The following is a 461,373-nucleotide window of genomic DNA, read 5'->3' on the forward strand; positions in this document are numbered from 1 at the left end:
AGGGGAGTATCGTGCATCATAGATGCCAGGTTAGTCTATTAAGACTCAGTTATGGCAGGCTACAAGCTCATGTTTGATGGCAAATTAACTGGATGATTTTTGTGTCAAACTAATCTGCTACGCTAGGCAATTATAGTTAAGTAGGAGCAAGTCTATGCGCCTAATTCTGTAGAATCGTTTAATCCCGTGACTGACACGAATGGCGAATAATTTTACGATAGAAGGTTCAATAATCATGGGTAAGGTCAAACCGCAGTGTAGCCTGCGGTTGCCAGGGGTGGGGCTGGCCGTGTCGACGGTGTTAGCAGGCGGTTTTAAGCCTGGTTACAGCGTGGGAGGAGCTTGGAAACTCGGTGGGTTGCCGAGGTTTCAAGTCCAGGAGAAAGACCGGGCTGTGGCTTTCTCCGGTCCCCACAGCAGGCCCTGCCCCTGGCAGCCGGAGGCGGCCGTACTGGTTTCTAAGCGCAAGACAGAATTGCAACTCCCAAAAGAAATCTCTATAATTAGAAAAAACGAGTTATTAGGGGGAAGTTAAATGGCGTTTTGGGACTCACCCGTTGCCCAACTAGCGATTTTAGCAGTGGGATGGCTGCTGATTCGGCTAGTGAAGCGGGTATTTGGCAAACATTGGCCAGCACAAGTAAATACGTGGGACCTGATGACGCCGTTATTACTGCTATGTTCATTGCTTTTGATTCCACACGGAGCGGGGACGTTGCTGCCATGGCTGGTTATCGGTTGGATGGCAATTGGTATCATGGTGACACTTGTTCAGGCGATTCACAACAAAGAGTTGCTTTATCCCACGTTTTTCCGGACATTTTGGCGATTGACAGACCTCTATTGGGCGATTGGATTTGTCGTCTGTTTCATTGTGGCTATCAGCTGATTTTATGCATAAATATTAATTATTTTGACTTTTGACTCATTTTTAGTAAGCGCTGTGAAGACTGTTAAGCCGTGGTGAACACTTGTTCGCTACGGCTTTTTTTGTCTTTGTGGGGAAATTTATAAAAATTCGGAAACGTTGTGGTAGAAAGTGGGGGCATGTGGTAAACTTGGTGATAGTTACAAATGGGAGTGATTGGCTATGTTTATGGGCGAATTTGAACACGCAATTGACACCAAAGGCCGGTTAATCATTCCCGCCAAATTTCGAGATCAACTGGGCGAACAGTTTGTCGTTACTCGGGGGATGGATGGTTGTTTATTCGGCTACCCGATGACCGAGTGGTCCGCCTTGCAAGAAAAATTGAAAGCCTTGCCAGTTAATAAGAAAGATGCCCGGGCCTTTGTCCGGTTCTTCTATTCCGCAGCGACCGAATGTGAGCTCGACAAACAGGGAAGAATCAATTTACCTAAGTCATTACGGGACCACGCAGCGTTAGTTAAGCAGTGCGTGATTGTCGGTGTGGCTAACCGGTTTGAAATTTGGAGCGCAGAGCGGTGGCAGGACTTTTCCACCTCAGCAGAAGAAGATTTCGATGATATCGCCGAAAATCTCATTGATTTTGGCATGTAGAACCAGGAAAGGAGAGTGTTCATGGAGGACTTTCATCACGTTACAGTTTTACTTAAAGAAGCGGTCGCTGGCTTGAATATCGACCCCACGGGAGTCTACGTTGATTGCACTCTCGGCGGTGGTGGTCATAGCCAACGCATCCTGGAACAGCTAACAACTGGTCACCTATATGCGTTTGACCAGGATCAGACCGCAATTACGTATAACGAGGAACATTTAAAAAAGTACTTAGACGAAGGCAAGTTAACTTTTATCAAGAGTAACTTTCGCCAAATTAAAGAAGAACTTGCACAACGGGGGATTACCAAGGTCGACGGTATTCTGTACGACTTAGGGGTCTCCTCACCACAGTTCGACGAGGCCGACCGCGGGTTTAGTTACCAGCACGATGCCCCGTTGGACATGCGCATGGATCAGAGCCAAAAACTTACGGCCTGGATTGTGGTCAATGAGTGGGAATTCAACGACTTGATGCGGATTTTCCACCGCTACGGTGAAGAGAAGTTTGCGAAGCCAATTGCCCGAGCCATTGAACGCCACCGGGCTACGGCACCTATCGATACGACGGGTCAGTTAGTTGAAATCATCAAAGAAGGGATTCCCGCAGCCGCTCGACGGCACGGTGGTCACCCCGCTAAGAAGGTTTTCCAAGCGATTCGTATCGCGGTTAATGACGAGTTAGGTGCCTTGGAGGATTCCTTGGAGCAAGCCGTCTCTCTAATTGACTTGAACGGGCGAATCAGCGTCATTACCTTCCAGTCCTTAGAGGACCGGTTAGTTAAGACGATGTTCCGTGAACAGTCGTCCTTACCAGAACTTCCGCACGGTATTCCGGTAATTCCCGACAATCTGCAACCGGATTACAAGTTAGTTAATCGCAAACCAATCCTTCCCTCAGAGGAGGAATTGGCAGAGAATCACCGGGCACATAGTGCAAAGTTACGAATTTTAGAAAAAATTAAGTAGTTAAACCAAATAATAAATATCGACATAGGAAGATGATTATTTATGGCGCAAAATAGTTTAGCTGAAGCTGTTCCGCTCACGCAGGAACCCCAACAACGCCCAAACATAGAACAACCGCAGCGGCGGGTTCAACCCCAAAGTGCTCCCCAACAAAATCCGCAGGGGAACAAGCTGCCGGTTTCTAAATTCGAAAAATGCTTAATGACCGTCCTGGGCCTCATGCTGGCGTGCATGATGGTCTTGGTCGTGTCTTCCAAGATTTCTCTTTCCAATGCGCAACACAACTTACAAAGTGTTAACAGCCAAGTGACCACTTATCAAAACCACAACACAAACGACCAACAACAAATAAATGAGTTGCAGAGTCGGAGTCGGCTTGATAAAATTGCCAAAAAGCAAGGTCTCAATTTAGAAAATGCTAGAATAAGGAATGTTAACAGATAATGAAAGATTCCCAAGAGCGACAAACGATAAATAAGCAACCACGCAGAAACCGGAAGCATTTTGGCCAGTTTCTGTTTTTCATTTTCCTTTTGGTGTTTGTGATCATCGTTGGTCGCTTTTCGTATATCGCCATCGGGAAGCGGGTGCAGAACGTTAATTTGAGCGTGCAAGCCCAGAAGCTATATACGGCCAACGAGACTCTCAAGGCTAAACGGGGGACTATTTACGATGCCAACGGCCAGGCGATTGCTGAGGATACCAGCGTGTATTCGATTTACGTGGTGCTGGACAAGCGTCAGGTGGGGTTAAACGGTCAGAAACTATACGCCACCAACAAAGAAAAGATGGCGACGGTACTATCAAAGTACCTGCCCATCAGCCGTAAGAAAGTGTTGGCCACATTGAACCCTAGTCAAGGTCATCCGTTCCAAGTTGAATTTGGGACTGCGGGACAAAATATCTCGTTGACGACTAAACAGAAGATCCAAAAGGCCCATCTAACCGGAGTGAATTTTGTCCAACAGGAGGCGCGCCTTTATCCTAACGGCATCTTTGCCTCCCACTTGGTGGGGTTGGCTGAACAGAAGACGGATAAGAACGGCCAAACTTCCTTAGTAGGGAGCATGGGACTCGAGCAGGCCTTCAACAAGCAACTGACCGGGACCAATGGGTCGCAAAAGATTAAAAAAGATATGTACGGGTACCAATTACCCGGCACGAAGCAAAAGTACAAGAAGGCTAAGAATGGCGACAACGTGTACACCACGTTGGATACCCGCCTTCAGACCTTATTGGAAACCGAAATGAGTAGTGTTCAGAGTCAGGTCAAGGCCAACTCCATGAACGCTGTTCTAATGAACGCTAAAACTGGGGCTATTCTGGCTGCTACGCAACGGCCAACGTTTAATGCTTCCACCAAGGAAGGGTTGAGCCAAATTTGGCGGAACACCTTGGTACAAGATGCTTATGAGCCAGGATCCACCATGAAGGTCTTCACACTGGCTTCCTCCATTGATAGTGGTCACTACAATGGGAACGCGATGTATCAATCTGGGAAATACGCTATCGGGAACCAAACTGTCCCTGACTGGAACACCTCGGGGTGGGGAACCATTACCTACAATAAAGGGTTTGCTCTCTCCAGTAACGTGGCCATGGCCCACCTGGAACAACAAATGGGTGCCAAGACCTGGAAGAAGTACATTGACCGCTTTAAGTTCCTGAAGAGCACCAATTCGGGCTTACCGGGTGAAATGTCCGGAAGCATCGCGTTCAAGCGGCCGATTGAACAGGCAGATACGTCGTTTGGTCAAGGGATTCAAGTCACCGTTTTCCAAATGTTGCAAGGCTTAACGGCCGTCAGCAACAATGGTAAAATGATGAAGCCTTACGTGATCAGTAAGGTCACAGATCCGAATACCAACAAGACGGTCGCCAAGTACTCACCTAAGACGGTCGGTCATCCCATTGCGGCTTCGACGGCAAAAGCTGTTCGCAAGCACATGGAAGACGTCGTGTACAAGAGTTACGGTATCGGGAGCGACTACAAGATGAGTGGCGAACGAGTGGCCGTTAAGACTGGTACCGCACAGGTCAGCAACGGCTCCGGGTACCTTTCCGGGGATGACAACTACCTGTATTCTGTCGCCGCCATGGTCCCTGCCAGCAATCCGAAGTACGTGATGTACATCACCATGAAACAACCACATTTAGGTGGTAAGACCGCTTCACAACTACTGGCCTCCATCATGAAGCCAGTCATGGCACGGGCTTTACAAGAAGACGTTCAAACGAAAGCCACCAGTACCAGCAAGATGCCGGACGTTACTGGCCAAGGTGTGACCAAGGCAGCCGCAGCTTTGAAGAAGGCCGGTGCGACCGTGACCACTTTAGGGACCGGCAGCAAGGTTCAAAAACAATCGGTTTCGACTGGAACAACGCTATATCAAGCTCAGCGCGTGTTCTTAACGACCGGTGGGACCGTTTCTCTACCAAGTTTGGTAGGCTGGTCTAAGGGTGATGTGGTAAAATTAGCTCAGATAGAAGGTTTGAAGCTAACTGTCTCTGGGGACGGGTACGTCACGAAGCAAAGTGTGAAGGCGGGAACCACCGTCGGCTCTGGCGCCACGTTGTCTGTAACGTTGAAACAAAATAAATGAGAATGAGGATTGAGTAAGAAAATGATGAATGTGATTCTGCCACTATTGGGTGGGTTTATAATTACCGCGGCGTTTATGCCAGCATTGATTCGGTACTTTCGCGCCCGCCACGAAGGGCAAATGATTCGAGAAGAGGGTCCGACCTGGCACGAGAAGAAGTCCGGAACACCCACGATGGGCGGTCTGTTATTCATCATCGCGATTGCTGTGATGACGCTGGCAACTAGTTGGTTGTTGGCGCCACACCACGTTCTGTCGACCACTTGGATTCTGGTCTTCATCTTGGTCCTGTATGGGGGCTTGGGCGCGTGGGATGACAGTATCAAACTGTTCCACCGTCAAAATGAAGGTCTCAAGGCTTGGCAAAAATTGCTTGGTCAAATTGTTGGAGCGTTGATTCTATTTTGGGTCTACACCCATGAACACCTCCCAATGGCGTTGCACGTTCCGGGGATGGGTAACTGGCACATGAGTGGCTGGTACGCCGTCTTCGTGATTATTTGGCTAGTTGGTTTCAGTAACGCGGTCAACCTGTCCGATGGTTTGGATGGGCTGGTCAGTGGGCTAGCCAGCATTGCATTCCTGGCGTACGGGGTTGTTGCCTGGCACCAAATGCAACTGAATATTGCAATCTTTTGTTTTGCCGTAGTTGGCAGTCTGCTCGGTTTTCTCATCTTTAATCATAAACCAGCCAAAATCTTCATGGGTGACACGGGTTCCCTCGCTTTAGGTGGGGCTCTTGCCGCAGTGTCGATTTTGTTGCACCACGAATTATCCTTACTGTGGATTGGACTGGTCTTCGTGATTGAGACGGCGAGTGTTATTTTGCAAGTTGCCTCATTCAAATTAACGGGTAAGCGGATTTTCCTGATGAGTCCAATTCATCACCACTTCGAGATGAAGGGGTGGAGTGAATGGAAGATTGATTTCACTTTCTGGGGAATTGGCTTAGTAACCGCGTTAAGTGGTGTGTGGGTCATCTTAGCAAAATAACGGGTCTGACCGACTAATGGGCTAACTTGCTCGTTGACGGGTCAAGTTGGCCTTTTTGTTTGTCCTTTGGCCGGGGTACCGGTTAAAGTGAGTCGACCAAATTAGAATAAATTAAATACTTAGAAATGAATGGAGAGCGAACGGTAATCATGAAGCAGATCACAACGTATACGGATAAAAAGGTATTAGTCCTCGGACTTGCCAAGAGTGGGGTCAATGCGGCCCAACTCTTGAAACGCTTGGGGGCTCAAGTGACCGTCAGCGACGTGAAGCCGTTGGCCGAAAATCAGGATGCGCAGGACTTGCAGGCAGCTGGTTTCACCGTGATTACGGGTGAACAGACCGCTGACCTCTTGGACGCGGGGTACGACCTCATGGTCAAAAACCCTGGGATCACTTATGACGTTCCCGCCGTTAAGCGGGCCCAGGAGTTGAAGCTCCCCATTATCAGCGAAATGGAACTGGCTAGTGAGGTGGCCGAGGCTGAACTGGTTGCCGTGACCGGGAGTAACGGGAAAACGACGACCACGACCATGATTCAAAAAATGTTGGCACACGACCGTCAAGCAGGTAAGTCGGTTTATGCCGGGAACATTGGGATCCCAGCCAGCAAGGTAGCTCAAGAAGTGACCGCCGACGATACGTTGGTCTTGGAAGTTTCCAGCTTTATGTTAGTGGGAACAACTGAATTCCATCCCCACATCGCCGTATTGACCAATGTTTTCTCCAATCATTTGGACTATCACAAGACGCGCGCTAACTACGTCGCAGCCAAGATGAAGATTACGGCTAACCAAACGGCTGAAGACTACTTTGTCATTAACTACGATACACAAGAGTGGCGTGATTTGAGTAAATTGACGGCGGCCCAAGTGGTACCATTCTCTCGGCAAGATGTGACGGAAGATGGGGCCTACGAAAAGAACGGCGACCTCTACTTCAAGCGTGAAAAAATTATGCCAGCCAGTGAAATCAAGGTTCCTGGTGACCACAACGTTGAAAATGCTCTGGCGGCCATTGCGGTAGCTAAGATCAAGGGCGTCAGTACGGCAGCTATCGTCGCTGTCTTGCGGTCATTCGGTGGGGTTCGTCACCGGACCCAATTTGTGTTGGAAGCAGAGGGCCGTCAATACTACAATGACTCCAAGGCAACGGATATGGAAGCCACTGAAATGGCTTTGAAGGGCTTCAAGGCACCAGTTATTCTGTTAGCTGGTGGTTTGGACCGAGGATACACCTTTGAAAAGATGATTCCATCCTTCAAGGAACACGTCAAAGCAATCATCCTGTTTGGTCAGACAGCGAAGTTACTAGAAGATACGGCCAAGCAAGCTGGCATTAAAACGATTAAAATGACTGAGAACGTTGAAACTGCCGTTCCACTGGCCTACGACTTAAGTGATGAGGGCGATATCATTCTCCTGTCACCGGCCAACGCTAGCTGGGATCAATACCCGAACTTTGAAACGCGGGGCGACCTCTTTATTAAGGCCGTTGAGCAGCTCACTGGTCAGCAGGAGGAAAAGTAATGCGATTAATGGTATCGGGTGGCGGTACCGGGGGGCACATTTACCCGGCACTCGCCCTCATCAAAGCTTTAAAGAAACGCGACGCAAACGCGGAAGTCATGTACGTGGGGTCCGAACGGGGATTGGAAAGTTCCATCGTCCCAGCCAAAGGGATTCCGTTCAAGTCCACCCGGATTCAGGGATTCAAGCGGTCGTTGTCGTTAGAAAACTTCAAGACAGTTTACCTGTTCATTAAAAGTGTCCACGCCGCTAAGAAAATGATTCGGGAATTCAAGCCCGATGTTGTGGTAGGAACGGGGGGCTACGTCTCCGGAGCCGTGGTGTACGCCGCCGCTCGACTACACGTCCCGACGTTGATCCACGAGCAGAATAGTGTGGTTGGGGTGACTAACCGGTTTCTCAGTCGCTACGTTGACCGAATTGCGTACGTCTTTGACGCCGCCCTGGATCAACTGCCGGTCAACAAGATGGTCAAGACTGGGAATCCTCGGGCGCAGGAGGCTGCCGAGGTTGTGAGTCACTTTAGCTGGTCTGAGTATCAGTTGAAGGACGACGTGCCAACCCTATTGATCTTCGGGGGGTCCCAGGGGGCCCTAAAGATCAATTCAGCGACTGTCGCAGCGATTCCAGCATTCAATGACCGTAAGTACCAGGTCGTCTTTGTTACGGGTCAGAAGCGCTATGACGGCGTTATGGAGCAACTGAAACATACAAAGATTGCGGCTAATGTGGTCGTTAAACCCTACATTCCAAACATGCCTGAGGTCTTACCAAAGGTGGCCGCTATTGTGGGCCGAGCCGGCGCGACTAGCTTGGCTGAAATTACGGCGGATGGTATCCCCTCAATTTTGATTCCTAGTCCCTATGTGACGGCCGATCACCAAACCAAAAATGCCAAGTCTTTGGCTACGGTCGGTGCCGCTGAAATCATTACGGAAGCTGATTTGACCGGTGAAACGTTAGTTAAGAAGGCTGACCAACTGATGAACGACGATGCTTTACGTCAGGATATGGCGGCGGCTTCCAAGCAACTGGGGGTTCCCGACGCAGCTGATCGTGTCTTGGACGTGGTTCTCGAACTTAAGCGTGACTAGCACGCAAATCCAGCGAATGGGAGGTGTGCAGCCATGAAATTTCGGTTGAATCGTGATGATTCTAAACAACAGCGCTCGATGACGCCTTGGGAGGAATACCAAGCCCAGGCGGAACGGAAGCGCAAGCAGGACCAGGCGCCTAAGTGGGTGCACAAGGCCAAGCGCATTGGCGATAAATTGCCGCGGTTAAAGCATCAACGTAACCGTAAGCTTGTTCGCCGCATGACGTTTCTGCTCGTCACATTTACCGTGGTGATCCTGGCCATGGTCTATCTGGTGTCACCGTTGAGTCATTTCAAAACGGTACGAGTGACCGGGGCCGATGCGCTCTCGACCAAACAGGTACAACAGGCCGCGCGAGTGCGCCCCGGTGATTCCATCTATAACGTGGTGGGTCATCAACAGCAGCTGGCCCGGCAAGCAGTCAAACGGAATTCACGGTTAAAAACCGTCACTATCCAGTTTCGTCAGCCTAACCACGCTACGATTCAGGTGGTGGAGTACGCTACGGCCGGATACGTGATGAAGCAGGATCGGTACTACGAAGTGCTGGAGAACGGTATCGTGAGTCAACAGTCTGTGACTCAGCCCAAGAGTGGCACACCAGTCTATGGGAGTTTTAAGCGGACCCAGAAGCTGCACCGAATGATTCTGCAGTATGCAAAGTTAGATAGTGAAATTAAAAGTAGTATCAGTGAGATTCAAGATTCACCAACCAAAGACAACCCCAACCGCATCCATCTTTTCATGAATGACGGCAATGAGGTCTACGCTAGCATCCCGAGTTTTGCCAAGAAAATGGCCTATTATCCAAGCATTGCGGCCAAGATGAAACACAAGGGTGTGGTCAATTTGGAAGTGGGCGCTTACTCATACGCCTTTAAAAAATAATTTCATTTTGATTGCAGCGAAGAAAAAGCGTCATAAAGGCTTTTTTAACCCCTAGTAAATGTGGTAAACTGTAAAATAATTAGGGAAAAAGCGAATTCATGCAGTGTTATAGATAGATTAACTTAGGAGGTTCCTTTTTCTATGGATAATTCAGGGATGTACGTTGGCCTCGATATAGGAACCACCTCAATAAAAGTCATTGTTGCTGAGAATGTTAAAGGGCAAATGAACGTTATTGGTGTGGGAAACGAACGTTCGAACGGTGTTAGCCGCGGTGTCATCGTGGATATCGATAAAGCCGCTGAAGCAATTCAACGGGCCGTTCGGCAAGCCGAAGAGAAAGCCAGCATTGAAATTCACGATGTGATTGTGGGAATACCCGCAAATATGTTAAAAATTGAACCTTGCAGTGGCATGATTGCCATTGATGATCAGTCTCGGGAAATTACTGGTCGAGACGTACGAAACGTTGCCCAAGCGGCTTTGATTCAAAGCCTGCCACCGGAACGCGAAGTGGTTGAGATCCTTGCCGATGAGTTCATCGTTGACGGTTTTGATGGCATCAAGGATCCTAGAGGCATGGTTGGTGTTCGTCTAGAACTCCGTGGGACACTCTTTACTGGTCCCAAGACCATTATGCATAACACCCGCAAAGCCGTTGAGCAAGCTGGCCTGAGTATTCGCGGGACGGTGATCAACCCCATGGCTCAAGGGATGATGGTCATGAACGACGGCGAACAAGACTTTGGGACTGTCCTAATTGATTTGGGTGGTGGCCAAGCGACTGCTGCTGTGATCCATGATCACCAACTCAAGTACATTGACGTTGATCAGGAGGGTGGTCAATTCATCACGAAGGACATTTCCGTTGTGTTGAATACGTCACTAGACAGTGCGGAAAAGTTGAAACGTGATTACGGTTACGCTGATTCCGCTCAGGCGAGTGATGAGGATGAATTTCCGGTCGATGTGGTCGGCCAGAGTCAACCAACGCCTATTTCAGAAAAATACTTAGCAGAAGTTGTCGAGGCCCGGTTGGACCAAATCTTTGGTCGTCTCCGGACGAACCTCGATAAGGTACAGGCTCTCGAATTACCTGGGGGTATCGTTTTGACTGGTGGGGTGGCCGCCTTACCAGGAATCACCGAGTTAGCAACCGAAGAATTCGATACTAACGTTCGGGTTTACGTACCAGATCAGATGGGGTTACGCCATCCGTCATTTACGTTGGCGTTGGCCTTAGTCAAATACTTTGGGGGGCTGAGTGAAATTGATTTGCTCATCAAGAGTGCCTTGACGGGCTCCACCCAACTAGCCGATGAAACCGACGAGATTCGTCACCGTGAGCAGGCTGAAGAGTCATCAGTAGCCAATCCGGCACGTTCGAGTCAGGGTAAGCAACCAAAACCAAAGAAGAAGAAAAATCGGACAGAAGGGTTCAAAAAATTCTTCAGCGACTTCTTCGACTAACGCGAGATGGAGGAATACACAAATGGAATACTCACTAGATTCTGCGCAAAATAACGGCGCAATCATTAAGGTGATTGGTGTTGGTGGCGGTGGTAACAACGCCGTTAACCGCATGATTGCTGAAGACGTCAAAGGTGTCGAATTTATCGTGGCCAACACGGATGTGCAGGCCCTGGAAGCCTCAAAAGCTGAAACTAAGATCCAACTCGGGCCGAAACTGACCAAGGGATTGGGTGCCGGTGCTAACCCTGAGGTTGGTGCCAAGGCCGCTGAAGAGAGCGAAGAAGCCATCACCGAAGCCTTAGAAGGTGCCGACATGGTCTTCGTGACTGCCGGTATGGGTGGTGGTACTGGTAATGGTGCTGCTCCAATCGTGGCTAAAATTGCCAAAGAAAGTGGCGCTTTGACCGTTGGGGTCGTAACGCGGCCATTTAGCTTTGAAGGCCCACGGCGCGGTCGCTTCGCTGCCGAAGGGGTTGCAGAAATGAAGGAAAACGTGGATACGTTGATCGTCATTGCCAACAACCGCTTGTTAGAAATTGTGGACAAGAAGACGCCAATGATGGAGGCTTTCCAAGAAGCTGACAACGTGTTACGTCAAGGGGTTCAAGGAATCTCTGACCTGATCACAAGCCCTGGTTACGTTAACTTGGACTTCGCTGATGTGAAGACGGTTATGAAGGACCAGGGAGCTGCTTTGATGGGAATCGGCTCCGCCAACGGTGAAAACCGGACGGAAGACGCTACCAAGAAGGCTATTTCTTCACCATTGTTGGAAGTTTCCATCGATGGTGCCGAACAAGTTCTGTTGAACATTACTGGTGGACCAGACTTATCCTTATTTGAAGCCCAAGCCGCTTCACAGATTGTATCTGACGCAGCTACCAGCGATGTCAACATTATCTTCGGGACGTCTATCGACGAAGACCTTGGCGACGAAGTCAGGGTCACCGTAATTGCTACTGGTATCGATAAGAAGAAGGAAGAACGCGAAGCTGCTCAACACAGTCGGGTTGCTCGGCGCGAAGCCAGTCAACCACGGCAAGCAAATCAATCAAGTGAACCAGCTGCTCAGGAAACTGAAAAGGATCCATTTGGGAACTGGGACATTCGCGAACCAGCTCACCGGCCAGCGCCAGAAAGCCAAGCAACTGGGCATGATGAATTTGCTGGTGTTGACAAGCCTGACTTCAGCATCTTTAACCCAAGCTCATCGACTGAGAGCTCAGCTAGTGATGACAACAAGGGCGAAGACACGCCACCATTCTTTAAGCGGCGGCGTAAGTAATCTCGTCAAAAATTCGTTGTGAGAGGAGTGGCCAACCATGGCGGAGAAGTTTAGTCTTAGTAAGTTTTTCGGAATGAACGATGATTATGACGAAGACTATCAAGAGGACCCAACCCCGGTAGCTAAGCCAACATCAGCTGCCCCAAGTCGACCGAACGATAGTCGAAAGGTGGTTGCCATGCGGACAGCGAAACCAAATACTAGTCACATCGCCATCTGCGAGCCGCGGATCTATTCGGATGCGAAGTCGATTGCCAAGCAGCTTACCAGCGGTGATGCCGTTCTGGTAAACTTTGCGCGGGTCGATGAAACCCAAGCACAGCGGATTGTGGACTTCCTGAACGGGACCGCGTTTGCGGTGGGTGGTGAAATCAAGCGCATCGGTGAACAGATTTTTCTGTGCACCCCTCATAATTTTGAGGTCAGCGGAGACGTCGCAGCTAACTTAGGAACGCAGTTTAAGCAGTAAAGGAGCGACGTTGTGCTAACACTTGTACTTTATCTTTTTAAAGCGCTGAACTGGGTCGTGTCGGCTTACATCTTATTGATCGTAATCTACGCGCTACTCAGTTGGCTACCTGGTGGCTACCAGTCTCGCATTGGACAAATCATTGTGCGACTGGTGGAACCATTCTTGAAATACTTTAATTTTGTGGCGTTAGGACCGATCGGTTTTGGACCCGTTGTGGCCATCATTGTCCTATCGCTGGTGCAATACGGGATTCAGGCAATTGAGATGGTTGTCCTGCGCGTATTGTTCACTTAACCTGAAGGGAGAAACGACTGTGGATGAGAATGTCTTGCAGCATTTTCGGCCTGATGAGGGGCCGTTTATTGATGCAATTGGCGGCTGGATCCAGCAAGTTCAAGACGAATACCGTCCAGTTCTCACTCACTTTTTGAACCCCCGGCAAGTTTACATTGCAACCACTCTGGCGCGGCGGGCTGACATGCACGTGGCGTTTAGTGGGGGCCACGAACACGCTGAGATGCAGCGCGCACTATTTTACCCGGATTACTACGAACCGGCTGAGAAGGACTTTGAAGTCACTTTAATGCGAGTCGATTATCCCGTGAAATTTGCGACCCTTCATCACAGCCAGATTCTGGGAACGTTGTTAGGGGCCGGAATTGAACGAGAAATCTTGGGTGATATCCTGACGGACGGTGAAGTCTGGCAAGTCATTACCGAGCGTTCTATGGCGGACTACTTGATTGGTCAGGTTGATCACATTGGTCGGGTGAAGTCCCGGTTAGTGATGACAACTTGGGATACCCTGGTGGCACCGTTGAATGAATGGGAATCAGAGGGCGCATCGCTCTCCTCTCTACGCTTGGACAACATCGTGGGGACGGGATTCCACTTATCACGGCACCGGGCCAAGGAACTGATTGAAGCGGGTCGTGTCAGATTGAACTGGGCAGAAACGATGAAGCCCGATTACGAATTAGACGTAGCCGATATCGTTTCTGTGCGTGGCTTTGGCCGAATCCGGTTGGATGAAGTCGGTGGCCGCACCAAAAAGGAAAAAATTCGGGTCACCTTAGCGGTACTGAAGAAATAGATGCGGAGGGAACAGTGCGATGGTACTTAGTCCATTAGATATTCATAATAAAGAGTTTGGTACGAAAATGCGTGGTTACAACGTTGATGAGGTCAATGATTTCTTAGATCAGGTGATCAAGGATTACCAAATCACGTTGAACCACAACAAAGAATTAGAGGAACAACTGGATGCGGCGAACGGAAAACTCAAGTATTTTAACGACTTGAAGGACTCCTTGAACCAATCCATCCTGGTTGCTCAAGAGGCTGCTGACAAGGTCAAGGCCAACTCGCAAAAGGAATCTGAAATTATTATCCGCGAAGCCCAGAAACAAAGTTCCGATATCGTTTCCGAAGCCACGAACAAAGGTAATCAGATTATGGCGGAAGCTTCCCAACGGGCCAAGAAGTTGGCGGTTGAAACTGACGACTTGAAGAAGAGCACCCGGGTCTTCCGGCAACGGCTCCAAGTTATGTTGGAAAGTCAGTTAGAAGTGGTTAAGTCCAATGACTGGGACAACTTGCTGAAGGAAGGCTCCATGTCCAGCTACGAAGAAATCAAGAAGGTCGTTGGTGACCGACTTGACAATGAAGCTGCCCAGGGCGTAAACTCAGTAGCATCGCAACCAGCTGAAGAAGCACCGGTTGCGGAAGCTCCTGTCACGGATTCTGGCGATGATAACGGCGAAACAGTCGTCATTTTCCCGGGCAATGACCAACAACAATACGACAAAAATTAGATAAAACGGCCAGAGAAACGTGCCGATTAAAAAGATGGTACTAGCGAGTTAGCGATGGTGGAAGGCTAACAACCCGCTCTTTTTAACAGGTATCATTCTCCCAAGTTCCACAGCTGAACGCGTAGTAAGCTATGGCGGATCGCCCCGATAACGGCATCTGAGGGTAGGCAACGTCACCGTTGTCTACCGAATTTGGGTGGTACCACGAACGACTTCGTCCCTTGCGACGGGTCGTTTTTTGTTTGTCATATTTTAAGGTAGTTGTGGTGTTGGAAGTTTGTTTAGCTGAATAGGGCTAAACGGATTTTCATGGGGTGAAGTGGCTGGTTGTGAGATTAATGTGTAAGGTTCGTCGTCAGTAATCAGTCACAAAATCTTAATCCTGTTTAACCAATAAAAAAACAGGTGAAGAATATTGGGTAGTGGTGAGTGTTAGCCGAGAGGGAGCCAAATATGGGCTCAGGCGCCTCGTTGTTCTTAGCCGTTTACGGCTTAGAACAAGGCCAAGCTTTGAGACTCACGGGTTAAGTGAGGCTCAAAGTTGTGCCGGCACCGTTCCAGCCCATATTTGGCGACCGGTAAGGCGAAAACCACCACTACCCAAAAGATGGTGAGGGAAACTAACGGTCGGGTTGACCGGTGAGCTGAGACTGCCAAGCAGTTTGAGCTCACCGGTTCACCAACCGAGGAACAAAAATCAAGGAGGAAAACGGTATGCGAGTGAAAGACACACTGAACTTGGGTAAAACCAAGTTTAAGATGCGCGGGAACTTACCAGTCAAAGAAGTTGACCGGCAAAAAGCTTGGGCTGACAACAAAGTTTACGAAGCCCGTCAAAAATTAAATGAAGGGAAGCCTAGCTTTATTTTGCACGATGGGCCTCCATACGCTAACGGCCCCATTCACATGGGACACGCATTAAACAAAATTTCTAAGGACATCATCATTCGCTACAAATCAATGAATGGTTTCCGGGCACCTTACGTTCCTGGTTGGGATACTCACGGTTTGCCAATTGAACAACAATTGACGAAGGCCGGTTACGACCGGAAGAAGATGTCAACGGCGGACTTCCGGGACCTTTGTCGCGAATACGCTTTGAAGCAGGTTGACCAACAACGCGAAGGTTTCAAGCGTTTAGGGGTTGCCGGCGAGTGGGATAAGCCATACTTGACGTTGAATCCAGAATTCGAAGCCCAAGAAGTTCGGGTCTTCGGTGAAATGGCGAAGCGTGGTTTGATCTACAAGGGGAAGAAGCCAGTTTACTGGTCATGGTCCTCTGAATCAGCCATGGCTGAAGCCGAAGTTGAATACCACGATGTAACGTCACCTTCCGCTTACTACGGGTTGAAGGTCGTTGATGGCAAGGGCGTTTTGGATAACGATACGTACCTGGTTGTCTGGACGACGACGCCTTGGACGGTGCCCGCCTCTGAAGGGATTACCATCGATGCAGGGTTGGAATACCAGGTTGTTCAACCAGCTGGTGAAGACCGTAAATTCGTCTTAGCTAGTACGTTGATTGACGAAGACGCTAAATTGTTTGGTTGGGAAGACGTTAAGGTCTTACAAACCATCAAGGGTCAAGATCTTGAAAAGATCACAGCGCAACACCCTTTCATGGACCGGAAATTACTGGTTATGCTGGGCGACTTCGTTACTGACGAAACGGGTACTGGTTTGGTTCATACCGCACCAGGCTTAGGGGAAGATGACTTTAACGTTGGGATGCAATATGGCTTGCCCGTCATTGTACCGGTCAACGACCAAGGGTACATGACGGCTGAAGCTGGCCCCGACTTTGATGGTGTCTTCTATGAAGATGCGAATGACATTGCCTTGAACAAGCTGAAGGAAACGAACGCTTTGCTCAAGTACATGCCTTACGAACACAGCTATCCATTTGACTGGCGGACTAAGAAGCCCGTTATCTTCCGGGCAACGCCACAATGGTTTGCGTCCGTTGACAAGATTCGTGACGAGATCCTGGCGAACTTGAAGGATGTTAAATTCAAGCCTGACTGGGGTCAACGTCGGTTGGCCAACATGATCAAAGACCGTGGCGACTGGGTTATCTCTCGTCAACGGGTTTGGGGTGTGCCACTGCCAATCTTCTATGGTGAAGATGGTGAGGCAATCATCACGCCAGAAACGGTCAGCCACGTTGCTGATATCTTTGAAAAGTTTGGGTCTAACGAATGGTTCAAGCGTGAAGCCAAGGACTTACTGCCAGAAGGCTTTACCAGTGAACATTCTCCAAACGGCGAATTCACTAAGGAAACCGACATCATGGACGTCTGGTTCGATTCTGGTTCCTCACACCAAGGTGTCTTAGCCGAACGGGATAACCTTGAATTCCCAGCTGATTTGTACCTGGAAGGTTCAGACCAGTATCGTGGGTGGTTCAACTCTAGTTTAATTACGAGTGTTGCCGCAACCGGCAAGGCCCCTTACAAGCAAGTCGTTTCCCAAGGATTCACGTTGGACAAAGATGGTCACAAGATGTCCAAGTCTCTGGGTAACACGATTGCCCCGGATGAAATCATCAAGAAGATGGGGGCCGACATTGTTCGTCTCTGGGTTACTTCTGTGGATTCATCTGCCGACGTGCGGGTGTCAACCGAAGCCTTCGTGAAGATTTCTGACAGCTACAAGAAGCTGCGGAACACCATGCGTTACTTATTGGCTAACACCAGTGATTTTGATCCTGAGGCCAATGGGGTGGCATTTGATCAGTTAGAGACGGTTGACCGTCACATGCTGTACAAATTGAACGCATTCACCAAGAGTATTCTGGCCCACTATGAAGACTACGACTTCCTGAACATCTACAAGGAACTCACGAACTTTGTTATCACTGATTTGTCGGCCTTCTACCTGGACTTCGCCAAGGATGTTCTGTACATCGAAGCCGAAGACAGCCAGGATCGTCGGTCAATGCAAACGGTCTTCTACCAAATCGCCGTTACGTTGACGAAGCTGATCACGCCAATCCTGCCACACACGGCCGAAGAAATCTGGGACTTCTTGAAGGAACCGGAAGACTTCGTTCAGTTGGCTGAAATGCCAAAAGTCATGGACATGGCCGATGCTACTGAAGTTGCCGGGGATGATGAAAAGTCAGCCTGGGATCACTTCATGAAGTTGCGGAGCCACGTTTTGAAGGCTTTGGAAGAAGCTCGGGATGCTAAGTTGATTGGGAAGGCCGCCGAAGCCCACCTCGACTTATACGTTGACGATGACATGCAAGCAATGTTGGATAAGCTAGCTATCAACGTACAGCAAATCTTGCTGGTTTCTGGTTTAGACGTTGCTAGCTTAGACCAAGCACCAGCCGATGCACTGAGCTTTGACCACGTTGCTGTTAAGGTAACGCCAGCCGCAGGTGAAGTTTGTGACCGTTGTCGGTTGGTTAAAGAAGACGTTGGCAGCGATACGGACTACCCACACTTCTGTGCGCGTTGTGCTGCAATCGTTCGTCAAAACTTCCCTGAAACCGCTACTGAAGGTTTCGAAGAAAAGTAATTTAGTAGGTCATGGCGTCTCCGGTTGGCCGGCTCAGCACCTGCCGTGGGGACCGGAACAAGCCGGAAAGCGGTCTTGTCCCTCGACTTGAAGCCACGGAAAGTCACCGCGTCTTCAAGCTCGTCCCGTGTTAGTTACCTGAAAATCACAGGCAACTAACACTGACACGGCTGGTGTTGACCCGGCCAACCTCCGCAACGAATGACCTCTATCGGCCATTCAGATAAGAGTCATTATTCAACATTTGTTTTAGGTTGACTAATGGCTAGCGAGTAATTGCGAAGGTTTATCCCTATCAATCGAAGTACGCGTTATGAGGCAAGTTGATACTAGACTTTGATCTCACCTTGGTGGCAATGAAATCCTGTGTAAGCCGGCAAAGTGACTGACCACGCTGGATTTAGAATTTAGCTAAAAAATAAGAAGTGCTATGAGAACTATCTCGTTCATTGGGAGAGGTGGTTAGCGTAGCACTTCTTTTATGTGACAAATTAATTGTGGTGCCGAATATAATGCCACAATAAGTGTCCCGGTTTGCGGTCATCAGCGCAAGCGAGTATAATTTGTGCTATGTATGGGAGGGATACCATGTTAACCGGAAAAGTAAAGAGTTATAGCGAACAACGCGGCTTTGGATTCATTACGACACCCGCAGACGGCGACATTTTCGTCTACTACACGGCCATCGTTGGTGAAGGCTTTAAAAAGCTAGAAGTTGGTCAAACGGTACAATTTGTGGTTGTCCAAGGGTTGCGTGGCCTCCAAGCGGCTAAAGTAACACCCGTTGTGACGGGCTCCACTGAGGAGGCTTAACATGGACTTAGAAGAACACGTTGAGAATACCGAAGAGATTTACGACGGTTCCATTTTGAAATTGGAACGCCAAGAGGTCCGGTTACCCGACGGTAAACAAGCCTTTCGGGAAATCGTGCGACACTCTGGCGCGGTAGGCATTTTGGCCCTGACGGCGGACAATCAAATGATTCTGGAAAAACAGTGGCGTGCGCCGGTTGCGGCAGTGACACTGGAAATTCCTGCAGGTAAGCTGGACAGTCGGGATGCCGATAACGTTGAACACGCCGTTAAGCGGGAGTTAAACGAAGAGATTCGGATGCAACCAGGGCAGTTAAAACGAATTACCGGTTTCTATTCCACTGTCGGATTTTCGGATGAATACATGACGCTGTTCTTAGCCACTGACTTGCAGCCCGTTCAAACCGAGCTGCCGCGCGATAAGGGTGAAAACCTGGAGTTGCTCACGGTGACAAAGAAACAAGCGCAAGCCATGGTTGAGCGTGGCGAAATCAACGACGCCAAGACGATTACGGCCATCTATTACTGGCTATTACAGAAGTAGGTGACAGCGATGCATTCGGATGACCAACAGACTAGTGATCGGCCCAAAACCCGGGCAGACTATCGCCGTGAACAAGAGCAGGCGGAGCACGAATTTCAGGAACGGGACCGAAAACGGGTTCAGGTAGAAAAGGAATATGCGCGCCGGCACGGCAATGAACCAGCTAATGATGAACGTCCCGAGGAACAGCGAGTCAACCCAACTGAAAGCAAACAAAAACGGTTGGGCCACCGCTTAAATTGGGCCATTTTTTGGCTACTAGTTTTAATCATTATTGTTTACGTAATACTATTTTTTGTAGAAATTTAAGGAGTGGAACACAGCACATGACATTTGGAATTCTCTGCGCCATGGAAGAAGAAATTAAAGAACTGCACGATGCCCTGGAAGACGGTCAAACGACTGACGTTCACGGGTTAGAGTTTTATCAAGGAACGATTCACGGCCAACAGGTTGTGTTAGTGCGTTCCGGTATTGGTAAGGTTGAAGCTGGTTTGACAACCGCCTTGCTGATTACCCAATTCAACGTGGACATCGTTATCAACTCCGGTTCTGCTGGGGCCTTAGCGCCTGACTTGAATATTGGTGACGTGGTGGTTTCGACGGAAACGGCCTATCACGATGCCGATGCCCGGGCCTTTGGCTACGAATACGGCCAATTACCCCAACAACCAGCGCGGTTCGCAGCCTCCAAGGAGTGGGGTCAAAAGATCGTGGCCGCTGCTGCTGACACGGGTTTGAAGACGAAACTGGGGCTGATTGTATCTGGCGACCAGTTCTTAAACAGTCCGGAAACGATTAAGGACATCATGGGTCACTTCCCGGACGCATTGTCTGGTGAAATGGAAGGGGCCGCTGTGGGTCAAGTTGCCCACCAATTTGACGTCCCTTACGTGGTCGTCCGGGCAATGTCTGACAATGCCGATAATGATTCCGGTGTTAATTTTGATGACTTTATCGTTGATGCGGGGCATCGTTCCGCACAAATGTTACTGGACCTGCTAGCCGCACAGAACTAGTTCAGGTTAATTCAGGAGGTTTTTAGGGTGCAAGAGGTTCATGTAAGTAATAATAATGCTGTCCGGGAAATCTACCTGGACAACGCCGCCACGACACCAATGGCCCCAGAGGTTTTGGCAGAGATGACGGATAAGATGGCCAACGTTTACGGCAACGCCTCGACGTTGTACGGGTTAGGGCGACAGGCCCACACCTTGATGGAAAATAGTCGACAAGTAATTGCCAACAGCATCAACGCTGCCCACGATGAAGAAATCATCTTCACTAGTGGTGGGAGTGAGGGCGATAACACCGCCATCACTCAGACGGCGTTGACCCGCCAGTCCTTAGGCAAACACATCATCTCGACCGCAGTGGAGCACGAAGCTGTGTTACGGCCACTACATGCGTTGGAAGAAAAAGGATTTGAAGTCACGTATCTTCCCGTTGATGAGCATGGTCGAATCAGTTTGGACGACTTCAAGGCGGCTCTCCGTGATGACACCATTTTGGTGACGATCATGATGGGGAACAATGAAGTAGGAAGTCGGATGCCAATTCACGAGATTGGTGAGATCTTAAAGGATCACCAGGCTTGGTTCCATACGGATGCCGTTCAGGCTTACGGCTCGTTGGATATTGACGTGCAGGCAGATCACATTGATTTACTGTCGACGTCCGCCCACAAAATCAATGGTCCTAAGATGATTGGTTTCCTGTACAAACGGGAAGGGGTCAACTTTCCTAGCCTGATCAAGGGTGGCGACCAAGAGGAAAAGCGGCGGGCCGGTACGGAAAACGTCCCAGCCATTGCCGGCTTTGCCAATGCCGTTGAACTGTTGACACCAGCCGCTAAGGAAGAAAAACGGGTCCGTTTCCACGGCTTCAAGGAGCAGGTTGTGAAGGGGTTAACCGCCAATGGTGTCGACTTCGATATCAACGGTTCCCTGGAAGGTGAAAACTTGGAACACGTGTTGAACATCTGGATCAAGGGTATTTCGACCTACGTGATGCAAACCAACCTTGATCTGGCTGGTATCGCCGTTTCTGGTGGTTCTGCATGTACCGCTGGCTCAATCGAGCCATCACACGTGCTGACCGCTATGTTTGGTGAAGACAGTCCCCGGATTGCTGAGTCGATTCGCTTGTCATTTGGTCAGCAGACGACGAGTGCGGAAATCGATGCGTTTATTAAAAATGTGAGCGCCATTGTGAAGCGTCTATCACACAGTGAGGTGAAGTAGGATGTTATTTGAGAAGACAATGCAAGTTGATGGTGATACGGATACGTATGAGCTTCACCCCAACGTGAAGCCATATGCACTGAAAGATGTCGGGTTCCAGGTCTCCAATGCGGGGAACTATACGCTCGAACGTTCTGTAGATCCGACGTCACCTTACAACAAAAATCAAATGTTAAAAGTTGTCGTGGCTAAGGATTTGAGCGGCTTTAAGATGTCCACGACCAATGCGTCTGGTAACGCGCGGGTCAATATTTTCAAGGGTGCCCATGCCGAAGGTAACGTAGAACAGTATCACTTTATTCTGCAAAACTTGATTGACCGTGAGATTTTACAAAAGAAGTAGTGATGTGGTGGTTTTCCTTAGGGAGAACCACTTTTTTTACAGAAAAGGCGTGAATCAAGGGCAATTCCGGCTCTTGACACTGGTGACACAGTTGGCGATGTGGGGTGACTGGTGAGCTTTTGATTAGTTGGGGAGTGACCAATGATTTGAATCATTATATCAATCGTTGACGATAATAATTAAACGCGCTAAGATAAACCTATTAACTATCAGAAGAGAAAATTGGGTGTTGATTGCAGGTCAATGTAGCTTTTAAAAATTACGTAACGACGGGGGAAATAGTCATGACCGAGATTGCAGGTGTCACTTTTTTTCAACAAAAATTGACTTACCAAGAGAATCGCCAGCGCCAACAAATCCTATATTCTAAAGCGGTAAACAAGTTATTTCGGGAACAACGCGTCTATAGCCAGATTCATTCGCAGGATTCACGGTTCAAGATTGACCAGGATAAGATTGTTGTGGGCAACCATGCCGTCATTGAACCGTATGCTGCCTTTGGTCGGGGACGAGTCCTGCATTCTATGGGGGCGTTCAGCTATTCCTGGAGCGAATTACCGGTTAACACCATCGTGGGGCGTTACTCGTCCATTGCAATTGGATCAAGTGTGATGAATGTGAATCACGCCTTGCACCACTTTACAACTTCAAGCCTGACCTTTGATCGCTTTCATCAGCCATTTGAAGATTATCTGTCGGATCATCCGGAATTAACGTTCAATACGGTGGGGCAGGATGGTATGTATCGCATTAAGCCAGTCGTGATTGGTAATGATGTGTGGATTGGAAAAGGGTGTGTGTTTGGTAATAAAGGCATTGTCGTGAACGATGGGGCAGTAGTTGCGGCCGGTTCACTGGTCACAAAAGATGTGCCGCCGTACGCAGTTGTGGGTGGCTGGCCGGCGAGAATAATCAAGTTTCGGTTTGACTTTGCTACCATTCATGAGCTGATGAAGCTTAAGTGGTGGCAGTATGACTTCGGTCAGTTTCAAGGAATTGAAGTTAAAGAAGATATTACAGACTTCATTCAAAAAATACGGACCCTTCAGGATCAAGGCCAGCTAACGCCCTATGCACCAGCACCATTAACGTTAGGAACGATTCAGGCGGCTGCGAAGCGGGAGGTGGAGTAGATGGCAAAGGTGATTCAACACAATACGTTTTTCCAGAAGGAAATCAGTCTTCAGTCGCTGCCTCGGGCAATCGTACTGCCATTTCAGACCGAAGTAGCTGAATGCTTACACCAATCGCACGTCTATACCCGCTTTAATTCAGCAGATCAACGTTTCAGCCTAGATGTCGATCGCATCAGAGTGGGGCAGAACGTGGCAATCGAACCTTTTACGACCTTTGGTTCGGGGAACCACTTTTTCACCATGGGCGCATTTAGTTACTCCTGGAGCCAGTTGCCAGTGAACACTCTGGTAGGACGCTACACATCCATTGGTAGCCGTGTCCGACAAATGGGACATAATCACCCGTTACAGCGGTTTACAACGTCCAGTGTGAGTTTTGACAGTCATATTCAGGCGTACCAAGACCATTTGCAAGCTGAATCAACGGACTTTCAGACGGTGGCCAACCCGGAGACAACGGTAAAACCAGTCGTCATTGGCAACGATGTGATGGTTGGGGATGACGTGGTCTTTGGCAATGGTGGTGTTGTTGTGAGCGATGGGGCGGTGGTGGCAGCCGGTAGTCTGGTAACCCACGATGTCCCACCGTACGCAGTCGTGGCAGGCTGGCCAGCTCGTGTGATCAAATACCGATTTAACTTTAAGACGATTGATAAGCTGCTGGACTTGCGCTGGTGGCAGTATGATTTTGCAAGGTTCACAGGGGTTCAGGCGGATGGTCCTATCAGTGAATTTATCGATCAGATAGAAACGTTGGTATCTCAGGCAGTTCTGACCACCTATGCTCCCCAACCGTTGACCACGGCAATGTTGCAGGGGGCCTTGCGTGAATCGTGAAATAAATTGGTGACAGGAGAAATTGCGTAGTCGAGCGAGAGACTACGTTTTTTTCGTGTCAGTAGTGGGCAGATTACCCACCAAGGCGTTTTCATAGTTAACAGAATGGTGAAAGGATACGCCAGGCTTGCAAAACGGCTGGAGAATGGGTAAACTAGGTCATACTGGATTTATGCGACCTTCAAATCGTAGATTCTCCAGAATCTGATAGAAATGATGGTGATACCATGCAAGACAACAGTCACACTCGCGTTGTCGTTGGTATGAGTGGCGGGGTCGATTCCTCCGTCGTAGCTTTGCGGTTAAAGCAGCAGGGATACGATGTAATCGGCGTCTTCATGAAGAATTGGGACGATACAGACGAGAACGGTGTTTGTACCGCCACTGAAGACTACAAGGACGTAGCCAAGGTTGCCTCAGAAATCGGCATTCCTTACTACTCCGTCAACTTTGAAAAGGAGTACTGGGACCGCGTGTTCACGTACTTTTTGGATGAGTACAAGAAGGGGCGGACGCCTAACCCTGACGTAATCTGCAATAAGGAGATTAAGTTCAAGGCCTTTTTGGATTACGCTTTAGAATTAGGAGCAGACTACATCGCTACTGGTCACTACGCGCAGTTGACGCGCGATGAGAATGGCGACGCACACTTGATGCGGGCCGTTGACCAGAACAAGGACCAGACCTACTTCCTGAGTCAGCTCTCTACTGAGCAGCTCGACCGGGTCATGTTCCCAATTGGTGATTTGGTTAAGCCCCAGGTGCGTGAGATTGCGAAGGAAGCTGGATTGGCAACTGCTGATAAGAAGGATTCGATGGGAATCTGCTTTATCGGTGAAAAGGGCCACTTCAAGGATTTCTTGAACACTTACTTACCTGCCAAGGCTGGTAAAATGATGACGGTCGACGGTGAGGTCAAGGGTGACCACGCCGGCTTGATGTACTACACGATCGGTCAGCGTCGCGGCTTAGGGATTGGTGGCGATGGTGAAGACAACGAGCCTTGGTTCGTTATCGGTAAGGACCTGACGAAGAACATTCTGTACGTGGGCAAGGGTTACCACAATCCGCATCTGTATGCCACGCACTTATCGGCCTCTGATATTCACTGGGTCAACACGATTGATCGTGGTTCGGAGTTCCACTGTACGGCCAAGTTCCGGTACCGTCAAAAGGATACCGGTGTGACCGTTCGTTTGAGTGAAGATGGTCAGCAAGTCACCGTTGAATTCGATGATCCAGCCCGGGCAATTACGCCAGGACAGGCCGTTGTCTTCTACAACGGCGACGAGTGTTTAGGAAGTGCCATCATTGACGCCGCCTACAACAAAGATCGTGAGTTACAGCTAATCTAGTTTGTTGTTTTACTGTCCGCAATTGCTGTTTCCGGTCGGCAAAAATGGCGTCTGTTGTGGGGACCGGAGCAAGCCATAGTGCGGTCTTGCTCCTCGACTGGGAGCCTCAGAAGTTCACTGAGTCTTCCAGCTCGTCCCATGGCCTAAGCTTGGGATAATTCGCCCAAGCTAACGCCATCGACACAACCGACACCATCTTTGCCAACCTCCAGCTACGAAGCTGAATTGAAGCTCAGTTAATCTGGTTCATTGGTCAGCCATGTAGTGTTGAGGGTGTCATTGAAAAATGGGAGCAGGGTTGTATCACTTTTCTTGGTGGTGCAAGCGTTCAGCCAACAGCCATAACCAAAATATTAACAAGTCCCACCGAGCCGGTTTGACCGGTTTGGTGGGATTTTTTTCGGTATAATGGGGGTAGACGGCAGTTCACGGGAATTATTCCCGTTTTTCTGAAGGAGTTTCTTTGAAAACTCATGAAAAACTGGCATAATATAGGTTATGTGATTAGACGGAAAGGACGGCAATAATCAGTGAAATTATACTTTATTCGCCATGGTAAGACGCAGTGGAATTTGGAGGGACGGTTTCAGGGAGCTGGCGGTGATTCACCGCTACTAACTGAAAGCTACCAGCAAATGGTCCAAGTTGGTCGGTATCTGAAGGGAATTCCTTTTCAGCATGCGTATTCAAGTCCCATCAAACGGGCACGAATCACAGCGCAGCACGTGGTTAGGGAACTGCATCAACACGTTCCATTGACACTGATGAGTCGCCTAGAAGAGTTTCATTTAGGCAAGCTAGAGGGGATGGCCTTCGATGATGTGAAGACCAAATATCCCGCTGAGCTGGATGGTTTTCGGAATCATCCCGATCAGTACGACACCAGTCAGGTTGGCGGGGAGAACTTTACTGAGGTCATTGACCGCATGACTCCCGGTATTCAGGCTATCGTGGCGGCCAATCCCAACCCTAGCGACAACGTCCTGGTGTTCAGCCACGGTGCGGCCCTTAACGCTGAGATTAACGCATTGCTTGGTACACCGCTAGCTGACCTGCGGAAACGTGGTGGCTTACGGAATACTAGTGTGACGGTGCTTGAGACCAGTGATGGGCAGAACTTCGAGCTGATTGACTGGAACAATACCAGCTTTTTGACAGCAACGGCCAAGCCGACCGATACGATTTAGAGGTTAAAAATGACTGAAAAACAAACAAGTGAAAGAGCAGCTAGCAAAAAACACTCAGAACAATTGGTACACAAATTGGTTCAGCAAATTGACCGTAATCCGGGGGATGCCGATGCGTATTATGAATTGGCGACCGCATTGGTCGACCTGAATTCATTTGCTCAGGCGGAAGAGCTATTGATGAAGTCACTCGGCCTGTTTGGCGCCCAACCGGCAACGGTAGAAAAAATTCACTACGGGCTCGGTAACGTTTACTACGCTGCTCAGGATTATACCAAAGCTATTCAACAGTTTGACCAGTTAGGCCCGAAATGGAAGGGTGCCGGTTACCTAATGTTGGCACAAAGCTACATGGCGAATGGTGATCACAAGCGTGCACTTGCCTTTGCATTGACAGCGTTGACGAGTCAGCCCCAAGATGGGGCCACACTGCAGGTCGTTGCAGAAAACCTCCTGGCAGTGGGCGATTTTGCACAAGCGGCGAAGTATTATGATCAGGTGTTGATGTTGGACGATCAGAACGGCCGAGCGACGTTTGATCGTGGCTTGGTAGCGATGGTGCAAGGCACACACTATGCTGATTACTTTAAGCGAGCAGAACAATTAGATCCACAGTATTTTCAACAGGGGCAGAAGCGCCTTGCCGAGATTGAAAAGTTCATTCAAACTCAGGGTGGTCACGACGCAAAGTAAGGAGGAGACGAACGGATGGCAACCGAATCACTAGATTTATTTGCAGGCGAGAGCACGACGAAAGCCGATTACGTGGTTGGGACCGTCAGTGCGGTCTTCTTTGCGAGTCAGGACAGTTTTTATAAGGTCATGCTGGTCAAGGTGTCAGAGACCAGTTTGGACTGGCACGAGGATGAAATCGTTGTGACCGGGAACTTTGCGGATATCAAGGATGACGTGACCTACCGCTTCACGGGAAAGCGGGTCGAGCACCCCAAGTACGGTGTCCAGTTTCAGGCGGACAATTATCAGAATGAAACGCCAACCTCGCGGGCCGGGGTGGTGGCTTATTTGAGCGGTGATGACTTTCCTGGGCTCGGAAAAAAGACGGCGGAAAAGATTGTAGATGCGTTGGGAACTAACGCTATCGAGGCGATTCTCAATGACAGTTCGATTCTCACGCCACTCCATTTATCACCTAAAGTTGTGGCGACCTTGGTTAGCCAGTTGCAGACCAACAATGGGATGGAGCAAATTATTATTGGTTTGAACGGTTACGGCTTTGGCAGTTCGCTGGCGGCCGCTATTTATAACCGGTATCAGGAAAAAACGTTGGATGTCATTCACGAGAATCCTTACCAGTTGGCGGAAGACATTCAGGGTGTTAGCTTCAAACGGGCCGACCAGATTGCCACCCAGTTGGGCTATGCGGCTGATCGTCCTGAACGTTTGCAGGCTGGGCTGTTACAGACGCTTGCCGACCTGTCAGTGGCTAACGGCGATACTTTTACTACGGCTAAACCGCTCCTCGGTAATTCCCTGCGACTTTTGGAGAATTCGCGTAACGTTCGATTAGACCCGCAAAAATTGGCGGACCAACTTCTTGAGCTAGCTAAGCAACAAAAAGTTGTGGGGGATGACCAGCGAATTTATCTTAAGGGCCTTTACGATGCTGAATGGCAGATTGCGGAGCACTTGCAACGGTTACTCAACGCGGATGGTGTTGGTGATAAATTCAACGACGAGGCCATTCGTAAGCAAATTCGGATCGTTGAGAAACAGGGCGACATCGTTTACGATGACTCACAGACCGCGGCGTTATCTGCGGCCGTGCGGGCTAAAATCATGCTGCTGACTGGGGGACCCGGAACTGGGAAGACCACCATTATTCGCGGCCTGGTCAACCTTTATGCCCGGCTACATGACGTTTCTTTAGATATCAATGAATATAAGGATAAGCCGTTTCCCATCTTGTTGGCGGCCCCAACTGGACGAGCGGCCAAGCGGATGAGTGAGTCAACTGGCTTACCGGCTAGTACGATTCATCGATTGCTCGGTTTGACCGGGCGGGAGGCGAATCCCGATGAGGCGGCCACCAAGGATTTGGAGGGTGGTCTGTTGATCATCGACGAAGTCTCCATGGTGGACGTCTATTTGATGAAGACGTTACTCCGGGCGGTTCCTGAGGGCATGCAAGTGATTCTGGTGGGGGATAAGGACCAGTTACCCTCGGTGGGCCCCGGTCAAGTCTTCCACGACCTGTTGGCCAGTGACCAATTGGCCAAGATTCAACTGGATACCATTTATCGCCAGGGGGATGGCTCGTCGATCATTCCCTTGGCCCATGCCATTAAGCGGGGCACCCTTCCAGATGACCTCACCAAGAATCAGCCTGATCGGTCGTTTATTCCGTGTCGGGCAAACCAGGTGGCCGATGTTATTGACCAGATTGTGGCTAAGGCCCACGCCAAGGGTTTCTCGGCCAGCGATATTCAGGTGCTGGCACCCATGTACCGTGGGGCTGCTGGCATTGATCAATTAAACGTGATTCTTCAAGAGATTTTAAACCCGAAGAAGAGTGAGCGGACCAAGGAAGTTGAGTTTCGCAATCAGCATTTTCGGATTGGCGATAAGGTTTTACACCTCGTCAATAGTCCTGAAAACAACGTGTTTAACGGTGACATTGGCACGATTACGGGAATCGACTTGGCCAGCGATAAAAATAGTAAGGTGAAGAGTGATCAGTTGACGATTGCCTTTGAACAGACGGAGGTCACGTACGCGCGAAACGATTGGATTCGGTTGACGTTGGCTTACTGCATGTCGATTCATAAGGCGCAGGGGTCAGAATTTAAATTGGTGATTCTCCCCATGGTGAGTCAGTATAACCGGATGCTTCAGCGTAATTTGCTGTACACGGCGGTGACACGGGCGGCCGATATGCTTATTTTATTAGGGGAACCGCGGGCCTTCGAAGCCTGTGTCACAAATCTGTCGGTCAACCGGAATACCACCCTGACAACCCGGATTCAGTCGGTATTGGCACCCGATGGAGCACAACCGGTCCAGCAATCAGAGGCGACACCGAGTCAACCGGACACGACTGATTCTGGTGAGGCCGTGACTGAGAAAGCCACACCCGCTGCGTCTGAGCAGGAGACACCAATGCCGCCGGATTATCGGCTGACTTCTGAGCTGATTTTGGCTGGTAAAGTGGACCCAATGATTGGGATGCAAGGCGTTACACCGCAACAATTTATGCCATCGGCTTAAATTCGGTGTCACAAGCGTTGCGTTTCTGAAAAAAGATTGCGATAATGTAGACAGTAAAAACTAAGATTGTGGTGAACCCACTGGGAGGCTGTTATGGCAGAACACGTCGAAGCTGGCAGAATGAAAGTCTTTGCGTTAAATTCTAATCGGCCGCTTGCTGAAAAGATTGCAAAGGCGGCAGGCGTTGAATTAGGTAAAGCAACAATTAAGCACTTTAGTGATGGCGAAATTCAGATCAGTATCGATGAAAGTATTCGGGGCGATGAGCTCTTCTTGATTCAATCCGTATCCGATCCCGTTAACACCAATTTGATGGAACTCTTGATCATGGTAGATGCTGCTCGGCGGGCAAGTGCTGCCAAAATCAACGTGGTTATTCCGTACTACGGTTATTCGCGGGCCGACCGTAAAGCTCGTTCGCGGGAACCGATTACAGCCAAGTTAATTGCGTCGTTGATGCAAATGGATGGGGTTAATCGGGTGATTGCCCTGGACCTTCATGCGGCACAATTACAAGGCTTCTTTGACATTCCAGTTGATCACTTACAAAGTGACCAACTGTTGACGAGTTGGTTTGAAGACAGTACGAGTTTAGCCGATGAGGATATCGTTGTCGTGGCGCCAGACCACGCCGGTGTGAGTCGGGCGCGGCGGTTAGCTGAAATTCTTGGCGCGCCAATTGCCATTATTGATAACCGGACGGACACCGAAAGTGTGGCGCATCCGGAAGCTGTGATTGGTGACGTACGCGGTAAACACTGTATCCTGGTGGATGATATCATTGATACGGCTATTCGAATTACGGTATCTGCGGATGCACTGAAGGCGGCTGGTGCAGATGACGTTTACGCCTGTGCTACCCACGCCGTTCTATCTGGCGATGCGCCAGAACGGATCGAAAAGTCCGTGTTGAAGAAGGTCGTCATTACCGATTCCATTCAACTTCCCGAAGAAAAACAGATCGACAAGTTTGTCGTGATGTCTGTGGGTGAGCTGTTTGGAAAGGCTATCGATTTGATTTACCATGAAGAACCAGTCGACTCACTGTTTCACCCGATGGTTAAGCGACAAAAACAGTAGAATTTAAGCAAGCAGTAAGGGGTTGAGGCAAAAGTCTCAACCCCTTTTTACCGTCTATTTTGCATTGCTGAGTTTTGTGTTGGCGGGGCAACAACTGGGTGGTCGGAAAAGTGGTGTTGTCTCCTGGTTTGTGCTAGTTTAGGTCTATAGGATACCGTGGAGATGTGTAACATCAAGGTGCGTTATGGTCGACAAGGCTTCCATGACGGGGGTGTTGAAACGCACGAGCTATACACATTTATTTTTACATAGAAATCTGAGGAGGTGGTCCGTTTGGGACTGAATGATTGGATTGGGACGCCCGCGTTAACGTGGGCACGACGCGTGCGTCGTGGTGAGGTTACTAGCAGGGAGTTAGTTGAAGCCGCGTTTACAGAAATTGACCGGCAGAATCCCCAGCTGAACGCGGTAATTTCTACGCGCAAGGAGCAAGCGTTGCAGGAAGCTGCCAGACAGGTTGATACGGGCCAACCCTTCTTGGGTGTTCCACTGTTATTGAAGGGATTAGGCCAACAGTTGCAGGGCCTGCCGAGTACCAGTGGTTCCCGATTGTTGAAAGCTAACGTGGCTTCACGGACCAGTTTTTTTGTTGAAGCTTTGCAACGGGCTGGTTTTATTGTGATCGGTCAGACCAATTATCCCGAATTTGGGTTTAAAAATATTACGGATTCCCAGTTGTATGGGGATGCACATAATCCTTGGAATTTAGATTATCAACCCGGCGGCTCTTCTGGTGGAGCAGCGGCAGCGGTTGCTGCTGGCTTGGTACCCATTGCGGCTGGGAGTGATGGGGGTGGCTCCATTCGGATACCAGCATCCTGGTCTGGGACGATTGGGTTAAAACCAACTCGTGGACGGGTTCCCGTAGGTCTTGATGACTGGCGGTCCTGGCAGGGGGCAGCAATTGATTTTGGACTAACACGTTCAATTAAAGATACGGCAGCTCTACTGGACAGTCTACAGGTCCTACAGCCCGCCGCGGTCTTTCAAACGCCCTTAGTGCGACCAGGCTTTACCACTCAGCTAGAACAACCCGTTCAACCTGGCTTGATTGGCTATACCACTGAATCACCGGTGGGGACACCGGTTAGTCCCGAGGCTGTTCAAGCCGTGATGTCAGCCGTTGGCTTTTTGGAGAATCAGGGATTTAATGTGGAAGAGGTACGTAACCCAGTTGATGGTGTCACGCTCATGGAAAGTTATTACACCATGAATGCTGGGGAGACCGCGGCCTTGATGAGCGAACTAGCCGCGGAGCTTGGACGGCCACTGCAGGTTGACGACATGGAGCTGCTGACCTGGGCTCTTTATCAGACGGGTCTGAAGACGACCGCCGCCGATTACAGCCTGGCACTGGGTGAATGGGATCAGGCGGCTTGGCAGATGGCTCAGCTACACGCAAGGTATCCGGTGGTGTTGACGCCAACAACGGCTTGGCCAGCACCTGAGGTGGGAGATTCACTTGTCTCATCAGAAAATACGGCTAAAATGGCCGACATTGCAGAGCTGTCTGTTGCGGCTCAGAAACAGTTGATCTATGACCAATGGTTACCAGCACTGACGCGTTCGCCTTTCACACAACAGGCCAATCTCACCGGTGAACCGGCAATTAGTCTGCCGACTGCAGTTACAGCCGACGGGTTACCACTAGGCATTCAGTTTAACGCCGCGAAGGGAGAAGAATTACGGCTTTTGAGGCTTGGCGCTTTATTTGAACGAGCAGGACGGTTAAAATGGTTACATGCAACTAAATTAGATTGAGGAGCGAATGTTTTGAAGGGAAAACAGTTAGGACTTTTAATCGGAGTGACACTATTGGTAGCCGGGGGATTGGCTGCCTGCGGCAAGTCAACGTCTTCGAATAATTCGGGGCAGTTGGCGGCTAAGCAAGACGTCAAGCTCTCGACTAAATCCGAGGTCACCACGCTGGATGTATCTAAAGCGGCGGACTCGACCAGTTTGACCCAGCTATACCACACCCAAGAGGGATTGTATCGGTTAGGTAAAAAGGAAAAATTAATTAACGCACTGGCTACGAAGACCACGGTTTCAAATGGCGGGAAGACCTACGTTTTTAATCTCCGGAAGAATAATCATTGGAACGATGGTAAGGCAGTCACTGCTCAGGATTTTGTCTATTCTTGGCGGCGGACGGTCGCCCCTAAGACGGCGGCTGAATACGCCTACCTGATGGCGGGAATTAAAAACTATAGCGCCGTTCAGAGTGGCAAAGTGGCGCCTAGTCAACTTGGCGTGAAGGCTTTGAACAAGTCGACGCTACAGGTGACTTTAAGTAAACCAGTGGCCTATTTCAAATTATTGCTGGCCTTTCCAACTTTCTTCCCACAGGAACAGAGTGTGGTGGAAAAGTATGGTAGTGATTACGGTCATTCCAGTGGCAAGACAGCTTACGATGGTCCATTTGTTATGACCAAGTGGCAAGGGACTGACCAAAGCTGGACACTGGTAAAGAATTCGCAATTTTGGGACAAAAAAGCAATTACTTTAAAGAAGCTAAATTTCCAGGTTGTGGCGGATCCATCGACTGGTTTGAACTTGTATCAAAAGAAGGAACTGGATGCCACGACTTTAGATGGAACACAGGTTGCGAACTTGAAGAATAATAGTGACATGAAGACTTTTGTTGGTGGGACAACCTATTACATGCAGATGAATCAAAAGCGGGTCAAGGCACTGAAAAACCTGAAGGTTCGTCAGGCGCTGTCACTGGCGATTGATAAAAAGCAACTGGCTAAAAGTGTGTTACGTGATGGGTCTAAGGCACCACTTGGCTTTGTATCAGAGAATTTGACACAGAATCCTAAGACTAAGGCTGATTTTGCCAAGGATGCTTACGTCAAAGATGGGGTTGTCTACAATTTGACGGCAGCCAAGAAATTAATGAAGGCTGGATTGAAGGCGTCCGGTACGAAGCAGTTGGACTTAACGTTGATGGCTGACGATACCAGTGTTACGAAGACGGTTGCCCAGTACATTCAAGCTGAATTGCAGAAGTTGCCGAACGTTAAGGTTTCTATCAATACGTTGCCGTACAAGACCCGGTTAAGTCGGTCGAATGCAGGTAACTTTGACTTAGTTATCTCTAGTTGGGGTGCTGATTTTGCTGATCCCATCAACTTCCTATCGCTGATGAGTACTGGTAATACCAATAATAATGGTGGCTTCTCCGACGCCAAGTACGATAGCGATGTTAAGAAGTCTGAGAATCAGGATGCTAACAATCCAACCGCTCGTTACCAAGACTTAGTTAGCGCTGAAAAGCGATTGATGACGCAACAGGGCCTGGTACCGCTGTATCAACCAGCTACGGTTGAAATGTGGAATCCCAAGGTCTCTGGTTATGTTTGGAATCCAGCGGGGATGAGTCGCGGGTACCAATGGATGGAACTGAAAAAGTAGTCACGTGAAGCGGCGTACAGAATGAAAATTCTGTACGCTTTTTGTATTTTAACTGAAACTCTTGTTTCTAATTGGAAAAGTAGGCTGTTTGAAAGACGGATGGGGGCAAGGCTTCAACATCGTTTCAGAAAATCTTTGCTACGGGCGAAGGTTGGTCAACTTTTGACTGGTGACCGGAGAAACTCCCGGTTGATTTTAATTGAGAATTGAAATTGTGTATGAAACATGTTATACCTAGAGTAAGACTTATGAAAGCGAATACATAAACAATTCACGGAGCTGGAGGCAGAACACTATGCAATTTGACGACTTACTAACAGAGCAACGTAATCACCGGTCGACGCACATCGATCGGGAGTCCACGTTAGAAATGGTAGCAACGATTAACCGGGAGGACCACCGGGTAGCAAGGGCGGTACAGAAGGAATTGCCTCAAATTGCGGCGGCAATTGACGCTGCCTATCCCAAGTTTGATCAGGGTGGCCGTCTGATTTATATTGGCGCTGGGACCTCTGGTCGTTTAGGAGTGATTGACGCCACGGAACTACAACCAACTTATGGGTTGACGGCTGAGCAGACCTTCGGCTTGATTGCCGGTGGTGCTGACGCGCTGACGCATACGGTGCAGTCAGCTGAAGATTCACCTGAATTAGCCCACGATGATTTAGCAGCGGTCAATTTGACGGCACAGGACGTGGTAGTGGCGAGTGCTGCTTCTGGTCAAACACCATACACACTGGCAGCACTGGACTTTGCACAAAAACAAGGTGCCTTAGGCATTGGTTTTTCCTGCATTGAAGGCAGTCCTTTGGCTGAGCTGGCAGACTACCCGATTACGCCGGTTGTCGGTCCCGAGATCATCACGGGAGCCACGCTTTTAAAGGCCGGGACCGCGGAAAAAATGGTGTTGAACATGCTGTCTACGGGCATCATGGTTAAGTCCGGTAAGGTCTATCAAAACCTGATGATCAACGTGGTACCAACCAATGGCAAGACGTTCGAACGGGCCAAGAAGATTATTGCTGAGGCCACTCAGACGTCCATGATTGCTGCAGAGCGGGCCTTAGATCGGGCGGGGAATAACGTTCCTCTGGCTATTGTCTTGATTGAAACGAAGGGAACCATTGCCGAGGCTAAGAGCTTGCTGGCAGCCACCGGTGGTCACGTGTCACAAGCAGTCAAGCTAAATGATGATCAACAGTAACCCCTTGGCTTGACTGGTCCACACCAATTCTCTATACTTTAGACTAGGTATAAGAGGAAAGGAAAGTGGCAAAATGTATCTTGCAGATGAACATCGTTATGAAAAAATGCCAATTCGGCGGGCTGGTAACACGGGTTTTCAGTTACCAGCTATTTCTTTTGGCATGTGGCATAGTTTTGGGGAGAACGCGAATTACGGTGACACCCGCGACATCATCCTCAAGGCGTTTGACGCCGGAATTTTTAGCTTTGATCTAGCGGCCAACTACGGTCCCGGTTCTTACGAAGCGGAGCGGTTATTTGGTCAAGTCTTGGAACGGGAATTGAAACCTTATCGTGATGAGTTGATCATCAGTAGTAAGGCCGGTTTTCACATGTGGCCAGGGCCTTATGGACAAATGAGTTCGCGAAAAGCCTTGACCGCTTCATTAGATCGGTCGCTTCAGGCTATGGGTTTGGACTACGTTGACATCTTTTACAGTCACCGCTTTGATCCGGAAACGGACCCAGAGGAAACGGCCGTTGCCTTGGATAATTTGGTGAAACAAGGTAAGACCTTGTACGTTGGTATCTCTAACTACACCGCCCCACAAGCTCTGGCAATGATCAAGATCTTTAAAGACCTGCATACACCATTTGTGGTCGACCAAGTTTCTTACAATATGTTGAACCAGTCCGCTGCGGACGACGGGTTATTTGACCGGTTGCGGGAAAACAATGCTGGTGCAATTGCGTATGGTCCGTTGTGTGAAGGTTTATTGACTGACAAATACTTGGACGGAATTCCTGAAGACGTTGACATTCACTGGTCTAGTGAGTATATCTTGAAACAGGGCCGTGACAAGCTCTATCAAAAGTTGGTAGGTCTGAATCAGATTGCGCAGAGTCGGGGCCAAAAGTTGTCACACATGGCGCTGGCCTGGTTGTTGCATAACCCAGTGATTACGAGCGTGATCACTGGTGCATCTAAGTCTGAACACTTGCTGGAAAATATCAAGGCGGTTCAGAACTTAGCGTTTGATCCAGAGCAATTGGCTGCAATCGATAAGATTTTAAAGGCTTAATTTAATATAGAAATATTCGGAATGGTTGTCGCAACTTGACGGCCATTTTTTGTGTTTAATTAGATTTTAAAGTAAAGCTATTTCGAGGTGTCTTGGTTTAATGGCTGTCTTTAGAGGGGGGCATACTTGCTGACCTTTTTCTCAATGTAGTTGGCTCTCGCCTTGAACGCCGGAGACGACAATTTCGGAGAATCCGGCGTATTAGATGATTAATCAAAATTGGTCACATAATTTACCCGGGCGTGGGGTATAATGGGGACAGGGTTAAAGGAAATGGTGGAGGTTGCTATGACACGTAAAGTAACGATTCGGGACCTTGCAGAAGCGGCGGGCGTCTCGGTCACGACAGTTTCACAGATTCTGAATGGCAAGGGCGAACGTTTTAGCCTGGATACGCGTCGGCGGGTCCATCAACTACAAGAAGAGATGGGGTATGTGCCTGACTTCAACGCTCGTAACTTAATCATGAAGTCGGCGCAGACCATCGGTGTGTTGGTGCCAAACTTGGGGAACCCTTTCTTCAGCATGTTCATTCGCGGTGTGCAACAGACTAGTCGGGACCGACACTTCATCCCGTTGATCTTTGGCGCCAATCACGATGAAAAATTAGAGAGCTATTACCTTCAAGAGCTGATTAAACGCGCGGTGGATGGCTTGATTATTGCGAGTGCTTCCATCACGGGTGAAGCAATTGATAACATCTTAAAGAAAAATGGCATTCCTTATCTGCTGATTGATCAGAACGGCGGCCCCAGCGTTGACCGGGTTCGAATTGATGACCAACAGGGGGGACAGCTAGCTGCGCAACATTTAGTGGCATTGGGACACCGACGGATTGCCGTGGTGATGCCCGAGCACCCCACTCAAAATTTACTGATTCGGTTGGATGGGTTTCGTAAGCAATTGGCAGAACTGGGCGTCCAACTGGCCACTACGGCCGTTGTGACGGCAGCCATGACAAAATTAGGGGGGTACCAGGCCACCTCGGCTGTCTTGGCTCAGAAACCGACAGCAGTCTTTGCCATTAATGATGAGACGGCTCTGGGCCTAATCCGCGGTTTACATGAACAGGGACTCAAGGTTCCCGAGGACATTTCAGTGCTGGGGTACGATGATATCGATTTGGATGAGTACGTCGTTCCTAAGTTGAGCACAATTCATCAGCCAGTGGTGACAATGGGTCAGCAGGCAACGACCTTGCTGATCAATCGGATTCAGGACCAACGTCAACCGGAACAACTGGTTAATTTACCGGTTGAACTCCGGAATCGTGAAAGCACGGGGCCGGTGAAATAATTTTTATTTAGTTCTTGTAAGCCTTTTCGAAACATGATACGCTAGGGTTATTCAAAACGGGTTGCCCAGTGTGTCGGCAATACGTAAAACGTTTTACAAACGATTCTGCTTAAGGAGTGAAGGTTAATTATGTCAAACAAAGTTACGGTTCTGGGAAGTCTCAACGTTGATACGACGCTACGCGTTGCACGGATGCCTCAACCGGGGGAAACACTTTCTACTGAAAACAAGACGAGTGCTGCTGGTGGAAAGGGTGCCAATCAGGCGGTTGCTGCTGCCCGTGCCGGTGCACAGACTAGTTTTATCGGGAAGGTCGGTAATGATGATGCCGGTCGTTTCATGGTTGAATCTCTGAATAACGATAACATTGACACCAGTGCCATTATCACGGACAAAACGGTGGGTACCGGTTCTGCCTTCATTCTGTTAGATGAAGCGGGTCAGAATAGTATTTTGGTATATGGTGGATCGAACCAACAGATTGAGGCAGCAGAAGTGGTTGCTCGTGAGAGTGAAATTGCCAAGGCTGATTTTCTGATTACTCAGTTTGAAACGCCACAGGCAGCGACGTTGGCTGCATTTAAGGTGGCAAAGCAGCATGATGTCACGACGATTTTAAATCCAGCCCCAGCTGCTAAGATCGACCCAGAAATTTTAAAGGTGACCGACTTAGTGGTTCCTAACGAAACTGAAAGTGCTGAGTTAACTGGCATTGAGGTAACTGACGTGGCGTCTATGGATGCGAATGCCAAGAAATTCCGTGAAATGGGTGTCAAGAACCTGATTATTACGGTTGGGAGTAAGGGTGCTTACTACGCAACTGAAAAAGAAAAGGGTTTCGTCCCAGCTTTCAAGGTCAAGGCAGTGGATACCACGGCCGCTGGTGATACGTTTATTGGTGCACTGAGCTCTCAATTATTGCCAGATTTGAGTAATATTGCTACGGCTTTAGTTTTTGCACAACGCGCAAGTTCATTGACCGTTCAAGGTTTAGGTGCTATGCCATCGATTCCTACGTTTGACCAGGTTCAAGCTGCGAGTGCTAAAGATTAGTTTCAGAAAATAACTTAACAAACGATGATCTTTCGATTAGTTTTCGGAAAGATTGTCGTTTTTTTGTGGGACGAGTGACAACCGGTTGCAATATCGATAAATCGGTATATTTTGGCATAAATAGTTTGATGACCGCAAAACCGCTATAGACCAGTCTTTTCGAAATTGGTTGCATTATAATTGCTTAATTGGTATAGTTATGAAAGTTGGTAGTTATCCATCAACCAGGTTGTACTTTGGTACAACGAAAATGCTTGGCCGTGGTCAGTCCGGCCGGATTAAGTGAGGTTATTTGTGATGTTGAATACAGCTACACGTTCCGAATCGACTAATTTTGATGAAACTGATCAGCAAGCGGTTAATGCCGTTCGTATGCTGAGCATGGATATGATTTCGCGGGCTCATTCCGGTCACCCTGGGTTGCCATTGGGGGCAGCACCCATGGCATACGTGCTATTTTCACGACACTTACGGGTGGACCCCTCATTTCCGCAGTGGTTTAATCGGGATCGGTTTGTTTTATCCGCGGGTCATGGGTCAGCGATGCTGTACAGCTTGTTGCATCTTAGCGGATTTACATTGAGTCGGGACGACTTGATGAATTTTCGGCAATTGGGTAGTAAAACGCCTGGTCATCCGGAGTATGGCGTTACCCCTGGTGTTGACGCCACGACGGGTCCACTAGGGCAAGGAATTGGCATGGCCGTGGGGATGGCGATGGCAGAAGCTCATCTGCGAGGGGATTACAATCAGGATGGGTTTGACGTGGTTGATCACTATACTTATGCATTGTGTGGGGACGGCGACCTGATGGAAGGGGTAGCCGCGGAGTCTGCCAGCCTCGCAGGTCAGTTAAACTTAAACAAGCTAATTGTACTGTATGATTCAAACGACATTTCACTCGATGGTCCCCTAGCTAATGCGAGTCATGACAACGTTGGTCAACGTTTTACCAGCTATGGGTGGAACTACTGGTTGGTTGAAGATGGTAATGACCTGGGAGCAATTAACCGGGCCATTGAAGCGGCCAAGGCCAACGTGGATGGCCCGACCTTGATTGAAGTAAAGACCGAAATTGGGGCGGGGAGTCCTAATGCTGGTACGAACAAGGTTCACGGCGCACCTCTAAATGATGAAGATTTAGCGGCAACCCGGAAATTTTATCACTGGAATGCCGATCCATTCACGGTACCAGCTGCGGTTCACGAGCGCTTTATGACTACCATCAAATCGCGTGGTTGGGCAAGCCACCAGGAGTGGTCCAACCTCATCGCTCGGTACTCAAACGAAGAGCCTGAGTTAGCAGCACAGTTTGCTAAGGGCATCAGCAAAGCTGTTCCAGATGACTTGGATCAGCAATTACCCACCTATTATAAGAAAGATGCACTTGCCTCACGGGCCAGTGGTCATGAGGTCTTACAACAACTGAGTGCCCAATGTCCAAACCTCTGGGGTGGGTCTGCCGACCTCTTTAGTTCCAATAAGACAGCTGTCAATGATGAAGAACGATTTGCACCGGATAATTTAACGGGTCGCAACTTGTGGTTTGGCGTGCGGGAGTTTGCTGAGGCGGCAGCCATGAATGGGATTGCGTTACATGGTGGTACCCGAGTATATGGGTCGACATTCTTTGTCTTCTCGGACTACATGAAGCCAGCCATTCGTTTGGCAGCGCTGCAACAATTACCTGTAATTTACGTCTTTACTCATGATTCGTTAGCCGTGGGTGAGGATGGTCCGACCCATGAACCGGTGGAACAATTAGCGGCATTACGATCGATTCCAGGGCTCACCGTTTATCGACCAGCCGATGGCAATGAGACCGTCGCTGCTTGGCGGGAAGCTCTGCTAGCAACGGACCATCCGACGGCGATTGTGTTGACCCGTCAGGGATTGCCGACGTTACCTAAGCCAGCTGCTCGTGTTCGAAGTGGTGTTAAGCGGGGCGGGTACGTGGTTGCCGATGCCCAGGATGAGGCGGAAGGGATTCTGATGGCTTCTGGGTCTGAAGTACAATTAGCCTTGCAAGCCCAAGAAAAGTTATTAGCGTTGGGTCACGATGTTCGGGTCGTTTCCATGCCGGGAATGGTGACCTTCAATGCTCAGTCAGCAGACTACCGTGAGAGTGTGCTGCCAGCCCATCTTCGTCGCCGGGTAGCTATTGAAATGGCTAGCGGTGGTGATTGGTATAGGTACATTGGTCTTGATGGAACCGCTTTATTACAGGAACAGTTTGGTGCGAGTGGCAATGGTCCAGCCGTGATGAAAATGGCTGGTTTTACCCCGGACGCCGTCGTGCAAGCATACCTACAACTGAAGTAACTTGGGAAGAGCATCTGTGACTGAGAGCCAGATGCTCTTTTTTCTGACTGGATTTAAAGAAAGTCACGTCCTCAACTAGTAAGTTCTTGAAATTATTGGTATATTGGACGTAAAGACACTGGAGGCGGTTTTAATGGAAATTAGACGGATCAAGGTTCCGACGGCACTGGTTTGGTCAGCGCCGACTGCTGTAACTGAAGTGGATCAAGACTACATACAAGATGGCGATTTGACCAAATGGTTAGCGAGTTTACAGCCCACAGACCAGGAACGCCTATCTGATCAAGACTGTATTGTGACCGAGGCATTATTCAACGACCGCGTTGTGTTGGATCGGGTTGAAGGTGACTGGGCCCACGTCTTCGTTAAACGCCAAGATAGTCGCCAGGAACGGCGGGGATACCCAGGCTGGGTGCCATTGTCACAAATGACGGCTGACGATGAAGAGCTGGAATACCCGACGACAACGGTTCGGCTCGTACAGCCGGAGACGACATTATTAGACACCGACCGTCAACCGATTGCGCAGTTACCATTGGGCACAATCCTAACGACCACTGGCCAGGATGCAGAGTGGATTCAGGTGGTGACACCCTTGGGCCACGGCTGGATTTCAGCAAGTGCCGCTAAGTTGGGCGTTACTGGTGCTGATGACGGTAGTCGGTTATTAACACTAGGCAAACAGTTCATTGATACGCCGTACCTCTGGGGTGGTATCACGCCACAAGGTTTTGACTGTTCTGGCTTAGTCTACGCCCTACATCGGGCTTTAGGATACTCAGTACCGCGAGACGCCCAAGATCAGTTTGCGAATGGCTATCCCATCGCCCCAGAGGCTTTGACGGCTGGGGATCTGGTTTTCTTTGCTCGGGAACACGGTACGGGCCCAATTCACCACGTTGGACTCTATGCGGGCAGTGGTCAGGTCTTACATGCACCTAAACCAGGCGAGAACGTCCAGTTAACCTCTCTGACAACACCGAAGTTTGCGGCTGAATATGCCGGTGCACGGCGGTTTTGGCAATAATTTCAAGTCTGAAGAATTCTCTAAGGTCTGGGTTAAAATGCGACCAGCTACACGGCACATGCTATACTCAGCTTAAGGGAATCGATTAAGAAAATAGTGAAAAGAGAGGGATCATGATGAAACTCAAACACGTTATTTTAGGTCTTGCAGCCGCTGTCTTGGCTGTCGGAATTGGTGGCAGTACCGTCCGGGTCCACGCCGATACGGCGGATACTGCGGATACGACGAGCAGTACAACTGGTGACAGTACTTCGTCTGATAGTGGAAGCACGGTTCAGACCAAGGCACTCTCGAAGGCGTACGTGGTTTATGGCGCTGGATTGGCAAGTGAAGATAAGGACACCGTTTCGACCGCATTGGGCGTTAAGTCTAATTACACGTCGCTGACTGCTTCTGGCAGTGATTACGCGAAGTATCTGAATTCAGCAGGTACGACTGACGCTAGTATGATCAGCTCCGTGGCGCTAGCACCGGCTGACCCTGGCACTGGTGTCAAGGTTAACATTGCCGATTACAATGGTAGCAACAACATTACCGAAGTAACCTCGCAACAATATGCGATGGTTGCTACCATGGCTGGGGTTAAGGACGTGATTATCACTGTCACGGCTGATAAGTCCGTTTCTGGTGAATCGGCGCTGACTGGCGTTTATAAAGCGCTGGCTGCCGATGGCTTAACACTGAATTCAGAAAACACGCAAGCAGCTAATGGCGTACTAGATGCCACTCAACCAGCGATTGATTCGAATAATAATGACAAGAAGTACCCTGGGAAGCTGATGGCCGCTGTGGGGGATGTTTCCTCTGACTTGGCTAAACAGCGTCAAAATGGCAACGACTTGGCAACTAAATCAGACATCGAAGACATGCTGAACAAGGCTTTGGCTAAACGAGGGATTTCCAAGAATACTAGTTCAACGCAGATCACCAATATTGCGGTGGCTTTGAGTAAAGTTCAACAAGCCCCAGTCTCTACGAGTAAGAGCTACGTCACTAATGTAACAAATGTGGCAAATAGTCTAGCCAACAGTATTGGCAATAAAATGGCGGGTGTTAAAGACTTCGCTAACAGTGCTGATGCTAAAAAAGCTGAGAATTTCATTGTGAGAATTTGGAATAGCATCGTTAATTTCTTTAAGGGATTAGGCAATTAAGTGTTACCGGAACGGTGAGATAACTAATAAACGGGCGTGTGGGCGTCCGTTTTTTTGTGCAGAAAATTATATTTCACAAAGTCCGGTCTAACTGAGTTAGTTGTAACGTACAGAAAGCGACATTGATAACAACTTGTATTTTGCAATTTTACCAGTTAAATGGAAACGCTGTCGCTGTCAACTAAATAATTGTGTTTGGATTCATTAAGCAAAAGAACCAATGTTCGGTACCGAATATGAGCAACGTCCTGATACAATAGGCTTTTAAAACATAAAATGCTCGTGAAAACGATTACGGGGAATACATGTTCTTGACCTAAAATCCGTTAATATTTCCTTAATAATTCACAAGAAACTGGGAAAACGTGTGGTAATATGAATTTGTGATTCGTATTGAGTATGAACGAACGTGACTGTCACATGATTGATGTGCAGTTGTCATTCACGCTGTTTTTGAAATCTAAAGTCATAAAAGGACGTGTTGGTAAAGATGAGTACAGGACAACGAAAAACTAAAGCAGTCGTTGGGGTCGTCGGTGCCATTGGCGCATTTGCCGCTGGGGCTACGATCACCGCAAACGCAGATAGCATCAAAGTTCAACAAGGGGACACCGTTTGGGACCTTTCTCAGAAGTATAATGTCTCTATTTCAGATTTAGAACAACAGAATTCAATCGACGCTAAGACCGACCTGATTTTTGTCGGGCAACGGTTACAGGTTAAATCAGCTAAGAATAGTCAGCAATCATACACGGTAAAGTCTGGGGACACCCTCTGGGATCTTGCACAGACTTACCACTTAACAGTCGCACAATTACAGAAGGCCAATGGGTTGTCAGGTGACACGTTAAGTGTTGGTCAAAACTTGATCATTCCATCTAGCGCTACTAAGTCTACGCAAGCTAGCCAAAGCACTCAGGCTACACCTAGCGCAACGCGGCAAACGACTCAAAAGGCCGCTGCCGTTCAAGCACAAATCGTGGCCGCACAGCAAGCGGCAGCTAGCAAGCAACAACAAAAACAGGCACCTGCAACAACTGGTAGTTCTAATACCAAGACTTCCAGTGCTAGTTCTGTAGCTGGTTCTTCATCACAGTCACAGAGTCAGACTTCTAGTCAGACGCAATCGTCTACACAATCCAGTAGTACAAGCACGTACAAGCATCAACAAGCACCAGCTTCATCGGCTACTCAGGCGCCTTCACGGGCATCCGTAACCAAAGTAGCCCCTAGTTCTAGTGCTAGTCAATCATCAACTGTGACCCCAAGTCAGAGCCAATCAGCTTCGACGCAGGGCCAATCGGTCGCTTCTTCTGGATCAACCGCTGCGGTAACGAGTCAGTCAACGTCGCAACAATCAGCTGCAACGACTCGGGCTAGTGTTCACTCATCAGCCGCTAGTCAGCAATCGACCCAGTCGTCTACGTCTGTTGCACCAAAAACGACGCGTGCGGCAGTAGCGCCATCAACTAGCCAATCATCAGCAGCTCAGACTGGTAGCCAAAATGCAACGGCCACGACGTCAGCACAAACGACTAAGACCACTAAGAAGCGAATCAAGACAACGACGCGTTCTGCTGTCGCACAACCAGCAGCTTCTAGCAGTTCATCTACCGCCCAAAGTAGTAGCCGTTCAACTGCTGCCGTTAAGACTGCTAGCAACACGAAGAAGACCAGTACTGCCGGTTTGACTTCAGGTTCCGTTACTAGTTTAGCCTTAAAGTTATCAACTGCCAGCATTCCTTACGTTTGGGGCGGTTCAGCATTAAGTGGAATGGATTGTTCAGGCTTAGTAGCTTACGTTTACGCCCATGCTAATGGGGTTAGCTTGCCACATAACACCGTTTCACAAGAAAGTCGCGTCTCAACCCACTCCGTCGCTAACGCGCAACCTGGAGATATCTTATTCTGGGGGAGCAAGGGTGCCAGCTACCATGACGCTATCTACTTAGGGAACAGCCAATACGTTCATGCACCAGCTCCTGGTCAAAACGTCAAGGTCCAATCCCTTAGCAAATACTTCATGCCATCCTTTGCTGGGACGGTCAAGTAATCGCTTCCGAAAAGATAAGTTTGCTGAGAATCAGATGGTTGTGAAAAAAGTTCATTCGAAGGTGACGTAAGTCGCAACACTCCGCAAAATGTGGGGCAAAAATTTTTTCACAATCTTCTTGCAAATCCAAATGTTTGGTGATATTGTAGTGACATCGAATTACGGTTCAGTAAAGATGTTTAAGTTTCTACCATGAGGTGAGAAACTGAACCACAATATCATTAAATCAAGAGGAGTTGTTAAAGGTGAGTAATCGAATTGAGATTCTGGAAGAGTATCGGCGGGCTAATTCACAGCTGGCTACGTTAAAGCGGAAGGAATCCGAAAGTGTTCATTCTAGCGCTGACACGGTTCTAATTGAACCCCAGTTTGGGAAAGAAATGAATGACTTGTCCAATAAGTGCGCTCAGCTGGACATGATTCTGGAAGCTATGGAAGCCTCTGAAGACTGAATTAACCTTGTGAGTGACTCGAACAACTCACAAAAGCCTCACCATCAACGATTGATGGTGAGGCTTTTTTTGTGGCTAAATCGTGATATCGAACCAGAATGGGTACTGTTCGACCCCGGCGTAGACGTCGAAGAAGCGGCCACCCATTTCTTCACCGTCTAATTGGCCGTATTCAATAGCGGGGACGGTTAGGTGGACTCGTGATGCCTGATAGTAGTGAACGGCCTTAGACGTCAAATGACGCTTAAATACGAGACGTAAGGCTAGCCAGAGCAATTTAAAGAAATTCGGTTTTTCAATGACAACTAGGTGAAGCTGGTGATCGGTGATTTTAGCGTTGGGCACAATGCCTACGCCACCTCCAAAGTAGGGGTGGTTAGTCGTGGTGACCAGGAAGGCGTGCGGGTAGATATCCCGCTGATTGCCAACGTGCACGGTCAAGGTGAAGCCGCTTTGGTTGTAGTACACGCTCAGAGCGGAGGCCAGGTACGAAAGCGACCCTAGATGGTGCTTATTGAGCCAAACTTTCGCCCGCGACTGATTGGCTTGGGAAATGATGGCAGCGTCGAAACCGATACCAAGATTGTTGGTGAAAACGCCACGTTCCTGTTTGATGGTTTCGTTATAAGTCCCAATGTCGTAGTTCGTTGCGTGAGTACACTGGATTACTTGGTTCAGCGCTTCGTGCCAGTTAAGTGCCATGCCGGCGCCGCGGGCGAAGTCGTTACCCGAACCAATTGGGATGTAAGCCACGGGAATGGGATATTTCCGGTGAAGCTGTGTGAGACCATTGATAGCCTCGTGGAGGGTGCCATCGCCACCAACGGCGAGGACGACCCATCCTGGGTGTGGTACGTCCGGTAACTGCTTACCGAATTGTTCGCTTAATAACACGGTGTGGTGGGGGTACTCCGAAACCACTGCCTGGTAGGAGACCTGAGCAGCATCGAGACGCTCTTGAATCTGAGGCCAAAGCGTTCCGGCGTGGCCACTTCCCGCATGTTCATTTAAGATGATATAGAACTGGACACTCACCGTACTGCTCCTCTCAATTTTTAGTCCATTTCATTATAAACGAAAACGTCAATGGTGCCTAGTAATTCTGGAGGAACTTTCCTTTGTTATAAGAAATGGCCTTAATGGATGCTTAAAACTTTTGTAGTGGGGTTTTCTGATTACTGAACGGACGAAATCCAGATCTGAGTCAACTCGTGAATCAAAGAGAATCAAGCGAAATTCGGCTTGCTATATACAAGATGCCTCTGCAAGAGTCTAATGTGGAATAAAATGTATTATACAACTATAGCGATTGGGAAACAGTTTTAGCAGTTTAAGTATTGTAACGTGGCGTGAATTGGTAGAAATTAGGCATTCATTTGACGATTGCATCGTCCAGAAAAGTGACGACAATTGTGGCTGGAGACAAGAGTTTTAGAACCTTTTTGTGGTTGAAACACCTTTTGTGCCACTCCCAATTTAGTTTGTTTTTCAACTCTCAGATTTCTTTACTTTATGCCGGGTTGGCATAAACTGAATCATTAAAGAGGGGGAACTTGCATGGATACAAAAGCGGAAATAATTAAATGGTACTTTAAACTGTCTGATTTGGCGTCCGATGATTCTCAGGCATTAAGTGCGATAATCGGGCTTTTTTCGAAAGAGGCGGTGATTAAGAGTGCAAACGGCCTAACGGTTGAGACGCCAATTGGAATTGCTCATTTCTTTGAGAACTTTTTCAAGGACAATCAAGAATTGCGGCATCTCTGCCACGTCGTTGCCACGAAGGACGGCTATCAAGCGGAATGGGCAGTTGCTGGATGTAAGCAGACGGGACAACTATTTGCCTTTCATGGGACGGATACCTATACGTTTGATCAAAACAATAAAATAACTTTTCTACAGGTAGCAATCCATCCCTAATAGCAAGTTTTCTGGGGTACTCGGGCAGAATTGAAAAAAATAGCTTGATTGACTCATGTTCAGACACCTTTGGCCAGCAGGTAGTGTTAGGCTACGGGAATGCTGGCTGTGAGTCATTTTTGGGCGGCTCGGTACAAAAAAGGCGATTGGCCTTAGCCAATCACCTCATGAAATTTACTTGGTCATAATAAACATTGGTAAAATCATTGGATGTCGTTCAGTCTTCTCGAATAAGAAGTTCTGAAGATCATCAATGACAGCATTGCGAATGGAAGCTTCGGTAGCCTTCGGATTGCGCATCGCCCGCCGAATCGTTTGGAAGACACGCCGACGACCCTCATTTAACAACTCGCCAGATTCACGCATGTAGACGAATCCGCGAGAGAGGAGGTCGGGGCCAGCCTTGATTTCCTGATTCTTCAGATCAATGGTTGCCACGACGACAACTAGCCCTTCTTCAGAAAGTAACTGCCGATCACGTAATACAACGTTGCCGATATCACCGATACCAGAACCATCGATGTACACATCACCAGCGGCGAAGTGACCCGCCACCCGAGCGGAGTCCTTGGTCAAAGCCAAGACATCCCCATTTTGAAGGATGAAGCTATGATCAAGTGGGACACCACATTGTTCAGCAAGTTCAGTATGAATCTTTAACATCCGGTATTCACCATGAATTGGCATGAAGAATTTAGGTTGCATCAGCCGAAGCATCAGTTTTTGTTCTTCTTGGCCACCGTGACCAGATGTATGGATGTTGTTGACCTTACCGTGGATGACGTTGGCGCCAGCTTCTTCCAGTTCATTGATCACCCGGTTCACAGAAATTGTGTTTCCAGGAATTGGGTTACTGGAGAAGACGACCGTATCACCAGGTTGAATGGCGATTTGCCGGTGGGTTCCGTTGGCGATCCGTGACAGAGCCGCCATGGGTTCACCTTGTGACCCGGTACAAAGAATCATCACTTTGTCAGCAGGCATTGAGCGAATCGTGTTGGCGTCGACCAAAGCGTCGTCCGGAATGTTAAGATAGCCTAATTCCCGGCCGTTAACAATCGCAGCTTCCATGGAACGACCGAAGACAGCAATCTTACGCCCGTGGGCGAGGGCCGTCTCACAAGCCGTTTCGATTCGTGAAATGTTTGAAGCGAATGTTGCAAAGATGACCCGACCCTCAACTTGATCGAAAATCTTCCGGATAGACTTACCTACCCATTTTTCCGACTTCGTCCAAATTGGGCGTTCAGCATTGGTACTATCGGACATGAGACACAGCACGCCGTCAGCACCAAGCTTGGCCATCTTTTGAAGATCAGGCGGCTGGTTCGTAACGGGTGTTAAGTCGAACTTATAGTCACCCGTTTCCACAATTGTCCCAACCGGGGTATGAACAGCAATTCCTAAAGTGTCTGGAATTGAGTGGGTCGTCCGGAAGAAGGTGACACTCATCTTTCGAAACTTGAGCACAGTGTCGTCATCAATTGTGTGTAGTTCAGTCGATTTAAGTAATCCGTGTTCTTCGAGTTTGTTCTTAATCAGTGCCAAGGCCAGTGGCCCTGCGTAAACAGGAACGTTCAGAGCCTTGAGCAAATACGGGATACCGCCAATGTGGTCTTCGTGGCCGTGGGTGATCACTAGCGCCTTGATCTTGGATTGGTTTTCAACGAGGTATTGGTAATCTGGAATCACGTAATCGATTCCTAATAGTTCGTCTTCCGGGAATTTGATTCCGGCATCAATCAGAATAATTTCATCCTGAAATTGGATGCCATAAGTGTTCTTCCCAATTTCACCAAGTCCACCCACGCCAAAGATAGCAGTCTCGTTATTTTTGACGTTTAGCTTGTTCATTCACCGAACTCCGTTAATTTGTAGTTCGGATTCTCTTGTTCGTAAGCCAAGGTTTTACCCTCAATGGCTTCAATGAATTCGATGTTATGATCCGTGTGTTCTTCTACCAACGCCCGTGCTTCAACTTCCGTTGGGGCGTCTAAGTAGAGAGAGTGGGTATCCTCGCGCTTAGGATTCCGCTTGTTATCGTTTTGGTAATATACTTTGTAAATCACTAACAAAACTCCTTTAATTTAAACGATTTAATCCGCCAGGTTGACACTATTGTAGCGAATCATGAATGTCCTTCCGAACTGCGGGTTGCTTACACAACAATTAGCACAATTTTAGCATAGTTTGGGCCGATTGTATAGAATTACCCCTAGACGTTAAAACATGCTATGATTGAACTAGCATGAAGTGAACGGAGGAGACGCCATGGCACTAACAGTGGAAATAATTATCGGCATCGTCATTGCCTTCATTATTTATGAAATGATTCACCACATGATTGTCCAACGAGCAACCCGGATGGTTCGTTATTCGGCTCAGAATGAGACGGATGTGGCGTTTAAGGCCGCGTTACAGCGACTGGTCAATGAAGATGTATTGACAGAAGAGGAGTGTCAAATTAGCTCGGCTGAAACGGTGGCGGATGTCTGGGGTCGTGGCGTTATGGCGTTTGAGTATGCGATGCCTATTGGAATGGACGTCGATCGGCGGTTACCGAAACTGGAGCAGGCTTTCAATGACGCCTTAGCCAGCTTTAGTGCAGATCATCAGATTAAGTCGGTGGTTACAGGCTCAGCCTTTGTGGTCAGTGATATTTGGGTGTATGAAGATCGGTTACATATCGACGTGGCCTACTTGATGAATGAATCAACGGTGGAGTACCTCAAAGATTTAAAAAAGTTGGATGATTCAGAATACTAGTTATAATATGGAAGAAACAGAACTGTTTTGTTCGTTAGTGAGCAAAGGAAATTGCGAAATACTGGGATTACGGCGTCAAAAAAGGTGTGACCGAATTTTAAGGTCACACCTTTTTTGCACATACTCACACACTATGGAAACTACTCAATCATAATCATGTCTTCATCACGGCCAAAAGGTTCATCTTTACTAATGTGGTCGTAGAAGAGAGTTCCGTGCAGATGGTCAATTTCATGTTGGCACACGATGGCGGGATAGTTCTTTAGGCGAACCTGATGTTTTTCACCATTAACATCGTAATACCGAAGGGTGATGCGGTCGTGGCGAGGAACAAAGCCAGGAACGTCTTTGTCTACGGATAGGCAACCTTCGCCTTCGGTCAGGGCACCCGCCTGAACGGACTCTGAAATAATCACTGGGTTAATGATAACATCAGTGAAGGGCGATTTGTCGCTGCCTTCTGGGGCAGGGACCAGAACGGATGCCATCTTCTCAGAGACACCAACTTGGGGAGCGGCTAAACCGACGCCAGCCCGCAACCCGTATTTCTTACATTGTTCTGGATCTTGCGAAACAACTAAATATTCCATTAAGTCTTTTGCAAGTTGTTGGTCTTCCGCTGAGAGCGGAAATTTAACATCTGCAGCTTCTTGCCGTAAGACGGGGTCACCGTCACGGACGATATCTTTCATGAGAAACAAGAGCAATTACCTCCGCTAATAAAATCTAGATATTCTACATTGTAACATAACACGAAAAAAACATGAAATGAAAAGAAAACGCTTTCTTTTTTCAAAAAAAGCGAAAACGTTTAACTGCAAGTCCCACAAGGGATTTCACGGCATCCCTTTATTAATCGCTATGAAAGGGCTTGCATGGATTCTGAAAAAATGGTACTTTATAACCGTAGTCAGGAAACGCAACGTTGACTCACTTTAGTTAACAATTTCATATTTAAGTGAAAGGAAAGTGTTACTTATGGCTAATGGAAGCAAACAGATTGTAGACTTTGCCAAGATCAAAGCTACGATGGCCGACCCATACAAGCACCCGGTTCAAGTCATCGATCGTGAAGGTAAGGTCGTCGATCCAGACACGTTGGCAAAATATTCAGATGACCAACTTGTCGACTTCATGAAGAAAATGGTTTGGGAGCGTACGTTACACGAACAAACAATGAACTTCTCCCGTCAGGGTCGTCTCGGTTTCTATGCTCCAACCGCCGGTGAGGAAGCCAGTGAAATGGGAAGTGTTTCTGCATTCAAGGAACAAGACTTCCTGTTACCTGCTTACCGTGACTTACCACAAATGATTCAACACGGTACTACTGTTGCAAAAGGTTTCTTATGGTCCAAGGGTCATGTTGAAGGTAATCAACATGAAAATCCTAACATGTTATTCCCACAAATTATTATTGGGGCACAATATGTTGAAACTGCCGGTGTTGCTTTAGGTATTAAGAAGAACAAGGACGAAGATCGTGTCGCCTTTGCTTACACCGGTGATGGTGGTACTTCACAAGGGGACTGGTATGAAGGGGTTAACTTCGCCAGTGCCTACCAAGCACCCGCTGTCTTCTTTGTTCAAAACAACGGCTGGGCAATTTCAGTTCCTCGTCGCAAGCAAACGGCTGCCGAAACGTTGGCACAAAAGGCCGTTGCCATGGGTGTTCCTTCCGTCCAAGTTGATGGGATGGATATCATTGCGGTTCACGAAGTTGCTGAAGCTGCTCGGGAATACGCTGCTGCTGGTAATGGGCCTGTCGTTATTGAAACGTTAACTTATCGTTTCGGTGCGCACTCATCTGCCGGTGATGATCCTTCACGTTACCGGACTAAGGAAGAAGAAAAGCCTTGGTTCGATGCTGATCCATTGATTCGTTTCCGTAAAGTTCTTTCTGACAAGGGTCTTTGGTCACAAGCTGACGAAGACAAGTTAGTCGATCAATACAAAGACGAATTCAAGGAAGCAATGAAGGAAGCTGAAGCAGCTCCTGCACAAAAGGTCTCTGACTTCTTGAAGTGGACTTACAACGTTCCTACTCCAGCAGTTAAGAAACAAATTGCAGAATTTGAAGCAAAGGAGTCGAAGTAATCATGGCTAAAATGACGTATATCAAAGCGATCACTTCCGGATTGGATCAAGTCTTAGGCGACGATCCTAAGACCCTGATCTTCGGTGAAGACGTTGGTAAAAACGGTGGTGTGTTCCGGACGACTGTTGACTTGCAAGATAAGTACGGTGAAGACCGGGTATTCGATACGCCATTAGCTGAATCTGGGATTCTTGGTTTAGCTATTGGTTTATCCTTAACTGGCTGGCGTCCAATTCCAGAAATCCAATTCATGGGCTTCACTTTCGAAGCAATGGATGGGATTGTTGGCCAATTGGCTCGTGACCACTACCGGTTTGGTGGACAAAAGAACTTCCCTGTTACTGTGCGGACACCATTTGGTGGTGGGACTCATACTGCTGAAATGCATGCCGATAACTTGGAAAACTACTTCACTAGTACTCCTGGGCTGCGGGTTGTTACCCCATCTAACCCATACGATGCTAAGGGCTTAGTTATCTCCGCTGTCGAAAGCGATGATCCAGTTCTGTTCATGGAAAACCTGAAGCTTTACCGTTCAATGAAGGATGAAGTTCCAGATGAAAAGTACACTGTTCCGTTGGACTCCGCTAAGGTTGTTCGCGAAGGTACTGACATTACTATCGTTGCCTACAGTGCTGAAGTTAACGAAGCTTTGACCGCTGCTGATGCTTTGGCAAAGGATAACATTTCTGCTGAAGTTATTGACTTGCGTTCACTGTCTCCAATTGACACGGATACTATCTTTGCCTCCGTTGACAAGACGCACAAGGTTGTTATCGTGCAAGAAGCACAACGGATGGCTGGTGTTGGTGCAGTTGTTGCATCTGACATTGCTGAAGAAAAGATTATGTCCTTGGATGCACCTATCGGCCGGGTTGCTGCCCCAGATAGCGTTTACCCATTTGCCCAAGCTGAAAACGACTGGATTCCAAACTCAGACGATATCGAAGCTAAGGCTCGCGAAATTTTCAACTACTAATTTAAATTCGAATTAAAAAACACAAAAAAACAATGTGGGAGACATCCTACATTAGGAGATAGAAAGGAAGTTTTCCCATGGCTTATACGTTCAAACTCCCAGAGCTTGGTGAAGGGATGGCCGAAGGCGAAATTTCTTCATGGCTTGTTAAAGAAGGAGACGCAGTTAAGGAAGACGACACATTAGTCGAAATCCAAAACGATAAGTCTGTTTCAGAATTACCATCACCAGTTGATGGCACGATTTCAAAAATTGTTGCACAAGAAGGGGACACCGTTGAAATCGGCGATCCACTGATTGTTATTGATGACGGTTCAGATACACCTGCTGACTTAGGTGGCGCTGCTGATGCTGCTCCTGCAGAAGAAGCCGCACCCGCTGAAGAAGCTGCTCCAGCTACAGATGCTGCCCCAGCTCCAGCAGCTGCACCAACCGGTGTTCCAGCTGCTTCAGATCCTAACAAGTTGGTTATGGCAATGCCTTCTGTTCGGCAATATGCTCGTGACAAAGGTGTTGACATTACCCAGGTTGCTCCAACTGGTAACCATGGTCAAATTCTGAAGGCCGATATCGATAACTTTAACGGCGTTGCCGCACCTGCTGCCGCTGCTGCACCAGCAGCCGCTCCAGAAGCTGGCAAGGCTGCTGCGGGTCAAGCTATCAAGCCTTGGAAGTCTGACAATCCAGATCTGGAAACTCGTGAACCAATGTCACCAATGCGGAAGATCATTGCTAAGAGCATGCGGACTTCTAAGGACATTGCGCCTCATGTAACGTCATTTGATGAAGTTGAAGTTTCAGCTCTGATGGCTAACCGTAAGAAGTACAAGCAAGCTGCCGCTGATAAGGACATTCATTTGACCTTCTTACCATACATGGTTAAGGCTTTGGTTGCCGTTATGAAGGAATTCCCTGAATTAAACGCATCCATTGACGACACGACTCAAGAAATTGTTTACAAGCACTACTACAACATTGGTATCGCTACCAACACTGATGATGGTCTTTACGTACCAAACATCAAGGCAGCCGATTCCAAGGGTATGTTTGAAATTGCTAAGGAAATCACTGAAAACACGCAAGCTGCTTACGACAACAAGCTGAGCCCAGCATCAATGGCCGGTGGTTCAATCACCATCAGTAACGTTGGGTCCATCGGTGGTGGCTGGTTCACACCAGTTATCAACCAACCTGAAGTTGCTATCTTGGGTGTTGGCCGGATTGAAAAGGCACCTTACGTCAATGATGATGGTGACATCGCTGTTGGCCGGATGCTGAAGATTTCTCTGAGTTATGATCACCGTTTAATCGATGGTGCGTTAGCTCAAAACGTTTTAAACAAATTCAAAGCATTGCTGCATGATCCAGAAATGCTGTTAATGGAAGGATGACAGAAAGTATGGCAGATGTTGAAAAAAAGGACACCGTCATCATTGGTGCCGGCCCCGGCGGATACGTTGCCGCTATCCGGGCTTCTGAATTAGGTCAAAAGGTTACTTTAATTGAAAAGTCCGATACCCTTGGTGGGGTATGTCTGAACGTTGGCTGTGTTCCTTCCAAAGCTTTGATTCAAGCGGGTCACCGTTTGGAACAGGCTGAAGACGGCTCAACCTACGGCATTTCAACGAAGTCAGCTACCATCGACTTCAAGAAGACCCAGGAATGGAAACAAACCAAGGTCGTTGACCGGATGACCAGTGGTGTCCAAATGTTAATGAAGAAGCATCACGTTGACGTTGTTAACGGTGAAGCTGTCTTCTTGAGTGACACCCAACTTCGGGTTATGCCTACGGGTGAAAAGCAATTCATGTCAACCGATACGGGACAGACTTTCGAATACAATAACTTGATTATTGCAACTGGGAGTCATCCAATCCAAATTCCTAACTTCAAATTTGAAGGTCGGGTTGTGGATTCAACTGGTGGCTTGAACTTGCCTGAAATCCCTAAGGAATTCGTTGTTATTGGTGGTGGATACGTTGGGACTGAACTTGCTGGTGCATACGCTAGCTTGGGCGCTCACGTAACAATCATTGAAGGAACGAAGTCAATTCTGCCTAACTTTGCTAAGGACATGGTTTCCGTTGTTCTTAAGAAGCTTAAGAAGAAGGGCGTCGACGTCATCACGAATGCGATGGCTAAGAAGTCCGAACAGGATGACAAGAGTGTTAGCGTTACCTATGCCGTAGATGGCAAGGAAACAACGATCAAGGCTGACTACTGCATGGTCACCGTTGGACGTAAGCCTAACACCGATACCTTGGGTCTTGAATACACCAAGGTTAAGTTGAACGACCATGGTCAAATCGAAGTCGATAACCAAGGTCGGACGGCCTCAGAACATATCTGGGCTGTTGGTGACGTTGTTCCTGGTGCTGCTTTGGCTCACAAGGCCTTTGCCGAAGCCAAGACTGCCGCCGGTGCTATTTCTGGCGAAAAGACTGCTAATGACTGGTTAAGTGTTCCAGCTGTTTGCTTCTCTGACCCTGAAATCGCTACGGTTGGTTACAGTGAGGCTGCTGCCAAGGATAAGGGTATCAAGGTTAAGACGGCTAAGTTCCCATTTGCTGGGAACGCCCGTGCCGTTTCATTGGATGCACCAGATGGCTTCTTCCGTCTCATCTACACGGATGATGACAACAAGAACGTTGTTGGTGCCGAAGCGGTTGGCCCTGAAGCCAGCACTATGGCTGGTGAGATGTCAATCATCGTTAACGATGGCATGAACGTTGAAGACGTTGCATTGACCATTCACCCACACCCAACGTTGAACGAACCTATTCAGGAATCTGCTGACATTGCTATGGGTCTGCCAACCCACGTCTAAGATTCTTGGTAAACAAACATGTTTTATTAAAGGACTGCCAGAGATGGCGGTCCTTTTTCGTGTGTTCATTTGGTTTTCAAATTTAGGTGAGAGGCAATTGTCGCACGCCTGCGGTTAGGGACGGCGCTGGCTCAGATTGTAAGATTGTTTCAAAGTGGGTCGTATGTTTCAGGTTGATTGCTGAACCAGTTGTTGCGCGTAGCAGACTAGTACCTGGATAGTCGTTGAAATATGGGGCCACACTGTCTTCACCACTTGGCACAAAATAGGCGTAACAACTTGCTATCCCGGTAGGTTCACTTATAATGGAATCATGTTTACTTTTTCGCCAAAGGGGAGGGTCACCATGAAGCCGATTTTAATGATTCAAGGGAACTATGAAGAGGCCAGTCAATTGATTCAGCAATTGTTGGTCACCGACCTGCCATTAGATGTGGTTGTAATGCCGAATACGACTGACGATACACCCCGTTACCAGCCGCTCGTGGTGGCCAGTGCTATCTGTCCCCATTTGAGCGTGCGGGTTGGAACAGCTGCCGATTACGGCCAAGCTACCTGGCTGGTTGTTTTGGATCGGTACGAAGCTGAGACCGAGGTTTCGACTGCTGTGTCTGAGTTGCGCGTGCTGATGAATAGAATTGTGGAAAATGGGTTTAAAGGCCAGCTAATATTCTGCGGTGCTCAGGATGAATTGATGACGTATTTTGCGTGGAAGTTTTCTGGCTTGCAGCCTAATCAAATTTGGGGATTGGGGACTTACCCATTGACCCGGTTACTGACTTATCGGTTGGCCGAACGACTCGGTGTCGGGGCTACCGCAATTCAGGCGGCTGTCGTTGGAACGGCGGTTGATCCAATTGTCGCTTGGAGCCGAACGTATGTAGGACCGGCACCTATTTTGATGTACTTGGCCAATGAGGATGCAGGGTTTAGTGCCGAAGATTTGAGTAAAATGGCCACCTGGCTACACCGTGAAGCAAAGGAGCAGCAAACTGTCTTGCGTTTTATGGGGCTTATTCGCCTGCTAAGGGGTGTGTTAGCTGATCAACCACTCATCGTGGCGGTTAGCAATATTCAGGCTGAGGAGCCAGTATATGCGGCTGGAACACCGGTCCTGGTAAATGCTAGTGGCGTTAAACATTTGACTAATCTGGTTCTGGCTGAAGATGAACAGCAGGCCTATGATGAACAGATTCAAGGATTACGTGATCAAATTCAAGAAATTGAAAGTCATCAAACGGAGGGACGAAACTAAAACATGGAAGCAAATAATTATGAGTATCCCTTACAACCGGATTGGTCGACGACCGACATTGTGGCTGTTACCACGCTTTATCAACGGGTGGAAGATGCCTATGAGCAGAGTCAGGGCGTGGCAAGTACCGCTTTATTAACTGCCTACCGGGCTTTTCAGCAGGTCGTACCACAAAAGTTTGAGGAGAAACAGTTGGATAAGGCTTTTGAGACGGCGTCAGGCTACAGTATCTATCGAACAATGAAGGTAGCTCGGCAAACCAGCGGACAAATCAAAATGAAGGGGACGGCGAAATAATGAGTCAGGATTGGCAACGGTTGAACGATGAGGTCACGGCATTAATTAAGGAAGCCCGGGCGAACGTTTTAGAAAAAATGACAGATCCACTGACAGTCAATGAAAAGACTAATCGTAAAGATCTGGTGACTAACGTTGATAAAGCGAACGAGCAGTTTTTAATTGCAGGTATTCGACGAATTGATCCCACAGCCCACATACTAGGTGAAGAGGGTTTTGGTGATGATTTGAAGAGCCTAGATGGTCGCGTATGGATTGTCGATCCCATTGATGGGACTATGAACTTCGTCAAGCAGCGAGATAATTTCGCCATTATGATCGGTATCTATCAAGATGGTCAGGGGCAACTTGGTTATATTGATGATGTGATGAACGACGTGCTTTATTACGGCGGCCCGCAGCTCGGTGGTGTTTGGGCTAATGATGAACGGCTCAGTAATCCAACGAATCTGGCTTTAGCCGATGGATTGATTGGTGCTAGTGGCCCCTTAGTGGTTCACGATGTGGCTCATATGCAAAAAATCGTTCACGTTAGCGCTGGAATGCGAGTCTATGGGAGTGCTGGTATTGAAATGATCAATATCATGCGTGGTAAAACGTTGGGATATATTTCTCACCTCAAACCTTGGGATATTGCTGCCGGTCAAATTTTGCTGAACACGTTGGGCGTTCGGGTGTCTGCTATTGACGGGAAACCACTCAATATGCTATCATCTAACCTTGTACTAGTAGCGACGGAAAAAGCGCAACGTGATATTCTCCAAATTGAAGAAGATGACGTCTCACTGTGACACTGTCACAGTTTTTTTATGCGACCGGTCAGTACGGATGGACTTTACCGGCTATTGACGCTACAATAAAGCGTACTTACCGAGGTAAGCATGCCGTGATCCATCTAATTCAACAAGCATGAAAGGAAGAAATACACTTGAAATTCAGAGATGATATCCGTAACATTGCCATCATTGCCCACGTTGACCACGGGAAGACGACCCTGGTTAACGAAATGCTTAAACAATCCGATACGTTAGACGAACACACGGCCATTGACGACCGTGCCATGGATACTAACGCAATCGAAAAGGAACGGGGCATCACGATCCTGTCCAAGAACACCGCTGTTCGTTACGGCGACAAGCAAATCAACATCTTGGATACCCCAGGACATGCCGATTTTGGTGGTGAAGTTGAACGGATCATGCGCATGGTCGACGGTGTTTTACTGGTTGTCGATGCCTATGAAGGTACGATGCCACAGACCCGTTTCGTTTTGAAGAAGGCCTTGGATCAACACTTAACACCTATCGTGGTCATCAACAAAGTTGACCGTGAAGGTGCCCGTCCATCCGAAGTTGTTGACGAAGTCTTAGACCTCTTCATCGAATTGGGTGCTGATGAAGACCAACTGGATTTCCCAGTGGTTTACGCATCTGCTATGAATGGGACTTCTAGTTATGAACCAGAGATTTCAGCGCAAGAACACACGATGAAGCCTGTCTTTGACACCATCATCAAGCACATCCCAGCACCAATTGACAACACCGACGAACCTTTACAGTTCCAAGTTGCCATGTTGGACTACAACGACTTCGTTGGTCGTATCGGGATTGGCCGGATCTTCCGTGGGAAGGTTAAAGTCGGCGACAGTGTTACTGTTATGAAGCTTGATGGTTCTAAGCAAAACTTCCGGGTTACTAAGTTATTTGGTTACTTCGGTTTGAAGCGTTTGGAAATCAACGAAGCCCAAGCTGGTGACTTGATTGCTGTATCTGGTATGGATGAAATCAACGTTGGTGAAACTGTTGTGGCGCCTGATACGTTGGAACCACTACCAATCTTGCGGATCGATGAACCAACCTTGCAAATGACTTTCCGGACTAACGACTCACCATTCGCTGGTCGTGAAGGTAAGTTTGTGACGTCTCGTCAAATCGAAGAACGTCTAAAGCGTGAACTGCATACCGACGTTTCCTTGCGGGTTGACGACACCGACAATCCTGGTGCCTGGATCGTTTCTGGTCGTGGTGAACTTCACTTGTCCATCTTGATCGAAACAATGCGTCGTGAAGGTTACGAATTGCAAGCTTCTCGTCCAGAAGTTATCTACAGAAATGTGGACAATGTTCGTTGCGAACCATTTGAATCTGTTCAAATTGACACACCTGACGAATACACGGGTTCAATCATTGACACGCTTTCTCAACGTAAGGGTGAAATGAAGAACATGGAAGCCGTTGGGAACGGTCAAACGCGTTTGACCTTCTTAGCACCTTCACGTGGGTTGATTGGGTACTCCACTGAATTCTTGTCCTTAACGCGTGGATACGGAATCATGAACCATACCTTCTCCAAGTACTTGCCAGTTATCAAGAACTGGAACCCTGGTCGTCATAACGGGACTTTGGTTTCAATCAATTCTGGTAAAGTTACGACGTACGCTATCATGGCCGTTCAAGACCGTGGTCTCATCTTTACCGATGCTGGTACTGAAGTCTACGAAGGTATGATTGTTGGTCAAAATAGCCGTGACAACGACATTTCTGTCAACATCACGCGTGGCCGTAACCAAACCAACGTCCGGGCTGCTGGTTCTGAAGATATCGCTAAGGTTAAATCACCATTGAAGATGTCTCTGGAAGAATCACTCGAATTCATCAACGAAGATGAATACTGTGAAATCACTCCAGAACACGTTCGTTTGCGTAAGCAAATCTTGAACACTGGTGAACGTGAAAAGGCTGCTAAGAAGCGCCGGACTGCGTCTAAAGCTAAGAAGTAAATTTAAATGAATCTTTACCGGCAAGGTGAGTGGGCAAACCACGCGTCTTGCCGGCTTTTTTGTCGACAGAACTCCGAACAGCTATGCTATAATGAAAATATTCGATTGCCGTCGTTGGACGGTGGACTTGGAGCGAATGAATCGTATGCAGAAGTTAAAATATTTAGATTATTGGCTAGTGGTGCCGTACCTCATTTTGAGTGTTTTGGGTATCGTCATGGTGTACTCGGCGAGTGCGGATATTGGTTCGCAAAACGGGGGGAGTCCCGGGAGTTACCTGTTCAAGCAAGCAGTCTATGTGATCATGGGCTTAGTTATCGTGAGCTTCATGATTATGTTGAACATTAATAAGCTCCGTGATAAAAATATTTTGCGATATGCTGGATATGCCGCTTTGGCGTCACTATTATTGTTGTTAGTAATGGGACAGACTATTAATGGGGCGGCTGGGTGGTTCCACCTGGGGCCAATCAGTCTGCAACCCGCTGAATTCGTAAAATTTTACGTGATTATTTGGTTAGCCAACGTCATTGCGCAAAGACAGGATGACATTGAACTTTATGGTTGGTGGGCAACCATGCGTTGGCCACTGGCTATCTGTGCCGGAATTGTGGGTCTGATTCTTGTCCAACCTGACTTGGGTGGGGCAACCATCAACGCCACCATTATTTTTGTAATGATATTGGCGAGTGGTATTAGTACCAAAAAATCCGTGTCAATTTTTGGTGCAGCACTATTGTTCGTTGTCCTGATTGTTTTCCCATTGCTGACCAAGGTTTCAGAAATGGGTTTTGCCAAGAACGTTTACCAGTTACAACGAATCGTTGCTTTCGTTCACCCGTTTGCTCATTCGCAGGGTGTTGGCCAGCAATTGGTCAATTCGTATTATGCATTGAGTAATGGGGGAATCTTTGGTGTCGGTTGGGGGAATAGTATCCAGAAAACTGGATACTTACCTGAACCTAACACGGATTTTATTATGGCTATTTTAACGGAAGAGTTGGGACTCATTACAGCGCTGGCTGTCGTCACCTTGCTGTTTATGTTAATTTTGCGGATTCTGTTAGTTGGGATTCGCAGTAATTCGACGTACCAATCTCTGATTTGCTATGGGGTTGCTACCTATTTAACCATTCAATCGATTTTTAATTTGGGTGGCGTTCTGGGGATGCTACCGATTACTGGGGTGACTTTTCCATTTATCAGTTATGGGGGGTCTAGTACCTGGACCTTGGCATTAGTGATGGGGACGGTCATGAATATTAGCGCCCGACAGAAACGGTTTCGGGCGACACATTGAGTAGAGGAGGTCAGAACATGACATTTGAAATCCAACCGCGGCAGAGCTTGATTGTTTACACATACAGTCTGAAGCAGACCCGGCAGTTAAAACGGTATGGCACCGTCATGTACGTCTCCAAGAAGATGCGCTACGTGGTGTTGTACGTTGATCAAAAGGACGTGACGAGTCTGACGGAGCAACTGAACAAGCTACGGTTCGTTAAGCGCGTGGTGGCCTCTGCACGACCAGAAATTACCGAAAGTTTTAACGGTGTTGCCGAAGAGGTCGCCGAAAATTCCGAAGATGAAACGAAGGATGATGAGAAATGAGAATTGTTGCGGGTGACTTTGGTGGGCGACGGTTAAAGGCCGTTCCTGGAATGGCAACTCGTCCGACCACTGATAAGGTCAAGGAAGCGTTGTTTAACATTATTGGCCCGTACTTTGATGGGGGTCGTAGTCTGGACCTATTTGCGGGTTCCGGTGGGCTGAGCATTGAGGCTGTTTCTCGGGGAATCAAGCAAGCGGTTTTGATTGATCGGCAGTATGCGGCGATTAAAACCATCAAGGATAATGTGGCAGTGACGAAGGCACCGGACCGGTTTGAAATCATTAAACGAGATGCAAATAAGGCCGTTAAGGAACTGAGCGACCGAGGAGACCAATTTGACTTGGTTTTCTTTGATCCACCATATGCTCAACAGAAGATTGTTGACCAAATAGGTGTTTTACGGGAGCTAAACTTATTAACGGGCACGGCCCGCATCGTTTGTGAGACTGATCAGAACGCGCAGTTGCCCGATGAAATTGCGGGATTTGACTTGGTTGAACGGCGTGATTATGGCATCACGGAACTGACGATTTACGCGGTGGGGAGTGAAGCTGAATGACGATTGCCGTTTTTCCAGGGAGTTTTGATCCGTTGACCAATGGCCATTTGGATTTGATTGCCCGAGCTAGTCGCATGTTTGACCAGTTAATCGTGGGTGTTGGCCAAAATACCGCCAAACGGGGATTGTTTACGGCTGCTGAACGCGTGGCTTTTATTGAGGCTAGTGTCGCCAATCTGCCTAACGTTTCCGTGAAGATAGAGAGTGGTTTGACCGTTGATTTTTTGCGTTCTGTTCACGCAACCGTTCTCGTACGGGGCCTTAGAAATAGTGCGGATTTTGAATTTGAACAGGGGATTGCCGGGATGAACCGAGCCCTAGCACCAGACTTGGATACAGTTTGTCTCATGACAGACCCACAGTATCAATTTGTTTCCTCCAGCTTACTGAAGGAAGTGGCGCGCTTTGGCGGTGACCTGACAAACTTGGTCCCGGCAGCGGTTGCGCAGGCATTGGCTCAGCGATTGGCAGGTGACCAGTAGATGCGATATTGGACGCGACGTCAATGGCGTCAGTTAGTTCTGCTGGTTACTATCGGTATTGCTATCTTGGCGTTCCTTTTCCTACCGCTTCCTAAGTACATCGAGGGTCCAGGAGAGGCAGACGATTTAAAGGCATTTGTAAAAATACCAGGCCATACCGATACTCATAAGGGAAAATTCATGATTACGTCGGTCATACAGTCGCAAGCAACGCCGGCAACGTACCTGTATGCCAGTTTACACGCCTATGACACCATCGAGAGTATTGATGAAGCCACGGGTGGTGTCAGTACAGCAACGTACGACCGGGTGCAGGATTTCTACATGCAAGATGCCATCAATGAATCAATCTATACGGCGTATAAAGCAGCCAATAAGACCGTTAAGCGAACGTATCTTGGTATTTATGTGGTGAGTGTAGACAAGACCTCACCGTTTGCCAAGGCGTTAAAGGTTGGCGATACGGTTACTAAGGTTAACGGTCGCCATTTTGATTCGATGGTTGGCTATCAGAAGTACATTCAAAAGCAAAAGGTCGGACAAAAAGCAACGATTACGTTTAAGCATAAAGGGAAGACGGAGCAAGCAACGGCCAAGCTTATGCGGTTGCCAACCAAGAAAGCTGGAATTGGAATTACCCTAACTGACAATGTGAAGGTGACGGCGAAGCCAAAGGTGTCGATCGATGCTGGCAATATTGGTGGTCCATCTGGTGGACTGATGTTTAGTTTACAGGTATACACGCAGGTAACGGGTCAAAATCTGCGCCACGGTAAGAAGATTGCTGGAACGGGGACGGTAGACGGTGATGGTAATGTCGGTGAGATCGGTGGTATTGATAAAAAGATCATTGCTGCGAAACGCGCCGGTGCCACTGTCTTTTTTGCACCATATGTCAAACCTAGCAAGTTACTGTTGAAATACGAAGAACACCATCAAACAAACTATCAGTTGGCTAAATCAACTGCTAAAAAGTATGCACCCAACATGAAAGTTGTTCCGGTTAAAAACTTTAATGACGCGGTTCATTACTTGAAAACCCATTAATAACGAAAAGCTTGGATTTTTTTCAAGCTTTTTTTGTTTTGCGCAAAAAGTTTTGGCTTAAATACGGAGTTAGTGGGAAAGGGGGTCATCAGTGTGGAAAATATCAAGGCGTGGTGGTGGGACCGTTCACAACGGGATAAGTGGCTTATCGGTGGTGTCATCGCCTTGGTCGTTATGGGAATTGTAAGTGGCCTGTTGCTACGACAACCAGCGACACCAGCGCCATTACCAGCTGCAGTACCACCGGCCGCGCAGGCAGTTCAGCACGGGACGGGAACTGTTAGAGAGAATACGACCCATGTGAGTGGGGGCACCAGTTCGGCTAGCAGCCATGATACTCGGGTGTTTGTCGATGTTCAGGGTGGCGTTAATCATCCGGGGCTCTATCAGTTTGCGGCGGAGATGCGGGTGGCGGATGCCATTAAAGCTGCTGGCGGATTGGCCACCCGTGCCGACCGACAGCAAGTCAATTTGGCAACGAAGTTAACGGATCAACAACAGCTCTATATTCCGTTGCAGGGTGAGAAAGTTCCAGCCGCACAGACTGCTAGTTCCGCGGTGGAATCGCCGAACGGTAGCACACCTGCAAAACAAGGTAGTAATGGGCCAGCTGCGGTGATTAACTTGAATACAGCAACTGTGACCGAGTTTCAGCAGTTGACGGGGATCGGAGAGAAGAAGGCCCAGAAGATTGTGGATTATCGTTCGGAACATGGGTCATTTAAGACGGTCAAGGATTTAAGTCAAGTACCGGGTTTTGGTGACAAGACGGTTGCTAACTTGCAGGATCAACTCACTGTTTAAGCACAGTGGTATACTTAAAAATAAAATTTGAAAATGGGGTAATGATTGTGAAGCGTGAACGAATTCCTTGGGATCAGTATTTTATGTTGCAAGCGTTAGTGATTTCTACACGGAGTACCTGTAATCGGTTGTCTGTGGGCGCGACGATTGTCCGGGATAAGAGAATCATTGCGGCGGGATACAACGGTTCCGTCTCGGGAGATGACCACTGTTTAGATGCAGGTTGTTATTTGGTTGATGGGCACTGTGTCCGCACGATTCACGCTGAAATGAATGCGGTGTTGCAGTGCGCCAAGTTTGGTGAAGCAACTGATGACGCCGAAATTTATGTGACTGATTTCCCTTGTTTGCAATGTACCAAAATGTTGTTACAAGCAGGAATTCGTAAAATCACTTACATGCGCAATTATCATAACGACCCGTATGCACAAAAATTGATTGCATTAAAGGGCGTTGAGCTAAATCAAGTGACGGTTGAACCTGAAATGTTGACGCATCTGTCCTTTGATCAACCCAAGCAGGATTAGTGGCGCCCGGCCATTGGTTTCTCATTAGTTTGGTCGTGGCAGCCTATACCGTTATGATTGGTGGTCACTTTTGGGGTGGGTGTTTGTTGCTGGTGATTGCCGTGGGGCGGGTCATTACGCTACGTTCATGGCGAGTTCTGGCAGTGATGGCTGGTGTGCTCTTTCTCATGGCAGGCTACTTGGCATTACGAGAGCACCAGCTTAAGCAGCGGGAACTTAGTTATTTGCATGCCTCACCGGTAAGCTTGCAGCTCCGGGTTCAGCCGGATGCCATCTCAGTACGCGGTGCGGCGTATTACCTGGCTGCAAGGGTGGTGAAGACTGGTGAGTCAGTATTAATTCATGGTCGGGTGAAATCAGCTAGTGAATTGGCAACCTTACAACGTGTGGCAGAACCCCAGCTGTGGTCGATTCAAGGGCAGCAACAGGGAATCTTGCCGGCAACCAACTTCGGTCAGTTTGATGCTGCTAAGTATTGGCGGCGACGAGGGATCGTTAAGACGATAGCTGTTACAGAATTAGTTAGTCAACAACGTGCTCAGAGTACGTTGTACGGCTGGTTTGGTGATTGGTGGCATAGTTGGCGGGCAAAGCTAATTCATTACTGTGAAGGACTACCAGGCGCTTTGAGCGTCTATGCCTTGGGCTTGTTTCCGGGGCAGAAGCGGGCTGAGACGGCTTTAGAACTACAAGGGATGCGTCAGCTGGGGTTGTTGCATCTTTTTGCAATTTCGGGAATGCACGTTGCTTTGGTCCTCAGTGTGCTAACGTGGTTACTGGTACACTTACGGTTGGCCCGGGAACACTGGGAGTGGTTGCTATTGTTGGGGTTACCAGGATACTTTATTTTGGCGGGCGGCGGTAGTGGTGTTCTCCGGGCTTGTTTGATGCGAGGGATACAGCTCTTGGGGAAAAGAATTGGCCGACCGATTGGGACCTTAGATGCCTGGGCGACTGCGCTTGTAGCTGGTCTAGTATTGAATCCTGGTTTATTGTTTGAGCTAGGTGGTCAACTGAGCTATGGGTTATCTTTAGCCTTGATTTTGTTAGCTACTGAACGGCGCTATTGGCGTCAAGTGGGGCTAACGCTCCTCAGTCTGCCTAGTTTATTGAGTGGTGTCTTTCAGTGGCATTTTTTGACACTACTGGCAAATTGGGTGATTGTGCCACTGTTTCCCACCATTATTTTACCGATCACGGTGGTTGGCACGCTGAGCGGTCACTACTTGCCAATAGTTAGCCAGTGGGCCGCAACTGTCTTAGGGAGCTTAGATGGCCTTCTAGGATGGTTGGGGAAGCTTCCGGGAAACGTGGTCTTTGGTCAACCGGTCTGGTGGCTAACGTGGGTGTGGGTGGCTCTGACTTGGGGGCTATTTACCCGGCCAGTGGTTCAACGCCGCCGCTGGATTTACGGGTTGCTAGCCAGTTATGGAATTGCATATGCGATGATTCACATACCGTGTTCTGGAGAGGTGACTTATTTTGACGTAGGCCAAGGAGACAGCATATTGATTCGTGAGCCGTATAATCGGCGGATTTCTTTAATTGATACCGGTGGTCGTCTGGGGTTTCGTGAACCAGACTGGGTGCCACGATTGCCCGCAACGTATGCTGCTACGCGGACCAGCCTGACTTATTTACGTAGTCGTGGGATTACCCACATTGATGATCTTTACTTGACCCACCACGATGCAGATCATATTGGTGATTTACCGGCTTTTTTGCAGGAAATGCAGATTGGCCGAATTTTAGTACCGGCGGGGATGGAGAAGGAACTGAGTTGGCAGCACCTGTTACATGGTAGTCGGGTGCCCGTTCAACCCATTAAGGTGGGGATGACCATGCCACTTAAAATACGGCATCCCTTTGAAGCGGCTCCGGCCGAGAATGCCAACTCCCTTGCGCTGGAAGGAAACTTTGGTGGCCAAAATTTTCTGTTTATGGGGGACCTAGACCGTCCTGGTGAGCAAAAAATATTAGACGCGGTCCCGCAGCTACGGACGGACGTGTTAAAATTAGGACATCATGGTAGCAAAACGGCAAGTGCCCCCGCGTTTTTGGCACAAACGAGACCGCGGTGGGCAATCATTTCAGCAGGGCGTCAGAATCGTTATGGCCATCCCAATCAGGAGACACTAGCGACCCTCAATGATTTGAAGATACCGGCGGTAAGTACTCAGACGAGTGGAATGATCCGCTATTCCTATCACGGAACACATGGTTTTTGGCAAACTAAATTAAAAGGGGACCAAGCGACGTGACGATTAACGAACTCTTAAAAACGTTGGATAAAGGCGACCAATTAGCGAACGTCTATCTGATTTTAGGCGAGGCAGATTATTTGCAGCGCAGACTAAAGGCAGGTTTTAAAAATAGTGTGCCTGTTGAAGAGCAAACAATGAATTTTGCCAGTTATGACATGGATACGGTTCCGTTAGCAGTTGCCTTGGATGATGCGATGGCAGCCCCATTCTTTGGTGAACGCCGCGTTGTTTGTATCGACAACCCGCAATTTTTGACGGGGGAAACGAAGAAGCAAAAGGTTGATCACGATATCGACAGTCTCCAAACATACTTGGGGTCGCCAATGCCGAGCACGGTACTCGTCTTCTTTGCGCCCTATGAAAAACTAGATGGTCGTAAAAAAGTGGTCAAACAACTGAAAAAAACGGCTACAACGATTGAAATCGGCAATTTTTCCGAGCGAGACGTTCGCCAATTTATCGGCAATCAATTGAAGCGTGCGGGGTACACTATGGCTCCAGATGCGTTAAACGAGTTGATTCAGCGAACGGATGCTGATTTAACGCTTATGATGAGTGAGCTACCTAAGCTGGAACTTTTCGCATTGCCGGCAAAGGAAATTCAGTTAAGTGCTGTGACTGGTTTAGTTCGACAGACATTGACCCAAAATGTTTTTGATCTGGTCAACCGAGTTTTGGCCAAGGATACGGCTGGGGCGGTGATCCTTTATCGTGAACTGCTGTTGGCCAAGGAGGAACCTCTACGAATCAATGCCATCTTGCAAGGACAATTTCGGCTGTTGATTCAAACTAAGATTTTAGCTAAGCAGGGCTATAGTCAGGGAAAACTTGCCAGCATTTTAAAGGTCCATCCATATAGAATCAAACTAGCGTTGCAATCACATCGTAGATTCAAGTTAACCGACCTAAACCGTGCGTACCTAGGATTATTTCGGGTCGAGCAGCAGATGAAGTCGACGGCCATGGAACCGGAGATGTTATTTTCGCTCTTCATGACACAATTTGCAGCTCAAGTGCCAGCGTAGAAAATATAAAAATGGACAAAAAAGGGGGTCGACCAATTGGTCGACCCCCTGATTGCATCATCTAATCATGTTGATTAATTGATTACTTAGCTAAACGTGCAGCCATCCGTGACTTGTCACGGGAAGCTTTGTTACGCTTGATCAAGCCCTTTGAAGCGGCCTTGTCAACTGCAGCACTAGCAGCGCGGTATAATTCTTCTGCGTTGTCGGCGCCAGCCGTCTTGGCTGCTTCAAAACGCTTAACGGCAGTCCGCATAGTGCTCAATTGAGCAGAGTTGCGTTCGTTAGCCTTCACGTTCGTCTTGGCACGTTCGATTGCTGATTTGATAATTGGCATGAAAATTTCACCTCCGAATGAGAAATCCTTTGTACCGGAAATCTTAATTTCAACGTAAGTTATTATACAGAAGGCACCGACTGAATGCAATAGCTAGGCTCGATAAATGTAAAGTAATTTTACTTGATAGCTACTTGGTGGAAAAGGCTTGCTATTTTAAGTCAAGTTCAGTATGATTGATAACTGTGCAAAAGCACAAACCTCTAACTTAGTTCATCGGGCGGCCACCGTCGATTTACTCAGTTTGGGGCACTTATTTGAAAGGTGGTATATTTACCATGGCTATTAGTCAAGCAAAGAAAAACGAAATCATCAAGCAATACGCCCGTCACGAAGGTGACACAGGTTCTACTGAGGTCCAAGTTGCCGTTTTGACCGCTGATATCAACGAAATCAACGTTCATATGCAACAACACCGTAAGGACTTCCACTCACAACGTGGGTTGATGAAGAAGATTGGTCACCGTCGTAACCTTTTGGCTTACTTACGGAAGACTGATGTTCAACGTTACCGTGAATTAATCAAGAGCTTAGGTCTGCGTCGTTAATTCTACGCGACTTATGGGTCCATTTCCCGCTGGGAGATGGGCTTTTCTTTTTGCCTTTAAAACAGATTAGCCATCTTAGTTCTGTATACCATCAAAGTATGGTAAACTGGAGGAAGTTTAATCATGGACGAATTTTGGGCTGAAGTTGCCCATAAGAAAACACTGGCGATTGATTTGCCAGGGATTGAATTGAATCTATCAAAGATACTTGAGGTGAACTTATGAGTGCAAAAATAAAGATTATTCCGTTTGGCGGTGTTCGCGAAAACGGTAAGAACATGTATGCCGTAGACGTTAATGGTGGCATTTACATTTTAGATTGTGGGTTAAAGTACCCGGAAAATGAATTGTTAGGGATTGACGTAGTCATTCCTGACTGGGCCTACTTGCGTGAAAATAAGGATCGTATCGTGGCGGTCTTCTTGACCCACGGACATGCGGATGCAATTGGGGCGTTGCCTTACTTCTTGAGTGAGTTCAACGTACCCGTATTTGGTTCTGAAATGACGATTGCCTTGGCTAAAATTGGGGTTAACGCTGAACCAAAGGTGAAGGATTACGATGATTTCCACGTGATCGATGAAAAGACAGAAATTGATTTCGGTGACGTCACGGTTTCCTTTTTCTCGACGACCCACTCAATTCCCGAATCACTGGGAATCGACTTGAAGACCGATGAAGGCCAAATCATTTATACGGGTGACTTCAAATTCGACCAAACTGCTAAGTCTGGGTACCAAACGGACTACGCCCGGTTGGGGTCCATCGGACAAAACGGGGTCTTGGCCGTATTGAGTGATTCTGCCAATGCAGAAAATCCAGCCATGAATGCCTCCGAACAGACCATTGCTGAATCTATTGAAGAAACTTTCCACTACCAGGAAGGGCGCGTCGTCGTTGCCTGTGTTGCTTCAAATATTCTGCGAATTCAACAGGTCTTTGACGCGGCTAAACAGACAGGACGTAAAGTTTGCCTGACTGGGCAGGATCTTGAAAAAATTGTGAACACGGCCATGAAACTGGGGAAGTTGGACTTTGACGATGACCTGCTGGTTACACCAGAACAGCTAGAGAGTTTGAGCCCCGCTGAAACGGTTATTCTCCAGACTGGTAAGATGGGTGAACCAATTAAGGCCATCCAACGAATGGCTAACAAGCAAGAAAAAGATTTGAACATCCAGGAAGGCGACCTGGTTTACATCACCACGACGCCTTCCCACGCCATGGATACGACAGTTGCTCAGACCCGTGACATGATCTACCGGGCGGGTGGCGAAGTTAAGGCCATTTCGGATGAGCTCAATTCTTCAGGTCATGCGTACACACGTGACTTACAATTGATGTTGAATCTGTTAAAGCCTAAGTATTTGGTGCCTATTCAAGGCGAATACCGATTATTGAACGCCCATGCCAATGCTGCAATGGAACTTGGCATGCCTGCGGACCACATCTTTATTCTGGCTAAGGGTGACGTCTTGACCTATGATAAGGGCGAGATGGGCCTTGGTGAAGGAATTGAAGTCGGTGATACTATGATTGATGGTATCGGTGTCGGGGACATTGGAAACATCGTTCTTCGTGACCGGAAAGTCTTAGCAGACGACGGAATTTTTATTGCGGTCGTAACCATTGACCGTAAGAAGAAACAAATCGTTGCTGATCCTAAAATTACTTCCCGTGGGTTTGTCTACGTTAAGGCTAACAAAGACTTGATGCAGGAAAGCGCTCAGATTATTCGCAAAGCTGTTCAAAATAATTTGGATAACAAAGAGTTTGATTGGGGCCACTTGAAACAGGATGTCAGAGAGCACTTGAGTCATTACCTATTTGAGCATACTCACCGGCGGCCAGTTATCCTACCAGTGATTATGGAAGTTAACCAGCATCATCGACGGAGTACTGGTAAGGACAAGCCTGGCGAACAACCATCTAAGCCCAAAACGCAAAAAGTGCCAGCCAAGGCTCAAAATGCCAAGGCCGGCAAACCAGCGGCAGCAGTTGCGGCTAAGCCAAACCATAAGGCTCATCGCAATCGTAAGCGGCGGCGAGCTAGTAAGCCTGAAGGTACGACCAGCGAAAAAGATTAAGATGACGGACCGAAGCCAGTGAGGCATTCGGTCCGTTTTAAGTCAGCAAAGAATTAAGGGGGAAAATAATTGTGGCAGAGTTTTCGAGTCCCGCCGCTCGTGAGAAAGCCTTTGAAGTGGCGCGTAAGGCGTTTGAAGAGCAACAGTGGTCCGCAGCTAGTTCTGCGTTCCAAACGTTGTATCAGGACCAGCAGACACCTGAATTGAACCGTTATTTGGTGATGAGTCTTTTTCGTGACCAACAGTATCTGGCGGCGGAACAAATCGCTGCCGAACAGGATCAAATCTATTTGGCCAACGAGTCACTGTTTAATTTGCGATTGGCCGTGGCCTTAAAGAATCAGCAATTCATTTTTGCCCGTGAGTTTTGTGAGTTGGTAGGTGCTCGTGACTGGCGAGAGGCAGGACTCGAGAAAATTCAGCAGACGGAACGGGAAGCCGAACAATCACTGGCTGCGACCCAAAAAACGATTGCCAAGCAATTTTATCATTTGGGGGATGTTTCATTTGCTGAACAACGTCAGCGGCTGGAACGCGCCAAACAGTTACCATTGGCCACTTTTATGAAAGGCGTTCAATATCTGTTGGTTGACCCATTCTTACACCCTTTAATTCGTGCAACCTTGTTGGAGGAGCTTTTACGGTTAAAGGTTGATACTTCGGTTCAGCTGCACTGGCTGGATGACCAGACCTATACTATTGCCACTAAAGACCTTAGGCCAGTGGGGGCCAGTCAGTCGGCACAGGCCATTCAGAATTATTTACAACTGGAGCTAGGTCAAAATGATCCGGTGCTGGCGGCCAATTTACAACAAACGGTTACGTTACAGTTGATGATGCTTTATCCATTTATTGATAAAGTGATTACGCAACCCGTTTTATGGGCACAGGCAGTGGGCGGAATCGCGCCGTCTGGGGTGGATTCTGAGAAATTAAAAGAGATTATGGTCTGGCAACAACGCCTAAATCGGTATTTGGCTGAACTTTTTGGGCCATTAAGTGGCGAAAATACTGAAAAACCGAAAAATGAGTGAATTTTTAGTTTACAAATAATTCTGCAGCATATATACTGGTCAAGGATTCTTTTTTGGGAGGGTTCCAGCTTTCCCTTTCTGAAAAGAAGTAGTATAATTTTACGCAAAGGGTGATTAATTTAATCATTCTTAGCGATAAAATACAGGAGGGTTTCATTAATGGCTGAAAAAGAACATTATGAAAGAACTAAACCCCATGTAAATATTGGTACTATTGGCCATATTGACCATGGGAAAACGACGTTAACTGCTGCAATCACTAAGGTACTTGCTGACAAAGGTTTAGCAAAGGCCGAAGATTACGCTGATATCGATGCTGCTCCAGAAGAACGTGAACGTGGTATCACGATCAACACTGCCCACGTTGAATACGAAACGGAAAAGCGTCACTATGCGCATATCGATGCCCCAGGACATGCTGACTACATCAAGAACATGATTACTGGTGCTGCCCAAATGGACGGTGCTATCTTGGTTGTTGCCGCTACTGATGGCCCTATGCCACAAACTCGTGAACACATTTTGCTTGCTCGCCAAGTTGGTGTTGAATACATCGTTGTCTTCTTAAACAAGACTGACCTTGTTGACGATGACGAACTTGTCGACTTAGTTGAAATGGAAGTTCGTGAATTGCTGTCCGAATACGATTACCCTGGTGATGATATTCCAGTTATTCGCGGTTCAGCTTTGAAGGCTCTTGAAGGCGACGAAGAACAAACGAAAGTTATTCTTCACTTGATGGATGTTGTTGATGATTACATCCCAACTCCAGAACGTGAAAACGACAAGCCTTTCTTGATGCCAGTTGAAGACGTCTTCACGATCACTGGTCGTGGGACTGTTGCTTCAGGTCGTATCGACCGTGGGACTGTTAAGATTGGTGACGAAGTTGAAATCGTTGGTTTACATGACGACGTATTGAAGACGACTGTTACCGGTCTTGAAATGTTCCGTAAGACGTTGGACCTTGGTGAAGCCGGGGATAACGTTGGTGCCTTACTTCGTGGTGTTAACCGGGAACAAGTTGTACGTGGCCAAGTGCTTGCACAACCAGGTTCTATCCAAACCCACAAGATGTTCAAGGGTGAAGTCTACATCTTGAGCAAAGAAGAAGGTGGCCGTCATACGCCATTCTTCTCCAACTACCGTCCACAATTCTACTTCCACACCACTGATATCACTGGTGTAATTGAATTGCCTGATGGCGTTGAAATGGTTATGCCTGGTGATAACGTGACGTTCACTGTTGAACTGATCCAACCAGCTGCCATTGAAAAGGGTACTAAGTTCACTGTTCGTGAAGGTGGCCACACCGTTGGTGCCGGTACCGTTACGGAAATTGATGACTAATTAATTTGATTAATTAGAAGTATCTGTAAGAGGGGTCGAAAAGTTTAACTTTTCGGTCCCTTTTATTGTGGCTAGATTTCATGTGATGATGGTGCATAGCGATTGACCTTTTAAAATCGTTTATTCATTGAAAAATCGCAAAGAATCCGCGCCATTCACGGTGTTTCGGCAAAAATCATTTTACAATTTCGGTGGCGTAAGGTACACTAATATAGTATGCAATTGCTAGAATTGTAAATAGTAATATCTTTCATTTCGGAGGGAAAATAATGGCTGCAAAGTGGGAAAAAAAGGAAGCTACTAAAGGCGAACTGACCTTTGAAATTGCTCCTGATAAGATTAAGGAAGGCTTAGACAAAGCATTCCAACGTACTAAAAAGAATTTAGCGGTACCAGGTTTCCGTAAGGGCCGGGTTCCACGTCAAATCTTCAACCAAATGTATGGTGAAGAAGCTTTATACCAAGACGCTTTAAACATCGTCTTGCCAGAAGCTTATGATGCTGCCATTAAAGAAGCTGGTATCGAACCAGTCGACCAACCACAAGTGGATGTTGAATCCATGGACAAAGGTAAGGCTTGGGTCTTGAAGGCCGTTGTTACGGTTAAGCCAGACGTTAAGCTGGGTGAATACAAGGGCCTTAGTGTAACTAAGCAAAACACCCGTGTTTACCAAAAGGACATTGACGCTGAATTAAAAAAGCAACGTCAACAACAAGCTGAATTAGTCTTGAAGGAAGACGAAGCCGCTGCTAAGGGCGATACTGTTGTTATCGACTTTGACGGTTACGTTGACGGCAAGCAATTCGATGGTGGTAAGGCTGACAACTACTCCTTGGAATTAGGTTCTAACTCCTTCATCCCTGGCTTTGAAGACCAATTAGTTGGTCACAAGGCTGGCGAGAACGTGGACGTTAAGGTAACCTTCCCTAAGGATTACCAAGCCGAAGACTTACGTGACAAGGAAGCCACTTTCAAGGTTACAATTCACGAAGTTAAGGAAAAGCAATTACCTGAATTGGATGACGAATTCGCTAAGGACGTTGACGAAGATGTTGACAGCTTAGAAGAATTACAAGCCAAGACGAAGGATCGTCTGAAGGAACAAAAGACGACGGCTGCTCACGAAGCAATCGAAGATGAAGCCATCAGCACCGCTGTTGACAACTCCGAAATTGCCGAAGTGCCAGAAGCTATGATGACTGAAGACATCAACCGTCAAATGGACCAATACCTGGCTAACATGCAACAACAAGGTATCGAACCTAAGATGTACTTCCAATTGACTGGGACGACCGAAGACGACTTGCGTAAGCAATTCGCTGATGGTGCTGAAAAGCGGGTTAAGACCAACTTGGTTCTTGAAGCCGTTGTTGAAGCCGAAAAGATCGAACCTAGCGAAGACGAAGTCAAGGCTGAAGTTAAGGACTTAGCTAGCCAATACGGTATGGAAGAAAGTGCCGTGCGGAGTGCCTTGTCTGATGATATGTTGAAGCATGACATTGCTATCAAGAGTGCAGTTGACTTGATTGCCGATTCTGCTAAGCAAGACAAGAAGAAGGATGCTGAAGACGACGAATAATCGTTAACAGTGTTTTGACCGGGATGACAGGCGATGTTGTCCCGGTTTTTCTATCTTTTAACCAGTTTTCCTGGCCACGAGGCGAATTAATTTTCACATGCCGTTAACTGTGGTATAGTACACGATTGAATAGGGAATCTGGTTAGTTCGACAGGCTTACTGACCAAGAACCGTTGACTAGTTAGTCCTAAGCCTGGAGAGAAAGGGTGAGTTTATTGTTTGAAAACACCGATACGAATGGCACAGTAACCTGCTCATTCTGTGGTAAAACACAAGATCAAGTTCAGAAGATCGTTGCTGGCCCAGGTGTTTACATCTGTAACGAATGTATCGACCTCTGTAAAGAAATTATTGATGAAGAATTCAGTCAAGACGCTGCACCAGAAACGTTGGAAGTTCCAACGCCTGCAGACATCGTGAATACACTGAATCAGTACGTTATTGGCCAAAACGAAGCTAAGCGGACCCTGTCCGTGGCGGTTTATAATCACTACAAGCGAGTTAATGAAATGGCTCAAGCTGATAGTGAAGGTCCCGAATTGCAAAAGAGTAACATTGCTGTCATCGGACCGACCGGTTCAGGGAAGACTTACCTGGCACAAAGCCTGGCTAAGATTTTGAACGTGCCGTTTGCAATTGCTGATGCCACGACCTTGACCGAAGCTGGTTACGTGGGTGAGGACGTCGAAAACATTCTGTTGAAGTTACTGCAGAATGCTGACTATGACGTGGACCGTGCTGAAAAAGGAATCATCTATATCGATGAAATTGATAAGATTGCTAAGAAGGCTGAGAACGTTTCGATTACCCGAGATGTTTCCGGTGAGGGTGTTCAACAAGCGCTGTTGAAGATTCTTGAAGGTACGATTGCCAACGTGCCGCCTCAGGGTGGTCGGAAGCACCCACAACAGGAATTCATTCAAATTGACACCACGAACATTCTTTTCATTGTAGGGGGAGCGTTTGATGGTATCGACGGTATCGTTAAGCGTCGTTTGGGTGATCAAACGATTGGTTTTGGTGCGGATTCTAAGGAACAAAATGTGCTGGCATCAGGTGATAGCTTGATGCAACATGTCATTCCAGAAGACCTCTTGCAATTTGGGTTAATTCCTGAATTTATTGGGCGGTTACCAATTCTGACAGCCTTAGAGAAACTGGATGAAAATGACTTGGTTCGGATTTTAACGGAACCCAAGAACGCATTGGTTAAGCAGTATGAGAAACTTTTATCATTGGACAACGTTCAATTGGAGTTCCAACCTGCTGCGTTGCGTGAAATGGCGAAGTTAGCGATTGCTCGGAACACTGGTGCTCGTGGGTTGCGCTCAATCATTGAAGATGTGATGCGCGACATTATGTTTGACTTACCTAGTCGTAACGACGTGGCTAAGGTTGTCATTACGGCATCTACGGTTACTGACCATGCTGAACCTGAATTGGTCTTAAAGGATCAGAAGGCGTCTTAATTAACGGAATCACTTGAAGGATGCCCGGCTATGGCTGGGCATCTTTTTTTATTTGAGTAAAGCCCGGCCCGCCACTCTTTACGGTGGATTCGTTGGAAAAGTTCCGGGGAATCAATTCTGTGGTACCAAGTTCTGTGTTAGAATGGTGAAAGATATTTTTTGGAGAGGATGGCACTACCTAATGCAAGTTAATCATGTGGAATTAGTCATGAGTGCGGTTGACCCCGTACAGTATCCCACCACGGGTTACCCAGAAATCGCGCTGGTGGGGCGTTCAAACGTGGGGAAATCCTCACTGACGAATGTGTTGATCAACCGAAATTCTTACGCCCGGACGTCCAGTCAACCTGGGAAGACGCAGACTTTGAACTTTTACAACGTGGAGGACCAACTCTACTTTGTGGACGTTCCCGGTTACGGTTACGCCAAGGTTTCGAAGTCTGAACGGGAAAAGTGGGGACAAATGATTGAAACTTATCTGACGCAACGAGATCAGTTGCGGGGAGTCGTTTCATTAATTGATGCCCGGCACGCGCCAACGGAAGCAGACGTGACCATGTACCAGTGGTTAGCTTACTATGAGATTCCAACGCTGATTGTTGCCACTAAGGCTGACAAGATTGCGCGGGGGAAGTGGAACCAAACGGTCAGTCAGATTAAGAAGACGTTGAATCTGCCTAGTACCGACAACATTGTTATGTTTTCGGCACCCAAGAAGTCGGGTAAGGATGACGTCTGGAATTGGATCGAGCAACAAGCCTTTGGGGAGGAATCGTAGTGGAATTTAATGAATATCAAAAAGCCGCTAACCGGACGTTGTACGGCAATGAACAGGTTCTGACGAATTGTGCGTTGGGGCTGGCCGGCGAAACGGGGCAGGTTGTTGACTTAGTCAAGAAATACACGTTTCACGGTCAAGATCTAGATCACGAAGCTATCGTAAAAGAAATGGGTGACGTTCTCTGGTACTTGAGCCAGATTGCCCAATGGGCCGACATCGATTTTGACGAGGTTGCACAGGATAACATCAAGCGGCTAAATGCGCGGTATCCTGACGGCTATCAACCAAAACGCTAAATACAAAAAGGACTCACAGCTTGTTCGCCGTGAGTCCTTTACCCTTAATCCTGTTCGTGTTTTTGCTCGTGCTTAACTTTGTCATCCTTAATCAAGCCCTTACCCCGCTTGTCATTCTTGTGGAAATCGTTACTCTTCAAGAACTTATCGCGCTTTACGTCCGTGGGATCCATTTGGGCAAATTTACCGAACATGGAGTCTAGGTCGTCTTGCCGTTTAACCTTTAAGGCCAATTCAGCCACCTCCTTGTCTTTTGCAGTTATTCTAGCAGAATTCCGCGGGTTTGTCATTTAATGTTCAGTTTTAAGAGCAGAGGGTGGATTGCTTGCACCAAACAGGCATTCGGCTTATACTTTATTAGCTAATTATTCATAAAAACGGGAGGGATTATCCTTGGCATCAGAATACCTTGAACATAAATTGGCACTTCTGCCGGGCCTTCCCGGCTGTTACCTCATGAAAAATATCAATAGTCAGATTATTTACGTGGGTAAGGCGAAAAACTTAAAGAACCGAGTTCGCTCCTACTTTAAGAGTAGTCATACTGGTAAGACGGCGCAATTGGTGAGTGAAATTGTTGATTTTGAAACGATTATCACGTCTACGGACAAGGAAGCTTTCTTGCTGGAAATCACCCTGATTCAAAAGCATCAACCCTATTTCAACATTAAATTAAAGCGGGGGACCGGTTACCCTTACATTAAGATTACCAATGAACGTGATCCACAGCTGCTGTTGGTCAGTGACATTCGGAAGGACGGTGCCTATTACTTTGGTCCATATCCGAACGTTTACGCGGCGGAGGAAACGATTCATTTCTTGCAGAAGGTCTACCCTTTGCGGCGGTGTACCGGTTATCAGGGGCGTCCCTGCCTGTACTACCATATGGGACAGTGCCTGGGGGCTTGCTTTAAAGAGGTTCCCGAGGCCGAGTATGATACGCAGATCCGTAAGATTAAATCGTTCTTAAACGGTAACGTGGCCCACGCAGAGAAGGACTTGAATCAACGGATGGGTAAAGCAGCAGCCGACATGGAATACGAACGGGCAGCTGACTTACGCGATCAGATTCGTTATATTGAGGCCACGGTTGAAAAGCAAAAGATTATTTCTAATGATAGTACCCCACGAGATATTTTTAACTTTTACATGGATAAAGGGTGGCTCTCAATTCAGGTCTTCTTTATTCGCCAGGCACGGCTGATGAAGCGTGAAAAGCGGCTCTTCCCAATTGTCAACACGCCTGAAGAAGAATTGGCCAGCTTCATTGTGCAGTTTTATCAGCGAAAGAATACCGTGTTGCCCCGTGAAATCCTATTACCGGCGAGTGTAGACCACGAGGTTATCGAAGAACTGCTTCATGTGCCCGTTAGAACGCCTCAGCGAGGGACTAAACGGGACTTGTTGGACATGGCAGGTAAGAACGCTAGATTGGTCTTAGAAGAGAAGTTTCGGCTTCTGGAGTTGGACGAGAGCAAGACGACTGGTGCCATGAAAGAAATTACCGATGCACTGGGGATTGCGCCTGGTCACAAGATTGAAGCGTTTGACCATTCCCATATTCAAGGGGCGGACTTAGTTTCCGCAATGGTCGTGTTCGTTGATGGTCAACCCAATAAGAAATTATATCGGAAATATAAATTAAAAACCGTGGATCACGCGGATGAAACGGCTAGCACATTGGAAGTTATTCGACGACGTTACGGACGTTTGCTGAAGGAAAATAAACCAATGCCCGATCTAATCCTCATGGATGGGGGCGACATTCAGATGAATGCCGTCAAGGAAGTTTTAGAGGATGAATTTGACTTGCACATTCCCGTCGCTGGGATGGTGAAGAACGATCATCATAAGACTGCCGACCTATTATTTGGTGGCGATGACCATCACATTCATTTAGACCCCAAGAGCCAAGGCTTCTACCTAGTTCAACGAATTCAAGATGAAGTTCACCGCTTTGCAATCACGTTCCACCGACAGGTTCACAGTAAGCACTCTCTGAGTTCCCGATTGGATTTGATCCCTGGTGTGGGACCTAAGACGCGGACGAAACTGTTGAAGAAGTTTGGCTCAACTAAGAAGATTGGTGAGGCCAGTGTGGAGGATTTGCAAGCCTTGGGCATTAGCAAGACGGTTGCACAGACGATTCACGTGACGTTGGCGGCGGAGACCGCGGAGATCAAGAATCCGCGGACGCCAACCAAACTTTGACGTCACGGCCGTTTGCCGGTATACTAGCTAGCAGGAATCTTACAGAGAAAGCAGCGCAGGCTGGTTTAGAAAACGAGGAAAATAAATTATGTTTGTAGATCAAGTTAAAATTAACGTGAAGGCCGGAAACGGTGGGAATGGTATGGTGGCCTTCCGCCGGGAAAAATTCGTGCCCAATGGTGGTCCCGCTGGGGGCGACGGTGGCCGCGGTGGGAACATCGTGTTCATGGTCGATGAAGGTTTGCGGACCTTGATGGATTTCCGTTATTCCCGTAAATTCAAGGCGAAAAATGGTGGTAACGGTGCAATCAAGTCGATGACCGGTCGGGGTGCGGATGATACCCTGATCAAGGTGCCGCAAGGGACAACCATCATCAATGATGAAACGGGCCAGGTCATTGCCGACCTTGTGGCCAGTGATGATTCAGCGGTGATTGCTCGAGGTGGTCGAGGTGGTCGTGGTAACATTCATTTTGCATCGCCTAAAAACCCCGCACCGGAAATTGCCGAAAACGGTGAACCTGGTGAAGAGTTTGAAGTTCGTTTAGAGTTGAAGGTGTTGGCCGACGTTGGGTTGGTTGGTTTCCCATCAGTTGGGAAGTCGACTTTACTTTCAACGGTCACGAGTGCCAAACCTAAGATTGCGGAGTATCACTTTACGACCTTAGTTCCTAACTTGGGAATGGTGCGGTTACCTGACGGTCAGGACTTTGTGATGGCTGATTTACCTGGTCTGATTGAAGGGGCAGCTACTGGTATCGGCCTGGGATTCCAATTCTTACGCCACGTTGAACGGACACGAGTTATTCTGCATCTGATCGATATGAGTGGCTTGGAAGGGCGTAACCCTTATGATGACTTTGAAAAGATTAATGAAGAGTTGAAAACGTATGATCCAGATATCCTGAAGCGACCACAAATTGTGGTTGCTAATAAGATGGACATGCCGGATTCAGCGGATAATTTGGCACAATTCAAGGAAGATTTGAAGCAAGATAAGTTGTTGACGGACACTCCCGAGATTTTTGCCGTATCTGCGTTAACTCACGATGGCTTAACACCACTGTTGCAGCGGACGGCTGTTCTGTTGGCTGAGACACCGAAATTTCCAGTTAAGCAACCGGAAGCACCCACGACAGCAGAGTATACGTTCAAACCTGAGGAGAAGTTTACCATCGATCGGGATGAAGACGGGACTTGGGTTCTGGGTGGTGCTGAGCTTGAAAAGTTATTCAAGATGACGGACATCAACCATGACGAAAGCCTGTTGCGGTTTACTCGCCAAATGCGGGGCTTGGGTGTGGACAATGGCCTGCGTGACCATGGTGCTCAGAACGGTGACTCTGTTCGAATCGACGACTTTACATTTGAATATATGGCCTAACGAAGAGACGTTCCCGTTGTGCTTAACCGCGCAAGGGGGACGCCTTTTTTAGTGGCAATCAATTATGTTGACCACTGCCGTGCGGGTGAGACCTGAGGGGGAATCAATTAGGTAACAAAAAAGGACCGTGACTTTACATCACAGTCCTGCTAATTATTCTCGGGGATGCCAAGATTATGCGGTTATAGCGTTAATTTCAACCAACTAGTGGGTCTGACCAGTTGTTTTTGATCGCCATTGTAAGCGCCGGCGAAGGCAATTTTGACTGTCTTGAACGTTGGCTTAGTCTTTTGACCGGCTAGTCCAGTCGCCCAAGTATTCAGGCTTTGACCCGCGGGGATGGTTTTACCGGCGCTAGCATCACTCAGCTGGTTTGCGGCATTTAGCTGGAGGCCTTTACGCAGTCGCAAACTTTTGATCCCATCGGTGATGAGGTCCTGCTTGCCGCGGTTCGTGATGGTAAACTTGACCTGAATCGTATAGTAGGGACTCTGAATTTCTGGTAAGTTGAGAGCTTGCGCAGCCATGCGTTTAGCTGCCGCGGTTTTCGCCGTGTTTTTGATCAACCGGATGGTAGTGACTTTATAAGTTAATTTGCCACTCTTGATGGTGGCTGCATGGTGAGCAACTTCACTTAGCTGAACCTTGGTACCGACTTTGTCGTAGGTGAATTGTCCAGCCTTCTTGAGGTTTCCAGATTTTACGTAGCTGGGACTGGTGAGTTGATTTTTCTTGGGTTTATACGTCTGCGCTTCCTTAGAAGATGAAGAGGCGGAGACAGCGGCGTCCGGTTTTGGGGCGCTGTAATGACTGGATTCTGAAGAACTATCCTTAAAACTAGCCGTGCTCTTTGATGCGTTTGACTGACAGCCTGCCAATCCGAGAGCGAGAACGCTCAGCGCTGCAAATAGCGTGGTTTTGAAATAACGCATGGTAAAACTCCTTTCATCCAAGTAGAATTTGATGTGGCACCAAACGGTACCCATAGAGGCGCTGTGGTGGCGTTTGTTCAATGAAGAGGCTAGCTTGTTGATTAACCTGTTGGCTCCGGGTTCGGAACTGGTCAAGGGTTAAGGGGTGACCGTTACCAGTCAGCAGTCGGAGTTGATCGGTACTAGTTTGCAGATCGACAATGGGGTCGTGATTACCGGCATGTTCCCAGTAAAGGCCAAGTCCCGGATGCAGGTCGATCGTTGAGAGATTAAAATCAATGAGTCGCATGGGCCACCTCCACAATCATTAGCTTAACCCTAGTATACCGAACTTTGCGAGGGAACCCTAATGAATTATTTGCTAAAATCAGGTCGGGTTTACGCCGGAAAAGTTGCGGTTTAAGCGAAAATCCCCTAAAATAGTGGACGGACTTCAATTATAGAATAGGAACGAAAAAATATGAAAATTGAATTTTTAGGAACGGGCGCCGGTTCACCGGGAAAGTTTCGCAATGTGTCTAGCACGGCCTTACGCTTGCTGGACGAACGAAACTCGGTGTGGTTATTCGATGTGGGTGAAGCCACCCAACACCAAATTTTGCGGACGACTTTAAAGCCGCGGAAGATTGATAAAATTTTTATTACCCACTTGCACGGTGACCACATTTTTGGACTACCGGGCTTGTTGAGTAGTCGGTCGTTTCAGGGTGGAAACTCTGCACTGACAATTTACGGACCCAAGGGTATTCGGGACTTCGTAGAGGTTAGTATGCGGGTCTCTGAGACCAAGTTATCCTACAAGATTCATTACCAAGAAATTGCCACAGATGGCTTAATCTTTGAAGACGATAAGTTTCGTGTCTACGCGCAACATCTGGATCACAAAATTGAATGTTTCGGATATCGCGTGGTTGAAAAGGACCATCCAGGTGAACTGCAAGTGGATAAGTTGCGGGAGGCTAAGATCCCATCTGGGCCGGTGTACGGCAAGCTGAAGTTGGGCGAAACGGTAACCCTACCGGATGGACGAACCATTAACGGTCAGGACTTCCTCGGGCCGGCCCAGCCAGGCCGAATTGTCGCTTTACTGGGTGATACGCGCCAGACTAAGAACGCGGAACGGTTGGCCAAGGATGCCGACGTGTTAGTTCACGAGAGTACGTTTGCGAAGGGCGAAAGCAAGTTGGCGCGGTCGTATTACCACTCCACTAACATCCAAGCGGCTGAACTAGCTAAGCGGATGCACGTGAAACTACTCTTGCTGAACCATATTTCTGCGCGGTACACCGGAAAGATGGCACAGGATCTACAACATCAGGCACGAGAGATCTTCCACAACACTCGGGTCGTTAAAGACTTTGATGAGGTGGACGTACCGTTTCAAAAATTGACCACAAAGGGTGAATAGCAATGAAAAATCAATGGCGAATTGTCCTCACGATTTTATTGGTAATTGTGGTGGCGGTGTTTGCAATTCTAAACGTGGAGAGTGTGCCGGTTTCCTTTGGTTTCACGACGGTTCACTGGCCACTGATCCTGGTTTTACTAGTATCGATTTTAATCGGTGCAGTGCTGATGATTCTTTTTTCCAGCATCAACGCCTTCCAACATAATCGGGCTTATAAAGAGCTGGAGAAGACTAGTGACGACCGTATCGCGGCATTGAACGCCGATAATGAACGTTTGACGAAGCGCCTTCAAAATTCAAAGAGCAAGCAGGTTGCTGGCCAACAGGATAAGCAGATTCAGGAGTTGGAAGCACAGATTGCCGAGTTACAGGAAAAATTAGCAACTAAATAGCTTATGAACGAAAGAGTGGTGCCGTTGACACCGCTCTTTACCGTTTTTTAAAGGAAAGGATGGTTTGCTGGTGATTGCCGCACAGTACAAATGGAACATTAAAAACGTCGATCAACCGTCGTCGGAAGCACAAGCCTTAGCGGAGACGGAAGAAATTTCACCAATTGTGGCGCAAATTTTGTGGAATCGTGGTTACCAAACCCCGGCAGCGGCGCACGAATTTTTGAATCCCGGTCCGGAGCAACTGCATGACCCAAGCTTGTTACACGATATGGCCAAGGGAACCGCCCGTATTGAAGAGGCAATTGGTGCAGGCCAGCAGATCACCATTTACGGCGATTATGATGCTGATGGGGTGACGAGTACGTCGATCCTTTATGAGACGCTCAATGAGATGGGTGCTAACGTGAATTACTATATTCCGAACCGGTTTTCGGATGGGTATGGTCCCAACGTGGCGGCGTTCAAAAAGCTAATTGCAGCGGGTACTCAGCTCATTGTCACGGTCGACAATGGGGTGGCTGGTAACGATGCGATTGACGTGGCTAATGCAGCCGGCGTGGACGTGGTGGTGACCGACCATCATGAGTTGCCAGCGGAACTACCGGCAGCCTACGCCATTATTCATCCCCGTTACCCGGGAGCCGAATATCCATTTGGTGGTTTGTCCGGTGCAGGGGTGGCTTTCAAGGTGGCTCAGGCATTACGTGAAGAGATTCCTCAAGACATGCTTGATTTAGCGGCTATCGGAACCGTTGCCGACTTGGTACCGTTGGTTGATGAGAACCGGGTCTTGGTATACTTTGGCTTACAGTTGTTACAACAGGATGAACGACCGGGGTTACAGGCACTTATGAAGGGTGCTGGCATCAAACCTGAGGAACTGACTGAACAGTCGATTGGCTTTGGAATCGCTCCCCGTTTAAACGCCCTAGGACGCCTGGACGATGCAACGCCGGCAGTTAAGCTGTTAACGACGTTGGATGACACGGTGGCGAATGATTTGGTTCAGGAAACTGAACAGAAAAATCGTCACCGGCAAGAGTTGGTTCAACAAATCAGTGAAAGTGCATTGGCACAAGCCACCGACTCAGATCACTTGAAACGACCGACATTGATCATTAGCGGTCACGATTGGCACGAGGGTGTGCTGGGAATTGTGGCTAGTAAGGTGGTCGAACAAACGGGCAAGCCCACTTTAGTTGTGAACGTCCAGGATGGGCGGGCTAAAGGGTCGGGCCGAAGCGTGGCAGCATTCAATCTGTTTACGGCGTTAGATGGTCATAGAGACCTGATGACAGCTTTTGGGGGTCATCACATGGCTGTGGGATTAACGGTCCCTGAGACGCAGTTAACAGCCTTAGCGGATGCCTTAGATATGGAAGCTGGCAAGCAAAAATTGACCGAAAGTGGTCCGAGTGAATTACCGGTGGCGGCTTCGGTGAGCGTGGCGGCGATTACGCCAGCACTCTTCGAAGAGTTAGCCAAGATGGCACCGTTTGGGACGGACAACAGTCAGCCGTTGTTTGCCTTTGAGTCAGCAAGTTTGACCCAGGTAAAGGCAATTGGTAAGGATCACAGTCACCTGAAATTCCAGTTACAGGAGGGGACTCATCAGCTCAATGCCATTCAGTTTGGTGCTGGGGCCTATGTTCCGGAATTAACGGCGGCACCGGATCAGGCGGCTGTACTGGGCGCGATTGAGGATAACGTTTGGCAGGGCCGACATTCATTGCAACTCATGGTCAAGGACCTCAAGCTTTCCGCGGAGACAGTCGTGGATGCTAGAACTAGCCGGGTTCATCAAGCCATGTTCAAGGATGTGGGGACCTACATTTTCTTTCATCGCAATATTTTTCAACAGTTGCGTAGTCAAGTTCCAACTGGCAGTCAAGCCATTCTGTATGACGGGACGGCCCAAGCAGCGTTACCTGCTGATACAGCGGCGTTTGTGGTCGATTGCCCCGATGCGACGAGTGACCTGGAGACGGTTTTACAGCAATTGCAACCGGCAAGAGTCACCGCTTATTTGTACAAGAAGGAAAGTCTTTCGCAATTAGGGATGCCAACTCGCCCGCAATATGCTAAACTATTTAAGTTCATTGCTACGCATCAACAAGTCGATGTTGGGCATCAGCTAGCGGAATTGACTAAATTTCTACAGATTCCGCGAACTCAGTTAGTCTTCATGATTCAGGTCTTCTTCGAATGTGGTTTCATCACAATCGAGCACGGCATGATGAATGGTGTGGCGCACCCAGAACATAAGGAATTAACGACGGCGCCAAGCTACCAACTAAGACAGCAGCAGGTACAGACGGAAGCGGATCTTTTACTTTGCCCATCCGCCGTACTCAAGCAGCGTCTTCATGCCCCATTGAACTAAAATTAAAGGAGCTACTTAAACTTATGGCAACTGATTTTACGAAATATATTGCAAGCGTTCCGGATTACCCAGAAAAGGGCATCATGTTCCGGGATATCTCGCCATTAATGGCTGATGGTGAGGCCTTCCACGCCGCAACCAACGAAATTGTGGCCTACGCTAAGGATAAGGGTGTTGAAATGGTCGTGGGTCCAGAGGCCCGTGGCTTTATCGTAGGTTGCCCAGTAGCCTACGAGATGAATATTGGGTTTGCCCCGGCTCGTAAGCAAGGTAAGTTGCCTCGTGAAACGGTCAAGGCAACCTATGATCTGGAATACGGTCAATCTGCCCTGTACATGCACAAGGACGCCATCAAGCCTGGCCAACGCGTGTTGGTAACGGATGACCTGTTAGCCACCGGTGGAACTATTGGGGCCACAATTCAATTGGTCGAAGACTTAGGTGGTATCGTGGTTGGTACGGCATTTCTGATTGAATTAAAGGATCTTCACGGTCGTGACAAGCTGAAGGGTTACGATATCTTCAGTTTGATGGACTACTAAAAATACGAAATGGTGGATCGCTTCTGTGTTTAGAAGCGATCCACCATTTTTTTGACAATATTGATGAGTAGGTTGGAATTGTGTATTTATTTAAATTTGCCGCGTATTGAAGGATAGCTAACTTTTCGAGGGTGAAAAGTTATTCGGCAATCAGACCATGATGCTGAATGAGGACGCCCGTTAGACTCAGGAGAACTGCAAATAGTGCTAAGAGGCCGATAACGGGCAGCCAGGTTCCTAATAGGCTCTGGAGATAGCCGAAGAGTAACGGTCCAACAGCGGCTAGTAGATAGCCTGCAGACTGGGCCATTCCGGAGACGGCCGCAGTTTGGATGGGATTAGTCGTCTTCTCCGTGAAGAAAAGCACGGCTAAGTTAAAGGCTACCCCGGCGCCAACGCCAATGGTGAGTGAGCAGAGTGTTAACCAGCTAAGTGCGTGGGTTGGTAAGAGGAAGCCGAGCGGTGCGATAACGTATCCTAGCGTCATGAGGGCAATCAACCAACTGACACCGTGGCGTTTATTGAAAAGATAGGGAACTAGGAATGAGAGTGGTAGACCGCTGATTTGCAGAATGGTGAGGAGATTGCTGGCCGTCAAAGCGGAGATGCCGTGAACACTGAGTATACCGGGCAGCCACGTGACAAAGGAGTAGTAAACGAGTGCTTGGAGGCCAAAGAACAGGGTGATTAGCCAACCTAATGGTTGATGCCAGACACTTTGGTAGTGGGCTTTAGATTGGGTGTGCTTAGTGGCCATTGTTGTGGGATGCCAGCGGAGGTTGGGTATCCAGGCAAGTGCGGCCACGATGCTTAAGACGGATAGCCAGCCTAACGTGGCCTGAAGGCTGATTTGGCCAATTAGGAAGCCGGCGGTCGCGGTACCTAAAGCGCCAATTAGTAGCATTGCGAGGGTGTAAAGGCCGGTTCCCACATTGACGCGGTCGGGCATATTTTCTTTAATTAGGGCGGGAATCAAGACGTTACCACTGTCGACACCGATACCGATTAGAAATGTTCCAAAGAAGACGGCCGCCACGGTGGGAATCAACCGAAGGTAACTGCCAAGAATCAACAGAAGAAATAGGCTGAAGACGGTCCAGGTATTACCCCACCGTTGTGCCAACTTCACAATAATGGGCGAGAAGATGGCAAAGGTGACTAATGGAATCGATGTCAATAGCCCCCCCATAGCACTGGGCAGTGCCAGCGCGTGCTCAATCTTGGACAGGAGCGGTGGAATAATGGTGATTGGAAGCCGTAAATTGGCGGCTATCAGCATCATGCTGACTAGGAACCAAGGTTGTTTGGAACGTGACAAAAAAATCCCTCCTAAAATAAGTCATCAATCAATTATAAGCTGAATCGTGATTGAAAGGAAAGACTGAAAAGTTTTTGGAGGCATTAGCTGTATAAGAGAATGGTCTAAAAAAGAGCCAGTCAATGGCTCCCCAGCAAAACTATGATTTGGCGGGTTCACTGTCGTTTACAACGAAGACGTTAGGCCGAGCGTGCTGGACAACATAGTTGGTGGTTGATCCAACTACCATCCGTGAGAAAGCGTTAGTTCCGGACTTGCCAATAACGACGAGGTCGATGTCGTCGGCGGGACTGTTAGCAATTTCGACGATATGTTGCTTTGGTGAGCCGTCGCTTTGGAGAATTGTCGCTGGAATATCGCTGCCGGCAGCCATGGCCTGGGCGTCAGTGAGAATCTTATGGCTAGCCTCGCGCATTGAAGAAACAACATCGTTGTAGCTGGCACCTAGGCCACCAGAGCTGACTTGGGTGATGTCATCAATGTGGAGTAAAACCAGTGAAGCATGCCAATCTTTGGCTAACCGAATGGCTGTCTTCAGGGCCTCAATCGAGTTACTGGATCCATCAAGTGGGACTAATAATCGTGAGTACATACTGAAAACCTCCTTTAGGAAAAATGAGTGGGTAACGCTAATGATGAAGGTCGCGTAAAGGACGTTCATCAGGAAGGAAAAATATGCTGGGGGGCGTCGGATTGATAGCCCTTTCAGTGCCAGTATAACAAACAAAAGGCGCCGACCCAAGTTGTGCTGGGACGGTGCCTTTACGAGTGATGCCAATTAAATTAGGCGTGAGAGACAGGATCGTTTGAAGGGGTAGCATCAGTATCGGCAGTGGTCGCGGCTGATGCCTCAGGTTCAGCTGATTGGGCAGCTTGAACGGGTTCCTGTGCGCGATTCTGACGCATTTGTTTCCGCATGAAGATATCATTGATGGCTTGTTTTTCTTTGTCACTCTTGTCATCAACAATCCAACCATGAATGAGGAAGACGTCGACTAACATCCAGATACCATTGATGAGGGCACCTAAACCAAAGACCCAAACTAACAACCAAAAGATTAAGGTCATGGCAACGGCACTACCGGTCTTACCAAAGTAGTAACGGTGACCGCCCATAAATCCGGTGAACCACCACAGCAAGTAGGCCACAACGGGGGACTTAGCATTCTTTTCGACGTCGGAATTTACCAGCATTAACTCTTGGTCAGTTAACTGACTCTTTTCGTATAGATTATCCACAAAAAACGACTCCATTCTTTTTAATTTTCCGGCTAGAAACGAGCCGGGGAATGATGTTCTTTAAGAAAAAATTAAAAGTGCAAGATTATTATACCGCAATGTGCTGGTTAGTTGCGGGGAAAATTGCAAAAATTTGAAAAAAGTATGAATTTTTTGAGAAGCTAAGAAAATGTTTTGAATTTTACAATGAGATTTGTATTAGATGTAAAAATAAGCTGCGGGTAGCTGATCAGTTAAGCCGGTAAACTGGATTAACACTTGTTAAGTAAGCTGTGGATAGGGTTAAACGGCTGAGATAAATGTAAGCTTAAATTAGAAAGTATTTGATGATTAACTAGCGATATTAGCAATCGAATATAATGTTCATAAGAAATAAACATTTCTGTAATGGCTCTGACTCATGTGAAGCATACAATGGACCTAATACAGTGAGAGGAGACGAAAGTGATGAGTGATTTGTTTGTGAGTTATCAGTCGGCAGATCCGTTGGCGCATTCCGTGCAGGTGCGGTTTCACCGGTGGGCTAACCACAATTGGGATTTTCCAACGTTGAGTTTTCATGAACAGGAGCCACCCGTGAAGTTTACGGAACGGGAAGCAAGTCGAATCAAACGCGAATTATTACGAGAAATTAAACGGTCCCAGCAATTATTGGTCATGATTAGTCGGACAACTTGGCAGTCGGAATGGACGGATTGGGAAATCTCGATGGCGTTGGCCCACGATAAGCAATTGTTGGCGGCCAAGTTAGATAGTACGAGTATTGTCCCGCTGGGTCTATTGAGCACGCAGCCGGTGTGGATTGATCCGTTTGACCCAGTCATGCTGACCCAACGGAGATTTTAGCAAACGGGGCTTGCATTTATATTCATAATTGGTAGAATAAATAAGTAGTCACTTGGAGAGTTGGCAGAGTGGTAATGCAACGGACTCGAAATCCGTCGAACCGGCTAATACCGGCGCGCAGGTTCAAATCCTGTACTCTCCTTATTAGAACTCGTTAAAGGAATATTAAAAAACAGGAATCCCGTTAAATCTGCACTAGTCCCTGTCAAGTTGACGGATGAAATACTATAATTTTTTGTAGATTTGATTAAGCGGCTTCACCGCGGTATTCAACCGCGGTGGAGCCGTTTCTTTGTGCTGTGCGGTCAATATAGTTGAAGTAGTGAATACCTTCCTCAATAAGCTTAATTAGCTCCTCCTTGGTTTTAGGCATTGGGTGGCTGTCTAACCAGTTTAACTTGAATTCATTCCACCAACGTTCCATTGGGGCATTGTCATAAGGCGTTCCCGGTCGGGACATGCTCCGAACGACTTTGTGTTCGGTCATTAGATCATTAAAATCTTTGGAAGTGTAAGCCGAACCACGATCAGTATGAACCATTGGATGAACTTTTCCAGCTTTGCTAAAGGCTCGCTCAAAGACTTCAACCATTGCGTCACTAGTCTCAGTAACACTCAGATTGTAGGATAAAAGACATCTGCCATACAGGTCTAGTACACCACACAATCGAGCTTTGTACTCGCCATTGATACCGTAACGAACTTCGGTGGCGTCCGACAACCACACTTCATTTGGGTTATCGGCCATATTAAACCGTTGATTTAATACGTTGTCTCGTAATTCTTGCTCAGCTTGTTTTACTCGATGGTGTTTCTTCAGTCTACTTTGGCACTTGAGATGGAGGAGAGTCATAAGCCGCTTAACGCGCTTAAGTGAGACGTAAAAATCAAGCTCTGAATCATGGTCTAGATAGATCTTCAATTTTCCTGCGCCGATTCTCTGACGATGTGCGTTGAAGTACATGAGTATCTTTTGCTTGAGCTGTGTTTCTTGTTGTTCCCGAGGGGTTTCTTCACGATGAAGCCATTGATTAAATGCTTGGCGAGATAGACCCACTTTGCGAAGAATAATGGCTTGGGCGCCATGAATCTGGGGACTGAGTTCCTGAATTGTCTGGAATACTAATTTATGTTGGGCGTTCACTCCTTGTTTTGTAGTTCCCGGAATTTTTTTGCGAAGAGCTCCATTACCTCCTGTTCTTTGAGCTGGGCCTTTAGTTGACGATTCTCTAGTTTTAAACGTTCAACTTCAGTCATTTCTTCAACTGGTTTAGTACGTCCACGGCCATCCTTTAATGCTGTGTAACCACCGTCTTTGGATTTGAGAACCCAGGCTCTTACCTGTTGGTAAGAGACGTTGAAGTGTTCGGATGCTTGGGAGTACGAATGCTTTCCAGCCGTGACATACTCCACAATTTTAATTCGTTCTTCGAATGTTGTTTTACGACTCATAATGCGGACCTGCCTTCTTGACGGGGGATCCGTCAATGATTTATTGGTCCCATTATACTGGAATTTCTTAATCCAGTCGCGAAGTTGCTTATCGCTTCTCAATCCAAAATGATTGCTGATTTCAACTAAACTACCTTTACCATTTAAATAGGCTTCCACGGCTTGCTGCTTGGTCTCTGCACTATAACGTGTCCAGATATGGCGTTCTTTTAGGCCGTCAAGGCCATCACGTTTGTAAAGTTCTCGCCATGAACGAATAGTAGTGTCATAAATACCATATTGCTCAAGATATTTGCTTCTGTTCAAATTGGTCTGTGATAGACCAGTCAAAATATCCAGTTTCTCCATAGCTGTAAATCTTGTCCTAGGCATAGAAAAATCCCCTTAAAGTTAACAGATGAATTATAGTTTTTCATCTGTCAACCTTAAGGGGACTATAGCAGAAATGGTAATCTAGCGTTTTTTGTAAGTAACTTAGTTAGGATAGTCATATCATGAATGCTTAAGTAGTCGATTTTCTTAGTTCTCTTTGGGTCAAATAGGATTGATGAGTTAGCTACGAAATCTTTCCTGATCACACTGTCATAGATAGCGTCTTTCACACAAGCGTGAATTAAAGAATTGTTTTTTGAGACAGTAGACTTAGCGTGACTTCTACCATATCGCTGTAAAAATAGCTGGTAGTCATGTCTAGTAATTGATTCTATAGAGGTATTGTCAACATATTGAGTCAAAACGTTATGGACTTGTATGTACGTTAATTTGGCTGGTAGGGGGGATGCGCTTTTTATTTTGTCTAAGACTTCATGCGTTTAGGCTTACTATCCTTAGAATTATCATAAAACATGCTATGGCCATGCTTGGCCTGATAGATAAACTTGTCACTTGTCGTACATTCCAAACGCCACGGCCACAAGTAGAGCGGTAAGAGCCATATGATGGATAATCCACAGTCCAAAGTCAAACACGATGGCAACAGGTAGCAGCCACCAAATCCAGTCACTTAGGAGCTTATAGCTTAGTAGGCAAAATACGATTACCAGTAAAAGTAGCATTGTAGTGACCTCCTAGTAAATTTTAATTCCACCCGTAACGGTAGTACGTGCGATGTTGTCATAGTCTTTCGTTTGAATGAATTGAGTTGTAGGAGCATCAATATCTGAAAGTGCTGCTAACTTTTCAGTATGGGAAAATAAATATGTAGCAATTGTTTTCTTGTCTTTTTTACTCAATGAAGTAGCACTGTCAGGAAGGTAAAATGTCACTTCACTATCTTTATTATTAAATTTAGCCGAAATAGAATTGGAAATTCCTAATTTTGAGCTAGCATTAGTGGCTAACTCATTTACTGACTGTTCAAAGGCTTTTTGGTCTTCTTTATTGGCGGTTAAGTTACTACTATCGTCTTTGTCTACAATTTTTTTTCGTGCGCGTTCTTTAGGTGCATATGTTGTATCAATGACAGTAAGTGTCTTATCAGGACTTTCGTAACGTCCTTTCATTCCCGCTGAGGCGGTGTAAACATGCTCTTTATGACCACCGTAATATAAAAGGTGGTCTTCAAAAAAACCACTCTTATTTGTTTTAACATAATCGTCAAAGCTAGTAACGTTGCTTTGTATTTCAACTATGGATCCTGGCGTGGCTTCCCCTCTAACAGTTGCATATCCATCTGAGTCTGTTTTGATCGTAGACTTGTTGAGCGATAATTGTGTATTGAATATTGGCAGATAGGCAAGGCCAAAACCTAAGGCCATCAATATTACCCCAGTTAGCAAGGCCAAGAGTGGTACTTTTAGCTTATGGTGGCGTTTAAGTGAAACAAGAGCCCAAATGATTGCAACAGGAATAATGATAAAACTAATTAATGAGAAAGCTTCAAAAAAATTAAGCACAACGATTCCTCCCTGAAATCTACAATTTTAAATCTAATGTCACGTGAACTTTAGTATAAATCTAAATCAGGAATCGTAACACTTAGCGTATCTTCATCGACGTTAGCTGCCAAGAAGATGTATCTATCGGGGATGTGATACTGTTTGCGGAAACATAGCAAGTCGAATTCTTCAGGCTCAACGTTTGTGAGCTCGATATACTTTTTGATCATTGGTTAGCACGATTCTCAGTTTTAAAACCATCCACTATTATAGATTTGATGAGAGGCTGTACGGTGTCGTCTAGCAGACAGTGCATTAACTCATGCGCCTTAATGCGCTCTGGGTAATCCAATTGATTATTGATAAAAATCGTTCTGGTTAGCGGAAGGGCGTATCCATTGATTGTACGGGTCATATTTGAATATTGAACATCAATGTCATAATGATTGATTAGACTATCCAAGTGGTAATCCACTAATGTATCGATGCCGGCAAGAGCCGATTGTAGGTTGTCAAACAGCATATATTAGTTATCCCCGTTCTCACCAGAATGTTGTTCATCGTAACCACCACATTCTTTAAGCAGATCCTGTTCGTCTCAAGAGTTAAGATAACCAGTTAGCATAGCTTTTTATTGCCTTACGACTTTTAAATAATGCACGTTCACGTTAGGTGAATATAGAAATGTTTTGGCATCTTTGATTGCAAACGGTGCGGCATCTACTTAATGCCTAATTGATCTTCCATTTGGATTTCTCCAGAAGATTTCATCGAGTCTGGTGTGGAAGCCAGAGCTTCTTTTTGTGACATACCATGATCCATTTTATAAGCAACCGGTGATTCGCCGTACTTATTAATAAATGCAGTTAGTGTCGTTGGCGTTGATTCACTTGCAGCACTAGATTGATTTGATACAGATGACCCACTAGTTGAGGTAGATGAATTCTGAGAACTTGCTGCCAGACTGGATGATCTGCTGTCTGACTGAGCTTTAGCTGATTTTTTTGATTCACGTTTGGCTGTCCTTTTTGCCGAGTGCTTCTTTTGCTTGGATACTAGGGTACTAGATGGCCTGGAACTAGAAGATGTTTCACTAGAACGATTACTTTTACCGCACGCTGCCAACAGTGATGTTGCCAATAAAACTGTCAAAATTATTGAACCTTTTTTCATGTTTAGTCTCCCCGGGAATATAGACAGCTTTTAATGTCATCAGTTTTGGACGAAATTTCTAAAATCGCAAGGCAGCATTAGAGATGTCAATAATATCTGTTTGTGCATTTTCAAACGGACGAGCACGCGTAGTTTTCAGACTAAAGGTCGTCTTAAGTTACCTTGATTAAGAATAATCAGTGTCATAAATAGTCGTACCATTGGTTTCATAATTCGAACGGTCATAGTGATCATCGTCTGGATCTGGGGTGACGGTTAATACTTGTTGAACTGTCTTAGCAGATGATCGTTTTGAAGTGAGGGTCACCGTTTCACCAATGGCTAATAGACCCTGGGATTTTATTTTGAGCTTAAATGTTCCGTCCTTATAAGCTTGAGTGTTTTCGCCACTGCTAAGGGAAAGGGCTGCTCCGGGCAAAGTTTTCCCAGTTATTTTGTAATAGTCGAAAGGGAGTCCTAGTTGATAGATGGGGTCCAATTTGATGAAATTAGTATCTTTGTAAGGGTACTTGAGTAAGTTTCCCTTATAAAATAGTCCATCGTATCCAGAGGTAGAGGGGTTAACTTTAATGCTCAGCGTTTTAACGCTCTTTCGATTACCGACGATGCGACTGTTATAGAAGATTTTGATTGGCTTATGCTTGTTTAAATAAAAGGTGTAATGCTTGGATGAGGTCTTTTTAGCGTGACGAATTTACAATTGAAGTGCAACAAGTAAGAAGAAAATAAAAAAGAACTCATAGCCTGAGTCCTGTAAAATGAAGTCACCACAACAATCACTTAAAGGAGATCTTAGGCTATGAGTCCGTACAATCATCTTACCTTAAAAGACCGAGAATGCATACTGTTAGGAGTCACTTTAAACGATACTTATCAAGGTATTGCGGAGAAAATTGGCTGTTCAAAAGCCACCGTATCACGCGAAATTAAGCGCAACGGTGGCCGTGATGCATATTCAGCTGTCAAAGCACAAGAGAACTATCAGAGACGGCGACTGAAAAGCCGACGTCCTAGGATCTTAGCTGACTTGAAACTACGAGATTTTGTCCTTCACCGCATCGTTCAATGCCAATGGTCTCCGGAACAAATCTCAGGCCGTTTAGTTCACGAAAATAGCGAATGGCAAATCAGTTACAATACTATTTATCGCGGAATTAAACTCGATAATTTAGGGATTAAACGCAAGAGTCACGGTGCTCGTGGTTTTGCCCGAAAGTTGCGCCACCGTGGCAAAACCCGTAAGGTCAAAGGAACGGTTAACGAACGACGTGGTCGGTTTAACGAAGTTCTTTCAGTTCATGAACGACCAGTTTCGTGTAATAAACGGAGCTGGTTCGGCCATTGGGAAGGCGACACCGTTCGGGGTAAAACTGGGCGTTCAGCTTTGGTTACATTGGTGGACCGTAAATCACGGTACTTATTGTCTCAACGAGTTTCCAAAGTAAACGCCAAGAACGTCACGCAAGCTATGATTGACCTACTGCATACTGTGACGCCCAAACGAGTTCGTACGCTTACGCCGGATCGTGGAACTGAATTCGCAGGATACCGCGAAGTTAGTCAAGAACTTGGTATTCCAGTCTATTTCCCAGATCCACATGCGCCCCAGCAACGGGGAACCAATGAGAATACCAATGGCCTTATTCGTGAGTACTTCCCCAAGGGAACCGATTTAGATCAGCTCACTGACCAAGATATTTATCAGTTCGTTGAAGTGCTAAATAACCGACCGCGCAAGATTTTAGGCTGGAAGAGTCCATCTGAAGTTTTCTTTGGGACAAAGTTACACTTGATTTGACAATTCGTCGTAGCGCAATCTATATGAATGGCTACCTAAATTAATATCTTTAGAATAGATCTGAATCTTGCTATCGGGAAGTTTCCCGGTGGTGACCCATTTGGGATTCCAAGTCCCTCTGGTGACTGAAGGGGTGGTTTTATGCCTGGTTGACGCATTTACTGACATACTGGTGAAAGTGCTAAGTGAGGAAACAGTAAATAGGGTAAGCAGCAATGAGGTTGACCTGTTCATAATAGTGTTTCTCCGAAAATTCTATAATTTTTTGGGACTGTGACTAAGTAGCGCTTAAGGGGTCATTTGACTTATCGTGCCAGTGGGACCGCGTACATGATGTTAGCTGGATTGATCACAATTGGTTTGTCATTCCAAGTTGTAGCAACCAACACGTCGGTTCGTTCGTTAGAAACCGATTTAATGGTCAAATGTTTTTCGGTACTCAGCAGATGTAGAGCAATTTGGTCATGTTCAGCAGCAAGGTTAATAATTTCGACGACTAATGGATTTTCAGTCATAAGATTTCCTCCAAATAATTGCGCTACTCGATAGTCAAGTAGCAAGATAGGTAAATGATACCATATACGCTGGTATTTGAGGTGGTCCTTTATGATGGGGCAGTTTTCTGTGAATAGGAAGTGAAACCAATGGGTAATCCGGTTATGGCATGATATGGTTTAGAATGCACTGGTTAGGGCTAGAAAGCTGGTCAATAATTACGACATCGCTTTCATAGTCAAATAAATGATGCAGATTCCCTATGCCGGTTTGGCGCCACATGCTAGACTCAAAAAAGTAGGAGGGAACGTACATGAAAAAATACAGTCAATGGATGATTGGACTTGCCGTTATTTTGGGTATTTTCAACATAACCGATACTAATGCTCATGCCAGTCACAATTATTCGGTTCGTCGGTCAAATTCAGTAAAACTGGTGTGGCGCAAGTCAATGGGAAAACATACCCTGATGACTAAAAGTGGGACCCTCTATTCGAAGCACCTCGGTGCCAAGCGTTCGTACGGTCATGCGTTGACCAATCACGCAGTCGTTACCAATAGTCATGAGAAGTTATATCGTAAGGCCAAGAAGAGCTCGGCGGTCTATTATCATGTGACTAGTGTAGATGGCCGATACTCCGGATGGATTTGGCGGGGGTACCTTACCAAGAAATCAGGAGACGGTCAGTCAAATGTTCAAACTGTCACGTCTAAACCCGTCTCAACGAATTTTATCGTACCTAAAAATTCTAAAGATCATAATTACCGGGATAGTCAGAAGTTCACGAAATTAGTTACCGAACAGATGCAACGAGACGGTTATCGTCAAAGTCAGAACTTATCAGCGATTTACACGGCCGCTTTGTCAGATCTTGACGATTGGACTGGCACATTAACAAAGTCAATCTTGACTAGTGGGTTTGGGGAAGAGGCAGGACCGCTCGAATTACAGCCGAAAGATTTACACTTTATTTATTCAGCGACTGACGGAAAGGTTGGTAGTGATACAGCAACACCAATGCTTGATAGCTGGAACCAACCAGTAATTGAAAGTGTATTACATACTTCTGGTTTCAACTCGAATACGGGGGAGACCGGCACTTTAGTCAATGATTTGGCTAAGTATTTGGAAAAAGCACTCAATACGCATCATTCCAAGAATTTCTATTTGGTTGCCGCAATTGGTTATCCGGGAAGTCTAATGGACGCCGGTTGGCCCGACACTTCAGGATTTGGAATCAGTTTCCATTTTCTATACAGTAGGGTAGCAGATGGCAAGTGATAGGAGTTATTCCAAAAAAGCCTTCAAGCTAGGGTGAATCCTAACCTGAAGGCAATGGTAGTCATAAAATTTTAAACGCTTAACTTATTTATAGAGGCTGATACTGGTACTCTTTTTGACATGCTTGAAGTTAGAAACTTCAATATGGTGTTTTGAAACCCGCTTGATGTACAAGTTGCCACGCTTTTTAGAATAGATTGGCTCATAACCGTTGATCTTGTAGACATGGTGGCCTACATACTTAAATTTAGTATTATTCAAATACGTGGGGTCATTGGCTTGAAAATGGTAATAATTTTTGCCAATTTTAGCCTTGCTATGGAAAACTTTATCGTGATGAGCGCGCCAAGTACCTCTGAGTTTCTTGGCCATGCCCCAATGCCAAGTTGATGCATTAGCTTGAGTCAGGGGTAAAGCAGGTAATGCTAGTGATAAACCAACAATTGCCAATGTGATTGGTTTCGTAATGCTTTTCATTATGTAATTTCTCCTTCGGAAATGCCAGCTTTTAAGGACTTCAGCATTTGGTCCAAGTGCATTCATGAAAATTCCAATAAAAATAGCCCGCCTACGCAGTGTTATGATCCCTCTGTGGTTGTCAGATGAAATAATATAATTCATCTGACAATGACGGAGGGATTTTTTGTATGCCAAGAGCCAAGTTTAGTGCCATGGAGAAGCTGGCATTGATTAACGAATTTGAGGCTTCGGGACTATCAAGTACAGCCTTTGGAAAAGCAAATGGTTTAGGTGAGCATACGGTGGCTCAGTGGCTAGATCGATACCACCGTGATGGCCTTGATGGACTGAGGGAAGCCAAGAAAAATCATCACTACAGTAGTGCCTTCAAACTACAGGTTATCTATGCCTTTTTGAACGGTGAAGGTTCCGCACAGGAACTAGCTATGAAGTATGGTTTACGTTCATTTTCCCAAGTAATGACTTGGGTTTCCAAGTATAATAGGGACAAAACTGTGACGGCGTCGCCGTCAAGAAAGCAGGTCCCGAAAATGAGTCGAAAAACCACGTGGGAAGAGCGTATTGAAGTCGTTGAATTCATTACCAAACACAAGCACTCATATAGCGAAGCGGCCGAACATTATCAAGTCTCCTATCAGCAGGCTCGTTCATGGGTTATGAAGGCTAAAGATGGCGGATATGAGGTTCTAAGAGACAACCGTGGGCGCCGTAAGGCACAAAAAGAAGTGACCGACCTAGACAAAGCGAATCTACGGATTCGACAATTGGAAGGTCAGGTCGCCGACATGAAACTACTGGAAGAATTTGTAAAAAAATATCAGGAACTTCAGCGCAAGGGGTGAAACAACAACATCGACTGGCATATCGGGCAATCAGCGAGGTCAGTCAAGGGAAACACGGTGCCATCACAAAATTATTGTCATACGTCGGCGTGAGCCGGCAAGCCTACAATAAGTTCCTCCACCGTCAAGAAACGGTCTGGGGCGCTCAAGAAAAGCTACTAGAAGAACGCATCACATATTGGTTTAAACAACATCATCAAGCAATCGGTGCTGGTAAGATTTTATCAAACCTGAACCGAGACGAGCAGATCACCTTTGACGTTACCATTAAGCGAGTCAAACGCATTATGGGTAACCTAGGGATTCGATGCCAGATTCGGGTCAAGAAGCATCATAGAATCAAGGAACAAGAACAGTACATGCAAGATAATCTTTTGAACCAAAATTTTACGGCCACCGCCCCTAATCAGGTTTGGCTGTCCGATTCAACTGAATTATCTTACGGCGTTAATGGGCAGTTCAAAATGCGGTTGAGCGGCGTTTTGGACCTTTACGGACGGGTCTTGATTGCCTCTAACTTAAGTAAAACAGAAACAGCAGATGCCGAAATCGAAGTATTTCGGCGGGCTTTTGAGTACGCTGGTGACGTCAATCCGGTAGTTCATACTGACCGCGGATCGGCTTATACGTCCAAACAATTCAATAACTTTCTGGTCCCCTACGAAGTCACACGCAGTATGTCACGACCGGGTACGCCTTGCGATAACGCGCCAATGGAACGTTGGTGGAATGAGTTCAAGACGCATTGGATGGATCGTCATCCAATGCCCAAAACCTACGAAGAATTTGAAGCGCTGGTAAAGGAAGGAATCCACTACTTCAATCACCTAGATCGCTCACCAGCAAGAAACGACCTCACCCCGGTAGAATACCGGAGTGAGGCCGCTTAGAGACAACATAAAATTATATTATTTCATATGACAACTTGACAGGGACTAGTACACAGGCTATTACCGATCATTTATTTCTTGTTACTACTTTGTTTGTGAGCAGCTACTGCCAGTTCTGGGAACCAGATAGCAATTTCGTGGTGGGCGTTTTCACGACTGTCAGAGGTATGGATAATATTTCGCAAAATGCCATCTGGGTACTCGTGAGCAAAGTCACCGCGAATTGTTCCTGGTTGGGCATCATTTGACCGGGTCTTACCGGCCAAGTGATGGACCGCTTTGACAACATCAGTCCCAGTTACGATGATTGCAACAAGTGGTCCTTCCTTCATGTAGGTTTCAATTTCATGGAAGTAGGGTTTTTCAACCTGCTCTCGATAATGTTGTCTTAGTTGTTCGTCAGTTGCACTGACAACCTTTAATGCAGAAATCTGGAATCGTTTACGTTCGAACCGAGAAATAATTTCACCAATATGACCTTCGGCAACGCCGTCGGGTTTAACTAATACTAAAGTCTTTTCAGAATTTGCCATGGTAGAAACCTCCTTGATTTTAGAACAACTCACAATTGCTCAGTATCTAACAAGTTGTTACTCTAAATTGTAGAAGAAGCGGGGTCTGCCGTCAACTAAGTTCTATAAAAAAAGCGCTAATCATAAAAAAATAATTAGCGCAGCGATATTTAAACGGGGTCTCCCATGATCATCCAGAGAATTAAATAGACAATTAAGCCGGGAAATACTGGTGTGATGGTTAAAACGACAAAAAGTAACCGAGCAACACCGACGTTCCAATCGAAATGTTCAGCTAAGCCGCCAATAACTCCTGCAAATACTTGGTTTGAACGGGAGCGATGAATGTTCTTCATACGAATACCTCCTTAGATTAGGACTGGAAATCAATCCGATTGAAGAAGTCAACGTGGACGTCATCATCTGTGATTTCAAGTTTAGTGATACTCCCGTTAATAGTCGGAATACCTTCATCCAATTCTGGTGCGTATCGATCAACGATTGAACGAATTGTCATTCCGTGAGAGACCACTAAGACTGATTCGCCGTCTTTGGTGTTGGCACGGAGCTTATCAAAGCCACGGTCAAGTCGTTTCCAGAACATAGCGTCGTCTTCAGCGTCTTCGTACAGGTCAGCCTTCCGAATCAGGTCCCGGGCCCGTTCAAGCCCGTACTTACCTAGGATATCGGATTCGGAGGTCAAGTTGACCTGGGCACCGACGAATTGCCACATCTGATTGCCGTCATTACCTTCGAAATAGCCAAAGCATTGTTCCCGAAATTCAGGGTACTGGTAGGAAACGAGGTTGACGTTGTCTTGGTTTTGCCGTAAGGCTATCCGAGATGTCTCAATGGTCCGACCCGAATCACTGCTGTAGGCAGCTGCGAGTTTGATGTTGCTGAGTTGTTTCCCCGCACGAACCGCATCCGCGCGGCCCTTTTCAGTCAGTGGTGAGTCAACCCAACCTTGAACCTTATTGTAATGATTCAGCATGGTTTGACCGTGACGAACAAAATAAGCGGTAAACTTTTTCATAAATGAATGCCCCTTTTCGTTGACTCCATTATTGTTACGTCTTTAGTATAGCAAGCTCAATGAAAGAACGCGACGGTTTTACTCGATAAATTAAGGCCGGAAACAATTCCGGGTGATTTCAACAGTCATTTTTCTTAATGCGTGCTACAGTAAAGGGCAATAGGAGATGATGCGTATGAGTACGGAAAATAGTTATCGGTATACGGGAGAGCGGTCGGTGGACCTCTCTCAGCTGGCAACTAAGGCTAGTCGCGTTCCTGAGACCAGCGTCATCAACAACGCTATAGAGGCTAACGTAGCCGCGTTGAGTGACCTACAAAGTCGGCTTTACTCCCAACAACAGGCAGGGGTCATCATTATTTTACAGGGGATGGATACGGCTGGTAAGGACGGTCTTATTCGACACGTGTTTAGCGGATTAAATCCCGCGGGAACTAGTGTAGTGAGTTTTAAGCAACCGACCCATCTTCAATTGGATCATGATTTCCTGTGGCGAATAAATCAGGAATTGCCAAGGCGAGGAGAAATTCGGGTATTTAACCGCTCGCAATATGAAGATGTCCTAATTAGTCGGGTTCATCCGGAAATCATTCTGGGTCAGAATCTCCCAGGAATTACAAAATTAGCGGATGTTGATGACCGGTTCTTTGCAAAACGATATGGTGACTTGCGCAATTACGAAAAGTATTTGCGTCACCAAGGGTTTGTGACGATTAAATTCTTTCTCCATCTATCTAAGGAGGAACAGACCAAGCGGTTTGAACGACGAATCGAAATTCCTAGCAAAAATTGGAAGTTCTCGCCAAGTGATATGACCGAGCGAACGTTTTGGCAGGACTATCAAATTGCCTATACCAAGATGCTGGAACATACGTCTACCAAGAAGCAACCTTGGTACCTAATTCCGGCTGATGACAAGGCAGTGGCCCGACTAATTGTTTCCAATATTTTAGTTGAACGGTTGCGTGAGTTAGATCCAAGTTATCCGGTTGTGAGTGCAGCAGAACAAGAAAAGCTTAAAACTATCTTGAGGCAGCTCAAAGAAGGAGAGTTGTGATATACAATTTGTCAGCAAATAGTCAAAAGATGGCAATTTGATTCAGTACTGTTGTATATAGCAATTGTCTCAAATTTGCTCTCACTAGTCATAAAATGGTACAGTAGTTTCATTAATTAGTGAGGATTTAGCCTCAAGGAGGAAGTACAACATGACGGTGACGGTTGGTATTGATAAAATAGGATTTTATACGCCAGGAATGTATCTGGATATGACTGATTTAGCCCACGCTCGGCATGATGATCCTAATAAATACTTGATTGGGATTGGTCAGTCCAAACAGGCAGTGATCCCACCAACCCAGGACGTTGTGACGATGGCCGCAAACGCTGCTAGTCAGTTTATGACACCGGCAATTAAATCAGATATTGCCATGGTATTGTTTGGAACTGAATCCGGTATCGATAATTCCAAGGCGACTGCCGTTTATTTAGCGCACCTCTTGGATTTGCCACAAACGACCCGGGCGGTGGAAATTAAACAAGCCTGCTATGGTGCCACGGCAGGGCTACAACTTGCGGCGGATTATGTTCGCGTCCATCCCAACGCCAAAGTATTGGTTGTGGGTGCTGACATTGCGCGATATGGGTTGCGAACGGCCGGTGAGGTCACGCAAGGTGGCGGTGCAGTGGCATTCTTAGTGACGGCTAATCCGCAAATCCTAGCGCTCGATGCAGTCAGCAGTTATCACACCGAAGACGTGATGGATTTTTGGCGACCGGTTTATCGGACAGAAGCCCTAGTCGATGGTAAGTATTCAACGAACGTTTACTTAGACTTCTTTAAGACGGTGTGGGCGGACTATCAACAACAAACGTCCCGCAAGATTGCCGATTTTGATGCGTTTGTTTTCCATATTCCGTTTACCAAGATGGGTCGCAAGGGGTTGCGGCAAATTTTGCCAGAGGCCACGCCAGGCCATCAAGCGGAGCTGACTGCAGCGTTTGAGGCGAGTCAGGAAGATAATCGCAACGTTGGGAATCTTTATACTGGGTCTTTGTACCTAAGCTTTCTTTCACTTCTTCGGCACGGAAACTTAAGCGCTGGCCAGCAAATTGGGTTCTTTAGCTATGGTTCCGGTGCGGAGGGTGAATTCTTTAGTGGTCGAGTACAACCTGATTATCAGCAGGGTTACGACGAATCAGCTATTAGCCAACTGTTGGCCAAACGGCGACGGGTTTCCGTGGCTGAATATGAAGAAATCTTTAATCAACGACTTGATACCACTGGTAGGGATCAGCGATTGGCACTTGGTGAGGAATCAGCCAAATACTATTTAGCCGGCCGCTTAAATGAGCAACGGCAATATAGAGTTCAAAAATAAAAGGGCGCCAATCCGGCGTCCTTTTGCATTTATTCAAATTCATTCTTGGTAACGTAGCCATCTTTGAAGACAAGCACGGGTGATTGTCCTTTCAGACCAAGGGTCAGAGAGTAACCCTTACCCAGTGCTTTTTCTAAGGACTGGCTGGTTTGCGTGAAGTTGCTGACAAATTTAGGCCACTTAGCTTGCTTAGCCTGACTGGGGTCCTTCTCCAGGGCCTTGATAGTTTTGACAAGGTCCGAATTCGAAATGGTTAAGACGTACGTTTTAGTTTTTTGATTAAACGTAACTGGTCCTAGTTTATGCAATGACTTATTGAGTTGCTTTCGAACGGTCTCTTCGTTTTGGGACTGACTGGTTGTACTATTGGATGAAGTGAAGGGGTGGCTAGAGGCTAGGCTAGCACTCTTACTGGAACTTTCCGTATTCGTAGACTGGTGATTACTCGACCAGTAGGGTAGCTTCCAAATCGAGACACCCGTTAAGACAACAGCAATTGTCAAAACAATGGCAGCCCCAATTGGTGAATCATGGTGCTGGATAGCCGTGGCCATTGAGAAAATAGCAATGACTGCTAAAAAAATACCAAAAATAACAAAACCAAGAATCATAGGTGAATCCCCCCAAGTTACGTGTCTTAAGCTAAGTATAGCATGAAATAATTATTGTTTGAATGGTTGCCTGGTCATTTGTGAAAAGTCGAATAATAAGGTGAGTAATCTTTTCTTTTTCGAATAATGTGAATTATAACCGAATATTAATTTTAAATAGGTCGCCAAGCGTTAACTTTTCCAGTATAATAGGGCTATTCGAGAGAGAAATGAGGAGATTAGTGTGACTAACGTATATTTAGCAGGACCATTCTTTGATGACGAACAGATTGCCCGCATCGAACGGGTGGAAAAAGCCTTAGCAGCTAACCCAGCCGTAGCGAATGTCTTCAGCCCTCGGTTGAGTGAGATTCCTGGGCTAACCATGGGAACCCCTGAATGGGCCACACAGACCTTTGAAATGGATGTTCATCAAATTGACCAGGCCGACGTTGTCGTTGCTTTGGTGGATTTTGTGGGGGACCAGGTAGACTCAGGAACGGCTTTTGAAATTGGATATGCCTTCCACAGCAAGAAACCCGTCGTAATTTTACATGAGAAGGATACAATTCTGAATCTGATGATTGCCGAAGGGTTACACGCCTACTTACGAGAGGCAGGTTCTTTAGCCACGTACGATTTCTCCACGCTTCCGGAGAGTCACTATTCAGGAAAAGTGATTTAAGAACGTCATTGAGTTGATAGCCTAAATTAAAAATGAGGCCGAGATATTATCTCGACCTCATTTACTTTACAGAAGATTAATGAACGTCGTCGCGGAAAAGCCCAACAACTCGGCCCAAGATGCTAACGTGATTTAAGATAATTGGCGCCATTGTGTCATTTTCGGGTTGTAACCGGAAATGATCAGCTTCTTTAAAGAACCGTTTGCAGGTTGCTTCATTATCTTCAGTCATGGCAATGACAATGTCGCCATTGTCGGCTGACTGTTGGCGACGAACAATCACTTGATCACCATTTAAAATACCAATGTTGATCATACTTTCGCCACGGATCGTCAACATAAACAACTGATCATCATCATTTTCAAATTCTGGAGGAACTGGGAAGTAGTCAGTAGCTTCCTGAACAGCCAGAATTGGCTCGCCAGCTGTAACCGTTCCTAGAACGGGAATCTTAGTCTGTTGTTCGTGAACGCCCAGTTCTTCCAAACCAGCTGCTGTGACTTCCAAAGCCCGGGGTTTCGTCGGATCTTTAGTCAAGAGCCCCTTCTTTTCCAGACGGGCAATGTGACCATGGACCGTAGAGGTTGAAGAGAGAGCTACGGCTTCACCAATTTCGCGGACGGTTGGTGGATATCCTTTTTCATTGACCCGTTCCCAGATGAAACGAAGAACGGCCATTTGTTTGCTTTCTGATGCTTTACTCATCTTTACTGCCACCTCGTTCGTCATTCGATTTATAGTTTAGTTAGAGTGTAGCATAGGTAGCGAACATTTTCAAACAGATGTTCGGTTAAACCAGTTGAAATCTGAAAATAACCCTGATATGATAGGTCATGGCTTGAAAACAAGTGGTACGACCCGCTACAATGGGTCAAGTAAATAAAGGAGGTTTGTTCATGGCAGAACCAACGATGGACACCTTATTAGTCCGGATTAATGAACTCGCCCACAAAGCGAAAGGCGAAGGGCTCACGCCTGCTGAAACGGCAGAACGGGCCAAGTTACGTAAACAGTATCTTAAACTGTTTAGAGCAAGCTTCAAGAGCCAGGTTGAAATGATGCAGGTCTATAACGACCAAGGCGAAGAAGTGACCCCTGAAAAGGTTCGAGAAGTTCAACGGAAAAAGGGTCTGCGGGACGATTAATTAGGAAAGCGACTCCCAATTAGGGATTCGCTCTTTTAATTTGCGTTAAATTTGTGTAAAATTATGTATTGAATGACGTTTCGAAGAAGGAGGGGAATCGATTTGCACACTTGGATATGGATCTTAATCCTCATCGTGGTCGCTTTGGCCAGTGCTGCCGCAGGTTTCTACGGCGCCCGTAAGTACATGGAAAACTACTTGAAGAAGAATCCACCGATCAACGAAGATCAATTACGAGCAATGATGTTACAAATGGGACAAAAGCCTTCACAACGTAAGTTACATCAAATGATGAATGCGATGCAGCAAAACGCAAACAAAAAGTAAGGGCTGCTTTACTTCTTAGACTCATCACCGTTTCCAGCGGGGTGAGTCTTTTTTGTTGTATTTTATGAAAATATCTGTAAACTATATTAGTCTGTGCTATATTTTAATCATATTCTAATTTTTTAAGGAGGGATGTTCGTGAGTATTTTTAAGAAACTTGCCTGGTACTTTCGCCTAGAATGGCGTCGTTACCTGATGGGCGTGCTCGGCTTATTATTAACGGCCATTATTGCAATTGTCCCCCCCAGAATCATCGGGAACATGGTGGACGGCATTCACGGGCAGACCATGACGGGCCGGCTACTCATGATCGATTTACTGTGGGTCACGCTCGCAGCACTCGCCCAGTACGGTACCCGGTACATTTGGCGAAATGCCATTTGGGGTGGTGCTGCCCGACTTGAGCAATTGCTGCGGGATCGGCTATTCGCCCACTTCATGAAGATGGACCGGGTCTTTTACCAGAAGTATCGGACCGGGGATCTCATGGCGCACGCAACGAACGACTTGGAGGCTATTCAACGGGTTGCTGGTGGGGGGATTCTGCAGTTTGCGGATGCCATCATCACTGGTGGGACCACGTTGATTGCCATGATGACCTTGATCGACTGGCGGCTGACCTTGCTAGCCATTGTTCCATTTCCATTCTTAGCTCTGATTTCGTGGTACCTGGGTCAAAAGATTCATCGGGCCTTTGGTGCTTCGCAAGCAGCCTTTTCCCGGTTGAACAACAAAGCGCAAGAGAGCATTAGTGGCATCAAGGTCATCAAGGCCTTGGGTCAGGAGGATGCCGACGTGGCTGATTTTGACTCTCAGGTTGATCGTACCATTCAGATCAATCGCCGCGTCAATCGACTAGATTCACTATTTGATCCTGCCATTACGCTGGTGATTTCATTGTCCTACGTGGCAACTATTGTTTTGGGCGGTCTCTTCGTGAACCATCAAATCATTACGATTGGGAACCTGGTCTCGTTTATCAGTTATCTAGCCATGATGGTTTGGCCGATGTTTGCCGTGGGGATGTTGTTCAATACGATGGAACGGGGAAACGCCAGTTATGACCGAGTCATGGAGCTGTTGGACCAGCAGACGCACATCATCGATAAATCTAATGGGATACAGCAACGACCTACGGGGGCTCTCAGTTATCATGTAAATCGGTTTGACTACCCCGATGACGCTGGGGCCAGCTTGAAACAGATTGACTTCGAGCTGCCAGCTGGCCATACTTTAGGAATTGTTGGTCGGGTTGGTGCTGGGAAGTCAACGATTATGAAATTGATTCTGCGGGAGTTTGATACTTACGCTGGTGAAATTGACTTTGGCGGGCATCCCATTAAAGACTATGCGCTGGATAGTTATTTGCCAGCTATCGGGTACGTGCCCCAAGAAAGCTTCCTATTCTCTTCGAATATTTTCGAAAATATTCGTTTTGCTCAGCCGGATGCCACTCAGGCACAGGTGGAGGACGCGGCGGCGAAAAGTGATTTGGCTGGCCAGATCAGTAAACTACCCGCTGGCTACGATACTGAGGTCGGTGAAGAGGGAATCTCACTGTCCGGCGGTCAACGGCAACGGTTAGCCATCGCCCGGGCGTTATTGATCAATCCCGAGTTACTGATTTTGGACGACGCATTGTCGGCCGTCGATGCTGAAACGGAAGCCGAGATTTTGGCCAACTTAAAGGCGGAACGGGCCAACAAGACGACCATTATTTCAGCCCACCGGCTGAGTTCCGTCATGAACGCCGATGAAATCTTGGTCTTAGACCACGGTGCCGTCGTTGAACGGGGAACTCACGCTGAGTTGATGGCGACCCATGGTTGGTATCAACGGATGTTTGTGCAACAACAATTAGAGACGCAAGTGAAGGGAGGCGTTAGCGATGGCAGATAATCAACATCAATCCGCGTGGGCGCACAGCATGTCCACCAAAGAGCAATTGACGGTCATTAAACGATTATTCAGGTTTGCTGCACCATACAAGTGGTTCTTCATCGGTTCAGTTGTCTTGTCAGCAGTGATCAGTGCCATTAACGTCTTTCTGCCATGGCTCCTTCAAGTCTACATGGACCGGTACCTCCGGACGGATAATGCCACAGTGGTTATCATGTGGATGTTTGCTGGTCTTTACCTGATGGGAATGATTTTTAAAGCACTCTTTCAATTCTGGCAAAATTACACCAGTACGATGGGCGCCGAGTACATGTTAGAAAATGTCCGGCGGAAGTTGTTCAAGGATCTTCATGGCAAGGGAATGCGCTACTTTGATCAAACACCGGGTGGCTCAATTCTGTCGCGGCTAATGAATGATACCATGACTTTCTCTAATTTCTGGGCACTGTTTAATACGCTTGTGCTGGCGTTGTTTGCGGTGATTTCCTCCTTCATCGCGATGTACGCCACGGACGTGAAGGTGGCCCTGTGGACGCTGATACTGGTTCCGTTCCTGGCGCTAACAATTTGGTACTACCAACGGTTCAGTTCAAAGGTTTACCGGCGTATGCGGGAGCGGTTGAGTGAACTAAACACCAAGTTGGCAGAAGCCATCACCGGAATCAGCGTCATTCAAGAGTTTCGCCAGGAGAAACGGACGGCTGGTAACTTTAAAAAGACTAACCAGGCCTACTACGGTACGCGACGTGACATGATTCGGACCAACTCGTTACTGTTGAGTCCCATCATTAATTTATTTTATGCACTGGGAACGGTAATTGTCCTGGGGATGTTCGGAATTCGGGGATTACACGAAGTTGTCGCTGCCGGGGTAATTTACGCATTTATTACTTATCTGAATAACTTTTACAGTCCTATGAGCAATATGATGGATAATCTGAGTGATTTTCAAAATGGGATGGTCGCTGGTTCTCGAGTCTTAAGGATCTTAGACGACCAAACCCTTGCGCCACAACAACACCCTGTGGTGGGTGCTAAGATCACCAAGGGTAAGGTAGAATTTCGTCACGTGACCTTTGCCTATGACCAGGAACACCCAGTCCTTCGTGACGTCTCTTTCGTGGCGGAACCCGGCCAAACGGTGGCGCTTGTTGGGCAAACGGGTTCCGGGAAAACTTCTACTATTAACGTCCTAATGCGGTTCTATGAATTTCAGGCCGGTGAAGTCTTAATTGATGACCGGGATATTCGCAACTATCCTGCTGAAGAATTACGGTCAAAATTGGGACTGGTTCTACAGGAACCACAACTCTTTTACGGGGACATTCAGACTAACATCCGAATGTTTAATCCAAATATTTCGGATGAACAGGTTGAACGTGCAGCACAGTTTGTCCAAGCAGATGACTTCATTGATCAGCTACCGAAAGGCTATGAAACGCCCGTTTTGGAACGGGGGACGGAGTATTCTGCGGGTCAACGGCAATTAATTACCTTTGCCCGGACGGTGGTCACTGATCCTAAGATTTTAATTCTGGATGAAGCCACCGCCAATGTCGATACCGAAACTGAAACAATGATTCAAAATGGGTTAGACCGGATTCAAGAAAATCGAACGACCATTGCAATTGCCCACCGACTATCCACGATTCAGAACGCTGATTTGATTTTGGTTCTGAACCAAGGAAAAATTGTTGAACGGGGCAATAACGATGAGCTGATGGCGAAGCACGGTTACTACTATGATATGATTCAATTACAGAATTCGGCGCACGTTGACTAACGTCTAGTGGTAAATCGCATGGCAAACTCTGGAACGTCACTCATTGTGTAACCATGAATACCAGTGCCTGGCTACGGGTGGGCTTCATGCATGATTTATTTGCAAAGGGGCACATTTTAACCAGTTAAGGTTGAAACTGCAAAAAAACCGCGACACTTTCCAATTGGAAGTTGTCGCGGTTTTTAAATATCTACTGTTTTGGGTGTTCTTGTTCAGACTTTTTCTCACCAGTCACATCGACATAGTGGAAGTTAGGATCGATTTGCTGGTCGAGCTGGTTAAAGGCATCTTGCATCTGCCGTTCGACTGACGCCTGACCCTCATCGTCCAGCTTGAGCTTACGATCAATCGTAATGGGGTCACCGAATGCGACCGTAACTCGTTTTCTGGAGAACAATCGCTTAAAGGTCAATGGTCCTTGATAAACGGCTGGAACTAGAGGGACCTTGGCCATCTTAGCGATTACCGCGGCCCCAGCTTTGAGCTCCTGTGAATGCCGGGAGCCGGAAGGGAAGATAATCAGCGATATGTCCCCTTGGCGGAGCATACGGACTGGTGTTTTAATGGCTGAAGGACCCGGATGTTCACGATTTACCGGAAAACCATTGACATGGTGGAGCACCCATCGGAAAATGGAACTTTGAAAGAGTTCTTCCTTTGCCATGAAACCGAACTTACGGGGACTAGCCGCCAACGCAAAGTAGACGGGATCAAACCAAGTTCGGTGGGGCCCCACCAAGATGTAGGGACCTTCTGGTAATTTTTCGCGGTTGAGGTATTTGGCCTTACCGTTCACAATGAACAGAATAACGCGAATAACGTTCCGCAGAAATGAATAAAACATGTGTCTTGCTCCTCTCACAGTGACTCTATTGCATCTAGTATGCAAAAAAATGGCCTGGGTTGCAAGCAATCTCTGTAAAAATTGAAAGAAGGTAGCGTTCCGTGTCCACCCCTGAATTACGAGCTGGTGAACGAATTGACCAGCTATATAGTCAAGATATCCAAATTATTCAAAGTCCTGAAGTGTTTGCTTTTTCTCTCGATGCCGTTTTGTTGGCAGACTTCGCCAAGCTTCCGGTACGGGCTGATAGTCAGACCGTTGACTTGTGTGCTGGGAACGGGGCTGTTGGTTTATTTATGAGCCATCAGACCCGGGGCCAGATTGCCGAGGTGGAAATTCAGCCGCGGCTAGCTGACATGGCTCGACGGAGCATTGCCTTAAACCGGTTAGCCCAACAGATGACTGTCTATGAAGGCGATTTAGCCGAAGTTAACCAGTGGCTTCCCAAAGATTCGGTCGATGTTGTGACCTGTAATCCGCCTTACTTTGAGAATTTACCGGATAGTCAGAAGAATCCCAACCAATATTTGGCCATTGCCCGGCATGAGATTACGACTGATCTTGCGACCATTGTAAAGACGGCCAGCGGACTACTTAAGATGAATGGCAAAGCTTATTTTGTTCATCGGCCGGACCGGTTACTGCAATTATTGCAATTGATGAGTGCTAATCGGCTGGCACCCAAGCGAATTCGACTCGTTCATCCCAAACCTGGCAAGGAGGCCAATATGGTCCTAGTCGAGGCTATCAAGGATGGCAATCCTGGTGGTGTCCGGTTCCCAGCACCCATTACGGTTTACGATGCTCGGGGCCAATATACGCCGGAAGTGGGGGCGCTGCTGTATGGTAACCAATAAGGCGTATTACTTTTATGTTCTGCTCTGTGAGGACAACTCACTCTATGGCGGTTTTACCACAGATGTGGCCAAACGGTTTGCCATGCACGTTGCAGGTAAGGGGGCGAAGTATACCCGCGTTCATCACCCCTTAAAGGTGCTTTACAGTGAACAATTTACGACCAAACACGATGCCTTACACGCCGAGTGGGCTTTCAAGCATCAAAGTCGACAAAAGAAGCTGGCTTACTTAGCCGCTCATGGCGTGAGCGTTTGACTAGGCAATTATTTAGCCACCATGGTATGCTAAGCGGGTGCAACAGAGAAGGGTCCTAGACTCAGCTATCTAAGGAGGAACTTACTGTGAAAATTATTGCTTATGGCATCCGTGACGACGAACGACCTTACTTGGACGAATGGTCCGAAGAACAGGGCATTACGGTCAAGGCAGTCGGGGATTTATTGGACGAAACGACTGTTGGTCTTGCTAAGGGCTATGACGGGGCAGTGGTTTATCAGCAAAAGCCGTACACTGCGGCAGTCCTGGATCAATTAGCTGCTAATGGCGTTACCAACTTATCTCTGCGTAACGTGGGGGTCGATAACGTTGACGCTGATGCGGTGAAACGTAATGGCTTCAAGGTTACCAACGTTCCTGCGTACTCACCAGCAGCTATTGCGGAATTGACGGTGACCCAGTTGATGCGCTTGTTACGGCGGACACCAACTTTTGACCGCAAGCAGGCACAAGGTGACTTGACTTGGGCACCGGATATTGCTGATGAGTTGAATACCATGACGGTTGGTATCGTGGCTACTGGTCGTATCGGCCGGGCCGCCATGCAAATCTATCGGGGGTTTGGTGCCAAAGTGATTGCGTACGACGTCTTCCACAACCCTGAGTTAGAAAAGCAGGGGATTTACGTGGATACACTGGATGATCTGTACGCCCGAGCCGATGTGATTTCACTTCACGCACCCGCTACCAAAGAAAATGATCGAATGTTAAACGATGAAGCCTTCAGTAAGATGAAGGATGGTGTCTGGATCTTGAATCCTGCGCGTGGAGCGTTGATCGATACGGATGCGTTGATTCGAGCGTTAGACAGTGGCAAGGTGGCAGGGGCTGCTTTGGACGTTTACGAGGATGAAGTTGGTATTTTTAACACCGATTTTGGTAGTTTTGATGCGATTCCTGATGAACGGCTGAAGAACCTGTTGAAACGGGAAAATGTACTGGTAACGCCACACGTGGCGTTCTACACCCGCACCGCGGTCAAGAACATGGTGCAATTTGCTTTGAATAATAACAAACAGCTGATTGAAACGGGTCAGGCTGAGAATGAAGTGGCGTTTTAAGGTGTCGCAAATTTGCTGGTAGCTTTTTTGCCTTGCTCGCCGCCATCAATGGTAATTAGAGTTGAGCAGCAGAAACAGGCCTGAGAACTTTCTCAGGCCTGTTTGAGTTAGCCAAATGGTGTGCAATTTAAGCGGAGGTGGCCAGAGACGGGGCTGGCCGTGAAAATATCGTCAGCTGGCGTACTTTGTTAGCTGGCGATATGGGTAGACAGGTGGGCTTCGTGGCTTCAAAGCGAGGAAGCGTCCCCACGGCAGGCCCCGGCCCTGGGCGCCGCAGCGCGATCATGTTAGTTCATTTGATAGCAGACAACAAAAAACGACCTTCTCAATAAATTGAGAAAGTCGCATTGATTAAGTTTCCTAAAATTCAGGAACGGCACTCAATGCCAGTAATAAATCTTGTAACTCTAAGGCGTTGCCAACCGTTTGGTCAGGAATCCACTCACCATCTGGAATTTCCAGGTTACGGTGATTAAACCAAAAGGCATGCCAACCAGCCTTTTTGGCGGCTTTGACGTCCATACTGTAACAATCACCGACGTAAGCCACTTCGCTAGCCCGCAGGCCTAAACGTCGGTTCATCATGGTAAAAATTTGCGGATCGGGTTTTTCCACGCCAGCATCCTCTGAAGTGAGGATGGCTTCACGATCAATCCAGCGATGCATTTGCAACCGCATCACTTTTGCCAATTGGTGTTGCGTTTTACCATTGGTAATAATGCCCAGTTGGAATTGGGAGTGGAGGCGGTCAAGGGCCGTCTTTAGTCCGGGGAAGAGTTCAATATGATTCAGGCCATGGGTGTAAGCTTGCTCAAAATCTAACGCTTGGGCCGTCGTTACACCTGGTAAGTTTTGTTGCTGAAGCGCAATATTTAACCGGTTAACGGCCATTTCCTCACGCGACCAGCGACCGCTGGCAACCTCAGCATAGGCTTGCATGCTTTGCTGCCGATAGGACTGAAAAATTGGGTCTAGATCATAGTCAGCTGGTAACTGTAACTGTGTCCGTAAAGCCGCTACAAACGGGGCTTTTTGGTCATAGAGCGTGTCATCGACATCGAAGACGACCGCTTTTATCATGTTCGTTCCTCCTCATGTAAGTCCTAAGCAGTTTACCACAACTAGCATTTTTTTCCAATTTAATGCAAAACTTTCACGTTTTTCCTTGTGTTAGGGCCTGCGATTTTGTATAATAACTTTCGGTGCGTATGCGCCAATTCACACCTTGCGTGATGACTGGAGGGGTGCTCGCTAGCGAGTTCTCTGGTCAAATGAGCGTGGGGGAGGAAATCAAAAACTATTTGGAGGCATTTTATCATGGCTGTTATTTCAATGAAACAACTGCTCGAAGCCGGTGTCCACTTTGGTCACCAAACCCGTCGTTGGAACCCTAAGATGAAGCAATACATCTTCACGGAACGTAACGGTATCTACATCATCGACTTACAAAAGACGGTGAAGTTGATCGACGCTGCTTACAACTACATGAAGGACGAAGCTGCAAAGGGCGCCGTTGTTCTGTTTGTTGGTACGAAGAAGCAAGCTCAAGATTCTATCGAAGAAGAAGCTACCCGTGCTGGTCAGTACTACGTTAACCACCGTTGGTTAGGTGGGACTTTGACCAACTGGGAAACCATCCAAACTCGGATCAAGCGTCTTAAAGATTTGAAGAAGATGGCTACTGACGGTACTTTTGATGTTCTTCCTAAGAAGGAAGTTTCCTTACTTAAGAAGTCACAAGACAAGTTGGAACGTTTCTTAGGTGGTATCGAAGACATGCCTAAGCTGCCTGACGTTATGTTTATCGTTGACCCTCGCAAGGAACAAATCGCTGTTCACGAAGCACAAAAGTTGAACATTCCGATCGTTGCTATGGTTGATACGAACACTGACCCAGATGAAATTGACGTGGTTATCCCATCTAACGATGACGCTATCCGTGCCGTTCGTCTGATTACTTCTAAGATGGCTGATGCTATCGTTGAAGGCCGTCAGGGTGAAGACCAAGTTAACGAAAAGACCTTTGAAGGTCAAAAGTCTGATGCCGCTAAGGGCGACAAGAAGACCGCTGACAACTCAATGGAAAGCATCGTTAACGCTGTCGAAGGCGACAACAAGTAATTAAATGCAAGGTAGCGGGTTAACTGCTACTTTCCAAATATAGATTTAAAGCACCTTAGGCTGGCTTAATGTTTAGGACCGATAATGGCCTGAGATTGAGTCAGTCTTTTTTGGTGAATTAGATGAAATGACAAAAGGAGGCCATTACACATGGCAAGCAAAATCACTGCGGCACAAGTAAAAGAATTACGGGACAAGACCCAAGTTGGGATGATGGATGCTAAGAAGGCTCTGGTTGCTTCTGAAGGCGATATGGACAAAGCCATCGACTTCTTACGTGAAAAAGGTATCGCTAAGGCTAAGAAGAAGAGTGGCAACGTTGCTGCTAACGGTTTAGCTCGGGTGAAGGTTGACGGTAACACCGCCGCTATCATCGAAGTGAACTCAGAAACTGACTTCGTTGCAACCAACGACACCTTTAACGGTTTAGTTGACTTAGTTGCTGACACGATTGCTGCTAAGCAACCAGCTGACTTGGACGCAGCTTTAGCTTTACCAACAGCTGATGGGTCAACGATCAACGAAGAAATTGTTAAGACGACGCAAGTTACCAGTGAAAATGTGCAATTACGTCGTTTCGCTATCGAAAAGAAGACGGACAGCCAAGTATTTGGTTCATACCTACACCAAGGTGGCCAAATTGCTGCTTTAGTTGTCTTGGAAGGCGCTGATGAAGCAACTGCTAAGGACGTTGCAATGCACGTTGCTGCTATCAACCCTGAATTTGTTTCTCGCGATGACATTCCTGCTGACCGTTTAGCTCACGAACGTGAAGTCTTGAAGCAAGAAGCTCTGAACGAAGGCAAGCCTGAAAAGATCGTCGAAAAGATGGTCGAAGGCCGTTTACACAAGTTCTTGTCAGAAATCAGCTTAGCTGACCAACCATTCGTTAAAGATGGCGACCAAACTGTTAGCCAATTCGTTGCTAGCAAGGGTGGCAAGTTAGTCAACTTTGTTCGTTACGAAGTTGGTGAAGGAATCGAAAAGCCAACGGTTGATCTGGCTAAAGAAGTTCATGACCAAATCAACGGTTAATTTTTTGAAGAAAAGCGTAGATTCCGCTCGGAAACTACGCTTTTTTGTTAGCTTCACGGGTGGTGTGCCGGTTAGTGATTGATTAAGGGCTACCCACATTTCAGAAATACAGCAAGAATTGTAAGGAAAATGGGTAATTCATCGCCCGTGACTATCACTAGCCCTGGGTTTATGATAGAATTATTGTCAGAATACAATAGGAGGAAACACAATGGCGGACGTAAAGTATAAACGGATTATGCTGAAGCTCAGCGGTGAAGCTTTAGCCGGGGATAAGGGATTTGGCATTAATCCGCCAGTAATTAAAACCGTAGCGGAAGAGGTCAAGGATGTCTACAATTTGGGCATCCAAATCGCTATTGTGGTTGGTGGTGGAAACATGTGGCGTGGCGTGTCCGGTGAACAGATGGGCATGGAACGGGCCCAAGCTGACTACATTGGCATGTTAGCAACCATCATGAACGCGTTAGCACTCCAGGACAATCTGGAATCAATCGGGGTCCCAACGCGGGTACAAACTTCTATCGAAATGCGCCAGATTGCAGAACCTTACATCCGGCGCAAGGCCATTCGTCACCTGGAAAAGGAACGGGTCGTTATCTTTGCCGGTGGGACTGGTAGCCCATACTTTTCTACGGATACAACGGCAGCATTGCGAGCAGCTGAAATCAACGCCGATGCCATCTTGATGGCTAAGAACGGGGTCGATGGTATTTACTCAGCCGATCCTAACAAGGACCCAGATGCTGTTAAGTTTGACCAACTGACACAATTAGACATCATTAACAAGGGCTTACACGTGATGGACACAACGGCAAGCTCACTTTCAATGGACAATGATATCCCATTCGTCGTTTTCAACCTGAACAAGCAAGGTAATATTCGCAAGGTTGTTGAGGGCGAAAATATCGGGACAACAGTAAGGGGTAAATAATATGGCAGATCAGATAATTACAACTGCACAAGATAAAATGAAGAAGGCTGAAGAAGCCCTGAAACGTGAATTGGGAACGATTCGTGCCGGTCGGGCCAACGCCAGCATCTTGAACCGGGTCATGGTCAACTACTACGGCGCTCAAACGCCATTGAACCAAGTGGCTGCCATTACGATTCCAGAACCACGGATTTTGATGGTGACGCCTTACGACAAGTCTGCCTTGGAAGACATCGAGAAGGGCATCATGGAATCCGATGTTGGGATTACACCAGCTAATGACGGAACGGCTATTCGTTTGGTCATCCCACAATTAACCGAAGAACGGCGTAAAGAGATCGCCAAGACGGTTAAGTCCAAGGCTGAGGAGGGCAAAGTCGCTGTCAGAAATGTTCGGCGTGATGCAATGGACGCTGTTAAGAAGGGCCATAAGAATGGCGACTATACTGATGACGACCTGCACAACCTGGAAGATCAAGTTCAGAAGGTTACCGACAAGGCCATCAAGGGCGTTGACGCAATCGCCGCTGACAAGGAAAAAGAAGTTTTAACTGACTAAAACCAACTGAGAAGGAGCGCTTAAAAATGGCAGAAGAAAACGAAAACAACCAAGACAACATGGAAATCACCCCAGGTTCTAAGGAATTTGGGAAAATGGTCTTTCGGCTGAACAACGCGGTTAATGCTGAAAATGTTTCAGTATTGAACTACAACGGTGCCGAACTTGAACAAATTCAGGAAGGCGTATACGCCCAACCCGCTTTTGTGAGTGATGATTTCAACTTGTTCTTTGTCATTACGCAATTGATCGGTGATGACTGGATTATTTCTTTCTCCAAGGCAACCATCGAAAATGGCAACGAAATTACCGATTTGGGCGACCCATTACCAACTGGGGAAGGCCTGAATCTCTTGGGTGAAGTTAGCGCCGACGATGCTAACAACCTGTTGAGCTACTTTGGCACTTTAGTTGATGCCAAGCGTGGTGAATGGCGGTTAATTGAGTAAGCCGGTCAAAAAACTAAATTTTTGCTCAATTTAGGGGCCGGGATAGTTTCCCGGTCCTTTTTTTGTTATGATGAGAGGTTGTAAAGACCAATGGAGGTGCGCCGTGTTTTCTTTTTTAAATAAGGATCAAACTACAGGTGAAGTTGAAGAACGGCAATTAGATGAGACCAATATTCCCGCTCACGTTGCCATTATTATGGATGGTAATGGTCGTTGGGCTCAGCAACGCCATTTACCGCGAATTGCGGGTCACAAACAGGGCATGAATACTGTTAAAACGGTGGCAATGGCTGCTAGTAATCTTGGGGTCAAAGTCTTGACCTTGTACGCTTTTTCTACTGAAAATTGGAAACGGCCGTCAGCAGAAGTTAATTATCTGATGAAGTTGCCCGTCGACTTCTTTGGGACGTTCGTGCCTGATTTGGTGAAAAATAATATCCGCGTCAAAGTCATGGGGTACACTGATCAGTTGCCAGCGGCAACGCAAAAGGCGGTCAACGATGCGATTGCGGATACCAAAGATTGTACCGGAATGGTGTTGAACTTTGCCTTAAATTATGGCGGGCGTGCTGAGATTGTCACGGCTGTTCAAAAGCTGGCTGAACAGGTGCAAACTGGTCAGTTGACTGCCACTGATATTGATGATGACGCCATCGACCGAGAATTGATGACGGCTGATTTGGGCGAACTACGGGACCCCGATCTTTTGATTCGGACGAGTGGTGAAGAACGACTCTCTAATTTCATGCTCTGGCAGGTGGCCTACAGTGAGTTTGTCTTCACCCAGCAACACTGGCCAGATTTTGATCAAACGGCGTTAGAACAAGCAATTTATGAGTATCAACAGCGTCACCGTCGTTTTGGTGGGTTAGCCACCGACAACACGAAATAAAATTGAATTGAGGAGCTTGTGAAATGAGACAACGGGTTATTACAGCAGTTGTTGCGTTGATTATCTTTATTCCCATTATCATTGCTGGGGGTATCTGGGTAGATATCGCGGCCGTTGCTTTAGGGTTAGTAGCACTTTCTGAAGTGCTGATCATGCGGAAGAAACTTTTGGTCAGTCCAGAGGCTTGGATTTCTGGAATTGGGATCATTGCGGTGATTGCCCCCACGAGTTGGTGGGATTGGTTACCCAGTTATTTAAATCCTTGGTACATCGTTTACCTATTTGTCCTGCTATTATTGTTGCGGACGGTGGTTTCCAAGAACCGGTTCTCATTCGACGATGCCGGCGTGATTACCTTGAGCATGTTATACATCGGAATTGGGTTCCACTTCTTTATTGAAGCTAGAGGCGTTGGCTTGGTGGCCTTATTGTACGCGCTCTTCATTGTTTGGACGACGGACTCTGGTGCCTACATGATTGGACGTAAGATTGGGAAAAATAAATTAGCGCCCCACATCAGCCCTAACAAGACCTGGGAAGGCTCAATTGGTGGGACGCTGGTCGCAACCATCGTTGGAACCATCTTCTGGTACTTCTACCCAATTGGGAACTTTAACTTGGGAATCATGATTTTATTGACGCTGATTTTCTCCGTTACCGGTCAGTTTGGCGACCTGGTTGAGTCTGCTTTGAAACGGTATTACGGTGTTAAGGATTCGGGTAAGATTTTACCTGGACATGGTGGTATTTTGGATCGGTTCGATAGTTTATTGTTAGTTCTTCCCGTCATTCACCTCTTTGGGTTGATCTAAGTCTAGCTGTTCGCTTGCGTCTCAGCGGGTCGTTAAGGTATGCTAGGGAGCAGGTAAAAAACAACGAACAGTACTTGAAGAAGGGACGACATCTGTGATTACAACGATTATTACCTTTATCATTGTTTTTGGGATTTTGGTAATCGTGCATGAGTTTGGGCACTTTTACTTTGCCAAGCGAGGCGGTATCCTGGTTCGGGAGTTCTCTATCGGGATGGGTCCCAAACTGGTCTATCACCGGGGAAAGGATGGCACGACTTATACGTTGCGCCTCCTCCCCGTCGGTGGGTACGTCCGCATGGCGGGTGCTGAAGACGACGAAGAAGAATTGAAACCTGGAACACCCGTTAGCCTCTACGTTGGGGATGACGAGAAGGTTCAACGCATTAATACCAGTAAAAAGTCGACGTTGTTCAACGGTATTCCGTTGGAAGTAACGGGCACTGATTTGGAAGAAGAACTCTGGATTGAGGGTTACGAGAATGGCGACGAATCCGAAGTCAAGCGCTATTCAGTGGCTCACGACGCTACAATTATAGAAAGTGACGGCACTGAGCTGCAAATTGCGCCGAAGGACGTTCAATTTCAATCCGCTTCTTTGGGCCGTCGTTTGATGACCAACTTTGCTGGACCGATGAACAACATCTTTTTGGCAATCATTGCCTACATGTTGATGGCCTTCGTGCAGGGTGGTGTGCCCATGGGCACTAACCAGGTTACGGTGGCAAGTTCACCGGTCTCGGTGGCACAAAAAGCCGGCATTAAGACTAATGACAAGATTATGGCAGTTGATGGCAAGAAGACCAGTAGTTGGACTGATCTGAGTACCGCTATTCAACCCCGGGCCAACCAGAAGACCACGTTAACGATCAAACGGGGGTCAACGACGAAACAAATCGTGTTGAAACCAGCTGGTCAAAAGTCCAATGGGAAGACTGTCGGGATGATTGGTATCACTCAGGCACAGAATAAACACGTAGGAGCCATCCTGGCTTCTGGCTTTACACAGACTTGGATGATGACCAAGACCTTGTTAGGTGCGCTCTGGAGTATGGTTTCTGGCCATTTTAGTTTGAACGATTTGGGTGGTCCGGTGGCCATCTTTGCGACGACTTCTCAAGCCACCAAGTTTGGGATGGTTGGGGTGCTGAACTTCTTGGCTTTCCTATCGATCAACTTGGCAATTGTCAATTTAATCCCAATTCCAGCCCTAGATGGTGGTAAAATATTATTAAACATAATTGAGGCCATCCGACGCAAGCCGCTTTCAGAAAACGTGGAAGCTGGGATTACGCTGGTTGGAGTGGGGTTCTTAGTTCTACTGATGTTGCTAGTCACGTGGAACGATATTGAACGCTTCTTCATTCATTAACAGAATTAAGACGTCACTAGAAGGGAATATTTGCTATGAAACAATCACAACTACTCATTCCGACACTGAAAGAGGTGCCCAATGATGCAGAAGCTCTCAGTCATCAAATGATGCTGCGGGCCGGGTACGTTCGCCAGGTTACGGCCGGGATGTACGCTTACTTGCCACTCGCTTACCGTGTGTTGATGAACATTGAAACGATCATCCGTGAGGAAATGGAAAAGGTGGGGGCCGTTGAAATGTTGATGCCCGCAGTCTTACCAGCCTCACTCTGGAAGGAATCGGGTCGTTATGACACTTATGGCGACAATTTATTCAAGTTTAAGAATCGACACGACAGTGACTTTATCCTTGCACCAACGCACGAAGAAACCTTCACGATGCTGGTGCGTGACTCAATTAAGTCATACAAGAAGCTGCCCCTAGTGATGTACCAAATTCAACCTAAGTATCGGGACGAAGAGCGTCCTCGTTACGGGTTACTTCGTGGCCGCGAATTCATCATGAAGGATGCTTACTCCTTCTCAATTAACAACGAAGACTTGGACCGAATCTACGGTCAAATGGAACAAGCTTACCAAAACATCTTCGACCGAATTGGCTTAAACTACCGCGGTATCGTGGGTGATGGTGGTGCCATGGGTGGCTCAGATTCCAAGGAATTTTCTGCCATTGCTCCAATTGGGGAAGACACCATTGTTTATTCTGATTCTTCGGATTACGCAGCTAACTTGGAAATGGCTAAGAGTCTCTTCATCAGCAAGAAGTCTCACGCACCATTGGCCGATTTGGAAAAAATCGAAACGCCGGGTGCGCACACGATTGATGAAGTTGCCGAATTCTTGGATGTTAAGTCATCAACCTTGGTCAAAAGTATGTTGTACGTAGCTGATGAACAACCTGTCATGGTACTGGTTCGTGGTGATCACCAAGTCAATGAAACCAAGCTCAAGAACTTCTTGGATGCTGATTTCTTAGACCCGGCAACGCCAGAACAGGCCCAACAGTTCTTAGGCGCCAACTTTGGTTCCTTGGGTCCCGTTGGGGTTAGTGAAGACGTGAAAATTTTAGCTGACCAATATGTGGGTGATATGGTCAACATCGTTGTTGGTGCTGATGAAGATGAACACCATTACATTAACGCCAACATTGACCGAGATTTTCGGATCGATGCTTACGGAGATTTCCATGACGTCCAACCAGGGGACCTGTCACCAGATGGTTCCGGTGTCCTGAAGTTTACTAAGGGAATCGAAATCGGGCACATTTTCAAGTTGGGAACGCGGTACTCTGATTCATTGGGCGCAACCGTTCTCGACGAGGGTGGCCGGCAAAAGCCAGTCATCATGGGTTGTTATGGAATTGGTGTGAGTCGGTTACTCTCCGCCGTTGCTGAGCAACAAGCCGATGAAAATGGGTTGGTTTGGCCGCGTAATATTGCGCCATTCGACATTCACCTGGTACCAGTCAACCTGAAGAAGGAAGACCAAGCCAATCTGACTGAAGAATTGGAGAAGCAGTTAACGGCCAAAGGGTACCAGGTCTTGACCGATGACCGGAAAGAACGGCCAGGCGTCAAGTTCGCTGATTCCGACTTAATGGGGATTCCTGTCCGCATTACCATCGGTAAGAAGGCTGGCGAAGGAATCGTTGAGATTAAGATTCGTAAGACCGGTGAGACCGTTGAAGTCATTAAAGACGAAGTTGCCAGTACCGTTGAGATCCTTTTCAAAGATATTGACTAAGTTTACCGTAAAGACCAGCATTCACGGCTGGTCTTTTTCTAACGACACATGCGATGGTGTCCGGTTAGTCGGGCCATCGTTCAATGAGATGAAAGGAGTTTCCTCGTGGACGAAGATCGCCATGCTTTATTTGAAAAATTATTACAACAACTAGACCTCACGGAAATGGCTGATCAGCCGTACTATCAAACGGCGACCATTGACCATTTGACCGTACACGAACAGTCACGCCGGTGGCACTTTTTCTTGAAGATGTCGACTATTTTACCATTCACCGCTTTTGTTGATTTCCACAATCACTTACAGGTGGCTTTCCGCGAAATTGCGATGGTTGAGGCCACCATTGAAGTGGCTGAACCTGAATTGACGAGCCGCTTATTGGGAGATTACTGGGAATGGATCATCAAGAATAGTGGTTTAACGGGTAACTTGGTTCAGGAACTATGTCAGTCACAAGTGCCAGAACTGGATAGTGATGGTCGGGTTCTGCTGTACGCACAGAACGAGGTGGTTAAGGATTTCCTGACTAATCAGGCCCTAGGGCCAATTGAAGATAGCTACGTGGATGCTGGTTTCCCTAAGTTCAATATCCACGTCATGGTAGATGAATCACGGTCGCAGGCTAAGATTGATGAGTTTAAAGCCCGTCAGGAGAAGACGGATGCCCAGTTGGCTCAACAAGCGGCTGTTGCCATTGAGAAAGCTAATCAGAGGCGACAGGAGGATGTCCCGGCTGCCAGTGGGCCCACTCAGATTGGTCGTCAAATCAAGGGTGACCAGCCAACGTTACGGATGGTAGATATTACCCAAGAGGAACGGTCCGTCATTGTTGAAGGGTATATCTTCGACAAGGAAGTTCGGAAATTGCGGTCCGGTCGCCAGTTATTGACAATCAAAATTACCGATTATACATCGTCCATTTCCGTCAAGAAATTCTCGAAGGGTGCTGAAGACGAGGCCCAATTTGCTGGTATTGAAGAGGGTAGCTGGGTCAAAGTACGTGGGAGCGTTCAAGAGGACAGCTACGTTCGAGACCTCGTTTTGACGGCGTATGATATTAACCAAGTTAAGCACGCCACGCGTCAGGACACTGCACCAGAGGGTGAAAAACGGGTGGAGCTTCATCTACACACGACCATGAGCCAGATGGACGCTACCAACCCGATTGGCGATTACGTCAGTCAAGCTAAAAAGTGGGGCATGCCCGCACTAGCCATTACAGATCACGCTGACCTTCAAGGGTTCCCGGCAGCATTTAATGCGGGGGCTAAGGCTGGCGTAAAGATGCTCTACGGGGTTGAGGCTAACCTGGTGGACGATGGGGTACCAATTGGATACAACAGCGCTCACGAGCCGTTAGACGGTGCAACGTACGTGGTCTTTGACGTGGAAACGACGGGACTATCTGCCATCTATGACAAAGTTATTGAATTGTCAGCCGTCAAAATGCAACACAAGAACGTAGTTGACCAATTTGAGGAATTTATTGATCCCGGTTTCCCATTGTCTGAACAGACGACGAACCTGACGAGTATCACGGATGATATGGTAGCTGGATCGAAGTCTGAAGAAGAGGTCTTCAAACTCTTCCGAGAATTCTGTGGCGACGCAATTATTGTCGGCCATAACGTCACGTTTGACGTGGGATTCATGAACACTGGGTATAAACGCCATGGGATGCCGGAAATTCCTAACCCCATCATTGATACGTTGACGCTAGCGCGCTTTCTGTACCCAACTCTGAAGAGTTACCGGTTGAACACACTGGCCAAGCGGTTCCACGTTAGCTTGGAGCATCATCACCGGGCCGTCTACGATGCGGAGTCGACTGGTCATCTGAACTACCTATTCTTGAAGGATGCAGAGGAACGCTACGACATTCAGTATCACGACCAGCTGAACGATCACATGACCGATAACGATGCGTACAAGCACGCGCGGCCGAGTCATGCGATTCTAATTGCGAAGACGCAGGCTGGCTTGAAAAACATGTTCAAGCTAGTCTCGGCATCTAACGTCGACTACTACTACCGGGTGCCCCGGGTGCCCCGTAGTGTACTCGACCACTATCGTGATGGCATCATCGTGGGTTCTGCCTGTTCATCGGGTGAGGTCTTCACGGCCATGATGCAAAAGGGCCAGGTCGAAGCTGCCGCCAAGGCAAAGTACTACGACTATTTGGAAGTCCAACCCAAGGCGGCTTACCAGCCGTTGATTGATTCTGGATTGATTGCTGATGAGGCGAACCTGGAAGAAATTGTGGGGAACATGGTCAAGCTGGGTCATGACTTGAATAAGCCGGTGGTTGCCACCGGGGACGTTCACTACTTGAATCCAGAGGACTACATTTACCGGAAGATCCTGATTCACTCGCAGGGGGGCGCCAATCCGCTCAACCGACAGGAATTGCCAGATGCTCACTTCATGACGACGGACGAAATGCTGAAGGACTTTGCTTATTTGGGTGAAGAAACAGCCAAAGAAATCGTGGTCACCAACACCCAGCAGATTGCCAATGATGTGGATGATGTTCATCCATTGAAAGATAAGCTCTACACGCCACGGATGGAGGGGGCCGAAGATGAAATCCGGCAACGAACCATGGATACCGCTCATGCGTGGTACGGAGACCCGCTACCTGAATTGGTACAACATCGAGTGGACCGGGAATTGAAGTCGATCATTGGAAACGGATTCTCTGTGATCTACTTGATTGCCCAACGACTAGTAGCTAAGTCCAATAAGGATGGTTACTTGGTTGGGTCTCGGGGGTCCGTTGGATCCAGTGTGGTCGCAACGTTTACGGGAATCACTGAGGTGAACCCTCTGCCACCCCACTACCGTTGTCCCAAGTGTCAGTATTCTCATTTCTATACCAAAGGGGAATATAGTTCTGGGTACGATTTACCGGAAAAGGATTGTCCGAACTGTGGGACGCTCATGATTGGTGACGGTCATAACATTCCTTTCGAAACTTTCTTGGGATTCAAAGGGAACAAGGTCCCCGATATTGATTTGAACTTCTCTGGGGACTATCAACCAATCGCCCATAACTATACTAAGGTGTTGTTCGGTGAGAAGAACGTGTACCGGGCCGGAACGATCGGTACCGTGGCCGACAAGACGGCTTACGGGTACGTGAAGGCCTACGAGCGTGATACGGAGCAGACGTTCCGGGGCGCTGAGATCGACCGACTGGCTAAGGGCGCAACCGGGGTCAAGCGGACGACTGGACAACATCCCGCGGGAATCATTGTTGTGCCGGATTACATGGATATTTACGACTTTACGCCGATCCAGTACCCAGCCGATGACCAAAACGCGGCTTGGCAAACGACCCACTTTGATTTCCATTCGATTCACGACAACATTTTAAAAATTGATATTCTGGGACACGATGACCCCACGATGATTCGGACACTGCAAGATTTGTCTGGGGTCGATCCTCAGACGATTCCCATGGATGATCCGGGTGTCATGGCGTTGTTCTCCGGGACAGATTCCTTGGGCGTGACGCCAGAACAGATTCAGTCTAAAACTGGGACGCTCGGTGTGCCTGAATTTGGGACGCGGTTTGTGCGGGGAATGCTCGAAGAAACCCATCCAAAGAACTACTCGCAATTGCTTCAAATTTCTGGTCTGTCTCACGGGACTGACGTGTGGTTGGGTAATGCCGAAGAATTAATTAAAAACGGTACTGCCACCATCGCTAACGTGATTGGGTGCCGGGATAACATCATGACCGACTTAATCAACTTCGGTCTTGATTCCGAAACGTCGTTCCAAGTAATGGAGCACGTGCGGAAGGGCCGAGGGATTCCGGATGAATGGCAGGAGAAGATGAAGGCGACGGACTGTCCGGACTGGTACATTGATTCTTGCTTGAAGATTAAGTACATGTTCCCCCGGGCCCATGCCGCTGCTTACGTGTTAATGGCGTTGCGCGTGGCCTACTTCAAGGTTTATTTCCCAATCATCTACTACGCGGCTTACTTCTCCGTGCGGGCGGATGACTTCGACGTCGTTTCCATGTCTCAGGGGAAAACGGCGGTTAAGGCAGCGATGAAGGCCATCACTGATCAGGGGATGGATGCGTCGACTAAGGATAAAAACTTGTTAACAGTCCTGGAACTGGCCAACGAAATGCTGGAACGGGGTTACAAGTTTAAGATGATTGACCTGGAAAAGTCTGATGCGGCCGATTGGATCATTGACGGTGACACGTTGATTGCACCATTCCAAGCAGCTCCAGGGCTAGGCCTGAACGTTGCCAAGCAAATCGTGGCTGCGCGAAATGATCGGGCGTTCATCTCTAAGGAAGATCTGGCCAAGCGAGGCAAGGTCTCCAAGACCATCATTGACTTTATGACGGAAAATGGTGTGCTGAACGGCTTACCAGATGAAAACCAATTGAGTCTATTTGACGATATGATGTAGCGAACGGTAAACACCGCGACAACATTTGCCGAAGGAAAAGACGTTTGCGGGTTTGTCATAAACGCCACAGAAAGGTTCGACTTAGCAAGCTGCTGAGCCGAGCCTTTTTTGATGTTATTAGGCCAAGAATAGTAAGGCGTTATAGGCTTAAAATTAGTCTCACCGGGCCACCTGCGGCTGTCAGAGATTCCGCCTGCTGTGGGGAACGCCTACGGGCTGAGAAGCGGTCCTTCGGCTCGGTTTGAAGCCTGTAAAACCACCAGTCTCCAAACGCGTCCCACGCTGTAAGCCGAGAATCGGCTAACACCGTCGACACAGCTGGCTCCACCTCTGACAGCCTCCGGTTAAACGTGTTCTTGAAACTAAGCTAGTTTAAAATCCTGAATGACAGCACTTACTCAATATTATTGGCGCTCAACAAGGTAGCCAAGAGTGAGTCAAATTTGTACTAAGCCGTGGAGTCTTCAATTGATTTTCTTGAAAATGTCAACTTGAAGACGTGTTTTGCGGTTTCAAGGGAGGGGTAAGACCGTCTTGGGGTTGGCTTGTCCCGTCCTTTCCATCGCGTTCCAGTCCAAATTTGGTGAACGGTAAGGCTGCAATTTCCCGCTATGTATGCCGAAACCCCAATAGCCAATCCTCGTTGCATCAGGTACGGTGGGTGTTTCAGTGCTTTCGGTTTTTAGCACATATGTTATTTTGAAGTGGATAATCAACGTTACAAGCATTCAGACGACTAATTTGTTACGGCAGTTATCCCAGTGAGAAATGAATCGACTAACGTAGCCGCAGGAGGTCAGGGATGATGGCCACTGTGTCGACGGTGTTAGCTGGTGGGTTACCAGCTTACAGCGCGGGACGGCCTTGGAGACCCGGTGGTTTGCCGGGGCTTCAAGCCGAGGAGAAAGACCGCACTATGGCTTTCCCCGGTCCCCACAGTGGCCGTCATCTCTGGCAGCCGGAGGCGGTCGTAAGCGGTTTGAATCTAATTAAACAAACCATGATAAAATCGCATTGCAAACGCTTACAAAACTGGCAATTCGTGATATACTATGAGTGAGGAATGAAAAGACCATTAATAAACTCTAACGAAAGCGGGTGTTCACCATGCTACGACATTTCGTAAGATTACCAGATGGGTGGATTTTTCTGGCAGGTTATTGTTTGATTGGTTTAGGTTACATTTTGTTCGGCCTCTTGGCCAACGTTGGTGAAGCGACCTTTTTAGCCATGGTGATTGCCTACTTCGTGGTGGCGTTCATCCTGACCCTCATCAAGACGTTTAGTTTGAAGGCAATGAATTCGACGCGACTGAATTTCTTGGTATTTGAATTTATTACAATTGTCGGCTTCGTTTTGCTCCTGCTCACTTGCGAGGCGTAAGTGGTGGAACAGTTGCAATCACGGGGAAACTGTAGTAAAGTTGTGTTTGTAGTTAAACTCGTTTTTAAATGAGTGAGCAGTCAATGCTCACTCTTTTTAATGGAAAAATGTAGGAGGCGGAATTCTTTGAGTACTGTCGTCGAGACCGTGACGGCCTTAGCCCAGCCAATCGTGGCGCAGCATCAGTTTGAGCTAGTTGACGTTGAATTTGTTAAGGAAGGTAAGAGTTGGTACCTGCGGCTCTACATTGATAAGCCCGGTGGTATCAACATCGAGGAATGTGCAATGGTCAGCGACGAGGTGTCCGAAAAAATGGACAGCCTTGATCCAGATCCAATTCCTCAGGCCTACTTCCTGGAGGTATCCTCACCAGGTGCCGAACGACCACTGAAGAAACCGGAAGACTTTGACAAGGCCGTGGGTGATTACATTCACGTCTCCCTCTACCAAAAGATTGGGCAGAGCAAGGTCTATGAAGGAACACTGATGACGTTGACGGATGAGAGCATGGATCTTAAGGTTAATCTGAAGGGCCACATCAAAACCCTGACGATCCCTCGAGATAATATTGCCCAGGCCCGTTTAGCCATCAAGTTCTAACGAATAAGGAGCGAAGCAAAACATGAGTAAAGAATTATTGGGGGCGTTAGACGTCCTAGAAACGGAAAAGGGTATCGATAAGCAGATCGTTATTGACGCTCTGGAAGCCGCTTTAGTTTCTGCATACAAGCGGAACTATGATCAAGCCCAAAACGTTGAAGTCAATTTTGACCCGCGTAAAGGTGATATCCACGTCTTCGCCGTTAAAAAAGTTGTTGATCAGGTCTACGACTCTCGGCTGGAAGTGGGCTTAGATGAAGCACTGACCATCAACAAGGGTTACGAATTAGGTGATGACATTAAATTTGAAGTTACGCCTAAGAACTTTGGTCGGATTGCTGCCCAGACTGCTAAGCAAGTTATCTTGCAACGGGTTCGTGAAGCAGAACGGACAATCATTTACGATCAATACAGCCAATACGAAAATGAAATCGTAACTGGTGAAGTTGAACGCCAAGATTCCCGGTTCGTTTACGTGAGCTTGGGTAAGGTTGAAGCCGTGATGGGTCGTCAGGATCAAATGCCGAACGAAACGTACCGGATCCATGATCGAATCAAGGTCTACGTGACGCGGGTCGAAAACGCTACCAAAGGGCCTCAAGTTTTCGTTAGTCGGACTCACGCTGACTTGTTAAAGCGTTTGTTTGAACAAGAAGTTCCTGAAATTTACGACGGGACGGTTGAAATCATGGCCATTGCGCGTGAAGCCGGTGACCGGGCCAAGGTAGCTGTTCGTTCGAACAACCCGGATATTGACCCCGTGGGAACCAGTGTTGGTCCTCGTGGGCAACGGGTCCAAACCATCGTTAACGAACTTGGTGGCGAAAACATGGATATCGTAGAGTGGACGGATGATGAAGCAAAGTTTATTGCTAACGCGTTAAACCCTGCCGAAGTTTTAGATGTCATTTTTGACCCCAACAACGAACGAGCTTGTGAAGTCGTCGTACCGGACTATCAATTATCCTTAGCTATCGGTAAGCGGGGACAAAATGCTCGTTTAGCCGCTAAGTTGACTGGATATAAGATTGATATTAAATCAGAATCAGAAGCATCTGCTATAATGGAAGCTGATCAGGCAACTACTGATGACGCTACCACGGAAGATGCTGGCGAAGAGGCAAGCGCAACGCCTGATGACGTAACGCCTAGCGAAGCCACGGCTGACGACGTTACACCAGCTGAAGCTGAGGCGTCAGCAGCGGCAGAGCCAACTAGCGACGCCACTGTTGATGATCAGTCTGCAGAATAGTTTACATCTGAAGGAGGGTTAAGACCCATGAAACAACGGAAGATCCCCATGCGCAAGGACATTGTGACCGGGGAAATGGCACCAAAGAAGCAATTGGTCCGGGTCGTTCGCAATCAGGATCAAGAAGTTAGTGTTGATCCTACTGGGAAGCAATCCGGTCGTGGTGCCTACATCTCTTTGGATGTAGACATTGCCAAACGGGCCAAAAAGGAACGGACTTTCGACCATACCTTTGGTGTTAAGATCGATGATCAGTTTTACGACGATTTAATCGCCTACGTTGATCATCAGCAAGCACGGCGGGAATTATTTAACAATGACTAATGCCGAGCAAGCTTTACAATTACTAGGATTGGTCCGGCGAGCAGGTAAACTGGTTACCGGCGAATCCTTCGTTTTAGCCGCTGTGCGGGATTCTTCTGCCAAGTTGGTTTTACTGGCTAGTGATACTGGTAAGAGCAGTCAGAAGCAATTTCGTGACAAGACAACGAGCTACAACGTCCCGTTGAATGAATCATTTACCAAAGACCAGTTGAGCACGGCCATTGGGTCCGCGCGCACGGTCATAGCAATCACCGATCCGGGATTCGTCCGGAAAATGCAACAACTACTTCAGTAGCCACCTGACGTTCCCGTGATCGGCCGAAAATTAAGGAGTGTGAAGATATGGGGAAAAAGCGAATCTATGAACTCGCAAAAGAAATTAACGTCTCCAGTAAACAGATCATTGCGAAAGCCGAAGAAAAGGGCTTTCCGGTGAAAAACCACATGTCAACGCTCGGCGATAACGAGGAACGTCAACTGCGGTCAGCCTTTCAAACTAAGGCTGCAGGGTCCAAACCAGCGGCGAAGCCACAGGCTAAGCAACCGGTTAAGACTGAGGCAGCGCGCCCCACAAACCAGGGTGGTCACACGAAGGGTAACGCTACGACACACCAGAATAATCGTGGGTCACAGGCGTCAACTAATCGGCAGAATAGCCACACCAATGGGAACCAGAGCCAAAACAGAGGTAATGGTAACCAGCAGAACCACAGTACTGGGAACCGGAGCCAAAGTCAGGGAACTGGGAACCAAAATAATCGTAACAATAATAAAAATAATGGCCAGGCCGGGAGTAATCATACTGAACAACATAATTCCGGCACCGGCAGATTTGGTGGAAGTTTGAATAATAATACAAATAATAGCAATGGCCGGCGGAGCAGCAACAATAGTACCAACAGTCGCGGGGGCCGGAATAACCGGAACAACCGTAACCGTCGCCGTAATAACAATAATAATAACCGTTACAAGAAGAATCAACGGATCAAAGACACGAACCAACACAAGGGCGCGCCAGAACGTAAGAACAAGGCCTTGCCAGAAACCTTACTCTATACTGATGGTATGAACGCCCAAGATTTGGCCAAGATCTTGCACCGTTCTTCAGCTGAAATCGTGAAGAAACTCTTTATGTTAGGTGTGATGGTCAACCAAAACCAATCCCTGGATAAGGATACGATTGAAATTTTGGCTGACGACTATGGCATCAAGGCTGAAGAAAAAGTTCAAGTCGATGTTTCTGATATTGATAAGGCCTTTGACGCTGAAATGGCTAACACTGACCACTTAGAATCACGGGCACCAGTTGTCACGATCATGGGTCACGTTGACCATGGTAAGACGACGCTGTTGGACCACTTACGTCATTCTCACATCACTGAAGGCGAAGCTGGTGGGATCACGCAGGCCATTGGTGCCTACCAAGTCCACTACAACGACAAGCTGATCACGTTCTTGGATACCCCAGGACATGCTGCCTTTACTGAAATGCGGGCGCGTGGTGCCGAAATTACCGACATTACTGTGCTGGTGGTTGCCGCTGATGATGGTGTGATGCCACAAACCATCGAAGCCATTCACCATGCGAAGGCCGCTGGAACCCCAATCATCGTGGCGGTCAACAAGATTGATAAGCCGGGTGCTAACCCGAACCACGTCATGGAACAGTTAACGGAATACGAATTGATTCCAGAAGACTGGGGTGGTGACACCATCTTCGTTGAAATCTCAGCGAAGTTTGGGAAGAACATTGATGAGCTGCTCGACATGATCTTGCTACAATCCGAAGTGCTTGAATTGAAGGCTAACCCAGAACAAAATGGTGCTGGGAACGTCATCGAAGCCCGGTTGGACCAAGGTCAAGGTTCCGTTGCCACGTTGCTGGTTCAACAAGGGACCTTACACGTTGGGGATCCAATTGTGGTTGGGAACACCTTCGGGCGAGTCCGGACAATGGCCAACGAACGTGGTCGGCGGATCAAGGATGCCGGTCCATCGACGCCAGTGGAAATCACTGGTTTGAACGATGTACCAGAAGCCGGGGACCGCTTTGTGGTCTTTGACGATGAAAAGACGGCCCGGGCCGCTGGTGAAGAACGGGCTAAGGAAGCCTTAGTCAAGGAACGGGGTAATACGAACCACGTGACCTTGGACAACCTCTTTGATTCCCTTAAAGAAGGCGAAATGAAGGAAGTTGACGTCATCATCAAGGCTGACGTTCAAGGTTCTGTTGAAGCTTTAGCTGGTAGTTTGAAGAAGATCGACGTTTCTGGCGTGCGGGTCAACATTATTCACTCTGCCGTTGGGGCCATCAATGAAAGTGATGTCACATTGGCTGAAGCATCTGACGCCATCATCATTGGATTCAACGTTCGTCCAACACCACAGGCACGTGCCCAAGCCGACAGTGACAAGGTCGACATTCGTTTGCACAACGTCATCTACAACGCCATCGATGAAATCGAAACGGCGATGAAGGGGATGCTGGAACCTACTTACGAAGAAGAAGTTACTGGCCAAATTGAAGTTAAGAACATTTTCCACGCTTCTAAGGTCGGTACCATCGTCGGTGGGATGGTTACTGAAGGTTACGTGACTGCTGACGCTGACGTTCGTTTAATTCGGGACGGCGTGGTTATCTACGAAGGTAAGCTTGGTAGCTTGAAGCGCTTCAAGGATGACGTCAAGCAAGTTAAGATGGGTTATGAATTAGGTTTAACTATCGAGAACTACAACGACATCAAGGTAGACGACGTTATCGAAGCCTATGTGATGAAGGAAGTTCCCGTTAAATAAAAATCGGAGGCAAACGTAAATGGCACAATATCGAGTTGGCCGGTTGGAACAAGAAATCCAACGGGAAGTTACGGATATTTTACTAAAACGTGTTCGCGATCCTCGGGTCGAGGGTGTCACCGTTACCGGCGTGGAAGTCACTGGTGACTTGCAACAGGCAACGATTTACTACAGTATTTTGTCTGACAAGGCTTCATCTGCAGAAAAAACGCAGCAGGGTTTGAACAAGGCCACTGGCTTGATCCGTTCAGAACTAGGGTCCCGTTTAAGCATCTACAAGACGCCTGAACTGAATTTCGAACAAGATTCGTCCGTTCGTTACGGTAGTCATATCGATGAACTGTTAAGCGAACTTCACCACAAGGATTAAACGGTGTAGTTTCACCACGAAAGGCGTTGATCTCAGCGGATCGACGCCTTTTTGGTTGCTCTGCTAAAGGCTGAAAGATCGTTTAATGTAAATTGCCCGTACTCCGGCTCTAATTGTGGTTTAACGTGAGCATGGTTGAAGACGTTAGAAGTATGGTGGTTTTGCGGTAGTTGGTCTCAAAGTACTGTGTGAGCTGCGAGGGTGACTAATTTAAACGTTGTTATGATGAGACTAGCGGGATTAAAAACTTTCAATCTTTAGTTGCTCAGAGCGGCGGTCAGAACCGCTCGCCGACGACGTGAGTCTGGCCTATTTTCACAAAGAGTGATAGGCTAATAGAACTGACATTTAGCATCGATCTGGTGGGCGGTGGGTTTTTACCTGTCGCCCCTGGATTGGAAAGTGCATCACACTTAACCACAATCAAAAAATTGGAGGAGTCTCAATGGACGGCATCATTCCCCTTTATAAAGAACGCGGTCTGACCAGTTTTGACTGCGTAGCAAAGTTACGGCGCATCTTACACACGAAAAAAGTGGGGCACAGTGGTACCCTGGATCCGGGTGTCGATGGGGTTTTACCCATCTGTATTGGATCAGCTACGAAAGTGGTGCCCTACCTAATGGCTTCCGGCAAAGTTTACCGAGGAAGTGTAACGCTTGGTTTTGCGACCACAACGGAAGACTTAGATGGCGAAGAAATCAGCCGACAGCAGCTGACTGAGCCATTTTCATTAGCAAATCTTAAAGCGGCCGCAGCGACTTTGACCGGGACAATTCAGCAAACCCCGCCCATGTTTTCTGCTGTGAAGGTGAATGGGCGCAAGTTGTATGAATACGCGCGGGCTGGTGAAACCGTGGAACGGCCAACGCGGACCATTACGGTTGATCACTTTACGTTGACTAATGCTGGTACCTTTGATGAAACGGCCGGTACCCAAACAATCAAGTTTGAAATTGGCTGTTCGAAGGGGACTTACATCCGAACGCTTGCCGTTGACTTAGGGCGGGCGCTGGGGGTACCAGCTGTTATGTCGGACTTAACCCGGCTAAAAAGTGGCGGCTTTACGCTCGACCAAGCGGTCAGCTTGGATGAAGTGGCTTCAGCTGTGGCTGAGGAACGCTTAGACGACGTTTTACGACCAATTGACTATGCACTCCAAGACTTCCCGCATGTAGCCTTAAACGACCATTTATGGGGACTGGTGAAGAACGGTGTTTTTTTGAGCGCCCATGAAGTGTCCAGCTCGGCACCAACGATTGCACTGAGCTATCAGGGACAGACCAAGTGTCTCTACCAGTGGTCCGATGAAAAAAGACAATATAAACCGCTTAAAATGTTTGCAGTGAATTAAGCTTTGAGAAGAGGAATTGTAAAATGGAAGTTATTAACATCCACCATCCGTTAGATGAACGGCAGATTCCGAATGATCCAGTGGTTCTGGCCATGGGATTCTTTGACGGGGTCCATCGGGGGCATCAAGCGGTCATCAACCGAGCGAAGGCAGAGGCACAGCACCGGAACGTTAAGCTCGCCGTTCTGACCTATGATCACCATCCGGCGTTGGTTTATCGGCCCCTGGAAGCGGATGATCGGAAGTATTTGAGTACGACTGAGCGTAAGCTACGAAAGCTGGATCGGTTAGGCGTAGACCGGGTCTTCTTGGTTAACTACACTGGGGAATTCTCTGCGCAGACTCCCCAAGAATTTGTCGACAACTACCTCGTGAAGTTTCACACGGTAGCCGCTGTGGCGGGGTTTGACCATACCTACGGTAAAAGGGATGTGGCGACCATGGATAAGCTTGCTGGGTACGCCCGGGGCCGGTTTGACGTGATTACTGTTGCCGAAGAGTCCAAGAATCAGGAAAAGATTAGTTCTACCCGCATTCGACAGGCTTTGAAGGCGGGCGACGTGGACTTGGCCAATCAGTTATTGGGGTACACGTACCGTTCGACTGGCTTGGTCGTTCACGGTGAGGCTCGGGGCCGGACAATAGGGTTCCCAACGGCCAATGTGCTGTCACCGGAAGACGAATGGCTTCCAGGAATTGGCATCTACACAGCCCGGTTAAAAGTGGGGGCAATCTGGTATCCCGGAATGGTCTCTGTTGGTCGCAACGTGACCTTTGGTGACGATCGGCCGATTACCGTCGAAATGAATCTGCTTGACTTCCAGGGCAACCTGTATGGTGAACCGGTCGAGGTTGAGTGGCATCACCGACTGCGAGGTGAAGTCAAGTTTGCCGGTGCTGACGCACTGGTGGCTCAGCTCAAGCAAGATGAAATGGCGACCAGAGACTACTTTAAGCAAGTAGCCGCTGACTAAGTAGTTTTCGCCTTACCATTTAAATTGAGACTAGGTGGTGTTCGAAACTAGCTGTCTAAAAATGGTAGCGCAAGGACGAACTGGTTGCATGAAGAAGGGTTTGGGACAAAAGTCTCAAATCCTTTTTTGTTTTTCAAACATTTATAGGCAAACGGGCGACAAACGGTAATTGACGCTCTTCCTTTTTAGTTAACCAATCAGAATACGGACTGAAGGTTAGGTACAAGTGGGGGTCGATCAGTGGTGATAGTATTTGTCAGAAAATATGAGACATTTACCGCCGATTAGGACGAATTCAGCGGAAAATTCAAAAAATTAGCACTTGACAGCAGAGTTTGCTAAAAATTCTGCCGGATTTCTTGACTTCAAAACCGGGTTTTGATACATTATATATGTGTCTTAGCACTTGTGTAGCTTGAGTGCTAAAAAAGGGGTGATTGTGATGCTTTCAGAAAGACAAATGATGATTCTGCGAGCCGTTGTCCGCGACTTTACAAACACCGGGGTACCGGTGGGGTCAAAGGCATTAGCCAAGCAGTTACCCATCCACGTAAGCTCAGCGACAATTCGTAACGAGATGGCCGCGTTAGAGGAACAGGGATTGATTAAGAAGACCCACTCCTCGTCTGGACGCATTCCTTCGGTGGAAGGCTATCGATACTATGTTGATCATCTGGTCAAGCCAGATCCACTACAACCAAACGATATGGACGTGATTCAATCCTCACTTGGTGGGGATTTCCACAAGATCGACGAGATCATTTCACAGTCCGCCACGATTCTGTCCAATCTGACGTCGTATACGGCGTTTACGTTGAAGCCAGAATTGAAGGATGCCCGGTTAAGCGGGTTTCGGTTGGTGCCGTTAGGTCGGCGTCAGGTCATGGCGATTCTGGTGACCGACGGTGGCGATGTGGAAAACCAGACGTTTGATGTCAGTGAGGACGTTAAGGGTGAGCAGTTAGAGGCCGTCGTGCGGCTGATTAATGACCAACTGGTTGGGTTGACCCTACCGGAAGTCATCAAGAAACTGCAACTCGACATCCCCGTGCAGATCGGCAATTATCTTCAAAGCCCTACCGGATTTTTGGATATCTTTGGCGATGTGCTGACTCGAGCAGCTCAGGAGCGCTTCTACGTCGGCGGCCGACTTAACCTGTTGAATTTTTCACAGGATAGTGACGTCGATTCACTGAAGTCACTGTACTCATTGATCGATCAGAGTGATGATATTGCCAATGTCTTAGGACAACCACGTGATAACATTTCCGTCCAGATCGGTAATGAGATGACCAACGATGCGTTACGTAATTACAGCCTGATCACCGCAACCTATGACGTTGATCAGCACGGGAAGGGCATGATTGCTATTCTCGGGCCGACCCGCATGCCGTACTCGCGGATGTTGGGAATTGTCGGTGCGTTTCGTGAAGAGCTCGCGAAAAAACTTTTAGATTATTATCGGTTTTACGACGAGTAAAGAAAGGGAGGTTTTTTATCGTGGCTGACAAGCAACAACCATCCACTGATGATGAAACTGCGGCAAAGGCCGCCACAACCAAGCAAGATCCAGGCAAGACTGAGCAAGGCAAGGATGCGCCAGGGAAAGCCCAAGCGGCGCCCAAGTCGCAAGAAGTGATTGACTTAGAAAAAAAAGCCAGTGACTTTGAGGACAAGTACCTGCGGGCCGAAGCTGAGGTTCAAAATATGCAGACGCGGTTCCAAAAGGAACAGGCGACGCTCATCAAGTATGATGGCCAACAACTTGCAAAGGACGTGCTCCCCGTGATCGATAACCTGGAGCGGGCCCTCGCAGTTGAAGCAACCGATGATACGGGTGCTCAGCTTAAGAAGGGTGTCCAAATGACCTATGATCATTTGGAAGACGCCTTGAAGCGTAACAACGTCACGGAGATTGAAGCAATGGGCCAAAAGTTTGACCCAACGCGTCATCAGGCCGTGCAATCCGTTCCTACTGAGGCAGGACAGGATGCAGAGACGGTAGTCAAGGTGCTCCAAAAGGGTTATCTCTTGAAGGACCGTGTACTTCGGCCAGCAATGGTCGTTGTTGCACAATAATTAAACAAATAAAAAAACTATAAAAAGAGGGAATTTTTGATGGCAAGTAACAAGATTATCGGGATTGACTTAGGGACGACTAACTCAGCCGTTGCCGTTCTTGAAGGTAGCACCCCAAAGATTATTGCGAACAAAGAAGGCGCCCGGACGACGCCATCTGTCGTTGCTTTTAAAGACGGCGAAACACAAGTTGGTGAAGTTGCCAAGCGGCAAGCAATCACCAATCCAAACACGATTTCATCTATCAAGAGTCACATGGGTGAATCAGGTTTCAAAGAAACGATTGATGGCAAGGATTACACGCCAGAACAAGTTTCTGCAATGATCTTACAACACCTGAAGTCTTTTGCTGAAGACTACATTGGTGATACAGTCGACAAGGCTGTTATCACGGTCCCAGCTTACTTCAACGATGCACAACGGCAAGCTACGAAGGATGCCGGTAAAATTGCTGGCTTGAACGTTGAACGGATCATCAACGAACCAACAGCTGCTGCTTTGGCCTATGGTTTGGACAAGCAAGACAAAGATGAAAAAGTCATGGTTTACGACCTTGGTGGTGGGACCTTTGATGTTTCCATCCTGGACTTAGGTGATGGTGTCTTTGATGTTCTGTCTACCAACGGTGATACCCATTTAGGTGGGGATGACTTTGACCAAAAGATTATGGATTGGTTGATTGATGGTTTCAAGCAGGAAAACGGTGTGGACTTGTCTAAGGACAAGATGGCCGTTCAACGTTTGAAGGATGCTGCTGAAAAGGCTAAAAAGGACCTCTCTGGTGTAACTGAGGCTTCCATCAGCTTGCCATTTATCTCTGCTGGGGATAATGGCCCACTGCATTTGGAAAAGAGCTTAAGTCGTGCTAAGTTCAACGAATTGACTGCTGATCTGGTTGAAAAGACCCGGATTCCAGTTGAAAACGCCTTGAAGGATGCTGACTTGAAGGCCAGCGATGTTGACGTTGTTATCTTAAACGGTGGGTCCACTCGGATTCCAGCCGTTCAAGAAGCCGTTGAGAAGTGGACGGGTAAGGAATCCAACCACTCCATCAACCCTGATGAAGCCGTTGCTTTAGGTGCCGCCGTTCAAGGTGGGGTCATCACCGGTGATGTAAAGGATGTTGTTTTGTTGGACGTTACGCCACTGTCCTTAGGTATCGAAACGATGGGTGGGGTCTTCACCAAGTTGATCGACCGGAACACGACGATTCCTACCAGCAAGTCCCAAGTCTTCTCAACCGCTGCTGACAACCAACCAGCCGTTGATATCCACGTCTTACAAGGTGAACGGCCAATGGCTGCTGACAACAAGACTCTGGGTAACTTCCAATTGGCTGACATTCCAGCAGCACCTCGTGGGGTTCCTCAAATTCAAGTAACGTTTGATATCGATAAGAACGGTATTGTTAACGTGTCTGCTAAGGATATGGGAACAAACAAGGAACAAAAGATCACCATCAAGAGCTCCGACGGTCTGTCCGACGAAGAAGTTGAAAAGATGATGAACGAAGCCAAGGAAAACGAAGCAGCCGACAAGAAGCGTAAGGAAGAAGTCGACACCAAGAACGAAGTCGACCAACTCTTATTCCAGACTGACAAGACCTTGAAGGATGTTAAGGGTAAGGTTTCTGACGACGAAATCAAGAAGGCTGAAGATGCTCGTGACGCCCTCAAGAAGGCCCAAGAAGCGAACGACCTTGACGACATGAAGTCCAAGAAGGATGATTTGAACAAGATTATCCAAGACTTATCCGTAAAGTTATACCAACAAGCACAAGAAGCACAGCAAGCCGCCGGTAAGGGTGACGGTGCTGATAAAGGTGCTGATGCCAAGGATGCTGGCAAGGACGGCGATACCGTTGACGGTGACTTCCACGAAGTTAACGACGACGATAAGAAGTAATTTCTAGCTCACGGTAGCAAGTGGTAAGCAAAAAGTCAGAGTCCGTGGGGCTTTGGCTTTTTGTTTCGAGTATGCTATTCTTACAAGTAGCGAAAAATATCGGTAAGAATTGGGAGGAAAAAGATGGCGGAAACGGACTTATATGGCGTATTAGGTGTCGCAAAGGATGCCAGCCAGGATGAAATTAAGAAGGCCTATCGAAAATTATCAAAGAAGTATCATCCAGATTTGAATAAGGCACCGGATGCGGCGGATAAATTTAAAGCCGTTCAGGATGCGTATGACGTTCTGGGGGATGAACAGAAGCGGGCCAATTATGATCAGTACGGTTCAGCCGATGGCTCCCAAGGTTTCGGTGGCTTCAGCGGTGGTCAACAAGGCGGCTTTGGCGGTTTTGGTGGCGGCGGGGGCTTCGACGACATCTTCAATTCATTCTTTGGTGGTGGCGGTGGCCAACGGAATCCCAACGCACCACGTCCTGGTCGGGACCTTCAGTACCAGATGGATTTGAAGTTTGAAGAGGCCATTTTTGGTAAGAAAACCAAGATCAAATACACGCGTGAATCACAATGCCATACTTGTGGTGGGAATGGTGCTAAACCAGGTACTTCACCAGTTACCTGTCACCAATGTGGTGGTTCTGGGTTCGTGACAACTGAGACGAATACTCCCCTCGGTCGGATGCGTAGCCAACAGCCATGTCCCGTATGTCACGGAACTGGTAAAGAGATCAAGGAAAAGTGCCCAACCTGTGGCGGTTCTGGTCACGAGGAAGAACGGCATGAAGTTGAGGTTTCCATTCCAGCTGGTGTGGATGATGGTCAACAAATGCGGTTACAGGGTCAGGGTGAAGCCGGCCAAAATGGTGGTGGCTACGGTGACCTGTTCATTATTTTCCAAGTTGAACCTAGCAAGGACTTCCGTCGTGATGGTACAGAAATCTACTTTAATCAAGACATTTCCTTTGTTCAAGCTACAATGGGGGATGAAGTCACGGTCAAAACCGTGCATGGAGATGTTAAGTTGAAGGTTCCTGCTGGTACACAAGGCGGGACTACTTTCCGTTTGAAGGGTAAGGGGGCACCACGCCTACGTGGTAACGGTAACGGTGACGAACACGTCACTGTGAAAGTCGTAACCCCTAAGAACCTGAACAAGGGTCAGCGAGATGCACTGCGGGACTTTGCCAAGGCCAGTGGTGAGACGGTCTCGGGGACTGGAAAAGGAAACTTATTTAACAAAATGCGCGATAAATTTAACGAAAATTAGTCGGCGAGTAAAATCGCTGTGATGGCTAATCTATCAAGGCTGCTGAAAATTTTCAGCGGCCTTTTTTGTGGCCCAAAATGACTTAGACCCGGTCGAAAAGAAAAGAAAGCTTTAAGGTTGAGTAGTGTTGTTTGCAATCCGGTTTTCACAATGATAACCTCAAAATATAAGGAGCGTAGCTGGGGCTACGATTACTCCTCACCTGGTCAGAAGGATTCGTCGGGGAAAGTCCCTTCTGAGCAGGGGCGAACGGACGTCGGTTTTGGGGACGAATCAACCGACAAAACTTTGGGGGTGAATTTCATGAGAGCAAAGTGGCTGGCATTATGGCATCAGCCAGTAATCGCGTTCATTGGCTGGACGGCATTCTACTTTGTGATTTTGATGGCATTAGTATATTTATACGGCTACAGCGGATTAAACAACTCGACGTTTATTTACAACGAGTTCTAGTTGAGGGGTCAACGACCGCATGATTAAGCCGGATAGCCTTTGGGGGGGATAGAGAATGATTGAAAACATGATCAAAGTAATTGATCAGGTTGCTCAAAGCGATCCGGAACGGATCGCGTATGATTATTTAGGACAGACGAATACGTATGGTGACTTAAAACAGCGTTCGGATGCCTTAGCAGCACATTTAGATGAAATGGAATTACCACGAGAATCACCAGTCTTGGTGTATGGTGGTCAGACGTTTGACATGATGGCGACGTTCTTGGGAATTGTGAAGAGTGGTCACGCCTACGTGCCCATTGATACGCATTCACCAGTGGAACGAATCGTCACAATTAATGAGATTGCCAAACCTGTGGCAGCCATTGCAGTCAGTCCACTGCCAACGGCACTAACGGGTACGCCGGTGATCGCTACTGACGAGTTGGGTCAGATTTTTGATCACACTGTGTCGAATTACCAAGTGACCCATGAAGTGACGGGGGATGAGACCTACTACATCATCTTTACGTCAGGAACAACCGGAAAGCCTAAAGGGGTTCAAATTTCACACGCCAACTTATTAAGTTATGTGAACTGGATGCTGAGTTCGGACTTCACGTTACCAGAGACACCTAGAACGTTGTCTCAGGCGCCTTACTCGTTTGACCTATCCGTGATGGACTGGGGACCAACGTTGGCTGCGGGGGGCACGCTAGTTGCCTTACCGAAGACGGTAACGGATAACTTCAGGGAATTATTTACGACATTGCCTAAGATGGCCCTGAACGTTTGGGTCTCAACGCCATCGTTCGTGGATATTTGTCTGATGGAACCCACGTTTAGTGAGGAGCGGTATCCTAACTTGACCCGGTTCTTATTCTGTGGTGAAGAGTTAACCCACGCCACTGCCCAGATGCTCCGGCAACGGTTCCCACACGCCCGCATCTTTAACACGTATGGCCCAACGGAGACAACCGTGGCGGTCACCCAAGTTGAAATCACCGATAAAATCTTAGCAGATTACCCACGACTGCCGATTGGCTATGCCAAGGCTGACACTGAGATGTTGGTCGTTGATGAACAACTCCATCCAGTGGCTGCTGGTGTTGAAGGTGAGATTTTGATTTGTGGTCCATCCATGTCCAAGGGCTACTTGAACAATCCAGACAAGACGGAAAAAGCGTTCTTGGACGTTGATGGTTGGCGTGTTTATCGTTCTGGTGACTTGGGTGTTCAGCTGGACAATGGTCTGGTCATGTATCGGGGTCGAACCGACTTTCAAATTAAGCTTCACGGGTACCGCATCGAACTGGAAGAGGTCAATCATTACCTGTCTCAGGAAGACCATATTCAGGTCGGTGTGGCGGTACCTCGCTACGATCGGAATCATAAGGTCAGCCAATTGATTGCCTGGGTGGTGCCTCAAGTGCACGACTTTGCCAGTGAACTGGATCTGACGAAAGCAATTAAAGACAATTTACAAGGCGGAGATATGATGGAATACATGATCCCACAACGCTTCGTTTATAAAGATAGCCTACCGATGACCCCCAACGGCAAGGTCGATATTAAATCTATCATTGCCGAGGTCAATCACTAATGCTGTCATTTGAACCATACGGTAACCCAACGTATTTTGCCCTGTTGGGGGTGGCACTGTTGCCACTAATGATTGGTCTTCTATACGGCAAGCGGTCACGTTTGTACGAAACACTGATTTCAATCTTCTTCCTGGTCCTGACCTTTGGTGGTCCTAAGTGGACCCAAGGGGTAGCCTTGATTATCTACATTTTGTACGAAGTGGCGCTCACCTGGGGGTATGCCATTTACCGAAGACATAAGAATTCGGGGCCGTTCTTCTACGTCATGGTGATTTTGGCCATTCTGCCGTTAACCATTGTTAAGGTGACACCGGCAGTTGAAAATGGTCAGTCGTCCCTGATTGGTTTCTTGGGTGTCAGTTATTTAACGTTTAGAGCCGTGCAGACCATGATGGAAACACGGGATGGAACGTTAAAAGACTACAACATCATGACATTTTTACAATTTATGCTGTTCTTCCCAACCATTTCTTCCGGACCAATTGACCGTTATCGACGGTTTGAAGCCGACTATCGGTCAGTACCAGACCGGGAGAAATATCTGGGAATGGTGCAAAAAGGGATCCGTTATATCTTTGTAGGATTCCTGTACAAGTTCATTCTGGCTTACTACTTCGGAACAATGTTGATGCCGAAGTTACAGCTGATGGCAATGAATTCACGAGGTGGGTTCTTGGACATGTCATGGCCGGTAATCGGCTACATGTACTGTTACAGTGCGGACTTGTTCTTTGACTTCGCTGGGTATTCACTGTTTGCGGTGGGGACGTCCTACATTATGGGGATTGAGACACCAATGAACTTTAATCAACCTTGGCGTTCACCAAACATCAAGGATTTCTGGAATCGTTGGCACATCACGTTGTCATTCTGGTTCCGTGACTTTATCTACATGCGACTGGTTTTCTGGTTCATGAAGCATAAGGTCTTCAAGAAACCAACGACCACAGCCAACGTGACTTACATTATCAACATGTTAGTCATGGGGTTCTGGCACGGGGTAACTTGGTACTACATCACCTACGGCCTGTTTCATGGGGTGGCTTTGGTGGTGAATGACACCTGGCTCCGGTACAAAAAGAAGCACCGGGCGAGCGTGCCACACAACCGCTTTACGCAGTGGTTTGCCATCTTCCTGACGGCAAACATGGTCTGCTTCAGTTTCCTGATTTTCTCAGGATTACTGGATAAGTTATGGTTCCAATAAAACTCAGGTTTAAATTTCATATAGGGGGAAATTAAAATGGATATCAAAGCAACGGTTTTAGCAATTTTAAGTGACTTAACGGGGAACGATGTTAGTGGCGCAATGGACGACAACCTGTTTGACAGTGGGTTAATGGACTCCATGGGTTCAGTTCAACTGTTATTACAATTACAAAGTGAATTAGGGGTTAACGTGCCAGTTTCTGAATTTGAGCGGTCAGAGTGGGACACGCCCAACAAAATTGTTGCGAAAGTCGAAAGCCTGGCTTAGCCAATGGCAAAGCGACTTCTACGGATCTTTGGTCCGTTAATTCTCGCGGCTGTTCTTGTTTTTGCGGTACTGGCGATGCCAGTCAAGTTAGGTTTTAGTCACGTTAGCAAGTCGCACGAGCGACAGGCAGCGGTTTCGCTGTCGCCCAACGTTCTGCGGGGGAAGCACATTAAAGAGGAAGCCTTGAAGGATGGATTTGTGCCATTCTTTGGGTCCTCTGAATGGTCCCGATTTGATCCCATGCACCCTTCGGTCCTAGCACAGAAATATCACCGGGATTACCGGCCATTTCTATTAGGTGCCCGGGGCTCACAATCTTTGACGCAGTACTTCGTGATGCAAAACATCCAAGGCCAATTGCGGAATAAGAAAGCAGTCTTTGTGATTTCGCCACAATGGTTTGTGAAGGGCGGAACGCGGAAGGATGCCTTTGGGTTCTACTACTCACAATTGCAGACGGCGGAGTGGTTGACGCATTTCCGGAGTGATGCAATTGATCAATATGCGGCCCAACGGTTGCTGCAGATGCCTGCTGCCCAATCAGATCATTTTATTTACGCGGCGCTCCAACGGGTTGCTAGTGGGAAGAAGTTAACGGATTACCAGCGCTTCTACCTGCAGACGCGGAAGAATATGCTGACGCAAGAAGATCAATTCTTCTCCGGCATTGACTTGCCATCGCAAAACTTGAACAAGGTTAACCAGCAAGCCAAGAAGTTACCCACTCATTACTCATACTCGGCGCTGGATGCCTTGGGAGGCCGGTTAGGGAAAGCGGCAACGAATGATAACCGGTTCGGTATTAGTAACAAATTTTACCATCAAGGTTTGAAGAAAGAATTAAAGCACGGGAAGCTGAAAGGCTTCCAAAAGAATCTGTCTTACACGAAGTCACCAGAATTTGCGGACTTCCAACTGTGCTTGGATCAGTTTGCCCGTCTGAATACCAACGTGTTGTTTATTATTCCGCCAGTCAATGCTAAGTGGCAGAAGTACACGGGGCTTTCGGCAAGCATGCTCAAGCAGTTTGATGAAAAGATTCATTACCAACTTCAGTCGCAAGGGTTTAACAACATTGTCGACTTGAGTGACAAGGGGAACGTGCCGTACTTTATGACTGACACGATTCACTTGGGCTGGCGCGGTTGGCTGGCCGTCGATCAACGGGTCAACCCGTTCTTGACGAAGCAGCAGGAACAACCAAAATACAGCATCAACGACAAGTTCTACTCGAAGAAGTGGCAACAGTTGGCCCCATCGGATTTAAAGCAGTATGAAAATGAAGCAAAATAAAAAATGGTCTCCAATGAAGTGAACCCTTAAAGTTGGACACAGAATTTACGCTGCCTTCTGGATGGCGAGTTCCCGGTATTTTTCCGGGGACTTGCCATCCAGTTTTGTTTTGATCCGACGTTTATTGTAAAAGTTAATCCAGTCAGTCATAGCTTGAGTCAAGTCTTCCTTGTTCTCAAAATGCTCATCCATAACTTCGACCTTCATGATGTGGAAGAATGATTCAACTGCCGCATTATCTAGACAAGTTGCTTTGCGTGACATGCTTTGAAATACGCGATGTTCTTTGAGTGTTTCTCGCCAGAATTTATGTTGATACTGGAATCCCTGATCCGTGTGGACTGTTGTTCGATAACCTAACTTTGGCAGTCCTTCCAATGCTTCTCTAAGCGGCTTTAGGGCAAATTCTACTGTTGGATGGTCACTGATGTTGAAGGCTAAGACTTCGCCTGAGAAGAGGTCAATCACTGGTTCTAAATAGACCCGTTCACTTTGGCTCATACCACCGTATCGAAATTCACTGACATCTGTAACGAGTTTTTGATAGGGTCGGTCCGTTTTGAATCGTCGGTTCAACCGATTAGGCGCAATTTTACCAACGGATCCTTTGTATGAATTATATTTACGTTTTTGCCGATTGTACGCTAAACAAAGCCAATCATGCTCATGCATTAGACGCAAGACTCGTTTATGATTCACCGTGAATCCATGCTCCTGTAAAGCTTTAGTTAGTCGCCGGTAACCATACTTCTTGGTGTACTTAGAATCTTCCTGCCGGATCTCATCGATTGCCTGAATGATTGGAGAATCATCCAGCTTTTCACGCTGACGATGTGAGCGTGCGTAATAATACGTACTTCTTGGTACTTTGACGACCTTGAGTAGGAGCTTGATGGGCACTTGAAAGACCTGCCTTAACTCGGTCACTATTTGCGAGATTTCTTGTCTGCTGACTTCTTCTGAGCTAAGGCATCGAGTTTTTTTAGGTATTCATTCTCAATCTTTAACATCAAGTTTTCTTGTTTTAATTGCTTCAATTCATCGGCGGTACTGGAGTTATTGCGACTCTTTGAAGGCTTCGTTTGCTTATGTTTAGCCATGATTTTAGGCTTTCCTCGCTTCCGTTCAAGGCCAGCGATTCCTTGCTCCTCAAAGCGCTTCTCCCATTGCCAGATGGTGCTTGGCGAAGATAGATTGAAGTGCAGAGCCGTTACCGGAAGCGAGGCCTGATGTTGTTTTCTCCAGTTTAATACATCAACCTTGAACTGACTAGAATATTCTGGCTTCTGATCCTTCAGCTTCAATCCAGCTATACCGTATTTCTGGAAGCGACTAACCCAAAGAAGGATAGTTTCTTCCTTGCTGATACCATGTTTTCTGGCCAATGAGGTTGATCCAACTCCACTCAAATATTCAGTGACGACCTTAATTCTAAAATCTAAATCAAACTTAACCATAGTAAAACCCCCAAGGTTGGACTTTCTGTCCAACCTTGGGGGTTCACTTCACAATCGCAAGGTTGGAGACCATTTTTATTGATGGTGATAAAAAATCGCTATTCCCAAGTATAAGGAATAACGACCGTTGTCTTTAAAAATAATGGTCAAAAATAGCGAAAGACTAATAGTTGTTTCCGAACAAGCTGGCCAAGACAGTCGCGAAGAAGATCCAGTAAAGGACGACACTGGCTACCGCCACGATGAAGTTGATCAACCCGGCGCGGTTCCAAGTTTTTTGAACAGCCTTGAAGGTTTCCACGTCTTGGTAGTCACCCTTTTGCCAAGCCCATTCGTTCCCCTTGAAGCCGACCACAAAGATCCATACGATGTTGAAGATGGGAATGAGCATGAGGAGGGGGAGATAGGTCTTGTTACCAAGTCCCCAGAAAATGTTGTACATAAAGGCGCCCCAGTTCCAGCCTTTGACCTCTTGTGGGACAGTTTTACCGTTCTCTTGCATAAATGTTTTCCTCCCTGGAAAAAACAGCTTTTAGCGTCGGTCAGTTTTGGACGGTTAAGTTGCTGCGAAAAGCCCCGATAATAATTAACGAATAAATATTTAGTCAGTTGCGTCAACCACGCCCTTTTAAAAACGGACGCTTGTGAGAACCACACCCTTTGGCATGGTGACCACAATTTGCTTAGATACAGCGCTAGCCTACGAATAGGACTTATCCGCTAATTACCAAAGCCTTTTAGGTCCGCAGGTTGCCAGACGGACTCGTTTCCTACAAAGCAGCTAACCCCTTAGCTAGAATATTCTTAGCTGCATTATGATCACGCACATGAAACGTCCCACAACTAGGGCATGTCCACTCGCGGTCAGCCAACGTCAACTTATTCTTCCCGGTCATGAGGTGCCCACAATGGCTACAAGTTTGCGTTGTATTTTGGGGATTGACCGTCAAAAAATTCCGGCCATACAAATCAGCTTTGTAGGACAACATGTTCAATAGTGTTCGCCAGCCGACGTCCGAGATGCTCATTGCCAAGGCGTGATTCCGCAACATATTTTTACTCCGCAGTTCTTCAGCTACGACTAAATCGTGGTTTTTGATCAAGGTCGTAGAGACGTGGTGCAAAAAGTTCTTACGTTGATTGGCAACTTTAAGTTGTAATTTAGCCACTAATAACCGTTGTCTTTGATAATCCTTTGCTTCTGATAAACGTCGCTGACTCTTTTTAGCTCGTCTGGCCCGCCGCGACAGTTTTCGTTGGGCTTTAGCTAGTTTCCCTCTAATAGTTCGGTAGTAACGTGGATTATCAATCACCTGTCCATTGGAGTCCGTCAGAAAATTGTCGAGATTCAAATCAATGCCGACTTTAGATTCAATCGCGGGTTGTTTGGCAACGAAGGGTTGTTCTGACCCAATCTGTAGAGACACAAGGTAATGACCCGCAGTGTCCATTGAGACCGTTGTTGTTCCAATTCTAATGTCATTAGCTCGTTCTAAAATCTTTAGTGGAAGTCCCTTGAATCGGAGACGTCCCAGCTTGGGTAGTTGTAGGTGGCGGTTGTCAGTTAGTCTAACACTACCATTCTCCATGGTTGGGACCGTTACTTTAACACTGTAAAGACACGATGTTTGATAAGTCTGTGTGTAACCACGCTTGTGAAACTTAGGGGTCCCCGCCCGATGAACCTGCCGGAATAGCTTCCAAGCAGTCCTATAATTCTTGATAGCGTTGGCTTTCATCAAGCTGTCAAAATCCGGGTGATTTAACCATCCATGAATATTGGAAATGGCAGTTGATGGCTTCTTTAGACGTTCAGTCAGATCAGCGATTCGATCCAAGACAATTGTAATTGGAATCTTCACTTGCTTTAACCAGAATAGATCATTATTCATCCCGTTCATCTGATTATAAATAAACCGACTAGCGTCACTGTTACGTTTGATCAGACGTTTCTGTTCGGTTGAAGGAAAGACTCTAACTTTAACCCCATAATGATAAGGTAATTGGGCCATCGTTTTCGCCATAAACTGCCACCTCCCTTTGCTTGATAACCAGCGTACCATATGAGCATACTGTATCCATAGCAAAGCGTCTTACAATAATATTTATGGAGGTACCATATGAGTATCGCTGATCGACGAAAGGTATAGTGGCATTCATCCCTTGCTTGAAAGCAAGGGAATTCTGCCTAATTTATATTAAAACAAACTATGTTTATTTTACTATAAATCAGCTTGGAAGTGGTGTGATAGTTTCATTTTTTTCGGTTGAGCTGAAAGCTTTCAGAAACCGAGTCCATAACAGTGATTGTGGCTGGTCTGCCAGATTGGGAAGAAAGCCTTGATTTTAGCGGATTTAACTGCCTTAAAATTAGGCAAATGCTGGGTCTATGGTATAATTGTTTAGACATGGCGTTTAAGAAAGTAGGAAATCAACATGGATCTTGAAAAATTAAAAGCACATCAAAAATATATTCGCAATTTTTCCATTGTGGCCCATATTGACCACGGGAAATCTACGTTAGCGGACCGCATCTTGGAATTGACTGATACCATCTCCAAGCGCGATATGCAAGATCAGGTGTTGGATAACATGGACCTTGAACGTGAACGGGGAATTACCATCAAGTTGAACGCGGTGGAGCTGACCTATCACGCCAAGGACGGCCACGATTACGAATTTCATTTGATCGATACACCAGGACACGTCGACTTCTCCTATGAGGTCTCACGGAGTCTGGCAGCGTGTGAAGGGGCCGTACTGGTCGTCGACGCTGCGCAGGGGGTCGAAGCTCAGACGTTAGCAAACGTCTATTTAGCTCTGGATGACAATCTGGAAATCGTGCCGGTCGTCAACAAGATTGATTTACCAGCGGCTGATCCAGAGAAAGTCAAAAAAGAAATCGAAGATGTCATTGGGCTCGATGCTTCTGATGCCGTCTTGGCGAGTGCCAAGCAGGGTATCGGGATCGAAGAACTTCTCGAGCAAGTTGTGGCTAAGGTGCCGGCACCAGCTGGTGATTTAGACGCACCATTGAAGGCGTTGGTCTTTGACTCCGTCTACGATGACTATCGAGGCGTTGTGTTGAGCATTCGGGTCTTTGAAGGGACCGTTCAACCAGGCGATAAGATTCGTTTAATGAACAGTGGGAGTGAATATGAGGTTACTGAGGTGGGGGTTAACTCACCGAAGCCAATTTCACGGGACAACTTGATCGCCGGTGACGTGGGTTACATCACGGCCAGCATTAAGGACATCACGGATACCCGAGTGGGTGATACAGTGACGAACGCTGCCATGCCTGCTGACAAGGCGTTGCCAGGTTACCGGGAAATGAGTCCCATGGTTTACGCCGGACTTTACCCAACGGACAACGCTAAGCTGAATGACTTACGGGAAGCTCTGGAAAAATTAAAGCTGAACGATGCTGCGTTGGAATTTGAACCAGAATCCTCCCAGGCGTTGGGCTTTGGGTTCCGGTGTGGGTTCTTGGGGATGCTGCACATGGATGTCATCCAGGAGCGACTGGAGCGTGAGTTTAACCTTGATTTGATCACCACGGCACCATCCGTTACGTATCACGCATATCTGACGGATGGGACGATGAAGGAAGTCGAGAACCCAGCAGAAATGCCAGAAGCTTCTTCGATTAAGAGTGTCGAGGAACCTATTGTTAAGGCTACAATTATGGCACCTAATGATTATGTTGGGGCAGTCATGGAACTTTGCCAACACCGTCGCGGTCAGTTCCTGACGATGGAGTATTTGGATGATTACCGGGTCAACATTATCTACAACATGCCACTGTCCGAAATCATCTTTGATTTCTTTGATAAGTTGAAGTCCAGCACGCGGGGCTATGCCTCATTGGACTACGAAATGAACGGCTATCAAGCTGCGGACTTGGTGAAGATCGATATTCTGTTGAACGGCGACAAGGTCGATGCGTTGAGTTTTATTGCGCATAGAACCTTCGCCCCACAACGGGGTCGGGAAATTGCGTCTCGCTTGAAGAAAATTATTCCACGACAAAACTTTGAAATTCCCGTGCAAGCGGCCATTGGGGCAAAGATTATTGCCCGGACGACCATCAAGGCTTACCGGAAGGACGTTACTGCCAAACTGTACGGTGGTGACCGAACCCGGCGGATGAAGTTGTTGGAAAAGCAAAAGGTTGGTAAGAAGCGGATGAAGGCTGTGGGGAAAGTTGATATTCCTCAGGAAGCATTTATGGCTGTTCTGAAGACTGACGAGGATGAAAGCGACTAGAAATTTGTGCTAAAGTAAACGACTCTTCTAGTTGTCATCAGGTTCAGGTATGGTTATACGTTATAAGTATTTGTTTTGTAGTAAAATCCGAATTTTATTTCCAAGGGGTTCATCGTCAGCTCTTACTGACGTTGGGCCTTTTCTTGAACGGACAATAAAAACTACCAGGGAATTTTTACCTTGGTAGTTTTTTGATGTTGGGAGATGTTTAACTCGTAACATTGACTCCCTAAAATTAATTATTTACCGCTGATCTTTGAAGCAATTAAGACTTCCTAAAGTCAAAAATTCTGATACGAGAATTTAGGAAAATGCTTTTGTCCCATTTTTTTAGCAACTTTTTTACTTCGGTAGTAATGGGCACTGACCCAGATACCCGCGCCCTCAGCAATAGTTAGCACTTTATGCTTGCCAAACTTGTGTAAATTATAATACTCACCATCACCGGCAGACTGTTGCCAACCATATTCATGAATCCAGCGATAGCCGGCAAGTTTACTAGTTTGGGTGGCCGTCCAATACTTCACGGTTTTCATGGCTTTTTTGTTGTAGTAGACTTTGTGCTTTTTGTATTTACGCAGGTTTTTATTACTCATATGTAGTTTATAGATTTTCTTTTTACCATAACCAAAGTTGGTATAGGTGTACCAGGTGCCACGCATCCCCTTGGGTAGCTTACTATATGAATAGCCCGCTTTATGGGCTGATGCGGTCGTGGTTAAAGCACCGACTGCAAAAAAACAAACGAGTACAATTAAAATTAATTTCAATATTTTTCTCATGATAAAAATCCCTTCGTAACTATTTAACCAATAAAGTGAAAGTAGGCATGTTTTCTCAGAATCTTACTTGACACCCTTAGGCAGGCCGTGAAAGGGGTTGCTCTGGTAGGCCCGGTAAGTATGGTGGCTAACCTTAGTGACGTTACTGCTAAACAGAAATACTTTCTTGTGACTGTAGAAGTGGAGGTGATGGTGCGACTGTTTTTGAAATTTAATGGTAACGGCTTCCTTGTCCATCTCACTGATAGCATGAATCCGGTAAGTTTTGCCAGTACGGTGGATCCGCTTGATTTTCTGTGGGAGTAGTCCCGCTTGAGGCGCACCCAGAATAACTTGGTGGGCAGTGAACTGAACGAGGTCGCCCTTACCAATATAGTATCCTCGTAAGCTTTTCGGTGTTGTCTTGTACGTCTTCGCACTGGCATTAACCGTTGGCAGGGTGGCCCCCAACGTTAAACTGGCTAATAGCGTAGCTGAGATTGTCATAACTTTGTTCAAAGTGAACAGCTCCTATTCTAAAATAATGATCATCCTTAACCGGAGATGTCGTTCTCTATCTCACAGTCAGCGATTATGTATTCAGTTTACTATTCGAAAGTATGATAGTAAATGCACCTTTTAACCAAACGGGTCTAATTGTTAGGTTATCGGATGCTTGTTGTTCATAACTACTTAGTTTATAAAACGTTTTTTCATACAGACTGTTCGTTTAAGGGTTTCACCCTTAAATGTGGTAGGCTACCAGTATTGAGCTGTGAAAAGATGCACAAATTTTCTTTCTGGGGGAATAATAATGGCGGAGTTTATGTTTAAAGGTGGAGTTGAGGCTTTTGTTCGGCGATTGAATGAGGTGCTGGACTACCTAAAGCCCACCGAGGTGGCACTGGTAGAGAAGTTGCTCCGTGTGGCGGTGGAACCGGATCAACCAGTGACTATGGGGGAACTTCAGCAGCAGTTAGGCGTGACGCCAGCTGATTTAGCAATGAGCTTTCGTGAGCTGGTGGCCTGGGACTTGATTGCTTGGGTACCAACCAGTGCGGTCAAAGCTGCTGGTTAAGCTAGCACTCTCTTGTTGAACGTATACGTTCGGAGCGCAAAAAGGGTTTGAGACTTTGGTCTCAAACCCTTTCCTACGTTTAGTCATTAATTTTAACTGATACCCATAATGCCGACGCCACCGACGCCCATGCCAACAATGGCAAAGCAGATACCAATGATGATGACCCATTTGTGAGTCGTTTCGGTCTTGGCTTTATGTGCTTGGCTCATCAGAAAGATGCCAACGGCAAGTAGAAAAATACCATTAATAATGTACTGATAGTAGCTCATGACGAATTCCTCCTAAGTCGTTCGTTGTTGTGGTTAGTTGGATGCTCGCGAGGGTTAGGGTGATACCACGATTATTCTCGCTCAGCGTCTTCGGCTAGTTCCAACCAAATGGTGAGCGGGGAGGGGATGTAGTCCGGCCAAGCCTCCATCTTTTTAGCACAACGAGAGAGCAACGTGCTCTGTCCATCAACGGCTAAGTCTTCAAAGACACTTAGCGCCTGCGCATTATCCTCAAGGTCGGCCATCAACGTGGGAACGTTGTGGCGCCATTCTTCGACCAGGTCTTGGTAGATGACGATACGCCGGGCTTGGTTAATCGTGTATTCGACGCCTTCATCGTGAAGGCGCTTAACAAACCGATCGTACTCATTGAAGACGGCCAGTTGTGCCCGTCGCCAATCTGTTTTTTCAAATTCCTTTTCTTTCATCTTCGTCGACCTCTTTGTTTCGTTAGAATAACATCTTAAAGCTTGGCTAAATCTTGAACGTTATCGATTAAGAAATCGTATCAATTATCAGTATATCATTTTCGGCGCTAATAGTAAGCGGATTCTTTACGGAAAAGTGGGTGGCCCAGGAACTGTAACTTTAAAACGAGGTTAGGAATTTTCTCCTAACCTCGTTTTAAAGTTCATGGCATTATTTTTCCCAGCCACACAGTTTGTAATGATGGTGCTTAGCCCACTTAAGGGACACACGTTTTAATTTTTTCGCGTGATTCAGTCCCCGACAATGCTTGTCGTAGTGGTACTTCTTTCCATGATTCGGGGCAATCCAGATCTTCTGTGTTTTGGCTTCTGCGGTGGTGATTGGTGCGGCCAACGGTTGCACGGCACCACCTAGCGTAAAGGTAATGGCCAGTAGCATGGCAGCTTTGCGTAGTGTTTTCATGAGTCTCCTCCTAGGAATAAATCAGCTTTTTATGTCATCAGAACTTGGACGAATCAGTTAGCTAGCCTGACTATAACCAGTGCTGTAATCAATCTTATAGCCAGATTCAACGTTAAAAATGTAGACGTTGAAATGGATGGCATTGGAGCCAACAGACTGGGCCCGCATCTGAACGCCTCGGGCGACTAGTTCTTGCCCCTTGAAAATGGGAGTCACGGCATAACGGACGTAATTGTGACGACTCTGCTTGAGGTAGGTGGCAACGTCCATTTCATTGTGCAACATGGCGGGATTGTTGAGCGACCGGGTCCCAGTCATTAGGTTCTTCAAATTATTATTTTGACCCGGCAAATTACAAGTTTAATCCGAACAAGCCCGGAATCTTTCAATGGCAGTCTGTTGATGATGTATTTTTAATGGTCGTTGATTAATTAGTTCAAGTGCTGCTAGGATCTCATCAGTCGTTACTTGGCTAAAATTGGTCTTTTTCGGGAAGAACCAGCGTAACCGTCTATTAAAATATTCATTGGAACCTCGCTCCCATGGTGAATATGGATGGCAAAAATAAACTTTGATCTGATAATCCTGTTCTAAGGCCTGATAATTGGCAAACTCTTTACCATGATCAACAGTAATGGATTTTACTTGGGGACCGAAGGCCCCCATAAACTTGCCAAAGGCGGTGTTTAGAGCCTTAGCCGTTCTATTAGGGGCTTTGATGGCCCATAGAAGTCGGGTCTTACGTTCTACGAATGTAACCAGACATGATCGTGGCTCACTTCGACTAGAAAGCACCGTATCTACTTCCCAATGACCAAAAGCTAACCGTTGATTAACAGTTGTTGGCCGTTGTTCGATGGAAGTCCCACTTGTAAATTTCCCACGATTTTCGCTCACTCGGTGCTGGCGGACATTCCGATTGGGTAGATCAGTCAATTTGAAGGGGAGCCAGCCACGATTAAGCCAATTATAAATTGACGCAGTGCTCAAGTTATAAGCGGCCGCAATGGTTTCTGGTGACCAGGTTAATCGTAAGTGATTGGTAATTAAAGTCGCTAATGCTGCCGTCAGCATCGAACGACGGCCGCAATTCCGCCTTTTGCGATCTGCATCTTGCTGAGCTAATTCTGGATCATAAGGTTTAACCCGGTCCAACTCATAGCTAATCGTAGCTTTGGCGACGCCTAAGGCGTCAGCCATTACTTGGTAAGATTTATTCCCCTCATTGACCAGTTGTGCTAGTGCGCCACGTTGAAAACGTGATAAAGTAGATGTACCCAAAGTAATCACTCCCTATATTGGTTGGAATTAGCTACTACCATTGTAAGTGATTGCTTTGGGCTTTTTAATTTCTGTTCGGATTAATTATAGAATTTGCCACCCGTAAATTGATAGCCGATTAAATGGCTCCGATTGTAAAGCCAGCCATGACTCGTACGTTTGTTATGCCAACCAGTTGGATCGACCGTCAGGGGCTCGCGCTTAGCAGTGGGCATGAGGGATTGGTTCAAGAGGGCTTCGGCTCCGGTAACGCGGTTCAGGCCATCCAATTGGTGGTACGTTTGCCAAGCGCCCGACTTGGTGGCTAGTTGTTTTTTACTGAAATCAGGATCATTCTGATTGATTGTAATTTCTTGTTCTCCCTGGTAGGTGCGGTCAGCCAATTTCTGCTTAGTGGTTGTTTTCTTTTTGGTTGGCGTCTTTGATGGCTTTTGGGTAGTTTTACTGGTGGCTTGCCGGTGATCTAACTTTACTTGGACAGCGTCTAAACGCTGCTTTTCTGCCGAGTTGGCTTTTTCCAGTTTGACGGCCTGCTTTTCGGGCGTGTGATTGTAAACGGTCTTGGTTTTGGCGGCATCACTAGAATTTGAGCAGCCACCCAACACGAGCAGTAAGAGACTAACGGCAATCCATAAAAACTGTTTTTTCTTCATTTATCTTAGCGCCTTTCTATAGCCGGCAGCCTGAGCCGCCGCTTCCGACTTGAAGTAGACGGCGTTGGCACTGTTCATATGGTAACCAGCTTGATCAGGAGTATGGTAGATTTTCGAATTTTTGTTGCCAACGATGGTCCCGGCCTTGTCGGTTTCCAAGTCACCCTTGGGTTTGGCCCGACTGGTTTGCGTGGCATGACTAGTGGCGGTGCTGCTGGCCGCAGCCTTGGACGCTGCGCGGCGACTAGCCTGAGCAGCACTACTAGCTTTGTCAGCTTTGGCAGTAGAAGCGGAAGATACCGCTGCTTTAGAAGAACTATCAGCTTCATCCAGGGCTAAAACGGCAGCGGCCTGTTTACTAGAAGAGGTCGCCAACTTGCGTGATTCTGCTTTGGCCTTGGCTAAACGGTGTGTGCCGATGGCAATGGTCTTCGTCTTGGGCGCAGGTTTAGCAGTGGCCAAACTTCCCAGTGCCCCAAAGACTAGCAGACAAGCAAAAATACTTCCCAGAATCTTACGTTTACGAGGCCCCTTGAAGGCCCAATAGGTTGCGGCACCCCATAGAAGCAGCCAGAATACGGTAAAGATAACAATCACTCCCATTATTATGTACGCCCCGACAATTCCCGGTTTAGTGTGACTTAGTCAAAAGTAGCGAAGGGGCTTCTCTAAGTTTATGGGGTTTAGTCGTAGATTTCAACGAAAAAAAGAATAATTTCTTAAAGATTGGTGGACTGAACAAAAAAAGCCGATACTTTTGCGTACCGGGCTTTAATCTTAATAAGATAGGGGCAACTAGCGGTTCGTTAGGATTAATTTTCGCCGTTTACTCTGGCCATCCGAGTTTTAGAGCAGCAAAGAAGGGTTGAGAAAAAATTCTCAACCCTTCTTCTACTAATTCTACTTTGCTGAAACGTGACCCACTAATTATTTGTGCTGATCATCATGTTTGAGCAGCGTGACGATTTCCTTTAAGTACTTCTCTTCGTTGGTTGGCTCTGGTTCCGCCGGTTCTTCATCTGCCTTGGCAGGGGCGACCTTGTTTAAAACTTTGACTAGGATGAAGACGACAAAGGCAATAATCAGAAAGTTAATGATGGCGTTGATAAACGCCCCATATTTGAAGTGGGCGTCCCCAACGGTGAAGACTAGATTGGAGAAGTCAATGCTACCAACGAATAAGCCAATAAGGGGATTGATCAGGTTATTGACCAAAGAATTGACGATAGCCGTGAATGCAGCCCCAACAATAACCCCAACGGCTAGGTCCATAACATTGCCGCGGGCAATGAACTCTTTGAATTCCTTTAACAAAATAAATGTCCTCCCATATAAAATTCTCTGTAACGTCCATTCTTAACGATTTTGTGTGAAATTGCAACAGAAATGCTAGGGCTAGTTTTTCAAGTTATCCGGCGAATTGGGCGGAAATTGCGTAGCAGCTATGTTATAATGTAAGTGGTTTCACAAACGATAACGGATAGCTGAAAGTTGGTTTCAGAGGTCGCATAAAAGTCTTGGCAGCGTGGACTTTTTGCTTGCATTCCTCGCGGAAATCAACTATTATCAATTATTGATACATTTTAATGGGTTTGGGCAACCGAAGAGGCCTTAAAATGTTTTGAGAACCGAGTAGATTGTCATTTAGGAGGTGATTACCATGCTGAGTCGAACCAAGGAGTTTTTACGGCAACATAACTATCGTTACGAAAAGTCGTATATTCGGCCACTGATGGCGCCAGAGAGCGTCTACGTCTTTAAATTCGGTCAAGATTCGCTCAATAACCGGGTAATCATTCGTTATGGTCACACCTGGACCGGGCGTCAGCGAATCAACGAGATTGATTTGCGACTGCACAAGCAAAAGCATCCACGGGTGTTTCAAAATGAAGCGGATATGTTAGACTATTTAGAAGTCAACTTGGCTAAGCGTGAGCAGCGCAATGCCAAACATCCTAACGATGCCGAGAAAGTCTAAGGCTGTTCCATCAATTATTTAATGTTTAGCGGTGAGCTGGTGACAATGTTTGGTTGTTACCAGCTCTTTTTTTAATATTTTTAAGATAATAGGAGGAAATCTATCCATGCAGTGGACCGAAGTCAGCGTTTTGACGACCAATGAGGCCGTTGAAGCGGTCAGCAATATTTTACAGGAAGCCGGGGCTAGTGGCGTTAAGATCGACGACGCCCTAGATTTTGCTAACCTCAAGCCAGGTAAATACGGTGAAATTGTCGATTTAAAGACGATTCCGCACAGAACCACCGGTGCTGAGATTACGGCGTACTATCCCGAAACGGTATTTGTTCCAGAAATCTTGCCAACTATTCGGCAGCGGGTTCAGGAACTTGCAAAATTTGGATTAGATGCCGCACCAGGAACAGTTACGAGTCAGGCTGTTGATGATGAAAGTTGGGCTACGGCTTGGCAAAAATATTATCATCCAGTACGAGTGACCCGCTACCTGACGGTGAGTCCTAGTTGGGAAAATTATCAACCAGTTCAAGATGGTGAACACGTCATTCGTTTGGATCCAGGGATGGCGTTTGGGACCGGAACCCACCCAACGACGCGGCTATCCATGACGGCGCTGGAAATGGTTGTCCGCGGCGGCGAATCTATGTACGACGTCGGGACCGGTTCTGGTGTTTTGAGTATTGCTGCCAAGTACATGGGTGTTGATAAGATCACAGCGTTCGATTTAGACGACGTGGCTGTTCGTTCAGCTAAGACCAATCTGGATTTGAACCCCGTGGCCAAGGACATTATTGCTAAGCCCAACGACCTTTTGAAGGGAATCCATCAACCAGTTGACTTAGTGGTAGCCAATATTTTGGCGGAAATCATTCTGCCATTAGTTCCTCAAGCTTGGGAAAACCTCAATGAAGGGGGCTACTTCCTGACGTCTGGAATTATTGCCGACAAGTTAGATGAAGTCGTAGCTGCGCAAGTCAAGCAAGGTTTTATCATCGACAATGTCTTACAAATGAAAGATTGGCGTGGCGTCATTGCCCACAAACCGACGGAGGATGAATAGGCATGCAACGGTATTTTCTTGAGGATGTCCACGAGGATCAGGATGTCTTAACGTTACCAACAGATATTGCCCATCATTGGGTTACCGTTCTCCGGGCACAGACCGGGGCTGTGGCGGAGTTTGTCGACCAGACGGCTCATCTGTTCCATGGTGAACTGCAGACATTAGCGGGCGACAAGGCGACGGTCAAATTGACGGCTGTGGTGACACCCGCAGTGGAACTACCCGTGAAGGTCACGATTGCCTGTGGCTTACCCAAGCAGGAGAAGGCCGAGTGGATTACGCAGAAAGCTACCGAATTGGGTGTTGACCAGATTATTTTCTTCGGTGGCGATTGGTCGGTGGCTAAGTGGCAGCCCAACAAGGTTGCTAAAAAGTTAGCTCGCTTAACCAAAATCGCTCACGGTGCTGCTGAACAGTCGCACCGTTTACGGCGACCAATGGTGAGCTATGCCCCTAACTTGCGGGCGGTGTTTCAAGCGGCACCGGCGGACGTACGGTTATTAGCCTATGAAGAATCGGCCAAGCAAGGTGAACAAAGTGCGTTGAATCGGCAGTTACAGGCGTTAAAATCAGATCAAAGTCTACTAGCCATCTTTGGCCCCGAGGGCGGGATCAGTCCCGCTGAGGTTCAACTGGCACAAGCCAATCAAGCGATATTGGCCGGGTTAGGTCCCCGGATATTACGGACAGAGACGGCGCCGCTATATTTACTATCAGCAGTTTCAGTGGTTATGGAACTACAGTAATCAAGACAACCAGGTGAAATCTCCCCTGAAACATGCTAAAATAGTTGCAATTATTAAGAGAGATGGGTGAGTTGGATGGCGTTTTTGGAACGCATTGGGTGGCGGTATTGGGTTGTCGCCTTAATTATGGGATTGGGGTTGCCAGCATTAGCGATGGGAATCGGTTTGAGTCCCGTCTGGCGTTTTGGGGGCCTGCTGGTCATTATCAATGGCTGTTTAGCGATTGTGCTGGGGCGCGGTATCTATCGGCGCACACAACCGGGCTGGTGGTTATTGATTTGGCCGGTGATCTATTTATTGGGAGCCGTTTGGTTCCTCCCAAAGTACACGTGGTATTTTGCAATTGTTTATCTTTGTCTGTCCTATCTCGCATATGGATTGACGCAAAACAAGATTGAAAAGGAATCATAATTTAAAAAACTAAGGGTGGTGGCGTCCAATGACCAAAGAACGTGTCTGGACGGCTGATGAAGTAATTGCCAGAGTCAATGAATATATGAATGCAGAGCACGTTAAAATGGTGGTGCAGGCCTGCCAATTTGCGACGATTGCTCACAAGGATCAACACCGCCAATCTGGTGAACCCTATATTATGCATCCGATTCAGGTTGCAGGGATTCTGGCAGACTTAAACATGGACCCAGAAACGGTTTCCGCCGGTTTTCTCCACGATATTGTTGAGGATACTGGTGCCACTCTGAGTGATGTTCGAGAACTTTTTGGCGACGACGTGGCTTTGATCGTTGATGGCGTCACCAAGCTTGGTAAAATTAAGTACAAGTCGAACAGAGAGCAACTGGCTGAAAATCACCGTAAACTACTGCTGGCAATGTCCAAGGATATTCGCGTCATGATTGTGAAGCTGGCCGACCGCCTGCACAACATGCGGACTCTAGAGCATTTGCGGCCCGACAAGCAACGGCGAATCGCTAACGAAACTTTGGAAATTTATGCACCACTGGCTGATCGTTTAGGGATTAGCACGATCAAGTGGGAACTGGAAGATATCTCACTGCGGTACCTAAATCCACAGCAGTACTACCGCATCGTTCACCTGATGAATTCACGGCGTGACCAACGGGAAGAATACATTGCAGCAGCCATCAAAGTCATTCAGGAATCAATTAGTGATTTGAAGATTACCCCTGACATTTACGGTCGGCCTAAACATATTTACTCTGTTTACCGGAAAATGAAAGATCAACATAAACAGTTTAGTCAAATCTACGATCTCCTGGCTATCCGGGTCATTGTCGATACTATTAAGGATTGTTATGCCGTGTTGGGAGCAATTCACTCACAGTGGAAGCCAATGCCTGGTCGGTTCAAGGATTACATTGCGATGCCTAAGGCTAACATGTACCAGTCTCTGCATACCACGGTGATTGGTCCAGAAGGCAAGCCGCTCGAAGTTCAGATTCGAACTAAGGAAATGCACGCGGTCGCTGAATATGGGGTTGCTGCGCACTGGGCCTATAAGGAAGGTGTCAAGGACAAAGTTCAGGAGACCAATTCTGGTGACAAACTGAATCTGTTTAAGCACATTATTGAATTGCAGGAGGATACCGATGACGCGTCCGACTTTATGGACAGTGTTAAAGGTGAACTCTTTGGCGATCATGTTTACGCCTTCACGCCGAAGGGCGACGTCTTGGAATTGCCTAAAGGTGCCGGGCCACTTGATATGGCCTACGCAATTCACACCGAGGTCGGTCACCACACCACGGGGGCGACTATCAATGGCAAGATTGTGCCGTTGAATTACGAAATCAAGAATGGAGACATTGTGGATATTCGGACGTCCTCTAGTTCAGCTGGACCAAGTCGTGACTGGATGAAATTGGTTTCCACGCGGCGTGCCCGTAATAAAATTAAGCAATTCTTCCGGCAGACTGACCGGGAACAGAATATTGTGGCAGGTCAAGAAACGATTGAGCGTACGATTCGTGAATTGGGCTATGATCCGAAGCAGTTAATGACCAAAGAGAATATGGATAAAGTCACTGCTAAGCTCCATTACCAACATGGCGATGATTTACTGGCTGCCGTTGGTTTTGGTGACATTCAACCACGAGGGGTCGCCAATCGGTTGACCGATGGCGTGCGTCAGGCTGAAGAGGATAAGCGGCGGCGTCAGGAAGAAAAGGAATTACTGGAAGAACACCAGACGCTCAAAAATGACGCTGACACGGATAAAAAAGTTCGTAAGGACAAGGATAAGGACTCCGATGGCGTGGTCATTGAGGGTGTTGATAACTTGCTGATTCGGCTGAGTCATTGTTGTTCGCCCGTCCCTGGGGATGACATTGTGGGTTACATTACCAAGGGCCGGGGAGTCTCCGTTCACCGGAAGGATTGCCCGAACGTGAAGAACGCTGAGGAAAATGGTGAGCGGATCGTGGCGGTTCGCTGGGGAAATATGGCCGGCGATAAGACCAATTACAATGCCGATATCGAAGTACAGGGCTATAACCGTAACGGGTTGTTGAATGATGTCTTAAGGACAATCAACAACAATACGAAGTATCTCACTTCCATCAACGGGAAAGTTGACCACAATAAGATGGCGACCATCTCTGTGAGTGTGGGTACGCGGAGCACCCTGGAATTGCAACGGATTTTGGATAATATTAAGAACATTGCGGACGTTTACGTGGTTAAGCGGGCGTTCCACTAGAAGGACGGTTGACGATGCGAATTCTATTACAGCGGGTCAGTGAAGCTCAAGTTGCCATTGATGGTGACGTCCACGGGGCCATTCAACAAGGTTTCTTATTGTTAGTGGGGGCTGAAGACAGCGATACGAGTGAACAAGTAGATTACTTAGTACACAAAATTAGTAAATTGCGGGTTTTTGAAGACGATGCTGGGAAGATGAACTTGAGTATTTCAGACGTGGGGGGCAGTGTGCTCTCTGTCTCCCAGTTCACACTGTATGCAAATACCAAGAAGGGTAACCGGCCGAGCTTCGTGGCGGCAGGTGACCCGAAGCATGCCAATCAAATGTATGAGGAATTCAATCAAAAATTGGCGGCAACCGGTTTGACCGTTGAAACGGGAGTCTTTGGTGCGGATATGCAAGTGTCTTTAATCAATGATGGCCCCGTCACGATTTGGTTCGATACGGATCGGCCTTAGGTTGTTCATTGTCAAGCTAACGGATAAATACCAGGGGGCGAGATGTTGATCTCACCCCTTTTTGTAGGCTACAACTCACAGGCATGAGCTGGAACGGTGTGGGTCCAACTTGAAGCTGCAAAGGTCACGAGTCGATAATTAAAAAGTTGTCGTTTTGAGCCTCTGGAAGATATCATTTGCAGTGTAAGAATTTTAATAACCCGAGGAGGAACTTAGTTTGCGGTATCAACAAATATTTTGGGATTTTGATGGCACGTTGGTCGACACATATCCGGGGATGGTGGCGGCCTTTCATCAGGCCCTAGTTGCCAGTCGGGTCAATGATTTTGAAATTGATGACGACGATGTCTATCGAACCATGCGGCAACATAGTTTAGGGACAGCTCTGCAACGGTTCTCCGCGGAGTATCAGTTAGATCAGGACCGCTTGGCTAAAATTTATCAGCGTGAAGTGGCGCCAAAGCTTTCGTCTGCGCACCCGTTCAAAGGGGCTGTCAATGTTTTGGCTGGCGTGGTTGCAGCTGGTGGGCGCAACTTTCTGCTCACTCACCGGGATGCCCAGGCTTTAGACCGATTGGATGAATTAAACCTAAAGCGGTATTTTACGGGCTTCGTGACGGCTTCTGATAATTATCCGCGTAAGCCAGATCCAACCAGCCTACAGGCGTTGTGTCGCCAATTTGACGTTGATCCACAATCGGCGTTAATGGTGGGTGATCGCACCCTAGACGTCACGGCAGGGCATCGAGCTGGCATGGCTGGCGCCTTGTTTGACCTAGACCATTTAATCGTGGCGGATAGCCAGCCGGAGTTTCGGACAGCGGCATTGGCCGAACTTCAAGCTTGGTTATTGGTATAGAAAAAGTCCTCACGAACAGCTATTAAAAGCGGCTTGTGAGGACTTTTTATTAACCAGTCTTGGTACTGGTAAATTAACGTAAATTGATTGCCTTTCAAAAATCAGGGATGCGGCCAGTTACGGTTGTGCTTTGGCACGATCAACGATTAAGTTGTTATACACCCCATTTACGGGATTAATTGATAATGGATTGGTTGAATACTGTATAAGCCGAGAGGTGGTCAGATATGGTCTCAGGCGTGTCCGCACCGTTCTAGCCCATATCTGGCAACCGGCAGCCGAAGGACCACACTATGAAGGTCAGGAGCGGAATAATTACCCGCGAGCTAAGATTTCATTAACGGCACCACCGTAAGTCTCACCAAACAGATTAAGGTGAGCCAACAGATAATACAATTGGTAGTGGGGCAATCGTTCGGCATAGCCCTCAGCCAATGGGTAGAGTTCCTGGTAGCCACGGTAAAAGTCTGCCGAGAAGCCACCAAAAATCGTGGTCATTGCCAAGTCAAACTCGCGGTCTCCGTAAAGGACATCGGGATCGATTAAGGTCGGCGTCCCGTCAGCCGTGAATAGGTAGTTGCCGGACCATAAATCACCGTGAAGGAGCGAAGGGACAATCTTTCGGTCCTGGTTCTCGGTGATGATGTTTTGACGAACACGTTCGTAGGCAGTCTGCCGCTGCGGATTCCAAAGCTGATGTTGCTTGGCCCGTTCGACCAGCGGATCAAGGCGTTGGTTGAGGTAGAATGTCGACCAATCTGGTTCCCAGTGATTGTTTTTCGGTAACTTGGCCACCAAATTGTCCTGATCAAAGCCAAACTGCTTAGCAGTTACGTGATGAACGCGGGCAACCATTTGTCCCAGGGCGTATTGACTCCCGTGACCAGTTGTTAAAAATTCTAAAATCAGGTAGGCATCACCGTTGATGACACCAGTGGCAATGACGTCGGGAACGTTGGCTGCCTGGCTTAGAGCACGCAATCCAGCGACCTCGTGGGCGTAAAAAGAGGCTGGCGTCTGCGGCTGAACCAGTAAAAAGTAAGGTCCCTCCGGTGAATCGAGCTGAAAGGCCTCGTTAATGTCGCCGCCACTGACGGGGGTGGCTGTCAACGGTTGGGGTAGCGGTAGTTGAGTGAGCCAATTCTGTGCAAGCGTCACGAAAACTCCTTCTTTCTGAATAATTTAATACGAAGCCAGTTAGCCGGCTGATGAGAAGTATTTACTGAGTCCAGCGACAACGCGGTCGGCTACCTGTTCTTGATACTGGGCACTACTGATATTGTTGAAATCTTTCTTGGTGTTGATATACCCCATTTCTAACAGCAGGGCTGGCCGGCTATTATCACGGATAACTTCAAAGTTGCCGTACTTTACGCCCCGATTGCTGAGAGGTAGATCGTTCATCTCGCTGTTTACATCTGTTGCTAATTCATAGGATGAGTTCCGATGGTAGTAGTAAGTGGTTGTACCAGACCCGAGATTGTCTGAAGGGGCGGAGTCAAAGTGAAAACTAATAAAGGCACTCGCGTCGTCGGTGTTGGCCAAAGCTGGACGATCAGCCAGGCTGACCGTCTTGTCCGTTGACCGTGTCATGATGACGTGCGTTCCCCGGGCGCGGAGCTTCTTGGCAACGCGATTGGCTAATTGGAGGGTATAGGTCTTTTCCTCGTGATTTTGATCAATGGAAAGCGCCCCCGAGTCGCTGCCCCCGTGGCCAGGATCAAGGACAATCGTTGCTTCAGACAGATTAGTAACTCGTTTAAGACTGCCAGGATGATCGACCAGCCAACTGGCAACCCAACCGAAATGGTTCTGACTGTCCCGAACGTGGTACCAATTATCCTTTTCGCCTAAAATTGTTAAGCGGGTATTTTTTTTGACCTTGTGGGTCACCTTATAGGTCAGGCCCGGACCGTCCCGCAGATTAAGATTAGTGAGGGTCGCGGTGACAGAATTGTGGTGGGTGAAGGCTAGTAATAAACCGCCAGCCACTAAGAGAATGGCGAGACTGGTAATCAGTCCCGTCCAGTTTTTAGGTTTAAAGTGCATACTGTGTCTCCTTATTCAAATTAGGTTTCATTATACCACGATTACTTTCATCTCCTGCAGATTCTGTGAGAAAGGGGGTTGACTTTTCAGGAGATTTTAATTATGCTTAACGAGAATTAAATATTTGCCAGTGAGAGAGACTAGTAGGAAAAATCACGTTTGTAGAGAGACCGTGTTGATGGGAACGGTTAACGGTGTGATTCCGAAGACACTTTTGAGGCTAATGACGCTAGTCGTCATTCGTTTGCAACGTTATCCTGCAGAGAATATAAAAGGTGGTACCGTGCATACTTTTGCGCCCTTGTCAAAAGACAGGGGCGCTTTTTATTTTCTACAGGCGCAGAAAGGGAGAATGCTCATGCGTTACCAACGACCAAAGGGCACGGCGGACATTTTACCAGGAGATTCAGAAACTTGGCAGTTCGTCGAAGCTACTGCGCGCCAGTTGTTTGCTAACTACCGCTTCGCTGAGATTCGAACACCAATGTTCGAAAACTTCGAAGTCTTCTCACGAACGTCTGGAGATACTTCAGACATCGTGACCAAGGAAATGTACGATTTTAAAGATAAAGGCGATCGGCATTTATCTTTACGGCCAGAAGGAACTGCCGGCGTGGTTCGGGCATTTGTTGAAAACAAATTGTACGGGCCTGAAACCACGAAACCCTACAAGGTCTACTACATGGGACCAATGTTTCGGTATGAGCGTCCTCAATCAGGACGGCAACGTCAATTCCATCAAATTGGAGTCGAAGCTTTTGGTAGCGATGCTCCGGAGTTAGACGTTGAAGTGATTGCCCTGGGCATGAACCTGTTGTCGAAGTTAGGGTTGACACATTTACGTTTAGCTCTGAACACTCTCGGCGACAAAGCATCCCGAGATGCTTACCGGCAAGCCTTGATTGACTTTCTTGAACCGCATTTTGACGAATTAAGTGAAGACTCGAAGGTCCGGTTACACAAGAACCCATTGCGGGTACTTGATAGTAAGGATCAGCATGATCAAGAGATCGTTGCTGATGCCCCTTCAATCCTCGATTTCTTAACGCCAGAAGCAACGGCTCACTTTGACCGGGTCAAAGCTAGCTTGGACACTTTGGGAATTGACTACGATGTTGATGCCACGATGGTTCGGGGATTGGATTACTACAATCACACCATTTTCGAAATCATGGCAGACTCGCCCGCATTGGGTGAGGGTTACACGACTGTCCTTGCCGGTGGTCGTTACAACGGACTGGTCGAGGAACTGGGTGGACCTGAGATGCCCGGTGTTGGGTTTGGATTGGGAGTTGAACGATTGGTTCTGCTGATGCAAGCAGAGAAAGTCGCCATTCCTGATGTGAATTCGTTAGACGTTTACGTAGTTGGGATTGGTGATGAAACGTCGCTTGAAACGCTTAAATTAGTGCAAGCGATTCGTCGTGCAGGATTGTCTGCCGACCGTGACTACCTGGCGCGAAAGCCTAAAGCACAGTTCAAAACTGCTAACCGCCTGTCGGCAGCCTACACACTGACCATTGGGAATCAAGAATTAGCCGACCAAACGGCTAACTTGAAATCAATGGCCACGGGTGAAGAGGTTAGCGTACCATTAGCTGACATTTATACAAGTTTTCAGGATGTCGTAAATACCCATTTTGCGACAAAATAAAAAAGGTAAGAGGGGATTACAATGGAACAGAACTTGAAACGAACCACTTATGCTGGATTGGTTGATGAAAAATATCTCGACCAAACAGTTGTATTGAAGGGTTGGGTACAAAAGCGTCGTGACCTCGGGAACTTGATCTTTATTGATTTACGTGACCGTGAAGGAATTGTCCAATTAGTATTCAGTGATGAATATGGCAAGGATGCTTTGGCTGTAGCTGATCAACTACGGAGTGAGTACGTCATTGAAATCCAAGGGACTGTCGTTGCCCGTTCTGCCAAGGAAATCAATCCTGACATGAAGACCGGGAAAGTCGAAGTTCGGGTTACAGGTATCAACCTGTTAAACAAAGCCAAGACGCCACCATTCTACATCCAAGATGGCATCAACGTTTCCGACGAAGTGCGGTTGAAGTACCGTTACTTAGACTTACGTCGTCCAGAAATGCAAAAGGCTATTAGACTACGTAGTCGGATTCTTCATTCCGTACATAGTTACTTTGACAACAATGGCTTCATTGATATCGAAACGCCTAACCTGACCAAGTCAACGCCTGAAGGTGCTCGGGACTACTTAGTTCCTTCACGGATTTACCCTGGTCACTTCTACGCATTGCCTCAATCACCACAATTATTTAAGCAATTATTGATGGGTTCCGGCTTTGACCGTTACTACCAAATCGCCCGTTGCTTCCGTGACGAAGACTTGCGTGGTGACCGTCAACCAGAATTTACGCAAATTGACGTGGAAACGTCATTCTTAACTTCTGCAGAAATCCAAGACATGACCGAAGGTTTGATCAAGAAGGTTATGAAGGATGCTCTGGGCGTTGACGTGAAGTTACCATTCGAACGTCTCGACTGGGACGACTCCATGGCTCGCTTCGGTACCGACCAACCCGATGTTCGGTTTGGTATGGAACTGAAAGACTTGACCGACATCATGGGCAAGTCAGAATTCAAAGTCTTTGCTGATGCTGCTGCCGATGGCCAAGTTAAAGCAATCGCCGTACCTGGTGGTGCTGACAAGTACAGCCGTAAAGAAATCGACAAGTATGAACAATACATCGAACGTTTCGGTGCTAAGGGCTTAGCTTGGATGAAGGTTACGGATGATGGTTACAGCGGTCCAATCGCTAAGTTCTTCAACGAGGGCGACTGGTTCAAGCAAATCAACGAAAAGACTGGCGCCAAGAGTGGTGACTTGTTACTCTTCGTTGCTGACTCCAAACGGGTCGTTGCTGCTTCCCTTGGATACTTGCGTAAGGCAATTGCCAAGGAACAAGGTATGATTGATGAAAACAAGTGGGCCTTCTTGTGGGTTGTTAACTGGCCATTGTTTGAATACGATGTTGACGCTAAGCGTTGGGTTCCAGCCCATCACCCATTCACGGCACCTGCAATTGGTGACGAACACTTCTTGGACGAAGGCGAAGACCCAACTCAAGCCTACGCTCAAAGTTACGACATTATCTTGAACGGTTTGGAATTAGGTGGGGGTTCAATCCGGATCCACTCACACGAACTGCAAATGAAGATGTTGAGAGCCTTAGGCTTCACGCCAGAACGTGCTGACAAGCAATTTGGGTTCCTACTAAATGCCCTGGATTACGGTTTCCCACCTCATGGTGGTATCGCCATTGGGTTGGACCGTTTTGTCCGGCTCTTAGCTAAGCGTGAAAACATTCGTGATGTTATCGCGTTCCCTAAGAACTCTAAGGCAACGGAACCAATGACTAAGGCACCAAGTGAAGTTAGTGAAGAACAATTAAGTGAACTTTACTTAAGAGTTGCTGACCCTGAAAAAACGAAGGAATAAGTTAGCTCTTTAAAATAGCCATGGTCGAAACGTCTTAGCACGGTTCGACGTTGGTAAAAGAAGATTCGTAACAGACCTTAATTCTGTGAAATTAAGGGTGTTATGAATCTTTTTTTATGGCATTTGTCATAATTGACAGCGTCATTCGGGTCTTGACGGCACTTGAAAAAAGCCGTTTAATAGAATCATTAGAAAATGGAGTGATTATGATGAATGAAATTGAAACGGCAACGTTTGCGGGCGGCTGTTTTTGGTGCATGGTCCGGCCCTTTGACACGTTCCCCGGAATCAAAAAAGTTTTGTCCGGATACAGTGGTGGTACGGTAACTGATCCGACCTATGAGCAGGTTAAGGCCCAACATACGGGACACACTGAAGCGGTTAAGATCTGGTTTGACCCCGCGGTGGTTAGCTACCGGCAGTTGGTTGATTTATATTGGCAACAAACAGATCCGACCGACGATGGCGGTCAGTTCCAAGACCGGGGCTCAAACTATCGGCCAGTGATCTTCGTGAACAGTACGGCCCAGTTGGCGGTGGCTCAGGAGTCCCGGGCGGCTTTGCAGGCGCGTGAACAGTTTAGCAAGCCCATCGTGACAAAAATTCAAGTGGTTCAACCGTTCTTTGTGGCAGAGAAACGACACCAGCAGTTTTACCGGAAGCAGCCGGAGCGCTTCGAACAGGAAGAAGCTGGCGGCCGGGCAGCATTTATTGCTACCAATTGGTCATGAGATTGTTCTCGGGGGGTTTCAATCTTCGGTCATCATTTGGTCTAAAGATTAAAAGTCACTAAGAGCCTGCGAGTTGCCGTGGCCGTGATGCTAATAAAATGCTATACTAGGCCGAGCAAAGCGTCTACTAAGGAAAATGTTTCGTGTGTGTGATGGCCGAAATTGGTCTAGCAAGACGTGACATCAAAAATAAGTGAGGTCTGTTTTTAAATCATGGATGATGTTCAGCAGTTGTTAAAACGACACACATATATGGCAAAGTTTTCGGTTGCCTTCTTCTATGGGGTGTTGGTCTCCATTGCGGTGAACTTTTTTTGGACACCGGGTCATATTTATTCTTCCGGGGTTACCGGACTGGCACAGCTGGTTAACACTTTAACCGCCGGATTAGGCACCTTTCACATTAATACGGGGTTAGGGTTATTTCTGATTAATATTCCTATGTTCTTCTTGGCATGGAAACAAATTGGGAAGTCCTTCACGGTTTTTACGTTTATTTGTGTGCTCTTTGCTTCGGTCATGATTCGGGTGATTCAACCGATTCATTTGACTAGTGATCCTATTATTTGTGCCATCTTTGGGGGAGCTGTCAACGGGTTTGGAACTGGTTTTGCGCTAAAGAATAGTATTTCTACGGGTGGTTTGGATATCATCGGCATCGTCCTACGACGCAAGACTGGTCGTAGTATGGGGACCATTAACATTGCATTCAACAGTTTAATTGTGTTGAGTGCCGGTTTTGTTTATGGCTGGCCTTACGCACTATATTCTGCGCTAGGACTGTTCGTCAATGCTAAGGTAATCGACATGACCTTCACACGTCAGCAACGGATGCAGGTCATGGTCATTACTGACCGGCCGAAGACGGTAATTGATAGTATTCAAAATCATCTTCGACGGGGCATTACCATTGTCCACGGGGCCGAGGGGGCCTACCATCATGATGAAAAGACCATTTTGTTTACGGTCATTACCCGCTACGAAATGGATGAACTGGAGGCTGCCATGACTGAGGCGGATCCGAAGGCGTTTGTCAGCATTTCAGACACGGTTAAGATTTTAGGACATTTCTACGAACCAAAATGGTGAGCTTATTCACCAGTCGACTGGTCTTCCTCACGGAGACTGGTCGATTTTTTTTGACAATAAACCTGGAGGTTGAGAACTGTTAAAGGTTAGCCAAGCTGGTCGTAGCAAAGATAGTGGTACGGAGGTTGTGTAATCGCATATTTCCATCCGGTTTATAGCACGGGCAACCTGGGAGATACGGGTTTTTCATGGCTTCAAATCGAGTGAGAAGCCCGTCTTTGGGCTGAAGCGTTCTGTAGCAGGCGGAATTCCTAGCCGCCGAAATGCGACCAATTTAGAAGGGGTGGCAGTAACTATGGTTGGCAACTGGCAAGATTTTCAAAGAAATTTGGGTTGAATCCTTAAAGGTTCTTAAAAATCCCTAGGTTCACAGGGTAGATGTGGTATAATTCTCGGTGTTATGGGCAGCGAAAATAAGTGATATTGGTGATTAACGTGAAAGAGATTTATTTATGGTTGATCCGGCTAATGTCGTTTCTGAGTGCGGGCCGTCGGCAAACCGATGTGGTCTACTTAATGAGCTTTACGGATAATTTGCCGTTCATTAAGGCACTTGCGGCGGCACTTCCCGCCGGACAACGGTTGGTAGTCTATTATCGGCCAGAACACGAGGCCTCGGCGACCAACTTGGCAGCGGGAGGCATTGTTACGCGGCCGTTGCGGGATAACCTGCAATTTGTCGTGAAGGGAATTCCCCAGATCATGCGAGCACGAGTCCTGTTTTGCGATAATTACTACGCCTTCTTGGGGGGCTTGAGGCACCCCAAAGGTATGCGTATCGTACAGGTCTGGCATGCCGCTGGTGCCATCAAACGGTTTGGGTGGGATGATCCCACGACCGCCGAACGGTCCAAGAGTGATCAACGACGGTTCCAGGCGGTTTATGATCAATTTGATGAATTCGTGGTGGGCTCTGCTGCCATGGGTGAGGTGTTTGCGCGGAGTTATCGGGTAGCCCCTGAACGCATGCAGGAGCTTGGGTATCCGCGGTCTGACCGATTGCAAGACGCCGGTTGGATCACCCGTACCAGGGCACGGGTTGCCCGGTTGGCACCGGAATTAGCTGGCCACCGAGTAATCTTGTACGCCCCAACGTACCGCGAGGGCGTCACGTTCACACCACCAACGGGGTTGGGCGCGGCTTTGGCCGCTGATCCGGACTCACGCGTGGTCGTCAAATTACACCCGGCTTTGCGCGCTAAGGCAACCGCTTTGCAGCAGGAACTGGGCGATCAGGTAGTGGTGGCTCAGCATCTGAGTACAACGGACCTATTGACCGTGGCGGACACGCTTGTTACGGATTATTCGTCCGTAGCGTTTGACTACAGTTTATTGCCAAATGCTCACAGCCTGTTATTTTTTCTATATGATTTGGAAGAGTATACGCGTAATCCGGGGGTGCAGGCGGATTTACAGGATTGGTTACCGGGGCCCGAGTTACGGACCTGCGAGCAACTAGCCACGGCGATTCGCGCGGATCAACCAACAGATTTAACTGAATTTAATCTTCATTGGAATAGTGCTAATGACGGTGTTGCCACACAACGGGTGATTGACCGTTACGTGGCACTATTATCCGATTAAACTAAAGGAGTGCAGTGCCTTGAAAGAGGTCATGACCTTATTTAAAGAACAGATTTCAAGTATCGGGATTATCTTTCGGATTTCTCGTTATGAGGATCAAGCAAGTTACCAAAGCCATTACTTAGGTTTAGCTTGGGAATACTTATACCCACTGATTCAAATCGGGATTTACTGGTTAGTCTTCGGTGTTGGGTTGAAGCATGGTCAACCATTGAACGGGGTGGGATACCTACCTTGGATGGTGATTGGGATTACCCCCTGGTTCTTCATGAACCGGGCAACGTTGGATGCCTCTAAGAGTATCTATCAACGGGTCAACATGGTTGCTAAGATGAAGTTTCCAGTCTCAGCGTTGCCCACGATTAAAGTGGTCAGCAACCTGAGTTCCTTCTGGACAATGATGGTCTTCTCCATCTTCATCGGGTTACTGAACGGGGTTTACCCACAAGTTTCTTGGTTACAGTGGATCTACTACTTCTTCGCCATGATTTGTTTGTTAGTGGCGTTAGGGGTGTTGAATTCTTGTATCAGTGTCTTGGTTCGTGATTATCACATCCTGTTACAATCAGTAATGCGGATGTTATTCTACGTATCCGGTGTGCTGTTTAACTTTGTAACCACGTCTTTCCCAGCACCATTCGTGCACTTATTAGAATTAAACCCGTATTATTACATTGTTAACGGGTTCCGGGAATCCTTCATTGGGACTGGTTGGTTCTGGCAACATCCAATGTTGACGCTAGAATTTTGGTCCTTCGTTTTCTTCGTGCTGTTGATTGGGTCACACTTGCACTACAAGTTCCGATCACGGTTCGTCGACTTAATTTAATTGAAAGGAGCAACCTCAAATGGCTAAAGGTTTACAAGGTATCATTCGGTCATTGAAGCTTGTTGCTCGCTGTGGGCTCATCGTATTGAACGATGGGCTTATTTGTTTACCAATCAAACGGCAACAAGTCATCTTTGAAAGTTTCAATGGGAAGGACGTCAATGACAATCCGGCCGCAATTTATCGTGAACTGGTGCGAGAAAATCCCGCGTACGCACAGACGGCGTATTTTAGTGTGAAGCCCAGTGAATATGCGAGCCTACACGCTAAGTATCCTGAGATTAAGTTGGTCAAGCGCTTTACACCGGGTTGGGTCGCACTGATGGCTCGGGCAGAATTCTGGGTATTGAATTCACGGTTACCCAACTGGTGGCATAAAAACCGGCGGACCACGACGATTCAGACTTGGCACGGAACGCCCTTGAAAAAGTTGGGCGCCGACATCGAGCACGTCGCAATTCCTGGAACCACTACAGCAGCTTACCATCAAGAATTTGTGACGGCGGCGCAACGGTGGGATTACCTCATTGCGCCTAATCGATATTCACAAGATATTTTCAAATCGGCTTTTGGGTTTCGCAACCACTCCTTGGTAATCGGCTATCCCCGTAACGACGTGCTATACGCGACCAGTGACCAACAAATCACGGCGATAAAGGCAGCACTCCTCGGGCCAGTTACTGGGCCAGTGGTCACCTACGCACCAACCTGGCGTGATGACATGGCAGTTCGGCCAGGCGTCTATCAATTTGATTTACCATTTGACTTGGGTGAATTTTTCCAGCACGTTCCCACGGGGACTCACTTGGTTATTCGGCCCCATTACCTGGTAAAGGATGCCATCGATATTCATGGGTTTGAGGACCGCGTCACGGTGTTGGCGGATACGGATATTGCCCAATTGTATTTGATTTCAGATTTGTTGATTACGGACTACTCGTCGGTTATGTTTGATTTCGCTAATTTAAAACGGCCCGAGTTGTTTTTTGCCTATGACTTGGAGCACTATCGTGACCAACTACGCGGATTTTACTTTGATTATGAAAAGGAAATTCCAGGCCCCTTGGTGACAACGGCAACCGCTTTTTATCGGCGATTAGATGACTGGACGACGGCTGGTGAGTTTCCAGGTTTTGCGGATCGTCAAGCCGCCTTCTATCACAAATTTTGTGAGTGGGAGGACGGGACAGCTAGTCAGCGAGTGGCACAAGTTATTCTTCACGAAAGGGATGCAGAGTAATGACTGAATTTTTAATTGGGTCACACGTTAGTATGAAGGGGAAAGACATGTTGTTGGGGTCGGCACAAGAGGCAGCCAGCTTCGGTGAGAATGTCTTCATGGTTTATACCGGGGCACCTCAGAATACCCGGCGCAAACCCATCGAGGAGTTGAACATTGAAGCTGGAAAGGCGTTTATGGCGGATCATCAGCAACGTGCGGTCGTGGTTCATGCGCCTTACGTGGTCAACTTAGGCAATACGACTAAACCGCAAAATTACGGTTTTGCTGTAGAATTTTTAACGGCCGAAGTCAAACGGGCGGCGGCTCTCGGTGCTACTCAAATTGTCTTACATCCCGGCGCCCACGTGGGTGCTGGAGCTGATGCAGCCATTGCCCAAATTGCGAAGGGCTTGGATGAAATTCTGGGTGCGGCCACGGAGCCAGTCCAGATTGCCTTAGAAACAATGGCGGGCAAGGGGACTGAAGTGGGCCGAACCTTTGAGGAGTTAGCTGCCATTATGGACGCCACTGCTGCCAATGATCGGCTGTCAGTCTGCTTTGACACCTGTCATACCAGTGACGCTGGCTACGCTATCGCAACAGATTTTGACGGCGTCCTTAATGAATTCGACCACGTCATTGGTGTTGACAAGCTCAAGGTGATTCACCTGAACGATTCTAAGAATCCTCAGGGGAGTCACAAGGACCGACACACCAACATCGGATTGGGAACGTTAGGGTTTGACGTCTTGAATGGTGTGGCCCATCATCCCCAATTGACGGCGGTACCGAAGATCATGGAGACGCCCGTAATTGGGCCAGATCGCAAGCACGGGGTCAATCCTCATGGTTATGAGGTTGCTATGTTAAAGGCCCAACGGTTCAATCCGGATTTAGCGGCCGACGTTTTAGCTGCGAAGCCGGTCGATGAATTTTTGATGCGGCAATAATCAGGTGATATAAGCGTTCAACTTATTTATTCAGATTAGTAGGAGTAGAAATCATGGGGGGAGAAATTGAATATGAAAAAAGGTGTCGATGCACCATTAGTGCCAATCATGTTTTTACTAGTTGGTATCGTGGGGATGGTGATGGCAATTACTTCTGGGGAGTGGACCAATTACGTTTTCCCAGGTGCCCTGTTCCTGTTTGCGGGCATGTATTTGTATACATCACTGTGGGGGAAATACCACCTTATCAAACGCGTAGTTGCAGAAATGCAGCTTGACGGTCACGAACGGGTGTTGGATCTTGGGACGGGCCATGGGGCCTTTTTACTGGAAGTTGCGGGGCAGTTAAGCATCCCAGGGAAAGTGACTGGCTTAGATATTTGGAAGCGGGGCGACCAATCAGGCAACTCAATGGAGGAAACGCAGCAGAACATTGACCAGATTGGTGTTAGTGACGTCAGTGAGTTGGTGACCGGAGATATGACCCAGCTGCCTTTCGAGGATAATTATTTTGATGCAGTGGTGGCGAGTCTTTCAATCCACAATGTGAAGCCCAAGGCTAGTCGCCAACAAGCAATCGCTGAGGCCTACCGGGTTTTGAAGCCGAACGGTCACCTGGTTATTTTGGATATTGAACACGTCGGTGAATATCGGAATCAATTGAAACAACTTGGCGTGAAGGAAGTTAGTGTCCGACATGCTGGTCTCAATGGCATGTACGCGTTGCTGAGTACGAGAATCTTAGTAGCTGAGAAGTGAGTGAAATCGGGGATACGTCGATTCTAATTAATTAGTGATAACAAAAAAGGAAAAGTGCTTGTGATCAGTTTCGGTCACAAGCACTTTTCCTTTTTTACTGGTTAATCGGCTAAGGGATGGGGAATCAAATCGTAGTCCACACTCTCCATAATTAGCGTGGCAGTCTCTTCAATCGACTTGTTTGAGACGTCGATCACTAGGCACCCAATCTTTTTGTAGATCTTCTGAGCGTAATCCAATTCCTCGCTGATCTTCTTAGTATCGGAGTAGGCGCTGTCTGCCGGGAGGCCGTAAGACAACATGCGTTCTTGACGAATCTTTCTGAGCGATTCCGGCTTGTTAGTCAGGCCGAAGATCCGCTTGGGGTCGACCTGCCACAGTTCGTCTGGAAGCTGTGTAGTAGGGCCTAACGGCAAGTTTGCAACCCGTAATTTCCGATTGGCTAGGAACAGTGAGAGTGGGGTCTTAGACGTCCGTGAGACCCCGAGGATCACGATGTCAGCCTTGAGTAGGCCAGTGGGGTCCTTACCATCATCGTAGGTTACGGCGAACTCCATGGCAGCAATCCGGTCGAAATACGTATCATTTAGGTTATGGACCAGTCCGGGAACGCCTTCAGGTTCCAAATTGGTGGCCTGACGCATCACGGCCATGGCTGGCTGAATACAATCAAATTGCTGTAATTGATTGGCGGCGGCGAATTCACGGACGCGCTTACTGAGCTTGGCGTTGACCAGGGTGTGGAAAATCATGGCCCGCTGCTTCTTAGCGAGGTTGAGGATACCATCGAGAATCGAGTCCGTCTGAATGAACGGGAAACGTTGATAGCTAGCTTTGATCGTGGGAAACTGGGAGATAGCAGTTTGTGCGACGGTCAGGGCCGTTTCACCTGAAGAATCGGAAACGATGAAGATATTTATCTGTGGCATGGCGAGCAACTCCTCTAAACATTTTCCTCTAGTTTAACCCGTCTACGAAATCGGTTCAAATTTTATTGCCAGCGTTATTGACGCGGTTTGGCTGTTTATGTATAATAGTTAAGAACCGTTACGCCGGTGGAGAGATTCCAACCGACGTTATTACTTGTGCTCGGAGGGAGGGAATTTTATATGGCAAAGACAGTCGTTCGCAAAAACGAGTCTTTTGACGACGCTCTTCGGCGCTTCAAACGTACGGTTTCCCGTAGCGGTACTTTACAAGAATACCGTAAACGTGAATTTTACGAAAAACCAAGTGTGAAGAAAAAGTTAAAATCAGAAGCTGCGCGTAAGCGTAAAGCCAAGAAGAAGCGTTTCTAATAGCTCTTTTTGCAAATTAACGAAAAATCCTCAAGGTCTTCGGACTCTGAGGTTTTTTTGTCGTCATTTTTGCTATTTTTAATAAACAGGTTACGGATATATATGCAGAACTAATCCGCGTTAGTTAAGACAACTTTACCAATCATTCGGTTAGCTTCCACCAGGGCGTGAGCAGCCCGCATGTTAGCCGGATTGATGGGGGTGAATGTTTGGTTGAGGGTCGAGACTAAGGTGCCGGCGTCTAGCAGTTGGGCAACGCGCTCTAAAATTTGGTGTTGACTGATCATGTCCGGGGTTTCGAAATAGGACTTGGTGTACATCCATTCCCAGGCGAAGGTCGCTCGTTTGGATTTCAACGCTTGCAGGTCAAGCGGACTATCGGTCTTCCCTGTGATGGAGACGATGGTACCACTGGGCCGAATCAGTGACACGATTTCTGACCAGTGCTGGTTTAAATTACTCAGTTCCAAAATGTAGTCTACGGTTGGGTAACCTAGGGCATGAACTTGCGGAACTAAGTCTTGGCGATGGTTGACGACCGCATCTGTACCGTGCGCCTTGGTCCAGGCAATGGTTTCGGGGCGTGAGGCCGTTGCAATGACTGTTAGTCCGGCTAAATGAGCCAATTGGGTGGCCATGGAGCCCACCCCACCAGCACCATTGATGATCAGCAAAGTTTTACCGGCATTGGCCTGAGGGGTATCGAAGTTCAGATGCATTTGTTCAAAGAGGGCCTCCCAAGCCGTCAATGAAGTTAGGGGCACCGCCGCGATTTCTGCGGGGGTCAATTGTCTGGGCGCGTGGCCAACGATTCGTTCGTCCACGAGGTGGTACTCGCTGTCCGTTCCTGGCCGTTTGAATGAGCCAGCGTAAAAGACCCGGTCACCGGGTTCAAAGAGGCTGACCGCCGAGCCAACCGCTTCTACAGTGCCATAGGCGTCCCAGCCGATGACTTTGGGGTGGTCAAGAGGCTCTGTGGTTCCCCGGCGCACACCAGCGTCTACGGGATTGACAGACGTCGCAATGACTTTGACTAGGATATCGTGACCAGTGGGGGTTGGCTTGGGTTCAAAAAATTCAATAAAACTTTTTTCGTCCGTGATTGGTAAATTCTGGGTGAACCCAATGGCCCGCATATCTGACATAACAAAACTTCCTTTCGTTTTGGTTGGAGGGTGAAAGCATTGCCATTCTAATCGGTCTAAGGCCAATTTGTTATTAAAGCTAGATCACTCTCACCTGGAAAAATTAAATTCTTATTGGCCCTATTGTAACAGTCAGAGTTGGATATTGTTATTCGTAAGCTTTGAGCAATCGTTGTGGCTTAAAATGGTCACTGAGATGAAAACTGGGACAATTCAATTGAGTAGGATAACTTTACCTGACGCTAGCGCGGATAAGGTGTAAACTTATCTTTAATGATGAAATTTTAGGAGGAACTATAATGAGTTTAGAGACCCAACTCAACACTGATTTAAAGACGGCCATGAAGGCCCACGACAAACTTTCCTTGAACGTTATCCGCATGATGAAGGCGGCTTTGACGAACGAAAAGGTTAAGGCTGGCCATGACTTGACATCTGAGGAAGAGCTAACGGTGGTTTCCCGCGAATTGAAGCAACGGAAAGAATCCATGACAGAGTTTGCCAAGGGTAACCGGGATGATTTGGTTGAAGGTGTGAAGGCAGAAATTGCGATCGTTGAAAAATATGCGCCTAAGCAATTAAGCGCCGATGAAATCGCGAAGATCGTTGCCGACGGCATTGCTAAGGTCTCCGCTAGTGGTATGGGGGACTTTGGTAAGGTCATGGGTGTCGTGATGCCTCAGGTTAAGGGGAAAGCCGATGGCGCCCTGGTTAACCAGACCGTCAAAGCGCAATTAAACAAGTAATTTTTTTGATCGCTGCGAATTAGTTTCGTAGCGATTTTTTTGCCAAGTGGGAGGAGAGATTATGACGTTAACCTATCAGCAGGTTCAGACGCCCACCGAGGACCAAAACGCCTTACTGTTATTGGCGGACCCAAGTCAACGATTGGTGGCGGCGTACATTTCCAAAAGTCACGTCTATGCGGCTAACGATCGGTCGGGGCTAGTTGGGATGTTGGTGCTCCAACCGCGGTCTCAGCAGGTTGTAGAAATTATGAATGTCGTTGTGACACCACCTAAGCAACATCAGGGTTATGGGCGAGTATTACTCATGTTTGCCCAGCAGTGGGCGATTGACCGGAGTTACCGGACAGTTCGAATTGCTACCGGAACGACGAGTCTGGTGCAACTCTATCTTTATCAACAGTGTGGTTTTCGGGTCGTGGCGGTTGAGCGGGATTATTTCACCGCTAATTATAGCCAACCAATCGTGGAAAATGGCTTGGTATTACAAGATCGATTAGTCCTAGAATTACCAATTACCTTGCCGCAATTACCCATTAATGAGCAGTAGGGCACGTCGCCGAGGTGTTATTGAATGATTACCGAACGAGTTTTCACGCGCAATCCTTTTACAATCCCCGGTGTTATGCTAAAATTTGAGTATCAGTAACGCCAAAATAAAGACAAAGGAGCCACCGTATTTGACTGAGAACGCGACGATTGAAAAAGAATATATTTTGGAGCGACCAGAGGACGAAGCTGCCCTGTTGGGGGCTCAGGATCAATTTGTGACCTTGCTTGAAGAGGGACTGAACGTCACCATCAAGCCCTTTGGAAATTCAATCAAAGTTGCTGGGGCCGCTGAAGCGGTTGACCACACGTTGGCTATCTTACGCAACATGAGTGATCTCCTGGCTAAGGGGATCAAATTAAATAGTGCCGATGTCATCAGTGCCATGAAGATGGCGGACAAGGGGACACTGACTTACTTTAAAGACTTTTACACCGAGACCTTGATCAAGGATGCCAAGGGTCGGGCTGTGCGGGTCAAGAATTTTGGCCAACGCCAGTACATTGATTCCATCAAGCACAACGACATTACCTTTGGGATTGGACCCGCTGGGACAGGGAAAACGTATTTGGCCGTGGTGATGGCGGTATCCGCGTTGAAACACGGGGATGTGGAAAAGCTGATCATCACTCGGCCAGCCGTTGAAGCCGGTGAAAGTCTGGGGTTCTTACCTGGTGACTTGAAGGAAAAAGTTGATCCTTACCTGCGGCCAATTTACGATGCGCTTTACGCTATCCTGGGGGCCGAGCACACGACTCGGTTGATGGACCGTGGGGTCATCGAAATTGCGCCGCTGGCTTACATGCGTGGGCGGACGCTGGAATCTGCGTTCGTTATCTTGGATGAAGCTCAAAATACGACCAACATGCAAATGAAGATGTTCCTGACACGGTTGGGGTTTGGATCTAAGATGATCGTCAACGGGGATATTTCACAAATTGACTTACCACATAATGCTAAGTCGGGGTTGATTCAGGCCCAAAACATTTTACAAAACGTGTCGCACATTAACTTTGTGACCTTTAACGCGGACGATGTTGTCCGACACCCAGTGGTTGCCCGCATCATTAATGCTTATGAGGCCCACGATACTAAACCAAATGGAGCTAAAAAATAATGGATTTAGAGATTTTTGATAAAACTGCTAACGGTGTTCCAGACAAGCACGTCACGATGATTCGTGAGGTACTGGAATTTGCTGGCAAGTACATTAAATTGGCAGAAAACACGGAGATGTCCGTGACGTTGATGAATAACGAAGACATTCATCAAATTAACAAGGAATACCGGGGCGTTGACCGCGCGACCGACGTCATCAGTTTTGCGATTGAAGACGCCGATGACGAGGATGAAGAGTTCCCACTGGTCATGGATGAGGAAATGGCTGCCGAAATTCCTGAAAACATTGGTGATATCTTTGTCTCAATGGATAAAGTCGAAGAACAAGCGGAGTACCTGGGCCATTCCTACGAACGGGAATTAGGTTTTCTCGTGGTCCATGGTTTCTTACACCTGAACGGCTACGACCACATGAAGCCTGAAGATGAAAAGGTCATGTTCAAGTTGCAGGCCGACATTCTAGATGCCTATGGCCTCAAGCGATAAGCAAACCGGGAAGAATCGGGCCTTTAAGCAATCGTTAGGCCACGCGTGGGATGGTCTCCGGGCCCTGTTTCACTATGAACGAAACTTTCGTAAACATTTGGCGGTCGGTAGCTTGGCCATCATTGCCGGGTTGCTCTTGCGACTGACGCTGAATGAGTGGCTGTGGTTGGTATTGGCCATTTTCTTGGTCTTGATTGCCGAGACGTTGAACACAATTGTGGAAGCAGTCGTTGATTTGGTAGTGGGTCAAACCTACCACGATTTAGCGAAACGCGCGAAGGACGTTGCTGCGGGTGGCGTCTTAATGGCGGCCATTTTTGCCGTCATTGTTGGGGCGTTAGTCATGTTGCCAGCGCTAGGCCGCTGGTTCTAATTGGAGGAAAATATGGATAATCCAGATTACAAATCAGGTTTCGTCGCTATTGTTGGGCGGCCAAACGTTGGGAAATCAACCTTTTTAAACCGGGTGATTGGGCAGAAAATTGCTATCATGTCGAACACGGCACAGACGACTCGGAACAAGATTCAAGGAATCTATACGACTGATGAAGCCCAAATCGTGTTCATCGATACGCCGGGGGTTCATAAACCTAAGAGTAAGTTGGGTGACTACATGGTGCAGTCGGCCATGTCAGCGTTAAACGAAGTCGATGCCGTTTTGTTCATGGTCAACGCTGCTGAAAAGCGGGGAGCTGGGGACAACTTTATTATCGACCGGCTGAAGAACGTGAAGGCCCCGATTTACCTGTTGATCAACAAGATCGATCAAGTAAAGCCAGACGATTTACTGCCAGTCATGGAACAGTACCAAAAGGCGTTGCCTTGGAAGGCAGTTTACCCAATTTCTGCGTTGGAGGGGAATAACGTTGACGAACTGTTGACGGGATTAGTCGACCAGATGCCTAATGGGCCACAATACTATCCAGCCGACCAAGTGACCGACCATCCAGAGCGTTTCGTGGTAAGTGAACTGATTCGGGAAAAAATCTTTATGTTAACGCGTGAAGAGGTGCCCCATTCAGTGGCCGTCGAAATCGAGAGTATGAAGCAAAAGGACGAAGATCACGTCCGCATTGAAGCCACCATCATCGTCGAGCGCCCTACCCAAAAGGGAATCATGATCGGCAAGGGCGGTAGCATGCTGAAGAAGATTGGGACCATGGCGCGCCAGGATATTGAACATTTGCTGGGTAGCAAGGTTTATCTGGAACTCTGGGTCAAAGTTCAACCAAACTGGCGGGATAAAGCGACTCTCTTGAAGTCTTACGGTTATCGTAAGGATGATTTATAAAAAGCGGGTTAACCTGGCACGGTACATTCAAATTTAAGTTAGAAAGTGGGGAGGATTCGTGGCGCGAAATGTAACTGATTTTCACGGCATCCTCCTTTTTCGGCGGGACTATGCTGAGCGTGATTTCTTAATTAAGTTCCTCACGCAGGAGTTTGGTAAAAAGATGTTTTTGGTGCGGGGCGCTAAAAAACGGGGATTTAAAATGGTAGCGGATATCTTGCCGTTTACCACGGGGAGTTACGTTGGTGATATTGCTGACGATGGTTTGTCCTATATCCGCACGGCCCGTGAGACTACCCAGTTTCAAAATATCAGCGCGGACATTTTTAAAAATGCCTATGCGACGTATATCATGAGTCTGGTTGATCAGGCTTTTCCGGATGGTGAGCCGCTACCTACCTGGTATCATCGGGTGCAGCGGGCACTGACGCTGATTGACGATGGCGTTAACGCATCGATTATCACCAATATCATGGAGATTCAGCTGATGCCGGCGTTTGGGGTGGCCCCACAATTGCAGGGTTGTGCCATCTGTGGTCGTAATGATTTGCCGTTCGATTACTCCGAAAGTTACGGGGGCTTGCTCTGTCAGCAACATTGGCAGATGGACCCGCGGCGGTTGCATCTGGCCCAGCGAACCATCTACTATCTGCGGCAATTCTCGGTGTTGGACTTGGATAAGTTACACACCATTGATGTAAAGCCTCAAACGGAACACGCCATGCGGCAGTTAATGAATGAAATTTATGACAGTCAGATTGGGGTGCATCCCAAGAGCAAACGGTTCTTGGATCAGATGCAATCCTGGTCGGCACGCTTGACGATGCCGCCGCAGGACTCGCCGGACGATTCGACAGACTAGCTGTCGTTTGACAGGCGTTGTGGCAAGTTAAAATTAGAGTTAGCTCTGTAAAACCGCTTTGGTTTTACAGAGCTTTTTTTAGCGACGATATTTTGGCGATAAAACTTTCACAAATTGTGAGTTTTGTCCGATTAATATTAGACCATTCTAATAGTTGTATGCCTAGCGATTGACAGTCAAGCGGCCCCTAATCTCATTGTCGTGGTCGGTTACGACATAGGGCGGACGGTTTCCCCCGTTGGATAATCCCTTGCCTGAAATTTCAAATCAATCGTGCTACTATGGAAAATATAGGGTCACAACTTGTTAGAAAAATTAACCTTTAGTTCAGGAGCTTTTGAAGTAGAGAAAAAGGTAAAGGGAAGAGTTAAGTATGCAGACCAATAATCAGCAAGAACAACGACATGAACATGGGATGCGTCAACAGTTGCTGTGCGCCGGCGTGACTTTGGCCGCCTTGAGTACTGGGCTGATGGTCAGTGCACATTCAGCTCAAGCGGCCACGGTTGCCGAGGATTCGAGCTTAGTGGCGCAGAAAAATACAACTAATCAGGAGATTAAGGAACAGTCGAGCGAGGAGCAGCCAGGTTCTGAGGGTAATCAGACTGGCAGTCAAGCTGGCCAAAAGCAGGCCGCCAGCAGTCGTGTAGCCCCCAAGCAGAGTGCTGCGGCGCCGGTGAGCCAAGCAGCTCGGCCTGCAAGTAACGTGGAACAGCCAGCGGATTCCGGTGTGACGGAGACCCCGGCAAAGCCTAAGCCATCGTCCGTATCGCCACAGCCAGTGAAGGCTGCTGATGCAGGTGCGGGTGAGCAGGAAAGCTCAGCTGCAAATTTGACTAAATTTAGTCGTCCACGAGTAATGCCGCGAATGCTGGCAGTGCCGGCCATGGCTGATGTGACGGCACCCAGTGATACCACTGATGAGGCCATGACGGATGATGGGTTTACCTATGCGTTAAACGCAAAAGGTGATGGGTATACCATTACTGGTTATACGGGTAGCGCGACGGCTATTGTCATTCCGGATACCCACCTCAACGATGAAGGAAAAGCAATCAATGTATCGGCAATTGCCGACAACGTTTTTAAAGGGCGCAAATTGAAGAGCCTAGTCATGGGCGCGCACGTCGCCACGATTGGTCAGGCGGCGTTTGAAGATAATTTACTGACGACCATTGATTTTTCTAAAAATAAAAGTGATCTTTGGGGAATTAGTGCGAATGCTTTTGCAGATAACAAATTAACCGGAACGTTGACGTTACCTGCTTCCATTACTCAGATTGGTGAGAACGCCTTTGCTGGTAGTGATGCTAACGATGGGTCTGGGAACCAATTGACCGGTGTTGATTTCGGTGACAATTTGAAGATCGTTCAGATTGGGAATAGTGCTTTTGCGTATAATAGTTTGAAGAACCTGGTACTTCCTGTGGGCACGACTACTATTGGTGAAATGGCTTTTGCCAATAACCAATTAGCATCAGTGTCTTTGGGTACCCAATTGACGACAATTGGCGCTAGTGCCTTTAATTCAAATCTCTTGACCACGGTCAATTTACCTGACCTCGTGACAACTGTTGGCTCGAATGCTTTTTATCATAATCAATTGACCAGTATTCATTTGGACGATGCGTTGATAACGATTGGGGCGGGGTCCTTTGAGGACAATCAATTAGTCAGTATCGTGATTCCTGACAGTGTTACGACAATTGGTGAATCAGCATTTACCAGTAATGAAACGTTAACTAACCTAACTTTAGGAAAAATGGTTAATACGATTGGAGCAACCGCTTTCGCTGGGGATGCGATTACTGGTAATCTATTTATTCCTGACTCGGTGGAGACTATTAGTCAGTCAGCTTTTATGGCAAACCAAATACCCGGACTAACTATTGGTGATGGGGCATCTAAACTGGTGACAATTGATAACCAGGCTTTTCTTGGTAATCCAACGTTGACAGGTGCCTTGATTCTCTCAGATAGGATGTCCTTTATCGGCAGTAATGCTTTTGTCGGTGATTCTCTGACGTCGATTGACTTTGGTAAGTGGCAGAAAGGGCCAAATGGTGAGGCTACAATTGGTGATAGTGCCTTTTCTGGCAACCATTTGACTGGAACACTGACCCTGGCGGATGGCATTCAACACATTGGGGCGGCTACTTTTGCTGGTAATCAGCTGACTGGGGTCAAGCTCGGAACCGATTTACTTACGATTGGGGCATCCGCTTTCGCAGCAAACAACCAGCTGACAGGAACGTTGACCATTCCAGATTTAGTGACGAGTATTGGAGACTATGCCTTTACTAATGGTAGGCTCACGGGGCTTATTTTGGGTCAAAAAGTGGATTCCATTGGGTCGTCTGCCTTCGCTGAGAATCAATTGGCGGGAGCACTGGAAATACCTAATAGCGTAAAGAGTATTGGGGACTCAGCCTTTGCCAGCAACAAGTTACGAGCACTTCAACTGGACGGCACTGTAAATAGTGTTGGAATTGGTACCTTTGCGGGCAACGATTTGCAAAAGATTCAGGCGGTCCAACCGGTGACTAATCTCGGTGACTACGCCTTAGCTGGTCAAAAGACGTTAGCCGTTACCGTGAACAAGTCCGGTAATCAACTAACTGGAGTTCGTGCCGCAATTGCCAAGCAACTACAATTGCAGAACTTTAATTTAACGGATCCCATGATTTTTAAACTGGGCGATACGCCAGTTACGTATGATTTCAAAACTGATTCATTAACGTTGCCGGCGGGTGTTATTGGAAATAGTTTAACGCTGTCACTATCGAGTGGAACAACTGGTGAAGCGACAGACCATTCCGGAAACTATGGGGTGGATGCCCTAACGTTGAGTTGGTCCGTACCGGGCAGTGGAACGGATCCGACGACGCCATCTACACCGACGGAGCCAACTGATCCGGTCACGCCAACGACACCAACCACGCCTAAGAAACCGACTAAGCAGCATAAACCAGGTAAGAAGTCTCAGAAACCGACGACCCCTAAGGCGCATCAACACCGAGCAGGGGATACGGAGCGAGCGGGTCAGCGACAAGTCTTTACCTACACGCGTTCCGTTGGAGGTAACGGAACGCAACGTGGGCTGAAGACTGCTGCGTGGTCGTATGGCCAACAAGCGTCTAGCTTAAATGCTAGTTCTACAATCAGTGGGCTAGAGCACCTAGATAACCAGAATCAGTCGCAACCGCAATTACCGCAAACCAGTGAGCGGACGAGCTACTGGTCAGTAATTGGTGCGACATTATTAGGCGCATTGAGTTGGCTAGGATTAGGCAAACGTCGGCGGCGTTATTAGGATGTTCACAAGTACTTGTAAAATATCTTGGATAAAGTGGTAGATTCAAGTGGTCGTCAGATTATTCTGACGGCTATTTTTGTGCCATATAGCAGTTATATTGGTAGACACTTCAACACTACTCGGAGTTACTTTGCAAAAATAAATGAGTTTCAGTGAACCTTAATATTTTGAAAGCTAACCCGGCCTTTCAAAATTATACAGCTAGCTGTATAATAAGCATAAGAGGTGATCAACATGGAAAGTGAAGGACTGGTAACCTGGAAGCTGGTCTTACTGGGAAGAAAGATTCGACATAAGCGAAATCTATTTGTCCGCCAATTAGATCTAACTAGTGAACAGGCGGACGCCCTCCGATTCTTTGAGGATCACCCGCAGCATACGATTACGGATTTTAAAGACCAACAACAAATTACTCACCAAACGGCCAGGCTCATTGTAAAACGGTTAGTCGACCGGGGCCTACTAGTTCTTGACCCTAATCCGAACGATGGGCGTGCTAAACTAGTGGGGTTTACCGCCGCTGGTCTGGCCAAGTGTCAACAGCTTGATGACCATATTAAGGCCACGAGTCAGGAATCATTTGTTGGTTTTTCACAGGTTGAGCAGCAGGCGTTACTCAAGATGCTTGCCCGAATTGATCAAAACTTGGAAAGGAGCTGAAGTTGTTTGAAAACTCGTTTATATACCAAAGATGTTGTCTTAGTGTTAGCGGCCAGCTTCTTCTTTCTCATGAGTCCCATGTTGGTCAATCCCATCATTGCGGGATTTTCCAGTAATGTGGGCGCGAATAGCGTTTTGGCGGGGGTCGTCGCTGGGATGATGAACCTGACGTCGCTAGTGTTGCGACCGGTCGCAGGTAACCTGACTGACCGCTTCTCTAAGTATCGACTCACGTTGATTGGCGGCAGTCTGATTCTCGTGGCGTGTGTCGGTTACGGGTTAACCACTGCTGTCCCATTGATCATGTTTTGGCGAGTTGTCAACGGGGTGGGGTACACGCTGTGCTCAGTTTGCATGGCCACCTGGATGGCTAGCCTATTGCCACCGGATCGAATTGGTTCGGGGATGGGAATCTATGGAATTGCTAATGCCCTGGGCATGGCAGTTGGTCCGGCCGTCAGTGTCTACCTGTACCACCACTATGGGTATCGGAGTATTTTCTGGGTCGCGGCTGGCTTCATCACGTTACTGCTCATCACAATTCAGTTCGTGGGAGACCGCAGCGTGCCCCATCCAGACTATCGGAATACTAAGGAAAAACAGCCGAAGCTACGATTGGTTCAGCCGAAAGTGGTTCCAGTCGCGACGATTTTGTTGCTGTTTTCTTTGCCATACTTTGCGACGATGACCTACCTCGTGAGCTACGTCGACCACCGGGGGTTTGCGATTCCCGCCGGCGCGTTCTTTCCAGTCTATGCGTTGGTATTGCTGGCCATGCGGCTGGGCCTGCGGGATGCGTTTGACCACGTGCCCTTCAGAAAATTCTTTTGGATCTGTCTCGGCTGTAATTTCATTGGCCTGATTGGTTTGACTGAGATGCGTAATTGGCTGATGTTGGTGGTCGGGGCCGTGGGACTTGCGGCTGGTTATGGCTTGATGTTTTCCATCTGTCAGGCAAAGTCGTTAACGTTGGTGCCACAGGCGGACCGTGGGCTGGCTAATAGCACGTTTTACATAGGCATTGATCTGGGGATGACCTTGGGACCAATGCTGGCGGGGGTCATCACGACCTTCCTCCCGTGGGTCTGGCTTTATCCAGTCATGATGATCACGTTCCCACTAATTGTGTTGGTATACTGGCGAAATCGGCGAGGGCTGGCGTAGCGCTCAGACCCCAGCAGAGCTGTCAGCATTTCCACTAAAATTATTGACAACCTTTAGTCAGACGACTATCATGAAAATTAGTTAAATAAGTCGATTATGATGAATGAAAAACACAGCGTGCGTTTTCAGCGAGTCCGGGCCAGTGTTAGCCGGGTAGCGCGTCCTGTGGGTTGGCACATTCGGAGTCGTTTCCAAGAAAGCTGCTAGTCATTGACTAGAAGTAGGGTGGAACCGCGAAAATAAAAATTCGTCCCTACGTGAATTTGCCTCGGTGAATTCTCGTAGGGATTTTTTTGCGCTTATTTGTTCAACCAAGTTTCCTGGTGTCTCTCACGGAGCTTAAATTTAAGGAGGAACTGCACCCATGACAGAAAAACTGTCCATGCAAGCAATTATTTTAAAGTTACAACAGTATTGGTCCGCGCAGGGCTGCATGCTGATGCAAGCTTACGATACAGAAAAAGGGGCCGGTACCATGAGCCCTTACACGTTCCTGCGGGCTATCGGGCCAGAACCCTGGAACGCCGCGTATGTGGAACCTTCCCGTCGACCAGCCGATGGTCGTTACGGTGAAAACCCTAACCGGTTGTATCAACACCATCAATTCCAAGTTGTTATGAAGCCATCACCAGACAACATTCAAGAACTCTACTTGAATAGTTTGCAGGAGTTAGGGATTGACCCACTCGAACACGACATTCGGTTCGTAGAAGATAACTGGGAAAACCCATCCATGGGTTGTGCCGGTGTTGGTTGGGAAGTTTGGTTGGACGGTATGGAAATCAGTCAATTCACCTACTTCCAAGTTGTTGGGGGAATGGAAGTTGATCCCGTGACTTCTGAAATCACTTATGGTTTGGAACGACTGGCTTCTTATGTCCAAGACGTCAATTCCGTCTTTGACCTGGAATGGGCCGATGGCGTGAAGTACGGGGACATCTTCAAGGAACCCGAATATGAACATTCTAAGTACAGCTTTGAAGAAAGTGACCAAGCCATGTTGCTGCGGCACTTCGATGAATATGAAACCGAAGCTAAGAAACAAATCGCGAATGGCCTAGTTCATCCAGCGTACGACTACGTATTGAAGTGTAGCCACACCTTTAACTTGTTGGACGCCCGTGGTGCCGTCTCCGTTACTGAACGGGCTGGCTACCTCTCCCGTATCCGGAACATGGCTCGGGCCATTGCTCGGGCCTTCGTGGCTGAACGGAAGAAGCGTGGTTTCCCACTGGTTAAGGATGAAAAACTGCGTGAACAATTATTAGCGGATCCAGAGGAGGCAAAATAATGGCACACACATTTTTACTTGAAATTGGTTTGGAAGAAATGCCAGCCCACGTGGTGACACCAGCCATTAAGCAATTGGTCAAGCGGACTGCGGATTATTTAAAGGAACAACGCGTTGACTATACGGCCATTAAGCCGTTTTCAACGCCCCGGCGCTTAGCCCTGTTGATCACGGGCTTGGCCGACAAGCAAGAAGACGTGAGTGAATCCGTCAAGGGTCCCGCTAAGAAGATTGCGCAAGACGCCGATGGTAACTGGACCAAGGCAGCCATTGGCTTTACCCGCGGCCAAGGCCTGACCCCCGACGATATTACTTTTAAGGAAATTAAAGGGACTGAGTACGTTTACGTCGACAAGTTCATTGCCGGTGAAGACGTGGCAACCATTTTAGCTGGTTTAAAGGAAGTCATCACGGCGATGACTTTCCCAACCATGATGAAATGGAGCACGCACCATTTCCAATACATCCGGCCAATTCGTTGGCTCGTGGCGCTGTTGGATAGCGATGTGATCCCGTTCAGCATCTTAAACGTAACGACTGGTCGGACGACTCGTGGTCACCGTTTCTTGGGCAAGGAAGTTGAAATTGCCACGGCAGCGGACTACGAGGAAGACCTGACCCACGAATTTGTGATTGCCGACGCTGACAAGCGCAAGGCCTTGATCAAGCAACAGATCGACAAACTGGCTAGCGACAATGCTTGGACCATCAACGTCGACGCTGGTTTGCTGGAAGAAGTCAACAATTTGGTTGAATGGCCAACTGCCTTTGCCGGGAAGTTCGACGAGAAGTACCTAACCATCCCCGAGGAAGTGTTGATCACGTCCATGCGAGACCACCAACGGTTCTTCTACGTACGAGATGCAGAAGGCAAGTTGTTGCCTAACTTCGTCTCCGTTCGGAATGGAAACGACCACGATATCCAAAACGTGGCGGCTGGGAACGAAAAGGTTCTGACGGCTCGTTTGGAAGATGCCATGTTCTTCTACACGGAAGATCAAAAGAAGACGATTGCCGACTACGTTGACCGGTTGAAGTCCGTTAGCTTCCACGACAAGATCAGTACCATGGCTGAAAAGATGAACCGAGTCACTTCCATCGTTGGTGTCTTAGCTAAGCATTTAAACTTAAACGATGCGCAGACTAAGGCTGCCTTACGGGCAAGCGAAATTTACAAGTTTGACCTGGTGACTGGTATGGTCGGCGAATTCGCTGAATTACAAGGGGTCATGGGTGAAAAGTACGCCTTACTGCAGGGTGAGGACCCAGCTGTTGCGCAAGCTGTTCGCGAACATTACGAACCGATTTCAGCCGATGGTGCCTTACCAACTTCCGTACCAGGGGCTGTCTTGGCCCTGGCCGACAAGTTTGACAGTATCCTGACCTTCTTCGCTGCTGGGATGATTCCTAGCGGGTCCAATGACCCATACGCTTTACGACGTCAAGCTACTGGAATCGTGCGGATTGCCACGGACCAAGAATGGTCCCTGCCAATTGATCGCTTAGCCCAAGACTTTATTGCAGCGGAAACGCAAGCTAACGTCGCACCTGATTTGGACCAAGCTAGTCAAATCGAAGCCGTTATCGGGTTCGTTAAAGACCGGATTCGGAAGATCTTACGTTCTGCTAAGCAACGCCATGACATCATTGATGCCGTGACGACTGGTTCCAGCAACGACGTCTTACAAATCTTTACGGCCGCTGATATCTTGGCCAGTCACGCTGATGACGCGAACTTCAAGGACGTGATTGAATCCTTGACGCGGGTCATTCGCTTAGCTCAAAAGGCACCGGCTGAATTAGCTACTGCCACGGTCAGCGCCGATCTGTTTGAAAACGACAGTGAAGGTGCTTTGGATAAAGGAGTGGCAGAGGTGGCAACGGCCGCTGGTAAATCACTGGCTGACTTGTACGCTGCACTAGCCGACATTCAACCAGCAATTGCGGCTTACTTTGAAGCAACGATGGTGATGGACAAGAACGACGATGTCCGGAACAACCGGTTAACTGAGTTGAGCCGGTTGGCTACCTTGGCCCTGCAATTGGGTGACTTGGATCAACTGATCGTTAAATAGTTACGGAAATTGATGAGTCATTGCCGCCTTGCCGGTCGACCGAGATGGTGGTTTCACATCAGCTTTTAGACTAGGCTGTCACTGTGAATCAAATTACTCACCAAAGTGTAAAATCAACGTTAATAACGCAGTTCTTTTCTCTCTGAGGAAAGGGCTGCGTTTTTACTTACCTGGGTATTCTGATAGCTGGATTGCTACGGTTGCTCTAGTATAGAAGACATAAATCGACCATTGGTGATTATTGGTATTGCGGTCACCCTGATCAGTGGTGTGATTATCGGTTAAGGGGGGAGATGGTAGCAATGTTGCTACCAAAGATGACAATGAAAAAAATCATCGGCCCGTTTGCGGGTGATTGGATTGTGGTTGGGATACTCTGGCTGGGGATGTTGGGTCCATTACAATGGGGACCGGGTCACGCTAGTCAGACTTACCCATTACTGCTAATTCTGACTGGTACACTGGTCGGCCTCAGTTTAGGCGAGTTTTTTTGGTTGAATAAAACGAAAGTTCTGTCGAAGAGTCAAAAAATTGTGGCTGATTTGAGTTTGGTTGTGGGCTTGATTGGCCTGATATTACTGCTGCTCCCACACGCCCTGACTAGGCTAACGGACATTAGTAATCCCAGCGCTTTGGGTCTGATATGGCTCATTTTGGCGGTTGCTCTAGCATACGCTCCCCGCAATCATCTGATTGGCATTCGGCTACCTTGGACGTACGCCTCAGATCGGGTGTGGCGGCAAACGAATCTCCTGGGTGCTCGTCTCATTCTTGGGACTGGCTGTCTAACCATTTTAGCCAATGGTCTAGGCGGGTTTAAGTGGGGAATCGGGATGTTCTTGGTTGGATTGATTGGGATGTGTATCGCGGTGATTCCATATTCTTTGTGGGTGCTCCGTCACCCTTAGCCACCGGGTAATGGATTGAGCTATCAAGCTTTTTAAGCGACAGGTTGACCGGAGTAGGGTATACTAGATTCAGCTTGACCAGAAAAGAGTCTATAAGTTGACATAGGCTATAATAGGAGTAATATGTATAGTGTATTTTTGCGCACGAATTCTAATTAAAGAGTCGCACTTTTCGGGTTCCCGGGGTGCGACTTTTCAAGGCTACGGGTGCGATGGACTCACGGTAAGGGAGTGATGGTTTGGCGAAAATACCCGAGGACGTGATTGAGACTGTCCGTTCGGCCACCAACATCGCGGATGTGGTTGGCCAGTACGTTCAGCTCAAAAAGTCTGGTAAGAACCTGTTTGGTCTCTGTCCGTTCCATGAAGAACGGACGCCCTCGTTTTCCGTGACCGAGGATAAACAAATTTTCCACTGCTTTAGTTGTGGTCGCGGGGGGAACGTCTTCAAGTTCCTGATGGAATTGGAACACGTGACTTTCCCTGAGGCCGTGGTTAAGGTTGCTGATTTTAGTCACGTTGATCTAGCCAGTGAATACCGGCAGGATGCGGCGGGACCAGCAGTTGATTCTAAAACGAGTCAACTGATCGACCTCCAAGAACAAGCAGCCAAGTTGTATCACCATATCTTGGTGAATACCGAGGGTGGGCAACCGGCCTTGGATTACCTGCACGACCGGGGCTTGACTGACGATACGATTGAGGCTTATCAGTTGGGGTTTGCTCCCAGTCAGCGGCTCCTCAAGCCATTTTTTGACCAACACCAAAGTGATTACCAGTTATTGCGGCAATCTGGTCTGTTTATCGAAAACGCTGAGGGTGAACTGCGCGACCGTTTTTCGGAACGGGTGATGTTCCCACTGCGGAATGCTAGTGGTCACGTAGCGGCCTTTTCCGGGCGACTCCTAAAAAAGGCGGATGATCAGCCTAAATATTTAAACAGTCCAGAAACACAACTGTTTAATAAAAGTCGGTTGTTATTCAACTTTGACCAAGCCCGGTCCGCTATTCGGGCGGCTGGGGAGGTCACCCTATTTGAAGGGTACATGGACGTTATCTCGGCTGCCCAATCGGGGGTGGAAAATGGGATTGCCTCCATGGGGACCAGCTTAACGACCGAGCAAATCTACGCCATCGAACGGACGACGGATAAGTTGAACGTTTGTTATGACGGGGATGAGCCTGGTCAGCGAGCAATTGCGCGAGCACTGGACCTACTCAATCAGCACAGTCATCTGCAACTGAGTGTGATTCAGTTGCCAGAGGGGCAAGATCCTGATGAGTACCGGCAGGCGCACGGTGAGCCAGCGTTGAAACAAATGTTGACCACTGCTCGCGAAACGCCCATTCAGTTTCACCTGCGGTACCTGCGACGTAACCGATCTTTGGACACTGACAGCGAACGGCTAGACTACTTAAACCAGATTATGCCGATGCTTGCTCAGGTTCAGGAACCCGTCGAGTTAGATTTATACCTCAACCAGTTAGCGACGGAATTTAAAATCGATAAATCCGCACTAACGGCTCAGTTGAAACAGGTCCAACGCGACACGGCCGCTAAACAGGAACGGTCACGTCCAGCGACCAACGCGGCTCCCGCACCAGCTGAACCGCCGGTGACGGTGTATCAGCAACAACGACCGCTTACCCGGTTGGAACGCGCTGAGCGAGGATTGCTGTACCGGTTGCTGCACGACCGGAATGTCTGGGCGAAGATCAGCAGTATTGCTGACTTTAGCTTCGTTCACGACGATTATCAAATGATCTACACCTTGGCCCAAGGTTATTTTCAAACACATCAGACTTATCAGACCGCGCAGTTTACGGACTTCATTCAAGAAGACCGGCTGCAGCAATTGGTCATCGACTTGGAAACGGCAACTTACGCGGCGGTCACCCCACGTGAGATCGATGATTATTTAGCGGTCATTATGGATGAGGCTCCGGTCGATGAGCAACTCCGGTTGAAAAAGAATCAACTGGCAGAGGCTTCACGACTCGGAGATGCCGCTCAACAACGACAATTAGTCATTGAAATTGTTCAACTGGAGCAACGACGCCAGGCGAACAAGCAACTTTAGTCTAGGGGGTATTTTAATGGCAAAAAAAACCACGGATCAACCAATGTTTGACCAGAAAGCATACAACAAAACGGTGCGCGCTTTGATCAAAGACAACAAGAAGGCCGGTCACATCTCGTATGATGACCTGTCTGACAAGGTTGCAACGCCTTACACGCTGGATGCTAAGCAGATGGATAAGTTACTCGAAACGATTTCCGATGCTGGGATCAGCGTGGTTGATGCTAAGGGTGAGCCAGACCCACGGGCCGTCAAAGCCCAAAAGGCCGTTTCAAAGAAGGAATTAAAAGACGCCTCTACCACCACTGGGGTCAAGATCAACGATCCCGTTCGGATGTACCTGAAGGAAATTGGTCGGGTCAACCTGTTAACGGCGGACGAAGAAGTCGCCTTAGCTTTACGAATCGAAAATGGTGAGGAAGAAGCCAAGCAAGAGTTAGCTGAAGCTAACTTGCGGCTGGTTGTTTCCATTGCTAAGCGGTACGTGGGTCGGGGAATGCAATTCCTGGACTTGATTCAAGAAGGGAACATGGGTCTGATGAAGGCCGTCGAAAAATTCGACTACCGGAAAGGGTTCAAGTTCTCAACGTACGCTACTTGGTGGATTCGTCAGGCGATTACACGGGCGATTGCTGACCAAGCACGGACGATTCGGATTCCGGTGCATATGGTTGAAACCATTAACAAATTGATTCGGATTCAACGTCAACTTCTCCAAGATTTAGGGCGGGAACCAACGCCTGAAGAAATTGGGGCCGAAATGGATATGCCAACGGAAAAGGTTCGTGAAATCTTGAAGATTGCACAAGAACCAGTTTCTTTGGAAACACCAATCGGTGAAGAGGACGACTCTCACTTGGGTGACTTCATTGAAGACCAAGATGCGACGAGTCCTGCTGATCACGCTGCTTATGAATTACTGAAGGAACAGTTGGAAAGTGTCTTGGACACGCTGACTGATCGTGAAGAAAATGTCCTGCGGTTGCGGTTTGGTTTAGACGATGGTCGGACCCGGACTTTGGAAGAAGTTGGGAAAGTCTTCGGGGTTACGCGTGAACGGATTCGTCAAATCGAAGCCAAGGCGTTACGTAAGTTACGTCATCCATCACGTAGTAAGCAACTCAAAGATTTCCTGGAATAAACTTAGATATTGGGGACCAAATCTTAATGGATTTGGTCTTTTTTTTTGCTTATCTGGTGATGGCGCTCCGGCGACCGGGCAAGGAACCAGCCGTGAGGATGCTTCAGCCACAGAATGGGGTTTCTGCTTGTTTTGGTGGTTTAGCAGACAATGTGGATTGAGACTATGTTGGTTGTCCTGAAATTATGGCCGTTTAGCCGGCAATTGACAGCCGTGACGGGATTATTACTGCGGCTAATAATCATTAACCCCATTACTAGTCTGAAATCGTTTACATAAAGGACTAATCAACGTTGAGGTAATTTATTGAGTCAAAAGTCTTGAAAAATCGAGATAAGGGGATATAATGTATCTCGTTTAGAAAAGCCCATCACTTGTTTAGTGGCTTAGGTGAAAGGAGGTGCACTGTGAAAGCCAAGCCAAGTTTGGAGCAGGCGCTCTGTATCGTTGCGTTACTTGGGATTCAGGATCGCCAAATTCCCTTACATAGCCGTTTAGTTGCGGAGCGTCTGGGAATCTCCACTAGTTATTTGAAAAAAATCGTCCAGAAATTGGCCGGTGCCGACATCGTTAAAACGGTCTCCGGCCGGGACGGTGGAATTGTGTTAACTCGCGACCCCCACAAGATTACCTTACTAGACGTCTTTGACGCCATCGAAGGGGCCAACCCGTTCATTAGGAACACAGGATTAGTCAAACGTGTTTTTGGATTCGATCAAAAAGAAGCCTTTATGAAGACTTACGCGTTAAAAGACTTAAAGGATCAGCAACCGGTCGCCAACGTTCTTGCCGTGTTCGGTGAGGCTGAACAGCGCTACCGCGAGCAGTTAGCCACACTGACCATCGGCGAGATCTTGCCGATCACAGAGAACCAACCTCTGCAGCTCGATTGGACTAAGTGGCTCCTGCACCAATCAACAGAATAGAAGTAAGTTTAATTAACGAAGGATTGAAATAGGCAAGCTCCCTTCACATCAGCAATCAGCAAGGCCCGTTTCAATCAGTCGTTCATAAAATTAAGAGAATTGTTTTAGGAGGTTTTCCCTTGCGCTGGATGAATAAGCACTACATCTGGAACGTTATCGGCTGGCTGGTCATTGTCCTCTTGGCCGTCGTGACGATTCCCAACATGAGCAAATTGGTGGCTGATAAGGGACAGATTACGGTTCCCAGCAGCTATCAAAGTACGCGTGCAACCAATATGCAAAAGCAGTGGGGTCGTTCCCAACGCGGTACCACTGCCGTCGTGGTCGTTTTTAGCAATGGTGATTCTGCGTTAACCAATGCGCAGAACACCCAGATTGAGAACACGATTCAACGAATCAAGAACCACGAAGATCAGTATGAAATTCGGTCAGTGACCGCTGCGAGTGATAGTTCCACCGCTGCGTCACAACTGATTTCAAAGGATAAGAGTACCCAACTACTCCAACTGAACGTGCATAAATCGTCCAGCCATTCAATTACGAAGGTGCGCTCAGAAATTACTAACTTGGCCCAGACCAGTGGCGTAAAAACCTACGTCACCGGGGCTGACGTCTTGAACCAAGACTTCTCCGACGCCACGCAGGCCGGAGTCCAAAAGACCGAAATCATTGCTGCTATCTTCATTTTTCTAGTGTTGTGGTTGGTCTTCCGTTCGCCAGTTACCCCGTTATTCTCATTGTTGACCGTCGGGGTCTCCGTAATCACGTCAATTTCTGTGGTGGCTAACCTGGTTGACCGGTTCAACTTTCCGTTCTCCAACTTCACGGAAGTCTTCATCGTCATTGTGCTGTTTGGGATTGGGACCGACTACAATATCCTGCTTTATAATGAGTTCCGCGAGCGCTTAGCCAAAGGAAAAGATCGGTATACGGCCACGAAAGAAGCCATTAAAATTGGTGGTCGGACCGTTCTGTATTCCGGTCTATCCGTCTTAATCGGGATGAGTGTGCTGGGTTTTGCCAATTTTTCACTTTACAAGTCAGCGGTGGGTATTGCCGTTGGGGTCGTGGTGCTATTGGCCGTACTCCTGACGCTGAACCCATTCTTCATGGTTATCTGTGGTCGCAAGATGTTCTGGCCAATCAAGAAGTTCTCCGGTGAGGGTGACAGTCGTCTGTGGCACGGCATGGCCAAACACGCTATGATCCGGCCCATTATCACGTTGATTGTCACCGGCATCGTGTTTATTCCGTTAGCCCTGTCGTCTCACGGGACGTTGGACTTTGACAACTTGGTGGAAATTGGGGACAATGTTCCCGCCAAGCAAGGGTTTAAGGTGGTGCAACAGCATTTCTCCAAGGGAACTGCTGAACCAACCACCATTTATATTCAGAGTGATCATAAATTAGACAACGAAAAGTCCCTGCTCCTGATCGATCGGTTAACGAAGCAACTACAGGCTTCCGACGGAGTCAAGACGGTAGCTTCGGTGACGCAACCTGGTGGGAAGGTCATCAAAGAACTGTACGTCAGGAATCAAATGAGTTCAGTTACGAGTGGTTTAGTCAAAGCCCAAAAGGGTGTCGACCAGGTCAACAAGGGACTGAAGTCTGCTGATAACCAATTGAGCAAGCAAAATGTTTCGGGGACAGTTCAGGACGCTAATAAGTTGGCCAGTGGGGCTAAACAGGTCAGCACCGGAACGAACCAGTTACAGTCTGCTATCTCCCAAGTTTCAACTGGGGTCAATTCCTTGAACAGCCAAGTGTCTTCGGCGTCTGGTGGCAAACAGGCGGCCCAACTTGCTCAGCTGGAAGCGGCTTTGCCACAGCTGAACAACGCCATTCAACAATTAAACCAGCAAGTCTCAGGTAATTCGGCCAGCACCAGTGGGGTTACGAGTTCGCTGACGACTATCAAGACCAGCACTCAAGACATTGGCAAGCAACTGGCAACTCTGCAGAGTGCGACGGCTAATTTGCCAACCATGAGCACGAGTACGGTGGCCAGTGCCTTCAGTTCTAACGGGGTGCCACTGTCTGCAGAACAGAAGAAAGTATTAGCTGGGTTGCTGCAGCAGCAATCGACGGCGCAAAGTGCTTTGAAGTCAGCGTTGAGCACGGCTTTGCCAAAGATCAAGTCGGACGCCACGTCCATTGGCGCTGCGGATCAGAGTGTTGCTAGTCAGCTGACCAACCTGCAAAGTTCAACCAATCAACTACAGACCGCGGTGGCCACATTGGCGCAAAAATCGAACGTGGTCTTACCAGGGGCGCAAACAGCTTTACAAGCAGCTGGTTCACAGAGTAGTCAGCTAGCGAGTGCAACGAGTCAGTTGTCCAGTGCCATGTTTACCATCAACGGGAAGATGCCTTCGCTGGTTTCCGGGGCCAATCAAGTGGCCAGTGGGAACCAAACGATGGCGGAGAAGTTAGCTGCGATGAGTAAGCAATTGACGGCACTGCGCAAGGGCTTAGGTTCAGCAACGACTGGTTTGACGCAAGTCTCCGGTGGGGTCGGTACTGCTAACACCTACCTGAAAGGGTTGCAAAAGTCCGCTGCTACCAAGACGTTCTACATGCCAACGAAGCAGTTACATGGGAGTTCGTTTAAACCAGCACTAACGACTTATATGTCGCCTAACAGGAAGCTCACCAAGCTGACGGTGGTCCTAAATGATGATCCAAGTTCCGCTGCTGCGATGGCGCGGTTGCCGAAATTGGAAAAGGTCGTTAACGGGTCACTGGCCGGTACGAGTTTGAGTGGTGCCAAGATTGCCTTTGGGGGGAATACCTCACAGACCAACGACATCAACGACATGGCTTCCAGCGACTTTACGCGGACGGTTATTATCATGTTAGCCGGAATCTTTATCGCATTGATGGTGGTTACGCGCTCACTGGTTCAGCCAATTGTGATCGAAGGAATTCTGTTAGTCGCATACTCCGGGGCTTTGACCATTGTTCATTGGTTGGTCAAACCAGTTCTGGGCGCCGACATGTTGACGTGGAATACACCATTCTTCACGTTCGTCATGTTGATCTCACTGGGGGTTGATTACTCGATCTTCCTGATGCGAAAGTATCGTGAGTTCCTACATGAGCCGGGCGCAACCAGTGATAAGATGTTGCGGGCGGCCACGGTGATTGGGACGGTTGTCATTTCTGCAGGGATTATCCTGAGTGGGACGTTTGCTGCTCTGATTCCGTCTGGGGTCATGACGCTGATTCAGATTGCGTTAGCTGTCATCATTGGGATCATCTTGCTGGTCATCCTGTTACCAATCGTGATGCCAGCTGTCATGAAGATCACGTACCCGTATCCTTATTCCAATATGCGAGATGCGCCGGTCAATGACACTGATTCTGGACAAGAAACACCCTCACGACGGCGGAAGTGAAGTTTTAGTCACTCGGTAGTTCCGAGCCACGAACACTTTCGCTGCTGACGGCTTTCCAGCAACCTTCGGCTATGATGGATTTATGTGGTCCATGCCGGTGTATTATTAGGCAGTGGGTACAACGTCACTAGTTTTCAGTTTAGTAAATGCGTACTAACTTAAGATACCAGCGTATTCCATGCACAAATGTGGGTACGCTGGTATCTTTTTTCGTAATGATATAAGCCACTTAATGCCACAACCTGAATTTAGTCGTTTTAGATCGGAAGAGTGAGAAGTTTAAAAGGCTAGCTACAAAATCTTTTACCAGATTGGCTCGCAAAGGCAGAGATCATGATAGACCACAATCAGAGCCGGAGGCGGTCAGGGATGGAGCCAGCCGTGAAGGTGGTGCTTGCTGGTGAATTTCCAGCTTACAGCACGGACGACTTTGGAGACATGGGATTTTCGTGGCTTCAAAGCGAGCGATAAGACTGGTGTTCTTCCAGTCTGAAGCGTCCCCACAGAGGCTCAATCCTTGGCCACCGGAACGCAATCGATTCAGTATGGTGATCACCCATGTAGCACACTGCCAGAATTTCCCGCTATTCAATTGTTGCTGAGTGCCTTATACTTGAGAGATGAGACGTGTGTTGGCGGGTAGCATTGCCAGTCAGCACCAACAGTAGAAAGGAAGAGTCATTCTATGGACGCAGATCATCTTTCGGTCCGGTTAGCTACCGTGGCCAAATACGTATTACCGGGGAGCCGCATCGCTGATATCGGCACGGATCACGCCTATTTACCCGTTAATTTAGCTAAGCGCGGCGTCATCGCCGGCGGGGTCGCTGGCGAGGTTGTACCCGGTCCCTTTAAGAATGCCCAACACGAAATTGAACAGACTCAGCTGACCGACAAGATTACCGCCCGGCTGGCAAACGGGTTAAAAGCCATGGAGCCCGGTGATAACATCGACACAGTCGTTATTGCGGGGATGGGTGGTGCGTTGATCACTCAAATTTTGACACAGGACTTCGACCGCTTGGCCGGGGTTAACCGGTTGATTTTACAACCTAACGTAGGGGAAATGACGCTCCGCACGTTCCTGATGACCCACGGTTTTCAGCTTCAAACAGAAGAAATCGTGAGTGAAGACGGTCACGATTATGAAATCCTGGTGGCTGACCGCGCCGACCATCTTGAGCAATATACTGAGGAACAACTGCGGTTCGGGCCGTACTTGTTGGCAGCCCACAATGCAACCTTCATTGCCAAATGGCAACGGGAGCTGAGTCGTACCAAAGAAGTGCTGCAACAGGTTCAATCGGCGAAGGCGGTTCCTGCAGCGAAGGTCGCAGAATTACACACGAAAATCAGTGAAATCGAGGAGGTCTTGCAACGTGTTGGTGCGTGAGTTAGTTGATCGGTTTGAAAAGTTTGCTCCGAAGACGTGGGCGGAACCCGGTGATCCCGTTGGCCTGCAACTCGGTAGTCTTGACGCTGAAGTTCACAAGGTACTGGTCACCCTGGACGTCCGGCCTGAGGTGGTTGAAGAGGCGATTCAGGTGGGAGCGGACTTTATCTTTGCTCACCATCCCATGGTCTTCCATCCGGCAAAGAATTTGGACCTGGCTGTACCGCAGAATCAGATGTACGCGACGCTATTAAAACACGACATCACGGTCTACGGCGCGCATACCAACTTAGATAGTGCTCCAGGTGGCATGAACGATTGGCTGGCTGCAGCGCTTGACCTGCAAAATGTTAGTGGGTTGGTGCCCAGTGGCGGTAGCACCGCCACGCCGGCCATTACCATGGGTCGCGTGGGTGACCTTGCGGAACCGACAACGGTCATGGCGTTTGCTGAACACTGCAAGGCGGTTTTCAACGTCCCCGGATTGCGGCTGATCAGTCACACGCCCAACGCCGAGGTGAAGCGCGTTGCCGTCCTTGGTGGCAGTGGTGGCCCGTTCTATCAGGCAGCCATCGACCACGGAGCCGATGTTTACGTGACCGGGGATATCTCGTATCATCCTGGCCACGACATGATTGCGGCGGGATTGAATGTCATTGATCCCGGTCATCACATCGAAAGTATCTGTAAGTCACATCTGACTCAGCTCTTTCAGGACTGGGCGGCTGAAAACCAGTGGCCAATTACCGTGGTGGCCTCACAATTAAACACTGACCCGTTTACTTTTATTTAATTTTGAAAACGGGTAAACTAAAATTAGTATCGAATTTGATTGAGGAGTGATTTATTTTGGCAAAGTATGAAAACTTGATTCCCCGTTTCTTGAAATACGTCAAGATCAATACGCGGTCTGACCCTAGCTCGACCACGGTTCCCTCAACGCCCCGTTTGACGGCGTTCGCTGAGGGCCTGGTTAAGGATTTAGCGGCCATTGGGTTAGAGAATGTTCACATCAACGCGCAATCCGCTTACGTCTACGCGACCTTGCCGGCCAACACCGACAAGCAGGTCAAGAAGTTGGGGTTCATTTCCCACTTTGATACGGCTGATTTCAATAGTGAAAACATTGAGCCACAAATCGTTGAAAACTACGACGGCAAGTCTGTCATTAAGCTGGACGCTGCCGGGAAGTACACGCTAGATCCAGCCGTTTTCCCTAACCTGAAGAACTACCGGGGCCACACTCTGATTACGTCAGACGGGAGCACCTTGCTGGGAGCCGATGACAAGTCCGGGGTTGCTGAAATTATGGCGGCCATGGAATATCTGTTGGCTCATCCAGAAATCAAGCACGGCGAAATCGAAGTTGGCCTGGGACCCGATGAAGAGATCGGTACCGGTGCTGACAACTTTGACGTTGCTGACTTTGGGGCGGACATTGCGTACACCGTCGATGGTGGTCCGTTAGGTCAGTTGGAATACGAAACCTTTAACGCCGCCGATGCTCAGGTAGAAGTTACCGGGACGAACGTGCACCCGGCCGAAGCCAAGGGCGTCATGGTCAATGCTTCGCAGGTGGCCATGGATTTCCACGCCGCTTTGCCAGAACATGATCGGCCAGAAAACACCGAGGGTCGCGAGGGTTTCTTCCACCTGTACAGCATGAACGGGACCGTTGATACGGCTCATCTGAGTTACATCATTCGGGACCACGACCGGGCCATCTTCGAAGACCGGAAGAAACTGTTCCAAGGGGTTGCCGACCAGTTGAACCAACAATACGGTTCTGACCGGGTCCACGTCACCATTAAGGACCAGTACTACAACATGCGTGAAGTGATTGAGAAGGACATGACGGTGGTCGACCTGGCTAAGGAAGCTATGGAAGACTTGAATATTAAGCCACTGATTTTCCCTGTTCGTGGGGGCACTGATGGTTCTAAGATTTCCTTCATGGGCTTGCCCACGCCTAACCTGTTTGCCGGTGGTGAGAACATGCACGGCCGCTTCGAGTACGTTTCCGAACAAACTATGGAACAAGCAACCGACGTGGTGATCAAGATTGCGCAACTTGCAGAACAACAGGCTTAATTTAATTAGTCAAAATTGGTCAAATTATTTTGATTTTCGGCCAATATCAGTTAGAATATGAGTGAAAAATGGAGGTTAGCCTAAGGGTGGCCTCTTTTTTAGACCCACTTAAATTTGCTAATTTTAATTGAGGAGGAGTTTGCATGAATCCAGATAAAATGACGGAGGCCTTAACCGCGGCCTTAGGTGAGGCCCAACGCATTGCGATGACGCGTAAGCACCAAGCAGTCACGGTCGCCCATCTATTTAAATACTTGGTCCAACCCGGAGAACTTGGTCGTGAAATCTTATCTAACGCTGGTGTGGACATCAATGCCTTAGACAGTGAGTTAGATCGGGAATTGGATGGGATCAGTACCGTCTCCGGTAGTGGTGTCCAGTATGGCCAAGAATTTTCCCGTAACCTGACCGATCTCTTACAGAAAGCCGACAGCATTCGTGAACGCTACCACGATGAGTTTATGGCAATCGATGTTGTCGTTATTGCGCTGATGAAGCTGGGTGGTGAGAACCTGACGGATTACCTGAAGAGCCAGGGAATTACTGAACAGATGGTGCGCAACGCCGTGGATAAGTTACGAGGCGGCGAACGCGTCACCTCGAAGAACCAGGAAGATCAGTACCAGGCCCTGGAGAAGTACGGGACTGACCTGGTCAAGGCCATGCGCAGTGGGAAGATTGATCCCATCATTGGTCGGGATGACGAGATTCTTTCGGTGATTCGCATCCTCTCACGGAAGACTAAAAACAATCCTGTGTTGATCGGGGAAGCCGGAGTTGGTAAGACGGCGATCGTCGAAGGACTGGCCCAACGGATCGTGCGGGGGGATGTGCCCGACAACCTGAAGGATAAGACAATTTTTTCCCTGGATATGGGTTCACTGATTGCGGGTGCCAAGTACCGTGGAGAGTTTGAGGAACGGCTGAAAGCCGTCTTGAAGGAAGTCACCAAGAGTGACGGCCAGATCATCATGTTTATTGATGAGATTCATAACATTGTAGGGGCCGGTAAGGCCGAAGGTAGTATGGATGCTGGGAACCTCTTGAAGCCAATGCTGGCTCGGGGCGAACTGCATTTGATCGGGGCGACGACTTTAGACGAGTACCGCGAGTATTTGGAAAAGGACAAGGCCCTCGCGCGGCGGTTCCAGCGGGTACTGGTCAACGAACCCAGCGTTGACGATACCGTCACCATCTTACGGGGCTTGCGTGAACGCTTTGAAATTCACCACGGGGTCAAGATTCACGACAATGCGTTGATTGCGGCGGCTAAACTGTCCGACCGCTACTTGACGGACCGTTTTCTGCCCGATAAGGCAATTGACTTGGTCGACGAGGCCTCCGCTTCTATTCGGGTGGAAATGAATTCGGCCCCCACAGAACTGGATCAGGCTCGGCGACAATTGATGCGGATGCAGGTCGAACAGACCGCGCTGAAGCAAGAAACGGACGATGCTTCTAAGGAACGCCTGACCGAATTGCAGAAGGACCTCGCCAACACCAAGGAGAAGGTCGATCAGCTGAGTGCGCGGTGGAACCAAGAAAAGACGGCCATTAAGCGTGTCGGTGACAAGAAGACGGAGCTGGATACAGCTAAGCGGGACTTAGAGAATGCCGAGGCCCAGTACGACCTGAATAAGGCGGCTGAATTGCAACATGGGACGATTCCTAAGTTGGAAAAGGAATTGGCTGCCATGGAACAACAAGAAGAGCACCAGCAGGATTGGTTAGTTTCGGAATCCGTCACGGAAAATGAGATTGCCGCGGTAGTCAGTCGCATGACTGGCATCCCCGTCACCAAGCTGGTGCAGGGTGAACGGGAAAAACTATTGAAGCTCGCCGACCGGTTACATGACCGGGTCGTGGGTCAGGACCAAGCCGTTTCGGCAGTGGCTGATGCCGTTCTGCGTTCCCGAGCGGGGTTACAGGACCCGACGAAACCACTGGGTTCGTTCCTCTTCCTGGGGCCAACCGGGGTCGGGAAGACCGAACTAGCCAAAGCGTTAGCGGCGAACCTGTTTGATAGTGAAGATCACATGGTCCGTATTGATATGTCTGAATATATGGAAAAGGAATCCGTTTCACGGTTAGTCGGGGCCGCTCCCGGTTACGTGGGTTACGAGGAAGGTGGCCAACTGACCGAGGCCGTCCGGCGGAACCCGTACACCATCGTGTTGTTTGATGAAGTTGAGAAAGCTCATCCGGACGTCTTTAATCTGCTGCTCCAAGTCTTGGATGATGGCCGCTTGACCGATAGTCAGGGTCGGACCGTGGACTTCAAGAACACCATCTTGATCATGACTTCTAACCTGGGATCGGACATCCTGTTGAAAGGGACCGACGAGCAGGGTAACATTCAACCGGAGGCTCAGCAACAAGTGGCCCAGCTCTTACAGAGTCATTTCCGGCCAGAGTTCTTGAATCGAATCGATGAAACAATTATGTTTACGCCCCTGACGTTAGCCGACGTGCAACAAATTGTGATCAAATTGATCGGTCATCTGGCCATGCGGCTTCACGAACAGTCACTAGACTTAACCAGTACGTCAGCTGCTCAGGCCTGGATCGCCCAGAAGGGATACCTGCCAGCCTTTGGGGCACGACCACTACAACGTTTCATTACCACGCACGTGGAAACGCCACTGGCGAAAGAATTGATTGCGGGGAAGATTCCGGCAGATAGTCTGATTACCATTGATGTGGTGGACGACCAGTTGACGTTTACCCATCAGCCCCAAGTAAAACCGGCTAAGGATTAATCAAAATTGAAGCTGTCCGAAAGAGTCTGGCCTAGCGCTGGGCTCTTTTTTACTGGAGCATAAAGGGATGGTAACCGGGCTTGTACGCAGAGTCTGCCACAAAGGGCTATGACTCTAATTTGGCCCAGTCGTGGTTGGCGCCCGCTTGGTCAGCCGAAAGCAGCCAGCACCACAGTTTAAAAGTAGTGACCTGATTATCCAAGAAAGTGGGTTTAACCGCTAGCGAACAAATGTTCAGCGCGGATAAAATCCCCCCTTTTTCTGGTATAATAGCGATAATGAGATGTACAGAGAGGAGAATTGACCATGTTTGTTCCGTTACAGGTTCTGAGTACTTATAGCTTATTACAGAGCACGAACCGTATCGACCAACTGGTAGAAACGGCGAAAGATCGCGGTTATACGGCGTTAGCGTTGACGGATAAGAACGTGATGTACGGGGAAGTTGCCTTCTATAATGCCTGTCAACGAGTGGGAATTCAGCCCTTACTCGGACTGTCCTTGACTACTCAGAGTCTGAGTGGTACTGAGGAAGATCAGGAGTGGTTGTTCATCGCCCAAGACTTTACCGGGTATCAGCAGTTGATGCAGTTGTCGACGGCTTATCAGGTGGCCCAGGGGGCCGTTGATCTGCACGAACAGGTGGCTAATCTGAGTCATCTCAGTGTGATTGCGCCCTTAGACAGTGAGGCCCATCAACTCCTAGTGGCTGGGGATGAGACGGCGGCTAGTCGGGTCTTACAGCAGTTTCAAGATTGGCACGTGGGTGCTTTAGCAGTGGGAATCGGGGCGCGTGCCGATGCGCCCTTGCAGGCAGCGTTACAACGGGTGGCCACGAACGCTCAGGCGGCATTAGTTGCGTTAGCGCCCGTAGATTACCTTAATGCCGATGATCACTTTGCCGTGACGGTCTTACGGGCCATCGATGCTGGTGCCACAATTAGTGACCCCGAGGATGAACAACAGAAAATGGGTGAGCATTGGTTACGTCCAGCTCAGGAACAGGCGGAGCAGTTCAATGCGGCCGGACTGCAAACAGCGGTTCAAGCCACGGCCGACCTAGCTGCCAAGAGTCACGTGACGTTACAATTTAAGCAACCGCAATTGCCCGAGTACCCGACACCTAACCACCAGCCCTCACAAGATTATTTGCGTGAGCTCTGTCAACAGGGGCTGCAGCGACGGTTACAGGCAGACGGGATTACTGCCCCTAAGTCCTATCAGCAACGCTTAGAACGAGAACTAGGGGTCATTCACCGGATGGGGTTTGACGACTATTTTCTCATTATCTGGGACGTCATGAATTACGCCCACCGCGCTCACATTCAAACGGGTCCAGGGCGGGGGTCCGCGGCGGGTTCGTTGGTGGCATACGTGTTAGCGATTACCGAGGTTGATCCGTTAGCGTATAACCTGTTATTTGAACGTTTCTTGAACGAGGAACGGGCCCAGATGCCCGATATCGATTTGGATATTCCGGATGATAAACGGGAACAGGTTTTGCAGTACGTTCATGATAAGTACGGTCATTCCCGGGTGGCGCAGATCATTACCTTTGGGACGTTGGCAACTAAGGCGGCGTTGCGTGACGTTGGACGGGTCCTGGGGATGCCACCATATACGTTGAGCGATTGGAGTGCGGCGATTCCCAATCAATTACACATTACTTTGCAAGCGGCCTACGACCAGTCTCAGAAACTGCGCAACCTGGTAGCGGATAGTTCCAAGAATCAGTTGCTGTTTGCGACAGCCCAGAAGCTAGAGGGCTTGCCCCGTCATTACTCAACCCATGCGGCGGGGATTGTGTTGAGTCAGGGGCCATTGACTGATCTCGTGCCCCTACAGCCGGGGAGTGAAGACCTCTTGATGACGCAGTATCCCAAGGACACCGTGGAAGCGGTGGGTCTGCTCAAGATGGACTTCCTAGGCCTGCGGAACCTCAGCATTTTAGCAAATGCGTTGGCGTTGGTTAGAAAACAGACGGGGCAGGCGCTCGATATCAATCAAATTGATTTAAATGATGCGGCCACCCTCAAGCTCTTTGCCCAGGGCGAGACAAACGGTGTCTTTCAGTTTGAATCTTCGGGAATCAAACGCGTACTGCGACAGCTTCAGCCGGATAGCTTTGAACTAGTGGCTGCCGTTAATGCCCTGTACCGACCGGGTCCCATGGAAAACATTGATAGTTTTATTCGACGGAAACACGGTCAGGAACCGGTCACTTATCCAGCTGATGCGTTGGCTCCTATCCTGGGACCGACGTACGGTGTCCTAGTCTATCAAGAACAGGTCATGCAGGTTGCCTCCGTCATGGGGGGCTTCACGCTGGGGGAAGCCGACTTGCTGCGGCGGGCGATGAGTAAGAAAAAGAAACAGACCATGGATGCCATGCAAAAGAAATTTGTCAGCGGAGCCCGTCAATTGGGCTATGACGAGGCCGTAGCCCAAAAGGTCTTTGCCTATATCGATCGGTTTGCGAACTACGGTTTTAACCGGTCCCATGCCGTGGCTTATAGTAAGTTGGCCTTTCAATTAGCGTACCTGAAGGCCCACTATCCGGGACCTTTCTACGCGGCGCTCTTAAATTCGGTGGTCAACGTGCCAGTCAAGACAAAGATGTACCTGACAGAAGCCAAGCGCCACGGCGTCGGCATTCAACCACCAGACATTAATCGGTCGACGGCTTACTTTAATTTGCAAGGGTCAGACATCATCTTTGGCTTGAGCAGTATCAAAGGGGTACGGAAGGACTTTCTCAGAGAGGTCTTAGCCGACCGGCATGAGAATGGTCCGTACCGCGACCTTCACCAGTTTCTACAACGAATCGATGGTAAGTATCGGAAGGCGGACTTGTTAAACGCACTGGTCTATGCGGGTGCATTTGATGGTTTTGGTCACAACCGCGCGGAGCTGTTGGCGGCGTTACCGGAGTTTATCAGTAGCGTGGAGCTGTCTGGGGATAACGTGGAGCTTTTTGCGGCGTTAGCGCCGAAGGTCAAACCATTACCAGACCTCGAATTGATGACAAAGTTAACGCAGGAAGAAGCCGTGCTCGGAGCCTATCTATCCGGTCATCCGGTTGCTCAGTACCAGGCCTTAGCGGCGAAAATCCACGCGGTTTCCGTCACCGAACTAGCGGAGAATGCGCGGGTCGCGGTAGTGGTCTACGTGACCAAGATTCGGACGATTCGGACCAAACGGGGTGAACCGATGGCCTTTCTGACGGCGAGTGATGAGACGGCCGATGTAAGCATCACGGTCTTTCCCAATCAGTATCGGCAGGCCAGTGAGTGGTTGAAGACCGATCAAGTCATCGTCGTTAAGGGCAAGGTCGAACAGCAACGAGGGTTGCAGATTGTGGCGGACCAGATCTCGTTAGCGGAGACCATGCAAGCCCAGCTGGCACCTAAGTTGCCGACTGGGGCCCGGTGGTTTGTTCGGGTAGATGCCCAACACGACGAACGGACTATTGCGGCGAAATTAGGCCAATTTTTGACCACCCATCACGGGGATGTGCCGGTGATTGTCTACCAACCCCAAACGGACCAAAAGCGGGTCTTACCGCGGAATCAGTGGTTAGTGGGGGATGCAACGCTGGTTAGTACCCTAGAAGAATTGATGGGCAGTGGTAATGTTGTTTTTAAGAATGGATAGACCAATTTTGTGAAAAATACCTCTGGACTATTTGTGTAGGCTTTAGTATGCTTATACCAATGATTGATAACAAATATTTCGGGAGGTATTTTTTCATGCAATTATCCGTAAAAGTATATTCAGATGGTGCCGAATTATCCGCAATGAAGGCTGTAGCTGCTAAGGGGCTCGTTGAAGGGTTCACTACGAATCCTAGTTTGATGAAGGCGGCGGGAATTACCGATTACCTGTCATTCGCGAAGGAGGCAGTTGCGACCTTCCCAGACCAATCGATTAGTTTCGAAGTTTTTGGCAATACGCCAGAACGTATGTTAGCTGAAGCCAAATTACTTTCGTCACTCGGTAATCACGTGGCCGTTAAGATTCCAGTTATCCGGGCCAACGGAGAAGACAATGGCGATGTGATCAGTGAGCTCTCAGCTGCGGGTGTGCGGGTGAACGTGACAGCGATTACCACGTTAGACCAAGTGAAGTTAGCCGTTGCTAGCTTAGATGAAGCTGTGGGCGGCATCGTTTCCGTCTTTGCTGGGCGGATTGCTGATACTGGCGTTGATCCATTGCCACTGATGCGGCAATCAGCAGACCTCTGCCATACCAAGGAAAACGTCGAGTTACTGTGGGCCAGCACCCGGGAAGCCTTTAACATCGTTCAGGCTGATCAAACTGGCTGTGACATCATTACTGTGCCACCCAAGATTTTGGGCAAGTTAAACAAGTTTGGTAAGGATGCCTTGACCGTTTCCGTGGACACAGTGAAAACGTTTGATCAAGATATTGCCGAATTAGGTTTCACGATTCCAGTCGAAGCTGACGTCTTAAAGTAAATTAAAAATTATTCACTTGATAACCTGCCGATTATATAATCAGTAGGTTTTTAAGTATCATGAGGCCCGTCACGACGGTGAAAACGTTTACTTTGAGAATTTGTGTACAATCGGGCGAAAATTCGGTAAACAAAGGCGACAATAAATTTCAAAAGTGATAGAATAATTTTGGAAACAAATTTGTGCCGAATGTTTCGGCCCGTTAATTTTGTTTAAAATTGCCGAGCCGTTCGTGCCAATTCTAAAGGAGAGATTTTTCTAATGAAGAAAACCAAGATCGTAAGTACCCTTGGCCCCGCAAGTACTGACGTTGATACGATTGTTAAGTTGATTGAATCAGGCGCCAACATCTTCCGGTTCAACTTCTCACATGGTGACCATGAAGAACACTTGGGCCGTTTGGAAAACGTCCACAAGGCTGAAAAGATCACTGGTAAGACCGTTGGTATCATGTTGGATACTAAGGGTGCTGAAATCCGGACCACTGTTGAAAAGGGCGGTAAGCTCCAATTCAATACTGGCGACAAATTCCGTATTTCAATGGACGCCTCACTTGAAGGAACCAAGGAAAAGATTGCTGTTACTTACCCTGGTTTATTCGATGATGTTAACGAAGGTGGCCACGTCTTATTCGATGATGGTTTACTGGACTCAGTTGTTGAAAGTAAGGATGACGCAGCTAAGGAATTAGTTGTTGTTGCTCAAAACGATGGTGTTCTGGGTTCCCGTAAGGGTGTTAACGCTCCCGGCGTTTCCATCAACTTACCTGGGATCACTGAAAAGGACTCCGATGATATTCGTTTTGGTTTGGATCATGAAATCAACTTCATCGCTGCTTCATTCGTTCGGAAGCCTCAAGATGTTATGGACATCCGTGAACTTCTTGAAGAAAAGCACATGGAACACGTGCAAATCTTCCCTAAGATCGAATCCCAAGAAGGTATCAACAACTTTGATGATATCATCAAGGTTTCCGATGGTTTGATGGTTGCTCGTGGTGACATGGGTGTTGAAATTCCAACGGAAAACGTACCTTTGGTACAAAAAGCTTTGATCAAGAAGTGTAACTTCTTAGGTAAGCCAGTTATCACGGCTACCCAAATGTTAGACTCTATGCAAGAAAACCCACGTCCTACGCGTGCCGAAGCTTCTGACGTTGCCAACGCTGTCTTTGATGGTACTGACGCAACCATGCTTTCTGGTGAAAGTGCTAACGGTGAATACCCAGTAGAATCCGTTGCTACGATGAACCGGATCGACATCAAAGCTGAAAATGCTTTGAAGGACTTTGGTCGTGACAACTTGAACTTCGACAACGGTGACGTTACTGAATCAATCGGTGCTTCCGTTGCTCGGGTTGCAAACGAATTGGGCGTTAAGACCATCGTTGCTGCAACTGAAAGTGGCTACACTGCCAAGATGATTTCTAAGTACCGGCCAAATGCTGATATCTTAGCTGTTACCTTTGACGACCGGACCCGTCGTGGTTTGATGGTCAACTGGGGTGTTTACCCAATCGTTACCGAAAAGCCTTCAAACACTGATGAAATGTTTGATCTGGCTGCAGCCAAGGCCGTTGAAACGGGCTTAGCTAAGGAAGGCGACTTAATCTTAATCACCGCTGGTGTGCCAGTTGGCGAACGTGGAACGACTAACTTGATGAAGATCCAATTGATCGGTTCAAAGTTGGTTCAAGGCCAAGGCGTCGGTGACGACACTGTGATTGGTAAAGCAATCATTGCTAACACTGCCGCTGATGCAAATGCTAAAGTCGTTGAAGGTGGTATCTTGATTGCCAAGAACACTGACAAAGACTACTTGCCAGCTATTGAAAAGTCTAGCGCCGTTATCGTTGAAAACGGTGGGTTGACTTCTCACGCAGCGGTTGTTGGGATTTCCATGGGGATTCCTGTTATCGTTGGTGCTACTGGTGCCAGTGACAAGATCTCCGATGGCGAATTGATCACCGTTGACTCACGTCGCGGTATCGTTTACCACGGTGCTTCCAACGCGCTTTAATTTGAGATAAACCTGTTATTAAAAACGGACCCTCTGTCGGGGGCCCGTTTTTTGCTGCACTAAATTCGGAAATTTTTGAAAATTACGGCGATTGTCGTTTCCGACGATGGGGCGGCATCAATCAGCTATGGGGACCGCCTGCGGCCTGAGAAGCGGTCCTCCGGTTCGACTTTAAGTCTCGAAAAACACAGGTATTAAAGACTCAACGATTGCCGTTTCCGACGATGGGGCGGCATCAATCAGCTATGGGGACCGCCTGCGGCCTGAGAAGCGGTCCTCCGGCTCGACTTTAAGCCTTGAAAAACACAAGTCTTAAAGCTCGTCCCATGCTCTAAGCTGGTTCCCAGCTAAGAGCATCGACACAGCCGATTGATGCCGCCCCATCTCTGGTCACTGACATTGTCGATAACTTTAGCATTAGTTTTCAGACTTGTGGCTATGGCGGTTAACGACTGTTGATTGCTGTCGGTGAAAACGAGTAAAAGTATTGCTTCAAACGTCTTTGAAATTAGAAATTATCTGCGATGCAGTGTACTTTGCGTTGGTGCGTCATGCCCTAGCTCTTAGTATGCGATAATTATTATTTGGTGTCGTGGGTGGGCGACTGTAGAACGGAAAATGGTGGACAGAAGTATCTGGTAATTTGTGTCCTTATCATGGATGACGAATGAGAACTTTTTTGAAGCAATAGTTTAAAAGGACGTCCAACCAAATTTACGTTGGGGTACCCCAATGATGCCAGAAACATATGGTCAAAGCCGGAGGCGGTCAGGGGCGGGACCAGCCGTGAAAATGGCGTTAGCTAGCATTTTGTGCTAGCTTAGGCCATGGGCGAAGTTCAAGACATGGGGGCTCGTGGCTTGAAATCGAGCGAGAAGCCCGAGCCTGGGCTGAAACGTCCCCACAGCGGTCCTGTCCCTGACCACCAGAGTGCAATATTTTACTGAATTTACTATCATTATTTTAACCAATAATTCTTTCGGATTTTAGTGGGATTAAAGCTCGCTAGTTGGACGGTTTCCGTGTAAAATAAGGGGTAGACACTTTTGAACGGTAGACTGGGAAACCAGTAGAATTGAGGAGATTATGGAAGAACTATTAGGCCGCATCATCGCGGGAAAAGTTACCGATGAAAACGAAAAAGATTACTACGTCCAGGTTGCCGGGACGACCTTTCGGCTGGACAAATATGAAATTAAGAAACCATTGAAGTTAGGCTCAACCTTTAAAGGGTTTGCCTATGAGAATGAAGATCATGACATGCAGATTACCCGGGACGCCCCGGCCGTCCAGGTCGACCACTATGGCATGGGGACTGTCGTACGAAGTCAACGGACCTTGGGGGTCTTCGTCAACATCGGTTTACCTAACAAGGACATCGTTGTTTCTCTGGATGACCTCCCAGACATCATGGAACTGTGGCCTCAACAGGGCGACCGGTTAATGATTGCTTTGCGTGAGGATGCTAAGCAGCGCCTCTGGGGGGTGTTGGCTGACGGTGAAATTTACCAAGCCATCGCACAACCAGCTAAAAAACACATGCAAAATGCCAACGTGGTTGCTACCGCTTACCAGTTGAAATTAGTTGGTACTCGAGTTATGACTGAGAATAATGAATTGGGCTTCATTCACCCATCCGAACGAGAAAAGGAACCACGCTTAGGTGAAGAATTACACGCCCGGGTCATTGGTGTGCACGAAGATGGCACGTTGAACCTGTCCTTACGTCCACGAACCTATGAAGCTATTGATGATGACGCGGCAATGTTGTTGGCTGCGTTGGAACATAGTGAAGACGGTCATTTGGAATTCAGCGACAAGAGTGATCCAGCTGCTATTAAGGCTTACTTTGGTATTAGTAAGGGGCAGTTCAAGCGAGCCATTGGTCACCTCCTGAAAGCTCGGAAAATTACGCAACACGATGGTCAATTGTGGTTGGTCGCTGAAGAAGATGAATCGACGACTGACTAGGAGGCGCGTTAGATGACTGAGCTGGAGAATCAGGCGGCGGACTTTGCCCACTACCTACGGGTCGAACAGGGGCTTGCCGAAAATTCAGTCACGAGCTATACGCAGGAACTACGAAATTTCGCACAGTATTTAACGCCAAAAAAAGTCACCGATTTTAAACGGGTAGACCGGCTCCAGGTCATGGCATACTTGAGTGCGCTGACCGCCAGTGGCAAGTCTCGTAATTCGGTGATTCACGCGGTATCGGCTCTACGTAAGTTTTATCGGTACTTGGTCCAGACCCACCAGCTGACGGATAATCCGCTGGCAAACGTGGCGGCACCTAAACACGCCCAGCATTTACCAGCTGTGCTGACGGTGGCCGAGGTCGACCGTTTGCTGGCGGCACCGGATACTGGCAACAAGTACGGGTTGCGTGATCGGGCCATTCTGGAAGTTATGTACGCTACTGGGCTCCGGGTCAGTGAGCTGGTCCATTTGAAATTGGCTGACTTGCACCTGGAGATGGGGTTGATTCAAACCTTGGGAAAGGGTGATAAGGAACGGATCATTCCCATTGGTGACGTGGCTAGTGATTGGATTAACCAGTATTTGACGCACAGTCGACCAGTCCTATTGAAACAGCGTACGAGTCCGTATTTGTTTCTAAATGCGCATGGTGGGGGCCTTTCACGGCAGTCCATTTGGCAGAAAATTAAGCAGTACGTGGCGTTGGCTGATATTCAAAAGGATGTCACGCCGCACACACTGCGGCACTCTTTTGCCACGCATATTTTGGAGAATGGTGCGGATCTGCGGGTGGTTCAAGAATTACTGGGCCACGCGGATATCACGACCACCCAGATTTATACGCACATTTCTAAAAAAAGGTTACTGAACGTTTATGATGCGTATCATCCACGCGCCTAGTCGTTACGGCCAGGGTGTGGTAAGGTATGAAGATAATTGGAACGGAGGGGGACCATGTTACTTAAATATCGGAGCGATTATCAAAAAATTGCGATGGGCATGTTGAGCCTGTTGCCGAATTTTAAGGACTGGGACCGGTTGCAAAACGAATTGGCATGGTACCAGGCCGGCGATGACCGGAACCTTTATCTCTGGAAGGACGAGCACGACGACTTTGCGGGGGCCCTGGGTGCGGAAGTGCAGGGGGACTACCTAGTCGTCCGGTTGATTACGTTGATGCCGGATAAGCAGTTGACGCGAAATACCTGGCAGATGCTAGATGAGTTAGCCACCACGGCGCCAGATAGGCGGTTGATGGGAACCCTAACGACAGCCAAGATTATTGCAAAATGGGAGTTTTACCATGGACAAAGCCACAGAGAACGGTCAACCGCTGATTCAGGTCAGTGATTTTGAAGGACCGTTAGACTTGTTGTTACACCTAATTAAAACCAATGAAATGGATATCTATGATATTCGCATCACGACGATTACCAGTCAGTATCTAACTTACTTGCATCAAATGCAGGAACTACGGTTGGATATTGCCGGTGAATACTTTGTGATGGCGGCTAATTTGATGGCCATTAAGGCGAAAATGCTATTGCCAAAACCAACGACCGTGGACCCCATTGACGAAGATGCTAGTGAGGACCCCCGGGAAGATTTGGTCAATCAGCTGTTGGAGTATCAACGCTATAAGCAAGCTGCCCAGGAACTGAAGAAGCGGGCCATTGCCCGGCAGGAACACTTTACGCGACCGGCAATGGCCGTACCGGAATCGGTGACGATGTCGGTTGCTCCGGGAATTCAGACCAGTGATCTGCAGGCGGCCCTCGCTAAACTCGTTCACCGGGCGATGATTGCGAAGCCGGTGACCCAAAATATTCATCAAGAACATTTTACGATCAAGGCCCAGATGGCGACCGTTTTGACGCGCTTACAGCGAGCCAAACATCCCGTTAACTTTGAGACATTATTGGCGGGGGTACCGGCCTTAGAGGAGGTCGTGACGACCTTCTTGGCAGTCTTAGAATTGGCTCGTCAAAGGCAAGTGCAGTTACAACAGGTTAGCCGCGTGGCACCGCTTCAGGTTGGATTTTTAAAAATGGAAGGAAGTTATGCACCAGATGTCACCCCTAGCACAGATTGAAAGCCTCCTGTTCGTCAGTGGTGACGAGGGCATTACCGTAGCTGATTTAGCAGCGGCTACGGGGTTATTACGACCCGCCATTTTGGCCAGTTTGGAGCGCTTAGCCGAGAAATACGCGGCGGATACGGATTCTGCTCTGGAGTTAATGGTCAATGATACCACTTACCGGTTGGTGACCAAGGCGGCCGCCGGCGAGGTCATTAAACACTACTTTGAGAATCCGCTCAGTACGAACCTTTCGCCGGCGTCCTTAGAAGTGTTGGCAATCATTGCGTACCGGCAGCCAATCACCCGCATCGAAATTGATGAGATTCGGGGCGTCCAGAGCTCATCGACCGTACAGAAATTAGTGCTGCGGCAGTTGATTGAAGATGCTGGCCGCTTGGATGAACCCGGGCGCCCGAAGGTGTACCGGACGAGCGCATATTTTTTGGATTACTTTGGGTTGGCAACTTTAGACGAACTGCCGCCCTTACCAGCGGCAGCCACACCGGGTGACACTGCTGACGATGGGGATTTATTCCTGCAAGCCTTTAATCAGCAATTAAATCAATCAGGAGATGAAAGTTAATGGAACGACTACAAAAAGTTTTAGCCCACGACGGGGTAGCCTCACGTCGACAGTCAGAAAAGTTGATCATGAGCGGTCGGGTGAAGGTTAACGGCACCGTGGTCACCGAGCTAGGAACCAAGGTCGGCGTTCACGATAAGATCCTGGTTGATGGTGTGCCGGTCACGACGGAGGCACCAGTCTACGTCATGCTATATAAGCCCCGGGCAGTTATTTCAACGGCCAATGATGAAAAGGGTCGCCGAACCGTGGTGGATCTCATTGAGGATGTTCCACAACGCATCTACCCAGTGGGTCGGTTGGACTACGACACGGCTGGGTTACTGTTGTTAACCAATGATGGTGAACTGGCTAACCGGTTGACCCACCCTAAGTACGAAGTCGAAAAGACCTATGTGGCTCGAGTTACGGGAACGCCAACGAACGATGCTATGCGGCAACTCCGTCAAGGAATCACCGTGGATGGAGAAGTGTACGCGCCAGCCAAGACCAAGTTGCTAAGCAGTGACCCGAAGAAGAAGTCTTCAATCGTGCAACTGATTATTCACGAAGGTAAAAATCATCAAGTGAAGAAAATGTTGGAAGCAGTTGGCTATCCGGTTGAAAAGCTCAAGCGGGAAAAGTATGGTAATTTGACGTTAAAGGGGCTCAACGCCGGGGAAGCTCGGTTGCTGAAACCAGAAGAGGTCAAAGAACTCAAACAGGCAACTGGGCTGATGTAAGCTTTTTCATTGACAGACTTCCTAAAAGTTAGTATATTTAACTTGTAATAAAATTTAGGTTCATCTTCAGGGCAGGGTGTAATTCCCGACCGGCGGTAAAGTCCGCGACCCGCGCAAGCGGTTGATTCGGTGTAACTCCGAAACCGACAGTAAAGTCTGGTATGCAGAAGATGAGACATTGCTTTTTGCGTATCCTTTTTGGCGTAAACTCCAAGGTCTCGCCCTTCTGTGGTGGGGCCTTTTTCTATGGGCACACCGCGAAAGATGGCCGCAAGGAGGAACAAGAGTTATGGAAAATAGTCGTAGTGGTTTGAGTGTGCGGGCAATGGTGGAAATGGCGTTATTCGCTGGTATTTCCTACGTTCTAATGTTTGTGGCGTTGCCCATCGTGCCTATCGTGCCATATATGAAGCTTGATCTGAGTGATCTGGTCGTGCTGATTGGTATGAGTGTCTTTGGTCTGGGTGGTGCTATCCTGATTGCCGCAGTTAAAGAGCTACTGTACTTTGTGACAACTGGTATGGATGTTGTTAACTTAATTGGTGTGATGACAGCGTTTATTGCTGATTTAGCGTTAATCGTACCCATTAGTTTGGTGCTGAAACGACGGGATCCGTCGTTGACCCGCCAAATTTTGGCCGTGGTTCTGGGGACACTGAGCTTGACCGTGGTCCTGTCATTAGGTAATTGGTTGGTCATTACGCCGCTATACTTAAAGGTCTTAAACATTTCGATTGGTTTGCCCGTTAGCAAGCTGGTCTTGCTGGGAGTTATTCCGTTTAATCTGATTAAAGGGGTCGTCTTGGGGGTTCTCTTTATCCTGTTGACTCGCCGGATGGCACCTTGGTTGGCTAAACACACGACATTGTAAACGTATGCTGGTGGCCGGCAGGGATTCCACCTGCTGTGGGGACCGGTGCCAGCCTGAGGTACGGGCTGGCACCTCGACTTGAAGCCTTGGCAAATCACCAAGTCTTCAAGCTCGTCCCACGGTGTAGGCTAGCTAAAAACGCTAGCCTACACCGTCGACACAGCTGGTTCCATCCCTACCAACCACCAGTGGCAACGGTTGTGGTTACGCTGCTTAGAGATGGTTGTCGTCTCTATGAAGAACTGAAGTGTGGAAAGGCTATTTGCTTGAGCTAAATTAGTGTGACTCGGAATTAAGTAATAGGAGTAGTATGGTACATGCAGTCCCGTCACTCACCCCGGCCATATTTGAGTTAAAGACAGTGTAGCTGGTGGCCGGAAGCGGTCAAGGTATAATAACTAAAATAATAAAGAAATTTGAAGCATCAGGGGTTGGCAAGTCTGCCGGCCCCTTTTCTTATGGTAAACTGGTAGCAGACTGAATTTAGCGGAGGTGGCTCATGGACCCGGCAGACTTATTGCAATTACTAAGTGAACAGCAAGATCGGCGACTGCGGGTCATCGAAAATCTATTGCGCGGCCGGCGGACCGTTTCGACGTTGTACTGGGGTCTACGGTATGATTTACTGCCGCTGTTGAATCTGGCGAAGCCCTTGGATCGGGGAGCATTGGACACACCAGCTCAGTCACTGGCGCAACAGGGATTGATTGCCGGAGACGCAACTGAAGGGGTCGTTCACCTGACTAAGCGGGGACAAATGGCCGCAGCGAGTACGACTTATTACCGGCCAGTTACCCGCCAAGATTGGGTCAACGTGGATCTGGTGGCGGCACGGCAACGGTTACTATTGGCAGTGCAGGTAGTGTCACAGTACGCGCATAGTACATCACGTTACTATCCTTTAGCGACCGATTTAGCCACCCGGCAAGCCGTGCGACGGTGGTTCCACCGGGTTAAATCCCCCAACCTGGCAGCGAATCTCCACGAAGCATTGGTTATCAGTCTTCGCCAGTTACCGGCAGAGACGGCCGCAATCGTGACGGATCAATTTACGGGATACGAACAGCCTGGCTATACGGTCAGTCAGTTGGCCCAGAGTACCAATCGCTCGTCCTGGGAGATTCAGCTGATGCATTTTGATGGGGTTGCCCAGATTGCCTTGGCCGCAAAGGAAGCGCAACACCCACTTCACGATTTATTTCAGCCATTGTGGGTGGTTCCCGTGTCACGTAGCGCCCAACAGACGCTGCAAGCGGTCGAGGCTGGCGGGGATTTAGCGCGGGTGGCACGGGTCCGTAAGGTCAAGTTATCGACGGTACGGGAGCATTTACTCGAAACGGCCATCATGTTACCAGCTGAAGACTTTCCGTATGACCAGGTCCTATCAGAGACAATTCGCCAGCAATTTGCAGCCGCCGTAACTGGACCCATTGATACGTGGCAATACATGGAACTACCCGCAGCAATGCGCGATGAGCTTGATTTCTTTTACTTTCGGCTTTATGCCATCTGGCGGATGAAACGGGGGGACGCAGAGTAGTGGAAACTTTAGAAGCTAGTTTAGAAAAAGTCTTCGGTTTTAATACGTTTCGTTCCGGTCAGAAGGCAGCATTAGCTGCCTTGGAGGCCAATCAGGATACCCTGGCCATTCTGCCGACTGGTGCCGGGAAAACGCTCATTTATCAGCTTTACGGTTATCGTCATCCGGGGTGCGTGTTGATTGTCTCACCATTATTATCATTGATGAATGACCAGGTCAATCGGATGCGAATCAGTGGCTTTAAGCGGGTGGCCGCCATTACATCACAGACTGGATACGTGGAACGCCAAGTTATCTTGGACCACTTGAATGACTTACAATTTCTTTTCCTATCACCAGAAATGTTGGCGCAACCGCAAATGTTGGCGCGGGTAAGGCAACTTGATCTTAGTCTGTTGGTGATTGACGAGGCTCACTGTATTGTTCAGTGGGGACCGGATTTTCGACCGGAGTACTTATTATTGGGTGCGATTCGGACCAAATTAAATCAACCATTGACGCTCATGCTGACGGCAACGGCGGGCAAGATGACGCGGCAAGAAATCTCAAAGCAATTGCGGTCACAACCACAGGTGGTTACCGAGTCCGTCGACCGGCCCAATATTTTTCTAGACGTTGAAAATGTTGCGAATGAGGCGGAAAAGCAGAGCCGCTTGCAAGCTTTGGTGGCCAAGCTTCAGTTGCCAGGGGTTATTTACTTCTCGAGCAAGCAGCAGGCAACCGATACAGCCTTATGGTTGCAACAGACCACTGGTGTTCAAGCGGCAGCCTACCACGCGGGGCTAAGCGGTGAGGATCGTTTTCGAATTCAACAACAGTTTATGACGGGGCAACTCGACTTAATTTGTGCCACCAGTGCGTTTGGCATGGGTATCGATAAGAATGACGTCCGCTTTGTGATTCATTATCATTTGCCGGCTGATTTAGAAAGTTATGCTCAGGAAATTGGCCGGGCTGGTCGTGATGGCCAGCCCAGTATTGCTATCTTACTGTACGCGCCGGGTGATGAGCAGTTACCGTTGGCGTTGGGTCAGTCTAATCGACCGGATGAGGAGACGATTACGCGATACTACGCGCACCCACAGAGTTTTGCAGCCGATGATCCGGTGATTCACTTGTTGGCCTTTTACCGGGGCCACGGCATCAGCCAGGCGGCAGTTATCCAGCTGTTTGCGCGCCGGGAAAAGGAGCGGAATCGGGCACTGGCGAATATGTTAGCCTATGCACGGGAACGGCGGTGTTTGCGACAAGTCTGGCTGCAAGCCTTTGATGAGACCAGTCCCGCCCATTCGGCAGCGTGTTGTGCGCCGGGGGAGGTGGCCCTTGATTTGGACCAGCTGAAGCTCTTGCGGCGACCAGCTGCGGCGACTGAAAATATACCGACGGACTGGGAAACCCGACTTAACCGGTTATTTTAGTAAGAATTTAAAGAATTAAGGTATCTGGTATGGTACAATTACGGGTGAAAGTTTTTCAGGGAGGTTAGATGATGAGTCAGAAGCGTGACGATCAAACGTCGAAGGATACGAAGGATAAGGAGTCCCATCCTTGGGATCAGTCGTTTGCCGATGATCGGGACGATCAGGGGAACCTGTCACGAACGAGAATCCGGCGGCAAAATCACGGGAATACCATGGTGACGGTCGTATTAGTTGCCATTATCATTGTGATCGCAGTGGCATCATTAGTTTATGGGTTAGCACGACAAAGTGCCGTGAATAAGCCTGAAAATCAAAGTACGGAACAGGTTGCAGATAGTTCATCGCGTTCATCTAGCAAACATTCCAAGAGCTCGACGAGTAGTCACAAGCAGTCTTCTTCCAAGAAGACCGCTTCTTCTAAGACGGCCAGCTCAAAAAAATCAACAACTTCAACCACGACTGCTAGTTCGGCAAAGACGACTAGCAGTTATTCGGCTACGAGTAGCGCCACCACTAAGCCAAACAAGACCAGTTCAAGCGCCACCAGTAGCAGTACGAGTACGTCAACTGGTAGTAAAAAGTACGCAACTGTCGAATCTGGACAAGGAGTTTACCGGGTCGCCACGAACGCAGGTATTTCTGTTCAGGAACTCTTACAGTTGAACGGACTGTCTTCGGCTTCATCGTTACATCCTGGCCAAAAGCTTCGGGTGAAATAGGCATTAATTTTATTTGATAGGAGTTTGGTTTTCATGGAAAAACAAGGTTTGCAAGTTGCCATTGACGGTCCCGCATCGGCCGGCAAGAGTACCGTGGCAAAAATCGTTGCCCAACGTTTTCACTACATATATTGTGATACGGGCGCTATGTACCGTGCGATTACTTGGAAAGTGTTACAGGCTGGTGTGGGCTTGACCGATGAAAAAGCGGTTAAGCAATTACTGGATCAAATCACTATTCGGTTTGAACCAGGGACGCCAGTGCAAAAGGTGTTTGTTGACGACACCGAAGTCACCTTGGCCATTCGCCAACCTGACGTGACCAACTCCGTTTCAGCAGTGTCCGCTTTACCTGCAGTGCGAGAAGAATTAACGGCTCGTCAGCGGGATATTGCCGATGCCGGGGGTATCGTTATGGACGGTCGGGACATTGGCTCGACCGTCTTGCCTAAGGCGGAGGTCAAGATCTTCCTAGTGGCCAGCGTGAAGGAACGGGCACAACGGCGCCTAAAGGATAATGCCGCCAAGGGTATCGAGACACCTTTAGCAACATTAAAGCATGAAATCGAGGAACGGGATCGGAAAGATTCGACGCGAAAGGTCTCTCCATTGACCCAAGCGGCGGATGCCATTCGGTTGGATACGACCTCGATGAGCATCGAACAAGTGGCTGATAAAATCGCCGAAATCATTTCTGAAAAAGAATCCCACTAGATATGGGCATTTTACTAGCTTTTACTAGCGTAATCAGCTAAAATAGTATATAGAGTTGTCGCAAGGAGGAAAAATTCGCATGAGTGAAAATGGCACGAGTCAAAACAATGAAAACAATGAGTTATTAGATGCTTTAAACAGCATCGATAACGTCAAGGTCGGTGACGTCGTTAAGGGTGAAATCTTAACGATTGATGACGACCAACAAGCAATCGTTGGTATTGCAGATACTGGTATCGAAGGGGTCGTTCCCAAGAAGGAACTCTCAACTAAGCCAGTTGATGACATTAATGAAGTAATTAAAGTTGGTGACGTCTTGGATCTCGTCGTTATCTCACGGATCGGAACTGACAAGGAAGGCGGTAGCTACTTACTGTCTCAACGTCGTTTGGAAGCCCGTAAGGTTTGGGACGATATTCAAAAGGAATTCGAAGCAGGTCACACGTTAACTGCTCCCGTTACCCAAGTGGTTAAGGGCGGGTTAGTCGTTGATGCCGGCGTTCGTGGTTTCGTTCCCGCATCAATGGTTTCTGATCACTTCGTCGAAGATCTTGCTCAATTCAAGGGCCAAACCTTGGAATTCAAGATTGTTGAAATCGAACCTAGCGAAAACCGGTTGATCTTATCACACCGTGCTATCGTTGAAAAGGAACGCGCTGCACAAAAGGAAGAAATCATGGCTAAGTTAACTGCTGGCGACATTGTCGACGGTAAAGTTGCTCGCTTGACTAACTTCGGTGCATTCGTTGACCTTGGTGGTGTTGATGGTTTGGTCCACGTTTCTGAAATCGCCTTTGAACGGGTTGAAAAGCCTAGCGATGTTCTGAAGGTTGGCCAAGACGTTAAAGTTAAGGTCTTATCTGTAGACCCAGACCGCGACCGGATCTCCCTTTCCATCAAGCAAACCTTACCAGAACCTTGGGACGGTATCGAAGACAAAGCCCCACAAGGCAGCGTCTTAGACGGAACTGTTAAGCGTTTGACTAGCTTTGGGGCCTTCGTTGAAGTGTTCCCTGGCGTTGAAGGCTTGGTTCACATTTCCCAAATTTCTCACCAACACATCGCAACGCCTGCTGACGTTTTGAAGGTTGGTCAAGAAATCAAGGTTAAGGTCTTAGATGTTCGTCCAGACGATCACCGTTTGGCATTGTCCATCAAGGCACTTGAAGAAAAGCCACAATCTGGTGACGAAGGTTCTGAGAACCGGAGCAGCAGTAACAACAACCGTAGCCGGAGCAACAATGTCGGTAACAACAACCGTCGTCGTAACAACCGGAACAGTGCTGAAACTTCAACGGCTAACGCCCCAGAAGAAAGCACCGGTTTCTCTTTGGGCGATCTGATTGGTGATAGCTTGAAGAAAGATATGGAAGATAACGAAAACAACTAATACGTTTGGTTGAGAAATGGGTCTGGAGCGGAACTTTGTTGGTTTCGTTCTGGACCTTTTTCACGTCAAATGTAGCAATTTAAGGAGGGATTTATAGTGGCATTTCCAGTAGTTGCCATTGTTGGCCGCCCAAACGTGGGAAAGTCGACCCTGTTTAACCGGATCGCCGGCGAACGAATCTCCATCGTCGAAGACACCCCTGGGGTTACCCGTGACCGAATTTACACGCGAGCCGAATGGCTGGGAACTGAATTTCGGATGATTGATACCGGTGGGATCGACCTCGGCGATGAACCATTTTTAACTCAAATTACGCAACAAGCAGAGATTGCAATTGATGAGGCCGATGTTATTGTCTTCATCGTGAGCGCCCCTGAGGGTGTGACCGATGCTGATGAAAAGGTGGCCAAGATCCTGTACCGTGCTGATAAGCCGGTCATGCTGGCCGTTAACAAGGCGGATAACCCCGAAACACGGGAATCCATCTACGACTTCTATTCACTTGGCTTCGGTGATCCATATCCCGTTTCTGGGGTCCATGGTCTCGGTTTAGGGGACCTGTTGGATGCCGTCGTGAAGAAATTCCCTGAAGATGATGGTGCGCCTAAGGACGATTCCATTCGCTTCAGTTTGATTGGTCGGCCTAACGTTGGGAAGTCCTCTCTGGTTAACGCTATGCTTGGTGAGGATCGGGTCATTGTTTCCAATATTGCCGGCACTACGCGTGATGCCGTGGATACCAAGTTTACCGCTGACGATACGAAATTTACGATGGTCGATACGGCCGGGATTCGTAAAAAAGGGAAAGTCTACGAAAATACGGAACGCTACAGTGTGATGCGGGCGATGCGGGCCATTGACGATTCAGACGTCGTTCTGGTGGTTTTGAATGCTGAAGAAGGGATTCGGGAGCAGGATAAACGAGTCGCCGGTTACGCCCATGAAGCGGGTCGGGGCATCATTATTCTGGTCAACAAGTGGGATACCTTGAAGAAGGATAATCATACGTTGACGGACTTCCAGAACCTGATTCGTCTGGAGTTCCAATACCTGAGTTACGCGCCCATCGTCTTCGTTTCCGCTAAGACAGGGCAACGGCTAGAGCAGTTACCGGACCTAATCAAGAAGGTTTCAGCTAACCACAACAAGCGGGTCCAATCCGCAACGTTGAACGACGTGGTGATGGATGCCATTGCACTAAACCCAACGCCTTCCGACAACGGAAAGCGACTCCGGGTCTACTACGCCACTCAGGTAGCCGTGGCGCCACCAACTTTCGTGGTCTTCGTCAACGATCCGAAGATGATGCACTTCTCCTACGAACGATTCTTAGAGAATCAAATTCGTGCGAGCTTCGATTTCGAAGGGACACCGATCCATTTGATTGAGCGTGCACGGAAGTAGGACTTGAGTAGCATAGGACCAGCTTTTGACGTGATTTTAACGATTTTTTATTAAAAATCACGATTCTTGGCCGATAATTGCTAAAAAATGGCGTTATCCCTTGTCATGCAAGGCTTCCTGTGCTATCTTTGATAAAGAAATGATGCGGCTGACCGTATTTGTTTCATCATTTTTGGACCACTCAAAAATGACCACTAGATGTCATTCATCTAATCTTCTTTCAGGAGGTGAATTCAAACATGGCAAACAAAGCACAATTGGTTAGCGACGTTGCAACTGCAACTGGTTTAACTAAAAAGGACGCAACTGCTGCAGTTGATGCAGTATTCGATTCTGTCCAAGCAACGTTAGCTAAAGGCGAAAAGGTTCAACTGATCGGCTTTGGTAACTTTGAAGTACGTGAACGTGCAGCTCGTAAGGGCCGTAACCCACAAACTGGACAAGAAATCCAAATCCCAGCAAGCAAAGTACCTGCATTCAAGCCAGGTAAAGCTTTAAAGGATGCTGTTAAATAATCTTATTTAGCGAGTAGAGGGCCAGTACGGTGAATGCCGGGCTGGCTTTTTGCTACCCTTAATTAAATTCAAGTAACAGTGAAGTAGCGGGATAATTGATGCTGGCGAGGGCTTTTACTTCGCAAGTCACCCTGAATTGCGTATAATTAACTGTTGCGTTTAAAAAGAAAATTAGTATTACCGCCTACGGCTGCCCAGGAGGGTGCTAGCTGTGGGGACCGGAGCAAGCCTGAAATGCGGTCTCGCTCCTCACGTGAGAGCCCCGCTAAGTTCATGCAAGTCTCTCACGTGTCCCACGCTGTAAATTGGCTGAGAAGCGTCAATTAACACCGTTGTCACGGCCAGCATCCTCCTGGGCGACTGACGGCTATGATTGCAATATTTTGGCAGCATATTGGTAAACGCCATTTGTGCTAGTCGTGGTACGTTGGGAAACATTGATATATCACGGTTGTTAGGCGATTACTGTGATCAGATTCAACATTTATGAAGTCAGTTGTAAAGCTTAAGTAATTTAAAACTTCAGCAGAACTATACGGCAACTTGAGGTTGAATTTGGGACATCAAAGTAGCCGGAGGTTGTTAGGGGTGGTACCGTGGTGTCGACGGTGTTGGTTGGCGTTTTTAGCCGACCTACAGCGTGGGACGACCTTGGAGCCGTGGTGAACTGGCCATGGCTTCAAGTCGAGGCCAAAGACCGCACCACAGGCTTTGGCCGGTCCCCACCACGGCTGCCACCCCTAACAACCGTAGGCGGCTACATGGATATAATACAAAAGATTCAAGATGGAGGCGGGTCAATGAGTTACGCAGAAACGGCACTCGATGAACTGGAAAAGGGACAACTCGAAGATTTTAAAAAGCAATATGCACTGGCACTACGCCACGACGATGATGACACGTTGTTTAGTCTGGGTGAGGAACTCTATTCGTTAGGCTTCTTGAACCAATCCCGACGGATCTACGAAAAGCTCCTCAAGAAGTACCCAGATGAAGACGAGTTACGAACGAATCTCGCAGACATTGCTATTGATGAAGATAAGAACGACGAGGCCCTGGAATATTTAAATCAGGTCCAACCCAGCTCACCAGCCTACGTGGAATCCCTGATGGTGGCTGCCGACCTCTATCAGACCCAGGAACTCTTTGAAGTCAGCGAACAAAAGCTGTTAACAGCTAAGAAATTAGCCCCTGACGAACCCGTCATCACGTTTGCCCTGGCGGAGCTCTACTTCACCATGCGGGAGTTCAGGAAGGCTATTCCGCTGTATTTAGACCTGATTACGGCGGGAACTACCGAACTGTCCCGTGTTAACTTGGTCGAACGGCTGGGAGTTGCTTACGCCAACGCTGGCCGCTTTGAACAGGCAATCGGTTACTTGAAGCAGATCCATACGGGGGACATGACGCCCGATGTGAAATTTGAAACGGCCTTTACCTACCTACAACTAAAGGAGCGGTCAACGGCCATTCGTTTGTTTGAGGAGTTAAAGGATAGCGACGCTCATTACACGTCCTTGTATCCTTACCTGGGCCAAGCACTGGAACAAGAAAACCGGCTAGACGAGGCCTTAAAAGCCCTCCAAGAAGGGTTAGGCGTTGACCAGTACAATGAGAAGCTCTGGCTACAGGCGGCTCACGTGGCCACTAAATTGGACGATGAGGACCTTGCTGAACGCTACCTGAAGAAGGGGCACGAGTTGGATGCTGACGATATTGCAGCGGTCATTCAGCTCAGTAACCTGTACGTGAAGCAGGAGCGGTGGACGGAAAACGCCGAGTTGGCTAAGCCATATTTGGCCAATGAAGATGCCGATCCGCAACTGTACTGGAACTTAGCGGTCACAGCGAACCATCAGGAGGACTTTGCTGCAGCTCGTAAGTACTACGATGCCGCGCAACCGTTTTTCATGGATCAACCAGACTTCCTGAAGCCAGCGATTTACTTCTATCGTGAAGAGGGCGCTAGTGAGGTCGTCGTTAAATTATTACAAGCGTACGTGAAGGTTGTTCCAGATGATGCTGAAATGGCACTGATGCTGGAAGGCTACGAAGACTAACTGAAATGTATCACCAGAAAGGATGCCGCGGGGTATTCTTTTTTAATTAGGTTGGCACACAATAATTACTTTAACTTACAGTTTCAAAAAAAAAAGCAACCGCCAAACCCGCGGTTGCCAAAACCAAATCATTAACGTTTAAATTTACCCAGGAAGCCGGTCTTCGGAACCTCAAACGAGAAACCTTCACCTAACGCTTCATTCACATTGATTACCGAAATGAACGCCCGCGGGTCAGTTCGTTGAATAATCTGACGTAACCGATACAACTCGCTGGGTGCCACGACGACGTAAATCATCTTTCGCGGCTGGTGGGAGAAACCACCTTCACCGCTGACGAGACTCACACCCCGTTGAAGCTCATCCATAATGCTATTCGTAATCTCTTGATAGTGATCCGACACCACAATGATTCCGCGCGCGGCATAGGCACCTTCCTGCGTAAAGTTAACCAGCCGAGAGTACACGTAGGAATAGATCAGTGTGTAGGCCATCTGCTGGATGTTGATGTAAACCAATGAAATCAGTAAAACGACGACGTCTAACCATAACAACGTCTTACCCATGGGTACCCCGCGGAAACGTTCAAAGATTCGGGCAATAATATCCGTACCACCGGTTGTGCCACCGTACCGGTAGAGGAGACCGGAACCGAAGCCCCCAATCAACCCCGACGCCAGCGAGGCCAGCAAGAGGTCACCGTGTAATTCAATGGCAAACGGCACTCGCTGCCAGATCCACAGTGAAATCGACAACATGAACGTCCCATAGATTGTGTAAATCGCCGATTGTCGGCCTAGAAACCGCCACCCAATCAAGACAAGTGGGGCGTTAATTAGAAACGTGGTGTACGCTGGGTCAATTTTGAACAAGGCCCGCAAAATCAAGGTAATCCCGGAAATTCCACCATCGGCCAAATGGTTAGCAATGTTGAAGAATACCAACGCAAACCCCAGCATGGCGCAACCAATCCCTATCATTAATAAATCAACTGCGCGGATCGATTCATCCTGTACTTGTGTCAACCGCCGTCACTCCCAACATCTAAATTTCTCAACTCATTCATCATAGCACACCGCTCTAGAAAACAGCGGACAAAACTCACATCGTCTCAGCGACTTTAAATTCAATTCTGCCAGCGAATCTGTTAGACTGGCATATAGAGATAAAACAGAAATAACTGGTAGAAGGGTGAGCGAATTGAAGCTAGAACAATTACCACAGGAGTTTGAACTGGCCCGACCAGTTTTACAGACCATCGAGCAGGCCGGTTATGAGGCCTATTTTGTCGGTGGGAGCGTTCGGGATACCATCTTGGGTAAAGACATTCACGACGTTGACATCGCCACCAGCGCGTATCCTAATGAGATTAAGGGCCTATTCAAGCGCACGGTCGACACAGGCATCGAACACGGGACCGTCATGATTTTGGACCACGGTACTGGTTACGAGACCACGACCTTTCGTTCCGAGTCGACCTATACCGATTTCCGGCGACCAGACCAGGTCACGTTTGTCCGGTCACTGGAAGAGGATCTTAAACGACGCGACTTTACGATCAACGCGCTGGCCATGAAGGAAGACGGGGAAGTCATCGATCTCTTTGATGGGCTGACTGATCTTCAAGAGCAGCGAATTCGCGCGGTTGGCGACCCCCAAGAACGATTTCATGAAGATGCCTTGCGCATGATGCGGGCGGTCCGGTTCGCTAGCCAGTTGGACTTCACCATTGAGAAGCCCACTAAGCAGGCCATTACGGACCACGCAGACCTACTCGAAAAAATTGCCGTTGAACGCACACAGGTCGAGTTACTCAAGATGTTACAGGGAAAGACACCGCAACGCGGCCTGCAAGATATGTTGGACACTGGCCTCTGGCAGTACTGCCCGGATTTTGCTTCCCACGAGACGGCTCTGATTGCGCTTGCACAACGTCTTCAGCAGGGGGCCACGTCTAACGAAGCCGCCTGGACATTACTGACGACCCAGTTTAAGCTGGACACCACCGCCATTGGTAGCTTTTTGAAACACTGGAAAACGGCTAATCAAACGATTGCGGCCGTTCAAACGGCTACCAGAACGGCCGAATTACTATTGCAGGGGAACCTGACCGCTTGGCAACTTTATCAATGCGGTGCTGCCTTAACGCCCGTTGCCAATGAAGTGGCCGTTACTCTAGGGGCACCCGACCGCAGCACGGAGTTGGCTCAAGAGCTCGCTGCCTTACCAATTCAAACGAAGAAGGAACTTGCCATTTCCGGTAGAGATTTGATGAAGGCCGGAGTGCAGCCGGGGCCACAACTGGGTGCCATTCTCGGTGACCTGGAATACCGGGTCGTCATGGGCGAATTACCCAACGAAAATGCAGCGCTGGTAGCTAACAGCACCGCCGATTAAGAATCTGATATAAGAGAGTGAGAAACTTATGCAAACTTTACGCGCGGAAAATCTACACCGAACTTACGGTGAAAAAACGCTATTTGATAATCTGAATTTCATCATCAACGAACACGACCGTATCGGCCTGATTGGGGTCAACGGTAGTGGGAAGACCTCGTTACTTAACACCTTAGCGGGTATCAGCAACGAACAGTCCGGGGAAATCAACACCCCGAAAGATTACACCATCGGTTACCTGACTCAAAAGCCAGATCTTGATGAAAATATGACCGTGATGGACGCCGTTTTCTCCGGTGACCAGAAGGTCTTCGTGACAATTCGGCGTTACGAAGCGGCTTTGGCTGCGTACGGCGCACACCCCGAAGACGATCAGGCTCAGAAACGTTATCTGGACGCCGAAGCCCAGATGAATGAAGAGGAAGCCTGGACCGCCGAAAGTGACGTCAAAACCATTTTGACGCAACTGAAAATTACGGATCTTTCTCAGGAGATCAAGACCATGTCCGGGGGCCAAATCAAACGGGTCGGACTGGCACAAGTCTTGATTCAATCCCCAGACCTCTTATTGCTGGATGAACCCACCAACCACTTGGATTTTGATTCCATTGCCTGGTTACAGCAGTACTTAGCCAGCTACAAGGGCGCCTTACTGGTCGTTACCCATGACCGGTACTTCCTGGATCAAGTTGCCAACCAAATTTGGGAACTGGATTTTGGGAAACTTTACCAGTACCCCGGTAACTACCAGGCCTACGTTCAAGAAAAAGCCGAACGGGTCTCACAAGAGGCTGAAGCCGATCAAAAGCAACAACAACTTTATAAAAAAGAATTAGCTTGGATGAAGGCCGGTGCGAAGGCACGTTCTACCAAGCAACAGGCCCGCATCAACCGGTTCAACGACCTATCCAGCAACGTTGGCACGCGCCAAGTTCAAAGCAACGTGTCCATCTCCTTAGGTCAACAACGCTTGGGTAAGAAAGTCATTGAACTCAAGGACGCCAACCTGAAGCTGGGCGACCACACCATCCTTAAAGACTTCAACGACCTGATTCAGGGTGGTGAACGGATCGGAATCAGTGGGGACAACGGGGCTGGAAAATCCAGCTTGCTCAACGTTATTGCCCAACGGTTACCATTGGACTCCGGAATCATTACGGTGGGGGAAACCGTCAAAATGGCTTACTACACCCAACAGATTGAACCAATCCCCGAAGATAAGCGGATGATCAGTTACCTCTCCGAAGTCGGACAGACCGTCACGGATAATCAAGGGAACGCTGTCAGTGTGGCTGAACTTTTGGAACAATTCCTGTTTCCTCGGTTCATGCACGGAACCTTGATTCGTAAGCTTTCCGGTGGTGAGAAACGCCGGTTGTACTTACTAAAACTGCTGATGGAACAACCAAACGTTCTTCTGTTGGACGAACCGACCAACGACCTCGACATTGGGACGTTGACCGTGTTGGAAGACTACATTTCTCAATTTGCCGGTACCGTTATTACGGTTTCTCATGACCGGTATTTCCTGGACAAAGTGGCCGACCGACTCCTCATCTTCACCGGCGATGGAAACATCGAACGTTACTCCGGTCGTTTCAGTAGTTATCTGGATGACGCTTTGAAACAAAAGAAGCACGCTGATGATAATCCCAAGGAAAAGGCCCCCGCTAAACCAGCAGCTCAACCCGATGAACCCAAGAAAAAGGTCAAATTGACCTACGCGGAGCAGAAGGAGTGGGAAGGTATCGAAGGTGAAATCGATGGCTTAGAGGACCAGAAGTCTCAAGTCCAAGAAGCCATGAACGCCAACGGTGCCAACTACGATAAACTGGCCGATTTGCAGGCGCAGCTAGATGATCTCGACAAACAGTTGGATGACAAGATGGCTCGGTGGGAATACTTGAGCGAGTACGCAGAATAGGAGTGACGGGTGTGTTAGAAGATGCTTACTTGGACCTAGCCAAAAAGGTCTTAACTGAGGGTCACCAAAAATCTGATCGAACGGGCACCGGAACGGTGAGCTTGTTCGGTTATCAAATGCGTTTTAACTTGCAGGAGGGCTTCCCCCTGTTAACGACGAAAAAGGTACCATTCGGCTTGATTAAGTCCGAACTACTCTGGTTTCTGAAGGGCGACACGAATATTCGTTTTCTCCTACAACACCATAATCACATCTGGGACGAGTGGGCCTTCCAACGCTACGTTGATAGTCCCGACTACCATGGGCCGGATATGACCGACTTTGGCCGTCGTTCCTTGGTAGATACCGATTTCAATCAACAGTATCAGGCCGAAAAGAAGGCCTTTGACGACAAGATTCTAAATGACCAAGCGTTTGGCGACCACTACGGTGACCTAGGACTCGTCTACGGCAGTCAGTGGCGTGCTTGGCAGGGTAAGAATGGGGAAACCATTGATCAAATCGCCAACGTGATCGACACGCTGCGGACCCATCCAGATTCTCGGCGAATGATCGTGTCTGCCTGGAATCCAGCCGATGTCACATCAATGGCGTTGCCACCTTGTCACACGTTATTCCAGTTCTACGTAAATGACGGTAAATTGAGCTGTCAGCTCTATCAACGTAGTGGAGACATCTTCCTAGGGGTCCCATTCAATATTGCCAGCTACGCCCTCTTAACGTCCTTGATTGCCAAGGAGGTTGGCCTGGAGGTCGGCGACTTTGTTCATACGCTAGGGGACGCCCATATCTACAGTAATCACATTGAACAGGTCAAGACCCAGCTTGCGCGGACACCACACGAGGCGCCAAAACTATGGTTGAATCCTGAAAAATCTAGCATTTTTGATTATGAAATGGCCGATATCAAGGTTGAAGGGTATGATCCAGAACCCGCCATTAAGGCCCCAGTGGCCGTCTAACCAGCTAAGGAGGACTGTACGATGTTAATTTTCCTATGGGCAGAGAGTCAGGGCCACGTGATTGGACACCGGGGCGAGCTGCCATGGCACCTGCCAGCAGACATGCACTTCTTCAAAACGGTTACGACCGGTAACACGATTGTGGCCGGCGCCCGGACGTTTGCTAGCTTTCCCAGTGCGTTACCCAACCGGACCAACGTCGTGGTAACCCACCACGATGCCAGCGAGTTTCCAGCCGGCGTGATTGTATTGAATTCACTGGACGCTGTCCGTGATTACGCCCGTGAACGCCCCGAAGAAAAAATCTTCGTGGTGGGTGGCGCGCAAATCTTTACCGGCCTCCTGGACGACGTTGACTTGCTCTACCGAACGACCATCGATGCTGGGTTTGACGGAGACACTTGGATGCCTACCATTGATTACAGTCGCTTCCAGCGAATCAACCGACAACCGGGTATCCGTAACGAAAAGAATCCTTATGATTACACGTTTGAACAATTCCAACGTATCGAATAAATAATTTGTGGCCAGCGAAATTTCTTTCGCTGGCCACTTTTGCATACTGGTGTTTTATTGCCGCCTCCGGTTGCCGGACGTGGTGGCCGCTGTGGGGACCGCCTACGGCCTGAGAAGCGGTCCTTCGGCTCGACTTGAAGCCCCGCTAAAACCAGGCGGGTCTCCAAGCTCGTCCCGTGAGATAAGTTCGGTGACCCACCGAACTTATCTCACCACCACTGCGACCACCACGCCCGGCAACCTGCGGCTACATCCGAGTTTAAGTGCACGACTGATAGTTCAACTCGTTTAACGGTATCTGTTCAATCGATTCAAAGTGGTATGAATGGCTATCTAACCCTGACAACCTGTATGTAAACCGCACTGACACAAATAAAAAAGGAGGGTGACGTTCCCAAAATTCAGGAATCCATCACTCTCCAAAACACAAATTCAAATTTCGTTAAAAACCTTGTCACCGTTATTTAACAACTATCAGTGGGAGTGCCGCTGATACTATGCCAGCTAACCTCAAACCTACGTTTCACTGCAAGAATCCACAATTTCAGCGGAGGTGGCCAGGGGTGGGGACGGCTGTGAGAATGGCGTTAACTAGCGTTTTTGGCTAGTTTAGGCCATGGGCGTATTTGAAGACACGGTATTTTCGTGGCTTCAAATCGAGCGAGAAGCCCGTTCTTTGGCTGAAGCGTCCTCACAGCAGGCGCCGCCCCTGGCCACCGAAGCGGCAATTTTAGCCACCATTACCAATTAAGCGTAGAACAGAATTGAGAAGTACATCAGACCAGTCCCCATCATCACAAACAGATGCCAGATAACGTGACCAAACGGCACACCCTTAAAGCTGTACAGCACTGCCCCAACGGTGAATGACACACCGCCGAAGAACAGGAGGGCAAACCCAATTGGCCCCAAACCCACGTACAACGGCTTGATACCCATTAGACACATCCAGCCCATCACCACGTAGATGACGGTGGAAACCTTTTGAAATCGGTTCAGCCAGATGGCCTTGTAGACGATACCGATAATGGCCATCGCCCAGATGATGCCGAACATGGTCCAGCCCAGCGCACCCCCAACCACCAGCAAGCTGTACGGCGTGTAGGTACCAGCAATCAGTAAGTAAATCGCGCAGTGATCAAATATTTGAAAGACGTGGCTCGCGCGGGTAAAGTACAAACTATGGAAAAGGGTTGAAGCGAGATAAAATAGCACCAGAATGGCTCCATAGATGGCGAAGGTCGTCATCCGAAGGGCGCCACCCTTACCGTGGGCCTGTAACAGTAAAATGACTAATCCGGCAATGCTTAAGGCAGCACCGATCCCGTGAGTGGCGGCGTTCAAAACTTCATTTACAATCTGGTAGGTGCGGCTGCGTTCTTTTGTCAAACCAAATCCTCCTTATACGGTGCATAACATTCATTGGGGGTCACAAACAACTTACTGAAAAAATCGACCAACTCTGCTATACTATTACCGTATGTTTCATTACGCATATTGTAGCATAAACCAAAATCTCTGGTCAGAAAGAGTGGGATACCCATGGCTAAAATTAAAATTGTTACGGACTCTTCTGCTGGTCTTACCGATCAACAGATCCAAGACTATAACATTACCATCATCCCGTTAACGGTCATGATCGATGATACGATTTACGTTGAACGGGAATCCATTACGAATAAAGAATTTATCGAAAAGATGAAGACGTCTAAGACGTTACCAAAAACGAGTCAACCGCCACTGGGTAAATTCGTTGAGACCTTTGACAAATTAGGGGAAGATGGCAGTAGCGTTATCTGCTTTACCATGCTGGCTGCCATCAGTGGCACGGTCCACACCGCCGAACAAGCCGCACAATTGTCCAAGACGGACGTTACGGTTGTCGACAGTCAGTACACCGATCAAGCACTCGCTTTCCAAGTGGTTGAGGCTGCTAAATTAGCCGCTGAGGGTGGCGACACGCAGGCCATCCTAGACCGCGCCGTTGCTGTGCGCGACCACACTAAGCTCTTCATGGGAGTGGTTACGTTGGAAAACATCCTCAAGGGGGGTCGGCTTAGCCGGGCCGCCGGTATGTTGACTTCCTTGCTCAATATCAAAATTGTTTTACAAGTTACCGGTGGGGAATTGAAGATTCGGGCCAAGGGCCGTGGTATGAAGACCATTGACCGGTACTTCGATAAAGTTTACGAGCAGATCAAGCAGACGCCAGACATTGTGGCCATTGGGATTTCTCACGTGGAAGCCTTTGACGCCATCGACAAGATTCAGGGTCACTTACACGAAATCTTGCCGGACAAGGATGTCCTGGTACGAGAGACCGTTCCGATCATCGCCACCCATGGTGGTCCGGGTGCCTTTGCTTTGATGTACTACACGGATCCTACCAAATAATTCAATAGACTAACGAGAAAAGGGGTGGCAATGCCACCGCTTTTTCTTTTTCCTGAGGGGGATAAACTGATGAAGCTTAAAAATTTCAGTAAGATTATTGGGGTAACCTTACTCCTGGTGTTGATTGTCCTAGCCGTTTTAACGTACTGGCATCCAGGAGCCCGAACTACTAGCTTTGGTACACAACCGACTGCTCGCCACCGCTCAACCGTTAGGGTCGTCGCTCTGGGGGACTCCCTGACACAGGGGGTCGGTGATACTACTGATAACCAGGGCTATTCTGGTCGGTTAAAGACCATGATTCATAAAAAGGACAAGGTCAAGGTCGTCATGCACAACTACGGTAAGTCTGGCGACCGATCCGATCAAATCGAGAAACGGTTGACCGACAGTCGTCAGCAACAACGCCAAGTCCGGCGGGCTCAAGCCATCGTCATGACGGTTGGGGGCAACGATTTACTCCAGACCTTGACCAAGAACGTAACCATTAACCAACAATCCCGGTTGAACACGCAACTGACGACTGCCGAAAAGTCCTATGAGACTAAGCTAAAGCACCTGTTGTCTACCGTTCGGAAATACAATCCGGACGCGCCCATCTATCTCTACAGCATCTACAATCCGATTTACGTGTACTTTGCCAACTTGGATCAAATCACAGATGCCGTAGATGACTGGAACGCCGTCACAACGCAGACGGGTCGGGACTTCTCGCACCTTTACATGGTCGACATCAGTCGGGACATGTCCGTTGGTCAGTTCAAATCAGCCACGCAACAGGCTAAGTTAAAGCGCCAGGCCCAACAAGCCAATGATGGCCAATTGTCGGCCAAAAGCTTCCAGGAACAGATCCTAGCCAGCAGTAGTAGCGACGAACTCAATAACCACCTCTCACCGGCCGACCATTTTCACCCGAACGCCAAGGGCTACGACCTGATGACCACCGCGGTCTTCAAACAGATGCAGGCTCACCAACAATGGTTAAATAAGTAAGGAGGAATTGGCTTCATGCAACGACATTCTCAGACAAAAACACCCACCCGAAATTGGTGGAAGTGGGGCTTCATCGCCCTGGTGGCCGTCATCCTCGTCACCTTCATAACGATGGGCGTCAAAGCGCTCGGTCCCGCCAACGTGCCCGCCACGGCGAAAGCGCCGGCGATGGAAACGACCAATATCAACGTGACGCTCAATAAGAAACAAGTCAACGCGTTGGCTGACTACTATGTAAATAAGTCGCTTAAAAATGAACCCCTTAAATATCGGTTCCAGGTGAGTGATCACGCGATGTTGACCGGATCCACCAAGGTATTGGGCGCCAATGTCAACTTTGTTTTACTCTTCAAGCCAACCGTGTTGTCCTCGGGAGACGTCCGACTAAAGGCCCAGAAGCTATCAATTGGCTCGTTGCCAGTTCCAGTTAGCTTCGTGATGAGCTACATTGCGAAGAACTATCCACTGCCTAAGTGGGTGGCGATGAACGTGAAGGAGCAGACGATGACCTTACACTTGACGGCCATTGGCAACGGCAAGAAGCTGTCTTACGCCGCTAAAAAAATCGATATGACAGGTGCCGGGAAGTTCGTCTTCCAGGCCCGCATTCCGAAAAACTAACGTCCTAAATAAAGGAGGATCGTCATGCCTAAAAGTTTTTACCAGTTTTTGATGACGGAACGGAACCCCGAGAGCTACGATCCCGTGGCAACGTTCGCCAACAACGCATTCCTAGACAGTTCGTTTCCTAAGCAAGAAACGGAATTTGATCCTCTATCAAAGTATCTTGAAGAAAACGCACCATACTTACCGTCAATGACCATTTTTGATGATGCTTGGCAAATGTACTTAGCGGCTTTAGCCTAGCCAAGCTGCGTCAGAATAGGGATTAAAAAAGCTCGCATTTGCGGGCTTTTTTCTTTGGGGTAAGTTGTAAGTAATGAATCTAATATGGCCTGACCAGGCTTGTTTAAACCAGCGAAGCCGATATTGACTTTTCCAGAGTGCTTCATTAGTATTAGCCATATACAGTTTTGGTATTAACAATATCTATACGATACAGAAAAGCGTTCGAACTTTTCTCGGGATATCTGTTTTTAACAGATGTGAAAAACTGAACTGGTGTTGAAGGAACTGGTACTGCTCAATCTAACAGCCCACACCTAGCGACACCAAGCCGGCTAAAATTGAAGTTATTTGCGAACAGGAAATGGAGGATTTCACTGATGAAGGTTAACAAATTGATTGTCTCGGCACTGACGATTTTAAGTGTTTCCACTATGGGACTCGCAACGGTTGCGTCCAATGCGGATACGGCGTTGGCGAAGACCAAGGCAGCAAAAATCGTTAAGACGACTACATATAAGGCTAAGCAGAAGGTTCACATTACCAAAGGAAGTCTATACACTACAGCTAAGCTCACGAAGGTTTCTCACAAGGCTAAGAATTATAGGCACACGACATTCTACCGAATCAAGAAGGCCAAGGTCGTTAAGAGTAACAAGAAAAAAGCTGTATACAATTACGTTAAATCTACGAATGGTAAGACCAAGGGCTGGATCTGGCACGGTTATGTGAAGACTGGCAAGGCTCCTAAAGCGAAGACAAGCGAAGCTGTAACCTCGAGTGCTAAGTCAAGTTCAAGCTCTTCTGTAAGCTCAAGTAATAAGATTAGTACGAGCAAGCTGAAGAGTATGAAAAAGATCATGAAGAATTCCAGTAATCCAGCAGTAATTAATAATTGGCTGCTTAAGCCTGGTAAAAAGGGCTCTGGAGCATTAACTGATTCTAAAGGATACTTGAAAGTTGCTAAGGGAACTCAAAAGTATATGTTAGATGATAGTGAATATGTTGGAACCTTGTCTAATGGGCACCGTGTATTGGGACAAACAGTCCATCAAAAATATGCGTTTGAAGTTATGCCTGGGATACATTCTAATAGCGAAACCTTTAGTAATTCTTCTAATCATTGGAAACTTTATTTTGTTTCTGGAAATGGCAAAAATGACAAGAAGATTTTGGCTGAACCACATATTGGGTTTAAATATGTTAGTGATTTGGATGAATCTTTGAAACCCGCTTTGGGCAGTATTCCTTTAAATATTAAATCTTCTTCTAATTCTATTTTATATAATTGGAAGACTAAAACTGTTTTAGTCAATAAAGTAGCGGCTGAAAGTGGATTGTGGGGATAATTAAACAATAGAAATCAATAAAAAATATTCTAAATTGTTAGGGAGTGTCAAATTTTTTGTGTAAATGGAAGTCCTCTCCCATTAGCTAGTTTCTAATACATGGATTCTAACGTGTCCTGAATTTGCTTAAAACCTCGATGCGTTCGCTCAAAATTTTGGCCGTTGTAGTCACGAATAACTGTGACCAGAACTCGTTCTAGCGCTGGTTCATTTGGAAATTGTTCTTTCTTCTTTGTCTGTCGTTTTAGCTTCTTGTTGAACGATTCAATGAGATTTGTGCTGTAGATGCTACTGCGTATCGCAGCTGGAAACGTGAAACAGGTCAAGAGATGAAGATTATCTTCTAGCTTGTTCGTTACTTTTGGATACGTCTTTTGCCACTTGTCTATGAAGTCAGCTAAGGCTTGTTTTGCGTCGTCCATGGTAGCTGCTTGATGGATCAGTTTGAAGTCGTTAAGAACCTCTTGTCGGTCCTTAGTTCGAACGTGAGCTTCAATGTTCCGACTGACGTGGATCAGGCACTGCTGGAGCTTAGCCTTAGGGAAGTGGTCACCAATTGTGTTGGTAAGGCCGACTAAGCCATCGGCCACGAATAAGAGGACTTCCTTTACACCACGCTGCTGGATGTCCACGAGAAGCTCTTCCCAAACGGTACTGGATTCAGTTGGAGCGACTTGGTATGCTAGGACCTCTTTCATTCCATTTGGTCGAATGCCAATGGCGATATGCACGGCTTCTTTAGCCACTGAGTCCCGGCGAAGTGGTAAGTATGTTGCGTCCACATAAATGACTGCGTATCGGCTCGCTAGAGGACGCGTTTTGAAGGCGTTGACCTGTTGGTCAACGACCTTCGTGAGGTTCGAAACCGTTTGTGATGTGTAATGAGCCCCATACATTTTCTCAATCAAATCCGCAATCTCACTAGTGGTAATCCCTTTTTCGTAGAGCTGGACAACAGTAGCCTCTAAGCCATCCGTTTGTCGTTGATAGCTCGGGATAGTTTTCGTATTAAAAATACCATTTCGATCGCGTGGAATCTCCAAATTTAATTCTCCATACTTAGTCTTAAAGGTCCGCAGATAATGCCCATTGCGTGAATTGCCGCTGTTAAAACCTTGGCGATCATAAGGCTCATAACCGAGGAACGACGAAAGTTCCTCGTGCATTAAATCATTGATGGCCGTTTCCAAATGTTGCCGAAAAACTTCATCTAAATCTTGCTTTTGTGCTAGTGCTGCCATAATTTCTTTGTTAAACTGAGTCATGGGGAAAGCCTCCTATGTCCTATGAAGTGAGTGTGGTTGCTAACTATCATAAGGGAGAGGCTTTCCCTTTTCAATTGCTTATTTTTCTATTTACACATAATTATTTAAACACCCAATTGTTAGGGCGTACTATATGCATGTAGATAAAAAGTAATGTATGTAGAGCTTGTCTACCATAAGGTCCAAAAATTCGAAACAAGTAGGTGAGGTGATAACCGCTTAGGTTGTCATCTGTACTAGTCCCTGTCAAGTTGATGGATGAAATACTATAATTTTTGTAGATGTGATTAAGCGGCTTCACCGCGGTATTCAACCGCGGTGGAGCCGTTTCTTTGGTTCTAAAATATCTGTTGTTGGTAATCAATCCATTTGATTACTGGCAACAGATATTTTAGAACCCAATGATTACGTTGAGCGGCTTTTTGACGATTGTTAAAAGACAAATAGCACCACTATCTGAATTAGAGAATAAGGGTACATAGAACTGCAGCAATGTGACCTAACAATCATGGTGTTCTTGGTATTGTGATAGCTCAGTTATTGAGTTAATCATTGGTTCCCAAGTTATGCCATTTCTTATTCGAGTACTTGTACGCAGTGATCTTCTTGGATGATACGACGTCCCATTTGTGTTTAGTAGGGATAACGTGACTGCCGTATTTAAAGATGACCTGCTTCTTTTGCGTTGGCTTGAGGTAGGAAGCAGTGCTATGGGTCTTTTTGTCGTAACTCGTGTTGAACTTCTTCATGCCATTGTAAGCTTCAACCCGATAGCCATGAAACTTCTTGTAGCGAGGGTGCTTACCTATTTGATACCAATTTGAGCCATGCTTTGTGACTGAATAGACCGCCTTGGACGAAGACTTATACTTCCCAGACGTCAAAACCCAATCATAGTTACTGCTTGGGCGTCCAAGCTTGTAATGGGCCCCTGGTAATATTTTGTAGGTAGCAAGAACCTTGTCATTCTTGTAAGATGGGTAACCAGGCTTGATTTTACTGACGGTAATCGGCTTGCGAATAGTTACCCAGTGGTTGATTGCCCAGTATTGCCTGAATGCTGCGGCGGCCGGACTGGGAATAGTTAAAAATAGGCTGGCCGAGAGGGTGACAGCCGCTAAGGTGAAACCTTTATGTAGATTCATTAGAATCGCTCCTTCATGCGTTACAACACTAATCATCTCGCGGTCAGCGTTCATAGAATTAGCTTACTATTTTGTGGACCTTTAGTAAATAGGGTTCGTAACCATATCCGGTAAATTATTTCATCTCGATAATATTTTCTAAAACAAAGTAAAATAAGGTGATAATTTAAATTATAAAGAAAAAAGTGAATCAAAGCACATGTTGAATCGATAAATGTATTGCAGTATTATTTATATAGACTTTTAAACAATTAACATTTTCACCTTCAATCGCATGTTCAAACTTTTCCATCGCCTCGAGCAGAAATCGAACTGTGGAAGTAACACTGGGTTTCAAGCAGTTAAAAACGAGCGGATAAACGGTAGTGGAAACAGTGGTTTTTAAAAGCAAACAAATTTACTTAGTTAAAGGGAGCAAAACTTATGAAGAAGTTATTAGTAATGGCTGCGGTAAGTCTATCAATTGGCCTGCCACTGGCATTGAATGCGCCAGCCACGGCTCATGCCGCCAAGTGGCACCAGGGGACGCCAAAAGTGTTGCGTGGCACTTGGGAACGCAGAGTTACGGTAGGTAAAGGAAAGTCTCAGTTTAAAGCAACAGATGGTGTGAAAATTATTAAGAAGGGACTGAACGCTTATTACGTGGGCGATCCGTTTGTTCTTGGCAAGATAAAGTATCAGAAGGCCAGCAAACATATCTATGTCCTTAAAGGCATTGAGATGATTAACTCATTGAAGCCCTACAAAGTTCGAGTTCAACAGGTAGGTAAGCGACTGAAGTATGTAGAATATTATCAGACCAAGACTGGTCAGTTCGATAAAATGGGTAAGATGGGCGCCTGGTTATCTAAAAAATAGGTGGCTGGTAGTTAGCAGTTGACTAGCTATTGTAGTAGGGGAGAATCTATCATGAAAAAAATATTGACAATCATTGCAGCTGCTTCGATGGGAATGGCATTAGGTATGCTGTCTCAGTCACAATCAACGGCTCAAGCGGCGAAGTACCATCAAGGTATGCCTAAGGCTCTACGCGGTAAGTGGATTATGCCTAAAAACGAGCGTTGGAAATTATCAAATGAAGACGGGGTTTTAAAGTATTTTAAGGTTTCAAACAGTAAGTTTATTGTGAAACAACCCGATACGAACGACACGTACTTGTCACCGCGTTACAAGAAAGCCTCTAAAGGGCACTACACGGTGCTGACACACTATAAAATCATCAGTACAATAGTCAAAGGACGCGTTTTTAAAAACAAAAACAATGTGAAAATGAAGTTTACCTTGAAGAAGGGACTATTGAGTATTAAAGGTAACAATAGTCTCTCTGATTTTCATTATCAGCGCATTAAGTAAGGGGCCAAGCACATAAATCTATTAGTAATTAAGAGTGCCCTCTTTATTTAGTAATCAGACGAAACTTTAGCCAACAGTGAAAAATCGCCCTCTATACCAAAGGGCAAGTCACTTTAAAAAGCTAACAGAGAGAATTGACTGCTGACAAAACACCTCGAACTGTTTAAAAGCGTTACCCGAATGGCATTCACATTCGGGTAACGCTTTTTTAATACAATGCTATGCGAGCCGAATGAGATGCTTAAAGCACAAATAGCGCCACTATCTGAAATAGAGAATAAATGGTAAAATAGACTAGTTACTCAGTTCTTCTGTTAGCTTTTAATTTACCTGCAAACAAAGCGGGTGAAGACTAGCCGTATCGAGCAATTCAGCATGAAAAACGAATTCATGAATTTGCCAAGAAAGTGGTATCGCAAACGGCTAGAATATGCCCGAAATAGAATGGACATATGGCAATTTTGACTATTTTAAGAACACCAAGGCGTCAAACCCTTGGTATCAAAGGAGAAAAACTTATGAGCATTATTCAATGGTTCCCCGGTCATATGGCCAAGGCCATCCGTCAAATGGAGGAAAACGTCCACCTTGTAGACATCGTTTTCGAACTGGTCGACGCTCGGATTCCCGCTTCTTCACGTAATCCCGAGGTGGCCCGCATTGCACGGGACAAGCCCCATCTGATCATCATGACCAAGAAGGACCTGGCCGATCCACAACAAACTGCTGCTTGGCAACGGTACTATCATTCTCAGAACCAAGCCGTCATCGCCATCGATTCCCGGGCCAACGTGACTCCCAAACAAATCACCAAAATTGCGGCTAGTATTTTAGCCGACAAGCTCGCGGCTGAAAAGGGAAAAGGCCTGAAGGAACGCCCGATGCGGGCCATGACCGTTGGGGTCCCTAACGTTGGGAAGTCTACGTTACTGAACCACCTGGTCAATCATAAGGCAGCCCAGGTAGGCGACACCCCTGGAGTAACTAAGTCCCAACAGTGGTTGCGTTCCAACAAAAACCTGGAACTGCTCGACACCCCTGGTATCCTCTGGCCCAAGTTCAAGGATCAAGAAACCGCTCAAAAACTAGCCTTAACTGGTGCTATCAAAGAAAAGCTCTATGAAAAAGATGACGTGGCACTCTTTGCCCTCAAGTTCTTCCGGAACTACCATCGACCAGCACTGATCGACCGGTACCGTTTGACTGACGCCGACTTAGAGTTGAATGATGTCGACCTTCTGATGAAAATCACGGAGAAGGTCGGCATGCGTGACGACTACCTTCGGGCTAGCGAACGTTTGATTCTGGACGCCCGCCACAAAAAGCTTGGTGGCTTCACCCTGGACCGGGCTCCCGAGGTAGGCGATACGCCCAATGACTAAGCAACCCAGCCTCAGCAGTTTGAAGCAGGACCTTGCGGATGTCACTAGCCTAGCTGACCCCCGTCTGGTTCCATTAGCGGCCGACTCACGCAAGGGGGCGCAATCCCTTCTGAATCAGATCAAACGCCGTGTCGCGAAAGCTGAGGCAGCAGAGCAGGCATTTCAGGAGCGACTGCACTACGAACGACCCCTCTGGGATGCCAATCAACTCGTGGCTGGTATCGATGAGGTCGGGCGGGGACCGTTAGCTGGTCCCGTGGTAACGAGCGCGGTCATCTTACCCCAGGACTTTGACATCCCCTTAGTCAATGACTCCAAACAACTAACTCCTAAAGAACGTGAGCACCTATACCCGTTGATTCTGGCTCAGGCAACCGCCGTCAGCATTGGCATCGGGAGCGCCCAACTGATTGATCAAATCAACATCTATCAGGCAACTCGAGTTGCCATGCAGCGCGCCGTCTTGGGTCTCGGCGTGGCCCCACAGCATCTCATTGTGGACGCCATGCAGATTCCCGTTGATCTCCCGCAAACGCGGTTGATCAAGGGGGACGCCAAGAGTGCCAGCGTAGCGGCCGCCAGCATCGTGGCCAAGGTCTACCGGGACCATCTCATGGACACCTACGACGTGCTATATCCCGGCTATGGCTTTACTAAGAATGCCGGTTACGGGACAGCGGAACACTTACAAGGTTTAGCCGACCGGGGGGTCACCCCGATTCACCGCCGAACTTTTTCACCAGTTCAAAAAATTATTGCCAACGAATCACGGAGTTAATCCTTAAAAGGGATAGGAGGTTGCAGCCATGCAACTGACACTTCGTGATTTTTTCATGCGTTTACCACTAATTCAAGGAATCGGTTCCCGCACGGCACTGGCCTGCTGGCGGTGGGTGGAACGGCACCCTGAATTGGCCGATATTGGTCCCACTGAGCTCACCAGCATGCTCGCAGACTTAACGCTCACCGCTCAGCGTTCTCAGCAACTTAAGACTAGTCTATTCACCGTGGAACTCAACCGGCAGGTCACTGAAAACCTGAAGCACACTGGGTGCCTGACCATCGTGGACGCAGCGTATCCCGTCCAGCTTAAAGAAACATTTAATCCACCAGTTGTCCTGTACTTTCTTGGGGACGTCCGCTTCTTTCAGGGACCTCAGTTGGCCGTCGTCGGTTCGCGGCAGCCCACACCGTATGCATTACGGGCCATGAGAATGTTACTACCGCCAGTGGTGGAACATCGACTCTGCCTGGTCTCGGGTCTGGCTCAAGGGGTCGACACCTTAGCACATCAAGTGGCTTTAGCCCACCGGGGTCACACCATTGCCGTGATTGGGACCGGCCTCGACAAATGCTATCCGGCTGCTAACCGCGACCTCATGGACTTGCTAGTTCGCGACCACTTGGTCCTATCCGAGTATCCTTGGGGGACGGCAGGGGCTCGCCATCACTTTCCCGAACGCAACCGCATCATCGCGGGGCTAGCGCAGAGCGTACTGGTGGTCGAGGCAGCGCATCATTCGGGCAGTCTGATCACGGCCAATATCGGCCTCCAGGAGAACCGCAACGTCCTCGCTGTTCCGGGGGCCGTCGACAATCCCAATTCGGTGGGAACCAACGAATTAATTTTAGCGGGAGCAAAACCAATCTTGAATCCCGAACATATAATAGAAGAATTTTTTAGTTGACAAGCGCCCCCGACTTGAAATATCATGTGTGGGATTACTAGTGAAAAAATTAGCGAACTTTTAGTTCGACTTAGAACCAAATCGATACGGTCACTGAATCCCGGTAGAGCGGGGTTTACACCTATCATTCGAGGGAGTAATGTGTTTTGCCGACGAAAACAAAGACTAAAACAACGACAAAGAAACGGCGCAAGCCGCAAAAAAAATTAGTTATCGTAGAATCCCCGGCGAAGGCCAAGACGATTGAAAAATATTTAGGGCGGACTTACAAGGTCATGCCTAGTCTAGGTCACGTGCGGGATCTGCCTAAGAGTTCGATGGGGGTCGATACCGAAAACGACTACGATCCGCACTACATCTCCATTCGTGGTAAGGGTGATGTGATCAAGGGCTTACGGTCCGAGGCCAAAAAGGCCAAAGCTGTCTACCTCGCATCTGACCCTGACCGTGAAGGGGAATCCATTGCCTGGCACTTGGCTCACGTCCTAAACCTGGACGTAAAAGACAAGAACCGGGTCACGTTTAATGAAATTACCAAGGACGCCGTCAAGGAAGCCTTCAAGACGCCCCGGACCATTGACATGGACCTGGTAAACGCCCAACAGGCGCGGCGAATCCTTGATCGTTTGGTGGGATATTCCATCTCACCATTACTTTGGAAAAAGGTCAAGAAGGGGCTAAGTGCCGGTCGGGTTCAATCGATTGCGCTGTCCCTGATCATTCAACGGGAAAAGGAAATCAAAGCCTTCATCCCCGAAGAATACTGGACCATCGACGCAGACTTCAAGAAGGCCCGGCACACGTTTGGTGCCAGCTTCTACGGCCTGAATGGTAAGAAGGCTGGCCTGAAAGATAACGCCGCCGTACAAGACATCCTGAACAAACTCGATAAAAAGGGTGACTTTGACATCACCAACGTGGTTCGTAAGGAACGGAAACGTTCACCCCAACCACCATTCACCACGAGTTCTATGCAACAGGATGCTAACCGTAAGTTAAACTTCAGAACACGGAAGACCATGATGGCTGCGCAACAGCTTTACGAAGGGATCAACCTGGGCAAGGAAGGTACGCAGGGGCTAATCACCTATATGCGGACCGACTCCACTCGGATCTCTAGCATTGCCAAGCACGAAGCCTCTACGTTCATTCACGAAAAATATGGGGCCGAATACGCTGCAACGAAGCCCATCAAGGGAAAGCTGCCTGAAGGGGCCCAAGATGCCCATGAAGCCATTCGACCAACCTCTGTTTTCCGAACCCCAGCTAGTCTGAAGGAACGGTTGAACAAGGACCAATTCCGGCTCTACCAACTTATTTGGAACCGGTTTGTGGCCAGCCAAATGACGAACGCCATCATGGATACCATGGCCGTGACGCTGGAACAAAACGGCGTGACTTTCCGGTCCAACGGCTCCAAGATGAAGTTCGAAGGGTTCTTGAAGATCTACAAGGACGGTAAGGAAAAGGATAACCTGTTGCCCGACCTTGAGATCGGCGACGTAGTCAAGTTGGCCAAGACTGATCCGGCCCAACACTTTACCCAGCCACCTGCACGGTATTCCGAAGCTAACCTGATCAAGGCGCTGGAAGAAAACGGTGTGGGCCGGCCATCGACCTACGCGCCAACTCTTGATACGATTCAACGCCGCTACTACGTTAAGTTAGTCGGTCGGCGCTTTGAACCGACTGAATTAGGTGAAATCGTTGATGGCATCATCAACGACTACTTCCCAGACGTAGTCAACGTTGACTTCACTGCTAACTTAGAACATGAGTTGGATGGGATTGAAGAAGGTAAGCAGGACTGGGTCAAGGTCATTGATAGCTTCTATCAACCATTCTCAACGGAAGTCGCTCACGCGGAAGACGCTATCGAAAAGATTCAGATCCGTGACGAACCCGCCGGCTTTGACTGTGACATCTGTGGCGCACCAATGGTCATCAAGATGGGCCGCTACGGTAAGTTCTACGCCTGCTCACGCTTCCCCGATTGTCGGAACACGAAGCCAATCGTGAAGGAAATCGGTGTGACCTGTCCCGTTTGTCATAAGGGTGAGGTCATCGAGCGGAAGTCCAAGAAGAACCGGATCTTCTACGGTTGTTCACGCTATCCCGACTGTGACTTCGTCTCATGGGACAAGCCAATCGGCCGCGATTGCCCTAAGGACGGCCACTATTTGGTTGCCAAGAAGATTCGTGGCGGTAGCCAAATCGTTTGTCCTAACGGGGACTACGAAGAAGCACCACAAAAGTAAAATTTATTAGCGACAGGTTCATCGGTCATCCTCACACAGTAGTGAGGCGGCCGATGAGCCTGTTTTATTGCGTGGTACCGGGCCTTTGGGGCCAGAAAATTGGTCCGGCAGAAAACCAGCTGATGAGTTAGTTGTGTTTTTTTAAGCCATTTGCTAGCATTGACAAGTACAGGAGGTGTTCACGTGGACCAAGCAGTCACAGACTTTCTTACGTATCTGCAAGGTGAGCGACAGTATTCTCCGGAAACCGTGAAGGCCTACCGCGAGGATCTGGAAGAATTTCACCAGTTTCTCGAAGACAACGGGGGCGTCAAACCGTGGTCGGCGATCGACCAGTTGGATGTTGAGGTTTACCTCAGCGACCTTTATGATCATCACTACGCTCGGACGACGATTGCCCGGAAGCTGTCCACGTTGCGGTCACTTTATAATTTTCTGATGAGCAACGGGCAAGCAACCGATGATCCCTTTGCCTACATTCAGTTGAAACACCACCAGAACCACTTACCCCGTTTCTTCTATGAACGGGAAATGACGGCCTTGTTTGCCGCGGCGGCTGCCAATCCGAATGAACAGTTGGCAACCCGCGATTCGGCAGTCCTGGAAGTTCTGTACGGCACCGGCATCCGGGTCAGTGAATGTGTCAACCTGACGCTGCCTGACGTCGACTTTGATAACCGCATGATGTTGATTCACGGGAAAGGGAATAAGGAACGCTACGTGCCGTTCGGCCACTACGCCGGCGACGCCCTGGAACGCTACTTTACAGCGGCCAGAACCCCTCTGATGGCCAAGAACCAACAGACGCATGCCTTTGTCTTTATCAACTCACGAGGCGGCCAGCTGACGACAGCCGGGGTGACCTATTTGCTTAACCAAATCATCAAACGCAGCAGTTTGACGACGGACATTCACCCGCACATGTTGCGGCACACATTTGCTACGCACCTCTTGAACCGGGGCGCAGATCTCCGGTCGGTCCAGGAACTGCTGGGTCACAGCAGCCTATCCACGACGCAGATCTACACTCACGTAACGCGGGAACACTTACAGCGGGACTACCGCCAGTTTTTCCCCCGTGCAACCGAAGATAAGTCACATCAAAAGAAACCATCATAAGGAGATCGATGAAACTATGCCAGTAAAATTTGAAGCCACGACCATCTGTGCTGTTCGCCACAACGGCCATAACGCTATGGCGGGTGACGGGCAAGTCACTATGGGAGAAAAGGTCATCATGAAGGGGACCGCACACAAGATTCGCCGCATCTACAACAACCAAGTCGTCGTTGGATTCGCCGGTAGTGTTGCCGATGCCTTCAACCTGGAAGAAAAATTCGAAGGCCAATTAAATGAATACAGTGGGAACCTGCAACGAGCAGCTGTCGAACTCGCCAAGCAATGGCGGTCCGACCAAGCACTCCAAAAGCTGGAAGCTTTACTGATTGTCATGGATAAGGACGAAATGCTGTTGGTTTCCGGTTCTGGTGAAGTCATTGCTCCAGACGACGACATCTTGGCCATCGGTTCCGGTGGGAACTTTGCCTTGGCCGCAGCCACGGCGTTACACCACCACGCTACCGACATGAGCGCCAAGGAGATTGCCGAAAGTGCCATCCACATTGCTGGGGTCATCGACATCTTTACCAACGAAAACGTTATTTCTGAAGAACTTTAATTATTGAACGGAGGAATCACTGTGGACGCTATTAATAAAACGCCTAAAGAAATCGTGGCCTTACTTGATCAATACGTGATTGGTCAGGATGAAGCTAAAAAAGCCATTGCGATTGCCTTACGCAACCGTTACCGTCGGATGCAACTCGATGCCGACATGCAAGAAGAAATTTCACCTAAGAACATGTTAATGATCGGACCGACCGGGGTCGGGAAGACTGAAATTGCTCGCCGGTTGGCTAAGATCGTGCACGCACCCTTCACCAAGGTCGAAGCCAGCAAATTCACCGAGGTCGGCTACGTTGGCCGCGACGTTGAATCCATGGTCCGGGACTTGGTCGAAGTCTCCGTCAGCATGCAGAAGCAAGATCAGTTCAAGAATGTCCGGAGCGACGCCGTTCAAGCCGCTAACAAGCGGTTAGTTAAGTTGCTGGCACCGGCCAAGAAGAAAGAAAACAAGAACAACAACGACTTTGCGAACATGATGAACATGTTCTCCCAGATGCAAAATGGCCAAACGCCGACGGCACCAACTGACCAAGAAGAAGTCACCGATGATATCCGCAACGAACGGTTATCTCTGGCGGATCAACTGAACAAGGGCTTGCTGGAAGATCACCAGGTCGAGATCGAAATGGATGATCCCCAACAAACCAATGCCACCGACAACAACATGCTAGGCCAAATGGGAATCGATTTGAACGACACCCTGGGTTCAATCATGCCTAAGAAGCGGATCAAGCGGACGGTCAGTGTGGCCGAAGCGCGTGAAATCCTGGTCGCTGAAGAATCTGAAAAATTGGTCAATAACGCTGACATCAACCACGATGCCATCAAACGGGCCGAAAATACTGGAATCATCTTCCTGGATGAAATTGACAAGATCACGAAGGGCAGTGGCCAAAACAGTGGCGACGTTTCCCGTGAAGGGGTCCAACGCGATATCCTGCCAATCGTTGAAGGAACCCAGGTCAAGACGAAGTACGGGACCATCGACACCGATCACATTTTGTTCATCGCTGCCGGTGCCTTCGCTGAATCCAAGCCTAGCGATTTGATTGCTGAATTACAGGGACGTTTCCCAATTCGGGTCGAACTAAACGACCTGAGCAAGCAGGACTTTGTCCGGATCTTAACTGAACCGAACAACGCCTTGATCAAGCAATACATTGCCCTGATTGGGACGGACAACGTGAAGGTGACGTTCACGATGGAAGCCATCGAACGGATTGCCGAATTGGCCTTTGAACTCAACCATGAGAACCAAAACATTGGTGCTCGACGGTTACAGACGGTCCTAGAAAAGCTCTTGGAAGACCTGCTCTACGAAGGGCCCGACATGGGGACCGGTGACGTCACAATTACCGAAAACTACGTTAACGACAAGATTGGTGACATCGTTCAGAACAAGGACCTGTCACGCTACATCCTATAAAACATTACGAGGGCCAGGACAGTTGTCTTGGCTCTTTTTGGCGCGGTAGGGTATCATAGAGAGTGATGATTTAAATCTGGGAGGAATTCGATGATAACGCTTAACAACGAAGATTTAACGGTTCAGGTCAACCCATTGGGTGCCGAACTATCGAGTGTCAAAGACAATGAGAGCGGTTTAGAATATATGTGGCAAGCTGATAAAGCCTACTGGGGTCGCCACGCACCGATTCTCTTTCCCATCGTAGGTCGCTTGCAAGATAATCAGTACCGTCTCGACGGCAAAACCTATCAAATGACCCAGCACGGGTTCGCTCGTGACCGGACATTTACCGTCGTTGATCAGGATCCGACGCACGTGAGTCTTGAACTCAAGGCCGATGCCGAAACGAAGGCCCTGTTCCCAGCCGACTTCATCCTGACCATCAGTTACGAACTGGTGGACCACCAATTGAAGTTCTCAGCGGACGTGGCCAATCCAGCAGATGACACGTTAACGTTCTCCTTGGGTGCTCACCCCGGCTTTAACGTGCCACTGGGTGACCCAGCGGCAGACTTTACGGATTACCAAGTCACCGTTTCACCGAAGAAGGTCTACCAACGCGTGCCTTTGGTCGGTCCGTACAGCGACACACAACACAGTGTGCCCCTTGACTTGACGCAACCACTGAGTTTGGATCACGGCCTATTTGATCACGACGCCCAGGTTCTGACGTTAGACAACCACGAGACGACGGTGATGTTAAGTACGCCAGATAGCGACCACGGTGTCGCTTTGACAGTGGCCGCACCGTACCTTGGTATCTGGTCACCATACCCGAAACAAGCGCCATTCGTTTGTTTCGAACCTTGGTGGGGCTTAGCTGACGACGTTCAGGCGACTGGTGATTTAGAAACCAAGGTGGCCATCCACCATTTGGCTGGCCATGAGAACTTCCAGGCGGCTTACCAAATTACTTACTTCTAAACTGAAGTGTTTGCTGCAATCCAGGATTAGTAAGTAGCGATATTGTTAATTGGTTGCGCTCCAGCGGCCAGGGATTCCGCCTGCTGTGGGGACGCTTCAGACTGGAAAGTTCACCAGTCTTCTCGCTCGATTCTGAGCCACGAAGACCCCGTGTCTCAAAAGTCGCCCGTGGTATAAGCTGGCAAAGAACTCACCAGCTAATACCACTTTCACGGCTGGCTCCATCCCTGGCCGCCTCCGACTCTGATTGCGTTTTGACATGATCATCGTTGAGGCCTTATACCAACTATATTGCACTGCAGTTGGTAGTAGACGTGGGGCTTTCAAGGCATCAAGTTGTGTCGGCATCGGTTCAACCCATAGCTGACAAACGGTAAGTGGGAGGAGACAAATTAGGCTGCCTAATTCACACATTAATATTGTTATCTGACTCTCTAAGTGGTTGAACAACACATGTTAAGTTCGGTAGCACCTATTTTCCGTTAAAATCATCAATTTGAGCGGAGGTGGCCAGGGGGTGGGGCGGCCGTGAAAATGACGTTAGCTAGCGCTTTATGCTAGCTTAGGTCATGGGCGCCTTTGAAGACGCGGGTCTTTCGTGGCTTCAAAGTGAGCGAGAAGCCCGTATTTTGGCTGAAGCGTACCCACAGCAGGCCCACCGCCTGGCCACCGGAGCGCAGTTCAAAAATTCATTTCAAAGAAAAAGGGCTCCCAACGACAAAAGTCATTGAGAGCCCTCAGTGTTCCTATTTAGCGCGATGCTTACGGTAGCCATGACCAAAGGGAACCAGTGACTCAGTTCCCTGACGGATCCGGGTAATGTTCGTTCGGTGACGATAAAAGACAAAGATGGTCAAAACCAGCGCAATTCCCGTCAAATACCAGTCCTGAAAACCTAACGAAATCAACGTAATTAGGCTAAAGGCAATCATGCTGGCAAGGCTGACCATACTGGTCCAATAGATCAAACTGACCCACAGGCCGGCCGCAATTACAAACATGATGGGATTGTAAGCCAGTAGCATCCCCGCTGAGGTGGCCACCGCCTTGCCACCCTTGAAGTGGTCGAAGACCGACACAGTATGTCCCAGAACGGCCATGAGGCCAAACAGGAGTGGCGTTGCCGTTCCGAGGAAGGTCGTCACGTGGAAGAGGGTGGGCAGCAGTGTTGCAACCGTGCCCTTAGCAATGTCCAATACCATCACAACGGTTCCAGCATACGGACCTAAGACCCGATACGTATTCGTTGTCCCGATGTTCCCTGATCCAGACTGTCGAATATCCGTTTGAAAAAAGGCTTTGCCGACCCAGACACCATTGGGAATGGCACCCAGGAGGTAGGCCACAAGTAGTAAGCCAATTAATTTCACAAGTATTTCCTCCGCTCCGGTTTGGTGGGACCATCACTGATCACCACAAATTAAGCTGTCCTATATTTTAGCATGTTTTGACCGGAACGCCAATTATCTCTGAAATTCTAGCACGGTTTTAACTTCCTGTGGTATGATTATGAAGTTACTGGATACCATCAGGGCGGCACTGAACGAACCATTTGAACATATGTTCGCTTTGAGGTAAACTAGAGAAGCACTGTAACTTGTATTTTTAACGACTAAAAGTAAAGGGGATTTACGCATGGCGAAAGCAAAACCAAAATATGACGATTCCTCCATTCAGGTTTTGGAGGGATTGGAAGCTGTTCGTAAACGTCCTGGTATGTATATCGGGTCAACCGACGGCCGGGGTCTGCATCACTTGGTCTACGAAATTGTAGATAACGCCGTCGATGAAGCTCTGGCTGGCTATGGTAAGGAAATCAACGTGACCATCCACCAGGACAATAGTATTACGGTCGTTGACCATGGGCGGGGTATGCCAGTCGGCATGCACGCCTCAGGAATTCCAACGCCAGAAGTCATTCTTACCGTGCTGCATGCCGGTGGGAAATTCGGCCAGGGGGGGTATAAGACCTCTGGGGGACTTCACGGGGTCGGGGCTTCTGTGGTCAACGCCCTCTCCAGCGCACTTACGGTCACGATTGTCCGTGATGGCGTACGGTATCAAGAAAAATTTAAAGACGGGGGTCATCCCCAAGGTACCCTGAAAAAGCTAGGCAACACTCGGGCTCATAACGGGACCACGCTAACATTCAAACCGGACAGTCAGATCTTTACGACCACCGTTTATAATTTTGGCACTTTAGCGGAACGGTTACGGGAATCTGCTTTCTTACTAAAAGGTGTCAAGATTACCCTGACTGATGAACGCGAGGGTCAAGAACGTGAAGAAGCCTACCATTTTGAAGACGGTATCAAAGAGTTTGTTGGGTACCTTAACGAAGACAAAGATACGTTAGGCGACGTCATGTACTTTGATGGCAGTAAGGATGGTATCGAGGTTGAAGTCGCTGCTCAGTATAACGATGGCTACACCGAAAATCTGCTCTCCTTCGTTAACAACGTCCGGACCAAGGACGGTGGTACACACGAGGCTGGTATGCGAAGTGGGTGGACCAAAGCGTTCAATGAATACGCCCGCAAGGTTGGCCTGCTGAAGGAGCGCGACAAGAATCTGGAAGGAACCGATGTCCGTGAAGGCCTCTCAGCCGTCATCTCTCTTCGTGTGCCCGAAAACCTCCTACAATTCGAAGGTCAAACGAAGGAAAAGCTGGGGACACCTGAAGCACGGACAATCGTCGACAGCGTGATCAGCGAACAACTTGGCTACTACCTCATGGAAAATGGGGACTTCGGAAAGATGCTGATCAAGAAGTCCACGCAGGCCCGGCAAGCGCGTGAAGCTGCTCGCAAGGCGCGTGATGAAAGCCGAAATGGGAAGCGGCATAAGAAGCACGAACGCCTCCTCTCTGGTAAACTAACACCCGCCCAATCTAAGAACGCAGCCAAGAACGAACTATTCTTAGTCGAAGGAGATTCCGCCGGTGGTTCAGCTAAGCAGGGCCGGAACCGGAAGTTCCAAGCCATCCTGCCATTACGGGGGAAGGTCTTGAACACCGAGAAGGCCAAACTACCCGACATCATGAAGAACGAAGAAATCAGTACCATGATCTACACAATCGGTGCTGGTGTTGGGGCCGAATTTAACATTGAGGACGCCAACTACGATAAGGTCATCATCATGACCGATGCCGATGATGACGGTGCCCATATCCAGATTCTTTTGCTGACGTTCTTCTACAAGTACATGCGGCCGATGATTGACGCTGGCCGGATCTACATTGCCTTGCCACCGTTGTACCGTATCAAACGGACTGGGAAGAACCAAGACATTGCGTACGCTTGGACTAACGACGAACTCGCCGAAAAAACTAAGCAAATCAAGAACCACGGGTATAACCTTCAGCGGTTCAAGGGGTTAGGGGAAATGGACGCCGAACAGTTGTGGGAAACGACCATGGATCCTGATAACCGGACCTTGATTCGCGTTCAAATCGATGACGCCGCTTTGGCAGAACGCCGGGTCACGACATTGATGGGCGACAAGGTTGAACCACGCCGGAAGTGGATTGAAAACAACGTTCAATTTACCTTAGAGGAAGACAACTCGAGTTTGTTAGAAAATGACTCATCAACCTCATCAACTGATTAATCAAAATTCCGGTGAAAGGAGCAATTAATTCGTGAGTGAAGGACAAAAAATTCAAGAGCTAACGTTGGAAGAAGTTATGGGCGACCGGTTCGGTCGTTATTCCAAATCAATCATTCAGGAACGGGCGCTTCCCGATATTCGGGACGGCTTAAAGCCCGTTCAACGGCGAATTCTGTTTGCCATGAACAAGGACGGCAATACCTACGACAAGGGATTCCGCAAGTCCGCTAAGTCTGTCGGAAATGTCATGGGTAACTTTCACCCCCACGGTGACAGTTCCATTTATGAAGCTCTGACACGAATGAGCCAGGACTGGAAGGTTCGGGAACCCCTCGTCGAAATGCACGGGAACAACGGGTCCATGGACGGGGATCCCGCAGCTGCCATGCGGTATACGGAAGCCCGCCTCAGTAAACTGGCGGGCGAGATGCTCCGTGACATCGATAAAGATACCGTGGAAATGGTCCTCAATTTTGATGATACTGAGTACGAGCCTACCGTCTTGCCAGCCCGGTTCCCCAACCTATTGGTCAACGGATCCACTGGGATTTCAGCGGGTTACGCCACCGAGATTCCACCGCACAATTTGGGTGAAGTTGTTGACGCTTTAGTCTACCTCCTAAGTCATCCCAAGGCTGAATTAGCTGAACTAATGACGTATGTTCAGGGACCAGACTTTCCAACTGGCGGGATCATCCAAGGGAAAGACGGCATCATCAAGGCCTACGAAACTGGTCGGGGCCGGATCGTCGTGCGGTCCAAGACGAAGATTGAACCACTCCGTGGGAACAAGAGCCAGATTACGGTGACAGAAATCCCTTACGAAGTCAATAAGGCTCAACTGGTCAAAAAAATCGATGAAATTCGGTTAAACAAAAAGGTTGAAGGCCTTGCCGAAGTCCGGGACGAAACTGACCGTGAAGGGTTACGCATTGCCATTGAACTCAAACGTGATGCGGACGCTCAGGGGGTCTTGAACTACTTGTTTAAGAACACTGAGCTTCAAATCACGTACAACTTCAACATGGTGGCCATCAACCACCAACGGCCAGAACACGTGGGTCTCAAGACTATTCTGACAGCCTACCTAGAGCATCAACGCACGGTGATTACTAAGCGGACCCAGTACGACCTACAAAAGGCACTGGACCGGCAACACATCGTTTTAGGGTTGATCAAGGCCTTGTCGATTCTTGATGAAGTTATCAAAACTATCCGGGCCAGTAAGGACCGGCGTGATGCACGGGACAACCTGGTTAGTGCCTACGATTTCTCTGAGAAGCAAGCAGACGCCATTGTAGCCCTGCAACTCTACCGGTTGACCAACACCGACGTGACGCAGTTAGAAGCCGAATCTGACAAGCTCACAGCCGCTATCGAAGAAGACCGGAAGATTTTGGCTGACCCTAAGACGCTGAACGCTGTTTTACGGAAAGAATTAAAGGCCGTTGCCAAGGAATACCGAAACCCTCGTCGGACTGAGATTCAAGATCAGATTGAAGACCTGAAGATCAAGACGACCGTCACGGTTGCCGACGAAGACGTCGTTGTTTTAGTGAGTCACGATGGTTACCTGAAACGTTCCGGTGTTCGTTCTTATACGGCTTCGGACCCTGAAGACAACGGGCTTAAAGATGAGGATTACCCAATCTTCATGCAACAATTGAGCACGTTGGATCACCTAATGATGTTCACTAGCAAAGGGAACCTGATTTACCGGCCCGTTCACGAAATAAGTGATGTGAAGTGGAAAGAAACCGGCGAACATATTTCTCAAACCATCGGCTTAGAATCTGATGAAGAAATTGTGGCCACTTACGCCTTTAAGACATTGAAGGAAACCGGTCACTTCTTGATTGCAACCAGTGATGGGTACATCAAGCAGACCGCCTTCAAGGACCTGACACCAGGTCGGACGTATAAGAGTCGCGCCGCAGTCTACGAGAAGCTGAAGAGTCCGGACGCCCACGTCGTCCAGGTCAAATACCTGACGGAACCCGTTGAACAAGGCATTCTTTTAATTTCCAAGAACGGTTACGCGTTGCGTTACACCTTAGATGAAGTTTCCATCAACGGGGCCCGGACCACCGGTGTCCGCTCCATGGATCTACGCGACGACGATGAGGTCGTTAACCTAGCTATGGTCACGGATAGTGATACAATTGCCATGGTTACCCAGCGGGGGGCCTTCAAACGATTGGCAATGAAGGAATTGTCAGTCACGAGTCGGGCTCGTCGGGGAGTAGTCGTCTTGCATGAATTAAAGCGTGAACCGCACCGAGTCGTCGACTTCATGACAATTCCAGCGGGGAACCCAGCCTTGGAGATTTTGACGGATAGAGAACGGACTCACGATGTCTTACCAACCGAGCATCCACTCAGTGGTCGTTACTCTAACGGCTCGTTCGTTGTGGATACCGACGTTGAGGGGACACCAGTTCAGTTACGCCTCAAACCGACGGAACTAGTCTTGGAATAAGACAATCTGTGAGACTTTGCGAGCAGAAATCGTTGCGCTTTTAGTGTAAACGGCCTATCATATACAGTAATAGTAACCATTAGTTGGCAGGACGTTATTTAACGGACCCCGTCACAATGATAAGGAGCAAAAGCGGATGAAGACGAAGCAGGAAAGCATTTTTTCTTCAAAAACCCTGACGTATTTCCTACAGCTTGCTGAGACGATGAACTATACGCAGGCTGCCCAGATTTTAGGCATCACGCAACCAGCATTAACGCAGCAAATTAAGAAACTGGAACGAACGGTGGGCGCACCATTATTCTATTCAGTCGGTAAGAAACTGCGGTTATCCGATGCCGGATATACTATGCTTGACGCGACGCACAAGATTTATGGCATTCTCAACCAAGCCACTGACGAGATTCAACAATCGACCAGTGCCACGCAAGGTGAAATCAACATCGGGTTACTGGCGTCTATGGAAGATGCTGTTTTTGAGGACTTTGCCATTCTGTCGTATCAGAACAATCCGGATCTCAAAATTTCCTTCCACATGCTAACCCGGAAAGAAATTTGGGAGCGTCTAGAAAACAACAAGATTGATTTGGCCATCATGTACCTGCCTGATGATTCCATTAAGAACTGGAAACCGTATGAATCGAAGAAAATTATCTCCGATGACCTCTTGTTCATTCACCACGATGAACAGTTGGCCAAAAAGCGGCGAATCAAGTTCAAGGACACCACTGAGAACGTTTGGGCCATGTATCCAGATGGATACTACTTGAACCAAACGTTGCATGAAGCCTACAAGAATCAACTTGCTGATTTTCCCAAGAGTGTGGCGAACTTTACCACACCGACCCAGCTACTCCATTTCTCCATGCAGACGCAATCCGCGACTGCATTACCAAATTCGTTTATGATTGGGCAGGACGACTTACCCAATACCTGGACGGCTCATTTCGATCCAAATATTCGGTTCGACTTGGCCTTCGTCTTCCGGAAGGGTAAGGCAGAGATCCCCCGCATTAGTCACTTCTTGGCGCAGTTTGACCGGTACTTGCATACCGACGATTACATTTCTCGCCTCAAACAACTTCGGAACCAATAACCTAAAAATATTATTTGTTAAAGGAGTTCTATCTAATGAGTAAAGCATTAATTTTCGGTCACCAAAATCCAGATACGGACGCAATCGTTGCCGCTAAGGCTTACGCCTACTTCCAAACCCAAAAGGGACTGGATGTTGAAGCCGTTGCCTTGGGCGAACCTAACATGGAAACTAATTTCGTGTTAAATCACTTCGACGAACCAGCGCCACGGGTCATCAAAACTGCTTCTAACGAAGTTGACCACGTTATGTTAGTTGACCACAACGAGGCCCAGCAAAGTGTTGAAGACATCGACAAGGTGACGGTTACCCACGTCGTTGACCATCACCGTATCGCCAACTTTGAAACAAAGTTGCCTTTGTACTACCGGGCAGAACCCGTTGGCTGTGTCAGCACGATTTTGACCGAAATGTTCGACGAAGAAAAAATCGAAATTCCAGCTAAGTTAGCTGGTTTGATGCTTTCCGCTATCATTTCAGATACGTTGTTATTACAATCCCCAACGACGACTGACAAGGACCGCGAAGCAGTTCGTGCCTTGGCTGAAATTGCTGACGTGGATGTTCAAAGCTACGGTATCGAAATGTTAAAGGCTGGGACTAACCTGGCAGCCAAGTCTGACAAAGAACTCATCGATGGTGACGCTAAATCATTCGACATGGGTGGTAAGAGCGTACGGATCGGCCAAATCAACACGGTCGACTTAGACGACGTTTTGTCCCGTCAAGCTGGTTTGGAAAAGGAAATGCAAGCTGAAATGGCCGCTGACGGCTACGACTTGTTCATTACCTTGGCTACCAACGTCTTGAACAGCGACTCAGAACTCATCGTTGCCGGTGAACCTAAGAGTGCTGTTGAAACAGCCTTTAACACCAAGCTGGAGAACAACCGGGCTAGCTTACCAGGCGTTGTTTCCCGGAAGAAGCAAGTGGTACCACCACTGACTGCTGCCTTCGAAGGCTAATTTAAGATAATTTACGATCTAACGAACACCTCTCGCCAGTTTTTAACCGGTCGGAGGTGTTTTTTTTACCCGCCTAAAATAAGATTCGCTATAATACGGGTCGATGGTAGTCGTTAGGCATCTCCTTCAAGGGAGAGGGAAATATGCATGACAAAAAACTGGTACCGGGGAATTTTTACCGCAGTTATCGCTGTTGGTCTGTTACTCACTCAGGTCGGGAATATTGTTGCTCTGGCAACGACTGCCACACCATTTGGTCCGGAACGCTTCGCGAGTGACCACGCCACGTACGTGATTAACACCAAGTCCGCTTATTACCGGCGAATCTGGGAAGGCGCCATCGCTGCTTGGAATAAGACCGGCGCGTTTCATTTCAAACAAAGTTCAGCGGCCCACGCCCAAATTCAATTGTCGACGGCTTCGCAGTCTCAATCTGTATCAATGGGTCAAGATGTTGGGTTGACTGATTTCTGGTCTAGAAATGACTACTTGAAGTCTGTAAAGTCGACCTTAAACGGCCAGCTATTGCAGGAATACGGCTATTCACGTTCAGACGATTTACACGTAGCTGAACACGAATTAGGCCACACGATGGGCTTAGGTCACAACCCATCCAGAAAGAGTGTCATGTACTACCGCAACCGCGATGAGGGAATCCAGAAAGTGGATATCCAAGCCGTTAAGCTCCGTTACAAGTTACCGGCTGGCGAAGCAAGTTAGGACTTTAGAACGTTACCATGGGGGCCGAGCTCTCAATGGTAACGTTTTTTTAATCAAATTAGTTGTAATTTTGACAAACAAGCTTAAACTAGGAATAAGCTTATTAGTTGTGCACAATTGATTGGAGGAATCTGAATGGCATCTCAAGAGAATCAGGCAGATTTAAAGAAACGACTGACGGCTGAACAATTCGCCGTTACCCAGCACGCGGCCACAGAGGCGGCGTTCACTGGTGAGTACGATCAATTTTACGAACCTGGTATCTACGTCGACGTAGTGAGTGGTCAACCATTGTTTAGCTCCACCGATAAGTATGACGCTGGTTGCGGTTGGCCATCCTTTACCAAACCGATCGACGCGGCCAACGTCAAAGAAAACACGGATCACTCGTTCGGTATGGTGCGACAAGAAGTCCGAAGTACCGACGCCGCATCCCATCTCGGGCACGTCTTCAACGACGGTCCCACAGAGGCCGGTGGTCTCCGCTACTGTATCAACTCCGCAGCGCTGAAGTTTATTCCAGCCAGTGAGTTAGAATCTAAAGGTTATCATGATTTTGAGCAACTCTTTAACTAAACAGGAAGGGTGAGTCGATGAGTCAACTTGAAACAGCTATTTTTGCTGGCGGATGTTTTTGGTGCATGGTCCAACCGTTTGATACACAACCAGGCATTGAATCCGTTATCTCCGGCTATACTGGTGGGCATACCGTTAATCCAACCTACGCTGAGGTTGCGAGCCACACCACCGGCCATACCGAAGCTGTTAAGATTACATTCGATCCGGCCATCATCAGTTACGCGCAACTGGTTGAAATTTATTGGCGACAAACTGATCCCACGGACGCCAGCGGTCAGTTCCAAGACCGTGGTGACAGCTACCGCCCAGTTATCTACGTTAATAGTCCTGAGCAGCGTCGGGTAGCAGCAGCTTCTAAGACGCGCTTGGCAGCCAGTGAACGCTTCGATGATCCGATTGTCACGACGATTGAGGATGCACAGCCGTTTTATCCCGCTGAGGAGGAACATCAGGACTTCTACAAACGTAATCCATTTCGTTATCAGATTGAAGAAATGGGTGGTCGCCAAGACTTTATCCAAAATAAATGGCGTTAATACCCATTCTGTATGCTACAATTATGGGTAAAGGATGGTGTTTGTAGTGGGATATGTACGTCATTTACGGCAACAAGTTGGTCAGGAACCCTTAATTGTGGTTGGTTCCGCAGCGGTCGTTTGTCGTCAGCAGCAACTCTTGTTGATCAAACGCACAGATAATTTGCTTTGGGGACTGCCAGCCGGGTCCAAGGAACTCAATGAAAGTGTTGAGGACACGGCACGGCGTGAATTACGGGAGGAAGCTGGCTTAATCGCAACTGATGCCAAACTCATGACGGTCGCCAGTGGTTCAGGCATGCAATACACGTATCCAAACGGCGATCCGATTGATTCAGTCACAGTTGTCTATGCGTTAACGGTGACTGGTGAAGCACAGCCGGATAACGTCGAGACTAGCTCAGCCAAATTTTTTGACCTGCAGCGGTTACCAGAAAATCTAACGCCACTGACGAAACAAATCCTACGAGAGCTCACACTAATCAAATAACGTAAAACTAATCAGCAAATTGAGACGTTGTAAGTTAGCGTTTCAATTTGCTGATTTTTTCTTGCTAATTAAGGTTGATGAGTCTGAGACTAGCTTTTGGGTCTACTTTCGATAATATATATTATGTAAAGTAGAATAAATTTTCGATTTATAATTGAAGAATGACCATTCCCTTTCTTTTACATGTGTTGTTATTTTTTTGCAACGTTACTTATATACTTGCTGCTAAAAAACATAGCAGCTAAGTTGCACAGCAAGTTACTGACGACATCCGTGTGTCGACTGATTATGATGCTCAGAAAATTGTTTGAGTCACCGCTGACTGAGCTTATCCATCGACTTACCGATGTAATCGTCTGTTTGTAGCCAAATTAGTTTAATTTCGATTAAGCGCTACGGTCTGTCAGCAAACCTATTTATCGGTTAAAATCAGCCAAAACTGGCAATTTACAGGCGCATTCTCCGTTAATTTCATGGTCAGGTCTCCGTCTAAAGTCTGAACGTGTGCTTAGAATCAACGTCCAAAATCACGTTTTGACAGTCGCACCCAGCAGCACTTGGTTCTGTGCCATTTCTGTCGGTTCTTAAGCCAAAGTACCAGACACATACGGACTACCAAACAATAATCAAAAACTTACTAGCTGACCAGCTCAGTGATGGCAGTTGCTGAGCTGGTCAGCTAGAGTTTCCAAATAGTTTGACAGATCCGATTGCTAACGTTGGCATCAACGACTGGTTAGCTGGGATTTTGTTAAACGCCGTCCGAGTTGATGTTTAGGTGCTATTTTTCTTGAATATGATACAACATGCGTGACGTGTTATGTGCCTAAATACTGTTGCTACAGTGATTATAGCTTGATAATTACTGATTTCATCCAACATGCTTAAGTAGCTTAAACGCCCGACAACTGCTACTGTACCAGTATTTAGCAAGATTTGAACGTACCGTAAATAACACTATTCTTCAACCAATATAAGCTTGTAGCTCAAACACCGAAGAACGCCTATATAACAGGCATTACGTCCATTTTTTACTCCAGCATGCTAACTGACCCTACAGGTCATACCGGTACTATTCAGGTCACTACTTTCATTAAAACAAATATTTTAAAGATAGTAGTCGCTAAAAATAAGGCGGGGGGCTTGCTAATTTGGTCATTCACCGGTATCATATAGCATATGAGAACATATGTTTGGAGGCCACTTCTATGGAGAAACAACATTACTTAAAATTAATTAGCGAAGAGTTGGCCACTGCACCTTGGTACGTCCAGGAATACTACCAAGCCAAAGCGACAGTGCCCCTGTCTCCAGCCACCCTCTATCAGTACCTAACCGAATACCGCCGCTTCTTCAACTGGCTGATCAGTGAAGATTTGACGCCGGCCGGCCACCCTGCTGACATTGATATTCAGGTGCTGGCCACCTTAAAGAAGGAAACCGTTGAGCTATACAAGTCTGCCCTGTTGAATCAAACTAAGCTCACAGGTGCCCCTGGTAGTCGAACCCATCCAACCATCAACCGCTCATTAAACGCCCTCTCATCGCTCTTCAAGTACCTAACGGAAGACACCGAAGACGAGCACGGTGAAGCTTACTTCGACCGTAACGTGATGCACAAGATTGCTCTGGTACGAACCAGTGAGACCTACGCGACACGGGCTGCCAACCTGAAAACCAAACTCATGCTGGGCGACACGGATCATGATTATCTGGCCTTTATCGATGAAAAATATGACGATCTATTGTCGCCGGCTAAGAAACGGTATTTTCACCGGGATAAACAGCGGGACCTGGCCATCAACGCCCTGCTGTTAGGTAGTGGCTTGCGTGTCTCTGAGGCCGCCAATGCTGACTTGCGCCATCTGAACCTGAAGACGGGCACGATTGGCGTGGTCCGTAAGGGTGGTCAACGGGATACGGTGCCGATTGCGCCATGGACGTTGACCTACATTCAAGACTACGTCGACCACCGAACGGCAATTTATCACGCTACCAACGGTGACCGGGCCCTATTTCTCAGTAGCTATCGCGGCCAAGCATCGCGCATGCAGGCCAATTCCATGGAAAAAATGGTGGCCAAGTATTCCTCTGCGTTTAAGGTCCGTATCACACCGCACAAGCTCCGTCACACGTTAGCCTCAAAACTCTACCTGGCCACCAAGAACGAACAGCTCGTGGCCACTCAGTTAGGACAGAACTCAACCAGTGCGACCGGACTGTACACCCATATCATTGATGAGGAACAGCGACATGGGCTGGAGAAAATGTAATTATCAACCAGTAAAAACAGCTGACGAATTTGAAGAGCCAGACTTCCTGGAAACGGAAATCTGGCTCTTGTTGACTTCATTCTGAACATCACCGATATAGAGAGTAAGGCAACTTTACCTTACTGTAAAATCTTTGCAAGCTGCTGATACTGACTGATCATCCATTCAGCATAATCTTTATTTGCAGGCAGGGTCTCTGTAACTGGGAGTACTGGTATCTTATTCTTCTTAGACATGTCCACTAGATTATTGACCAACTTACTATCCACCTGTTCATTAAAGACAAAGAAGGCTATTTTGTGTTTCTTTAACCCATCTTGCATCTTTGAAATTGTCTTTGGCGCTGGATCACTTTGGTTTTCAACTGCCATTTCAAAACTCTGATTGGCAACCTTGAATCCGAGTGCGTTAACGGCATAATCAAAAACTGGTTCGCTGACGTAAACCTGCTTCTGAGTCATCTTAAGATTCATTTTCTTAATTCTTTGAATCTCCTTGTTAATTCCAGATAGTGACTTGATGTACTTCTCCGCATTTTTTTCAAAGTAGGTCTTATTTTCTGGCTGTTTCTTGGCAAATTGTTTTGCTAGTGCCTTCGCTAAAATTGGCATGGTTGATGGCCGGTACCACAAGCGCGGGTTATCGCCACCCTCTTTGCCGAGTGAATCATTGCCGACTTTGATATAAGTACCATCGCCACCATCCGCAAGCTTGTTCATCCACGCATCATAGCCCACACCGTTTGCAACTACCACATCAGCACCATAAACCTTCTAGCAACACTTGGCGTTGGTTCATAGTCATGCGAATCCATTATGCCAAGCTGATTGGTATCCCAGCAGTTGGTGGTTTAATCAAGTTTTACTGATAAGAACTTTCAAAAATCAAAACACCCACAAAACTTTACTAATTAGGATAGGATGCCACAAAATGACTAACTCCGCATGATCTCACGGTGTTAGTCATTTTTCTGTGCGCTTAGTTTACGAGTTTCCTATTAAATTGAAAACACATTCTACTTGTCATTTTCTTCTACTCAGCTTGATGACCAACTGAGTCGTGTTAAGCTCAAGCTTACGTTAATTAGTCAATTGGTAGCTTGCATCAACGAGTTTCTTCAAAGCTTCTTTTGATGGTAACTGGCTAATATCCAGGGTGATCCAGTGTTGCTTTGTAAAGTGCTGCCCTGGCAAGATATATGGCATCGTATCAACGAGTTCATCAATGTTTCCGGGGTTGCATTTCAAATCAAGGTACAAAGCGCCATCTTTCTCATAGGCGAGCCCAAATATTTTCTTGCTGGCCGCGTGTCGTAACGCGTCAAACACAATCCGATTGCGGCGCCCCGGGGCGTTAAACGGCTCATCAACACTAACCTTCTTGCCCTCGCTACTGAATGCAATGAGGGCCTCTTTTGACATTTCCATAAGTATGCCTCCTCTTCACTAATGCAATGGTGTTATGTAGTCTAAGATATTAGTGCTTTACTAGATCTTCACAACCCCTAGTTCCGTAGAAAATGAATCAGCAGGCGGTCTACTCGCACATTATCATGTAGCTTACTGTGTTGAGCACCTTGTCCCGTGATTTTCTGTTCCTGGTAGGACTTGGCCCGGCCAGCAACCAAGTACCGCAATGACTGGGATGAAGCGTTACTGACGGAACCATCAGAATGAGAGCCATCATCCTTATCGCCATAGATATTCAGTACCGAAATTTGGTTCCTCGGATAAGTCTGCCGGAGTGGTAACAGAGCCTGGTACTCCGGCTGCATCTTCTCAGGCTGCCCATTGGAACGCAACTTCATCCGGTTAGGTTCATCATTCATTCCCAAAATGCCGTTAAAGTGACCGGCAATGTCGACCTGCTTTTGTAGTTTAGGTAGATTGGCCTGATTCTGCCGTAAATAATACATAATAGCCATATTACCCATCGAATGACCCACGACGTTGAACTTTTTAGTCTGATAAGTTTGTTGTAGCTTAACAACCGTTGCCTTGGCCCACCGACCCCATTGCTCAGGACTTGAGTTCCGACTATCCTGATAATCGACCTCGACAATGGGATGATAGTCGCCCGTACGAAACTGGCCAGACAGGGTGACCTTTCCTCGTTTCGAAACGGTGGCCCGCACGATTGTCTTCGTCAACCCGGCATTTACGAGTGCATGGGCCATCTGATTTTCAGCACGGTAACTACTCCCCCAACCGTGGAAAAATAGCGTTGGTTCATATTTACTAGGATTCGGTAGTTTGGCTGCAGTTGAATGACCGCCACTCACCCCACAGGCCGACAGTCCTAACAACAGTAAACTGATTCCCAAAAATTCAATCCACCTTTTTTTCATGTGATTTCTCCCCCTATAGTTAACTAAACTTGATAGCCTAAGTATAAGCCTTTAAGTTAGCTCGAAGGAAAGCTTTATTTTCAAAGCTAACGAAAGCATAGGGGACTTAGCCAGGCGTCTAAAAATATGGCCAACAAAAAAGCTCACCGATAACTTCAGTGAGCTTGATTTCGTTAAGCCTCTAACATCGTGACAAACCGGTGATTCCAAATACCCTCAAAAAAGGCAATGGTCTGGTCAGCCGTCATGAATTTATTATCCACGGTAGTCGTTAATCCCCGTGTCATTTGTAAGTCGTAACCAATACCATGGGCAACTTTAGTCGTGGTATCCACGCAGTATTCAACCTGAGCACCACAGATTTCTAGTGACTCGGCAGCAAAACTCGTCAATACCCGCCGTAAGTTGGTATGGTAAAAGGCATTTGCGTGATGCTTAGAAACTAAGGAGTCCGTGTCACGGTAATCAAGGTCGGGAATCAATTCCCAATCGTGGGTTCCTTGTACCAAGTCTTCATCCGAATGCTGGATAAAAACAATGGGCTTTTTGGCCTTACGGTACGCCGCAATTCGGGCGTTGACACCGGCAAGGACTTGGGGCATGTTCGCTGCGGTCTGTTCACCGTAACAAACACCATTTTGAAGATCAATGACTAATAAAACGTCTGCCATGTTGATGGCCTCCTTCAGGAATCTTTCAAATCAGCTTCTATCATACCTTATTTGTGGAGCCCAACAAACAATAAATATTCCAGCATTAAGCTATTTCTAGCTTGATGAGAATAATTCTAACGAGTTGCTTCCACGAATAGCCGCTTCGTACAGTCAAAACACTACATACAAAAACTAGAATTCACTGCAAAATGGATTCTAGTATTAGATTCGATGGCTATTAATCGATCACTCTTCATGCATCCATTCATCAAAACTGGGGGTTTTCTTAACATCGTAGTAGCCATCCTGATCTATATTAACTTGTTCCACCGGAATGTCCGCAGTTAATTCCTGCCAATCAAGACTGGATGGAAGTTTTTGAAGAACCATTTGACCCTCATCATTAAGCGTTATAACCAGTTGTGTGCCGCTGGCAAGGTTTAATCTTCTTCTAAATTCTAACGGAGTAGCCATTTGACCCTTACTCGAAATTTTAATAATCTTGATATCTTTTATTGGATTCATAGTCGTTTCTCCTGAAAATTGATACCTCGAATCTACCAACCGGACCATATGAAGACTAAACAATCAAGGACATAATCGCTTTCCCATCAATCACTTTTTGGCAACAATTAAACTTGATGATTTTTTAACCATTCAGCAAGGGTTAACATGATCTCTTCATTATCTGGGCTATTGGTCACACTTAATATAAGGCTCTCACCCTCATCATCACTGAAATACACGTTATGCCCATTAATTCTTAAAAAAGTTAGCCCCGAAATAAGTGCTGTCCGCTTATTACCATCCAAGAAAATATGCTTCTTAGTAACCTTTTGAATAATAAACGCAACTTTAAGCCAAATATTAGGATATAGTTCTTTTCCAAATATTACTTGCTGCGGTTGTTCAACGACAATATCTAACCCTTGTGGGTACTGCACACCGAAAGATTGACTCCGCGCACGAGTGAGAATTTGCCTATTGATACCTATAAATTCTTCCTTGGTCAAAAAAATCATAGGTTTTCTAGTCGTTTCATTAAATCAGAATGCTCATCAAATATGTCATTTGCAGTTTCCAAAATGTTAGGCCTGGCATTTTCAATTTTTCTAAAAGTAACTTCTTTGCCATCTGGAGAAACAATCTTTTCAAAAGTAGTTTCCCCATCCACTTTTAGAAATTCACGATCTTTTTTGGAGAGTCGAAAAGCATAGGAATTCCCATTTTTAAATAACTTAACAGGCTCATTTAAATTTTCTGGATTAAGCACACACAATCGCTCCTTCCTTTAATGTACATACATTATATGCTTTCGTATGTACGAAGTCCAACTATACTACCTTTACGTCAATTGCCCCTGAATGAATTCAGAGACTTGTCGCTCACGTGTCTGACAACACAGTAGTTCAATATGCCCGTTAGGCACTCCTACTCGTAATGGCAACATCATCGGGTACCCGTTTAACTATCAGGATCTACCCAATAGCTGTTAGCTTCTTAATCTTTGGTCGTTTAACACCGTTCAACCATTCTTGACCAAGCATTGCAATATTCATGGCCCCTAGTCGGTCATCGTTACAACGATACTGGCATCGGGAGCACCAATACTCGTGAGTATCATGATGGCGATTATTTTTCTCAACCAGTCCACACTTGGGACAGCGCTGTGAGGTGAAGGCCGGATTGACTTTCACAACGGCACTCTGAATAGTCTGTGCCTTGTATGTTAAGAACGATTCTAGCTGGAAAAAGGACCAAGAACGATGACTACTACGCAACGACTTAGGTAGGTCATCCGTGTTGAATGTCACATTGGTCAAGTCTTCCAATCCATAATCGATCAACACCCACGTGGCCAGCGATACCGACGACCCACCAGACCAACGTCAACCAATTTCCCTGACGCATGACCAACCCATTGTTATCCACCCAGAATCGATAGGACCAGGCTCGTAATAGGGCAAAAACGATTGCACTAGCTAAACTCAAGCCACCAAAGACAACCGCCTGCGAAGGACTGATCTGTAGATGCTGTTTGTTGAAGGCATCGCCAATTGATGCGGCTCCCAAAAGCGTGACCAGTACGAAAAATGCCATCTTAAAACGAACTACCTTGGGGGCTAGCTGACGTTTGATCACAACGAAAAGTAGCCACGCACCCAACACCAAATTGGTTAAATCTAGATTTTGCATCTCAAACTCCCTTAAGCTATTTATTAAAGCAATTAAAACCGTTTCTATAGTATACACCTTAAACCTAAAAAATGGTCAACCTCAATATGAGTTGACCATTTTTACCTATCTTTATCTACGGCAACACGACAACCTTACCAAGCCCCTCACTAGTCGCCAAGTACTCATGAGCGGCTCGCGTTTCAGCTAATGTAAAGACGTGCTCTGGGGTCACATCAACCTGGCGTTCTGCGATGAAGTCGAATAAGGTTTGGATACGTGCGGCATCCACGTGCCCCGAATAGAATCCCGTCAAATAACGATTGTTGGGGATGTCCATGATGGGATCGAAGCCATCCAGCGTCCAGACGCCACCGAGCTCCCCGGTCGCGCTGACGATGCCCCATTCGGCCGTGTGCTGCAGGGAATCCCGCACGGCTGAGGGACCCATCAAGTCCACAATCTTGTCGAATTCACCCGCACCCGCTGGCAAAGTGTTAGCGTCAGGCGTATGTAGGACCTGATCAATCCCGAGCTGCTTCAGAGCGCTATCCTTACGCGTCGAGCGCGAGGTTCCCGTGACTGACAGATTCAAGCCGGATACTTTCATTAATTTCAGCACCGCGACGCCCACGCCACTAGTGGCGGCCCGAATCAACACGCGGTCACCCGTCTGCAAGCGCAAGCTTTGATAGATACCAAACGCCGTATAGAAGGTCTCGGGCACCGCCGCCAGTTGGGCCCAGTTTAGCTTAGTCTTAATCGGGTATACCTGGTCGTTAGGCAGCAGAACGTATTCGGCATAGCTGCCATCAAAGGCCCGACCCATTTCGCCCATTAAGGAAACAACGGTTTGACCAATTTGAAATTGATCCGGTGCACTGGTTTCATCCACCGTACCAACAACTTCAATCCCTAATATGCGGGGAAAATGCACGGAAGGCGACTTGCCCTCTCGCGTAAAAATTTCTGAATGATTGATGCCAAATCCCCGAACCTTAACCCGTGTCCAGCCCGGTCGAACCGTGGGGGTTGGCACCTCCGTGTATTCTAAAACCTCTGGCCCACCTGGCCGATTAACGACTACCGCATGCATGGTGTGATCTTCCCTTCATTTTGCAAAAAACTGATCTGACTCGTATTCATCATACCATTAATTAATCGGTCAATTGGAAACTTGCATCAACAAGTTTCCGTAAGACCTCTTTGGATGGCACCTGATTGATATCCAGGGTAATCCAGTTTTGCTTCGTGAAATGCTGTCCCGGCAGGATATAAGGCATCGTGTTAACCAGCTCATCAATCCTGGCAGGATCACACTTCAAATCAAGGTACAAGCTGCCCTTTTTCTCGTAGGCCAACCCGAATATTTTCTTGCTAGCCGCGTGTCGCAGCGCGTCAAAGACAATCCGATTGCGGCGGCCCGGGGCGTTAAACGGCTCATCAACACTAACTTTTTTGCCCGCGCTGCTGAATGCAATGAGGCCTTCTTTTGTCATTTCCATAGGTATGACTCTCCTTCACTAACGCAAATAATTTTAGTAGTTGGTTCTCGTAAGAATCAGGCGTAACCGATATAAGATAACCTATTTACCTCCCAGTAAAAATTTAATCAATACCCGATTCACCTGCACATTGTCATGTAGTTTACTATGCTGGGCATTGGGACCGACAATTTTACGTTCCTGGTAAGACTTGGCACGGCCGGCAACCAGGTACCGTAAGGATTGAGACGATGCATTACTGACGGAGCCATCCGAGTGCGAGCCGTCATCCTTGTCGCCATAAATATTAAGCACCGCCGTTTGCCGCGGGTAAGTCTGCCGGAGCGGTAACAGGGCACGATACTCGGGCTGCATGCTAGTTGGCTTGCCGTTGGGTTGGAGCTTCATCCGGTTGGGCTCATCATTCATACCCAGAATTCCGTTAAAATGACCGGCAATGTCGACTTGCTTCTGTAGCTTGGGCATTTTGGCTGAATTGCCCAACAAGCCATACATAATGGCCATATTCCCCATTGAATGACCAACCACGTCATACTTTTTGATGTGATACTGGTGTTGAAGCTTCACAACCGTTGCCCGGGCCCAGCGTCCCCACTGCTGCGGACTGCTATTCCGGCTGTCTTGAAAGTCGACTTCTACAACGGGGTGATAATCAGCTTCGTGGAAACGACCAGTCAACGTGACCTTGCCCTGTTTCGAAACGGTTGCCCGCATAATGGTCTTCGTTAGACCGGCGTTGACGAGCGCGTGCGCCATCTGTTCCTCAGCGTGGTAACTACTGCCCCAACCGTGAAAGAACAGCGTGGGTTCGTATTTACTAGCATTAGGTAAGTCCGACGCGGCTTGGTGCTTACTAACTCCGCAGGCTGACACCCCAACGAGCAGAACGCCGATCCCCAAGACTAACAGTAATCTTCTTCTCAACATAACATTTCTCCCCCCCCATATTTGGCGCCTTGATTTGATAGAACCAGTATAGCCCTTCATGTGGACTCTAACGCAAGAGATCGCTAAAATAGCTTAATTATTTCAGCTTTCAAGTAATTAAGCGAAAATGGCGAGTTTAATATTCTCGGCATATTGACTTGATTCATCTATCAGACTACTGTTAAGGGAAACTTAACGAATGAAATTCACATTCGGGTAACGCTCTAAATAGTTCGGGGTATTTTTTCAGCAGCCTCTAAAAGAGCTGGTATCCTTCGAAATTGAGGGATACCAGCTCTTTTGCGAGATTACCGGACGACAAAAAAGCTCACAATAAACGGTGAGCTCTGATTCATTAAGCTTTAAGCATTGTCACAAACCGGTGATTCCAAATACCCTCGTAGAAGGCAATGGTTTGTTCAGCCGTCATAAATTGATTATCTACAGTAGTCGTTAATCCCGGGGTCATTTGGAGATCGTAGCCAATTCCGTGGGCCACCTTGGTCGTCATATCGACACAGTACTCAGTTTGCGCGCCACAAATCTCCAATGACTCAGCGGCAAAGCTCGTTAATACGCGTCGTAAATTAGTGTGATAAAAAGCATTCGCATGGTTCTTGGTAACTAAGGGGTCCGAATCGCGATGGTCCAATCCTGAAATTAACTCCCAGTCGTGGGTTCCTTGAACTAAATCTTCATCCGTGTGTTGGACAAAAACAATGGGCTTCTTGGCTTTACGGTACGCTGCAATCCGCGCGTTAATCCCCGCAAGTACTTGGGGCATATTCGCAGCCGGCTTGTCACCGTAACAAACACCATTTTGAAGATCAATCGCTAATAAAACATCTGCCATGTGTTGCTGGTCTCCTTTAGAATCATTCAACTTAACTTTTATCATACGCCATTCAAGGCTTATCTGAAAGGGATGATTGCACTAACTAACATCACCCGCATTTGTTAAAATATGGTAAAAAGTAGAAGGAACACCTCTCAAATCACGTTTTGAACTTTCAACAAGTAATGGCGACATTGACTAGCCGTTTTAACGGTACTCCCACCAAAATTCTGCCAAGAACGTGACTTAACTCCTAATTGTTTAAATGTCCCATTTAAGAACACCTTGCGGATGGCATTGCCACAAAATAGTTTTAAATACCAAGTTGGTGAGGTCGATGTGGTTAAAACCTGCACACGCTTTAATTGCGACATGTTTCCCCGAATCCCCCGTTTACCCGCAAAGTAAAATAGATTGCGCTTAAATACCATATCAACGAACCCCTTCACAATCGCCGGGACATCATTCCACCAGACCGGGCAAATAAAAATGAGTCGTTCGCAATGTCGCAGTTGCGCTTCGTAGCTTTTAACCAGTGGATCCAATGTTTTCCCCTGACGGTATAAATTATATTCACTGGCCGTATATTGTCCATTAAACTGATCTGCGTATAGATCCAAGACATCAAAGGACACACCCTCCTGAGTCAATCGGTCTGCTACAGCCAACAATATCGCATGATTTAAACTAGTCTCTTGTGGATGAGCGTACACAATTAAAGTATTCGTCATTAGAAAATCCTCCCCATCAGCTCTACTGTTTACTTATCATTTTTTACACAACAATTTTTTCTAAAGCAACGTGAAAACGCTGCTTTAGCTTTCTTCTTGACGCAAGATAATCAGACTGCTTTCTACACAGAAGGATTGTCAGTAACACCACACCCATAAACGGCATGGCAATCCGGTACGGCCGAATAAAGGCTTGCGTGAGTTATCGTCTTGTTTCTCGTCTAATTGCCGCTACTTCCGTTGTCAAAAGCCGATTGTTGCCATCGACCTGTTTGGTTACCGCTTGACTTACTCGTTGCTAAACCATCCATTTAACCCTGTGAGCTTTAGATTCCAATGTAGCAGACTATTCTTTTGCATCTTCGTGGAATTCACCTTCCCGATCAGTGTACATACCCGCAGTGGCGAACAGTAAAATAAAAATTGCTGCGACTAAAAATGTATCCGTATACGCTGTTGTTAGATTAGTGTTTTTGGAATTTCTAAGAAACGTTGTATAACTGATTACTCTTCGTTCTAGATCAATATCATAAAGACCCGTTTGGATTTGATTTAAGCCAGTCACAAGTTTATCACTCTTTTTCAGTCCAGCTAATAAGGCCATCTGGCCGTCTAATAATTGTTGCTGACCGACTAACAATGACTTGGTATTAGGAGAAAGCAATTCAATTTGAGACTTAAATTGTGATTCGGTTTGAACTGCAGGACTTAATCCAATTTTATATACGGCAATTAGCATCGTTAGTAACTGTTCTTTCTTCATATTAGCCGGTGTTTCTGATTGCTGAGACAAAAGCTTTAAATCATTTTCATAAGTGCATAGCTGTTCTGCTCCATTCGAGTTGCTTTTTATTAATTCAAACAACAACTGATACTGCGTGTCTTGCGTATCAGCGATTGCCGTACTCACTTTTTTCTGATCTAAAATCAATTGTTCCATAGAATCCTGATATTGTTTACTGGCACGGCCATAAGAACATTTGATTGTCTGCGTGCCGTTATACACCTTCTTTAAATTACTATTTTGCGGTTGAACAATAGAATACCGTCTGTTTTGATTCTTTTTCAAATCCGCCTTTAGTGTCACTTGCAAGTTATTATCTGTCTCAGAATTAAGCGCATGATTCAAATCTGTTTTCATTGTTGTTGAAAATGGTTTTGGTATTGCCAAGCGTGTAATCTCATTATTTGAATCTTTTCTAATGTTGTCTTTAGCCAAGTTAGTTGCGTGAGTCATGGTCCCTACCAGTAAAGCAATGCCAAGACACGTGCCTAACTGTCTGCTTGCATTAACAATTCCAGAGGCCATCCCCGCCTTATCTTGAGATACAAATTGAACGGCTGAAACAATGGATAGACATCCTAATCCAAACCCAAATCCTAAAATAATCATCATAGAAACCATTGAGATCCAAGATGTGGACTGATTTAGCCGAGTTAGCATAAGTAAGCTAATTCCCATCAAGACAATACCAGAAGTGATAAGTGGCTTGTATCCTACCTTTTTTTGTAATTTGGTTCCTAAAGGCATTGCTATCATTACCGTAATGGACATAAACATAATAATGTAGGAAGCTTTTAGGGCTGTATATTCACGCACGGTTTCCAAATAAAAGTTAAAAATCAAGGACGAACAAATAATCGCGAAGCCACAGACAAAATAGACTAAACTTGAGGCAGTAAACGTGACTTCTCTGAACAATCCAAACTCCACGAATGGCTCTTTAATATGCCGCTCCCATTGGATAAATAGGCTTATGCAAAGTGCAGATCCAGTTATTAGGCCGATACTCCATTTGGAGGTCCACCCCATGTCATAGCCCTTAATTAAGACGTAGGTTAATTGCGCAATTCCAGCTAGGAATAACACTAAGCCCAATTCATCGACTTTTTTAGAGACAGTAGTGTCATAGGATTCATCAAAACAAGTTGTGATCAGAACAAATGTCAAAATTACGATTGGTAAGTTGATAAAGAAGATATATTTCCATGTAAAATACTGCAAGACAAGACCACCAATTGGCGGCCCTGCAGCAGCCGCTACAGCTGTCACAGCACCAATTGTACCAACTGCATCAGTGGCTTTTTCCCGACCAAACAAACTAACAGACAGCGGTATCATAATGGGTGTAACAATAGCGCCGCCAATGCCTTGCATGAATCTAACGGCAATTAGGAAAATTAGGTTCTCAGATAAGCCGCATAATAGCGAACCAATACCGAATAGGCCTAAGCCTAACAGCATTATCTTTTTGCGACCAAATTGATCCCCAAATTTTGCGGCTGGGATAATAAATACAGACATGGCCAAAACATATATAGTGCTTATCCAGTTTGTATTTGTTACGCTGGCGTTAAAATATTTTGTGATGTCTGGCAGTGCAATATTTGTTATCGTTGTATCCAACGTGACAATAAACATAATCAGACAAAGGGCGCTTAACCCTAACCGTCCACGTAAGCTTTTCATCAGAATCCCCTCAATTCAAGATTAATTGCTTATTTTTCTTCTTTACGTAGATAATCAGACCGCTTTCTAAACAGGAAGACCGTCAGTAACATCACCCCCGTAAATGGCATAGCCATCTGATATGGTCGGATAAAGGCATGGGTCAGCTGGTGCTTGGTTTCATGTCTAATGGCCGCCACTTCAGTTGTTAAAAGTTGATTGTCACGGGTGACTTGTTGTGTGACGGATTGACTGACCCGTTGGTAAATCGCTCGCTTGACCGTGACCGGTGCCGCCGTCAGTTGGTGTTGCTGCAATGTCCGCTGGTAGTTTGACCGAATCAGTCTCTGAGTTTTAGCTGAGCTGATAAATGTCGTTTGCCCATGTTTAGGCGTTTGTTCCGTCGCTAATTGGGACTTGACCTGCGTCAACGTGTCACTTTTTACTTTGGCAGAAACGGGTAACGCCTCAACCCTGTTCTGCGAATACAACCAAACGTTGGTTTTCGCCGTCACGAGGTTAGCAGATAACGCGGATACAAAGATCGCCACTGCTAAAGACGTCCCAATCTGCCGGAAGACGCCAATCACACTTTGAGAAGCAGTTAACAGATTACCCGTAAAATCACCAGCTGCTAACACGGTGATGGGACCAATCACGACACCGTAACCAGTCCCGACTAAGAGCGCGGCTACACAGACCTGCCAGTAAATATTGGGGTTCATCCAACTCAACGCCACGTAACCCCCAATCATCGACAAGCTTCCCATTAAAATGACCAACCGCGGACCAACTTTGCCTAAAAGCCAACCACTAATCGGTGACCAGATAAAAATCATCATTGAGGCGGGTGTGATCATCAGAGCGGCTAACAATTCTCCTTTACCTTGAACTTTGGTAAAGAAACTCGGCATCAAGACCAGCAATGCTACTAGGAAGATTCCCGACATGATTGTGACAATGGCCGATCCCACGAACTGCTTATTTTTAAATAGCGCTAATGGCACCATCGGCTGTTGCGCATGACTTTCAACGACAATAAACCCAATTAGTGACAGTACACTCAGTAAGATTAATCCCAGACATTGGTAACTCGTCCAGCCCCAGTCGTTCCCTTTGACTAAGAATAAAGTCAAACTAAACAACATGGTCATGGACAAAATCGTACCGCCCATATCTAGCTGTTCTTTTCGTTGCTTACGCTCGTGTAAGTCAAAGAGTCGCCAGCAAAGTCCCAATGCCAATAAGGTAAATGGCACATTAACCAGGAAAATTCCCCGCCAGCTAAAGAACTGCGTCACGACGCCGCCAATAGTCGGCCCCATTGCGGCTGCCAGGCCTTGCGTAACCCCCAATGTGGCGATTGCACTGGTCCGCTTGTCCATCGGTACACTCTGAATCCCGATGGTCATACTTGCTGGGAAAACAATTGCCGCCCCCAGGCTTTGAATTCCCCGCCCAACAATCAGCCAAGCCACACTGCCGGCTAGTCCAGAAAAAAGTGATCCCAGTAAGAATAAGCCGAGCCCTAATAGATAGAAACGGTGGCGCCCATAAATATCCGCCAATCGTCCCAGCGGAATGGTTAACGTAGCAAATAGAATGGTGTACAAGTTAAGTGCCCAAGATAATTGTTCTAGGCTGGTCGATAGGCCATTTTGAATTGCCGGTAACGCGATGTTCATCACCGTTGTATCCAGAATGCAAAGAAAAATACCAATGGCCATTGTGCCAACTAACGCTGTGGTCTTTTTCATCATAAACTCCCCCTCGTCAAGTGTTATCGTTAGTTTATGCGCATCGATCACGATAAACTAGATTTGAGTTACAGAAAGGGGGATGTTGTAACCGATGAATCCGCATGAGCGCAAACAACAAAATTTAGAGACCATCTATCGCGCCTTACTAGAGTTAATGATGGCAAAGCCACTGGCGACAATTTCAATTACGGAGCTCTGCCAACGCGCCCAGGTCTCACGAACTTATTTTTACCGTCACTATCAAAACTTTGATCAAATTATTGCCGCCTACCAAACCCAGAATATGCTGAGGTACTTGCGGCGCTTGCCCAGGACAGACCAGGTCACGCTCCCTGAGCTGATGACTCATTATTTTGAGCATACTAAAACGGAAACTGAGACTTATCAGCTCCTGATCAAAAATAATAAGCTAGACGTTTTAGTCAAAACCTTCCAAACTGTTTTTCAACTACTCATCAAGCAAGACCGTATCGGCGGACACGGCCCCAACATAACGAATCCATACTATCTCTTATTTTTCTCAGGCGGCGTGATCAATATCGCTGCCAACTGGGTTAGCAATGGCTGTGTCGAATCTCCCCAATATCTGGGGCAGATGATTGCTCACTTCGCATTAAGTCCTTCAAACTAGCAGGTAAGACAAATGAAGACGACTTTTCCGTATGGGTCGCCTTCATTTTTTAATTTATAAAATCCGTATGTAGCCGCGCCAGCTTTGATATGACGGACGATGTACGCTCCCACATTTCGTGTGCTTTATTGCAGACCATGATATACTATCTCCAACCTATTTTCACCGCTTACCAAGAATAAAGTAACTTATAAAGCGAACACATTCATTTTAATTAATTACCTAAAGGTTGAAAGTTAAAAAATAGTATGACTCATCCAATTGGATTGAATCATACTATTTTCTCACCTCAGCAATTTGGATCGCAGTTTAAGCACGATCATATTTTCGCCACAGGTAATAATACTGGCAATTACTACCAAACATCATTAGCAACAAGTAGCACAAAATAATGTTGCCAAATCTTGAAACCGTCAACTGCCAACCTGAGTCCATCAAAATAAAGACCAACAACATTAAGAGACAAATACCGGTAATAAAGGTATTCAGACACACATTATGCACCCGCAAGGCAATCTCTCGGTCACGCTCATCATCAACGAAATACAGACCCTTAAAGGACTTGACGCCTAAACGCGCTGACAAGTACCAACAGAGAAAGCCTAGGTTCCCACTGATTAAGAGAACAATCGTCAGATTCAACCACGTTGACATGTTGACCCAAAACAAAACACCCGCAAATTTAATCAACACCCGATTAACCTGAACATTGTCATGTAGTTTGCTATGTTGTGCATTGGCCCAAACAATTTTACGTTCCTGATAAGACTTGGCGCGACCGGCGACTAGATACCGTAAGGATTGGGACGACGCATTACTGACGGAACCATCCGAGTGCGAACCGTCATCCTTGTCGCCGTAAATATTAAGCACCGCTGTTTGCCGCGGATAAGTCTGCCAGAGCGGTAACAGGGCGCGATACTCGGGCTGCATGTTAGTTGGCTTGCCGTTGGATTGGAGCTTCATCCGGTTGGGTTCATCGTTCATGCCCAGAATCCCGTTAAAAAAGTAAAGGTCAGGCGTTGCTCCGATTAACTCCGGATCAACGCCTGACCTTTAGTAATTAGCATCCTTATACGTAAAAGCACGCTCATTAAATTTCATTTCGGTATTCTTGAATGAACATACGGAGTGCCAATATATCACTCGGAACTAACTTGCCAATTGGCTTTCTCTTGAATACCAACTTGGCTGTCAAACTATAAACTTGATGAGTATCCACATATGATTGTTTAAGTAATCCTGCCTGCTGCCAAGCCATTATTGGAAAGTAAAAGCGCTGGACTCGTTCAGATTTATGCTCGTATTTAGATGTAATCTTAAATACTAAAACCCTATCAATCTCAACTTGCAGCACCAATGCCGGTCTTCGTTTAGAACGATTATTTTCACCAAAAGGAACATCCGCAATAAAGATCTCCATGGGTCCTCCAGAACGAGCCGTCATTCTTCATGCATCCATTCGTCAAAATTTGGTGACTTCTTAGGATCATAATGCCCATTACTATCAATATCTACTCGCTCAACAGGAATACCTGCAATTAATTCTTTCCAATCAAGACTAGATGGCAGCTTTTCAAGAACCAATTGTCCGTCTTCATTCAAGGTAACCCCTAGCTGATCTCCACTTGAAATATTCATCCTTTTTCTAAAAATAGAAGGAATGACGACTTGTCCTTTACTAGAAACCTTGACTGTTTCACTATTCTTTACGGAATCCATAGCATTCCTCCTTACTTCTTACTTCTTACTTCTTACTTCTTACTTCTTACTTCTTAACTATTTTAGCAACCTTTGCCAAATATTAAAAGTAAACTGACTCATAATATTCAACTACATCACCGCCGAGTCCGGCCGGTGCCAGTAAAAGTATGCCAACGTCCCTAAGCTAAAGACGACCGCGATTCCCGCCAAAATCCAGCTAATACCCGCAATTGAACCGCCCAGCGAAATTGTATGTCGCAAGCCGGCCATCGCAATAGTCATCGGTAAGTACGGGTGAACGGCCCGGTAGAACGGATTGGTCAGCTCAATCGGGTACGTCCCGCCCGAAGCCCCAATCTGAAATAGCATGAACAGAAGCATCAGCCACGCCCCCGTTAGGCCAAACCATAACCGAAAACAGGTCACCAAGCTGAAGAACGCCAACACAATCAGCAAGCTCAATAGGTACGTTTCTCCTGGTTCCAGTGGCCGCAAACCAATGATGTAACGCACACCCAACCACATGCAGGACGCCGCTAATACCACGAACCCCCAGAGAAAGCCCATTTTATCCAACCAAGCCAGTGCAAAGTTACGGTACTCCCCGTGGCGCTTGCGGGCGTCGTAAATAATATTGAGCGTAATGCAACCCACGAATAGCGAAATCGCCATAAAGTACGGTGCCATACCCGTTCCGTTGTTGGCGACGGTCACCACGTCATGCTGCGTTAATTTTATGGGCATCGCCAAGTGTTTCAATTGATCTGTCCGCCGAACCTCGCTGAGCTGTTCACCGCCTTGCGACAAACCAGCCACAATTTTCTGCGTTGCCGCAGCAACTTGTGGCGCTGGTAAACCGGCTGCACCAGTCTGACTCAGCTGATCCAATTGCTTAGCCGTTAACGTTAACCGTTTGCCCACCGTCAGTGCTGCATTCTGACTAGCCTGTAATTCGGCTTGAACTGTCGCTTGGTTGAGGGTCGTCTGCAGCTTCTGCATTACAGTCGCTCCCATCTTTGAAGCCACCGTGCTCTGACCAGCATTGGTCTCATATGTTACCTTTAGTTGCTTCGGGACCGTTGCCAAATGACTTAGGGTCTGTGACGCATCGGCTGGGATTTTTAAAATTAGAAATAGCCGACCGTCCTTTAATTCCCGTTGAGCTTTCGCCGCAGTCATCCGGTGAAACTGGAGCGACTTGTCTGTGACCAGCTTTCGTGACACCGTCCGCCCCCAAACCAGCGTGCGCGTGGACCGATCCTGATCGACCACCGCCATTGGCAAGTGATGAAGCTCCCCGTACGGATTCCAAACGGACGCCAGAAACAAGCTGGCATAGAATAATGGAATGACCAAAATTCCTAATAAGATTCGCCAAACTGCTGGATGATGCTTCAGATATAACCATTCATGAAATTTCATGTTCTCTCCCCCTTGCTTTATCGAATGAACGAATCATTCATTCGACTGCCACCCAGTCTAAACACTCCCGCCAAAAACACAATTTTCAGTGGCTATTTCACGGGATTTTGACCAATCAGCTAATTAAGGGGCTCACTGATAGCTACGCCGCAACATTTCCCGAACAACAACCAACATTTGTTCGTCGTCATTGCGGGCCATCTCCGTTTCAAAGCTATCGTAGCGCTTATGGGCGCACCACCAGAAGACCAGGTCCACCACGATTACTCCGTTACGTTGCGGGTCAGCCAGGTTGGGCCGTTGTCGCTGAAAGAACTCACCTACGCGTTGATAAATCTCTTGCCGCTGTTGCCGGTATAACGCCGTCAGGGCCGGATTGACCGTAGGATTGTGCTCAAGAATTAAGAAGTAGCGCGCGTACCGTTTGAACGCCGTGAATAACGCCGTCAGAAGTTGGTCAAAGTCGGTGGACAGCTGCCCGGCCAACTGATGATTCCAGCCGGCATACGCGGCCTCCGTACGCCGAACCAGTTCTCTCGGATCGACCGGCTGTAAGGGAAACGTTTGTAGGCGGTCCACGGTCGTCGGTAGCGTTGTCAGGAAGACGTAGTCCAGCAAGGCTTCCTTGCCACTAAATAGGCGGTATAGAGTACCCACGGCCATCTGCGCGCGTTGCGCAATCATTTGCATCTGTGTCTCATGGTAGCCTGGCTGAATGAACAATTCACTCGCCGCCGCGTAAATGCGTTGTAATTTTTCTTCGTCAGTCATGATTCACCAACCCCTTCCACTTTCATTAAACCGTATTTATCTAGAAAGTTCCGGATTGGCCACGTTTCTAGCGCACTCACCTTACAAACGTATAGGGGGGCGACCAGCCTCATCTCTGAGAATAGTCGTCCCCCTAATAAACTTAATGCTGACTGGCTCCCGGTTTAAGGGTCACCGGTATCACCGCACGTAAACGCTGCGACCAAATCACGCCCAGCAAGGAAATGAGTCCCGTCCCAACCATGGTCGCCCGAAAACCGCTGGTAAAGGACAAACCCTGAAACTGATAAAAGATCATGACGGCCACGGTCGTTCCCAAAGCCCCACCCAACAGACGAAAAACGTTGTAAATTCCCGCAGCTTTACCGATCAGTGCTTGGGGAACCGCCCCAAGCACAGCCTTCTGCAGTGCCGGACCGGCCATGGATAACCCCACGCCTGCCAGCATTAGTGGTATGATGAACCACCAATAACTTTGTTGACTGAACAGTGCAATCAGTAAGTAACCTAATCCCTGCAAGCATAAACCAACCGTGGCTACCCGCCACTCACCAAATTTATCAACCGCGCGACCTGCTAACGGGGCTACCACAACTAACGTGCCCGTCCAAGGCAACATTTCCAACCCAGCCTTTAACGCGGTCGCATGTGGCTGGATCTGCAAGTACTGGGGCAGAAAGAAGACAACGCCATACATGGATCCGTAAAGTAAGGCCGTCGCAAGATTACCACCGGTAAAGGTTCGATTGCGGAAAAGACTAAGTGGAATCATCGGTAGCGCTTCGGCCGACTGACGGTAAATAAACCAACCACCACACGCCACACTGATTATGGCGACCACCATAATTAGATTCAGCCCCTGCATTCCCGGGCGACCAGTTGTTGCGGACAGCGCCCAGATAATACCGGCCATGGTCATAACAATCAATAGGTTATCACCAAAATTTAGGGGTTCACTGGCGCCACGACTCTCTGGTAAGTGGCGGTGAATCAATACTAGGGCTACGAGGCCAATTGGGACGTTGATCCAAAAGATCCATTGCCAGGTCAGCCGGGCCACAATGAAACCGCCTAGCGAGGGACCCACGATTAGGGCTAGCCCACCGATACCACTCCAAATCCCTAAGGCTCGTCCCCGCTGACTCACCGGCAAAGCATTGGTCAGAATAGCCATCGACATGGGCGTCATGACCGAAGCACCGACGCCCTCCACCACCCGGGCTAAGATCAACCAACCAATGTTGCTGGCTAATGCGCATAAAACTGACCCAATCGTAAAAATAAGAATTCCTAAACCATAGACTTTGCGACGGCCCCACCGTTCACCTAAGGCAACCCCTACCAGTAAAACGGCAGCGATTGTGATGTTGTAAGCATTCAGTGCCCATTGAAGGGTACTGATTGAAATGTGAAACTCATTGCGAATTGCGGTTGCTGCCGTGGTCACAATCATGGCATCCATCATCGCCATGAAAAATCGCAACGATGTTAAGACTAGGACCCACTTAGACTGACGCTGTTTTTCTATCATTTTCCCGTCTCCCTGCTCTCTGATATAGTTCAAATATTTTTGAACTGTTTAAACATACCATTGACGAGAACGACTGACAAGCAGAAACAAAAAAAGAACAGCGCTTACAGCACTGCTCCTGATTGGTCTAATCATCTATAGATTCTGCCAGAAATGGGCTAAATAGCGATCAAAGGTCGACTGGTCTAAAGTCACATATTTTTCGCGAGCAACTTTGTGGGCGGTAATCAGCCCCGCCTCCTGGAGAATTTTAAAATGATAGGAACCAGATGTTTTACTAATTTGCATAACCTGGCTGATTTCTCCACAAGAAACCTCGTGATCTAATCGACTCAAGTACCGGATTATGTCCAGTCGAATAGGATCGGCCAAGGCCTTGAATACCTTGATGCTATCTTCAGTTGTCTGCATTGATTTTGTCATACCCTTATCCTACTAGATTTAAATTTTTAAACCAGCTTTTCCTAATTTATTTGAACTCCAGTTTCCATCTAATTACTTTTTGTATATAACAACTATATCTCAAACTACCAGCTTAACCACAACTTTCATTTATGGGGACGTCTCTTCAATACCCGATTAATCTGGGTAACCCGTAGATGTTGACTTAAACTGACCGTCCCAATGATAACCAAGTAGATTAAGAAAAAAATCAACCAGAAGGTCCACCCGATTGACCAAGCATTGTACGCCATCAGCGCTACCATGAGAAGTGCCGTCCCAACCAGATGAATACCGAACGCCAGCAGTAAAGGAATCTCCACCTGACCATTATCAAAAATGAGACTCAGCACACCGATCAATGCACTCGTCAGGAGCAGGCTGACCCCATTGCCAGGCGTCACTTGCCCCGGAGCTACCTGCAAGACAATCAATAAGAGGTACGTCACTGCTCCATATCCCATACCCTGCAGGCCATACCGCAGTCCTTGCTTCACAGTTACCCCTCCTATAGCCCCAATTGACTCATCAACACTTTGACATACTTGCGGCTTACAACTGTCTTGATCTGCTCTGATAGAATCGCCGTCAGGTTACCAGAAAAGCTGTCCTCCAGTGACTGAAGATGATTCAGATTCAACACCCCGTGCTTGGAAACTTGAACAAAGTTGTCATCACCCAAGCGGCGGACAAAATTTCGCAAGGTTTCGTGCGTGGTGATCGTCCCAGTAGTTGTATATAGCAATAACGTCTCCTGCTGGATATCAGCTAGAATAATTGTGGCCGTCTTCACTAGCACCAGCCGATCTAGTGTCTTCACGGGAATAAGTCCGGCATGGGGTGCCTGATAATTGTCTAAATAATCCAAAATGGCCGTTGTCTCCGGACTCTGGGTCGCTGCCTGCACCACGACTAACGGATCAGTCGGGTCGATGGCCGCGTTCTGCTCAAATTTGTGGTGCACCCCAATCCCCCCATTTCACTTACCGTTCCTGAATTGATTGGTGCTGACGGTGAACCCGGACCCACACCGGTCCGAACGCCAAAACAGTCGCCCCAATCAAGATTAATCCCATTATGCGATAAGTCTCTTGACGAGTCAATAAGGTTGACCAGTTGAGCCGGACACCCATCAATTGTTCAAAGTGAGTCCTGGCAATCCGGTTACCAGCGAACGCCGTTTTTAAGTTACCCGCCATCAAATACTGACGGTACAGGGCGGCCACGTAGCTTCCCGGCACGAATTTGACAAAGTTTTGGGCAAAGGTCGGCAGAATGCCAATGGGGATGTAGGTACCCACTAGGAATCCGGCCGCCGTTCCCACGATAGTACCTAATTTGTTCAAAGTGTTCACCGCATGAACGCCTGAAATAATCACTGCATTTACCATTGTTGCAAGAAGCGAGCTGATAACCATCAGTCCCAGAACTTTGCCGACTGTCGAACTCCCGAGAGTTACCCCATCCGTCAGGTAAAAGTTTCCCCACATGATTACCAACATGACCGCCTGCATTAACGTGCCAATAATCGTCGCACTACATAGATAACTGGTGAATAAACGGAATGGACCGGCGTCAGTCAGCTCCAGATCAGCCGTCACGTGTTTCTCCTTGTCGTTTACCATCAGTGACAGACTGGTGAGGGTCGTCGTAATGCCGGTAATGGCCAGGGTTCCACCAATCAGCCAGGTGTCGAGAAGTAGCTTGGCATGGGGCACCCGCTGCCAACTCGTTAACATGTTTTGTTTCAGGAAAACTAGGTACAGGATAAATGAAATGAGCGCCCCCAGTAGTGAGAAGAACACCCCGCTCCGATCCCGGAAGTACAGCAGCAAGTTGCGCTTAATCATTGCCAGCACGTTAACGCATCTCCTTTCCAGTGAGAGCCAGGAAGGCATCATCCAGGGTTCCCGGTCGAAATTCAAAGTTACTGATCAATGGCCGATTCATCGTTAAGATATCCAAGGCGGTTTGCACCGTTGCTAGCCTAAAGGTAACCTGCGAACGTGTTTGATGGGTTGGTTGTAACGCCACCTGGGCAATGAGTTGCGCAACATCCGGAGTCGTCACGGTTAAAATATCGGCAGCATAGCGGATCTTAATCTCAGTAGCAGTTCCCTGGGCCAGTATGCACCCATGGTCAATCACAACGACATGGTCCGCGGCATCGGCCTCATCTAAATAGTGGGTCGTGAGAATGACGGTCAATTGCCGTTCTCGTTGCAGGCGCTGAATCAGCGTCCAGATAGCGTGGCGGGTCTGAATATCTAGACCCGTCGTGGGTTCATCCAAAAATAATATATCAGGGTCGTTGAGTAAGGCGCGGGCAATGTCAACTCGCCGTCGTTGACCGCCAGACAAGGTCCCGTAACGCTGGTTCATGAAAGTGGTCAGCCCCAACCGTTGGCTTAACACGCTCACCCGGTCGGCTGGGACGTGATGATACTGGTCCGCTCGAATTTGGAGGTTCTCACGAACTGTTAAGCAGTTATCCAAAACACTCCCCTGAAAAACAACGCCCAATTTGGCGTGATGATCATAAATAATAGTCCCAGCGGTCGGTTGACTCAGTCCAATCAACAGGTTCATTGTCGTTGATTTGCCAGCGCCATTGGGACCGAGTAAAGCGGTAAAGCTGCCCCGTGTAATTCGTAAGTCAAGGACGTTGACCGCAATCTTGTTGCCAAACCGTTTCGTTAAGTGTTTCGTCTCTAGTAGCATTCCCCTCATCTCCTATGCCAGGAGAATACACCTTGGGGCGCGGGGATGTCTCACCTATCGGGACAAGTGGTATTCACTGCTCAGTAAGTGGTCGAAACAGCCGGGTGAAATTCTTGGAAGGAAATACGATTTTACTGTCCACCGGGCTTCAATCTCAGACGCTAAAATGAAGGCAAAAAAATGGCGGTCATCAGTGACCACCATCGTTATTCTTATTTACTTAACAACCACAACCAATTTCTTGTTAGCTGATATATACTGCCCGTTGCTTAATTCAAAACGAGTAGTCAAGTGATAGTGCTTCAACCCAACAACTTTTAGAGTCTTACCCGCTTTCACATGTTTTCCTGTTTTACTCAGCTTCAAGTCTTGATAGCGGTTGATACCCTGTTTATTCAAAACTTTGATCTTTTTAACAGATTTTTGATAATAGACTGGTGCAACAAAGGCTGATTTGGCTGTGATGTAACCGGTCTTGCCAGCAGCATCTTTCACCTGATATCGCAGTAGGCCAGACTTGGACCGTGCGTAACCTATCACCTTAAACATCGGTCGATTCGTCCGCTTCGCCTTAGGGTAAGCAGCCACTCGCTGATGCGGTTTAAACGTTGGTTTCTGATACAAGTATATCTTCTTTAGCCCATAAACGACTGCCTGATTAGGTACTACTGGACTTGGTGCAGCTTGAACAGTCAGGGTAACCGTCTTGCTTTCACCGTTTTCCGCCTTGAGCGTTACTGAGTAAGTACCAGGCTTCTTGAGATTGGCCTGACTGGTATCAACCGTAACGGGAATGGTGTCACCAGCACTGTTCGTGGCCTTAGCATTGAATGTAGTAGCATCAACCAGCTGTCCGACCGTGATGGTTGCATGTTGATTGGCTGTCAGACTAGTTTGACTAGCAACTGTGCTACTAACTGATTGAGGCTTCAAGTAAATATAAAAATCTTGAGCTTTATACTGTGCCTGGTCATAGTCTGGATCAGAACTATCTAATTTAGACATGACCGCTTGGTTATTCGCCTCTGTCCGCGTTTTAGCAAGATCAATAGTCATGCCTTGCAGGTGATTACTAATAATTAATTGAGAACCCATGTCAAACTGACTTGTAGCAAAAGCGAGTAAACGCTCATCATTAAAACCTTCCATTTGGAAAATCTTTACTAGTTGGGCAATTCCTTGATTGCGTTCCGATGACTTGCCTGCGTATTGAAGAATAATACTCAACTCATCATATGGTGATTTTCCTTCAACAAATTGGCCCGTAAACTCTACCTTTAGAAGATCATTCATATTTATTTTTCCAAACTGACTATCATCAATCTCTGGGAATGCGCTCGTTATTTTAACCGCTTTACCAGCAACGGGTTGAAAGAATAGATTAACTAGAACAGTTTTTGTATCTTCGTTGGCAGTCTCAGTGATATCTGGATCTTCAGCAAGTGCTACAGGTGAACTCCCCATAAATGTCCCCAAACTTAAAGTCGTGACGACAACCCCTACTCCAACAATTACACGCTTAATTAGGTTCTTTTTCATTCCAAATCGCCTCCCGATGTTAGCTTAACGTTTTCAGACTGGCCCAATTATTGAATCACTTTAATGTTTCAATCCAACAACTCTTAGCGCTCTCCCCACCTTAGCCTGTTTCTCGGCCTTACTCAGCTTCAAGTCTTGATAGCAGTTGATATCCTGCTTATTCAAAATCTGGGTTCCTTAACAGATTTTCGATAATAGATTGGTGCAACAACCCCCAAGCTAAGTTTAACGTTTCACAAGGAATATTACCACTAAAATCAAAGCGCTTACATTCCTTTTGGGGATAATCTATCCTCGCAGATGATAGTGGTACGTTACCTTGACTCAGTCACCCGCCTTAACTTGTTGATACAGCTTAACTTTAATCTGCTGTTGGTTTTGGGTAAGTTGATAGTTATGGTTAACCTGATCAGTTCCAGCATGGGCAATGACCACTGGACCATTATGGCGTTGTGAAGAAATCCCGGTCAGTTTGCCACCCTGAACTCCCCGTAAATCTTGAATATTATAGATACCGTGGTAAGTGCCCGGATGAATTAGCTTACCGAGCCGGATGTCACCTTAATCTACAAGAAAAGTCAGGTCTGCAAATCTGCAACTTAAAGGCCAATTCATTTCATTTGCAATCACGTTAAATCTAGTCATACTAGTCATAACATCGTGATCTAAGGAGTAAATGACATGGAAACCACAATTCGGAAAATTGGTAATTCTGTAGGTGCCATTATCCCTAAAGAACTGAACGCTGCGGCTGGCGACAAATATAAAATCGTGAAAATTGGAGACACCTTTGTCATGACACCCGTGCGAGATAATCTATTTGCCAATGAAAGCAATCGGACTGGTTTTCGTGATAGCGTATCAAAAGAAGATTATGCATGGAACGGGGCAACCGACTAATGTATAAGTCCAGCTCAAGGAGACATTGTCTATATTGATTTTGAGCCATCAATTGATTCGGCGATTAAAAAGCGGCACCCAGGTCTAGTCATTAGTAAAACTGTTTTAAATAAATTAACTGGGTTTTGTCTTATCTGTCTAATTACCAGTACTCACCGTGGATTTGGCACATATGTGACCATAGAGAATCCTAAATCAGTTACTGGTGACGTCGTGACCCACCAACTTAGATCAATGGATTTAAAAAAAATTAGATTTTGTTGAACCATGTGATTCCGTCACATGGGCTTGGGTCATCTCAACAATTGATCAATTTATCTAAAAATTTCTATCAAATTGACTAAGCTATCATCTCTAGCCAGTCACAACACAAATCAAGGGGCTATCCAATATCAAGCAACATTGTCCTACGAATTCGGAGGAGAAATGACCATGTCACTTGGGACCACACTTAAACAAGTCCGTCAGCAGCAACACCGCTCACAGAAAAATATCGCCACTGGTATCTGTGCCCAGTCCATGCTGTCGGCCATTGAAAACGACCATTACACCCCTAATGCCAAACTATTGTTGGCACTGTGCCACCGGCTGGGTATTTCACTCGACGAAATCAGTTTGGCCACCGACTTCGCAATTAGCGGGGATGACGCCCTGAACACCCGGATGCAAGAGCTCTGCAACCAGCACCGCTACCAAGAACTTCATGATTTTCTAACTGATTCCATCACCCTCGCTGCCGTAACAACTGGCGAGCAGACTCAGGCCTATTACTATTACCTCGGAGTAGCCGAACTACACATTGACGCCCAACTCACCCATGCCGCACAAAATTTGAAGTTTGCCGCAGCCATGGCCGAAGACCACACTGCCACCACGCTAACACGGCTGGCCACAGCTTCATTAGCAACTGTGCTGGCGAAGCAACGACAATCAGGCCAAGTAGCCCAGCTAATTGATCAGGCACTAGTGAACCTTGACCAGCGGCCTTACGAAGAAAATCAAAATATCATCTTTTATTTGGCTGCTTTGGCTGCTTATTTTCTAGGAAAACCACAAGTAGCGAGCCAACGGCTATTAACTGGTATTTCCTTCACGACTGAGCACCAGTCCCACTACATGTTAGCCAACTACTACCGATTGTTAGCGGAAATCGCCAATCAAGCCGGCAAGGCAAATAAAGCCGAGGACGCAAGGCAGAAACAACAGTTCTTAACCGAGCTCTTCCACGAAAAAGTTCCGGAAAAGTTTTAGTTATCAGTATTCTGATTTTTCATCACCAGCATAAACCGGTAGAGTAAGGCCATCCAATAAGGAGGCCTTTTTAAATGGCAAAAAATCTCTTTCAAAATCAGTTATCAACTCATGCTGCTCACGAGTGCTTGCTGTCAATCCTCGTCCATCCTGAAAATCTCCCCCTGTGGGATGATGAATTCACTCACGTCGAGCCCACATCTGATGGCTATGCTCTCACCCGTTGCCAACCAGCCCTCAACGAACAGGAACTGCTGACCGTGACCGCCACCGTTAATCAAATCAGCTATCATAGTCAGGGTAGTCAGCTTAATTATGACCTCACATTCACCTTTGATACGACAGCGCCACTAACCACTCTGACCCAAGAACTCCAGCTAGCACCCAACTCGACGCTTCCCGTCCCCTTAAACCTGCTGGTACCGATTGCCAAACACGCCTTTGCCCAGAAATTACGGTCGCTTATTGTTTTGGCCGAATCTTCCAAGGAGGTCACGATTTAATGCAATCAATTGTCCAAACATCCTATCAAGGAATCGATAATCTACAGCTCATGACACGCCTACTTCCACGACTAAATCCTCTGGCAGTCCGCGTCGAAACTCGCTACACACCGGTCATGCCCTATGACGTTCTAACTGAGAACGGCGACCTAAAACAATTACGACCCGTTCAACTGCCAATTGTCGTGGGGTACGGTTTCGGTGGCATAGTCAGGGAAGTTGGTCGGCTACGAAACCAGCACCTAATGAATCAACCGGTCATCGGTGTCCAACCAGCTGGCAGTAATCAAGAGCAGTTAGTTTCGTCATTGCCCCCATTGCTGTTCCCAGTGCCACAAGATGTCTCGTTAGCCAGCGCCACCACGTTGATTGGTGGTGCTGATGCCGCCTACTTTGCCTTCAAAAAGAGCCATTTAGCAGCCGGCCAAACGGTACTGATTACTGGGGCTAGTGGCAGTGTCGGTAGCTACTTAATACAATTATCTCGACTTTTCCATGTAAAAACCATTGCGGTCGGCCACTCAAGTCGTCACGAATTTCTTAACAACTTGGGCGCTGAACAAGTATTAGACTTCGACCGCCCATTGTCAGCGCAAGCCATCTCCTTTTCAACTGTTAGCCAAGTAATCGACTTAGCCGGAAGCCCACAATTATTGAACCGTTTATCCGCCCAACTGGGAGCAGTGGCTATTCTTTCATTAGCATTGCCACAATATCACCCACATCACCCACACCAAACTTTTAGCTTTGCTAGTGGGTCCATCCTGCCAGGTGACTACCGCTGGTTATTGGACCAGCTGGCCAAGGGTCAGTTGACGGCAGCCATTCAAGAACAGTTACCCTATACCGCTGTCAAAACGGCTCAGCATCATTTAGTTGATGCACATGCTGCCGGCCGAATCTTACTAACATACAACCAGGAGGTCACCAAGCATGCTGACACTATTAACGATTAATTGGAATCAACTGCTCCCACAAATTTTGACGCTGTGGTTCGTTGGTTGGGGAATTCGAGCCCTGCTCATTGGCGTTATTCTTGGTGGCCTAGTTTGGATGATCAAGCGTCGTCGCTAGAATCTTTTCCTTAACTAAGTCTGATACCCGACAATTTTTGGCTAAAAGGACGCCCCGGTTGATCAACTCAACTAGGACGTTCTTTCTGGCATTTGGCATAAGAGGTAAAGCTCTACTGAATTGGCTTCACACTTCAGCTTCATTCTCTTCATTCAATTGATCACAGTCAATAATCAGCTGACAAACCTCCCTGTCCGGCGTCAACTTCATCGAATACTTTCTACCAAACTCAATCATCGTATGATGGGCACGGTGTAAATCTTCGGGTTTCAGGATACTGACGATTTTCTTTTCGACCTGCAAAGGGGTCGCCGTCTGAGTTACAAAATGCAAACGTTTCGAGATTGCCGACACGTGGGTGTCCACGGCAAACGTAGCCTGACCAAACATGTCACTTAAAACAACGTTGGCAGTCTTGCGACCTGCTCCAGGCAGTGCCATGATTCCCTTTCGCTCAGTGGGAACTTCATCGTTTAAATCTTCATGGACGATTCTGGCCGTCTTGATAATATTCTTGGCCTTGTTGTGAAATAGGCCGACACTTCTGATAATAGCCTCCACGTCTTCCACTTCGGCATTCATCAAGTCCCGTGGTTCTGGGTACCGTGAAAACAGAATTGGCGTCACTTTGTTCACCGATACATCAGTAGCTTGGGCACTTAGAATGACCGATACCAAAAATTGAAACGGCGTTCTAGCGTCTAGCGACAAGCCAACTGGGCCAATCTCTTCTTCCATTTGTTGGATAGCCCAGATAATTTGGTGATCCTTTAGCATTGGTCTCACAGCTTCTTTCATCTTAGTTGGGAGTCTTTAACACCCAATATACCGTAAAAAGACAAAAGTACAAGCTCTATTACACCCTAAACCCTGCACCGTGACCGCCATAGTAATGAAAAATCCCATTATATTCCTGGATACCTTGAACAATAATTGTTCTACGCCCTACCTGTTTTATTTTGTCTTTCGTAAACGCAACTGACCCATCGGAGTGCCAAAAAGTATAATATTCAACGTTAGCAGGTCTTCCCTGGGCGCGCAATTTCTTCAGTCGGCGCTGGTACTTTTGCGTCAGTTGATTAAGCCTATGGTTAAGCGATTTGACCTGTGGTTTTGAATAAACGGATCCTTTCTCTGCCGTAAGGTGCTTCTTCAATTTCTTCAGTAACTTAATTTTATGCTGGAGAACTGCCGGCCAGGCAATTGAAAGTCCCTTACGATTCAACGTCGCAATTTTCAATGCGCGTTTGTCTGTTTTGGTGAGGCCTGTTTCATACGAGTGCTGTCTTCCCTTAGCGATAGCATAGCCGTTGCCCACTGGTAATCCCAAGCTAACTATCAGCATAAAACATGCGACAACTACCTTAAACCATTTCTGCCAAGCCCCTACTCCCAATAGCTGCATGAACGCCCCTCCATATTCAATTTATCATGAAAGCAATGTTTAACAGTGAACTAAACAAGTTACTAAATTTATCCAGCGTTTATCAGAATTATAATAATCGATATTGGCATCTATATTGTTGAGTACCAACACCAATACCGTTCATACCCCACCAAAATCCTTGAGTTACTAAACCATATCATCCACCGCTAGCATTAGCAAGCAGCAAATTAGTGCCAACGCAACCAGAAAAAAACGTGAGTTGATTGGTCTAATTTCAAATACCTCTCAGTTAACCGTGAATTTCCATCACGCCATATTTGGTCTGCCATTTACTACAATTATCTTTATTGCCTAAACAAAGCTAAACGTAGCTGCCAATAATGTATCTAAAAGATGTCCGGCATAAAATATATATTGTGTAGATACATCATGCAAATATTCCTTCTTGCTTCATTCTTCAAAAAGGCAGCAACCAGTCGCCTGATTACTGCCTAACTTATTTGATATGAGTTGTTTATTTCGCTGCCAATCGCTGGCGTGTGTCGGCCAAAATTGCTGGCGCCAAGCCCAGCCGTTCTGCGAGCCAAACCGCCTCACTAGCGCCCACCTGATGCAAAAGCAACCGGTACGTTGGCCGCAACGTTTGCGGATCGAAGGCCATCGTCGCCGTCATAAACGTCGGACAACCCACCGCGTATTCCTTAATAGCACTAAAGTGAGTCGTTGCAATGATGGTCGCCCGTTGTCGCCGCAGGTACTCAATGATGGAGATACTAAGCGCTGAACCTTCTTCAGGGTCAGTCCCACTCCCAATTTCATCGAGCAGTACCAGTGCGTTTGGCTGAATATGGTTGGTCATCTCAACCAACGTCGTCATCTCGGCCGCAAAGGTACTCAATTGCGCCGTGATACTCTGGTTATCACCAATATCGACCCAGAACTGGCTGAAAACGGCCATCTGCGTCCCAGCTTCAGCCGGTAGCTCTAGTCCCACTTGCACCATCAAAGCAAACAGAGCGATGGTCTTTAAAACAACAGTCTTCCCACCGGAGTTAGCCCCCGTGATCATCAGTCCCTGATGCGGCGATAATTCGACATCTAACGGTACCGCTTTTTCACCAAGCAAGGGATGGCGACCTGCAACAATTTTAATGTGTTGGTTAGCATTGAGCTCGGGCATTCGACTTGCCGTTTCCAGTCCATAGCGCCCCCGGGCCATGATTTGGTCAAACTGACTGAGCAGTGCTTGATTCTTAACCAAGTCGTCCCAGTGATCCAACACATCACCGGTCAACGTCGCCAGCAACTGGTAGACCTCGTCGCTCTCATCACCGATGAGGCTCGTCAGGACAGCGCCTTTCTTGGCGGCCGCTTGTGGCTCAAAAAACACCGTCGACCCAGTCCCAGATTGGTCAACGACCTGACCACTAAACCGATTCTTATAGCTGGCCTTCAATTGAACACAGACCCGATCATTCCGTGTGATCAGCCGGGGACTCTGGACTGCCTGCGCGTGTTTCTGGACAAACTGCGTTAGCGTTGATTGCACCTGCTGGCGTTGCTTTTTAATCTGTCGGCGAATATCCGCCAACTGTGGAGTAGCTTCGTCAGCAACCTGGCCCCGCACGATTACGTGTGCTAATCGGCCCTGAAGGCCACTCAACCGGCTCGCTGATCCTAACAATTCGGCCAATTTCGGTGCAAAATGTTGGTGAAGATCCAAGACTGTCTTTAACCGCTGAAGATTTGTCAAAAAGTCGCTGACCAGTCCTAGCTGTTGGGCGTTGAGCAACAGTCCTTGATCCAGCTTCGTTTGTAATGCTGTTAGTTGATCCAAGTCAAAATACGTCAGCATCACGTCGTTGGCTAGTAACCGGTGGGCCTCCGCCGTCAGGACTAACTGTTGCTGGACCACGGCCAAGTCGGTTTCATTGGCACTGGCCTGTAATTCCGCAGCCGCCCGTTTACTGTGAGTATAACTGGCAACGGTGGCCAGGATTTGATCTAATTGGGTAATTTGTTGTAAATTCATTTTTTCTCCTTGCAGCGAACAGCATGGAGAAACCATTCATAAATAATTGAATTGTCGGCCCTGCTGTTTGCTAATGCTTGCACGAATTCGTGCCGGACATCGCGCGACAATTTTCCACACTCATTAACGTCACTCCTCGTTTTTTTCGTAGATGTTAACCGTAACATATGTCCAAGCTTTGAGCAACTTGCCAATCATTGATACCTGGCACATTGTCAATGATTGCCATTAAAAGACAGACCGAGAAATTCAGATTTCATTTCCAGACAGTCAAAAGACCAGCCATCGCCTCCCGACAATGTACTGACCTTTTCCTAAAATACCGCTCTACATTTGCCCTTCGAACCGCCGCGTTAGCTTTGCTTCGCTCGCCTGCAAAAGGTCCTGCGCATCAATCCCGTACAGGCTACTAATAACCAAGACTTGGTCCAAGGCGTCTGCGAGCTCTTCTTTCAAATTAGCCTGTAATTCCACCGGTGTGGCCTTCTTCTCACCTGGATGGTCACGCCCAATCTCAATGGCCCGAATGGCTCGCGAAACTTCACCCGTCTCCTCCGTCAAAAAATTCAAATGTACGAACGGTGAATACTGATACCAATTCCGCTGCTGATAGAACCTAACCAACCATTCTTGATGATCCGTGATTGTCATTCTCAAACTCCTCCTCTTAACTGTGCTTCTACAACTTTACCAGAGTTGAAGCCTGGCGCAACTAGAACTACTTACAAATGCTGTTATACAGCACTTGTTGGCGAATTAATCGTCTTCATCGGTCTCGCCCAGCCGCTTCAAACCAGCCATCAACAACGCGGCTATTTTTGCCGGGGACTCCGGTTTGTCTTGAACCAGCCAGCGGTTGAGTACATTCCAAAAGCCACCAGTGGCAAAGCTCATAATGTAATCGGTCTCGGTCGGTGACCCATCAATGTGCCAAGGTGCCGGAAATACCCGATAGATTTCACTAGCCATAGGCGTAATCTTAGCGAGCATCCGACTAAATAAGCCCTGGGCAATCAACACCCGAATCCGCTCACGCTCCTGCCACCAAAACTCAAAAAAGTACGTGAGCACATCCTTAAATCTTAGTTGCTGCGGCGCAATTTGCTGAAGTGCCACTAAGTACCGCTGACCAACCTCCCGATCATAGTAATCCAATAAGTCATCCTTATCTCGGAATGCCCGGTAAAAAGTCCGGCGGGATAGCTGTGCCTGCTCAGCAATTTGAGTCACGGTAATCGTGTCGTAAGGCTGCTCGCTTAATAAATCAAATAATGCGGCCACTAACCACTCTTTTGACTGTTGTGCCAGTCTTTCTTGCCCATTCATCGTTACCAACCTCCTGTCACAGACCACCAGCATTTGTAGCACTTGTCCCTCACGTGAGACCCCCGCTTGTGTCTCCCAGTATACGCTGTTAAGGTCAAAGTGTCACAGATGTGACATGACAACACAGATGTGCCATTTAAGGGGGAGTGTCCTATGAATAAGCTCAAGGGTGTTTTACCAGTTTTACTACTAGGCAACTTGCTATGCATGATGGATGTGTCCATTATGACGATTGTTTTGCCAGAGATTCAGTCAGCTTTCGGGGAAAGCTTAACCGAACTTTCCTGGGCTCTCAACATCTACACCATCACCTTTGCCACGTTAATTATTCCATTCTGTCGGTTAGCGGAACGGTTTGGTCAAAATAAATTTGTCTTCGGCGGCCTATTAGTCTTTGGCACTGGGTCGCTACTCACCGGAATGGCACCAAACCTAGCCTGGATGTTAGTAGCACGCGCCGTTCAAAGCGTTGGGGCCGCTGCTATCATTCCCACCAGTATGGTTATTGGTTTGGACCTGAGCAGCATGGCTAACCGAAATCGGGTTGTAGCAGCATTGGCTGGCATTCAGGGCCTAGCAGTTGCCCTTGGCCCGACAATCGGGGGAATTGTTGCCCAGTACTGGGGCTGGCGTTGGGTCTTCTTCATCAACGTTCCACTGGTCATCATTGACCTGCTAGTTTTTGGTTTCGTCCTACCACTCCGTCACGAAAAAACCGTTCACGTAAAAATTGATTGGTTAGGCGCCCTACTTAGCATGATCATGCTTTTCAGCCTCTCACTGGGCCTGATCAAGGGAAATGATTGGGGCTGGCATACCGGAACTATTCTCGGGTTATTTATTTTGGCAACTGGCAGTTTTTTACTTTTCCTACTTTGGGAACGGCATACCGCCAATCCCATGGTTGATTTAGCACTCTTTCACAGTCGAAATTTCAGCGGATCTGGTTTGGCACTGGTTCTCTGCAACTTCTTTCTAGGTGGTCTGGCCGTCCTCTTACCGACCTTCTTGACCCGGGTCCACGGTACCAGCGAGTTAAAGGCGGCACTCCTTATGACGCCTTACTCAGTAACGGTTATGCTAACCGTCATCTTGGCGTCACTGATCATCAAGCGGATCAACAACAAGCTCATCTTGACCATTGGCTTTCTGCTAATGGGCGTGAGCTACTACCTCCTCAGTACCGTTCCATTGGGTTCTAACTACTGTCATTTGATTATCGCAGATATTCTCTTAGGCTTGGGTTACGGACTCGTGGCTGCTACCGCCAATATTCTCGTCGTTGCCGATTTTCACGGGTCACGTTTAACCAGCTCACAAAGTGTCGCTAACGTTTTGCGCCAAGTCGGCATGGTCCTGGCAATTGCCGTATTCACCACCTTGCTAACCAGCAACGTGTCACAGGCTAAGCAAAATACGATGACGGACGCGCGAGTACGTATCAATCGCCTAAGCAACCTATCAACTGGACAACGGCAGCGATTGACCCAAAAGCTTCAGCACAAATTGCAGCCAACCAGTACCACAGTTTCCGCGACTAATTCAACGGTTAAGCCTACAGTCGTCACCGTCTCAACTGCCACTCGCTTGCAAAAGACCAATCAGGCCTATCAAACCGCCTTACAGAAGTTAGCGGTCACACAACAGGTCTCACCAGCATTACTTCCACAAACGGTGAAGCAGAAGATCCACCAAACTGTCAGCCATGTAGTCAATCAAAAAATCACGCAAAAGATCCATCAACTCAATCAAGAACTGAGTAATCTTGTTCAGAGCGTTCACCACACCCTCAAGCACCAGTTAAATCATGCTTTTCTAAATGTCTTTACTACACTCAGCTGGTTACCATTTGCCGCCATTTCAATCATTCCTATCTTCAAGTTCCGCCACACAACTTAAACGCCTACTAGCGCACGTTTCACCAAGATAAGTCTCGAAATAGAACAAGGGCCTGGGATTTCCCCCCAGGCCCTTGTTGCACTCCAAATGTGTGAAACGTGAGACAGATGGCCAGTGTCTAAGCAACTTTCCGCCACACCCACCGAGCTACCAAAAACAAGCTGATAATTGGCCCAAATAGAATTAGTAAAAGCGTGGCCCAAAGTCGCTCACAGTAAACGTAAAGTGGATTAAAAATCTCATCTGTGCTTTGCGTCGTATCAGTCGTGAATGCCCAGGGATTGACCGTCACACCATTGGTCGTCCAGCGCCGGTCACGGTGGCTATTCTGCATATCTTGTTGATGCATGGCCAGCGAGCGAGTTTTATAGGACGTCATCTCTTCGTCATTTTTAATGAACAAGTTCGCAAATTGCCGCCGTAGCACCGGGTAACACACCAACCAGCTCAGAAGAATCCAGACCACGTAGGGGGTTAGTGGGACCTGCCACTGCCCCTTGATTCGTTGCAGGCCAAAGGCTAACAGAATCCCTGTGATCAAAGTTCCTTTGAGCAGTGCAACCAGATAACCAGTGAAACTCATCCGCTTCCCCACATAGACCGCCTCCTATTTCTAATCAAATTTTAATATAATTGTACCAATCCTGCCATAAATTTTCTAGTGCTAAGCTTCAATTCATCGATCTGTTCACAACTCTTGCCTTTTACCCAACAAGTCTTTAAAGAATGTGCTGATTCTGCGACGTGATACTTACGATTTTCCTAAAGGTCCCAAGAAACCTTAAAGTCCCGGTCAAAAGGCTTCACTAACAGCTGGTTTGCGGTAGGATAGCAACATGTTGAATAAAACGAATGACTGGCAGTAATCTTACGGAGGTGATTGGATGCGCTGGGAACCGCTATTACTCATAATCTTAATGGCCGGACTAAGCGGCCTATTTATCCTTGCAACCGGCAAAAAGGTCCATTGGCTGGCCCTTCTAATCCTAGCTTACTTTACCGGATTAGCTGGAATTGTCTTCACACCACTATCCTTTTCTGGGACGGGCGTTTACATCATGCCAGCAGGCATTGGTCGGGTAAACTTAACCCACCTGGACCTGTTTAACCTGGGATTTGCGGAAAATATTTTAATGACCATTCCCATCGGGTTAATGATCAAATGGCTGTTGCCCAAGCTATCCTTCTTGGCGACTGCTGGATTTGGTGTCTTCGTGGGCGGTAGTATTGAAACGATTCAATACATCTTATCCCACCACTGGTTGATCAACCGCAGTAGCGATATCAATGATGTTCTGGCTAACGCACTCGGCATCATCGTGGGCGGTATCGTGATGGCAATTTACTACAAAGTTAGCGTCAGTCGTCGACAGGGACGACATACTCGCGCGCTAGCTTAAACCAACTCATAAAAAAACTGGCGTGACCTAGTCTAAAAATAAACTGGGTCACGCCAGTTTTCTGTTCTCTAAATATTCACAGCTAAACATTGAAAGTTCAAAACAGTTATCAAACCAAGATATTGACTTCCACCTGCGGCCTGAAAAGCGGTCCTTCGGCTCGGTTTGAAGCCCGGGAAAAACACCAGTCTCCAAACGCGTCCCACGCTGTAAACCGAAAAATCGGCTAACACCGTCGACACAGCGAACTCCACCTCTGCCCCCCCCCGGTTAAACGGATTCTTGGAAACTAAGCTAACTTACACACCTGAATGACAGTATTTACTCACTATTATTGGCGTTCCACTAGGTAGCCGAGAGTGAGCCAAATTTGGACTCAGCCGTGGGATTTTCAAGTGACTTTCTTGAAAATGGCGACTTGAAGACGTGCTTTACGGCTTCAAGCGAGGGGCAAGACCGTTTTTGGGCTTGTCCCGTCCTTCCCACCGCGTTCCAGTCCAAATTTGGCGAACGGGTAAGGCGGTAATTTCCCACTATGTCTAACTCCCCCCAACACCCAATTCTTGTTGTATCAAGCATAGTTGGTGTTTCAGTACTTTCACTTTTAGACGACAATATCAATTGACCACCAAAGAAAAGAAGCAGCCCCTCCGCACGCGTAAGGAACTACTTCACCTAAAAGTCTATTCATCGACGGTCGACGTCGCTTTAGTCTTCCGGAAAACAAACCACTTACTGAAGAAGTAGTTGGCCAATACGACCACGACTTGATCGACTAACTTTGTTAACATTTCGTTTTGAGCAAGTAAGGAGACCCCAATCCACATGATACCTTCGTCCATGATCAGCGTTGCTGCCCGGACCGAGAAGAACGTCACGATTTCTCGCCAGAGCGCTTCAAACGTGGTGAAGTGAGAATGGAAGACCCACACCCGGTTGGTCACGTAGGCGAACAGCACGGAAACGAACCAAGCAACGGCCGTCCCAATCTGATAGTTCCAACCCCACATGGTGGCCGTCACGTAAAAGACCACCAGGTTGACCAACGTCGTTAACCCACCGAAAAATAGGTAAGCAATGACACTTTTATATTTTGCGTAAAGTTGACTTATCCGGTTCATTGAAATCCTCCCCGAAGAGCTGCCCCTTCAATCTTGTTATAACGGAGAATTCCGCTTTAAGCAAGGTGTTGACCCCTTTTGATAGAAAAAATTAAGGTGTTTACTCGGCCACTGACTTTACCTTGGTGACTGAGTTGTTCTGTGAGGCATTATTTATGTGCATCGTGGTAGTGGTGGTGATTGTTTTGTTATTATAAGTTAAAGTAATAATTTTAATTGTCACTACTCTAATTTCGTTCTCAGATTACCCCATTGAAAAACACCACCTCAGCGCACTGCCAAGATGGTGTCAATAGTTAAATTTTTAAGCGTTCTTGAATCATTTGAATCGTATGGCTCTTCAGCACTAAGTAAACCAGCACAATTTGAATCGGTGTGGTAATCAACTGCTTCAACGCCCGGACTGGGAACAAACCCCAAAACGGCGTTTTATACATGATTGTCACCCACAACGTATTCAAAATGGCGTTAACGACTAACGAAATCAAGACGGAAGCCCCAATCACACGCCACCAGGTTACCGGTTGTCGGTAAAGAAATAACGCGTAAATCAGTGACCCCAAGACTGCCGATAGCGTGAAGCCTAGGAAGAACGGCCCACCAGTCATCAACGTGCCAACCACGTCAACCACTGCCGCCGTCATCATCCCCCACCAGGGACCATACCACTTCGCAATGAGTGCAACTATCAAGAAAGTGAAGCTAAACTTGATAAAGCTGTTACCCACCGAGAATCGACTGATCACCAATTGTAGTGCCATCAACAGTCCCATTGTTACCACGCTCAACGTGTCCAGCTTGGGAAGCCGGGTATTTGCCATCGTCTTCAATTCAGACATCTCCTAGGGGAGTTGCCACATCGCTGCGGCCAATGCGGAAATAAGATCGCGGGACACATCCCTTCGTCTGGTGTTCACATTGCGTTCCACCAGCACTTGACGCCTTATTTCCTACTCCGTAAATTTTAATTACAGGAGATAGCATACCATATCCACACACAGGATGCACGACTTATGCGCGATCGAAATCTTTCATCCACGCCAAGGCCAACGCCTTTTCACCCAAATGGGCTCCGATAACGGGTCCGAAGTAGGACTGTTCTACCGGGATTTCTGGGTATTGGGCGGCAATTTTATCCGCCCAGGCTTGACCGCCCTCGGGATCGTTTGCATTAATAACTAACGCCCGCAAAGGATAGTCGACCTGCGCCTGAGCCTCAACGAAAAGGCTTTCCACTCGCGCCAACGCCTTCTTACGCGAGCGAACTTTCTCAAAGGCCACGATTTCGTGGGTGTCGTCATCAAATGTCAGTAACGGTTTGATGCGTAAAACACTCCCAATAAAACCGGAGGCGTTCGACAACCGACCACCCCGCACCAGATTCTGCAAATCATCCACAACAAAGTATTCCCCAATGGTGGCTCGCAGCGCGTCTAAGCGCGCAATGATCTCTTCAGGCTCTGCACCCTTGTCAGCCATGCGAGAGGCCTCAATGGCCAAATACCCCATTAATTTAACGGTAATCTGTGAATCGTACGGGATCACCTTGATATTTTCAATGGTGGGCGCAATGTTTTTAAGCTGATTCACGAAGCCGGAAATGGTGCTGGCCAAGTGAATGCTGATAACGGCGTCGTATCCTTCGTCTGCCAATTGGTTGTAGAGATTGATCATCTCACCCAACGGCGGCTGGGACGTACTGGGGAACGACTTGGAATTTCTTAAACGATCGTAGAATTCACTGGTGGTAATATCAACATCTTCATCATAGGAGCGACCATCAATGATCACCGGAATTGGTACAACGTGAATGTGATACCGCTCGACCTCTTCTGCGGACAAATAGCTAGTACTATCGGTGACCACAGCAATCTTCATTCTTACACCTACTTTTTCTTTCATTTCGTCTCCCTAGAATACCATAAAACTTTCGACGCGACTAGGAATTGTCCGCCATCCCCTGGGGAATCCGCCAAAATATCAACAAGCCCACTATAAATAGGATCGACAACGAAGCCGCCCCAATGCGGGACTGTCCCGTTAGTTGCGTAACGATGCCCACTAATACTGGCCCCAAGACGGCCGAAAACTTTCCTAAAATATTATAAAAACCGAAAAATTCACTGGACCGTTCCTTGGGCACTAATCGACCAAAGTAGGACCGTGACAACGCCTGAATCCCTCCCTGACTGGTCCCGACCAGTACTGCCAAGATCCAAAAATCCGTCACAGATCTCAGAAACAAGGCATCCACACAGATAACAAGATACACAATAATAGCAATTAAAATTCCCGTGCGGGTACTGGTATGCTTAGCCAACCAACCATAGAGAATCGAAAATGGAAAAGCCACCAATTGAACGACCAACAACACCATAATCAGCGTTGTACTATCAATCCCAATATCTAAACCAATCGACGTGGCCATGGTAAAGATGGTATCGACCCCGTCAATGTAACAGAAGTAAGCCACCAAGAACCACGCTAACACCTTGTGTTGCCGGAGATGGCGAATGGTGGTCCAGACCCGATACCAGCTCTGCTTGAGTGGTTCCCTGGTCGTCGTCAGTGAATGGCGCTGCTGAACGTTGCGCTGAATTGGTAAGAAGAAAACAATCCACCAGACAGCGGCCAACACGAACCCCCAGCGAGCCACTGCGATACTCGACAACTGGCCAAAGCCGTGCGTCAGCTGCAGGACCATGAATAGGATAAAAGCGATCACGCCCCCTAGATATCCGAAGCCGTAACCCACACTGGATAACTGGTCCATTTGCCGGTCGTCACTAACATCCGTGAGAAAACTGTCGTAAAACAAGTTCCCGCCGGAATAACCCAGAACTGAGAGGATGTAGACCACCAGTAACCACTGCCACTGACTCGCTGGCATCAAGGCTAGCCCCAGCGTCATCACCATCCCCAGCGAAGCAAACCCCGTTAGCAGGCGTTTCTTATACCCTTGATAGTCAGCCAAAGCACCCAGGAAAGGCGCCAAAATGGCTACCAGCAACGTCCCTAAACTGTTGGCATAGCCCCAAAAGGCTGTGGCATTGGCCGCACTGACCCCACTGGCCTGAGCAATTCCCTTAAAGTAGATGGGCAAAACGGCCGTGGTCACAATAATGCCGTACCCGGAGTTCGCCCAGTCATAGAACACCCAGCTCCACTGTTCCTTATTTAGCTTCATGCCGGTCCTCCTTGAACGCTGCCGTCAAAGCGGTACCTGGTAGCGATTCTGGGAAATGCACGCCCAGTAGGCGAGCAAAGGTCGGTGCCTCATCGATCAACCACGCCTCTTCAATTTCCTGGTGTTCTTGGATCGCTGGCCCATTCAGAACCAACGTCGTAAAGTAATCAGGTTTGTTCGGGTCGTACCCGTGGACACCGCGGTAACGATCCGGTTGGCCCAAACTAGTCGGGTCAACTGGTTCTACAACCGCCGGCCGACCAGTCTCATCAGTGAAGTAGTACCCTGCCTGGGCCTCAACCATGAACTGACAAGCCGGGTCGGCGCCGCGTTTAATGGCTTCCGCCCGTGAGTGCACGGCAGCCACCCCTTCAGTTTGCACCAACAGATCCTTTAACGTCTGCATATCCGCAAATTTACGCGTATAGATATAGGTGCACCCGTCACAGGACTTGGCCCAAACATGCCAGTCATTCTTAACCGTGCCATTAGCCGTGGGCGTCAGCCACCCTTTAGTCGCGAACGCTTGATTCAAGTGAATCATGTGGTCGACGTTGATCTGGTAGTGGTCCCCCAGGATGGCAAAGTTGGTCTCGCCAAACGTACCAGCCGCAATCGTAGCATCTATCAACTTCCCAACCCGGGCGTCCAACCGCTTCAACGCTGCCATCGCTTCATCCGAACGCACCCCATAACGGTGGCGCATGCTGTCCATGTCAACTAGATGAATCAGGGTTAACCACGGCTTTTTATGAAACAACGTATCCACCGCGCACGCCGTAATGAAGTCGTCGAGCTCCGGTTGCTGAATTCCCCGGCGCAAGTGTCCGTACTTCTGATTCATCCGTAACAGAAAAGCGGGACTGCTGGCCTTCAATGAAACCAGCACCTGATTCGTCCAAATCCGGTTGGGAAAGATTTCCGCTAAGTTGTACGTAATCCTACTACCAGCCGTGACGGGCCAGAGAAAGGCCGCCGTCTTTTTGTGTTGTTGCCGGACCAAATCGTACAGGGTGGGCACCTTCACGTCACGCTGATACCAGTACCAGTCGGGTGATTGCCGCTGCGGTTGCAGCTTCGTGTTATTAACGATGCCATGTACACTGGGATACTGACCTGTAATAATTGTGGTATGAGAAGGGTACGTCAGCGTCGGGTAGATTCCGCGCACCCGCCGGACTCGTGTTCCAGTGACCACCAGTCGTCGCAGATTTGGTAGATCATCTAGGTGTTCGTCCAAATCGCGACTGCCCATTGCATCAAGTGAAATTACAACTAATCTCTGCTGAATGAGTCATCACTCCTAACCAGTTAATCTTTAACGGACCGTTGCCGATCCATGCTCTTATCTAAACGGTTTAAAAGAATCTGTAATAAGTTACGTTCATCGGGGGACCAGTGTTCAAAGACTTGGTCCGAGAGTCCCTCAAAGGCTGAGTTGATTTCTGCGGCAGTATCAGTTCCCATAGCGGTTATTGTATATACCAACTGACGTTTGTCTCGGCCAATGGCTTCCTTGGTCACCATTTCCTTTGCCACGAGACCCTTGAGTTGTCGACTCAGTGTCGACGTATCCAACTTCGTGTTCTGTGCCAAAATTTCTTGCGTATTTTCTCCGCCACCGATGTGGTCGAGTAATTGCCACTCCGAGACGGTCAGATGGTGCTGCTTGGTCATCCGCTGGAGTAGCGTCTGTTGAATCTTACTAATTGCCATTAATGCTGTAAGACTAGATTTCATTTGGCCCTCACTCCTTTGATTGTATTGTACAACGGTTTGCTTGTTGACCACAAGCTTAAATCTGGGTAATTCGGGGACCTTTTTCACTGACCAGAGACGTTCTTCTTTGCGTTAAAGCGGTTCGGCCGTTATACTTTAAGTTGTGTCGCTTTTAACGAAAATTAAATTTAAATTTCTTATATAGAAAGGTGTTGTTTCCCCGATGTCATTTGATGGTTCTTTCACCCACGCCATGGTCCACGAACTGAGCTCAGCTCTGACCACCGGCCGGGTCAGCAAAATCAATCAACCCTACGCCAACGAAATTGTGTTGACGGTGCGGGCAAATAGCCATAATTATCCCATCCTGTTATCGGCTAACCCCACCTACGCACGGATTCAAGTTACCCAGATTCCGTACGTCAATCCACCCGTCCCCACCAACTTTACGATGATCCTACGGAAGTACTTGCAAGGGGCCATCGTCAAAGGCATCACTCAATCCGCCAATGACCGTGTCGTCCACCTACACTTCACCTCCCGTAACGAGTTAGGTGATCAGCAGGAGCTGCTCTTGATCATTGAAATCATGGCCCGTCACAGTAACGTGATTCTAGTCGACAGTTCTTCCATGAAGATTTTGGATGCCATCAAACACGTTGGCTCCGACCAAAACCGTTACCGGTTACTCCTACCCGGTGCGCAGTACATCAACCCACCCAAGCAGGACCTCGATGACCCCTTCAACGGGCCAAGAGCCGACCTAGCCGCCACCATTCGAGAATTTCCGAACCGTGAAGTTCTGGCTGGTACCCTGCAGCACCAATACCAGGGACTCGGTAAAGATACCGCCGCTGCTTTGGCCGTGGCACTCCACGAACCCGGTGACGCCGCTCAACACTTCAGCAGCTTTTTCGCCGGTTTTGACACCCCCCAGCCAACGCTAAACATTACGCCGAAGGGTAAGACCAGTTTCACCGCCTTCCCTTACCCCATCACGGGAACCCAGCAGTCGGCTGAAACGCTCAGTGAATTACTGGACGCCTACTACCAGGACAAGGCCGAACGAGACCGCGTCCAACAACAAGGGAGCGTCCTGATCCGGGTGGTTCGCAACGAGCTCAAGAAAAATCGCAACAAGTTAAAGAAACTCAAGCAGACGTTGGACGAAACGGAAAATGCCGACGAATACCGGATCAAGGGGGAAGTCCTCACGACTTACCTGCATCAGGTCGAACGTGGACAAACTGAAGTCTCCCTACCTAATTTCTACGACAATAACGAACCCATCAAGATCAAATTGTCGAACCAGCTCTCACCAAACCAAAACGCTCAGAAGTATTTCAAGCGGTATCAAAAGGCCAAGAACGCCGTCATTTACGTCAACGAACAACTTAAAAAGACGCAGACCGACGTGGACTACTTTGCTAACATCATGGCCCAGATTGAACTGGCTGCCCCCAAGGACCTCGTGGATATTCGCCTGGAACTGCAACAAGGTGGTTACCTGCGAGATCATGATCACCAAAAGAAGCAAAAGAAACAAAAACGTCAAAAGGTCAGCAAGCCAGACCGTTTTACCGCTAGCGATGGCACCAAAATCTCTGTCGGTAAGAACAACCTGCAAAATGATCAATTGAGTTTACACACGGCCAAACGCACCGACATCTGGCTGCACGTGAAGGACATGCCGGGATCTCACGTCATCATTCACAGCGATGATCCAACTGAGGCCACCATCATGGAAGCTGCTAACCTGGCAGCCTACTTCTCCAAGGGCCGCGAATCCAGTAACGTTCCCGTGGACTACCTCCCCGTTAAACGACTGCACAAACCCAACGGTGCCAAGCCGGGCTACGTAATCTTTACCGGCCAACGAACCGTCTACGTGACCCCAGAGAGCGAACTGGTCGAAAAATTAGCGGCTAACACCAACTAGTTGTTGGTTACAATATGTGGGTCTTTCCGCCTTACCGGCCGTCAGCTATGGGCTGGAACGGTGCAGACTAAGCCAGCTGGAAAAACACCTACTGACTAAGCAGAACGACGCGCCTGAGCCCATATCTGGCGACCTCTCGGCTGACATAGCATTTTGTTGCCAACCTAGTTGGGTTAGCAATCCCAGCATAAATGGTGCAAGTGGCTCTCTCTGCTGTAGTACTCGTGCTAAACCACAATCAGAGCCGCAGGCTACCTCGCTGGCCACCGGAGTGCGACCAATTTATCTTTCAAACTAAAAAAGGCGATTCATCAAAAATACTGATGAGTCGCCTTCTTGCATGTAACAATTAATTACTTAAATCGTGCGATTGATGATTTGGTCTAATTCGTCCGTATCGCTCAGGTTAGCCAGCGACAAAGCCTCGCTCGAACCAAACGCAATGGTTGCACCCACCTCTTGGTCGGTCGTCCCTGGTCGGTTCAAAACGTGTAATTGCCGGAATGGGAAGACCGCGTTCATCAACGCCACCCGGGTACTGTTGAGGTCGACCGTGATATTGGCCAACTCCGTTTCGTCTAGGGTGCCAATGTGTTGCCGAGTCAGCATCCGCACCCAGTTGACCCCGGTGACCTTACTCAAAAAGGCCATTTCGGTCAAACGAGTCGGCCGAACGCCTACCACTGTCAGCTGAGCCGAGTCTGCTGACTTAGGCGCAAACAGAACCTGGATCATCCCACTCAACTGTCGTTCACTCGCCGCCTGCTTGGCCAGCTCCACCAAATTGGCACGTTTAGCCTTGGGTAGTTCTGCCGGCATTCGGAAAGCCGTAACCTGAGCCAACGACTTGTTCATCCCCGGTGCCAACATATCCATGACCCCAACCGCGACCTTTTGCTGACCGTGGATGAAGAGGCTCACGCCAATGGTGGCACTCTTCGGAGCCGACTTTCCCGTCTCCTGGTCCGGTGGCAACACATGTAAGTTCAGCGGCAACTTACTCAGTTCCCGCGTTAGGTAATGACGGTTACCGGGAACGATAACGATGTCTGGGTGCTCCAATTGGATCACGTTCAGGACATCCCCCAGTTGAATGGGATCCACGTACTGTTTGTCGGAGAACTCCGGCGCAACTCCTACGGCATTAGGATTGGTATTCATTAAGATGGTGTGGTACCCCGCGCGTTTCAACTGCTTGAGCATCTCTGTGGTGAAGTATTCAGCCGCCGAGTTGGGGCCAAGTTGATTACCGCCCCGACCGAGCACTAACGCTGTCCGATCACCAAGGGGTTGGCTCTCATTTTCATACTCAAAGGTACTGTAATACCCACTGGTATCCTCGAGAAATTCACCAGCCGTCGGTTCAATCATCTTGTAGGTTGGCTGAATGGCCGCCTTAGCCGACAATTCCCGAATAGCCGCCGTATCCGTCTGCCAGATACGGGCGATCATCCCATCACCGAAGCCAAAGTATCGGGCCCGTTGCAGGGTCTCTGTGTCCATCGGATGTTCCTGAATCTGTTTTTCAATCGTTAACAAGTGTCGCAGCTTAACGAAGTAAAAGTTATCGATTTTAGTCAGTTCACTGAGTTCTTCCGGTGAGTACCCCCGCCGTAAGGCTTCAATCAGCACTAAAATGCGGTTAGCCAGCGGATGAATCAGTTGCCGGATCATTTCCCCATCCGTCAAGTTGCTGACGCTAGGGAGCACGTCACGGGGCGAAAACTGTGAGCTCCGTACGGACTTCAGGATAGCTTCCTCAACGGAACGGCCAATGCCGACCGTCGATCCCACCGCTTTCATCACCGTATCCAGATGTTGGTCGGCGTCTGGGACTTCTTGAAATGGCCACAGCGGAATCCGCACACTGATGTGATCAATGGTCGGTTCCATGATAGCCGTCTGCTTCACGAAGCGACTGGGCAGCTTCACATCGACCAAACGCTGCCCTAACAAGAGCGCACCAGTGACTAACGCGACTGGATACCCGGTCGTGCGGGCCGCCAAAGCCACGCCCCGTGAAAAGTACGGTGCCACCTTGGTGACGTAGAAGTGCTGATTGTCAGGATTCAGGGCAAAGTGAATATGTAAGACCCCAACAATGTTCAGCTCAGTGGCAATCCGGAACGTGGCATCCCGCAAGTCTTGATACTCGCGGTCGTTCAACGTCTGTGGCGGCGTTACCAAAATAGAATCACCGGAGTGAATCCCAATGGGGTCTATGTCCTCCAGGCCACTGATCAGGACGGCTGTGTCGGCCACGTCTCTGACGGCAACCATTTCAACTTCCTTGTAGCCCACAACGCTGCGTTCCAACGTACATTGGTCAAACCGGGATTGCTGGAACCCCTGGTTCAACGCCGTCAACATATCATCCACATTTTCACAAATGGTTCGATTGGTATCCACGCGCGGCGCGACTGGCTTAACAATCAACGGAAAGCCAATCGACTCGACCAGCCCCATCGCCTCATCCGTCGTGGCTACGACTTTAGCCTCGATCACTGGTTCGTGGATTTCCTTAAGACTGGCATTTAAAGCCGCTGGGTTATTGATCTGCCGAAGCGTGTCCGCAGGCATCCCCAGTAACGTAATACCCAAGCGACCAATGTCTCCATTTTCAACCAGCTCCTGGGCGATCCGAATCCCCAGCAAGCCGCCGAGTGATGGTAGAACTGCATCGGGTTGATCTTTTTCCAGAATGTGACGGACATTGGCCGTGGTAACGGCTTGGACGTACATGTTCGTCGGCTGAATCTCTTCGAGGGCAACGGAAAAGGGATTGTTATCGATGACCAACGTGCGGACCCCGCGCTTCTTAAAGCCGGCAATGATCTGCACCATGGCGCTGTCCAACTCGGTCTCATGACCAATCTCGGTTGGGCCACCCCCGATGATCAACACTTTTTGTATGTCATCTAAATTTGGCAAGCTTATCCCTCCCGCGCTGTCATAGCTTCCATAAATTCATCAAACAGGTCGCGACTCTCATGAGGACCCGGGGCACCGTCCGCAAAGAATTGCACGGAAAACGCCGGGAAGTCCCGGTGACGTAATCCCTGGACGGTCCCATCGATCAAGTCGACGTACGTCGTAATCAGCCGATCCCGGTCGATCGACTTGGCGATTACCGCGTACCCCTGACCCTGAGTCGCGTAAATAATATCATTGGTAATGATGCGGCGAATCGGGTGGCTACTCCCGTGATACTCCACGGGTAGTGCCTTGAGTTCAGCTCCGTTAGCCAGGGCAAAGAGCTCGTGCCCTAGACCGATTGCAAAGAGTGGGATCTCCGCTTGAACTTCTCGAATCATATCCAGGACGCCGGTCCCTAAATCAAGGGGTGAGCCGGGGCCGGTGGACAGGAGCACCCCGTCCGGATCCAGATTCAAGACATCCTGCGCACTGGCCGTCCACGGGAGTACCGTCACGTTGCACCGTCGCTCGGACAGTTGCCGCAAGATTCCGTGCTTCAGGCCAAAGTCAATGACCACCACGTTCTTGCCAGTATCCGGGTTAGGATATGGCTTCGGCGTGGCTACTTGATCAACTTGCCGATTGGTCAGGACGGTCGCGTTCAATTGGTCAAAGGCGTGGTCATCCGCCACATCCACAATACTACCCTTCATGGGACCAGCCCCCTGCCGAAGCTTACGAATTAAGTGGCGTGTATCAATGCCACTGATTCCGGGGATGTTGTGCTGTTGTAAAAATTCGTCCAGTGACAGCCGAGACAGGCGGTTGGTCGAAATATTCGTGACGTCTCTGACCACCATTCCCTTAGCCGTGGGTAGAATCGATTCATAGCTATCGTGGTTGATTCCTACGTTACCAATGGCTGGCTGAGCGAAAATAATAATTTGATTATGATAGATTTGATCGGTAATCGTTTCTTGATACCCTAAAAGATTCAGGTTGGTGATGACTTCACCGCTCGTGGTAGCGCCGGCACCAAATCCTTCACCGGCGTAGGCCGAGCCGTCTTCTAAAATTAAATAGCGTTTTGCCATGTAAAATCGGCCCCTTTACCAGTCTATGCCTGTTGGATCTCCACTGCATCGCGGTCGTCGATCTCACTGACGGAGACCCGAATCCGTTCACGTTGCGAGCTCGGGATATTTTTTCCCACAAAGTCTGCTCGAATTGGCAATTCCCGGTGACCCCGGTCAACTAACACAGCCAAATTGATGCTCTTAGGCCGACCCAGGTCCATTACGGCGCTCATCGCCGCACGAATGGTCCGTCCCGTATAAAGCACGTCGTCGACTAAGATAACCTTCTTACCTTCCACGGAAAAATCGATGTTGGCCCCGGTCACTTCCGGTTCCGTCTGGGCATCGTGTTCAATGTCGTCACGGTACGGGGTGATGTCGAGGTCACCCACTGGCACGGTCACATTTTCCAGCTGTTGCAAGCGACTGGCAATCCGCCGAGCTAAGTACACTCCGCGCGTTTTGATTCCTAAAATGACGAGGTCATCGACCCCTTTATTGCGTTCGATGATTTCGTATGTGATTCGGGTCAGGGCCCGTTGCATTGCCATTGCGTCCACAACTACCTTTGCCATCTGTATTTCCTCCTTAAAGTGTCACGGCGTCTGCGTCTATGCAGGAAACGGGCGCAGTTTCTTCGACAAAATGGTGAAGAAACCCGCCCGACTACTTGGCAAACCCGCTTATCTCAATAATTAGCATAAAAAACCTAGATTGCTTTGTCAACCGGTAACCCCGCCTGTAAACGCAGACGATGAACTGCCTCAGCAAAGTTCGCTGGCACTGGTGCGGTGAAGTCTAATTGCTCACCAGTCGTCGGTTGCTTGAATCCTAATTCCTTGGCGTGTAAGAACTGCCCGGCGCCCTTCAACGTCTTCTTAGGCCCGTACAGGGGGTCACCGGCAACGGGGTGGTTGATGTAAGCCATGTGGACCCGAATCTGATGGGTCCGGCCGGTCTCCAAACGACAAGCGACTAACGAGTAGTCCCCGTAACGTTCGAGGACCCGGAAATGGGTCACCGCGGGCCGACCGTCAGCCACAATGGCCTGTTTCTTGCGGTCCTTGGGTGAACGTCCCAATGGTGCGTTAATAACCCCATTTTCTTCTTTAAAATTACCGTGCACAATGGCCACGTACTCCCGTAAGTTTGTCTTGGCTTGCAGCTGCTCAGACAGACTGTGATGCGCGTGATCATTCTTAGCCACCATCAGGAGTCCGGAGGTGTCCTTGTCGATACGATGCACGATGCCTGGCCGCAACGTTCCGTTGATGCTGGATAGTGGGCTATGGTACAACAGGGCGTTGACCAACGTCTGGTCGGGATGACCCGGTGCTGGATGGACGACCATCCCCTGGGGCTTGTTAACAACGATGACGTCGTCGTCCTCGTACACGATGTCCAAGGGGATGTCCTGGGGCTTCGCGTTCAGGGGTTCAGGGTCCGGTAACGCAATGTTGACCGTGGCCCCCACCTTAGGCTTATCTTTGGGCCGCAGAGTGGCCCCGTCGACCGTGATTTGGCCGGCCTCAATGGCGGACTTGGCCTGAGAACGGGAAATGGTAGATACCGTCTCTGCGACCAATTTGTCCAGACGATCCGTTGTCGTTACTGTAAATTCTTCTGTTTGCATAAAGTTAATGTGCCTCCCGGCGGTCGGCTAAGTAGACCCCGACCGCGATTAAAATCACGCCGATCGTTAAACACGTATCGGCAAAGTTAAAGATGGGAAAATTGATGAAGTCGAGCTGAAACATGTCGACCACGTATCCCTGGATCAACCGATCCCAAAAGTTTCCAATGGTTCCCGCCATCATTAGGACTAGACCTAATTCTTCAATACGGTGGTTCTTTTGGTTCCGGTAAGACCAGAAGAAATAGCCCATGATGCCTAACGCCACCACAGCAATCACGGCAAAGAACCACATCTGGCCCTGTAAAATACTCCAGGCAGCCCCGTCGTTACGCAAATGCGTTAGCGACAGCAACCCCGGGATCAGCGGGTGTTCGCCACCTAAAGCGATGTTGACCACCACCGCGTGTTTGATCAACTGGTCGATGGCGACCAGGACCACGAGCAAAATCATATCTGCTATCAGCATAAAGTTTGGAACACCTCTCCTATAAGTCGTCGTTCTAAAGGTTGGCTTGATGTCGAATCGCCTGGGCCGCCTCCAGCTGTCAGGGCGGGCGTCTGCTGTGGGGACCGGACCAAGCCTGAGAAACGGTCTTGCCCCTCGACTTTAAGCCTTGGCAGACCACCAAGGCTTAAAGCTCGTCCCACGCTGTAAGCTGGTAAATCACCAGCTAACACCGTCGACACAGCCGGCACCCGCCCTAACAACCTACGGCTACATTAGCGTTCAATCATCAGCCACAACCGATATCAAGGACCAATCGTCTAATATTTTGGCGTCAAATTAGCGTTCATGGTCTAATTATAACTGGGCCAGTCCATCCCCAGTAAGGGGTCGTAACTCACGTAGTTAACACGGCGCCATCCAAGTTTCTTCAACCTTTAGTCGTTGTTGAAAAGTATACCAGAAAAAGAGGTGATTCGGCGTTAGATATGGATAAAATTATTTCTAGTTGGCAAGCCTACTCGATAAGCAATCATTTACTCTTAAAATCAGATTACTAAAAGTTGAAAACACTGAAGCGCCAACCATGTCGGATACAACAAGGGTTGGGTGTTGGGGAGCAATCAGACTTAGTGAGAAATTGCCGACTTACCGTTCGCCAAATTTGGACCGGCACGCGGTGTGAAGGACGGAACAAGCTAATAATATTGCGTAAATGCTGTCATTCAGGCATTTCAGCTAGCTTAGTTTCTAAGAACCCGTTTAACCTCTGACAGCCGCAGGTAAATTGCCGAGTTCTCAGCTTCTAACAAAAACACCCGTACCAACCGTCAAAACGACGATTCATACGGATGTCCGTTATCTATTTTAGTGTCCTAGCCAAAAATATATCGCAATCTTGCTTGCTAGAACAAGCCCGTGATTTTCCCATCAGCGTCAATATCCATATCCGACGCCGCTGGATGCTTAGGCAAGCCCGGCATCGTCAGGACGTTCCCCGTCATGGCAACCACGAAGCCAGCCCCCAACCGCGGCGCAAACTCGCGGACGTGGATGGTGAAGTCATGTGGTGCCCCTAAAGCGTGAGCGTCGTCCGTCAACGAGTATTGAGTCTTCGCCATGCAGACGGGTAAGTGATCCCAACCGTACTTGGCAAACGTCTTTAACTGACGTTCTGCCTTGGTTGAGAGTTCAACCTTAGCCCCTCCGTAGATTTTCTGAGTGATCGCTGTCATCTGCGTCATTAAGTCGGCATCAGCCGGTGTTAAGCGGGTGAAGTGACTTGGTTGTTTCGTGGCCGCAACCACCTTTTCAGCCAAGTCCAACGCCCCGGCCCCACCGTCGGCCCAAACGGTCGTAGTGGAAACGGGCACGTCTAAGGCTTCAACGTCGGCCGTCAACGCAGCCACTTCAGCGTTCGTGTCACTGGTAAAGCGGTTGATGGCAACTACGACCGGCACACCATACTGCTGCATGCTCTGGATGTGACGTTTCAGGTTGACACTCCCCTGTTGCAGAGCGTCCAGGTTTTCCGTCTCCAGGTCAGCCCGCTTGACCCCACCATTGTACTTCAGGGCCCGAATCGTGGCGACGATGACCACGGCATCCGGCGTCTTACCCAGGACGGGCGTCTTGATGTCCATGAACTTTTCGCCACCCAGGTCGGCCCCAAAACCGGCCTCAGTCACAGTGTAATCACCCAATTGTAGAGCCGTTTGGGTGGCCAGAACTGAGTTACAGCCGTGAGCGATGTTGGCAAAGGGCCCACCGTGAATAATGGCGGGATTGTGTTCCAAGGTTTGGACCAGGTTAGGTTTGATGGCATCCTTTAGGAGCAGGGTAATCGCCCCGCCGACCTTCAAATCCCCCACCGTCACGGGTTCCTTGTCGTAGTTGTACCCAATTAGGATCCGGTTGACCCGGCGCTTCAGATCGGTTAAATCTTCGCTCAAGCACAACACAGCCATCAGTTCACTGGCCACCGTAATGTCAAACCCATCCTGACGAGGCACACCAGAGGTCCGACCACCCAGGCCAATCACCGTTTGGCGTAAGGCCCGGTCGTTGATATCAATAACGCGTTTCCACACGATTTGACGAGGGTCTAGATTCAATGCATTCCCCTGTTGGATATGGTTGTCGATCAAGGCAGCCAACGTGTCGTGAGCCTCGGTCAGCGCGTGCATGTCACCCGTAAAGTGTAAATTGATGTCTTCCATTGGCACCACCTGAGCGTGACCACCACCGGTAGCGCCACCCTTCAAGCCCATGACGGGGCCTAAAGAGGGCTCGCGCAAGGCCAAAACGGTCTGATGGCCGGCCTGGTTCATGGCATCCCCCAGGCCCACGACGACCGTCGACTTCCCTTCGCCAGCCGGCGTGGGGTTGATGGACGTCACCAGCACCAACTTACCAGGCTGCTTGGGTGCGGCCAGTGGCAAATCAATTTTGGCCTTAGCGTGGCCGTATGGTTCGATCTGTTCTGGTGTCAATCCCAACTTAGCCGCAATTTTTTCAATGGGTTCTAACGGTGTTGCTTGTGAAATTTCAATATCGCTACTCACTATTAATCCTCCTTCATTTCTACCGCGGGCATGGCCCCTTGGATCAGACCAGCCAGTTCGATCGCCGAGTTACGAGGCAACAGAAATTGATAAATCTTCCCCTGCGCCACGATTCCCAGCCGGTAACGGGTCACCTTAACGCTGCTGACTTGGTTCAGTGGAATTACCAGGTGACGATGGTTCAAGACGGTGCTGACCGTTAAGACCCCGTTAGCCATGGTGATATTACGAAAGTGAATCTCTAACCAGCAGAGCAGCGCGAAGGCCACGAAGAGGCCTAGCGTGTACCAGTTAAAGGTCGTGACCTCCAGCCACATGATGACCCCCATGAAGAGAACAAGGAGGGTCCAGCTCCAGTTGATAATGCTGCTGAGTGGATTGGGTTGATACAAAAAACGGCGTTCCTGGGTTATCATTAGTTACAACACCTCACGAAAAAATTGGAGTGATTCTTTGTTTTCTTTATATACCGATGCCGCAACGCAACCGCAAAGCGGTCTGAGCGCTGGGGGCATCCTCATCGTACATGATCATCACCAGACACAGCTCAAGGTCGAGCTGACCGCCACGACCAATCACACCGCCGAGTTCGAGGTCGCCCGCTTGGGGTTCGAACGTTTGGTGAAACTGGTCGGTGACGCCTGTGAGACGACCACCGTCCTATTTTATACCGATAGCCAGATTGTTAGCGATAGTTTAGCCAAAAAGTATGCCAAACATTACCAAAAATTAGTCGATGACCTGTTGACCGCGCAAGCACCTTTTCAATTGGTGCTGACTCAGTGGGTGCCCGAGAAACAAAACCAGGGCGCTCACACGTTGGCCAATCAGGCGCTTCACTCTGCTGAAGAACGCAAGTAAGTCGTCAATGGCAACTCGTATTCGCTCCAGTCCGGCGTGCCACCGTAAAGCGCGGACCCCGCCAGCAAGCGACCGATTTGAGGTCCCGTCGTTAAACCGGAGGATCCCAGCCCAGAGGCGGCCAGGAACAATTCGTGTTCCGGCACCGGCCCAAAGAACGGCGCAAAATCGCTGGAATAAGCGCGAGTACCGACCCGAACGCCGGAAATATCATTTGCAGTGATTCCAGTCATCAACCGTTGCGCACTGCCTAAGAGGTCAGCGGTGACGGTGGCATCCGGCGTCAAGTTAAACTTACCGTCGTCCTCGTGGGTTGCCCCAACGATTAATTTACCGTGGCCAAATGGGATAAAGTCTCGTTCACCCTCGGGCATTACGACGGGCATGTTTTCTTGGAGCTCGTAGTCCTTCACGGCTAACTCAATCAGTTGACCCTTCTGTGGCCGCACGTCAGCGGTCACTGTTAGCGGGGCCACTAGGTCCTTCAGCCAGGCCCCCGCAGCTAAAATCACCCGATCATAGTGTCGGGGACCCATCGACGTGACGACCTGACCATCTGGTGTCAGACTGACCCGCTCTTGACGAACGGTCAGGTTCTTTTCACTGGCTCGGTCCAGTAACGCATGGACTAACGCATCCCCGTCGACTCGTGCCCCTCCAGTAATGAAGACCCCAGGTTGTGGCTTGGATAAGAGTGGTACTTTGGCCTGAACTTCTGCGGCCGTGAGAGTTGACACATCACCCATGGTGGCAGCAGTCTGCCGCCGTTCCTGAGCCAATGCGAACAGTGTTTCCAAATCCGTGGCCTCTTCACGGGTCACAATGGTGCCAGTTTGCTGGTAGACTTCGGTCCCTAGCTGGGCATCGTGAATCAGTTCCGGATACAGGTCAGCGCCCGACTTAGCGAGTTGGTACCATCGCTGATTGCGGCGTTTCGATAGCCACGGCGAAATGATACCCGCGGCGGCCTTGGTCGCTTGGCCGACCCCACTGTCGAACAGGGTAACCTCCAACCGTTGGGTTCCAGGGAGCTTGCTCAGGTAATAGGCTGCGGTCGCTCCGACGATCCCGCCACCAATAATTGCGATTTTCTTTTGCATAAACGTTGACCTCCTTATTAAAAACCAAGCAGAAAACCTGCGATTTTAATCGCGAGATGAATGCCAGAATTTAATGTTATTTTTTTGAAACATATGTTCCCCTTTAGAGAGCTAACCATGGTATACTTAATCCAATCTACAGGGGAGGTAGCTATTGGTTAAGTTAGGGCAAGCAATCAAACTTAGACTCTATCCAGACACTGAACAAGCAGATGAATTTCTAGTAATGAGTCAGGAATATCAACGATTAGCTAATATTGTTAGTCAATGGATCTTTGACCATGGGTTTCAGTTAAGTTGATTAGAAATCAACCGTCAGCTGTACAAACGATTTCGACAACCACCCTAAGTGAAAGGACTAAGTTGGGATTCACTGATAAGGGATTTGAAAAATACTTTACCGAGGACTGGAAACTAGGTACCGCTAAGTTGGTCCACAATCGGAGTAAGTGGTTTTTGCATATTGGGATCACAAAGGAAAAAAGTGATTTTAATCCCAAGGATAATCCTCAAATTGTGGGTATTGCCTGTGACCTGTGCTTTCTAGCAACTGCCTTTGATAGTGAAGGAAGGACGCCATTCTTTGACGGCAAAAAAACTTACGTAAGCAGAAAAAGTTCTTAGAGATTCGTCGGCAACTACAAGGCAAGGGTACCAGATCTGGCAAAAGAAGCTGAAGCAACTAGCTCACCGAGAGAACCGTTGGATGACCGATGTGAATCATCGGCTAGCTAAGACACTCGTTGTGGCATCTGGCTCGCATACACTTTTTGTTTTAGAAAACTTACCTAATGTGACGTTTAACACCGATGACCTGCCTAAGTCCCTACGAAACAGCCATCGTTCCTGGTCTTCCTTTCAACTAGAGTCTTTCTTAACGTATAAGGCTCAGGCCATTCAGAGTATCGTGGTGAAGGTCAATCCGGCCTTCACCTCACAACACTGTCCCAAGTGTGGACTGGTTGAGAAAACCAATCGGCATCACGATACTCACGAGTATTGGTGTAAACAATGCCAGTATCGTTGTAATGCTGACCGATTAGGGGCAATGAATATCAAGATGCTGGGTCAAGAATGGTTGAATGGTATCAAACGACCAAAGATTAAGAAGCTAACAACTATTGGGTAAATCCTGATAGTTAAACGGGTAGCCGTCAATTACCCGATGATGTTGCCACTATGAGTAGGAGTGCCTAACGGGTATGTTGGACTACTGTGTCGTCAGACACGTGAGCGACAAGCCTCTGAATTCATTCAGGGGCAATTGACTAAGAAAGACCTTCACTTGTCCATTTTAGCATACCTCTACACCGTAAAACGGTTCAGAAGTTTGCCCCCAAAACAAAAGGCCCCCAAACCCGCTAAAGAGCGTGATTGGGGGCCTATTTCATTTATTCATTAAGCTTACTTGAAGACCATGAACCGGTCGTCATCAGCCATGAAGTCCTTGTCACCGGCTGGGGCTTCGATGGATCCAAAGTCCATTTCACCACGCAGGCGCCAAGTTGCGGGGATGTTGAAGGCTGCCCGAACTTCGTCGTCGATCAGTGGGTTGTAGTGTTGCAGGTTGGCACCGATTCCGTTTTCAGCTAAGGACGTCCAAACAGCGTACTGGGCATTCCCTTGGGATTGTTCTGACCAGTCCTGGAAGTTGGCCGCATACAGCGGAAAGTTGTCTTCGAATTCCTTGACCGTCTTCGTTTCGGTGTAGAACAGGATCGTTCCGAAAGCGGCCTTGAAGCTGTTGACCTTGGCAGTCGTCTTGGCAAAGGCAGCTTCGTCAGGAACTTCTTGCTTCAAGCGGTCAATGACGATGTCCCACAACTTTTCGTGAGAGTCGCCGAACAGGATGACTACCCGGGTCGTTTGATTGTTAAACGCCGAGGGACTGTTCTTGATGCTCTCCTTGATCAGGTCGGTCAACTCGGCTTCAGACAGTTTAACGTTGCGGCCTAAGCTGTAGATGGTCCGTCGTTGCTTAGCTAATTCAATAAATTTCTTTTCCATAGTGTAAAGAACCTCGCTTTATTTTTCCCGGTTATGGGAGTTAATTTCAGATGTTGGATTTATTTTATCACTTACTTTTTGAAAGTAAAGCATTTTGCCACTGTCATTCCAGCTCACCATTTTCATTTTAGCACCCTTAGTTGTCCTCCGGATACTCATTCATCAGTTACTGGTGAATAAGGACCACCAGTTGTCGGGTAATCCATTCAGTCTCGGCTGACCCCTGCAACAACGCTCCCAGTAGAAAGGTCCACACACTGCGAGCCAGGGGTGCCGGGGCTGTTGTTAGCTGTTCTTGTGCAGCCAATAATGTGATGACGGTCGTCAAACTCTGGGGCACGGGTTGCGGCTGAGTGAGGTAAAACGCTACTGCTCGGGGGTGGTCGTGGGCGTAATGACTGAGATTGGTCACCATCCGCTGAAGCATGGTCGTAGCGTCCGCTGAAGCCAACACATCCTCCCGCAAAGCTGCGGTGAACTCTGCCTGGATTTCCACACCAAGGGCAGCAATCAAACTGGCCTTATCTGGAAAATGGCGGTACACAGCGGCCGGGGTCACCGCTAAAAATTTGGCGATTTGCCGCAAAGAAATTTGGGTGACCCCCTGATTTTCTAATTGTTGGCGGGCCTGCTGCTGAATCGCAGCGGCTAAATTCTGTCGGTGATACGGTGGCTTGGTCATGCGCCATTCCTCCTTGTAAATGCCGGTGTTATCCCTATTTACTCACTATGTTATCACCGTTCACATTAAATGTAAACAGTGATAACATAAAATGTATTCAACGCCTACATCCCAGCTGCTGGTAAAACTTTCCTAGCCGCATTCCCCCACTTTGCCTTATACTAAAAACAAACGCTAAACAAGAAAAGAGTGGCTTTATGTCAGAAAAGGTTTCGCGTCGTCGATTGATTCTACAGTTTGTTTTCTTCTGGTGCCTGTGGTTAGTGGTTCAGATTTTTCTCAACACACCAATTGAGCAACACTTATCCGGGTGGTCACAGGAGCTCCTGCTGGACGCCATCAAACTGGTGGTCTGGCTGGGGGCCGGTTGGTGGTTCGTTCACACAACAGCCCCCAATCAGCTAAGCATTTCCAACCGGCTGCAATGGCGGCCAGCTTGGCGCTTCAGTGCTGGCTACGTGGTCTGGGCGCTGATTGTGGTTTATCTGTTGGTTGAATTTTGGCTAGCACACCACGGTCTGCGCATCTCACCCAAGTTCATCCCTGAATTCTGGGGCCGGTACTTCCTGGTCGTCGGTGTGGCTGAGGAATTCGTCTTCCGTGGGTATTTCCTAAACGCCTTGCTGAAGCATACATCCCTGACGACCGCCAACGTGATCCAAGCATTAGCCTTCGCCAGCCTACACATTCCACGCTACCTCACGACGGTTCCCGCAATGAATCCGGTCGTCTGGCTCAGCAACTTAATTTCAGTCTTTGTGCTGGGACTCCTGTTCGGCTGGCTTTATGCCAAAAGTCGGTCCCTGTGGCCCGGAATCCTGGTGCACATGACCTGGGATATTTTGGTCACGTTGTTCGGCTAGCCTCACCCCCTTCTCAATCAACTTTACTCTCTTACCCAGAGAATAATTTCTCTGCTCAAAACTGAAACTTTGCTATTCCTTATTACTGATAGTAATTAAACTTGATTAAGATGTGCAAGACAAATACAAGACAAGGCGCCCTTAAAATGCCCAAACCAATCTGAATATCTACTGCTAACGCTCAAATTCGAAGAGACTTGGACGGATGGATTCTAATTTACCAGATTTCAAGCGATTGTTTAGTTCTTGTTCTAGTCGTAACTGGTGACCATCCATCACTAAAATCTCAGTAACTTAGTAACACCAAAAAGGCTGCGGAAAAGATTCCCGCAGCCTTTTTTAATCTAACAGACGTTTAGACCAGATCAAGCCTGGACCAGACGTTTCATATAACCTAACAAGACAATCAAAAAACCTAACGGTAAAGCAAAGCCAAACAGTGCTGTAACCAGAACTGGGGCCACCGTCAACGCGAGGGTCACGTCAAGAATCGCCACCAGTGAACTCACACCCAACAGCAGGCGCCACCAGCCCCGGTGAATCCGAGGTTGATACGTCAGTCCGTAAACCAATAACGTTAGCGCGGTCGTCAGTAGTAAGGCCCGGTCAATTAATGGCATCGCTAGAATTCCAGCTAATCCCAGGGCCACCACACTCAGCCCGATAAAGAAGTAACCGTACCAGCGTTGTGTTTGAACAGTTGATTTCACGATTATCGCTCCCTTTATCTAACCTTTACACCCTTAGTTTAACCGATTTCGTAACCGCTTACAACAATTAAAAACGAAACCAGCCTAGTCATTGTGCCGACTAAAAAAGCTGTAACTCTCTACAATCATAGTAGGTAGTCACAGCACACATCTTGGCATCTATTTTGACTGGTTTGTCAATTGTTTAACACCCAGCGTCTACAAATAGGTCGCCGTTCCACTCGTCACTCTTAGCAGCCGCAGCTTCACGCCGAAAGATCTTTAACAGCGTTAGCATGCTGGCCGCGCTCTTCTCCGCCGTCATCTCTGACAACGGGAGCCAACTGACTCGCCCCTCGGCACTCGAACGAATCTCGCCGGTGAAGGCATCACTGCGGTACAGCAAGCCCAGCTTTCGTTGGCCGCCATCGTGGTCGAACCATTCGCAGGTCCCACAGAATTCAACGTGCGTCAGAGTCAACCCAGTTTCTTCGGACACTTCACGAATGGCAGCTGCCGCACAGCTCTCACCGACCTCGACGTGGCCACCCGGAAAACTATGGCCACCCTTCCACTGAACGTGAATCTTATCTTCCACTAAGACTTTTTTGGTTACAGGATCCGTCACCATGATCATCGTGACCAATTCAACTGGTTGTGTGCGTGTCATCAGTAATCCTCCGTTGATTTTTCAAATTTTTGATTGCCTGCCAAGCCACGTGTAATCCATAGGCACTGCTAAAGGATAGGCACCAAGTCAAGCTGTAGCAAACAACGATGCCCACTACTGGAACCATGGTCGTTAATTGTCTGCCCCCGGCTAGCCAGACCAGTTGCAGCCAAAAAACATTGGCTAAATAGGCGCGATAGGCGTAGGTCGCCAGCCAATGTACTCGCGTCAGCCAGCGCGAACGGCCCCGCATTTGCCAGGTGGCGAGACACCCAATCAGACCAATAATTGCTAGCACGTAGAAAACAGTCGCTGGTAAGTAGTAACTAGTTTGGGTCAAGCTTATCGGCCGGCCCTGCCGCAATAGAGTATCAGCTTGCCAAATCAATGAAATGCCTGCCAACAGGGCTAACGGTAACCAGGGCCACCGTAGCTGGCGCAAGCGTGGCCACATTTGCCAAAAGATAATTCCTAAAATTGCGTACGGAAAGAATCCCCAGAAAACACGGTCCAATAAGTACCACTGCGTAAATCGGGCCGTGGGATAGATGAGTCGGTCTGCCACGACCAACCACCCGACATACAACCACGCCGTCACGCTCAGCACAATCCCCAGGCGCCGCCGAGTAGTCAGCCAATTACGCACACCCCACCAAATTGGCATCAACACGATTATCTGCAACATCATCGTGTTGTACCAGAGATGCGGCGCCGCATTCCCATTGATAAATTGCCAGCCGAACTGAACCGCGGTCGTATAGGCATGATGTTGCTGAACCTGCGGCATCAGAACCAGGTAAGCTAGGGTCCACCAAATTGTGGGCACCACCAGGGCCGACCACTGTTGTTTTAGGTAGGTGCCGTACGCCGGTTGTGGCCGGGTCACACGCATCGTGGTAAATAAGATCCCACATATAAATGCGGGCGCCGTGAATTTAACAGCTAAGTAGACCCAAGCCACACCAGATTGGATACTACGGCCGCCAGTCGTGGTCAAGGTCAGACTCAAAACTGCCTGTAGCATGACTGCCGTACAGGCAAACGCCTTTAAATAGTCGCCCAGATCCGCGGTTTCTTTAATTCTCGCTCGTCGTGCCACCAGTCCACTCATCACCTTTGTCTTTCATTCTAGCAAGACGGTTTCGCAGACGCAAGTTGCCGCTAGTGTGAAATCGGATCTCTTTAAGCAAAAATGACCACGTGCCAACTGAAAATTCAGCGAGTCCCACGACCATTGAAAAAAATGCCAACAAAAAAGACGGCTCACTGGCCGCCCTTATTTCAGGTTACGCTTCACGCGTATTCTTCTTTAATTTATCGATCAAAGCCTCGGCTCCGTAGCAGACTGCACCCAGACTAGCAAAGGCTAGTGGGAAACCGAACGCCCAGAGGGGTGACTTCATTAGCATCAAGACTAATGCCAGCAATCCCACGGCCAATACAACTAAAATCGTTAAAACAATTTTTTCCATTTTCATAATCGTTCCCCCAAACTCGATTAAAACTTGTGTGGCCCCTAACCACACAATCAGTTTAGCAGTTTCTAGGAGAAACGACAATCAAGTCGACCATTCTTAAGAAAGTTACTAACTTTAGTTACCATTGAAAGATCAAAAGCTTGTCACAGCAGGAATATTAACGTGCACTTCCGCCTTACCGGCCGCCAGCTATGGGCTGGAACGGTGCGGACGCGCCTGAGCCCATGGCTACCGGCCTCTCGGCTTACACATTATTTTGGCGCCAACTAAATCTATTGTCAGTTAGCCCGCCAAATATAGCATTTCGGATTCCTGTAGCAGCAGTCATACTAAACCACAATCTACGCCGAAGCGCGACAATTTCACAATCAATTACCATTAAGATGAGTCGGCTCAGGGTTCGGATTTTTCAGCTGCTGCAGTTGGCCCTTGAATTCTGGTGCGTACAGTTCCTGGTCCGGCTTGTAATCAGCTAACCGTTCCGTCAAGCCAACCGCGTAGTCGGCCCGTTCACCGTGCTCGCCTTGGTCCAATCCCAACCGTTCTTCCTCAGCACCAACTCGCATGGGCGTGACCTGCCGCAGCCCCCAGATGATCAAGCACCCCATCGCCGCAACAAAAGCAATCGTCACGCCGGTCGCCAATAGTTGGATCAACAACAAGTGCAGCCCACCACCATAGGCCAACCCGTTCGTCGTAATCGTCGGGTTCACGGCCTTAGTCGCAAAGACCCCGGTCAAGATACTGCCAACAATGCCGCTGACTCCGTGACAGCCAAAGGCATCTAAAGCATCATCGATTCCCAACTTGGGCTTAAGAAATTGGATAAACGCAAAGCTGGTGCAGGTGGCAATGGCCCCAATGGCCACCGACCCCAGAATCGTGACGTAGCCAGCGGCCGGCGTAATGGCAACCAGCCCGCACAACGTCCCGGTACACACACCAACCAACGTTGGCTTGCCAGTCTTCCAAATGTCTAAGCCCATCCACACCACCATCGCCGTGGCCGTAGCCACCGTACTGGTAATGGCCGCCTGTAGAGCAACACCGTTGACCGTCAGTGCACTCCCAGCGTTAAAACCGTACCAACCGATCCACAGAATCGCCGTTCCCAGCAATACCCAAGGCAAATTGTAATGTTGATTGTGACCACGGTTCAGCCGCGGTCCCAGCCAAGCGGACAGAACCAAGGCGGTGACCCCAGCGTTGATGTGCACGACCGTCCCACCGGCAAAATCCAAAACGCCTAATTTTGCCAACCAACCCGCTGGGGCCCAAACCAAGTGGACCATCGGGTAGTAAATTAGAATCGACCAGGCAATCAGAAAGAGTAACAAGAATTTAAACCGAATCCGGCCAACGACCGCCCCCACGAACAACGCTGGGGTAATGATTGCAAACATCATTTGAAACAACGAGTACGCCCCCACCGGAATGTGACTGGCAGTCAAGCTAGCTAGGTTGACCCCGGCCATGAAGACGTGGTTCAAATTACCCACGACCCCTGCAACGTTGCCGGAGAACGCCATGGTGTAGCCCAGGAAGACCCACAGTAGAATTGCGACCCCCGTCATAATGAAGACCGATAACATGGTGTTGACAACGTTTTTCTCGGAGACCAAGCCCCCGTAAAAGAAGGCCAATCCAGGAGTCATAAACAGGACCAAGACACTAGCGACTAAGACAAACGCGGTATTTGCAAGATTCATAACAACGCCCTCTTCTCTCTTAATGTTAGAAATTCTAACACCGTTTTCAGAAAAAGTCCCGTTATACTTTCAGGATACCACCCGTTTAACGGGTAATTTAACAAACAAAAAGCCCGTAAGATTGGCTTACACCAGTGCTTACAGGCTTATGAAAATTAAATGTTAAGTTTTATGACATAAGTTTCCGAACGGCCTTCGGAATCATCTTCCGCACACCACCCGCTGGATTCTTCACGTCGCCGACGTACCGGGGAATCAGGTGGACGTGGGCGTGCATCACCGTTTGACCAGCCGCTGCGGCCACGTTGACCCCCACGTTGTAACCCGCGGGATGATACCGGTCATCCAAGTAGTCTTTAGCGACAAACAACAAGTCGTCCATCGCGTGACGCGTGGGTGCTGGCACGTCAAAATAAGTGGCATAGTGTTGCTTAGGTACGATCAATAGGTGACCGCGCCGCACGGGATGGGTGTCCCAGAAGGCTTTGGCCAGATCATTCTCCAAAACGATTTCTTTTTTCTGACAAAAAACACAATCGTCTTTGATCATTGAAATTACCCCTTATGACGTGGATGACGTTGGGCCCAGAACTGGAAGTAGTCAGTCCGCAGTGCCCCGTTATAGAGTTTCCGCGTCTTCGTTGCCTTCTGGCCGTAGAAGTGTTCAAACTCCAGGTCAGCGGTCAAAATGTACTTCGACCAATCAGTCAGTGGCTTGAAGACCTGACCCATTTGCTTATAGAGTTCCCGCACGCTGGCCTGGTCACTCAACCGTTCCCCGTAAGGTGGGTTGGCAACGATGACCCCATGTTCGAGGTCCGTCTTGAAGTCCTGCACGGCCAATTGACTGAACGTGACATCTTGTGACAGGCCGGCTTCTTGGGCGTTACGCTTGGCAATCGCCACCATATTTTCATCAATATCCGTCCCAAAAATCTGAAGCGGTGTGTCATAATCGGCCTTAGCATCGGCTTCGTCACGAACCTGGTCACTCAATTCTTGCGAAACCCAGTCCCAGCTTTCGCAGGTAAAGGTCCGGTTAAACCCAGGGGCCAAGTTACGTCCAATCAAAGCGGCTTCAATCGGAATGGTCCCGGACCCACAGACGGGATCCCAGAACGGCATGTCCTTATGCCAACTCGTCAGGGCAATCAAAGCCGCCGCCATGTTTTCCTTCAGTGGTGCGCCACCCTTACCGACCCGGTAGCCCCGTTTGAAGAGACTGGACCCGGTGGTATCTAACGTCAGCATCACGTGATCCTTGTCGATCATGACTTCCAAAGGATACGTGGCCCCGGTTTCAGGCATCCGCGTCCGCCGGTGATAGACGGCTGCCAATTTAGTGGCCACAGCCTTCTTCACGATGGCTTGCGCGTCCGGCACACTGTGGAGTTGCGATTTCTTGGAACGGCCCTCCACTGGGAAAGCTGCATCCATTGGCAACAGTTCATCCCAGGCAACCGCCTTGGTGGCTTCAAATAATTCGTCAAAAGTCACGGCGTCAAATTCAGCCACGATGATTCGAACCCGATCAGCCGTCCGCAACCACAAATTAGCTCGCAGGATGTCTTCAATCGTGCCGTCGAAACGGACCCGACCGTTTTCAACTTGGGTGTCATACCCTAAGTCACGTAATTCGCGCCCGGCGATGGCTTCAATACCACTGGCAGTGGCCGCGTATAAATGGAATTTCTTCATAACGTCCTCCTAATCATGATGCTATTCATTTCATTTTCATCTAAAAGTTGCGTCGTAGAACCGCAACATTTAACACTCCTAATTTGTTGACCGGTCTCGTTGACCCGCTTGTACGTGGTCACGTAAGAAACACTACTTAGTCTTATTCAGACCAATCAACCGCCTTTCAAGGCAATTATAGCTATAAAAAAAGGCGGGAGCAAGCTCCCACCAAACCTGACATGGTGTAAATCCCTGTAAGCCATGTTTTGTACCACCCAGCCGTTTCAGGCAAACGACTGACTGGCAGTAATCATCTATCTCGAGAGTTTCCTCTCCCCCCACACTTCGTTCAATTCCATGTGTGAAGCGCCCCTACCAAAAGTTTGGGTTGCCCGCTCGAGGGGTTTACCGCGTTCCACCGTCTAAGTTTCCTTAAACGTATCGTCACTGTGGCACTTTTCAGGGATACTAGGACATAGCCGAAGCCTTAGTCGTTTTTTCCCGCCGTAACGTTATTGCTAACGTCCCCCGGCTTATTTTTTCACCGAGCACGAACACTACAGGCATCGCAGCCTGTGCGAGCATGGACTTTCCTCAGCCGACTTAAGCCGACCGCGATTACTCAGGATTTACACCAGTCTATATAATTCTACAAACGATGTGACTCGTTTGGATCATTATCTAATTGTGAACCGAAAACGTGCCGTTCCAGGTTGGATAACCGCTTCAAGATGTCCATGTTCGTGACATTTGAAGTTGGTTGGCTGGTTGTAGCAGCTTGTGGCTGACTTCCGCCCACTTGCACTTGCTTCGTGAGTTCGTCGACCTTGGCCAACAACCGTTCGTTTTCGTCTTGAAGCCGTTGATTCTCCTTAACAAAAGTGTCGTAGTCCTTGATGACGTTGTCTAAGAAACTGTCAACGTCGTCTGGATCGTACCCACGCATCTTTTGACGGAATTGCTTTTGCAAAATTTCCTTGGGAGTGAAATTAACGTTTTCCATTGATCATTACACCTCGTTATCCTAATCAAACCGGCAAGATTAATCATACCAGTTTTTATTCAAATTGGGAACCATTATTTAAATTTTCTTGATATTCATTGGCACTTTCCTGTAACCAATCCATATCAATCAACGTCAGGGGATAAGCATGCTGCTCTTGAAACCGCGCTACGGCCTGCTGGTCATACTTAGGTTTCCCTTCAACCTCTAAATCATAAACCATGACCGCCTCATCCGTATGGGTCAGCATAAATTCTTGATAGTTTCTTAACTGTTGGGGGCCATGATAGGGTTGCTCGCTGACTGACTGGTGGAAGTCGACCTGACTAGCCAGTTGCGCGTACTTTCCCCGGTTGTCAGCATTCCAGTTGTTCCCGAACTCAGCAAACGGCGTCATCATGGCAATCTTCAGCTCCGGGTAATCTGGCTTCAATGCCAGGCCAACTTCGGCCGCCCACTGTTCAACGCCCAACTGACCACCAGTGATCAACCAGTCCGTCCCGTTTTCAATCTTGTTGATCAATAACTTTTTCAAGGTATCTTTAATCACTAACAGCTTGGGGTCCTGATTACCAAAGACACCCAGCTCATAGCTCCGATACCCAGTTAGCCATAACCGACTCATTTGGTCAGCCCCCTTTGCCTTACCCTTCTTAGTTTAGCGAAAAATCGTCGACTGAGCAACTTACGTGGATAAAAATTTTGCAATTATTTCGTTAACGTTGGTTTCAATTGACTCTGGGGTGAGTCGCCTTGCCGGCCACCGGAGGCAGTCAGAGATTCCGCCCGCTGCGGGGAACGCCTACGGCCTGAAAGGCGGTCCTTCGGCTCGGTTTGAAGCCTGGAAAAACCACCAGTCTCCAAACACGTCCCACGGTGTAAAGCCGAAAATCGGCTAACACCGTCGACACAGCTGGCTCCACCTCTGACTGCCTCCGGTTAAACAGGTTAGGTAGCTTAAATACCTGAATGACAGCACTTACTCAATATTGTTGGCACGCCACTAGGTAGCCGTAAGTGAGTCAAATTTGGACTCAGCCGCGGATTTTTTAAATGATTTACTTGAAAATAGCGGCTTGAAGACGTGCTTGTGGCTTCAGCGAGGGACAAGACCGCCCTTCGGCTTATCCCGTCCTTCCCACCGCGTTCCGGTCCAAATTTGACGAACGGTCAGGCAACAATTTTTCACTATGTCTGACTAAACCTCAATACCCAATCTTTGTTGTACCAGGCACAGTGGGTGTTTCAGTGCTTTCAACCTTTAGCTAAAACATAATCAAAGTCAACGGAGGACTTAGACATCAGAGTGCCACCAATTTGATTTTCAACCCTTAGACAACTAATTACACAATGATTGCTTCATTGAAGGCTATTGACTACCTCCCAATTCATTTAAAAAATCGATATCGTAATTGGGCGTCCAACTTAAATCGCCGCTTTCCTTGCAGACACATCCACCGTCGGAATATCAACCAATCAGAGCCGGAGGTGGCCAGGGCTGGCGCCAGCTGTGAAAACGGCATTGGCTAGCGTTCTAGGCTGGCCTAGGCCGTGGGCGCCTTTGAAGACACGCGGTTTTCGTGGCTTCAAAGCGAGCGAGAAGCCCGCCTTTTGGCTGAAGCGTCCCCACAGCAGGCACCAGCCCTGGCCGCCGGAGCGCGGACATTTTAGTCCCTCTGCCACAGTCAAATCCAAGGTGTCTCCAGGTTAAGTTACATTTAAATTCGGGGAATCACGGGCTTCGAGTGGCTTTAGGAGTTTTTATTTCGCGGTCACCTTGGTATAATGTCAATAACTAGGTCATAAACTGGAAGCTTCGGTTTTCAAATGAAGGAGCGTGAGGAATCAATGACCATTCGGTATCCCAATGGGAATGCCTACCGAGCACCTGCGACGCCAACTGGACGGCGTTTCCCCAGCACCTACACCACTGACTATGGCAAACGGGGAATGACGTTGGAAGAGGAACTCAACGAGTCCAATACCTACTATGAACTACACGGACTGGCCGTTGTTCACAAGAAACCAACGCCCATTCGCATCGTCAAGGTCGACTACCCTAAACGCAGTGCCGCAGTCATCAAAGAGGCTTACTTCAGTACGGCTTCTACGACTGACTACAACGGCGTTTATCAGGGCCATTACCTGGACTTTGATGCCAAGGAAACCCACAACAAGTCGTCGTTTCCCTTGAAAAACTTTCATCAACATCAGATTGATCACATGCGTGCTTGCATGACTCAGGGCGGTATTTGCTTTGCTATTATTAAATTCGTTACCCGCCAAGAGATCTACCTGTACCCTGCGACCAAGCTGTTTGCTTGCTGGGATGCTCAGGAAGCCGGTGGCCGTAAATCAGTTCCTTACACAGATATTGCTGAGCAAGGCATCCTGATTACGCCAGAACTCCAGTTACCTGTTCCCTATCTCAAAGCCGTGGATCAGCTTCTATAGTAGAAACACCAGAAGTGAACACGTTTAAACGCAAAGGAGATTAACATGTCTAGTAACAATTCATCGTCGGAGACCCGGATGAGCCGCAATAATGAGCGCACCCAGGGCGCCGGCCCCAAACGCCCGCACAACGGGTGGCGGTTATTCCGTCGCATTTTGTTCATCATCGTTGCCATTGGTGTTCTGGGAATTCTCGCCGGCGCCGGCCTGTTCTTTTACTACGCGCAAAGCGCCCCCAAGGTCACAGAAGGTGCCCTGTCGAGTGATACCTCGACCCGGGTCTACGACGCCAACGGCAAGGTCATTTCACGACTCGGGGCACAGAACCGAAACTACGTGAAGTCGCCAAATATCCCCGCCACGTTGAAGAGTGCGGTCGTTTCGACCGAAGACCGGCGCTTCTACAAGAACAACGGGGTCGACCCCATCCGGATCATGGGAGCAGCATTTGCGAACGTCACCGGTTCCTCACTGGGGATGCAAGGTGGGAGTACCTTGACGCAACAGCTGGTCAAGCTGTCCGTCTTCTCCACCAACGCCTCCGACCGAACGCTTAAGCGTAAGGCCCAAGAAGCCTGGTTAGCCTTGAAGGTCGATCATGATTACTCCAAGGACCAGATTCTAGAATATTACGTGAACAAGGTTTACATGGGTAATGGGGTCTACGGGATGCAGACCGCCGCACAATACTACTATGGTAAGACCCTTAGAAGTCTAAATCTCGCTCAGTTGGCTCTCCTAGCTGGGATGCCACAATCACCGACCAACTACGACCCAACCAGCTATCCAGCACTCGCTAAAAAACGGCGTGACCTGGTCTTGGAAGCTATGGCTTCGAACAATGCCATCACGTCTGCTCAGGCGAAACAGGCCGAAGCGACCAGCATCACCACTGGGCTGGTCAAGAACCACCAGACAACTACCAGTAATGACCCCAAGACCACTAAGGTCATCGATGCTTACCTCAAACAGGTCTACGCCGAATTGAAGAAAAAGGGTTACAACACGACGACTGGTGGCCTGAAGGTGCATACCAACTTGGATATGGGTGCTCAGAAGAAGCTCTATGACATCGTCAATGGGAACAGCTACGTCTCCTTCCCTTCCAGCAAGTTCCAAGTTGGCTCGACCATTGTTAACCCGAACAACGGGAAGGTCGTCGCCATGATTGGTGGTCGGAAGACCGGGAACGTTACGTTTGGTCTCAACCGGGCCGTCCAAACTGACCGGTCCAGTGCCTCAACGGCCAAGCCACTAATGGATTACGGTCCTGCCATTGACTATCTGTATTATCCAACCTACGAACCAGTCAAGGATACGGCGTTTACGTACCCTGGAACCACCAAGAACCTTTACGACTGGGACCATCAGTATCAAGGAACCATCACCATGCGTAAGGCCCTCTACGAGTCACGAAACATCCCCGCCATTCGGACGCTACAAAACGTCGGTATCAAGAAGGCAACCACCTTCCTGAAGGGCCTGGGGATGACGTTCGACAAACCGTTGACCTTGCAAAATGGGATTGGCCTCTACATCTCATCCGAACAAGAAGCTGCGGCCTACGCCGCCTTCGCAAACGGTGGGACGTACTACAAGCCTTACCTGGTTTCCAAGGTCGTCACGCAAGATGGTAAAGCCCACAACTACGCCTCCACTGGTAAGCGGGCCATGTCCACTGCTACGGCGTTCATGTTGACGGATATGATGAAGGACGTTATCACGAACGACAATGGTTCTGGACGTTCCGCTGCCATCTCAGGGCTTTACCAAGCTGGCAAGACTGGGACGGACTCCTACCCTGACGACTACGCTGATCAAGTACCAAACGGCGCAACGATGGACTCCTGGTTCACGGGTTACACCAAGAACTACGCCGTTTCTGTTTGGACCGGGTACGATAAGCAATTCCAGACGGGCCACTACGTCAGTGAGTCGCAAACGGAAATTGCTCAACAGATTTATAAGTATGAAATGAGTTACTTGGCTTCTAAGTCTACGAACACCGATTGGACGGCACCAGGCACCGTGACCGCTACTTCACAAGGTAACAAGACGGAGTACTACGTAACGGGTCACGCTGGCACGGTTTCCGATACGACGGCAACTAGTCAGTACGGGTCAACCAACACCACGAGCTCCTCTGCTTATAGTAGTAACGGTCAGGCCACGACGAACAACAGCTCGTCTAAGACCAACACCACGACCACTGAGTCCAGCACCAGTAAGGAATCCTCCAGCACCACGGAACAAAAGCCTGGTGGCGGAGATGGTGGCGATGATGACAACACGGATTCAACCACCACTTCTTCCGCGGGCAGCACCGCAACGTCCACCGATAAACATACGAATTCAACAGCAGACACGGATGATTAAACTCTAGAATGCTAAAAACTCCCGTAAGTCTTGCGCTTAGTGCGTAGACTTACGGGAGTTTTTATGGTCTGAAGTATCTGTTGTTGCACTTTAATTGTGAGTTTGTCACATAAAAGGTAACGCCTACAATTAAAAATGATAACGGAGTATCAAATAATATGTCAGCGATTATATTACGTATAACAAAAAAGACACGAAATAAATATCATGTCTTTATAAATACTACTTAAAGAACAATCCACTTTCAGCTGCTACTTTGTTAAGCAAAATTGTTTTATTGCTCCAATTGTAAAGGGCAGAATCTGGATCTGAATTAATATTGATCCCAAGTTGCCCAAATCCATTTTGAAGTTGTGGGTTCATGTGGCTAATAGGCTTATACCCCGCATGTGGTTCCGCTTCAAGTTTTTTGCCATTTTCGCCATTACCACTGATAAAATAAAGCTTCCAGTGATTAGACTTGTTCGTAAACGTTTCGCTATTGGAATGCATACCAGGCATAACTTCAAGTGCGTATTTAGGATGACTTGTAATTCCTGATAAGCGATGTCCGTTACTTAAAGTTGCGACATAAGACGTGCTGTCTAACATGTTAAGCTTGGTTCCTTTAGCCGGGATTAGGTATCCCTTAGAGTTTGTTAAAGGCCCAGAACCTTTTTTACCAGGTTTGATTAACCAATCATTCATGGTCTTAATATTATTTCCACTAGAAAACCCTTTACTCATACTCTTCAACTTGCTCTTGCTAATCTTATTGCTTGAGCTTACAGATGAACTTGACTTAGACTTGGCACTCGTAGCTACAGACTTGCTTGCCTTAGCCTTCGGAGCCTTGCCATTCTTCACATAACCATGCCAAATCCAGCCCTTCGTCTTACCATTGCTTGACTTGATATAGTTATAAACAGCAGTTTTCTTATTAGTCTTAACAACCTTAGCTTGCTTAGTCCGATAGAAGGTGGTGTGCTTATAGTTCTTAGCCTTATGAGAAATCTTGCTGAGCCTAGCCGATGAATACATATTCCCCTTGGAAACATGAACGGCTTTCTTAGCTAACTTCTTATAGCGAAGAACTTTATTCTTCTTGCTGGCTTGTGCAACAATCACGCCACTACTATCATATGTAATTGGATCACTCAAAATACTAATTCCAAGACCTAGGCTTAGGGTCGCTACGATAGCCAATTTTGCAGCTTTAGACTTCAAAATAATTCACTCTTTTCTTTATGTATGATAAGTACTATTATAGTGAGAAAATGTTGAGATTACAATACTTAGCAACTGCCAACGGGTCCGTAAGATTATCATCCAGACACAATCTTACGGACCCGCCTTATTTCTTTCACAATCAATCACTAGTCTAAACGCTGTTGAAATCCGACCTAGGACACCTGGTTAGCTGAAGGCTTTCGCGGTCCCTGCGATAAGCACGGCAAATAACAAAACATCCTTTAGATGCAGCTCTCCCGTCATAATTCTCGTTAAACCAGCCCCCACCACCAGTATCATCACGCCACTCATAAAGTATTTATAACCCCGCTTATCGACCATGCTGAGACTTCCCTTCAAGTAAGCACTAAATTTAACACTGATTTTACTACGCCGTGACGGTGTAGCTCAGCGCTAACATCACCTTTGAACAGCAACCTTAATAAGCTGGCACAAAAAAAGACTGGGAGATTCTCCCAGCCTCATGCTTATTGCTCAGTATACGTTACTGGAACGAGTGCCTGAAAGCAGTCAATCTTACTCTCTTCATTTCATTTAATCCCTATGTCGCCTTAGTCGTTATCAACGATAACCTGACCCAACTCCCGGCTTTCCATCACGTACTTGTGAGCAGCCTGAATGTCGGCCAGTTTGAAGACCTTAGCAATTGGAATCTGTAAGTTATTTTCCTTGATCAATTTAAACATCTCGTTCACCAGTTCCTGCTGAACGTCCGTCGTGTCAAACACTGTGAGTGACTTGCCTGCTAAGATGAATGGATTGAAGTTCTCCACGATCCACTCACCGGCCAACAACCCAATCAGGCAGACCGTACCACCTTGGTTCAGGTGCGTAACGGAGTTGGCTAGAGTGACAGTCCCTACCATGTCGATGATTCCGTCAAAGCTTTGGTCGGTCACCAAACTGTTGTCGGTATCCAGCACCGCATCGTCCGCCCCATTTTTAACCAATTCTGGCAACATAGCTTTCCGCCGTGTAGTGGCGATCACTTTCAGGCCAAACGCTTTAGCCAGTTTAATGGCAGCTAGCCCCACAGCACTGGTACCGCCGCGGACCAACAACGTTTGGCCCGCGGTCAGTGAGAGTGACTTCAGGGCGCCAATCGCTGTATAAAAGTTTTCGGGATACTGGGCCAACGTGACCCAATCGCCGTCATAGTCTACTGGATAAAGATTTTCATCAGCGACCAGCGCAAATTCCTGGTAGCTGCCGTCGACTTCACGGCCAAAACCACCCATCATTGTCATAACCTTTTGGCCAACCTTTAACTGGCTGTTGGTGGCCGGCTCAGTCACCTCACCGACCGCTTCGACCCCAATCACACGGGGAAACTTGACTGCGGGTGACCCTCCGGCCCGCGTCAACACTTCGTAACGGTGCACGCCAAACGCATGAATCCGCATGACTGAATGGGACGCATCGGACCGGGGAATTGGCCGGTCCACCATCTTCAAAACGCTCGTGTCACCCGGCTTATCAATCACAATTGCTCGCATTATTTTTCCTCCACTCATTTAGCTATTTGCTTGATCAACAGCATTAGTATAAAGTATAACGTAACGGAACAGTCAAGCCATGAGGGGGGAATTTGATGCTAACGATTCAAAATTTTGCCAAATTATCCGGGACCACCCGGCGAACACTCCTGTTCTACGATGAAAAAAATCTCTTCAAGCCTAAAAAAGTCGCGGACAACGGTTACCGCTACTACGACTACGACCAGTTGTATAAATTAACCTTTATTCTCCAGTTACGGCGACTGGGACTCCCCATTGCCCAAATCAAAGCGTTAACTGACACGACCAACAGCGACTCACTGGACACTGACTTACAGAGCATCCTGACCGAAATCAACGACCAACTCGATAATTTGACCCTACTGAAGGAGACCCTCACAACTCGGTTCAAACAACCCGAAACGACCGCAGTCCCCACCAAGAATCTGCCGAAGATCGTCACGGGTCAAGCGAGCCTGTTCTGCCGGTCCCGCCAATCGGTCGCCTGCACCGAGGAAGAAATTGCCGAAATCTATACCGATTTCTACGAACAACTGGGAAAAATCAACCTTGTGAATCAGCGTGACTCGGGCTTCTTGACCCAGTTGCCCAACAGTAGTGCTAACGGGTACCCCACTGCTTCATTTTGTATTTTGAAGGCAGTCTCCGCACGAACCAACACCGGTGACCTGCCCTTGATCAAAAAGCCAGCGGGCCAGTTTGTTTCAATCGACACCACCAACGACACCAAGAACATCTGTATTGCGCTACAGATTCTCGCTGAATACATCGACGACCATCACCTGCAGATCACCGATCAAATGTGGCAGATGAATCTCGGTGAAAACTTTACCAGTAAGGGTGCGTCCAAACTGGTGCGGTTACAGTATCAGATACAGTAAATTACTAACTATAGACGTAAAAATGCTAGAAACAGCTGCGGGCTGCTTCTAGCGTTTTTTCTCATAGAATTAGTAATGACCGCACTCCGGCGGCCAGGGAGGTTTAACCTATTACAAACACTGCTGAAATACCTACTCATACCACTCATAGAAGCCGTTCGATACCGGATACTGGATTCATTCCTCAATAAAATACTGTATAAGCCGAGAGGCTGCCAGATATGGGCTCAGGCGCGTCATTCTGCTTTGTCAGTAGGTGTTTTCCCTACTGGCTTAGCAGAAGACCAAGCTTGGAGACTCGGCACTTTCGAGGCTTCAAGTTGTGTCCGCACCGTTCCAGCCCATATCTGGCGGCCGGTAAGGCGAAAGTCACGCCAATGAGGTGGGTGCCAGCTGTGAAAATGGCATTAGCTAGTGATTTGCTAGCTTAGGCCATGGGCGCTTTTGAAGACAGGTGAATTCCCTGGCTTCAAAACGAGCGGGAAGCCCGCCTTTCGGCTGAAGCGTCCCCACAGCATGCGCCGCCTCTGACCACCGGAGAGCGACAGCTTCCACCATAATTTACAGGATAACCCTAGTTGTCCGTTAGCTTAAAGATGGGGACATCTGGAATATCGCTCCCACCCGGTTGATTCGTTGGCTTAGCCGAGTGCCGCGGCTCTTGGCGTTCCCGTTCCTTTTGAACTTGAACGGCCGTGGTCAGGTGCTTCTTCTCCCAGCTCAGCAGGATACGATCCATATACTTTAAACTGTACGCCTGACTCAATACAGCCTCCTTTAAGGCCAACTGAATCAACTCTGGCTTATAGTTATCCTTATCTAGCCAGTCGCTAATACTTTCCATCTCCAGGGGTGACAAAGGCCGGCCAAACTCCTGCTCAATGGCGTTGAAGACCGTAGACCGTTCGTTAGTCGCCGTTTGCTTGACTTCCTGGTGCGTTTCTTGGACGGCGAGCTGACTCAACCGCTCCGTCAACAGACGAAAGTCATAGGCATCTTGCTTCTGTCCCTGACTATCGGTCACAGTCGTAATCGTCATTAATTTATGACTGATCATTTCATGTAACAACTGATAGACCCGCTGCTTGTCCCAGCCCAGGTGAGCCGCAATCTGGTCCGCATCTGGCAGTGACGTGCCCCGATCCATGTAGCGGCGCAGTTGCAGGTAGATCAAGAGCTGGTCGGTGGTCATCCCCACTTCTCTAAAGTGGTCGATCAGGTAGTTCGCCAAACTGGTCTGACCAGCCGCAACGTACCGTTGTGTAAATTCATCCATAAGCGTCCGCAACCTCCTCAAAAGAGTTCTCTCGAGCCTTAGAGAAAAAACGAGACTAGGAGTTTCATCCCAGTCTCTCCCTAAAACGCATTTAATTAGTTTTGCATAAATTGGGCCAGTCGGGACATCGCCGTTCGGAGTTTCTCCGAATCGGTGGCATAGCTCAACCGAATGTGTTGGGGTAGGCCAAACGCTTCCCCGGTGACCACGGCTACGTGCGCCTCATTTAAGACTGCCGTTACAAACTCTTCGGTCGTCTTAAAGCCCTTCATGGCCATGGCCTCACTGACATCTGGAAAGAGGTAAAACGCCCCCTGCGGCTTCTGGGGCAAACTAAACCCAGGAATCGCCGCCAACAATGGGTAGACCAAGTCGAGCCGCTGCTTAAAGGCCGCATTCATTTGACCCACCGGCGTTTGATCACCCGTTAAGGCTGCTAAGGCCGCTGCCTGGCTGACTGCAGCTGCGTTGCCAGTCATGTGTGATAGCACGTTCTTCATCGCCATCGTAATCTGTTGGTTGGCCACCGTGTAGCCGATCCGCCAGCCGGTCATCGCGTACGTCTTGGAGACGCCGTTGACCAAGACGGTGTGCTCGGCCACCTTGGTGCCCAAGGTCAACATCGACGGTGCTGGTGCCTGTTCGTCATAGACCAAGTCACCATAAATCTCATCGGCTACCAAGATAATGTCGTGACGAACCGCCCAGTCCCCAATCGCTTGTAGCTCCGCCTTAGAATAGACGATACCACTTGGATTCTGGGGCGAGTTCAGCACAATGGCCTGGGTCGTTGGGGTGACAGCGGCTTCCAGTTGTTCTGGCGTGACCTTGAAGGACGCATTTGGAGCAACCTCGATGGGGTGGCCCCCCGCTAACTTCACCTGTTCACTATAACTGACCCAGTACGGTACTGGTAACAACACGTCATCCCCAGGATTCAAGATGACTTGAAACAGGGTGTAAAGTGCCATTTTAGCGCCCGTCGTGACCACGACTTGGTCTGGCGATACCTGCACCCCCTGCTTAGTTGCCAAGGAATCCGCAATTGCTTGGCGCAGCGGCAGAATTCCCGCCGTTGCCGTATAACCGTCCACTTGATTAGCTTGAATCGCTGTGACCGCGGCCTCTTTAATGCTGGTCGGCGTGTCAAAGTCCGGTTGCCCCAATCCTAAGTTGATAACATCAATTCCCTGTGCCTGTAACTCCTGCGCCTGTTGCGACGTCTTTAACGTTGCCGATGGCTTGACGGCTAATGCGCGTTGTGAAAGTTGCATGCGCCACCCTCCTTTTTGACTCTTAAATATTCGCGATTTGTTGTAAAACTTTCCCGTTGCTGTACTGGAACGTGAGGTAGCAGAGCTCCCCACTCTTATTCAGGTAGCTCACTTGCCAGGCTGGTTTGCCATTAAATAGACACAGCGCAGCGGAAAGCACCTTCTTCGGGTTACGTTGCCAAGCTTGCTTTAAGGCCGTATTCCGGGACATCCCGGCGCTCTGCTTCAAAACGGTAACGTTCTTTCCCGACTTGGGTACAATGGCGTAAACAGCCTGTTTGGCCTTGTTCGTGCCAGCAACCGTGTAGTAAGTCGTATCTAAGTTCGTCCAGTAGAAGTTATTGACGCTGGTCAAATGTCCAGACTTTTTCGCGACCGTTTCGGCCCGCGCCTGTTGCTGACTAAGCGGCTTAGTTGCCTTATTAATGACGTACGCACCACTGATCAGCAATGCCAAAATCACGATTAAGATACTCAGCAAGACCCAATGATGTGGTCGCTGACGCCGCTGATACTGTTGTCTCATCAATTTACCATCGTACTCCCTTGTCAAAATTCAATCTTTCCCAATTATATCAGACTTCCGGTGGTGTCACCGAGTCGTCCGGTTGATTTTCGAAAAAATTAAGTAAACCTTGCGCAATTTCGCCCACATCACCGGTTGTTTGGTTCAGGTCGGTTGGTAACGCCCGCAAAATACTCTTGCCGTACGTCTTCTCAATCAACCGTTGATCCAAGATGACAATTGCCCCGCGGTCGCGTGGTGTTCGGATCAATCGCCCAATTCCCTGCCGCAGTTTGAGTGTAGTGGCGGGTAAGGCCGCATTGTAGAACGGATTCTTACCAGCGGCCTCTAACCGCGCGTAATTGGCCTTTACAAATACCCGATCCGGCGAATCAAACGGTAGCCGTGTTACAATCAGGAGTTCCAGCTGTTCTTCCGGTAGGTCGATGCCCTCCCAGAAACTAGCTGCTCCTAACAAGATGGCGCCATGACTGGTTGCAAAACGTTTTGCAATTCGTTCCTTACTGCCACTAATGCCCTGCGCAAAGATCTCCCGTTTAGCAAATTCCGGTTGTTTGACCAGCTGTTGATAGACCTGTTCGATCACACTTAAAGAGTTGAACAGAACCAGCGTCTGCTTGTTCACGGCACCAGCAATTTGGGAAATGGCGGCTGTCAGGTACGTGATGTAATCTGCCGGTGCCACCCGTGATAGGTTCGGACCAGAGTCGGCCACGAAAAGCTCCGCCTGATTGGCGTAATCGAAGCTCGACCGCATGCGGTGCGTCGCGGTCGTTTCTCGGTCGAGGTCGAATTGGTCCAGGACGTACTGGGAACGGCCAGACGAAAAGAGCGTGGCCCCCGTGAGTAACACGGGCTGAAAACCAGCGTACAGGTGTTGCCGTAAGAACCCTTCGGTGGCGAGTAACCCACTGGCCATTTGCAGACTATTGCGGTCACCCACGTGGTTGATCGTTAACCAGAAGAGACTGGCTGGCGCCTGGTCGGCCACCTGTTGGAAAATGGTCAATAGGCGCGCCATTTGGTCGTCAAATAAATGGATTCGGGTATCAACCTGCTCGAATAGGTAGCGTTCCGAGGCCACAAATTGTTCGTGTTGTTGATCAAACTGCTGGCGTAAACTGCCCAACTCGGCCAGGAGGTCGTTAGTGGTATTGGCGGCCTTCTTGGCCACATCACCACGAGATAATTCGGCAGCCAGATCCTGGGCTGGAATCAATTCTTCAATAATTTGGTTGTGATTGTTTAAGCGTTTGCTAGCCAAGAAGCGGAGGAACAGTCGTTCAATCAGCGCCGTTAATTGGCTTTCCAACGCTGCACCGGTCGCTAACATCTGATTCAAGGTCGCGGTAGCTCCCCGATTGTCAGCAAAGAGCTGCAATAGACTGGGACCAATTTCACGACTGATATCGCGTTGAATGTGGTGCAATTCATTGATCAGTTGGGCAAACTTCACCTGCGTCCGTCGCTGTTTGAGCGTACTATCCGGTAGATGCTGGGCCTCATCCACAATCAGATAAGGCTGGTGTAAGCGTTCACCCAGATCTAGGGCGTGTTCACTCAGGTAGGCGTGGTTCACGATAATAAATTGCGCCTGTGCCATCCGCTGATCCCGACGCCGAATAAAATCGTCCTCAAAGAACGGATTCTCCGCCGTTACTGAGCCTTCGTGCACGATTTCTTGAAAGTATGGGGCCCGGTAAGTTGCCAGGTGAAGTTCGTCTAAGTCACCAGTCGTCGTCATGGTCAACCAGACCAACAGCCGCAACTTTAATAGCTGAGTCTGCTTGGACGTCTCGGCCACCTTTAACGTGGTGGCAAAGCGTTGGAGGTCTAAGTAGTGACGACTCCCTTTAACTAAGACTGCGTTAACAGTAAACGGCACGATCTGTTTGAGCAACGGAATCGTCTGGTTCAGCAGTTGTTCCTGCAAGAGCGTGGTGGCCGTGCTGACCACGACCTGCTTGCCCGTTTGACCCAGATAGGCAAACGGCAGCGTGTATCCCAGGCTCTTCCCGATACCAGTGGGCGCCTCCACAATCATCTGTTTGACGGGATGCCGATCCGACTCGGCGTAGTTGTTGTAAATGTAGTTCATCATTTTGGCTTGTTCCGGACGCCATTCTAGGTTTTCCGGCATCAGTCTTTGTTTCTGCTTTTTAGTCTTCGGGTACTTACTAGGCGCCGCCAAGGTGGTGGTCGCCATTGCAGTTGGCTTACGTAACGCCAACCCATTTTTCACATACAAAAAGTCCGGCAATTTGCGTGGTGACTGGTCGTTCAACCGTTTAGCCACGTCAAAAAGTGCCGCCGTTTGTAGCGGTAGTTCGGGGTGTAGCTGAATCATCTGTTCCAGGGTGACCAGTGGTAAGGCCCGCAGCCGCCGGAAGAGGAAAATGAACAGTTCGGCCGTCGCGCTGGCATCGCTGTCCGCAGAATGTGGATTGTCGTGCTCGATGTTAAAGAGCCCGCTCAAATCGCGTAACCGAAAACTAGTCGCCGTGGGCAAGAGAATCTGACTCAACGAAACGGTGTCCACCGCGGCAATCGTCAGTTCGGGATACCCCACGCGGTCAAACTCAGCGTTAATGAAGGGCAAGTCAAAGTTCACGTTGTGAGCCACGAAGACCGTATTGGTCAATAGGCTGTACAACGTGCCCGCCACGTCATCAAATAACGGTGCGTGTCGGACCCGTTTGTTTGAGATCCCCGTCAGACGGGTAATCGCTGACGGAATCTCTCTGAGGGGGTTCACGTCCGTTTCAAAGTGATTAATGATTTTATTATGCTGGACGAAGACGCACCCGATTTGGATAATGCGGTCGCCATCTGTCACACTGGTTCCGGTCGTCTCAATATCTACGACCGCGTAAACCGTGTCTTTATCCATAGTATGCTCACCAATTTCTGCACAATTTGCGTTTATAACTGGCACTATGATACACCACTTAGGCCGCCAACGCTACGCCTGGATTTCTAGTTTGAAATTCAAATTTGTTCTAAATAGCCGGTTCGGTGGTCAGGTACGGAGCCTGTGGGACCGCCTAAAGCCGATGGAGCGGTCTTTAGGCGCGACTTTAAGCCGCAAAATTCGAGTCTTAAGGCTCGTCCTTGCCCTGTAAGCCCAAGTAGCCCGCTTGGCCTAACAGGGCCACCACGGGCTCCGTACCTGACCACCTTCACCTTGGATAGTATTTTTTCATATTTGACTGGTGGCTAACATATGTCCGCCATGGGCAATCTAAAGTCCTCAATGTTAGCCACCAGACACAGCAAGTCTCCCAAATATCGCAAAACCTGTCTTAAACTATTTTTACTTTTTGTATAGACTAGTGTGATTGCCAAAATCATTGAAAGTTACGTGATGAGCACTAACAAAGTGCATCGTTGACATTGATTGGTTTCGACGAGTCTCACCGTTGTAGCCACGGAATTTATACCAACGTTTGCCCAACTTCTTATACTTCAAATGCGTCATACTTGGCGTATTATCATCAAAAACCAACTTTTTCTTACTAATCTACAAAATGTCATACTCTCCACCCTTAACGGATGGCTTTTCAGCCCAAGTACCACGAGCAATCTTGAGTCCCGCCACCAAAAGCCACTGGTTGCCAGGGAGGGTCCCCGCCGTGTCAACGGTGTTGGTTAGCGTTTCTCAGCTAACCTACAGCGTGGGACGAGCTTAAAGACTCGCGTGCTTTTCGGGAGGCTTTAAGTCGAGGAGAAAGACCGCTCCTCAGGCTTTCTCCGGTCCCCACAGCGGGGGCCCTCCCTGGTGAACGGTAGCGGCCAGGAACAACGGTTAGTACCAACTAATACCAACCATTGACACAACCAATTGGTTAAAAAGGTTAACCAACAAAAGTTAGTGTTATTTCTATAGAAAGAGTTAATTTTTCGTTGTTTTAACGTTTTTAATCTGCAAAACTAGCACAACCGCAATCAGTAGAGTATGATATTCTGGTAGATAAAATCGATGAAGAAAGCGAGCGAGATAACTTGGGTAGAACGGCTATCGGGAAAAGTAATGCCAAAATTATTCTCATCGGGGACCACAGCGTTGTGTACGGTCAGCCGGCAATCGCTCTCCCCCTGCCTTCCGTCACCACTACGGTCGTCATGACGGCGACCACGACGGGGCAAACTCTAAACAGTCGCTATTTCGACGGACCCATTTCCCAAATGGGCCAAAACCTGGCGGGCGTCGCTAAATTGATCAGCGTCCTGCTCGACCGCTTCAATGGTCAGGAGCAGGCTTTTAACATGACCATTACCAGCGACTTACCTGCCGAACGTGGCATGGGTTCCTCCGCTGCCGTGGCGGTTGCCATTACCCGTGCCATGTACCAATTTTTTGACCGGCCACTGAACCGGGAACAATTACTCGCTACAGCCGCCGTTGCCGAAAAGATTACCCATGGTAATCCCAGTGGTATCGACGCCGCTACGGTCAGTTCCCCCGTCCCCGTCTGGTTCGTACCCCACCAGGAAACATTGCAGATTCCCTTTACGCTACAGGGCTACCTGGTCATTGCCGATAGTGGTATCAAGGGGCAAACGGGCCAAGCAGTCGCCGCGGTCGCTCGACGCCGGGTCACCTTTCCACAAGCGACCCAGCAACAAATCGACACCTTAGGCCAGCTAAGTCATGAGGCCCGCACGGCCTTAGCCACGCCCAACCTAACGCAACTCGGTCAGATTCTCACGACCGCTCAGGTTCAATTAAGGGGCCTCGGTGTAAGTTCACCGGAACTTGACCAGTTGACCCAAGTCGCCAGAAACAACGGCGCCCTAGGCGCTAAATTGACCGGTGGTGGTATGGGTGGTTGTTTGATTGCCCTATGTCCCGATTTAGCTACGACTCGACGCGTCAAAACGGCCCTCTTAGTCGCCGGCGCCACTGAGACCTGGACAGAAGCCTTTAACCTTGAGGAGGAACCCCAATGAACGCAGCGGCCACCGCGCGAGCACACACCAACATTGCGTTGATCAAGTACTGGGGCAAAGCAGACACGAAGCTCATGCTGCCACAGACTAGCAGCCTGTCCCTCACCTTGGATCAATTTTATACGGATACATCCGTGACGTTTGATACCAGCCTGACTCAGGATGAAGTCACATTGAATGGTCAACTCCTGACAACGCAGGCAGGACACAAGGTCCATAACTTCTTAGACCTCGTGCGCCAACGTTCTGGGCAAACCGCTTTCGCTCGCGTTGACTCCACCAATCACGTGCCAACCGCAGCGGGACTTGCATCCTCGGCCTCCGCTTTTGCGGCCTTAGCCGGTGCCGCTAGTCAGGCTGCTGGGCTCAACCTTTCGCGGACGGACCTTTCCCGGCTTGCACGTCGGGGGTCTGGGTCCGCAACGCGCTCCATCTTCGGTGGTTTTGCCGAATGGCACGCGGGCACAGACGACCACAGCTCTTACGCCGAACCGTTTGAAGAGACGGTCGACTGGCCGATTGCTGTGGTGGCCCTCGTACTGGATGCCCGGCAGAAGAAGGTCAGTTCCACGCAAGGCATGCAAAGCAGCGTGACGACCTCGCCGTACTATCCAGCCTGGAAGAACGTGGTCGACCAAGACTTGGCGGCCATCAAGCCGGCGATTCAAGCGCGCGACTTCACCACTATGGGTGAAATCCTAGAGGCCAACGCCATGCGGATGCACGCCCTCACCTTAAGTGCCAACCCACCGTACAGTTATTTCAACGGTGATACGTTGGCCGCGATGGCCACCGTCCAAGCCCTGCGGGAACAGGGAATTGCCTGTTACTACACGCTAGACGCTGGTCCAAACGTCAAGGTCTTCTGTCAAACCCCGGACCTTCCTGTGATCACGAAACATTTTAAGGCACAATTTGGCGCTAATAGCGTTATCGTTGCCCACCCAGGACCGGGCATTAACTTACAAGCTACACTATAAAAATATCTATTAGTCACAGAAGGGACTTGATTCTTTGATTTCCGCGCAAGCACCCGGAAAACTCTATATTGCTGGCGAATACGCCGTGGTTGAACCAGGGTATCCGGCGATCATCGTCGCCCTCAACCAATTTGTTACGGTCACAATCACGCCCAGCCAGGACTATGGACGCATTGCGTCCAAACAATACCAAGAGAACTCCCTTTACTGGCAACGCCAGGGAACCGAGCTTATTTTTGACAATCGGGACAATCCCTTTCACTACATCCTATCTGCCATTCATTTGACGGAACAGTACGCGCAGACCCTGGGTAAACCCCTGGCCATCTATCACTTAAACGTCAACAGCGACTTGGACAGCGCTGACGGAAAAAAGTACGGGCTAGGCTCCTCTGCCGCCGTCACCGTCGCTACTGTGAAGGCCCTCTGCCAATTCTACGACATTCCAATGAGTAAGGACCGCCTCTTCAAGCTGTCCGCTATTGCCCATTTGGACGTCCAAGGAAACGGCTCGTTGGGTGACATTGCTGCCTCCGTTTATGGTGGTTGGATTGCCTACCAAGCCTTTGACCACGACTGGTTAGCCTCCGCACGCCGGGAACTCTCCTTGGAACAACTGCTGGACGCCAACTGGCCTGGCTTAGAAGTGGAATTATTGACGCCACCAGAATCACTCCGCCTAATGATCGGTTGGACTGGGACTCCCGCTTCCACCTCCCACCTGGTGGATAAAATTTCCCTGTTCAAAGCCACTCGCCGCAAGGACTATCATGCCTTTCTTCGTGAAAGTCGTGAGTGCCTGCAACGAATGATCGGTGGGTTTCACAATCAAGACCTCAACGCCATTCAACACGAAATTGCCGTTAACCGGCAGTTGCTGAACCGGCTTGCTACGCTAAGCCACGTCACGATTGAAACCACGCTACTGAAGACCATGTGTGACATTGCTGAACACATTGGTGGGGCCGCTAAGTCCTCCGGGGCCGGTGGTGGTGACTGCGGAATCGTCATCATTAACGCCGCCAAGGACCTCGCCCACCTGCTACACGAATGGGAAGGCCGCGGCATTGAACCACTCAAACTCAACGTCCACAACGTTATTGAATAGTTAGGAGACCGCCATGGAAATTTCACGTCACGCTCACCGTAAGGATGAACACTTGTCGCTCGCAGAAAAATTCTATACGCCCACGGCAGATAGTCAATTTGATCAGCTGCGGTTCGTCCACCAGAGCCTACCTGAAATGGCAGTCAGCGACGTGGATATCACCACGCAGCTGGGGCCGTTGACCCTCCCTGTGCCCTTGATGATTGAAGCCATGACCGGTGGCAGTCCCCGCACTGGGAAGGTCAATGCTGCCTTGGGCCGTATTGCTGCCGCTACGGGAATGCCCGTAGCAAGTGGCTCTCAGAGCATCGCCTTGAAGGATGACGCAGCAATTGCCACGTTTACCCCGTTACGGGAAAATAACCCGGACGGCGTGGTCTTCGCCAACATTGGTGCCGGACACACCGTCGCCCAGGCACAAGCGGTGGTCGACATGTTGGCCGCCAACGCTTTGGAATTACACATCAACACTGCACAGGAATTAGTCATGCCTGAAGGTGACCGTTCTTTCCACTGGCTAAATGGGATTGGTGAAACGGTAGCCGCACTGAACGTCCCCGTTATTGTGAAGGAAGTCGGCTTCGGCATGGCTAGAGAAACTCTTGAACAACTGGCTAAGGTCGGCGTAACCTACGTTGATCTCGGTGGTCGCGGTGGCACCAACTTCGCGCAAATTGAAAACTTCCGGCGACCAGATAAAGAGCTGACTTATCTGGCTGGCTGGGGGCAATCAACCGTCGAATCACTGTTAGAAGCCCATAGCGTGCCGCAACAACAGGTCATCGCTACGGGTGGTGTGCGTCACCCACTAGATGCTGCCAAAGCACTGGCCTTAGGTGCCAGTGTCGTCGGTAGCGCCGGTCAAGTGCTACATAGTCTTTTACGAACTGACGAAGACGCCACCGTCGCCATGCTTCAAAGCTGGCAGACGGGCTTGAAACGGATCATGACATTGCTTGGTACCCGCAATTTGGCGGAATTACGGCAACAGCATCTCTTGTTGTCACCCGAATTACTGAGTTATTGTGACCAACGCCACCTTGATTATTAAACTTATAGCTAGCGAAAGGGCTATTCTGGATTTACCGGAATAGCCCTTTTTGTATTGATCAATTAAGTTTCAAAATAGTCGTACTCTGGCGGCCAGGGAAGTAGCCTGCTCCGACTCTAATTGCAGCTTCAGTACAATCACCGTCAGCAGTTTTACTCGTATCACTATTATAATTGACTGATAGCAGCACACTGTACAAAATCAAGAGGTCGCTAGATATGGGCTCGGGCACGTCGTTCTGCTAAGTCAGTAGGAGAAATCACCTACTGAACTGCCACAATCATTTAACTAATTCAAATCAGTATCGTACACGGTAAACCGGAGGCCCTTGGGAAAGAAATTCTTCACCGTCTGACCAACTACTTTCCCAAAACCAACGGGTTGATCTTGCGACGTCAGGAGGTACCACCCCTTGCTAGGAGCTTCAGTCAGTGTGAAGGTCTCACCATGGACCCACGCCCGCCACTGTTCATCCGTGATAGCCAATGTTTGTTTGACCCTAGCCGTGTCACTGGCCAAGGCTAGGGCGTACGCTGGTTCGAACCGGTTTTTCTTAAACGTTCCCAGGTGAAGACCCGGCCGAAAGACGTGGCACCGTTTTAAATCAGGCAGGTCCGTTGGCGTCAAGAACAGCTGATCCTTTACCGTCACTAGGTTGCCGGTCAGTGACTGGCCTAAAACATCCTGGGCAAATGCTTGCCACAGTTTCTTTTGGTCACCGGTCAATGGCGTCCCCAACTTGGCAGTGCCACGTGGCGTAGCTGCCGCAACCTCATCACGTTCAAGCTTAGCCACAAAGTGACCTTCCCCGTTCATCAAATGTGGGAATAGGCGGGCTGCCTTAGTCAATTCTGGATTGCCATCCGCCCATTCAGGCTTGGCATCGATCACACCACCGGTCTTCTCGATTGGAACTAGGTGGAATTCAGGGAAGGTTTCAAGGACCCACGCCATCATTTGTTCGTCCTCTTCTGGGGCAAAGGTACAGGTCGAGTAAATCAATTGCCCACCCGGCTTGACCATCTTCAAGGCCTCAGTCATGATCTGTTGCTGCCGATCAGCACACTCCTGCACGTAATCCAGTGACCAATACGACATAGCATCCGGGTCCTTCCGAAACATACCTTCCCCAGAACAAGGAGCGTCCACCAGGACCTTATCAAAGTAATCTGGAAAAACGGGACTCAGCCGTTCGGGCGATTCATTTAAAATGACAGCTGATTGTACCCCGAATCGTTCCACGTTTTCTGCCAGCACCTTAACCCGCTTGCGATTGATTTCATTGGTGACCAGTAACCCGGTCCCGTGCAAATAGCTAGCTAAATGGGTGGTCTTGCCACCAGGAGCTGCACAGAGGTCCAATACCCGTTCACCAGGGGTTGGCGCCGCCGTTGCCCCGACGAACATGGCACTTGGTTCCTGGCTGTAAACGGCCCCGCTTTGATGCATCAGGCTCCGCCCACTAACAGTTCCATAGTGGCCCAGAGCTTCATATGGCACCGCTGGTGTCGCCGTAAGTCGCTCAGGCAAGTGATGATGCGCCGGATTGACCCGGTAACCAGATAGACTCTCCGCGCCAAAACTAGCAAAAAAGTCATCCGCTTGGTCGCCCAAGAGTCCCCGGTATTTTGTGATAAAGTCTTCAGGTAGATTCACCATTATTCCTCCATTTTGTTAGTTACAACTAACTATTTGTATATAGCAATATATGCCTTTCAGCCATTTTTCAACTCACTTATTATACCCGTTTTCAGACCAGAACACTACTCTACCGGCGAGTGAAATAGTCGCAACTTTGGGCAAACTATGGTAAGTTAAAAGGGCTAGTTCATTTTCAAAATGTACGACTTAAATATAAAATATATTGTGAGGTGTTCTCTATGGAACGCAAACTAATTGCCATTGACTTGGATGGTACCACCCTCAACGCGGCATCCCAAATCAGTCCGAAAACCAAAGCTGTTCTGACCAAGGCGCGTGAATCCGGACACTATGTCAGCATTGTGACTGGTCGTCCAAACCGAATCTCTGCCGACATTTACGACGAGTTACAACTGGACAGTCCCATGATCAACTTTAACGGTAGCCTGGGGCACGTCCCCCACCACCATTGGCGTGATGAGTATCAGTACACGTTCAATAAGGAAATTGCCCTAGACCTGTTGGCCCATCGTCAGGAATTAGGCATCAACATGATTGCTGCCGAAGGTAAGAACCTCTTCTTGGCTGTGCGGGACCAACCGGTGGAAGTCGGCTTCTTCCCCTCTGTTTTGCAGAGTAACCAGATTCTCAACCAGAAGACATTGTTGGAGAACCCAACCAGCTTGACCATCGCGATTGACCGTAGTCATCAGGAACACTTACTCAGCTACTTAAACCTGAACTTCGGCGACGAAATTGACGCCGCTCCTTGGGGTGGTCCGAACTCCGTGGTAGAACTAGGCGCCAAGGGTGTGCAAAAAGCTACTGGGGTAGAAGTGCTGGCGCACCACTTCCACGTGGAACGGAAGAACATCATTGCCTTTGGTGACGAACACAATGACTCGGCCATGATCGACTACGCCGGTTGGGGCGTGGCCATGCAAAATGCCACGACGCCCATCAAGAACCTGGCCCAGGACGTGACAACGTTAGATAACGACCACGATGGTCTGGCCAACTACTTGGAAAATTATTTAAAATTGGCCGAATAAGCCACTACTGAGCACCACACCGATCCGACAATTGTTGGGTCAGTGTGGTTTTTTTTGCTCCCATACTCTTACTAACGAAATCCAACCATAATTTGTCACCTACTTTCGTTTCACCCACCGAATTGATTCACACCCTGCACTCCGACGGCCAGGGTGGCGCCTCGCAGTGTCGACAGTGTTGATTGACATTTTGGGTCAATCTACAGCGTGGGACGAGCTTTGGGACTCGTGGGCTATCGAGACCCAAAGTCGAGAGGAAAGACCGCTCCTCAGGCTTGCCTCGGTCCCCACAGCGAAGCGCTGCCCTGGCCAACCGTAGTCACATACTGGGTCAACTATCGTCGTAAATAAAAAACCAGCCGACGCAAATAGCGTCAACTGGTTAAAATTAAAATTTAGTCTTGTTCAAAAGCTTGCGTAGCCTTGATAGCGGCTTGCCATCCACGGTAGCAATGAGCCCGCTTATCTTCGTCCATCTTAGGAACGAATTCATCACGCGACTCGTGCATCTTCCGGATGGTAGCCATGTCTGGCCAGAAACCAACGGCCAATCCTGCCAGGTAAGCAGCCCCTAAAGCAGTCGTTTCGTTGATGGCAGCTCGTTTGATCGGTGTATTCAGAATGTCCGCCTGGAACTGCATCAAGAAGTCGTTGTTAGCGGCCCCACCATCGACGCTCAATGACTGGAGGTCAAGACCCGTTTCGGCACTCATGGTATCCACCACGTCCCGCGTCTGGTACGCAATCGCCTCGACAGTAGCCCGGACAAACTGTTCCCGTGTGGTCCCACGAGTCAGGCCAAAGACGGCCCCCCGTGTTTCTTGATTCCAGTATGGTGCACCCAACCCAGTAAAGGCGGGCACGACGTACACGTTACCAGTTGTCTTGGCATCCACAGCCATTTTTTCCGATTCACTGGCATGTTCAAAGAACCGCATCCCATCACGCAACCACTGGATAGCGGACCCCGCAACGAAGATGGACCCCTCCAACGCGTAGGTAACCTCACCATTCAAGCCATAGGCAATCGTAGTCAGTAACCCATTGTGGGACAGAGTAGGTTCGGTCCCGGTGTTCATCACGATGAACGCCCCGGTTCCGTAAGTGTTCTTGATCATCCCTTTATCAAAGGCCGTTTGCCCAAATAAGGCTGCTTGTTGGTCCCCCGCAATTCCGGCGATTGGTACTTGCACACCAGAGAACGTGTAACCAGCGGTGTAACCGTAAATTTCAGAGGATGACCGAACGTCTGGCAGCATTGCGGCTGGAATATCCAACCAACTTAAAATGTCGTCATCCCACTTCAAGTCGTGAATGTTGTACAACATGGTCCGACTGGCGTTGGTGTAGTCAGTCGCGTGGACCCGGCCCCCCGTCAGCTTCCAAAGGATCCAGGTGTCAATGGTCCCAAATAACAGTTCACCGCGTTCGGCGCGTTCCTGTGATCCCGGCACGTGGTCCAGAATCCAGCGAATCTTGGTTGCGGAGAAGTACGAGTCGATTACCAAGCCCGTCTTCTGATGAATCTTTTCTTGATAGCCTTCATCCTTCAGACGGTCGGCAATTTCACTGGTTTGCTTTGATTGCCAAACGACCGCATGGTAGATGGGTTCACCAGTCTTCTTGTCCCAAATGATTGCCGTTTCCCGTTGGTTGGTGATTCCGATACCGCGCACCTTGTAAGGTTGCACGTCGGAATCAATCAACGCATCAGAAATAACAGATTGCACCGCGTTCCAGATTTCGTTGGCATCATGCTCGACCCAACCTGGTTGAGGGAAGTATTGATGGAACTCCCGTTGTGCCTGTCCAGCAATCTGGCCGTGCCGGTCGAATAAAATAGCCCGGGTACTCGTCGTCCCTTCGTCAATTGCCATCATGTATTGTTGATCATTCATCGTTCGACTCTCCATTCATTCGTTGTTAGCAACGGCCGATTTCTGCCGTGATTTCACACTTGTTACCAGTATACCGAAAAGTCACGCTAACGCCAAACTTTTTTAAAAATGAAACCGCCATCAACTCCGATGCAACGGGATTGGTGGCGGTTTATAAGTTTTCACAAATATTTTTTACTTTTCGTCGCTCTTAAGAACACCTGCAACCCCATAACGGTTAGGTTGCATCTCCCGTAAGATGACGTGAACGTGTTCAGCAGGCGCACCCGTATTCTTGGTAACTGCGGTAGTAACGTCCTGAACGAGGGCCTTCAATTGGTCCTGTGAGCGGCCGGCAATTAAATCGATGTTAACGATTGGCATGAAACTCGTCCCCTTCTATATTCAGTATATACATCATTATAACGTTACTTATACAGAGAGGCAATCACCACTACTTACTTTCCTGTGAGGTTTGCCGTAATTTCAATTGTTCCTTTTCGTTGTAGAAGTTTCCTTCAATATCGACGGTGTTGACCAGGTTGACGAAAGCGTGTTCATCAACTTCCTTCACCGATCGCTCCAATGTATAAAGTTCATACCGCGAAATAACTGTCATTAGCACCGCACCGTTCGTCCGTGTGTACGCGCCAAATGAAGGAATCACCGTAATTCCCCGAATCAGTGTTGAGTTCAGTTGCGTAATCACTTCATCTTGCTTGGTCGTCACGATAAAGGCGGTCAGCTTTTGGTGACGCGTGTGAATGCTATCAACCACCCGTGACATCGCGTAGATGGAAATAATGGTGTATAGGGCACTTTGCCAACCGAATAAGGCACCAGCAACCAAGACGATGGCAAAGTTTATGGCCATCATCAGCGTCCCTATCGTCCGACCAGTCGTCTTTTCCAGTACGACCGCCACGATATCCATCCCACCAGTTGAGAAACCATTTTTCAGTGGGTAAGCCACTCCAACACCGGTCAAGATTCCCCCAAATAAGGCCCCTAGTAGCGGGTTATCCGAGATATTGACCACTGGCATGACAATCGCCAAGATAGACGTCAGCAGGGCAACCAGGATGGAATAAAACGTGAAGCTCCGGCCAACCTTGAACCACCCCAACAACCCAATGGGAATGTTGAAGAGTAAGATAAACCAACCAGTACTGAGGTGAACACCCACCGTATCCAATAACATCGCCACAATTTGAGCAATACCATTGATCCCGGCACTGAATATTTTTCCGGGAATCAGGAAGTCGTTCAAGGCAACCACGTTAATGATGGATGCGAACACCACAATTAGGACGTTCTTTCCAATTTCTCGTTTACGAAGATTAAACTTCATGCTTTTCGTATGCCCCTTTCTTCTCTTGCTTTATCCTACTCATTTAACCACAACACCCCCGGCTTTACTAGCGAAACCGAACACTTTTCTCAGACAGTTACTGAGAGATTTTCCCAAATGTCCCATGTTTGCCCGCGTATTCGGTGTATAAATATTTATTTTTATCGCAAAATCAAGCAATTTTATAAAATAATCCTTGTAAAACGGCCGCAATTCCCGCTAAAAATGCTAGAATAGAGAGCGTGATTTTATTCAGACATTGAAAGGAGCGCTCCCATGAATTATTCCGCTTGTACGAGTATCTTAATTGGTCCTCAAGCGACCATGGACGGCTCGGTCATCATTGGCCGCAATGAAGATGCAAAGGCTGCCTGGCCTAAACACTTTGTCGTTCACCCAGCTCAAACGGCCACAACACCGCAAACCTTTACTAGCACGGACAATGGCTTTACTATGCCGTTGCCTGACCATGCTGCCAAGTACACGGCGACCCCCGAATGGACAGCCAAGTTCGGTCTGTTCGAAGAAGATGGCTTCAATGAATACGGGGTGGCCATGAGTGCAACCGAAAGTACCTATTCTAATGAACGGGTACTGGGGGCCGACCCCCTGGTCAAGGATGGTATCGGAGAAGAGGCTATGGTTACCGTAGTTCTTCCTTATATCCATACCGCTCGAGAAGGGGTCGCCCGGCTGGGCCAATTGATCGAACATTATGGAACCTGTGAATCCAACGGTATCCTGTTTGCCGATCAGACCGAAGCCTGGTACCTTGAAACCGGTGCGGGCCACTACTGGGTCGCCCAACGCATCCCCGCTAACGGGTACGCCGTTGTTGCCAATCAGATGGCCATTCAAGCCATTGACTTCAATGACGCCGACAACTTCATGTTTGCTCGCCACCTGCAGGAATTCGTGGCTACTAACCACTTGAATCCACACAGTCACGGATTCATTTGGCGCGACATCTTCGGGACCCAGGATCAATCGGACCTCTACTACAACACGCCACGGGTCTGGTACGGTCAGAAAACACTGACGCCTAGTGTCAACGCTGAACCCCAGTCGTTTGACCTACCCTTTATTCAATACGCTGACCGGCTGCTAGCCGTCGATGACGCTCAGGCCTACTTGAGTAGTCATTACGAAGAAACCCCATTTGATCCCGTGGGTAACGGTTCCGCCGCTGAAAAACACCGCTTCCGCCCAATCAGCCTAGCAAAGACCCAGGAATCTCACGTCCTGCAGCTGCGGCCCAACATGGACCCAGCGTTAGCCGGTATTCAGTGGTTGGCAATGGGAGTCGCTGCGCAAAGCGTCTACGTTCCATTCTACGCCGGTATTACCAGTACCCCGGCGGCCTACCACTTGGGTAAGGAGACCTATGACGCGGATTCCGCTTACTGGGTCTACAAGTTGATCAGTGTCCTGACCGACGCACACTACCATGAGGCTTGGCCAACGGTTAGCGCCGTTCAAAAAGACCTCCGCATCGCCTTTAAACAGTCTGTCCAACAGACGGACCAGATCGGCCAACGCCTGCACGGTTCCGAGCTGGCCGATTACTTAACCCAACAGGGTGCCACGAACGCTGCATTGGGAATTCAGCGTTACCGTGACTTAGCAGCAACGTTGATCACACAAGCAACGGACCTTGGTCCCCTCAATTATCATCAGGATTTGAACTTATAACACACGGGTAAGGGGCACCCCCTTCACCACACATAAATGGGAGATATTATACACATGACTAATAAAAAGAAGATTGGACTATCTAGTCTGATCTTAATGATTTTCTCGGCCATCTACGGTTTTGCCAACACGACCGTGGCCTACGACCAAATGGGCTATGCCAGTATCATCTGGTACGTCCTCGCTGCCTTACTGTTCTTCCTACCGAGTGCTTTGATGCTGGCCGAATATGGGTCCGCCTTCAAAGAAGCTCGGGGCGGAATCTATTCCTGGTTGACCGGTTCGATCGGTGAAAAGTGGGCCTTCATTGGGACCTTCATCTGGTTATCATCCTGGATCATCTGGATGCTTTCCACGTCGACGAAGGTTTGGATCCCCCTTTCCACGTTAATTTCTGGGAGCGACCAGACGCAGACTTGGTCCTTCTTAGGACTGACCTCGACGCAAACGATTGGTTTACTCGGTATCGTCTGGATTCTGGCAGTGACCTTCTTCGCCACCCAGGGGGTTAGCTCCGTGGCCCGCATCTCCGCTTTAGGTGGGCTGTTCGTCATGTTCTTGACCGGGATCTTCATCATCGCTAGTTTTATTATTTTAATCTTAAATGGTGGTCACTTAGCTGAACCCATCAATGGGATTCACAGTTTTATCGCCTCACCTAACCCACAATTCTCTTCGCCCATGGCTCTGATGTCGTTTGTGACCTACGCCGTCTTCGCCTACGCCGGGATGGAATCCATGGGAGGTATCACCGACTCCATGGACAAGCCTGAAAAGACCTTCCCAAAGGGGTTGATCATCTCCACCATTGCCATTACGATCATGTACTCACTATCCATCTTCCTCTGGGGAATCAGTGCTAACTGGGGTGACGTCTTGGGTAAGAACCAAGTCAACCTGGGGAACATCACCTACGTTCTGATGAATAACTTAGGACTCGTGCTCGGCCACGCCATGCACCTATCCAACGGTACGGCCATCATCATTGGCCATAGTTTAGCGCGCTTAACCGGGTTAAGCATGTTCATGGGTTACTTAGGTTCCTTCTTTGTTCTGGTCTACTCACCACTGAAGTCCTTCATCATGGGGTCTTCACCAGAGCTCTGGCCAAAGCGGATGACCAAGCTAAATGCCGTGGGAATGCCCGCCTTCTCCATGTGGCTACAAGCCATCGTGGTCGCTGTCTTTATCTTCTTTGTTGCCTTTGGTGGGAATGCCGCTAACAAGTTCTACTTGATTTTGACGGATATGGGAAACGTTTCAACGTCCTTCCCATACTTATTCTTGATTGGGGCTTTCCCATTCTTCAAGCGTCGGACCGATTTGGAACGACCATTTGAGGTCTTCAAAAATAAATTCTGGACCAACCTCATTGTGACGGTTGTCCTGATTATCTTGGTCGGTGGAATCGGCTTCACCTGCCTGGAACCCATCATGGATCACGATTACATGACGGCCTTCTGGACGATCATCGGACCAATCTTCTTCGGGGCTGTAGCTTGGATCTTCTACTACAACGCACAAAAGCGTTCAACTAACAATAAGACCGCTACAGATGAGGATTAATTCATAATTACAAAATTTAAGAACGTGCGCCAAAAGGCGGTTAATGCTCATTGACTACCTTTTGGCGCACGTTTCGACCATGTATGTTTGGAGTACAAAAAGGGTTTGAGATGAAGTGAACCCTTAAAGTTGGACACAGAATTTACGCTGCCTTCTGGATGGCGAGTTCCCGGTATTTTTCCGGGGACTTGCCATCCAGTTTTGTTTTGATCCGACGTTTATTGTAAAAGTTGATCCATTCAGTCATAGCTTGAGTCAAGTCTTCCTTGTTCTCAAAATGTTCATCCATAACTTCGACCTTCATGATGTGGAAGAATGATTCAACTGACGCATTGTCTAGGCAAGTTGCTTTGCGTGACATACTTTGAAATACGCGATGTTCTTTGAGTGTTTCTCGCCAGAATTTGTGTTGGTACTGGAAGCCTTGATCCGTGTGGACTGTTGTTCGATAGCCTAATTTTGGCAATCTCTCTAAGGCTTCTTTAAGCGGTTTTAAAGCGAACTCTACTGTCGGATGGTCACTGATGTTGAAAGCCAATACTTCGCCTGAGAAGAGGTCAATGACTGGTTCTAAGTAGACCCGTTCACTTTGACTCATACCACCATATCGAAATTCACTAACATCTGTGACCAGTTTCTGATAAGGACGGTCCGTCTTGAATCGTCGGTTTAACCGATTTGACGCAATTTTACCAACGGTTCCTTTGTATGAATTATATTTACGTTTTTGGCGATTGTATGCTAAACAAAGCCAATCATGCTCATGCATTAAGCGTAAGACTCGCTTATGATTCACTGTGAATCCATGTTCTTGTAAGGCTTTAGTTAGTCGTCGATAACCATACTTCTTGGTGTACTTAGAATCCTCCTGCCGAATCTCATCGATTGCCTGAATGATTGGAGAATCATCTAGTTTTTCACGCTGACGATGTGAGCGTGCGTAATAATACGTACTTCTTGGTACTTTGACGACCTTGAGTAGGAGCTTGATGGGCACTTGAAAGACCTGCCTTAACTCGGTCACTATTTGCGAGATTTCTTGTCTGCTGACTTCTTCTGAGCTAAGGCATCGAGTTTTTTTAGGTATTCATTCTCAATCTTTAACATCAAGTTTTCTTGTTTTAATTGCTTCAATTCATCGGCGGTACTGGAGTTATTGCGACTCTTTGAAGGCTTCGTTTGCTTATGTTTAGCCATGATTTTAGGCTTTCCTCGCTTCCGTTCAAGGCCAGCGATTCCTTGCTCCTCAAAGCGCTTCTCCCATTGCCAGATGGTGCTTGGCGAAGATAGATTGAAGTGCAGAGCCGTTACCGGAAGCGAGGCCTGATGTTGTTTTCTCCAGTTTAATACATCAACCTTGAACTGACTAGAATATTCTGGCTTCTGATCCTTCAGCTTCAATCCAGCTATACCGTATTTCCGGAAGCGACTAACCCAAAGAAGGATAGTTTCTTCCTTGCTGATACCATGTTTTCTGGCCAATGAGGTTGATCCAACTCCACTCAAATATTCAGTGACGACCTTAATTCTAAAATCTAAATCAAACTTAACCATAGTAAAACCCCCAAGGTTGGACTTTCTGTCCAACCTTGGGGGTTCACTTCAAGACTTTTGTCTCAAACCCTTTTTGTACTCCAAACGTCTACCGTCAAAATACTCAAAAAATCCTCACTCATCACAGTGAAAGGACGATAACCAACCGCTTCTATTCATCTTCATCCGTCGTTGAATCAATTTTGGCTTGATGTTCAACATCGAGCTGGTACAGCTCCGCTTCAATTTTCTCCTGATGATCATGAAAATGATTCAATTTGTAGTCCAGCAAGTCAATGGCCGTCTGCAAGTCTGCCCGTTTTTCTTTCATCACACCCAACTGAGACTTTAAAAGAGCAAATTCTGCCTCACCCGTATCTTCCGGAGAATCAAACAGTTCAATGTAATGGCGAAGATTTTCGATACTCATCCCTGCAGACCGCATTTGCGTCACAAACTGAATCCGTCGAATGATTCGGTCATCAATGTCCCGGTTACCCACTTCAGTCCGATCGATTGCTGGAATCAGTAATTCCTTCTCATAATAACGAATCGCTGCCGAGGACACGCCAGTTTTTTCGCTGGCTTCTTTAATGTTCATGATTAGCTTCCTTTCTCGTCTGACTGACCCAGCCAATTCACAGCCAAACCAGTTTATCTGACTTAAGAATAGCATTGTCTGAACACCAGATAAAGTGAAGGGGCTTCAGTAACTAACCGCCAACTGAAACTAACTGAAAAAAGGCCTGAGACTTTTGTCCCAAACCTAATTTCACGTTAACTAGCAATGTCGTTACCATCAATTGAAGGTGCTTAAAACCAGTTACGCTGTTTATGGCAATGATAAGAAGTCAATCGTCTTCGGCATGCGAACAACCTAGCCAATCTAGCAGTGCCAACACATGTTAATTCTGAACTGAAGCAAACGATTTATCTTTCAGACTTCAACAATTTACGCCAAGGTCGACATATCAATCACATAACGGTAATGCACTTTGCTGTCCAGAATATTTTGGTAAGCCTGACCGACATCATCGATACCAATCATTTCAATCTGTGGCTTGACGTTGTTCTTAGCAGCAAAGTCGAGCATTTCCTGCGTCATTTGAATGCCACCAACGTTAGAAGCCGTGACCTTCGCTTGATTTCCAAAAATTGAGAATAAATTAAAATGAATGTCGTTGCTAGGGATTCCCACGTAACAGAAAACACCATTAGCCTTAACTAGCGGCAAATAACTGTTCAGGTCCATATCAGCAGCTACGGTATTCAGAATAAAGTCAAAATGGCCTGCTAATGCTTGAAAATCTGCTGGCGACTTTAAAATTTGATAGTCGTTGGCACCAAATTGTTGTGCTTCATTTCGCTTACTCTCGGAGTGACCCAAGACTGTGACATGTGCGCCCATCTTAGCAGCAAATTGTACCGCAATGTGGCCTAAGCCACCTAAACCAATGACGGCCACGTTACTATCCTTACCAACGTTAAATCGCTTCAAGGGGTTGTAGGTCGTAATCCCGGCACACAACAGCGGTGCGGCATCCTGCAAAGCCAGTTCATCAGGAATGTGTAAGACAAAATGATCTTTGACCACGATGGCTTGTGAGTACCCACCTTGTGTAATTGTTCCGTCATCATCCTCTGAATCAAAGACCACAACCACGCCATGTTCACAGAATTGTTCCTGTCCCGCTTTGCAAGCAGCACACTTACCACACGAGTTAACGAAACACCCAACACCTACCCGGTCGCCAGGTTTAAAGTTCTGGACGTTACTTCCAGTGGCTGTAACAATTCCAGAAATTTCATGACCAGGAACCATTGGAAAATGTGCGCCTTGCCACTGAACCATGCTGACGTCACTGTGACAAATACCACAATACTTAATGTCGATAGCAACGTCGTCTGGCCGCAAATCCCGCCGTTGAATCACTGTTTGATTAAATGAAGCAAAATCGCCCTTGGTATCAGCGGCGAGTGCTTTAACTGATTGACCCATCAATAATCACTCCATATTCTATATTCTTTCTATACTAACTTTGTGTCGAAACACAAACCAACCGAAACTGGTTAATCTATTCTTCAGCTGGAAAATCTGTCGAAGCAGCTAACTCCTTCTGAGCTTTAAAGTCTGCTACTCGCTTTTCCAATGTGACAATCGTATTTTCTAGTGCATCAGAACCCAAAACCATTCGCAATGGTGCTGGTTCTTGGTCAACACTTTCAATGATTCGACTGGCCATCCGCACTGGATCACCAGGAGCTAAACCGTTCGCGGGATCTAGCATCTTTTGAAAAGAATGCGCCGGGTTGTCTTTGTAAGCTGGTAAGAAATTAGCAACTTGCGCACTCCCGTAGCGGAACTCAGTGCGAGCACCACCCGGTTCAACGATAGTCACACCAATGTTAAAGCTGGCAACCTCCTGAGCAACAGCTTCCATAAACCCTTCAATTCCGAACTTTGCTGCATGATACATTGAGTTGCCTGGGAAAGCCACCTGACCGCCGTACGATGAGATTTGAACCAACCGACCATGTCCTTGCGCCCGCATACTTGGCAGAATTGCCCGAACCATTTGAATCGAACCGGTTAGATCAGTCGCAATAATTTGGTTAACTTCTTTGTCACTCAATTCTTCCGCGGCACCAAACAAGCCATATCCAGCATTATTAACGAGAACATCGATTTGATAAACCTTGGTTAAATCAGTTACTAACTGGTGAATGGCCGCAACATCCGTCACATCCAGCGTCTTACTGACAAACGTTTCAGGATACTGATTCACCAGGTCTTGAACTTTAGCCGTATTACGGACAGTTCCAATCACCGTTTTGCCCTGAGCTAACAGTTGCTCAGTCATTGCATGCCCAAAGCCACTGCTAACACCTGTAATCAACCATGTTTTGTTTTCCATTATTTTCAATCTCCTTTTACTTCCGATTAATTCAGAAATCAAACACCCTTAAATTCTGCATCAACCGTTAGGCTCAAATTCCGACCCGCCAGCTTAGACTGCAAAAGATCACCGCCAAGTTCCTTTGATGATTCTAACTTACTCCCTTGAAGTAACTTCAAGGCAAGAAAAATTCACCAACTTTTTGGAACTTATTTCGTGTACTTGATGACTCGTGCTGGGACACCAACGGCAACCGCATTATCGGGAATGTCCTTGGTCACTACAGCCCCAGTCCCAATGATGGCATTTTCACCAATCGTCACTCCAGGGGCCACATTCACCCGCGCACCTAACCAAGCATTTTTCTTAATATGAATTTCCTTCGTACTAATCATGCGGATATTATTTGGCTCATGGTTGTCGGTAAACAAGCCAACTCCTGGACCCATCATGACACCATCGTCAATCGTAATGGTCCCCACAGACATCATGGTCAAATTATGATTGGCGTAGACATTCTTCCCCAAGTTAACGCGATTTCCACAGTCAATATACATCGGTGGTGTGAAAAAAGTACCATCGTGCATTTGCCCATGTGAAGTGAACCCCCAAGGTTGGACAGAAAGTCCAACCTTGGGGGTTTTACTATGGTTAAGTTTGATTTAGATTTTAGAATTAAGGTCGTCACTGAATATTTGAGTGGAGTTGGATCAACCTCATTGGCCAGAAAACATGGTATCAGCAAGGAAGAAACTATCCTTCTTTGGGTTAGTCGCTTCCGGAAATACGGTATAGCTGGATTGAAGCTGAAGGATCAGAAGCCAGAATATTCTAGTCAGTTCAAGGTTGATGTATTAAACTGGAGAAAACAACATCAGGCCTCGCTTCCGGTAACGGCTCTGCACTTCAATCTATCTTCGCCAAGCACCATCTGGCAATGGGAGAAGCGCTTTGAGGAGCAAGGAATCGCTGGCCTTGAACGGAAGCGAGGAAAGCCTAAAATCATGGCTAAACATAAGCAAACGAAGCCTTCAAAGAGTCGCAATAACTCCAGTACCGCCGATGAATTGAAGCAATTAAAACAAGAAAACTTGATGTTAAAGATTGAGAATGAATACCTAAAAAAACTCGATGCCTTAGCTCAGAAGAAGTCAGCAGACAAGAAATCTCGCAAATAGTGACCGAGTTAAGGCAGGTCTTTCAAGTGCCCATCAAGCTCCTACTCAAGGTCGTCAAAGTACCAAGAAGTACGTATTATTACGCACGCTCACATCGTCAGCGTGAAAAACTAGATGATTCTCCAATCATTCAGGCAATCGATGAGATTCGGCAGGAGGATTCTAAGTACACCAAGAAGTATGGTTATCGACGACTAACTAAAGCCTTACAAGAACATGGATTCACAGTGAATCATAAGCGAGTCTTACGCTTAATGCATGAGCATGATTGGCTTTGTTTAGCATACAATCGCCAAAAACGTAAATATAATTCATACAAAGGAACCGTTGGTAAAATTGCGTCAAATCGGTTAAACCGACGATTCAAGACGGACCGTCCTTATCAGAAACTGGTCACAGATGTTAGTGAATTTCGATATGGTGGTATGAGTCAAAGTGAACGGGTCTACTTAGAACCAGTCATTGACCTCTTCTCAGGCGAAGTATTGGCTTTCAACATCAGTGACCATCCGACAGTAGAGTTCGCTTTAAAACCGCTTAAAGAAGCCTTAGAGAGATTGCCAAAATTAGGCTATCGAACAACAGTCCACACGGATCAAGGCTTCCAGTACCAACACAAATTCTGGCGAGAAACACTCAAAGAACATCGCGTATTTCAAAGTATGTCACGCAAAGCAACTTGCCTAGACAATGCGTCAGTTGAATCATTCTTCCACATCATGAAGGTCGAAGTTATGGATGAACATTTTGAGAACAAGGAAGACTTGACTCAAGCTATGACTGAATGGATCAACTTTTACAATAAACGTCGGATCAAAACAAAACTGGATGGCAAGTCCCCGGAAAAATACCGGGAACTCGCCATCCAGAAGGCAGCGTAAATTCTGTGTCCAACTTTAAGGGTTCACTTCAATGTAATAGTTCATTTTCTAGTGCAAGCACTTTTTCATGCTCGCTTGGTCTGGTAGCGTTAATGTCATGGCAAATATCGTTACACCGGTCAATCTCGCCATGAACTTCCTGTTGATACTGCGCATTACGAATATCAATCTTCTTGCCTGCATATAGCTCATCAAAAATAGACATATTCAATCCTCCTTGGGTACGACATCATTGACCAAGCCGCCATTGTTAACCTTGGCGGCTAGTCAATGCAGCCAACAGCTCATCCTAACTTTTGGAATAATCTTATTTAGTATCCCTGGTTACTTCCCTTCTTCTCTTGCAATGTCTCTACCTTAGACCCTTGAAGTAACTGCAAGGCAAGCCTTTTTTAAAAATTAGTTCCAAAAAAAGCTCGTCAACAGATTCAGAAAGAATCTGCGACGAGCTTTTCTGGACATCGTGCTCCGTAGAAGGCCATTCACCGCGGTGACTATTTGAATTCCACGTTCACACCATCCGGCTATACGGATCGACGACTAGCGCCTCCGACATTAAAACCTCTGTATAAATATCGTGAATTAGATTTAAATCGACAACGTGCTGCCGGGCTTGTTCCGTTAAAAACTCCCGTTCACTTGCAAATGCTTGCATCATTGCCCATCGTTGGTCACAGCTTTGAAGATACGTGATGGCAGCGTGATGGCTAACGGTCTGCCGCCACCGTCGCAGAAATAACCGTAAGCGATTGGTATTATTTTGATCACGTAACTCGTAGATAACCGTCTGCTTTACCTCTGCGGTCAAATCTAACGCCTGAACTCGTTGAATCCCGACTGCTGTCATTTCTCGACGAAGCCGGATCAAAATAGCTGACTTACTAAGCTGATCGTTATCTTGCGGCAAAAGCCACTTGAAAAGAATCGTCGGCACTAGCATGCTGACAATAATTACGACCGTTTCCACTAAAATAACCTGTTGAAATTGCCCAGTTGGGACCATGCCGAGAATTGAGAACGTCATGGCTAACGTTACCGTCCCGTGAACGCCACCCAGTGCAAATAGCCAACTATCCCGCCAATGTCGCCGGGCGATGAACCCGTAAGCATAGATGACGCGGCACAAGACGAGCAGCAGATAAACAGCGAGTCCTAGCCATAACCATTGAACCGACTGGAACATCTGGCGATATTGACTGCTGACAATCCGTTCCAGGCTAATTCCCAGAATAACAAAAACAGCGCCATTCAAAATTTCCGAACTAAAATTCATGAGTTGCAGGCCAAAGTACATTTGTCGCGGCGAACTAAACCGACTACTGTTAGCTTCACCATTGTGGACGAGACCCGCCACAACTACAGCAATAATCCCCGAGACCGTAAATTCTTCCGCTACCAGATAAATGATAATGGGCGTTAACAGGTAGATTAAGGACTGTGAGGACACCACATTGGCATCGGTCCGCACCAATGCTTGCCGAAACAGCATAAATGCCCCTGCCAGTACGGCTCCCACGAAAGCACCACCCACTGCCGAAACCAGCAATTTACCAACATTTTGGCCAAAGGAGAACTCACTAGTCTTCAACCACAACAATCCCGCCTGAAGCAGAATCAAGCCAGTTGCATCGTTAAAGAGTGATTCCATTTTTAACTGATTGCCCAAGCGCTCGCTGATTTTACGACCGGTGACAACTGATTCAAACGCCGTTGCATCAGTTGGCGTACTGATAGCCACCATCACTAGGGCTAGCGGGAGACTAACAGCAAAGACGCCGTGTAGACCCAACGTTGCAACGACGGCGGAAACAATGGCCAAGATAAAGGCAGTTCCCAAAATACTAGGAATTCGTCGACCTACCCGAACCATCGGCGTAATCTGGCCCTCGAAAAACAACAATGGCGCCAGAATAAAAATCATAAAGGTCTCATTCTCAAATTCCAGTACTAAATGGTTTAAACCAGGAATGAGTGCCACAATAATCCCCGCTGCTAGCGCAAAATAAGTGTTCGATATTTTAGGTAACCACTGTGCGACCAAATTTGCTACTGCAACAGTAAGTAGTAAGACAAACGTCGATGTAAATAATGCCATATAAGTCTCCTTCCTTAACGCAATTTTATTTAATTATACGCCAAAAAGGGCAGCTATCCACTAGGTAGCTGCCCTTAATCATTAACGGCTGACAACACACGATACAACCAGCTACTGCTGGATTCTTGAGACCATCAATTTTGATAAGTTACCATTAATATACGGGCCGGTCTTGACCCTCGGTAGCGGGATCTGCAATTCCAATACTATCCCGACTGTACTTGGTGGGGTCAGCAACTATCGTCAAAACAACGTCGGCTACACTCTCTCGTGAGCCTGAAACACCATTGTAGGCCTGGTCCTTGGTGGTCACCACGTATTTAACACCACGATCATTCAACCATGGTAGTCGCAACGTCGTGTAGTCCAAGCCCGAGTCAGCCAATAAACGATCGGAGCGCCGAGCTGGTGCCATCCCCGCACCAATCATCTCTGAATTCCACCGACCAAACTCACCGCCAACTTCATTGTATACACCCAAAACATTTGCAAACAAAACTCGGGAAACGGCATTGGCCTTCATCCCTGCAATAACACTCTTGGTTAACCGGTTCTGTTGGTCATGGTCGACAACGGCAACAAACACCATGTCTTGACCAACCATGGCGGCACTCACAGCAGCTGGATCGGTGATATCTCCTTCAACTAACGTCACCCATGGATTATCTTGCAAATTGGCTAAACGACTAGTATTTCTTAAGAACAGGGTTAATTCAACCTCTGAGAATTGATCTTCCGTTAGAATACGGTGTTCAACAATTTGGGCAATCTGCCCGTTAGCTGCTAAAATCATTACTTTTTTAGTCATTATGAAAACTCCTTTTAAATTAACTTCACGAAACGAATAAATCACGACATAGATGGACGCTAACTATAGGCACAATAGTGACTCACTAATCACCTGACTGAACTTGTGCGACCCACGCCGCAACGCGTTTATCGGCTTGGTCCACCTGATTACCATCGACGACTAACGCCGGAACAAATCGATTTTTCTGGGAACCTTGATTCTCTAAAATATCCTGAATTCGCTCAACACTATTTCCTTGCCCATACCCACCCTCGGTCATAAAGGGGGCAATTTGTTTATGCGTTAACTGGCGACCATTTGCCATTAGGAATGCCGTCATTGGATGCGCTAACGTCATTGCCCAGATCGGATAACCTAAATAAATGGTCTCATACCGACTCAAATCGGGAACCTGCAAGTTTAGCTCAGGGAAGTTGGCCGACTCCCGTTCTAAATTGGCCCGCGACAATGTCTGCGGGTAACTGGCTGCGTATGGCCTCTCAACAACAATTTCTAGGAGATCTGCACTCGTCTGCTTGGCAATTTTACTGGCCAGCAGTTCTGTACTTCCAGACCGCGAGAAATAAATAATTAAGCTCCGCGCCGTTTTAGTTAAATGCCGAGTCGGTCGATTCTGGCTGTTGGTGTCCTGACCGTCAGATTCGGTACCGGCACCATTCCGCCAAGCCCCCGCCGACTTTCCTAATTGATAAGCTGTTATTGGCTGGCCAGCAATTTTTTCGTTTGCCGAACCTGCTGACCGGTTCTTAACACGATTGTTCAAACCCATCGTAGCCATCCCTCCTATAGACGTAACCGTGGAATACCACAGCTAACACTGCGTATTATTACCATCATTTTTTTCACAACTTCTGAATCAGCTGGCTAAAGGATATCCTTAAATTTTATATCGCTTCAATTGAATGACCTTATCATAAGGCCAAAAACCACTCTTGAAAATTACTTGATAAACAAGCTACCATACGTTTGACGCATACTTGAAAGCTGATCAAACGATTGAAAGGTATTTACCAAATGACGATTACCTGCAACTGCCAATCTACGCCAACTACTCACTCCCCCAGAAAAAAAGACTATTTCCACTAATAAGAGAGCTCCAGCAACTACGGTCCACCACACGCGAACACTATTAAGCCACCAGAATCGTCTAGCCAATTGGCTCTAATTGCAGTTTAGCATGATCCCCACTGAAGGCCTTACGCACGTAACTCTCCCAAGGCTTACTTAATGTAAATCGACTTATGTTCAACACTTATATGGCCCTGAAGTAAACTTTAAGGTGTATGATGACTTTATTAAGTTGATTAAAGGAGTGTGCTTTATGGAAACTGTAAAACTAAATGATGGTAACTCAATGCCCGTCTTTGGCTTTGGCGTCTTTCAAATCGCTGATTTGAATGTTGCCGAACAAGCTGTCGTTGACGCAATTCATACCGGGTACCGCTTACTCGATACCGCCCAATCGTATGGTAACGAAGAAGCTGTCGGTAAGGGGATTAAACGTTCAGGGGTTAAGCGTGAAGACCTATTTATCACCTCTAAGTTATGGGTAACCGACACTGGCTACGATGCAACCAAGAAGGCCTTTGAAACATCCCTTAAGAAACTCCAGCTGGACTACCTTGACCTCTACCTCATTCACCAACCCTATGGCGACGTTTATGGGTCCTGGCGGGCGATGGAAGATTTACAAAAAGAAGGTAAGATCAAGTCGATTGGTCTCTCCAACTTCGATAGTGACCGGCTGATTGATTTGACTCTGTTTAATGACATTAAACCGGCCCTCAACCAGATCGAAATCAATCCCTGGAACCAGCAGCCTACAAGTATTGACTTCATGCGTGAGCAAAACATTCAACCAGAGGCGTGGGCTCCATTTGCTGAAGGTAAGCACGATATTTTCACGAACGACGTTTTAAGTGGCATCGCAACCAGTCACAATAAATCCGTTGGCCAAGTTATCCTGCGTTGGTTGACCCAACAAAAAATTGTGGCTTTAGCAAAATCCGTTCATCAGGAACGAATGGCAGAAAACCTCGATATCTTTGACTTCACACTAACTGACGATGAAATGCAGGCCATCAGTCGCTTAGACCGGAAGGAAAGCCAATTCTTCAATCACCGTGATCCAGCAGCGGTGGCCCGGATTGCTACTCTACATTAATTTAGCCGTACCGATACTTACTAATTCTGGATTGAAGCAAACTATCTAGGGTCCAACCTTTAGGTAAAAATATAATAAGTTAACCTTTGAAGGGATCGTCCACGGTGGCGATCCCTTTTTTGCTGCTATCAAAGGAATTCTCAATTCCCAGACTTACCAAAGGGGCCTGAAGCAACAATCGCCCAGACCCCCTTACAATCAATTTAAACGATAACTAGCCAGCCATACCTACCCACGGCGCCGCAAAGTTCGGTCTGGCGTTTGCCCAATAAACAAGGGGACTTTCTCTTCGACCACATCACTAAATTCCAACCCGTACCAGCGCTTGGGCGACAGCGTGATGCGTTGTAACAATAATCGTCCTCCAATCAGTAATCGGTCCAATGCTGGCAGATTGCCTTGTACCCCCAGGTCCTGGAACTCTTGATTTAAAATAACAAATTTAAAGTTACCAACCCGGCGCTCTGGCATACTGGAATATCGGGGAGCTTGGTCATCCAACACTCCCTCTGCCAACAGGTCATTGACGATTTGGCGCAGATAGACGTTGAGCCGTTGTGGCTTCTTGAAACCCAGGTACAGTTGCACGTTCATCACGTTGCGCGTCCCCAGCGATTCTACAGTGTACGAGCACTCGTAAGGCGTGTCCGCCTCATTCACCGTCACAAACCAGTAGACCCGCGCACGCTTAGGCTGCTGATCCAGAATGGAATAAATGACCGCTCGCTTGATAGCGTAGTCGTCCGCCACGTTGCTTAGATAAACCAAATTTGTGGCAAACGGTGGCACATTTTTGTCCTTACTCAGCGCTTGCAACTGTGGTAAGAAGTTTAGTAAGGACACATCCTCTTTTTCCTCCAGGTGCGCGTCCCTGCGGCGATTACCGTAATACCAGAACACCATGACCGTCAAAATGAGCAGCGTAATGATCAGCGTGACGTACCCACCGTGTACGAACTTAACCAAGCTGGCTAAGAGAAACAAACTTTCCAGGAGACCGAAGCAGACGATGAAGGCCCGCGCCAACACCCTATGATGCCGCTTGCGGAGAAACGCGTGCAAGAGCACCGTCGTCATCAACATGGTTACTGTAATAGCCAACCCGTAGGCCGCCTCCATGTGGCTAGACGTGCGGAAGTACCAGACAATCGTCAGGGTAATCGCGCATAACAGCCAGTTCACGGTACCAATATACAGTTGGCTCTTCACGTGACCAGGAAATTTAATTCGCAGTCGCGGCAATAATTTGAGTCCCATGGCTTCATGAACCAGCGTAAAGGACCCCGTGATCAACGCTTGCGAGGCAATAATGGCCGCCAATGTAGCAATCACAATGGCAAACAACCGCCAGTGCGCGGGAACCATGGCGTAGAACGGGTTGACCGAGCGGATCGCCATGAGCTGCGCCGGGTGGTGAATCACCCAGGCCCCCTGACCCAGGTAGCTCAGCATCAACGTTACATACACGAATGGCCAGGTACCATAGATGTTGTGCTTTCCCACCTGGCCCATGTCCGAATACAGAGCTTCAGCCCCAGTGGTTGCCAGGAAGACACTCCCCAAAATAAAGATTCCCTGCCGATTAATGGGGCTGAATAAAAATTGTACCGCGTACAGTGGCGATAAAGCCCGTAACAGAGTCGGCAACGTTAGTAAATTGACTAGCCCCACGGCACCGATAAACCCAAACCAGATGAACATTAGCGGACCAAACGACCACCCAATTAGTTCTGTCCCAAAGCGTTGAATTAAGAAAAGCCCCAGCAGGATGCCCGTCACCACCGCCAAGACCCAACCCTGCGTCGTACTAAATTGTAGTGGACCCAGCGTTTGCCCTTTTAGGCCTTCAATCGCCGAAGTCACCGTCACAGCTGGCGTAAGCGTCCCATCCGCTAAAAGGGCCGCGCCACCAATCAGCGCAGGAATAATCAACCAACGCATGTGGTTGCGCACCAAGGCATAGAGGGCAAAGATCCCCCCTTCATGCCGGTTGTCGGCTCGCATGGCTAGTAAGATGTATTTAATCGTCGTAATCAGCATCAACGTCCAGAAAATCAACGAAATACTTCCCAACATCACGGGTGTACTGGCCGCCATTTCTTGATGACCGGCCGCACCGATAATGGCGTTCATCACGTACAATGGTGACGTCCCAATGTCTCCGTACACAATTCCTAGAGTCATCAACATCCCTAGTGCGGACAACCGCTGTGTCGTGGATTTCATGAACTCGCCCCCTACTCGCTACGAGGCCCATGATAGGCTGAATCACCAAGAACCCCAAACATTCAGTGGCAATTACGTCAGTCACTAACCGAATGTGGGGCGTTAAATTTAAGTCACTGTGAAACCCAATGGTGGCGCAACTCGCTGAGACCCCAGAGCATCACTGACCCTACTAGCCAAATAATACTCATTCCTTGAGTGAGCGTCGCCCCACTGATTTTGCCCGCAGAACGAAAGATTCGATAAAACCCCAAACCAAAAATATTCAGGGTGTACGTATTCACTCGTTCAGCATGTACGTATGCATAGGTCCCAGAGATGCTCATCGACAATAAGGCCGTGACAATCAAGAAACTAGCCAGTCCTTCAATACTTAATCGAATCAACCGATGTTTCATGAGTCGTCCCCCTTTGATTAAGGGCTAGACTACCGGGAACTTTCACCAATTGCGAGCAACTTGCGACGTTGTCCTCAATCGCTTAACAAACAAAAAACTCTCTGAGGGTGTCGCTTCGCTCTACCCTCGTAACCATATAGTGAAATGAACCGCCTTTCCCATTATACTTATGGGGAAGGCGGTTCACTGTTCATCGTAGCTTTATTGGCGCTGTCCCTAAGCCCGTACAAAAAACCGATGGCCTTTAGCTCCTGAGATTAACCAATTGTTGCCTTGAGCACGAATATAAAATTTCAATTCCTCAATAGCTGAAGGTGAATGGCCTACTAAACATTCTAGGAGGTATTCCCCATGGAAGTTGTCGCAGAGAGTGTCGCTGGAATTGACGTTCACCAAAAGCAAGTAACCATTACGGTTTTGATTGGTTCTTCTAGCGTTCAAAAACCTAAACGGTTTTCGAACAGATTCGGAACGACCACTAGTGCTTTAAAAGCTTGTGGTGAATGGTTAGTTGAAAAGAATGTTGAAAAAGTTGCGATGGAAAGTACTGGTCAATACTGGCGACCAGTCTGGCAGGTATTAGAATCTTTCAACTTTGATATGATTTTGTGTAATCCTCGAATCATTAAAAATATTCCAGGGAAGAAAACTGACCAAAAAGATTCAGAATGGTTAGCAGATCTAACCCGTTGTGGTCTTGTCTCAGCAAGCCTTATACCCCCACGCAATATCCAAGAATTAAGAGAATCTACCAGATCGCGAAAGAAGCTAATTCAATCAAGGACTCGAATTCGCAATGAAATTCATAACATTCTTCAACGATCAAACATTAAATTAACAAGTTTCATAACAGATATTTTCTCTGGTTCTGGTCTGAGACTTTTGAACCTAGTTATAAATGGTGAGGTAATCACGTTACGTAAAGTAAGCTCATGTATGACTAAGCGACTAAAGTCAACGCCAGAGCAAATTTTCGAATCGTTAGACGGCGTTCTAGGGAAAAATGATCTCAGCCTAATGGTCATTCAAATGAAACTACTTGATGACTATGGTCGAGCAATCACTGAATTAGATAATCTAATTGATGAGCAATTGGCAGATCAAGCTGATTTACTACATCGTCTTCAAGAAATTCCTGGTATCAGTGATACAACCGCTCAGACCGTCATCGCCGAGGTTGGCCCGGATGTAAGTCCGTTCGTCGATGCTCACCACCTAGCATCTTGGGCAGGCCTTTGCCCAGGTAGCTACGAATCTGCCGGTAAGAAACATGGTTCCGCAACTTTACATGGTAATGGTCATCTAAAAGCGGCCCTAGTGACCGCCGCAATGGGGGCCAAGAGGACTAAGAAGTCCGGACTAAAAGATTACTACTGGCGGATAAGCTCAAGGATGGATAAGCAAAAGGCAGTTATAGCACTAGCACATAAACTCTTGCGAATAATCTATGCCTTGATTCAAAACGGATCAACCTATCAAGAATATAAAAAAGACCAACGCAAGGCAATTACGTTGGCCACAAACAATTAAATACTAGCTAGTATCACAAGTATACTAGATTTTTTTCGCAGATTCGAGCGTTATGGTTTCGTGCGCTCAAAAATCTCTTTATTTCATATAAAAAGAACCACTCCCCATTCCTACGAATGGGCGAGTGGTTCTGAAAGCTAAGAAACTCCGGCTTGCTAAACAATCTCTCTGAATCCTTTATTAGCATCTCTTAAACTCTAATAGCTAACTGTACAGGAAAAATTGGGTTTCGTCAAGGGTTATTTGAATTTTTTTATATTGGCGCACTCCGGCGGCCAGGGACGGGGCCTGCTGTGGGGACGCTTCAGCCACAAACCGGGCTTCTCGCTCGCTTTGAAGCCACGAAAAACCACGTGTCTTCCAAGACGCCCACGGCCTAAGCTAGCCTAAATCGCTAGCTAACGCCGTTTTCACCGCTGGCCCCGTCCCTGGCCACCTCCGGCTTACATAGATTATTACCAAAGGAATCCAATAATCTAACGAAGTTGTGTAATGAATGAAATCTCGATACTCTATAATGTTTTACGTATCCGACCACTAAGTATTTAATACTTGGCATCTTAAAGTTAAATATCCGCCGCTCAACGCCAATGATAGTAAATTACTAACCTCATCCCCGATGTCCGTTCAAGTAAGTTACCACATCGCGTCCCAACCGGTTCATCCCACGATACTGTTGTGCTTGATTTCCCTGCTGGGCCATGACCACAATAGTATAGACACCGTGCTTGGTCCGAAAAAGACTGGCATCATTCTGAACGCCCTTGTCTGGATATTCGCCGGTCTTGTTGAAGACCGTTGCGTGCTTGACTAACTTGGGGAGCTTGGAATGGTTACGACAATGCCGCAACAACGTCAACATCCGGTTGTCGTACGTCTTACCCAGTAACTGGTGACGATAGGTTTCACTGAGAAACTGAGTCAAATCGGCCACCGACGTGTAGTTATCATGCCCCTTGGCCAATGCCCGTGTATCCATCATGTAGCGTCGCAGATGGGAATGCGTAAAGCCATACTGTTTCATCGTTTGATTGACCCGTTTGAACCCGCCCAACTTATGGATCAAACGGTTAGTCGCCGCATTATCCGAATTGTGAATCATCCGCTTTAGGTCAGTCTTGGTGGCCGCCGTCAGCGTCAACTTATGCTGCTGCACACGTTTAAAAACCGTCAACATCACGAACACCTTGATGGTGCTGGCTGAACGTTGACCACGAACCCGCTGGTTACCCGTAGTCACTGACAAGGGCTGCTTGCCTAACCGCGTGACCTTGACCGACCAACGACCGTGAGCGGCCCGCATGTCCCGTTTAATCATTTTTTGAATGGTAGCTGGCTGAGCAGTCTTCGCCTTAGCCTGAACCCCAATTGCCGGCCACAACAAACTAGCTAATAAGAGCACTAGTAACCCTAACTTTAATCGTCTCATTTATTTACTCCTCACGATGATGTTGGTGTACGAGCCCTTTGGCTAAATGTTCGCCGGGCAGTATTTAGCTAAAATAAGCTATTTATAATGGTTTAATTATAGGTGAAAAATATATTAGCTGCAACATCGTTTCAGTAGTAGCCTAATCGCAGAAAGATTAATCCGACGCACTTTCTATTTATGTGAGACCACATCTTGATAGCCACCTACTTAGAGCGTATACTTTGAATGTTATTAAGATTTATCATCGAATTCTAATGGTCAAACAACGGGGAAGGTTCGCTCGACCATCAGCAATTCCAGGGAAGAAGTTGGGAAAATGACTCGATTACTACACCCAAGCTTAAAAGAGTTAATGCGCATTGGGTTCGTTGATTTTTACATTCTATTAGCCGTGGGCGTCTGCTTAGTGATTCCGGTTCCGGACCGGATTATGCCAATAATCTCCAGTCTGGCAGCCGGTATCTTTACCATATCTGCCTTACTGACGATTTGTGGGATGACGTTGAATCGCCTCTATCGTGAGGCCGAAACCTATTCGATTTTAGTCCTGCAGCTGGCTTTTATTTTCCTGTTTATGGGGTTACGATAACTACCAGCTGCTCAAGGAATTCTATTAAAGACAATCAATAAAAAAATGGACTAAGAAATTGTTTTCAGAATTTCTTAGTCCATTTTTTGTCAGGTTGTTAACAACTGTTGCCAAAATCATTTAAACAAAGCCGTCATTGATAACGCTTATTCACTTAATCCGCAACTAATTTCGCATACTTAGCGGGATAGCGGAACATCGCAAACATGGCCGTTCGTCCATCGGTCCCCTTCGCCATTGCCACGCCAATTTTTGCTTGAACAAAAAAGTTCTTGCGCGTTAGTCCTTGTTGACCGTAAAAATCAGACGATGGATCAAAATAAGTATGTAAAATGTCATTCGCGTTCATATTGTTTAGCATAAAAAAGCTTGAATCAGCCTTTTTGGCCCCATAACCTGCCCCATCAATTCCATAACTCTTCAACAGATTAAACATGTACTTTTCGCTGGCCGTATTAAGATTGTCAGCGGTCACATCCCCAAGAACCACATCATTGTCATTTGCCGCCGCAGAATTATCGGGATAGGCCTCTGCTTGCGTCAAAAAATGAACATGGCTATTGAGAATTTTGTTCAAAATCGACTTAGCCATCTGCATCGTTTGGGGGTCTGGACTTGCGCCACCGCCCATGTTGAGAATCGCTGTCTTAGCAAGTGCATCATAGTCAGTGGACTTAGAAGTGGTCTTTCCTGTCGCAGTGGTTGTTGCATTAGGGGTTACACTCTTTGTCGGATTAACCTTTTTTAAATACCCCCGCCAGATCCAACCCTGCAAGGTGCCATCTGTACTTTTAACGTGGTAGTAGATAGATGCGTGTCCTTGGTACTTTTTGTAAAGTTTCTCGTGAGCATCTGTGTACCAAGTTACAGTTGGCGTGACGTCGTTATTACTGTAACGAATCCCCAAATGCTTAGAATACCGCGCCCCCTGTGTTGCAGTGTAAGTATGTTGCTTCATGCTCTTGCGCCAAACCAGACGGACTGAGTTAGATCTAGCCGCTGAATATTGACTATTGGCTGATGCCGAAATGCTCATGGCTCCTAGCATTCCTGCACTAACACCAATCACAATCACTCCTTGAATCCATTTCAAATTTCTCATATCCCCATCCTCCTATTAATGTAAGCTTATCACTACTTGAGAGCCCTTACTATATTATGGACAGATTCAACAGGGGTAATTTTCCAATTGATCAGCCCTAAATCAGATGTCGCTGCATTAAAAAACGCTCACCAATAAAGGCAAGCGTTCCTTTCTTGTGACACAGTATACGATACTACCTTCTTACGTTTTAATCTGACTTATCGACTACGTAAGCCCCTAAGCTCTTACCCCCAACCTATGGTCCTAATGCATAAGAAAGTGTCGCAGTATATTTGTTGTAAAAAGTGGGCTTAGACTGCCTATTCACCACTAACACATCAACATCCGCACTTTCTGTAGAAAAGGGCACGTTAATTTGATAATATTGCTTCTTTTTGCCCCCGCTGTAGTACTTATGTTCCGATTTAGGAAGCTTACTGGGTCCGGACAAAATGGCTGCAATCGGGTGCCCATTTTCTAAAATAGATAATCGAACCGCATTCGTTGGCGTATATGGTACAAAGAGAACCGGTACCAGCACCACGATGACAATTAGGATGATAGCAAGTCGTTTACAATTCTTTTTCCTACGCTTATTCAATGATTTCTCACCACTTTCCCAGTCGTTAATATGAAAATAAAAACGTTTAAAATTTCAATTATTTTGAATATTCCTAATGAAAGAGGCCCTCGTCTTGATGCAAGAACAGCTTTTAGAAGTCTGTAACTTGGACCTTGATGAGAAAATGCGGCGGCGATTACCCAAGCACATTAATTCTAAAAATAAGCGCGTAGCGGCTAGGCTCCTCGCTCCACCAACTTCAACCCTTGATAATCCCCTGATATCAGCATTCGGTGCTAGTGACTAACTTGTTCTTGCAATTTGCGCACTAAAAGTAATCTCGCTTATGTATAAATTTTCCATCCATAGTGGCTATTCTATTTAATTGACTTCCCATATCGCCTCCTACACACAAACATATAAGTCCCTATACTATCCAAAGGAGCAAATGTGTGGTGCTTATACTTATAACTTATTCCTATTATTTTCTCTAGTCAATAGTAGCTGACACCAGTTCGAGATCGAAGTCCGTAAGTTTTCTATAATTAAAAATTGGCCATAGAAATTAAAAAACAATTTCTATGACCAATTTTTAATTACTCTCGACTTCTGCCAAAATCAGCAAAGCAAAAGCCAACGTTAACCCGGTCTTACTTCACGTTCTTCCAAGAATGATAGTAGGTACCACCATTGGGACTGATCATCACATGGACCTTCTTACCCTTAACCCGTTTCGTCGATAAATAGTTGAAGTCAGCGTCATCCTGGTTAGCCGAGTAGAATCCAAATATGGCCCGCGTCTTCTTATGTAGTCTTATCTTATCGTGCCGTACGAACAAGTGACCATTTTTCAGATGCCGCGTCTTCTTCCAAGCCCCTGCGCGCTTATCCTTCTCGTACCAGGTGACCGAATGCTTCTTGACAATCAACTTTCTGTAATGGATATACGGCAGCTTCCCATACCAAGTCCCGCGCGCCTTAACTGGCGTCGACCGGGAGTACGGTCCCGGAATATTGGTCTTCTCAGCACTGGCCGTCGACGTTACTGCTAATGCCAATCCCAACCCCACAAATAACGCTGCGACACCAATCATTAAGTGACTAATTTTTTTCATCATCTAACTTCTCTCCATTCTTTACGTATCTATTCTATTTGACATTCTTCCAGGCATGGTAGTTCTCACTCCCGTTAGCATCCACCATAACGGGAATCGTCTTACCTTTGACTTTGCGGGTCACTATAAAATGAAACGCATTGCCCTTTTCCTTGGCCGCGTAGAACCCAAACATATGTAACGTTGTGGGACCCTCCGTCAAGTTGAAACGATAGACATACAGATGCTTACCACTCAGCCGCCGCCACCGTTTCCAACTCGCCGACCGCTTGGCCTTGTACGACCAGGTCACGGTATGCTTCTTGACCACCGTCTTGAGGTAGTTCGCGTGCTTGATGTGCGTGTACCAAGTTCCCCGCGCCTTGACTGGCGTCGTATGGGTATAAGCGATACCCGGCAACGTCTTAGCCGCTTTAGCCGGGGCTACCGGCGCCACTGCGAGCACCAGCCCGAGTAGTAGTGCCAATCCCCCACCAAGCTTAAATCTATTCCAATTCATGAACCGTCGTCTCCTTCATAACGCTATGTACTGCTGTGTTGCTAGGCTTACTTGCTTATTATACGCAATTGTCGCGACATAGTTTGACATTTAGACTTTGAAAATTGCAACAATCGCTTATTTTTTTATAAAAAAAACACCAGCGCGTAAACGACTGGTGTTTCTGAATGTTACTAGTTGCGACGGCGTTCTGGAATCCGCGCTGCCTTACCGTTAAGTTCACGGAGGTAGTAGAGCTTAGCACGACGTACACGACCTTGACGAATAACGTCAATTTTAGCAACACGTGGGGAGTGTAATGGGAAGATCCGTTCCACACCGACACCGTTACTGATCTTACGTACAGTGTAAGCTGCTTGGATGCCAGCACCCTTACGCTTGATTACGACACCTTCGAACAATTGGATACGTTCGCGGGTACCTTCGACGATCCGGGCGTGAACCCGAACAGTGTCTCCGGCACGGAAGTCTGGAACATCGTCCCGTAATTGTTCTTGGTTGATCTTAGCAATTAAATTGTTTTGGCGCATAATATATTCTATCCTTTCGCCAACATTCATTCTCAGTTTCGACAGCGGAATGTTGTTTCTGTGGCTAAACAGCCAAAAGTAAGTGTACCATATCCGAAAATGCCTGTAAAGGTTATTTTCTTGACTCCTTCTCAGCAGCCTGCCGTTCTTCCTCTTCGATCCGAACGTCCGCCAGCAAATGCTTCTGCTGCGTCGTGAGTCGCCGGTGGTCGATCAAATCGGGCCGACGTTGATACGTCCGCCGTAGGGCTTCCTTATCGCGCCATTCGTCGATCTTACCGTGATTTCCACTGATCAACACATCGGGTACCTTCATGCCCCGAAAGTCTGCTGGCCGCGTGTATTGCGGGTATTCCAACAGACCTGAGGAGAAGGAATCGCCAGGTGCTGATTCAGAATTACCCAGCACACCGGGCAATAACCGCACCGTGGCGTCAATCATGACCATGGAAGCCAATTCGCCCCCGGTCAACACGAAGTCTCCTAAGGAAACCTCATCCGTCACCAGTGTCCGAATCCGTTCGTCATAGCCTTCGTAGTGGCCACACAGGAAGGTTAAATGTTCCTCGTGGGCAAACTCTTCAGCCACGTGTTGATTGAACGTTACGCCGGCTGGATCTAACAGAATGACCCGGCCTTTAGGCAGGCCCTCAGCCGCTGCCTGTTCCTCGGTCGCCTTTAAGGCGTCAAAGATGGGTTGCGGTTGGAGCAACATGCCTGCGCCCCCACCGAATGGGTAATCGTCCACGTTACCGTGCTTGTTCGTCGAGTAATCCCGGAAATTGGTAACGGGCATGGTCAGATGACCATTTTCAATGGCTTTTCCCACGATGGAATCGTGCATAGGACCAGAGAACATATCTGGAAATAAGCTTAATACATCGATCCGCATTACTCGAGTCCCTCCATTAATTCAACGATCACTTGACCAGCGTCGAGGTCGACCTTTTTCACAACGTCGTCGATCTTAGGCAGCAACAGATCATCCTTCCCAGGACGTTCAACGACCCAAACGTCATTCGCTCCTGGTGATAGGATCTCCTTGATTTCGCCCAACTCTTCACCGTCTTCAGTGACGACCTTAAGGCCCACGATTTGGTGATAGTAGTATTCTCCGGGTTGTAAGTCAGCGGTTTCTAACTCGTTGTCGGTCACCTTTAACGTGCTCTGTTTGTAAATTTCTACGTCATTGATTGAAGGCTTGCCTTCAAATCCTAACAGATAAAAGTTCTTATGCTTGCGCATTGTGGCAACCGTCAACGTAACTGGTTTGCTCTGACCCTTTTGAAAGGCGTACAGAGTTGAACCGACAGCGAACCGGCTCTCAGGGAAGTCCGTGGTCGCAATGACCCGGACCTCGCCCTTGATGCCGTGGGTGTTCACGATGGTTCCCACCGTATAATAAGCCATATGATTGGCCTCCTTCGTCGTTTATTTATCTACAAATGGTACGGACTTAACTCGTCCCACCACGTTTAATTATTTTGAAATACGTTATTTTTTGTTGTGATCTAAAGCTTGAAACGTTGCAAATACTAATTAGGCAACTCAGTCGTATCCCTCGCCTTACCGGCCGCCAGATATAGACTGGAACGGCGCGGACACAACTTGAAGCCTCGAAAAAAACGAGTCTCCAAGCTTGACCTTCTACTAGGCCGGCAAGAAAACGCCAACCAAGTAGAACGACGCACCTGAGTCCATATCTGGCGACCTCTTGGCTTATACAATGTCGCGCTGACAACTAAGATTGCCCACAAAGACTGTTGTCAGTTAGCCCCTGAAGAGTCGTGCACATATTCACGCTAAACCACAATCAAGATCCGAGATGACTCAGGATGTAGTCAGCTGCAACCCTCATCAACAATTACCATCAATCTGAGCCGAAGGTGGCCAGGGATGGTGCCAACTGTGAAAACGGCGTTGGCTAGCGTTTTTTGCTAGCCTAGGCCGTGGGCGTCTTTTCAGACACGTGGGCTGCGTGGCTAAAAAGCGAGCGAGAAGCCCGTTCTTTGGCTGAAGCGTTCCCACAGTAGGCACCGCCCCTGGCCGCCGGAGAACGCCAACTTGATGGTACAAAAAAACTCGAGGAAACGTTGCCGCCTCACTCGAGAGTCTTTGTCGGGCGGTCATCAATGATGAGTCGCACCCGTTTATTACCTTGCACACGGACGCTGTAGACGATCGTACGAATCGCCTGCGCCACGCGGCCTTGTTTACCGATTACCCGTCCGACGTCATCAGGGTTCACGGCTAACCGATATTCGTAGAACCGTTCCGTCTCGACTGGCGTTATCACCAAGTCTTCCGGATGTTCAACGAGTGGGCTAACAATTGCTAGAATTAATGCCTTAAAATCGGTCATCGCTAATCACTACTTCTTAGTGTACTTAGCTTCGTGGTATTGCTTCATGATACCCGCGTTAGAAAGTAAAGTCTTAACCGTATCTGAAGGTTGAGCACCGTTGTTCAACCAGTTCATGATAGATTCTTCCTTCAACGTGATTGAAGCTGGTTGGGTAACTGGATTGTACGTTCCAACTTGTTCGATGAAACGACCGTCACGAGGGCTCCGTGAATCGGCAACCACAATCCGGTAGAATGGGCGCTTCTTTGAACCCATCCGCTTTAAACGAATCTTAACTGACATGTAGACACCTCCTGTATTTCTTTCAACGAATAATAATATACCAGTTTATAGATATGATGTAAAGGGTTTTTTCTTTACACCTTGAAATTAATCAAAATCCTGGCGTAACCAAGCCACATCATCGGTCGTTAAGAACTGCCGATTTACCGCGATCCATTTCTGCACGGACCCATAATCGTCAAAATCTAGTCCCATTTCAGATGGCTCAACCGCCTGCAGGTCCCGGGCAAAGGTCAGGTCGGCCACGGTAATTGGCGCTTGAAAGAGTGGATTCTCTTCAGCCCGCGCCGCCCATTCACCATCCAAGATGGCCCGGGCGTTGCGGTAGGCCGCCGTTTGCTTAATGACCGCTCGCAATTCAAATGCCGTTAAAGTCTGCCTCATTTCTGCCTCCTTAACCGTTGCCACTGTGGATCAGCCGCTAAACTCACGACCGTTCCCGGTGCTTGTTGCACCGAGAATTGGCTAACTGGGCTCGTCAATAACCACACCAGTGTCGCGGGCAATGTCGGTCGCAATTTTTTCTCTCCATAGCCGTCCGTCAAAATAATCACCAGTTGTCCCACATTTCCCGCCATAATTCGGGGCAATGCATCCAAAACTGCTTGAAATCGGGTGCCACCCCCACCCGTCCGGATTAGCCGCTGTGGGCGCCTCTCCAGCGTAAAACTGTGGGTGAGGTCAACAACCGTATCAAACGGGTAGACGGTCACCTGAGCCGGGTAAACAGCCAACAGTGACGTCAATTGACCTAATAGGTAGCTAACCTCCCGATTGCCCATGGAACCGGACTCGTCCACAAAGACGGCGACCTTGCGCCACGTCTGAACGATTTCTCCGGGCAGCTCCATCCGCATCGGTTGGCGACGATTGAACCGACCGTACGCCGGTTGCCGGCCTGCTGGAACCTGTCCCAGCCCCCGCTTCAATAAGCTCCGCCAATCCAACGGCTGGGCAGCCACAATGGGCGTCAGTGCCGCTCGAATACTACCAGGCAACGTTCCCCGCTGCTTCGCGGACAGGGCCGCGTTGGCACTCTGAAAGAGGTCTGAACGCCACTGTTCCCTGGTAGCAGCATCTTGATCAGCAGCCGCTGACCAGCCCGTGTGACCATCCTGAACCGGTAGCTCTGGCAAATGACCCGGGCCACCGGTGGCTAACTGCTGGTCGGTAGCCCGTTGGTCAGCTTGCCACGTCCGCAACTGTCGCAAGTAAACGGCTGAATCCTGTTGCGGGGCAACGGGTTGACCCATAACCGCTGCCAATCGACGACTGGTCACCGCCTGAGCGGGTAGATCAGTCAAATAGTCATTGACCGCTGCATCCGTGGCCCAACGAACCAACCCGGCCTGTGCGGGTGTCCGAACGGCTTGGGCGTAACGGGTTGGATGTTGCCACAACAGGTGCAACACGGTATGCCGAAGCATTGCCAGCCACTGTGCCCCCGTCCAATCGGTCTGGGTAACAGCTGTGGTACTCACAGTCACTTGCCATTCCACAGGTGTCGCCGTTAATGCGATGGGCGTAGCGCCTACTCCTAATCGCAAACTAAGTCGGCTGAGTGCCCGCCCATAGAAAGAATCGTGTTGCAAGAGATACATCACCGAATCGCGGTAAAGGACCCGCGTGGCAGCTACCGCCTCTTCACCGGCGGCCCGCCGTACGCGTTCTAAGTCTTGCGTCAAACTGATCATGGTCTACACCTCGATTTGACTACCGCGCAACCCAATCTGTGTCAGTAAGCCATACAGCTGAGCCACCCCAGGACGAGCGGTCTGAACCGCTGCCAAGTTTTCCAATAAGTCCGCTTGATCTGCCATGGTCTGCGCAATTGCAAACTGTCCATCGGCTGGGCAAACGGCTAACAGGTCCGCAAACCGCTGACCATTTTCGTTACTAGTCAATGGCCACTCACCGGCCTGCAGACAGTTTTGCAAAATCTGTTGCTGCTGCGCCGCTGAAAGAGTCTCCATCGTCGTCACCGCATCTGGCAGGCTCATCGCCTGCTCGACTGTGAGACCCGGTCGGTGTTGCGTCAAGAACCCAGCAAAAGCCGTGCCGACCGTCATGCCCAAATTTCCCTGCATGATGGCCGCCACGACTGCTGACTGACTAAAGAGATGCTGTGCGTCAAGTTCCTGCACCGCCCGTGACACCCGTTCCCAGGCTCGGGGGGTGGGTTGTAGATCATCGTCGCCGGCATTATCCACGCCCACTACGTGTAGGTCCGCCGGATTTTCGGTTAGATACTGGGTGACCAGTGGGGTAATGCGTGGCTGACCAGCAACCACCGTCTTCGCCCACTGCAGCCAAGAAACCGTATCAGCCTGAAGGACCAGACGTGTCGTCCGGTCGGCAATGGCCGCATCGCCAGGGGTGACCCCGTAGTGGCTTTGCGTAAAACCAGCCATCGTGGCATCCGGATTTTCAGCTAGAATCAGGTGCACTTGTTCGGGCAATTTCAGCGTATTGATCTGCCGTTGCAAAACCAAGTTCATCAGCTCACTCTGAACGGCCTGCGACCCCCGGTTGAATTCATCTAAAAACCAGATGATTTCCTGCTGCGGGTGGGCTTCAGCGTAACGGATCATGGCTACCAACGTGTGTGAATATCCAAACCGCACGTCAGCTAGTGAGCCGTACTGAGCCGTTTGCACGAAGGAATCGGCGGTCAATGGGGGTACTGGAATCACCAGGTCCCCCTTTTCCACCAAACTAACAACCGTCGTGAAAAGCTTTGCCTGACGTTGGGCCGCTAAGTCGGCCACTAACGCAGACTTACCAATACCGGCCTCGCCCACAATGGTTGGCACACTACCACTTGCTAAGATTACCTGAGTTGCCTGTAAACAGGCCTGATAAGTCAATGCCACCCGAATCACTCCTTCCAAATAACGCGATGCTTTATTTTAACACGCGCCGTTGGAAGAATTTAACGATTTCCACAATAACGATCATCATGAACGAAGCCAAAAGGACAATTCCCCATTGGAAGCCATCCAGATGAGCAACGTGGAACATGCTGTTTAAGCCTGGTACCAGAATGGTCATCGCTAACAGTGCAAAGGCAATCACAATGGCCCAGTTGAAGAATTTATTCTTAAACAAACCAACCGTGAAAATGGACCCGTGAATCGACTTAGAGTTAAATGCGTGAAATAGTTGAATCAACCCTAACGTTGCGAAGGCCATGGTCAAGGCATCGGCATGGGCCAATTGCGTTGCCTGATGCACGGGGTAGGTAATGGCTAACCAGTAGACACCTAACGTAATGGCCCCTTCCAGCAGGCCCTGGTAGACGATACCTCCGAAGACCCCACCGGAGAAGAAGTTCGACTGCCGACCTCGTGGCTTTTGCTGCATAATATTCTTTTCCATGGGTTCGACCCCTAAGGCAATCGCTGGTAACGTGTCGGTCACCAGGTTGATCCACAGAATATGCACGGGCGCTAAGATCTGCCAACCTAGCATGGTCATCATGAACAGTGTCAGTACTTCCCCCAGGTTGGCGGAAAGCAGGTACTGAATGGCCTTCTGAATGTTAGCAAACACTTTTCGGCCTTCCTCAACCGCCACCACAATGGTAGAGAAGTTGTCATCGGCCAGAACCATGTCGCTGGCCCCCTTGGAAACTTCGGTCCCGGTAATTCCCATCCCGATACCAATATCGGCAGCCTTCAGGGCGGGAGCATCGTTGACCCCATCTCCAGTCATGGCAACGACCTTGCCCCGCTTCTGCCAGGCATTGACGATGCGGACCTTATGTTCGGGAGCCACTCGAGCGTACACCGCGTAGTCGCTCACTTTCTTGGCAAAAGTGGCATCGTCCATCTCATCAAGTTCGGCCCCGGTAATCACGGCGGCGGTCTCACCCTTGTCGATGATGCCCAGCCGCACCGCAATGGTGGCGGCCGTGTCACGGTGGTCCCCAGTGATCATCATTGGCCGAATCCCAGCAGATTTGGCATCCGCCACGGCCTGAGCCACTTCCGGTCGTTCAGGGTCGATCATGCCGACCATCCCGGCCAAGATCAGGTCATTTTCTACCGTTTCACTGGTCATGTTCGTTGGTACTTGATCCGTAATGCGGTAGGCAAACGCCAGGACCCGTAAAGCCTGCGTCGCCATGTTGTGGTTCGTATCCAAGATGTGTTGCCGGTCGGCATTGCTCAACGGTGAAATCGCGCCGTCCATGGCCAACCGCGTCACGCGCTTCAGCAACTCATCCGGCGCGCCCTTGACGGCAATCAGGAAGCGACCATCCGCTAAGGGGTGCACCGTGGACATAAGTTTTCGCTCGGAATCAAACGGAATTTCGGCAACTCGGGGCATATCCGTTAAGACCTGGTCAACCGGGTAGTTGCGATCCATTTGGTACTGCACTAGCGCCGTTTCGGTCGGGTCACCGGCCAAACCATCCGGCGTCACCTTAGTATCGTTACTGAGAATCATGACCTGCGCTAAGCGATTTTCACGGTCAAAATCAACCGTGTGCGCATCGGTTAACCGTAAGTCTTCGTAAACCTTTTCGACTGTCATTTTGTTTTGAGTCAACGTCCCGGTCTTATCCGAGGCAATGATGTCGGTGCTCCCCAACGTTTCCACGGCGGGCAGTTTCCGGACGATGGCGTGCCGTTTGGCCATTCGCTGAGTCCCCAATGCCAAAGTAATCGTGACGATGGCGGGCAATCCTTCTGGAATCGCAGCAACGGCCAGAGAAATCGCCGTTAAGAGCATGTCGATCAGGCTTTCGGCCTGACGCCACATCCCCATCGCAAAGACGATGGCCGCAATCACCAGAATCAGGATGGTCAACGACTTCCCTAACTGGGTCAGGTTGGCCTGGAGCGGCGTGGTTGTCTCATCGGCAGCTTCAATCATGCCCGCGATTCGGCCGACCTCCGTCTGCATCCCAGTGGCGACCACGACTCCGGTTGCCCGACCGTACGTAACGTTAGAATTCATGAAGGCCATGTTGTGACGGTCACCGATAGGCAGGTCCGCTCCCGTCAAGATAGCATCCGCCTTTTCCACGGGTACCGATTCCCCGGTCAACGCGGACTCTTCGACCTTTAGCGAAGCCACATCGAGCAACCGCAGGTCAGCGGGAATGATATCGCCGGCTTCCAGCAAGATGATGTCCCCCACAACCAGCTCGTCGCTCTTAACGGTCATCACCTGACCGTCGCGGCGAATCGTGGCGTTAGGCGCCGACATTTCCTTCAAGGCGTTAATGGCTTCCTCGGCCTTGGCCTCCTGAAAGACCCCAAAGATGGCGTTTAACACCACCACGACCAGGATGATGACGGCATCGACGACCTCACCAGTCAGCCCGGCAATTAGCGCGGCCACCAGCAAGACGATGATCATGAAGTCCTTGAACTGGGCAAAAAATTTCTGCAACAGGGAGGTGGTCTTCTGTTGGTTCAAGACGTTGTGTCCATTCGCCGAGAGACGTTCCTGTGCAGTTGCCGAGCTTAACCCGTGCTCGCTGGTTTGCAAGCGCTGGTACAAGTCAGCAGCAGTTTCCTGATAAAACGGTAATTTGGCCATTTGCCAATTCCTCCTGAAGTGTGCTCGTAAGCCCATCTTTTTCCCATTTTCGGGGGTAAAAAAAGAGACTCACGCGTGCACACAAAATAAATTGTGAACACACATAAGTCTCACTATTTAAGGCAATCCCGGATTGGCAACTGGTCGACACCAGTTCCAAAGAAATCTTGCTGACGGGTATTGCCGCAGAATAATCCTGCTAGTTACTCCCTTATGGTTGCTGTGAAATTAGTATACCGAATTTTTTCCGTGCCGTCTACATAAATAGCCCACCAAATGTTAACGATACTTATTATGTCGATAAGTAACCATCACCATTATTAGCCGGTCACTTGCCGCTCAACCCCGTCCCACCGGGGTTAACGGTTCAAATGCTACCAGTAAATGTAACAAAAGGCCGAACGCCCAGTACCAGCTTCCTGGCACCGAGCTCCCGGTCATCACGGTCTACTTGCGCTTCTTACGCTTCAGCCGCTTCTTCTTATTCTTCTTCATCTGACGCGACATCCGGTTCATAGCCATCTTTTGCATCCGGCCACTGATACCGCCGCCACCCATACCGGTGTTACCCATCAGCTGTTCCATTCCAGACATATTTCCTTTGGAGACCTGATTCATGGTCTTCTTCATCTGATTGAACTGCTTGATCATTCGGTTAACTTCATGGATCGGCCGACCAGCCCCAGCAGCAATCCGTCGTCGCCGTGAAGGGTTCAACAGATCGGGATTGGTCCGTTCCTGTGGTGTCATAGAATACACGACAGCCTTTAGGTGATCCATGTCCTTGGGATCCATTTGCACGTTTTTCAGAGCTGGGTTATTGGCCATCCCTGGAATCATCTTCATGAGGTCTTCCATTGGCCCCATCTTCTGAATCTGGGCAATTTGGTCCAAGAAGTCGTTGAAATCAAACGAGTTTTCTTGAATCTTTTCGGTTAATTCCTTAGCCTGCTTTTCGTCGTATTCCTTCTGGGTCTTTTCGATCAGGGAAAGCATATCCCCCATCCCTAAGATCCGCGACGACATTCGGTCTGGATGGAAGACATCCAGGTCGGTCATCTTTTCACCTTGACCAATGAACTTGATTGGCTTGCCGGTCACGGCCCGGATAGACAGTGCGGCACCACCACGGGTGTCCCCATCTAACTTGGTCAAGACGACCCCGGTCACGTCCAGCTTTTCGTTAAACCCTTCGGCGGTGGCGACGGCGTTTTGCCCAGTCATCGCATCAACAGTCAGCAGAATTTCATCAGGATGGGCCAACGCCTTAATGTTGGCCAATTCATCCATCAATTGTTCATCAATTTGCAACCGACCAGCGGTATCAATGATCACGTAATCGTTGTGGTTTTCAGCGGCCTGAGCCAGTCCTTGCCGCACGATTTCTACGGGATCAACGTCAGTCCCCAACTGGAAGACCGGCACGTCGATACCTTCAGCCACCTGGACCAATTGGTCAATGGCGGCTGGCCGGTAAATATCGCCGGCAATCATTAATGGCCGGGCGTTTTCTTCGTTCTTTAGCTTTAAAGCTAACTTGCCGGCCGTCGTCGTCTTCCCGGCCCCTTGAAGTCCAACCATCATGATGATCGTTGGAATCTTGTCGGACTTATTTAGGGGAACGGCTTCTGCCCCCATCGTTTTGGTTAACTCTTCGTCAACAATTTTGACGATTTGTTGCGCTGGGTTCAGTCCTTCAAGAACGTCGGCCCCCATCGCTCGGTCACGAACCTGCTTGACGAAGTCCTTGACCACGGTAAAGTTAACGTCGGCTTCGAGTAAAGCCAACCGAATCTCACGCATTGTTTCCCGTAAATCACTTTCGGAAACGCGGCCCTTGCCCCGTAGTTTGCGCATTGCGCCTTGTAGTCGTTCGGTTAATCCTTCAAACGCCATTCGTATTGCCACCTAACTTTCATTGTTCTTCTAGATTTTCTAAACCCGCAACCAATCGATTTAATTTGGCATCGTGGGGGTAATTAGCCGCCACGTATGACTGAATTTCATCAGCCTGTTGATTGCGCGCTGTAAATTCTTGATAGAGATGCAGTTTACCCTCATAATCTTCGAGGATTTTTTCGGTTCGTCGCAAGTTATCGTAGACCGCCTGCCGGCTGACGTTGAATTCTTCAGCAATTTCCCCCAAGGAATAGTCATCACCGTAATACAGTTGCATATAGTTGTTCTGCTTCGCGGTCAACAACGGTTGGTAGAACGCAAATAGGGAATTAATTCGATAGTTTTTTTCGATTTCCATGATTGGTCCTCCCACATAGTTACACACTCTACTAGAATACTGATTTTTAGCGGTTTCGTCAATTTTTTTCGCGTACTTTACGGTAACTAGAGAGTAGGACACAAGGCAGTTAGTCAATAATCTTTAACGTCGATAGACGAATAATCCTGACCTTTAAATATTTATCGAGCTGGATCAAGCGGCGTTAACAGTCGTTTGTCGCCCGTTTCGACTATATCCGTTCGGCGCAAAAAAGGACTCAGCTTTTTATCACCAATGATTAATTAATGCGCGTTAACTTTGAGGAACCCTAACCATTTAATTCACAAGGTTTAAAAAGATGAAGCGGACTTGGACGTAATCTCCAAGTTCGCTTCATCATTTTAAATTCTACATCATAAAGAAATTTTACTTAGCGGGTTCGAGGTAAATGTAGGCATCACCACGGTTAGCGCCTTCGTCACCCCAGCCATTATGAATGTCGATACCGATGTGCCAGCCCGCATACTTAGCACGAACTGTCGCTGGATAACCAGCAGCATTCAACAGTGGTTCATATGCTTGGAAGTAAAACGGTTGGTCATCAGACTTAGGATTTCGTAAGTGAATCAAAGTCTGGTTAGCCCCAACGTAGTCACCATCAACGGCATCAACTGGATAAGCTGCACCATTGGCTTCCCGGTTCAGTGACGCATCCGAGATGGTCCTTGGGAACAATTGCTTTAAAGCCGCCTTGAACTGGTCTTCATTTTTACTCCCCAATTTCCCCTGCGGTTCAGAAACCGTCACGGTCTGAGAAGGATGAGAGTTAGCAGTGGTCGTGGTAGTTGCGGTAACCGGTTTTAGATAACCCCGCCAGATCCAACCTTGTAAGGTCTTGTCCGCACTCTTAACGTGATAGTAAATAGCGTTGTGGCCTTTATACTTTTTGTACAATTTTTCGTGAGCGTCCGTGTACCAAGTAACCGTTGGGGTAACGTCATTGTTGCTGTAACGAATGCCCAAGTGCCTGGAGTACCGTGCCCCAGTAGTTGCTGTAAACGCGTGGCGTTTCATACTCTTGCGCCAAACCAGCCGCACAGACTTTGACCGTGACGCTGAATACTGACTATTCGCAGAAGCAGTCATGGTCGACATTCCTAAAATGCCCGCTCCTACTCCGAGAACTAATGCGGCCTGCATAACTTTTTTCATATAAATTCCTCCCATTTCAACCCCAAGCAGGCTAACGCCATCGGTTAAACACTTTGTCCATTAGTCTGCCAATGTTTAAGGTCTACTACTATTTTAGGACTAACTTAATCTTTTTGCACGTCAGCTAGTCATTTACTACTTTCAATTTCTCCCGTTCAACAAAAAATCTGCTGTCCGTAATCAAATACACTGATTACCAACAACAGATTTCTCAAATCACAAAGCCTTAAAATTAAACGATTCACCACAATCCAGTACTAACGAAGGTCCACACTAGATTGCCTTATTTGCGCACTATTTCTCCAATGCCTTAACATCGATCAGGCCCTTGAACAATCCGTAAACAAACTCGTTGGGATCAAACGGCCGCAAGTCAGAAATCTGTTCACCTAACCCAATAAACTTCACCGGTACGTGGAGTTCATTACGAATGGCCAAAACAATTCCCCCACGGGCAGTCCCATCCAACTTAGTCAGGACAATACCGGTCACATCGGTTGATTCTTTAAAGAGTTTGGCCTGAGTCAAGGCATTCTGACCAGTCGTGGCATCCAGCACCAGCAAGACTTCGTGTGGCGCATCTGGAATTTCACGGGTAATGATGCGTTTCATCTTAGCCAACTCATTCATCAAATTGACCTTATTTTGCAGCCGACCAGCGGTATCTACGAAGAGAATGTCGTAATCCTCTTCCTTCGCCTTTTTCACGGCATCGAAGACTACCGCAGCGGGATCTGATTGTGGCTTACCCGTCACAATATCCACGTCCGCCCGCTTGGCCCAGACATCCAACTGTTCAGTCGCTCCGGCCCGGAAAGTATCGGCAGCGGCCAGTAAGACCTTCTTGCCGTCTTGATGGTAACGGTTCGCCATCTTCCCAATCGTCGTCGTCTTCCCGACCCCGTTGACCCCGACAAACAGGATCACGGTTGGACCAGAGCTGGCCACGTTCAGCGCAGTACTTTCATCGTTACCGGCCGCATCGTAGATTTCAACCAGTTTTTCAACCACCACGTTTTGAACGTCGGCGGATTTTTTAGCATTTTGTAATTTTACTTCATCGCGTAACTCATCACTGAGTTTAACGGCCATGTCGAAACCAACGTCGGCGCCAATCAGGGTTTCCTCAAGGTCATCGAAGAAGCCTTCATCCACGTGGCGGAAGTTAGCCAGTAAAGCGTTCAGGCGTTCACCGAACGTCTTTCGCGTCTTCTCCAACCCCTTGTCGTAGAGCTGTTCGTCCGTCTTTTCAGCCGGCTCACCGGTTTCAGAATCAACGGTTTTTGTGGCAGGTGCTTTTTCCGCAACCTTGTCGACTGGAGAATCTTCAACTGGCTGACTTTCAACTGGAGCCGCACTAGATACAGGTTCTTCAGTTGGTGCTTCACTAGTTACAGCATCTTCAGTAGTGGAACCCACTTCATCAGTAGCCGGATCATCTACTGACGATTCAGTGCTGCTTACGGCTGCTTCGGAAGCTGCCGGAACACTGGCTTCCGCTGGGGCTTCGGCAACACTAGCCGGTTCAGTAGCCGCCGTACTAGTAGCTGGGGCTTCGCTGGTAGCCATCACAGAACTAACTGGTGTTACTTGGGCACTCACTGCTTCTGACGATGCCTCAGTAGCAGGCGACTCAGGTTGCTCAGGTGCTGCTGAGGCTGGTGTCATCCCTGCCTCGTTAGCCGCGCTAGACTCAACGGGCATTTCACTCGTAGGCGTTTCTACTGGCGCTTCACTAGCCTGGCTTGCGGGTTCTTTCTTAGCCCGGCGACGAAAAATATCAAATAATCCCATTAGGATTGCTTCCTTTCCTGAGTGGTTTCTTGGTCAAGGTCCACGGCGACCATCTTAGAGACGCCGGACTCTTGCATGGTCACCCCGTAAAGGATATCGGCTTGCACCATGGTTTCCTTCCGGTGGGTGATCACGATAAATTGCGTTTGATCTTGGAATTGGTGGATGTAGCGGGCAAACCGCGTCACGTTAGCGGGATCCAACGCTGCTTCCACTTCATCCAGAATACAGAACGGTACGGGTTGCACCTGTAAAATAGCAAACAACAGTGTAATGGCCGTCAACGCCCGTTCGCCCCCAGAAAGGAGTCCCATGTTCTGGAACTTCTTGCCAGGTGGCTGGGCCATAATGTCGATTCCAGTGGTCAAGAGGTCGTCCGGGTCGGTCAAAACCAATTCGGCCGTTCCCCCGCCAAACATCTGGCGGAAGGTTGCTGTGAACTTAGCCGCAATGGCGTCAAAGCTCTGCTTAAACCGACGCTTCACTTGACCATCCAATTCGGTCATGGTCGTGTTTAACTGTTCCTTAGCCGTCAAAAGGTCGTCCCGTTGCTTGGTCAGAAAATCATAACGTTCCTTTACTTCCTGATATTCAGCAATCGCATTGAGATTGACCGACCCGATTTCATCCAGCCCCCGCTTTAATAGCTTCAACTGGACGGCTAAATCATCGGCTGGCATATCACTGACGTCTTGCTCAGCAGCTGCCAGACTCAACTGGTACTTTTCAGATAATTGATTTTGTTGCTGGTCGATCAGCGATGACAACCGGGTCTGTTTGATCTGTGCTTGTTGCAACTCATCGTTAGCCAGTTGCAGCAACCCCGTGGTCCGCTGATTGGCTTCTTCAGCCGCAGCCAACGCATCGTTCGCCGTCGTCAACGCATCGTTAGTCGTTGCCAACTGCGTTTCGATTGCCTGACGTTCAGCCTGAGCCCGCTTTAATTGGGCTTCGGCATCGGCCGGCGTCTGGGCCTGTTGCTCAGCCAATTGTTGCAGGTTAGCCGTCACATCGGCCACAGTTTGTTGATCGGTTGAAATCGTATCCTGCAGTGTCTTCAGCGCCTTAGTCTGCTGCTGATGGCGCTCTTTGGCTCCGGCCAGCCACGTCTGCTTAGCGGTCAACGCCGCTTGCTTCTGGGACTGTTCAGCGGTGACCATGGTGATTTGCTGTTGCAACTGCTTAACGGCCTGTTCAGTCGTTTCAACCTGCTGCTCACCCGAGCTGATTTGCTGGGCCAATTGACTATCCTGTTGGTCTGCGTTGCTGTCCTTGGCCTGTTGAATCTCCAACTCAGCCGCTTGGACCTGGCGGTTAGCCTGTTCCAACGTGGTTTGAGCCGTAGCTAAGTCGTCATCTAACTGACGGCACTGCGGTTGTAGCTCATTGATCGTCGTTTGTAGCACCTGGCTCCGTTGCTCGCTGGCCTGAAGTTCCGACCGTTGGGCTTTGATCTTGGTTTCCTGAGCATTCAACTGTTGCTGCATGGTCTGAATCGACGTTTGCAGCTGTTGGAGTTCCTGTTGTTGCCGCAACACACTGCTGTGGCTCTGACGGGACTGGCCCCCAGTAATGGACCCACTCGCGCTGACCACGTCTCCGGCTAGACTGACAACTCGGTAGCGGTGATGGATGCGTTGACTGATGGCAACGGCGCTGTCCAAATCGGCAGCGAGAATCGTCGTTCCCAGTAAATACCCAAGAATTGCCTGAGCGGACTGATCAATTTTGATCAAGTCACTTCCCACGCCGAGGAAACCAGACATGCTGTGTAAGAGTTGCAGGGTGCTGTGGTCGATTTGCCGTCCCCGCACTGTGCTTAGTGGCAAGAAGGTCGCCCGACCGGCTCGGTGCTCTCTCAGGTAGCCGACAGCCGCCTTAGCGGTCGTTTCATCATCAACGACCACTTGCTGCAACTGGCCACCCAAAGCGTACTCAACGGCCGTGGTGTAGCGTTCAGGGACTTGTAGGAGTTCGGACACCGCCCCCAGTAATCCCCGGAAATGCTCCCGCTGCTTCAAAATCGCCCGGACACCCTGGTAAAAACCACCGTATTCAGCCGAAGATGCCTGCTGACTGGCAGCCTTGGTCTGAGCACGCTGGTAGACTTCCAGCGCAGCTTGCCAATTGTGCTGCAATTTTTGAAAGTTTTGTTGATGATGTTGGTAGTGACCAGCTTCAGCATCCAGAGCTTGTTCCGCCTGATTTAAGGCGTCCTTTTTCTCCTGGGCCTGTTGCGTTAAAGCCGTGACCGTAGACTGAGCAGTCTGCGCCCGTTCCTTAAGTTCAGCCAGTTGTTTAGCAACTCGTTGGCCTTGCTGCTGCAGGCGCTCCTGGTTCTGTTGCAAGTATTGTTGCTGATTACGCCAGTTGGCCACACTTTGCTTCTGGTCGAAATAGGTGGTACGCAGGTCCTCCAACTTTTGTCGTAAATCCGTCAAGGTCTTAGGATCCGTGTCATGAGTCAGTTGGCGAGCCTCTTTCTTAGCCGTTGTCATGGCCGCAGTTAACTCGCTGATTGACGCCTGTGCGGCCTTCACCGACGCATCATTTTGCTTAATTTGTTTCTGCAACTCAGTCAACTGAGTCGTTAGCCGTTGTCGTTGTTCATCCTGGTGTTTTTGCTGTTCACCAGATAAGTTAACTTGGCCTTGGCTCTGCTCCACCTGCTGTGTGGCGGTGACTAATTTGGCCTGTAAGGCATCCTTTTGGCCTAACAACGCTGCCTGTTGTTGTTTTAACCCTTGGACGGTAGCCGTCTGCGCCTGTTCAGCGTCTTGGTGAGTCGACACCTGATTCTGTTTCTCCTGAACCTGGGCGTCAGTCGCCGTCTTCTGTTCAAGTTCTGTGTGCAATTGCCGTACCAGTTGGGTCCGATCCAGTAGCGCATATCGTTTCTGCTGGTCCAGATAATCCTGTGCTAGGTTACTCTGCTCTTCTAGGGGTTGAAGACGCCCTTCTAGCTCCGCAATGATGTCTTCCACCCGGTGCAGATATGCCATCGTATCGTCCAGTTCCCGTTGGGCTTTTTCCTTATGTTTACGGTACTTGTAGACGCCAGCCACCTCTTCAACAATACTCCGTCGTTCCTCAGGCTTGCTGTTGAAGATGGCTTCTACGCGCCCCTGAGAAATAATTGAAAAGGAGTCCTGACCCATCCCGGAATCCATGAGGAGTTCCGTAATGTCCTTTAGCCGACAACTCTGCCCGTTCAGCTGGTAATCACTGTCACCGTTGCGGTATAGAATCCGACTCAGTGTCAGTTCGGTATAATCGCTCTTTAAATAGTGGTCACTATTATCCAGCGTAATGGACACCGCCGCTCTATTCAGCGGATGACGATCCGCCGAACCCGCAAAAATGACGTCCGGCATCTTACTCCCCCGCAAACTCTTGGCAGACTGCTCCCCCAAAACCCACCGAACAGCTTCAGAGATGTTACTCTTACCGCTTCCGTTGGGGCCGACGATGCCAGTCATTCCCGGCAGAAAGTCAATTCGAGTCTTATCCGCAAAGGACTTGAACCCACTAATTTCTAATGTCTTTAACCGCATCGTTAGTCATCCTTACTCTACTTCAAATTCGCTAACGCATTCCGCGCTGCATTTTGTTCCGCATGTTTTTTGGAGTGCCCGTGGCCCTCACCTAACAGCTTGTCATCTACATAGACGGCCACCTTGAAGGCCCGGTCATTGTCGGGACCTTCTTCGTCCAAGAGCCGGTAATCAATGGCCACTGGCCCGTTTTTTTGAACCAATTCTTGTAGTTCTGTCTTGTGGTCAAAGAATTCGTCAAACCGGCCTTCATCCAGCTTAGGAAAGACGACCGTCGTCACAAATTCGACCACTTTATCCAAGCCCTGATCCATATACAGAGCGCCGATAAAAGATTCGAAGATGTCACATAATAGGGAATCACGTTCTCTGGCTTTAGCCTTCTCTTCCCCGCGACCTAACCGAATGTACTGATCAAAGTGGCATTCGCGAGCAAAACTAGCGAAGCTGACTTCATTGACCATGGCAGCCCGAAGGCGGGTCAAACGCCCCTGAGGCATCTTAGGGTAACGCCGGAAAATATAGTTGGAAACGACCAACTGCATCACCGCATCCCCTAAAAATTCAATTCGTTCATAAAACTTTAAACCTTGGTTAGGATGTTCGTTCACGTAAGAGGCTTGCGTAAATGCTTCGTCCAGCAAAGATTGATCTTTGAAATGGATGTCAAAGTTCTCTTCTAATTCTTTATTTAATGCCGCTATCACGCGTTAGTTCCCTCATTTCTGTTTAAATCCAAACTTACTCGTCATCAGATTGAAAAAGCCCGGGACGAAAAGTTGCGGCCCGGACTCGCTTAGTGCTTATTTTGATTCTTTTTGATGGCCTTCGATGTAATCTACCACTTCGCCAATGGTGTTCAACTTTTCAGCATCTTCATCGGAAATCTCGGCTCCAAACGTATCTTCTAGTTCCAAAACGAATTCAACGAAATCGATAGAATCCGCATCCAAGTCCTGCTTGAAGTTGAGTTGTTCGTTGATGGCATCGCGGTCGGTTTCAAACCGATCAGCAATGATATCGGCAATCTTGTCAAAAATTTCTGCTCTTGTCATGTTTTACCCCTCGATCACAGTATTCAATAAGTAGTCTAACCGTTTTAGCCACCCTTGTCTAGCCAATTATAGACCTAACGACAGAGGTTGGTGCGGAACCGTGTTGCTGGGCTGATTTTAGTAGTCAAGTGGGCTGACCAAGATAATTGGTAGCGCCAATAAAATTGTCTTGTCCGGCTGAAAATTAACTGCAAGTACTAGTACCATACTCAAGTTTAGACCAAATATCACAGCAATCTAACTCCCGCTCACATGACAAACTTCCCAAGTCAGCTTACAAATATACCTAGATGACCGTTCAACTAATTGTCCTCACTACTTAGTCAGTCGGTCAATTACCCAGCTAAACTAGCCACAGGTTGTCAGGACAGGCACCGGCAGTGTCGGTAATGTTGGTACGGGCGGTTTCCCCGGACCTATATTACGGGACAAGCTTTTAGATTCTCGTGATTTCCGAGAAGCTAAAAGTTGAGCTGGAGGACCGCTCTCCAGGCCGGAAGCGGCCCCACAGCCGGTGCCTGTCCTGGCAACCGGAGGCGGAAGGCCCCACCTCTAGCCTTTGACCTAACAACTAGTGGTTGAAACTATTTCAAAGATTCCTTCAGTGCAGCCATCTGGTCGGTATGATCAGCAAAGTAAGTTACCAACTGATCAGCACTGTGGCTAGCCAAAAGCTCACGAATCTGGCCAATTGTATTCTTCACAGTTGGCGCCTTGGTTGACCCATGCGTCTTCACAACGGGCGCCTTCAGTCCCAACAAAACAGCACCACCATATTGTGAGTAATCCATGGCACTCTGCACGTTCTTGAAGACGGGCTTCAAAAGACCAGCACCTAACTTGCCGCCCAGGCCACCACTCATGATTTCACCCTTGATCAGTTTCAGCATAGACAATGCGGTGCCTTCAATGGCCTTAAGCGTTGCGTTCCCAGTGAACCCATCGGTCACGACCACGTCGGCAGCGCCATTTAAAAGCTCACGAGATTCCACGTTTCCAACGAAGTTCAATTCATCCATGCCGGATAGCGCTTCGTAGATGGCACGATGCGCCATATCCCCTTTGTCAGCTTCGGTTCCGTTGTTTAAGAGCCCGACCCGTGGATTTGCCACGTGCATGACAGATTGCGCGTAATACTGACCCATAACGGCGTACTGGACCACATTAAATGGCTTCGTATCAGCGTTTGCCCCCACGTCCAACATCACAAAACTAGACTGATCTGGCTTGCGTAAAACAGGCAGGGTGGTCGTCAGACCCGGCCGTTCAATCCCCTTGATTCTGCCAACAATCAACAACCCTGCCGCCAGGACAGCTCCGGTATTGCCGGCAGAAAAGAAAGCGTCCGCCTCGCCTTCCCGAACAGCTGTCGCAGCCAATACGATACTAGATTGCTTTTTACGCCGAACTGCCCGGACAGGTTCGTCTTCCATTGCGATGACCTCTGGTGCCGGAATTAACCTGATCCGCGTCTTATCTGTTAACAGGGGCACTACCTTTTCTTCCTGTCCATAAAGTAAAAATTCTAGGTCGGGATAGGCGTCCCGAGCAAGTTCGATTCCTTTAACAATTTCATCTGGGGCGTAGTCACCGCCCATTGCATCAACGGCAATTTTCATGAGTAGTCTCCTTTGGTTAATCCATCGTCATATTTTTGTGAGCGGTCATGCTGAGGAAGGCCGCCAATGCTAAGTTTTGATCCTTATCTGCCCAGTTTGGTGACGACACTGTTTCTTTAGCCGCCTGCTGAGCTGCACTCAAAATGTTGAGGTCCGCTACGGGATCACCCACTTTAAAATCAGGCACCCCGGACTGCTTTCTTCCCAGAATATCACCGGGACCTCGTAATTCCAAATCCTTTTGAGAAAGAACGAACCCATCGTTGGTGCTAGTCATAGTTGTCATTCGTTCAATGGCCAATTGGTTTTTGGGGTCAGCAATTAGGATACAGGCTGAAGCTCGTGAACCCCGACCAACCCGGCCACGTAACTGATGCAACTGTGAGAGACCAAAGTGATCGGCGTCGTAGATGATCATTAACGTTGCGTTCGGTACGTCGACCCCGACTTCAATCACGGTCGTCGCCACTAATACTTGGAACTCATTGGCCTTAAACGCCGCCATGATGGCATTTTTCTCGTCATCTTTCATCCGCCCGTGTAGTAGACCCACCTTATAGTCGGGCTCAAATTCTTCTTTGAACCGGGCGTAGATGGCCTCCGCATTTTTCATATCAACGGCTTCAGATTCCTCAATCAGTGGTGTGACCACGTAGGCCTGGGACCCTGTGCTGAGTTCTGCCTTGACCTCACGCAACGTGGCGTCTACCTGATTACTCCGAATCCAACTCGTCTTAATCGGTTGCCGACCAGCTGGCAGTTCATTAATGACTGACACGTCCATTTCCCCGTAGGCCGTAATGGCCAGTGTTCGGGGAATGGGAGTCGCCGTCATTGCCAAAACGTCCGGCTGCTGGCCCTTTTCTCGCAGGGCTTGCCGTTGATTGACCCCAAACCGGTGTTGTTCATCAATTACAGCCAAGCCCAAATGATGATAGGTCACTTCCGGTTGAATCAAGGCGTGGGTCCCAATCAGGAGGTCCACCCCACCCTCAGCAATCTGGGGCAACAACGTCTTACGAGCCGCGGTCTTCGTGGCCCCCGTTAACAGCGCCACGTTTACCGGAAAGTCCGCAAACAGCTTAGCTAAATTATTGGCATGTTGTTCAGCTAAAATTTCTGTGGGTGCCATCAGTGCAGCTTGCGCGCCAGCAGTAATGGCGGCGTACATGGCAATGGCAGCTACCACGGTCTTCCCACTCCCCACGTCCCCCTGTAGCAACCGATTCATATGAACGGGACGCTTCAGGTCGAAACAAATTTCATTGACCACGCGCTTCTGCGCCGCGGTCAGTTCGTATGGTAGCGAGTCAATGAACGCCTTTAGCTTCGCCAGATCGTAGTGAAAAGCCTGGCCGTGTAACGTATGGTCTTGTTGCCGAACGATTTGCAGACGTAATTCAAAGAGATAAAACTCCTCAAACTTCGCCGTTCGCCGAGCCGCTTGAGCCGCCGCATCATCCGTTGGAAAATGCATGTCGTGAATCATATCGCGTCGATGTAACAGCCGATATTGCTCACGCAAGGCCTCCGGAATTAGGTCAACAATCACTGGTGAGTAATCTTCATAAGCTGATTCCACCAGTTTTTTGACGGTCCCCTGCCGGATCTCCTTGTTGGCTGGATAAATCGACCCCATCCCGCTGTCCGCACTGGCCAGAATCTTCATTCCCGCCAGACTCTGCCGTTTCGCATCAAACCGGCCATAGATGACCAATTCTGCCCCCACTTCTAACTGGTCCTTAAGCCAGGGCTGGTTGAAGAAGGTCACTGGAATAATCGTATGTTCATCAACTAGTAACCGAAAATTCAACCGATTTTTCTTCCGACCAAATCGCGTCAAAACGGGCATAGCAGCTACGGTTCCCTTGAGGGTGACCTTAGCCTGGTCCGTCAATTCAGCGGGATCTTTGGCCTCCAAGTCCTCATAACGGAAGGGAAAGTAGGTCAAAAGATCGTTGATATTTTCAATATCCAGACTCTTCAGCGCCTGAACGCGTTTTGGACCCACCCCAGCTAAGGTGGCCACGCTATCGCTTAAACTTGCCATTGATTTTCCCTCCCAACACACACAACTAATGCGAAAAAAAGACTGGACCATTAGCCCAATCTTTTTTCGTACACCGGTTATTCAACCGAAATCAAGAATGGGTAAACCGGTTGGTCCCCTTCATGAACTTCTGTTTCTAAGTCATCATCCAGTGCCTCGACCTGTTCTTGCAATTGCTCCGCAACCTCAGCCGTCGTATCGGCACCATAAATAATCGTTATAATTTCACTTTCATCATCGAGCATGGCCTTGACCGTGTCGACCGCCGTGGTCAGAAGATCCGCGTCGGTTACTTTAATCGTACCATCAACGATTCCCATGAAGTTGCCTTCCTTGATGTCAAACCCATCAAGTTGGGTGTCACGAATGGCGTGCGTTACCTGACCGCTCTTAACAGCTGACAAGTTGTCTTCCATTGCTTCTTGGTTTTCGTCTAACTCGGCATCTGGGTTGTACCCCAGCATAGCTGTCATCCCTTGTGAAACCGTCTTAGAATGCACAATGACGGCTGGCACATCGGCAACCTTGGCTGCTTGTTCGGCAGCTAAGAAAATGTTCTTATTGTTAGGCAATACAATGGCCCGCTTAGCCTGGCTTTGGTTGATGGCATCCACGATGTCCTGAGTACTTGGATTCATGGTCTGACCACCGTTAACTACGTGGGTCACACCTAAGCTCTTGAACAACGTCGCTAACCCGTCACCAGCAGTGATGGCAATGATGGCTGTATCAGCAGGTGTTTCTTCAGCAACTGCTGTAGCCACTGCAGAGTTAGCAGGCGTATCATCGTGTTCCATGATGGTTTCCTGTTGCATCCGCATATTGTCGACCTTGACCTTAGCTAAATCACCAAATTCTTGGCCCCAAGCAATCACTTTACCAGGGTGTTCCGTGTGGACGTGAACCTTGACGATTTCGTCATCGTTAACAACCAGTAAAGAATCACCTAAGTCAGCCAAGTAATCGTAGAAAGTATCGTAATCAAAATCGTGATCGACTTGCTTACCGCGGCCGATACGGACCATGATTTCGGTACAGTAACCGAATTTGATGCTGTTAGGATCGAGCTTTCCTTGCACACTTTGGTGGTGGGTTGCATCGATCATTTCATCCATTTCAGCGTCGTCAGGCTTGTAGTCGCCCTCTTCAGCAACACGACCGTTCAGGGAGTCATTGAAGGCTTCCAAAACAAAGGTCAGCCCTTGACCACCGGAATCGACCACACCGACTTGCTTCAAGACGGGAAGTAAGTCTGGCGTCGTTGCCAAGGCAGCTTTGGCCGCTTCAAAGACGGCATCCATCACGGCTAAAACATCGTCGGACTTCTTAGCCGTGTTTAAGCCGGCCTGTGCGCCCTCACGCACAACAGTCAGGATAGTTCCCTCAGTAGGTTTCATAACTGCCTTATAAGCTGTTTCTGCACCTGCTGCGAAGCCATCAGCCAAGTCTTGGGCCGTTAAGGTTTGCTTATCTGCCAACTTTTTAGAGAAACCACGGAAAATCTGGGACAAAATGACCCCAGAGTTCCCACGGGCCCCCATCAATAGCCCCTTAGCTAAAGCAGTTGCTAACGCCCCAACGGCAGTGCTGCCCAAGTCACGTTCGTACTTGGCCCCACTCTGTAGGGAAAGGCTCATATTGGTTCCCGTGTCCCCATCTGGAACAGGGAAAACGTTTAGTGAGTTAATAAAATCGGCATTCTGGTTTAGTTTTTGCGAGGCGGCTTGGACCATCTTACCAAACTCAAGATTAGTAATTTCTGTTACTTTCAACTAAGTATCCTCCTTGATTTCAGTACGTCTGGCTAATCAGCCAACACCCGCACCCCTTGAACAATAACATTTACTGAGTTCGCGTTGACGCCCAGCATTGTTTCCAGGTTATATTTAACTTTAGATTGAACGTTCCGTGATACTTCAGAAATCTTGGTTCCGTAGCTGACGATAACGAAGACGTCAATTGCCACGCCATTTTCTTCCTGTCGCACAACAACACCGCGGGCGTAGTTCTCCCGCCGTAAAATATCATTAACGTTGTCACGGATTTGATTTTTGCTTGCCATGCCCACGACACCATAATTATCAGTCGCGGCACCCCCAACTACGGTCGCAATCACTTCATTCGTGATATCAATTGTTCCGTACTGAGTCTTAATCTTTACGGCCATGGAAATAGCCTCCTTGTCTGGTTGTAGAATCTTAACAGAGATTAATCTTACCACAACCCACGCAAAAATAGAAATAGGAACTCTTAAAAGCACGCCCTGACGGTAAATAAGTGTCAAGCAAATTTACTTGAAAGAAAATATTGCGTTCCGCAAAATAGTATGGTAAATTAGTCAGGTGAGTAAAAAGCACTGCTTTTTTAAAGTAATGAATCCACAAAGGAGGGTTTACGCCATGGCAAAGGATTTTATCAACGGTAAGCGGACGCGCTTCGGTAACAAGCGTTCCCACGCTTTAAATTCATCTCGTCGCGCTTGGAAGCCGAACTTACAAAAGGTTCGCATCTTAGTGGACGGTAAGCCGAAGAAGGTTTGGGTTTCTGCCCGGACTCTGAAATCAGGTAATGTAACCCGCGTTTAGTTATAAACACGGTTATATAAGAAAAAGCACGAACCAGTTCGCTGGTTCGTGCTTTTTTTGTGTCTCCTCCACTTGAAAGCGGTTATCACTGCAACCTCGAGTGAAAAGGTTTCATGTATCCGCCGGTCAATTTTCACTATGTCTGACTAAACCCCAAAACCAAATCCTTGCTGTATCAGGAATATGGCAAATAATACTTAGCAATTGAAGAAACTGGCTTTCAAAATCAGATTGCTGCTAAAAATATCGAATCACAAAAAAATATTTTTTCATTCTGCTTCAATTCAATCTAGCAATTCTGCAAAAAGTTAACTTGCACCCTGGATTAATAACCACCAATTTCGCTATATCAGTTTGGTCAGGTTGAAAACCACTCTTACTATGTCACAACCAACCACCTAATCTTTCAAAATACATCAATGTAGCCGGAGGTTGTCAGGACTGGGGCCGGCGGTGTCGATGGTGTTAGTTCGGGTGGGCTCTGTCCGAACTTACAGCATGGGGCAAGCTTGGAGACTTGCGTGGTCTGCGGAAGGCTTCAAGTTGAGCTGGAGGACCGCTTCTCAGGCCGGAAGCGCCCCCACAGCCGGCCCCAGTCCTGGCAGCCGCAGGCGGCGTGGTACAGTCACAATCCAAAAACACCAGTAATCGCAACCAACAGTGGTCGCAATTACTGGTGTTTTAAGCAAGAACTTTATTCATGTCGCGCTTCGTAAGTATCACAGCTCTGAATGACGCAGAGCAACCCGGTGTCAAACTGAAATTCACCAGTCTTACCCACAAACTCATTGCTAGCAAACGAAATTGGATACGGAATCGGCTCATTGTGTAGCTGGTACTTTTCATTGATCAGGCTTAAGTGGTCAATGGGTGTTAAGGGAATGAATGCCAGATAGTTTTTATCTGGCTCCTTCTCCAACGTGTAATGACCAGGTAGGTAGAACGAAATCGTATTTTGCTTATCGATCAGCCGAATCTGACTGGCATAAGCCTTAAACTGCGGTTCCAACACCAAAAACAGGTTGGCTAGAAAATGGTCGATTCGACCACCAGTGGCACCGTAGATGTCTACCCGTTCAGCGGCATAGTCGTTAAATGCAACTGAGACCGCCATTTGGGTATCCGTAAAGTCTTTTTCAGGTTGAGATTGCCGAATGTCTTTCACATTCCGTCGCACCCGTTGCAACTCCGGTGCCGCCAAGGAATCAAAGTCCCCAATAGCAGCCACCGGTTGAACATTATTGTCGATCAACCGTAACGTCCCCCGGTCAACGCCAATCCAGGGGCCAACGATATTCTCAGCGAAGTCGGCCGGCCAATTGGCCTTGGGACCGCCCACGAGTAGATTAAACGTTCCGCCCCGTGGCATTACTTCGTTGCGTCCTTTAAAGCTTTGATTCGAGCAGCTGGATCGTCTGCGTTGAAGACGTATGAACCAGCCACTGCAACGGTCGCACCAGCCTTGGCACAGTCAACAACGGTCTGGTCGTTGACCCCACCATCAACTTCGATATCGAAGTCATAGCCTTTTTCCTTCTTGATTGCGTCTAATTCAGCAATCTTGGAAACAGTGCTTTGTAAGAACTTCTGACCACCAAAACCGGGGTTAACAGTCATGACCAAGACTTGGCCAACCATGTCTAAGACTGGCACGATGGCGGAAACTGGCGTCCCAGGGTTGATGACGACTTCTGGGGTAGCACCAGCGTTTTGGATCATTTGTAAAGCCCGGTGAATGTGTGGCGTCGCTTCAACGTGGACACCGATAATATCAGCACCAGCCTTGGCAAAGTCTTCAACGTAACGTTCTGGGTTTTGAACCATCATGTGAACGTCTAAGACCATCTTCGTGATTGGCCGAATCGCCTTGACCCAGCCTGGACCGTAAGACAATGCAGGGACGAAGTTACCGTCCATGATGTCGATGTGTAAGACCTCTGCTCCAGCTTGGTCCACCTTTTCGATATCTGGTTGTAAATTGACGTAATCGGCACTTAAAATTGAAGGCGCTACTTTAATCATAAATTCTCTTCCTCATTTCTTCTTGTTATAAATTGGTTTTTGATTCTTTAACAACGTAAGTAATAACAGGTAGTTATCATATCGGCTTTGCATTAAATCGCCAGCTGCTAAGGCATCCTTGACGGCACACCCTGGCTCATTGACGTGAACGCAGCCCCTGAAACGACACTCACTAGATAGGGCCAAGAACTCTGGAAAATACTGCCCAAGCTCCCGGTAATCGATGGTCAAGGTATCGTATGACGAAAACCCCGGCGTATCGGCCACTAACCCACCGGCCACCGGCATCAGACTCACTTTACGCGTCGTATGCCGTCCCCGGTTCAGGGCCGTAGAAATCTCACCAGTCGCTAGCGTCAGATCTGGTGAAATGTGGTTCAGCAGTGTGGACTTTCCCGCACCGGTCTGTCCCATAATCACGGTCTCCTTGTCAGCCAACGTGGCTTTCAGTTGATCCAAGCCTTCAGCCGCAAATGGTTCCCGGGTCAAGCACACTTGATAACCGATCTTTCGGTAACCCGCTGCCAGTTCTTCAAACTCCTGATACCGGGTATCTTCAATCAAGTCGGTCTTCGTAAAGTAGATGACCGGTTGAATGCCACTGACTTCAAGGGCAATCAGCTGACGATCCAATAAGTTGGTCGAAAATTCCGGCGCCGCGACCGCCGTCACGACGACCCCCTGATCAATGTTAGAAACAGGTGGCCGGGTCAATGAATTGTCCCGCGGTAAAATTTCTAAAATGTAGCCTTCCTTAGGCGTCGAACTCTCAAACGTCACGCGATCTCCCACCAATGGTGTGATCCGCCGCTTGCGAAAATTCCCCCGCGCACGGGTTCGGTACATTTTGCCATCACTGAAAACATCATAGAAGCCGCTCAATGATTGGCGAATTTGTCCTTCTGACATGCAGCACCTCCTTTATTCTTGTGTTTCTGTCTGGCTGATTCTACACAAAAACTCAGTCCTCTTTCATTATAAAAGAACTGAGCGTTAAATGCAGGTTTTTTCCTAATTTTTCGTGACATGATTATCTGAAGCGATGACGTGGCCGTCACGAACGACCTTATAAGCGCCCGATTTGCCCGCCGCTACCGTAAATGGCAGGGTCACCGTCGTATCCGCTGTGATCGTCATCTGTTTGTAGATTGAACTTAATCCGTGATCCTGATCTTTCAAATAAATCTGAACCAAATTGGACGCCGATGAAGAACTACTGCTACTGGTATCCGAATCTTCAGTTGCCTCGCTCTCATCTGAACTATCATCAAATGGAATCTTGACGTTGACGCTGAACTTGTCGGTACTCGTGCTATCAGCCTTCTGTTCACCACGGGAAATCGTCAACGTGACTTCATCACCTTCGTGAACCACAGCCCCCTCACCAGGCGACTGCTTGATGACTCGGTCCTTCGCAACATCGGTAGAATAGGCGTAATGGAAGGCCAGGTTCAAGTTGTGGTCAGTCGCATACTTTTGAGCCTGTGCCTTCGTCTTGTTCGACAGATCGGCCAACGTGACGGTCGCCGATCCAGTCGACACACTAAAGGTCATGTCGCTGTTCGCCGGTACCACGTTTTTGCCTGCCGCAATACTTTGCTGGATAATTTTCCCAGCTGGTACGCTACTGGAATGCACGGATTCACGGTGAACTGTGAATCCCAACGCCTCCAGCTTAGCCGCCGTGCTCGCGTACGAATCACCCTGATAATTACCCAGTTTGAAGCGCTTAGGACCCGTACTGATCCACAGATCGACCGCCGACTGCCGTTTAAGCTGCGTTCCTGAACGTGGTTCCGTCCGAACGACCCGGTTGACCTTAACTTTACTGCTAGCCGTTTTGTGAACCTCACCCACGGTTAAATGAGCCGTTTTAAGCTCAGTACGAGCCGTTGCCTCCTTCTGACCAAGGACACTTGGCACACTGGTCATTTGGGGCTTAAAGATGGCCATGCCAATTAGAACACCCAGAATCAGTAACAACGCGACCAACCCAGCCAGTAAGAACTTGCGCCGACGGGGGTGCCGCGACTTTTTCCGCTTCTTCTTACCCTTAGCCGACGCCGAGTCGTCCTGCGTCTTAGTGACCGCCGCAGGTGACTCTTCTGGTGCGGACTCAGTGGCCGCAGAAGCCGGTAACGGTGCGGAGCTTAACGCACTCGCCGGCAAGACTTTCGTCTCACCGTCGTCGTCATTGGCTGGTACAAATTTAACCTCGCCCGCCCGTTTGGGTGACAACGACGTTTTCAAATCTTCCGCCATACTTTCAACATCAGTATAGCGGTCCGCTGGTCGTTTAGACGTCGCCTTCAAGACCACATTTTCCAAAGCCTGTGGGATTCGGGGATCAATATCTCTGACGGACGGAATTTCCGACTGGAAGTGCTTCAAGGCAATGGAAACAGCCGTCTCGCCTTCAAAGGGCACCGTCCCTGTCAACATTTCGTAAAGCATAATTCCTAAGGAGTAGATGTCAGACTGTTTCGTCGCCATCCCGCCCCGGGCCTGTTCAGGTGAAAGATAGTGCACGGAACCCAAGACGGTATTGGTCTGTGTCAAGCTGTGTTCCGACAACGCCACCGCAATCCCAAAATCGGTGATTTTAGCTACCCGGTTGCGATCAATCAAAATGTTTTGGGGTTTCAGGTCCCGGTGAATAATATTATGTTCATGGGCCATCTTCACGGCGCTCAGAATCTGCTCCATGATTTGGATGACCTCTTGATAGGCAATTGGGAAATGGTCTTTGATGTACGCCTTCAGGTCGGTTCCCTCGACGTACTCCATGACCAGGTACTGCATCCCGTTCTCCTCACCCACGTCGTAGACCTGCACGATGTTGGAATGAACCAATTCGGTAGCCGCCAACGCTTCACGCTGGAATCGCCGAATCGTTCCCGGATCGTCTCTCAAATCAAGACGCAGCAACTTGACCGAGACGTCCCGGTCAAGAATCAAATCATGTGCTAAATAAACGTTGGCCATACCGCCTTCGCCCAAAGCGCGGATGATACGGTAGCGGCCATTTAGCGTATAACCGGTCCGCATTAGTCAGCCACCTCCCGCCCCGGATTGGTGATCAGTAAGACCGTAATATTGTCCAACCCACCGGCAGCGTTAGCTAAGTTGACCAAGTCGTCACACTTTTCAGTGGGGGTCAGATTGCTTAACAATACGTCCTTGATGGCCGTATCATCAACCATATTGGTCAACCCATCGGTACAAAGCATGAGTTGGTCGCCCATGACTAACGGGTACGTATTGAGGTCAAAGCGGGCGTCCGTTGAGATGCCCAGCGAGCGAATGATGACGTTCTTTTGGGGATGGTGCCGGGCGGCCTGCTTACTGATTTCACCGCGTTTAACCAACTCGTTGACCAGCGAATGGTCTTCGGTCAGTTGCCGCAAGACATCATCTCGTAGGAGGTAAGCGCGTGAATCACCAATGCTGGCAATGACAACTTCATCTGTAAAGTAGAGAGCCGCCACCAAGGTAGTTCCCATACCGTTTAGATCCGCAAACTGGTTGGACTTATCGATGATCGATTGATTTTCCGCCGTGATTTCGGTGGTGATCCAGTCGCGAGCAGCAGCAGGAGTGGTTAGGTCTGTCTGTTCAAACTCATGACCCAGGTGGGACACCGCCATAGCACTCGCCAGCCCCCCTGGTGACCGCCGATACCATCCGCAATAATGGCCAGATGTTGGCCAGCTTGGTTGGTATACACATCGACGTAATCTTCATTATCATTGCGTTGCTTCCCAATGGACGTTCGGTATGCGACTTCCATTAGCACTCACCCCTACTTCTTACGACGAAAGGCACTCACGAAGAAACCATCGGAATCGAAATCATCCGGATAGATCTTTAAGGTATCGGTCGTGCGATCATCTTTCAGTTGTTGACTAGTCTCGACCCGCATGGACTCGAATTCAGGATGGTCCGCCAAGAACTTGGTGGCCACGTCCGTGTTTTCCGTATCCAAAATAGTGCAGGTACTGTAGACCAAGATACCATTAGGCTTAACCTTAGCACTCACAGCATCCAGGATTCCTAATTGCACCCGTTGTAACGATTGAATATCTTCAGGCGTTTTTTCGTAACGGATTTCTGGTTTCCGCCGAATCAGACCTAACCCAGAACAAGGCGCATCGACTAAAATACGGTCGAACATCTTCTTAGGATAGGCCTGGTCGATTTCCCGGGCATCCAAGGCTACAGCATCCACGCGGTCAGCCACATGTAGGCGTTCTGCGTTTGCTTCAATCAACGCAACCTTCTTGGGATGCAAATCCAAAGCGGTGACCTTACCACCAGAATGGGCATCGAGGTGTGCTGCGATTTGGGTGGTCTTCCCACCAGGCGCCGCACAAGCATCCAGCACTTGATCACCAGGTCGAATCTGCAAAGCCTCTACTGGTAACATCGCACTCTCATCTTGAATTGTCAGACGACCATCGGCAAATGCTTTGCTCTGGTTAGCTGCGGCATCGTCCAAACGGAAAGCATCCCCCGCCACTTCACTGTGAGTGACCGTGTAGCCTTCGTCGTTCAACGCTTGTTCAACGGCTTCAACCGTGGTGACGGCAACGTTGACCCGCACAGATTGTTCGGCCGGTTGGTTGACAGTTTCTAAAATCTTCAAAGTCTTATCAGCGCCAACTTGTTCCTGTAAAGCCGTGATCAACCATTCGGGAACGGAATATTGGAGGCTTAAACGTTTGGTAGGGTCCTTAATGGCCGCAATGTCTGGTAAGCCTTGACGATCAATGGCATGGAGAACCCCGGTAACAAACCGCCGGATACCCTCGTGGCCCCGGTCCTTAGCCAATTGAATGGCTTCGTTAAAGATAGCCCGCTTGGGAACCCGATCCAAATAAATTTCTTGATAAAGTGCCACTAACAACGTCATTTTTACCCAAGGCAAAACTTTTTGGTTGGGCTTGATGAAGCCTTCCAAATAGTATTCCAGAGTCAGCTGGTGTTGAATGGTGCCGTAGACCAGGTTAGTCACGAAGCGCCGGTCAACATCGCTCAACGCATGACTTTCCAGAGTTTGTTCCAATTGTAAGTTTGAGTAGGCCCCATTAGCGACCCGCGTTAAAGCCTCGACCGCTAAGGCCCGAGGTGTTGTATTTTTCGTCATTATTCTGCCACCTGTTCACCAACGGCTAATTCATCCGTGGTCCCGTTTAGAAAGTCTGTGATGCTCAATTTTGGTTTCCCTGCTGGTTGTAATTCTTCCAGACTGATAACACCGTGTTCACCAGTTGCAATGGCTAAATGATGCTTGTCCCGACTCACAACCTGACCGGGTTTAAGATCGGTCTGTTCATCTAAAATGGCTACCCGCCAGAGCTTAGTCCGGACGCCGTTTAAGTAAATGTGAGCCGTTGGAAATGGCCGTAGTGCCCGTACTTTACAGTCAAACAACCGGGCACTCAATGTGATATCGACCCGTTCCTCGTCGGACTTAATCGTCGGTGAAAAGCTGACTCGGTCCTCAGCCTGCTTCACTGGCGTAATGTCACCAGCTAACAGCTTAGGCAGCGTCTCCAAAAGGAGGTCGCGCCCCAAGTCACTGAGCTTATCAAACATGCTCCCAACGTCATCCTGATCCGTGATAGGAATGGCTTTTTGTGAAAGAATATCACCGGCATCCATTTTCTTCTCCATAAACATGATGGAAACCCCGGTCTCCTTATCACCATTCATAATGGCGTAGTGGACTGGCGCACCTCCCCGATATTTAGGTAACAACGAGGCATGTACGTTGACTGCTGCCACTTTAGCCGCCTTCAACAACTTTGTCGGCAAGAATTGGCCGAATGCCGCTGTGACGATTAAATCCGGCGCGAGATCAATTGTCCGCTGCATCTCTGGACTACCCGAAATCTTTTCGGGTTGGAGAACCTCAATGTTGTGGTCAACTGCCACTTGCTTGACTGGTGAAGCCGTCAACACGTGCTTTCGACCAACGCGGCGGTCCGGTTGAGTCACCACGGCTAAAACATCGTAGTCGTGTTCAATCAAACTACTCAGAATTGGCGCTGAAAATTGGGGAGTCCCCATAAAAATTACTGAAGTCATCTTGCACCATACTTTCTTTATCTACATAAAATTCATTGGTTCTGAATCAATTGTTACGGACAGACCATGCCGGGCTGGCACCTGGGCAGCCTGTCGAATCTGTTCGAGAACCGTCTTTAATTGCGGTTCCTGCTTATATTTAATCACAACTTGATAATAATACTTCCGCTTGACCCGTGCAATCGCCTTGGGCGTAGGTCCGAGAATAATTGCATCGGGACTGAGCCCCTTCTTTAGGGCCGCCACAATTTGAAACATGGCTTTGGCCGCCACCGCTTCTTCCTCATGACTCGCCGTAAGTTGGACCGCAAAGTAGTACGGCGGATAGCTTCCTTGGTGCCGCATGTGCATCTCGGTGACAAAGAACCGCTCGTAGTCTTGCTGTTGTGCCAATTGAATGGCGTAATGGTCCGGATTAAACGTCTGGATAAAAACCTCACCGGGCTTGCTAGCTCGTCCAGCCCGACCACTAACTTGCGTCAGTAGCTGAAAGGTTCGTTCACTCGCCCGAAAGTCCGGGAGGCCTAGGGCAGTATCGGCATTTAGCACGCCAACTAGTGTGACGTTAGGAAAATCTAGTCCCTTGGCGATCATTTGTGTTCCCAATAGGATATCTGCTTCGTGTTTGCCAAATTTCTGTAAAATTCGTTCATGAGCACCCTTTCGGCGGGTGGAGTCGACATCCATCCGGAGTATATTAGCGCTGGGAAACTCGCGTTGCAGGGCTTGTTCCACCTTTTGTGTCCCAGTACCGTAGTACCGAATCTTGCGGCTATGACAGTTGGGACAAACGTGGGGAATGGCTTCCTCGTGGCCACAATAGTGGCATTTCATAGTATGGGTGTCCATGTGCAACGTCAGCGAAATATCACAGTTGGGACACTTCAATACGAACCCGCAGTCCCGACACATGACAAAGGAAGAAAATCCTCGCCGGTTCAGCATCAAAACAACCTGTTCTTGCCGGTCCAACCGCGTTTGAATGGCCGTTAGCAAGGGCTGCGAAAAGTCGCCCTCACTTCGTTGCTTGACCTCCTCACGCATATCGACGATGTGCACGGGCGGCAGCGGCCGGTCATTGACCCGTTTGGCCAACACTAGCCGCGTGTATAAACCCTTGGCAGCCCGGGCCCGCGTTTCCAAGGACGGGGTCGCGCTACCCAACACGACGGGGCACTGGTTGTACTGCCCCCGCCAGAGAGCAACGTCACGGGCGTGGTACCGCGGATTTTCATCCTGCTTATAACTACTTTCATGTTCCTCATCCATAATAATGATTCCTAGATTCTTGACGGGTGCAAACACAGCCGAACGCGCGCCCACAACCACGGTGGCTTCACCACTGTCGATACGGCGCCATTCATCATACTGTTCACCCTTAGACAAGCCACTGTGCAAGACAGCTACACGTTGGCCAAACCGAGCTTTCACTCGGTTGACCATCTGTGGCGTCAACGCAATTTCGGGGACCAACATTAATGCCGTGCGCCCTTGGTCCAGAGCGACGGCGATGCTTTGGAGATACACCTCCGTCTTCCCGCTACCGGTAACCCCTTCGACCAAGAAGTTTTGAACTTTCTGTTGGTCGATTGCCGTCGTAATCTGATCGACGGCTACCTGTTGCTCAGCGTTTAGTTTTAACGGTTGGGTCGGTTTCACCGGTTGATGAAATGGATCGCGGTAAACCTCAATCTGTTGCTTCGTGAGCCAACCTTTATCAGCGGCCGTGTTGATGACCGCTGCACTGACACCCGCCCGGTGCACGATTTGTGACTGTGCAATCGGGGTATCGCTGGTCATTGTCTGCAGATATGCCAATAAGTCAGCTTGTTTAGGCGCCTTCTTCGCAACTGTTGCTTGAATCTCCTGCAACTTAGAAACGGGTAACGCCGGCGTAATCCCAGTCGTGGTCTTAGCAGCTGCCCGGTCCTTGACCTGGTAGACCACCTCCACCTTGCCCGCACGTTGAAGCTTTAACAAGCCGGAGACGGTTTGATCATCGAGCTTGGCTGCGTCGAATTCACGGGGAGCGCCATCCGGAAAGTACGTGCCCATTTCAGTTGCCGTCAAGGCCGTCGTTGGCTGAATAAAGCGCTCAGTCTGAGCCTTCAGTAAGTTGGGTAACATGGTTTGAATGCAGGTGATTCGAAAAGCATAGGTTGTATCAGCCAGCCAATCGGCTAACTTTTGCAGTTCCGTGTTCAAGACAGGCGCTAAGTCGAGCACACTTTGAATGGACTTCAACTGCCCGTCAAAATTGGTAACGTCACTCAAACCCACGACTACGCCAGAAACTACCCGTTTACCGCGGCCAAAAGGAACCGTGACCCGCATGCCGACCTCAACCTGATGTTCAAGTTCGGCTGGGATGGCGTAGGAATAAGGGTCGTTCGTTTGCATGGTGGGAACGTCCACTAATACTTGGCCAATCTGGGCCATGGTGTGTCACCTCACTTTTTCACTAATAATTCCGCCAAGCGGTCCACCAGGGCCGTGGCAATGATGGCCTTGCTAGCCTTAGGCGTCTGATCCGTACTGCCATCTGGTGAAATGAAGGTGACTTGGTTGTCATCCCCGTTAAAACCAATGTCCTTACGGGAAACATCGTTAGCGGCCAGTAGGTCTAAGGACTTGCTGGCCAATTTTTTTTGACCATTAGTCAGCAAATTCTGCGTCTCAGCCGCAAAACCGATGGTGACTTGGTCGGGCCGCTTAATACCAGCAACTTGTTTTAAGATATCTGGTGTCTTCTTTAATTTTAAGATCAATTCGTCATTAGCTGGCGTCTTTTTGATTTTCTGATCAGCAGTCGTTTCAGGTTGAAAGTCTGCAACAGCCGCCGCCATGACTAGCGCATCTGCCTTAGGGAAACGTTCCAACACGGCGTTGGACAGGTCCGTGGTACTCTGAATCGGTACAACGGTCACCCCAGTCGGAGCCGTTAAGTTAGTCGGTGCGGTGATCAACGTCACCGTTGCCCCGGCTTGTCGAGCGGCATTAGCCACGGCATACCCCATTTTACCGGAAGAATCGTTGGTTAGGAAGCGAACAGGATCCAAACGTTCTCGCGTCCCGCCAGCCGTGACGATGACTGATTTACCAGCTAAGGTCGGTTCCCCAAACAGGGCCAAGCCATTAACTTGGGTCACAATATCGGCAGGCTCCAGGAACCGGCCTTGACCAGAATATCCCTCGGCCAAGGCACCGGTTGCAGGCGTCAAAACGTGTACGCCATCGGCCTGTAGCTGGTGGTAGTTCCGCTGGGTAGCTGGCGCCTGCCACATGTGGCTATTCATAGCGGGAACCACGACTTTAGGTGCTGCTGTCGCTAACCAAGTGGCACTGGCTGCGTCATCGGCTAATCCGTTGGCCAGCTGTGCCATGAGATTGGCTGAAGCTGGTGCCGCAATGGCCAGGTCAGTCCAATCGGCCAATTCAATGTGATCGATGTTGCCATCGGCCTGCCACCAACCTGCCTCAGTCAGCACCGCATGCTTAGTGAGCGCTGCAAAGGTCGCCGCGGTAATAAACTTGGCAGCGGCGGCCGTTAAAATGACACGAACATCGGCACCAGCACGCTGCAAGTCTCTAGCAAGGGTGGCCGCCTTATAACTCGCAACGCTGCCACCAACGGTTAACGTAATGTGCTTTTCTTCAAACATGGTTCCCCTCCATTAAACGGTCTATGATAAAAAAAGCCAGATTACCAAACGGCAACCTGGTTCTTACTGAAGCGCCAAAACTAGGCGTCCAGATCCTTTTCGTCCGGATCAATCATTAAAGCTCCGGCTGCAATTTCTTCAAGGGCCCGGCCAATCGTCTTAGGCGACTTATAGTCGGTCAAAAGTGGCTTAGCGCCGGCGTCTAATTCGTGTGCCCGCTTGCTAGCCAACATAATCAAAGAATACCGTGAATCCACTTGTGCTAATAAATCATCAACTGAGGGATAAAGTAGCATTTTTTATTCGTCTCCAATCATTTGTTCGTAATCCGGCATGACCCGGGTTACCCGTAGCCGTTCGCTCCGAATAATCATCTGAATCCGGTCGACGGCCTTCGTGACTTCGTCGTTTACCACAGCGTAGTCGTAGTTGCGCATCATCCGGATTTCACCAACGGCCTTCTTGATTCGCTTGTTAATGACGTCCATGGCGTCCGTTCCCCGGCCAATCAGGCGATGCTTCAATTCCATTAAGTCTGGTGGCGTCAGGAACACGAAGACTGCATCTGGGCAGTTTGCGCGAACCTGCATGGCACCGTTGACTTCAATTTCCAAGAAAACATCTTTTCCTTGGTCTAGGGTCTCATTTACATATTTTAACGGGGTACCATAGTAGTTGTCAACATACTTGGCGTACTCCAGCATCTCACCGTTACGGATATTCTCCTCAAATTCCTCTTTGGAGACAAAGTAATAATCAACGCCGTTGACTTCGCCTTCTCGCGGTTGACGAGTCGTCATCGAAATGGAGTAAGAAAAGTCTGTCGCACCGGTCTCAAATAACGCCTTGCGAACGGTTCCTTTGCCGACCCCGGAAGGACCGGAGAGAACAATGAGCATTCCACGTTTAGCCATCGTTTAAAAATCCCTTCAATAAATATTTATTTATGGGAACGTAAGCCTTAATCGTCGATTCAGGCTTACCGACCCGTTTAAAGCCAGAATTACCTGACTTGAACTATAATCTATAGGATATTATATTACCACTATTCAACGTTGAAAAGGGACATTCGGTCTTAGTTTCTCGAAAAAAGTCGTAAATCACACAAATTATTTGAAAGAGAACAAAAAGGCTTGCTATTTCAAACGTGTGTTCGTATAATATAAATACAAACAAATGTTCGAGGTGATCAGCATGCAAAATTTAAACGCAACCGGTGCCGCCCTGTCTGATCGGGTCGCCACGGTTTACAAGGAACTGTTCAGTAGTCTCCCCGTCATTGACGGTGAAGTCGTTCAGCCCCAGATGCCCGTAACTCAGCTCAATTATTTTATTCAGCAGGCCATCGACCGCCACTACCTAGTCCGATTACAATTTAAGAGTGCACCAGACACTGCTCCCGCTAAGGCCATTGGCCATTTAAAGCAAGACGCCGCTGGTCACCTCATTTTAAAACAAACTCAACAGTTGACCACCATCGTAGCAGAAAACCTGCTCCGGTCAGTCCAACGCGTTAAATAAGCTAGTCACTAACGACCACGATAGAAAGCTATTTCTACCGTGGTCGTTTTTTTTCTCTTAACGGTTGTTGACACAAAAATCAGCTAGGTTATTGGCCCAGCTGATTTCAAATTAGCCGTTATTTAGTGGCGTCGTTCACGCCGCCACTGCCAGAAACTAAGCCCAAAACCGAGTAACAAGATTCCGCCTAAAACGGCAAAGATGCCCTTGGCCTCACTAGTCTGTGGTAACAAACGCTTGACTGCTGAGCTAAAATTCCCATCCCCAACAGGATGCTTGGATGATGAACTAGCACTTGGTGTTGCGGTTGCACCGGTCATACCACTGTTGTCGGAAGAACTGGTAGATGACGATACCACTTTCTTGACCTTGCTCTTCTTAGTCGTCGTGCCGCTACTTACTGTGTCATTGGATTCGGACGAACTATCGTTGGAAGAACTGGGTGCAGGAGTTGGCCCCGGTGTTGGCCCTGGGCCTGGAGTGGGTTTTGGTTTTGGCTTTGGCTTCACAGATGGAATTGAAGATGAGCCCGAAGATCCACCAGTTTGACCACTAAATACATCTGCCTGAGTAACTGTCACAGCCTGATTGGTTTCCGTATCGCCAATTGTAAATTGCTTAGGCTCCCCAATCTCATACCCAGTTGGCGCCGTCGTTTCAACGAATTCGTACGTCCCTGGTGCTAAGCCATTCACAGTAAACGTCCCGTCATCCCCGGTTGTATAAGTATTGGTACCAACGGCATTACCGTCCTTATCAGCCAGCTGGAACACGGCACCTTTTAACTTCTCGCCAGAATCCTTGTCTATCTTGGTCAAGGTTACGGAACCTTGGGTATCTGTCTGCGATACATCCACGTGTGAATTTTTGTTTTGTGGTCCAATGCTAAACGGAACTGTTGCGGGGTTTATTTGATAGCCTTTAGGTGCCGCCGTTTCAACAAACTGATAGTCACCTATTTCCAGGGCCGTGCTATTAATTTGTCCCTTTGAATCAGTGACCAAATGGGTTTGATAGTCAGTAAACAAACCATCACTGTTCTTCTTCTGGAGCGTATAAGTTGCACCAGGCAAAAGACTATTCGTAGTCGCGTCCTGCTTAGTCAACGTCACACTGCCAATGTACGTCACATCAATTTCCGCGCTACCACCCCACGGAGCGTCCTTATGGGTATTAGCTATGGTATCGGGTGTAGATGGATTTGAACCGGAACCAGAACCAGTTCCGGCACTTCCCGTTTCACCGTCTGCAGCCTCCAAACCTACATAATTTCCAAAGTAGCCACCCGTTTGTCCAGTCAAGCTACTAGAATCAACTTTGGCGTAATAAGAGAGAGTAACCTTCTTGGTGACATTTTCAAACACCATCTTTATTTGTGACCCATTCACCTCGACGGTTGGCATTAGTTTATTCCCATCTTCATCATGTGCCGTAACACCTTGTTCACTATCAAAGCTCTGATAACCACCGAGATCATCCGTTAACGTCACCGTCCCCATATTTTCATCTTTGGGATTAAAAACAATCTGCCAAACAACTTGGGTCGGAATATTATTCGCATCATAATCATTCTTTTGAACCCAACCATTCTTAGCAATCACATAATCATTTCCGCCACCGGAAGTGTCCGTAGCGTTCCCGGTTGCGTTAATTTTCATCGTTCCTTTATTATAAGTGTTCACATTAGCGAGCTGGTCATTAAAGGTAATTTCACCCGTTGTAGCATCAGCATCCACCGAAAAACTACCAATAGTTGTTGCCGACTGATCACCAGTCTTAACATCAAACCCAATCGGTCCATGACCAGCCGTTGTTGGTAAAGTAACGGTTGCTGTATCACCATCACTGATACTGGTTCCATTCGTCACCGTCCAGTCATAATACAATTGATAGTTCTGACCGGAAAGCAGTGGTGAATCCTTTGGCACTTCCGTGTAAGTATTACTATCACCAGTTTGTTCCATAATTTTGCTGGGTGCATCTAACCCCTGCACCTGAGTATCAATGTTCTTTGCTGACGCGGACCCCTGAAAACCAAATAAAACTATAAAAGCAACTAAAAACCCCAAACTCCATACTGCCAATTTCTTTCCCACGATGCCACACCTCTTCCGATCTGTTGCTTTAGTTAATTTAAGTATAATCCAAAAAGGGGTATAAATTAAATGTAAATTTAATAGCATCATGAACTAGTATCCAAATTAACTACTACCCGCATGAATAGACGGTACGAAAAAAGACTGGTTACCCAGTCTAACAATTAGCTTACACACCACTGAACCATTCATTGAACAGCTAGTTTACGTGCTTCGCCTTCTGTTTATTTCGTTTAGTCTTGGCCTCATCTGCCAATCCCAGCAGTTCGCTAGCATGTTCTAACGCTAGCTTCGTTACCTGAGTACCGGCAGACATCCGGGCAATTTCATCGACCCGTGCCTTATCTCCCAAACGAGTTAGGCTCGTTTCGGTCCGTTCACCCACAATCTTCTTCGCAATGAAGTAGTGATGATCGGCCATCGCCGCTACCTGTGGCAAATGCGTAATACAGAGCACCTGTGAAGCCCGGGCAATACCACTGATTTTTTCGGCGATTGCCTGAGCAACTCGGCCACTGACCCCAGTATCGACTTCATCAAAGATAATCGACGTCACGCCCTGCGATTCGGAGAAAATCGTCTTCAACGCTAGCATGATTCGGGAAAGTTCCCCACCGGAAGCAATCTTAGCTAACGGCCGCATAGCCTCGCCAGGATTGGTCCGTAGATAAAATTCCACGTGATCCAGTCCTGTACTTAAAATCGGTTGGCCCTTGGACCGCGTGAAATGCACCGCGAAAACCGTCTTATCCATATAGAGGTCCGCCAATTCACCATGAATAGCTGCTTCCAAATTGGTAGCAGCTTGTTTCCGAGCCTTACTGAGCTGTTCGCCAATCTGCAAAAGGGTCGACCGCTGTTCAGCAACCTGACCTTCCAAATCATCGGCTTGTTCATCGGTCGATTGCATTTGCTTCAGCTCCACAGAGATCTTATCAAAGTAGCGCAACACTTGTTCTTCGGAATCACCGTACTTACGCTTCAGTTGGTTAATGACGTCCAGGCGGCGTTCAATTTCATCCAAACGGCCTTCGTCCCATTCCAACAGATCCAATTGAGAGGAAACGTCCCCCACGGCATCGTTTAGCGCGTAATAGGCAGTTTCTAGACTACTGGCAATCTGCTTAAAAGCGGGATCGAAGTCAGCAATGGCCTGCATAGCCTGCATGGCATTGCTGATTTGGTCATTCGCTCCAGGAGTCGTGTCTTCACCCGACAACAGGAGCTGTGTCCGTTGCAAACCGTCGTTAATTTTCTGGAAATTATCCAGGCGATCCCGTTCCGCAATCAACGCCGTCTCTTCACCCGTCTGTAGATTAGCAGATTCAATTTCATTAACCTGAAACTTCAGCATATCGAGGTGCTGGGCCCACTCTTTTTCATTGGTCCGCTTATTTTCCAACGTAGCTTGAACCTGTACATAGCGTTGATAGGTCTTTTGATAGCGCTGTCGTAAGTCAGCAATCTTATCGCCAGCAAACTCATCGAGCATCCCCAGATGTTTTTCTGGCTGCATGAGCTCCTGATGCTCGTTTTGCCCGTGAATGTCGACCGCCGTTTCCCCAATTCGCTTCAAGGTATTGGTGTTAACCAACATTCCGTTGACCCGACAGGTATTGCGACCATTCTGATGAATTTCACGCTGTAAAATGACGCTCCCATCATCGTGATCAATTCCCAAATCATCTAAAACCCGATAGGTGGCCCCACCGTGAGGAAACGAAAAGCTTCCCTGGATGATGGCCTTATCGGTCCCCGTCCGCACGAAGTTGGCTGAACCGCGGCCCCCGGCCAGTAAGCCCACTGCATCAATGATAATGGACTTCCCGGCACCGGTTTCCCCGGTCAGAACCGTCATGCCCTTCTTAAAGGCAACGTCCAACTGGTCGATAATCGCAAAATTTTTAATTGAAAGCTCCTGTAACACGTTTTGGCCTCCTAATAAAACGACCACCGCTGCTTCGTCAGCGTTAATGCTGGTGAGTCAGTCGTGGTCGGTGTCTTAATCCGCAAGCATGCGGTCAATCGCTTTTTCTAGTTGTAGGGCGCCTTGATGGTTGACGCATACCGTCAAAACGGAACTGTCATCGCCCACCGTACCAAACACAAAATCATAACGCATTTGATCCAGCAGCGAGGCAATCACTGGCCCATTACCTGGCAAGACTTTTAAAATCGTAAATTGATCCTGCACGGCAAAGGAAATGTAGGCGTTCTGCAAGGTTCGCTGCAACTTCTTTTGCGTATCGATCTTTTTTTGAACGGGTAAACTATACCGATAACCACCGGAGTCAGCTGGTAGCTTGACCAACTGCATTTCCTTAATGTCCCGTGAGATAGTAGCCTGCGTCACGTGAATCCCGTCTTCGGCTAACAGCCGCACAAAATCCTCTTGTCGTTCAATTTCTCGGGTCGTCAGTAGCCGCTTAAGTAATTGCTGACGTTCTTGCTTCTTCATACCTAGCCCCCCTCATGTGATAAAGATGCATAATCTTATCATATACCAGACCTAAGTATTTGGAAAGCATATTCTCATAATTTTCTCATAATCTACTGATTTAGGCCTTTATAAGCATTGTCAATAGTATGTTCCACTGAGACAGAACTTGCAACAACTGCATGTTTATCAACTGACTGTAAGTGGACCAAGAACTCAATATTGCCCTCACCACCACGAATTGGCGAGAAATCGAGTCCTAAGACACTGTAGCCAGTGGCCACTGCAAAGTTCAAAATCCCGGTCACCACTGATTCATGGACCCGTCGTTCCCGAACGATACCATGCTGACCGACGTCCTCCCGATCTGCTTCAAATTGCGGCTTGATCAAGGCAACCACTTCCCCATTTTCGGGTAGGATGCCCTTCAATGGCGGTAGGATCAGCCGCAGGGAGATAAATGACACGTCAATTGACGCAAACGTTGGCTGTCCCTGTGTGAAGTCAGCCAACTTACTGTAACGAAAGTTGGTATGTTCCATCACAATTACCCGGGAATCCTGCCGTAATTTCCAAACTAGTTGATTACTACCAACGTCTAACGCATAGCTGAGCTTGGCCCCATTTTGAAGCATAACATCCGTGAAACCACCAGTTGAAGACCCAATGTCCAAGACGGTGCGATCCTGAACGCTAATATTAAAGCTTTCAAGCGCCTTAGCCAGTTTGAAACCACCCCGAGAAACGTATGGGAGCGGATGGCCCTTTAAATGGAGCTCGGTATCTGCCGGAATCATCGAGCCCGGTTTATCCAGTCGCTCTTCGTTGGTTCCCAGGATTTCGCCTGCCATTACGGCACGTTTTGCCTCGTCTAGTGAAGTGTAAAGGCCCTGTTCAACTAAGAGGTCAGCGACGCGTTTCTTTTTCATCTATTTTCCACCCGTTTCGTGTCAAAGTAACTAAAGAATGCGGCCAATTGATTTCGGGCAGCACTAGCCGGCAACGCCTGTAGGGCCGTCTGACCAGCCTGAATCGTATCGATCAGGGCTTGATTAGCACCTTGTAGTCCAAGCTTACCTGGGTACGTATTCTTGGCTTCGCCGGCATCCTTCTGCGTCGCCTTACCCAATTCTTGCGGCGTACTGACCACATCCAAAATATCATCATAGATTTGGAAGGCCAGCCCAAAAGCGTCCGCAAATTGAAGGTAAGGTGCCCACTGATTTTGCGGTGTTTCACTCAGAATTAAGCCGGCCTGAACTGCGTAATGCAGCAATGCACCAGTCTTTTCCTTATGCAGAACTCGTAACCGTGCCAATGGCAGGTCCACGTGTTCAGATTGAATGTCCTTCGCTTGACCTGCGACCATACCGTGAGGTCCCGCCGCCTGGGCGAGCGCCAGGGTCAAAGCCGCTTGGGTCTGTGCTGGCAAATCCGTTGCCGTCAGCCACTGAAAAGCCAACGTCAGTAAGCCGTCGCCAGCTAAGGTGGCCATACCCGCGCCAAATTTAACGTGATTAGTGGGCTCACCCCGACGCAAATCATCATTGTCCATGGCCGGTAAATCGTCATGAATCAGTGAATAAGTGTGCAAAAGTTCCAGGGCCATCACTGGTCGCCAGTGCCGCTTGGAATCAAAGGATTCGCCACGCGCCTGCATGGTCGCTACAGTTAACAAGGGCCGCAGCCGCTTGCCGCCGGCCAAAACAGAATACTGCATCGCTTCAGCCAAACGCGCATCGCCACTATCTGTAGCAATCGCTGCCGCCAAGGGCGCGTTCAATTGTGGGACCCAGGTCGTTTCAAATTCTTTTAACTGCGCATCAATCGGCATCACCCGTGCCCCCTTGTGGCGCCTCAAAGGCCACCTCTTGGTCTGAATCATTCATCATGGTAGTTAGCGTCTTTTCAGCGTCCTGCAGTGTCGCTTGCAAGTCCTTGCTGAGTGCAACACCCTTTTGAAATTGATCCAAAGCCTGTTCCAAAGGGATATCACCTTGTTCAAGTTGCGAAACAATGGTTTCCAGAGTCGTTAAATTTTCTTCAAAGGTTGGTTTCTTATCTTCACTCATGTGTATCCTCCGATGCTGGTTTAATTGCCGTAATATTAGCTTCCGCCGTTCCATCGCTCAGGTGGATGGTCGCCTTAGCCGGCTTCAAGTCACTGACCCGCCGCACAACGTGGTCGTCCTGCGTCACGTAACTATAGCCACGTCCCATAATTTTTAAGGGACTTAGGTAGTCCAATCCATTAATTAACTGCGCAACACGTTCTTGCTTCGTCGTCAAATACCGTTTGGCCTCCGTGTTTAACCGCGCACTAGTCTGACTCACCGTCAGTTGATCCCGGTGCACCCGTTCTAGTGGCGACTGGCTAATCAGTCCCTGCTTAGCTAACTGAAAGCGCTGGTTCCGTTGCCGCAACGTGGCCTGTAAGTTACGCGTTAACCCCTGCTGAGCCCGATCGAGCCGCTGTAAATAAGTCTCGTACAACCGCTGCGGTTGCCGAAAAACGTACGCAGTCATAAGTTTCTTGAGCCGTTCACGTTGAAAATTAAGCCGATTACTCATTGCATTATAGAGCCGGGTACGCTCTTGCTGAAGCTTAAGCAGCTCGTCACTTAAGACTGGCACTGCCAACTCAGCCGCAGCCGTTGGTGTCGCTGCCCGGACGTCGGCCACCAAGTCAGCAATTGTCGTATCGGTCTCATGACCAACGGACGAAATCACTGGCAACTCACTCGCAGCAATCGCTCGAGCCACACTCTCTTCATTAAACGGCCAGAGGTCTTCAATCGACCCACCGCCCCGGCCAATAATCAACGTGTCAAAATTCCCCGCCGCGTTCGCCCGCTGAATCTGGCGAACAATGTCGGGTGCCGCAGCGTCGCCTTGAACTACCGCCGGATACAGCACAATTTGGGCAATCGGGTAACGTCGCCGGGCCGTCGTAATAATATCACGAATAACGGCACCGCTAGGACTCGTTACCACGGCGATACGCTTTGGAAAGCGCGGTAATGGCCGCTTAGGCGCATCAAACAAGCCCTCAGTGGCCAGTTTTTTCTTTAACTGTTCGTACGCCTGATAGAGCTGGCCAATACCATCCGGCTCCATGCGTTCCACGTAGATTTGATAACTCCCACTGGGTTCATACAGGGAAATTCGCCCGGTCACGAGGACCTTCATGCCGACTTCAGGCGTAAATTTTAATTTTTCAAAGGCTGATTTAAACATGATGGCACTGATTTTAGCGTGGTCATCCTTGAGACTGAAATATTGATGCGCGTGTGGTCGCAGACGAAAGTTTGAAATTTCTCCCGTCAGATAAACCTTGCCCAAGTATGGATCCACGTCAAACTTACGCTTTAGATACTGCGTCAGCGCCGTGACCGTCAGATAATCATTTGTCGCCAAGTTATTCACTCCACTCACATAAATCAACAGTTTGTTCCATCAAGGTGGCAATCGTCATAGGCCCAACACCACCGGGCACCGGCGTAATGGCCGCTGTCTTTTCCGCAACGCCGTCAAAATCAACGTCCCCAGTCAATTTGCCATTCTCGTCGCGATCCATCCCTACGTCAATGACGATGGCACCAGGCTTCACGTCGGCTTCCTTGATCAGATGCGCCACACCAGTCGCAACAACCAGAACGTCGGCGGTCCGGGTCAATTCACTTAAGTTCTTCGTATAAATATGGGCCACACTGACCGTCATGTCAGCATTCAACAACATTGCAGCCATCGGCCGACCAACAATCATACTCCGGCCAACCACCACCGCATGCTTACCTCGCAAGTGAACAGGTAAGGAATGCAGCATTGTCATAATACCCCGTGGGGTGCAAGAAACCGGATGATTCCCTGGCAAATTAGCGAACAACCGCCCTACATTTAAAGGGTGGAAGCCATCGACATCCTTAGCGGGGGCAATAGCCGCAACAATGGCCTGCTCATCCAATCCAACCGGTAACGGCGATTGCACCAGAATTCCGTGAACACTAGGATCCACGTTATAGGTTTCAACGATGGCCAATAGCTCTTCCTGACTAACCGTTGCGGGGAGCTCCCGCACAATGGAATTGATGCCCAATTGCGTTGCCTTACGATGCTTGTTACGCACATAAATGGCGCTGGCTGGATCATCCCCCACGATGATCACTACGAGCCCAGGAACGCGGCCACGCTCTTTCAGTGCGGATACCCGTTCCTTAGTCTTTGCGTTAACTTTCTTAGCAAGTTGCTTGCCATCGATGATGGTCGTCATGAAGCTCGTCCTCCCCAAAATTTAAAGTTACCTATTATTTTAGCATATTCGCCAGCAAAACGGGACCGAACACCTCAGTTCAGGTCGCACTTTTAGTTTAACCAATCGGATGTTTTCCAACCGGTCAAATAAGTTGCCCACTCATTTCCATTCAGAATAGTCTCCCTGACTTTGGCAGGTCCGGCCCATATCTGACGATCAATGGCGGAAATAAAAAACGAGGACCCACCGGCTAAATTGCCAGCGGGTCCTCGTTTATTAAAATGACTAGGATTCTGTATTCGCGTCGTCGCCATCTAACGTGTGTGCTAACACACCGTTGATGAATCGACGGGACCGGTCGTCACTAAACTTCTTGGCTAATTCCAAGGCTTCGTTAACGGCTACTCGGTTAGGAACTTCTTCCACGTCATCGATTTCGTAAAATGCCAACCGCAGGATCACCAAGTCAGTCTTGGCGATTCGCTTTAATTGCCACCCAGTACTCAAGTATTGGTCGATTTGCGCATCCAAATCACTTTGGCTCGCTAAAACACCGTCTACCAGAGTCTGCAAGTAATCTGGCACTGGAACGAGTTGGTTCGGGTCATCCGTCAAAACACGTTGGAACAACGCATCATGATCGGCATCGGGATTGGCGTTCAAGGCAAAAAGCATTTGAAACGCGCGTTCCCGAATTTGATGTCGTGTAAGTGTCACTATTGGTCACTGTCTCCTTCATCGGTCTGGTTGAACAGGTTATCTGGATCGACCTGTTGCGCCGTCTTTTCGGGAATGACGCCTTCCACGTGAACGTTAACTTCACGTAAATCGAGGTCCGTCATGAACAACAATTGTTGCTTCACGCTATCTTGAATGGCCAAGGCAACCTTGGGAACCGCTACCCCGTAATTCAAGTAAACGTAGACATCGACCGCCAATTCGTCGCCGTCAAAGACTAATTTAACGCCCTTGCCATGTTGCTCCTTGCGACCAAATAATTCGGTGACGCTGTTTGCCAGAGAACCTCGCATCCGAGCGACCCCTTCAGTTTGACTAGCCGCGATGCCGACGATGATTTCGAGGACTTGCGGTGCCACTTCGATCTTGCCCAAAGCAGGTTCCTTGGATTCTAAAATAATATTAGTATCTTCTGCCATTCGTTGACCCTCCCTTACTGATTAAACGTGTGGTAAACCTAGGCGCGAGAAATGTACGTGCCGTCGGTGGTGTTGATGGAGAGCTTGTCGCCTTCGTTGACGAAGAATGGCACTTGTACGACTAAGCCAGTGTTCATGGTAGCAGGCTTGGAACCACCAGAAGCGGTGTTTCCCTTGATACCAGGTTCAGTAGCCGTAACTTCCAAGACAACGGTGTTTGGTACTTCGATTCCTAAGACTTCGGAATTGAATTGAACCAAGTCAACGTTCATGTTTTCTTGTAAGTATGGCAGTTGATCCTTGATTTGGTCATCTGGCACTTCAATTTGTTCGAAGTTGTCAGTGTCCATGAAGACCCGGTTGTCGGCGTCTTCGTACAGGTATTGCATAGAACGCGTTTGGATATCAGCACGTTCCATCTTGGCACCGGCACGGAAAGTCTTTTCTTGAACGGCACCCGTCCGTAAGTTCTTAAGCTTTGAACGAACGAAAGCGCCACCCTTACCAGGCTTAACGTGTTGGAATTCAATGATCCGCCAGATTGCGTGATCGACTTCAATAGTTAAACCGTTTTTAAAATCAGCAGTAGAAATTGCCATAATGTGTTCAGCCTCCTAAAATATGTCCTCTTTATAATATCAATTCTTACCCATAAAAAGCAAGATACGTGGGCCACTTACAGAATAATTAAATTCCGGGGTACCGTCGTCAGGACTTCGTGACCGGTTGGCGTCACCAATAAATCGTCCTCAATTCTGATACCACCCTTGCCGGCAAAGTAAACACCGGGTTCTACCGTAACGACCTCGTTAGCGGTCATTACGTCTGGCCAACCATGGCCAATGTTCGGTCCTTCGTGAATGTCCAGACCAATTCCGTGGCCGGTCCCGTGAATGAATGCCTCACCAAAACCGCGTTCGGTCAAGAAATTGCGACCGATTGCATCCAGTTGGCCGCCAGTCACGCCAGGTTTAACTGCCGCCATAATTTTCTCCTGAGCACTTTGGACGGCCTGGTAAGCCGTCCGCAACATTTCGCCAGGATCGCCCAAAGCCACCGTCCGGGTCACATCAGAGGTGTACCCATCCACGTAAAAACCACAATCAACCGTTACGAGTTCGCCGTGAGCTAACACTTTATCACTCGCTTGTCCGTGTGGCCAGGCGGAACGCTCCCCACTAGCTACGATGGTCCCAAAACTGGGGCCCGTTGCACCGTGATCTTGCATCCAGCGTTCGAGCCACTGGGCAGCCTGCCGCTCAGTCATCCCGGGTTTGAGCACATCAAAGAGGGCTAACAGTCCTTCATTCGTCAGGGTCGTGGCGTGCCGAAGAGCGGCCACCTCGGTCGGTTCCTTGATCTGACGGAGCCCGTCAACTACACCAGCCATCGGCACGATATCAGTCATCAGGTGCTCGTCTAACCAATCAAATTCGGCCAAGGTCAAACTATCCTCGATACCCAATACAGTCGCGTGAGCAGCCTCTAAGGCGTCGTCAACGGCTTGTAAATAGTTACGGGTGATTGTTTGGGGCACATTTGGCATAGTTGCCGCCAGCTCACTCTGGTAGCGGGCATCAGTCACAAAGACTGCCGAATTAGCCGTCACCAATAAATATCCGTCACCAGGTTCGACACTCGCACCAGCTAGATATAGCTGATTGCTGGGTGATGAAACCAAAAAGCTATCGATACTCAGGTCAGCAAACTTGGCCTGCAACCGTTCAATCCGAGTCATCATGACCGCCTCCTTGAAATTGTTCCCTTAAACGTGAGAAATCGCCTTACCGGTCGGCCATTCTGGGCTGGAACGGCGCCGACACAACTTTAAGCCTTGAAACCCACAAGTCTTAAAGCTTGGTCTTGTTCTAGGCCGTAAACGGCCAAGAACAACGAGGCGCCTGAGCCCAGAATGACCGACCTCTCGGCTTACACAGGTTCTAACCACAATTATCCGGTATCGTTATTCTTCATCAGTCAGTAACGCGCGACTTTTAGCCGTCCAAGTGACCGATAAGTTCACAATTACACCTAATCATGATTTCCACGCTGACACCCCATTTTAAGGCGAAAAAAGAAGAACTCAAAGCGAATTGGTCTCGCCTCAAGCTCTTCAGTCGTTACGAGGAAAACCTCGTGTTATTTAGCTGCTTCTTCTGCAACTGGGTATACGGATACTTGACGCTTGTCACGGCCAAGACGTTCGAATTTAACGACGCCAGCAACCTTAGCAAACAGAGTATCGTCACCACCGCGGCCTACGTTCAAGCCAGGGTAAATGTGCGTCCCACGTTGACGGTAAAGGATAGAACCACCGGTAACAGTAGAACCGTCAGCAGCCTTCGTCCCAAGACGACGACCAGCAGAGTCACGACCGTTAGCAGTAGACCCACCACCTTTATGGTGAGAGAAGAATTGTAAGTTCATGTTCATCAGCATAAGTTTCACCTCCGCGTTTTAATCTTTGGTTTCAGCGAATTGAATGTAATCCGCGTAATTTGTGGCGACATCTCTTAACCCATCCGCAAAACTCTGGAGGAGTGTTTGTCCCTTTAATTCGGTCGTTGCTTCCAGCTTTGGTGGGAGGTGGACTTCCAGATAACCACCTTCCTGATCACGATTCTCAACCTCTATTGGAATCTCAGCGATTCGTTGTAGAGCGTTGACCGTCGTAATCGCAAGCACCGAAACCGCAGCACAAACAATATCTTGACCATACTCACCTGAGTCAGCGTGGCCAGTGATTCGGAATGAATCGATTCGGTTAGTTCCATGATGGAACGTCGCGTGAATCATCGAGATCGCCTCTCTTAATCTTTAGGCTTAAGCGTTGATAGCATCAACGACAACCTTAGTGTATGGTTGACGGTGGCCCTTCTTCGTATGTTGGCCCTTCTTGGCCTTGTACTTGAAAGTAACAACCTTCTTTTCCAGACCCTGCTTTTCAACAGTCCCGGTAACAGTTGCACCTGCAACAGTTGGTGTCCCAATCTTAGGCGTGTCGCCACCGACAAAGACAACTTGGTCAAAAGTAACCTTTTCACCAGCTTCAACGTTCAACTTTTCGACATAAACAGCTTGGCCTGCTTCGACCTTGTACTGCTTGCCACCAGTTACGATAATTGCGTACATGTATGTGCACCTCCTTATATATTTAGACTTAGACTCGCCGAAAACAAGTGCTCCGCAAGCGGAAATCTTACTAACTTGTCCCGAGCGGTTGCAGCTGTGGAAGTCCACAAATACAACATGAAAATTATACTTGATGGGGTTAGCCACGTCAAGCTTTTTCTACACCAACCGTCAAGTCTAACCCCACCGGGGCGAACCATCCCGCTACTGGCATGGTTTCCGGCGTTATCATCTGGTAAAAAGAATTTGCCAAATAGTCTGACCGATACCGGCGATCATCGCGTAACCAATGTTGCACTAAACCAATAAATGCTGTAGCTAGAAAGGTCACCTGCACATCCAGTGGTGGCTCATCATTCAGTCGCTGGACCTGCTCACCAAATTGTGACAATTCCCGTTCGAACCGTTGAACCAGCCGTGGGCGAAATTGGGTGAACTGTGGGTGTAGCAAAACGGCTAAAATTTGATGATGGTTATCCGCAAATCGGAGCGCCGGGCCCAACGCAAAACCACTCACCGGTTCCCCATTTGGCGCCAACGTGGTCTTAGCAGCTGCTAGCCACTCATCGATCACCTGCTGTTCAGTCTGTTCAAAGAAATCAACCTTATCTTGATAGTGTAAGTAGAAAGTTCCTCGCGTAATTTCCGCCGTCTGAGTTAATTTTTGGACGGAAATTTGCTTCAAGGAATTTTGTTGTAATAGGTGGCTCAATGCCATTCTTAGGCGCTCATTCGTCCGTACCACCCGCGGATCAGTCTGACTGATGATAGTCACTCCCTTCTCGTGCACAAAAAGCTAGCCCTTATGATAGCGGACTAGCTTCCGAATTAATAGTTATGTGCTTGCCGATCTAAGTTGATTTGGCGTTTGGCCTCATAAGCCGCTTGAATCTGATCCTGCTTAAAACCAAAGTCAACGAACCCCCACTTCAAGAAAAGCCGCCAAGCATGGCGAAAGTCTTCCTGCCGGTGAGCAAAATGACTGTTAAACAGCATCCGTTTCAAAATCAAATACTGTTGGTCAAGGTCCTTGGCAGGTCGACTGTTTTCCAGTGTTGTCAGGTCCTCTTCCGTTAACATGATTAAATGAGTCCAGGTCTTTTTAGCCGCTACCAAGAAGAAGAAGTCCATAGCATCCGTGTACTCCGTCAATAGCGTTTCTGCGGGCGTCTGACCTTCATCAGCTTTTCCCCGGTGCGTCTTCCAAACCTTAAACCATTCAGATGTATTGGCCACTTCTGCCAGTTCCACATCTAAGGCCACGTAAGCATTTTCAATTTGACTCTTGCGCGTCATTTCAATATCACGATCAGCGGTGATTTGCTCATCCAAAGCAATCGATTGTTGTACTAATTTGGCTAATTCTAACACGCTCCGAGTCCTCCTAAGCAAAAATCAAGGGATCTGAAGAAATTTCTAGGTCCGTGAGGTCTTCTAAGTACCAGTCGCGCATGAATGGGTATTTCAGGAGGACATCAAACCAAGAAGCCTTCTGGTCAGCATCGTGGACCGTCATGACCCATTCTGGCTGTCCTTCAAGTTGGTTGTTGAAGATATCCACAACTACACCCTTATCAAGTTGAATTTCAGCACCGTTACCGTTAACCCCGTTGGTCAACATGTAATCGTTCTTGGCAGCGGTCACAAATAACCGGTCAACCACACCAGCCGGCAAATCAGCCGACCGTACGGCATAGTTTTGACGATTGGCAGCATCCAGGATGTTAAAGTCCACGGAGTAGCCATAATCTTCTTTTAAGTACCGGGCAAAGTCCAAGAGAATCTGAACGGACGCCTTGACCGTCTCAGCCGGCACCGTATCATGTAAGTCGATGATGAACAACTGCGTTAAAGCGTGGCTGTTAAACCGGAACATTTTCCGTTCCAGGTTCAGGTAAAACAGAGATTGCCCCGTTGCCCGTTCCCGGTAAAAGACCCCACCGTTCTCTGAAGATTCAACACGGAAGTTGAACGTTCCTCGGTCACCCAGCGGCGTCAACTGTTGCGTCAATTCTTCTCGGTGATCCCGTGACTGCAAGATAACATTTTTTCCTTGATCATGGAGTTCCAACATCCGTGACATAAACAGCAGGTAGTAGTCCGCGTTGCTGTACTGGTGTGGGAACGTCACGAAATCTGAATCCAACGTAAAGTTAGCTAACTCAGTCGCGGCTGCCACTAATTTATCAGCATCGGTCGTCTTAATCAGTTGGTCCATTAACTGGGTGAACTTCAACCCAGTTTCTAGACCCGCCTTAATGGCGTCGTTATAGTTGACCAATCGACCACTAGTGGTCAGCGTTGATGGATCATTTTCGTTAATCATCGACAGTCACCTCACCCTCGCTCTTGCCTAATAAACTATTTAGGTAATCTGCGTACAGACTGGCGTTGTGAGCCTCGAAGTGTTCAAAATCATCAAAGGAATCCCGAATACTCTGTTTTTCGTAGTTCAAGATGGTGTCTTCCTTCGATAACACCAGGATCTTGTCATCATTAGCTTTAATCAACTTGTGAGCATTCAAAGCCTTTTCATCCTCGTCAGCGAGCTTAGTCAACTGATCAATGATCCGTTGACGTTCGTCTTTCAGCTTTCCAGAGTCCCAAGGCAAGCTGCTCTTGCCGCTGTTTTCCTTCAATTGGTCACGAAGATCGGCCTTTTGGTTATCCCGGGTCGTTTGAGCATCAACTAAGCCTTGAAGTTGTTCACTCTCAGCAGAAATGGCTTCAATTTTGGCCGTGTTTAGTCGTTGGTTTTGACTTTCCAGGGCAAATGAATCCCGTAACTTCTGATATTCGGTCTTATCAAAATCAAACCGAACGTTGATGACATCCAGGTCCCCAAATAAACGCCGGTCCCACCAATTTCCAAAGTAGATATGGAACAAGCCCGTCGTGTATTCCTCGTAGTAGAAGAATGGGTAAATATGCCCCAAATAATCGATCAACTTATCGCTTAAGTAGTGCGCAATTTGGGGGTGAATATTGTCGACTAATTCAGCTAAATGGTTCACTGACCGCGTCGAACGGGTCTTCTTAACTTCTTCATAATAACGAACTTGGTCAAGCAGTTCGTAAACTTGTCGGTCATCGCCGTGCTGAACCGCAGCCTGCAACGTACTTAAGTAATCGAGTTTACTTGCGATTGCCTGCGTTAAGACATCGGCCGCACTAGCTTGTTGTTCTTGATTATCCATGAATTATCCCTCATTCTGATGTTCTCTAGCGCTTGCCGTGAACATTTGGTTATAGCTTCATGTTACCAAAAATCCGCACAGAATAAAGCAGTTTGCAGGAATTTTACGTGAAAACCATGAAATTTTTAACCTAAACCCTGAACTGTTTAAAAATTACGGCTATTTGAAGGCAGACAGCCCCCCCATTGTGATGATAATTAATTTACACAACTGAAATAGTCTGCTGGTGGTAACAAACCCAACGAACATTTCAATGCTTTTAACTTTCAACCAACAAAAAAGTCTGAGATCACCTCTCAGACTTTTCCAATTCCTATCGCTGAAGCGTTTCCTAGCCAGCAGTTAACTACTAACCATTTCACTCTCAGCGTGCCCACACTCCCGAACGAATTTAAGTTCATTCAGGCTATTTATCTTTATTAATACAGTTCCAAGTACTGGTCACGTTCCCATTGAGAAACTTGTGTCCGGTAAGAGTTGTATTCCAAGTTCTTGGCTTCAATAAAGCTCTGGAACAGGTGCTTACCCATAGCCCCACGCATGACGTCATCGGCAGCTAAGTCCTTCAAAGCGTTGTGCAAGGTATCTGGTAAGTTCGTAATGTGGTTTTCTTGACGTTCTTCGGCATCCATCCGGTAAATGTTCCGGTCGACAGCCTCTTGTGGCGCCAGCTTGTTTCGTAATCCATCAAGCCCCGCTTCCAACATGGCAGCGATAGCCAGGTATGGGTTAGCTGCTGGGTCCACACTCCGAACTTCCAAACGGGTGGATAACCCACGGGAATTTGGTACTCGAATCAATGGTGACCGGTTAGAACCAGACCAAGCAACGTAAACGGGTGCTTCGTAGCCAGGAACTAAGCGCTTATAACTGTTAACGATTGGGTTGCAGATAGCTGTGAAGCTTCGGGCATGTTTCATCAACCCACCCAAGAAGTGGTAAGCGTCTTCAGACAATTGCATCTTGCCCTTTTCATCGAAGAAGGCGTTCCCCTTGTCGTGGAAGAGCGACATGTTCAAATGCATCCCTGAACCGTTGATGCCAGCCAAAGGCTTCGGCATGAACGTTGCGTAGAGACCGTACTTCCGAGCGATGGTCTTCACAACTAATTTAAAGGTTTGAATGTTGTCGGCCGCAGTCAATGCGTCGGCATACTTAAAGTCAATTTCATGTTGGCCAGGCGCCACTTCATGGTGCGCTGCTTCAACGTCAAAGCCCATTTCTTCCAAGGTCAAGACAATTTCACGCCGACAATTTTCGCCCAAATCCATTGGGGCCATATCAAAGTAACTTCCCTTGTCGTTGAGTTCAGTCGTTGGCTTGCCATTTTCATCCATCTTGAACAAGAAGAACTCAGGTTCTGGTCCAATGTTAAAGTCGGTAAAACCAGCCTTACGCATGTCGTTAAGAACCCGGATCAAGTTGTTCCGTGGGTCCCCTTCAAATGGTTTCCCATCAGTCGTGTAAACTTCACAAATAACCCGAGCGATTTTACCCCGTTCCGTACTCCATGGGAAAATCATCCACGTGGAAAGGTCTGGGTACAGGTACATGTCACTTTCTTCAATCCGGACAAATCCGTCAATTGAAGAACCATCGAACATTAACTTGTTATCAAGTAACTTACCGAGTTGGCTGATTGGTACTTCGACGTTCTTGATTGTACCGAACAAGTCAGTGAACATCAGACGAAGAAACTTAACGTTTTCATCCTTCGCCATTTGACGAATATCATCTTTTGAATAGTCCCGTTTTGCCATTAAAATCGCTCCCTGTTAGTTTTTAGCGTCTCATTACCTGTGGTTTAAATGGGTCGTTGTTGCTGAATACCTGGTGACGGGTGGCCGAGGCCCCCCTGTCGAATAAATTCGTCCTGTAAAATTCGCCGGACATCATCATCCGTTAGTGGCTGGCTCTCAGCGACCTTCTTCTCCTGGGCCGCACGTTGCTGCTGGTTGTAGATTGCCTTGATTCCCGCCACATTGACACCATCGGCCAAGTAATCCTTGATTTCCAGTAACCGATCAACATCGTTAAGCGAATACATTCGCCGGTTGCCGTCACTTCGTTGAGGAAATACCAGGTCTTGAGCTTCATAGTAGCGAATCTGTCGAGCCGTCAAGCTCGTCAGTTTCATAACGGTTCCCATTGGCAACACGGCCAATGAACGCCGCAATTCTTTTTCCTTCATCACTACTGGCCCCCTTTAACTATGGGGTAATCATACCACCCTGAAAACGGGAGTCAAGGGTTCATGTTACATTTTCTAACATGAAGGGGCAAAAAAGTTAGTTCTTTAATTAATCGTAAGAATTAACGGCTTAACCAGGTCGTCACTTGTTGGGTTATTTGTTCAAATTCAGCGGGATGTTGGACCAGATCATACCAAGTAGCGGTCGTCTGATTACGGAACCACGTCAGCTGCCGCTTGGCGTAGTGCCGAGAATCTTGCTTAATCTGGTCGATTGCCGCTGGATAAGCCGCTGGCTGATCAATTACTGGTAACAGTTCGCGGTATCCAATCCCAGTGGCAGCCGGTAAGTCTGTGCCGCCTTGTGTTGCCAACCAATGGACTTCATCCAGTAGACCCGACTGTACCATTAAGTCAACCCGCTGATTGATTCGATCGTACAAGCGTTTCCGGTCCGTATTCAGCGCTAGGTAACATTCATCGTACTGGGAACCGGCATCCCCCTGATTAGAGAAAAGCTTACCCGTCACCTGAATCACTTCCAGCGCCCGCACTGTCCGTCGAACATTGGTAACGGGAATCTTGGCTGCTGCCACCGGATCCTTTTCAGCCAACTGTTGCCAGAGGTACTGCGGGCCTTGTTCATTAGCTACCGTCCGCAGTTGTTCACGGATTTGGGGGTCCCCCGGTGCCTCTGCACCTAGCTTCAAGCCGTCAAACAGGGCCTGTAGGTAAAAACCGGTTCCGCCGGCAATGATTGGCAAATGCCCCCGGCTCGTAATCTCCCGAATCAATTTCTGAGCCGCCGCCACAAATTGTGCGACCGTAAACTGCTGATCAACATTGCGGACATCGATTAAGTGGTGTGGCGCTTGTGCTTGTTCCTCGGCCGTGGCCTTCGCCGTCCCAATGTCTAAGTGCCGATACACTTGCATGGAGTCGCCCGAGATGATCTCACCATTAAACTGCTGCGCCAAGCGGATCGACAACGCCGTCTTTCCCACCGCCGTTGGTCCCACGATTGCTAACACTTTTTCCATAGTTAAGATTCTCCTTGTATTTCCTCACGTACCGCGACAGCCCGCGCTGGGTAATCGGTGAACATTCCCGCAAAATGATGCCGGAAACAATACGTCATGTCAGCTTCACTGTTGACCGTCCAGGGCCGCAATTGCACGTGCGGCAGCCAAAAACGGTTCGCTTTGACCCAATGAATATCTGGATGCAATGCACCCACCTGATGCCGTCGCTGCATCCGCCGAGCCTGCTGCCCCGCCGTCTTAAATAGTTTGGCATACTCAGCTTCTGGGTACAATGTCCGCAGCGTAATCAATGATTTTGCCCGAAAGCTAGAAAAAACCACTCGAAACGGAACCGGTTGTCGCTGAAAATAACTTGCTAGCCGTTGTTCAATTCCGGGATAGGGAACTTTATTGGTCTTTAGTTCCAGGTTGAAGACTCCCCGAAAATCATTGCGAATCAGCAGCTGAATCACCTCGTCCAGGGTGGGAACCGGCGTGCCGGCATACTCCGGACTAAAAAAACGCCCGGCATCCAAGGCTTTGAGCTCCGCCAATGTGAAATCTTTAAGGTAACCGGTCCCGTCCGTGGTCCGGTCGACCCGTTCATCGTGCATGATAACCAGCTGATGATCCCGTGTGAGTTGAACATCCGTTTCAATCCCATCGGCCCCCGCGTCGATGGCCGTCTGAAAAGCAGCCAGTGTGTTTTCAGGTCGGGTTCCCTTGCTGCCCCGGTGCGCAATAATTTGAGTCAGTGGTCGTCTAAACAAGGCAAACGCCTTCCTTCCGCATTGAATTCTTTCTTCTTTCAGGTTACCACAGAATCCCCGATTTTCACCGCAAATTGCTAGCAATTTACTTAAAAAACAAGCATAATGGAAGCGGATAACTTAAATTCTTAAACGATGGGAGTCGAGTGATATGAAGCACTTCACAAAAGGTTTCTTATTTGGCGTTGTTGCGACTGCAAGTGCCGTTGCTGGCGCGGTCTTTTCCTTCAAAAAAAAGGTCGTTGAACCAATTGAGGACCAAGAGGCCCGGTTTGAAGAAAACCGGAAGCGAGCTAACCGCAAGAGCCACGCTGCACACCATAACTAATCGTTTTAGTAAGCTAAATTTAGCGTTAGAAAACAAGCTGGGATTTTAGCCCAACCATCAAAAAAAGGTATCACGGAAAACTTCCGTGATACCTTTTTTAATAAGTGCTACTTTGTCTTCTTAGTCTTTCCTTGCCAACGTGTGTAACCCGTCTTCAGGATCGAAATATCCTGAAAGCCTTCCTTACTGAGGACCAAGGCAGCCCGCGTACTGAGGGCCTTCCCTGAATCGTATAAGTAAACGGGTAAGTCCGCACGCAATTGATGATGGTAAGTCTTAAATGTCGAGTACGGGATGTTCCGGGCACCCAAAATGTGCCCCGCATCAAAATCCTTCTTCTCACGTAAGTCAACGACTTGTGCCTTACGCATCCCTGCTTGGAAGGTCTCCTCATCGATGACCGTGGCAACCCGGTTGCGACGCATAATCGTCACGCCTTGCCATGCTGCCCAGCCTACAATTAAGACCAGGAGGACGATTCCATAGACCGTCCACCCTGAAAGACCACTATCTCCAATAACCAAAACTAAATCTTCCTTCCTTAACGACTTACTTAATTAGTCTTTTGAAAACGCAAAGCCAATGAAGCGGCACCGATAACCCCAGCGTCGTTACCCAATTGGGCTAAACGAATCTTGGTTGAATCCCGCACAGCTGGAAAGGCATTTTCTTGGAAGTAACGCGTCGTTGGTTGTAACAACGTGTTACCAGCGTTAGACACCCCACCACCAATGATGATGTTAGCTGGATTCAAAATGTTGGCTACGTTAGCCAATGCCAAACCTAAGTAGAAGGTCACTCGATCAACCACTTGGTTAGCCAAGATATCACCGTTGTCGGCCAAGTAGAAGACCATCTTAGAGGTCACGCTTTCTTGATTGTCTTCCATTTCCTTCAAGCGAGACGTTCCCATGAAGTCCTTGGCCATATCGGCAGCGACGTGTACGACCCCGGTTGCGGAAGCGTACTGTTCAAGACAACCACGCTTTCCACAAGTACATAGGTAACCGTTGGGTTGAACCGTCACGTGGCCCAACTCACCGGCACCACCATTGATACCGTGCAAGAGATGACCACCGGCGATGACCCCACCGCCGACACCAGTTCCTAAGGTAACAAAGACAACGTCCTTGTCTTTTTCACCGGCACCCTTCCAGTATTCACCCAATGAAGCCACGTTCGCATCATTGTCTAAGATGAACTGCAGACCGATTCCGGCTTGAATCTGGTCACGGACCTGTTGCCGTTTCTTCCAGTTTAAATTAAAGGCACCGATAACTGTTCCGTTCTCAATATCAACGGAACCCGGTGTCCCCATACCGATTCCCAGAAAATCATCTTTGCTAAATTCTGAATTTGTAATGTGTTGATTGATTGAATCAATGATATTTGGAACGATATGACTGCCCTCATCCTTAATATCAGTCGGAATGCTCCACTTTGCAAGGATGTCCCCATTAGTTGAGAGGAAGGCCATTTTCGTGGTCGTTCCACCCAAATCGATTCCAATTAAATTCCGTGCCATAACTCTAAATCCCTCCAATGGATTGGTGTTTAATTTTTGCTCGTTGTTCCTCTAAGCGGTGTTCATGTGTCAAAACAATCTTAGCCTGAACAAAGGTTTTGTCATCCACTACGCGGGCTTGCCGGAGGTGATCCAATTCCAATGCCATGACCTCAATGTCCCAAAGGCGTTTGCCAATATACACATAAATTCCGAATTGTTTTAGTAGCTGCTGGACATCATATAACGTTTTCATTGTGCCACAACCTCCGTAAAATTGCACGAGACTTTTCGTTGCTTACTGAGCCATACCATGTAAATACAACCAGACCAATCCACCGATTAGAACCGCGGTTGCCACGATACGTTTGACTAGACTAACTCGACCAATTCTAGGAACGCCCACTGTATACGCTACCAAAAAGCCAGCAGCCAACCCACCGATATGGCCCGCCAAGTCAATCCCTGGGGTAAACACATCAAAGGCAATGTTCATCACCACAAAGGCCATGAAAGTCCGAGCGAGTTGCTGAATCACGGGGTTCTGCCAGAAGGACTCTCCCAGCATCATGAACGCCCCGAACAACCCGAAAATAGCCGTACTAGCACCGGCAGAGAGACTATCTGAGAAACAAAAACTCGCGATGTTGCCCCCAATACCAGAAACTAAGAACATCACTAAGAACCTCGTGTGACCAAATGCTGCTTCAATCTGCATCCCAACAAAGTACAGTGTGATCATGTTCATTAGGATGTGGGTGAACCCAATGTGTAAGAACATTGGTGTGGCAAGGCGCCACCACTCACCTTGTTGAATCAGAGCGTTCACCTTGGCGCCATAGGTAATTAAGACGTTGACGTTCGTACTGCCGCCAGACACTGTCATGGCACCGTAAACAAGCACCATAATGACAATTAAGCCCACCGTCATGAATGGGTACTGATTCCAGCGACTCAATCGATATTTAATTTGTGACACCGTCAGGCTCCCTTTCTACTTTACCGTTGCGGTCAAAACCGCATCTAGGATAACATCAAAGGATTCCACCTGCCAACTAGCTTGCTGAATCTGCTGGGCTGGTAGTGCTAACGCCACCTTGGCCCCCACTGTCCGTGGCAAGTAGCGGTCATAGTAACCACCGCCAAAGCCTAATCGTTCTCCCGTCGGAGCGAAGACTAACCCAGGCACAATGATCAGCTCAAAATCCGCCGGAGCCACAATCATCCCGTTGGTTGGCTCTAACAAGCCAAATTTCGTCCGAGCTAACTGAGTCTGATCATCGAGAACGTGAAACGCCATCTGACGCTTAGGCAGCGTCTCAGGGACCGCAATCGTCTTACCTTCGGCGTGTGCCCGTTCGATAATGGGTTGCGTTGCCAGTTCAAAGTCACCACTGACAGTCGTTGCAACCGTACGGGCTGTTTGCCAGTAATCGCTGGCAAACAACTGTTGGTACAAGTCGGCTGATGCTGCCCGGCGTTGCTCAGCTGGCATCATCTTTAACGCCTGAATAGTTTGTTGTCGTAGTTCAGCTTTTGTCGGCATGGTTTACCCCCTTGTAGAAAAATTTCAATAAAAAAAGGTGCGGACTCTCGCCCGTACCTTACTTAGTTTCACGATGCAAAGTTACTTTCCGGTCACGTGGGCAGTATTTCTTAAATTCAACCCGGTCCGGGTTATTACGCCGGTTCTTGCTGGATAAGTAATTGCGTTCGTGGCATTCTGTACATTCTAAAGTGATGTGTACACGCATTGTGGGTAACCTCCCAACTTATTCAAAATTACAGGCTAGAGCCCTTAACTCGTAATATATTACCATTAATCCGTGGCAATTACCAGTCATAATCTCAAATATGTTAAGGAAAAATACTTAACAGCTAAATTACCCGTTGGTGTTCTGGGCCGCACCCGACTTTGTTGCCTTGGTTGGGTTCGTCAACGTTGAGGTCGATTGAACGTATTTCCAGTAAGCAGCGTAGATGGATTTGGCCAACTTCATGTTGTTATCTTCGGCACCGACTCCCAAGTTAGGCATTGCTAGCGCAACGACAACTTGTGGGTCATTAGAAGGCGCATAGGAGGCTAAACTCAAGGTAACCGTTTCGTTCCCCTTGTAATACGTCTGGGCAGTCCCAGTCTTTGCTGAGATACCTGGGGAGATAGAAGCCAATTCGGCACCGGTCTTGTAAGTGTTGGTCCCATGAACAACGTCATAGAGCCCTTCCTTAACCAGCTTTTTCTCGGCTTCTGTCATCCCAATGGTGTTCAAGACCTTCGGTGTCACAGAAGACTTCACAGCTCCAAGTGATCCGTCAGATTTAGTCCCACGAATGGACTGAACCACGTGCGGCGCAATCCGAGTGCCTCCATTGGCCACCGTTGACATATATTGGGCAACTTGCATAACCGTGTAGGCATCGTAGTTCCCGTACGCCAAGTCAAGTGCGTTTCCGATGTGGGCTCGTGAACTGGACCCCTTCAAACCAGTGCTTTCGCCTGGGAGATCAATGCCAGTCTTAACACCTAATCCAAATTGGTTGAAGTAGCCCCGTTCAATATCAAAGGCCTTCGAACTCATGGTCAACGCCGCACCAGATGAGTACTTGAATCCAGCTTCCTTCATGGCTAATTGCATCATATAGGAGTTAGAGGAAACTTCCAGTGCCGAAGCCGCGTTGACCGCCATATTGGCACCACCGTTAGCATTAAACCAAGAAGCCTTCTTGACCCCACCAACTGTGATTGGCATATCAGTCAAGGTACTATTGGTTGGCGTAATGACTCCCTTCATCAAGGCACCAGAGACCATGGCGCCCTTGACGACGGACCCCATAACGATATCACTGTTGATGGTCCCCAAAGCATTTTCGGTAACCTTACCCGTCGATGGATTCCGGTCCACCCCGGCCATCCCAATGACGGCCCCAGTGTTCGGATTCATAACGACAGCGTAGGTTCCAGTTGAGTTACCACCAGCACCAGCTTCAGCCGATTTAACCAATGATTGTAACTTGCTTTGGAAGGTCGAATTGATCGTCAATTGGAGGTTATCCCCCTTCTGCCCACCGTACTTCTGAACTTCCTTGGTAACGGTATTGTTCCCGGCAACCTCGACCTGCTTTTCGGCCTTGGTTCCCCGCAAAACAGGCTCGTATTCCTGTTCCAGGTAAGACTGTCCGACACTGTCGTTACGAGAGTAGCCTTGTGCCAGCAGTTCGTTGACCCTGTCACTTGGTAACCCAGTCTTCTCTGAAGAAACGGTCCCGATGATCGACTGAATTGACGTCCCGTTCGGGTAGTTCCGTGACCAGCTAGTGCCCACCTTGATACCAGGCATTTCGGACAAATGCTCCCCAATTTCGGCAATTTCTTGACTAGAAACACCTGAGTCCTTGATATACGTGGTTGACAGGGCGTACGCACCGCTCATCTTTGCAAAAATTTCCGCAGCATTCTTTTGACTCTTAGTTAATTTAAAGGAAGAATCGTCCTGCAAATAACTCAAAGCCTTATCATACTTTTGCGTGGCCGTTGCCCCTTTAGGAAAGGAGAGCTTACTTTCAACAGCCTTCAATCGATCCACATCCGTTAAGTAGTAGTCGATTGATTGACGCGGTGTTAACGAACTGGTTGACACCGTTAAGTACGTTCCCAATCGATTGGCAATCTTGTACATGTCCGTAGACAAGACGTTGACACCCTTCGTGTAGGAAATGGCTTGGTGGGCCTTGTTGCCGACCAACACCTTGCCGTTGGAATCATAAACCATCCCCCGTTGTACGTTGGTGGTTTCAATCGTGGTATCGGTCTGGTTGACCTCCGCCTTGAACTTCGTTCCGTAAATCACTTGTAAGTACGCTAATTGACCAATTAACGCCACAAATAACAGGGCAACGATAAAGAAAAGAAAGTTTAACCGGAACGGAATTTGCGACTTGCTAGGGCCGCCACTAGACCGTTGGTTTCGGTTACTAACGCGATTATAAAAATTCTTCACAACAGCTCTGCTCCTTATTGTACAGTTACTATTTTACCAAACTTCGCCGTCGGCCACTATCCCACTACCGAAATTTAATCATTCTATGCTATTCTAGAGACCTGAACGGAAAATGTACAGGCTCCAAGTTAACTTTTATAATTTCTAAAGATTGAGGTGGCTTTTTTTGCAAGACAAAAAACGGCGCTGGTCCCTTTCCCGACGCCAAGCAACTTTATTGGGTGCGTTCTTCACACCCTTCATATTAATGACAGCCTATTTTATTTACCGACAAATGGCGCCGTTCGGATCAAGTAGTTTACTCACCGTTGACCTCGGTCAGCAGTACATCGATTTCTTCGCTTACCTACGACGAGCGATTCTTCACGATCCTAGCAGCATTTTCTATTCGTTTGCGAATGGCTTAGGTGGCGAAATGTTGGGAACCTGGGCCTACTACTTGTTGAGTCCTTTGAATTGGTTACTGTTACTGTGTCCTGGTGCATCACTAACCACCGGTGTGTTCTTTCTCACCGTCTTTAAATATGGTCTCGCGGGATTAACCTTCGGCTGGTTGCTGGACAAAACGACTGCCCAATCAGGACTCAAGTTGGTGACCTTTGCCACGGCCTATGCCCTGATGGGCTGGTCGATTGCCAATCAGTTAAACATCATGTGGTTGGACGCTGCCTACCTACTGCCTTTAATTTTCTATGGTCTGTATCTTCTGATGCACTCCGGCAAGTGGCGGACCTACGTCATCTGGCTGACAATTATGTTGGTCGTCAACTACTATATGGCCTACATGATCTGTCTTTTTATGATTCTGGCCTTTATCTGGCTGGCTGTCGATCGATTCACCACTTGGAAGACACTACTGCTTCAAACCGGTAAATTTGCACTGACCTCAATCGTCAGTGGCTTACTGGCCGCATTTATCCTCCTGCCAACCTGGTGGTCACTTGCCCAGAGTAAAGCACAATACACGGTCACCACGTTTAAATGGAAATTTGAATTTTTCCCACCTAAAATGTTGGCTAAGTTCTTCATGGGCAGTTTTAACTTCGATCAAATGCCTAGTGGGACTGCCAACCTCTTCATTGGGGCGATTGCTTTATTAGGAAGCATCTTCTTCTTTAGCGACCGCCGCGTCCGTCTACGCAGTCGACTGACCGCCGGCATGTTGACCATCTTCTTGGCTCTCTCACTCTGCGTTCAACCATTAGATTTACTCTGGCACGCCGGTCAGTTCCCCGTTTGGTACCCGTACCGGTTCTCATTTATTGTCAGCTTCTGGCTGATTTGGCTGGCCGCACGAACGCTCACCGACGACTTTCAACCTGGATGGCTGGCAATTGCCATTGCCACGCTACTGATTGCTGCTGGTGGGGCCTACGTGGCACTCAATCTAAAGGCCTTCAAGTTCCTGCAAATGAACCAGGTTCTCTTAGGATTGTTCTTCGTTGTTTTGGCGCTTGCCTTAACGACCCTACCCATGAAGACTCACTGGATCTACCCGCTGACATTCTTCGTGATTGGTCTGACTGAAGTTTCCGCCAACGCCTTTATGTCGCTCAATAACATCAGCTACGTCTCCCAAGGTGAATATGGCAACTATACCAATGAACTCCAACAATTGGTCGCCAAGGTCCAGCAGAGAGACTCTGGGGCCTACCGAATTGGCAAGACCTTTCTCCGGACTAAGGGGGATGCCTTTCAGACGGGATACAATGGCGGTGGTGTCTTCTCATCCGTCTTGACCAAAACGACACCTACTTTCTATGGCAACATTGGAAACCCCGATGGAGACGGATTCGTTGCGTACACTAATGGGACCCTGGTCACCGATTCTCTGTTGAACATGAAATACTATTTCCAACAAAAAGAATTGTCTGGCGCCCTCAGCGGTAGCAGTCTACTACCGGCCGCGACTAATGCCGCCGACCTAGCGGATTACCAAAAGATTGGGTCCGACCACTGGGCAACGACTTATCGTAACCCCTACGCACTCCCGATGGGCTACGCGGCCAATTCTCAAATTCTCAGGTTGAAGAATAAGACGGCTGACCCCGCCCAGTACCAGGCTAACTGGTTAGCAGCGTTGACTGGGAACCCAGCCGATCAGAAACTTTACACGGCACAAAACTTCAATCAAGTCACATTCCAAAATATTAATCAGCAGACTAAAATCACTGGCGCAGTTTTGCAAAAGAAGAATCTGCTGAAGCCAGCCAAGATTACGCTGACGTTCGTACCGCAAGACAACGACGCCTATTATCTGACGTTTGGCTCCACCGTGAACCCCGATAACGCAAACTTTGTTTTAAACGGCAAGGCCCTGAATCAATATAAGACCTACCGCAACACCATCATGGTGAGCGCGGCTGATCACGATCAAGGCCAACCGATGAAACTGACGATTCAACTCAAGAAGGGGTCCCTCTGGTTGGATAACTTCACGTTATACCGATTAGATACGCACCGCTTTCAGTCAGCGGTTACCCAACTAAAGACGCAACCTTGGCACCTGACGAAGCACACCAGCCGTTACTTTAAGGGAACGGTGACAAGTCAAAGGTCTGGACAAGTGCTGAACACCTCTATTCCTTATTCACAAGGTTGGCACGCGACCGTCAACGGTCGTCCCGCTAAAACATTCAAAACTGTGGGGATGTTCACTGCTGTTAAATTACCTAAAGGCAACAACACAGTGACACTCGCCTACTGGCCCCCTCTCCTGAATGTCGGTATTTTAATTAGTTTAGGAACACTGATCACCTTGACTGGTGGCTGGTATCTTTACCACCGTCGGCATTAACCTATTTTCCTAGGTTTCGGCTTAATCAGATACAGAAGCGGCTTTAAGCTGCTTTGATTACCACCTCTGATATACAAAACAAAGGTCATCGTCAAAATTGACGATGACCTTTTTACTTGTGAAGCAATTTAGCGATAGTCCGACTGACAATAGCTATTTATCAAGTTCACCATTGTCATCGTATTGGTAGACGGGACCATCCGTCTTGGCGTCGTAATCAATTGTTAAATCATAACCCACGAAGAACCATTGGTCGCCCTCAGTAATGTAATAGGTCACATCATCCTTCTTCTCCGCAACAACTGGGTGGCGGGGATGATCGTCAGGCGTCATTCCCAGTGAAAATCCTTCGTGGACCGGGGTCTTGCCGTAAACTTTACCAAAGAAACGAACACCACGGCCGGTCATGCCCATGTCTTCCCGAAACCATTTACTTGCTGCATCAGTAACCTTAATTTTCATAATATAAGACTCCTCTTAGACAGACTATGAATCCGTTTTCATTCTATTTATACCACGAAAAACGGGTAGTTTGCAAGTATCATTTCACTAACTCTATTATGCACGATTTAATTGTGTATTACGAGCAAAACGCTCAAGCACCGTCGTCATCACGCTCATCCAAGTTTTCATTGGAAAATAGTTGATTAAAAAAGGATCAGGTTAGCGCCAGCTTTTGAGCAAGCAGCAACCCGATCCTTTTTAGTATCACTTTAAAAAACTTTATTCAACGTCTAAAACTTCGACGGACATGTCACCGCCCGGCGTTTCGAACGTAACCTTTTCACCCTTACGATGACCTAGAAGACCCTTAGCAATCGGTGAATCATTAGAGATTTTTCCTGACATTGGGTCAGCTTCTGCCGCCCCAACGATCGTGTATTCTTCAGGCTCTTCATCGGGAAGCTCCTTGAAGACGACCTTCTTACCAACAGTGATCTCGTCTTTGTCAGTCCCACCGTTGTCAATGATCTGCGCGTATTGGAGCATCCGTTCAACGGTGCTGATTCGCGTTTCCAACATACTCTGTTCGTCCTTAGCTGACTCGTATTCAGAGTTTTCTGAAAGGTCCCCGTAAGAACGAGCAATCTTGATCCGATCGATTACCTTAGGACGTTGATTAATTTTTAAATCTTCGAGTTCGGCTTCAAGCTTCTCCTTGCCTTCCTCGGTCATTGGATACATTTTGTCTTGTGCCACTTTGGCCACCCCTTTAACAGTTTTTAAATGTCGTGAGTTTCCCTACGACTTAAATTTATTGTGATTTAGAAAAGGCTAGCTGTTTTGTCAGCTAACCCGTCCTATTCTATATGGTTGTATCTGGATTGTCAAAAACTTGTTCGTTACCACTAGCCTCAAGAATTGCCCGAATCTTGGTAACTAACAGGTCGATGGCGACTTGGTTCTCGCCACCTTCAGGCACAATCAGGTCAGCGTAACGTTTGGTTGGTTCAACAAATTGATGGTAAGTTGGCTTAACCGTCGCTAGGTACTGTTGAATAATGGATTCCAACGACCGGCCCCGTTCATTCATGTCCCGTTCGATCCGCCGAATAATCCGAATATCATCATCAGTATCGACGAAGACCTTGATGTCCATCAAATCCCGCAACCGTTCATCATCTAGAATTAAGATACCTTCCAAAATAATGACATCCCGTGGTTCCTGATGAATCGTCTTGTCACTACGTGTTGAGAGCGTGTAATCATACACAGGCTTCTCAATTGCCTGACGATCTAAAAGTTGCTTCAACTGGGAAATTAAAAGATCTGTATCGAAGGCCAGTGGGTGATCATAGTTCACCGCTGCCCGTTCTTCCATGGTCATTTCGGACTGATCATTGTAATACGAATCCTGTTGCAAAATCATGATTGAATGTCCAATCAACTGATTGAAGATTGCCCGACTAACGGTCGTCTTACCGCTACCAGAACCCCCAGTTACCCCAATAATGATCGGTCGCTTTTTGTCTGCCAACACTGTCGCCATCCTTTATTTATTATCGCTTGCTAATGAACTTGTTTTTTCTTGATGTTGCGCATAGGTTTCTGAGAAGTATACCTTTCCCGTCTTGGTATTGGCGATGAAGTAGTAGTACCCCTTCTTTCGGTCAGCCGGATGTAAGACCGCCTTGATCGATGAAGCGCTCGGGTTCGCAAACGGACCAGGCCCGTATCCCGTATGAATGTACAAGTTATACGGTGACTTGACCTTCAAATCCTTGTAAGTCAACGTCTTCTTAGTCGTCTTCAATGCATACTGAACGGTAATATCAGATTGAAGTGCCATTCCTGCCTTGATCCGGTTTAAGAAGACCCCCGCAATCTTGTCCCGGTCAGATTGCGTGACCCCTTCACGTTCGACTAAGGACGCTAGGGTCAGAACTTCTTGAACGCTACGGCCTTGCTTCTTGATGGCAGCGTAGCTCGGTTGCAATTGCTGGTCCATGTTACCAACCATCTGGGTCACAATCTGTTTCAAGGTCATCTTTTTGCTAGCCTGATACGTGGCCGGAGCTAGATAACCTTCCAACCGATACCGGACGTGCTTAGCCTGTTTGGCTGAACCCAACAGCTGTGGATACTTGACCGCCAACTGATTGAAGAAAGCCTGATCTTTCATCAGACTCATGAATTCCTTCTTGGTGAAATCAGTGGTTTGTGGAATCTCAGCGGCTAGTTGATCAATTGTCTCACCTTCACGAACCAGGACCTTACCAGCTTGGCTCTGAATTGGTTCCGCCGAACCACCCTTTTGAAGCTGCGTAGCAATTTGCTTCAAACTCATTGAAGGTTTCAATTGATAATAACCTGCCTGAAAGTTCGTGAATTTATTTGATTTGACGTAGTAGTTGAAAACCATACCACTCTTAACCACTTTTTTATCCTGGAGAATCTGACCAATCTTATTCGAGGTCGCTCCAAGGGGAACGTGAACTTGAACCACGTTTTGATCATCAGCATCATAGGGCTTCAGTGACGTCTGGAAGTAGTGGTACCCGAAGACACCAATTGCTACTGCCAGAATCACAAGCAGACTTGCCACACCAATGATAATGCGTCGTCCAAATGAACGTTTATTCCCCGCTTCATGCCGTGTAGGCGTGGGATCTGTGCCATTATCCAACTTATTTCCTCCGTTCTATGCCATAGTCTCCTCCATTATACAGAACTTCCCCCTAAGCGGGAACATGAAAATGGGACTTTGATGAAAATGTAATCTTTTTTTCAGCAATCAGTTGGCAACCTGACCCAACCAACGATCGTTTTTAACAAAAACGTGTTCAATCTTCCCGCAAGAAAATCAAACACGTTTTTAGTTGGTTTTTTAAAAATATAAATGAGAGACGTTAACAAGGTGATTCATCTGAAATCGTTAAAATTTCATGATACCAATTATCAATTTCGAAATAACTGTTCACTGTCGTATTCCTACCAACCGAAAGCGGTAATCAGGAGAAAATTAACGAATTTCAGCACCTAAGTCATCTTGCAAGCGTTTCTCAACCTTTTCGAAGGCTTGCGTAACGGCGTCATCGACCAACGTTTCATTTTTGTCTTGGTAAGTCAGGGTGTAAGCCAATGACTTCTTCCCCTTAGGGACCTTGACACCATCGTAAACGTCAAACAGCTTGACGGACTGCAGGAATGCTCCGCCCCGCTTTTCAATCAAGGCCACGATTTGTTCGTTCGTCACGTCATCGGCTACCAGCATGGCAATGTCCCGCGTAATCGCTGGGTAACGTGAAATCACGTCGTATTGGTTTTCCTGCTTAGGCATATCGATGATTGCCTGCAAGTTGAGTTCAAAGACGTAAGTGGCACCAATCTTAAATTGCTTAGCAATCGTAGGGTGAACTTGACCCATGAAACCGATCCGGTGACCGTGAACTAAGATATCTGCGGTTCGACCTGGATGCATTTCAGGCATATCGGTATTGGCTTCGTAAGTGACATCCCCGTTAACGGCCATGTCCTTCAGATAAGCTTCAACGATCCCCTTGATTTGATAGAAATCAACTTCTTGGGCAGGTTGGTTCCAACCAGCAGGCATCAGCGTCCCGGTGATTGCACCAGCAATGTGTTCCTGTTCGTTCGGACGGTCAGTACCATCCTCACGATAGAAGACCCGGCCTTGTTCGTACAAAGCCACATCCTTCACTTTACGAGCAGAATTGTAGGCAATGTCGTCTAAGAGCCCCGTGACAACGTTCATCCGCAAAACCGCGTGATCAACACTCATTGGCCAAGCCAATTGGGTCGTTTCACTGTCTTGCATCAAGAACATCTTGGCCTTGTCTTCCGTCGTCAATGCGTAGGAAATCGCTTGGTTCAAGCCCAAACCTTCCAGTGAGTGCCGCGTTGCTCGCATCAATTTTTGTGCGGAAGTCAACGTCCCCATCGTCATCCGCCCAGTGGGTAACGTCGTTGGTAACTCATCGTAACCGTAGATCCGGGCAATTTCTTCCAATAAATCAGCCGGAATGTGAATGTCGTTCCGCCGAACCGGCACCGTCACCGTAAGCGTTTCGCCTTCGCTAGCGACGTCAAAGCCTAAGCTTTCCAGGATATGGGTAACTTTAGTGAGGTCAAGGTCAGTTCCCAAGACGGCATTGATGTGGCCTAACGTAATCGTAATGACCGCTGGATCAGGAATGTTTACTGAACCCACAACGGAACCCAGTTGCACTTCACCCGCGGCCAGTTCGTTCATCATTTGCGCAGCAGCGTCTAAGGCTTCTTGCACGCCCGCTTGGTTGACACCACGTTCGAACCGTTGAGAAGCGTCCGTGTGTAAATGATGCCGTTGGGCCGCCTTCCGGATGTGATCATGTTCAAAAACGGCAGATTCAATGGCCACCGTGACGGTCTCATCGGAAATAGCCGTGCTTAATCCACCCATCACACCAGCCAACGCGATTGGGGCTTTGTCGTCGGCAATGACGATATCTTGTGGGTCTAAGTCGTGTTCGCCTTCATCCAAGGTCGTCAGCTTTTCGCCAGCTTTAGCCGTCCGGACGTAAACGTCTTGGCCAGCAAACTTGTCGTAGTCAAAAGCGTGCAAAGGTTGACCATATTTCAGCATAATGTAGTTCGTGATATCGACCACGTTGTTGATTGGCCGGTAACCAGCGTTCCACAAACGAACCTGTAACCACATTGGACTTGGAGCCAGCTTAACCTGCTTGACTAACCGCATCCGGTATTGAGGGGCTAAATCAGCATCTACGTGAACAGCCAATTGACCTTCGATGGCGTGACCGGCTTCCTTCAAATCAACTTGATCAAGGGTAACTGGTCGGTCGTAGATGGCTGCCAAATCATGCAACGTTCCGTTCAAGCTCAGCATGTCACCCCGGTTAGGTGTCACATCCAAGTCGATCAGGCTGTCGTTCATCCCCAGGTAATCGTACACATCGTCACCCGGCGTGGCATCGGCTGGTAAAACATAGATTCCATCGGCGTATTCCTTAGGAACCACATCATCTGAAAAACCAATTTCTTGTAGAGCACAGATCATACCGGCGGAAGGAACACCGCGCATCTTAGACTTCTTGATTTTAACGTTGCCGGCAATGCGGGAACCAGGCAAAGCAACAATAACCCTTTGACCCTTATCAATATTAGGCGCGCCACACACAATTTGTAAGGGTTCGTCTTCGCCTACGTCTACTTGACAAATGTGCAAGTGGTCTGAATCTGGATGCATTTCAATCAACAAGACGTGGCCAACAACGATTTTCTTTAAACCGTCACTAGGCTTAACGACGTCATCAACTTCAACGGAAGTCCGTTCGATTTTTTCCGCCAAATCAGCGGGTGATACGTTTAAATCTAAATATTCTTTAATCCAATTGTATGAAATCTTCATGGTTGGCGGTTATCCTTTCTTCGTGAATTGCGTAAGGAAGCGAACATCATTTAAGTAGAAGTTCCGGATGTCATCGACCCCATACTTCAACATAGCGAACCGGTCTGGGCCCACACCGAAGGCAAACCCACCGTAAACATCAGGATCCACACCGGCCATCTTCAAGACGTTCGGGTGAACCATGCCGGCACCGAGAACTTCGATCCAACCGGTATTCTTGCAAACACCGCAGCCCTTACCACCACAGTTAAAGCAGGTAATGTCAGCTTCAACGGAAGGTTCAGTAAATGGGAAGTAGCTTGGCCGCAAGCGGACGTCAAACTTATCCCCAAACAATTCGTGAGCCAGAACTTGAAGGGTCCCCTTCAGGTCAGCCATGGTGACGTGCTTGTCGATAACCAGCCCTTCCACCTGATGAAATTGGTGGGAGTGGGTTGGGTCATCGGTATCGCGACGGTAAACAACTCCAGGCGAGATCATCTTCAACGGCCCTTGACTAAAATCGTGCTTTTCCAGTGTCCGTGCTTGCATTGGTGATGTCTGTGTCCGCATCAAGATTTCCTTCGTAATGTAGAACGTATCCTGCATATCCCGAGCTGGGTGATTCTTGGGCAAATTCATCATTTCAAAGTTGTACTTATCTTCTTCAACTTCAGGTCCACTCAAAACCTGGTAACCCATTCCCAAGAAGAGGTCTTCGATTTGATCGATAATTTGTTGAATCACGTGTGGTTCACCCTTGGCTACTGGTGTCCCAGGCAACGTTACATCGATTTTTTCATTCGCCAATCGGGCGTTCAAAACGGCATTTTCCAATTCTTCACGACGCTTGGTCAAAGCTGCCGTTAAATCATCACGAATTTCATTGGCAAAGGCACCAACCTTGGGCCGTTCTTCGGCGTCTAAGTCCCGCATGCCCCGCAAAACTTCCGTGATGGGACCCTTTTTACCTAACAACGATACCCGGACTTGGTTCACGTCCTTGAGGTCGCTTGATTTCTGAATTTCAGCCAAACCGCGTTGGTGCAGTTCGCTTAATTTATCTTTTAACGACATACAACATCCTCCATTTTTAATGTTCTGCTTCTAATCATAGTTTTACGACACTGGTAGCAAAGATTCAGTCGCGTTCTGGGCAAACAAAAAAGCTCCGCCCCTTAACTAGGGACGAAGCTTCGCGGTACCACCCTGATTTCAGCCAAAGTCCAAGACTTTGACCACACTCAGTCGTGATAACGGTCACTTACCGGTCGATCATTCATCGTGTTTCCACGAATCCCGATGGCAACTCAAGAACTGAATTCACCAACCCGTCTGAAGTTTGCTTACAGTCTAGGCAAACTCTTCCTGACAAACGATACCGGCTACTGCTTTTCTATCATCGTTTTTAACTATTACGTTCTCTTAGCCTAGCGGATTTTCTGAAAACTGTCAACTACTTCTGGTTGGTTTCCGTTGGGCAATACCACTTATCTGACCAAGCGTGAACGGCCAACATGATATCTTTGAACTCTTGCCCCTTTTGGGTTAATTCGTATTCGATCAACGCGTTGTCTGGAAAGGTCCGGCGAACAATCACGCCATTAACTTCCAATTCCTTTAAACGCTCAACCAGGACCCGATCGCTGCAACGCGGAATCTTCCGCGCTAAATCACGGAATCGTTGTGGACCTTCTTGAAGCAGAACATCAATAATTAAGCCATTCCACTTCTTACCCAAAAAAGAAAAAGTCTGTTCGAATCGTGGACAAAGTGTGAAATCCACAGTGGATTCGTCAGGCACCTTTGGTGACATTGTTTGCATCTTCATCGTTGCCTCCCATCCAGGTTTCACTGAAACTAGGCGTTAGGCGTAACCTTGTCCATCAGAGCTTCAACACGCTTACGGGCTGGTCCACAGAATTCATGAACAGCTTCATAGTCATCCACCAAAGAAACAATGACACTCTCCCGGTATTTAGGCATAGCGAGGGTGGCACCCCACATATGCTTCAGAATAATATCTTTTTCCATTGGGCTCAGGTCCGTCAGCTTCTCAGCGTTCCGGAGGGAAACTCGTGGATGGATGAATGCGTGCGAGCCCAGATTGAACTTCGTCGTGCGCCAATCATAATAAAACAAGTCATGTAACAACCCACCCCGCGCAGTGGCCCGGGTATTCAAACCAAGTTTCTTTGCAATCAAATAGCTATTGTAGGAAACCGAAATAGAGTGGTCTAATCGGTTAGAGTGGTGATGCTGGGTATAATTCGCCAGGCGTTGAACCGGCTCCTGTGCCAACAAGTCAGAAACTAAAGCAAGGTACTCGGGGTCATCGCGCCAAGTAAGTTTGGTCATAGAATGCTTCCTTTTCATTTGAAATTATGATTTTCAGTCTTCTTAACCCTATATCTTACTTGCTTTTGGCTAAATTGCAACCATTACGCTTCATTTTTGAGCGGGTTTACCGTTTCTTAACCATCAGCCCACTAGCCGAAACATCACGACTCCCGCAGCAATCGCCACGTTCAGTGATTCTGCCTGACCCTTGATGGGAATATACAGGTTTCTAGTCGTCATCTGCTGGAGGTCGGGCGCCATTCCATTACCCTCGTTACCCATGATGATAGCACCTGCACTGAGAGCGGGCACATCCCGGTAATCTTTCGCCTGTGGATCTAGATTCGTTCCATAGACGGGTAAGTGCCGACTCGTGAAGGCACTGATCCAGTCATGCAGGTCGGCTTCCACCACTTGGATGTGAAACTGACTCCCTTGCATGGATCGCAGAACTTTAGGCAGGTAGCGACTCGCCGTTCCCTTGCCAAAGACTACCCCGGCCAGACCCGCCGCATCTGCCGTCCGCACCATGGTCCCAATGTTACCGGGATCTTGTACGTAGTCGAGGAAGAGCCAGACACCAGTCGCCACAGCTGGATCAACGTCTTCATCGCGTGTTAACGGCGCAGTTGCAAAAATTCCTTGGGGGGTACCAGTATCCCCGATTGTATTGGCAATACTTTCAGTCAGTTCGAAAATATCGACGTTATCCGGTAGCTCAGCAGCGTGCCGGTCCAACTGCTCAGCCGTTCCCAAGATGGCAGTCAGTGGTTGCTGAGCCTTGATTGCCTCCTGAACCAAATGCCAACTTTCTAATAGGTAGGTTTGAGTTGCTTTCCGTCCCTTTTTACTAGTCAAAGCCCGCCACTGCTTGACGCGCTTATTTTGCCCTGACGTTATCTTTTCTCTCACGGTCGCTTACTCCCATCCAATTTGTTTTCCTAAGTTTACCATATTGCTAGTTGCTCTAGGGCGTTACGCGGTATGATTAAGAAAGAAA

At 48.2% G+C, this 461,373-nt stretch carries 440 protein-coding genes, 1 tRNA gene, 1 other RNA gene, 5 pseudogenes, 2 riboswitches and 1 other annotated feature; of the genes and pseudogenes, 238 read left to right on the top strand and 209 right to left on the bottom strand.

Annotated features, from left to right (window positions below):
* Positions 1-535: 535 nt before the first annotated feature.
* The 40 genes from AB3Y94_RS01155 (at position 536) to AB3Y94_RS01350 (ending at position 45,974) form a co-directional block, all read left to right on the top strand.
* Positions 536-889, top strand: a complete 354-nt coding sequence (locus AB3Y94_RS01155; protein WP_367294767.1) for a DUF3397 family protein — start codon at positions 536-538, stop codon at positions 887-889.
* 201 nt (positions 890-1,090) lie between these two features.
* Positions 1,091-1,522, top strand: coding sequence for a division/cell wall cluster transcriptional repressor MraZ (gene mraZ / locus AB3Y94_RS01160; RefSeq protein ID WP_367294768.1), 432 nt, complete (start codon positions 1,091-1,093; stop codon positions 1,520-1,522).
* A 21-nt stretch (positions 1,523-1,543) separates the two neighbouring features.
* The gene (gene rsmH / locus AB3Y94_RS01165; RefSeq protein ID WP_125682654.1) at positions 1,544-2,488 is read left to right on the top strand and encodes a 16S rRNA (cytosine(1402)-N(4))-methyltransferase RsmH; all 945 of its coding nucleotides are present in this window, start codon (positions 1,544-1,546) and stop codon (positions 2,486-2,488) included.
* 42 nt (positions 2,489-2,530) lie between these two features.
* Positions 2,531-2,932, top strand: coding sequence for a cell division protein FtsL (gene ftsL / locus AB3Y94_RS01170; RefSeq protein WP_367294769.1), 402 nt, complete (start codon positions 2,531-2,533; stop codon positions 2,930-2,932).
* Positions 2,932-5,091, top strand: coding sequence for a penicillin-binding transpeptidase domain-containing protein (locus AB3Y94_RS01175; protein WP_367294770.1), 2,160 nt, complete (start codon positions 2,932-2,934; stop codon positions 5,089-5,091). Before ftsL ends, AB3Y94_RS01175 begins: the two co-directional genes overlap by 1 nt.
* A 24-nt stretch (positions 5,092-5,115) precedes the next feature.
* Positions 5,116-6,084, top strand: a complete 969-nt coding sequence (mraY, locus tag AB3Y94_RS01180; protein ID WP_367296462.1) for a phospho-N-acetylmuramoyl-pentapeptide-transferase — start codon at positions 5,116-5,118, stop codon at positions 6,082-6,084.
* Between the two features lie 125 nt (positions 6,085-6,209).
* Positions 6,210-7,613 carry a UDP-N-acetylmuramoyl-L-alanine--D-glutamate ligase gene (murD, locus tag AB3Y94_RS01185; RefSeq protein WP_367294771.1) on the top strand — a complete coding sequence of 468 codons (1,404 nt, stop codon included), beginning with the start codon at positions 6,210-6,212 and terminating at the stop codon, positions 7,611-7,613.
* Positions 7,613-8,707, top strand: coding sequence for an undecaprenyldiphospho-muramoylpentapeptide beta-N-acetylglucosaminyltransferase (gene murG, locus AB3Y94_RS01190; protein WP_367294772.1), 1,095 nt, complete (start codon positions 7,613-7,615; stop codon positions 8,705-8,707). Before murD ends, murG begins: the two co-directional genes overlap by 1 nt.
* 33 nt (positions 8,708-8,740) lie before the next feature.
* Positions 8,741-9,598 carry a cell division protein FtsQ/DivIB gene (locus AB3Y94_RS01195; protein WP_367294773.1) on the top strand — a complete coding sequence of 286 codons (858 nt, stop codon included), beginning with the start codon at positions 8,741-8,743 and terminating at the stop codon, positions 9,596-9,598.
* Positions 9,599-9,739: 141 nt separating this feature from the next.
* A complete protein-coding gene (ftsA, locus tag AB3Y94_RS01200; protein ID WP_367294774.1) occupies positions 9,740-11,068 on the top strand; it encodes a cell division protein FtsA in 1,329 nt (442 codons plus the stop codon).
* Between the two features lie 22 nt (positions 11,069-11,090).
* The gene (gene ftsZ / locus AB3Y94_RS01205; RefSeq protein ID WP_367294775.1) at positions 11,091-12,356 is read left to right on the top strand and encodes a cell division protein FtsZ; all 1,266 of its coding nucleotides are present in this window, start codon (positions 11,091-11,093) and stop codon (positions 12,354-12,356) included.
* Positions 12,357-12,393: 37 nt separating this feature from the next.
* The gene (locus tag AB3Y94_RS01210) at positions 12,394-12,825 is read left to right on the top strand and encodes a cell division protein SepF (protein ID WP_367294776.1); all 432 of its coding nucleotides are present in this window, start codon (positions 12,394-12,396) and stop codon (positions 12,823-12,825) included.
* Positions 12,826-12,837: 12 nt separating this feature from the next.
* On the top strand, positions 12,838-13,122 hold the full coding sequence (locus tag AB3Y94_RS01215) for a YggT family protein (protein WP_125693739.1): 285 nt from the start codon (positions 12,838-12,840) through the stop codon (positions 13,120-13,122).
* A gap of 19 nt (positions 13,123-13,141) precedes the next feature.
* Positions 13,142-13,921: an RNA-binding protein gene (locus AB3Y94_RS01220; protein ID WP_367294777.1), complete on the top strand. Its 780-nt coding sequence runs from the start codon at positions 13,142-13,144 to the stop codon at positions 13,919-13,921.
* A 19-nt stretch (positions 13,922-13,940) separates the two neighbouring features.
* Complete coding sequence (locus AB3Y94_RS01225; protein WP_367294778.1) at positions 13,941-14,642, top strand: DivIVA domain-containing protein; 702 nt, start codon at positions 13,941-13,943, stop codon at positions 14,640-14,642.
* 714 nt (positions 14,643-15,356) lie between these two features.
* Positions 15,357-18,167, top strand: coding sequence for an isoleucine--tRNA ligase (ileS, locus tag AB3Y94_RS01230; RefSeq protein ID WP_367294779.1), 2,811 nt, complete (start codon positions 15,357-15,359; stop codon positions 18,165-18,167).
* Between the two features lie 588 nt (positions 18,168-18,755).
* Complete coding sequence (locus tag AB3Y94_RS01235) at positions 18,756-18,980, top strand: cold-shock protein (protein WP_125682627.1); 225 nt, start codon at positions 18,756-18,758, stop codon at positions 18,978-18,980.
* Position 18,981: 1 nt separating this feature from the next.
* Positions 18,982-19,524 carry an NUDIX hydrolase gene (locus AB3Y94_RS01240; protein ID WP_367294780.1) on the top strand — a complete coding sequence of 181 codons (543 nt, stop codon included), beginning with the start codon at positions 18,982-18,984 and terminating at the stop codon, positions 19,522-19,524.
* 9 nt (positions 19,525-19,533) lie between these two features.
* Positions 19,534-19,833, top strand: coding sequence for a hypothetical protein (locus AB3Y94_RS01245; RefSeq protein ID WP_367294781.1), 300 nt, complete (start codon positions 19,534-19,536; stop codon positions 19,831-19,833).
* Between the two features lie 17 nt (positions 19,834-19,850).
* Positions 19,851-20,543 (top strand): 5'-methylthioadenosine/adenosylhomocysteine nucleosidase, encoded by a 693-nt coding sequence (locus AB3Y94_RS01250; protein WP_367294782.1) that lies wholly within the window; start codon positions 19,851-19,853, stop codon positions 20,541-20,543.
* Positions 20,544-20,570: 27 nt separating this feature from the next.
* Positions 20,571-21,767 carry a cysteine desulfurase family protein gene (locus AB3Y94_RS01255; protein ID WP_367294783.1) on the top strand — a complete coding sequence of 399 codons (1,197 nt, stop codon included), beginning with the start codon at positions 20,571-20,573 and terminating at the stop codon, positions 21,765-21,767.
* A 1-nt stretch (position 21,768) separates the two neighbouring features.
* On the top strand, positions 21,769-22,110 hold the full coding sequence (locus tag AB3Y94_RS01260) for a DUF1831 domain-containing protein (RefSeq protein ID WP_367294784.1): 342 nt from the start codon (positions 21,769-21,771) through the stop codon (positions 22,108-22,110).
* A 284-nt stretch (positions 22,111-22,394) separates the two neighbouring features.
* Complete coding sequence (locus AB3Y94_RS01265; RefSeq protein ID WP_367294785.1) at positions 22,395-23,243, top strand: CatB-related O-acetyltransferase; 849 nt, start codon at positions 22,395-22,397, stop codon at positions 23,241-23,243.
* Positions 23,244-24,083: a CatB-related O-acetyltransferase gene (locus AB3Y94_RS01270; RefSeq protein WP_367294786.1), complete on the top strand. Its 840-nt coding sequence runs from the start codon at positions 23,244-23,246 to the stop codon at positions 24,081-24,083.
* 227 nt (positions 24,084-24,310) lie between these two features.
* Positions 24,311-25,438, top strand: coding sequence for a tRNA 2-thiouridine(34) synthase MnmA (gene mnmA / locus AB3Y94_RS01275; protein ID WP_367294787.1), 1,128 nt, complete (start codon positions 24,311-24,313; stop codon positions 25,436-25,438).
* Between the two features lie 530 nt (positions 25,439-25,968).
* Complete coding sequence (locus tag AB3Y94_RS01280; RefSeq protein WP_367294788.1) at positions 25,969-26,625, top strand: histidine phosphatase family protein; 657 nt, start codon at positions 25,969-25,971, stop codon at positions 26,623-26,625.
* Between the two features lie 9 nt (positions 26,626-26,634).
* A complete protein-coding gene (locus tag AB3Y94_RS01285; protein ID WP_367294789.1) occupies positions 26,635-27,318 on the top strand; it encodes a tetratricopeptide repeat protein in 684 nt (227 codons plus the stop codon).
* Positions 27,319-27,333: 15 nt separating this feature from the next.
* Positions 27,334-29,850, top strand: coding sequence for an ATP-dependent RecD-like DNA helicase (locus AB3Y94_RS01290; protein ID WP_367294790.1), 2,517 nt, complete (start codon positions 27,334-27,336; stop codon positions 29,848-29,850).
* 93 nt (positions 29,851-29,943) lie between these two features.
* Positions 29,944-30,930, top strand: coding sequence for a ribose-phosphate diphosphokinase (locus AB3Y94_RS01295; RefSeq protein WP_367294791.1), 987 nt, complete (start codon positions 29,944-29,946; stop codon positions 30,928-30,930).
* A gap of 273 nt (positions 30,931-31,203) precedes the next feature.
* Positions 31,204-32,691 (top strand): amidase, encoded by a 1,488-nt coding sequence (locus AB3Y94_RS01300; protein WP_367294792.1) that lies wholly within the window; start codon positions 31,204-31,206, stop codon positions 32,689-32,691.
* A gap of 12 nt (positions 32,692-32,703) precedes the next feature.
* Complete coding sequence (locus tag AB3Y94_RS01305) at positions 32,704-34,350, top strand: peptide ABC transporter substrate-binding protein (protein WP_367294793.1); 1,647 nt, start codon at positions 32,704-32,706, stop codon at positions 34,348-34,350.
* Positions 34,351-34,645: 295 nt separating this feature from the next.
* Positions 34,646-35,554, top strand: a complete 909-nt coding sequence (gene murQ, locus AB3Y94_RS01310; RefSeq protein WP_125682598.1) for an N-acetylmuramic acid 6-phosphate etherase — start codon at positions 34,646-34,648, stop codon at positions 35,552-35,554.
* A 73-nt stretch (positions 35,555-35,627) separates the two neighbouring features.
* A complete protein-coding gene (locus tag AB3Y94_RS01315; RefSeq protein WP_367294794.1) occupies positions 35,628-36,617 on the top strand; it encodes an aldo/keto reductase in 990 nt (329 codons plus the stop codon).
* 288 nt (positions 36,618-36,905) lie between these two features.
* Positions 36,906-37,913, top strand: a complete 1,008-nt coding sequence (locus tag AB3Y94_RS01320) for a ribose utilization transcriptional repressor RbsR (RefSeq protein ID WP_367294795.1) — start codon at positions 36,906-36,908, stop codon at positions 37,911-37,913.
* 129 nt (positions 37,914-38,042) lie between these two features.
* On the top strand, positions 38,043-38,966 hold the full coding sequence (gene rbsK, locus AB3Y94_RS01325) for a ribokinase (RefSeq protein WP_367294796.1): 924 nt from the start codon (positions 38,043-38,045) through the stop codon (positions 38,964-38,966).
* Positions 38,967-39,263: 297 nt separating this feature from the next.
* Complete coding sequence (gene tkt, locus AB3Y94_RS01330) at positions 39,264-41,288, top strand: transketolase (RefSeq protein WP_367294797.1); 2,025 nt, start codon at positions 39,264-39,266, stop codon at positions 41,286-41,288.
* Between the two features lie 133 nt (positions 41,289-41,421).
* Positions 41,422-42,315 (top strand): NlpC/P60 family protein, encoded by an 894-nt coding sequence (locus AB3Y94_RS01335; protein WP_367294798.1) that lies wholly within the window; start codon positions 41,422-41,424, stop codon positions 42,313-42,315.
* 116 nt (positions 42,316-42,431) lie between these two features.
* Complete coding sequence (locus tag AB3Y94_RS01340; protein WP_367296463.1) at positions 42,432-43,469, top strand: DUF1002 domain-containing protein; 1,038 nt, start codon at positions 42,432-42,434, stop codon at positions 43,467-43,469.
* Positions 43,470-43,959: 490 nt separating this feature from the next.
* Positions 43,960-45,522 (top strand): LysM peptidoglycan-binding domain-containing protein, encoded by a 1,563-nt coding sequence (locus AB3Y94_RS01345; RefSeq protein ID WP_367294799.1) that lies wholly within the window; start codon positions 43,960-43,962, stop codon positions 45,520-45,522.
* A 245-nt stretch (positions 45,523-45,767) separates the two neighbouring features.
* Positions 45,768-45,974: a hypothetical protein gene (locus AB3Y94_RS01350; RefSeq protein WP_125682581.1), complete on the top strand. Its 207-nt coding sequence runs from the start codon at positions 45,768-45,770 to the stop codon at positions 45,972-45,974.
* A gap of 75 nt (positions 45,975-46,049) precedes the next feature.
* Here AB3Y94_RS01350 and AB3Y94_RS01355 read toward each other — a convergent pair whose 3' ends face one another.
* Positions 46,050-47,009 carry a diacylglycerol kinase family protein gene (locus tag AB3Y94_RS01355; RefSeq protein WP_367294800.1) on the bottom strand — a complete coding sequence of 320 codons (960 nt, stop codon included), beginning with the start codon at positions 47,007-47,009 and terminating at the stop codon, positions 46,050-46,052.
* Between the two features lie 522 nt (positions 47,010-47,531).
* Here AB3Y94_RS01355 and AB3Y94_RS01360 point away from each other — a divergent pair.
* Positions 47,532-47,894, top strand: coding sequence for a nuclear transport factor 2 family protein (locus tag AB3Y94_RS01360; RefSeq protein ID WP_367294801.1), 363 nt, complete (start codon positions 47,532-47,534; stop codon positions 47,892-47,894).
* A gap of 174 nt (positions 47,895-48,068) precedes the next feature.
* On the opposite strand, the gene AB3Y94_RS01365 is transcribed toward AB3Y94_RS01360, so the two are convergent.
* The gene (locus tag AB3Y94_RS01365) at positions 48,069-49,748 is read right to left on the bottom strand and encodes a ribonuclease J1 (RefSeq protein ID WP_125693687.1); all 1,680 of its coding nucleotides are present in this window, start codon (positions 49,746-49,748) and stop codon (positions 48,069-48,071) included.
* Complete coding sequence (locus tag AB3Y94_RS01370; protein WP_125682573.1) at positions 49,745-49,963, bottom strand: DNA-directed RNA polymerase subunit epsilon; 219 nt, start codon at positions 49,961-49,963, stop codon at positions 49,745-49,747. The genes AB3Y94_RS01365 and AB3Y94_RS01370 overlap by 4 nt, the downstream gene beginning before the upstream one ends.
* A gap of 202 nt (positions 49,964-50,165) precedes the next feature.
* Between AB3Y94_RS01370 and AB3Y94_RS01375 the strand changes: the two genes are divergently transcribed.
* Positions 50,166-50,660 carry a hypothetical protein gene (locus tag AB3Y94_RS01375; protein ID WP_367294802.1) on the top strand — a complete coding sequence of 165 codons (495 nt, stop codon included), beginning with the start codon at positions 50,166-50,168 and terminating at the stop codon, positions 50,658-50,660.
* Positions 50,661-50,800: 140 nt separating this feature from the next.
* On the opposite strand, the gene def is transcribed toward AB3Y94_RS01375, so the two are convergent.
* Positions 50,801-51,361, bottom strand: a complete 561-nt coding sequence (gene def, locus AB3Y94_RS01380) for a peptide deformylase (RefSeq protein WP_125682569.1) — start codon at positions 51,359-51,361, stop codon at positions 50,801-50,803.
* Between the two features lie 277 nt (positions 51,362-51,638).
* Between def and pdhA the strand changes: the two genes are divergently transcribed.
* From pdhA to holA, 17 genes are all read left to right on the top strand, one after another.
* Positions 51,639-52,754 carry a pyruvate dehydrogenase (acetyl-transferring) E1 component subunit alpha gene (gene pdhA / locus AB3Y94_RS01385; RefSeq protein ID WP_125682567.1) on the top strand — a complete coding sequence of 372 codons (1,116 nt, stop codon included), beginning with the start codon at positions 51,639-51,641 and terminating at the stop codon, positions 52,752-52,754.
* A gap of 2 nt (positions 52,755-52,756) precedes the next feature.
* The gene (locus tag AB3Y94_RS01390; protein WP_125682565.1) at positions 52,757-53,734 is read left to right on the top strand and encodes an alpha-ketoacid dehydrogenase subunit beta; all 978 of its coding nucleotides are present in this window, start codon (positions 52,757-52,759) and stop codon (positions 53,732-53,734) included.
* Between the two features lie 77 nt (positions 53,735-53,811).
* The gene (locus AB3Y94_RS01395) at positions 53,812-55,125 is read left to right on the top strand and encodes a 2-oxo acid dehydrogenase subunit E2 (RefSeq protein ID WP_367294803.1); all 1,314 of its coding nucleotides are present in this window, start codon (positions 53,812-53,814) and stop codon (positions 55,123-55,125) included.
* An 8-nt stretch (positions 55,126-55,133) separates the two neighbouring features.
* Entirely contained in the window at positions 55,134-56,561 is a 1,428-nt protein-coding gene (gene lpdA, locus AB3Y94_RS01400; RefSeq protein ID WP_367294804.1) for a dihydrolipoyl dehydrogenase, read from the top strand.
* 346 nt (positions 56,562-56,907) lie between these two features.
* Positions 56,908-57,816, top strand: coding sequence for a lactate dehydrogenase (locus tag AB3Y94_RS01405; RefSeq protein ID WP_367294805.1), 909 nt, complete (start codon positions 56,908-56,910; stop codon positions 57,814-57,816).
* 3 nt (positions 57,817-57,819) lie between these two features.
* The gene (locus AB3Y94_RS01410) at positions 57,820-58,113 is read left to right on the top strand and encodes a UPF0223 family protein (RefSeq protein WP_367294806.1); all 294 of its coding nucleotides are present in this window, start codon (positions 57,820-57,822) and stop codon (positions 58,111-58,113) included.
* Entirely contained in the window at positions 58,113-58,904 is a 792-nt protein-coding gene (locus AB3Y94_RS01415; protein WP_367294807.1) for an inositol monophosphatase family protein, read from the top strand. Before AB3Y94_RS01410 ends, AB3Y94_RS01415 begins: the two co-directional genes overlap by 1 nt.
* 137 nt (positions 58,905-59,041) lie before the next feature.
* The gene (gene typA / locus AB3Y94_RS01420) at positions 59,042-60,892 is read left to right on the top strand and encodes a translational GTPase TypA (RefSeq protein ID WP_367294808.1); all 1,851 of its coding nucleotides are present in this window, start codon (positions 59,042-59,044) and stop codon (positions 60,890-60,892) included.
* 145 nt (positions 60,893-61,037) lie between these two features.
* The gene (locus AB3Y94_RS01425) at positions 61,038-62,192 is read left to right on the top strand and encodes an FtsW/RodA/SpoVE family cell cycle protein (protein WP_367294809.1); all 1,155 of its coding nucleotides are present in this window, start codon (positions 61,038-61,040) and stop codon (positions 62,190-62,192) included.
* 17 nt (positions 62,193-62,209) lie between these two features.
* Positions 62,210-62,503, top strand: coding sequence for a YlbG family protein (locus tag AB3Y94_RS01430; protein ID WP_367294810.1), 294 nt, complete (start codon positions 62,210-62,212; stop codon positions 62,501-62,503).
* Complete coding sequence (gene rsmD, locus AB3Y94_RS01435) at positions 62,500-63,063, top strand: 16S rRNA (guanine(966)-N(2))-methyltransferase RsmD (RefSeq protein ID WP_367294811.1); 564 nt, start codon at positions 62,500-62,502, stop codon at positions 63,061-63,063. The genes AB3Y94_RS01430 and rsmD overlap by 4 nt, the downstream gene beginning before the upstream one ends.
* Positions 63,060-63,545: a pantetheine-phosphate adenylyltransferase gene (gene coaD, locus AB3Y94_RS01440; RefSeq protein ID WP_367294812.1), complete on the top strand. Its 486-nt coding sequence runs from the start codon at positions 63,060-63,062 to the stop codon at positions 63,543-63,545. Before rsmD ends, coaD begins: the two co-directional genes overlap by 4 nt.
* Positions 63,546-64,592, top strand: coding sequence for a SepM family pheromone-processing serine protease (locus AB3Y94_RS01445; RefSeq protein ID WP_367294813.1), 1,047 nt, complete (start codon positions 63,546-63,548; stop codon positions 64,590-64,592).
* A gap of 93 nt (positions 64,593-64,685) precedes the next feature.
* Positions 64,686-65,396: a helix-hairpin-helix domain-containing protein gene (locus AB3Y94_RS01450; RefSeq protein ID WP_367294814.1), complete on the top strand. Its 711-nt coding sequence runs from the start codon at positions 64,686-64,688 to the stop codon at positions 65,394-65,396.
* Between the two features lie 41 nt (positions 65,397-65,437).
* Positions 65,438-65,923, top strand: coding sequence for a ComE operon protein 2 (locus tag AB3Y94_RS01455; RefSeq protein ID WP_367294815.1), 486 nt, complete (start codon positions 65,438-65,440; stop codon positions 65,921-65,923).
* A gap of 35 nt (positions 65,924-65,958) precedes the next feature.
* A complete protein-coding gene (locus AB3Y94_RS01460; protein WP_367294816.1) occupies positions 65,959-68,184 on the top strand; it encodes a DNA internalization-related competence protein ComEC/Rec2 in 2,226 nt (741 codons plus the stop codon).
* The gene (gene holA / locus AB3Y94_RS01465; RefSeq protein WP_367294817.1) at positions 68,181-69,212 is read left to right on the top strand and encodes a DNA polymerase III subunit delta; all 1,032 of its coding nucleotides are present in this window, start codon (positions 68,181-68,183) and stop codon (positions 69,210-69,212) included. Before AB3Y94_RS01460 ends, holA begins: the two co-directional genes overlap by 4 nt.
* Positions 69,213-69,294: 82 nt before the next feature.
* On the opposite strand, the gene rpsT is transcribed toward holA, so the two are convergent.
* Positions 69,295-69,549 carry a 30S ribosomal protein S20 gene (gene rpsT / locus AB3Y94_RS01470; RefSeq protein ID WP_367294818.1) on the bottom strand — a complete coding sequence of 85 codons (255 nt, stop codon included), beginning with the start codon at positions 69,547-69,549 and terminating at the stop codon, positions 69,295-69,297.
* Positions 69,550-69,827: 278 nt separating this feature from the next.
* On the opposite strand from rpsT, the gene rpsO reads away from it, so the two are divergent.
* The 8 genes from rpsO to AB3Y94_RS01510 all read left to right on the top strand — a co-directional run bounded on the left by rpsO (position 69,828) and on the right by AB3Y94_RS01510 (position 78,694).
* Complete coding sequence (gene rpsO, locus AB3Y94_RS01475) at positions 69,828-70,097, top strand: 30S ribosomal protein S15 (protein ID WP_125577216.1); 270 nt, start codon at positions 69,828-69,830, stop codon at positions 70,095-70,097.
* Positions 70,098-70,318: 221 nt separating this feature from the next.
* Positions 70,319-72,184 carry a ribonuclease J gene (locus tag AB3Y94_RS01480; RefSeq protein WP_367294819.1) on the top strand — a complete coding sequence of 622 codons (1,866 nt, stop codon included), beginning with the start codon at positions 70,319-70,321 and terminating at the stop codon, positions 72,182-72,184.
* A gap of 71 nt (positions 72,185-72,255) precedes the next feature.
* Complete coding sequence (locus tag AB3Y94_RS01485) at positions 72,256-73,218, top strand: hypothetical protein (RefSeq protein WP_367294820.1); 963 nt, start codon at positions 72,256-72,258, stop codon at positions 73,216-73,218.
* Positions 73,219-73,377: 159 nt separating this feature from the next.
* Positions 73,378-74,568: an elongation factor Tu gene (gene tuf, locus AB3Y94_RS01490; protein ID WP_367294821.1), complete on the top strand. Its 1,191-nt coding sequence runs from the start codon at positions 73,378-73,380 to the stop codon at positions 74,566-74,568.
* Positions 74,569-74,837: 269 nt separating this feature from the next.
* Complete coding sequence (gene tig / locus AB3Y94_RS01495; protein WP_367294822.1) at positions 74,838-76,148, top strand: trigger factor; 1,311 nt, start codon at positions 74,838-74,840, stop codon at positions 76,146-76,148.
* 215 nt (positions 76,149-76,363) lie between these two features.
* Positions 76,364-77,617: an ATP-dependent Clp protease ATP-binding subunit ClpX gene (gene clpX, locus AB3Y94_RS01500; protein ID WP_367296464.1), complete on the top strand. Its 1,254-nt coding sequence runs from the start codon at positions 76,364-76,366 to the stop codon at positions 77,615-77,617.
* Between the two features lie 181 nt (positions 77,618-77,798).
* A complete protein-coding gene (gene yihA / locus AB3Y94_RS01505; protein ID WP_367294823.1) occupies positions 77,799-78,395 on the top strand; it encodes a ribosome biogenesis GTP-binding protein YihA/YsxC in 597 nt (198 codons plus the stop codon).
* Positions 78,395-78,694, top strand: a complete 300-nt coding sequence (locus AB3Y94_RS01510) for a nucleoside triphosphate pyrophosphohydrolase family protein (RefSeq protein ID WP_367294824.1) — start codon at positions 78,395-78,397, stop codon at positions 78,692-78,694. The genes yihA and AB3Y94_RS01510 overlap by 1 nt, the downstream gene beginning before the upstream one ends.
* Before the next feature lie 44 nt (positions 78,695-78,738).
* On the opposite strand, the gene AB3Y94_RS01515 is transcribed toward AB3Y94_RS01510, so the two are convergent.
* The gene (locus AB3Y94_RS01515; RefSeq protein WP_125684911.1) at positions 78,739-78,927 is read right to left on the bottom strand and encodes an SPJ_0845 family protein; all 189 of its coding nucleotides are present in this window, start codon (positions 78,925-78,927) and stop codon (positions 78,739-78,741) included.
* A gap of 160 nt (positions 78,928-79,087) precedes the next feature.
* Here AB3Y94_RS01515 and uvrC point away from each other — a divergent pair, with 160 nt between their 5' ends.
* Together uvrC and obgE are read left to right on the top strand one after the other, a co-directional pair.
* Complete coding sequence (gene uvrC, locus AB3Y94_RS01520; protein ID WP_367294825.1) at positions 79,088-80,905, top strand: excinuclease ABC subunit UvrC; 1,818 nt, start codon at positions 79,088-79,090, stop codon at positions 80,903-80,905.
* Positions 80,906-80,993: 88 nt separating this feature from the next.
* Positions 80,994-82,289: a GTPase ObgE gene (gene obgE, locus AB3Y94_RS01525; protein WP_367294826.1), complete on the top strand. Its 1,296-nt coding sequence runs from the start codon at positions 80,994-80,996 to the stop codon at positions 82,287-82,289.
* A gap of 182 nt (positions 82,290-82,471) precedes the next feature.
* Here obgE and AB3Y94_RS01530 read toward each other — a convergent pair whose 3' ends face one another.
* A complete protein-coding gene (locus tag AB3Y94_RS01530; protein WP_367294827.1) occupies positions 82,472-83,221 on the bottom strand; it encodes a hypothetical protein in 750 nt (249 codons plus the stop codon).
* A 13-nt stretch (positions 83,222-83,234) separates the two neighbouring features.
* Complete coding sequence (locus AB3Y94_RS01535) at positions 83,235-83,510, bottom strand: hypothetical protein (RefSeq protein ID WP_367294828.1); 276 nt, start codon at positions 83,508-83,510, stop codon at positions 83,235-83,237.
* A gap of 171 nt (positions 83,511-83,681) precedes the next feature.
* Between AB3Y94_RS01535 and rnz the strand changes: the two genes are divergently transcribed.
* From rnz to AB3Y94_RS01555, 4 genes are all read left to right on the top strand, one after another.
* The gene (gene rnz / locus AB3Y94_RS01540) at positions 83,682-84,629 is read left to right on the top strand and encodes a ribonuclease Z (protein ID WP_367294829.1); all 948 of its coding nucleotides are present in this window, start codon (positions 83,682-83,684) and stop codon (positions 84,627-84,629) included.
* Between the two features lie 2 nt (positions 84,630-84,631).
* Complete coding sequence (locus AB3Y94_RS01545) at positions 84,632-85,021, top strand: lipopolysaccharide assembly protein LapA domain-containing protein (RefSeq protein ID WP_367294830.1); 390 nt, start codon at positions 84,632-84,634, stop codon at positions 85,019-85,021.
* Positions 85,022-85,091: 70 nt separating this feature from the next.
* The gene (recJ, locus tag AB3Y94_RS01550; RefSeq protein WP_367294831.1) at positions 85,092-87,407 is read left to right on the top strand and encodes a single-stranded-DNA-specific exonuclease RecJ; all 2,316 of its coding nucleotides are present in this window, start codon (positions 85,092-85,094) and stop codon (positions 87,405-87,407) included.
* 23 nt (positions 87,408-87,430) lie between these two features.
* The gene (locus AB3Y94_RS01555; RefSeq protein ID WP_125694160.1) at positions 87,431-87,949 is read left to right on the top strand and encodes an adenine phosphoribosyltransferase; all 519 of its coding nucleotides are present in this window, start codon (positions 87,431-87,433) and stop codon (positions 87,947-87,949) included.
* A gap of 139 nt (positions 87,950-88,088) precedes the next feature.
* Here the strand turns inward: AB3Y94_RS01555 and AB3Y94_RS01560 are convergent, their stop codons facing one another.
* From AB3Y94_RS01560 to AB3Y94_RS01570, 3 genes are all read right to left on the bottom strand, one after another.
* A complete protein-coding gene (locus AB3Y94_RS01560; RefSeq protein ID WP_367296465.1) occupies positions 88,089-89,231 on the bottom strand; it encodes an MFS transporter in 1,143 nt (380 codons plus the stop codon).
* A 175-nt stretch (positions 89,232-89,406) separates the two neighbouring features.
* Complete coding sequence (locus AB3Y94_RS01565; protein ID WP_367294832.1) at positions 89,407-89,859, bottom strand: universal stress protein; 453 nt, start codon at positions 89,857-89,859, stop codon at positions 89,407-89,409.
* 191 nt (positions 89,860-90,050) lie between these two features.
* Positions 90,051-90,506 carry a TM2 domain-containing protein gene (locus tag AB3Y94_RS01570; RefSeq protein WP_367294833.1) on the bottom strand — a complete coding sequence of 152 codons (456 nt, stop codon included), beginning with the start codon at positions 90,504-90,506 and terminating at the stop codon, positions 90,051-90,053.
* 447 nt (positions 90,507-90,953) lie between these two features.
* On the opposite strand from AB3Y94_RS01570, the gene AB3Y94_RS01575 reads away from it, so the two are divergent.
* Positions 90,954-91,352 (top strand): TIR domain-containing protein, encoded by a 399-nt coding sequence (locus AB3Y94_RS01575; protein WP_367294834.1) that lies wholly within the window; start codon positions 90,954-90,956, stop codon positions 91,350-91,352.
* A gap of 54 nt (positions 91,353-91,406) precedes the next feature.
* A tRNA-Ser gene (locus AB3Y94_RS01580) sits at positions 91,407-91,494 on the top strand.
* Positions 91,495-91,599: 105 nt separating this feature from the next.
* Here the strand turns inward: AB3Y94_RS01580 and AB3Y94_RS01585 are convergent.
* The 7 genes from AB3Y94_RS01585 to AB3Y94_RS01615 all read right to left on the bottom strand — a co-directional run bounded on the left by AB3Y94_RS01585 (position 91,600) and on the right by AB3Y94_RS01615 (position 96,272).
* The gene (locus AB3Y94_RS01585; RefSeq protein WP_137617402.1) at positions 91,600-92,496 is read right to left on the bottom strand and encodes an IS3 family transposase; all 897 of its coding nucleotides are present in this window, start codon (positions 92,494-92,496) and stop codon (positions 91,600-91,602) included.
* Positions 92,493-93,152 (bottom strand): transposase, encoded by a 660-nt coding sequence (locus AB3Y94_RS01590; RefSeq protein WP_367294835.1) that lies wholly within the window; start codon positions 93,150-93,152, stop codon positions 92,493-92,495. Before AB3Y94_RS01590 ends, AB3Y94_RS01585 begins: the two co-directional genes overlap by 4 nt.
* Positions 93,153-93,685: 533 nt before the next feature.
* A complete protein-coding gene (locus AB3Y94_RS01595; protein WP_367294836.1) occupies positions 93,686-93,859 on the bottom strand; it encodes a hypothetical protein in 174 nt (57 codons plus the stop codon).
* A 12-nt stretch (positions 93,860-93,871) separates the two neighbouring features.
* Positions 93,872-94,699, bottom strand: a complete 828-nt coding sequence (locus AB3Y94_RS01600; protein ID WP_367294837.1) for a hypothetical protein — start codon at positions 94,697-94,699, stop codon at positions 93,872-93,874.
* Between the two features lie 50 nt (positions 94,700-94,749).
* Positions 94,750-94,911: a hypothetical protein gene (locus AB3Y94_RS01605; RefSeq protein ID WP_367294838.1), complete on the bottom strand. Its 162-nt coding sequence runs from the start codon at positions 94,909-94,911 to the stop codon at positions 94,750-94,752.
* Positions 94,912-95,401: 490 nt separating this feature from the next.
* Positions 95,402-95,854 carry a hypothetical protein gene (locus tag AB3Y94_RS01610; protein WP_367294839.1) on the bottom strand — a complete coding sequence of 151 codons (453 nt, stop codon included), beginning with the start codon at positions 95,852-95,854 and terminating at the stop codon, positions 95,402-95,404.
* A gap of 166 nt (positions 95,855-96,020) precedes the next feature.
* On the bottom strand, positions 96,021-96,272 hold the full coding sequence (locus AB3Y94_RS01615; RefSeq protein WP_367294840.1) for a hypothetical protein: 252 nt from the start codon (positions 96,270-96,272) through the stop codon (positions 96,021-96,023).
* 381 nt (positions 96,273-96,653) lie between these two features.
* Between AB3Y94_RS01615 and AB3Y94_RS01620 the strand changes: the two genes are divergently transcribed.
* A complete protein-coding gene (locus AB3Y94_RS01620) occupies positions 96,654-97,652 on the top strand; it encodes an IS30 family transposase (RefSeq protein WP_367294841.1) in 999 nt (332 codons plus the stop codon).
* 305 nt (positions 97,653-97,957) lie between these two features.
* On the opposite strand, the gene AB3Y94_RS01625 is transcribed toward AB3Y94_RS01620, so the two are convergent.
* Positions 97,958-98,167: a hypothetical protein gene (locus AB3Y94_RS01625; protein WP_367294842.1), complete on the bottom strand. Its 210-nt coding sequence runs from the start codon at positions 98,165-98,167 to the stop codon at positions 97,958-97,960.
* A 293-nt stretch (positions 98,168-98,460) separates the two neighbouring features.
* On the opposite strand from AB3Y94_RS01625, the gene AB3Y94_RS01630 reads away from it, so the two are divergent.
* Positions 98,461-99,429 (top strand): hypothetical protein, encoded by a 969-nt coding sequence (locus tag AB3Y94_RS01630; protein WP_367294843.1) that lies wholly within the window; start codon positions 98,461-98,463, stop codon positions 99,427-99,429.
* 84 nt (positions 99,430-99,513) lie between these two features.
* Here AB3Y94_RS01630 and AB3Y94_RS01635 read toward each other — a convergent pair whose 3' ends face one another.
* Entirely contained in the window at positions 99,514-99,906 is a 393-nt protein-coding gene (locus AB3Y94_RS01635) for a hypothetical protein (RefSeq protein WP_367294844.1), read from the bottom strand.
* A gap of 170 nt (positions 99,907-100,076) precedes the next feature.
* Between AB3Y94_RS01635 and AB3Y94_RS01640 the strand changes: the two genes are divergently transcribed.
* Both AB3Y94_RS01640 and AB3Y94_RS01645 read left to right on the top strand, forming a co-directional pair.
* Complete coding sequence (locus AB3Y94_RS01640; RefSeq protein WP_367294845.1) at positions 100,077-100,751, top strand: helix-turn-helix domain-containing protein; 675 nt, start codon at positions 100,077-100,079, stop codon at positions 100,749-100,751.
* Positions 100,748-101,641 (top strand): IS3 family transposase, encoded by an 894-nt coding sequence (locus tag AB3Y94_RS01645; RefSeq protein WP_367294846.1) that lies wholly within the window; start codon positions 100,748-100,750, stop codon positions 101,639-101,641. Before AB3Y94_RS01640 ends, AB3Y94_RS01645 begins: the two co-directional genes overlap by 4 nt.
* Positions 101,642-101,712: 71 nt before the next feature.
* Here AB3Y94_RS01645 and ndk read toward each other — a convergent pair whose 3' ends face one another.
* The 3 genes from ndk to AB3Y94_RS01660 all read right to left on the bottom strand — a co-directional run bounded on the left by ndk (position 101,713) and on the right by AB3Y94_RS01660 (position 103,189).
* Positions 101,713-102,174, bottom strand: a complete 462-nt coding sequence (gene ndk / locus AB3Y94_RS01650) for a nucleoside-diphosphate kinase (protein ID WP_367294847.1) — start codon at positions 102,172-102,174, stop codon at positions 101,713-101,715.
* Positions 102,175-102,323: 149 nt separating this feature from the next.
* The gene (locus AB3Y94_RS01655) at positions 102,324-102,509 is read right to left on the bottom strand and encodes a PspC domain-containing protein (protein WP_367294848.1); all 186 of its coding nucleotides are present in this window, start codon (positions 102,507-102,509) and stop codon (positions 102,324-102,326) included.
* Positions 102,510-102,526: 17 nt separating this feature from the next.
* On the bottom strand, positions 102,527-103,189 hold the full coding sequence (locus AB3Y94_RS01660) for a histidine phosphatase family protein (protein ID WP_367294849.1): 663 nt from the start codon (positions 103,187-103,189) through the stop codon (positions 102,527-102,529).
* Between the two features lie 175 nt (positions 103,190-103,364).
* Between AB3Y94_RS01660 and AB3Y94_RS01665 the strand changes: the two genes are divergently transcribed.
* Positions 103,365-104,246, top strand: a complete 882-nt coding sequence (locus AB3Y94_RS01665; protein WP_367294850.1) for a PPK2 family polyphosphate kinase — start codon at positions 103,365-103,367, stop codon at positions 104,244-104,246.
* Positions 104,247-104,397: 151 nt separating this feature from the next.
* Positions 104,398-105,570, top strand: coding sequence for a hydroxymethylglutaryl-CoA synthase (locus AB3Y94_RS01670; protein WP_367294851.1), 1,173 nt, complete (start codon positions 104,398-104,400; stop codon positions 105,568-105,570).
* A gap of 29 nt (positions 105,571-105,599) precedes the next feature.
* Here AB3Y94_RS01670 and AB3Y94_RS01675 read toward each other — a convergent pair whose 3' ends face one another.
* Positions 105,600-106,181, bottom strand: a complete 582-nt coding sequence (locus tag AB3Y94_RS01675) for a hypothetical protein (protein WP_367294852.1) — start codon at positions 106,179-106,181, stop codon at positions 105,600-105,602.
* Between the two features lie 223 nt (positions 106,182-106,404).
* On the opposite strand from AB3Y94_RS01675, the gene AB3Y94_RS01680 reads away from it, so the two are divergent.
* Positions 106,405-106,845: a nucleoside 2-deoxyribosyltransferase gene (locus AB3Y94_RS01680; protein WP_367294853.1), complete on the top strand. Its 441-nt coding sequence runs from the start codon at positions 106,405-106,407 to the stop codon at positions 106,843-106,845.
* A 76-nt stretch (positions 106,846-106,921) separates the two neighbouring features.
* Here the strand turns inward: AB3Y94_RS01680 and lexA are convergent, their stop codons facing one another.
* Entirely contained in the window at positions 106,922-107,551 is a 630-nt protein-coding gene (gene lexA / locus AB3Y94_RS01685; RefSeq protein WP_125681059.1) for a transcriptional repressor LexA, read from the bottom strand.
* A gap of 191 nt (positions 107,552-107,742) precedes the next feature.
* On the opposite strand from lexA, the gene AB3Y94_RS01690 reads away from it, so the two are divergent.
* From AB3Y94_RS01690 to AB3Y94_RS01705, 4 genes are all read left to right on the top strand, one after another.
* Complete coding sequence (locus tag AB3Y94_RS01690) at positions 107,743-107,991, top strand: DUF896 domain-containing protein (RefSeq protein WP_125681061.1); 249 nt, start codon at positions 107,743-107,745, stop codon at positions 107,989-107,991.
* 102 nt (positions 107,992-108,093) lie between these two features.
* Complete coding sequence (locus tag AB3Y94_RS01695; RefSeq protein WP_125681063.1) at positions 108,094-108,318, top strand: YneF family protein; 225 nt, start codon at positions 108,094-108,096, stop codon at positions 108,316-108,318.
* Between the two features lie 138 nt (positions 108,319-108,456).
* The gene (locus AB3Y94_RS01700) at positions 108,457-110,217 is read left to right on the top strand and encodes an ABC transporter ATP-binding protein (protein ID WP_367294854.1); all 1,761 of its coding nucleotides are present in this window, start codon (positions 108,457-108,459) and stop codon (positions 110,215-110,217) included.
* Positions 110,207-112,000 (top strand): ABC transporter ATP-binding protein, encoded by a 1,794-nt coding sequence (locus AB3Y94_RS01705; RefSeq protein WP_367294855.1) that lies wholly within the window; start codon positions 110,207-110,209, stop codon positions 111,998-112,000. Before AB3Y94_RS01700 ends, AB3Y94_RS01705 begins: the two co-directional genes overlap by 11 nt.
* A 190-nt stretch (positions 112,001-112,190) precedes the next feature.
* On the opposite strand, the gene AB3Y94_RS01710 is transcribed toward AB3Y94_RS01705, so the two are convergent.
* Entirely contained in the window at positions 112,191-112,844 is a 654-nt protein-coding gene (locus AB3Y94_RS01710) for a lysophospholipid acyltransferase family protein (RefSeq protein ID WP_367294856.1), read from the bottom strand.
* A gap of 101 nt (positions 112,845-112,945) precedes the next feature.
* Here AB3Y94_RS01710 and AB3Y94_RS01715 point away from each other — a divergent pair, with 101 nt between their 5' ends.
* The 3 genes from AB3Y94_RS01715 (at position 112,946) to AB3Y94_RS01725 (ending at position 115,039) form a co-directional block, all read left to right on the top strand.
* Positions 112,946-113,701: a tRNA1(Val) (adenine(37)-N6)-methyltransferase gene (locus tag AB3Y94_RS01715; protein ID WP_367294857.1), complete on the top strand. Its 756-nt coding sequence runs from the start codon at positions 112,946-112,948 to the stop codon at positions 113,699-113,701.
* Entirely contained in the window at positions 113,688-113,957 is a 270-nt protein-coding gene (locus AB3Y94_RS01720) for a GIY-YIG nuclease family protein (RefSeq protein WP_367294858.1), read from the top strand. Before AB3Y94_RS01715 ends, AB3Y94_RS01720 begins: the two co-directional genes overlap by 14 nt.
* 86 nt (positions 113,958-114,043) lie before the next feature.
* On the top strand, positions 114,044-115,039 hold the full coding sequence (locus AB3Y94_RS01725; RefSeq protein ID WP_367294859.1) for a D-2-hydroxyacid dehydrogenase: 996 nt from the start codon (positions 114,044-114,046) through the stop codon (positions 115,037-115,039).
* A 360-nt stretch (positions 115,040-115,399) separates the two neighbouring features.
* Here the strand turns inward: AB3Y94_RS01725 and AB3Y94_RS01730 are convergent, their stop codons facing one another.
* Positions 115,400-116,119 carry an HAD family hydrolase gene (locus AB3Y94_RS01730; RefSeq protein WP_367294860.1) on the bottom strand — a complete coding sequence of 240 codons (720 nt, stop codon included), beginning with the start codon at positions 116,117-116,119 and terminating at the stop codon, positions 115,400-115,402.
* A 237-nt stretch (positions 116,120-116,356) separates the two neighbouring features.
* On the opposite strand from AB3Y94_RS01730, the gene rpsB reads away from it, so the two are divergent.
* From rpsB to dltD, 28 genes are all read left to right on the top strand, one after another.
* Positions 116,357-117,160 carry a 30S ribosomal protein S2 gene (gene rpsB / locus AB3Y94_RS01735; protein WP_367294861.1) on the top strand — a complete coding sequence of 268 codons (804 nt, stop codon included), beginning with the start codon at positions 116,357-116,359 and terminating at the stop codon, positions 117,158-117,160.
* A 150-nt stretch (positions 117,161-117,310) separates the two neighbouring features.
* Positions 117,311-118,195, top strand: a complete 885-nt coding sequence (gene tsf, locus AB3Y94_RS01740) for a translation elongation factor Ts (RefSeq protein ID WP_367294862.1) — start codon at positions 117,311-117,313, stop codon at positions 118,193-118,195.
* 211 nt (positions 118,196-118,406) lie between these two features.
* Complete coding sequence (gene pyrH / locus AB3Y94_RS01745; protein WP_125681083.1) at positions 118,407-119,129, top strand: UMP kinase; 723 nt, start codon at positions 118,407-118,409, stop codon at positions 119,127-119,129.
* 1 nt (position 119,130) lies between these two features.
* Positions 119,131-119,688 (top strand): ribosome recycling factor, encoded by a 558-nt coding sequence (gene frr / locus AB3Y94_RS01750; RefSeq protein ID WP_367294863.1) that lies wholly within the window; start codon positions 119,131-119,133, stop codon positions 119,686-119,688.
* A gap of 26 nt (positions 119,689-119,714) precedes the next feature.
* Positions 119,715-120,137 carry a hypothetical protein gene (locus tag AB3Y94_RS01755; protein WP_125681087.1) on the top strand — a complete coding sequence of 141 codons (423 nt, stop codon included), beginning with the start codon at positions 119,715-119,717 and terminating at the stop codon, positions 120,135-120,137.
* Positions 120,138-120,240: 103 nt separating this feature from the next.
* Positions 120,241-121,029: an isoprenyl transferase gene (locus tag AB3Y94_RS01760; RefSeq protein WP_225428373.1), complete on the top strand. Its 789-nt coding sequence runs from the start codon at positions 120,241-120,243 to the stop codon at positions 121,027-121,029.
* A 23-nt stretch (positions 121,030-121,052) separates the two neighbouring features.
* Positions 121,053-121,841, top strand: a complete 789-nt coding sequence (locus AB3Y94_RS01765) for a phosphatidate cytidylyltransferase (protein WP_125681091.1) — start codon at positions 121,053-121,055, stop codon at positions 121,839-121,841.
* A 94-nt stretch (positions 121,842-121,935) separates the two neighbouring features.
* Complete coding sequence (rseP, locus tag AB3Y94_RS01770; protein WP_367294864.1) at positions 121,936-123,213, top strand: RIP metalloprotease RseP; 1,278 nt, start codon at positions 121,936-121,938, stop codon at positions 123,211-123,213.
* A gap of 35 nt (positions 123,214-123,248) precedes the next feature.
* On the top strand, positions 123,249-124,958 hold the full coding sequence (locus tag AB3Y94_RS01775; protein WP_367294865.1) for a proline--tRNA ligase: 1,710 nt from the start codon (positions 123,249-123,251) through the stop codon (positions 124,956-124,958).
* 105 nt (positions 124,959-125,063) lie between these two features.
* Complete coding sequence (locus tag AB3Y94_RS01780; RefSeq protein WP_367294866.1) at positions 125,064-129,395, top strand: PolC-type DNA polymerase III; 4,332 nt, start codon at positions 125,064-125,066, stop codon at positions 129,393-129,395.
* Between the two features lie 1,107 nt (positions 129,396-130,502).
* Entirely contained in the window at positions 130,503-130,778 is a 276-nt protein-coding gene (locus AB3Y94_RS01785) for a hypothetical protein (RefSeq protein ID WP_125681099.1), read from the top strand.
* A gap of 126 nt (positions 130,779-130,904) precedes the next feature.
* On the top strand, positions 130,905-131,378 hold the full coding sequence (gene rimP / locus AB3Y94_RS01790; protein WP_367294867.1) for a ribosome maturation factor RimP: 474 nt from the start codon (positions 130,905-130,907) through the stop codon (positions 131,376-131,378).
* A 22-nt stretch (positions 131,379-131,400) separates the two neighbouring features.
* A complete protein-coding gene (gene nusA / locus AB3Y94_RS01795; protein WP_367294868.1) occupies positions 131,401-132,630 on the top strand; it encodes a transcription termination factor NusA in 1,230 nt (409 codons plus the stop codon).
* A gap of 27 nt (positions 132,631-132,657) precedes the next feature.
* Positions 132,658-132,954 carry an RNase P modulator RnpM gene (locus AB3Y94_RS01800; RefSeq protein ID WP_125681105.1) on the top strand — a complete coding sequence of 99 codons (297 nt, stop codon included), beginning with the start codon at positions 132,658-132,660 and terminating at the stop codon, positions 132,952-132,954.
* Positions 132,947-133,249, top strand: a complete 303-nt coding sequence (locus AB3Y94_RS01805; RefSeq protein ID WP_125681107.1) for a ribosomal L7Ae/L30e/S12e/Gadd45 family protein — start codon at positions 132,947-132,949, stop codon at positions 133,247-133,249. Before AB3Y94_RS01800 ends, AB3Y94_RS01805 begins: the two co-directional genes overlap by 8 nt.
* 47 nt (positions 133,250-133,296) lie before the next feature.
* Positions 133,297-135,750: a translation initiation factor IF-2 gene (infB, locus tag AB3Y94_RS01810; RefSeq protein WP_367294869.1), complete on the top strand. Its 2,454-nt coding sequence runs from the start codon at positions 133,297-133,299 to the stop codon at positions 135,748-135,750.
* A gap of 19 nt (positions 135,751-135,769) precedes the next feature.
* Entirely contained in the window at positions 135,770-136,120 is a 351-nt protein-coding gene (gene rbfA / locus AB3Y94_RS01815; RefSeq protein ID WP_125681111.1) for a 30S ribosome-binding factor RbfA, read from the top strand.
* A 445-nt stretch (positions 136,121-136,565) separates the two neighbouring features.
* Positions 136,566-137,474 (top strand): tRNA pseudouridine(55) synthase TruB, encoded by a 909-nt coding sequence (truB, locus tag AB3Y94_RS01820; RefSeq protein WP_367294870.1) that lies wholly within the window; start codon positions 136,566-136,568, stop codon positions 137,472-137,474.
* 23 nt (positions 137,475-137,497) lie between these two features.
* Positions 137,498-138,448, top strand: coding sequence for a riboflavin biosynthesis protein RibF (gene ribF / locus AB3Y94_RS01825; RefSeq protein ID WP_367294871.1), 951 nt, complete (start codon positions 137,498-137,500; stop codon positions 138,446-138,448).
* 442 nt (positions 138,449-138,890) lie between these two features.
* Positions 138,891-139,928, top strand: a complete 1,038-nt coding sequence (gene hrcA, locus AB3Y94_RS01830) for a heat-inducible transcriptional repressor HrcA (RefSeq protein WP_367294872.1) — start codon at positions 138,891-138,893, stop codon at positions 139,926-139,928.
* Positions 139,929-139,948: 20 nt separating this feature from the next.
* On the top strand, positions 139,949-140,527 hold the full coding sequence (gene grpE / locus AB3Y94_RS01835) for a nucleotide exchange factor GrpE (protein ID WP_367294873.1): 579 nt from the start codon (positions 139,949-139,951) through the stop codon (positions 140,525-140,527).
* Between the two features lie 39 nt (positions 140,528-140,566).
* Positions 140,567-142,432 carry a molecular chaperone DnaK gene (gene dnaK, locus AB3Y94_RS01840; protein WP_367294874.1) on the top strand — a complete coding sequence of 622 codons (1,866 nt, stop codon included), beginning with the start codon at positions 140,567-140,569 and terminating at the stop codon, positions 142,430-142,432.
* Positions 142,433-142,555: 123 nt separating this feature from the next.
* A complete protein-coding gene (dnaJ, locus tag AB3Y94_RS01845; protein ID WP_367294875.1) occupies positions 142,556-143,701 on the top strand; it encodes a molecular chaperone DnaJ in 1,146 nt (381 codons plus the stop codon).
* 303 nt (positions 143,702-144,004) lie between these two features.
* Complete coding sequence (locus AB3Y94_RS01850) at positions 144,005-144,154, top strand: teichoic acid D-Ala incorporation-associated protein DltX (protein WP_367294876.1); 150 nt, start codon at positions 144,005-144,007, stop codon at positions 144,152-144,154.
* 55 nt (positions 144,155-144,209) lie between these two features.
* Complete coding sequence (gene dltA, locus AB3Y94_RS01855; protein ID WP_367294877.1) at positions 144,210-145,739, top strand: D-alanine--poly(phosphoribitol) ligase subunit DltA; 1,530 nt, start codon at positions 144,210-144,212, stop codon at positions 145,737-145,739.
* On the top strand, positions 145,739-146,947 hold the full coding sequence (dltB, locus tag AB3Y94_RS01860; RefSeq protein ID WP_367294878.1) for a D-alanyl-lipoteichoic acid biosynthesis protein DltB: 1,209 nt from the start codon (positions 145,739-145,741) through the stop codon (positions 146,945-146,947). Before dltA ends, dltB begins: the two co-directional genes overlap by 1 nt.
* A gap of 36 nt (positions 146,948-146,983) precedes the next feature.
* Complete coding sequence (gene dltC / locus AB3Y94_RS01865; RefSeq protein WP_125681131.1) at positions 146,984-147,217, top strand: D-alanine--poly(phosphoribitol) ligase subunit DltC; 234 nt, start codon at positions 146,984-146,986, stop codon at positions 147,215-147,217.
* Between the two features lie 3 nt (positions 147,218-147,220).
* Positions 147,221-148,510: a D-alanyl-lipoteichoic acid biosynthesis protein DltD gene (dltD, locus tag AB3Y94_RS01870; protein ID WP_367294879.1), complete on the top strand. Its 1,290-nt coding sequence runs from the start codon at positions 147,221-147,223 to the stop codon at positions 148,508-148,510.
* Between the two features lie 45 nt (positions 148,511-148,555).
* Here dltD and AB3Y94_RS01875 read toward each other — a convergent pair whose 3' ends face one another.
* From AB3Y94_RS01875 to AB3Y94_RS01890, 4 genes are all read right to left on the bottom strand, one after another.
* Positions 148,556-149,437, bottom strand: a complete 882-nt coding sequence (locus AB3Y94_RS01875; RefSeq protein ID WP_289670704.1) for an IS3 family transposase — start codon at positions 149,435-149,437, stop codon at positions 148,556-148,558.
* Complete coding sequence (locus AB3Y94_RS01880) at positions 149,437-149,967, bottom strand: helix-turn-helix domain-containing protein (RefSeq protein WP_367294732.1); 531 nt, start codon at positions 149,965-149,967, stop codon at positions 149,437-149,439. Before AB3Y94_RS01880 ends, AB3Y94_RS01875 begins: the two co-directional genes overlap by 1 nt.
* A gap of 163 nt (positions 149,968-150,130) precedes the next feature.
* Positions 150,131-150,469: a ribonuclease G gene (locus AB3Y94_RS01885; RefSeq protein ID WP_125694239.1), complete on the bottom strand. Its 339-nt coding sequence runs from the start codon at positions 150,467-150,469 to the stop codon at positions 150,131-150,133.
* Positions 150,470-150,737: 268 nt separating this feature from the next.
* Positions 150,738-151,991, bottom strand: coding sequence for an RNA-guided endonuclease InsQ/TnpB family protein (locus AB3Y94_RS01890; RefSeq protein ID WP_367294880.1), 1,254 nt, complete (start codon positions 151,989-151,991; stop codon positions 150,738-150,740).
* 412 nt (positions 151,992-152,403) lie between these two features.
* Here AB3Y94_RS01890 and lepA point away from each other — a divergent pair, with 412 nt between their 5' ends.
* Complete coding sequence (gene lepA, locus AB3Y94_RS01895; protein ID WP_125681136.1) at positions 152,404-154,236, top strand: translation elongation factor 4; 1,833 nt, start codon at positions 152,404-152,406, stop codon at positions 154,234-154,236.
* A 281-nt stretch (positions 154,237-154,517) separates the two neighbouring features.
* On the opposite strand, the gene AB3Y94_RS01900 is transcribed toward lepA, so the two are convergent.
* Both AB3Y94_RS01900 and AB3Y94_RS01905 read right to left on the bottom strand, forming a co-directional pair.
* Complete coding sequence (locus tag AB3Y94_RS01900) at positions 154,518-155,018, bottom strand: hypothetical protein (protein WP_367294881.1); 501 nt, start codon at positions 155,016-155,018, stop codon at positions 154,518-154,520.
* Between the two features lie 63 nt (positions 155,019-155,081).
* Entirely contained in the window at positions 155,082-155,516 is a 435-nt protein-coding gene (locus tag AB3Y94_RS01905) for a hypothetical protein (protein WP_367294882.1), read from the bottom strand.
* Positions 155,517-155,811: 295 nt separating this feature from the next.
* Here AB3Y94_RS01905 and AB3Y94_RS01910 point away from each other — a divergent pair, with 295 nt between their 5' ends.
* Positions 155,812-156,075: a hypothetical protein gene (locus AB3Y94_RS01910; RefSeq protein WP_367294883.1), complete on the top strand. Its 264-nt coding sequence runs from the start codon at positions 155,812-155,814 to the stop codon at positions 156,073-156,075.
* A 92-nt stretch (positions 156,076-156,167) separates the two neighbouring features.
* On the opposite strand, the gene AB3Y94_RS01915 is transcribed toward AB3Y94_RS01910, so the two are convergent.
* The 8 genes and pseudogenes from AB3Y94_RS01915 to mscL all read right to left on the bottom strand — a co-directional run bounded on the left by AB3Y94_RS01915 (position 156,168) and on the right by mscL (position 160,486).
* The gene (locus AB3Y94_RS01915; protein WP_125681149.1) at positions 156,168-156,347 is read right to left on the bottom strand and encodes a hypothetical protein; all 180 of its coding nucleotides are present in this window, start codon (positions 156,345-156,347) and stop codon (positions 156,168-156,170) included.
* A gap of 71 nt (positions 156,348-156,418) precedes the next feature.
* The gene (locus AB3Y94_RS01920; RefSeq protein WP_367294884.1) at positions 156,419-156,775 is read right to left on the bottom strand and encodes a hypothetical protein; all 357 of its coding nucleotides are present in this window, start codon (positions 156,773-156,775) and stop codon (positions 156,419-156,421) included.
* Positions 156,776-156,986: 211 nt separating this feature from the next.
* Positions 156,987-157,238, bottom strand: coding sequence for a hypothetical protein (locus tag AB3Y94_RS01925; protein ID WP_367294885.1), 252 nt, complete (start codon positions 157,236-157,238; stop codon positions 156,987-156,989).
* Between the two features lie 57 nt (positions 157,239-157,295).
* A pseudogene (locus tag AB3Y94_RS01930) lies at positions 157,296-157,589 on the bottom strand (DNA/RNA non-specific endonuclease); the annotation flags it as partial.
* Positions 157,590-157,598: 9 nt separating this feature from the next.
* Complete coding sequence (locus AB3Y94_RS01935; RefSeq protein ID WP_056986401.1) at positions 157,599-158,519, bottom strand: IS30-like element ISLsa1 family transposase; 921 nt, start codon at positions 158,517-158,519, stop codon at positions 157,599-157,601.
* 80 nt (positions 158,520-158,599) lie between these two features.
* Positions 158,600-159,172: a DNA/RNA non-specific endonuclease gene (locus AB3Y94_RS01940; RefSeq protein WP_367294886.1), complete on the bottom strand. Its 573-nt coding sequence runs from the start codon at positions 159,170-159,172 to the stop codon at positions 158,600-158,602.
* The gene (locus AB3Y94_RS01945; protein ID WP_367294887.1) at positions 159,173-159,775 is read right to left on the bottom strand and encodes a hypothetical protein; all 603 of its coding nucleotides are present in this window, start codon (positions 159,773-159,775) and stop codon (positions 159,173-159,175) included.
* Between the two features lie 324 nt (positions 159,776-160,099).
* Positions 160,100-160,486, bottom strand: a complete 387-nt coding sequence (mscL, locus tag AB3Y94_RS01950; protein ID WP_367294888.1) for a large-conductance mechanosensitive channel protein MscL — start codon at positions 160,484-160,486, stop codon at positions 160,100-160,102.
* Between the two features lie 346 nt (positions 160,487-160,832).
* On the opposite strand from mscL, the gene AB3Y94_RS01955 reads away from it, so the two are divergent.
* The 7 genes from AB3Y94_RS01955 to AB3Y94_RS01985 all read left to right on the top strand — a co-directional run bounded on the left by AB3Y94_RS01955 (position 160,833) and on the right by AB3Y94_RS01985 (position 166,953).
* The gene (locus AB3Y94_RS01955) at positions 160,833-161,150 is read left to right on the top strand and encodes a hypothetical protein (protein WP_125681161.1); all 318 of its coding nucleotides are present in this window, start codon (positions 160,833-160,835) and stop codon (positions 161,148-161,150) included.
* A 106-nt stretch (positions 161,151-161,256) separates the two neighbouring features.
* A complete protein-coding gene (gene prmA / locus AB3Y94_RS01960) occupies positions 161,257-162,207 on the top strand; it encodes a 50S ribosomal protein L11 methyltransferase (protein ID WP_367294889.1) in 951 nt (316 codons plus the stop codon).
* A gap of 2 nt (positions 162,208-162,209) precedes the next feature.
* A complete protein-coding gene (locus AB3Y94_RS01965; RefSeq protein WP_367294890.1) occupies positions 162,210-162,956 on the top strand; it encodes a 16S rRNA (uracil(1498)-N(3))-methyltransferase in 747 nt (248 codons plus the stop codon).
* Between the two features lie 75 nt (positions 162,957-163,031).
* Entirely contained in the window at positions 163,032-163,367 is a 336-nt protein-coding gene (locus AB3Y94_RS01970; RefSeq protein WP_367294891.1) for a hypothetical protein, read from the top strand.
* 28 nt (positions 163,368-163,395) lie between these two features.
* Positions 163,396-165,633, top strand: a complete 2,238-nt coding sequence (locus AB3Y94_RS01975) for a bifunctional (p)ppGpp synthetase/guanosine-3',5'-bis(diphosphate) 3'-pyrophosphohydrolase (protein ID WP_367294892.1) — start codon at positions 163,396-163,398, stop codon at positions 165,631-165,633.
* A gap of 14 nt (positions 165,634-165,647) precedes the next feature.
* Positions 165,648-166,094 carry a D-aminoacyl-tRNA deacylase gene (dtd, locus tag AB3Y94_RS01980; RefSeq protein ID WP_367294893.1) on the top strand — a complete coding sequence of 149 codons (447 nt, stop codon included), beginning with the start codon at positions 165,648-165,650 and terminating at the stop codon, positions 166,092-166,094.
* A gap of 217 nt (positions 166,095-166,311) precedes the next feature.
* Positions 166,312-166,953, top strand: coding sequence for an HAD-IA family hydrolase (locus tag AB3Y94_RS01985; protein ID WP_367294894.1), 642 nt, complete (start codon positions 166,312-166,314; stop codon positions 166,951-166,953).
* A 315-nt stretch (positions 166,954-167,268) separates the two neighbouring features.
* On the opposite strand, the gene AB3Y94_RS01990 is transcribed toward AB3Y94_RS01985, so the two are convergent.
* Entirely contained in the window at positions 167,269-168,111 is an 843-nt protein-coding gene (locus AB3Y94_RS01990; RefSeq protein WP_367294895.1) for a fructosamine kinase family protein, read from the bottom strand.
* Between the two features lie 39 nt (positions 168,112-168,150).
* Positions 168,151-169,002 carry an N-acetylmuramoyl-L-alanine amidase gene (locus tag AB3Y94_RS01995; protein ID WP_367294896.1) on the bottom strand — a complete coding sequence of 284 codons (852 nt, stop codon included), beginning with the start codon at positions 169,000-169,002 and terminating at the stop codon, positions 168,151-168,153.
* A gap of 358 nt (positions 169,003-169,360) precedes the next feature.
* On the opposite strand from AB3Y94_RS01995, the gene hisS reads away from it, so the two are divergent.
* The 9 genes from hisS to AB3Y94_RS02040 all read left to right on the top strand — a co-directional run bounded on the left by hisS (position 169,361) and on the right by AB3Y94_RS02040 (position 179,638).
* A complete protein-coding gene (gene hisS / locus AB3Y94_RS02000; protein ID WP_367294897.1) occupies positions 169,361-170,656 on the top strand; it encodes a histidine--tRNA ligase in 1,296 nt (431 codons plus the stop codon).
* A gap of 33 nt (positions 170,657-170,689) precedes the next feature.
* The gene (gene aspS / locus AB3Y94_RS02005) at positions 170,690-172,474 is read left to right on the top strand and encodes an aspartate--tRNA ligase (RefSeq protein WP_367296466.1); all 1,785 of its coding nucleotides are present in this window, start codon (positions 170,690-170,692) and stop codon (positions 172,472-172,474) included.
* Between the two features lie 209 nt (positions 172,475-172,683).
* Complete coding sequence (gene msrA, locus AB3Y94_RS02010; RefSeq protein WP_367294898.1) at positions 172,684-173,205, top strand: peptide-methionine (S)-S-oxide reductase MsrA; 522 nt, start codon at positions 172,684-172,686, stop codon at positions 173,203-173,205.
* A 213-nt stretch (positions 173,206-173,418) separates the two neighbouring features.
* Positions 173,419-174,294 (top strand): YitT family protein, encoded by an 876-nt coding sequence (locus tag AB3Y94_RS02015; RefSeq protein WP_367294899.1) that lies wholly within the window; start codon positions 173,419-173,421, stop codon positions 174,292-174,294.
* Positions 174,295-174,720: 426 nt separating this feature from the next.
* Positions 174,721-175,878, top strand: coding sequence for a CDP-glycerol glycerophosphotransferase family protein (locus AB3Y94_RS02020; protein WP_367294900.1), 1,158 nt, complete (start codon positions 174,721-174,723; stop codon positions 175,876-175,878).
* A 19-nt stretch (positions 175,879-175,897) separates the two neighbouring features.
* Positions 175,898-176,707: an ABC transporter permease gene (locus tag AB3Y94_RS02025; protein WP_125681186.1), complete on the top strand. Its 810-nt coding sequence runs from the start codon at positions 175,898-175,900 to the stop codon at positions 176,705-176,707.
* Between the two features lie 19 nt (positions 176,708-176,726).
* Positions 176,727-177,947 carry a CDP-glycerol glycerophosphotransferase family protein gene (locus AB3Y94_RS02030; protein ID WP_367294901.1) on the top strand — a complete coding sequence of 407 codons (1,221 nt, stop codon included), beginning with the start codon at positions 176,727-176,729 and terminating at the stop codon, positions 177,945-177,947.
* Positions 177,947-178,879, top strand: a complete 933-nt coding sequence (locus AB3Y94_RS02035) for a deoxyribonuclease IV (protein ID WP_367294902.1) — start codon at positions 177,947-177,949, stop codon at positions 178,877-178,879. Before AB3Y94_RS02030 ends, AB3Y94_RS02035 begins: the two co-directional genes overlap by 1 nt.
* Positions 178,880-178,951: 72 nt before the next feature.
* Positions 178,952-179,638: a class I SAM-dependent methyltransferase gene (locus AB3Y94_RS02040; protein WP_367294903.1), complete on the top strand. Its 687-nt coding sequence runs from the start codon at positions 178,952-178,954 to the stop codon at positions 179,636-179,638.
* Between the two features lie 101 nt (positions 179,639-179,739).
* Here the strand turns inward: AB3Y94_RS02040 and AB3Y94_RS02045 are convergent, their stop codons facing one another.
* Positions 179,740-180,567 carry a pyruvate, water dikinase regulatory protein gene (locus tag AB3Y94_RS02045; protein WP_367294904.1) on the bottom strand — a complete coding sequence of 276 codons (828 nt, stop codon included), beginning with the start codon at positions 180,565-180,567 and terminating at the stop codon, positions 179,740-179,742.
* 180 nt (positions 180,568-180,747) lie between these two features.
* Here AB3Y94_RS02045 and rpsU point away from each other — a divergent pair, with 180 nt between their 5' ends.
* Positions 180,748-180,936 (top strand): 30S ribosomal protein S21, encoded by a 189-nt coding sequence (rpsU, locus tag AB3Y94_RS02050; RefSeq protein ID WP_011667518.1) that lies wholly within the window; start codon positions 180,748-180,750, stop codon positions 180,934-180,936.
* 110 nt (positions 180,937-181,046) lie between these two features.
* Here the strand turns inward: rpsU and AB3Y94_RS02055 are convergent, their stop codons facing one another.
* Positions 181,047-182,081, bottom strand: coding sequence for a zinc-binding alcohol dehydrogenase family protein (locus tag AB3Y94_RS02055; protein ID WP_367294905.1), 1,035 nt, complete (start codon positions 182,079-182,081; stop codon positions 181,047-181,049).
* A 299-nt stretch (positions 182,082-182,380) separates the two neighbouring features.
* Between AB3Y94_RS02055 and AB3Y94_RS02060 the strand changes: the two genes are divergently transcribed.
* From AB3Y94_RS02060 to AB3Y94_RS02250, 39 genes are all read left to right on the top strand, one after another.
* The gene (locus AB3Y94_RS02060; protein ID WP_367294906.1) at positions 182,381-182,827 is read left to right on the top strand and encodes a GatB/YqeY domain-containing protein; all 447 of its coding nucleotides are present in this window, start codon (positions 182,381-182,383) and stop codon (positions 182,825-182,827) included.
* A gap of 61 nt (positions 182,828-182,888) precedes the next feature.
* Entirely contained in the window at positions 182,889-183,377 is a 489-nt protein-coding gene (locus AB3Y94_RS02065) for a GNAT family N-acetyltransferase (RefSeq protein WP_367294907.1), read from the top strand.
* Positions 183,378-183,507: 130 nt separating this feature from the next.
* Positions 183,508-184,494 carry a PhoH family protein gene (locus AB3Y94_RS02070; protein ID WP_367294908.1) on the top strand — a complete coding sequence of 329 codons (987 nt, stop codon included), beginning with the start codon at positions 183,508-183,510 and terminating at the stop codon, positions 184,492-184,494.
* Entirely contained in the window at positions 184,494-184,982 is a 489-nt protein-coding gene (gene ybeY / locus AB3Y94_RS02075) for an rRNA maturation RNase YbeY (protein WP_367294909.1), read from the top strand. Before AB3Y94_RS02070 ends, ybeY begins: the two co-directional genes overlap by 1 nt.
* Positions 184,960-185,355 carry a diacylglycerol kinase family protein gene (locus AB3Y94_RS02080; RefSeq protein ID WP_367294910.1) on the top strand — a complete coding sequence of 132 codons (396 nt, stop codon included), beginning with the start codon at positions 184,960-184,962 and terminating at the stop codon, positions 185,353-185,355. Before ybeY ends, AB3Y94_RS02080 begins: the two co-directional genes overlap by 23 nt.
* Positions 185,356-185,367: 12 nt before the next feature.
* A complete protein-coding gene (gene era, locus AB3Y94_RS02085) occupies positions 185,368-186,273 on the top strand; it encodes a GTPase Era (protein WP_367294911.1) in 906 nt (301 codons plus the stop codon).
* Positions 186,274-186,331: 58 nt separating this feature from the next.
* Positions 186,332-187,135, top strand: coding sequence for a DNA repair protein RecO (gene recO / locus AB3Y94_RS02090; RefSeq protein WP_367294912.1), 804 nt, complete (start codon positions 186,332-186,334; stop codon positions 187,133-187,135).
* A gap of 373 nt (positions 187,136-187,508) precedes the next feature.
* Positions 187,509-190,448 (top strand): leucine-rich repeat protein, encoded by a 2,940-nt coding sequence (locus AB3Y94_RS02095; protein ID WP_367294913.1) that lies wholly within the window; start codon positions 187,509-187,511, stop codon positions 190,446-190,448.
* 237 nt (positions 190,449-190,685) lie between these two features.
* Positions 190,686-191,111, top strand: coding sequence for a MarR family winged helix-turn-helix transcriptional regulator (locus tag AB3Y94_RS02100; RefSeq protein WP_367294914.1), 426 nt, complete (start codon positions 190,686-190,688; stop codon positions 191,109-191,111).
* Between the two features lie 6 nt (positions 191,112-191,117).
* Positions 191,118-192,275, top strand: coding sequence for an MFS transporter (locus AB3Y94_RS02105; RefSeq protein ID WP_367294915.1), 1,158 nt, complete (start codon positions 191,118-191,120; stop codon positions 192,273-192,275).
* 364 nt (positions 192,276-192,639) lie between these two features.
* Positions 192,640-193,566: a glycine--tRNA ligase subunit alpha gene (gene glyQ, locus AB3Y94_RS02110; RefSeq protein ID WP_367294916.1), complete on the top strand. Its 927-nt coding sequence runs from the start codon at positions 192,640-192,642 to the stop codon at positions 193,564-193,566.
* Complete coding sequence (gene glyS / locus AB3Y94_RS02115) at positions 193,566-195,641, top strand: glycine--tRNA ligase subunit beta (protein WP_367294917.1); 2,076 nt, start codon at positions 193,566-193,568, stop codon at positions 195,639-195,641. The genes glyQ and glyS overlap by 1 nt, the downstream gene beginning before the upstream one ends.
* A gap of 317 nt (positions 195,642-195,958) precedes the next feature.
* Positions 195,959-196,549 (top strand): SdpI family protein, encoded by a 591-nt coding sequence (locus AB3Y94_RS02120; protein ID WP_367294918.1) that lies wholly within the window; start codon positions 195,959-195,961, stop codon positions 196,547-196,549.
* A 239-nt stretch (positions 196,550-196,788) separates the two neighbouring features.
* Positions 196,789-198,630, top strand: a complete 1,842-nt coding sequence (gene dnaG, locus AB3Y94_RS02125; RefSeq protein WP_367294919.1) for a DNA primase — start codon at positions 196,789-196,791, stop codon at positions 198,628-198,630.
* Between the two features lie 43 nt (positions 198,631-198,673).
* On the top strand, positions 198,674-199,771 hold the full coding sequence (gene rpoD / locus AB3Y94_RS02130; protein WP_367296467.1) for an RNA polymerase sigma factor RpoD: 1,098 nt from the start codon (positions 198,674-198,676) through the stop codon (positions 199,769-199,771).
* Positions 199,772-200,178: 407 nt separating this feature from the next.
* Positions 200,179-200,697 (top strand): Rrf2 family transcriptional regulator, encoded by a 519-nt coding sequence (locus AB3Y94_RS02135; RefSeq protein WP_367294920.1) that lies wholly within the window; start codon positions 200,179-200,181, stop codon positions 200,695-200,697.
* Positions 200,698-200,825: 128 nt separating this feature from the next.
* Positions 200,826-204,098: an MMPL family transporter gene (locus AB3Y94_RS02140; RefSeq protein WP_367296468.1), complete on the top strand. Its 3,273-nt coding sequence runs from the start codon at positions 200,826-200,828 to the stop codon at positions 204,096-204,098.
* Positions 204,099-204,783: 685 nt separating this feature from the next.
* Complete coding sequence (locus AB3Y94_RS02145; RefSeq protein WP_367294921.1) at positions 204,784-205,491, top strand: tRNA (adenine(22)-N(1))-methyltransferase TrmK; 708 nt, start codon at positions 204,784-204,786, stop codon at positions 205,489-205,491.
* A complete protein-coding gene (locus tag AB3Y94_RS02150) occupies positions 205,478-206,284 on the top strand; it encodes a Nif3-like dinuclear metal center hexameric protein (RefSeq protein ID WP_367294922.1) in 807 nt (268 codons plus the stop codon). Before AB3Y94_RS02145 ends, AB3Y94_RS02150 begins: the two co-directional genes overlap by 14 nt.
* A 56-nt stretch (positions 206,285-206,340) precedes the next feature.
* Positions 206,341-207,582 (top strand): peptidase T, encoded by a 1,242-nt coding sequence (pepT, locus tag AB3Y94_RS02155; RefSeq protein ID WP_367294923.1) that lies wholly within the window; start codon positions 206,341-206,343, stop codon positions 207,580-207,582.
* A gap of 143 nt (positions 207,583-207,725) precedes the next feature.
* The gene (clpB, locus tag AB3Y94_RS02160; RefSeq protein ID WP_367294924.1) at positions 207,726-210,341 is read left to right on the top strand and encodes an ATP-dependent chaperone ClpB; all 2,616 of its coding nucleotides are present in this window, start codon (positions 207,726-207,728) and stop codon (positions 210,339-210,341) included.
* Positions 210,342-210,647: 306 nt separating this feature from the next.
* Entirely contained in the window at positions 210,648-213,995 is a 3,348-nt protein-coding gene (gene dnaE, locus AB3Y94_RS02165; protein ID WP_367294925.1) for a DNA polymerase III subunit alpha, read from the top strand.
* 95 nt (positions 213,996-214,090) lie between these two features.
* The gene (locus tag AB3Y94_RS02170) at positions 214,091-214,819 is read left to right on the top strand and encodes a transaldolase (RefSeq protein WP_367294926.1); all 729 of its coding nucleotides are present in this window, start codon (positions 214,091-214,093) and stop codon (positions 214,817-214,819) included.
* 261 nt (positions 214,820-215,080) lie between these two features.
* On the top strand, positions 215,081-216,838 hold the full coding sequence (gene pyk, locus AB3Y94_RS02175) for a pyruvate kinase (protein ID WP_367294927.1): 1,758 nt from the start codon (positions 215,081-215,083) through the stop codon (positions 216,836-216,838).
* A gap of 1,086 nt (positions 216,839-217,924) precedes the next feature.
* Positions 217,925-218,809: a S1 RNA-binding domain-containing protein gene (locus AB3Y94_RS02180; RefSeq protein WP_367294928.1), complete on the top strand. Its 885-nt coding sequence runs from the start codon at positions 217,925-217,927 to the stop codon at positions 218,807-218,809.
* A gap of 12 nt (positions 218,810-218,821) precedes the next feature.
* Complete coding sequence (gene xerD / locus AB3Y94_RS02185) at positions 218,822-219,718, top strand: site-specific tyrosine recombinase XerD (protein WP_367294929.1); 897 nt, start codon at positions 218,822-218,824, stop codon at positions 219,716-219,718.
* 54 nt (positions 219,719-219,772) lie between these two features.
* A complete protein-coding gene (locus tag AB3Y94_RS02190) occupies positions 219,773-220,168 on the top strand; it encodes an N-acetyltransferase (RefSeq protein WP_367294930.1) in 396 nt (131 codons plus the stop codon).
* Positions 220,122-220,910: a ScpA family protein gene (locus tag AB3Y94_RS02195; RefSeq protein ID WP_367294931.1), complete on the top strand. Its 789-nt coding sequence runs from the start codon at positions 220,122-220,124 to the stop codon at positions 220,908-220,910. The genes AB3Y94_RS02190 and AB3Y94_RS02195 overlap by 47 nt, the downstream gene beginning before the upstream one ends.
* Positions 220,888-221,481 carry an SMC-Scp complex subunit ScpB gene (gene scpB, locus AB3Y94_RS02200; protein ID WP_367294932.1) on the top strand — a complete coding sequence of 198 codons (594 nt, stop codon included), beginning with the start codon at positions 220,888-220,890 and terminating at the stop codon, positions 221,479-221,481. The genes AB3Y94_RS02195 and scpB overlap by 23 nt, the downstream gene beginning before the upstream one ends.
* Positions 221,481-222,203: a pseudouridine synthase gene (locus AB3Y94_RS02205; protein ID WP_367294933.1), complete on the top strand. Its 723-nt coding sequence runs from the start codon at positions 221,481-221,483 to the stop codon at positions 222,201-222,203. Before scpB ends, AB3Y94_RS02205 begins: the two co-directional genes overlap by 1 nt.
* 58 nt (positions 222,204-222,261) lie before the next feature.
* Positions 222,262-222,379: riboswitch (FMN riboswitch) on the top strand.
* Between the two features lie 113 nt (positions 222,380-222,492).
* Positions 222,493-223,074, top strand: a complete 582-nt coding sequence (locus tag AB3Y94_RS02210; protein WP_367294934.1) for an ECF transporter S component — start codon at positions 222,493-222,495, stop codon at positions 223,072-223,074.
* 499 nt (positions 223,075-223,573) lie between these two features.
* Positions 223,574-224,614, top strand: coding sequence for a helix-turn-helix domain-containing protein (locus AB3Y94_RS02215; RefSeq protein ID WP_367294935.1), 1,041 nt, complete (start codon positions 223,574-223,576; stop codon positions 224,612-224,614).
* Positions 224,614-226,032 carry an ATP-dependent DNA helicase RecQ gene (locus AB3Y94_RS02220; protein WP_367294936.1) on the top strand — a complete coding sequence of 473 codons (1,419 nt, stop codon included), beginning with the start codon at positions 224,614-224,616 and terminating at the stop codon, positions 226,030-226,032. The genes AB3Y94_RS02215 and AB3Y94_RS02220 overlap by 1 nt, the downstream gene beginning before the upstream one ends.
* 71 nt (positions 226,033-226,103) lie before the next feature.
* Positions 226,104-226,754 carry a LysM domain-containing protein gene (locus AB3Y94_RS02225; RefSeq protein WP_367294937.1) on the top strand — a complete coding sequence of 217 codons (651 nt, stop codon included), beginning with the start codon at positions 226,104-226,106 and terminating at the stop codon, positions 226,752-226,754.
* Positions 226,755-226,787: 33 nt separating this feature from the next.
* Positions 226,788-227,468: a (d)CMP kinase gene (gene cmk / locus AB3Y94_RS02230; protein WP_367294938.1), complete on the top strand. Its 681-nt coding sequence runs from the start codon at positions 226,788-226,790 to the stop codon at positions 227,466-227,468.
* Positions 227,469-227,547: 79 nt separating this feature from the next.
* Positions 227,548-228,858 (top strand): 30S ribosomal protein S1, encoded by a 1,311-nt coding sequence (gene rpsA / locus AB3Y94_RS02235; protein ID WP_367294939.1) that lies wholly within the window; start codon positions 227,548-227,550, stop codon positions 228,856-228,858.
* 96 nt (positions 228,859-228,954) lie between these two features.
* Positions 228,955-230,262 (top strand): ribosome biogenesis GTPase Der, encoded by a 1,308-nt coding sequence (gene der / locus AB3Y94_RS02240; protein ID WP_367294940.1) that lies wholly within the window; start codon positions 228,955-228,957, stop codon positions 230,260-230,262.
* Positions 230,263-230,501: 239 nt separating this feature from the next.
* Positions 230,502-230,777: an HU family DNA-binding protein gene (locus tag AB3Y94_RS02245; RefSeq protein ID WP_011667553.1), complete on the top strand. Its 276-nt coding sequence runs from the start codon at positions 230,502-230,504 to the stop codon at positions 230,775-230,777.
* Between the two features lie 800 nt (positions 230,778-231,577).
* Positions 231,578-232,837, top strand: coding sequence for a tetratricopeptide repeat protein (locus tag AB3Y94_RS02250; RefSeq protein WP_367294941.1), 1,260 nt, complete (start codon positions 231,578-231,580; stop codon positions 232,835-232,837).
* A gap of 131 nt (positions 232,838-232,968) precedes the next feature.
* Here AB3Y94_RS02250 and AB3Y94_RS02255 read toward each other — a convergent pair whose 3' ends face one another.
* On the bottom strand, positions 232,969-233,862 hold the full coding sequence (locus tag AB3Y94_RS02255; protein ID WP_367294942.1) for a YitT family protein: 894 nt from the start codon (positions 233,860-233,862) through the stop codon (positions 232,969-232,971).
* Positions 233,863-234,037: 175 nt separating this feature from the next.
* Between AB3Y94_RS02255 and AB3Y94_RS02260 the strand changes: the two genes are divergently transcribed.
* The 5 genes from AB3Y94_RS02260 (at position 234,038) to AB3Y94_RS02280 (ending at position 239,387) form a co-directional block, all read left to right on the top strand.
* Positions 234,038-235,234: a CCA tRNA nucleotidyltransferase gene (locus AB3Y94_RS02260; RefSeq protein WP_367296469.1), complete on the top strand. Its 1,197-nt coding sequence runs from the start codon at positions 234,038-234,040 to the stop codon at positions 235,232-235,234.
* 28 nt (positions 235,235-235,262) lie between these two features.
* The gene (locus AB3Y94_RS02265) at positions 235,263-237,158 is read left to right on the top strand and encodes an ABC-F family ATP-binding cassette domain-containing protein (RefSeq protein WP_367294943.1); all 1,896 of its coding nucleotides are present in this window, start codon (positions 235,263-235,265) and stop codon (positions 237,156-237,158) included.
* Between the two features lie 11 nt (positions 237,159-237,169).
* On the top strand, positions 237,170-238,120 hold the full coding sequence (locus AB3Y94_RS02270) for a thymidylate synthase (RefSeq protein WP_367294944.1): 951 nt from the start codon (positions 237,170-237,172) through the stop codon (positions 238,118-238,120).
* A 21-nt stretch (positions 238,121-238,141) separates the two neighbouring features.
* Complete coding sequence (locus AB3Y94_RS02275; protein ID WP_367294945.1) at positions 238,142-238,636, top strand: dihydrofolate reductase; 495 nt, start codon at positions 238,142-238,144, stop codon at positions 238,634-238,636.
* Between the two features lie 616 nt (positions 238,637-239,252).
* Complete coding sequence (locus AB3Y94_RS02280) at positions 239,253-239,387, top strand: hypothetical protein (RefSeq protein WP_367294946.1); 135 nt, start codon at positions 239,253-239,255, stop codon at positions 239,385-239,387.
* On the opposite strand, the gene AB3Y94_RS02285 is transcribed toward AB3Y94_RS02280, so the two are convergent.
* Positions 239,384-240,025: a hemolysin III family protein gene (locus AB3Y94_RS02285; RefSeq protein ID WP_367294947.1), complete on the bottom strand. Its 642-nt coding sequence runs from the start codon at positions 240,023-240,025 to the stop codon at positions 239,384-239,386. The genes AB3Y94_RS02280 and AB3Y94_RS02285 overlap by 4 nt on opposite strands.
* Positions 240,026-240,178: 153 nt before the next feature.
* Here AB3Y94_RS02285 and AB3Y94_RS02290 point away from each other — a divergent pair, with 153 nt between their 5' ends.
* From AB3Y94_RS02290 to AB3Y94_RS02310, 5 genes are all read left to right on the top strand, one after another.
* The gene (locus AB3Y94_RS02290; RefSeq protein ID WP_367294948.1) at positions 240,179-241,030 is read left to right on the top strand and encodes a DegV family protein; all 852 of its coding nucleotides are present in this window, start codon (positions 240,179-240,181) and stop codon (positions 241,028-241,030) included.
* A 69-nt stretch (positions 241,031-241,099) separates the two neighbouring features.
* Positions 241,100-242,023, top strand: coding sequence for a GDSL-type esterase/lipase family protein (locus tag AB3Y94_RS02295; protein WP_367294949.1), 924 nt, complete (start codon positions 241,100-241,102; stop codon positions 242,021-242,023).
* 15 nt (positions 242,024-242,038) lie between these two features.
* Positions 242,039-242,644 (top strand): YpmS family protein, encoded by a 606-nt coding sequence (locus AB3Y94_RS02300; protein ID WP_367294950.1) that lies wholly within the window; start codon positions 242,039-242,041, stop codon positions 242,642-242,644.
* Positions 242,645-242,668: 24 nt separating this feature from the next.
* Positions 242,669-242,890: a YozE family protein gene (locus AB3Y94_RS02305; protein ID WP_125681297.1), complete on the top strand. Its 222-nt coding sequence runs from the start codon at positions 242,669-242,671 to the stop codon at positions 242,888-242,890.
* 359 nt (positions 242,891-243,249) lie between these two features.
* A complete protein-coding gene (locus AB3Y94_RS02310) occupies positions 243,250-244,218 on the top strand; it encodes a hypothetical protein (RefSeq protein ID WP_367294951.1) in 969 nt (322 codons plus the stop codon).
* Positions 244,219-244,310: 92 nt separating this feature from the next.
* On the opposite strand, the gene AB3Y94_RS02315 is transcribed toward AB3Y94_RS02310, so the two are convergent.
* Positions 244,311-245,483: an IS256 family transposase gene (locus AB3Y94_RS02315; RefSeq protein ID WP_367294952.1), complete on the bottom strand. Its 1,173-nt coding sequence runs from the start codon at positions 245,481-245,483 to the stop codon at positions 244,311-244,313.
* Between the two features lie 545 nt (positions 245,484-246,028).
* Positions 246,029-246,628, bottom strand: coding sequence for a hypothetical protein (locus tag AB3Y94_RS02320; protein WP_367294953.1), 600 nt, complete (start codon positions 246,626-246,628; stop codon positions 246,029-246,031).
* Positions 246,629-247,051: 423 nt separating this feature from the next.
* On the opposite strand from AB3Y94_RS02320, the gene AB3Y94_RS02325 reads away from it, so the two are divergent.
* The 10 genes from AB3Y94_RS02325 (at position 247,052) to AB3Y94_RS02370 (ending at position 257,387) form a co-directional block, all read left to right on the top strand.
* Positions 247,052-247,486: a hypothetical protein gene (locus AB3Y94_RS02325; RefSeq protein WP_367294954.1), complete on the top strand. Its 435-nt coding sequence runs from the start codon at positions 247,052-247,054 to the stop codon at positions 247,484-247,486.
* A 51-nt stretch (positions 247,487-247,537) separates the two neighbouring features.
* A complete protein-coding gene (locus tag AB3Y94_RS02330) occupies positions 247,538-247,981 on the top strand; it encodes a hypothetical protein (protein ID WP_367294955.1) in 444 nt (147 codons plus the stop codon).
* Between the two features lie 518 nt (positions 247,982-248,499).
* A complete protein-coding gene (gene ylqF, locus AB3Y94_RS02335) occupies positions 248,500-249,363 on the top strand; it encodes a ribosome biogenesis GTPase YlqF (RefSeq protein WP_367294956.1) in 864 nt (287 codons plus the stop codon).
* Complete coding sequence (locus AB3Y94_RS02340; RefSeq protein WP_367294957.1) at positions 249,356-250,141, top strand: ribonuclease HII; 786 nt, start codon at positions 249,356-249,358, stop codon at positions 250,139-250,141. Before ylqF ends, AB3Y94_RS02340 begins: the two co-directional genes overlap by 8 nt.
* A 28-nt stretch (positions 250,142-250,169) precedes the next feature.
* On the top strand, positions 250,170-251,051 hold the full coding sequence (gene dprA / locus AB3Y94_RS02345; protein WP_367294958.1) for a DNA-processing protein DprA: 882 nt from the start codon (positions 250,170-250,172) through the stop codon (positions 251,049-251,051).
* Between the two features lie 146 nt (positions 251,052-251,197).
* Positions 251,198-253,309, top strand: a complete 2,112-nt coding sequence (topA, locus tag AB3Y94_RS02350; protein WP_125694281.1) for a type I DNA topoisomerase — start codon at positions 251,198-251,200, stop codon at positions 253,307-253,309.
* A gap of 183 nt (positions 253,310-253,492) precedes the next feature.
* Positions 253,493-254,428 carry a tyrosine recombinase XerC gene (gene xerC / locus AB3Y94_RS02355; RefSeq protein WP_367294959.1) on the top strand — a complete coding sequence of 312 codons (936 nt, stop codon included), beginning with the start codon at positions 253,493-253,495 and terminating at the stop codon, positions 254,426-254,428.
* Between the two features lie 16 nt (positions 254,429-254,444).
* The gene (gene hslV / locus AB3Y94_RS02360) at positions 254,445-254,987 is read left to right on the top strand and encodes an HslVU peptidase proteolytic subunit (RefSeq protein WP_367294960.1); all 543 of its coding nucleotides are present in this window, start codon (positions 254,445-254,447) and stop codon (positions 254,985-254,987) included.
* A gap of 21 nt (positions 254,988-255,008) precedes the next feature.
* Positions 255,009-256,421: an ATP-dependent protease ATPase subunit HslU gene (hslU, locus tag AB3Y94_RS02365; protein WP_367294961.1), complete on the top strand. Its 1,413-nt coding sequence runs from the start codon at positions 255,009-255,011 to the stop codon at positions 256,419-256,421.
* Positions 256,422-256,511: 90 nt separating this feature from the next.
* The gene (locus AB3Y94_RS02370) at positions 256,512-257,387 is read left to right on the top strand and encodes an aldose 1-epimerase family protein (RefSeq protein WP_367294962.1); all 876 of its coding nucleotides are present in this window, start codon (positions 256,512-256,514) and stop codon (positions 257,385-257,387) included.
* A 746-nt stretch (positions 257,388-258,133) separates the two neighbouring features.
* Here AB3Y94_RS02370 and plsY read toward each other — a convergent pair.
* Complete coding sequence (plsY, locus tag AB3Y94_RS02375; protein ID WP_367294963.1) at positions 258,134-258,757, bottom strand: glycerol-3-phosphate 1-O-acyltransferase PlsY; 624 nt, start codon at positions 258,755-258,757, stop codon at positions 258,134-258,136.
* A 265-nt stretch (positions 258,758-259,022) separates the two neighbouring features.
* Here plsY and parE point away from each other — a divergent pair, with 265 nt between their 5' ends.
* From parE to xerS, 9 genes are all read left to right on the top strand, one after another.
* Positions 259,023-260,996, top strand: coding sequence for a DNA topoisomerase IV subunit B (gene parE / locus AB3Y94_RS02380; protein WP_367294964.1), 1,974 nt, complete (start codon positions 259,023-259,025; stop codon positions 260,994-260,996).
* A gap of 31 nt (positions 260,997-261,027) precedes the next feature.
* Positions 261,028-263,475, top strand: coding sequence for a DNA topoisomerase IV subunit A (gene parC / locus AB3Y94_RS02385; protein ID WP_367294965.1), 2,448 nt, complete (start codon positions 261,028-261,030; stop codon positions 263,473-263,475).
* A gap of 136 nt (positions 263,476-263,611) precedes the next feature.
* Entirely contained in the window at positions 263,612-264,571 is a 960-nt protein-coding gene (locus tag AB3Y94_RS02390) for a LysR family transcriptional regulator (protein ID WP_125681333.1), read from the top strand.
* A 35-nt stretch (positions 264,572-264,606) separates the two neighbouring features.
* The gene (locus AB3Y94_RS02395) at positions 264,607-265,536 is read left to right on the top strand and encodes a manganese-dependent inorganic pyrophosphatase (protein ID WP_367294966.1); all 930 of its coding nucleotides are present in this window, start codon (positions 264,607-264,609) and stop codon (positions 265,534-265,536) included.
* Between the two features lie 147 nt (positions 265,537-265,683).
* Positions 265,684-266,256, top strand: a complete 573-nt coding sequence (locus tag AB3Y94_RS02400; RefSeq protein WP_367294967.1) for a matrixin family metalloprotease — start codon at positions 265,684-265,686, stop codon at positions 266,254-266,256.
* A gap of 135 nt (positions 266,257-266,391) precedes the next feature.
* Positions 266,392-266,832 carry a peptide-methionine (R)-S-oxide reductase MsrB gene (gene msrB, locus AB3Y94_RS02405; protein WP_367294968.1) on the top strand — a complete coding sequence of 147 codons (441 nt, stop codon included), beginning with the start codon at positions 266,392-266,394 and terminating at the stop codon, positions 266,830-266,832.
* Between the two features lie 17 nt (positions 266,833-266,849).
* A complete protein-coding gene (gene msrA, locus AB3Y94_RS02410; RefSeq protein ID WP_367294969.1) occupies positions 266,850-267,371 on the top strand; it encodes a peptide-methionine (S)-S-oxide reductase MsrA in 522 nt (173 codons plus the stop codon).
* A gap of 46 nt (positions 267,372-267,417) precedes the next feature.
* Positions 267,418-267,861 carry an NUDIX hydrolase gene (locus AB3Y94_RS02415; protein WP_367294970.1) on the top strand — a complete coding sequence of 148 codons (444 nt, stop codon included), beginning with the start codon at positions 267,418-267,420 and terminating at the stop codon, positions 267,859-267,861.
* A gap of 1,208 nt (positions 267,862-269,069) precedes the next feature.
* Positions 269,070-270,134 (top strand): tyrosine recombinase XerS, encoded by a 1,065-nt coding sequence (gene xerS, locus AB3Y94_RS02420; RefSeq protein ID WP_367294971.1) that lies wholly within the window; start codon positions 269,070-269,072, stop codon positions 270,132-270,134.
* A 119-nt stretch (positions 270,135-270,253) separates the two neighbouring features.
* On the opposite strand, the pseudogene AB3Y94_RS02425 reads toward xerS, so the two are convergent.
* From AB3Y94_RS02425 to AB3Y94_RS02500, 16 genes and pseudogenes are all read right to left on the bottom strand, one after another.
* Positions 270,254-270,892, bottom strand: a pseudogene (locus tag AB3Y94_RS02425) (zinc ABC transporter substrate-binding protein); the annotation flags it as partial.
* 321 nt (positions 270,893-271,213) lie between these two features.
* Positions 271,214-271,561, bottom strand: coding sequence for an MmcQ/YjbR family DNA-binding protein (locus AB3Y94_RS02430; RefSeq protein WP_367294972.1), 348 nt, complete (start codon positions 271,559-271,561; stop codon positions 271,214-271,216).
* Between the two features lie 77 nt (positions 271,562-271,638).
* Complete coding sequence (locus tag AB3Y94_RS02435; RefSeq protein ID WP_367294973.1) at positions 271,639-272,481, bottom strand: alpha/beta hydrolase; 843 nt, start codon at positions 272,479-272,481, stop codon at positions 271,639-271,641.
* Positions 272,482-272,654: 173 nt separating this feature from the next.
* Positions 272,655-273,152, bottom strand: coding sequence for a cysteine hydrolase family protein (locus AB3Y94_RS02440; RefSeq protein ID WP_367294974.1), 498 nt, complete (start codon positions 273,150-273,152; stop codon positions 272,655-272,657).
* A 228-nt stretch (positions 273,153-273,380) separates the two neighbouring features.
* On the bottom strand, positions 273,381-273,659 hold the full coding sequence (locus AB3Y94_RS02445) for an AbrB/MazE/SpoVT family DNA-binding domain-containing protein (RefSeq protein WP_367294975.1): 279 nt from the start codon (positions 273,657-273,659) through the stop codon (positions 273,381-273,383).
* 107 nt (positions 273,660-273,766) lie between these two features.
* Complete coding sequence (locus AB3Y94_RS02450; protein WP_367294976.1) at positions 273,767-274,156, bottom strand: type II toxin-antitoxin system death-on-curing family toxin; 390 nt, start codon at positions 274,154-274,156, stop codon at positions 273,767-273,769.
* Entirely contained in the window at positions 274,153-274,407 is a 255-nt protein-coding gene (locus tag AB3Y94_RS02455; RefSeq protein ID WP_367294977.1) for an AbrB family transcriptional regulator, read from the bottom strand. The genes AB3Y94_RS02450 and AB3Y94_RS02455 overlap by 4 nt, the downstream gene beginning before the upstream one ends.
* A gap of 205 nt (positions 274,408-274,612) precedes the next feature.
* Positions 274,613-274,948 (bottom strand): zinc ribbon domain-containing protein, encoded by a 336-nt coding sequence (locus tag AB3Y94_RS02460; RefSeq protein WP_367296470.1) that lies wholly within the window; start codon positions 274,946-274,948, stop codon positions 274,613-274,615.
* Positions 274,929-275,330: a hypothetical protein gene (locus AB3Y94_RS02465; protein WP_367294978.1), complete on the bottom strand. Its 402-nt coding sequence runs from the start codon at positions 275,328-275,330 to the stop codon at positions 274,929-274,931. Before AB3Y94_RS02465 ends, AB3Y94_RS02460 begins: the two co-directional genes overlap by 20 nt.
* Before the next feature lie 115 nt (positions 275,331-275,445).
* Entirely contained in the window at positions 275,446-276,405 is a 960-nt protein-coding gene (locus AB3Y94_RS02470) for an alcohol dehydrogenase catalytic domain-containing protein (RefSeq protein ID WP_367294979.1), read from the bottom strand.
* 61 nt (positions 276,406-276,466) lie between these two features.
* Entirely contained in the window at positions 276,467-276,814 is a 348-nt protein-coding gene (locus tag AB3Y94_RS02475) for an MmcQ/YjbR family DNA-binding protein (RefSeq protein ID WP_367294980.1), read from the bottom strand.
* Positions 276,815-276,895: 81 nt separating this feature from the next.
* The gene (locus AB3Y94_RS02480) at positions 276,896-277,741 is read right to left on the bottom strand and encodes an alpha/beta hydrolase (protein WP_367294981.1); all 846 of its coding nucleotides are present in this window, start codon (positions 277,739-277,741) and stop codon (positions 276,896-276,898) included.
* A gap of 355 nt (positions 277,742-278,096) precedes the next feature.
* On the bottom strand, positions 278,097-278,594 hold the full coding sequence (locus AB3Y94_RS02485) for a cysteine hydrolase family protein (protein WP_367294982.1): 498 nt from the start codon (positions 278,592-278,594) through the stop codon (positions 278,097-278,099).
* Positions 278,595-278,731: 137 nt separating this feature from the next.
* A complete protein-coding gene (locus tag AB3Y94_RS02490) occupies positions 278,732-279,307 on the bottom strand; it encodes an NAD(P)H-dependent oxidoreductase (RefSeq protein WP_020088620.1) in 576 nt (191 codons plus the stop codon).
* 346 nt (positions 279,308-279,653) lie between these two features.
* Positions 279,654-281,777, bottom strand: a complete 2,124-nt coding sequence (locus tag AB3Y94_RS02495; protein WP_367294983.1) for an MFS transporter — start codon at positions 281,775-281,777, stop codon at positions 279,654-279,656.
* Positions 281,778-281,806: 29 nt separating this feature from the next.
* On the bottom strand, positions 281,807-283,516 hold the full coding sequence (locus AB3Y94_RS02500) for an MFS transporter (protein WP_367294984.1): 1,710 nt from the start codon (positions 283,514-283,516) through the stop codon (positions 281,807-281,809).
* A gap of 91 nt (positions 283,517-283,607) precedes the next feature.
* Here AB3Y94_RS02500 and AB3Y94_RS02505 point away from each other — a divergent pair, with 91 nt between their 5' ends.
* Entirely contained in the window at positions 283,608-284,147 is a 540-nt protein-coding gene (locus AB3Y94_RS02505; RefSeq protein WP_367294985.1) for a TetR/AcrR family transcriptional regulator, read from the top strand.
* A 678-nt stretch (positions 284,148-284,825) separates the two neighbouring features.
* Here AB3Y94_RS02505 and AB3Y94_RS02510 read toward each other — a convergent pair.
* The 12 genes and pseudogenes from AB3Y94_RS02510 to AB3Y94_RS02565 form a co-directional block, all read right to left on the bottom strand.
* Positions 284,826-285,152 (bottom strand): annotated as a pseudogene (locus AB3Y94_RS02510) (alpha/beta hydrolase); the annotation flags it as partial.
* 88 nt (positions 285,153-285,240) lie between these two features.
* Positions 285,241-285,570 (bottom strand): type II toxin-antitoxin system PemK/MazF family toxin, encoded by a 330-nt coding sequence (locus AB3Y94_RS02515; RefSeq protein ID WP_367294986.1) that lies wholly within the window; start codon positions 285,568-285,570, stop codon positions 285,241-285,243.
* Between the two features lie 20 nt (positions 285,571-285,590).
* Positions 285,591-285,869 (bottom strand): AbrB/MazE/SpoVT family DNA-binding domain-containing protein, encoded by a 279-nt coding sequence (locus AB3Y94_RS02520; RefSeq protein ID WP_367294987.1) that lies wholly within the window; start codon positions 285,867-285,869, stop codon positions 285,591-285,593.
* A gap of 111 nt (positions 285,870-285,980) precedes the next feature.
* Positions 285,981-287,273 carry a YhgE/Pip domain-containing protein gene (locus AB3Y94_RS02525; protein ID WP_367294988.1) on the bottom strand — a complete coding sequence of 431 codons (1,293 nt, stop codon included), beginning with the start codon at positions 287,271-287,273 and terminating at the stop codon, positions 285,981-285,983.
* A gap of 132 nt (positions 287,274-287,405) precedes the next feature.
* Positions 287,406-288,044, bottom strand: a complete 639-nt coding sequence (locus AB3Y94_RS02530; RefSeq protein WP_367294989.1) for a TetR/AcrR family transcriptional regulator — start codon at positions 288,042-288,044, stop codon at positions 287,406-287,408.
* Between the two features lie 142 nt (positions 288,045-288,186).
* Complete coding sequence (locus tag AB3Y94_RS02535; protein ID WP_367294990.1) at positions 288,187-289,575, bottom strand: MFS transporter; 1,389 nt, start codon at positions 289,573-289,575, stop codon at positions 288,187-288,189.
* 135 nt (positions 289,576-289,710) lie between these two features.
* A complete protein-coding gene (locus AB3Y94_RS02540; RefSeq protein ID WP_367294991.1) occupies positions 289,711-289,998 on the bottom strand; it encodes an ArsR/SmtB family transcription factor in 288 nt (95 codons plus the stop codon).
* A 125-nt stretch (positions 289,999-290,123) separates the two neighbouring features.
* Positions 290,124-290,513 carry a DUF3021 family protein gene (locus AB3Y94_RS02545; protein WP_367294992.1) on the bottom strand — a complete coding sequence of 130 codons (390 nt, stop codon included), beginning with the start codon at positions 290,511-290,513 and terminating at the stop codon, positions 290,124-290,126.
* 11 nt (positions 290,514-290,524) lie between these two features.
* Entirely contained in the window at positions 290,525-290,980 is a 456-nt protein-coding gene (locus tag AB3Y94_RS02550; RefSeq protein WP_367294993.1) for a LytTR family DNA-binding domain-containing protein, read from the bottom strand.
* 19 nt (positions 290,981-290,999) lie between these two features.
* A complete protein-coding gene (locus AB3Y94_RS02555; protein ID WP_367294994.1) occupies positions 291,000-291,875 on the bottom strand; it encodes an ABC transporter permease in 876 nt (291 codons plus the stop codon).
* A 1-nt stretch (position 291,876) separates the two neighbouring features.
* Complete coding sequence (locus AB3Y94_RS02560) at positions 291,877-292,737, bottom strand: ABC transporter ATP-binding protein (protein WP_367294995.1); 861 nt, start codon at positions 292,735-292,737, stop codon at positions 291,877-291,879.
* Positions 292,738-292,953: 216 nt separating this feature from the next.
* Positions 292,954-294,276 carry a DUF5776 domain-containing protein gene (locus AB3Y94_RS02565; protein ID WP_367294996.1) on the bottom strand — a complete coding sequence of 441 codons (1,323 nt, stop codon included), beginning with the start codon at positions 294,274-294,276 and terminating at the stop codon, positions 292,954-292,956.
* Between the two features lie 681 nt (positions 294,277-294,957).
* Between AB3Y94_RS02565 and AB3Y94_RS02570 the strand changes: the two genes are divergently transcribed.
* The 6 genes from AB3Y94_RS02570 (at position 294,958) to AB3Y94_RS02595 (ending at position 298,004) form a co-directional block, all read left to right on the top strand.
* Complete coding sequence (locus AB3Y94_RS02570; protein WP_367294997.1) at positions 294,958-295,176, top strand: antitoxin MazE; 219 nt, start codon at positions 294,958-294,960, stop codon at positions 295,174-295,176.
* A 63-nt stretch (positions 295,177-295,239) separates the two neighbouring features.
* Positions 295,240-295,440 carry a type II toxin-antitoxin system PemK/MazF family toxin gene (locus AB3Y94_RS02575; RefSeq protein ID WP_367296471.1) on the top strand — a complete coding sequence of 67 codons (201 nt, stop codon included), beginning with the start codon at positions 295,240-295,242 and terminating at the stop codon, positions 295,438-295,440.
* A gap of 168 nt (positions 295,441-295,608) precedes the next feature.
* The gene (locus tag AB3Y94_RS02580) at positions 295,609-296,427 is read left to right on the top strand and encodes a helix-turn-helix domain-containing protein (RefSeq protein WP_367294998.1); all 819 of its coding nucleotides are present in this window, start codon (positions 295,609-295,611) and stop codon (positions 296,425-296,427) included.
* Between the two features lie 74 nt (positions 296,428-296,501).
* A complete protein-coding gene (locus AB3Y94_RS02585) occupies positions 296,502-296,930 on the top strand; it encodes a hypothetical protein (protein WP_367294999.1) in 429 nt (142 codons plus the stop codon).
* Positions 296,930-297,886, top strand: coding sequence for an NADP-dependent oxidoreductase (locus AB3Y94_RS02590; protein ID WP_367295000.1), 957 nt, complete (start codon positions 296,930-296,932; stop codon positions 297,884-297,886). Before AB3Y94_RS02585 ends, AB3Y94_RS02590 begins: the two co-directional genes overlap by 1 nt.
* Complete coding sequence (locus tag AB3Y94_RS02595; RefSeq protein ID WP_367295001.1) at positions 297,864-298,004, top strand: hypothetical protein; 141 nt, start codon at positions 297,864-297,866, stop codon at positions 298,002-298,004. The genes AB3Y94_RS02590 and AB3Y94_RS02595 overlap by 23 nt, the downstream gene beginning before the upstream one ends.
* Positions 298,005-298,130: 126 nt before the next feature.
* Here the strand turns inward: AB3Y94_RS02595 and nth are convergent, their stop codons facing one another.
* The 5 genes from nth to AB3Y94_RS02620 all read right to left on the bottom strand — a co-directional run bounded on the left by nth (position 298,131) and on the right by AB3Y94_RS02620 (position 302,749).
* Entirely contained in the window at positions 298,131-298,781 is a 651-nt protein-coding gene (gene nth / locus AB3Y94_RS02600) for an endonuclease III (protein ID WP_367295002.1), read from the bottom strand.
* Between the two features lie 79 nt (positions 298,782-298,860).
* On the bottom strand, positions 298,861-299,409 hold the full coding sequence (locus AB3Y94_RS02605) for a hypothetical protein (RefSeq protein WP_367295003.1): 549 nt from the start codon (positions 299,407-299,409) through the stop codon (positions 298,861-298,863).
* A gap of 496 nt (positions 299,410-299,905) precedes the next feature.
* Entirely contained in the window at positions 299,906-301,423 is a 1,518-nt protein-coding gene (locus tag AB3Y94_RS02610; RefSeq protein WP_367295004.1) for an endonuclease MutS2, read from the bottom strand.
* Positions 301,424-301,750: 327 nt separating this feature from the next.
* Positions 301,751-302,074: a MazG nucleotide pyrophosphohydrolase domain-containing protein gene (locus AB3Y94_RS02615; protein ID WP_367295005.1), complete on the bottom strand. Its 324-nt coding sequence runs from the start codon at positions 302,072-302,074 to the stop codon at positions 301,751-301,753.
* 105 nt (positions 302,075-302,179) lie between these two features.
* Positions 302,180-302,749 carry a TetR/AcrR family transcriptional regulator gene (locus AB3Y94_RS02620; RefSeq protein WP_367295006.1) on the bottom strand — a complete coding sequence of 190 codons (570 nt, stop codon included), beginning with the start codon at positions 302,747-302,749 and terminating at the stop codon, positions 302,180-302,182.
* Between the two features lie 153 nt (positions 302,750-302,902).
* Between AB3Y94_RS02620 and AB3Y94_RS02625 the strand changes: the two genes are divergently transcribed.
* Positions 302,903-304,648 (top strand): MFS transporter, encoded by a 1,746-nt coding sequence (locus AB3Y94_RS02625; protein ID WP_367295007.1) that lies wholly within the window; start codon positions 302,903-302,905, stop codon positions 304,646-304,648.
* Between the two features lie 118 nt (positions 304,649-304,766).
* Here the strand turns inward: AB3Y94_RS02625 and AB3Y94_RS02630 are convergent, their stop codons facing one another.
* Complete coding sequence (locus tag AB3Y94_RS02630) at positions 304,767-305,243, bottom strand: hypothetical protein (RefSeq protein WP_367295008.1); 477 nt, start codon at positions 305,241-305,243, stop codon at positions 304,767-304,769.
* A 289-nt stretch (positions 305,244-305,532) separates the two neighbouring features.
* Between AB3Y94_RS02630 and AB3Y94_RS02635 the strand changes: the two genes are divergently transcribed.
* Positions 305,533-306,048, top strand: coding sequence for a VanZ family protein (locus AB3Y94_RS02635; protein WP_367295009.1), 516 nt, complete (start codon positions 305,533-305,535; stop codon positions 306,046-306,048).
* A gap of 683 nt (positions 306,049-306,731) precedes the next feature.
* On the opposite strand, the gene AB3Y94_RS02640 is transcribed toward AB3Y94_RS02635, so the two are convergent.
* From AB3Y94_RS02640 to AB3Y94_RS02665, 6 genes are all read right to left on the bottom strand, one after another.
* On the bottom strand, positions 306,732-307,169 hold the full coding sequence (locus AB3Y94_RS02640) for a GtrA family protein (RefSeq protein ID WP_125684693.1): 438 nt from the start codon (positions 307,167-307,169) through the stop codon (positions 306,732-306,734).
* 296 nt (positions 307,170-307,465) lie between these two features.
* Positions 307,466-308,008: a folate family ECF transporter S component gene (locus tag AB3Y94_RS02645; RefSeq protein ID WP_367295010.1), complete on the bottom strand. Its 543-nt coding sequence runs from the start codon at positions 308,006-308,008 to the stop codon at positions 307,466-307,468.
* A 24-nt stretch (positions 308,009-308,032) separates the two neighbouring features.
* A riboswitch (THF riboswitch) is annotated at positions 308,033-308,129 on the bottom strand.
* A 51-nt stretch (positions 308,130-308,180) separates the two neighbouring features.
* On the bottom strand, positions 308,181-309,047 hold the full coding sequence (locus tag AB3Y94_RS02650) for a DegV family protein (protein WP_367296472.1): 867 nt from the start codon (positions 309,045-309,047) through the stop codon (positions 308,181-308,183).
* 61 nt (positions 309,048-309,108) lie between these two features.
* Positions 309,109-310,356 carry an MFS transporter gene (locus AB3Y94_RS02655; protein ID WP_367295011.1) on the bottom strand — a complete coding sequence of 416 codons (1,248 nt, stop codon included), beginning with the start codon at positions 310,354-310,356 and terminating at the stop codon, positions 309,109-309,111.
* Positions 310,343-311,647 carry an alkaline phosphatase family protein gene (locus AB3Y94_RS02660; RefSeq protein ID WP_367296473.1) on the bottom strand — a complete coding sequence of 435 codons (1,305 nt, stop codon included), beginning with the start codon at positions 311,645-311,647 and terminating at the stop codon, positions 310,343-310,345. Before AB3Y94_RS02660 ends, AB3Y94_RS02655 begins: the two co-directional genes overlap by 14 nt.
* Positions 311,648-311,667: 20 nt before the next feature.
* The gene (locus AB3Y94_RS02665) at positions 311,668-312,096 is read right to left on the bottom strand and encodes a MarR family winged helix-turn-helix transcriptional regulator (protein ID WP_367295012.1); all 429 of its coding nucleotides are present in this window, start codon (positions 312,094-312,096) and stop codon (positions 311,668-311,670) included.
* 202 nt (positions 312,097-312,298) lie between these two features.
* On the opposite strand from AB3Y94_RS02665, the gene AB3Y94_RS02670 reads away from it, so the two are divergent.
* A complete protein-coding gene (locus AB3Y94_RS02670; RefSeq protein WP_367295013.1) occupies positions 312,299-314,014 on the top strand; it encodes an NFACT RNA binding domain-containing protein in 1,716 nt (571 codons plus the stop codon).
* Between the two features lie 357 nt (positions 314,015-314,371).
* On the opposite strand, the gene AB3Y94_RS02675 is transcribed toward AB3Y94_RS02670, so the two are convergent.
* The 7 genes from AB3Y94_RS02675 to AB3Y94_RS02705 all read right to left on the bottom strand — a co-directional run bounded on the left by AB3Y94_RS02675 (position 314,372) and on the right by AB3Y94_RS02705 (position 323,067).
* Positions 314,372-316,945 (bottom strand): carbamoyl phosphate synthase, encoded by a 2,574-nt coding sequence (locus AB3Y94_RS02675; protein WP_367295014.1) that lies wholly within the window; start codon positions 316,943-316,945, stop codon positions 314,372-314,374.
* A 2-nt stretch (positions 316,946-316,947) separates the two neighbouring features.
* A complete protein-coding gene (locus AB3Y94_RS02680; protein WP_367295015.1) occupies positions 316,948-318,024 on the bottom strand; it encodes a carbamoyl phosphate synthase small subunit in 1,077 nt (358 codons plus the stop codon).
* A 23-nt stretch (positions 318,025-318,047) separates the two neighbouring features.
* Positions 318,048-318,581: a bifunctional pyr operon transcriptional regulator/uracil phosphoribosyltransferase PyrR gene (pyrR, locus tag AB3Y94_RS02685; protein WP_125684677.1), complete on the bottom strand. Its 534-nt coding sequence runs from the start codon at positions 318,579-318,581 to the stop codon at positions 318,048-318,050.
* Positions 318,582-318,715: 134 nt separating this feature from the next.
* Positions 318,716-319,639, bottom strand: a complete 924-nt coding sequence (locus AB3Y94_RS02690; RefSeq protein WP_367295016.1) for an RluA family pseudouridine synthase — start codon at positions 319,637-319,639, stop codon at positions 318,716-318,718.
* Positions 319,640-319,643: 4 nt separating this feature from the next.
* Positions 319,644-320,105 (bottom strand): signal peptidase II, encoded by a 462-nt coding sequence (lspA, locus tag AB3Y94_RS02695; RefSeq protein ID WP_367296474.1) that lies wholly within the window; start codon positions 320,103-320,105, stop codon positions 319,644-319,646.
* Between the two features lie 887 nt (positions 320,106-320,992).
* Complete coding sequence (locus AB3Y94_RS02700; RefSeq protein WP_367295017.1) at positions 320,993-322,651, bottom strand: formate--tetrahydrofolate ligase; 1,659 nt, start codon at positions 322,649-322,651, stop codon at positions 320,993-320,995.
* A 2-nt stretch (positions 322,652-322,653) separates the two neighbouring features.
* The gene (locus AB3Y94_RS02705) at positions 322,654-323,067 is read right to left on the bottom strand and encodes an EbsA family protein (RefSeq protein ID WP_367295018.1); all 414 of its coding nucleotides are present in this window, start codon (positions 323,065-323,067) and stop codon (positions 322,654-322,656) included.
* Between the two features lie 37 nt (positions 323,068-323,104).
* Here AB3Y94_RS02705 and AB3Y94_RS02710 point away from each other — a divergent pair, with 37 nt between their 5' ends.
* The gene (locus AB3Y94_RS02710; protein ID WP_367295019.1) at positions 323,105-323,512 is read left to right on the top strand and encodes a ribonuclease HI family protein; all 408 of its coding nucleotides are present in this window, start codon (positions 323,105-323,107) and stop codon (positions 323,510-323,512) included.
* Here the strand turns inward: AB3Y94_RS02710 and AB3Y94_RS02715 are convergent.
* Positions 323,488-324,612 (bottom strand): NAD(P)/FAD-dependent oxidoreductase, encoded by a 1,125-nt coding sequence (locus AB3Y94_RS02715; RefSeq protein ID WP_367295020.1) that lies wholly within the window; start codon positions 324,610-324,612, stop codon positions 323,488-323,490. The two genes, AB3Y94_RS02710 and AB3Y94_RS02715, sit on opposite strands and share 25 nt — an antisense overlap.
* 154 nt (positions 324,613-324,766) lie before the next feature.
* Between AB3Y94_RS02715 and AB3Y94_RS02720 the strand changes: the two genes are divergently transcribed.
* The gene (locus tag AB3Y94_RS02720; RefSeq protein WP_367295021.1) at positions 324,767-324,913 is read left to right on the top strand and encodes a hypothetical protein; all 147 of its coding nucleotides are present in this window, start codon (positions 324,767-324,769) and stop codon (positions 324,911-324,913) included.
* A gap of 372 nt (positions 324,914-325,285) precedes the next feature.
* Entirely contained in the window at positions 325,286-325,741 is a 456-nt protein-coding gene (locus AB3Y94_RS02725) for a zinc ribbon domain-containing protein (RefSeq protein WP_367296475.1), read from the top strand.
* 275 nt (positions 325,742-326,016) lie between these two features.
* Here AB3Y94_RS02725 and AB3Y94_RS02730 read toward each other — a convergent pair whose 3' ends face one another.
* Positions 326,017-326,619, bottom strand: coding sequence for a nitroreductase family protein (locus AB3Y94_RS02730; RefSeq protein WP_367295022.1), 603 nt, complete (start codon positions 326,617-326,619; stop codon positions 326,017-326,019).
* A gap of 166 nt (positions 326,620-326,785) precedes the next feature.
* Entirely contained in the window at positions 326,786-327,301 is a 516-nt protein-coding gene (locus AB3Y94_RS02735; protein WP_367295023.1) for a TetR/AcrR family transcriptional regulator, read from the bottom strand.
* Between the two features lie 197 nt (positions 327,302-327,498).
* Here AB3Y94_RS02735 and AB3Y94_RS02740 point away from each other — a divergent pair, with 197 nt between their 5' ends.
* Positions 327,499-328,164 (top strand): lysostaphin resistance A-like protein, encoded by a 666-nt coding sequence (locus tag AB3Y94_RS02740; RefSeq protein ID WP_367295024.1) that lies wholly within the window; start codon positions 327,499-327,501, stop codon positions 328,162-328,164.
* A 365-nt stretch (positions 328,165-328,529) separates the two neighbouring features.
* On the opposite strand, the gene AB3Y94_RS02745 is transcribed toward AB3Y94_RS02740, so the two are convergent.
* The 10 genes from AB3Y94_RS02745 to AB3Y94_RS02790 all read right to left on the bottom strand — a co-directional run bounded on the left by AB3Y94_RS02745 (position 328,530) and on the right by AB3Y94_RS02790 (position 336,018).
* Positions 328,530-328,874: a hypothetical protein gene (locus AB3Y94_RS02745; protein ID WP_125684657.1), complete on the bottom strand. Its 345-nt coding sequence runs from the start codon at positions 328,872-328,874 to the stop codon at positions 328,530-328,532.
* 184 nt (positions 328,875-329,058) lie between these two features.
* On the bottom strand, positions 329,059-329,523 hold the full coding sequence (locus tag AB3Y94_RS02750) for an 8-oxo-dGTP diphosphatase (RefSeq protein WP_367295025.1): 465 nt from the start codon (positions 329,521-329,523) through the stop codon (positions 329,059-329,061).
* Positions 329,501-330,622 (bottom strand): acyltransferase family protein, encoded by a 1,122-nt coding sequence (locus AB3Y94_RS02755; RefSeq protein WP_367295026.1) that lies wholly within the window; start codon positions 330,620-330,622, stop codon positions 329,501-329,503. Before AB3Y94_RS02755 ends, AB3Y94_RS02750 begins: the two co-directional genes overlap by 23 nt.
* Before the next feature lie 187 nt (positions 330,623-330,809).
* A complete protein-coding gene (locus AB3Y94_RS02760) occupies positions 330,810-331,001 on the bottom strand; it encodes a hypothetical protein (RefSeq protein WP_125684972.1) in 192 nt (63 codons plus the stop codon).
* Between the two features lie 368 nt (positions 331,002-331,369).
* A complete protein-coding gene (locus AB3Y94_RS02765) occupies positions 331,370-332,710 on the bottom strand; it encodes an ammonium transporter (RefSeq protein ID WP_367295027.1) in 1,341 nt (446 codons plus the stop codon).
* A 169-nt stretch (positions 332,711-332,879) separates the two neighbouring features.
* The gene (locus tag AB3Y94_RS02770; RefSeq protein ID WP_367295028.1) at positions 332,880-333,260 is read right to left on the bottom strand and encodes an HIT family protein; all 381 of its coding nucleotides are present in this window, start codon (positions 333,258-333,260) and stop codon (positions 332,880-332,882) included.
* A 5-nt stretch (positions 333,261-333,265) separates the two neighbouring features.
* Positions 333,266-334,408: a class I SAM-dependent RNA methyltransferase gene (locus AB3Y94_RS02775; RefSeq protein ID WP_367295029.1), complete on the bottom strand. Its 1,143-nt coding sequence runs from the start codon at positions 334,406-334,408 to the stop codon at positions 333,266-333,268.
* A 232-nt stretch (positions 334,409-334,640) separates the two neighbouring features.
* Positions 334,641-335,020, bottom strand: an RNA gene (gene rnpB, locus AB3Y94_RS02780) — RNase P RNA component class B.
* Between the two features lie 19 nt (positions 335,021-335,039).
* Positions 335,040-335,393, bottom strand: a complete 354-nt coding sequence (gene gpsB / locus AB3Y94_RS02785) for a cell division regulator GpsB (protein WP_367295030.1) — start codon at positions 335,391-335,393, stop codon at positions 335,040-335,042.
* Positions 335,394-335,448: 55 nt separating this feature from the next.
* Positions 335,449-336,018 carry a DUF1273 domain-containing protein gene (locus AB3Y94_RS02790; RefSeq protein ID WP_367295031.1) on the bottom strand — a complete coding sequence of 190 codons (570 nt, stop codon included), beginning with the start codon at positions 336,016-336,018 and terminating at the stop codon, positions 335,449-335,451.
* Between the two features lie 1,223 nt (positions 336,019-337,241).
* On the opposite strand from AB3Y94_RS02790, the gene recU reads away from it, so the two are divergent.
* On the top strand, positions 337,242-337,847 hold the full coding sequence (gene recU, locus AB3Y94_RS02795; RefSeq protein WP_367295032.1) for a Holliday junction resolvase RecU: 606 nt from the start codon (positions 337,242-337,244) through the stop codon (positions 337,845-337,847).
* A gap of 45 nt (positions 337,848-337,892) precedes the next feature.
* Positions 337,893-340,223 carry a transglycosylase domain-containing protein gene (locus AB3Y94_RS02800; RefSeq protein WP_367295033.1) on the top strand — a complete coding sequence of 777 codons (2,331 nt, stop codon included), beginning with the start codon at positions 337,893-337,895 and terminating at the stop codon, positions 340,221-340,223.
* A 222-nt stretch (positions 340,224-340,445) separates the two neighbouring features.
* On the opposite strand, the gene AB3Y94_RS02805 is transcribed toward AB3Y94_RS02800, so the two are convergent.
* The 3 genes from AB3Y94_RS02805 to AB3Y94_RS02815 all read right to left on the bottom strand — a co-directional run bounded on the left by AB3Y94_RS02805 (position 340,446) and on the right by AB3Y94_RS02815 (position 342,949).
* Entirely contained in the window at positions 340,446-341,429 is a 984-nt protein-coding gene (locus AB3Y94_RS02805) for a hypothetical protein (RefSeq protein ID WP_367295034.1), read from the bottom strand.
* Positions 341,430-341,618: 189 nt separating this feature from the next.
* A complete protein-coding gene (locus AB3Y94_RS02810) occupies positions 341,619-341,774 on the bottom strand; it encodes a hypothetical protein (protein WP_367295035.1) in 156 nt (51 codons plus the stop codon).
* Between the two features lie 230 nt (positions 341,775-342,004).
* The gene (locus tag AB3Y94_RS02815) at positions 342,005-342,949 is read right to left on the bottom strand and encodes a zinc-binding dehydrogenase (RefSeq protein WP_367295036.1); all 945 of its coding nucleotides are present in this window, start codon (positions 342,947-342,949) and stop codon (positions 342,005-342,007) included.
* Between the two features lie 95 nt (positions 342,950-343,044).
* On the opposite strand from AB3Y94_RS02815, the gene AB3Y94_RS02820 reads away from it, so the two are divergent.
* Positions 343,045-343,851 carry a MerR family transcriptional regulator gene (locus AB3Y94_RS02820; protein ID WP_367295037.1) on the top strand — a complete coding sequence of 269 codons (807 nt, stop codon included), beginning with the start codon at positions 343,045-343,047 and terminating at the stop codon, positions 343,849-343,851.
* Between the two features lie 574 nt (positions 343,852-344,425).
* Here AB3Y94_RS02820 and AB3Y94_RS02825 read toward each other — a convergent pair.
* The 4 genes from AB3Y94_RS02825 to AB3Y94_RS02840 all read right to left on the bottom strand — a co-directional run bounded on the left by AB3Y94_RS02825 (position 344,426) and on the right by AB3Y94_RS02840 (position 349,817).
* Positions 344,426-345,127, bottom strand: a complete 702-nt coding sequence (locus AB3Y94_RS02825) for a DnaD domain-containing protein (protein WP_367295038.1) — start codon at positions 345,125-345,127, stop codon at positions 344,426-344,428.
* Between the two features lie 95 nt (positions 345,128-345,222).
* Positions 345,223-346,401, bottom strand: coding sequence for a pyridoxal phosphate-dependent aminotransferase (locus AB3Y94_RS02830; protein WP_367295039.1), 1,179 nt, complete (start codon positions 346,399-346,401; stop codon positions 345,223-345,225).
* 22 nt (positions 346,402-346,423) lie between these two features.
* Positions 346,424-346,927 (bottom strand): DUF5590 domain-containing protein, encoded by a 504-nt coding sequence (locus AB3Y94_RS02835; RefSeq protein ID WP_367296476.1) that lies wholly within the window; start codon positions 346,925-346,927, stop codon positions 346,424-346,426.
* A 49-nt stretch (positions 346,928-346,976) separates the two neighbouring features.
* Entirely contained in the window at positions 346,977-349,817 is a 2,841-nt protein-coding gene (locus AB3Y94_RS02840; RefSeq protein ID WP_367295040.1) for a helicase C-terminal domain-containing protein, read from the bottom strand.
* A 1,112-nt stretch (positions 349,818-350,929) separates the two neighbouring features.
* On the opposite strand from AB3Y94_RS02840, the gene mvk reads away from it, so the two are divergent.
* The 4 genes from mvk to fni are packed head-to-tail and all read left to right on the top strand — an operon-like array spanning position 350,930 to position 355,016.
* Positions 350,930-351,877: a mevalonate kinase gene (gene mvk / locus AB3Y94_RS02845; protein ID WP_367295041.1), complete on the top strand. Its 948-nt coding sequence runs from the start codon at positions 350,930-350,932 to the stop codon at positions 351,875-351,877.
* Positions 351,874-352,857 carry a diphosphomevalonate decarboxylase gene (mvaD, locus tag AB3Y94_RS02850; RefSeq protein ID WP_367295042.1) on the top strand — a complete coding sequence of 328 codons (984 nt, stop codon included), beginning with the start codon at positions 351,874-351,876 and terminating at the stop codon, positions 352,855-352,857. The genes mvk and mvaD overlap by 4 nt, the downstream gene beginning before the upstream one ends.
* 34 nt (positions 352,858-352,891) lie before the next feature.
* Entirely contained in the window at positions 352,892-353,965 is a 1,074-nt protein-coding gene (locus AB3Y94_RS02855) for a phosphomevalonate kinase (RefSeq protein ID WP_125684840.1), read from the top strand.
* A 13-nt stretch (positions 353,966-353,978) separates the two neighbouring features.
* Positions 353,979-355,016 (top strand): type 2 isopentenyl-diphosphate Delta-isomerase, encoded by a 1,038-nt coding sequence (gene fni, locus AB3Y94_RS02860; protein ID WP_367295043.1) that lies wholly within the window; start codon positions 353,979-353,981, stop codon positions 355,014-355,016.
* 288 nt (positions 355,017-355,304) lie between these two features.
* Here the strand turns inward: fni and AB3Y94_RS02865 are convergent, their stop codons facing one another.
* Positions 355,305-356,672, bottom strand: coding sequence for an RsmF rRNA methyltransferase first C-terminal domain-containing protein (locus AB3Y94_RS02865; RefSeq protein WP_367295044.1), 1,368 nt, complete (start codon positions 356,670-356,672; stop codon positions 355,305-355,307).
* Positions 356,673-356,896: 224 nt separating this feature from the next.
* On the opposite strand from AB3Y94_RS02865, the gene AB3Y94_RS02870 reads away from it, so the two are divergent.
* The gene (locus AB3Y94_RS02870) at positions 356,897-357,709 is read left to right on the top strand and encodes a Cof-type HAD-IIB family hydrolase (RefSeq protein ID WP_367295045.1); all 813 of its coding nucleotides are present in this window, start codon (positions 356,897-356,899) and stop codon (positions 357,707-357,709) included.
* Positions 357,710-358,104: 395 nt separating this feature from the next.
* Here AB3Y94_RS02870 and glpK read toward each other — a convergent pair whose 3' ends face one another.
* The 3 genes from glpK to AB3Y94_RS02885 form a co-directional block, all read right to left on the bottom strand.
* Entirely contained in the window at positions 358,105-359,607 is a 1,503-nt protein-coding gene (gene glpK / locus AB3Y94_RS02875; protein ID WP_367296477.1) for a glycerol kinase GlpK, read from the bottom strand.
* A gap of 174 nt (positions 359,608-359,781) precedes the next feature.
* Entirely contained in the window at positions 359,782-359,970 is a 189-nt protein-coding gene (locus AB3Y94_RS02880) for a 2-hydroxymuconate tautomerase (protein WP_011667624.1), read from the bottom strand.
* Positions 359,971-360,040: 70 nt separating this feature from the next.
* Positions 360,041-360,937 carry a YitT family protein gene (locus AB3Y94_RS02885; RefSeq protein ID WP_125683984.1) on the bottom strand — a complete coding sequence of 299 codons (897 nt, stop codon included), beginning with the start codon at positions 360,935-360,937 and terminating at the stop codon, positions 360,041-360,043.
* A gap of 276 nt (positions 360,938-361,213) precedes the next feature.
* Between AB3Y94_RS02885 and AB3Y94_RS02890 the strand changes: the two genes are divergently transcribed.
* Together AB3Y94_RS02890 and yjeM are read left to right on the top strand one after the other, a co-directional pair.
* Positions 361,214-362,629 carry a C69 family dipeptidase gene (locus tag AB3Y94_RS02890; RefSeq protein WP_367295046.1) on the top strand — a complete coding sequence of 472 codons (1,416 nt, stop codon included), beginning with the start codon at positions 361,214-361,216 and terminating at the stop codon, positions 362,627-362,629.
* Positions 362,630-362,683: 54 nt separating this feature from the next.
* Complete coding sequence (yjeM, locus tag AB3Y94_RS02895) at positions 362,684-364,195, top strand: glutamate/gamma-aminobutyrate family transporter YjeM (protein ID WP_367295047.1); 1,512 nt, start codon at positions 362,684-362,686, stop codon at positions 364,193-364,195.
* Positions 364,196-364,337: 142 nt separating this feature from the next.
* On the opposite strand, the gene AB3Y94_RS02900 is transcribed toward yjeM, so the two are convergent.
* From AB3Y94_RS02900 to AB3Y94_RS02930, 7 genes and pseudogenes are all read right to left on the bottom strand, one after another.
* Positions 364,338-365,219, bottom strand: a complete 882-nt coding sequence (locus tag AB3Y94_RS02900) for an IS3 family transposase (protein WP_367295048.1) — start codon at positions 365,217-365,219, stop codon at positions 364,338-364,340.
* Positions 365,219-365,749, bottom strand: a complete 531-nt coding sequence (locus AB3Y94_RS02905) for a helix-turn-helix domain-containing protein (protein WP_260338565.1) — start codon at positions 365,747-365,749, stop codon at positions 365,219-365,221. Before AB3Y94_RS02905 ends, AB3Y94_RS02900 begins: the two co-directional genes overlap by 1 nt.
* 151 nt (positions 365,750-365,900) lie before the next feature.
* Complete coding sequence (locus AB3Y94_RS02910; protein WP_367295049.1) at positions 365,901-366,329, bottom strand: MerR family transcriptional regulator; 429 nt, start codon at positions 366,327-366,329, stop codon at positions 365,901-365,903.
* A gap of 351 nt (positions 366,330-366,680) precedes the next feature.
* Entirely contained in the window at positions 366,681-367,727 is a 1,047-nt protein-coding gene (locus AB3Y94_RS02915; RefSeq protein ID WP_367295050.1) for an NAD(P)-dependent alcohol dehydrogenase, read from the bottom strand.
* Positions 367,728-367,803: 76 nt separating this feature from the next.
* The gene (locus tag AB3Y94_RS02920; protein ID WP_367295051.1) at positions 367,804-368,643 is read right to left on the bottom strand and encodes an SDR family oxidoreductase; all 840 of its coding nucleotides are present in this window, start codon (positions 368,641-368,643) and stop codon (positions 367,804-367,806) included.
* Between the two features lie 38 nt (positions 368,644-368,681).
* On the bottom strand, positions 368,682-368,804 hold the full coding sequence (locus tag AB3Y94_RS02925; protein ID WP_367295052.1) for a hypothetical protein: 123 nt from the start codon (positions 368,802-368,804) through the stop codon (positions 368,682-368,684).
* A gap of 30 nt (positions 368,805-368,834) precedes the next feature.
* A pseudogene (locus AB3Y94_RS02930) lies at positions 368,835-369,197 on the bottom strand (DapH/DapD/GlmU-related protein); the annotation flags it as partial.
* A 75-nt stretch (positions 369,198-369,272) separates the two neighbouring features.
* On the opposite strand from AB3Y94_RS02930, the gene AB3Y94_RS02935 reads away from it, so the two are divergent.
* Together AB3Y94_RS02935 and AB3Y94_RS02940 are read left to right on the top strand one after the other, a co-directional pair.
* Positions 369,273-369,803, top strand: a complete 531-nt coding sequence (locus AB3Y94_RS02935; protein WP_260338565.1) for a helix-turn-helix domain-containing protein — start codon at positions 369,273-369,275, stop codon at positions 369,801-369,803.
* Positions 369,803-370,684 carry an IS3 family transposase gene (locus tag AB3Y94_RS02940; RefSeq protein WP_367295048.1) on the top strand — a complete coding sequence of 294 codons (882 nt, stop codon included), beginning with the start codon at positions 369,803-369,805 and terminating at the stop codon, positions 370,682-370,684. The genes AB3Y94_RS02935 and AB3Y94_RS02940 overlap by 1 nt, the downstream gene beginning before the upstream one ends.
* 28 nt (positions 370,685-370,712) lie before the next feature.
* Here the strand turns inward: AB3Y94_RS02940 and AB3Y94_RS02945 are convergent, their stop codons facing one another.
* From AB3Y94_RS02945 to AB3Y94_RS02960, 4 genes are all read right to left on the bottom strand, one after another.
* Positions 370,713-370,889 (bottom strand): maltose acetyltransferase domain-containing protein, encoded by a 177-nt coding sequence (locus tag AB3Y94_RS02945; protein ID WP_367295053.1) that lies wholly within the window; start codon positions 370,887-370,889, stop codon positions 370,713-370,715.
* Between the two features lie 306 nt (positions 370,890-371,195).
* Positions 371,196-372,779: a cation:proton antiporter gene (locus AB3Y94_RS02950; protein WP_367295054.1), complete on the bottom strand. Its 1,584-nt coding sequence runs from the start codon at positions 372,777-372,779 to the stop codon at positions 371,196-371,198.
* A 154-nt stretch (positions 372,780-372,933) separates the two neighbouring features.
* A complete protein-coding gene (locus AB3Y94_RS02955) occupies positions 372,934-373,587 on the bottom strand; it encodes an NAD(P)H-binding protein (protein ID WP_367295055.1) in 654 nt (217 codons plus the stop codon).
* Between the two features lie 85 nt (positions 373,588-373,672).
* Entirely contained in the window at positions 373,673-374,359 is a 687-nt protein-coding gene (locus AB3Y94_RS02960; RefSeq protein ID WP_367295056.1) for a flavodoxin family protein, read from the bottom strand.
* Between the two features lie 552 nt (positions 374,360-374,911).
* Here AB3Y94_RS02960 and AB3Y94_RS02965 point away from each other — a divergent pair.
* Positions 374,912-375,754 (top strand): aldo/keto reductase, encoded by an 843-nt coding sequence (locus tag AB3Y94_RS02965; protein ID WP_367295057.1) that lies wholly within the window; start codon positions 374,912-374,914, stop codon positions 375,752-375,754.
* 228 nt (positions 375,755-375,982) lie between these two features.
* Here AB3Y94_RS02965 and AB3Y94_RS02970 read toward each other — a convergent pair whose 3' ends face one another.
* Together AB3Y94_RS02970 and AB3Y94_RS02975 are read right to left on the bottom strand one after the other, a co-directional pair.
* Positions 375,983-377,980: a KUP/HAK/KT family potassium transporter gene (locus AB3Y94_RS02970; RefSeq protein WP_367295058.1), complete on the bottom strand. Its 1,998-nt coding sequence runs from the start codon at positions 377,978-377,980 to the stop codon at positions 375,983-375,985.
* Between the two features lie 113 nt (positions 377,981-378,093).
* On the bottom strand, positions 378,094-378,378 hold the full coding sequence (locus AB3Y94_RS02975; protein WP_367295059.1) for an LlsX family protein: 285 nt from the start codon (positions 378,376-378,378) through the stop codon (positions 378,094-378,096).
* A 351-nt stretch (positions 378,379-378,729) separates the two neighbouring features.
* Between AB3Y94_RS02975 and AB3Y94_RS02980 the strand changes: the two genes are divergently transcribed.
* On the top strand, positions 378,730-379,908 hold the full coding sequence (locus AB3Y94_RS02980) for an IS110 family transposase (RefSeq protein WP_367295060.1): 1,179 nt from the start codon (positions 378,730-378,732) through the stop codon (positions 379,906-379,908).
* Positions 379,909-380,518: 610 nt separating this feature from the next.
* Here the strand turns inward: AB3Y94_RS02980 and AB3Y94_RS02985 are convergent.
* Positions 380,519-381,337 (bottom strand): serine hydrolase, encoded by an 819-nt coding sequence (locus AB3Y94_RS02985; protein ID WP_367295061.1) that lies wholly within the window; start codon positions 381,335-381,337, stop codon positions 380,519-380,521.
* Positions 381,338-381,656: 319 nt separating this feature from the next.
* Between AB3Y94_RS02985 and AB3Y94_RS02990 the strand changes: the two genes are divergently transcribed.
* Positions 381,657-381,929, top strand: a complete 273-nt coding sequence (locus AB3Y94_RS02990) for a hypothetical protein (protein ID WP_367295062.1) — start codon at positions 381,657-381,659, stop codon at positions 381,927-381,929.
* Between the two features lie 154 nt (positions 381,930-382,083).
* Here AB3Y94_RS02990 and AB3Y94_RS02995 read toward each other — a convergent pair whose 3' ends face one another.
* The 24 genes from AB3Y94_RS02995 to AB3Y94_RS03110 all read right to left on the bottom strand — a co-directional run bounded on the left by AB3Y94_RS02995 (position 382,084) and on the right by AB3Y94_RS03110 (position 409,588).
* Positions 382,084-383,031, bottom strand: coding sequence for a hypothetical protein (locus tag AB3Y94_RS02995; protein WP_367295063.1), 948 nt, complete (start codon positions 383,029-383,031; stop codon positions 382,084-382,086).
* 238 nt (positions 383,032-383,269) lie between these two features.
* A complete protein-coding gene (locus tag AB3Y94_RS03000; RefSeq protein WP_367295064.1) occupies positions 383,270-383,614 on the bottom strand; it encodes a hypothetical protein in 345 nt (114 codons plus the stop codon).
* 611 nt (positions 383,615-384,225) lie between these two features.
* Complete coding sequence (locus AB3Y94_RS03005; protein WP_367295065.1) at positions 384,226-384,693, bottom strand: hypothetical protein; 468 nt, start codon at positions 384,691-384,693, stop codon at positions 384,226-384,228.
* 31 nt (positions 384,694-384,724) lie between these two features.
* Complete coding sequence (locus tag AB3Y94_RS03010; protein WP_367295066.1) at positions 384,725-385,189, bottom strand: hypothetical protein; 465 nt, start codon at positions 385,187-385,189, stop codon at positions 384,725-384,727.
* Positions 385,190-385,362: 173 nt separating this feature from the next.
* The gene (gene rplS / locus AB3Y94_RS03015; RefSeq protein WP_125684004.1) at positions 385,363-385,719 is read right to left on the bottom strand and encodes a 50S ribosomal protein L19; all 357 of its coding nucleotides are present in this window, start codon (positions 385,717-385,719) and stop codon (positions 385,363-385,365) included.
* A 112-nt stretch (positions 385,720-385,831) separates the two neighbouring features.
* On the bottom strand, positions 385,832-386,611 hold the full coding sequence (trmD, locus tag AB3Y94_RS03020; RefSeq protein WP_125684007.1) for a tRNA (guanosine(37)-N1)-methyltransferase TrmD: 780 nt from the start codon (positions 386,609-386,611) through the stop codon (positions 385,832-385,834).
* Positions 386,611-387,129: a ribosome maturation factor RimM gene (gene rimM, locus AB3Y94_RS03025; RefSeq protein WP_125684009.1), complete on the bottom strand. Its 519-nt coding sequence runs from the start codon at positions 387,127-387,129 to the stop codon at positions 386,611-386,613. Before rimM ends, trmD begins: the two co-directional genes overlap by 1 nt.
* A gap of 691 nt (positions 387,130-387,820) precedes the next feature.
* The gene (locus tag AB3Y94_RS03030; RefSeq protein ID WP_125684010.1) at positions 387,821-388,081 is read right to left on the bottom strand and encodes a KH domain-containing protein; all 261 of its coding nucleotides are present in this window, start codon (positions 388,079-388,081) and stop codon (positions 387,821-387,823) included.
* A 9-nt stretch (positions 388,082-388,090) separates the two neighbouring features.
* Complete coding sequence (gene rpsP, locus AB3Y94_RS03035) at positions 388,091-388,366, bottom strand: 30S ribosomal protein S16 (RefSeq protein ID WP_020088982.1); 276 nt, start codon at positions 388,364-388,366, stop codon at positions 388,091-388,093.
* 87 nt (positions 388,367-388,453) lie between these two features.
* The gene (locus AB3Y94_RS03040; RefSeq protein ID WP_367295067.1) at positions 388,454-388,750 is read right to left on the bottom strand and encodes a hypothetical protein; all 297 of its coding nucleotides are present in this window, start codon (positions 388,748-388,750) and stop codon (positions 388,454-388,456) included.
* Positions 388,747-390,060, bottom strand: coding sequence for a VWA-like domain-containing protein (locus AB3Y94_RS03045; RefSeq protein ID WP_367295068.1), 1,314 nt, complete (start codon positions 390,058-390,060; stop codon positions 388,747-388,749). The genes AB3Y94_RS03040 and AB3Y94_RS03045 overlap by 4 nt, the downstream gene beginning before the upstream one ends.
* Before the next feature lie 3 nt (positions 390,061-390,063).
* Positions 390,064-391,239 carry an ATP-binding protein gene (locus AB3Y94_RS03050; protein ID WP_367295069.1) on the bottom strand — a complete coding sequence of 392 codons (1,176 nt, stop codon included), beginning with the start codon at positions 391,237-391,239 and terminating at the stop codon, positions 390,064-390,066.
* Positions 391,240-391,270: 31 nt separating this feature from the next.
* Positions 391,271-393,919 carry a cation-translocating P-type ATPase gene (locus AB3Y94_RS03055; protein ID WP_367295070.1) on the bottom strand — a complete coding sequence of 883 codons (2,649 nt, stop codon included), beginning with the start codon at positions 393,917-393,919 and terminating at the stop codon, positions 391,271-391,273.
* 447 nt (positions 393,920-394,366) lie between these two features.
* A complete protein-coding gene (ffh, locus tag AB3Y94_RS03060) occupies positions 394,367-395,815 on the bottom strand; it encodes a signal recognition particle protein (protein ID WP_125684021.1) in 1,449 nt (482 codons plus the stop codon).
* Between the two features lie 19 nt (positions 395,816-395,834).
* A complete protein-coding gene (locus tag AB3Y94_RS03065) occupies positions 395,835-396,176 on the bottom strand; it encodes a putative DNA-binding protein (RefSeq protein WP_125684023.1) in 342 nt (113 codons plus the stop codon).
* 387 nt (positions 396,177-396,563) lie between these two features.
* Positions 396,564-397,349 carry a hypothetical protein gene (locus AB3Y94_RS03070; protein ID WP_367295071.1) on the bottom strand — a complete coding sequence of 262 codons (786 nt, stop codon included), beginning with the start codon at positions 397,347-397,349 and terminating at the stop codon, positions 396,564-396,566.
* Positions 397,350-397,643: 294 nt separating this feature from the next.
* Positions 397,644-399,143, bottom strand: coding sequence for a signal recognition particle-docking protein FtsY (gene ftsY, locus AB3Y94_RS03075; protein ID WP_367295072.1), 1,500 nt, complete (start codon positions 399,141-399,143; stop codon positions 397,644-397,646).
* Positions 399,143-402,697 (bottom strand): chromosome segregation protein SMC, encoded by a 3,555-nt coding sequence (gene smc / locus AB3Y94_RS03080; RefSeq protein WP_367295073.1) that lies wholly within the window; start codon positions 402,695-402,697, stop codon positions 399,143-399,145. The genes ftsY and smc overlap by 1 nt, the downstream gene beginning before the upstream one ends.
* A gap of 17 nt (positions 402,698-402,714) precedes the next feature.
* On the bottom strand, positions 402,715-403,404 hold the full coding sequence (rnc, locus tag AB3Y94_RS03085) for a ribonuclease III (RefSeq protein ID WP_125684029.1): 690 nt from the start codon (positions 403,402-403,404) through the stop codon (positions 402,715-402,717).
* 96 nt (positions 403,405-403,500) lie between these two features.
* A complete protein-coding gene (gene acpP / locus AB3Y94_RS03090; protein WP_125684031.1) occupies positions 403,501-403,752 on the bottom strand; it encodes an acyl carrier protein in 252 nt (83 codons plus the stop codon).
* A 584-nt stretch (positions 403,753-404,336) separates the two neighbouring features.
* Complete coding sequence (plsX, locus tag AB3Y94_RS03095) at positions 404,337-405,371, bottom strand: phosphate acyltransferase PlsX (RefSeq protein WP_367295074.1); 1,035 nt, start codon at positions 405,369-405,371, stop codon at positions 404,337-404,339.
* 16 nt (positions 405,372-405,387) lie between these two features.
* On the bottom strand, positions 405,388-407,421 hold the full coding sequence (gene recG / locus AB3Y94_RS03100; RefSeq protein WP_367295075.1) for an ATP-dependent DNA helicase RecG: 2,034 nt from the start codon (positions 407,419-407,421) through the stop codon (positions 405,388-405,390).
* A gap of 77 nt (positions 407,422-407,498) precedes the next feature.
* Entirely contained in the window at positions 407,499-409,193 is a 1,695-nt protein-coding gene (locus AB3Y94_RS03105; RefSeq protein WP_367295076.1) for a DAK2 domain-containing protein, read from the bottom strand.
* 32 nt (positions 409,194-409,225) lie between these two features.
* Positions 409,226-409,588 carry an Asp23/Gls24 family envelope stress response protein gene (locus AB3Y94_RS03110; protein WP_367295077.1) on the bottom strand — a complete coding sequence of 121 codons (363 nt, stop codon included), beginning with the start codon at positions 409,586-409,588 and terminating at the stop codon, positions 409,226-409,228.
* 232 nt (positions 409,589-409,820) lie between these two features.
* On the opposite strand from AB3Y94_RS03110, the gene rpmB reads away from it, so the two are divergent.
* Entirely contained in the window at positions 409,821-410,006 is a 186-nt protein-coding gene (gene rpmB / locus AB3Y94_RS03115; protein WP_367295078.1) for a 50S ribosomal protein L28, read from the top strand.
* A gap of 694 nt (positions 410,007-410,700) precedes the next feature.
* On the opposite strand, the gene AB3Y94_RS03120 is transcribed toward rpmB, so the two are convergent.
* From AB3Y94_RS03120 to gmk, 11 genes and pseudogenes are all read right to left on the bottom strand, one after another.
* The gene (locus tag AB3Y94_RS03120) at positions 410,701-411,375 is read right to left on the bottom strand and encodes a thiamine diphosphokinase (RefSeq protein WP_125684043.1); all 675 of its coding nucleotides are present in this window, start codon (positions 411,373-411,375) and stop codon (positions 410,701-410,703) included.
* Positions 411,375-412,028 (bottom strand): ribulose-phosphate 3-epimerase, encoded by a 654-nt coding sequence (rpe, locus tag AB3Y94_RS03125; protein WP_367295079.1) that lies wholly within the window; start codon positions 412,026-412,028, stop codon positions 411,375-411,377. Before rpe ends, AB3Y94_RS03120 begins: the two co-directional genes overlap by 1 nt.
* Before the next feature lie 12 nt (positions 412,029-412,040).
* Positions 412,041-412,937, bottom strand: coding sequence for a ribosome small subunit-dependent GTPase A (rsgA, locus tag AB3Y94_RS03130; protein ID WP_367295080.1), 897 nt, complete (start codon positions 412,935-412,937; stop codon positions 412,041-412,043).
* Positions 412,938-413,039: 102 nt separating this feature from the next.
* Positions 413,040-415,076 (bottom strand): Stk1 family PASTA domain-containing Ser/Thr kinase, encoded by a 2,037-nt coding sequence (gene pknB / locus AB3Y94_RS03135; RefSeq protein ID WP_367295081.1) that lies wholly within the window; start codon positions 415,074-415,076, stop codon positions 413,040-413,042.
* Positions 415,076-415,818, bottom strand: a pseudogene (locus AB3Y94_RS03140) (Stp1/IreP family PP2C-type Ser/Thr phosphatase). Before AB3Y94_RS03140 ends, pknB begins: the two are co-directional and overlap by 1 nt.
* A gap of 12 nt (positions 415,819-415,830) precedes the next feature.
* Positions 415,831-417,174, bottom strand: a complete 1,344-nt coding sequence (gene rsmB, locus AB3Y94_RS03145) for a 16S rRNA (cytosine(967)-C(5))-methyltransferase RsmB (RefSeq protein ID WP_367295082.1) — start codon at positions 417,172-417,174, stop codon at positions 415,831-415,833.
* Positions 417,174-418,118 (bottom strand): methionyl-tRNA formyltransferase, encoded by a 945-nt coding sequence (gene fmt / locus AB3Y94_RS03150; RefSeq protein WP_367295083.1) that lies wholly within the window; start codon positions 418,116-418,118, stop codon positions 417,174-417,176. The genes rsmB and fmt overlap by 1 nt, the downstream gene beginning before the upstream one ends.
* 21 nt (positions 418,119-418,139) lie before the next feature.
* The gene (priA, locus tag AB3Y94_RS03155; protein WP_367295084.1) at positions 418,140-420,557 is read right to left on the bottom strand and encodes a primosomal protein N'; all 2,418 of its coding nucleotides are present in this window, start codon (positions 420,555-420,557) and stop codon (positions 418,140-418,142) included.
* An 11-nt stretch (positions 420,558-420,568) separates the two neighbouring features.
* Positions 420,569-421,780 carry a bifunctional phosphopantothenoylcysteine decarboxylase/phosphopantothenate--cysteine ligase CoaBC gene (gene coaBC, locus AB3Y94_RS03160; RefSeq protein ID WP_367295085.1) on the bottom strand — a complete coding sequence of 404 codons (1,212 nt, stop codon included), beginning with the start codon at positions 421,778-421,780 and terminating at the stop codon, positions 420,569-420,571.
* 80 nt (positions 421,781-421,860) lie between these two features.
* Positions 421,861-422,076 carry a DNA-directed RNA polymerase subunit omega gene (rpoZ, locus tag AB3Y94_RS03165; RefSeq protein ID WP_061776946.1) on the bottom strand — a complete coding sequence of 72 codons (216 nt, stop codon included), beginning with the start codon at positions 422,074-422,076 and terminating at the stop codon, positions 421,861-421,863.
* Between the two features lie 3 nt (positions 422,077-422,079).
* Positions 422,080-422,694 (bottom strand): guanylate kinase, encoded by a 615-nt coding sequence (gene gmk / locus AB3Y94_RS03170; protein ID WP_125684060.1) that lies wholly within the window; start codon positions 422,692-422,694, stop codon positions 422,080-422,082.
* Between the two features lie 280 nt (positions 422,695-422,974).
* Between gmk and AB3Y94_RS03175 the strand changes: the two genes are divergently transcribed.
* Positions 422,975-423,301, top strand: coding sequence for a hypothetical protein (locus AB3Y94_RS03175; RefSeq protein WP_367295086.1), 327 nt, complete (start codon positions 422,975-422,977; stop codon positions 423,299-423,301).
* Between the two features lie 122 nt (positions 423,302-423,423).
* Here AB3Y94_RS03175 and AB3Y94_RS03180 read toward each other — a convergent pair whose 3' ends face one another.
* The 23 genes from AB3Y94_RS03180 to AB3Y94_RS03290 form a co-directional block, all read right to left on the bottom strand.
* Complete coding sequence (locus AB3Y94_RS03180; RefSeq protein ID WP_367295087.1) at positions 423,424-425,370, bottom strand: SpaA isopeptide-forming pilin-related protein; 1,947 nt, start codon at positions 425,368-425,370, stop codon at positions 423,424-423,426.
* 226 nt (positions 425,371-425,596) lie between these two features.
* Complete coding sequence (gene recN, locus AB3Y94_RS03185) at positions 425,597-427,324, bottom strand: DNA repair protein RecN (RefSeq protein WP_367295088.1); 1,728 nt, start codon at positions 427,322-427,324, stop codon at positions 425,597-425,599.
* 75 nt (positions 427,325-427,399) lie between these two features.
* Positions 427,400-427,855, bottom strand: a complete 456-nt coding sequence (locus AB3Y94_RS03190; protein ID WP_367295089.1) for an arginine repressor — start codon at positions 427,853-427,855, stop codon at positions 427,400-427,402.
* A 92-nt stretch (positions 427,856-427,947) separates the two neighbouring features.
* Positions 427,948-428,763 (bottom strand): TlyA family RNA methyltransferase, encoded by an 816-nt coding sequence (locus AB3Y94_RS03195; protein WP_367295090.1) that lies wholly within the window; start codon positions 428,761-428,763, stop codon positions 427,948-427,950.
* A complete protein-coding gene (locus AB3Y94_RS03200) occupies positions 428,760-429,668 on the bottom strand; it encodes a polyprenyl synthetase family protein (protein WP_367295091.1) in 909 nt (302 codons plus the stop codon). The genes AB3Y94_RS03195 and AB3Y94_RS03200 overlap by 4 nt, the downstream gene beginning before the upstream one ends.
* Positions 429,658-429,906: an exodeoxyribonuclease VII small subunit gene (locus AB3Y94_RS03205; protein ID WP_125692511.1), complete on the bottom strand. Its 249-nt coding sequence runs from the start codon at positions 429,904-429,906 to the stop codon at positions 429,658-429,660. Before AB3Y94_RS03205 ends, AB3Y94_RS03200 begins: the two co-directional genes overlap by 11 nt.
* Positions 429,899-431,251 (bottom strand): exodeoxyribonuclease VII large subunit, encoded by a 1,353-nt coding sequence (gene xseA / locus AB3Y94_RS03210; RefSeq protein ID WP_367295092.1) that lies wholly within the window; start codon positions 431,249-431,251, stop codon positions 429,899-429,901. Before xseA ends, AB3Y94_RS03205 begins: the two co-directional genes overlap by 8 nt.
* A gap of 1 nt (position 431,252) precedes the next feature.
* Positions 431,253-432,104 (bottom strand): bifunctional 5,10-methylenetetrahydrofolate dehydrogenase/5,10-methenyltetrahydrofolate cyclohydrolase, encoded by an 852-nt coding sequence (locus tag AB3Y94_RS03215; RefSeq protein WP_367295093.1) that lies wholly within the window; start codon positions 432,102-432,104, stop codon positions 431,253-431,255.
* Between the two features lie 267 nt (positions 432,105-432,371).
* Positions 432,372-432,803, bottom strand: coding sequence for a transcription antitermination factor NusB (nusB, locus tag AB3Y94_RS03220; protein ID WP_125683375.1), 432 nt, complete (start codon positions 432,801-432,803; stop codon positions 432,372-432,374).
* Positions 432,803-433,243, bottom strand: coding sequence for an Asp23/Gls24 family envelope stress response protein (locus tag AB3Y94_RS03225; protein ID WP_125683373.1), 441 nt, complete (start codon positions 433,241-433,243; stop codon positions 432,803-432,805). The genes nusB and AB3Y94_RS03225 overlap by 1 nt, the downstream gene beginning before the upstream one ends.
* Before the next feature lie 38 nt (positions 433,244-433,281).
* Positions 433,282-433,842 (bottom strand): elongation factor P, encoded by a 561-nt coding sequence (gene efp / locus AB3Y94_RS03230; protein WP_125683371.1) that lies wholly within the window; start codon positions 433,840-433,842, stop codon positions 433,282-433,284.
* Between the two features lie 77 nt (positions 433,843-433,919).
* Positions 433,920-434,984 (bottom strand): M24 family metallopeptidase, encoded by a 1,065-nt coding sequence (locus AB3Y94_RS03235; RefSeq protein ID WP_367295094.1) that lies wholly within the window; start codon positions 434,982-434,984, stop codon positions 433,920-433,922.
* A 398-nt stretch (positions 434,985-435,382) separates the two neighbouring features.
* Positions 435,383-435,676 (bottom strand): 50S ribosomal protein L27, encoded by a 294-nt coding sequence (gene rpmA, locus AB3Y94_RS03240; RefSeq protein ID WP_269801535.1) that lies wholly within the window; start codon positions 435,674-435,676, stop codon positions 435,383-435,385.
* Between the two features lie 24 nt (positions 435,677-435,700).
* Positions 435,701-436,039, bottom strand: coding sequence for a ribosomal-processing cysteine protease Prp (locus tag AB3Y94_RS03245; protein ID WP_367295095.1), 339 nt, complete (start codon positions 436,037-436,039; stop codon positions 435,701-435,703).
* Positions 436,040-436,066: 27 nt separating this feature from the next.
* Positions 436,067-436,375, bottom strand: a complete 309-nt coding sequence (gene rplU, locus AB3Y94_RS03250) for a 50S ribosomal protein L21 (protein WP_011667708.1) — start codon at positions 436,373-436,375, stop codon at positions 436,067-436,069.
* A 20-nt stretch (positions 436,376-436,395) separates the two neighbouring features.
* Positions 436,396-436,475 (bottom strand) — a sequence feature (ribosomal protein L21 leader region).
* A gap of 48 nt (positions 436,476-436,523) precedes the next feature.
* Complete coding sequence (locus tag AB3Y94_RS03255; RefSeq protein ID WP_367295096.1) at positions 436,524-437,165, bottom strand: TetR/AcrR family transcriptional regulator; 642 nt, start codon at positions 437,163-437,165, stop codon at positions 436,524-436,526.
* Positions 437,166-437,203: 38 nt separating this feature from the next.
* Positions 437,204-437,746, bottom strand: a complete 543-nt coding sequence (locus AB3Y94_RS03260) for a dUTP diphosphatase (protein WP_367295097.1) — start codon at positions 437,744-437,746, stop codon at positions 437,204-437,206.
* Between the two features lie 13 nt (positions 437,747-437,759).
* On the bottom strand, positions 437,760-438,701 hold the full coding sequence (locus AB3Y94_RS03265; protein WP_367295098.1) for a hypothetical protein: 942 nt from the start codon (positions 438,699-438,701) through the stop codon (positions 437,760-437,762).
* On the bottom strand, positions 438,694-439,572 hold the full coding sequence (locus AB3Y94_RS03270) for an exonuclease SbcC (protein WP_367295099.1): 879 nt from the start codon (positions 439,570-439,572) through the stop codon (positions 438,694-438,696). The genes AB3Y94_RS03265 and AB3Y94_RS03270 overlap by 8 nt, the downstream gene beginning before the upstream one ends.
* A 419-nt stretch (positions 439,573-439,991) precedes the next feature.
* Complete coding sequence (gene glnA / locus AB3Y94_RS03275) at positions 439,992-441,332, bottom strand: type I glutamate--ammonia ligase (protein WP_125683359.1); 1,341 nt, start codon at positions 441,330-441,332, stop codon at positions 439,992-439,994.
* A gap of 44 nt (positions 441,333-441,376) precedes the next feature.
* Entirely contained in the window at positions 441,377-441,763 is a 387-nt protein-coding gene (locus tag AB3Y94_RS03280; RefSeq protein WP_367295100.1) for a MerR family transcriptional regulator, read from the bottom strand.
* A gap of 122 nt (positions 441,764-441,885) precedes the next feature.
* On the bottom strand, positions 441,886-442,803 hold the full coding sequence (gene miaA / locus AB3Y94_RS03285; protein ID WP_367295101.1) for a tRNA (adenosine(37)-N6)-dimethylallyltransferase MiaA: 918 nt from the start codon (positions 442,801-442,803) through the stop codon (positions 441,886-441,888).
* Between the two features lie 2 nt (positions 442,804-442,805).
* Positions 442,806-443,555, bottom strand: a complete 750-nt coding sequence (locus AB3Y94_RS03290; RefSeq protein ID WP_367295102.1) for a glycerophosphodiester phosphodiesterase — start codon at positions 443,553-443,555, stop codon at positions 442,806-442,808.
* Positions 443,556-443,706: 151 nt separating this feature from the next.
* On the opposite strand from AB3Y94_RS03290, the gene AB3Y94_RS03295 reads away from it, so the two are divergent.
* Positions 443,707-443,883, top strand: coding sequence for a DUF3042 family protein (locus tag AB3Y94_RS03295; RefSeq protein WP_125683350.1), 177 nt, complete (start codon positions 443,707-443,709; stop codon positions 443,881-443,883).
* A gap of 107 nt (positions 443,884-443,990) precedes the next feature.
* On the opposite strand, the gene AB3Y94_RS03300 is transcribed toward AB3Y94_RS03295, so the two are convergent.
* The 7 genes from AB3Y94_RS03300 to AB3Y94_RS03330 all read right to left on the bottom strand — a co-directional run bounded on the left by AB3Y94_RS03300 (position 443,991) and on the right by AB3Y94_RS03330 (position 449,385).
* Entirely contained in the window at positions 443,991-444,407 is a 417-nt protein-coding gene (locus AB3Y94_RS03300; protein ID WP_367295103.1) for a rhodanese-like domain-containing protein, read from the bottom strand.
* A 29-nt stretch (positions 444,408-444,436) separates the two neighbouring features.
* A complete protein-coding gene (locus tag AB3Y94_RS03305) occupies positions 444,437-445,408 on the bottom strand; it encodes an ROK family glucokinase (protein ID WP_125683346.1) in 972 nt (323 codons plus the stop codon).
* 4 nt (positions 445,409-445,412) lie between these two features.
* Entirely contained in the window at positions 445,413-445,643 is a 231-nt protein-coding gene (locus AB3Y94_RS03310; protein ID WP_125683344.1) for a YqgQ family protein, read from the bottom strand.
* Between the two features lie 42 nt (positions 445,644-445,685).
* Entirely contained in the window at positions 445,686-446,366 is a 681-nt protein-coding gene (locus AB3Y94_RS03315; protein WP_125683342.1) for a rhomboid family intramembrane serine protease, read from the bottom strand.
* 15 nt (positions 446,367-446,381) lie between these two features.
* Positions 446,382-446,933, bottom strand: coding sequence for a 5-formyltetrahydrofolate cyclo-ligase (locus tag AB3Y94_RS03320; protein WP_367295104.1), 552 nt, complete (start codon positions 446,931-446,933; stop codon positions 446,382-446,384).
* A gap of 58 nt (positions 446,934-446,991) precedes the next feature.
* Positions 446,992-447,141 carry a 50S ribosomal protein L33 gene (gene rpmG / locus AB3Y94_RS03325; protein ID WP_011667723.1) on the bottom strand — a complete coding sequence of 50 codons (150 nt, stop codon included), beginning with the start codon at positions 447,139-447,141 and terminating at the stop codon, positions 446,992-446,994.
* Positions 447,142-447,270: 129 nt separating this feature from the next.
* The gene (locus tag AB3Y94_RS03330; RefSeq protein ID WP_367295105.1) at positions 447,271-449,385 is read right to left on the bottom strand and encodes a peptidoglycan D,D-transpeptidase FtsI family protein; all 2,115 of its coding nucleotides are present in this window, start codon (positions 449,383-449,385) and stop codon (positions 447,271-447,273) included.
* 166 nt (positions 449,386-449,551) lie between these two features.
* Here AB3Y94_RS03330 and AB3Y94_RS03335 point away from each other — a divergent pair, with 166 nt between their 5' ends.
* Positions 449,552-452,182, top strand: a complete 2,631-nt coding sequence (locus AB3Y94_RS03335) for a YfhO family protein (RefSeq protein WP_367295106.1) — start codon at positions 449,552-449,554, stop codon at positions 452,180-452,182.
* A gap of 153 nt (positions 452,183-452,335) precedes the next feature.
* On the opposite strand, the gene AB3Y94_RS03340 is transcribed toward AB3Y94_RS03335, so the two are convergent.
* The 6 genes from AB3Y94_RS03340 to pheS form a co-directional block, all read right to left on the bottom strand.
* A complete protein-coding gene (locus AB3Y94_RS03340; RefSeq protein WP_125683334.1) occupies positions 452,336-452,644 on the bottom strand; it encodes a HesB/YadR/YfhF family protein in 309 nt (102 codons plus the stop codon).
* A gap of 261 nt (positions 452,645-452,905) precedes the next feature.
* Positions 452,906-453,382 (bottom strand): transcription elongation factor GreA, encoded by a 477-nt coding sequence (gene greA / locus AB3Y94_RS03345; RefSeq protein WP_125683332.1) that lies wholly within the window; start codon positions 453,380-453,382, stop codon positions 452,906-452,908.
* A 106-nt stretch (positions 453,383-453,488) separates the two neighbouring features.
* Positions 453,489-454,172: a uridine kinase gene (gene udk, locus AB3Y94_RS03350; protein WP_125683330.1), complete on the bottom strand. Its 684-nt coding sequence runs from the start codon at positions 454,170-454,172 to the stop codon at positions 453,489-453,491.
* A 3-nt stretch (positions 454,173-454,175) separates the two neighbouring features.
* Complete coding sequence (mltG, locus tag AB3Y94_RS03355) at positions 454,176-455,309, bottom strand: endolytic transglycosylase MltG (RefSeq protein WP_367295107.1); 1,134 nt, start codon at positions 455,307-455,309, stop codon at positions 454,176-454,178.
* Positions 455,310-455,645: 336 nt separating this feature from the next.
* Positions 455,646-458,054 carry a phenylalanine--tRNA ligase subunit beta gene (pheT, locus tag AB3Y94_RS03360; protein WP_367295108.1) on the bottom strand — a complete coding sequence of 803 codons (2,409 nt, stop codon included), beginning with the start codon at positions 458,052-458,054 and terminating at the stop codon, positions 455,646-455,648.
* Between the two features lie 9 nt (positions 458,055-458,063).
* Complete coding sequence (pheS, locus tag AB3Y94_RS03365; protein WP_125683324.1) at positions 458,064-459,110, bottom strand: phenylalanine--tRNA ligase subunit alpha; 1,047 nt, start codon at positions 459,108-459,110, stop codon at positions 458,064-458,066.
* 225 nt (positions 459,111-459,335) lie between these two features.
* Between pheS and AB3Y94_RS03370 the strand changes: the two genes are divergently transcribed.
* Positions 459,336-459,467 (top strand): hypothetical protein, encoded by a 132-nt coding sequence (locus AB3Y94_RS03370; protein ID WP_263853769.1) that lies wholly within the window; start codon positions 459,336-459,338, stop codon positions 459,465-459,467.
* A gap of 22 nt (positions 459,468-459,489) precedes the next feature.
* Here AB3Y94_RS03370 and AB3Y94_RS03375 read toward each other — a convergent pair whose 3' ends face one another.
* The 3 genes from AB3Y94_RS03375 to AB3Y94_RS03385 all read right to left on the bottom strand — a co-directional run bounded on the left by AB3Y94_RS03375 (position 459,490) and on the right by AB3Y94_RS03385 (position 461,285).
* On the bottom strand, positions 459,490-459,858 hold the full coding sequence (locus tag AB3Y94_RS03375; RefSeq protein ID WP_125683393.1) for a helix-turn-helix domain-containing protein: 369 nt from the start codon (positions 459,856-459,858) through the stop codon (positions 459,490-459,492).
* A 35-nt stretch (positions 459,859-459,893) separates the two neighbouring features.
* A complete protein-coding gene (locus AB3Y94_RS03380; RefSeq protein WP_125683322.1) occupies positions 459,894-460,391 on the bottom strand; it encodes an HD domain-containing protein in 498 nt (165 codons plus the stop codon).
* Positions 460,392-460,514: 123 nt separating this feature from the next.
* Positions 460,515-461,285: a TrmH family RNA methyltransferase gene (locus AB3Y94_RS03385; protein ID WP_367295109.1), complete on the bottom strand. Its 771-nt coding sequence runs from the start codon at positions 461,283-461,285 to the stop codon at positions 460,515-460,517.
* Positions 461,286-461,373 lie beyond the last annotated feature (88 nt).

The organism is Levilactobacillus yonginensis (assembly GCF_964065165.1).
GTDB classification, from domain to species: domain Bacteria; phylum Bacillota; class Bacilli; order Lactobacillales; family Lactobacillaceae; genus Levilactobacillus; species Levilactobacillus yonginensis_A.

Excerpts from the sequence above, each read along its gene's own strand:
- AB3Y94_RS01710 (WP_367294856.1), bottom strand. The coding sequence starts at position 112,844 with ATGTTTTATTCATTTCTGCGGAACGTTATTCGCGTTATTCTGTTCATT.
- AB3Y94_RS02705 (WP_367295018.1), bottom strand. The coding sequence starts at position 323,067 with ATGATAACCCAGGAACGCCGTTTTTTGTATCAACCCAATCCACTCAGC.
- AB3Y94_RS02690 (WP_367295016.1), bottom strand. The coding sequence starts at position 319,639 with ATGCAAACAGAAGAATTTACAGTAACGACAACGGATCGTCTGGACAAA.
- AB3Y94_RS03030 (WP_125684010.1), bottom strand. The coding sequence starts at position 388,081 with ATGACCGATTTTAAGGCATTAATTCTAGCAATTGTTAGCCCACTCGTT.
- AB3Y94_RS01260 (WP_367294784.1), top strand. The coding sequence starts at position 21,769 with ATGTTATTTGAGAAGACAATGCAAGTTGATGGTGATACGGATACGTAT.
- AB3Y94_RS03340 (WP_125683334.1), bottom strand. The coding sequence starts at position 452,644 with ATGAAAATTAAGGTTACTGATGCAGCAAGTAAATGGTTTCGGGAAGAC.
- AB3Y94_RS01320 (WP_367294795.1), top strand. The coding sequence starts at position 36,906 with ATGACACGTAAAGTAACGATTCGGGACCTTGCAGAAGCGGCGGGCGTC.
- AB3Y94_RS03175 (WP_367295086.1), top strand. The coding sequence starts at position 422,975 with ATGCAAAATTTAAACGCAACCGGTGCCGCCCTGTCTGATCGGGTCGCC.
- AB3Y94_RS03205 (WP_125692511.1), bottom strand. The coding sequence starts at position 429,906 with ATGAGTGAAGATAAGAAACCAACCTTTGAAGAAAATTTAACGACTCTG.
- gmk (WP_125684060.1), bottom strand. The coding sequence starts at position 422,694 with ATGGCTAAACGTGGAATGCTCATTGTTCTCTCCGGTCCTTCCGGGGTC.
- AB3Y94_RS01175 (WP_367294770.1), top strand. The coding sequence starts at position 2,932 with ATGAAAGATTCCCAAGAGCGACAAACGATAAATAAGCAACCACGCAGA.
- AB3Y94_RS02765 (WP_367295027.1), bottom strand. The coding sequence starts at position 332,710 with ATGAATCTTGCAAATACCGCGTTTGTCTTAGTCGCTAGTGTCTTGGTC.
- AB3Y94_RS02585 (WP_367294999.1), top strand. The coding sequence starts at position 296,502 with ATGGCAAAAAATCTCTTTCAAAATCAGTTATCAACTCATGCTGCTCAC.
- AB3Y94_RS01975 (WP_367294892.1), top strand. The coding sequence starts at position 163,396 with ATGACCAAAGAACGTGTCTGGACGGCTGATGAAGTAATTGCCAGAGTC.
- AB3Y94_RS02715 (WP_367295020.1), bottom strand. The coding sequence starts at position 324,612 with ATGCAAAAGAAAATCGCAATTATTGGTGGCGGGATCGTCGGAGCGACC.
- dltA (WP_367294877.1), top strand. The coding sequence starts at position 144,210 with ATGATTGAAAACATGATCAAAGTAATTGATCAGGTTGCTCAAAGCGAT.
- AB3Y94_RS02920 (WP_367295051.1), bottom strand. The coding sequence starts at position 368,643 with ATGGAAAACAAAACATGGTTGATTACAGGTGTTAGCAGTGGCTTTGGG.
- AB3Y94_RS01690 (WP_125681061.1), top strand. The coding sequence starts at position 107,743 with ATGGCAGAACCAACGATGGACACCTTATTAGTCCGGATTAATGAACTC.
- rpmB (WP_367295078.1), top strand. The coding sequence starts at position 409,821 with ATGGCAAAGGATTTTATCAACGGTAAGCGGACGCGCTTCGGTAACAAG.
- AB3Y94_RS02395 (WP_367294966.1), top strand. The coding sequence starts at position 264,607 with ATGAGTAAAGCATTAATTTTCGGTCACCAAAATCCAGATACGGACGCA.
- mnmA (WP_367294787.1), top strand. The coding sequence starts at position 24,311 with ATGCAAGACAACAGTCACACTCGCGTTGTCGTTGGTATGAGTGGCGGG.
- AB3Y94_RS02890 (WP_367295046.1), top strand. The coding sequence starts at position 361,214 with ATGAATTATTCCGCTTGTACGAGTATCTTAATTGGTCCTCAAGCGACC.
- AB3Y94_RS03120 (WP_125684043.1), bottom strand. The coding sequence starts at position 411,375 with ATGCCACGGGGCGGAACGTTTAATCTACTCGTGGGCGGTCCCAAGGCC.
- AB3Y94_RS03190 (WP_367295089.1), bottom strand. The coding sequence starts at position 427,855 with ATGAAGAAGCAAGAACGTCAGCAATTACTTAAGCGGCTACTGACGACC.
- AB3Y94_RS02310 (WP_367294951.1), top strand. The coding sequence starts at position 243,250 with ATGAAGGTTAACAAATTGATTGTCTCGGCACTGACGATTTTAAGTGTT.
- AB3Y94_RS01265 (WP_367294785.1), top strand. The coding sequence starts at position 22,395 with ATGACCGAGATTGCAGGTGTCACTTTTTTTCAACAAAAATTGACTTAC.
- dnaE (WP_367294925.1), top strand. The coding sequence starts at position 210,648 with ATGTTTGTTCCGTTACAGGTTCTGAGTACTTATAGCTTATTACAGAGC.
- mraZ (WP_367294768.1), top strand. The coding sequence starts at position 1,091 with ATGTTTATGGGCGAATTTGAACACGCAATTGACACCAAAGGCCGGTTA.
- AB3Y94_RS01405 (WP_367294805.1), top strand. The coding sequence starts at position 56,908 with ATGAAGCCGATTTTAATGATTCAAGGGAACTATGAAGAGGCCAGTCAA.
- AB3Y94_RS02055 (WP_367294905.1), bottom strand. The coding sequence starts at position 182,081 with ATGTCAGATATGCGGGCCATTGGGTTCACCCAGAATTTACCAATCACG.
- AB3Y94_RS02935 (WP_260338565.1), top strand. The coding sequence starts at position 369,273 with ATGGTTAAGTTTGATTTAGATTTTAGAATTAAGGTCGTCACTGAATAT.
- AB3Y94_RS01565 (WP_367294832.1), bottom strand. The coding sequence starts at position 89,859 with ATGTACTCACGATTATTAGTCCCACTTGATGGATCCAGTAACTCGATT.
- mraY (WP_367296462.1), top strand. The coding sequence starts at position 5,116 with ATGAATGTGATTCTGCCACTATTGGGTGGGTTTATAATTACCGCGGCG.
- AB3Y94_RS01920 (WP_367294884.1), bottom strand. The coding sequence starts at position 156,775 with ATGAAAGAAAAGGAATTTGAAAAAACAGATTGGCGACGGGCACAACTG.
- AB3Y94_RS02665 (WP_367295012.1), bottom strand. The coding sequence starts at position 312,096 with ATGAAATCTAGTCTTACAGCATTAATGGCAATTAGTAAGATTCAACAG.
- AB3Y94_RS01670 (WP_367294851.1), top strand. The coding sequence starts at position 104,398 with ATGACGGTGACGGTTGGTATTGATAAAATAGGATTTTATACGCCAGGA.
- xerD (WP_367294929.1), top strand. The coding sequence starts at position 218,822 with ATGACTGAGCTGGAGAATCAGGCGGCGGACTTTGCCCACTACCTACGG.
- AB3Y94_RS02530 (WP_367294989.1), bottom strand. The coding sequence starts at position 288,044 with ATGACTGACGAAGAAAAATTACAACGCATTTACGCGGCGGCGAGTGAA.
- rplU (WP_011667708.1), bottom strand. The coding sequence starts at position 436,375 with ATGTACGCAATTATCGTAACTGGTGGCAAGCAGTACAAGGTCGAAGCA.
- coaD (WP_367294812.1), top strand. The coding sequence starts at position 63,060 with ATGACGATTGCCGTTTTTCCAGGGAGTTTTGATCCGTTGACCAATGGC.
- ribF (WP_367294871.1), top strand. The coding sequence starts at position 137,498 with ATGGAAGTTATTAACATCCACCATCCGTTAGATGAACGGCAGATTCCG.
- AB3Y94_RS01620 (WP_367294841.1), top strand. The coding sequence starts at position 96,654 with ATGAGTCCGTACAATCATCTTACCTTAAAAGACCGAGAATGCATACTG.
- AB3Y94_RS01945 (WP_367294887.1), bottom strand. The coding sequence starts at position 159,775 with ATGGGAGTGATTGTTATCTTTACCGTATTCTGGCTGCTTCTATGGGGT.
- AB3Y94_RS01850 (WP_367294876.1), top strand. The coding sequence starts at position 144,005 with ATGAGAGCAAAGTGGCTGGCATTATGGCATCAGCCAGTAATCGCGTTC.
- hrcA (WP_367294872.1), top strand. The coding sequence starts at position 138,891 with ATGCTTTCAGAAAGACAAATGATGATTCTGCGAGCCGTTGTCCGCGAC.
- AB3Y94_RS01915 (WP_125681149.1), bottom strand. The coding sequence starts at position 156,347 with ATGAGCTACTATCAGTACATTATTAATGGTATTTTTCTACTTGCCGTT.
- AB3Y94_RS02750 (WP_367295025.1), bottom strand. The coding sequence starts at position 329,523 with ATGACACGCACACAACCAGTTGAATTGGTCACGATGATCATGGTGACG.
- AB3Y94_RS01250 (WP_367294782.1), top strand. The coding sequence starts at position 19,851 with ATGACATTTGGAATTCTCTGCGCCATGGAAGAAGAAATTAAAGAACTG.
- AB3Y94_RS03270 (WP_367295099.1), bottom strand. The coding sequence starts at position 439,572 with ATGGATAATCAAGAACAACAAGCTAGTGCGGCCGATGTCTTAACGCAG.
- AB3Y94_RS02465 (WP_367294978.1), bottom strand. The coding sequence starts at position 275,330 with ATGCAAAATCTAGATTTAACCAATTTGGTGTTGGGTGCGTGGCTACTT.
- AB3Y94_RS02445 (WP_367294975.1), bottom strand. The coding sequence starts at position 273,659 with ATGAATCCAATAAAAGATATCAAGATTATTAAAATTTCGAGTAAGGGT.
- AB3Y94_RS01655 (WP_367294848.1), bottom strand. The coding sequence starts at position 102,509 with ATGAAGAACATTCATCGCTCCCGTTCAAACCAAGTATTTGCAGGAGTT.
- AB3Y94_RS02620 (WP_367295006.1), bottom strand. The coding sequence starts at position 302,749 with ATGAATGGGCAAGAAAGACTGGCACAACAGTCAAAAGAGTGGTTAGTG.
- AB3Y94_RS01970 (WP_367294891.1), top strand. The coding sequence starts at position 163,032 with ATGGCGTTTTTGGAACGCATTGGGTGGCGGTATTGGGTTGTCGCCTTA.
- AB3Y94_RS02190 (WP_367294930.1), top strand. The coding sequence starts at position 219,773 with ATGTTACTTAAATATCGGAGCGATTATCAAAAAATTGCGATGGGCATG.
- AB3Y94_RS02275 (WP_367294945.1), top strand. The coding sequence starts at position 238,142 with ATGTTAATTTTCCTATGGGCAGAGAGTCAGGGCCACGTGATTGGACAC.
- AB3Y94_RS02945 (WP_367295053.1), bottom strand. The coding sequence starts at position 370,889 with ATGTCTATTTTTGATGAGCTATATGCAGGCAAGAAGATTGATATTCGT.
- AB3Y94_RS02430 (WP_367294972.1), bottom strand. The coding sequence starts at position 271,561 with ATGGAAATGTCAAAAGAGGCCCTCATTGCATTCAGTAGCGAGGGCAAG.
- AB3Y94_RS01590 (WP_367294835.1), bottom strand. The coding sequence starts at position 93,152 with ATGGAGAAACTGGATATTTTGACTGGTCTATCACAGACCAATTTGAAC.
- AB3Y94_RS03010 (WP_367295066.1), bottom strand. The coding sequence starts at position 385,189 with ATGAATTGGAATAGATTTAAGCTTGGTGGGGGATTGGCACTACTACTC.
- rpmG (WP_011667723.1), bottom strand. The coding sequence starts at position 447,141 with ATGCGTGTACACATCACTTTAGAATGTACAGAATGCCACGAACGCAAT.
- AB3Y94_RS02295 (WP_367294949.1), top strand. The coding sequence starts at position 241,100 with ATGAAGCTTAAAAATTTCAGTAAGATTATTGGGGTAACCTTACTCCTG.
- AB3Y94_RS02840 (WP_367295040.1), bottom strand. The coding sequence starts at position 349,817 with ATGGATAAAGACACGGTTTACGCGGTCGTAGATATTGAGACGACCGGA.
- AB3Y94_RS02145 (WP_367294921.1), top strand. The coding sequence starts at position 204,784 with ATGGACGCAGATCATCTTTCGGTCCGGTTAGCTACCGTGGCCAAATAC.
- AB3Y94_RS03200 (WP_367295091.1), bottom strand. The coding sequence starts at position 429,668 with ATGCCGATTGATGCGCAGTTAAAAGAATTTGAAACGACCTGGGTCCCA.
- AB3Y94_RS01360 (WP_367294801.1), top strand. The coding sequence starts at position 47,532 with ATGGATACAAAAGCGGAAATAATTAAATGGTACTTTAAACTGTCTGAT.
- ftsL (WP_367294769.1), top strand. The coding sequence starts at position 2,531 with ATGGCGCAAAATAGTTTAGCTGAAGCTGTTCCGCTCACGCAGGAACCC.
- acpP (WP_125684031.1), bottom strand. The coding sequence starts at position 403,752 with ATGACAAGAGCAGAAATTTTTGACAAGATTGCCGATATCATTGCTGAT.
- murQ (WP_125682598.1), top strand. The coding sequence starts at position 34,646 with ATGCAATTTGACGACTTACTAACAGAGCAACGTAATCACCGGTCGACG.
- AB3Y94_RS03245 (WP_367295095.1), bottom strand. The coding sequence starts at position 436,039 with ATGATTCACGCGACGTTCCATCATGGAACTAACCGAATCGATTCATTC.
- AB3Y94_RS01595 (WP_367294836.1), bottom strand. The coding sequence starts at position 93,859 with ATGCTACTTTTACTGGTAATCGTATTTTGCCTACTAAGCTATAAGCTC.
- AB3Y94_RS01270 (WP_367294786.1), top strand. The coding sequence starts at position 23,244 with ATGGCAAAGGTGATTCAACACAATACGTTTTTCCAGAAGGAAATCAGT.
- yihA (WP_367294823.1), top strand. The coding sequence starts at position 77,799 with ATGCAAGTTAATCATGTGGAATTAGTCATGAGTGCGGTTGACCCCGTA.
- fmt (WP_367295083.1), bottom strand. The coding sequence starts at position 418,118 with ATGACTTCAGTAATTTTTATGGGGACTCCCCAATTTTCAGCGCCAATT.
- rplS (WP_125684004.1), bottom strand. The coding sequence starts at position 385,719 with ATGCGCCAAAACAATTTAATTGCTAAGATCAACCAAGAACAATTACGG.
- AB3Y94_RS01480 (WP_367294819.1), top strand. The coding sequence starts at position 70,319 with ATGAGTGCAAAAATAAAGATTATTCCGTTTGGCGGTGTTCGCGAAAAC.
- parE (WP_367294964.1), top strand. The coding sequence starts at position 259,023 with ATGGCGAAAGCAAAACCAAAATATGACGATTCCTCCATTCAGGTTTTG.
- AB3Y94_RS02650 (WP_367296472.1), bottom strand. The coding sequence starts at position 309,047 with ATGAAGATTGCTGTGGTCACCGATAGTACTAGCTATTTGTCCGCAGAA.
- dnaK (WP_367294874.1), top strand. The coding sequence starts at position 140,567 with ATGGCAAGTAACAAGATTATCGGGATTGACTTAGGGACGACTAACTCA.
- AB3Y94_RS02100 (WP_367294914.1), top strand. The coding sequence starts at position 190,686 with ATGGAAAGTGAAGGACTGGTAACCTGGAAGCTGGTCTTACTGGGAAGA.
- AB3Y94_RS01425 (WP_367294809.1), top strand. The coding sequence starts at position 61,038 with ATGCAGAAGTTAAAATATTTAGATTATTGGCTAGTGGTGCCGTACCTC.
- AB3Y94_RS01545 (WP_367294830.1), top strand. The coding sequence starts at position 84,632 with ATGAAAAATCAATGGCGAATTGTCCTCACGATTTTATTGGTAATTGTG.
- AB3Y94_RS01390 (WP_125682565.1), top strand. The coding sequence starts at position 52,757 with ATGGCTAAAATGACGTATATCAAAGCGATCACTTCCGGATTGGATCAA.
- AB3Y94_RS03040 (WP_367295067.1), bottom strand. The coding sequence starts at position 388,750 with ATGAGGCAGACTTTAACGGCATTTGAATTGCGAGCGGTCATTAAGCAA.
- AB3Y94_RS02800 (WP_367295033.1), top strand. The coding sequence starts at position 337,893 with ATGTCTAGTAACAATTCATCGTCGGAGACCCGGATGAGCCGCAATAAT.
- AB3Y94_RS02590 (WP_367295000.1), top strand. The coding sequence starts at position 296,930 with ATGCAATCAATTGTCCAAACATCCTATCAAGGAATCGATAATCTACAG.
- AB3Y94_RS03070 (WP_367295071.1), bottom strand. The coding sequence starts at position 397,349 with ATGAAAAAAGTTATGCAGGCCGCATTAGTTCTCGGAGTAGGAGCGGGC.
- AB3Y94_RS02265 (WP_367294943.1), top strand. The coding sequence starts at position 235,263 with ATGCAAACTTTACGCGCGGAAAATCTACACCGAACTTACGGTGAAAAA.
- AB3Y94_RS02120 (WP_367294918.1), top strand. The coding sequence starts at position 195,959 with ATGACAATGAAAAAAATCATCGGCCCGTTTGCGGGTGATTGGATTGTG.
- dprA (WP_367294958.1), top strand. The coding sequence starts at position 250,170 with ATGCAACTGACACTTCGTGATTTTTTCATGCGTTTACCACTAATTCAA.
- AB3Y94_RS02985 (WP_367295061.1), bottom strand. The coding sequence starts at position 381,337 with ATGAGACGATTAAAGTTAGGGTTACTAGTGCTCTTATTAGCTAGTTTG.
- AB3Y94_RS01430 (WP_367294810.1), top strand. The coding sequence starts at position 62,210 with ATGACATTTGAAATCCAACCGCGGCAGAGCTTGATTGTTTACACATAC.
- rsmD (WP_367294811.1), top strand. The coding sequence starts at position 62,500 with ATGAGAATTGTTGCGGGTGACTTTGGTGGGCGACGGTTAAAGGCCGTT.
- AB3Y94_RS01925 (WP_367294885.1), bottom strand. The coding sequence starts at position 157,238 with ATGAAAACACTACGCAAAGCTGCCATGCTACTGGCCATTACCTTTACG.
- AB3Y94_RS01730 (WP_367294860.1), bottom strand. The coding sequence starts at position 116,119 with ATGATAAAAGCGGTCGTCTTCGATGTCGATGACACGCTCTATGACCAA.
- glyQ (WP_367294916.1), top strand. The coding sequence starts at position 192,640 with ATGACAGAAAAACTGTCCATGCAAGCAATTATTTTAAAGTTACAACAG.
- msrB (WP_367294968.1), top strand. The coding sequence starts at position 266,392 with ATGGCATCTCAAGAGAATCAGGCAGATTTAAAGAAACGACTGACGGCT.
- AB3Y94_RS01235 (WP_125682627.1), top strand. The coding sequence starts at position 18,756 with ATGTTAACCGGAAAAGTAAAGAGTTATAGCGAACAACGCGGCTTTGGA.
- AB3Y94_RS02470 (WP_367294979.1), bottom strand. The coding sequence starts at position 276,405 with ATGCATGCGGTAGTCGTTAATCGGCCAGGTGGGCCAGAGGTTTTAGAA.
- AB3Y94_RS02390 (WP_125681333.1), top strand. The coding sequence starts at position 263,612 with ATGAAGACGAAGCAGGAAAGCATTTTTTCTTCAAAAACCCTGACGTAT.
- AB3Y94_RS02735 (WP_367295023.1), bottom strand. The coding sequence starts at position 327,301 with ATGACCAAGCCACCGTATCACCGACAGAATTTAGCCGCTGCGATTCAG.
- trmD (WP_125684007.1), bottom strand. The coding sequence starts at position 386,611 with ATGCGGATCGATGTATTAAGCTTATTTCCAGATATGTTCTCTGGTCCT.
- hslV (WP_367294960.1), top strand. The coding sequence starts at position 254,445 with ATGCCAGTAAAATTTGAAGCCACGACCATCTGTGCTGTTCGCCACAAC.
- AB3Y94_RS01625 (WP_367294842.1), bottom strand. The coding sequence starts at position 98,167 with ATGACTGAAAATCCATTAGTCGTCGAAATTATTAACCTTGCTGCTGAA.
- xerS (WP_367294971.1), top strand. The coding sequence starts at position 269,070 with ATGGAGAAACAACATTACTTAAAATTAATTAGCGAAGAGTTGGCCACT.
- ftsA (WP_367294774.1), top strand. The coding sequence starts at position 9,740 with ATGGATAATTCAGGGATGTACGTTGGCCTCGATATAGGAACCACCTCA.
- AB3Y94_RS02730 (WP_367295022.1), bottom strand. The coding sequence starts at position 326,619 with ATGGAAAAGAAATTTATTGAATTAGCTAAGCAACGACGGACCATCTAC.
- AB3Y94_RS01375 (WP_367294802.1), top strand. The coding sequence starts at position 50,166 with ATGGCACTAACAGTGGAAATAATTATCGGCATCGTCATTGCCTTCATT.
- AB3Y94_RS02880 (WP_011667624.1), bottom strand. The coding sequence starts at position 359,970 with ATGCCAATCGTTAACATCGATTTAATTGCCGGCCGCTCACAGGACCAA.
- tig (WP_367294822.1), top strand. The coding sequence starts at position 74,838 with ATGGCTGCAAAGTGGGAAAAAAAGGAAGCTACTAAAGGCGAACTGACC.
- AB3Y94_RS02740 (WP_367295024.1), top strand. The coding sequence starts at position 327,499 with ATGTCAGAAAAGGTTTCGCGTCGTCGATTGATTCTACAGTTTGTTTTC.
- AB3Y94_RS01610 (WP_367294839.1), bottom strand. The coding sequence starts at position 95,854 with ATGAAAAAAGGTTCAATAATTTTGACAGTTTTATTGGCAACATCACTG.
- AB3Y94_RS02250 (WP_367294941.1), top strand. The coding sequence starts at position 231,578 with ATGAGTTACGCAGAAACGGCACTCGATGAACTGGAAAAGGGACAACTC.
- AB3Y94_RS02520 (WP_367294987.1), bottom strand. The coding sequence starts at position 285,869 with ATGGATTCCGTAAAGAATAGTGAAACAGTCAAGGTTTCTAGTAAAGGA.
- AB3Y94_RS02980 (WP_367295060.1), top strand. The coding sequence starts at position 378,730 with ATGGAAGTTGTCGCAGAGAGTGTCGCTGGAATTGACGTTCACCAAAAG.
- AB3Y94_RS02790 (WP_367295031.1), bottom strand. The coding sequence starts at position 336,018 with ATGAGTCGGTTATGGCTAACTGGGTATCGGAGCTATGAGCTGGGTGTC.
- AB3Y94_RS02560 (WP_367294995.1), bottom strand. The coding sequence starts at position 292,737 with ATGCTACTAGAGACGAAACACTTAACGAAACGGTTTGGCAACAAGATT.
- AB3Y94_RS02990 (WP_367295062.1), top strand. The coding sequence starts at position 381,657 with ATGACTCGATTACTACACCCAAGCTTAAAAGAGTTAATGCGCATTGGG.
- ndk (WP_367294847.1), bottom strand. The coding sequence starts at position 102,174 with ATGGCAAATTCTGAAAAGACTTTAGTATTAGTTAAACCCGACGGCGTT.
- AB3Y94_RS02440 (WP_367294974.1), bottom strand. The coding sequence starts at position 273,152 with ATGGCAGACGTTTTATTAGTCATTGATCTTCAAAATGGTGTTTGTTAC.
- rpsT (WP_367294818.1), bottom strand. The coding sequence starts at position 69,549 with ATGCCAATTATCAAATCAGCAATCGAACGTGCCAAGACGAACGTGAAG.
- dltB (WP_367294878.1), top strand. The coding sequence starts at position 145,739 with ATGCTGTCATTTGAACCATACGGTAACCCAACGTATTTTGCCCTGTTG.
- AB3Y94_RS01805 (WP_125681107.1), top strand. The coding sequence starts at position 132,947 with ATGACTAATGCCGAGCAAGCTTTACAATTACTAGGATTGGTCCGGCGA.
- rimM (WP_125684009.1), bottom strand. The coding sequence starts at position 387,129 with ATGGCTTATTATACGGTGGGAACCATCGTGAACACCCACGGCATCAAG.
- AB3Y94_RS02565 (WP_367294996.1), bottom strand. The coding sequence starts at position 294,276 with ATGAAAAAGAACCTAATTAAGCGTGTAATTGTTGGAGTAGGGGTTGTC.
- AB3Y94_RS01940 (WP_367294886.1), bottom strand. The coding sequence starts at position 159,172 with ATGAAGAAAAAACAGTTTTTATGGATTGCCGTTAGTCTCTTACTGCTC.
- AB3Y94_RS01410 (WP_367294806.1), top strand. The coding sequence starts at position 57,820 with ATGGAAGCAAATAATTATGAGTATCCCTTACAACCGGATTGGTCGACG.
- AB3Y94_RS01240 (WP_367294780.1), top strand. The coding sequence starts at position 18,982 with ATGGACTTAGAAGAACACGTTGAGAATACCGAAGAGATTTACGACGGT.
- msrA (WP_367294969.1), top strand. The coding sequence starts at position 266,850 with ATGAGTCAACTTGAAACAGCTATTTTTGCTGGCGGATGTTTTTGGTGC.
- ftsY (WP_367295072.1), bottom strand. The coding sequence starts at position 399,143 with ATGGGATTATTTGATATTTTTCGTCGCCGGGCTAAGAAAGAACCCGCA.
- AB3Y94_RS02480 (WP_367294981.1), bottom strand. The coding sequence starts at position 277,741 with ATGTTGAGAAGAAGATTACTGTTAGTCTTGGGGATCGGCGTTCTGCTC.
- AB3Y94_RS03370 (WP_263853769.1), top strand. The coding sequence starts at position 459,336 with ATGGCAACTCAAGAACTGAATTCACCAACCCGTCTGAAGTTTGCTTAC.
- AB3Y94_RS01635 (WP_367294844.1), bottom strand. The coding sequence starts at position 99,906 with ATGAAAAGCATTACGAAACCAATCACATTGGCAATTGTTGGTTTATCA.
- AB3Y94_RS02370 (WP_367294962.1), top strand. The coding sequence starts at position 256,512 with ATGATAACGCTTAACAACGAAGATTTAACGGTTCAGGTCAACCCATTG.
- AB3Y94_RS02770 (WP_367295028.1), bottom strand. The coding sequence starts at position 333,260 with ATGATCAAAGACGATTGTGTTTTTTGTCAGAAAAAAGAAATCGTTTTG.
- efp (WP_125683371.1), bottom strand. The coding sequence starts at position 433,842 with ATGGCAATTTCTACTGCTGATTTTAAAAACGGTTTAACTATTGAAGTC.
- glpK (WP_367296477.1), bottom strand. The coding sequence starts at position 359,607 with ATGAATGATCAACAATACATGATGGCAATTGACGAAGGGACGACGAGT.
- AB3Y94_RS01630 (WP_367294843.1), top strand. The coding sequence starts at position 98,461 with ATGAAAAAATACAGTCAATGGATGATTGGACTTGCCGTTATTTTGGGT.
- priA (WP_367295084.1), bottom strand. The coding sequence starts at position 420,557 with ATGGCCCAGATTGGCCAAGTATTAGTGGACGTTCCCACCATGCAAACG.
- scpB (WP_367294932.1), top strand. The coding sequence starts at position 220,888 with ATGTCACCCCTAGCACAGATTGAAAGCCTCCTGTTCGTCAGTGGTGAC.
- ileS (WP_367294779.1), top strand. The coding sequence starts at position 15,357 with ATGCGAGTGAAAGACACACTGAACTTGGGTAAAACCAAGTTTAAGATG.
- AB3Y94_RS03295 (WP_125683350.1), top strand. The coding sequence starts at position 443,707 with ATGAAGCACTTCACAAAAGGTTTCTTATTTGGCGTTGTTGCGACTGCA.
- AB3Y94_RS03110 (WP_367295077.1), bottom strand. The coding sequence starts at position 409,588 with ATGGCCGTAAAGATTAAGACTCAGTACGGAACAATTGATATCACGAAT.
- AB3Y94_RS02500 (WP_367294984.1), bottom strand. The coding sequence starts at position 283,516 with ATGATGAAAAAGACCACAGCGTTAGTTGGCACAATGGCCATTGGTATT.
- AB3Y94_RS03265 (WP_367295098.1), bottom strand. The coding sequence starts at position 438,701 with ATGATTAACGAAAATGATCCATCAACGCTGACCACTAGTGGTCGATTG.
- AB3Y94_RS01640 (WP_367294845.1), top strand. The coding sequence starts at position 100,077 with ATGCCAAGAGCCAAGTTTAGTGCCATGGAGAAGCTGGCATTGATTAAC.
- AB3Y94_RS02615 (WP_367295005.1), bottom strand. The coding sequence starts at position 302,074 with ATGACAATCACGGATCATCAAGAATGGTTGGTTAGGTTCTATCAGCAG.
- AB3Y94_RS02525 (WP_367294988.1), bottom strand. The coding sequence starts at position 287,273 with ATGAAATTTCATGAATGGTTATATCTGAAGCATCATCCAGCAGTTTGG.
- lexA (WP_125681059.1), bottom strand. The coding sequence starts at position 107,551 with ATGAGTAAAGCATCAGAAAGCAAACAAATGGCCGTTCTTCGTTTCATC.
- AB3Y94_RS01720 (WP_367294858.1), top strand. The coding sequence starts at position 113,688 with ATGGTAACCAATAAGGCGTATTACTTTTATGTTCTGCTCTGTGAGGAC.
- AB3Y94_RS02970 (WP_367295058.1), bottom strand. The coding sequence starts at position 377,980 with ATGAAATCCACGACACAGCGGTTGTCCGCACTAGGGATGTTGATGACT.
- AB3Y94_RS03235 (WP_367295094.1), bottom strand. The coding sequence starts at position 434,984 with ATGATGACTCGGATTGAACGGTTGCAGGCCAAGTTTGCTGACCTGAGT.
- AB3Y94_RS01605 (WP_367294838.1), bottom strand. The coding sequence starts at position 94,911 with ATGATCAAAAAGTATATCGAGCTCACAAACGTTGAGCCTGAAGAATTC.
- pheT (WP_367295108.1), bottom strand. The coding sequence starts at position 458,054 with ATGAAGATTTCATACAATTGGATTAAAGAATATTTAGATTTAAACGTA.
- AB3Y94_RS02305 (WP_125681297.1), top strand. The coding sequence starts at position 242,669 with ATGCCTAAAAGTTTTTACCAGTTTTTGATGACGGAACGGAACCCCGAG.
- AB3Y94_RS02030 (WP_367294901.1), top strand. The coding sequence starts at position 176,727 with ATGGCTAAAGGTTTACAAGGTATCATTCGGTCATTGAAGCTTGTTGCT.
- AB3Y94_RS01210 (WP_367294776.1), top strand. The coding sequence starts at position 12,394 with ATGGCGGAGAAGTTTAGTCTTAGTAAGTTTTTCGGAATGAACGATGAT.
- truB (WP_367294870.1), top strand. The coding sequence starts at position 136,566 with ATGGACGGCATCATTCCCCTTTATAAAGAACGCGGTCTGACCAGTTTT.
- rpsA (WP_367294939.1), top strand. The coding sequence starts at position 227,548 with ATGAGTGAAAATGGCACGAGTCAAAACAATGAAAACAATGAGTTATTA.
- AB3Y94_RS02435 (WP_367294973.1), bottom strand. The coding sequence starts at position 272,481 with ATGAAAAAAAGGTGGATTGAATTTTTGGGAATCAGTTTACTGTTGTTA.
- AB3Y94_RS02960 (WP_367295056.1), bottom strand. The coding sequence starts at position 374,359 with ATGGGTTTGAACAATCGTGTTAAGAACCGGTCAGCAGGTTCGGCAAAC.
- AB3Y94_RS02290 (WP_367294948.1), top strand. The coding sequence starts at position 240,179 with ATGGCTAAAATTAAAATTGTTACGGACTCTTCTGCTGGTCTTACCGAT.
- AB3Y94_RS01455 (WP_367294815.1), top strand. The coding sequence starts at position 65,438 with ATGATTGTGAAGCGTGAACGAATTCCTTGGGATCAGTATTTTATGTTG.
- coaBC (WP_367295085.1), bottom strand. The coding sequence starts at position 421,780 with ATGTTTGAAGAAAAGCACATTACGTTAACCGTTGGTGGCAGCGTTGCG.
- AB3Y94_RS01290 (WP_367294790.1), top strand. The coding sequence starts at position 27,334 with ATGGCAACCGAATCACTAGATTTATTTGCAGGCGAGAGCACGACGAAA.
- AB3Y94_RS01415 (WP_367294807.1), top strand. The coding sequence starts at position 58,113 with ATGAGTCAGGATTGGCAACGGTTGAACGATGAGGTCACGGCATTAATT.
- AB3Y94_RS02760 (WP_125684972.1), bottom strand. The coding sequence starts at position 331,001 with ATGAAAATGGAAAAAATTGTTTTAACGATTTTAGTTGTATTGGCCGTG.
- tkt (WP_367294797.1), top strand. The coding sequence starts at position 39,264 with ATGTTGAATACAGCTACACGTTCCGAATCGACTAATTTTGATGAAACT.
- mvaD (WP_367295042.1), top strand. The coding sequence starts at position 351,874 with ATGAACGCAGCGGCCACCGCGCGAGCACACACCAACATTGCGTTGATC.
- pyrR (WP_125684677.1), bottom strand. The coding sequence starts at position 318,581 with ATGGCAAAGGTAGTTGTGGACGCAATGGCAATGCAACGGGCCCTGACC.
- AB3Y94_RS01880 (WP_367294732.1), bottom strand. The coding sequence starts at position 149,967 with ATGGTTAAGTTTGATTTAGATTTTAGAATTAAGGTCGTCACTGAATAT.
- hisS (WP_367294897.1), top strand. The coding sequence starts at position 169,361 with ATGCGTTACCAACGACCAAAGGGCACGGCGGACATTTTACCAGGAGAT.
- pknB (WP_367295081.1), bottom strand. The coding sequence starts at position 415,076 with ATGCGGACCGGTTATACGCTAAATGGCCGCTACCGTATCATCCGCGCT.
- AB3Y94_RS02210 (WP_367294934.1), top strand. The coding sequence starts at position 222,493 with ATGGAAAATAGTCGTAGTGGTTTGAGTGTGCGGGCAATGGTGGAAATG.
- AB3Y94_RS02885 (WP_125683984.1), bottom strand. The coding sequence starts at position 360,937 with ATGAAGTTTAATCTTCGTAAACGAGAAATTGGAAAGAACGTCCTAATT.
- AB3Y94_RS01900 (WP_367294881.1), bottom strand. The coding sequence starts at position 155,018 with ATGAGAAAAATATTGAAATTAATTTTAATTGTACTCGTTTGTTTTTTT.
- AB3Y94_RS02450 (WP_367294976.1), bottom strand. The coding sequence starts at position 274,156 with ATGATTTTTTTGACCAAGGAAGAATTTATAGGTATCAATAGGCAAATT.
- AB3Y94_RS02830 (WP_367295039.1), bottom strand. The coding sequence starts at position 346,401 with ATGCAACTTTCACAACGCGCATTAGCCGTCAAGCCATCGGCAACGTTA.
- recG (WP_367295075.1), bottom strand. The coding sequence starts at position 407,421 with ATGGCAAGTTTAAGCGATAGCGTGGCCACCTTAGCTGGGGTGGGTCCA.
- AB3Y94_RS02910 (WP_367295049.1), bottom strand. The coding sequence starts at position 366,329 with ATGAACATTAAAGAAGCCAGCGAAAAAACTGGCGTGTCCTCGGCAGCG.
- tsf (WP_367294862.1), top strand. The coding sequence starts at position 117,311 with ATGGCAAGCAAAATCACTGCGGCACAAGTAAAAGAATTACGGGACAAG.
- AB3Y94_RS01765 (WP_125681091.1), top strand. The coding sequence starts at position 121,053 with ATGAGACAACGGGTTATTACAGCAGTTGTTGCGTTGATTATCTTTATT.
- AB3Y94_RS01995 (WP_367294896.1), bottom strand. The coding sequence starts at position 169,002 with ATGCACTTTAAACCTAAAAACTGGACGGGACTGATTACCAGTCTCGCC.
- AB3Y94_RS01340 (WP_367296463.1), top strand. The coding sequence starts at position 42,432 with ATGAAACTCAAACACGTTATTTTAGGTCTTGCAGCCGCTGTCTTGGCT.
- AB3Y94_RS02095 (WP_367294913.1), top strand. The coding sequence starts at position 187,509 with ATGCAGACCAATAATCAGCAAGAACAACGACATGAACATGGGATGCGT.
- AB3Y94_RS01665 (WP_367294850.1), top strand. The coding sequence starts at position 103,365 with ATGAGTACGGAAAATAGTTATCGGTATACGGGAGAGCGGTCGGTGGAC.
- recU (WP_367295032.1), top strand. The coding sequence starts at position 337,242 with ATGACCATTCGGTATCCCAATGGGAATGCCTACCGAGCACCTGCGACG.
- AB3Y94_RS02495 (WP_367294983.1), bottom strand. The coding sequence starts at position 281,777 with ATGAAAAGCTTACGTGGACGGTTAGGGTTAAGCGCCCTTTGTCTGATT.
- AB3Y94_RS02180 (WP_367294928.1), top strand. The coding sequence starts at position 217,925 with ATGGAAGAACTATTAGGCCGCATCATCGCGGGAAAAGTTACCGATGAA.
- rbfA (WP_125681111.1), top strand. The coding sequence starts at position 135,770 with ATGGCACAATATCGAGTTGGCCGGTTGGAACAAGAAATCCAACGGGAA.
- pyk (WP_367294927.1), top strand. The coding sequence starts at position 215,081 with ATGAAGAAAACCAAGATCGTAAGTACCCTTGGCCCCGCAAGTACTGAC.
- rnz (WP_367294829.1), top strand. The coding sequence starts at position 83,682 with ATGAAAATTGAATTTTTAGGAACGGGCGCCGGTTCACCGGGAAAGTTT.
- AB3Y94_RS02080 (WP_367294910.1), top strand. The coding sequence starts at position 184,960 with ATGCCTATGGCCTCAAGCGATAAGCAAACCGGGAAGAATCGGGCCTTT.
- pyrH (WP_125681083.1), top strand. The coding sequence starts at position 118,407 with ATGGCGGACGTAAAGTATAAACGGATTATGCTGAAGCTCAGCGGTGAA.
- dnaJ (WP_367294875.1), top strand. The coding sequence starts at position 142,556 with ATGGCGGAAACGGACTTATATGGCGTATTAGGTGTCGCAAAGGATGCC.
- rsmB (WP_367295082.1), bottom strand. The coding sequence starts at position 417,174 with ATGACGAAAAATACAACACCTCGGGCCTTAGCGGTCGAGGCTTTAACG.
- murD (WP_367294771.1), top strand. The coding sequence starts at position 6,210 with ATGAATGGAGAGCGAACGGTAATCATGAAGCAGATCACAACGTATACG.
- AB3Y94_RS02015 (WP_367294899.1), top strand. The coding sequence starts at position 173,419 with ATGGATGATGTTCAGCAGTTGTTAAAACGACACACATATATGGCAAAG.
- AB3Y94_RS02280 (WP_367294946.1), top strand. The coding sequence starts at position 239,253 with ATGGGCGTATTTGAAGACACGGTATTTTCGTGGCTTCAAATCGAGCGA.
- AB3Y94_RS01910 (WP_367294883.1), top strand. The coding sequence starts at position 155,812 with ATGGCGGAGTTTATGTTTAAAGGTGGAGTTGAGGCTTTTGTTCGGCGA.
- AB3Y94_RS03045 (WP_367295068.1), bottom strand. The coding sequence starts at position 390,060 with ATGATCAGTTTGACGCAAGACTTAGAACGCGTACGGCGGGCCGCCGGT.
- gpsB (WP_367295030.1), bottom strand. The coding sequence starts at position 335,393 with ATGGAAAACGTTAATTTCACTCCCAAGGAAATTTTGCAAAAGCAATTC.
- msrA (WP_367294898.1), top strand. The coding sequence starts at position 172,684 with ATGAATGAAATTGAAACGGCAACGTTTGCGGGCGGCTGTTTTTGGTGC.
- AB3Y94_RS02570 (WP_367294997.1), top strand. The coding sequence starts at position 294,958 with ATGGAAACCACAATTCGGAAAATTGGTAATTCTGTAGGTGCCATTATC.
- AB3Y94_RS01285 (WP_367294789.1), top strand. The coding sequence starts at position 26,635 with ATGACTGAAAAACAAACAAGTGAAAGAGCAGCTAGCAAAAAACACTCA.
- AB3Y94_RS02170 (WP_367294926.1), top strand. The coding sequence starts at position 214,091 with ATGCAATTATCCGTAAAAGTATATTCAGATGGTGCCGAATTATCCGCA.
- smc (WP_367295073.1), bottom strand. The coding sequence starts at position 402,697 with ATGCGGTTAAAGACATTAGAAATTAGTGGGTTCAAGTCCTTTGCGGAT.
- ftsZ (WP_367294775.1), top strand. The coding sequence starts at position 11,091 with ATGGAATACTCACTAGATTCTGCGCAAAATAACGGCGCAATCATTAAG.
- tuf (WP_367294821.1), top strand. The coding sequence starts at position 73,378 with ATGGCTGAAAAAGAACATTATGAAAGAACTAAACCCCATGTAAATATT.
- AB3Y94_RS02975 (WP_367295059.1), bottom strand. The coding sequence starts at position 378,378 with ATGAAACATCGGTTGATTCGATTAAGTATTGAAGGACTGGCTAGTTTC.
- AB3Y94_RS01335 (WP_367294798.1), top strand. The coding sequence starts at position 41,422 with ATGGAAATTAGACGGATCAAGGTTCCGACGGCACTGGTTTGGTCAGCG.
- lepA (WP_125681136.1), top strand. The coding sequence starts at position 152,404 with ATGGATCTTGAAAAATTAAAAGCACATCAAAAATATATTCGCAATTTT.
- AB3Y94_RS02915 (WP_367295050.1), bottom strand. The coding sequence starts at position 367,727 with ATGGGTCAATCAGTTAAAGCACTCGCCGCTGATACCAAGGGCGATTTT.
- AB3Y94_RS02535 (WP_367294990.1), bottom strand. The coding sequence starts at position 289,575 with ATGATAGAAAAACAGCGTCAGTCTAAGTGGGTCCTAGTCTTAACATCG.
- rsgA (WP_367295080.1), bottom strand. The coding sequence starts at position 412,937 with ATGTCAGAAGGACAAATTCGCCAATCATTGAGCGGCTTCTATGATGTT.
- AB3Y94_RS02950 (WP_367295054.1), bottom strand. The coding sequence starts at position 372,779 with ATGGCATTATTTACATCGACGTTTGTCTTACTACTTACTGTTGCAGTA.
- rpsO (WP_125577216.1), top strand. The coding sequence starts at position 69,828 with ATGGCTATTAGTCAAGCAAAGAAAAACGAAATCATCAAGCAATACGCC.
- AB3Y94_RS01955 (WP_125681161.1), top strand. The coding sequence starts at position 160,833 with ATGCTGAGTCGAACCAAGGAGTTTTTACGGCAACATAACTATCGTTAC.
- AB3Y94_RS02815 (WP_367295036.1), bottom strand. The coding sequence starts at position 342,949 with ATGCGAGCAATTGTGATTGATAAGCCGGGTGACACGAGCGTTTTGAAG.
- AB3Y94_RS02870 (WP_367295045.1), top strand. The coding sequence starts at position 356,897 with ATGGAACGCAAACTAATTGCCATTGACTTGGATGGTACCACCCTCAAC.
- AB3Y94_RS01315 (WP_367294794.1), top strand. The coding sequence starts at position 35,628 with ATGTATCTTGCAGATGAACATCGTTATGAAAAAATGCCAATTCGGCGG.
- AB3Y94_RS01530 (WP_367294827.1), bottom strand. The coding sequence starts at position 83,221 with ATGCGTTATTTCAAAACCACGCTATTTGCAGCGCTGAGCGTTCTCGCT.
- AB3Y94_RS01535 (WP_367294828.1), bottom strand. The coding sequence starts at position 83,510 with ATGCGACTCATTGATTTTAATCTCTCAACGATCGACCTGCATCCGGGA.
- AB3Y94_RS02905 (WP_260338565.1), bottom strand. The coding sequence starts at position 365,749 with ATGGTTAAGTTTGATTTAGATTTTAGAATTAAGGTCGTCACTGAATAT.
- AB3Y94_RS01675 (WP_367294852.1), bottom strand. The coding sequence starts at position 106,181 with ATGATTCTTGGTTTTGTTATTTTTGGTATTTTTTTAGCAGTCATTGCT.
- AB3Y94_RS01755 (WP_125681087.1), top strand. The coding sequence starts at position 119,715 with ATGGCAGAAGAAAACGAAAACAACCAAGACAACATGGAAATCACCCCA.
- AB3Y94_RS02775 (WP_367295029.1), bottom strand. The coding sequence starts at position 334,408 with ATGAAGAAATTCCATTTATACGCGGCCACTGCCAGTGGTATTGAAGCC.
- AB3Y94_RS03225 (WP_125683373.1), bottom strand. The coding sequence starts at position 433,243 with ATGGCAGAAGATACTAATATTATTTTAGAATCCAAGGAACCTGCTTTG.
- AB3Y94_RS01705 (WP_367294855.1), top strand. The coding sequence starts at position 110,207 with ATGGCAGATAATCAACATCAATCCGCGTGGGCGCACAGCATGTCCACC.
- AB3Y94_RS02300 (WP_367294950.1), top strand. The coding sequence starts at position 242,039 with ATGCAACGACATTCTCAGACAAAAACACCCACCCGAAATTGGTGGAAG.
- AB3Y94_RS03055 (WP_367295070.1), bottom strand. The coding sequence starts at position 393,919 with ATGGCCAAATTACCGTTTTATCAGGAAACTGCTGCTGACTTGTACCAG.
- AB3Y94_RS02475 (WP_367294980.1), bottom strand. The coding sequence starts at position 276,814 with ATGGAAATGACAAAAGAAGGCCTCATTGCATTCAGCAGCGCGGGCAAA.
- AB3Y94_RS03065 (WP_125684023.1), bottom strand. The coding sequence starts at position 396,176 with ATGGAAATCGAAAAAAACTATCGAATTAATTCCCTATTTGCGTTCTAC.
- dltC (WP_125681131.1), top strand. The coding sequence starts at position 146,984 with ATGGATATCAAAGCAACGGTTTTAGCAATTTTAAGTGACTTAACGGGG.
- AB3Y94_RS01660 (WP_367294849.1), bottom strand. The coding sequence starts at position 103,189 with ATGAAAAAGTTTACCGCTTATTTTGTTCGTCACGGTCAAACCATGCTG.
- AB3Y94_RS01555 (WP_125694160.1), top strand. The coding sequence starts at position 87,431 with ATGGCAACTGATTTTACGAAATATATTGCAAGCGTTCCGGATTACCCA.
- dtd (WP_367294893.1), top strand. The coding sequence starts at position 165,648 with ATGCGAATTCTATTACAGCGGGTCAGTGAAGCTCAAGTTGCCATTGAT.
- AB3Y94_RS02315 (WP_367294952.1), bottom strand. The coding sequence starts at position 245,483 with ATGACTCAGTTTAACAAAGAAATTATGGCAGCACTAGCACAAAAGCAA.
- obgE (WP_367294826.1), top strand. The coding sequence starts at position 80,994 with ATGTTTGTAGATCAAGTTAAAATTAACGTGAAGGCCGGAAACGGTGGG.
- AB3Y94_RS02035 (WP_367294902.1), top strand. The coding sequence starts at position 177,947 with ATGACTGAATTTTTAATTGGGTCACACGTTAGTATGAAGGGGAAAGAC.
- AB3Y94_RS01345 (WP_367294799.1), top strand. The coding sequence starts at position 43,960 with ATGAGTACAGGACAACGAAAAACTAAAGCAGTCGTTGGGGTCGTCGGT.
- AB3Y94_RS02245 (WP_011667553.1), top strand. The coding sequence starts at position 230,502 with ATGGCAAACAAAGCACAATTGGTTAGCGACGTTGCAACTGCAACTGGT.
- glyS (WP_367294917.1), top strand. The coding sequence starts at position 193,566 with ATGGCACACACATTTTTACTTGAAATTGGTTTGGAAGAAATGCCAGCC.
- AB3Y94_RS03380 (WP_125683322.1), bottom strand. The coding sequence starts at position 460,391 with ATGACCAAACTTACTTGGCGCGATGACCCCGAGTACCTTGCTTTAGTT.
- rpoD (WP_367296467.1), top strand. The coding sequence starts at position 198,674 with ATGTTTGACCAGAAAGCATACAACAAAACGGTGCGCGCTTTGATCAAA.
- AB3Y94_RS02065 (WP_367294907.1), top strand. The coding sequence starts at position 182,889 with ATGACGTTAACCTATCAGCAGGTTCAGACGCCCACCGAGGACCAAAAC.
- AB3Y94_RS01195 (WP_367294773.1), top strand. The coding sequence starts at position 8,741 with ATGAAATTTCGGTTGAATCGTGATGATTCTAAACAACAGCGCTCGATG.
- AB3Y94_RS02205 (WP_367294933.1), top strand. The coding sequence starts at position 221,481 with ATGGAACGACTACAAAAAGTTTTAGCCCACGACGGGGTAGCCTCACGT.
- AB3Y94_RS02625 (WP_367295007.1), top strand. The coding sequence starts at position 302,903 with ATGAATAAGCTCAAGGGTGTTTTACCAGTTTTACTACTAGGCAACTTG.
- AB3Y94_RS02670 (WP_367295013.1), top strand. The coding sequence starts at position 312,299 with ATGTCATTTGATGGTTCTTTCACCCACGCCATGGTCCACGAACTGAGC.
- AB3Y94_RS02540 (WP_367294991.1), bottom strand. The coding sequence starts at position 289,998 with ATGACAAAATCAATGCAGACAACTGAAGATAGCATCAAGGTATTCAAG.
- AB3Y94_RS02330 (WP_367294955.1), top strand. The coding sequence starts at position 247,538 with ATGAAAAAAATATTGACAATCATTGCAGCTGCTTCGATGGGAATGGCA.
- AB3Y94_RS02825 (WP_367295038.1), bottom strand. The coding sequence starts at position 345,127 with ATGGATGAATTTACACAACGGTACGTTGCGGCTGGTCAGACCAGTTTG.
- ybeY (WP_367294909.1), top strand. The coding sequence starts at position 184,494 with ATGGATTTAGAGATTTTTGATAAAACTGCTAACGGTGTTCCAGACAAG.
- AB3Y94_RS03280 (WP_367295100.1), bottom strand. The coding sequence starts at position 441,763 with ATGAAGGAAAAAGAATTGCGGCGTTCATTGGCCGTGTTGCCAATGGGA.
- rpsU (WP_011667518.1), top strand. The coding sequence starts at position 180,748 with ATGGCAAAGACAGTCGTTCGCAAAAACGAGTCTTTTGACGACGCTCTT.
- rsmH (WP_125682654.1), top strand. The coding sequence starts at position 1,544 with ATGGAGGACTTTCATCACGTTACAGTTTTACTTAAAGAAGCGGTCGCT.
- plsX (WP_367295074.1), bottom strand. The coding sequence starts at position 405,371 with ATGAAAATTGCCGTTGATGCAATGGGCGGTGACTACGCCCCAGATGAA.
- AB3Y94_RS03195 (WP_367295090.1), bottom strand. The coding sequence starts at position 428,763 with ATGAAAAAGAAACGCGTCGCTGACCTCTTAGTTGAACAGGGCCTTTAC.
- AB3Y94_RS02810 (WP_367295035.1), bottom strand. The coding sequence starts at position 341,774 with ATGGTCGATAAGCGGGGTTATAAATACTTTATGAGTGGCGTGATGATA.
- AB3Y94_RS03310 (WP_125683344.1), bottom strand. The coding sequence starts at position 445,643 with ATGAAAACGTTATATGATGTCCAGCAGCTACTAAAACAATTCGGAATT.
- AB3Y94_RS01800 (WP_125681105.1), top strand. The coding sequence starts at position 132,658 with ATGAAACAACGGAAGATCCCCATGCGCAAGGACATTGTGACCGGGGAA.
- era (WP_367294911.1), top strand. The coding sequence starts at position 185,368 with ATGGATAATCCAGATTACAAATCAGGTTTCGTCGCTATTGTTGGGCGG.
- AB3Y94_RS02680 (WP_367295015.1), bottom strand. The coding sequence starts at position 318,024 with ATGGCAAAACGCTATTTAATTTTAGAAGACGGCTCGGCCTACGCCGGT.
- dltD (WP_367294879.1), top strand. The coding sequence starts at position 147,221 with ATGGCAAAGCGACTTCTACGGATCTTTGGTCCGTTAATTCTCGCGGCT.
- nth (WP_367295002.1), bottom strand. The coding sequence starts at position 298,781 with ATGCTAAAGGATCACCAAATTATCTGGGCTATCCAACAAATGGAAGAA.
- infB (WP_367294869.1), top strand. The coding sequence starts at position 133,297 with ATGGGGAAAAAGCGAATCTATGAACTCGCAAAAGAAATTAACGTCTCC.
- AB3Y94_RS01225 (WP_367294778.1), top strand. The coding sequence starts at position 13,941 with ATGGTACTTAGTCCATTAGATATTCATAATAAAGAGTTTGGTACGAAA.
- pdhA (WP_125682567.1), top strand. The coding sequence starts at position 51,639 with ATGGCTAATGGAAGCAAACAGATTGTAGACTTTGCCAAGATCAAAGCT.
- AB3Y94_RS03320 (WP_367295104.1), bottom strand. The coding sequence starts at position 446,933 with ATGCCGACAAAAGCTGAACTACGACAACAAACTATTCAGGCGTTAAAG.
- AB3Y94_RS02515 (WP_367294986.1), bottom strand. The coding sequence starts at position 285,570 with ATGGAGATCTTTATTGCGGATGTTCCTTTTGGTGAAAATAATCGTTCT.
- AB3Y94_RS02490 (WP_020088620.1), bottom strand. The coding sequence starts at position 279,307 with ATGACGAATACTTTAATTGTGTACGCTCATCCACAAGAGACTAGTTTA.
- miaA (WP_367295101.1), bottom strand. The coding sequence starts at position 442,803 with ATGGAAAAAGTGTTAGCAATCGTGGGACCAACGGCGGTGGGAAAGACG.
- AB3Y94_RS01395 (WP_367294803.1), top strand. The coding sequence starts at position 53,812 with ATGGCTTATACGTTCAAACTCCCAGAGCTTGGTGAAGGGATGGCCGAA.
- AB3Y94_RS02225 (WP_367294937.1), top strand. The coding sequence starts at position 226,104 with ATGAGTCAGAAGCGTGACGATCAAACGTCGAAGGATACGAAGGATAAG.
- AB3Y94_RS02325 (WP_367294954.1), top strand. The coding sequence starts at position 247,052 with ATGAAGAAGTTATTAGTAATGGCTGCGGTAAGTCTATCAATTGGCCTG.
- rpmA (WP_269801535.1), bottom strand. The coding sequence starts at position 435,676 with ATGAACATGAACTTACAATTCTTCTCTCACCATAAAGGTGGTGGGTCT.
- lpdA (WP_367294804.1), top strand. The coding sequence starts at position 55,134 with ATGGCAGATGTTGAAAAAAAGGACACCGTCATCATTGGTGCCGGCCCC.
- yjeM (WP_367295047.1), top strand. The coding sequence starts at position 362,684 with ATGACTAATAAAAAGAAGATTGGACTATCTAGTCTGATCTTAATGATT.
- pheS (WP_125683324.1), bottom strand. The coding sequence starts at position 459,110 with ATGTCGTTAAAAGATAAATTAAGCGAACTGCACCAACGCGGTTTGGCT.
- AB3Y94_RS02655 (WP_367295011.1), bottom strand. The coding sequence starts at position 310,356 with ATGAAGCTAAATAAGGAACAGTGGAGCTGGGTGTTCTATGACTGGGCG.
- AB3Y94_RS01560 (WP_367296465.1), bottom strand. The coding sequence starts at position 89,231 with ATGATGCTGATAGCCGCCAATTTACGGCTTCCAATCACCATTATTCCA.
- AB3Y94_RS01245 (WP_367294781.1), top strand. The coding sequence starts at position 19,534 with ATGCATTCGGATGACCAACAGACTAGTGATCGGCCCAAAACCCGGGCA.
- cmk (WP_367294938.1), top strand. The coding sequence starts at position 226,788 with ATGGAAAAACAAGGTTTGCAAGTTGCCATTGACGGTCCCGCATCGGCC.
- frr (WP_367294863.1), top strand. The coding sequence starts at position 119,131 with ATGGCAGATCAGATAATTACAACTGCACAAGATAAAATGAAGAAGGCT.
- AB3Y94_RS03305 (WP_125683346.1), bottom strand. The coding sequence starts at position 445,408 with ATGGCACGGAATTTAATTGGAATCGATTTGGGTGGAACGACCACGAAA.
- AB3Y94_RS02835 (WP_367296476.1), bottom strand. The coding sequence starts at position 346,927 with ATGAGACAACAGTATCAGCGGCGTCAGCGACCACATCATTGGGTCTTG.
- AB3Y94_RS02955 (WP_367295055.1), bottom strand. The coding sequence starts at position 373,587 with ATGACTAAAAAAGTAATGATTTTAGCAGCTAACGGGCAGATTGCCCAA.
- prmA (WP_367294889.1), top strand. The coding sequence starts at position 161,257 with ATGCAGTGGACCGAAGTCAGCGTTTTGACGACCAATGAGGCCGTTGAA.
- AB3Y94_RS01445 (WP_367294813.1), top strand. The coding sequence starts at position 63,546 with ATGCGATATTGGACGCGACGTCAATGGCGTCAGTTAGTTCTGCTGGTT.
- AB3Y94_RS02645 (WP_367295010.1), bottom strand. The coding sequence starts at position 308,008 with ATGTCTGAATTGAAGACGATGGCAAATACCCGGCTTCCCAAGCTGGAC.
- AB3Y94_RS02610 (WP_367295004.1), bottom strand. The coding sequence starts at position 301,423 with ATGAATTTACAACAAATTACCCAATTAGATCAAATCCTGGCCACCGTT.
- glnA (WP_125683359.1), bottom strand. The coding sequence starts at position 441,332 with ATGGCAAAACGGGACTATTCAAAAGATGATATTCGTCAAATGGCGAAG.
- AB3Y94_RS02195 (WP_367294931.1), top strand. The coding sequence starts at position 220,122 with ATGGACAAAGCCACAGAGAACGGTCAACCGCTGATTCAGGTCAGTGAT.
- AB3Y94_RS02045 (WP_367294904.1), bottom strand. The coding sequence starts at position 180,567 with ATGCCACAGATAAATATCTTCATCGTTTCCGATTCTTCAGGTGAAACG.
- AB3Y94_RS02505 (WP_367294985.1), top strand. The coding sequence starts at position 283,608 with ATGAATCCGCATGAGCGCAAACAACAAAATTTAGAGACCATCTATCGC.
- fni (WP_367295043.1), top strand. The coding sequence starts at position 353,979 with ATGGAAATTTCACGTCACGCTCACCGTAAGGATGAACACTTGTCGCTC.
- ylqF (WP_367294956.1), top strand. The coding sequence starts at position 248,500 with ATGAGCATTATTCAATGGTTCCCCGGTCATATGGCCAAGGCCATCCGT.
- AB3Y94_RS02140 (WP_367296468.1), top strand. The coding sequence starts at position 200,826 with ATGAATAAGCACTACATCTGGAACGTTATCGGCTGGCTGGTCATTGTC.
- rpe (WP_367295079.1), bottom strand. The coding sequence starts at position 412,028 with ATGATTAAAGTAGCGCCTTCAATTTTAAGTGCCGATTACGTCAATTTA.
- AB3Y94_RS02040 (WP_367294903.1), top strand. The coding sequence starts at position 178,952 with ATGAAAAAAGGTGTCGATGCACCATTAGTGCCAATCATGTTTTTACTA.
- rpoZ (WP_061776946.1), bottom strand. The coding sequence starts at position 422,076 with ATGCTACTTTATCCCTCAGTTGATGATTTATTAGCACAAGTGGATTCA.
- AB3Y94_RS02320 (WP_367294953.1), bottom strand. The coding sequence starts at position 246,628 with ATGAATCTACATAAAGGTTTCACCTTAGCGGCTGTCACCCTCTCGGCC.
- clpB (WP_367294924.1), top strand. The coding sequence starts at position 207,726 with ATGAATCCAGATAAAATGACGGAGGCCTTAACCGCGGCCTTAGGTGAG.
- AB3Y94_RS02485 (WP_367294982.1), bottom strand. The coding sequence starts at position 278,594 with ATGGCAGATGTTTTATTAGCGATTGATCTTCAAAATGGTGTTTGTTAC.
- AB3Y94_RS01890 (WP_367294880.1), bottom strand. The coding sequence starts at position 151,991 with ATGGCGAAAACGATGGCCCAATTACCTTATCATTATGGGGTTAAAGTT.
- AB3Y94_RS02965 (WP_367295057.1), top strand. The coding sequence starts at position 374,912 with ATGGAAACTGTAAAACTAAATGATGGTAACTCAATGCCCGTCTTTGGC.
- murG (WP_367294772.1), top strand. The coding sequence starts at position 7,613 with ATGCGATTAATGGTATCGGGTGGCGGTACCGGGGGGCACATTTACCCG.
- AB3Y94_RS03215 (WP_367295093.1), bottom strand. The coding sequence starts at position 432,104 with ATGACGACCATCATCGATGGCAAGCAACTTGCTAAGAAAGTTAACGCA.
- AB3Y94_RS01775 (WP_367294865.1), top strand. The coding sequence starts at position 123,249 with ATGAAACAATCACAACTACTCATTCCGACACTGAAAGAGGTGCCCAAT.
- AB3Y94_RS02820 (WP_367295037.1), top strand. The coding sequence starts at position 343,045 with ATGCTAACGATTCAAAATTTTGCCAAATTATCCGGGACCACCCGGCGA.
- AB3Y94_RS01965 (WP_367294890.1), top strand. The coding sequence starts at position 162,210 with ATGCAACGGTATTTTCTTGAGGATGTCCACGAGGATCAGGATGTCTTA.
- AB3Y94_RS02605 (WP_367295003.1), bottom strand. The coding sequence starts at position 299,409 with ATGCAGCTATTGGGAGTAGGGGCTTGGCAGAAATGGTTTAAGGTAGTT.
- AB3Y94_RS02060 (WP_367294906.1), top strand. The coding sequence starts at position 182,381 with ATGAGTTTAGAGACCCAACTCAACACTGATTTAAAGACGGCCATGAAG.
- udk (WP_125683330.1), bottom strand. The coding sequence starts at position 454,172 with ATGGCGACAGTGTTGGCAGACAAAAAGCGACCGATCATTATTGGGGTA.
- AB3Y94_RS03375 (WP_125683393.1), bottom strand. The coding sequence starts at position 459,858 with ATGCAAACAATGTCACCAAAGGTGCCTGACGAATCCACTGTGGATTTC.
- AB3Y94_RS01365 (WP_125693687.1), bottom strand. The coding sequence starts at position 49,748 with ATGAACAAGCTAAACGTCAAAAATAACGAGACTGCTATCTTTGGCGTG.
- AB3Y94_RS03005 (WP_367295065.1), bottom strand. The coding sequence starts at position 384,693 with ATGATGAAAAAAATTAGTCACTTAATGATTGGTGTCGCAGCGTTATTT.
- AB3Y94_RS01155 (WP_367294767.1), top strand. The coding sequence starts at position 536 with ATGGCGTTTTGGGACTCACCCGTTGCCCAACTAGCGATTTTAGCAGTG.
- AB3Y94_RS02595 (WP_367295001.1), top strand. The coding sequence starts at position 297,864 with ATGCTGACACTATTAACGATTAATTGGAATCAACTGCTCCCACAAATT.
- AB3Y94_RS02400 (WP_367294967.1), top strand. The coding sequence starts at position 265,684 with ATGACAAAAAACTGGTACCGGGGAATTTTTACCGCAGTTATCGCTGTT.
- AB3Y94_RS01575 (WP_367294834.1), top strand. The coding sequence starts at position 90,954 with ATGAGTGATTTGTTTGTGAGTTATCAGTCGGCAGATCCGTTGGCGCAT.
- AB3Y94_RS01785 (WP_125681099.1), top strand. The coding sequence starts at position 130,503 with ATGCTACGACATTTCGTAAGATTACCAGATGGGTGGATTTTTCTGGCA.
- rpsB (WP_367294861.1), top strand. The coding sequence starts at position 116,357 with ATGGCTGTTATTTCAATGAAACAACTGCTCGAAGCCGGTGTCCACTTT.
- ffh (WP_125684021.1), bottom strand. The coding sequence starts at position 395,815 with ATGGCGTTTGAAGGATTAACCGAACGACTACAAGGCGCAATGCGCAAA.
- AB3Y94_RS02215 (WP_367294935.1), top strand. The coding sequence starts at position 223,574 with ATGGACCCGGCAGACTTATTGCAATTACTAAGTGAACAGCAAGATCGG.
- AB3Y94_RS01295 (WP_367294791.1), top strand. The coding sequence starts at position 29,944 with ATGGCAGAACACGTCGAAGCTGGCAGAATGAAAGTCTTTGCGTTAAAT.
- rbsK (WP_367294796.1), top strand. The coding sequence starts at position 38,043 with ATGTCAAACAAAGTTACGGTTCTGGGAAGTCTCAACGTTGATACGACG.
- nusA (WP_367294868.1), top strand. The coding sequence starts at position 131,401 with ATGAGTAAAGAATTATTGGGGGCGTTAGACGTCCTAGAAACGGAAAAG.
- AB3Y94_RS02340 (WP_367294957.1), top strand. The coding sequence starts at position 249,356 with ATGACTAAGCAACCCAGCCTCAGCAGTTTGAAGCAGGACCTTGCGGAT.
- AB3Y94_RS02995 (WP_367295063.1), bottom strand. The coding sequence starts at position 383,031 with ATGAGAAATTTGAAATGGATTCAAGGAGTGATTGTGATTGGTGTTAGT.
- AB3Y94_RS02640 (WP_125684693.1), bottom strand. The coding sequence starts at position 307,169 with ATGAACCGGATAAGTCAACTTTACGCAAAATATAAAAGTGTCATTGCT.
- AB3Y94_RS01885 (WP_125694239.1), bottom strand. The coding sequence starts at position 150,469 with ATGCAAGAGAACGGTAAAACTGTCCCACAAGAGGTCAAAGGCTGGAAC.
- AB3Y94_RS02635 (WP_367295009.1), top strand. The coding sequence starts at position 305,533 with ATGCGCTGGGAACCGCTATTACTCATAATCTTAATGGCCGGACTAAGC.
- rpsP (WP_020088982.1), bottom strand. The coding sequence starts at position 388,366 with ATGTCAGTTAAGATTCGTTTAAAGCGGATGGGTTCAAAGAAGCGCCCA.
- AB3Y94_RS02580 (WP_367294998.1), top strand. The coding sequence starts at position 295,609 with ATGTCACTTGGGACCACACTTAAACAAGTCCGTCAGCAGCAACACCGC.